Here is a 461,373-nt window from a genome sequence, read left to right as displayed (position 1 = left end):
TAACTGTGCAGAAATGATCACCTAACCACATCCGTATACGATATTGAAGGCTGGACCGACATGCTGCCGGTATTCGGCGGCGATTCCTACACCTGGACCGATAACTTTATGGTTGGCCGTACCAACGGTGTTGCCACCTATCGCAACAGCGACTTCTTCGGTCTGGTTGACGGCTGGAACTTCGCGCTGCAATACCAGGGTGCGAACGAATCGGGCTCCAATCATCAGGAAGGCACCAAAAATGGCCATAATGACGTTCGTTTCCAGAACGGCGACGGCTACAGCATGTCTACCACCTTTGATTTCAGCAATGCCGTCCCGGCGCTGGAAGGCTTAAGCGTTGGCGCAGCCTACGGCGTCTCTGACCGTAGTAACGATCAGGTTGCCTACCGCGGCGTTTACAATCGCTATGGAAATGGCCAAAACGGCAGCGTAACCGCAGGCGGCGATAAAGCTGATGTGTGGACCATCGGTGCAAAATACGATGCCAACAACGTTTACCTGGCGATGATGTACGCAGAAACCCGCAACATGACGCCGTTTGGTGACGACGGTATTGCCAACAAAACGCAGAACTTCGAAGTGACCGCACAGTACCAGTTCGACTTCGGTCTGCGCCCGTCTCTGGCATGGGTCTATTCCAAAGGCGTTGACGTTGGCGTGCACACTAATAGCAATGGTTCTTACCTGACCGATCAGGATCTGGTGAACTACATCGATCTGGGCGCAACCTACTCCTTCAACAAGAACTTCTCCACCTACGTTGATTACAAAATCAACCTGCTGGATGCGGATGCTCAGTTCTATAGCGCGAACGGCATCTCTACCGACGACATCGTCGGCGTAGGCATGACCTACCAGTTCTAATTGAATACCAAAATAAAGCCCGCATTACGCGGGCTTTTCTGCTTTAGGGTTTAGGGTTTACGGCGCTTCCTGCAGCGCCACGCGCACAAAACCGTTATTTTGCGCCAGCAGCGCATGCGCCTTCCAGGCATCCATTCCCGTCAGCACCATCAGCACCGCCGTCTTGCAGTTGTGGTCGCAGCTTTCCAGCGCCGCTTTTGCCACCGTGCGCGTACAGCCGCCCGCCGCCATCACAATCGCTATCTGTCGTTCCGCCATTTGGGTTGTGTTATTGCGAATATCCACACGCATATTGCTATACACCCGCCCGGTACGCACGGCCAGTCCGGTGGTCAGCATATTGAGCACCATTTTCTGCGCCAAAATGGCTTTCGGATTGCCGTAACCGGCCACCACCTCGGACCCGGTTTGCGGCGCAATCACGATATCCGCCAGCTCCGTAGCCTCACTCTGCGGATTACGGGTGATCGCCGCCCTTGTCGCCCCCAGTGACCAGGCGTGGCGCATCGCCCCCCACAACCATGGCGTTTTGCCGCCAACGGTCAGCGCAATCAGCATATCCTTTTGCGTAAAGCCGATCGCCTGGAGATCCAGCACGCCACGGTTATAGTCCTGTGCGGCATCGCGCATATCGTGAAGCATCGCCAGCGCGCCGCCGGCAATCAGCCCCACCAGCGGGTGTTGCTCATCCGGCGCATATTCGCCAGCGGCCAGCACCGCATTGCGCCCGGAAGCGCCGGCGCCTATCAGCACCACCCGGCCGCCCAGGCCCAGGGTCACCACCGCCCGGTCGACCAGACGAGTAATATCGTCAAGCCAAGGGGTGACGGCCTCAGTAACCAGCTTATCTTCTTGATTGATAAGATTTAACATATCGCGGGTAGACAGTCGGTCAATCTCAGCCGTTGTTGAACTGCGTCTTTCGATGAGTGAACCGGCAAGCTTCATGCTCATAAATGGGCTCCTTATTATGGGTTCTTCAGCAATACTAAAGTGTTTCGTATGGAAAACGCTGCGAGAGCGGTCACAAAGAAAGGTTTGGAATTGTCAGGACGCGACGGCTTTATGAAATGGTATACATCGGCGATAATAGGTTTTTGCCGTTGATAATTGAAGGTTTTCATGCACGATATGCCGCAACCGCCGCCTCAGGGAAAGCGCCCCATAAAGCTCAGCACGCTGGTGACGCTAATGGTATGCAGCGTTATTGTTTGCGTCCTGCTGGTGGTATACGCCTTCTATTTCGTGCAAATCACTAAAGCAACGCGCACCGGTGTGGAAGATACCGCCTTTGCAATTGCCCGTACGCTTGCCGACTCGCCGGATATCAAGCGCGGGCTTAACGCGCCGCCGGGACAGAATATTATTCAGCCCATCGCTACCGCCGTGCAGCAGCGCAACGGGCTGCTTTACGCGGTGATCACCAATATGGACGCCGTGCGCTACTCGCATCCTAACCCGCAGCTCATTGGTCAGCACTTTATCGGTGCCGATCTGCAGCCCGCGTTAAAAGGCAAAGAAAACCTGTCGATTAACCACGGTGTTCTGGCGGAAGCCATGCGCGTCTTTACGCCCATTTATAACGATCGCCAGCAGCAAATTGGCGTCGCCATCGTCGGTATCTCGCTTAAAAAAGTGGATGAACAGATCGGCGCGGCACGCTGGAACGCCATTTGGTTTGTGCTCTTCAGCGCCGTGGTCGGCACGCTGGGCATCTGGGGACTGGTGCGGGTGCTCAAAAACATCCTGTTTGGCCTGGAACCTCACGAGATTTCGAGCCTCTTCGAACAGCGCCAGGCGATGCTGCAATCGCTGCGCGAAGGGGTTATCGCCGTGGATGCAAAGGGCCGGGTAACAATGATTAACCAGGCCGCGCGGCACATTCTTTTTTCACCGCAGGCCGTCGCGCTGGGCGCTGCTCAGCATGCCCCGCTGCTGGCTCATCTTAAAGACGTTCTCGCTAGCGGTACGGCCATCGCCGACCGTGAGATTGGCTGCAATGGCCGACTGCTGCTGTGCAATACCGTGCCAGTGCGCAATAACAAGCGGGTGATTGGCGCCATCAGTACCTTCCGCGACAAAACCGAAATCAGCCAGCTGATGCAGCGCATGGACGGGCTGGTCAACTACATTGACGCGCTGCGCACCCATTCTCACGAGTTTATGAATAAACTCCACGTGATCCTTGGGCTGCTGCATATGAAGCGCTACGACAAGCTTGAAGGGTATGTTCTGCAAACCGCGCAGAACTACCAGGCGGATATCGGCACGCTGCAGCGTAAGATCAAATCACCAATTATTGCCGGTTTCCTGCTGGGGAAAATGAATCGCGCGGGCGATGCAGGCATCACCCTGACGCTCGCCGATGAAAGCCTGGTACCGGATAACCCGAACGAAGAGCAGGTCGCGGTGCTGGTGACGGTACTCGGCAATCTGATAGAGAACGCTCTTGACGCGATGGCAGGCCTGGGCGAAGGCGAAATCAGCCTGCTGCTACACTACCAGAACGGCTGGCTTAGCGGCGAAGTGAGCGATGATGGCCCGGGCATAGAACCCGCGCAGATCGATGCGATATTCAATAAAGGATTTTCAACCAAGGGCGAGAACCGCGGCGTCGGGCTATTTCTGGCCCGCCAGCAGACGGAAAACCTCGGCGGAACGCTTTCCGTCGAATCGGAGCCTGGCGTGTTTACGCAATTTTTTGTACATATTCCGTGGGACAGCGAGAGGAACAGCGCGTGATTAATGTGTTAATAGTCGATGATGATGCCATGGTGGCCGATCTGAACCGTTGCTATATCGAGAGGGTTGACGGCTTTGCCTGCTGCGGTATCGCCTCTACGCTCCAGCAGGCGCGCGAGAAGATCATGGACGCCACGCTCGCCATCGACCTGATTCTGCTGGACGTCTACATGCAGCAGGACAACGGGCTGGATCTGCTGCCGGAAGTGCGCAACGCCGGGCGAGCGATTGACGTTATCATGATCTCCTCCGCCTCCGACGCCGCCACCGTTCAGACGTCGCTGCGCTATGGCGTCGTCGATTATCTGATTAAGCCTTTCCAGTTTCCGCGCTTTGAAGAAGCGCTGCTGAGCTGGCGTGAGAAAAAGCAGTTGATGGGGAGCCACGCGTACTATGAGCAGGCCGATGTCGACCGTCTGCTACACGGCGGATCGCCGGAGTTGGCGGACAGCAAGCGGCTGCCGAAAGGGTTAACGCCGCAAACGCTGCGTACCCTGTGCCAGTGGATTGACGCCCACCCTGAGACCGAGTTTTCCACCGACGATCTGGCGCAAGCGGTGAATATCTCACGCGTATCGTGTCGTAAATATCTGATTTGGCTTGCACAAATCAATATTCTCTTCACCAGCATTCACTATGGCGCCACCGGCCGCCCGGTCTACCGCTATCGGTTGCAGCCGGAACAGTCGGCGCTGCTTAAACAGTACTGCCAGTAAGGCGATACTCGCTGTCCAGCAGCGTAAAACGATAGTGGTGGGCTGACGACAGCACCACCTCTTTCGTCCTGGTAACGAAAATGGCTTCAATATCCGGCCTTGCCCGCAGGGCCGCGCAGCCTTTCTCCACCCCCATACCGTACATCAGCGTGGTCCAGATATCGCCGTCGATAGAATCGCTGCTGATGATGGTCACGCTGTCGAGTTCGTTATCCAGCGGATAGCCGGTGCGCGGGTCGAGGATATGATGATAGAGATGGCCATTATGCTCAAAAAAACGTTCATACACGCCGGATGTCACCACTGATTTATTCGCCACCTCGAGTGCACCAATCATCGCGCCAGCAGTGGAGAACGGTTTTTTTAGGCCGATGGACCAACCGCCTTCCGGTGAACCCAGCGTCTGTACGTTGCCGCCAAGGTTGATTAACCCCTGCGCGATGCCTTCTTTATGCAGATAGTCGCGCACGCGGTCGGCGATGTAGCCTTTAGCGATTGCGCCAAGGTCAATCTCCATGCCCGGCTGCGTCAGATAGACGCTCTCATCCGCATCGTTAAGGACAACTTGCCTGGGGTCGGTTAACGTCAGCAAACGCGCGATTTCGTCCGCCGGTGGCACGCTATCCCCACGAAACCCGATACGCCAGCGTTTGACCAGCGGCCCAATGGCCAGATTAAACGCGCTCTGCGGCAGCAGACTGGCGGCTTTGGCGCATTTGATCAGGGCGTAGACCGGGCTGCTGACGGCCACCGCATGTTGGCCGGCGGCGTGGTTAATGTCCATCACCTGCGACTGGGCGCGGTTTACGGTAAGTAAATCTTCGTATTGTTTGATCAGGCGAAAAACGCGGGAGGCCAGCGCCTCGTCGTGGGCGAAGAGTTTTAGCAGAATGGGCGAGCCCATCAGAACGGCGGAATAGCTGTAAACCCGGGTACTGTCTGACATCCCAATCCCCCTTCATGTAAGTTGAAATAGCCCGGCGTCGCTGCGCTCGGCCGGGCTACGGGACTCTGCCATCCGTTAATTATGCGGATTCAAGCATCGCCCAAGGCTGCTGCTGCGCGCGCATCGCGGCCTGATGGCCGGCGAGTGTGCCAAAAATAATAATATCAGCGACGGCGTTTCCGCCAATGCGGTTACCACCGTGAATACCGCCAACCACTTCACCCGCCGCGAACGCGCCAGGAATCACCTGTTTGTTCACGTTCAATACGCTGGTTTCAGTGTTGATGGTGACGCCGCCCATCGTGTGGTGAACGCCCGGCGCAATCTGAATGGCGTGGAACGGCCCTTCATTGATTGGCGCACGCAGCGCAGTTTTACGGCCAAACTCTTCGTCATCCTGTTTTTCTACCGCTGCGTTATAGCGGGTCAGCGTGTCGAGGAACGTCGCCTCGTCTAATCCCAGCTTCGCGGCCAGCTCGGCAGCGGTACTGGCGCTGGTGACCAGGCCTTTGGCGATGTATTCGTCTGCCGCTTTGTTTTTGGTGCGGACGTGTTCATCAAAGACGATATACGCGTAGTGCTCCGGCAGCGCGATAATGGCCGCCGAGACTTTATCGCGTGTTTCCATCTCATTAAAGAAACGGCTCCCTTTCTGATTGACCAGGATAGCGCCGCCGCCGCGGATGGATTCAGACACCAGGTAAGACGTTTTTTGCTCTACCGTCGGGTGAATCTGGATTTCACCCATATCCACCGTACCCGCGCCGATGCGTTCCAGCAGCGCAATACCACCGCCGGTCGCGCCTTTGTGGTTGGTGGTCACGAAGCCCGCCAGATCCGGACGGTATTTCACTACCATCTCGCTATTGGCGCTGAAGCCGCCGGTCGCCACGATAATGCTGCGCGTTGCAATGGTGATGTTTTCCTGTTCATCGGTCAGCAGACGCACCGCTGAAACTTCACCGCCGTCCATCACAATATCGACCACCGAAGTGTCGAGCATGACGTCAATCTGGCGTTTTGTGACGTTACGCACAAGACCGCTGATGAGATAGCCGCCAACGGCTGAACCGTCTTTCGGACGGTGAGTACGGTCAATGCTCATACCGCCGGTGGTGGTAATATCGTTCAGCATGATGCCACGGTCGGCCAGCCACTCGATCGCCTGCGGCGCGTTTTCGACAAAGCGGTGCAGCAGCGCTGGGTTGTTTTTGTTTTTGCCGCCTTTCAGCGTTTCTGCGTAGAACAGCGCCTTGCTGTCCTGAATGCCTTTCACGCGCTGGAAGCGGGTTTCCGCCGCGTTCATCCCGGCAGACGCTTTGATGGTATTCCCGCCAATAGTCGGCATTTTTTCGACAATCAACACGCTTGCGCCGTCGTCATGCGCCTGAATTGCCGCCGCGAGGCCCGCGCCGCCGCTGCCAACCACCACAACGTCATAGGCTTTCGGCGTTGCGTTGTCGCCCCCCTCTTCCGCCATCAGCGCTTTGCTGGATTTCACCATCGCTTTCGAGACGGCTTTTTTCACCGCTTCGCTCTGGCTGGTCGCGCCCGAAATAGCGTCGACGTGCGGGGTATTGGCATCAAGAATACGCGAACGGATCTCTTCAAAGCTGGTCACGAATTCAACGTCCTGATCGACACCGCCGGTCAGTTCGATATCGGCAATACGGTCGGTTTCCAGGCTAACGTTAATCACCAGTTCGCCGGCTTCATCCTGTACTTTTTCCACGAATACGCCCGGTTTAAATTTGGAAACCGTCATACTCATATCACGGATCATCGCTTCAACCAGCGAGAAGCGCCACAGCGGTTCCGGGATATTCAGCGCTTCGCGCTGGGTGCTATCAATAAACAGATCCAGCGTCTGGTCATCGGCAATACGGTCGGCCCAGTCTGGATAGGCAATGCAGGCGCGGCCGACGGCAACGAGGTCGTAACCGTGGTCCATGGCGCTATCAACGTCACTCGCATTCACCACGCCGCCTACGCCCATCACCGGCACCTGCGCCAGCGTTTCTGAACGCATCGCAACATATTTTTCAATCAGCGGGGTGGGGTCGTTGGTTTCAACAATCGACGGGCGCAGGGTGGCGCCGACGGAGAAGTGCAGGTAGTCCAGACCACGGGCGGCCAGTTTTTCCAGCAGATACAGCGTATCTTCAAAGCGGATCCCCGGCACTTCCATTTCTTCCGGCGAGAAACGATAGCCAATGATAAAGGCATCGTCGGCGTACTGACGGACCATTTTGTGGGTGATGTCGAGCACCGCCAGCGGGAACTTCGCGCGATTGTCGCGGCTACCGCCCCATTCATCATCGCGCTGGTTGGAGTTCGGCGAGTAAAACTGTTGGATCAAATAGGTATTGGCACCGTGCAATTCTACGCCGTCGAAACCGGCCTGAATGGCGCGGCGAACGGCGTCGCCAAATTTACCGATCATGCTTTCCACTTCTTGCGCCGTCAGCGCGACCGGCGTGGCGGCCCCCTCACGCGGCGCAGCCACGGCGCTAGGGCCCACCGGCGTACGACCGCCGATCAGTTTCGGATCGACCATGCGACCGCCGTGGTAGATTTGCAGCAGCGCTTTCGAACCTTTGGATTTGATCGCTTCAGCAATCTTTGCCAGCCCGGCAATTTTGTCGTCGCTGTCGATGCCGAGCGCACCCGGGAACGCCAGCCCCAAATCGTCCACAAAGCAGCACTCGATGATGATGGTACCGATACGTCCGGCGCGGGCGCGGTAGTACTCAATCAGTTCGCTGCTGACAGAACCGTCGTAATAACCCGAGCAGGTCGTCATGGGTGCCATAAACAGGCGGTTTTTCAGCTCGGTGCCGTTCGGCAAGGTAAAAGCGCTAAGTACGCGATGATCGTTGTTCATACGAGTAAACTCCAAACTTTAAAATTAAAATCTCAGAATTTGGGATCGGGCTGTATTTGAGTTATTTGTTATGCCGATATCATGCTATTAATATAGCGATAATTTTAGTTACTAAAGCTATTACGTTAGTTATAAAACTATTTAATCCCACCAATAACACCAATACCCCCATAGTGTTACCAATTAAATTATATTTTATTCACAATTTTTTAATAAATATCAATAAACACATAACTTAAAAACCAGTGGACAAACCAGTGACACCTACAAATAAAAACACTTAAAATCAATTAGTTAAATTACAAAAACATCATTAACTCACCTTAAAAATAAACCATTAAATATGTTTTACCCGTCAAATAACCTATAATTCAACAGGGTTATTTTGATTCGCATAAAAATAACACCATGATTGTCTTTTTTTGATCGCGATCAATTGTAATGGCCTTCAAAAGCGCATTATATGAATATAAGAATTTTTCACGTTGGCGCTAAATAAAATAGCGCTAACGACCTATACTCAAAATTGCCTGCAGTACTTTTGAAATCTAAATAAAGTAAAAAAACTAAAAAAAGCAGAGCGGCAGTTTTTGCGAATCGAATTATTAACTACTTATAGAAGCGTAATATGAACGAGAAATCTGCGACATCGCCCTCGCCAACACCGGTGAGTAAACCGAAAGACGGGAAGAAAAACCGTCTCGTGATGATGGCACTGCCAATTATCGTGGCCGTGCTGTTGCTCTTTGTCCCCGTGCCTGATGGTCTGCCACCGTACGCCTGGCACTATTTCGCTATCTTCGTCGGCGTCATCGTCGGCCTGATCTTCGAACCGCTGCCGGGTGCCGTGATTGGTTTGACCGGCGTGGTCGCCATCGCACTGTGCAGCCAGTGGGTGCTTTTCAGCCCGGACCAGTTGGCCGATCCGAAATTCAAGCTTGCTGGTGCCTCCTTTAAATGGGCGGTCAGCGGTTTCGGGAACTCCACCGTATGGCTGATTTTCGGCGCCTTCATGTTCGCCGCAGGCTATGATAAAACCCGCTTCGGCCGCCGCCTGGCGCTGATTCTGGTCAAATATCTTGGCCGTCGCAGCCTGACGCTTGGTTACGCCATCACCCTGGCAGACCTGCTGCTGGCACCGTTCACGCCGTCCAATACCGCGCGCAGCGGCGGGACCATCTATCCGATTATCGCCAACCTGCCGCCGCTGTACGGTTCAAAACCCAACGATCCCAGCGCTCGTAAAATTGGTTCTTATCTGATGTGGGTGGCGATTACCGCAGCCTGTATCACCAGCTCAATGTTCTTGTCCGCTCTGGCACCTAACCTGCTGGCGCTGGCGCTGGTGAAAAGTATCGTCGGCATTAACATTTCCTGGGGCACCTGGTTCATCGCCTTCCTGCCGCTGGGCGTGCTGCTGATCCTCACCATGCCGCTGCTGGCCTACTGGTTCTACCCACCGGAAGTGAAGGTTAACGATGAAGTGCCGCTGTGGGCCTCTCGTGAACTGGAAAAACTGGGCAAACTGTCACGCAATGAAATTCTGCTGCTGGTCTTCGTATGCTGTGCGCTGATGATGTGGATCTTCGCCGCCGCGTGGATTGAGCCGGCCATGGCCGCTCTGCTGATTATCGGCCTGATGCTGTGGACAGGCGTACTGGAGTGGAACGACATTACCGGCAACAAAGCCGCCTGGAACACCTTTGTCTGGTTTGCCACCCTCGTCGCGCTGGCCGACGGTCTCTCCTCTACCGGCTTTATCGGCTGGCTGGGTAAAGAAGGCGGCATGCTGATGAGCGGCATCTCGCCGGGCGTCGCGACCATCGTCCTGCTGCTGGCGTTCTACCTGCTGCATTACCTGTTTGCCAGCACCACCGCGCACACCACCGCGCTGCTGCCTGCGATGCTGACCATCGCCTCCACGATCCCTGGCATGAATATGGAAGTCTTCGTGCTGCTGATGGTGACCTCGCTGGGTATCATGGGGATCATCACCCCGTACGGTACCGGCCCCAGCCCGATTTATTACGGCAGCGGCTACCTGCCAACCAAAGATTACTGGCGCCTCGGCACCATCTTTGGCGGCATCTTCCTGGCGGCCCTGCTGCTTATCGGCTACCCGTGGATGTCTATGATGTTCTGATTCATAACCGTCGGTGGGCAACCTCCGGCGGTTTTATTTTTATGGAGTGAAGAGCTATGTCAAACAAACCTTTTGTCTACCAGGACCCCTTCCCGCTGTCGCACGACGATACCGAATACTACCTGCTGAGCCGTGAACACGTTTCCGTGGCCGAATTTGACGGCCAGGAAGTGCTGAAAGTTGCCCCCGAAGCGCTGACCCTGCTGGCTCAACAGGCGTTCCACGACGCGGCGTTTATGCTGCGCCCGTCGCACCAGAAACAGGTCGCCGCCATTCTTAACGACCCGGAAGCCAGCGAGAACGATAAATACGTCGCGCTGCAGTTCCTGCGCAACTCCGAAATCGCCGCAAAAGGTATTCTGCCAACCTGTCAGGACACCGGCACCGCGATCATCATGGGCAAAAAAGGCCAGCGCGTCTGGACCGGCGGCGGCGACGAAGCTGCGCTGTCCCAGGGCGTGTACAACACCTATATCTCAGACAACCTGCGCTATTCACAGAATGCCGCGCTGGATATGTATAAAGAAGTCAACACCGGCACCAACCTGCCGGCGCAGATCGACCTCTACAGCGTTGACGGCGACGAGTACAAATTCCTGTGCATCGCCAAAGGCGGCGGCTCAGCCAACAAAACCTATCTGTATCAGGAAACCAAAGCGCTGATCACCCCGGCGAAGCTGAAAAACTACCTCGTCGAGAAAATGCGCACCCTCGGCACGGCAGCCTGCCCGCCCTACCACATTGCGTTTGTCATCGGCGGCACGTCCGCAGAATCCACGCTGAAAACCGTCAAGCTGGCCTCCACCCGCTACTACGACGGTTTACCAACCGAAGGTAACGAGCACGGTCAGGCGTTTCGCGACGTGAAGCTGGAACAAGAGCTGATGGAAGAAGCCCGTAACCTCGGCCTCGGCGCGCAGTTTGGCGGCAAATACTTTGCCCACGACATTCGCGTGATTCGTCTGCCGCGTCACGGCGCGTCCTGCCCAATCGGCATGGGCGTCTCCTGCTCTGCCGACCGTAATATCAAAGCGAAAATCAACCGCGACGGCATCTGGATTGAAAAAATGGAGCACAATCCGGGGCAGTACATCCCGGAAGCGCTGCGCCAGCAGGGTGAAGGCAATGCGGTCAGCATTAACCTCAACCAGCCGATGAGCGACATTTTAGCCCAGCTTTCTGCGCATCCGGTGTCTACCCGCCTGTCGCTTAACGGCACCATCATTGTTGCCCGCGATATCGCACACGCGAAGCTTAAAGAACTGCTTGATAACGGCGAAGACCTGCCGCAGTACGTGAAAGACCATCCGATCTACTATGCGGGTCCGGCGAAAACACCGGAAGGCTATGCCTCCGGCTCCCTGGGCCCAACCACCGCGGGCCGTATGGACTCGTATGTCGATCTGCTTCAGTCTCACGGCGCAAGCATGGTGATGCTGGCCAAAGGCAACCGCAGCCAGCAGGTGACCGACGCCTGCCACAAACACGGCGGTTTCTACCTGGGCAGCATCGGCGGCCCGGCAGCGGTACTGGCGCAAACCAGCATTAAGAGTCTGGAATGCGTGGCCTATCCTGAGCTGGGCATGGAAGCTATCTGGAAAATTGAAGTCGAAAACTTCCCGGCCTTTATCCTGGTGGATGATAAAGGCAACGACTTCTTCCAGCAGATTCAGAATAAACAGTGCGCAGGTTGCGCTCAGCGATAAGCAACACAGCCTCGATTAAGGGGCTGTCGTGTTCTGCTCAACAATCACAGCCCGCCGACGACACATCATGTACGTCGGCGGGCTGTTTCGAATACAAAGCTAGCCATAAGCCACTCAGCACGCATTACCCTCCTCCAGCCTCGATAATGCCTCCGTTCGGGAATATTTCCCCCTCAGGGTGAAAAATGCGATCTCATCACTTTTGTATAGTAAACAAAATATCTACACTGTGCCCCATATTCATTTCAACCGATGACGGGGAATCAACATGAGACTAGGGCTGGATATTGGCGGTACAAAAATTGAGGCGGTGATACTGGACGAGCACGGCGAAGCCATATACCGCCAGCGTTACGCGACGCCAAAGCAGCATTACGAGGAATTCTTACAGGCGGTAATAACCGCCGTTCACGATGCGCAGGCCAACGCACGGCAACCGCTTACCGTCGGGCTGGGAATACCTGGCGCAGCAGGCCGCGATGGGCTTATCAAAAACTCAAATATTCTGGTGCTCAACCAGCAGCCGTTTGTGCAGCACCTGACGCAGCGTCTTGAGATGCCGGTCGCCGTCACCAATGACGCCAACTGCTTTACCCTCTCTGAAGCAATCGACGGCGCGGGCAAAGGCTATGGCGTGGTCTTCGGCGTGATCTTAGGCACCGGCTGCGGCGGCGGGCTATGCGTTGACGGCCGCCTTATTAGCGGGCCAAACGCCTGCGCGGGCGAATGGGGGCACAACGTCCTGCCACACTACCAGCCGCAAAAAGACGGTGCCAGCGACGTTTGCTACTGCGGGCAAACCAACTGTATCGAGAGTTTCATTTCCGGTAGCGGCCTGCAGCGACAGTATTTTCAGAAATTTAGTAAACATGATAAAGTGCCGGATATTATTTCTCAGATGAATGCTGGAAATACGGCGATTGGTCAGCTGTGGGATCGCTATCAGGATCAGGTGGCGCGCTCGCTGGCGGGGATCGTGAACACGCTTGACCCGGATGCCATTGTCCTTGGCGGTGGAGTGTCCAATATTCCGCAGCTGTATACGGGCTTGCAGGAACGCATTGCGCAATACGTATTTGGCAAACAGTGCTGTACCCCTGTCGTTCAGGCGCGCCACGGCGACAGCAGCGGCGTACGCGGTGCAGCCTGGCTCGGAGCGCAGCCGCACTAAATAACGTTGGGAGACAGATGGCTAAAGCAGTCAGAATTCGCGATATCGCCGCCGCGTGCGGCGTTTCCCCCGGGGCGGTGTCCCGGGCGTTGAAAGGTCAGCCAGGCCTGCGGGAAGAGACCCGGCAGCGGATCATCGCCGCTGCCGAGCAGCACGGGTATGATTTCTCGCGTTTACGCAGCGACAAAATCAAACGTGTGCTGTTTTTACTGCACCGTCAGCACAACATCAGCCGCGCTCTGCCGTTCTACTCGCCGCTATTTCTGAGCCTTGAAGCGCAATGCCGCGAACAGGACATTGCCCTCAGCTTCCTCGCCACCGGCCCCGGCGACCCGCTGGCCGAGCAGGTTGTGCGTCATCAGCCCGACGCGATGATCTGCGCCGGTTTTTTTGAGCCTGAGCTGCTGGCGATGCTGGAACAGCTGAAACTGCCGCTGGTGTTGGTCGATCTGTGGTCTCCCGGCCTCCCCTGCATCAATCCGGACAATGTACAGGGCGGCTATCTCGCTACTCGTCATCTGTTGGCACAAGGGCGTCAGCGCATTGCATTCCTTGCCAGCACGCTCGCCCACTACAGCATTCGCCAGCGCGAGCAAGGCTATCGCCAGGCGCTGTACGAAGCCCGTCGTCTCATGCCGCCGGAGTACGAAGCCATCGCCCTTCCGCAGCTTGATACCGAGCAGGCGCTGGTATGCGCCATAAACGGACTGTTCGATCTTGCCGAGCCGCCGGACGCCATTTTCGCCTACAACGATGCCACTGCGCTGCTGGTCCTTCGGGTTTGCGCCGAACGCGGTCTGCGGGTGCCGGAAGACGTCGCGCTGGTGGGGTTTGATGATATTGAACCTGCCGCCTGGTCGCAGCCGCCGCTCACCACGGTGGCCGTCGACAAGCAGCAGCTCGGCCGCGAAGCGCTTAACGTGCTGCTGGCCGAGCGCAAGGAGGCAAGCGTGCTGCTGCCGGTGTCGCTGGTGATACGCGCCAGTTCAGGCGCGCGAAATGCTTAAAGCGCGCGCCAGATAAGTAACGCAATGCCGCCGAACAGCAGCCATTTCACGATATAGTAGACCGTTTTATTCCATTTTTTCAGCCGTTTACCAACAATTCGGATCTGGTAAATATAGCGAAAACTGCGGTTAATACCGCCTATACGGTCGCCGGTGTCATTCGGCGCGGCGGCCGCGCTCATCAGGTTGCGCCCCAGCCAATGGTTCACCTTCTGCGCCCACCCGTAGCGCATCGGCCGCTCGATATCGCAAAACAGGATCAGGCGATTCTCACCACTGGTATTTTCCGCATAGTGAATATAGGTTTCATCAAACAGCACACCCTCTCCATCTCGCCAGCTGTAACGTTCCCCATCAACCTCAATAAAGCAGCGATCATCGTTAGGCGTTAACAGCCCAAGATGGAAACGCAACGATCCGGCATACGGGTCACGGTGGCGCGGCAGCCGGCTGCCATCAGGTAGCGTGGCGAACATCGCCGCCTTCACGGAAGGAATACCGCGCAGCAGTTCGGTCGTTTTCGGGCACAGGGCGCTGGCCGAGGGATGCGCCTCTTCATACCACTTCAGGTAAAAACGCTTCCAGCCGGTTTTAAAAAACGAATTAAAGCCCGCGTCATTGTATTTTTCCGCCGCTTTAATCTGCTCAAGATTTTGCAGGTGCAGCCCTTCATCACGAATGACCTGCCAGTGCTGTTTCAGCACCGCGAGCTCGGGAAAGGCATCGGGGCGCAGATACGGCTGGTTAGGCACACGGGAAAAAAGATACATAAAACCGTTCAACGGCGCGGTGAACGTGGAGTGATCGGAAAGCTGACGCCAGAAACGAAAACGAACCTTCCCTCTGAGATGCACGTACAGTACAGAAACTATAATTATCAGCAGAATGACATACTTCATGTTGCCTCACCCGACCATTGGTTGTTTTTTACACATTTCGTATGATGGCCTCTGTATCACGGAAAGCAGCGGCTAAAAAATCTTAGCAAAGAAATACCGCGCTGCACGCGATGCCAGCATAATCGGCTTACATTCTGTGCATTCATGCAAATTTCTTTGTCATGCCACTCATGACATAAGCTAATACTCAAATGTTGTATCTATGTCCATTTTTACCTCTATAAGGAGGAAAAATGATGCATTCCCCGATTGATGAAGCTATTTTCTTAGTGATTTATTAGTGATAATATTCTCAAAATTTTGAGATGGTTGACGGAATGTATTCATTAACGTTTACAAAACAAGCTATTCGCTACGCTCTGGTGGGACTGGCAAACACGGCTGTCACAGCCATTGTCATTTTTTCACTAATGAAAATGAATATTGGCCTCTATACATGCAATATTATAGGTTACATAGCGGGAATAATATTTAGTTTCGTTGTTAATTCTAAATTTACTTTTTCCTCGCAACTATCAGCAGAAAGGTTCATAAAGTTTTTGCTGGCCTGTCTTGCTTGCTGGCTTCTGAATGTAGCAGCAATAAAATTATTTCTTATGAACTTTCCCGAAGAAATATACATTTCGCAGCTTATTGGCATGATTGTCTACACCTGCGCTGGTTTTTTAATTAACAAGTTATGGGTAATGAAATAATGAATCCTCCAAAGCTAGAAATAATTGTACCATGTTATAATGAAGAGCTTGCCTTCTCTCATTGTTTAATTGAATTAGAAACTATTTTAAACAATTTGATTAGCGAGAATCTCGTTGCTAACACTAGCGCTATTGTATTTGTCGATGACGGTAGCGCTGACTCAACGTGGCGCTTGATCAAAGATGCATCACAAACATCTCCTGTAGTTAAAGGCTTAAAATTATCCTGTAATCGTGGCCACCAGATAGCACTGATCGCGGGATTAACCCATTCAGATGCAGATATCGTCATCAGTATTGATGCAGATTTGCAGGATGATACCTCTGTAATCAAAACGATGGTAAAAGATTACTGGAGTGGATATGACGTTGTCTATGGTGTACGAAATGACAGACTCTCCGACTCTTTTTTCAAAAGGAAGACTGCAGAAGGTTTCTACGGGTTGATGAAATTAATGGGGGTAAAACAAGTCCCAAACCATGCTGACTATAGGCTATTGAGCAGAAGAGCGCTTGACGCTTTACTGCGATATAAAGAGCAAAATATTTACATTCGCGGATTGGTTCCTTTATTAGGATTCAAAACAAAAGAAGTTTTCTATGCGCGTTCAGAGAGAGTGGCTGGGGAATCCAAGTATCCCTTACGAAAAATGGTTGCATTAGCCATAGAGGGAATAACCTCACTGAGCGTAACCCCTTTACGGATTATTTCTTTAACTGGCCTTTTCATCAGTTTTATTTCAACAATTGCGGCAATTTATGCCATCGCTGAAAAAATAGCCGGAAATACTGTAGAGGGATGGACATCTGTTATGATCGCCATATTCTTCCTGGGTGGCGTGCAAATGTTTTCTATAGGCATCATTGGCGAGTATATTGATAAAATTTATATAGAAACCAAGGAAAGACCGAAATATTTCATTGAGGAACAAACTGGAAATAGCAATGAATAAATATATTAAATATTGTATATTACCGGCTATCGCAGTGTCGACTATATTTTATGTTTATCTTTCATTTGTCGTTTCGGCAAATAGTGACAATATGTCATCGCTTCTTATTGCAAAGGATATCGCTGAGGGTAATCTAAGATTAGATGGCTGGTCAATGTCTACACAGTCATATCTTTTTTCAGATATCATATGGACTGCCTTAGTTATTAAGATGATTGGATATCATCCAATCATTGTGCATGCAATTCCAGGCATACTTTATTGTTTTATATCTTTTGCGGCTATAAGATTAGCTTCATTAAATGGTATTAAATCGGCAATTTTAATACTACCGACCATATTAATACCCACGCACTTCACTGTTGCGAATTCCGATCAATTAAATATTCACATTGGCATTTATGCCCTATCGGCATTGTCATTACTTATTTTTAACTCAAAAAGAGAAAAAATCAACTTACCCACCATCATTGGGCTGTCAATTATTGCAGGGCTATTTGCAGAATCAGATAAACTTCTGCTAGTTATTTTCATTCTACCCGTAATGATTGCTTCCGTATTGCATTTGATATTATTCAAACGGCAACAATATTTAAAATTCCTGGCATTTGCACTTTTAAGCGCTATTTTTTACAAGCTATTTGGCTTATTGAATCCACATATATTTGCATACACTACACCAGGAATTGGAAGTCAAGGCTTCGCTTCTGTCGACGCCATGTTCACAAACACGAAGTTATTGCTGGATGGTTGCTTCCGATATTTTGGTGCCGATCCCGAAAATGATAACGTACCTGTAAATATTTTTAGAATTCTATGTCTGGTGTCTTTCGCCATGGTGTTTTCCTACTCTGCCATTAGCAGATGGAAGTCATCATTCATTGATACCATACTTGTTTTGTCTTCTCTAATGCCCGTTTGTGCATTCATATTTAGTACTGTTGCTATTGATGAAAACTCTACTCGATTTGTATTTTTCTCTTTTTATTCATCATCTATACTTATCGCTAGAACTGTTGTACTTAAAAAAGAAACACTTATCGCAATCCCTGTCATCATTGCGCTTTCATTAGCGAATCTGGCCTCATTTACTGGCAAAAAAGAAACTGATGAAAAATACTACGCCAGGCTTGGTGCTTTTTTAGAACATAACAACCTAAAATATGGATATGCATGGTTTTGGTCTGCATCAATAACAAGCGCAATCAGTAACGTTCACGTTTATCCCGTAGAAATTTTTGACGGGGTAAAACCAATGATGTGGCTCTCAAAGAAAGAATGGTTCTCGAATAAGGGCAATTTTGTTTTAACAAGAAATGCAGAAGAATATAATGCCGCGTTAAATCAATTTGGTACACCGGCTAAAGTTATAGACTTCGAAAGAACAAAAATCTTAGTATGGGACACGATCATCTTCCCTCCTAACGGCTATTCCATTAGCAGGATTAATAAAGGAACGCTACCAACTATAAGTGGCGAATATAAAGATGGTGAAGTTCGAGGAACGGATCAAGAAGGATTCGTATTATTTGGCCCATATGTTCCTTTAAATAAAGGAACATATAAGTTGACGATTAAGGGTCACGGTTCCAAAAATGGAGATATCATCGATATTGTAGACAATTCAAAATCAACCGTCATTTACATGGCTGAACTATCATTTGATAAAAACGGTGAATTCTCGACAAAAATAAATTTACCTGAAGATTTTAATAGTGTCGAGTTAAGGGTTCACACCAAAGGGAATCCAGACCTGGCAATCAAAGGATATTCAATCCTACCTGAGTAACTGCTGAATTCCCCCTGTACACGTTTTGTGTACAGGGGGATTTTCTGAGCACTTCTGATGTATTAACCAGGGTTATATCATTTAGCGCGCATCGCCCCCCTGATATTCATATTCTCTTTTCTTTCCCGTTTTTTTTCTGCGGTATAATGTAAAACAAACCCGCAGTGGTTCAGAGGGTTACCGTAAATGCCTGGTTCTTTCAGGTAATAACACCTGTAAGTCTTTTTGTGGTCAATACCACAATCCTCCTGACATCACTGGATATGAAAGCGTGCGCTGCGGGTTTAACGAGATTCGAGTAGGGGCAAGCGACTTTTCTCTGGGCTCGAGGCAGAACAATAAGCCCTGTTTTACGAGAGAAAGGTTAGAATGACACTGATGCCCAGCACAACAATTCTGGAAAAATCCAAATTGCTATCCCGGTCATTCCAAGTGTGATACTGGTCGTTGAAAGAAGATTTCGTAAGTGCTTGAATAGTGGCGGAGAGAGGGGGATTTGAACCCCCGGTAGAGTTGCCCCTACTCTAGTTTTCGAGACTAGTCCGTTCAGCCGCTCCGGCATCTCTCCGTTTTGTGGTTGCCATCATGCCAGGTATTTTGGCATTTTAACAGACCCAGTCTCTTCAATTGCGTTCAAGTGACGAGTTTACGAGCAAAACGATGATTAAATGGCCCTGGAAAGCGAGTGACACAGCCGAAAAAGCAGACATGCCGTGGGCGCAGGCCCTGGCGATTCCTCTGTTAGCCAATCTGTCCGCCGACGAACAGGTGAAGCTGGTTCAGCTTGCCGATCGCTTTTTACAGCAAAAGCGGATGGTCTTTTTACAGGGCCTCAGCGTAGAGCCCGTTACCGAAGCGCGTATCGCGCTGCTGTTCTGTCTGCCCGTTATGGAGCTTGGGCTGGAGTGGCTCGACGGCTTCCATGAAATTCTTATCTACCCTGCCCCATTCGTGGTTGACGACGAATGGGAAGACGATATTGGCCTAGTCCATAGTCAAAGGGTGGTGCAATCTGGCCAGAGCTGGCAGCAGGGGCCAATTGTGCTCAACTGGCTTGATATTCAGGACTCATTTGACGCTTCCGGCTTTAACCTGATCGTTCACGAAGTGGCGCATAAGCTCGATACCCGCAACGGCGATCGCGCCAGCGGCGTGCCGTTTATACCACTGCGCGAAGTGGCCGGCTGGGAGCACGACCTGCACGCCGCGATGAACAACATCCAGGATGAGATCGATCTGGTCGGGGAAAACGCGGCCAGCATCGATGCCTACGCCGCCACCGACCCGGCGGAATGCTTCGCGGTGCTGTCTGAATACTTTTTCAGCGCCCCTGAACTTTTCGCCCCACGCTTTCCGGCGCTATGGCAGCGTTTCTGCACGTTCTACCGTCAGGACCCCCTGCAGCGGTTGCGCGATAACGGCCAGCAGGATGAAAATCAGCCTGTAGTACACTAAAACGACAGTCTGCGCTAAATTCAGCCAATTGAATCAGCGAGTTAAATTTAGTGTTGACACAATTATCCGTGCCCAGTACTATGCGCCTCGTTCACACGATTCCTCTGTAGTTCAGTCGGTAGAACGGCGGACTGTTAATCCGTATGTCACTGGTTCGAGTCCAGTCAGAGGAGCCAAATTTAAAAAAGCCTGCTTTCGAGCAGGCTTTTTGCTTTTCATCTTTCTGCATCAATATTTATCTTTCCGCACTTTCCCCACACGCGTAACATCACATTCTGGCTTACCAGAAAATCTGTCCAATCAGGATGTTATTGCATGGATATTTTAACCGATGCTTTCTTTCAACAGCTCGATGCGCTCAAGCCCGAAGAGGCCAAAGAGCACAATTTTTTCAGCATCGGCGGCGCGGGTTATTTCGAGAACCCCACTTCCAGCCTGCTGGCACTGTTTATGGGAATGCATGAAGATATTCCGCCCTGGCTTCTCAAGGCGCTGATGGTCTGCCTGAAGGTGGAGGCGGATATTGACCAGCTGGACGTCACCTCACTGACGGTAAGCCGTGAAGCGCGCACAACCGAAGGTAATTTTCTTGATATCGTGGTCTATCATCAGGATTTTATTATCGGTATCGAGCACAAAACTATCTCCGCGATTAATAACCCCTTCTGTAGCTACGAGCGTCATCTGCAGAATCTGGCAGACAATAGCCAGACAATCTATCGCTGTATCCTTGCCCCAGACGCCCTACCCTGTAAGCCGGTTGAGCGCTGGCCTCTGCTGCGCTATTCGCAACTGCTGTCATCCGCCAGAAACCGGCTCGGTCATGAACTTGCCGGGCTTCCCTTGAGTAAATGGCACATTTTCTACACTGAGTTTCTCAACCACCTTCATACCCTCAGCGGGGCCGATAGCACCATGACGATGAACCATGAAAATCAGACCTTCGTAGACGAGCATTTCGTCCAACTTCTGAGAGCCAAAAACCTGCTCAATGACTTCGAGTCGGCGATGGTAGAAGAGGCAAAGAATACGCTGTTGACGCTGCTGCCAGACACGCACATCGCGCACAGCATTAACAATTGGCGCTATGACTATAAAGCGATTCACCTCTACCCTGAATGCTGGGGCTCAACCTATCTTTCGCTGGTCTATTACCCTGATAAACGTACGGGCCGTATTCGCTACTATCTCAATGGCAGAATCAACGTGCGTGACCACGCCGATTTGCCTTGCGTACATCAATGGCTGATCGACAATGCCCTTCAGCCCGCTTTTCTCCCCTCGGCAAATAAAGCGGACCGGGAGATCAAGCTCAACGGTAAAGAACTGCTTATCTCATTTGGCACGCCGGACGGCACGCTGGACTCTGCAAAGCGCCTGATGGCAGAAATAGTCGACTTTATCAGCACGACGCTCAAGCAGAAATAACGCGTCGCCGTGGCGCTAAATCTGGTAATCCAGCACCGTTTCTTCCAGCTCCATCGCCTGGCGCTTAATCTCTTCCAGCGATAGCCCGGCGTTGCACAGCTCAATAAACCGCCAGACATAATTGCGCTGCAGCTGCCCGCGTTTGAGCCCCAGCCAGACCGTATTGGCATCGAAGAGATGGTGCGTATCCAGCCTCACGAGGTTGGCCGATTCCTGCCTATCGCCCGATTGCTCGGCCACAAGACCGATCCCCAGCCCCAGCTCGACGTATGTTTTAATGACGTCAGAGTCCTGTGCGCTCAGCACGATATCGGGAGCCAGACCTTTACGATTAAACGCCTCATCAATACGCGAACGCCCGGTGATGCCCTGCCGGTAGGTAATCAGCGGCCAGCGGGCGATGGCCTCAAGCGTCAGCGGCGTGGTCTGCGTCAGCGGATGATCGGTCGGAACCAGCAGGCTGTGATGCCAGCGGAACCACGGGAAGGCCACCAGCGTGGCGTCGTTGCTGAGCCGCTCGCTGGCGATGCCGATATCGGCACCGCCGCTGTGCAGCAGCGCATCGATCTCCTGCGGCGTGCCCTGAATAAGCTCCAGCCGTACGTCAGGGAAAATTTCGCGGAAGGCTTTAATGACCGGCGGCAGACTATAACGTGCCTGGGTATGGGTGGTGGCGATGGTCAACACGCCGGAAGCATCATTGGTAAAGAGATCGGCCAGACGGCGCACGTTGCTGGCCTCATTCAGAATACGTTCAGCAATCACCAGCAGGGCTTTGCCTGGTTCGGTCATGCCTAATAAACGCTTGCCGCGACGAATGAAGATTTCAATGCCTAACTCTTCTTCAAGCTCGCGAATATGACGGCTTACGCCAGACTGCGATGTATAAAGCATATTGGCAACTTCGGTCAGGTTGTAATCCTGCCGTGCCGCTTCGCGAATAATTTTAAGTTGCTGGAAGTTCACGCGTCACCCCGATTCAGTCAGATATGACGCTATTGTTAAAGTCTGTTGAACCGACAAACAAATAATAAAAACCAGCAACATATACCTGAATGGAATATAAGCTTAGCTAACGAGCTGCAATTCACGGTTATCCAGCATCGGACGACTCACCAGCGACATCAGAATTTCCTTCACCGCCTGCGCCTGCGGAGACAGCTGCCCACGAGCCGATACGTTCAGCGACAGAGGCAGGCTCATCGACGGCGTGGTGATCCGCGCCATCCAGCCATTTGCCGCGCTGCACAGTGAACGCGCCGCTGACTCCGGCAGCACGGTAACGCCCATACCGCTGGCAATCGCCGCAGTCAGCGTTGAAATCGACTCAATCTCACCAATGATTTTCGCCGTCAGTCGGCGCAGGGAAAATGCTTCATCGACGCGAGCGCGCACGGCGCTATAGTCGCGGGGTAAAAACAGATTCATTTCCGCAACGGCGGTCAGGTCTACGCTCTGCCCCGGACAGTCGCGCGTACCGACCAGATAAAGATCCTCTTTGAGCAGCGGCTGGCTCACGATCCCGGCCAGCGGTGCCCGATCGTACAGCACCGCCATATCGAGCTGGCTATTGAGCAGCTTGTCGTTTAGCACGGTGCCGCTATTTTCATGCAGATACACCAGCACCTCCGGCAGTTCGTTACGCACCGCCTGCAGCAACGGCATGGTGATTGACGAAGCCGCCGTGCCCGGCGCAAGGCCGATAGACACGGTGCCGCTCAGAGTCTGCCCGACATTATTCACCGCCAGCTGCGCCTGCTCACACTGGCGCAGAATGGTACGGGCATGGGTATACAGCACCTTCCCGGCTTCCGTCGGCGTTACGCCGCGCTTGGTACGAATCAACAGCTGCTGATCGAGTTCACCCTCCAGGGTCGCGACCTGCTGGCTCAGCGCAGGCTGCGCGATATGCAACACTTCAGCCGCCTGAGTCAGGCTGCCGATATCGACGATTTTCACGAAGTATTTCAGTCGTCTTAAGTTCATTTTTGCCTCCGGTACGAGATCCACTGCCACGCTGGCGTTAAGTAATCGGAGGAGTTGCAAGATGCTTGCCAGTTTTTAAAAACGTGTTAAACCCAGTGAAACCTATTGCTGAAGCCCTTTTTTCGCCCAGTCAGAAGATTGCCGTATGCCCCATAAGGGGTAAATCTGCACTTTCACGGTGCAAAGCGCGGCGAAAATAATCAATTGGCGCACAATTGCTGAAATTGTCAGCAAACGAACAGATTTACGCTTTTCCCCCTTTGACAAGCCGGTAGGACATCGATAATATGCGCCCCGTTCACACGATTCCTCTGTAGTTCAGTCGGTAGAACGGCGGACTGTTAATCCGTATGTCACTGGTTCGAGTCCAGTCAGAGGAGCCAAATTTAAAAAGCCTGCTTTCGAGCAGGCTTTTTGCTTTTCGACTTTCCCTTCACCGACTCTGTTCATATTCAATGGTTTCACGCACCGCGATCATCGCGGCACGCAGCTGCGCTATCGATACCGAGCCTAACGCCACGCGAATTGCCTGCGGGATAGCCGTTGAAACGCAAAACGGTTCGGCGGTTGAAACTGAAATTTGCTTGTCCATCAGCATCCTGGCCACCCGGTCCGCCCGCCCCTCTTCTGCCAGTGGGATCCAGATATACCAGGAGTTCGGGTGACTCACCGACGGTAACGCCCCCAGGCACTCGCGAGCAATACGCTGGCGCAGTCGCGCATCCCGCCGCTTCTGCGTTGCCAGGCGCGCAACGGTACCGTTCTCGATCCACCGACAGATCAGCGCCGTTATGAGCGAAGGCGTGTTCCATACGGTGGCACGAATGGCGCGTTCCAGCCCCTGCCGATAGCCGGCGGGGCATACCACTACCCCAACCCGCAGCCCGGTCGCGACATCTTTTGAAAAACCGCTGACGTAGACCGTGCGTTCCGGCGCATAACAGGCCAGCGGTCGCGGCGGTTGGGTCACCAGATAGGCGTAGGCAGCATCTTCAATGATCAGCAAATCGTGCGCGCGGGCAATAGACGCCAGACGCTGCCGCTGGCGAGCGCTCAGGACCCACCCTAACGGATTGTGCAACGTCGGCATCGCATAAATAGCGCGAATATGACGACGCTGGCACAGGCTGGCCAGTGCGTCAAAATCAGGCCCCTCGTCCCGCGTCGGGATAGCGAGCAGCTCAAGCTGGTACAGCGCGGCCAACGCCTTGAAGCCGGGATAGGTCAACGCGTCTACCGCCACCACGTCGCCAGGGCGCAACAGCCCCATCACCGCCACGGCCAGCCCATGCTGAGCGCCGTTGACGATCAGCACATTTTCCGACTGCGTTGCCAGACCGCTGACGCGTAAATGCCGGGCGATAATCTCCCGCTCTGCCGCTCTACCCGCATGCGGCTGGTAGCGCAGATGTGATTCGATATCCCCCTCGGCGGCAAGCTGCCGTAGCCCTTCACGCAGCTGCTCGCCCTGGCCGGGGAGCGATGGATAGTTAAAGTTAAGATCGAGCACGTCGGCCGCGATCGCCTGCTGATCGATGCCGTGCCCAGCCGCCAACGCAATCTCACGCACAAAGGTACCGCGCCCGGTCTCACCGCTGACCAGCCCCATCCCCTCCAGCTCGGCATAAACCCGGGTTGCCGTCGCCAGCGAAATACGGTGTTCAGCGGCCAGCCGCCGATGCGTGGGGAGTCGGGTTCCCGCCGTCAGTTGACCGCTGCGGATCGCTCGCGCGTAATCGTCAACAAGGGTTTTATAGCGCGCCTTCATGCAATGTATCCATGACAATAATTTGATTGTATCAGATAGGAAAAACTACCATCGCCGCCACAATGACACAACGCTAAGGGGCGTGAGATGGAGACTGAAAAGCGAAATACACCTATCACCACCGGGTGGTTCAACGGCCTACTCGGGGTCATGATTTTTAGCGGCTCACTGCCGGCAACGCGGGTGGCTGTGCTGGAAATGGATCCGTTCTTTCTCACCTTTTTACGCGCCTCTATCGCCGGACTACTGGCCGTGACGCTGCTTCAGAGTTTTCGTCAGCCGCGCCCGAACGCCGGGCACATTATGCCCCTGCTGACGGTATCATTTGGGGTGATCATCGGATTTCCGCTGCTTACCGCGCTCGCGCTACGCTACATCACCGCCGCCCACTCGATTGTCTTCATCGGGCTGCTGCCGCTGGCTACGGCAATTTTTGGCGTACTGCGCGGCGGCGAGCGACCTCGCGCGGCGTTCTGGATATTTTCGCTGTTCGGCAGCCTGTTGGTCGCCGGTTTTGCCCTGTCACAAAGCGCTTCGCTGTCATTCACAGGAGATATGTTGATGCTTGCCGCTGTTGCGGTCTGTGGGCTTGGCTACGCGGAAGGGGCAACCTTAACCCGCGAACTGGGTGGCTGGCAGGCGATCAGCTGGTCGCTGACGCTATCGCTGCCGTTCATGCTGGTTGCTACCTTTATTTACTGGCCCACCACCTTTGCAGCCTACACCCTGCCCACCTGGCTGGCGCTGGGCTACGTGTCGCTATTCAGCATGTTGATAGGTTTTATTTTCTGGTACAAGGGGCTGGCGGCCGGGGGCATCGCCGCCGTGGGGCAGCTACAGCTACTGCAACCCTTTTTTGGCCTCGCGCTTTCCGCCGGGCTGATTCATGAGACGGTCAATCCGCAAATGTTTTGGGTCACCCTCGGCGTCATTGTGTGCGTTGTGTGTTCACGGCGGTTTGCCCGATAAAACCATACCGGGCAACCCTCGGCTACAGCGCGGCGCGAATCTGATCCAGCACCTGCATATTGCGCACCGTTTCCGTCAGCGGAATCAACCGCGATGGCTGATTGAGCACTGCGCTGGAGAAATGGCGAATCTCTGCCTGATAGCGATCGGACTCGCTAACCGGCAGCTCGCGTACGCCTTCGGCGGTATGCAGATGCAGCGCGCCGGCGTCATCAAGGAACGGTTTATCGATGATCAGCATCCCTTTACTGCCGATGATTTCCGCATAATTGCGACCAAAAGCGTTGAATCCGCAATGAATATTGGCAATCAGGCCGTCATCATACTGCAAAAGCGCCGAAAGATTGGTGTCCACCCCCTGCTCGGTTTCGCACAGCGCTCGCACCTGCGTCGGCAAGCGCCCGGTCACCATGCCGACAAAGTTCACCGGGTAGCAGCCCACATCGTACAGCGCGCCGCCGCCGAGCGTTGGCTGCATCTTAATGGTGTTAGGGCGATCGAGCAGGAAACGGAACGACACGTTAATATGGCGAAGCTCGCCCAGTACCCCGCTCTCCAGCACCTGTTTGATCACCCGCACGCGGTCGGTGTACTGATACATAAAGGCTTCCATCAGCAAACGATTATGCTGTATCGCCGCCTGCTGCATCTCCTGCGCTTCCGCCGCATTCAGCCCAATCGGTTTTTCGCACAGCACGTGCTTACCTGCCGCCAGCGCGCGAATAACCCACTCCTTATGCAGCGAATTGGGCAGAGGAATATAGACGGCCTGAATGGCCGGGTCCGCCAACAGCGCGGCATAGTCGCCGTAGTTCTGCGCCCACTCACCGGTCGGAAGTTCCGCCTGGTTACGCGAGGCGACGCCATACAGCCGCGCGTTCTCCGCGCGGGTAATCGCCGGAATAATCGAATTTTTGGCAATACGGGCGTAGCCCAGTACCCCCCAGTTCACCACGTCACTCATTCCACTCTCCTTTTATAAATCTGCAACACCAGCTCGGTTGCCCGACGCGCGTCGCGGCCGCTGCACAGCGGAGCCACGCCGCTGACCACCGCGTTGGCGAAATCGCGCAGGATAGCCTCGTGACCGAAGGTATCGGTGACCACGGCGCTGTGCGCCCCTTCGCTACGGGTTTCCGGCAAGCCCTCACCCGGGTTATCAATGCCGTCAATATACCATTGGGTGATGCGGTCATCTGTGACGGTGAAGGAACCCTTTTCACAGGAAAACTCCAGGCGCGCAGAAAAGCCGGGACGTGCACAGGTGGAGGCGACGAATGTCCCGATCATGCCATCGGCGTGGCGAAATATCGCCGCGCCGTGATCCTCGGCTTCCATCTGATGCGCGAAGGTCGCCAGTTCGCTGGTGACGCTTACAGGCATGCCGAAGAGCCAGAGATAGTTATCGATATGGTGTGCGCCCTGCTGAATAAACACGCCCCCGCCATCGATCGCGTATCCCCCGCGATAGTCAGCGCTGTCGTAATAGGCCTGATCGCGCCAGAAGCGGCACGAGACATCCACCGAATAACGTTTTCCCAACGCCCCGCTTTCCAGTAGCGCCTTGAGGGCCATGTTATCGGGCCGCGTCCGCCGTTGATACGCAACGGCCAGCACCACGCCCGCTGCTTCGGCGCTGGCAATCATACGATCGGCGGCGGACAAGGTTATCTCGAGAGGCTTCTCCACCAGCACGTGTTTTCCCGCTTCAGCCGCCTGGATTGCGCTCTGATGATGCAGGCCATTAGGCGTCGCCACGATGACCGCGTCATAGTCACGATCAACGGCGGACAGATCGGGCCAACACGGTAGATCGCCCGCGGCCTGCGGCGTTCTGCCGCGGCGAGAGATACAGCCGACAATGGTGGAGCCCTCAATATGCTCCACGGCACGCAGGTAGGTATTGCTGATATTTCCGCTACCAACGATGACGTATTTCATGGCGTTCCTCATAATAAAAAAACCCGCAATGCAGCAATGCGGGTCAGTGAAGGGCTTTGGCGAGCAACAGGCGGGCTTTTTCGTTTCATCAAAACGGGTTACAGCGTGGCGTGCGAAGCGCTGATATTCACCGGCATCCCGGAGCGTCGATCCAGAACCGCCTGTGCCCGGCTCACGTCCACGCCTGCCTGTTGGGTAAAACTACGCAATGCAGGCGTCATCGGCAACGGAACTTTGTTATCGGATTCAAATTCTGTGCGGTTGCGCGACAAGGGCTCGTGCGCCTCCCCCCAGCGGCTACCGTCCGGCTCGGTGGTATATTTCACCGGCTGATCGATAATTTGCACCCGCGTCCCCACCGGCACATTGTCAAACAGGTATTTAATATCGTCGTTGCGCAGGCGAATACAGCCCTGGCTGACGCGCAGTCCGATCCCGAAATTCGCGTTAGTGCCATGAATGGCATAAAGCCGCCCAATATAAATCGCGTACAGCCCCATCGGGTTATCGGGCCCGGCGGGAACGAACGCGGGCAGACTTTCACCGCGTTTAGCATATTCACGGCGGGTGTTGGCGGTCGGAGTCCAGCTTGGGGCTTCCTGCTTACGCTCAACGGCGGTTACCCAGTTACGCGGCGTCTCTCGCCCGGCCTGGCCAATCCCAATCGGTAGCACCTCCACGGTATGACTACCCGGCGGGTAGTAATAGAGACGCATTTCAGCAACGTTAACCACGATCCCCTGGCGCACGGTATCAGGCAAAATGAGCTGCTGTGGGATCGTCAGCGTCGAGCCTGATTTCGGCAGGAATACGTCCACGCCGGGATTGGCCTCCAGCATATTACTCAGACCCTGCCCATACTGCGCGGCAAAGGATTCCAGCGGCAGGCGGTTATCCGCCGGTACCGTGATGTGCAGCGTGCTGCCCACTAAGCGACTCCCTTCCGGAGGCAATGGATAAGTCACAGCCAGTACGCTTTGGCTAGCCATCAGCAGCATCAGCGCGCATAAACGTTTTCTACGAGGTCCCATGTCCCTTTCCTCATTCACGGCAGATATCGGTTAATTATAGCTTTTTTCCCCCGCCGCGCCGCAAAAGCCTTCTCACGGCAGGAATATGGTTAAAGGTTAATCAGTTGTTATAAGTGAGCGGCCTGGCGCTTTTGTTTCATCAGCCGCTGACATACTATCGGGAAAAGCCGCAGACCTGACACAAGGAGCGAACGATGAGTAACACGGGCGTAAGTCTGACCCCAGAGCAGGCGCTGGAAAAACTCCAGTCGCTGTACGATCAATCGGTAAGTGCATTACGTGACGCGATTCGTCTGTTTATTGACCATCGCTCGCTGCCCAGCGCCGAGGCGCGGGCCAACGGACTTTTTGTCTATCCTCAGCTTTCCGTCTCCTGGAGCGGCTGCGCGCACAAGGCGCAGAAAACGCGCGCCTTCGGCCGATTTACCCACTCAGGCTGCTACACCACAACCATCACTCATCCAGCGCTGTTCCGCGGCTATCTGCTGGAGCAATTATCATTACTGCATGAAGACTACGACGCGCACATCGAAGTAGGCCTGTCGCAGCATGAGATCCCCTACCCTTACGTTATTGACGGCCTGAATCTCGATCGCTCCATGAGCGCCGATCTGACCCGCGTTTTCCCGACGACTGAGCTCTCGCAGATTGGCGATGAAACGGCGGACGGCTTAACCCACGCCACCGAGTTTTACCCGCTGTCGCACTTCGATGCCCGCCGCGTAGACTTCTCGCTGGCGCGTCTGCGCCACTACACCGGGACGCCGGTCGAGCACTTCCAGCCGTTTGTGCTGTTTACCAACTATACCCGCTACGTCGATGAATTTGTGCGCTGGGGCTGTAGCCAGATCCTCGACCCGGACAGCCCATATGTCTCCCTTTCCTGCGCCGGGGGGATCTGGATCACCGCCGATACCGAAGCGCCAGAAGAGGCGATCTCCGACCTGGCGTGGAAGAAACATCAGATGCCGGCCTGGCACCTGATGACCAAAGAGGGTCAGGGGATTACGCTTATCAATATTGGCGTAGGCCCTTCTAATGCCAAAAACATCTGCGATCACCTGGCTGTGCTGCGCCCGGATGTCTGGCTGATGATTGGTCACTGTGGCGGTCTGCGTGAAAGCCAGTCTATCGGCGATTATGTGCTGGCGCACGCCTATCTGCGTGATGACCATGTCCTTAATGCCGTGCTGCCGCCAGATATCCCGATCCCCAGCATTGCAGAAGTACAGCGCGCGCTGTACGACGCCACCAAGCAGGTCAGCGGGATGCCGGGAGAAGAAGTCAAACAGCGTCTGCGTACCGGTACGGTCGTGACGACCGACGACCGCAACTGGGAGCTGCGCTACTCGGCTTCCGCGCTGCGCTTCAACCTCAGCCGCGCGGTGGCTATTGATATGGAGAGTGCAACCATTGCCGCACAGGGTTATCGCTTCCGCGTACCCTACGGCACGCTGCTGTGCGTGTCAGATAAGCCGCTGCACGGCGAGATCAAGCTGCCCGGTCAGGCCAACCGTTTCTATGAGGGTGCAATTTCCGAACACCTGCAAATTGGCATTCGCGCCATTGATCTGCTGCGCGCAGAGGGCGATCGCCTGCATTCACGTAAGCTGCGGACCTTTAACGAACCGCCTTTCCGCTAAATACTGCCCCCGGCCACGCGACGCCGGGGATTTTCCTGAACGCAGAAAAGCAAAAAGCCTGCTCGAAAGCAGGCTTTTTAAATTTGGCTCCTCTGACTGGACTCGAACTTCATCTACATCTCCTGTTATTACTGACTTTGTTAAATATAGCCATATTTTTACCAACATATTTACCATCATTATTGTTTTCTTGTGGTAAGAATGTCAATTAAAATCAATTGGTTGTTGTCATAATCATCTGACTATACGTATCTAAATTTGCTTTCATTATCAACATGATGTTGTCGTTATTTTTGTTAAAATAAATGATGAAAAACAATTGGTTATTTTTTATTAAATAAATCATGTTTAGTCAAGGTGAAAGCACTGACCTTCAAGGTCACTTACTGTGCTCACACCATTTTGAAAACCCGCTCCTCTTTTCCACTTTCTCTATCATGTTGAATGGGCTAACGTTTAGGAAACACAAAAGCAATCGGTAGAACAATGACTACACAAAAGGAAATGGAAGAAATCAGGGCAGCGTTATCTTGGTTTGATGTACGCCGATATGATGGCCTGAAAGACCTCACCTTAGAACAAATCTATGCAGAGCTTGAAAGACGGATGTTGGCTTACAAAACAAGACAACAATGGGAAACAGCAGGCAAAGATAATCAAATGCAAGCGATATACCATGATGCCACAATCCGATGTGGTGATGTGATACTTAAATCAGACTGGATTTCAGACAATCACAGACTGTCGCATAGCTATGCTGTAAGACCAATGACCAGAGTTCAATTGTTCAACTATGGGCGGGCTATGTATCGGCTGGAGACTTCAGAGCAAACAGACCCTGTTGCAGTGAGTTCCGACTACATCTCTGAGTATCTGAAACAAGGAGGCATGAACCCTGCTAACAAGATGCTGATTGAAATTGACTTGGAAGAAGCCAGCAGTGACGATCTCGCAGAACATCTGAAAGTACTGATTGCTCTATGGCAAAAGCACCTGAAAACGCCTAAACCCCCGAAACGAAAATTTAGGTTTGGTCATAAGACCTTTGAAAGAATACTTGATTACAAAGTCATCCCTTTGATGGATTTGATCTCATGGGAACAGCTCTACAACGAAGGTAAGAATATACCTTTCACCATTTTAGCTGACATCCTGCATGGTAATAATGGGGTCAGAAGTAGTGAGAACATCAAAGATACTGATTATGATTACGCGAAAAGTTATCTTGATAACGATGAGTACTTCAAGGTTTTAAATGATTTCTATATTAAAAACAATATGTTGAAGGATTGGGGTATCGTTGATGTGATAACACTTAACGATAAATCCTCGGATAAAAACAAAAAGTAAACACAAGGGATGTTCACAACCTGCGAACGTCCCTATAAAGAGTATCCCTCCAAAATTTCCGCGAAACTCACGGTTGGTGAACATCCCTAGTTTAGAACTAGCCAAAATCCTAGAATTATCTCCATCGAACAACATACTAAAAAACGAAATATCCAAGATATTACGTAAAAAAAACAGGAGATAATATGGTTCAAAACAAAACAGATAAACATCCGAAACTGATTCGTTTGCCAGAAGTAAAAAGAAGAACAGGGTTTGGTAAAACGTGGATATATACCTTAATAAGAGCGGGTAAATTTCCTAAGCAAGTAAAAACCGGATTGCGCTCTATAGCATTTATTGAAAGTGAGATTGATGAATGGATTTACAAAATCATTTCTGATTCTCGCAATCATATCTAAAAAAGTTTATTAAATAATGAGAGGTTAAGATGAAAAGTAAAAACGTACTGCCTTGTGTGGTGACTGTTACGAATGATGAGACAGAAGTATTTATGGAAATGGCAATAAATAACTTTAGAAAACATCTTCAGGTCATGATTGATTGTATGGGAAATGATTATGAGCGTCATTTTAAAGACCGACTTTATATTGAAGAAGTGATTGGAAAAGTGATCGAACGAACAAAACAAGAGTTTGCTGAATCAATGAAAGATAATAAAGGGAAAGAATATTATCTGTTCTTGGATGAGGTGAGAAGGAATCTGAGAGTTATTTATTCTGCGTATCGTACTAACTATTAATGAGAGAGGTGAATATGAACGAAAAATGTTTAGGCTGGAATGAAATACCCGTTAAAATATCCGCAAGTAATGCTGAGACAGCAAACTTTGCTACTGATGTTGTAAATGTCTACAATGAGTTTATACATTACTTATATTACAATCTAAGGGAGGATGCATTTCTGAAAAAAATGAAGGATGGATTTTACAGGGAGATATTCATAATGGATATTATTAATCTCACGTTACAGGAATGGTTTGAAAGTCCTGAAGAGATAAAGATTAAACACATATCAGTCCCGGAGGTTAAAACTATACTAAGTAGCTATCATGAGTTTTTGATTAAATGCTTTAATGGTGATGATTATGTTCGTTATTACAAAAAAGTAGAAATCAGCGCAAATAAACAGTCTGTGATGTAAAATAAGAGGTGATGAGATGAGTGAAAAACTGATAAAAGAATCAAGAAAAGTATTCCTGCACCTTGCTGAGTTATTTTATGAAATGAGAATAAATACGCTGAAGGAAGTCCGACCCGATGAAGCAGAGATGTTAATGGAGGATGATGCATTCATGGATAGTATTTATAAGGATTGTATCAAAAATGCAAGCGCATCTTTTAAAAAGGTAGTCAGATGGGAGTACTTTGAACAAGGGCATTCAGTAAAAATGGTTGATAAGGAGGTGGTGTTGATAACATTACGTGTTAATCACAAACGAAGATAAAAAGGTTATTTAATAAATCATTTTTAGCCTCATTCATGGGGCGAAAAAATAAAAAAGAAAACAAATATCATTTAATAGTGAGGCGTAACCATGAGTAAAATTTTTGAAATTAAAAGTGTATCTACAGAAACGTTTTATAATATTGCAGAGCGTTCGTTTGAGGCTAGTTGGAAGGTTATGCAGGATATGGCCTCTGATAATGTCTCATACTTGGTATATGATGCGGATTTTATGTGTGTTTTCATCGGCAATGTTATTGAGCATATCAGTAAAAATTTTTACATCATTATCCAATGTGAATGTCTGGAAGGAAAGCTTGAAGAAGTAAACTTTGAAGAGGTAGCGGAACGTCTGGTCCGGCATTCATGGGAGTATTGTAAATAATATCAAAATAAAAATAGATTAAGAAATCATGGGCAGAGTTGTTATCTACTCACTGATTTAGATTATGTGGCCCCGTAATGGGGCTGTACATCGATTACAAGAGGAATATGATATGAATGATGTGGTATTATACGAAAAAAATGAATCAATGTCTTTTGCTATTTGCACGGTCTTATCATTATATTGCGATTTCATATACGAAATAGCATATGGATTTCATAATGAAGCGGTAATGATCATTGAAAATGAAAAGTGTGTGGGACAGGCACTTAAAATACAAATAAACAATCTATTCGATGATTTCGATTACTACAAAAAAGTGAATGGAACAGAAAAAGTAAAACGGGAAGATATAGATGAAAAAGAACTCTTTAACAAAGTAATGGCAGCACATAACCAAGGAGTAAAAGCGCTAATCATGAAGAATCTTGATGCTAATCTTAGAGAGAAAGAGGAAGGGCCTGAATATTGGAAATTAAAGGTATTTAATAGATTTCATGATGTTTAGAAGTCAATGGAGACTTCTATATGTACAGAGAAAGGTAGTTGCCATTAGTTTTAACTCATCGGAGAAGGTATTTATCAGGGACGTATTTTAAATAAAACCAATAGATATTATTTTATTGTGTTTTTTATTATTTTCTCGACTTCCTCTTTTTGAGATGTGGATAAATGCTTTTTAATCTCTTTTATTTTGTTTTTGAAATTAATATTATCTCTTTCATCATGCAAGGACTTTATTTTATTATATGCTTCGTCACTGAAGGGATTAAAATCATCATCTGTTTTTATATCTGAGCAAGAAAAAAGTAAGCTTGTATCAAAATAATTTTTCCTAAGCGCATCGTAAATTTTAGCACTATCAATAATTGTTTCATCTTCTGGTTCTTTTTTTATATGGTCTTTCATGTTGTCTCCTCTTAGTTTTAAATTGATTGACTATGTATTATATATTAATATATGGAAAATAAGTGTCAAATTTAATGGAGAGGCATGGAGTTAATTTAATTATCCATTTTTTGTGTCATAGTCCTATAATCTACTCTTGCTGAATAACCTCGTTTGATAAATTTTGTTTTATCGTAGTTATAAAGATAGTCAGCATCTATTCTTCCACAAGACTGACATAAAGAGTATTCCCATCTTAAATTAAATGTCTTAGAAACAGAAAACCTATCAGTCATTTCTCTACCACAAGAACATTGCATGTTATTTCCTCCATTGGAATTGCTTCGATGTTTTTATAAAATATATTATTTGAAATAAATTACCGGCACCATTAAGTTAAGCTTTTGATTTCATCCGTTTTGCAGTTCCATTTTCAATTCTTTTATAACAATCAGCAACTGCCTCGGCAGCCCATTTTCTTTCCTCAATAGAAAATGGATGATTATTATCTTTTATGTCTTTTAAATAAGCATCGGTTTTACTACGAGCACATGGCATAATAATCTCCAAATTTAAACTAGTTTAAGGGTTTTATATTGTTCAAATATAAGTTTGCCATCTTCAGTATAGATTTCAACTTTACCAACCTTTCCATCTTGTCTTTTAATTGAATAGCGGATTAATCTATCATCACGATACTTTTCAAAAAGTTCAGGTTTCTCAGCGAAGTATTTGGCTTTGGTGGAAACACTAAACAGATAATCACAACTTGAACTTATTGTTCTTTTAAAATCCATTTCTGATAATCCACTTTCTTTTATTTTATTACTAATGAATAATTTCAAAGGACGTTCATATTCCTCATGTTCTTTCGCCTTCTTTTCCTCTTCCTGTTTACGCTTTAGTTGGCTGATAAGATAAAGTCTATCTTCCTCTTCACGGCGTTTGTTTTCTTCCTGTTGAATGATAGAGTTTATAATAGATGCAGGCATAACAGTAACATTGTTGAAAGAATATTTGTAAGTATTAAAAGCCTGTATTTCATGAATGGTTTTAGCTATTTTGTCTGCATCGAATGATTTGTCATATGAAACAATACGCTTCCCGCCATCTTTAATTACAGTTTTCGATGTATTCTCGATGTTGTGTTGAGTGTTTGACGTGAATGAACTTACGATGCCATTACTATCGTTGATATAAAGAGCTTGTTTTTTACCATCAATATAACATTCAAGGAATGAAAATAATTTAAACTCTTGGATATCAAAAGTTTCTTCGAGTATAGTCATTTGCTCAGCAAGAACATTAAGAATATCATTTTTTGAGAGTCTTTCATGAAGTTTTATTTCAAGTGAACCGGGTAGTTTTTTCATATTATTTCCTCAGTTGAACCATTCTCATCTACGGGACTATCGTAAAAATCGCAATCCTCTTCATCCCAATCTATTTCATCCAGAGGAGGTAATAATGAGAGATCACTATGCTGTATATTATCTACTGAATCTGTAGTGTTTTTTTGTTCCTCTTTATGCTCCTCGAAAATTGAGTCTTTAAAAACATTAATAAATACATCCTTTTGTCCATTAAAATCAGTTCTTAGTGATTTTTTAACATACTCTTTTCTTGTTGTATTTAAAGTTTTATATTGTCCTTTGAGAAATAAATTAGCATTAATTAAAGTGTGTTTGCCTTCAATGATTAAGATATTTTTCTCAATTAATTTTTTCCAACATTTACAGACGTTGGATTTACTCATGCCAAGCTCTTCAGCCAATGCTGATTGAGAAATATTTGCTATCATATTGCCATGCTGCATTAGTTTACATAAGCGAACCATAATTAAAAACTCTGCTCCCGACATGGATTTTCCGAGTTTTTCAATATTATCTAAAAATGCACTGGCATATGTAATACCTTGTTTTATATCTGAGCCTCTTTCTTTTTGCATTTTTACTGAGATTTTATCTTTTCTATTTCTGTTATAAAAACTATATATTTCAAGTTTTTGGTTATCAGTAAACCTGTTATTGTTAATATAATCCTCTATTTTTTCACTGCTATATGTCATGATGATATTATAATCTATGTCCATAAAAATACCTTTTATTTATTATTGTTCTCCTTATATACAATGCATAATAAATACTAGTCAATAAAAAATAATGAAAAAAGTAAAAAAAGTTTCTTTTTGCGAACTATCGTTCACTACTATTACCGGTCTGTTCTGTATGATAATATTATAAAAAGTTTCCTGTACGGAAACTCAAATTTCCTTGTAGGAAACTAGAGTTTCCGTACAGGAAACTTTTTTGTTAATTTATTTATTTAAAACAATAACATACAAGCGTTTAATTATTTAATTAGTTTAATTACCGTAACGTGGACTTGTGCCGATGAAATGGCACCTTCGAGATTTTGAATCTCGGATAGAGAAGTGTACTAGATCTTTATGCTGATATTTCTTTCTATTTTAATAATCAGCCAGTGATTGTTTCATACAATCACGAAATGCTGCCAATGTATTCAATTATAATTAATATACTTCTTACTTCATAGCGGCTACGCCGCAATTCTTTATGGATAAATCCATCATTAACAGTGCAAAGCCCTGTTCAGCAATGTGATTGTTTCGAACAATCACGAAGTGCTGCTTCTATGAATATATTTTTTCTATCTATTTAAGCGCAAATAATATAGATTGAAAAGAACATGCTAACTATTCAAAATATGATCATTTTTATAACTGAATGATAAAACGATCTAAAACCGATCCTTTACGCCTTTACTAGAAAATATTGAAACTACCTTATCAAGAAAAATATATTAATGTCGGAGTCAGGGCGTAGCCGTGCGTCAGCACATGAGCTTAAGCTCATAGGGAGTGGATATTATCAAAAAAGGATTTTAATCAAACAGAGAGGAACGCTTTACAATAAAAATATAAATTTCATTCATAAATAGCTAATAATTTTTATTTGAGAATAGTTATCAACTTAAGTACCGGGATTCGGGACTTTAACTCCCGGATGTCTGTACTTGGTTTTAAGCTATAACTGGCCTGAGAGCATTTTTCTTCTTCATTATTCAATTAGTGAAGCTGAGAATAACTATGCAGAGGTATTTTATGGGGACAGTTTTATTTTTTATTGCATTGGTTTTTTTTCTACAATGAACCTTTTTTATAAGTTGTTATGATTTTTCTGTGTTTTATATTTCAGCGAAGTGATTGTTTAAAACAATCACTAAGCGCTGCTTATGTCGCTGTACAGATGAAATTATTTCTCCTTTATTTTATAGCGGCTATCGCCGCAATTCTTTATGGATAAAACCATCATTAACAGTGCAAAGCCCTGTCCAGCAATGTGATTGTTTCGAACAATCACGAAGTGCTGCTTTTATGAATATAGTTTTCCTATATGTTTAAGAGTAAATGCTAGATGTTGAAAATAACATGCTAACTTTCAAAATGTGATCTTTATTAATTATCATAAGGAAAAATCTAACGATCATAAATGCTTTATATTTAACATTTTGATTATACATGAACACACAATGAATAGGTCAGTGTAAGGGCGTAGTCGTGCGTAAGTACCGAGATGAAAACCTACAAATGATTTTAAAAATACATGGTCATATTACTATATAGGTTGTGTAGGTGTATTTATGTATAAACATATACTATCTAAAATGGTAGCAATGTAATAAACCTCTTGAATAATGATTTTACCTGCTATATTGTATACTAAAATTATTACGAGATAAAACAAATGGCAATAATATATCCAAGCTTTGAAAACATATCACGGCTCAAAGTTCAGCCAACTGAAGGTGAATTTTATTTATTAAATTATCTATCTGAAAATTTGAATGATGAGTATGAAATTTTTTTTAATCCATTTCTTGACGGTGATCGACCAGATTTCATAATTCTCAAAAAGAATTCAGCTATATTTATAGTGGAAGTTAAAGATTATAATTTAAGTAATTATTTTATAGATGAGTATAATAAATGGCACGTTCAATCTAAAAAAGGCTCAGCCCATATAACATCTCCGCAGTCACAAGCATTCGTATACAAGTCTAATCTATTCAGGTTACATATTCCTGCTTTAGGGCTGTCATATCTTTCAAATAGAAATTTTTACAACATTGTCCATCCATATGTATATATTCATGGAAGTGTTAGTAATGAAGTGAGTTTTTTATACGACAATGCAATTTCAAAAGTTAAAAATAAATCAAATCAACTGAATGAGCAATACAGAAATGGAAAAATTAATGACAAGGAATATAATTACCAATTTGAGCGGCATTTAAAAACAAATAAAAATCTATCGCGTGATAGGGCCATGATTTATTCTAATGATAAGTTAAAGATGCTTATAAATAAAATATCATCTTTTAAATCTCATGTGCTGTTCGATGACCGTGTTTATGATGATTTTAAAAGAAGATTAATGCCAAGTGAGCATACTTTAAAACAAGGAAGAAAAATACCACTCGATTCAAAACAAATTAAAATGGCCACTAGTGTTTCTGGTAAAGAAAAAATAAAAGGTGTAGCTGGTTGTGGTAAGACACAAATAATAGCAAATCGAGCAGTAGATGCATATAAAAGACATTGCGGGCAAGTTCTTATATTAACATTCAATATAACATTAAAAAACTTAATAAGGGATAGAATAAGTGATGTGTTAAATCATAGAGATGATAACCACTTTGCCATAACAAATTATCATCAATTTTACAACTCACAATTAAACGAGTGTGGTATAGATATTAATACACTGATAGGTAAATATGGATTGGTTGATTTATACCAACATGATGTTTTCAGGAATGAAACTGTTAGTAAATATAAGACTATATTAATAGACGAAGTTCAAGATTTTGAAAGTGAATGGGTTAAGATTACAAGAGATAATTTTTTGGAGCCTGATGGTGAAATGGTTCTTTTTGGCGATCAATCTCAAAATATATATGAAAGAGATGATGGTAGAGCAGCAGTTATTGCCAAGGGATTTGGTGATTGGAAGACGCTAACTCGTTCTTATAGAATCAGTTCTGATTCTCCAATGAATTATCTTATCAAGAGTTTTCAGACTCAGTTTTTAATTAATAAGCATAGTGATGCTGATATCATAGAAGTTACTGCTAATCAGATTGCAATGAATTTTGATCTTATTAAATATCATTCTTATGATACTAATGATTGGGAGGAGAAATGCTTTAGCGAAATTCAGAGTTATATTAAAGGATATAACTTAAATCCTAATGATATTGTTATTTTATCATCGAGGAAATATTTATTGAGAAAAGTCTCAGAAAGATTTAATAAAATTGAAAAAACACATTGTATGTTTGATACATATTCTGAACTTTATGAGTTATTGAGAATTCATGATAAAGAACTATCATTAGAAGGACTCAAGTGTTTATCAGAAAAAGAGTTATATGAAAGGTATATAAGAGAGTATAATCTTAAAACTGAAATTAATGATATGTGTCGCATCAAGAAAAATCATTTTTATGCAAATAGTGGACTCATAAAGTTATCAACAACACATAGCTTCAAAGGCTTGGAGTCTAAAACGGTATTCTACATTCTCGATGACAAAGATACACCAGAAGTTATATATACATCAATTACTCGCGCTATAGAAAATATTATTATTTTAGATATTAGTGTAGAGAAAAAATATAAAGAATTCTTTTGTGGTTATGTAATATAAATTATCGTTAATTAATGTAATGGCTACCTACTGTCAGATGGTGGTCTGAGGCGTGGTATGATATTTTGAACATGCCCGGCCTTTGATGATAGTTCGGGAGTCATATCTTGCCCATACACTGGCTGGTCGTTCTTAGGACGACTAGGGAAGCGTCTTATCTCTGAAGGTGTAGGCTTATAATCGTCACTGTTAAATTTAGATCGTTGCTCAAATTCCTGACGTGGAACATAACGACCTAACACCTCATCAAAAATGTAGTTTTCACTGGTAAAACGGTCATGTGCCTCATCAACTGGGTCATATTTAAATTTGTTTTTATTAGCCCAGACAAATTTTCCTTTGATATAGTCAATCAAAAGTCTCGTAAAGCGTTTAAAGATATTATCCTGACGTGGAGTAGCCTTATTATTTCTTTCACTATCAGGGGCGCTTCTGGATGCCCTGTTTGGGTTTTGAGAGGAGGATGTTTGCAGGATAGTATTTGTTCCAGAATCAGAAATACTGACTGATGGTTTATTACCAGCAATAACCTTACTGACTTTTGTTTTATCACGGTAAGATTTGACTCCACGCATACGAGTATGAGGTGTAGGAGCAACCAATACCGGTTTTTGCTCATCAGCATTTGAACTGCTTGAATGATTTTCAGATAAGACGATCTCTTCTGGCTCAGCAAGAACAGCAACAGTAAAGCTTCTGACATCAACGACGATTTCAAGGTCAAGTTCACTGAATGTTTTGTAGACTTCAACAGCTTCTTGTTTAGCAGCGTCACGAACAGCCTGTTCTGCGGCTCTTTGTTCCTGAGCAGCTTTAGTACGCCATTTACCACAATGAATACGCTTCATTGGAGGGCGATTTGTTTCAGCCGCTTTAGCAAGCCATAATGCTTTTTCTTCATTATCCAAAGCAATAGCCGCATTGGATAGTGCTTCTTCGTTCTGGACTTGGAGAGAACGATGATCGATACGTTCTGATGAACCAGCAGCAGCGAGGAAGCTGTTAGCCATAGATGCCCATGATTCACGCCACAACACAGACATTTTTCTGTCATTCCAGCTTCTTTCTTTTTTACCAAACCCTTCCGGGCCAATGGTTTTTAACGTCAACATAACGTGAGCATGTGGGTTGTCGCTATCGAGATCATGGAAAGCGATATCAGCAATCATACCTTTATCAACGAAATTTTTCTGACAATACTCAAGGACAAGTTTTTTCTTTTCATCATTATTTAACTCGGTAGGAATGGAAACATCGAAATAACGGGCTGTTTGACCATTTTGCTGACGCTCGACCCGTTCAACTTCATTCCACAATGCTGTAGAGTCTTTTACGATGTGTTCTGGTGCATTAGCTGGAGCTAATATGAAGTGCCCATATAAATCAGTACGGCGACTGTAATCATACGTATCACCTGTTCTTTCATCTGTTATACGTGTACGAGCATGATAGGCAGCCTTCGCAACGGAAGACCTGCCTTCTGAACGTTTCACAATTTTAAAATCAAGATGAAAAATAGCCATACAATAAAAACAACCTCAATATAAGTTTAAATATCAAACCAAAATATAACTCTCCAATGCGACTATGCTGGTTTTAGTTTTTCGCAAGAAAAACTCTGGTGTTGACGTTGACCTTGTTTCCGAAGGAAACGGTGTTAGCCTGCGGCAGGCAACCGTCGGTAGACCCCACACACTGCGTAGCAGTGTATAGGTGGGCATTGCTTTATTTTTATATCTCCTAACGGAGCTAAAAATAACGACAATGTTTAAAGTTTTTCTATACTTAAATAATAACTCTAGTTTTATAGGCTGTGAAATTTACAGGGCTAGATTCGGATGAACGGCTGAGGTATTACACGAATCTTAATGATTATGGTTTTAGAGAGCGCCCGTAAGGGCAAAAGTAGTTTAATTAGTCTCCCGCCGTAGGCGGGAACGTGAATTTTATTAAAATTGAGTTGAAAATCTTTAGTTGATAACTGAAATTCCTAAAATAACAGACTCTTTTATGTGCTGCACAAATCACAGCTTAGTTATGAGAAATAGAATGGATATTAACAGGTTAAATGAAAAGCACTAATATGTAAAAATAAGTAACGCGGAGAGGTCTGGTTTTGAAAGCTAGGTGGATTTTACATATCATGTTTTTAAATTTCATTATTTCCAATATTCCATCACTTTTAGTTTAATTGGTCTAACCTGTTTTATGTGAGTGAGCGCTAGCAAGGTATGAGAATAAAACCCATGATTGGAACAAACCATCATTAATAGGGCAAGCCCTATTCAGCATAGTGATTGTTTATGACAATCACGAAGTGCTGTTTTTGACAAAAGCAAATAAATATAAGAAGAGTATTATCTATTTAGCTGAGGGTGGATAAGATGAGTGAATATAATTCAAATAATAATGAGAAGAAAAACAAAAAACAACTTGAACATATTAATCTATGCATTACACGAGATTTTTATTTTTATGGTAAGTTTTACGATGAGCTAAAAGGTATCATCAAATCATATAATGATGAGATAATGGAAATCAAAAGCGATATAGGCGAAAAAATATCTTTAAGTCTTTTGTGTGATCATGGTGATAAAATTAATAGCGAAATAAAAGAGGTGATGGATGATGCTGATATATCATTTAAAACTGTGACTGAACGTTTCAGAGAGAGTGTTTTGGAAAAAATGATTAATTGGCTAGATAGTGGGAGGATTGTGCATTCTGACGTTCCGATGATTATTACAATTTTTCAACAGGAAGTTTATGGGTTCAATTTTAGAAAATTAAAAATAAGATCATATATAAATGACGGGTTAATTAAGAAGTTCGGTAAAAGTATTGATCATGGGATGGTTAAATGGTAGAAGGCTCAGGCTGCGAAAAAGAGAATATGATTGGCTATAGCTCAATACATAATAATTTGAAAGCTATGTGTGGAAAATATTTTATTGATTATTATTTGACAAATAAAAAATGTCGATGTAAATAAAATGAAGATACAAAAAAAGCCAACTTATCAAAGTTGACTTTTTAAGGACTAAAAAAGTTTTGCCGACTTTTGAAGCCTTGTAATCAGTTAAGAGACAACGTGATTACAAATATAATAAAGTATTAAATAATCTTTTCATATTTGTCAAATCTAAATCGCAACTTTTTTACAAGCCTTTCAAATACCATTTCCAAAAACATTTTAGTTCTCGAAAGCAATAACGTTAAAACCTGCTGTATCAGGTCTAAGAATCTTTGGACATCATGTGTTAAAAACTGTTTTGTTCTTAGGTTATTGTAGGTGGCATATAAACGGGGGGAAGTCGGTAGCCACCAACTTGAAGCGTTCATCTAAAATCTATAAAGCGGTAGTATAATTTTCTTTAGTAAAACGAGAAAATGCTTTAAATGATCATGATGTATCCGTAGGAGTCCGATGGGGTGTCCCAGTAATGGAAACGTGCTGGAACTCAATAGCTACGGTGAGAATCGCCAACCTGCGAACCTAAAAAAAATATTACAATAGTATTTTTTTACGGGGGGTTAGGGGGGTGAAGCTTGCAGAAAAACTAAGTTTTCCTGACGGAAAACTACTACGACTGAAAGTCGCTATCTAAAACCCCAGAACCTAATCTAATAAAATTCTAGTACTACTAGTACAAAAAAATAATTTTAAAAATATCAGTAGGTAGGTGCCATTTCATCAAGGCACTAACGAAAGATAAGTAGGTTTATAAATTAAATATGGTGCATGGATTAATTTGAGTTTTTTGTTTTTTAATTGTATTAATTAAAAAATATAAATAAAAAGGTAATGATATGGAAAGTAAAACAAAAAAACTAAGAATGGGATGGATACAAAATCTTACTGAGAATGAAAAAAAGATAATAGATGATTTTCTGGAAGAAGCCGCTAAGTTAAAAGGTAAAGCACTAAATAAAAAAGAAAAACAAACTGTCAAATTTATTGCTCGTGATCAAGTCCGCTCGATTAGAAAAGAGCAAAAATCAAAAAAACAAAAGAAGAGTAGAGTTGATATGGAAAAAAAAGAAGATGAAACAATTAATACCATATCAAATAATGCGGATGAGCAAGGAAGATTAAAGATACTATCAGCTAAAGAAAGAGATTTTATCAATAATGCCATATATGAAGAAATGAAAATTAAAGGTAGAAAGCTTGTAAAATGTGAAATGAAAGAAGTTTTAAAAATTGCTCGAAAAAAGATCCTCAACAATCGTATATCTTGTCAGATCAAAAAAGAAAGAGACAAAGAACGTCATGCAGTAGTGTTTGAGTGGAAAAGACCAGAAACCTTCCGTCGTTAATCGAATATAATAATGGTGAGAAATATATGAAGAAAACCAAAACAAAAAACTTGAAAGAAAGTGAGTTTATAAAATATATAGAAAACAATCCTGTTGTCTCAACGGCTCTATGCGAGAAATATGGAATCTCTACTGAATCTATTGCCTATGCTTTATATGTTCATAGCAATAACTTCTTTCTTAAAAACGACTACGTTCAGGATGACATTCACTATGATATAGTTAAAAACAATTTAATAATAATGAAACCCACGCTTAGACAATATTATAGAAGAACAAGGCAAGTAGATTATAACGGATATACTTTTTTATCAGGAATTAAAGAATATCAAGACTATTGTATTTTGTTGACGCTTTGCTGCTACCACTGGATAGCTGATGTATTTACTGTCTATGATCATAGTGAAGGGAGCCAATTTGTTGTTGATGTTGCCAATGATCTTCTGAAAAGGAGCATAGATTATTTTTCAGTAGAACATGAAAATGTTATTAACTGTTTTAATATCTTAAAAGAAAAGTTCCCATCGCATAAAAAGAAATAATAATCCAATTTTTCAAATATCCTCATTGACTAACATATATATAAGAAATATATATGTATCATGGAACTATAAGAGGATAGAAAATGAGTGATATTTCAGATAAAGAGCAAACCAGAAAGAAACCACGAATAAAAAAGACACTGGAGCAGCAATTAGCATCTGCTCAGATGCGTTTAAATCGTTTGCAATATAAGTCTAAGAAAGAAGCTAAACAGATAGAAACACGCCAGAAAATAATTTTAGGTGCGGAAGTTGCCAAGGCTCTTGATTGTGATGTTTTTACAGTGGATAAGGATCTTGTTTTAGGTATGCTACTAGAGATACCTCACCTACATCCAGATGATAAAGAAAGATTTAAAAGAAACGGAATGTTATTTCTGGCTAGTATGAAAGGCCGAAAAACTTAATGGAATATAGAAGTCATTGTATAAATATAAAATGTTATATGTATTCAACTTTCATTGAATTAAATTTGACATTATTTTATATTAATTGTATTTCATTTTATCATCACAGATGAATAACTCCATATTCAAATCTTGTAAGCTGTGGTGGTATTTAATAAAGTCATGGGGGTATCCTCCCGATAAAGCGACCGTAAGTGAACACGGTCTTTTTATTTTCTGTTAAGTAATCCGCTTATCGGCTACTTTGTATATAATATTTTTTAAGTGGTTGCGTTTATTTTTAAATTTATTATTTTCTTTATATCATTTTATTAAACAATGGAGATATAAAGGAAATGAAAAAAACAGTATTAATTAAAAACATAAAAAGTAAAAAAGGTTTCTCACTTTTAGAACTATTACTTGTTCTTGGTATTATCGCAGCGTTAGTGGTAGCAGCATTTATCGTATATCCTAAAGTGCAAGCATCACAACGTTCACAAGCTGAGAGTAATAACATCGCAACAATCCAAGCTGGTGTTAAAGCCCTTTATACTTCCGCTTCAAGCTTTACTGGTTTGAATAACTCAGTAGCAGTTCAAGCGAAGATCTTCCCTGACAACATGTTAAGCGGTTCAGGTAACTCTGCAACACCAATCAACGCATTCAAAGGTGCTGTAACATTAGGTGTAGCTAACACTGGTCCATCATCAGCAGCAGGTTCTTCTTTCACAATTACTTATGATAACGTACCAGCAGCAGAATGTACTAAGATCATAACAGCAACAGCAGGTAACTTCTATATCGCCGCTGTAGGTGGAAAAACTGTTAAGCCAGCAGGTGGAACACTTGATGTAGCAGCAACAGCAGGTGCTTGTTCTGACGCTAACAGTAATACATTGATCTTCACTTCTATTTAACAACAATGTTTTAATAAATTATTTTTTTTGGCTCCTTATTTAAAGGGGCCTTTTTTATCATTTATTGGTTTTTATTCTTCTATATATAGTTCTTCTTTCATCTTGATTTTTGTTTGTTATTTGATAATTAATTAATACGTGAAAATAAAAAGGACGATGAAAATGAAAAAAGGATTCTCTTTACTAAATAGCTGCGCGGAATAGTAGATCACTGAAAGGGAACTCAGCCCGGATTGCGCGATCTGATCATTCGCCAAACCAACCAAAACCACCAACCGGACTGAGCGATGCCGATCATAGCACCAATACCCCGTGGCGAACGACGCCTGATGCAGAAAGCTATTCATAAAACGCGCGATAAAAATCATGCCCGCAGACTCACGGCCATGCTGATGCTTCATCGGGGTGAACGGGTCAGCGATGTTGCCAGAACTCTCTGTTGTGCCCGTTCATCCGTTGGTCGCTGGATTAACTGGTTTACGCACTCAGGTATTGAAGGCCTGAAATCCTTACCCGCAGGGCGCTCCCGACGCTGGCCTTTTGAACATATCTGCACCCTGTTACGTGAGCTGATAAAGCATTCTCCCGGCGATTTTGGTTATCAACGTTCACGCTGGAGCACCGAATTACTGGCAATAAAAATCAATGAGATAACCGGTTGCCAGTTACATGCAGGAACCGTTCGCCGCTGGTTGCCATCTGCGGGGCTTGTATGGCGCAGGGCCGCGCCAACTCTGCGCATCCGTGACCCACATAAAGATGAAAAGATGGCGGTAATCCACAAAGCGCTGGATGAATGCAACGCAGAGCATCCGGTATTTATGAAGATGAAGTGGATATTCACCTTAATCCTAAAATCGGTGCGGACTGGCAGTTGCGCGGACAGCAGAAACGGGTAGTGACGCCGGGGCAGAACGAAAAATACTATCTGGCCGGCGCACTGCACAGTGGCACGGGTAAAGTCAGCTACGTGGGCGGCAACAGCAAAAGTTCAGCGCTGTTTATCGCTCTGCTGAAGCACCTGAAAGCCACTTACCGGCGGGCGAAAACAATCACGCTGATCGTTGATAACTACATTATCCATAAAAGCCGCGAAACACAGCGCTGGTTGAAAGCAAATCCCAAGTTCAGGGTAATTTACCAGCCGGTTTACTCGCCGTGGGTGAATCATGTGGAACGGCTATGGCAGGCACTTCATGACACGATAACCCGTAATCATCAGTGCCGCTCAATGTGGCAGTTACTGAAAAAGGTCCGCCATTTTATGGAAACCGCCAGCCCATTCCCCGGAGGAAAACATGGTCAGGCAAAAGTGTAGCGGTATTAGGCGCAGCTATTTAGAATTAACTCTTGTTTTAGGTGTTGGGACGATGGTGGCTTTTATGAAGTTTCAGGATATGAAAAATGAACAGGAGAGTATAATGGCTTCTACTGTCGGTCAACAAATGAAACAGATCGGTGAAGCAGTTAATGGCTATATAAATATCCGTTATGATAAATTATCAACCTTATCCAATGCTGCCGGAACAGGAACCGATCCGGGGCCAAGAACCTGTTCAGGTTCAGTATGTGAAATTACTTACCAGACATTGATTAACGAAGGTTTGCTACCTTCAACCTACACAGGCACTAATGCTAATAAATCCTCGTATAAAATCATATTAAAACGAGATGGAACTTCACCTAACTTTGTTATTAATGGTCTTATAACGACATCGACGGCATGGATTGAAGGCGGAAAAACACGTTATGATTTATTAGGGAATGCCATGCAAACCGCTGGTATAGATAGCGGTATGACTAAAACAACATCTATTGCTTCTGGGCATAGTGGTCAATGGTCAGAAACGTCTGCTAATTTTAATAATATTACATCCGCTGGACAGTTAGCATTTAGAGTTGGTTTTAATAGTGCGTTATATTCTGTATATTTAAGACGGGATGGAACCTTGCCCATGACTGGCGATTTAAACTTAGATGGGCATAATATTAACAATGTCGCCGCGCTCAATGCCACTGGCAACATTACGACGACAGGCGACCTACAAGCAAGAAACATTAAAGCTACTGGAAAAATTGATGCGGACGGTAATATTTCAGCCGGTAATTGGGTGTGGGCTAAGAATGGATATGGGGACGCTATAGGTTTTGGTGGCGATGCTTATGGTGGAGACTATGAAATACGTTTAGGAACGGCAAAACCATTAACTTTATATTCACCATCTGCAGGAAATTATACAACAGTATTACAAGTTAATAGAAATGCCAAAATAGATCAAAGGCTTGGTTTAATGGGGTACGATCCAAATGAGTTACCATCTGGCTGGGGTGGTGGTTTAAGAACACTTGATGTATATGCCGCTGGAACAGTAGGAACAGGTTCGGGAGGAGCTGTAAATGCTTATATGAATAGTTCTGGTAATATTTATGCCTCTAATGATATCAATGCTGGTCATCAGGTGAATGCTCAATACGTATGGGCATCAGGAAATCTTAATTCTAATTACATCCATTCAAATGGAAACATAAATTCTGATGGAAGGATAAATGCAGGTGAGTTTGTTTATATAAATGGGAAAGTATCCACTGGCGGTGGTTGCTCACCTAATGGTTTACAAGGGAGAGATGATGAAGGTTCGGCATTAAGTTGTGTTAATGGGTTATGGGCAAAATTTAAATTTAATGAAAATATATACAGTGTTGTATTTGAATCTTCCACAACTGGAGGTGGTGATGTTTATAAAACATTAAATCTTGGAAAACACCTCCTTTGTGTTTTTTCAGGCGGTCAATCTACTGATATGGTAACTAAACACTCTATTGTTTATCGTTCAGGCGACATATGGATGTTAGAAATGAGGGTTACAAATTGGAAGGCTGGTGTTCTTACATGGGATAGAGCATCTTGTTTTGATTGAAATATAAGGTTATAATATCATATCGAATTTTCATAAGAAATTTTCTGAGTATAGGGTTACTATAGCTGTAGCTAGCAACGGAAGACAAAATAAAACTGAATGTGTATTTTTTATGTTTTAATTTTGTAAATTATAAACTGGCCTCCTAAAAGGCCAGTTATATAATTTAAAGGCTGCTCATTATTTCTGTAATGGCTGTGGCTCGAACATATTTTGCTGCATTGATTTTTTCTGCTTTTAAAGCACTAAAATGTGCAGTTCCACAGGCTATCTTCGCATCTTCTTCATGACCAAGACCAATGTGTTTACTTTTTGTCTCTACAACAAAGTAAATATGTTCTTCACCATTGTCTTCAATAACTAACGCCCAGTCAGGATTGTAGGTTCCCAGTGGCGTCGGGATTTTAAACCATCCCGGCAGCTTCACATAAAGCTTAACTTCATCCTGTTCTTCGAGTTCCTGAGCGAAACGGCTTTCGACTTCAGAATCTTTAGGAACGTATTCGTAAACTGACTTAGACGAGGTTTCAAAAAGATTACGGGCATATCCTGTTAGCTCTTTATCCATAAAGAGACTTTGCGCATACACCTCTCCTTTTAGTGGATAATATTTAATACCATCAACAATTGACAGGCGTTTGCAGTAGTTGATTCGGCCTATAGCTTCACTGATAAACTGCTGTGGATTTTTAGCAAAATCAGCGAGTCTTCCACTCTCTTTCAGGATGGTGCTTAAACTGCGTCTTGTCAGTCCGGTTTTTTCCTGTAGAACACCAAGAATATCTGGCAATGGCTGCTCTGCAACATCAACTACAGAGCTTGTTGTTCCATTAGACAGAGCTTTAACATCAAGGCCAGATTGACTTTGTTTGATTGTTGCTTTGCTGAAACTGACCATTGCTTTTGCTACAGGCTGCATTTCAGAAAGTGATTTCGTACAGGATTTGATCAATTCTTCTTCATCAAATGCTAGCCGATACAGCGTTTTTTGACAAATGCGCTGCCATAACGCTTCGAATTCCGGGCTGTTTAAGACTTCTTTCCGGTATTTGATTGTTTTACGTTCATCAGCATTGTTTATATTGAGTCGCCCTGCTGATTTACGCAGGATAGTTTCAATTTGTTCCTGTAGTGAGGCATACTTCTCACTAACAACAAAAGTGTCTTCGAATAACACTTCTTTCAGGGCTTTTGTGATTTTCCCCGATTTTTCCAGATAACCTTCGGTCTGTAGTTCAGACCAAATCTCATGTGAACCGGCGATACCCACAACTTGTGAGGAATCAGAGAAGATCAGATGGGCAAACGCATCTTTTTCGATGATACCAAAACGGATGCCTGTTTCGTTCTCAATTTCGCTCTGTAGTCGTTCGGCATAGGCTTCATAATTTTCACTGGCAACGACAGTCAGAATGTTAATGCTTTCATCACGAACACGTTCACCCTCTTGGTTAACACACAGGCGAAGACCACGTCCTAATGTTTGACGACGTTCTCGTTCACTTCCCATCTCTCGGAGGCTACAGATCTGGAATACATTGGGATTATCCCAGCCTTCTTTCAAAGCAGAGTGTGAAAAAATAAACCTCACCGGATTCGAGAAACTCAAAAGCTTCTCTTTATTTTTCATGATGAGGTTATAACCGCGTTCCGCATTTTCGCGGCCTGCATTATTGCTTTCGCTTGTTTCAGCCCATGCACCTTTTTTATCAATGGAGAAATAACCATCATGAACGTCTTTAGCATGTTCTGGATGAGAAGGAAGTAAATCTTTATAGGCAGGACTTTTGATGGCTTTAAGGTATTCTTCCTCAAAGATACGGGCATATTCACCCGGCTCACGTTGTCCTTCTTCAGTGAACTGACGGTAGAAATCAACCTTATCGATGAAAAACAGGGTAAGAACCTTGATTTGCTGAGTATTCAGGCGAAGTTCTTTATCCAGATGTTCACGGATTGTACGTCTGATCATATGACGCTGGATGAGCATAGGGTCAATATCCCCCACGACATCACCGACTTTCATATAGTAGGTATCAGAAGGTGTTTCCAGTGTAAGATAACCCTCTTTGCCCGTTCGGATCTCGCTTATCCGATAACCCTGATAAATATCACGTCCTGTTTCGACATCGAGTGTCATACCGTCATATACGGTAATCTCTGAACGATTTACGTTCCCTTTTTTATCGGCTATATCAACAAGAACAGTACCGCTGATAACATTTTTCTTACTATTAATACTGACCAGTTTCACATAAGGACTGTTGCTTGCATTCTGGACTTCAAGCCCGGCAACCTCGATCTGTTTGACCAGTTTCTGATTGTAAGCATCAATGGCATCAAGGCGGTACACCATATGATGTTTATGAATATGTGTTGCTGAATAGCGTAAGGTGAACATAGGGTGCATTGCATCAAGTGCGGTTTTACCCGCACCGTTTAAGCCACCGTCAACACTTTGCGGTTCATCGACAATAATAATTGGACGTGTAGCACGGATTAAATCAATGGGCTTATCCAGATCGTCCACAGTTGTTTTTTCACTGGACTGATAGAGCTTGTTAACATCTTTTTTGTTAATCGCACCCACAGTCATTACCATGATCTGCATAACAGAACTGGTTGCAAAATTTCGAACATCCGCAGGTTTTGCCGAATCATACAGATAGTATTCGTATGGAACTCCCGCATACAGGCTTTTGAAATGTTCTTCAGTGATTTGTAGTGTTTTATAAACGCCTTCCTTGATAGCAACTGAAGGAACCACAATAATAAATTTACTCATGCCATAGCGTTTATTTAGCTCCAGCATGGTGCGAAGATAAACATACGTTTTACCTGTCCCTGTTTCCATTTCGACAGTAAAATCATGACTGTCAAGGACAGGTGAAGGTAGAAGCTGGTTTTTTAACTGAACATTGTTCAGATTTTTAAGCAGTACATCATCTTCGGGTATTTGTGGGTTAACAGGCATTGAACCCGTTGCGCCTTCAAATGAGAGTGCACCCTGAGCTGGGGCCAGCACAGTCATTTCGCTTTCCCATTTCTCTTGCCCTTCAAACAAATCACAGACCGAAGTTATGGCGTTTTGCTGATAGGTAAGGTCAGATTCAAAATGTAGTTTCATCTCATTCCCTTACAGGCTGTGCAGGTTAGTCAGGCCATGTTGTTCCAGAATGGCGCAAAGATTTGTTTTAGCAACGTTATTTTCAAATGCGTCATCAAGGAAATAGCAGACCGTATCTTTGCCAGCTTTTAAACTCTTATGCCAGTCAATGATCCCTTTGGTTAGTGCCTCAACAGAAGAGGCAGGGATTTGACGGGTAAAGCAGGTAAACAATTTTCCACCGTCAACACAAGAAACGGTTAATCCATCAAACTGACGGGTTTCAATGTTAACACTCAAGTCAATGCCACGCTTTAGCATTAACTCTGTGAGCAAATCTTCTTCACTACGGCCTTCAAGGATTGGGCTTACATAGGCATCAATCTGTTCTGAAAGGGTTTCTGCTGTGGCTTCCCACGGACGGATATTAGATGTATCGAGTTTAAACACACGAAAACCGGTATCTCCATTCCAGTCTGGATTAATTGCTTTAACCTTATTACCTGCACGGCGGAGGCGTTCTTTCGTTAATTCAGATAGATACAATGGCTTATCAAGCTCTTCGCAGAAGTAGATTGCAGAAAGATCTTCCTTATTGCTTTTAGATAGTGTTTCAGGGAGTTGAACCAGAATGAACTTTCTATCTTGTTTATCCGTCTCGTTCAATTCGTACACTGCTTGCCCTGTAGTACCACTTCCCGCAAAAAAATCCATGATAATATCATTTTCTTTGGTCGCTATTTGTACAATCCGCTGTAGCAACCTCACGGGTTTTGGATTAGGAAATGGTGAACGTGTGCTATCAAATAGTTCTGCTAACTGTTTTGTACCTTCATCTGTGTGCCCAACATGCTCAAATCCCCAAAGAGTTTGTGGAGGAATAGTGTCTCTCACCTCTGAGCGAAATCTTTTTAGTCGCGGCTTGTTATTACCATCTTCGCCAAACCATATTCTGTTATCAGAAATTAACTCTTCAATTTTATCCTTGTTAAATCTCCAACTACTACCAGCGGGAGGATAATGTTCCATCCCCGAGGGGGATGTGATACCAAAAACTGCATAATCTCTGACTTCAGTTCTGAGAAGATTATCTGAAGCCCATACACCCCTAGGGTCATTATCTAAATTCTTGTATGTTGATTCTTGTTGCTTACTTCTTGGTAAGCCGAGTATTTTTGATTGGTCTGATTTTTTGTAGCAAAGAATATAGTCATGTGACTCTGAAAAGTTTTTTGAATCTGCTTTTGTGCTATATTTTTTTTGCCAAATAACATTGGCAACAAAATTTTCTTGCCCAAAAATATCATCGCACATTAATTTCAAGTTATTGACTTCATTGTCATCAATGCTTAAAAATATAAACCCATCCTCTTTGAGAAGATTTCTTGCAAGTTTAATAGGTGATGCTACCAACTTGCTGATTTAGTGTATAATGGTGTTTTTGAGGTGCTCCCGTGGCTTCAGTCTCCGTCTGCTGTCCCTCCTGTTCCGCTACTGAAGGCGTGATGCGTAATGGCAAAAGTACTGCCGGGCATCAACGTTATCTCTGCTCTCACTGCCGTAAAACATGGCAGCTCACCTTCACTTATGCCGCTTCTCAGCCCGGTACACACCAGAAAATCATTGATATGGCTATGAACGGCGTCGGTTGCCGTGCCACCGCACGACTAATGGGCGTGGGCCTCAACACCATTTTGCGCCATTTAAAAAACTCAGGCCGCAGTCAGTAACCTCCCGGATACAGCCGGGCAGTGATGTCATTGTCTGTGCGGAGATGGACGAGCAATGGGGCTACGTCGGTGCAAAATCACGTCAGCGCTGGCTGTTTTACGCGTATGACAGGATACGCAGGGCGGTGGTAGCCCACGTTTTCGGTGAACGCACTATGGCCACACTGGAGCGTCTTCTGAGCCTGCTGTCAGTTTTTGACGTGGTGGTATGGATGACGGACGGCTGGCCGATGTATGAGTCACGTCTGAAGGGAAAACTGCACGTCATCAGTAAGCGTTACACGCAGCGAATTGAGCGACACAACCTGAATCTGAGACAGCATCTGGCAAGGCTGGGCAGGAAGTCCCTGTCGTTCTCAAAATCGGTGGAGCTGCATGACAAAGTCATCGGGCACTATCTGAACATAAAACACTATCAGTAAATTGGAGTCATTACCGTTTAATACGTGGATACATCATATTCAACCAGTCTGTGTGATAACGCCCACTGGTTTCTGAATTAGAACTTACACGCACGCCATCTTCTGTTTGCCCAGTAATCTCCAGATAATTTTTCATATTATCTTGGAAGTTATCAGGATAGACAAAATCTTTACCGGTATTGTAAGGAGGATCGATATAAATAAGCTTAACTTTTCCGGCATAACTTTTTTGAAGAAGTTTTAACACTTCAAGGTTATCACCCTCGATCATGAGGTTCTTGGTGTTATCCCAATCAACGCTTTCATCTTTACATGGGCGTAAGGTGCCACGGGAAGGGGTAAGAGCAAGCTGACGAGCCTGACGTTTACCATGCCAGTTGAGGCCATAGCGTTCTTCTTTGTCGTCTACATTTTCACCCAAAAGCTGCTTTAAAACCTCAAAATCAACACTGTCTTCATTAAAAGCTTCAGGAAACAATGATTTAAGTTTGGTGATGTTATCGGCAGTGATATTCATTGATTGCAGTTCGGGCATTTTAGGCGAAAGTTTGTTCATTGACCATTCCACGTATCTGTATCAGGTTACTGTGTGATGGGGGATATTTTACGGTAAATAGTGCATTTCATCAATGAACAGTGTGCTACAGATTTCTTTTTAAATCATTATGTTAATGCATTTATTGAATGTCCTGTCCTTGTATTAGTACAATTAGCTTTATGCGTCTACCAAACATTATCAGGATGTGATGATGGCTAAACTGAACAAGAAACAACTTGCTTTACTCAAGGAAATGCCTGCCGATCAACTCATGCAAATAATTTGTGATATTGCAGAGAATAATGGTCAGGCAAAATCCTTTATTATTAATAAATATCTGTTAACTCCAGAAGAATCACTGAAAAAGGCTGAGGCTGAATACAAAAGGGTAATTAAAACAAAACGCTTTTATGATTATTATGAAGCAGCGGTTTTTTTTGAGGGGCTATACAGGAATGTCATATTTCCACTTGAAAAGACGGTATCAACGCTGCCTGAAAAAACCGAGGCGTTTTGCCATAATTTACTGCTCTCATTTGATAAAATCAGCGAAATTGCTGATACATCAGATGGATCATGGATGGACTATTATAATGGTGCTGTCGAAACATGGTTAAAATCCCTGTCCCTACAAAAAGACAAAAGCATTGATGTTATAGCGGATAAAATACTTTCCGTGCTTAAAGGTGATGTATATTTTAACTTTGATATTTTTGATAAGTATAAAAAAGAGCTGGGATACAATGTTATTCGTGCTTTAAGGGAAAGTCTTCTTAAGACAGGTGATGTTAATTATGCTGTTGAGTTAAGTCTGTATATCAGGGATGTTGATTTCATCAGGCAATGCTTTGAGAAAAGAAAACTGAACCAGCCAGAATACATCATTAAGTTTGCTGAGTTGCTGGTTGATGAACTGTGCACTGAGGAAGCCATTCAGGTTCTCAATAAAATCAAAGAAGATAAATCAGTTGATCAGGCAGGGCTTCGTGATAAATGGACTGAGGTGTTGGCTCTGGCGTTGATTGAAGAAGGCGAGATTCAGCAGGCAAAAACAATTTGTATAGACGGATTTAAGAACAGGTGTGATGTTATTTTTTATAATATCTATAATCGGGTAGAGAAAAATAATGACTCACTGGATTTGTTCTCTGGCATAGCAAAGAACAAAGGCTTTCCGTTTGTTATTCTTTTCTTGTCCGGGACAGATAGTTATGGAAAACTTGATTCTGAAGTCATGAATGCGAGTGAAAATGAAATCGCAGAGATGATGTCTTTATTACGCGGTTCTTTTGTTCGTACTTTATCGAGTGAACTTTACAGGCATGGTTATGCATGTTCTGCAACTTTGCTCCGTAGAGTTCTGGCAGAGGACAGTATCAGTCGTTCTCAGAGTAAATACTACACCTATGCAGCATCTGATATGAAAAAAAGCATTGATTACAGTAAAGATATTACATGGACTGAAAAAATCCCTTCTACAGAAGAGTATTTAAAATCCCTGTTTATTGAGCACAAAAGAAAATACGCACTCTGGGAAATAATGCTGGAAAAAATCGCTGGTTTAGTGATAGAGAAAGATTCAGTATCATATTCAGCATAGAGTGTAATTAAGCATGAAGTTGAAAGGCCGCGAACGGCCTTTCCCTTTATTTATTTGAAGCAAACTCAAACGGCCTTACCATACCGTTTCTGCTTGCATCAAGGTAGTCAGCCCACCATTGGAGCATCAGACGGCGTTGATCAAGGTGTTTAGCCTTGTGGGTATAAGCAGCACGGACGCTGTTGCTTTCCTTATGGCTCATTTGAAGCTCTACAGCGTCTTCTGACCATAGCCCGGACTCAATTAAGGCACTACAGGCCAGAGTGCGGAAACCGTGTCCACAGATGTCCTGCTTCGTGTTATATCCCATATTACGCAGGGCTTTGTTGATGGTGTTTTCACTCATGGGTTTAAACGAGTCATAACAGCCAGTGAAGATTAATCCATCATCATGGCCTTCTTCATAAGTCAGTTGTCGGATCTCTTTTAGTATCCTCATAGCTTGCTTACAAAGGGGAACGAAGTGCTTACGCTTCATTTTGGCACCACGAGTCGAATGTTTGACGTTTTCAATTGCTTCACGCTGTTCGGGTATCACCCATAACTTACTTTTGAAATCAATTTCAGACCAGCGAGCGAAACGAAGCTCACTGGAACGAATGAAAATCATCAGATTGAGCTGTATTGCCAGTATGGTTAACCTGCGGCCTTTGTATTCGGCAATTTTGTTCAGTAGCTGGGGTATTTCTTCCAGCTCAAGTGCAGGGCGGTGTTCAGTTTGTGGTTTCTGAACTGCACCTTCCATATCATAGGCTGGGTTATGGCGTATCAGCTTTTGCTGGACGGCATGACGCAGGATTGCCGTAATGTATTGTTGAATGCGCATGGCAACTTCAAGATAACCAAGAGCCTCAACTTTTTTCACCGGAACCAGCAGATCACCCGTATCCAGTTCGGCAACATCTTTGTCACCGATTACCGGGAAGACATAAGTTTCAAGGCGCTTCCATACGGCATCACCATAATCATCAGACCATTTTGTTTTCGTGGAGAACCACGCTTTGGCTACTGTTCTGAAGGAGCGTGTATTATCACGTTTGGCTTTAAGCTCTTTAACCTCTGCCTGTTTCTTTGCATTAGGGTCAATACCCTGAGCCAGAAGCCTTCTGGCCTCGTCACGGCGTTGTCTTGCGTCAGAAAGAGAAACTGCAGGGTAAACACCAATAGAGAAGAGTTTTTGTTTCCCTTCGAAGCGGTAAGCCATTTGCCAGTATTTCGAACCTTTAGGGGTAACACGAAGGAACATACCAAAGCCATCAGTAAGCTTGTATTCCTTCTCAAGGGGTTTTGCATTTTTTGCTTTAATATCAGTCAGTGACATGAAAACACCCCCTCATTTGTTGGTAAAAGGGAAATCGAACCAGCATTACCAGCATTTTTACCATCAAAATGATATGGCTTCGAGTGGTTTTTAATGAACGAGGGTGAACGACTGAGAGGGGATAACCAATTGATAGAAATGCAGAAAGCAGACGTTAGTGAACGTCTGCTTTCTTGAAAATGGCTCCTCTGACTGGACTCGAACCAGTGACATACGGATTAACAGTCCGCCGTTCTACCGACTGAACTACAGAGGAATCGTGTGAACGAGGCGCATATTATCGGGGTGCCCCGTGGTTGTCAAAGCCTGATTTGCAGAAAATTACGCGTTTGCTGATTTAATCTGCAATCAGGTTGAAAACTGACTTTTTGCCGATTTTCACCGCAATCAGGCGGTTATGCGGCATCCTCTTTCTTCGCTGGCGCATATTTCCACGCCCAGCGCCCGGTAATCAGACGGCGATAGAACAGCGCGGCGCGGGTGGCCCAGTCGAGGAACATCCCCATCCAGACGCCGACGACACCCCATCCCAGCACGATACCCAACACGTAGCCCACCACCACGCGACAGCCCCACATGCTCAGCATAGACACCCACATCGCAAAGCGTACGTCCCGAGCACCTTTAAAACCGGCTGGCAGCACCCACGAAGCAGCCCAGATAGGCATAAAAGCAGCGTTCATCCACAGCAGGATTTTCACCACGTCTTTAACATCCTGCTCATGGGTATAGAACGAGGCAAACAGTCCGGCAAACGGTGCGGTTCCCCATGCAATCACCGTGAGCACAATCGTCGACATCCAGAATACATGGCGCAGCTGCCGCTCCGCTTGCGCCAGTTGGCCGGTACCAAGACGTTTACCGGTAATAATGGTCGACGCTGAGCCCAGCGCGTTACCCGGCAGGTTAATCAATGCCGCCACCGAGAAAGCGATAAAGTTACCGGCGATAACGTCAGTCCCCATCCCGGCGACGAACATTTGCGTCAGCAGCTTGCCGCTGTTAAACAGCACCGACTCTACGCTTGCCGGAATGCCAATGCCCATGACCTCCCAGATGATGGCGAAGTTCAGGGGTTTGAAGTAGCTTTTAAGCGGAATGCGCAACGCCGGATTAAAGCCGACCATCAGCACGTAGATAGTCACCACCGCGCCGATATAGCGCGAAATCGTCAGCCCCAGCCCGGCTCCGGCGAACCCCAGGCCATCCCAGCCAAAGGCCCCGTAAATCAGCACGCTGCTGATCATAATGTTCAGGATATTCATGCCGCCGTTTATCATCAGCGGGATCTTGGTGTTTCCCGCACCACGCAGCGCACCGCTGCCAATCAAGGCAATCGCCGCCGCCGGGTAGCTCAACACGGTCAGTTCAAGGTAGGTTAACGCCAGCGCTTTCACTTCCGGCGTGGCATCTCCGGCCACAATATTGATAATTTCCGCGCCGAAATAGTGAATCACCGCCGCCAGCACGATGGCGAACAAGGTCATGATGACCAGCGACTGACGCGCCGCCGCCCGCGCCTTGCGCCGGTCGCGTCGGCCCAGGCTGAAGGCCACCACCACCGTGGTCCCAAGGTCAATCGCGGCGAAGAACGCCATGATCACCATATTGAAGCTGTCGGCCAGGCCCACGCCGGCCATCGCTTCTTTGCCTAACCAACTGACGAGGAATGTACTCAGTACACCCATCAGCAAAACGCAGGTATTTTCCAGAAAGATGGGCACAGCAAGGGGGGTGATTTCACGCCAGAAGAGAACTCGATAACTTTTGCGTTTTTTATACCAGGGCGTGCGTGAGACGGCCTGGCGAAGCACGGCGGTGACGTTCAAAATGGGCCTTAGTTCTGAAAGTTGAAACTCCATTTCAAATGATGAGGGAGAAACCGCGTTCCTGCAAAACATTTTTCCTTAATTTTTGTCTGCAATGGCGACAAATTGTTGATGGAATAGGCAACTGCACCACAAAGCGTGAATTGGGGTTTGACAAAAGTTTTTTCGCCGCTAAGATACGACTCCACAACGATTCCTCTGTAGTTCAGTCGGTAGAACGGCGGACTGTTAATCCGTATGTCACTGGTTCGAGTCCAGTCAGAGGAGCCAATTTCCTGCTTTCATGCATCCTTGCGAATCATTATATGATGTTGGTTCAACAGGTTAGCGTGAAAACTCTTCCCGATGCATTTTGATTTTATCCTCCGCATCGGGAGAATTTGGTGGTCAGATTTGGGGTCAGTTTGGTTCGATTATGGAGTGACCCCCATATGTCTCTCAACGACACGAAAATCCGCAGTCTCAAGCCTTCTGAAAAATCCTTCAAAGTCTCCGATTCACACGGTCTATACCTCTTGGTCAATCCAGGCGGCTCACGTCTCTGGTATCTTAAGTATCGAATTAACGGTAAAGAATCCCGCCTTGGCTTAGGCGCTTATCCCGATGTATCCCTTTCCGACGCCCGGCAACAACGAGACGGTATCCGCAAGTTGCTGGCGCAGAACATTAACCCCGCTCAGCAACGTATAGCCGAAAGAGCCGCCCGCTCACCGGAAAAGGTCTTTAAGACAGTGGCGCTGGCGTGGCATAAAAGCAATAAAAAATGGTCGCAGAATACCGCTGACCGTCTGCTTGCCAGCATGCACAATCATATTTTTCCGGTTATCGGACATCTGTCCGTCACGGAACTTAAACCCCGTCATTTCATTGACCTGCTGAAAAGCATTGAGAAAAAAGGTCTGCTGGAAGTCGCGTCCCGCACGCGGCAGCACCTCTGTAACATCATGCGTCATGCGGTTCATCAGGGATTCATTGACAGCAACCCGGCGGCAAACCTTGACGGCGTGACAGCGCCCCCCGTTAAGCGCCACTACCCCGCCCTGCCGCTGGAACGCCTGCCGGAATTGCTGGGGCGCATTGATGGTTATCAGCAGGGACGAGGGTTAACCCGTCAAGCGGTCCTTCTGACCCTTCACCTGTTTATCCGTTCCAGTGAACTGCGTTTCGCCCGATGGAGCGAGTTTGATTTCAGGAACTGTATCTGGACCATCCCCGCTACCCGCGAAGCTCTTCCCGGTGTTCGTTATTCCGGACGCGGAGCCAAAATGCGCACGCCCCACATTGTTCCATTATCCCGGCAAGCCATCGTTATCCTGAAACAAGTAGAGGAAATCTCAGGTCATCTGGAACTAGTGTTCCCCGGTGACCATAACCCTTACAGGCCAATGTGTGAAAATACAGTCAACAAGGCACTGCGACTGATGGGCTATGACACAAAAATGGACATTTGCGGCCATGGCTTTCGGGCAATGGCATGCAGCGCCTTAATGGAATCCGGACTCTGGTCGAAGGATGCTGTTGAACGCCAAATGAGTCATCAGGAACGCAACAGCGTGCGGATAGCTTATATCCACAAAGCTGAACATCTGGAAGCCCGTAAAGCGATGATGCAGTGGTGGTCTGATTATCTTTATACGTGCCGGGAAAACTATGTTCCCCCATATATATATAGTAAAAATATCAGTCATGAAGCTACCTGAGTCAGCAAAAAACTAATCAGGATTACGATAACAACAGCATCTGACAACGCAGATGCTGTTGTTATTTTTCTGTATCTTCTTCATGGTATTTCCCCTTCCATTTATCCTTGTCAGTTGGTATTAAAATCCGCCCTGTAATTTTAGAACAAAACAATGAGGGGTATGATATTCACAGAGGGTTATAACTCATCACGCTTTATACCAGAACTCTTTTTCAGAACAGGTTTATTCCTTCTGACAGCCCCTGGTGTATGATGCATTTCATTTCTCATCGCTCGGGTAAATACCTGCTGACTGGTAAACCCGAGCATAAAGCACACCTCTATGACGGGTATATCCGTATTCTCCAGTAAAAAATAAGCACGTCTTAGTTTTTCAAGCTTTATATATTTCCCTAGACTTATTCCTGCCACCTCCTTGAACATCCGTTGAAAATGCCATTTTGAATAACCAGCTTTTGCAGAAACATCCTCAACCTTCAGCGGCTCCTCCAGATGCTCATCAATCCATTGCATAATTTCATACACCACAAGTCGGTTTATCTTTTCCTTCCGTATTTTTTTTATGTCCATATATAGCCCCCCACAATGAGGCAGACAGGAATAACAGAAAGGCCAAAGCCCTGTTCACATCATCTGATGATTGAGATTCCACATGATCCACAACGACCCGGTAATAATGATAAAGATAATGGCAGCGGAAAAGACAATGGTTACGAGGTTCCAGCGCATTTCAGAAGAAGCATTCAGGTGAAGAAAATACACCAGATGTACCAGCACCTGAACAACGGCACACGTCATGACCCCGCCTGCGATGATCCCTGCGGAAACACCACTGTCCATAACCAGCCAGAACGGGATCACCGTCAGAATGACCGACAGGAGAAAGCCGGTTATATAAGACATCGTATTGCCGTAAGCTACGCCCTGTGCGTCTGCAGAATGTCTCATGGCATTGCTCCCATCAGGTAAACAATACTGAACACGCAAATCCAGATGACATCGAGGAAATGCCAGAACAGACTCAGGCATATCAGACGGGGGCGACTGAATCCTGACAGACCTCGTCGGGCAACCTGATACATCAGGATCAGCATCCAGATCAGTCCACATGTCACATGCAGACCATGGGTGCCCACCAGAGTAAACAGCGCTGACAGGAAGCCACTGCGCTGTGGGCCGAAACCCTCAGCAGTCAGGTGACTGAACTCCCAGACTTCCATTCCGATAAAACCCAGACCACACAGAAATGTCAGGGTCAGCCATCCAAGTACACCGCCCTCGCGGTCTTTATCCATGCTGATAACAGCAAAACCATAGGTAATCGAGCTAAACAGAAGCAGCGTAAGCGTCATCTCAGTACCGTCTGTTGAAATTTCCGGTGATTGACGATGATAGAGTCCTCTTATAAACGTTAATGGACTCTATCAATGTCAGATTCTCTTCGTCCCCGCAGGGTTCGTGCGTCTTACTCCATGGACTTTAAACTGGAACTTGTCGAAAAATCTTATCAGCCTGGAGCCTGCGTGGCCCAACTGGCCAGAGAACACGGGATTAATGACAATCTGTTGTTTACATGGCGCCAGCGCTACAGCCACCTTTTGCCCGATGAAATACAACGTTCAGTCAGTAAACCTGATGCTGTCATCCCTGTTGTGGTATCTGACATGTCCCTGTCACATCATGCAGAACCACACTATGAACCATCCGGTTCCGCTTACGGTGAGGTGATGACCTGCGAAGTGGCTGTCGGGAGCGCCAGTCTGCGCCTGACAGGGAACTTATCTCCCGCTATCCTGAAAACACTGCTTCGCGAACTGACCGGGAGGGGACGATGATCTCCCTCCCGTCTGGCACCCGTATCTGGCTGGTCGCCGGCGCCACCGACATGCGTAAATCCTTCAACGGTCTGGGCGAGCAGATACAGCACGTACTGGATGAGAACCCCTTCTCCGGCCACCTGTTCATCTTCCGTGGCCGCCGGGGTGATACCGTCAAAATTCTCTGGGCAGATGCGGATGGACTGTGCCTCTTCACCAAACGCCTTGAGGAAGGGCAGTTCATCTGGCCCGCCGTGCGCGACGGCAAGGTGGCCATTAGTCGCTCGCAACTGGCCATGCTCCTCGATAAGCTGGACTGGCGTCAGCCCAAAACACCCCGTCTTAACTCACTGACAATGTTGTAAAAAAAGCATGGCCGCATTATAAATGGGTCATGAGTCAGGACTATCTCGCCCGTATCACCGCGCTGGAAGAAGAACTTCGCCGGAAAGACAGCCAGCTCAGTCTCGTTGCCGAGACTGAGGCCTTCCTGCGCTCTGCGCTGACCCGCGCTGAAGAAAAGATCGAGGAAGACGAACGGGAGATAGAACACCTGAGGTCTCAGATAGAAAAACTGCGCCGTATGATGTTCGGCACCCGTTCTGAAAAACTGCGCCGCGAGGTGGCACAGGCCGAAGCGCTGCTGAAACAGCGCGAACAGGCGAGCGATCGTTACAGTGGGCGGGAAGACGACCCGCAGGTTCCCCGCCAGCTCCGTCAGTCCCGGCACCGTCGTCCGCTTCCGGAACATCTTCCCCGTGAGATACTCCGGCTGGAGCCGGAAGAAACCTGCTGCCCGGCATGTGGCGGTGAAATGGCGTACCTCAGCGAAGTCAGCGCGGAGCAGCTGGAGCTGGTTGCCAGCGCCCTGAAAGTGATCCGCACAGTGCGGGTAAAAAAAGCCTGCACAAAATGTGACGGTATCGTGGAAGCTCCCGCGCCGTCACGTCCTGTCGAGCGGGGTATCGCCGGACCGGGTCTGCTGGCCCGTGTGTTAACAGCCAAATACTGTGAACATCTGCCGCTGTACCGCCAGACGGAAATCCTTGCCCGCCAGGGGGTGGAGCTGAGCCGCGCACTGCTCTCCAACTGGGTGGATACGTGCTGCCGTTTAATGGCGCCGCTGGACGAAGCCCTTTATCACTACGTGATGAACTGCCGCAAACTGCATACAGATGATACTCCAGTGCCGGTGCTGGCGCCGGGCAGGAAAAAGACGAAAACCGGGCGTATCTGGACGTATGTCCGGGATGACCGGAATGCCGGTTCGTCAGATCCTCCGGCAGCGTGGTTCGCGTACTCACCGGACCGGCAGGGAAAACACCCGGAGCTGCACCTTCGCTCCTTCCGTGGCGTCCTGCAGGCAGATGCCTTCGCGGGGTATGACCGGCTGTTCAGTACATCGCGAGAAGGCGGCGTGCTGACAGAGGCGGCATGCTGGGCGCATGCCCGCCGAAAAATCCACGACGTGTACATCAGCAGCCAGAGCGCCACGGCGGAGGAAGCGCTGAAACGCATCGGCGAACTGTACGCCATCGAAGCGGAAATACGCGGCATGCCGGAGACAGAGCGTCTGGCGGCCAGACAGTCGCGGAGTGCGCCGCTGCTGGCGTCACTGCATGAGTGGATGGTGGAGAAAAGTGCGACACTGTCGAAAAAATCCCGGCTGGGAGAGGCGTTCACGTATGCCCTGAACCAGTGGGATGCCCTGTGTTACTACTGCCGTGACGGTCTGGCGGAACCCGACAATAACGCCGCGGAGCGGGCGCTTCGCGCCGTCTGCCTGGGAAAGAAAAACTACATCTTCTTCGGGAGCGATCATGGTGGCGAACGTGGTGCACTGCTGTACGGACTGATCGGAACGTGCCGTCTGAACGGTATCGATCCAGAAGCGTATCTGCGCCACATCCTGAGCGTTCTGCCTGAGTGGCCTTCCAACAGGGTTGGTGAACTTCTGCCGTGGAACGTGGCTATACCTGCCTGACCAGTGTCAATACGGCGTCCGGTTAACGCTTACGAAGCAGCACAGTTTCCGCCAGTACAAACGGAGGTTCGAAAATATCCTTACCCGCCGGACCACCTGCAATGTTATGAACCATGACGCCGTAAGTCGCGAACTGGGTGGCGAAGATAATGCAGTCGCTCATCAGGTAGATCCAGAAGCCGAAGACCTTACTGGTACCTGTACCCTGATGCCCGTGCTCAGCACGGGTGCGGAAGGATGAATCCAGGGCTTCACTTACCATATGTCACACCGGCTTTGTTTATTTCTGCAAAGTGCTGATCCTCGATTTTTTTTATCTCGGCGACGGGTACGTAATAATCCACATCTTCATCGAAGCTTTTAATAACCCAGGTCAGGATAATCCCGAGGAATGACAATCCCGCCAGCCACCAGATATGCCAGATAGCCCCGAAGCCAAACCCGATGCAGAGCAGACCAATAATCAGCCCCGCCCCGCTGTTTTTCGGCATATGGATTTCGGCATAGTTAGCAGGTTGCTTGTATGCCTCCCCTCTTTCCTTCATTTCCCAGAACGCATCACGTTCGTGGACAAAAGGCACTTCAGCAAAGTTATAGAATGGCGGCGGGGAAGAGGTGGACCACTCCAGTGTCCGTCCGCCCCACGGGTCGCCGGTCATATCCCGGTTTTCGTGGCGGTCGCGCACCGACACCCAGAACATAATGACCTGGCACAGTATCCCGCAGGCTATCAGCGCAGCACCGCTGGCTGCCACGACCAGCAGGGGATGGAACTGGGGGTCAATATTCTGACTCAAGCGGCGGGTCATCCCCATGAACCCCAGCACATAGAGCGGCATAAACGCCACATAAAATCCGATGATCCAGAACCAGAACGCCCTCTTGTTCCATTTTTCATTCAGGGTGAACCCCGTCGCTTTCGGGAACCAGTAGGACACACCAGCCATACTGCCGAACACCACTCCGCCGATAATGACATTATGGAAGTGGGCAATCAGGAACAGGCTGTTGTGCAGGACAAAGTCAGCTCCCGGCACGGCCAGCAGGACGCCGGTCATACCCCCTATAGAAAAGGTGACAATAAAACCTACCGTCCATAACATAGCGGAGTGCATCTGAATGCGCCCCTGATACATGGTGAACAACCAGTTGAAGATTTTCACACCAGTCGGGATAGCGATAATCATCGTCATGATCCCGAAGAAGGCGTTAACGTTCGCACCGGCTCCCATGGTGAAGAAGTGATGCAGCCATACCAGGAAGGAAAGCAAAGTGATGGCGACAGTTGCCCACACCAGCGAGGTATAACCGAACAGACGTTTCCTGGAAAAGGTTGCCACCACTTCCGAGTAGACCCCGAAGACCGGCAACACCAGGATATACACTTCCGGATGGCCCCACGCCCAAATCAGGTTGACGTACATCATCATGTTGCCGCCCATATCATTGGTGAAGAAATGGAAGCCCAGATAGCGGTCAAGGGTCAGCAATGTCAGCGTGACGGTCAGCACAGGGAAAGAAGCGATAATCAGCACGTTGGTACACAACGACGCCCAGGTGAACACCGGCATCTTAAACATCGTCATACCCGGTGCACGCATTTTCAGTATGGTGACGAAGAAGTTAATCCCGGTCAGTGTGGTCCCGATCCCCGACAGCTGGAGTGTCCATATCCAGTAATCCACCCCGACACCGGGACTGTACGCTAACTCCGAAAGCGGCGGATATGCCAGCCAGCCGGTGGTCGCAAACTCCCCCACTCCCAGGCAGAGATTAACCAGCACCACGCCTACCACCGTTAACCAGAAACTCAGGTTGTTCAGGAAAGGAAAAGCCACATCACGCGCGCCAATCTGCAGGGGCACCACAATATTCATCAGGCCGATAACGAAAGGCATCGCCACGAAAAAAATCATGATTACACCGTGACCCGTAAAAATTTGATCGTAGTGCCAGGGCGGCAGATACCCCGCCCCTTCCACTCCGGATGAGGCCAGTACCTGCTGGCTGCGCATCATGATTGCATCGGAAAAGCCGCGCAGTAACATCACGAACGCGACGATGATGTACATGATCCCGAGCTTTTTATGGTCAACGGAGGTCAGCCATTCGGACCATAAATATTTCCACTTACCGTAATATGTGATGGCGGCAACAATTGCCACACCAAGTATCAGAATAGCAACGATCGTTACCCTGACAATCGGGTCCTCAGGTATGGCATCCAGCGTCAGTTTTCCTGTGAGCATAATTAATTTCCCCGCGCTCTGTGTGAGAGGTGTTGTTCCGGCTCTGACCCAGTCATTCCCGTCTCCTTATCGTGATCGTGTGCTTTAAATTTTTCAGTCACGTATCTGAACAACGTCGGATCGATGACAGAGAAGAATTCAACCGGGTGGTTTTCGTCAGGCTCAGCCAGTTTTTCAAAATCAGCCGGACCGAGCAGCATATCCGGTGATTTCTTCACATCAGCGATCCACTGTTCAAACGCGGTATTATCCGGTACGGCAGTCGCTTTAAATTTCATGCCGGAAAAGCCCCTGCCGCTGTAACTGGACGAGATTCCGTTGAAGGTTCCCGTTTCACCGGCGATCAGATGCAGCCGGGTCTGCATGCCCGGCATCGCATAAATCTGGCTGCCGAGTGCCGGAATAAAAAAGCCATTCATCACGGAATTGGATGTAATACGCAAATTCAAGGGGGTATTTACCGGGAATACAATCTGATTGACGGTGGCAATGCCCTGTTGGGGATAAATAAACAACCATTTCCAGTCCAGGGAGATGACTTCGATATCGATGGGTTTCACCGCAGAGGTCAGTGGCCTGGATGGGTCAAGCGCATGGGTGGACTTCCATGTCAGCACGGCCAGAAACAGAATAATCAGGACGGGCACCGTCCAGACCACCGCCTCCACTTTATTGGAGTGGGACCAGTCAGGCGTATATTTCGCCGTGGTATTCGTGGTCCGGTATTTCCAGGTAAACACAACTGCCATCAGAACCACGGGAATAACGACCACTAACATCAGACAAAAAGCCGTAATGATTAGCGCCCGTTGTTCAATAGCGATTTGCCCTTTGGGATCAAGTAAAACAGCATGACATCCGCTTAGTAATAACGTCCCTGTTATTACCGGCAGGCACTTCACAATGGTCTTATATTTATGATATCGCATGGGACAACCTCATTTCACGGACTTGCAGACCGGCAATAAATAATGAAACCTTTTCACGGGGAGATACTCTGCCCTTCTCATTCCCGCTACCGCCATTCCTGTTATTTAATGGCCCGACATCTTCTGAAGCGGTCCTTTCGGTTTTTTGATTAGCCAGATAATGCCTATGGACCCCAGCATCAGAACGGTGGCCGACTGATAGAAATCGTTCGTTGCCAGCATGATGGCCTGACTGTCGATCATTCTCGAAAACAGAGCCGCTGACGTGTCTGTCGGAATACCGGCCGCGCCCAGCGTGTTGCTGACAATCCCTGGCACGTCAGGATTGATTGCCGTCACCAGCTCCGCTCGGTTAAATTTTGTCATATGTTCCCAGTAGGTCTGGGTCAGGGAAGAGCCTACCGCCATGCACATGACACGCAGGAAGTTCTGCAGCCCGGAACCGGCTGCCACTTTCTCCGGCGGCAGTTCGGACACGCCCAGCGAGGTGAGCGTGATAAGGCAGGCGGGAACTCCGGCCCCCAGAACGAACATGGGAACGGCAACTGACATAAAGTCAGCCTGCGACGTCAGCAGGGCACGCATCACAAAGGAGACCGCCAGTACCCCCATGCCATAGCTCACCAGCAGACGGGGATCGACCTTCGGCAGCAGACGACCAATTATGGGCGAGCTCAGGACGGCCAGGATCCCCATGGGGCCCGTCGCATACCCGGCCCAGGTTGCCGTGTATCCCATCCATTGCTGTAACCAGAGGGGGGTCAGCACGATATTCCCGAAGAAAATACCGAACATCAGACAGAGCGTGACGGTAGATACCACCCAGTTACGTGACTTAAATACGCTCAGATCCAGCACCGGTTGCTCAGCGGTGAGCTCCCAGATAATCAGCGAGATCAGGGCAATAGCGGCCACAATGGCGCAGACAATGATAATATCCGAGGAAAACCAGTCCAGTTCACGTCCTTTATCCAGCATGATCTGAAAGGCTGCCACAAAGATGACGAGCAGACCCAGCCCCACGCTGTCCAGCCGGGAACGGCTGATATGTGTTTCTTTCCCCTTCAGCACCCACCAGGTCCCAAACCCCACAATCAGACCAAAGCCGATATTGATGTAAAATACCCACTGCCAGCTCCAGTTATCCGAGATAAGCCCACCCAGTATCGGACCGAATATAGGCGCTACTACCGTCATCATTCCCCAGAGCGCCACGGCAATGTTGGCCTGTTTCTTCGGGAAGGCTGCAAGCAGCAACGTGGAAGAAAGCGGGATCAGCGGGCCACCGGCAAGCCCCTGCAGCACACGGAAAATGGCCAGGCTCGGTAGTGACCAGGAAAGACCGCAGCAGACAGAAAAAATCACAAATGCAACAACAGAAAAAAGGAATACGCGCACCTGACCGAACTGCATCGCCAGCCAGCCGGTCAGCGGCACCGTGATGGCTTCAGCCACCGCATAGGCGGTGATGATCCAGATTCCTTCTGTTGTCGACACGCCCAGGTAACCGGATATTGTGGGCATCGCGACGTTAGTAATGGTGGTATCGAGTACCACCATAAAATTCCCGAGCGAGAGCACGATTGCCGCAACAACTAGTTTGAATCCGGACAGAGGTGGAAATGCTGAACCAGACATACCTTATTTCTCCGTGTGGTCATCTCTGGCATTCGATGTCAGGTCCACCGTCACTTCCATGGACAGCCCGATGCGCAGAGGATTTTTACGCAGTTCTTCCCGCTCCAGACGAACACGCACCGGCAGTCGCTGCACGACCTTAATCCAGTTACCCGTGGCATTCTGCGCCGGTATCAGTGAAAGCGCGGAACCGGAGCCTCCGTCAAATCCCTGAACCACGCCGTGATAAACAACACCGCTGCCGTACAGGTCTGAAGTCAGCTCTACCTTCTGGCCCGGTCTGACGTCGCTGAGCTGACCTTCCTTGAAATTCGCATCAACATAAATATCCTCGATGGGCACAACCCGCATCAGCCGGTTTCCAGCCTGAACATGCTGCCCGATATCCACTGAGCGCTGTGTTACCACTCCATCCACCGGGGCCCGGATAACCATACGCGCCAGGTTTATACGGGCCTGATCGAGACGGGTTCTGGCCGCCACCACAATGGGGTTAGTTTCAACGGTACTGTTCAGAAACAGGGCCTCGTTCGCCTGCCGGGATCCTTTTGCTTCGACACTGCCAGCGCGAGCAGCTTTCAGACTGGCTTCCGCTTCTCCCAGCGCGGCCGTTGCCTCCCGTAATTCTGTCTGCGCATCCGTAAAATCCTGCTCAGATACGGCCCCGGCTTTCACCAGATTCCGGCGACGTCGCTCATCAAGGGTGGCCTTATCAAACCGGGCTCGTGCCCTCGCCACATCATGTTCGGCGCTCTGAATACCTGCTTCACGCGAATCAAGCTGTCCGCCCAGAGCGGTGTCATTGGCCATAATCTGCATCACCTTCCGCCGGGCGCTGCCAAGCTCAGCTTCAGCCTGTGACACCGCAATTCTGGCGTCCGTCTCATCAAGCACGACCAGTACATCACCGGCATGCACAAGCTGCGTGTTGACCACATTTACTTTCTTCACCGGTCCGCCGACAAGCGGCGTGACGTCTGCGACTTCGGCAGCGGTATAGGCGTTATCCGTTGAGACGGATTTACCGGCAAAGAAAATCAGCCAGATGGCATAACCGATGGCGATAAGAATCAGGACGCCACCAAACAAAGCGAATAATTTACGGCGATGCTTTTTTTTATCACCGCTATCCGGTTTTGCATTCGTGTTATCCGGAGCCCTGTCCATATCCTGTGGGCCGTTTTTATCTTTATCTTCAGTCATTACGGTTTCACCTGCGCATCAAATGTTGAACTGGATTCAAATCCGCCCCCAAGGGCCTTGACGAGTGACACATCCAAGACATAACCCCGGGAATGCATGGCTGTATTCGCCAGCTCAGCCTGGAGTAACGCATCTTCAGAAATGAGAACTTCCTGATAATCGGCCAGCCCCCCCTGATACCGGGCTTTTGCCAGATGATAAGCTTCCTCGCTGTGGGACAAAGCAGATGCGGTTGCTTCTGACCTGCCCACCAGAGCAGCAAGGCTCCGTGTAACATCAGCAGTTTCACGTAATGCCTGTGTCAGCGCCTCGTTATACGACGCCACCGCATATTCATATTCCGCTCTCGCACCTTTATAGTTGGCGCGTAAACGCCCGCCTTCAAAAAGGGGTAAGCTGATGGCAGGTCCGACGCTCCCGATATCAGAGCCCGAGCTGAACAGGTTATTCAGCCCCAGTGACTGGTATCCGACGAAGGCCATCAGGTTCACGTTCGGGTAAAACTGCGCTCTGGCAACACCGATATTGCTGGCGGCGGCTTCAACCCGCCACCGTGCGGCCACCACTTCCGGATTGCGTCCGAGCAGGTTTGCGTTCAGCGCATCAGGTAACCCGACAGGGCGGCGCATCTGCAACCGGGGTCTGAGGATATCCAGCCCTCTGTCCGGCCCCCGGCCCAGTAAAGCCGCGATGCCGTTTTGGGTTAATTTGATTTGCTCATCGGCTTCAGCCAGCGCCGCTCTGGCGACATCCAGCCGGGCACCGCTTTCTTCCACGGAGACTCTGGAATCAAGTCCCTGAGCATGGCGTAACTGCACCAGCCTGACGGTATCCGTCCGGTTACGCAGTTGTCGGGCCGCAATGTCACGACTGTCATACTGGTACTGCAGACGGATATAAGCGTCCGCGAGCATCGTCGTCAGCATCAGTTTCGCGGCGGCGGCATCTGCCTCAGCAGCGCTGGCTTCGGATGTCGCGGCACGCAGCGCATCCCGGTTTTTACCCCAGAAATCCAGTTCCCAGCTAAAGTTGAGGCTGGCCTGCCCCATATCATTCCATCCGTGCGGCACGGCTGTTTTAGGGTAGATGTAGTTGTAGCTGAGCTTCTCTTTATCAATGGACGCGCTGGCGTCCATTGACGGGTATAACCGGGAACGGGCGACACCGGTTCTGGCCGTGGCTTCACGCACCCGGGCTTCTGCCTGTGCCAGAGAAGGTGAATGCGCGGTGGCTTCACTCATCAGCTGGTTAAGCTGCGTATCGCCGAAGGCCATCCACCATTTTTCCTGCGGCCAGTCAGCATGCGGAGCGGAAAAACTGCGTTGTGAAATCAGCGCCGCAGCCTGCTCCGGCTGAGGAGCAGTTCCCAGATCGGGGATCGCAGCACATGACCCCAAAGCAAGACTGAGCACGGAGATAACACATCCTTTCAGATAATGCGGACGGTACCTTACTGACTTCGTCCCATGTGCAAATCTGTAACCTGACACACACCTCATTCTTGATCGCCCTGTTTATTCTAGTTTACGGCGAACAAAGTAAACCGATCGGTTCGGTACAGTCAAGACCAAATTTCACTCAACTACGTCGCAAAAATACGTGAGTAGCACTCAGGCCTGAACGATATGATTTCGAGTTTCATCTTATGGTAAGATCAAGCTTTATTCCGGATAAGGAAGTGCAGATGTCGGTATCAACAAAGACCTCAATTGACACTAGAAGAAAAAATAAAATACTTTCTAATGATATAGTTAGTAACTTACCTGAAAAAGCACAACGCGTGCTTGAAGGAGCAAAAGCTATTTTTCTGGAAAGAGGCTATGCAGCAGCATCAACAGATATGATCCAACAGGCTGCCGGAGTCTCAAAATCAACCGTATATGCATATTATCCAAATAAAGAAGCATTATTTACAGCAGTGATTGAAATAGAATGTGAGCGTTTTCTTCAAAAAGTACATAAAATTAAAATTTCGGGAAAAGATATTTATGATAAATTATTTAAAATAGCCCGAACGTATCTGGATATTGTGCTTTCGGAAAATGGCCTCGCTCTCTACCGTGTTGTAGCTTCTGAAGCACCGCGTTTTCCTGAATTAGGTAGACGTTTCTATTTAGCAGGTCCAGAAAAGATAAATAACATTGTTGAAGAAATACTACAACAAGCTGAATCTAAAGGAGAAATCTCGTTAGGTGGTATTGGGCGAAATGCAGTTGCTTCCTTATTCGTGAATATGGTACGCGGTGAGCCTCAAATACAGTGCTTAATGCATCCAAAATCTTCCACTTCTGCTGCACAGCGTGATCAATGGGCAAAGGATGCGGTCAATGCCTTTTTATTAGCCTTTCGTAAAGGATAATTATAATCTCCAGTTTTAAAGAAATTAGAAGATGCTCAGGAGTTTATAATATTATCAATTTGTTCCATATTATTATATGGAACACTACCATCAAGTGGATTACATTTTCCGAATCGTTCTTCTCTATAACTCCAGGCGACTAAATTTAGTTAGCGCCCTAACTTGCCTCTTGACAGAAATTTTGTCTATCCTGATCAAATCGAACCGTACCGTTCGTTTTAGTCAGGAGACGTTAGCATGATCGGAGTAGTAAGGTTTTCAGAACTAATGGAGCACTGGGAGGCAATTTCTCTACCAGCACCAGGAAGCATCTATGAGCCAAAGCAGCGCTCAAGCAACTGCCTCAAACATAACCCTTGCAACATAAAAGATTGGATTACTATTGAATTCTCTCAACAGGGATCCTACAAACGAAAATATGAAAATTTTCGCCATAAAGATCTTGTACTACTACTCTTTATTATTTCGGCTCGATATTTTATTCATAGAGTTTTATCTTCGTTAGTCTTAATATTATTCAGTTCATCCTTCATTATGCTCTCAGGAAATTGTCTCCTCATCCATAGTTACGAGAGAAAATTTCATAGCGAACTAAAAACTAGTTTAACAATTTTATTTTTAAACTCTTTACTTTATAAAATAGGGTTCATTTGTACATTATCGATAATATTCATGAATAATGAAACAGTGAATCGTAATTTAAGTTTTGCATAGAAAAATATGTAAAAGGAGTTTTTCATGTTGAAAAGCAGCGAGATCATAAACGGTTCGCTTCCGAAACCTGACTGGGTAACCATACAAGAAGCCGTTAACATAATTAATACAGAGAGCAACGAAAGAATCAAAGAGAGTGATATTTACCGTTATGCATTATATAATAAAATTAATCTCGCCATATACTTTCAATCTCCAATTATTCTGCGAAAAATAAAATATGCATTTCAAAAAGTAAAAATGCATCCAGCTAGAGGGACATTGATTCATCGTTTATGTCTGCTAGAAAAAAATAGCTTTATTAATGGATGGGACTCAATTTTCAGTACTGAGGGCAGATACGTCCACTCCACACAAAATATTATTGATACATCACTTATTGGGTTTGAATGTATTTTAATAAAGCGATTTCTCGCATGCTCATTGAATATACCATTACCAATTATTGGGAAAAACACGGTAAATTATGGCATCACTGTTACTATGTCCAATGAAGTTTTTCAGCTGTTTGAAAAAACAACCTAGAAGTGTAGAATTGAACATCAAATAAAAAACCTACCAACAGATCTGGCGTTTGATATTATGGAGAGAATTTCTTCAGAGGGAACGATAAATCAAAATACAAAGCAAGAATATTTCCCCCTCTATAATTTGCCTCAGGATTCCTGCTTTGTTATTCGTTACTCAGAGATTGAGAAACTAATTAGCACCCAGGTTACAGAGAAATCCCTCCCCTCTTCAACTAGAATATCCACACCCTTGTCAAGGTTATTTTGGCTCGCTTGTAGGCACAATGATGTTATCAGTCCATTAATAAAACAACCCTATAAATTATTGACAATTTTTGAAGAATGGGCGGCAGCTGATGGTATCACTGACCGTCTAAGCGGTGATACTTTAAAAACAGCACTAGAGCGTGGCTCCCCTCCGTCCTCATCCTTATTAAATTGATATTGTGTTTATCTGTCAACAATATGATCCCGTATTTAGTTTATTAAACCCCGTAATACGGGGTTTACCACTACCACTTCTCCTTCCGTTATGCTTTTTTATTATCTCCAGGCATACCAATGTTTGTTTTGCTACAGGAGACAATCATGACATCACATCAGTTATTACGCTTAAAAAAGGTTGAAGAAAAAACCGGCTTGAAACGTTCACAAATCTATCTGTATATGAAAGAGGGTACATTTCCTCGTTCAATAAAAATCGGACCAGCCAGTGTGGCCTGGCTGGAATCAGAAATTGACGAATGGATCAATATTAAATTGTCCCGGCGCTAAACGCGGTCAAGGGAAGGCGAATTAAAGCAACTGATTCAACTAAATACCCTCCAACAGGCTATATACCCAGATATTTCTGCATCTATCTTGCCTGTTGAAAAAAATATACGGAATACATATTATGATCCCTTCACTAAATTACGCCGTACTCACCAATGCCCTGCAGGCGCTTAATGAAGGCAATATTCGTCACTGTGAAGATCTCGGTTTCACATTTGACGAAATGAATGCCCTCAGCCAGCTCTCGCCAGATGCACTCTTTACGCTGAGCCGAGCAGCCGCGCCTTTTATCGCAGTCTCGCTACGCCACGATGTTCTGCACCAGTTGCTGGCCCATTCTGGTCAGGAAGAACAGCGCCGACAACTAATTGACCGGGCCATACGACTGGGCGGCTCCATCGCACTGATGAACCACTATTTTGGTCTCACCTCCAATGAAGTCTGCCTTCGCCGTCGGTTGCTGGGTGTCAGCGTGCCGTATGGCCGAACGCCTGAACCGGATGAAAAGACAGATGTGGCTATCTGGTTGCAATGGCAGCAGCGCAGGGTAGAAAACCTTGAATCGCCCGATGCACTGATCACCATGATGCAGGTGACGGAAATCCTGCAGCCAGAGGCCGAAGCGCTGTCACTCACCACGGTCTGGAAACGTATCGCACTGTGCGAACAGGAAGCCGCTACTGGCAGGAGGACTCTCCATGCCGGATGAGATCGACCGCGATCAGGAATTTAATGAACAGCGACTGGAGGAGATGATTGAGCAGAACCGTTTTAAGCCGGGTTCAACACGATCATTATTTCACTGTCGTATATGTGGTAAACCTATTCCTGAAAAACGACGGCAGACTCTGCCGGGCATAACCACCTGTACAGAATGTCAGGAACAACTTGAGCATCGCAGACGCTAATAATAGCGATAAAGACGTTCGGGGATATTATTTCTCTGCACGTCTTTCTGTTTCCATTAAAATAGAATGCCTTCTTTATTATCTGTTCTGCATCCTTCTCCCTCTTTCCGCATCTGATAATCCTCGCCAGTTTATCTCTCTTATTTTTGTTTTGAATTTATCGTTTATATCCCGCACTGAATATCTGATTCTGAAAATGCCATAACAACATGGTTGCCCTGATGGACGTTCATTCGTCCAGGCCGGGGATTGTTCTTTAACAAATTGGATCGGGCTGTCACGTAACCACAATTCAGGGTGCCGCTGAATGTTCTCGCTGACCCGTTAAAACCGGAATGCAGAACCGGGATGTGACCTTTTTATTGCTTTCACGGCTATTTTATTAAAGGAAATACCATGAGAAAACCCAATTATCACGTCTTTATCACTCAGGGAAGTCAGCCCGATGCACAGGGCGAGAAAAACACGTACTGGACCAGGGTTGGTGTGGCCTTCGCACATAACGGTAAGCCTGGCCTGAATATCGTGCTGATCCCCGGTATTGCGGTTTCAGGCAGGCTGGTACTGCTTGAACCGAGAGAAGAGAGTGACATTTCACAGGATGCCGCAGCCGTTTAACCCGCTTTTGTCCTTCTCCCCGGTAACGTGTTTTTGTATACGCTGCCGGACCCACGGTTACGAGGCCACTATGCTTTCCACCACAGCCTTTCTGGCGCTGGCGACGCAGTGCGCCACCAGTGTTCACCCGTCCACGGCACTTGATGTGGCACGGGTCGAATCCGGTTTTCACCCTTACGCCATTGCTGAAATCGTGCCGGGCGGCAAAGGTGTGATTTCACATTTTCCCGCAAGCCATGATGAGGCGATGAGCCTCACCGGACGGCTGGCGGCGCAAGGCCGACGCTATTCGGTCGGCCTGATGCAAATCACCAGCACCAATTTCCGCCATTACGGCGTCACGGCCAGCGACTTACTTAACCCTTGCATCAATCTGTCGGTATTTGAGCGCATTCTCGCCGACTGTTACCGGCGCGGTAGCACTCTGAAACGAGCGCTCAGTTGTTACTACTCCGGCAACTTTGAAACCGGTCAGCGACCGGAATCCGCCTTTAACCAGACCAGCTACGTACAGCGCATTGGCTATGTCGTCCCGTCCACCCGGGAAGACCGGCAGCGAGCCCCTGACCCGAGCACACAACCGTCTGCCCGTTATCCCGCCGTTGTGCTGCGCGGCGAGCCTGCCGGTGCCACTGCGCCGATCCTGACTTCCCTGCATTATCCCGATTCCGTCATTCGCGGCGCTATCCCTGTTATCCCTGATGAGGAGAAATGATCATGCGTAAACGCCGTTACTCCGCTGTTGTTTCCGTGCTGCTGTCTGCCCCGGTGCTGGCGGCGAACAGTGGTTTTAACAAGGCCAATGAAACACTGAGCAATACCTCGACCGGCCTGCTGGGACTGGCCGCCGTCACCATCACACTGGCGACTATGTGGGTGGGCTACAAGGTGCTGTTCGACGGCAAGAGCCTGCATGACATGCGTAACATCATCATCGGCGCGATCCTGATCGTCGGCGCGTCCGGCTTCGGTGCCTACTGGGCGTCATAAGGGAGGCAACGATGGCTACGCTGAATAAAGCACTCACGCGGCCTGCCGCCATTATGGGTATTCCTCTGGTGCCGTTCGTTCTCGTCAGCGGGGCCATCGTCCTGCTGGCAGTCTATGTCAGCTATTACCTGGCGATTATGCTCATTCCTGCATGGGCGGAAATGAAAAATAAAACCCGAAAGGACATTCATTATTTCAGTCTGCTCTGGCTGGCGTTTAAAACCCGTGGGCGGCTTTTCACCAATACCCATTTTGGCGCGAATGCCCTGCTGGCAAACCAGTACGATAACGTTGATGTCTCGGAGTTTATTCAGAAAATGAAATTAAACGAGCGTATTACGCTGGATAAATATATTCCGTACTCCTCCCATATTCACCCTTACGTCATCAGAAACCGTCACCGTGATTTGGTTGCCACCTGGGAGCTGGACGGCACAGTCTTTGAATGTGAAGACGAACATCACCTGACCCTGATGGCCACGCACCTGAATAACGTTATTCGTTCGTATGAGGGTCTGCCGGTAACATTCTATATTCACCGGCTCCGTGAAAAATACCATGATGTTTTTGAAGCCTGTTCGGGTATTCCCTTTTCCGATGAGGTAACACGTCGGTATTACCAGCCGGTAAAAGACAAACCGTTCTGGCGGCACCGGCTGTTTTTCACCGTCTGCTACGCGCCGTTCTCTCAGATTGAGAAGAAAACCATGAAAGCGCAGTCGCACAGTAAACGCCAGGCAGCACTGGATGACGCGCTCAAAATCATGCTGGAATACCGCGAAGCACTGGAATCTTCATTATCCCGCTATATGGCAACGCCGCTGGGGATATATGAAGAAAACGGGCGGGTGTATTCCTCACAACTGGCGTTCTTCCATCGTCTGCTTACCGGTCAGTGGCAGAAGGTGGCCGTAACGCGCTCACCATTTTATGAAACGCTCAGTACGCCAGACGTCTTTTTCACCACCGACACCGGTGAATGCCAGACGGTCAGCGGTTCCCGTTTCTTCCGCAGCCTGGAGATTAAGGATTATTCCCCGGAAACCCATACCGGTATGCTGGATGCGCTGCTGTACGCCGAAAGCGAGTATGTTCTGACGCAGTCCTTTACCTGCATGGCACGGGATGAGGCGCAGAATCATATCCGTCTGGCGGAAAAACGGCTTAACTCCACGGACGACGACGCGACTTCCCAGCGCGAAGAGCTGATTGTCCTGCGCGACCTGCTCCAGTCCGGACATGTGTCGTGCGGTAAATTCCACTTTTCCCTGCTGATCTCCTCAGACAGTGCCGGACAGGTGGTGAAGGACACTAACGTTCTGGCCCAGCCCTTCGCCGATCTTGGTATTATGACAACGCTCTCCACCCTGTCACTGCCCGCCGCGTATCTGGCGCAACTGCCGGGCGTGTATACGCTGCGACCCCGACTGGTGGCCGTCAGCAGCCAGAATTTTGCCGATATAGCCTGCCTGCATAACTTCCATCCCCACAAACGCAGCGGTAATCCGTGGGGGGAAGCCATCGCCATCCTCACATCTCCCGGCGGTGGCGGGTATTACCTGAACCTGCACGACAGCCAGGCCGGGCGGGATGACACCGGTGAGAAAACGCCGGGGAATACGGCGATTATCGGGAAAACCGGATCCGGCAAAACCCTGCTGATGACCATTATGCAACAACTGATGCAGAAGTACCGTAACCCGGCGTCGTTTGCGCCTTCTGCCACCATCAAACGGCTGACCACGGTGTATTTCGATAAGGACCGGGCGGCGGAGATGGCGATCCGCCAGGCGGGCGGGCGTTATTTCCGCATCCATACCGGCGAGCCCACCGGCTTCAACCCGTTTGCGCTGGAGCCAACCCGCCGGAACATCAGTTTCATCAAACGGCTGGTGCGCATGCTGTGCCGCCGCAACGGTAAGCCGCTCGATCCGCGCGATGAGGAGCGGATCAGTGCCGCCGTGGACACCATCATGCTGGACTATCCGCCGGAGTACCGCCGGTACGGGATCACCCGGCTGCTGGAAGTGCTGCCGGAGCCGCCGACCACAGACGCCCGCACCAACGGGCTGCGTATTCGCCTGAAACAGTGGGCGCAGGGGGGCGAGTTCGGCTGGGTGTTTGATAACGAGGCCGATACTTTCACCATCAGCGATGTCGATAACTTTGGTATCGACGGCACCGAATTTCTGGATGATGACGATATTCGCGGCCCCGTGACCTTTTACCTGCTGTACCGTGTGACCAGTCTTCTGGATGGTCGCCGCCTGGTGATGTTTATGGATGAGTTCTGGCGCTGGCTGGCCGATGTCGAATTTTCCCGCTTCTCCCTCAATATGCTGAAAGTCATCCGAAAGCTGAACGGTATCTTCGTTCCGGCAACACAGTCACCGGATGAAATCGTCAGACACCCCATCGCCCCGGCGATTATTGAGCAGTGCGGTACCCAGATTTTCCTCGCCAACCCGAAAGCCAGCCATGCGGATTACGTGGAGAAAATGAAAGTGCCGGAAAGTGTTTATGACACGGTCAGGAGCCTGGATCCGGGCGAGCATTATATGGTCATCCTGAAAACACCGCTGCGGGCCGGGGAAACCCGCCCGTTTGTGGCGATGGCGAAAATGGATCTGTCCGGGATGGGTAAATTCACCCGGCTTCTCAGCGGCAGTGAGGACAACCTGAAAATATTCGATGCCATTTATCAGGATGGTATGCGACCTGATGAATGGAAAGATACTTTTTTTGACCGGGCAATCTGAAAGCCAACCTGAGGTACTATCAATGCGTTCCAGGAATCACCGTCTGGCATTATTGTTATTTTTCTCGGCGCAGGCGTTCAGCGCCGGAATACCGGTTTTCGACGCCGTGCAGAATACCGAATCCATTAACCAGTGGATGCAGAAACTACAGCAATGGGAGGGTACGGTTACCCATTATAAAAGCGAACTTAATGCGTATAAGAAGCAACTGGCTACCGCAACCGGCGTGCGGGATATTCAGGGTTTTCTCAGTGATGCCCGAAGCCTGAAAACCGATATTGATAATCTCCGTAAGAACGGTATTTCACTGGATGATCTGCTGACCACGAAGAACAGTTCATATTCTTATGAACTGCAACACCTTTACAGTAAATACAAATCGTTCAGCGTATGCAGCGAGGAACAGGAAGGAATAAAATATCAGGCCCTGGCCGACAGTTGCAAACAGATAATCCTCAATCAGGCAATGGCGATTGAGAATACCACTGACGTTGAAAACAGGATTAACAGCACACTCAGCGATATATCAGACTTATCTGACCGTATATCGAATGCGCAGGACTCGAAAGAGTCTCAGGATCTGGCTAACGCCATCGCGGCGAAAAGCGTACAGTTAAATGCGCTGACGAATCAGTGGGAGATGTCTGTCAGGCAGGCTGAACAGCGAACGACATTGCTGGAACAGCAAAGACAGAAAGCCTTTGAACAGCAGCAGCTAACGGCACCTGTTGCTGACCTTAATAATTTATAAGGAGGTTATCCGTGCTCAGATCCTTATTCACCTTATGCACACTCTCAGGCGTGATATTACTGTCCGGCTGCAAGGAAACCAAATCCGAAGCCTGGTATAAGCAACATCCTGACGAAACTTATGCGGTTTATACGCAATGCCTGAAGGATGGCGAGGCAAGCGATAACTGCGAATTTGCCCACCGGGCAGCACTTATGTTTGCACAGGAAGGCCAGCCCGGGGTTAAGGAAAAATTCGAGGCGATATTTCAGCAGGAAGCTGCAAAACGAAATGCAGTGACACAGTAATAATATTTCCTCCAACAAAACAGGGAATTCTCCCTGTTTTTTTATTTCCTTTCTTTAAATATCAGGTGAGGCACCATGTCCGGTGGTATTTTTGTTGGTATGGACAAAAACATCATGGATGGACTGAATGCTGTACTGGAAGGTCAGTCTTCCACTTACGGCACGATGATCAGCGTCATCATTGTCAGCTCTTTTACCTTATTTATACTGTATCGCGGTTATCAGACACTGGCTGGCAAACTCCGGACCCCGGTTGAAGATGTCGTCTGGGATGTGGGGCGAATGTTGCTGATCACCACCTTTGTGTTAAACCGGGATGGCTGGCTTGATATGGCGGTAGCGGCTATCCAGGGACTCAAAGACGGTGTCAGCGGCGATGATAATATCTGGGCGCTGCTCGATACTGTCTGGGGAAAGGCACAGGCGCTGGGGCAAAAGTTATTTAATATGGACACATCAACTTACGTCAAACTGAATGGCGGCCTTGCCGAAGTGCTGGTATGGGGCGGCTCTATTGTCCTGCTGATGGCAGCCACCTTTGTCAACCTGCTCGCCGAAATCACCATCCTGTTAATGACCACCACCGCGCCGCTCTTTATTTTCTGCCTGCTGTACGGTTTTCTTAAACCGATGTTTGATAACTGGCTGAAAACGATTTTTGCGGCAATATTAACGATCATGTTTTCCGCCTTATCCATCCGTATCGCCATTAATTACCTGAATAAGATACTGGATGCTGCAACAAAAACATCCGCTGAAACCAATATGGTCACGCTGGCGGCGCAGTGCCTGCTGGCCGGGATTGCGGCAGGTGTGGTGGTCTGGTTCTCCGCGAGGCTCGCCAGCGCACTCAGCGGGGCCGCTGTACAGGCGGTGCTGCAGGGGGCAGCCATGAGTGGCCTGAGCGGACTGGCGAATAAATCCTCCAGCCTTGCCGGGCCGGGCGTCAGAGGCAGTGCCCGCCTGGCTGCGAAAGGCGGCATGGCCGTCGCCGCGGCGACCGGCAGGCTCACCGGCGCAGGCGCGGGTAAAACCGTGAGCGCCTGGCAGAAACGCACCACCGCCATCGAAAGCATGAAACGCCTGAACCGGCAGCGTCACCGTTAATCCTCCCTGCCGTTAATTTCCTTTCCCCGTCACGCCGTGGCCTGCGCCACCGGTGCGGCATTCCTGCATCCATACGATAAGGGGCTTCCATGAAATTCAGCATCATCCTTCTGATGCTGTGCGCGCTCACGGGCTGCGCACGGCATCAGGGCGACCTCCCACCGGTATCCGGCGAACCCGAGCCAGTGAATTCCCCCGCCATCATTCAGGAGCTGACTCACCATGTCTGATATTCAGAACATTGTTAATGTTTCCCGCTCTTTTGAATCCATACTGCTGGAAAAGGAAGAGCGTTCCCGAAAAACCGCCTGGCGGGTGGCCGCTGCCGGACTGGTTCTGGCCGCAATGGCGATTGCGGCCATTATTATTCTGCTGCCGCTGAAAACCTCCGACACTGAATTATGGTCAGTGGATAAACAGACCGGGCGCTATGAATATATGACCCGCGTGAAGGAGCGGGATATTGCTGCTGAAAAAGCGCTGGCACATTCACTGGCAGCACACTATGTCAGACTTCGCGAGGGATATAATTATTTCTCCCTCCAGCGTGATTATGACGACGTGCAGTTATTTAACAGCGACAGCGTGAACCGGGACTATCTGGACGGGTTTAACGGCGACCAGGCACCGGACGTGATTTTTAATAAGGCGGAATATGTCGTTTATATCGCCATTATTTCCAATGTGCATGCGCCTGCCACCGGGCCGGATAATCTGGCAACACTGCGTATTAAGCGCACAATCCGTCGTGTTGCTGATAATTCCGTGAAAACGGATGTGTGGAATATCCGCCTCACTTACCGCTACGTCCCGCACCGGCAACTGACCGACAGCCAGCGCGAAGTGAACCCGCTGGGCTTTATCGTCACCAGCTACCAGCGCGATAAAGAGCTGAGGGGGGAATGATGCTGAAACATCCCCTGCTCCTCTCTGGCTTAATGGTGTCATGCCTGGCATGGGGCGCAGCGACACCGCGCGGCAGCGCGTATGACAGCCGGATGCAGAACGTCACGTACAACAGCCAGAACGCCACGGTCGTCAGTACCCGCCCCGGCTACGTCACCATGCTGGTGTTTGATGACGGTGAAACCGTTATCGATGCGCAGGCGGGTTTCCCCAAAGGCTGGACCGTGACGAAAAGCGACAACCGGGTGGGCGTCAGCCCGAACCCGATTACCCAGCCGGTCACGGACGCCAGCGGCAACAACGTCAGCCAGGTGTTTCTGCCGACGGCAAAAGACTGGAAAACCAATCTGTTCGTGGTGACCTCGAAGCGCGATTACAGCCTGGAACTGAACGTGCTGGATAAAGACTCGCCCGCCCAGGCCTTTGTTATCCGCTACCGCTATCCCGACGAACTGCGAAAAAAGTCTGCCGCCGCCAGCGCCGCCCGTCAGCAACATCAGCAGGAAGCACTGGACCGGCAGCGGATAGCGGCGGCATTCGGGCAGGCCACCACGCCGCGCAACTGGCGCTATACAAAACGGGTGGCAGCTGGCTCAGCCTCCATCGCCCCGGACTTTACCTGGGATGACGGTCGTTTTGCGTATATCGGTTTTTCTCCTGCGAAAACCCTGCCATCCGTTTTCCGGGTGGTGAACGGCCTGGAGCAGGCGGTCACGCCCCGAACCATTAAACAGGGCAACTACACCGTGATGGCGGTTCCGGCATCGCCGCAACTGGTTCTGCGTTACGGCACCTCGGTGGTGGGGATCGAAAACGACGGATCCGGGCGTATCCCGCTGACCAACAGTGACACCGTTTCGCCGTCCGTTACGCTGGAGGCAAAATGACCGACAAATCTTTCCCGGACGAACCGGAAAAAACCACCGCAGAACGGGAAGCGGAAGCCCGTGAACGCGCCCGCGCGGCAATGGCATATCAGGAGCCGGAGCAGAAAACGCCGCCCGGTCAGCCGGAAGTGACCCGTTTCCGTAAAGCTTCAGGTCGCCGCACGCTGATCGTCAGCCTGCTGAGTCTGGTCCTGGTCATCGCGCTGGCATCCGGTGGCGATCGTCTTCTCAGCGCCCTGAAAACGGGTGATGAGAAAGAATCTGGCACCGCGCCGCCCTCCTCCGGTACGGTGCAGCATGAGCGTAAGAATCTGGGTCTGGACAGTAACCCGTTTGGCCTGTTCGGGCCTGGGAGGCAGGAAAGCACAGACCCTGCCAGTCAGAGCGCCCCGGCCACTCCAGCTCTGCCGCCCGGGCCGCCCGCCCTGAACAAGGCGGCAGCACTGGCAGACGGGCTGAACAGCGACAGTACAGGGTCAGGCGACGATACACGCACGTCCCGAAGCGGATCGCGCAGCAACGCGGGAACGTCGGGCAGCCCGTCAGCCTCCACGGCGTACACATCCTGTCAGTCTGTACTGGTCAGTGGCGAAGATGGACGTCTGCGCTGCCCGGATACGACAGCACCGGCAGGCAGCAATAACAACGACAATCCGGGCGTTGCCAGTGTCACTGGTGTCAGGCGGCTGGGCCTCGATCCCGATCTCTATATCCCGGTGGATCGTTATATTCCGTGTTCGATGATGCGGCGCTTCGTATCCGATGTTGGCGGTCATATCTCCTGCCTGATCGGTGAGAATGTCTGGAGCGCCAGTAACCACGTGAAGCTGATCCCGGCAGGAACGGTCGCCCGTGGCGTCTACCGCACTGGCGCACTGCAACACGGGCGCAGCCGGATGTTTGTGCTGTGGACGGAGCTGCGCACGCCGGAGCCCGGCAGCCTGCAAATCCCGCTCACCGATACGCAGGCCACCGGCCCGCTCGGTGAGGCGGGTATCGCGGGCTGGATCGACAGCCATTTCTGGGCGCGTTTCGGCAACGCCCTGATGCTCAGTACCGTGCAGGACGTGGCGGCAGCGGCATCAGATGCCGCGCCGGGTAAAGACCGCAATACCGACTATACCGAAAACACCCGCGCCGCCACGGCGGAAATGGCGAAAACGACGCTGGAAAACAGCATCAATATCCCGCCCACGATGTACCTGAACCAGGGCGATGTGATCGGCATCATGACCGGTACGGATATTGATTTTTCCTCTGTTTATCAACTACGGCTGAAAAAGAAATGGTATGAACGCTGAAAACCTGTCACTGGATTTTATGAAAAACCGGCTGTTTGGCGACTTTCTTGCTCAGGATGGCCTGACAGAAATTGCTGTTAACCGGCCGGGTGAGCTGCATACAAAAATTCGGGGAAAATGGCAAAAACAGGCATCCCCCATCACGTTGCGTCAGTGCCATGCTTTTGCCAGAGCGCTGGCGTCCTGGCATGACGATAATATTGACGATACATCACCCATCCTTTCTGCAACATTAGGATCTGGCGAACGTATTCAGGCGATTATTCCTCCGGCCTGTGAACGTAATACGGTGTCCATTACGCTGCGCAAACCCTCGTTTGAGCAGAAAACACATCAGTCATGGATTGATGCGGGATTTTATCAGCGCGTGGCCGGTCAGGAAAAAACGGAAAGTCAGGATAATGCACTAATCCGGTTATATCACAGCGGGGATATTCCCCACTTTATGGAAAAGGCGGTGGAATACGGCAAAACGATTTTTATTGTGGGTGAAACCGGCTCCGGCAAAACCACCTATATGAAAACGCTGCTGCATTATATTCCGCTGCATCTCCGTCTGGTAACGATTGAGGATAATCCCGAAATCCGTTTTTATCACCACAGCAATTATGTTCATCTTTTTTACCCGGCGGATGCCGGGGATAATGCTATTGTCACGCCCGGCAGGCTGATCCGTGCTAATTATCGTATGAACCCTGACCGGATATTACTGGCGGAAATTCGTGGGCGGGAAGCGTGGGACGCGCTGAAAATTGTCGGCTCCGGGCATGAGGGGTTAATCACCTCCCTGCATGCGGGCTGTCCGGCAGAATGTATTGAAGGGATCATTGACCGCTGTTATGAAAACCCCGACTGCCGGAACATTCCTTTTGATGTGTTGTTACGCAAGGTACTTAAAAGCATTGATGTCATCGTCAGCATTGATATACACGGCGATGTGCGCCGGATGAGTGATATTTACTTTAAGCCAGTTCATTTAAACAGCACGAAAGAGACATTCAGAAAATAACCCCGACAAATAACATTAGCCAAAAAACGCAACCTTTAATTAATCATAATGGTAACTGAAATGAAAAAAGCAATATCCTCCGTATTATTGTTCTGCGTTATTGCATCATGTTCAACATCTGTACTGGCTGCTGATGCCTGCGAGGTGGTGTTATGTATGTACGGTAAAGCAACCGGAAATGGCGGCGGCAGTGAATGTCATTCCGCTGAACGTGCATTCTTTAATATCGTGAAAAAGAATAAACACGGTTTTCTGCCTGACCATACAGCTGATGCCAGACAATCGTTTTTACTTGAATGTGATTCGGCAGACCCGGCGGCTATCAGTCAGATCATCAGTAAATATGGCCGCGTTCGTGGTTAATACTGGCGAGACGGGCACAGCGCATGACGGTTTTCAGGTTTTTACGGCTTCTGTTTTTCGCGGATTAAGGAGCGAAGAAACAGGGGCCGTAAAAATGAGGCAGCGGACAGAAATATTTTCGCGGGTTAAGGAGCGAAAATAATTCAGGCACCGCGCCTCACCTGCAAACAGCCGCGCCCACGCGGATTTTGCAGGCCGGGGGGAGCCGGATAAATTTCGCCGCCCCAGCGAGCGAAAAGCTGTCGCCCACGACAGCGGTTTACCCGGGGGGCACAGCCCCGCACACCGTCGCGGCTAAGTCTCCGGCCAAAAGCCGGTAGCGTGGCGCGACCACCCTCTTTAAAGGTCAGCTTCCCTTTTATTCCCGCTGCGAGGAACGAGCAAAGGGAAGAAAAAGGCGAAAGCGACCGTCTTAAAGGGGGTGGTCGCGCGTAGCGGGCGACGGTGTGCCGCCGTTGACTTTGGGGGTTTTGGCGCGGCGTCCAGCAACGTCATTACCCCCATGTGACAGGCAATAAGGGCGTCCAGCCCGCATGTACTGGCGCACGCTGTTTCTTACCGGGAAGCATGCTTTCCGACGCATGGCCGCACAGCGGCCACCTTCTTTACCCCATACGCTCGCCCCGCCTTTTCGCCCGACACCGTGGGGCGAATTGATGGGGCGATGTTATGGGGCGAATAGCTGACGAAGGAGGCATCATGATTTTAAATAAGCACGCCGTTTCACTGTCTCCGATAATGAATGGCGCTCTGCCCTTCATTGCTTTTATGCAACAGAATCAGCTTATGCTGGCGTTATTAGCGGGGCTGACGATGCCGTTTTTGGCCTTGATGAAAAGCGATGAACCGCAGAAAGCCCCGTTATGGAAAAGGTTGATTATCGCTTTTTCCCTGTTGTGTTTTCTCTCCGGCACACTGGCCCCGATAGTCATCGGATCCTTCCAGTGGCTGTTTAAGACCAGACTCACCAGTGATAATACAGTACTGGCCTGGTCAGCACGGATTACTTTCACTGTGACCGGGATTATTTTTCATATTATGCTTCGCCGGGTATTCACGCCTGAACTGGACAGAATAAAGAAACGCCTTGTTAAAAAAACCACCCTTGAACGGGAATTGCGCACCGATGTCCGCACCGTAAAATCCCTGCTGCCGGAAACACTGCATTATAACCCGCTGGATTATATCGACCTGAATAAAGGTATTTTTACTGGTATGGACAGCGAGAAGGAGCCGTTGTATCTCCCGTTAAAGGACTGGCAGAAACAACACGCGGATATTATCGGCACCACAGGAGCCGGTAAAGGGGTTGCTGCTGGTATATTGCTTTATCAAAGCATTCTGGCCGGTGAAGGTGTGTTTGTTATGGACCCCAAGGATGATGAATGGGCACCGCATCTTTACCGCAAAGCCTGCGAGGATGCAGGCAAACCCTTTGCCTTAATCGACCTGCGAAAAAAGCAATACCAGCTAAACCTGATTGAAGATATTACGCCCGAGGAACTGGAAGAATTGTTCGTTGCAGGTTTCAGTCTGGCAGAAAAAGGACAGGAAGCTGACTTTTATCGGATCGACGACCGGAAAGCCGCCCGAATAGCCGCACAATTTGTCATCCATAATACAGCCTCAACCATTCGAGAAGTTTATAACGGAGACTATGTTCAAAGTATTGCAGATAAGATAAAAGCCTTTTTCGGCAAGATTGAGGAACTGGCCTTGCTCAATGCCATCAATGCCCCTACCGGATTTTCGCTTAATAAGATATTTGATGAAGGCGGTTGCTGTTACGTCATCGGTTCAATGCGAAACAGCAAAATAATTACCGCACAGCGCATGCTGCTGGTTCGCCTGTACCAGTTAGCAGAAAGGCGCGACCGTGTAACAGACATACCCCGCCCCATTGCTATTTATCTTTCAGAACTGAAATACCATTTATCCAGGCCAGCACTGGAGGGATTAGGTGCGGCGCGGGATAAAGGTGTGCATATTATTATGGATCACCAGTCCATTGCCGATTTAAAAGACTGCCCGGCAGATTTGAAAGGTGACGCCGTTGTCGGTGCGGTCGTTGAGAACGCTAAATTCAAACTGGTTTACCGGGTTATGGACCCGGATACGGCGGAATGGGTTGCAAGAATGTCAGGCACTATTCTGGTGGATGATGAACTCCGTAAGGCTAAAACGGATAATATGCTGACGGAGACCATCGACAGTGAGCGTACCATTCGCCAGGCCGAACGTTTCTTTATTGACAGTAATATGATCCTGAACCTGCCCGATTTTGTCAGCTTTATCTTTACGACAAAAACGCTACCTTCTGCCTCACTGATTTCACCGATAAAGATCAGAAAGCGTCAGCTAAAAATCTTCTCGGTTTCCCCTGATATTACCGCATCGGCGGCACCGGTGAAAATCGCACTGGATTTTGACGAGGATGATAAACCATCCATACAGGATGTAATGACAACGCACCCGGGTCTTTTTTTCAACGAAAGCGAAGTCAAACCGGCAGAGCCCCAACCTCATGAGGGAGAACACCTGTCCCCGCTGGATTTTTAAGGAGCGGTTATGCTGATTTCGACATATCAAGAGCGCCAGACACGCAACAGAGAAAAAATAAAACAACTGCTGAACTTCCTGAAAGAAGAAACCTACAGCGATTTCAAAACGCTGATGCTGCTATTTGGTTTCCGGGATCATAAATCGCTTTATTCGCTGCTGGCAAAAACTGAGCAAATGGGGTTAATCCAGAAGCATGTGCTTGAATCACGAACAATGAAGATTTCATTATGGGGGATCACCAGCGACGGGCTGGCGGTGGTGTTAACCCCGAATGATAAAATCTTTCCTGCGCGGTTTGAACCATCAAAAATCACCGGCTGGACGCTGGAGCACCATCTTGATAATCAGGCCGCCAGACTTATTCTGGAGAAGAAAGGCGCTTCGGGATGGATTAACGGCGACCGGGCCACCTTTCTCAGCCAGTATCAGGTAAAACATCGCCCGGACGGATTACTGACGCTGCCCGACGGTAACGTTATTGCCATTGAAACCGAGCGCCGCCTGAAAACCCGAGCCCGGTATCAGTCGATCATGGCAAGCCACCTGCTGGCCCGTACCCGCAAGCAGTGGATTTACGTTTTTTATGTTGTACCCGATCCACAGAAGAAGCGTGCACTTGAACTGCTGTTTGACAGCATCAGGCATGTCATCATCAACCATCAGCACGTCCCGCTGGAAGAACGCCACCGCCGGGTGTTTCGCATTTATACCCTTGATGAACTGAAACGCCTGTCATTAGACAGCTATACGTAAGCTTTTACACAGGCCATCATGGTGGCCTCACCGGCCTGGCGGCGATACCGCCAGGCCAGAAATTATTTATTCCACTGCGAGGCGCAGACTGTTCGGTACTCGCTGTGCTGCGTTCCGCCTCAGTCTGCGCCTTGCAGCGTTGCCGGTTAAAAACCATGTAACCGCATTCCCTTGCGGTTGTCCGGCTCCGGCCTCAGAGTTTATCCATCAGATAACGATGTGCTTTAGAGGCTGCGCTGGTCGCTTTGAAAATATAACGCTTGTCGTTTTTCAGCGCTTTCAGCCAGGAAGCAATATAGCTTTCATGTTGTACCTCTCCCTCAATCCCCAGATCCGCCATCAGAAAGGCACTTCCCAGCTCCGCCACCAGTTCTTCTTCTGCATAATCAGCACTGCCAAACTTCCCTTTCATTTCACGGCCCAGACGTTTTTTGCCACCACTCCAGTGAACCAGCTCATGCAGGCCGGTAGCGTAGAAATTCGCCGCATCAGAAAACAGATGGCGCTCCGGTAGCCAGACTTCATCTGTTGATGGGCTGAAAAAAGCATTTTGTCCTTTCTCGATGATGTTTGCGCCGCTCTTCCTTAACAAATTTTCAGCCTGCGGTAACGGGTCAAATGTCGCTTCCGGGCTGACCGTTTCCGTTGTCAGGGGCAAACCGTCGATTTGCTGAACGTTAAATACGGTGAAGGTTTTCAGCATCGGGATTTGGTCGATTTCTCCGGCGTCGTTTTCCTTCTCAAGTGTGGTGTAGAAAATAGCTGTTGTGCCATGCTCACCCTTGCGAACCTGTCCACCAGTTGCCTGTGCCTGTTTGTAAGTCACCCAGCGGGAATCGCTGAAACCTTGTTTAGATGCGCTGCACCATAACAGCATGATATTAATACCGCTATAGACTGTTCCGGTTGTGTAATTGGATGGCAGACCAGACATGCCGGATACACGCTGCCAAGGGCAGGACCAGGGTTTAACACCGGCTTCCAGTGCTGCAATGATGTTGTCGGTAACGGTCTGATAAATATCCTTTCTGGTTTTAGAAAATTTCGTTTTTGAGGAGCCTGACGGGTCCAGCGGGGATACGCTGGTCGCCGCTGCGGTGTTAGGGGCGCTTGTCCGGGGGTTAAGCAGGGAAATTGTCATGGTTTTTTCTCCGTCAGTGTGTGATTTTCGTCTTCGTATCGCCTGACGGTTCGCTTTCCCGGCATCGTTCTGTGCTGCAAGGGCGCAGCATGCGTGCCATTTACCCTTGCGGGACGGGTTGTGTTGGGAAACGATTAACAGGAAGCCGATACAGGAACGAAAAGCGCACAGGAGAAAAAACTTGCCCCTGCATATCCGGGCGTAGCGCCCTTGCTCCGCAGAAGTGAAATGGTTTTATTTTTTTTGAGGGTATAGCGGTTTATTGAATTTAGGCATAAGGTAATTTTGTCGGGGCCACCCAAAACTGATCTTTGCTTCAAGATTTACCAGAAATTTTTTGTTGCATCCGGTTTAATTACAATCGCTGAAATTTCCTATGAGTGTAAGGCCACCTAGACTCCCTAGGCTCGCTAATGACTATACCCTTTAACAACTCTCTTTAAGGGCTGTATGGGATTAATGGCAGAATGGCTACCGTATTATTAACAACAAGTGGGTTCGCTTATCAATTCAATGGATAACTTGTACTGAGGGAAGAAGTAGAATGAAGCTTGAAGCAATTCGGTTATCTGGTTTCCAGTCTTTTGGCAAAGAACCAACTGAACTAAGCTTGGAAGATGTGACCTATCTCATTGGTCCTAATGGATCAGGTAAAACAGCAGCACTTCAGGCTTTATGCCGACTTTTTGCGTTTGATCCAACATTGCGTCGTGTCCAGCGAACAGATTTCCATGTCCCTTTTGATGAGGATGAATTTCCTCCTGAGAGACAGTTGTGGATTGAAGCTGACTTTCTGTTTCACGAACTTGCGGAGGACGAGGATAACAGTACTGTGGCTCCTTATTTTGGTCACATGCGACTTGATGAGCCAGAAGGTATTCCACGTGTGCGTTTTCGCCTCACTGCTACTATGGGAACAGATGGGGATATAGAAGAAAACTTAGTATATGTTTTGGATGTCAGTCCTGATAGCTCACCTCAAACCACAGCTCAAGTAACCAGGGCAGAGCGTAATAATATTCAAGTTCACTACTTACCAGCCAGACGGGACCCTGCAGACCATATTGCTTACGGTGCTAACGCTTTACTCGGACGTTTACTCCGTGCTGTTCGTTGGGATGATGAACGTAATACGATTAGAGGATTAACCAACCAGATAAGCGACAGCCTAGCAGCTAATCCCTCCATCAATACTTTCAGTGAAAGTTTGAAATTAACTTGGGCAACCCTACACAAAGGTAAATTTTTCTCAGATCCTAAAATTACATTTGTGGCTTCGGAGATTGAAGCATTGCTACGCCATTTATCGGTTTCATTTACTCCCAGCCATGATGGCTCGCTTGTCGATTTTTCTCGGTTGAGCGATGGTCAAAAATCGATGCTTTACCTTTCTCTTGTTCTATCATCTCAAGCGATCGGTAGAGCTGTTCTCGCAGAGGAAGATGTTACATTTGATCCCGACAAGTTGCGCCCTCCGATTTTTACGCTGGTCGCAGTGGAAGAACCAGAGAATAGCCTTTCTCCCCATTACCTGGGACGTATCGTCAGTGCCTTGAATACCATGGCAAAAAATATTGATGCTCAAGCCTTAATTGCTACTCATGCACCATCAATGTTACGAAGAGTTGATCCTAAATTTATACGTTATCTACGACTTACTGAGGAAAGAAAAACACGAATTACGTGTATCAAATTGCCCCCTAAAACAGATGAAGCACATAAATTTGTGAGAGAGGCTGTACAAGCATTCCCTGAGATCTATTTCTCACGCTTGGTTGTGCTTGGTGAAGGAGATAGTGAAGGAATCGTACTGCCTCGTTTGCTCCAAGTTAAAGGCACTCCTGTGGATGAATCAGCTATTACGGTAGCACCGTTAGGTGGCAGGCATGTAAATCATTTCTGGCGGTTGCTTTCAGCACTGCAGATTCCCTATCTGACTTTGCTTGATCTGGATGTAGCTCGGTATGGCGCTGGATGGGGGCGAATTAAATACGTTAACGATCAGCTTGCAGCATTTGAGCCGGAGAAAGTACTTCCTACAGAATGGAAAATTACAAAATGGAATGATGAAACTACGCCAATAAGAACTCACCATTTTTTTAATAAAGGCACTCAAGACATTTTCAAAGAACTTGAAAACCGATCTGTGTTTTTTTCCTTTCCTATGGATTTGGACTTTTCCATGTTGCTAGCTTATCCCGAAGCTTATGGAGTTGAAAAAGAGGAGCCGGATGAGTCAACAATAAAAGCAGTGCTTGGCAAAAGCTATGACAATATTTCTCAATATAGCGTAGATGAACAGAGTTTTTTCGCTACATATCATCTACGTTTTAAATTAGGTAGTAAGCCCGCCGCACACATTGATGCTCTAGCGAAACTAAGCGACAAAAAATTAATTGCGAATATGCCAGAGTCGCTTAATAGACTAGTTGATGCCGTTATTGCCAAACTTGGAGAATTACCTGAATGATTCCTATTGAAGCATGGCAACCCGCAGATGGATTAACGCTGGAACCAAATGCAAAACGAGCAGCAAAAGCCCGCAAACGTTGCTTAGCTCTTACCGCTGGACCGGGCGCAGGTAAAACTGAAATGCTTGCGCAGCGGGCAGATTTCCTGTTACGGACAGGGACATGTCGGTATCCGAAGCGGATTCTCGCTATCTCCTTCAAGGTTGATGCTAGTAGAAATCTAAAAGAGCGCGTCGAACGGCGCTGTGGTGCAGACCTTGCCTCCCGTTTCGATAGTTATACTTTCCATGCATTTGCCAAGCGAATAATTGATCGCTTTAGACCAGTACTGAAAGGAAGAGAGGCATTAGATTCAGACTATACGATCGTTGATAAGAAAATCAGTATTTCTCGTTCCCAAATCGAATTTAGTGATCTTGTTCCGTTGGCTATTAAAATATTGCAAAACTCAAAAATTGCTCGTAATTCTATTCGTCAGACTTACAGCGATATTTTCCTTGATGAATTTCAGGATTGTACAAATTTGCAATATGAATTGGTTAAACTTGCTTTTCTAGGGACTAAAATCCGGCTTACTGCAGTAGGTGATACCAAGCAAAAAATCATGGGTTGGGCGGGAGCGATGGATGGTATATTCCAAACATTTACTGATGATTTCAATGCAGTTCCACTTAACATGTACCGAAATTTCCGGTCAAAGCCACAATTGCTGCGAGTACAAAACGAAATAATTCGTCGGCTTGATCTTGCATCTGTCATGCCAGATGAACAATTGAATGGTGACGAAGGTGAGATTCATGTCGAGAGTTTCAGAAACAGTCAAGAAGAAGCCATTTATTTGGCAAATATTATTAATGACTGGATTAATAAAGAAGGATTGGCACCAACAGAAATTGCCGTCTTAGTTTCTAAGCAGTTAGATCTCTATGCTGACCACCTAATGATGGAGCTGGAATTACGAGGAATTCCATATCGAAACGAGCAGCAAATGCAGGATATTACTGTTGAGCCAGTTGCACGTTTAATCGTAGATTATCTTTCATGCCTCTATGGAAAGCGTGAACCCAAGGCTTGGATCCGTCTGATGAATCAGCTGATTCCTTTTGCTGATGAAGAAGTACAGTCCTGTGCGCGAAAGGACCTTGATCGTTTGTTAAAAAAACAGCGCAAAGAAGCAACTAGTGCTGAACAGCTTGATTCACCTTTTTCTTGTTGGTGGAAGTTTGTAAAGGAGTTTTTAAAACATATTGGCACTGATACAATCGTAGCCCTATCACCTGATTACGAATCACACAAGCGTCTACAGGAAGTTTTTCGTGATACCAAAGCAAGGATTGAAGAGTTGCTTGAAATTGAATCAGATTTGCCACAAGCTCTTGGACGGTTTACGGATGACCAAGCAGTCAGAATTTTAACCATTCACAAAAGCAAAGGGCTTGAGTTCGATTCTGTAATTATAATGGCGGTGGAAAACGAGATTTTCTTTGGTAACCAAGATGAGAATCGATGTGCATTCTTCGTTGGTGTTTCACGGACGAAGAGACGATTATTTTTAACTCATGCTGCACAGCGTGAACGGCCTGCTAATGCCAAACGTTGGGAAGTCCATCGAACTGTTCAATCCGAATATATTGGTTATGTTACACCATTTATTAAACGGTAATAATTAGCAGCGTTCAACTATTTGTTAAACGCCGTAGTAATTTTGAAAAGACCACTCTCCGCCTCACAGAAAGGTCATGAATAATTACTTAGCTCTACTATATAAAATTAGATCAGCGCTAAGTAAGATTCATATAGTATATAGCAATATACTCGCTACTATGCATAAAGTTACAAATAATATTTATTGTTTAATCATCATCCCTCGTTTCTCTTACAGCCAATTGAATGTTTTTATACTCAGATCTTAGAGAGTCATATTGGGAAGAATCCAATAACTTTCCAGAATTTAATGTAATAACATTGGCATCATTTTTAAATTCATTTAATGCATTATTCTCCATTGCACACAGTATTATCTGATAGTCCTCTGGGATACTGCGCATTAGTTCTTTGATGACGGTTTCATAACGATGCCCCGCCTGTTCTTGCTGGTTGGGTGTATCAATGACGAAAGGAGGCACTATGCAAGTTTTAGCACTATGTATTTGTTGCAGTACGGAGAGTTGATAAGCAAGCAATCCCCTGGCAGCCTCAGCAGCACCGCCACCAAGTAACTGTTTATAATCAGTAGGTGATTTCACTTTGCTAAGATTTACTCCTGTTGATCCTAGTGCTTCAATATTTCCCAATAGCTTTGACATAAAAGAAGAATTCAGTTCTTCCTTATCCTTGTTTGAAAGAAGTTTTCTCTGATCTTTTTTCAATTCGGCGACAGAGTTATTGGCTTTGCTGATTTTAAGATCTTCATTATCAATTTTAACTTGAATACTTCTTGAGACCTTTTCTTTCGAAATAGCATCAATTACTTGTGTAATGAGTGTTTTTTCGCCCGCATTGTCATCGGTGAGATACTTCTTATTAATTCTTTCAATTTCATTAGTAGCAAATTGAGCTACCTCATTTAACTCAAATAATGAGGATCTAAGCGCCTCTATTTCTGATGCTATTGAGTTTGCCTCGTCAAGTAGCGAATCCTTCTCTGAAAGAAGCAATGCTCTGTTAGTCAGTGAGTTATCGTGAAGAGTACCACACAATGGGCACTCTAAATGATCTGTCGGTATAGATTCGACCGCAAACTTATAATCTTCTTCGAGTTCGTTTGCAGAACTGGTGGCTAATTCATACTGTTTTTCGAGATCATATATATTTGAGGTAATCGTAGCCTGAGCATCATAAAGCCTCCTTTGGTAATCGATAAACTCTTGAAGCTCAGTATTTATCTCTTTCTGAATTTCGCTAAATTTCTCATTATCTAATGCTATGGTGATATCAGCAGAATTATCAACTATGACGTCAACTGCGCTTTGAAATTTTTCTATTTTTGCTGTTGATTCTTTTTTTACCTCACTATATTCATAAATTTCTTCTTCTAATTCAAAATGTTCTGGTTTCAGATAGCCAGTAAAATACTTTATTAACGATTTTTTCCAGTTGGCATACTGACCTAAGTTTTCAAATGAATCCCAAGGTGAACTCCAGCTTTTTATCTGATCAATATAGAATGGTAAAAAATAATATGCTGGCGGAGGAGTCTCTAATTTCCCATCAGTCCGATTAGGAAGCTTCATTTTAAAGTTAACAAGATCTGATAGGTCTTGTGAAAAATCACCAGTTATATGTGTGTATCTTTTCGCTTCACCATCGATAGCGCCCAAAATTATTGAGTGGCTTCCACGGCAAGAAAAATATTCTTTATTATTTATAGTGAAATATAATATCGATTTAATGTCATTTGATTTCCATTCTTCGTCGATAACTGGATCGCATCCTAGCGACCATAGTAAACTCTTGGCTAGAGTGGACTTGCCGATACTGTTATCTTCTCCTGTAATTAGATTCAATCTCTTCGGGAACGTGAACTGATTCGCAAGTCTTTTCGAATCTGATATCAGAACCAATCGTTGAAATTGCAAGCTTCTCATTTTTCTTGTTCCTTAAATTTCTAATTAATAATTTATAATGTTCTTTTGTTATTTTTATATTATTCATGCATCACCTTCAAAAAACAGTAAATTATCTCGCAAAGTATATCATCATCTTCTGGGATTTGGCTTTCAATATTCAGCTGTTTAGCTTTCATAACAACTGCCTTAATGTAATCGCTTGTTTCAGTATAGTCTTCTTCCGGAACATTACTGAGCGCCTGTTGAGCTATTCTCATTATATTCATATCAAAAGCTGAAGCATACCCGACTCTACGTAAGTAAATTTGTTTTATTTTTTTTACCATCTTTCGATATGTTAAGGTATTCCATTTCATATCGCTTTTAGCTAAATACTCAAAGTCTTTCTCAAAGTCTTCAAATTTTGGACTCGTTGTATTTACAGCTATGACATCTTTTACCGTATGAGATGTGAGAGACTTATCCTCTACCATTTTCTCCCACATAGTAAAGTCGTAAGTATTCTGTCCTTTGCGATGAATCTCGTCGATAATTGCCCTATAAATATTGACAGCATTACAATGACTATTTGGAAATATTTCATTTACTAATTCAGCAAATCTGGCAATAACGAATTCTTCTTGATTTTCTAACTTTATTTTTGGAATGATGAACTTTAGATTTTCTGGAAAAATATCTATCCCAAGCTCGGACTTTAATTTCCCAGTTAAGCCCGATAGACAATCCACGCTAAGATCACCCGAAGTTATAATATCTAACTTTAACTTATTATCTTTCTGATCAAATGAGAAGCCACTAGCGGATACAAGACCTATTTCCGTAATACGTGTTTCATACTCAGTGCCTATACATGAGCTTAATAGTTTTCCTAGAATGGAGTTCTTAAGTCCCTCTGCACCTTTTACTCGTTTAGTTAAAGAGTCAACAGTGAAGGAATTCCCAGTATTTTTCACTTGAAAAAATTCAAATTTCGCCGAACTGCCAAACAATGAGTCTGCGATAACGACATCCTCATGATATTCAATTAATAATGCATAGTCTGCATTGGATTTATGTTTTTCAATTATTCTGCATAAAGCCCAATGATATTGGAAATTATATTTTCCAAATGTAGTTGCTCCTGAAGTTTCTCTCTGAGCATGACCTAAAATATTACTTTCCATTGATAAGTCCATCCTTCTAGGGAAGGTGCGAACAAGTCCCTGATATGAGATCATGTTTGTCATCTGGAGCCATGGAACAGGGTTCATCATGAGTCATCAACTTACCTTCGCCGACAGTGAATTCAGCAGTAAGCGCCGTCAGACCAGAAAAGAGATTTTCCTCTCCCGCATGGAGCAGATTCTGCCATGGCAAAACATGGTGGAAGTCATCGAGCCGTTTTACCCCAAGGCTGGTAATGGCCGGCGACCTTATCCGCTGGAAACCATGCTACGCATTCACTGCATGCAGCATTGGTACAACCTGAGCGATGGCGCGATGGAAGATGCCCTGTACGAAATCGCCTCCATGCGTCTGTTTGCCCGGTTATCCCTGGATAGCGCCTTGCCGGACCGCACCACCATCATGAATTTCCGCCACCTGCTGGAGCAGCATCAACTGGCCCGCCAATTGTTCAAGACCATCAATCGCTGGCTGGCCGAAGCAGGCGTCATGATGACTCAAGGCACCTTGGTCGATGCCACCATCATTGAGGCACCCAGCTCGACCAAGAACAAAGAGCAGCAACGCGATCCGGAGATGCATCAGACCAAGAAAGGCAATCAGTGGCACTTTGGCATGAAGGCCCACATTGGTGTCGATGCCAAGAGTGGCCTGACCCACAGCCTGGTCACCACCGCGGCCAACGAGCATGACCTCAATCAGCTGGGTAATCTGCTGCATGGAGAGGAGCAATTTGTCTCAGCCGATGCCGGCTACCAAGGGGCGCCACAGCGCGAGGAGCTGGCCAAGGTGGATGTGGACTGGCTGATCGCCGAGCGCCCCGGCAAGGTAAGAACCTTGAAACAGCATCCACGCAAGAACAAAACGGCCATCAACATCGAATACATGAAAGCCAGCATCCGTGCCAGGGTGGAGCACCCATTTCGCATCATCAAGCGACAGTTCGGCTTCGTGAAAGCCAGATACAAGGGGTTGCTGAAAAACGATAACCAACTGGCGATGTTATTCACGCTGGCCAACCTGTTTCGGGCGGACCAAATGATACGTCAGTGGGAGAGATCTCACTAAAAACTGGGGATAACGCCTTAAATGGCGAAGAAACGGTCTAAATAGGCTGATTCAAGGCATTTACGGGAGAAAAAATCGGCTCAAACATGAAGAAATGAAATGACTGAGTCAGCCGAGAAGAATTTCCCCGCTTATTCGCACCTTCCCTAGTGGAGATGACTCGGCTCACCATTAATATTTCTTATCAATTTAATTTATGAAGGACACAAAGTCTATCAGATCATGCTTTTTAGCCCCTTCCACAGTAGATCCATCACATGGATAGAGTGCAGCCCATCAGATGCAACCTTGGGTGTTTCAATTTTCTTCCCTTGCGACCCTTTGAGTTACTAGGTTTTTATACAGTACTTTAAACAGAACGAGGGTATCAAATAGTATGGTATGAATCAGCTAACCTCAACAAATACACAGAGTAATGTGCGCTTGTCGCCACTGCTGTGTTAAGGACGCTAATCTGGGTATGCAGGGAAATTGTCATGATGTTTTCTCCGTTATGTAGTGTGATTTTGTCTTCGTATTGCCTGATAGTTCACCTTCCTGACATTGTTCTGTCGTACAAGTGCACATAACGCCTGTCATTAATCCTAGCGGGACGGGTTGTGTTAGGAAACGATCAGCCGTAAGCCTATAATTGAACGAAAAGATCACAGGAGACCCCAATGCAACATTGTTTGTATGGGCGCCTCTTGCGCGTCTAAAACAACAGGTTTTTTGACAGTGTTTCTTTTCATCAGTTTTAGGTGATCTGATGGTCTTTACCTGTGAATATGTTTGATAAGTATCACTCTTATTGAAAAAATTTTTTCAACCGTACGAAGCTCGCTGACAAAAACTAGGCTGTAAGGTATGCTGAATCTTAAAGCAGCTAGTGCCTTAATTTTTCTAACTGAATGGGGGAGTTCATGAAAAACTACTATACCATTGTTAAATCTGGCGCTGATTGGCGAATATTGTCGGCCAAAAATGAAAAGATAGCTACCAGTCAAAATTACAGGACACAAAAAGATGCTATAGAGGCAGCAAGAAATTTAATTAAGAATGGAGGGATTGTGTCCATTCATTCTGCAGATGGAAAAATACGTGATGTCATTAGCCAGAACAGCGAAAATTGGAACATTAAAAGGGCAAATACTAGCAACAGAATAGCTAAGAAAGAGATATTTAAAATCCTTGCTGACAACTTAGAAAAAAACAAGGCGTAAGTATGAGCTATGAGACTAATGTTTTTATAAATTGCCCATTTGACGATGCTTACACTGATTTTATTGATGCAGCATTGTTTGCAGTTTACCGTTGTAATTTTAAACCTCGATGCGCATTGGAAATAAATGACGCTGGTGATCAACGGCTCGATAAAATAAATCGCATAATCAAGGATTGTAAAATTGGAATCCATGACATATCTAGAACTGAATTAGATCACGTCAATAATTTGCCTAGATTTAATATGCCATTGGAACTAGGGTTATTTCTTGGTGCTAAAAAATTTGGCTCGAGTAAAAATCAAAAAAGCAAACTAGCAATTATTGTCGACAATGAAAAATACCGATATCAAAAATATATTTCAGATATTTCAGGACAAGACATTATGTCACATGACAATAGCCCTGAAAAATTCATAAAAATCATAAGGGACTGTTTATCCTCATACAGAATCGTTCAGAGAATCCCATCTGCAGCAATAATTATTGAAGACTACCGTAGATTCTTAGGAATTAAGCCAGCGCTGTGTGCTCAACTACAACTAGTTGAGCATGAGCTTACTTTTAATGATAAAACCAGCATTATTGAATGTTACATAGAGTTTTATGCAGCAGCAGCATAACTCTAAACAGGGGCAATCAATCCATATGCCCCTTAATGAAACATGAATAACAGCATTGCCTCCGAGACAAATGAAGATAGCCGGTTGTACTAATGGATTAAAATATCAGACTGTATATTCCTCTAATAAGGCCATTCGATATATTGTAATAACGCCAATAATAAATTCTTCGTTTTAGCGTTTACTTACCCTCCCACCGCCACGATTCGACATCCACTACCCGGTCGAAGAAAGATCGCGAAGACGTCAATATCATGAGCCGCTCGATTGCCTTTGCCTCTATAGTCAATCAGAGCATTACATCCAAGACGTCTAAATACCTCTACAATGGCCTCCTGATAAACTCGCCAGTCCGTATAGCTCATGCAACTCTCCTATGGGGAGGCTATTTTTTTGTGTGTGCCATCCAGCTTGCGATGAATAAGCGAAACCAACGTAAGGATGTCCAGCGCATCCAGTTCAGACATGGGCCAATTCTTCTTAGGCGCATGGGCTAGTGGATTGCGCACAGCGCCGAATAGACCAATCAGTAGATTCGCAAAACCTTTCTGTTCGCTCTTTTCTGAGTCGGTGGTAAGCGATCCCAAAGTCAGAACAGGTTGTTGTCCGGTAAATGCCTTGTTCACCAAGTCAGCACCATCACCGCTCAACCCGGACAACTGACGAATACGTTCCGCAACCCCCTTCGTCGCCTCGAAGACGGCATGAAAATAGTTTTCGTCAAGAAGTTCGGCACGGCAATAGTTCAAAACTTCCGCATGCACAGCACGGCTTTCGAGTGCAGCCTTAAGTCGCCCAGCGCGGGCTCGAGCAGAATCCAGAGTCGTTACTTTAGCGGCGCTCGCGACCTTACCATCCTCACGGATATAAAAACCGGAAAAAGCCAGGACAACATTGAGTTCATCACGTCGCCAGGCAAACACCGATGGATCACGGGCGTAATTAACCGGGTTCATCGCACGGTTAATGAACATAATAAGATGGTTGCCGACCTGATACTGGTTCTGCGCACCTGCGAGCGCATTAAACAGACGTTTCCACTTTGTCATTCCTGGCGATGTGTCCGCAACTTTAATTTCTTGTAGCAGTCGCTCGATCTGCGACCCACTCAAGCCACGTTCGGTATCAGCAAGGACGCGACAGGCGGCCTCAAGGTGCTGAGAGTTGAATGATGGAATACGTATCATGAATTATCTTTCTATCACCTCTCAGGCCCACTCGAGCGCCGTGATGATCGATTGCCCTTCGGTGCCGACCTCCACAAACAGAGCGTGCTCGTAACCAAGCTGCTGCTTATAACCTCGAAGTTTTAGTAGATCGATCTCTCTATCTACGCGACTCGTTGATTTTTTGAACTCCAAGACCAAATGATTCTGTCGTGTACCTCGCCGATGCACGATCACATCAGGAAATACTGTCTTTGCCTCAACGTCTTCGCTGTCTGGATAAAGTTCCAAATGTCTGAGCCGTTTAGGGTCAATGCTGTCCCGGTTGTATTCGCAATCTACAGTCCAACCGGGGAAACATTGTTGGAGGTACATCGCAAAGCGAAAGGTAATCGACCGTTCGTTAGCATCGATACCGAGAAGATCATGATCAATGAATAGTAGCTCGGATAATGCATGTGACACAGCTTCGCCTGGTGCATATTGGTTGAGGTAGTGAATTTGTTCCGGGGTCAGTGCCATCATCACATTCGCATACTTAAGAAATTATATTGGGCTTTCAAGAAGAATGAGTACGCTGTAGGTTCCATTTTTCATTGCCTAACTAAGGCTCACACTGAAGGAAGTATACACTGATTGAAACGTCGTGAAGATTCTCTGTCTCGCGTCGTCTAGCTCGTCAGCCACGCGTTGCGTGAGCGTAAACGTGGGGCAATCGGGCTGACCACATCCACAAGGTCTGATTTCCCCTTCCTTAAGCCGAGTTACGAAGATGCGCCGCAGTTGGTCGACCTGACGAACCACTTTTCCCATCACTGTCTGGATGCGTTGATTTTTGAGATGGTGGATCGAAGGAATGCGCCTGATCTCGACGCCCTCACGCGTTCTCCACAAACCTGTATTTAGTGCGCCAATGGTATCTTCGATTGCCTTCTGAAAAGCAGGGAGAGAACTTTCTTGTTGAAACGGTGTGCGAAATGCTGGCCGGTCAAATACGGCAGCCATCAGTTGCAGAACATCGGCGTCGGAAAGGTCGGGAAAATCATCCGTGAATTTTTGAATATCAGCTTCAACATCAGGAAACTCGACGCCCTGGACAAAACGGTGCAGCAGATATTCAGCACGAAGACGCAAGTTTTCTTCGAACTCTACGCCCGACCATATCGTTACATGCCTGACGCCCAAGGAAGCTGCTGCTTGCTCGATGCGCGTTCTGCCAGCATCCGAGACCGCACCACGAGAGACGAACTTAAAGACGTCTGGGACACTGCCAGTTGCTTTAATCGACTTACTCATGTCGCTCTTAGCTTTTGCCAGTGTCAATGTGTCTCGGTTCGCGCATTGGATGATGGTCTTACGTGCTGGCTGGTCATCAAATGGTTCAATACCCGAGATATCTCGCCCTTGATCACCTCCTGATTGACCGTGCCAAATCAGATCATGCCAACCCGCGCGCAGGTGGTATGCAAAAACTAGGCGCTCGAACTGGATACCACTGTAGTCCTCAAAATGAACCGGAGAAACCGTTATCGTCGCCATACTCGCTCCTTTTCTGCTGCTATTAGTCTTCGGTAAACCTTACTACGTCCCTGTGAATTTCCGCCGTTACCCAATGAAAAGCACCAAATATTGGTGGCAAACCTTGCTTCGCCAAATGCCCACGGAGTTTGAAATGCAGAATAACTTATTAGTAAACTGGACGCGACAGCAGCACTGTAGCTCGCGCACAAAACAAATCTCCGGATCGAGTGTCCTTAACGACCTGTCTCAATTAATCAAAAACGGCGTTCTGCTATTTCTTAACACAATCCGTCGCCAAGAGCTGAGGCAGATTGAGATTGGCCTTGTAGCCAAAACGACTATCTACGAGATGGGTGCGGAAGTGAATTTCCGCCTCGCTTTGATCTGACGCTACGATGCGTTGTGCGGGATCTGGCCGAGATGGAAGAATGACTCAAAGTGCTCAAGTAAGCCCCTCGTGTCAACATCTGAAAGCCAAAAGTCCGTCTAAAAATATGTAGATGATGCTACCCACTGATTGACTGTGTTTACCAAACAAATTTAGGGAAGAGACAAAGTCTATTAATTAGTTTGACTGCTCCGCGTTGAGTGACACATTACGCCGTTAGCAACGCCTACTGCTGGCACAAAGCGGCCAGTCCTGTTGGCTGTCAGATCCGCTATGAGCAAAAAGTGGAAGCTCATAATTGTTCTCACCTCCGATGGTGCAATACGTAACTTACAGCGCGATAATCTGCAACGAGCCGATCGCTTGGTTCTGCCCTTGGATTAATTTATAATGATTGATATTCACTTTGAATTTTGAAGACATTATACCGCTTGTAATTTCATAGCATAGTTGATGACAGATGATATTCCTGATGGTTTAATTAAGTGATTGCCAACAGTTTAAAAGAGGAATTATGGGCACGGAAATTTCACTTAAGGTTTCAGGTGCAACGCTAGATTGGAGTAAAAATAGCTTAGGTGTTGATCATGGTGCATTGTTCCAGTCAACCGACCACATAATGATACCTCAGCACGAACGCTATGATCTGGAAGAAACCGATGAAATTGATGAAGAAAGACGCCTTCAGTGGACCGTACTCAGGAAGCCTCTTGCAGCAGTAGCTGAACGGGTTGAGTTACTTGGTTTTTCTCTTACTGCTATTCGTGCGGAATATGAAAATCTTGTAAAGCATGAGGTTTATCAAAGAAACGAAATGATTGAAGCCTATCCCGATAATTGGGAACCTTTAGAAAATCTTTTTAGTTTTGATGAGTTTCTGGGCTTACTTAAGAGCTATGATCTGGGGGAGTTAAACGATAAAGATATCGACTTTGATAATTCAAAAAAAACAGAGAATGATAATTTCATTTTGAAGTTATTCCCTAACGACATTTTAAAAAGAATTCCTCTCTATGATCCTTATAACAACTTTTACTGGTCAGAAAAAACAGCGTTTTTCAGTGTCATAAACATACTTCATCCATACTCTATGATCAAACTTTTAAGTGAAAACAAACATAATCTTAGTGAGTATGTCGAGTGGGACTATGGGGAAATAGTCGCTAACGGATGGGTTCACATTAACCAAATAAAAACTGAAATTAACCGTGAAAATTCTTTTCTCATAGCAACTGAAGGTTCCTCGGACTCACATATATTACAAAAGGCATTTAAGCTAATTAAGCCTAGCGTTTGTGAATTTTTTCGTTTCATCGATGTAACATCTGGCCATCCATTCCCCGGCACTGGGGGATTATCAAAGTTTGCTGAGGGATTAGTAAAAATTGATGTACAGAACCAAATCATTTTTGTACTCGACAATGATAGTGAAGGGGTTGAAGCTTTCAAGAAAATCATAAAGATGAAGCTTCCTCATAATATGAGTTGCATATGTCTTCCGAATCTTAAGGAGTTTGAAAGTTTCCCTACTTGTGGCCCAGACGGCCTAACCTTATCCAATATTAATGGAACTGCTGCCGCTATAGAGTGTTACTTGGATTTAACATATAGTGAATATGACTCATACACTGTTAGATGGACTAACTATAAAAAAGAGACCGGGATGTATCAAGGCGCACTTGAATTTAAAGAGTATTACGCAAAAAGATATCTTGATACATCAGAAGCTAAGCTTATCGAAAGTAAATATGACACCTCCAAACTTGAGGCTTTGCTTAATGCGATCATTGATGCTTGTTCCAAATTATCTGGATCAATACGTATTGAAAAAATAAAGAGTCACTATCCAAATATATGGACTGAAGAAAAAGTTTAACTCCATTGAATTATTTTTAACAACCTGAAAATAATATTGTGTATCACGTCATTCAAATATTACAATACGGCATATTGGGTGTCCGTTTCTGGCACAGAACAGACAGCCCTTATAGATGTGACAATAGTAGCGATCACCAAATGCACGAGACCGCTCTAATCAGTTTTATTTAATCAGTTTTGATTGGTGGTCATTCTGGTGGTCTTGACAGGGAGAGTTTTCAGGTTTAGCTTATTTATTAGCCAGCTACTGGCAAAGGCGATCCCAGTCAGAGGAGCCAAATCTGAAGATCCCGCTTAAGGAAACTTAAGCGGGATTTTTGTTTTGTGGTTCAGACGCCCGAAAATGAGCAACGGCCAGAATAGCTGCGCCGACAGGCGTCGGCGCAATGACGTTCTTAAACCGGCAGGACGATATTACTGCCCGCCAGCGTGCCCATGCGGTTATACATCGTGCAGGCTGACTCAACAATATGCATCGCCATCGCCGCGCCGCTGCCTTCCCCCAAGCGCATATCCATATGTAAATACGGCTCCAGCGCCAGATGCGTCAGCGCAATGCGCGCCCCTTTCTCGGCGGAGAAGTGCGAAGGAATCAAATACGGCTTCACGCCCGGCGCAATCCGGCAGGCTGCCAGCGCCGATGCGTAAGAAAGGAAACCGTCCAGCACGACCGGTAGGCCACAGGAGGCCGCGCCGAGCATCACGCCGGTCATACCCAGCAGATCGTAGCCGCCCACTTTCGCCAGCACGTCGAGACCGTCATCGGCATCCGGTTGGTTTACAGCGATAGCGCGGCGCACCACGTCAACTTTATTCGCCAACTGCGCCTGCGGCAGGTTCGCGCCGACGCCAACCACCGCCTCTGGTTCACTGCCGGTCAGTACGCTGACCACGGCCGCCGCTGGCGTTGTATTTGCCATCCCCAGTTCACCCACGCCGAACAAAGTAACGCCCTGCTCCGCCAGAGTGCGGGTATAGTCAATCGCAGCCATCAGGACGGTCTGTGCCTGTTCTGCGCTCATGGCTGGCCCGCGGGCAATATTGCCGCTGCTGCGCGCCACCTTCATCTCCACCAGGCCTGGGATAGGGTCAGCATCAATGCCCACGTCAATCACGTGCACCTCAGCCCCCGCCTGAGCGGCCAGCACGCAGACGCCGGTATTGTGTCGGGTCATATTAACCGCCTGAATCGCCGTAACCACCTGAGGCGAAACGGCAACCCCCTCATGCCAGACGCCGTGATCGGCACACATAACAAGCATGGCTTTCCTGGCGACATGTGGCGTGCCGCGCAGACCCGGCATCCCCGCCAGCTGTACCGCCAGCGCTTCCAGCCGCCCCAGACTGCCCGTTGGTTTTAAGAGCCCATCAATATGCTGCTGCGCATGCGCCATGGCGGCGCTGTCGACGTCAGGAATAGCCGCCAGTCGTGAAGTCAGTGTTTGCATTATCTCTTTCCGGTTAATCGCTGGCTTACAGGAGCGCCAGCAAGAAAATCACTTCGCCCAGTTCAATTGCCGCGCCTAGGGTGTCTCCGGTCTGCCCTCCCAGCGTGCGCTTGAGCAGCAGCCCCAGGATAAAGACGCCGATAAACGCCACCAGCAACGCAAGCAGACCGTGCATGCCTAACAGGGCAGCTACCAGCGCAGCGCCGATCACCAGGGTAACCCAGGTCTGACGGAAGGTGATTTTACCGATGAACAGGTTACCCAGCCCCTCTTCACGCGCGTAGCGATGACGGTACATCATCAACACCGAAGCAGAACGGCCGGCAATACAGGCACCGGCCATCGCCGCCAGCATCGGCGTGTCGCGCAGGGCCAGTTCGCTCACCGCCAGCACTTTCGCCAGCAGCACAAAAATCAGCGCCAGGCCACCGTGGGTGCCCAGGCGGCTGTCGCGCATGATTTCTAACATCTTTTCGCGGCGACGGGCGGAGAAAACACCGTCACAGGTATCGGCCAGACCATCGAGATGAAAGCCTCCGGTCAGTAGGGCCAGCGTCAACACGGCAAAGAAAGCCGCCAGCGGAATCCCGCACCAGGCCTGTACAATCACAAAGACCAGGCCGCTCAGCGCGCCGAGCAGCAACCCGATAACGGGAAAGGTCAGCACGCCACTGACATAGCGATCCAGATCCAGCCCCTGCGACCAGCGCTGTGGCACCGGCAGACGGCTCATAAAAGAGAGTGTGGCGAAAAACAGTCGGCTCATTTTATTTTGACTCCAATCCCTGATACCACCAGCCAGACGTCGTCCGCCGCCTGTGCCAGCTTTTGATTCACGCGCCCAGCAATATCGCGAAAATGCCGGGCCAGACGATTCTCGGGCACAATGCCCATCCCCACTTCATTAGTGACCAGCACCACCGGCGACGGACAGCGTTCGCAGGCAGCAATCAGCGCGTCAATTTCAGCGCTGACCTCAGCCTCAAGGGCGGCAAAATCCCAACGTTCGATAGCTTGTGCATCACCAGAGGCAAATAAAATATTGGTGATAAGCGTCGTGATGCATTCCAGCAAAATGGCTTCGTTGGGATCGTTGTGCGGGGTAATGATGTCGGCAAGGTGCTGCCAGCGTTCTTCCGTACGCCAGTGCGCGGGGCGGCTATCCCGGTGGTGCTGAATACGCTCGGCCATCTCGGCGTCAAAAATTTGCGAGGTGGCGATATAACAAACCTGAGGATACTGGCTGAGTAACGATTCAGCGTGACGGCTCTTGCCGCTGCGCGCGCCGCCGGTCACCAGCATCATGATTGCGCTTCCTGATGTTGCTGCATTGTTCGCGAGTTCCTTTGATATCAATACGTTCCCACATAACTGTGGCTTATATATCAAACAAAGAGCTTTATACTCCGCATTGCTCGCAATGTCACTGAGGTTGTATCGGCGGGAAGAGGAAGGACGGTATTCAGGGGGCCAGGTGACGGCAGCGCCGCCACCTGAGAACGACGGTTACTCGCTTTTCTGCTCGCCCATCACTTTCAGTTTTTTAGAGATGTCGCGGCGTTCTTTGGACAGCTCGGCATTTTTGATGATGTAGTCATCAACGCGATCTTCGTAGTCGCCCTTCATGCTGGCAATGATGCCCTGAATAGCTTCAACGCTCATGCCCGGTTTGATGTAGTCGCTGAGGTTGTCCAGCAGCAGGACGCGCTTCTGGTTGTCACGGATCTTTTTCTCTACGTCCTGGATTTCGCGCTGCAGCTTGTTCTTACGACGGAACAAACGCACAAACTCCAGTACGTCCTGAAACGAAGGTTTCGTGGTTTCCATTTTTATACCCCTGATAGTTGAGAGTCGGATTCGTTAAAACAACGGCTACACGATAAGGTACACATTACTGATATGCCCTTCAACCGGTAAGATTTATGCGCCGCCGTTGTCGCAAACATTCTTTTTTGCTTTGGCTTCATCATAACCCTAAAGCGTGCTGAATCGAAACAACCAGACGCAAAACCGCGCGCATCTGTCTTTTATTTACGCAAAGCGCGGCACATCAGACTCGACAGCAGCTCCAGCTGGCGGGCAAGCTCCATGCTCAGCCAGACGTAGCCGTGAATCGGCGTTTCCGCCAGATTCTCGCCCGGGTGCTCCTTCACCAGCTGGCGCAGCTCCGCCACAATGTCGTTCAGCTTTTCGCTATTGGCTTTGATTGGCCGCGGGTTACCCTCATACAGCGCATGGGCAATCGCCAGCAGCGTTTGCTGGGTCATCATCTGCGTTTCCCGCAGCGTATGAGCGTTCAGCATCAGCAAATGGCTTGGGCGGGTCGCCCAGTGGGCGTTGATTTGCAGCTCCAGCATGCAGACAAGGTTACGGCTGACGGTCTGGATGGCTTCGAAGATACCTTTATGAATATGCGTTTCTTTGCTGGCAGGCGTAATCAGCCCGCGCATTTTCACCACATCGTTAAGCACCGTTTGCAGATGTTTTTCCAGCCGCGGCCGCTCTATCAGGTTCGGCGACAAACCCGCCTGGTAGATCCGATTAAACTGCGTCACAAACGTCGCCATCTGGATGCGCCAGTGAATAAACGCCCGCTGCGGATAAATACCGGTAAACAGCATAGCCAGCAGACAGCCGAAAATGACGTCGCCGCTTCGCCAAAGCGCGGTAGTAATGTCGCCAGGCGGAGCCCCAACCACCACGCCCAGGGTGATACCAATCAGCAGAGCCTGATAGGGCTTTTTGCCTAGCGCCAGCCAGCCGCACAGGAACATCGCGGCCGCACACCAGATAATCATCAGCGGCAGCGAGATAAGCTCCAGCTTGAGCGCCACCAGCCCCAGCGCCGAGCCAAGAATGGTGCCGCCAATACGCTGAAACGCGCGCGGTACCACGTTGCCCCAGAAGGAGATAGGCCCCATCACGACGACCAGGGTAATCAGCGGCCAGGAGCCTTCGGGGATCCCCGCCAGGCGGACGATGATAAACGCCAGCGCGAATGCCAGCGCAATGCGCGCGCCGTGCACGGTACGATAGTGGCGATAGAGACGAATTTCAAAAGGGCTGAGTGACTTATCCGGGCGCACACCCATTCTCCAACAAAATGAAAGGCTGAATTGTAACGATTCTGCCCTTAGGCGACTACAGCGAGATAAAAACGCCCCACTTTGTGGGGCGATCGTCATTACACTTTATGGTGCAGATAGTCACTCAGACGGGAGAAGATTCCGCCTTTATCGACGCTTTCCAGCGTCACCAACGGCCACTGCGCGACCACTTTATCGCGGTCGAGCAGTTGAATTTCCCCCACCCGCTGATGCGCAGCAATAGGCGCTTCGAGCTCTTTTTTATCCAGCACGTATTTGGCTTTGATATTGGGTACTTCGGCCTTAGGCAGCGCGAGCCAGAAGTCCTGATCCGTACCCAAATCGATCTTCTCTTTGTCGCCGTACCAGATACGCTCGGTACCGACTTTTTTACCGCTGTGCAGAATCTGCACGGTGTCAAAATTCTGTTGTCCCCAGCGCAACAGCGTGCGCGCCTGGTCTTCGCGGCCTTTTGGGCTATCGGCGCCCATCACTACGGCAATCAGGCGACGCTGGCCATCGACCGCAGAAGCGATCAGATTGAACCCGGCGCCGGAGGTGTGGCCGGTTTTCAGGCCGTCGATATGCATGGTTTTTTCCCACAGCAGGCCGTTACGGTTCTGCTGGGTAATGCCGTTCCACGTCAGGCTCTTTTCGCTGTACATGTGGTAGAACTCGGGCTCGCCGTGAATGATGGCGCGTGAGAGAACGGCCAGATCGTAAGCCGAACTGTGCTGGCCCGGCGCATCCAGGCCGTGAACGGTTTCAAAATGGGTGTCGCGCAGGTTTAGCTTTTGCACATAATCATTCATCATTTTGACAAACTGCGGCTGGCCTCCGGCCACGTAGTCCGCCAGCGCCACGCAGGCGTCGTTGCCGGAATCGACGATCAGGCCGCGGCTCAGATCGCGCACTGACACGCGATCGCCGGCTTTCAGAAACATCAGCGAGGAGCCATCAAACACCGGGTTTCCGGCCGCCCACGCATCGCGACCGACGGTGACGATATCATCAGGCGTAATACGATGGCTATCGATCGCGCGATCGACCACGTAGCCGGTCATCAGCTTGGTCAGGCTGGCGGGATTGCGCTGTTGATGTTCATTACCTGCGGTTAAAATTTGCCCGGTTGTGTAATCCATAAGAACCCAAGCGCCGGCTTTAATGGCTGGCGGGGTGACGGAAGGCATTGCGACATTGTCGGCAAACGCACAAGAAACGCTCGAAGCGAGCAAAGATACGGCAACAAGAAAACGGGCTTTCAACGGTACATCCTCAACTTATACAAATTCGTCGTCCTTTTTACGGAACTTCGCGCTTCCTGGCTGGCATAAATTGCAAGAAAATATGACATAACGCTATTTACGCATTAAAAAATACGCTGCGCGGCCGGTTCCAGAATTCGCCGCCGCCCTTCTGATGCTCGGCGAAATCGTTTACCATGAGCATTCAATGCCATACACGGACACAGTAAACGCTATGCAAGAGACCTCCAGCGCGCCGGGATTCCTGTTTCACGACTATGAGTAAATGAGAGCAACAAAATGATAAATAAAGAAAATAAAACAACACGAAATTCATTTTGTACTTATTTATGTACTCAAAAATCAAAGCCGTATACATATCATTGTGTTGCTTCTCCGTGGTCGTATAGGATTATACCCAGCGCCACGGCATGAACACCTGGCCTACAGCTGCGGCTCGTAGCACATAATCACGAGCCGCAGCTCCCGATATCGAATGGCTTACTCTGTCGGTTTGACGGGCCAACAGATTGCGGGGGCGCTTGATATGTCCACCGCTTCCAGCGCATCGAGATAATCCAGCCACAAATTATATTGCTCTTTCTCTAACTCTTTCAGGCGCCCCATGGCTGCTTTGCCGGGCCATTGCTTGTTGTTGATATATGAATTGGCCTGGTCAATTCTGGCCTGTTTTTCAGCGGCAGCTGCAGCAACATCGGCAGCATGTTGCGCGTCAGTATTCGTCACCCATTCGGAACCATTCCATACGTCATACGGTGTTGATGGCGGCAGTTCAGTAAATCCTGTTTTTATCTCGCCAATATAGCCGACAATACTTGCTCTGCCGTCCGCTGTTGAGAGTGGGCTATCATCGTCGTTCGATAGCAGAAACCGCTATGTTCCGCATCAAAATCTTGCTGGGCGACTATCTGAGCCTGCGGGACTATGACGCGCAGGTGGGTGAAGCGATGGCAATGGCCAAGGCGCTGAACCGTATGACGTTGTTGGGAATGCCGCGCAGCATCTGGATCGCATAACGGGTGTACCAGCGAAAGCCATCCTGTCGGCTAAGGAAGGTGCGAACAAGTTCCTGATATGAGATCATCATATTCATCCGGAGCGCATCCCAGAGGGACATCATGAGCCATCAACTCACCTTCGCCGATAGTGAATTCAGCACTAAGCGCCGTCAGACCCGAAAAGAGATTTTCCTCTCCCGCATGGAGCATATTCTGCCATGGCAGAATATGACCGCTGTCATCGAGCCGTTTTATCCCAAGGCGGGCAATGGCCGACGGCCCTATCCGCTGGAGACCATGCTGCGTATTCACTGCATGCAGCATTGGTACAACCTGAGCGACGGTGCCATGGAAGATGCCCTGTACGAAATCGCCTCCATGCGCCTGTTTGCCCGATTATCCCTGGATAGCGCCCTGCCGGATCGCACCACCATCATGAATTTCCGCCACCTGCTCGAGCAGCATCAACTGGCCCGTCAATTGTTCAAGACCATCAATCGCTGGCTGGCCGAAGCAGGCGTCATGATGACCCAAGGCACTTTGGTGGATGCCACCATCATTGAGGCACCCAGCTCTACCAAGAACAAAGAGCAGCAACGCGATCCGGAGATGCATCAGACCAAGAAAGGCAATCAGTGGCACTTTGGCATGAAGGCCCACATTGGTGTCGATGCCAAGAGTGGCCTGACCCACAGCCTAGTCACCACCGCGGCCAACGAGCATGACCTCAATCAGCTGGGTAATCTGCTTCATGGAGAGGAGCAATTTGTCTCAGCCGATGCCGGCTACCAAGGAGCGCCACAGCGCGAGGAGCTGGCCGAGGTGGATGTGGACTGGCTGATCGCCGAGCGTCCCGGCAGGGTAAAAACCTTGAAGCAGCATCCGCGCAAGAACAAAACGGCCATCAACATCGAATACATGAAAGCCAGCATCCGTGCCAAGGTGGAGCACCCGTTTCGCATCATCAAGCGGCAGTTCGGCTTCGTGAAAGCCAGATACAAGGGGCTGCTGAAAAACGATAACCAACTGGCGATGTTATTCACCCTGGCCAACCTGTTTCGGGTGGACCAAATGATACGTCAGTGGGAGAGATCTCAGTAAAAACCGGAAATAACGCCAGAAATGGTGGAAAAAATAGCCTAAATAGGCTGATTCGATTGTTTGCGGGAAAAAAATCGGCCCAGATCCGCGAAATTTTAATCAGCGAGTCAGCTTGGGAAGAAATGACCTGCTTATTCGCACCTTCCCTAAGGCATCGCCCTGCGCACATCATCGTGCAGATGATTGAAGAACTGGTGACCAAATCCACTATGGCCGAACTGGAAGACTTCTTCCTTATATCGTCCTGGGATGGTGTTTGCGCTGATGCAAGCAAAGAAAGAGCCACAGTTATTGCCAGCATTCCTGCGCAGAAAGCTGCAGCGCAAGGGCTTACTCTGGCCATTACAACGGGAGCATTCTCCGCGAGGTCCTCACAATGAGTAATATTGATAACCGCGTGTTGATAGATACCGCACACCACCGACTGGAGATACTGCGTGACGATGGCGTATATCGTCACCTGCGCATGCAGCAGCCAGGGACCAACTTCTATTACTACGACATTATTACCTGGCCCGGTTATCTGACTGTTACCGGTGATATGGGAACTTGGACGTTTAGCCGCGCTCATGACATGTTCCGTTTCTTCGGTGCGTGGGACGGTCAGATCAATACCGGCTATTGGTCTGAAAAGTTGGAAGCTGGGGCGGGATGTTCGGCGCGGGAGCTACTGGCGAAAGAGTTTGATGAGGATGAATTTTGCGAAAGTCTGAAAGGGTACTTCAGCGGATGCCTAGAAGATAACGAAGCTAGCGACTCAGATGACGGTGATGATTGGGTCGATGCAGATGATACCCCTAACAGTGACAAAGCAGTGATACGCGAGATCGTTCGCGACCTATGCAGCGCAAACTTTTGCAATGAATATGACGCTTATCAGGCTGTTTATGACGCTGATTGGCCTGAAGGTTTTAGCGCTTGGGATATCTGCGACGGTCTGACCTTCAAAACGTATACGAGCCATTTCCGCTGGATATTGTTTGCCATCACCTGGGCTATTAGCAAATACCACAACACCAAGTTGGTTGGTAAGGCAATGGATACATTCCTCGCAGTGAAAGGGGCAGCCCAATGAACGATATCACCGCACTGATGGCGACCATGAAAGCGGCAGCAGAGAAAGCGACTCCTGGCCCGTGGTATGTACACGATAAGCCGTGTGAAGACGGCAATTATGGGATTGATACCAGCGATAAGGAGTTTTTGGCCGAGGCTGTAGTTTGGTGGGGATTTGCCCGTCAGAGCATCTGGCGCGAGGAGGACGCTAAATACATAGCCCTAGCTAACCCAGCCAACGTCAAGGTGCTGGTAGAAGCGCTGGAAGCTGGAGACACGGAAAATGAACGCATGGCTCGCGATTTGATTTCGCGGAATGGCGAGATAGAAGGTCTCCGTAAACGAGTTGAAGAACTGGAGGAAGTCGCCACCGATTACGGCATGAAGTTCCAGCGAGCGCAGGATGACCTGAAGAAGATGGCGCTGATGAAGTCCCGCACCGTCGCCGTGAAGTTTCCAGAAGTGCGTATCACCATTGCTGAATCAAAACTCCGTAATCTTACATATCAGCAGTTGGACGCTTATAACGCTGGCGCGACGAGAGCCGCCGTGAAACTCAGTCAAGTGCTGGCCGCCGCTGGCATCCAGGTTATCGAAGGAGAGCAGAAGAATAGCTAATTCACTACTTGAAGCCTGCAACAACTGGCAGATTCAGCGAGCCGAGATACTAGCTCGCAATCCTGATATGGACCTGACCATTCAAAAACTGGACATGATGATTGAGCACTCTGTGCGTTCTGCTATCGACATTGCTCACCGCGTTGATTGGGATTTCCGTGAAGCCGAGAAAGCGGCTAAGCGGGTTATCGAAGGAGAAGGACAATGATAGCAATAACCGGAACAATTCTGGTCTGGGCGTTAATCGGCATTGCGGGAATAGGCGCTGCTGTATGCGCCGTTGTCGGCTTCATGTTTCTCACTGGATATAAGCGCTAAGGAGCAGCGATTATGACAATCAAAACGGTGAAACCAGAAGGGCCATTTGTCCTAATGACGCTGGAGGGTGACGACATTCTCTTTGATGAGCGTGGCATTGTGTTGATGCTCGGTAGGCCAAAACGTATGGACGTAAAGAGAAACTATTTTGAGTCTGATTTAGGTGACGGTAAGGCCAAATACTGGACATTGAATATCGATGAGGCGCAAAAGTTCGGCACGATGGACGAGGCTACGACACAGCTTTGCAAGCTGAAAAACCCTCACTTAATCAAGGTCCGCAAACTCCAAGGGGTGCCAGAAAATGACCAATAAGCAGTTAACAGATGGCGTTATTGATGTTTGGTTCAATGCAGCTAAGGCTGCGATTCATCACCCTGCAACCCCGCGAAATGAGCACTCTCACGCGTTTGCGGCGTACACGTTAGCGCAAGAGGTAAGGAAGTTACGCGCAGAGCTTCAGGAACACCGGAAAGCAGCAATTCCTGCTGGATGGAAACTAGTGCCAATCGAGCCAACAGAAGGCATGATCGTTGATGGTTTAGAGTCTGAACCTGATGAATTTTTTAGTGACGCGAAAATATGGGCAGAATATGAAGCAATGAGTGGATGCCAACAGGCCGCTCACCGCGCAAAACTTTGCTGGGCAGCAATGCTTTCAGCCGCACCAACAGCACCAGAACAGGAGAATATTTAACGTGAACCATTTAATGATCGACCTCGAAACCATGGGCAATAAACCAAATGCGCCCATCGTCTCCATCGGTGCTGTGTTTTTTGATCCCTCACTCGGTGGCCTGGGGAAAGAGTTCTACCAGGTTGTCACCCTTAAAAGTTCAGTAGATGGCGGCGCTGTTCCGGACCCTGAAACGATTATGTGGTGGATGCAGCAAAGCGAAAAGGCAAGGCTAGCTATCTGCGATAAAGAATCCGCAGTAAGCATAGCTACGGCACTAAGCAGCCTAAGTTGCTTTATTCGTGACAACACCAATCCTGACAAAGTCCAGGTATGGGGCAACGGTGCAACGTTTGATAACGTCATTTTACGGTCCAGCTATGAGCGTGAATGGATTCCTTGTCCATGGCCATTCTGGAACGATCGTGATGTCAGAACTATCGTCGAACTGGGAAGGCAAGTAGGAATTAACCCGCGCCGCGACATTCCGTTTGAAGGCGATATGCATAATGCCCTAGCCGATGCCAAACATCAGGCTAAGTACGTGTCAGCCATCTGGCAGCGTCTTATTCCTACTCAGAAAGGCCTTTAGGCCGTTGGAGGTGGCTTATGGCCGATATCGAAATGATTAACGAAAAAGAAGTAATGCAAATGATGCATGTGTCGTCGCGCATGACGACCCTGTACATGATTCTGTGTAAATGCCTTTTCTCAGAAGTGACCGTCCAGGCGGTCACCGAACTCGATAATAAAGCGGCTCATCGCCATACGCCAGTCCCTCAGCGGCATCGTCCATTTCTGTGATGCAGCCTGGATTGCCAGCCACACCACCTTTTTCACTGCGTCGTCTGTCGGGAACACCTTACGCTTTTTGATGGCATGCCGGATCACGCTATTCAGCGACTCGATGGCATTCGTGGTGTAGATCACCTTGCGGATGTCTGCCGGGTAAGAGAAGAACGTCGCCAGGTTGGCCCAGTTTGCCTGCCAGCTCCGGCTTATCTGCGGGTAGCGACCGTCCCAGGCGCTGGCGAACGCTTCCAGCGCCTGCTGGCCTGCCTCTTCCGTGGGGGCCTGATAGATGGCCTTCAGGTCGCGGGTGACGGCTTTGTAGTCCTTCCAGGAGACGAACCGCAGGCTGTTGCGTACCATATGCACGATGCACAGCTGGATGCGGGCTTCCGGATACACCGTGTTGATGGCGTCCGGGAAGCCTTTCAGGCCGTCGACACAGGCGATGAGGATATCGTTCAGGCCGCGGTTTTTTAGTTCTGTCAGCACATTGAGCCAGAACTTCGCTCCTTCATTTTCGGCCAGCCACATACCCAGCAGTTCTTTCTGGCCTTCGATATTGATACCCAGCGCCAGGAACACGGATTTGTTGATGACGCGACTATCTTGCCGAACTTTAATGACGATACAGTCAAGATAAACAATGGGATAGACGGCATCCAGTGGCCGATTTTGCCATTCGACAACCTGCTCAATGACAGCATCTGTCACCTTTGAGACCAGCGCTGGCGAGACGTCGGCGTCATACAGCTCTTTAAACGCGGCGGCGATTTCGCGGGTGGTCATCCCTTTGGCATACAACGATAAAATCTGGTTATCCATGCCGGTGATCCGGGTCTGGTTCTTCTTCACCAGTTGAGGTTCAAAGGAACCTTCACGATCGCGCGGTGTACGCAACTCCAGCGGGCCATCGCCAGTGATAACGGTCTTTTGGGTATAGCCGTTACGGGCGTTGGTGCCCGGTTTTAGCTGATTTTTATCATAACCGAGATGATGGGTCATTTCGGCATTGAGCGCCGCCTCGACGCTGATTTTCTTCAGCAGGCGATCGAACTGGTTGAGATCCTCAGGGGTTTTGAGATTTTTGGCCAGTTCATTAGCCAGAGCCTGCAACTGTTTTTCGTCCATAAATTAACCTGTTTTTGATGTTGGATTGAACATATCAAAATCAGGCAATTACACAAATCTATGTACAGGCTCCGCATGACCATCTGGAAATACACGGAAAATCATAATTTCCCGAAACCGATACGCACCCACCCAAAACAGTACCTTCGTTCTGCGGTGGAGGCGTGGATATTGAATGGAGGCGTCAACCAGAGACCTTCTTAATATGCCAGTATATCTTCTCGGCATACAACTCATACGCAGCTTTCTGTTCAGCGATCCAGTCGTGCTTGTTATAAACGGAAAGCACCCCTCCAAGCTCATGCCCCAGCATTTTTTCAATCACATGCGGGGCAACCCCCTCCTCAGATAATCTGGTCGCCAGCGTCCTTCTAAAATCATGCGCGGTAAATTCCCCGATACCTAAAGACTGCTGAATCCTTCTCAGATAGCGATTGGCTCCGGCAATCGTCATCGATGTTTTCAGATCAGGGCCGGGGAACAGAATATTGCCGTATGTCATTTCTGCCTTTTTCAGCAATTCATCTGCCGCTTCAAAAATTGGCCGTCTGATACTTTTGTTCGTTTTGCTTTTTTCAGCTGGCACAATCCACACTCCCTCCTCCCGATCGAATTCTTCCTTAACAGATAAGCGCATTTCGCTATTTCTCGCACCGTAAAGCATAAGCAACTGGTGAAGCAACTTGTTTGATGTAGAGGCGCGGCTCCGCTCAATAGCCAGCCATAATTTGGCTAATTGATTGTAGCTAAGCGTGACCTCTCCTACAGCAGGTTTAACGCCTACATCCTTCGGTAATAACAGGAGTATGTCAGGGTTTCCAACAAACTGGCGACGAGAGCACCAGCTAATAGCTGAGCGCAATTGAACAAGCAGCTCCCGCGCACGACGTGGGTTAATCCTCTCTTCTTCGGTAAATCGCTCAACCCAAAGCCTAACCGGAATGTCTTCCACAGGGACGCCCGGGAAAGCATCACTCATGTGCTTTATCACGGTCGATTTATAAAGAGCTCTTGTCTTTTCCCGCAACACAACATCAACATAATTTTCCTGCCAGTAGTCCAGGCAATCTTTTACGGTCGGCTGCCGGTTAACTTTTTCCTTTCCGGTTAGCGTCCTGGGGTCCAATCCCTTATCGACGGATTCTCTTAAATCTGCAACCATGTTACGTGCGTCGCGGAGAGTCAGGGCCGGGTAACGCCCGAGACCGAGGCGGTGCTGTTTTCCATCACGCCGGAACCTGAACTGAAAGCTGATCACGCCTCGGGGAGTAATGCGAATCCCAAGCCCGTCAGAATCAGTAATTTCAGCTGGGCCGGAATATGGTTTACCATAGATAGAGCGAAGTTTTGTGTCACTGATCGCCATAATAGTTTTCTGTACTCATGAATTGATGATTTATGTACTTAATCTGTACTTAATATCGCATGTACGAACATAAACAACAATATCAACGCATGTACAAACAAGAGCGCTCAATGACAATAATTGCAATTTAAAACCTATAAATCAGTTACATACAACATCAGGCGTGTACATCAGGTGACAGTAAAAAACGATACTATACAAAGAACATTCCTCTTTCACGACTACGAAACCTTTGGAACCAGCCCTTCCCTCGACAGACCCGCGCAGTTCGCCGCTATCCGTACCGATAAAGACTTTACTATCATCGGTGAGCCAGAGGTCTTTTACTGTAAACCTGCGGACGATTATCTGCCGCAGCCAGAAGCGGTGCTGATTACCGGCATTACGCCGCAGGAGGCGCGTGCGAAAGGGGAAAATGAGGCCGCATTTGCCAAACGCATCCACGACATTTTCACCGTGCCGGATACCTGCGTGGTGGGCTACAACAACGTCCGCTTCGATGATGAAGTGACGCGCAATATCTTCTATCGTAACTTTTACGACCCCTATGCCTGGAGCTGGCAGAATCGCAACTCGCGCTGGGACCTTCTTGATGTGATGCGCGCCTGCTACGCCCTCCGCCCGGACGGCATCAACTGGCCGGAAAACGAGGACGGCCTCCCGAGTTTTCGTCTGGAGCACCTGACCAAAGCCAACGGTATTGAGCACAGTAACGCCCACGATGCGATGGCGGATGTTTATGCCACTATCGCCATGGCAAAGCTGGTAAAAACGCAGCAGCCGAAGCTGTTCGACTACCTGTATGCCTACCGCGGCAAGAACAAGCTGATCACGCTGATTGACGTGCCGCAAATGAAGCCGCTGGTTCATGTTTCTGGCATGTTCGGCGCATGGCGTGGTAATACCAGTTGGGTCGCGCCGCTGGCCTGGCATCCGGATAACCGTAATGCGGTGATTATGGTCGATCTGGCAGGCGACATAAGCCCGCTGCTGACGCTGGACGCCGATGCGCTACGCGAACGGTTATATACCGCCAAAGCCGATCTCGGCGACAATGTGCCGGTGCCGATTAAACTGGTGCACCTGAACAAATGTCCGATACTGGCGCAGGCGAATACTCTGCGACCGGAAGACGCCGATCGCTTGGGCATCAACCGCCAGCACTGCCTGGATAACCTCAAGCTGCTGCGCGACAACCCGCTGGTACGTGAGAAAGTGGTCGCCATTTTTGCCGAGGCAGAGCCATTTGTTCCGTCGGACAACGTCGATGCGCAGCTCTACAACGGTTTCTTTAGCGATGCCGACCGCGCAGCGATGAAAATTGTACTGGAAACCGAGCCGCGTAACCTGCCGGCGCTGGATATCACTTTCGCCGACAAACGAATTGAAAAACTGCTCTTTAACTTCCGGGCGCGCAACTTCCCCGGCACGCTTGATGAGACCGAGCAGCAGCGTTGGCTGGAGCACCGCCGACAGATTTTTACGCCGGAATTTTTACACGCCTATGCTCAGGAGCTGGAGACGCTGTACGGTCAGTATGAAGGAAATAACGAGAAGCTGACTTTGTTGAAGGCGCTGTATCAATACGCGCAGGAGATAGTGTAAGCACTGACTGATAGGCGTAGCGTCATCAGGCGCTACAGCGCCGCTTGCCGGATAAGAGCGTTGGCATATTCGACAAGCGGCATCACGTTATGCTGATAGCATTATTTCTGTACGGTAATCGTCCACGCCGCATCGCCGGACTGCTGATAGTCGGTCACCGTAAACCCCTCTTCTGCCGCCCACTGTGGGATGGCCTCCGTCGCCTGAGTACAGTCAAATTCAATGACCAGTTGGTCGCCGCGGGACAGCTCCGCCATCGCCGCTTTCGCTTCAATTAACGGGAACGGGCAAACCTGCGTGACAACATCCAGTTTCTTAATAACCATTTTCTACTCCTTAAGCCGCTGCGGTTTTCAGCTTAGCTTTCCGCTGCGGGCGAACATACAACATCCACGACGCAGACCACACGCCGAGGATCATAAATACCAGGCCAATCCAGCCCTGCCAGGTCATCATCGCGGTCATCACCAGACCATTACCGATGGAACAACCGCCAGCAATGCTTGCGCCAAAGCCCATCAGGACACCGCCACCGGCGCTACGCAGCGTGGTGCTGGCATCCGCGGCGCGAACGCGAAACTCACGGCTGGCTTTTGCGGCAATAAACGAACCGATAAAGATACCCAGCACCAGGAAGACGCCCCAGTTGAGGAACTTCGCATTGCCGCCGACCAGAAACTGCAGAATATTGGCCGTCGGTGAGGTTATCCCCAGGCCAAACATACGGCCGGTAGCTTCGCTCAACGGCCAGGCCAGCAGCGCAATCAGGCCAATCAGCACGGCCGTTACGAACGGATGCCAGCGTTTTTCAAACAGAATATGCGCCAGCCCGCGGCGACGCGGCGGCAGCGAGGCCACCTTTAGCTTCGGCTTACGCAGTTCTTTACGTACCAGCCACAGCGTCACCACCACCAGCAGCGCAATCATCGGCCACACGGAAATATTGAGGGTTTCGGCAATACCGTTGTGGGCCGTCGTGTGCTGGCCAAGAAAGGCGTTCAGCCCCGCCGCATGTGGAGAACGCATGACCGCACTCATAACCATATAGGTCACCAGAGCAATCCAACTGCCGATCAGCCCTTCCCCGGCGCGATACCAGGTGCCGGTAGCGCAGCCGCCCGCATAAACGATACCCATACCGAAAACAAAACCGCCAACTACCGTGCCCAGCCACGGGAATGCTCCGGCATCGTACTGCACCAGCCCAAGCTGAATGAGCGAGAAAACGCCGATACTCTGGATACAGATAGCAATCAGCAGCGCATAAAACATACGGTTATTTTTGGCGATATACATGTCGCGAAAGCCGCCCGTCAGACAGAAACGACCGCGCTGCATAACGAATCCCAGTAAGGCCCCGCAAATTATTCCGCTTATTATCATGTGCAACATAAGAATCAATTAACTCAATATAATCAGGTCTGAAATTATTCCTGACCGAGCCTGACCGCACCAATAACCAAAAGCTCTATATTATTACCGGTGGTTATTAATGAAGTTTTTTTTAGTCGCTCATGACATGAAAGCAAAAAAAAACCGGAGGCCCAGGCCTCCGGTTTTGCAACCATCGTTTTAATTCAGTTATGCAACATCTTCGTACTGCGGAACCGGGTTACGGAAGCTTTTGGTCACACAGGCCAGGTAAATCAGGCCGATACCGGCCCAGATCAGGCCCAGAACCATTGAGCTCTCTTCCAGGTTCACCCACAGTGCGCCAACGGTCAGCGCGCCGCAGATCGGCAGGAACAGGTACTGGAAGTGATCTTTCAGCGTCTTGTTACGCTTCTCACGGATCCAGAACTGAGAAATCACGGACAGGTTGACGAAGGTGAACGCCACCAGCGCACCGAAGTTAATCAGCGCGGTTGCCATCACCAGGTCGAAGTTAATCGCCAGCAGCGCAATCGCCCCCACCAGGATGATGTTCATCGCCGGCGTACGCCAGGTCGGATGCACGTAACCGAAGAAGCTTTTCGGGAACACGCCGTCACGGCCCATCACGTACATCAGGCGCGCCACGCCAGCGTGCGCCGCCATACCGGAAGCCAGCACGGTGATGGTCGAGAAGATCAGCGCGCCAACCTGGAAGGCTTTACCCGCCACGTACAGCATGATTTCTGGCTGTGAGGCGTCCGGATCTTTAAAACGAGAGATATCCGGGAAGTACAGCTGCAGGAAATAGGTGGAGAAGATGAAGATCATGCCACCAATCAGCGCCGTCAGGAAGATAGCACGCGGAATCACACGCTCAGCGTCTTTGGTTTCTTCAGACAGGTTGCTGATACCGTCAAAGCCGGTAAACGAGAAGCACAGAATCGTTGCCCCGGTAATCATCGGGATCACGTGTGCGTCACCCGACCAGAATGGACGGTTGCTTGCCAGCGTACCGGCACCTTCGCCGTGCGCCACGCCATAGATAACCATGCCCAGAATGACGGCAATCAGCACCACCTGGAACAACACGATAACGGTGTTGAAGTTGGCGACAGATTTAATGCTGCGCAGGTTAAACGCGGTCATAAAGGCCACCAGTGCAATGACGAATACCCATGACGGAATCGACGGCACCAGCGCTTCAAAATAGATTTTTGCCAGCAGGATGTTGATCATCGGCGCGAACAGATAGTCGAGCAGAGAAGACCAACCCACCATAAAGCCAACGGTCGGGCTAATGGATTTCTGGGCATAAGTGTAGGCAGAGCCCGCCGACGGATAGCGGCGTACCAGCTTACCATAGCTCAGGGCAGTGAACAGAATCGCCACCAGAGCGAAAGCATAAGCTGTTGGCACATGACCGTCGGTCATGCCAGATACGATACCGAACGTATCAAACAGCGTCATCGGCTGCATATAGGCAAGGCCCATCATAACAACCGGAATAAGCGTAAGCGTTTTACGTAATTCCACGCGAGAGGTGTTTGGAGTAATGTTATGCGACACGGTTAGTCCCCTTGACGGCGATAGCCGGTGCAAAATTGAAAAATTGCCCCATTTTTTTTCTGTTTCCTCAGCGACAACGACTGTCGTTTTTTAAGTAAGTATCTATCCGGTACGAAGCCCGGCCTCTTTTATTTGATGGTTGTTTTGATGTAAAAAAAATAACCGACGCGGCAAGCACGTCGGTTAATCTCAATTTTTTACATTCGGCATATTTTGCCCCAATCGGTAGCAAAAATACAAGCCGCTGAAAGCAAGATCGCAGCGCTAACTCATCTAAACGTCTGATAATTCAGCAACTGCTGAATTATAAATCTCATCTATAGCACTATTTGCTAAAACAACGGCGATTATTCCATCGGCATACGCAGCGGGTCCGGATACTGATACTCAAACCCCAGCTCACGGCAGATAAGATTACCGTCGATAATTTTGCCTTTTCCTTTGCCGCTATCGCTAAATACCGGTACCGCCAGCCCCAGTTCACGCGCCATTTGCGGATAGAAAATACCGCGCGCCGGATGTAAAGGAGCACAAATGTTATAAATGTGTCCCCCCTTCGGCGCCTGTAATAAAAGCGTAATAGCGGAGATCACATCTTCCAGATGCACCAGATTGACGCCCTGTTGGCCGTCCGGCGCCGACTTCCCGGCAAAGAACCGTCCCGGATGTCGACCCGGCCCCACCAGCCCTGCCAGACGCAGAATATCAACGGACGTCCCTGGAAGTTGATGCAGCCAGTCTTCCAGCTCTTTCAGCACGCTGCCGCTGGCGGTGACCGGTTCACGCGGCGTGCTCTCTTTCACCATGCCTTCTTCTTTACCGTACACGGACGTCGAACTGGTAAAGATGATACGCGGAATATGATACGCCAGCGCGGAATCCACAATCTCCTGCACCGCCTGATGATAGAAATCTTCACCCGGCCCGCTACGGCGCGCCGGTAGCGTAATCACCAGCGCATCCACGTTCATTAACGCGTCGAGATCGTCCGCCTCGCACACCAGCTGCGGATCAAGCCGCAGCGGATAGCTATCAATGCCGCACATACGGGCCGCCTCAACGCCATCGGCGGTTGTTTTGCTACCGGTTACCTGCCAGCCGCGCGCCATCAACGACAGCGCCAGCGGCATACCCAGCCACCCTAAACCGACAATTGCCACCTTCTTCATTGCGCTATCTCCTGATTCCTACTGCACTCCTCTATTAAGGCTACGCCACCGGGCGAAAACTGACAATTTATAGTGGCAACATGAATTGATTTAATGAATGAAAAAAGCGCTTGCACTCAACGACAAAAGTGGTTTAGGTTAAAAGACATCAAGTGAATAGTCATTCAACGAGAAATTTATGAGCCGCGTTCAATTTAAACACCACCATCATCACCATCACCCTGACTAGTCTTTCAGGCGATGTGTGCTGGGAGACATTCAGATCTTCCAGTGGTGCATGAACGCAAGAGAGCCCCCGGAAGATCATCTTCCGGGGGCTTTTTTTTGAACCAAATTCAGCAGGGTAATGAGGAATACAGAATGTTAGATAACAGCCGTTTACGCATAGCTATTCAGAAATCAGGCCGTCTTAGCGACGATTCACGCGAATTACTGGCCCGTTGTGGCATTAAAATTAATCTCCACACCCAGCGCCTGATTGCGATGGCGGAAAATATGCCTATCGATATTCTGCGCGTCCGTGACGACGATATCCCGGGGCTGATTATGGATGGCGTGGTCGACCTCGGCATCATCGGCGAAAACGTGCTGGAAGAAGAACTGCTGAGCCGCCGCGCGCAGGGCGAAGACCCGCGCTACTTTACCCTGCGTCGTCTTGACTTCGGCGGCTGCCGTCTGTCGCTGGCTACCCCAGCAGATGAAGCATGGGACGGCCCGGCAGCGCTCGACGGCAAACGTATCGCCACCTCTTACCCACACCTGCTCAAGCGTTACCTCGATCAGAAAGGCATCAGTTTTAAATCCTGTCTGCTGAATGGTTCTGTCGAAGTGGCTCCGCGCGCGGGCCTGGCCGACGCCATTTGTGACCTGGTCTCAACCGGTGCGACGCTGGAAGCCAACGGCCTGCGTGAAGTGGAAGTGATGTTCCGCTCCAAGGCCTGCCTGATTCAGCGCGACGGCGAAATGAGCGAGGCGAAACAGCAGCTGATTGACCGCCTGCTGACCCGTATTCAGGGCGTCATTCAGGCCCGTGAATCAAAATACATCATGATGCATGCACCGACCGAACGTCTGGACGAAGTGATTGCACTGCTGCCGGGCGCTGAACGCCCAACGATTCTGCCGCTGGCGGGCGATCAGCAGCGCGTCGCCATGCACATGGTGAGCAGCGAAACCCTGTTCTGGGAAACCATGGAAAAACTCAAATCCCTGGGGGCCAGCTCAATTCTGGTGCTGCCGATTGAGAAAATGATGGAGTGATCGGCTGCCTGATGGCGCTGCGCTTATCAGGCCTACAAGTATTGTCACACGCATTAATACTACGGCCCCTGTAGGCCGGATAAGGCACCGCCGCCATCCGGCATGGCCCCATGATGGAGTAACGACTTTGAGCTTCAATACCCTGATTGACTGGAATAGCTATAGCCCCGAAGAACAGCAGACGCTGCTAATGCGCCCGGCCATCTCCGCCTCTGACAGCATCACGCGTACGGTGGCCGAGATCCTTGAGAACGTCAAAAGCAACGGCGACAAGGCCCTGCGTGAATACAGCGCAAAATTTGATAAAACGGAAGTCGCCGCACTGCGCGTCTCCGAGGATGAAATTCAACAGGCGGGCGCGCGTCTGAGCGACGAGCTGAAGCAAGCCATGCAGGCGGCGGTGCGCAATATTGATACCTTCCACAACGCGCAGATTCTGCCGCCGGTGGATATCGAAACCCAGCCGGGCGTGCGCTGCCAGCAGGTTACCCGCCCAATCGCGTCCGTGGGTCTCTATATTCCTGGCGGTTCAGCCCCGCTGTTTTCAACGGTGTTAATGCTGGCTACCCCGGCACGTATTGCCGGCTGTAAAAAGGTGGTGCTCTGCTCACCGCCGCCGATTGCCGATGAAATTCTCTATGCGGCGCAGCTGTGCGGCGTTAAAGAGGTGTTCAACGTCGGCGGCGCGCAGGCGATTGCCGCGCTGGCGCTGGGCACCGAGTCCATCGCTAAAGTGGACAAAATCTTCGGTCCAGGCAACGCCTACGTCACCGAAGCAAAACGCCAGGTGAGTCAGCGTCTCGACGGCGCGGCGATTGATATGCCCGCGGGCCCGTCGGAAGTGCTGGTTATCGCCGACAGCGGCGCGACCCCGGACTTTGTCGCCTCGGACCTGCTTTCACAGGCCGAACACGGCCCGGATTCACAGGTTATTCTGTTAACCCCGGATGCAAAACTTGCCGCCGACGTGGCCGACGCGGTAGAACGCCAGCTCGCCGAGCTGTCCCGCGCCGATACCGCGCGCCAGGCGCTCTCCGCCAGCCGTTTGATCGTCGCCCGCGATCTGGCGCAGTGTGTGGAAATTTCGAATGCCTACGGCCCGGAGCACCTGATTATTCAGACCCGCAACGCCCGCGACCTGGTTGATGAAATCACCAGCGCCGGTTCGGTGTTCCTCGGCGACTGGTCGCCAGAATCCGCCGGTGACTACGCCTCGGGGACCAACCACGTTCTGCCGACCTATGGCTACACCGCAACCTGCTCCAGCCTGGGGCTGGCCGATTTCCAGAAACGGATGACCGTGCAGGAACTGTCGCGCGAAGGTTTTAGCGCCCTCGCCTCCACCATTGAAACGCTGGCCGCCGCCGAACGGCTGACCGCCCACAAAAACGCCGTCACCCTACGCGTCAACGCCCTGAAGGAGCAAGCATGAGCATCGAACAGTTAGCCCGCGACAACGTTCGCGCCCTGACCCCCTATCAGTCGGCCCGCCGTCTGGGCGGTAAAGGCGACGTGTGGCTGAATGCCAACGAATTCCCGACAGCAGTACCGTTTGAGCTCAGCCAGCAGACGCTGAACCGCTACCCGGAATGCCAGCCCAAAGCGGTCATTGAGAACTACGCCGCCTACGCAGGCGTGAAGCCGCAGCAGGTGCTGGTTAGCCGCGGTGCCGATGAAGGCATCGAGCTGCTGGTGCGCGCTTTTTGCGAACCGGGCCGCGACGCGGTGCTGTTTTGCCCCCCCACCTACGGCATGTACAGCGTCAGCGCGGAAACCATCGGCGTTGAGTGCCGCACCGTACCAGCGAAAGTCGATTGGCAGTTGGATCTTCCGGCCATTGCCGACAGCCTGAACAACGTCAAAGTGGTCTACGTGTGCAGCCCGAACAACCCAACCGGGCAGATTATCAACCCGCAGGACTTTCGTACGCTGCTGGAGATGACCCGCGATAAAGCGCTGGTCGTCGCCGACGAGGCCTATATTGAGTTTTGCCCGCAGGCCACGCTCGCTGGCTGGCTGGCGGAGTATCCAAATCTGGTTATTCTGCGCACGCTGTCGAAAGCCTTTGCGCTGGCAGGGCTGCGCTGCGGCTTCACGTTGGCGAATGAAGACGTGATTGCGCTGCTGCTGAAAGTGATTGCCCCCTACCCGCTTTCCACCCCGGTTGCCGATATCGCGGCCCAGGCGCTTAGCGCGCAGGGCATCGCCGCGATGCGCCAGCGAGTGGCGCAGATCCTTGAGGAGCGCGAATATCTGGTCACCGCCCTGCGCACCATTGATTGCGTCGAGCAGGTATTCGATTCCGAGACCAATTACGTACTGGTACGGATGAAAGCCTCAACCAGCGTATTTAAATCTTTATGGGATCAAGGCATTATCTTACGTGACCAGAATAAACAACCTTCTTTAAGCGGCTGTTTGCGCATCACTATCGGCACTCGAGCAGAGAGCCAGCGCGTGATTGACGCTTTGAAAGCGGAGACCGTATGACCCAGAAGTTTCTCTTTATCGATCGCGATGGCACCCTGATTTCCGAGCCGCCGAGCGACTATCAGGTAGACCGTTTTGATAAACTGGCCTTCGAGCCGGACGTGATTCCCGAGCTGTTGAAGCTGCAAAAGGCGGGCTACAAGCTGGTGATGATTACCAATCAGGACGGGCTGGGCACCGCCAGTTTCCCGCAGGACGATTTTGACGGCCCGCATAACCTGATGATGCAGATTTTTACGTCACAGGGCGTCGCGTTCGACGATGTCCTGATCTGCCCGCATCTGCCGGCCGATAACTGCGCGTGCCGTAAGCCGAAAACGCAGTTGGTCACCGCCTGGCTGGCTGATGGCGTGATGGACACCGCCAACAGCTATGTTATCGGCGACCGCGCCACCGACGTCGAGCTGGCCAATAACATGGGTATCACCGGCCTGCGCTACCACCGTGACACCCTGAACTGGGCGGCCATTGGCGAGCAGTTGACCCGCCGCGATCGCTACGCGCGCATCGAACGTAATACCCGCGAGACCCAGATTGACGTGGAAGTCTGGCTGGACCGCGAAGGCGGCAGCAAGATCAACACCGGCGTTGGTTTCTTCGATCATATGCTCGATCAGATTGCCACCCACGGCGGCTTCCGCATGAACATTACCGTGAAAGGCGATCTGTATATCGACGATCACCACACGGTAGAAGATACCGGCCTGGCGCTGGGCGAAGCGCTGAAGGCGGCGCTGGGCGACAAGCGAGGCATCAACCGTTTCGGTTTTGTGCTGCCGATGGACGAATGCCTGGCGCGCTGCGCGCTGGATATCTCCGGTCGGCCACACCTTGAATATAAAGCCGAATTTACCTATCAGCGCGTAGGCGATCTGAGCACCGAAATGATCGAGCACTTCTTCCGCTCGCTCTCCTATGCGATGGGCATCACCCTGCACCTGAAAACCAAAGGCAAAAACGATCACCACCGCGTGGAAAGCCTGTTTAAAGTCTTTGGCCGCACGCTGCGCCAGGCCATTCGCGTGGACGGCAATACCCTTCCCTCCTCGAAAGGAGTGCTGTGATGAACGTGGTTGTGCTTGATACCGGCTGTGCCAACCTTCACTCGGTGAAGGCGGCAATTGCCCGCCACGGCTACGAGCCGGTGGTAAGCCGCGATCCGGACGTCGTCCTGCGCGCGGACAAACTGTTCCTGCCGGGCGTTGGCACCGCGCAGGCCGCCATGGATCAGATTCGTGAACGCGACCTGGCGGATTTGATCAAAGCCTGCACTCAGCCGGTGCTCGGCATTTGCCTTGGAATGCAGCTACTGGGCCGCCGCAGCGAAGAAACCCACGGCGTCGACATGCTGGGGATTATTGACCAGGACGTGCCGAAAATGACCAATTTCGGCCTGCCGCTGCCGCACATGGGCTGGAACCGCGTTTATCCGAAGGCGGGCGATCGCCTGTTCCGCGGCATTGAGGACGGCGCGTATTTCTACTTCGTGCACAGCTACGCGATGCCGGTCAATGAAAATACCATCGCCCAGTGCCATTACGGTGAACCGTTCACCGCGGCGGTACAAAAAGATAACTTTTACGGCGTCCAGTTCCACCCGGAACGTTCAGGCGCCGCGGGCGCACAGCTGCTGAAAAATTTCCTGGAGATGTGATGATCATTCCGGCTTTAGATTTGATTAACGGCACCGTAGTACGCCTGCACCAGGGCGATTACAGTCAGCAGCGCGACTACGGTACCGATCCGCTGCCGCGTCTTCAGGACTATGCGGCCCAGGGCGCAGAAGTGCTGCATCTGGTCGATTTAACCGGCGCCAAAGACCCGGCGCAGCGGCAGATTCCGCTGCTGAAAACGCTGGTCGCTGGCGTGAACGTGCCGGTGCAGGTAGGCGGCGGCGTACGTACAGAAGAAGACGTCGCCGCGCTGCTTGATGCCGGCGTCGCGCGCGTGGTGGTAGGTTCGACGGCGGTGAAATCGCCGGAGATCGTGAAGGGCTGGTTTAAGCGCTTTGGCGCGGAACATCTGGTGCTGGCGCTGGACGTGCGAATTGATGAAAACGGCGCAAAACAGGTGGCGGTAAGCGGCTGGCAGGAAAATTCCGGTGTGACGCTGGAGGAGCTGGTGGAAACCTATCTGCCGGTAGGTTTACAGCACGTGCTGTGCACCGATATTTCGCGCGACGGTACGCTGGCGGGCTCTAACGTCTCGCTGTATGAAGAAGTCTGCGCTCGCTACCCGCAGGTGGCGTTTCAGTCCTCCGGCGGCATTGGCGATCTCAACGATATCGCCGCCCTGCGCGGTACCGGCGTGCGCGGCGTGATCGTCGGTCGCGCGCTGTTGGAAGGTAAATTCAACGTAACGGAGGCCATCCAATGCTGGCAAAACGGATAATTCCTTGTCTCGACGTACGTGATGGCCAGGTGGTTAAAGGCGTGCAGTTCCGCAATCACGAAATCATTGGCGATATCGTGCCGCTGGCCAAACGCTACGCCGATGAAGGCGCGGATGAGCTGGTGTTTTACGATATTACCGCTTCCAGCGACGGCCGCGTGGTGGATAAAAGCTGGGTTTCTCGCGTCGCCGAAGTCATTGATATTCCGTTCTGCGTCGCTGGCGGCATTAAGTCCATCGACGATGCGGCGCGCATTCTCTCCTTTGGTGCGGATAAAATTTCCATCAACTCCCCGGCACTGGCCGACCCGGAGCTGATTACGCGCCTGGCAGATCGCTTTGGCGTGCAGTGCATCGTGGTGGGTATTGATACCTGGTATGACGCCGACAGCGGAAAATATCACGTCAATCAGTACACCGGCGATGAGAGCCGCACGCGCGTCACCCAGTGGGAAACGCTGGACTGGGTACAGGAAGTGCAGAAACGCGGCGCAGGTGAAATCGTCCTCAATATGATGAACCAGGACGGCGTGCGCAACGGCTACGATCTGGAACAGTTGAAAAAAGTGCGCGAGGTTTGTCGCGTGCCGCTTATCGCCTCCGGCGGCGCGGGCACCATGGAGCACTTCCTGGAAGCCTTCCGTGATGCCGATGTTGATGGTGCGTTGGCGGCTTCGGTATTCCACAAACAGATTATTAATATTGGTGAACTAAAAGCGTACCTGGCAGCTCAGGGCGTGGAGATTCGGGTATGTTAACTGAGCAATTAGACTGGCAAAAAACCGACGGACTGATGCCCGCCATTATCCAACACGCGGTATCCGGCGAAGTGCTGATGCTGGGCTATATGAATCAAGAAGCGCTGGCTAAAACGCAGGAAACGGGCAAAGTCACCTTTTTCTCGCGCACCAAGCAGCGCCTGTGGACCAAAGGTGAAACGTCCGGCCACTTCCTGAACGTGGTCAGCATGGCGCCAGACTGTGACAACGATACCCTGTTGATTCTGGTCAACCCAATTGGCCCGACCTGCCATAAAGGCACGTCCAGCTGCTTCGGCGACACCAGCCACCAATGGCTGTTCCTGTACCAGCTGGAACAGCTGCTGGCCGAGCGGAAAACCGCTGACCCGGCCAGTTCCTATACGGCAAAACTGTATGCCAGCGGAACAAAACGTATCGCGCAGAAAGTCGGTGAAGAAGGCGTCGAGACCGCGCTCGCTGCGACGGTACACGATAAGTTTGAGCTGAAAAATGAAGCGTCGGATTTAATGTATCACCTGCTGGTGCTGCTGCAGGATCAGGAACTGGATTTGACGACGGTGATTGAGAATTTGCGCGAACGCCATCAGTAACCCCCCCCCGAACCCGGCTATCGCGCCGGGTTTTATCTTTAGTCTTCCTTCCGATAACCTTAATGACAGATAACGATTATATTTTTCAGCGCGCAGACGGTATGATCGCGCCAGAAAAAGACGTTCGCACTGAATGAGTTTTAAGGAATGCTATGAAATATTTGGTCACCGGTGCCGCTGGGTTCATCGGTTTTCACGTCTCCAGACGCCTGCTTGCCGCGGGCCATCAGGTTGTTGGTATTGATAACCTGAACGATTACTACGACGTTAGCCTGAAGCAGGCGCGTCTGGATCTGCTGCAATCCGCAGGTTTTCGTTTTGTGAAGCTGGATCTCGATGATAACGCCGGCATGGCCGCGCTGTTTGCCGATGCCCGATTCGATCGTGTGATTCATCTGGCCGCTCAGGCGGGCGTTCGCTATTCGCTGGAAAACCCACACGCCTATGCACAGGCTAACCTCATAGGCCACCTCAACGTACTGGAAGGTTGTCGGCACAACAAGGTGCAGCATCTGCTGTACGCCTCCTCCAGCTCGGTGTATGGGCTGAACCGCAAAATGCCGTTCTCTACCGATGACAGCGTCGATCACCCGGTTTCCCTGTATGCCGCCACCAAAAAGGCCAACGAGCTGATGGCGCACACATACTCCCATCTCTACGGTTTGCCGACCACCGGGCTGCGTTTCTTCACCGTGTATGGCCCGTGGGGGCGCCCGGATATGGCGCTATTCAAATTTACCAAAGCGATGCTCGAAGGGAAAAGCATCGACGTCTACAACTACGGCAAGATGAAGCGTGACTTTACCTACATTGACGACATCGCCGAAGCGATTATCCGTCTGCAGGATGTGATCCCAGAAGCTAACGATCAATGGAGTGTGGAAACCGGCTCTCCGGCGACCAGCTCAGCGCCGTATCGCATCTATAACATTGGCAACAGCTCGCCGGTGGAACTGATGGACTACATCACGGCGCTGGAAGACGCGCTGGGAATTGAAGCACAAAAGAATATGATGCCGATGCAGGCGGGAGACGTGCTGGAAACCAGCGCAGAGACGCAGCCGCTGTACGATCTGGTGGGCTTCCGCCCGCAGACGTCGGTGAAAGACGGCGTGAAGCAATTCGTGGATTGGTATCGTCAATTTTATAACGTATAAAGAAAAGCCCTCACAATGAGGGCTTTTTCTCTTATCGCCCGGCAGGTAAAGCGCCACCGGGAACCGCACGGTAACTCACGTTTAATCGTTACCAAACAAATCGCGGGTATACACCTTCTCTTCCACGTCCGCCAGCTCTTGCGCCATACGGTTGGAAATAATCACATCGGCTTCCTGCTTAAAGGCATCAAGGTCGCGCACCACGCGGGAGTTAAAGAACTCGTCTTCTTTCATCACCGGTTCATAAATGATTACCGGGATCCCTTTCGCCTTAATACGCTTCATGATCCCCTGAATCGAGGACGCGCGGAAGTTGTCTGAACCGGACTTCATGATCAGACGATACACGCCCACCACCTTCGGCTTACGCGCGAGGATGGAATCGGCGATAAAGTCTTTACGCGTGCGGTTGGCATCAACGATGGCACCAATGATGTTATTCGGCACCGATTCATAGTTAGCCAGCAGCTGCTTGGTATCCTTCGGCAAGCAATAGCCGCCGTAGCCAAATGACGGGTTGTTGTAGTGGTTGCCGATGCGTGGATCCAGGCATACCCCTTCAATTATCTGCCGTGAGTTAAGCCCCAGGCTTTCGGCATAGCTGTCGAGTTCGTTAAAGTAAGCGACGCGCAGTGCCAGGTAAGTATTGGCGAACAGCTTGATGGCTTCCGCTTCGGTAGAATCAGTAAACAGCGTTGGGATATCTTTCTTCACCGCCCCTTCCTGCAGCAGCGCAGCAAACCGCTCCGCGCGTTCGGAACGCTCGCCAATTACGATGCGCGACGGATGCAGGTTGTCGTACAGCGCGCGGCCTTCTCGCAGGAACTCCGGCGAAAAGAAGATATTGTCGATCCCCAGCTGTTCTTTAATCGTATTTGTAAATCCCACCGGAATGGTGGATTTAATGACCATCACCGCATTCGGGTTGATTGCAACCACGTCGCGGATAACAGACTCAACGCTTGAGGTGTTGAAATAGTTGGTCTTCGGATCGTAATCGGTAGGCGTGGCGATGATAACAAAGTCGGCATCGCGGTAGGCGTCATGCTTATCAGTCGTTGCGCGGAAATTCAGCGGTCGGGTCGCCAGATATTCTTCGATCTCTTTATCGACAATCGGCGATTTCTTTTGATTCAGCATGTCGACCTTTTCCTGAACGATATCCAGGGCTACCACTTCATGGTGCTGGGCGATCAGAATGCCGTTCGACAGGCCTACGTAACCTGTTCCTGAGATAGTTATCTTCATTCTTTCTGTAACTTCTTCCGGTTAAACATTTGAAGGTGAACGCATCACCACCGTAAGACCCAACGTTTTCGTTTCGGATCGGCGTGAGCTCAGTATATCGTGAATTACTGCAACAACGCCTATCAGACCTGACTGAATGCTGTTTTCAGACAATAAAAAAGCCCGGAGGTGCGCTCCGGGCCTGAGTTTAGCGGTTGGCTATTTCAGATTAATCCAGCCATTCGGTGTGGAACACACCTTCTTTATCAGTACGTTTATAGGTATGCGCACCGAAGTAATCACGCTGAGCCTGAATCAGGTTGGCTGGCAGTACCGCAGAGCGGTAGCTGTCATAGTAGGCCACGGCCGCAGAGAACGTTGGTACCGGAATACCGTTCTGAACCGCGTAAGCCACGACATCACGCAGCGCCTGCTGGTATTCGTCGGCGATATTCTTGAAGTAAGGCGCCAGCAGCAGGTTAGCGATGCCTTTGTTTTCTGCATAGGCGTCGGTGATTTTCTGCAGGAACTGTGCACGAATAATGCAGCCCGCGCGGAAGATCTTCGCGATTTCGCCGTAGTTCAGATCCCAGTTGTATTCGTCAGACGCTGCGCGCAGCTGTGAGAAGCCCTGCGCATAGGAGACGATTTTGCCAAGGTACAGCGCGCGACGCACTTTCTCAACGAACTCAGCTTTATCGCCAGCCAGTTTTGCCTGCGGGCCGGACAGCACTTTAGATGCTGCAACGCGCTGGTCTTTCAGGGAGGAGATATAGCGCGCGAAGACGGATTCGGTGATCAGGGACAGCGGTTCGCCCAGGTCCAGAGAGCTCTGGCTGGTCCATTTACCGGTACCTTTGTTTGCGGCTTCGTCCAGGATCACATCGACAAGGTATTTACCCTCTTCATCTTTTTTGGTGAAGATGTCTTTGGTGATGTCGATCAGGTAGCTGCTCAGCTCACCTTCGTTCCATTCGGTGAAGGTGGTTGCCAGCTCTTCGTTAGACAGGTTCAGACCGCCTTTCAGCAGAGAATAGGCTTCAGCAATCAGCTGCATATCGCCATACTCAATACCGTTGTGAACCATTTTCACGTAATGACCCGCGCCGTCAGCGCCGATGTAAGTCACGCACGGTTCGCCATCTTCCGCTACCGCAGCGATTTTGGTCAGAATCGGCGCAACCAGTTCGTACGCTTCTTTCTGACCGCCAGGCATGATAGACGGGCCCTTCAGCGCGCCCTCTTCACCGCCGGACACGCCGGTACCGATGAAGTTAAAGCCTTCAGCAGACAGCTCACGGTTACGGCGAATGGTGTCCTGGAAGAAGGTGTTACCGCCATCAATAATGATGTCGCCTTTATCCAGATACGGCTTCAGGGAATCGATGGCCGCATCAGTGCCAGCGCCCGCTTTCACCATCAACAGGATACGACGCGGGGTTTCAAGAGATTCTACGAACTCTTTGACCGTGTAGTAAGGAACCAGTTTCTTGCCCGGGTTCTCGGCAACGACTTCTTCGGTTTTTTCACGGGAACGGTTGAAAATGGAGACGGTATAACCACGGCTCTCGATGTTGAGCGCCAGGTTGCGCCCCATCACTGCCATACCGACAACGCCGATCTGTTGCTTGGACATTACATACTCCTGTCAGGGGATGGTCACCGCGAACTGTACGCGGTTTAAGTGTGGTCTAGATGTTAACTCAAATTGCGACGAAGTGGATGTCGGAAGATGCGAAATATTGCGGTTTCCGAGCAAAAAAACACACGCTAAGGATTTTAGCGCTCGCGGTAATGTCACGTCAGTTATCAGATGTTTATACTTTTTTTTTAGAGATCTGCGCGTATCAATTGGGGAAGTATGTCTTCGGGTACAGGGAAGAATTATCATCGTAAGATACGCTATCTTTATGATCGCAAGTCGTCAAACGCAAAAACAGCTAAATCAATGACTTATAAAGATCGAGGTATTGTGCAGACATCTTCTCAGATGTAAATACTTCATCAAATCGTTTTCTGGCATTACTCCCGTAGAGGGAAGCCAGTTGCTCATCATCCCATATCACCTGCATTGCTCGACTTAAATCAGCAACATTAGCCGGTTCAACGACTAATCCCGTATGGTTATTGATGTTGATATAGCTAGTGCCGGTTCCGATCTCACATGACAAAAGAGGTTTCCCATACATAGCCCCTTCAAGCAAGGTAATGCCGAAGGCTTCAGAGCGAACATTCGATGGGAAAACCACGGAGTAACATAGCTGCAGCAATGCACTTTTGTCTTCATCAGGAAGAGACCCGACAAAATGGACATTTGCCAGATTAAGTTCCTTAGACTTCACAAGCAACTCAGATTCGATACCTCCACCACCGACAATGACAACAGGTAATGAAGTCACGGCAGCCGCATCGAGCAGAGTGTGTAGCCCTTTGTAGTACCGAAAAGCACCAACAAACAGGAAAAATTTATCACCGACTTTATTGCGCCAATAATTCAGCTTCTCTTCACTCGCTTTGGGATAGGATTTTTCATCCAAACCATAGGGAATGACTTTTACCTTTTCTCTGTATTTTTGAAGTACTGGGCTGGTTTGTGCATAATTAGGAGATGCAGCCACAATACAATCGACAGAAGATAAAAAACGATTCATTAAAGGTGTGTAAAGTCGTAAAAAAGTTTTTTGCTTAACAATATCGGAGTGATAACTAATTACGGTTGGTTTTTTTACATTACACAGGAAATGCAAAAGATCCATGAAAGGATAGGGAAAATGATAATGGATAACATCAGCCTGCTCCACCAATTGTTTAAACTTGCTCAAACAAGAAATCGAGAACGGGGTGGATGCTATTTCAAAATTAGTTTTAGAGTAAAAGACATGTTGAGAATCGATGCGTTCATCTTCTATATTCCCACGCCGACTTAAAGTCAACACCGTCGATTCAACGCCATGGGCTGATGCAGACTCACTTAATTGATAAATAACTTGTTCAATGCCACCAAATGTATCAGGATAATATGTTTTATAAAAATGCAATACTTTGAGCATGAGCCTTATTTTACCTGTTTATATGCCGTTATTGTGTCAGCAGCGCAACGTTCCCAAGAGAATTTTTTTGCATGAACTAAACCGTTACTGGATGCCTGTTGCTGCCATATTGTATCTTCAAGGCTCTTGTGTATTAAGCGAGTTAAGGTCTCAACATCCATAGCATCACACATTAATGCATTTTCGCCAGCAACTTCAGGAAGCGAGGAACTGTTAGAACATACCACCGGGGTTCCGGATGCCATAGCTTCAAGCACAGGAAGACCAAACCCTTCATACAATGATGGGAAAAGGAAACTAATAGCGCCAGAAAAAAGCGCAGGTAATTCAGACGATGGAGTAAATCCTAAATATCGTAACCACCCTTCCCGCTCCCCCCTGTCAAATCGCTGATGCAGGTCCTCACTATTCCACCCTTTAAATCCGCTAATTACGAGAGGGACTTTCTGGCGAACAGGCAATGGCAAACGCTCATACGCATCAAGTAATGTTCTAATGTTTTTTCTCGGCTCTATAGAGCCAGTAAATAATGTATAGCCCTTATATGACAGACGATGCTTTAACAATACGGAAGATATCTCAGCTGCAGAATAAGGTCTGAACTCATCACCACAAGCTAATTTAGCGGTAACGACGCTCTGTTCTGAAAGGTTGAAATAATCGATCAGTTCTCGCCTGGTATAATCAGAATCGGTAATAAAAACAGACGCACGCTTGACTGTTTGCAACAGTTCTTTTCGCATAAATCTGACGCGCTCAGGCGGATGACACTGAGGCAGCGTAAAGACAGAAAGGTCGTGAAATGTCACAGCACATCGTGCAACTTTCGGGGGCAGATAGAAATTCGGCCCATGATAGATAAAATCTTTATGTTTCCTTAATGCATTAGTTTTTAACCATGGAGCAGTAAGCCGATATGCCTCGGAAAAAAAATGACTTTTTTTAATATACTGTTTCAGCCCTTCTGTTGAAGGACTACTTTCCTTAGCAACCGGGATCCCTTCAGAAATAGAGCCACCACGTAAGAAAAGTAACTTTGATATCTCGCTGCTGTTAGACAAGCAATTTGCAAGTTCAAAAGCATAGCGTCCGATGCCAGTTAATGGATATTTAATAGCATCAGTTCCAAATATAACTTTCATAGCTAGTTTTCCAACATCCAGCGCAAAGTCTCTTCAAGCGGCGGCACATTCCAGTCAGGAATAAATGATTTAAGCTTTGTCGTATCGCCACTTAGTGTTTTAACTTCATTTGCACGAACAAAATTCGGATTGACTTGAACATTAATATGATGCCCGGTAATTTTCTCACACAGTTCAATTGTTTTCCGTAAAGAATAAGTCCGTCCCGAGCAAATATTTATTACTTCAGCGTGAGGTTTAATTTCTAACAATTTCACATATGCACTACTTAATGCTCGTACATCAGTGAAGTCACGCCAAACATCTATATTACCAAGTTCTATTGTTGCCGCTTTTTCTTTGAAATGCTTGACTATTTTTGGTAGTAAAAAATTCTCAGCCTGCCCAACCCCTGTATAATTAAAAGGTCGAGTAATGAAAATTGGAAGTTTATCAATCCATAACTTCGCCATATATTCCATAGCGAGTTTACTTACTGCATAATCGTTTGCTGGATTGGCAACAGTAGTTTCAGGTAATTGCCCAGTCGTGCTATTACCGTAAACATTTGCGCTACTCGCTAATAGAATAGAGTCAATAGTTGAGGTGCATTCGCTGAGGGCTTGCAGAAGATTTCGAGTGCCCAACAGATTTACATTGTAAAAAGCATCAGCGTCACCATGCCCAACATATGCAATTGCAGCCAGATGAACGACAACATTGGGTTGAATTTGATTTACAATTTTTTTTAGATTGGATGCATCCATAAGATCGACCTGATAACAGTCAGGTTGACTATCAGATGCTGTTCCAAGCCCAAAAACCCGATATCCGGCAGCGGATAATTCCGCTGCCACATAACGGCCGGTAAACCCGTTGATCCCTGTTACTAGAGCACGTTTGCCGGCATCAGACATTAGAAAGATGATCCCTGTTGGTTACGACGAAGATCGGCTTCCACCATCATTTGGCAGAGCTGTTCCAGGGAAGTTTTCGGTTCCCATCCCAGAACTTCCTTCGCACGTGCAGGATTACCAATTAATAAATCAACTTCAGCCGGGCGATAGAATTTTGGATTAACACGAACTACTGTTTTACCAGAATCAACATCAATACCGATTTCCTGCTCATTTTTCCCTTCGAAACGAAGAGTATAGCCAGCAGCTTTAAAAGCCATTGTCACGAAATCACGTACGGTTTCAGTGCGGTTTGTAGCAAGCACAAATGTATCAGGTTTATCGGCTTGCAGAATACGCCACATACCTTCTACGTACTCTTTTGCATAACCCCAGTCACGTTTTGCATCTAAATTACCGAGTTCAATAACATCTTGTTTGCCAAGTTTAATTTTCGCAACAGAATCAGTAATTTTGCGTGTAACAAACTCTTGCCCGCGCAGTGGTGATTCATGATTGAAAAGAATACCACTCGAGGCGAAGATACCATAACTTTCACGATAGTTAACGGTCATCCAGTGTGCGTAAAGCTTCGCGACACCATACGGGCTACGTGGATAAAATGGCGTATCTTCTTTCTGAGGTACTGCTTGCACCAGACCAAACATTTCAGAAGTAGATGCCTGGTAGTAACGTACTTTTGGATTTACGATACGGATAGCTTCCAGCAGATTTACAGGCCCAATACCCGTAATTTCAGCGGTCGTTACCGGCTGATCGAATGAGACCCCTACAAAACTTTGCGCAGCAAGGTTATAAACTTCTTCAGCACCCGTAGTTTGTAGTAATCGAATACTAGCAGATAAATCAGTCAGATCGTACTCGACCAGATGTAAGTTAGGATTATTTTTAATACCCAGTTCTTCAATACGCCAGAAGTTTACCGAACTAGTACGACGATATGTACCAAAAACTTTGTAACCTTTACCTAGCAACAACTCTGCTAAATAAGCACCATCTTGCCCAGTAATACCAGTAATAATTGCAGATTTCATAAGTCAATACACCTTCATTTACATAAGTGAATCATAAAGCTTGATAGATTGCTCAGCAGAATTATACGATGATAGTTCGCGAACTCGCTCAAATGCCCCAGTACTTAAAATTTTATATAATTCTTCATTATCACATAATTTTTCAATTTTCAGCGCCAAATCATCTGCGGATCCGTCTTTAAATATTAAACCGGATTTATTGTCTATAACAACCTCAGGAATCGCGCCTGCGTCACTTGCAATTACAGGTTTGCCGTGTACGAAGGCTTCTAAAGGAACGAGACCAAACGATTCGTACCGAGAAGGGAACACAACCACATCACTAACTGCATAAAGCTTCTCACGTTCAGTGTCATTTACTGCACCAATATACAAGACATTGTCTATCCCAGCGAATCGTTCAGCGAGGATTTTATTTATGTCTATGATAGCACTACCCGCGATAACAAAACAGCAGTCATTAAATGCATGAGTATTTTTGAGCTTCTCAATGGCATCTAATAAAACATCAATACCTTTACGCAGTTCAATGCGCCCCATAAAGAGGAAGATTTTTTTATCCTTAAGTATTTCGCTTGCCTTGGCTAATTTCGTGCCAAAATCTTTATAACCACTTGACACATCGAAAGTTGGCCAATATGCCACACCTGCATTAATTTTTGAATATTTAACATTTTCAGATGGTGAATAATATTTAATGAAAGTTCTCTTTATAGAATCGCTGATAGGCACTACGGCATCAGCTCTTTCAACTACTTCACGTTCGAAAGATGAAAGATACTCAAGGTCAACAGGATTCATTTCCCATTTATTCATATCATTAGCTACAAGGAGAGGTGTAACCAATCGAATAACAAGAGGTATATTTAGCTCTTTACTGATTAAACTGAAAGCATAAGCTTCCGAATCCCAAAGACATGAGTCAACAACAGATACAGGATGTAATTCATTAAGAGCATCAATCTCAATAGCGACTCTGCTTGACCAGGTCAAAATAGCATTAGCCGCAGCGGAATCAGCAACATAATTCTCAGCGTTAACACTTTTGCATAAAGAGATTAGCTTAAATCGTCCTGCATCAAATACGGTATCTTCATCACCCTGGATTATAACGGAGACAAAATGTCCCGCCAGAATGAACTCACTGACCAAGTTATAATATAGTGTACCAATACCACCTGATTTGGTGAAAGGCGGAAACTCTTTACTCACCACCACAATATGTTTCTTTTGGTGATGTTTTTGTTCTGAATTGAATTGTTTAAATGATCCAGGCAGTGCCGACTCGGTGTTAAGGAGTTGTGGATGACGCTCTATGGCTTTCACACCTGCATCAAAACCTTCCCAAATACTACCAACGAGTTGTTCATACTCTGATTGCGTTATTTCGTTTTTCGCTAAACCTTCAGCGACGTAACCTACTCGATCTTTCTCAATAATAGGTTTGAGTTTCGCTAAGATTTCCTGTTTATCACCTGTATTATAGGTAAGCGTAAAATAAACAGTATTTTTAACAATAGAGCGCCAGTTATAATTATACTTATTAACTCTATTTTCGCTTTGTGCAAATTCATGTCGTAAATAAGCATCTGGGCAGTGGTTGATTAGATAACCGTTATTAATTAATCTAAAGCAAACATCCGTTTCATCGAGGAAATAATCATACTCCTCATCAAAACCGCCACAGGAAACCAAATAGTCCCGTCTAAATACAGAGTTTGTTCCCAACAAACTCCTCTTGTACATTGCATTTTTCTTTATTTCATCGCTAGGATTAACAACGCCAGTACCATATTGATCGACAAAAATATCAATAGCTTGAAATTTCAATGTACCAGAATAATATGTCGGACCACCAACACCTGCAACAAAATTGTGCGAGCCGTTATAATACTCCAGAATACGGTCCACCCAATCAAGGAATGGGATAGCATCATCATCAATAAATGCGATTAAGTCCCCAGAAGCAGCTTCTATCCCAATATTTCTGGAGCGAGATAGATTACGTTCAGCATTTGTTCTTACTATTATTTTTTCTTTCCATTTATTTAATACAGCATCAGTATTATCTGTGGATGGTCCATTTACCACAATGACTTCAAATGCATTACTGTAGTTTTTTGTAAGATAATCGAGGCATCTCTCAAGATAATCCCCACGATTAAATGTACAAATAACAATCGAAACTGTATTAAAAGAGTTGGATTTAGGGATTAGCTTACCAAATAGGCGATCCGCGTATTTCGCCCATGAACTAAGGCTATTTTTATCAAGAACTTCTTTTTGATAATCTATTAATTCCTGAGAAAAAATGGAGTCAGTAAGGACTTTATGTAACTTATTATAAGCGTCAACTTCATTGTCGAAGACGCCGGGAGAGTCATCTAAAGTTTCGGATACTGCTGCGGCATTAAGTGCCAATACAGGAATATGATGTTGTGCAGCCTCTAATAAAGGAACGCCAAAACCTTCGTGTTCACTGAATGAAATAAAACACTTAGATTGGCTGTAGTATTGTTTCAGTTCATCATCTGATACTGAGCCTGTTAGGATAACATTGTCGGAAACATTCAGCTTCTTAATTAATTTGTTTATTTTTTTATAATAAGAAGACGACGTATCGTATTTACCAATTAAATACAGCTTGCCAATGTCATTATTTTGCGAATAATTATGATAGAATTCAATTAATTTATGCTGACATTTATTCTCACAAATACGACCAACAAAGATAATATCATTAGTTTTATTTTCTTCTGTTACATCTGTTACATCTGTTACTTCTGAAGATAAACCATTTATTATGATGGGTAGTTTCTGAGTCTTATCTGCAGAAAAACCTAATGCTATGATTTCATCTAAATTATAATTACTATCAGCAGTTACATAATTAAATTCATGAACTATGCGGCCAAGCTGATCTCGCCCTTTTTTACATAAATCGTATAGAATAGAATCTTTATCAAAGAAAGTATGTGGCGTGATATTATGATAGTGTAATATTTTAAAGCCATTACTAACGATGATTTTTTTAGCACAATGCTCAGAGAAAGACGAGAAATGGAAAAATAAAATATCTTCGTCTTTGGCATCAAGATGCTCAATATCTTTAACCAAATGCATACGCTCAGGATGAACATGTTTAGCGTATATCTCTGTCTTGATACCATACACATTCCTGACATATTCATCGATATGTATGACGTGGTTAGAACATGCATCATACATATCTAATGCATCGATAACTTGAATAAATCGACCTTTAAAATGACTATACACCTCAGCCTCTCATTCGGTTATAAATTTTTCGAGCAAGATCGAGCAGAAACTTATTGTTCCGTAGCAATCTAAATACCATATATTTTGGAATACCTTTCACTTTAACTTTAGATGCTGGATGGAACGCTAATAGCAAGGTATAAACAGCTGGTTTTTTTATGTATTTACCTATTAATGCAATTCCCTTAATAGAGTCAGGCGCATTTTTAAAGATCAAAATAGATAAAATCTGCTTGTAGTTAGTTTCATTGTGCACACATAAACTAATCAACTGATTTATATCAAAGGAATTATACTTAAATAAAAACCGGTGTTCCTGTGGTAATTTACTTATTATATTTCTCTCGAATAATAACCTTGCTTTTCTTGCATTATAAATCGATGCAATGACCTTATTATTTATTTCACTCAGTTTATCTTCGTTCATATAATGTCCCTACTTCTTAGCGGTGACTTCCATTTCCCGACAAAGGCCATTTTTCCTATTGTCGACAATAAGAGTGACATCGTGGAAACCAGCCTTGATGAGGAGCTCAGTTAATGATGCAAAAGAATACATGTTGTAGTGGAAATCACCTTCATAATCTTGTGCACCAAAAGTAACTTTTCTCAAATCATCAAATGACATTTCACCATTATTAAAATCTTTGATCATACTTACCGCGTCAGGTAGTACGACACGAATAATGCCACCCTCCTGCAATTTAGACTTCCAGTGGGGTAAAATTTTTCGCAGTAATTCAAACTCTGTAAAATGTTCAACTAAATGAGACGAGAATATTTCCTCCAGACAATTATCATCAAAAGGCAACTCGCTCGCTTCGCATGTTACATCGACACCAGGCAAGGCCCTTGCATCCACATTGATGTAACCTTCAGGTTGAATATGACCACAGCCAATATTTATCTTACGCAACCCATGTTCTTTGTACTTTTCATCAGAAATGATCTTAGTTTCAATTTTACGCACATTTTTGTCTTTGAACGTGTCATTTTTAACTCTCATTTCGAATAAGAGCTCTTCACGCACAAATTCAATTCGATTGACAAGACCATCTGTTTTTAAGTCTTGAGCATCCAGTCCGGTCTTTAAATTAGCGACTTTCTCGTCAAGTCGAATAATCGAATCAGTGATATGATTTAATTTATTAGTGAAATCATTTAATCTATTTTTTGCTTTCTGAACAATATTAAACATTTTACTCTCACTTAGTATAAACCGAACATTCGTTATTTAGCCAAGCACTTCCAACAAACACTTTGCCAGGGGCTATTACATTAAAACTACCAATACCATCTAGCCAGTGATACGATTCTTCATAATGATCTCTCTCCTTATGAAGAGCTGCTGAAATGCTATATTCACCAATGCCAATATTCATGTTCAGCTTGAATTTAATAACTTTAGTCCCTATGCCAGCCAGATCTATACCATGTGCTAACGTATTTGTACCAAAGACTATATTGCCTAAACGGTCCCTAATGTGAAAACCTAATGTCAAACCTGAAGATACTTCATAATTTGTGACAGTAAAACATAAGGAACACAGATCCGCTACTTCGACAATATCTGTTTTAGTCCCATTCTCTTTTTCAAGATAAAAGCCGTCAATAATAGCTTTTTTATTACCTGACTCTGATTTTCCTTTCTCAAGTCTTATATTGTTATCATCAGCGGTCTTCGATAATTTTGCATTATACAAATTCATTATATCGGTTGGAGCGCCGTCAGCAACAATCGTGCCTTTATCTAACAAAATTGCTCTGGAACAAATATTAGCAATAGCAGCCTGGTCATGGGATACAATTAATAACGTAGTCCCTTTCTCTTTAAACTTACGGATTCTATTAAAACATTTCGACTGGAAATAAGCATCACCAACTGATAACGCTTCATCCACAATTAAAAGTTCAGGACGTACGGCTGTTGCAACTGCAAAAGCAAGTCTAATCTGCATACCAGATGAATAAGTTCGCACAGGTTGGTCAATATAATCACCGATCTCCGCAAACTCTTCTATCTGTGGCATTATTTCAGCAAGCTGGGAAGTATTAAGTCCCATTAGCTGGCCTGACATGAAAACATTATCCCTACCGGTAAAATCAGGATGAAATCCCATCCCAAGTTCCAGCAACGCGGCAACACGACCATTTACATTAACAACGCCAGTCGTAGCATTGGTCGTACCGGTAATGATTTTAAGTAGTGTGCTTTTCCCAGCACCATTCATGCCTAAAATACCAACTGACTCGCCAGCACAAACTTTAAACGATATGTTTGACAGGATATTAATATCTTTATGATATTTTTTTTTACCTAATGTAAGCCATTCAATTAGTCGATGCTTTTTATTGCTGTAACTTTTATATGTTTTGCTAACTTTTTCAACTGTAATAATAGTATTAGAGTTCATCGACTATTTCACCCGAATGCTTATGATAAAGATAATAGCCAATTACACTAAAGATAATAGCTAATATAGATACCAGTATTAAATTAGACCAATCTGGTGCCTTATGATAAACGAAAATATTCTGGTAACCTGTAATCAACCCTGTCATTGGATTTAAATATAACCATTTACGAGCCCACTCAGGTATAATCGTAATAAGATAAATTACAGGAGTGAACCAGAACCAGAACTGCAGCAGTATCCCCATTAATTGACCAACATCACGGAAAAATACATTCAATACGCCTAATGTCATTCCCAATCCTAGTGCAAATACAATTTGTATCACGAGAAGTGGGATGATATACAGGAATGCAATTCCAGGAAAGTTTCCGGTAACAATCAAAAAGATGATATACAGTGAAAAGATTATTAAAAAATTCAAGAACGCGACACCAATGCTTATTATTGGCAAACATATTCTTGGAAAGTTAATCTTTTTTAAATAATTCCCATTATCTACAAATACATTTATAAGACGACTTAATAGCTCTGAGAAAAATCCCCAAGTCAGAAGGCCTGCACATAGATATATGCTATATGCAAATGAGCCAGAACTATTAGGCATCCTGGCTTTCATGACTTCTGAAAAAATCACTGTATAAACAATAATCATGGAAAGTGGCTGTAAAACTAGCCACACAGCACCCAGCATACTCGTTTGATACCGGCTTTTAAAATCCCTTTTGATGCTGTTAAATATAAAATCTTTATATTTCAGTGCCGCAAGTACGGAGTTCAACATTAGTCAAACCCTCTAATAATGCTTACTACCTCAGCGGTCTTGTCTTTCATCAAGCCATGATCACCACAACTTTCAACATTAATGCGCAGAACCGGTTCAGTGTTTGATGTTCGAACGTTAAGTCTCCAACCATCAAATTCAAGCGTTAAGCCATCGATACGATTTTCGTTCTTAATAATAGAAGAATATGTATCTTTAATTTTTTTGATGATTTCATTTGAATTTTTAACTTTAAAATTCAATTCACCACTACAAGGATAGGCTGCAATTCTGTCATTAACCAATGATGCCAGGCTAGCATTTGAAATAGAGAGCATTTCAATAACTAATAACCACGGGATCATTCCGCTATCACAGTAAGCAAAATCGCGAAAATAGTGATGAGCACTCATTTCACCACCATAAACCGCATCTTCCTGGCGCATACGTTCTTTAATAAATGCATGGCCAGTTTTCGACATAATCGGAACACCACCAGACTTGGTTATAATATCAATAGTATTCCATGTCAGTCGTGGATCATGAATTATTTTGGCACCCGTTTCTTTTTTGAGGAATGCCTCACCAAGAAGACCTACTATGTAATATCCTTCGATGAACTGACCGTCACCATCAAATAAGAAACAGCGATCAAAATCGCCATCAAACGCAATACCTAAATCAGCATTGTGTTTTATTACAGCATCAGAGGTATCTTGTCGACATTCCGGTAGTAATGGATTAGGAATGCTATTTGGGAATGTACCATCAGGTTGATGGTGAACTTTTATAAAAGTAACAGGAACATTTGACTCATTGAAACGCTTTTCAATAGCATCAATTACATGCCCAGCAGCGCCATTACCGGAGTTGACAACCAATTTCATTGGGCGTTTGAAATTAGCAAAATCGATATATCCCATTAAATGATTGATATAATCTTCAAGTATATCAATTTTTTTATAATTGCCTCGATTCAATGGTTCAACAGGGGGAAATTCATTCGCCTCAGCGAGAAACTGGATGTCTCTTAAACCCGTGTCACCACTTATTGGTTTTGCATCCTCGCGAACCAACTTCATGCCATTGTAATCCATAGGATTATGACTTGCTGTAACCTCAATCCCACCATCAACTTTGAGATGGAATGTTGCAAAGTATATTTCTTCGGTTCCGCTTAAGCCAATATCATAAACATTTGTACCCGCATCCATCAGACCATTTGCTAACGCGAGTTTGAGGCTTTCACTTGTTAATCTAACATCACCACCAACTACAATAGTTTTTGGTTTTAGCATTTCACCATATGCACGACCAATACGGTATGCTATATCTTCGTTTAATTCTTCGCCTAACTTCCCACGAATATCATAGGCTTTAAAGCATGTCAGTTTGGACATATGTCACATTCACCTTTGCAAATATTAGCAACGACCATATTGGTCTTTAATACGAATAATGTCATCATCGCCCAAATAAGAACCAGACTGAATTTCGAGTAATTCTAATGGTATTTTGCCTGGATTCTCGAGACGATGGTGTGCCCCAATAGGAATAAAGGTGGACTGGTTTTCAGTTAACAAGAATTTTTGGTCTTTAATTGTAACTTCACCGGTCCCGGATAATACGACCCAGTGTTCGGTACGATGGTGGTGCATTTGCATCGAAAAAGCCGCACCGGGTTTGACCGTAATTCGGTTTACATTAAAACGCTCGGTCTGAACAACGACATCGCACCGTCCCCATGGGCGATAAATTTCACGGTGGCGTTTATATTCACTACGGCAATTCGCTTTTAAATACTCAACAACTTTTTTAACATCCTGAACCTGATTTTTATCTACAACTAACACTGCATCTTTTGTATTTATGATAACCAGATTATCTACACCTACAGCTGCAACGAGTTTTTCATCAGTATTGATGTAGCAGTTATTCGCATTATGAAGATATGTGTCACCTGTAAGTACATTTCCCTTACTATCCTTAGGACTCACTTCCCAAAGTGCGGACCAGGAACCAACATCACTCCATTCAGCATCCAAACCGACAACAACTGCATCGGTCGTTTTTTCCATTACGGCGTAATCGATCGAATCATCAGGGCACGCAATAAAAAGCTCTTTATCAATTTTGATAAACTCATCGCCATCCTTTCCTTTCTTAATTGCCGCTTTGCAAGCATTAAGAATGTCAGGGCGGAACTTCTCTAGTTCTTCGAGATAGCGTTTGGCGCGGAACATAAACATACCACTGTTCCAATAATATTCCCCTGAGGCAACGTATTCTTCAGCGGTTTCTTTATTGGGTTTTTCAACAAAACGACTAACCTGGTACGCTACATCATTATTAATGACTTCTTGCTGGCCACGCTGGATGTATCCATAACCGGTTTCAGCGCCAGTCGGTACAATACCAAACGTCACTAGTTGTCCACGATTAGCGAATGTTAATGCTGATTCAACCGCCTGATGAAACGCTGCTTTATTATTAATGATGTGATCGGCAGCTAAAACCAGGAGTATTGGATCCTCATTTGTCGTAATTGCATTCAACGCGGCTAATGCGATTGCCGGTGCTGTATTTCTACCCACAGGTTCTAAGATGATATTCTGCGATAACTTATTGAGTTGTCGTAACTGCTCTGCCACCAGAAAACGGTGTTCTTCGTTACAGATAACCACAGGTTCCAGGGCATCAACATCGTCCAGGCGGAGTACCGTTTCCTGAAGCATTGATTGTTTTCCGTACAAGCGCAGAAACTGCTTCGGGTACAGCTCTCGTGACATCGGCCACAAACGACTACCGGTACCACCGGCCATAATCACTGGAAGTAACATTTTAATTCCTTAATATTTCACAGCTATCTGAACTGCAGCTCACGAGAAATGGGCACGCTACCGCCCCTGGCTCAACAGCTACCAGAACACTAGAATTTTTGAAATGTATTGTAACTCTGACGATTTTATCACTAAGCTAAGGAAGGTGCGAACAAGTTCCTGATATGAGATCATCATGTTCATCCGGAGCGCATCCCAGAGGGACATCATGAGCCATCAACTCACCTTCGCCGATAGTGAATTCAGCACTAAGCGCCGTCAGACCCGAAAAGAGATTTTCCTCTCCCGCATGGAGCATATTCTGCCATGGCAGAATATGACCGCTGTCATCGAGCCGTTTTATCCCAAGGCGGGCAATGGCCGACGGCCCTATCCGCTGGAGACCATGCTGCGTATTCACTGCATGCAGCATTGGTACAACCTGAGCGACGGTGCCATGGAAGATGCCCTGTACGAAATCGCCTCCATGCGCCTGTTTGCCCGATTATCCCTGGATAGCGCCCTGCCGGATCGCACCACCATCATGAATTTCCGCCACCTGCTCGAGCAGCATCAACTGGCCCGTCAATTGTTCAAGACCATCAATCGCTGGCTGGCCGAAGCAGGCGTCATGATGACCCAAGGCACTTTGGTGGATGCCACCATCATTGAGGCACCCAGCTCTACCAAGAACAAAGAGCAGCAACGCGATCCGGAGATGCATCAGACCAAGAAAGGCAATCAGTGGCACTTTGGCATGAAGGCCCACATTGGTGTCGATGCCAAGAGTGGCCTGACCCACAGCCTGGTCACCACCGCGGCCAACGAGCATGACCTCAATCAGCTGAGTAATCTGCTTCATGGAGAGGAGCAATTTGTCTCAGCCGATGCCGGCTACCAAGGAGCGCCACAGCGCGAGGAGCTGGCCGAGGTGGATGTGGACTGGCTGATCGCCGAGCGTCCCGGCAAGGTAAAAACCTTGAAGCAGCATCCGCGCAAGAACAAAACGGCCATCAACATCGAATACATGAAAGCCAGCATCCGTGCCAAGGTGGAGCACCCGTTTCGCATCATCAAGCGGCAGTTCGGCTTCGTGAAAGCCAGATACAAGGGGCTGCTGAAAAATGATAACCAACTGGCGATGTTATTCACCCTGGCCAACCTGTTTCGGGTGGACCAAATGATACGTCAGTGGGAGAGATCTCACTAAAAACCGGAAATAACGCCAGAAATGGCGGAAAAAATAGCCTAAATAGGCTGATTCGATGTGTTTGCGGGAAAAAAATCGGCCCAGATCCGCGAAATTTTAATCAGCGAGTCAGCTTTGGAAGAAATGACCTGCTTATTCGCACCTTCCCTTGCCGATCCCAGTAAGTTCCGGTGAATAATTGATGCCATACACAAGAATCTTCATAGTCCAAATACCTGATGCTGAAGATTTTTATCAAAATAGGCCCGCGTATTCTCATGAACGTTCTCATCGGTAAGCAACTCTGCGGCAGTCATCCACCGCCATGAATCATGCTGACCCGACGGAAAGTACCTCTGTCCGGTATTAATTTTAAGACGAAAGCCAAGCACAATATAATGAGTAGTAAACTCAGAAGAAGAAAAATTATCATTATAAAAATGCTGCCATACCCCAAAAAAATTTCCATCTAAAATAGAAAATCTTTGATTTAATTCCTCTTCGGCAAGACGAGTGAAGGCAAAACTTAGATCTTCATCTTTTAACACTCTACCGCCAGGAACAAACCAATACCCTTGAGCAGGTCTATTTTTTCTTCGGCCAACAAGAAATTCTCCTTGTTCATTTTCAAGAATAAAATCAATTGAAATAAGAGGGGTTTTTCTGACAACCTGTGAAAACTCTTCTGGATTAAGAAACATTACTCCCCCCTTAATTGATGCTGATTATCAAGGAACCATCGGTAGGTTAAGATGAGCCCCTGTTCAAGAGCAATCTCATGATGCCAACCCAATTTTCTAAGACGGCTAACATCAAGTAGTTTACGTGGCGTGCCATCAGGCTTAGAAGGATCAAATTTAATTTCACCTTGAAATCCTACTACTTTCGCAATGGTGTCCGCGAGTTCGCGGATCGTACAATCTTCGCCAGTGCCAACATTTACATGTGACAACATCGGATTTGTTTGTTCCTGCCAAACTTCATCATCAAGTTCCATAACGTGAATACTTGCTGCCGCCATATCGTCAACATGCAAAAATTCACGCATTGGTTTTCCACTTCCCCAAACCACCACGGTCTTATCGTTACGGTACACCGCGTCATGAAAACGACGTAATAGTGCAGGAATCACATGAGAATTATGTAAGTGGAAGTTATCATTTTGCCCATACAGATTTGTTGGCATCACCGAGCGATAATCTCGACCATATTGGCGATTGTATGATTCACATAATTTTATCCCGGCAATTTTAGCAATTGCATAAGGCTCATTTGTGGGTTCTAACGTTCCTTGTAGAAGTTCGCTCTCCTTGATCGGCTGCTCCGCAAATTTAGGATAAATACATGAAGAACCAAGAAAAAGAAGTTTCTGAACATTAAAACTATGCGCCGCATGGATAATATTATTTTCCATCATCATATTTTCATAGATGAAATCTGACGGATAAGTATTATTAGCCATAATCCCACCCACCTTTGCCGCTGCAAGGTATATTTCATCCAACTGTTCGCTCGCGAAAAACTCATTCACAGCGCGGGTATCCAATAGATTAAGTTGCTCACGACTGCGTACAACAAGCTCTATATCTTCACGTTCAGAAAGTTGTCGATAAATAGCAGATCCCACCATGCCGCGATGACCAGCGATATAAACACGTTTCTTATTCATAATCAGCTCCCTACCGCAATCGCAACGTCATAACCATGTGACTTTAAGAGTGAGTATTTCTTCGCCGCCTCAAGATCCTTAGCCACCATTTCAGACACCATTTCCTGCACGGTCGTTTCCGGCTTCCAGCCCAGCTTCTCATGCGCTTTGGTTGGGTCGCCGAGCAGGGTTTCCACTTCCGCCGGACGGAAGTAGCGTGGATCGACCGCCACCATCACATCACCCGGCTTCACGCCCGGCGCATCATGGCCAGTCACGGAAACCACGATGCCTTTCTCTTCAACGCCCTTCCCTTCGAAGCGCAGTTTGATGCCCAGCTGAGCCGCCGCCATTTCGACAAACTGACGTACCGAATACTGCACGCCGGTGGCAATCACGAAATCTTCCGGATGGTCCTGCTGCAGCATCATCCACTGCATTTTGACGTAGTCTTTCGCGTGGCCCCAGTCACGCAGGGAATCCATGTTGCCGAGGTACAGACACTTCTCCAGACCCTGAGCAATGTTGGCAATCGCGCGGGTGATTTTGCGGGTGACGAAGGTTTCGCCGCGGCGCGAAGATTCATGGTTAAACAGAATGCCGTTACAGGCGTACATGCCGTAGGATTCACGGTAGTTGACGGTGATCCAGTAGGCATACAGTTTGGCCACGGCATACGGCGAGCGCGGATAAAACGGCGTGGTCTCTTTCTGCGGAATTTCCTGCACCAGGCCATACAGCTCAGAGGTTGACGCCTGATAGAAACGGGTTTTCTTCTCCAGCCCCAGGAAGCGAATCGCCTCCAGCAGGCGCAGCGTTCCCATGGCATCCACATCGGCAGTATATTCCGGAGACTCGAACGACACGGCGACGTGGCTCATCGCCCCGAGGTTATAGACTTCATCCGGCTGTACTTCTTGCAAAATACGCGTCAGGTTGGAGCTGTCGGTTAAATCGCCGTAGTGCAGATGGAACTTCGGATTGCTGCTGTGCGGATCCTGATAGATGTGATCGACACGTTCGGTATTAAAGGAGGAAGCACGGCGCTTGATCCCGTGAACTTCATAGCCTTTCTCCAGCAGCAGTTCCGCCAGATAAGAACCGTCTTGCCCCGTTACGCCGGTAATAAGTGCAACTTTTGACATGCTATTTTCCTCAATTTGTCCCGTTTAGGGATTCACTTTCTCTACGCGCTCACGCGTAACCACTGCGGGATTGCCACGGCAAATCGTATTTGCCGGTAGCGATTTAAATACGCTGCTGCGGGCACCGACGATCGTGCCATGGCCAATCGTTATACCGGGTGCGACAAAAACATCCGTTGCCAGCCAGCATTTTTCACCGACCACAATTGGCGCAGCGTTAATATCAAAATGCACGCTTTGATAATCATGACTGCCGGTGCATAAATAACATTTTTGCGATACGACCGAATTTGCCCCAAGGGTAATGTTCCCAAGGGTATATAACACCGCGTCATCCCCCACCCAAGCGTAATCACCAATGGTTAATTTCCACGGATAGGTAATTTTCACCGACGGGCGAATCACTACGTTTTTTCCTATTTTCGCGCCAAACAGGCGTAATAAAAATGCACGCCAGCGATACAGAATCTGTGGCGACCACGCAAATAATGTTGCCTGTACCGCCCACCAGATTTGAACTTTAATGCCCCCGGCACCGCGAAAACCTTTCGGTACTGAAAATCCTGATAATTCCTGCATCCTGACCCCTTATGCTTTGTGATATAAGGCTTTGGTTTTACCGGTCGTGCGCAGGCGTAATAAATATGATAATTCCGTCAACAGCGTCGGCATTCGCAATATATCGCGCTGTACCTTTTTGGCATCCTGGCACAGTTGCATATTATTCGTGGTGGAAACACCGCCCATGGAAAATTCGGACACCAGCCCTTTAATACGCTTAAAGGTATAGCCTGATTTATACATCCGGGCAGCCAGCGCATAGTCAGAAGAAACGCGGTACTGCACATCGTACGGATAATGTTGTAAGCCACGCAGCGGGAAGAAAATCGCCTGATGGCTCGCCGGTAGGCTGTGATAAATGTACCAGCCGCGCTTTGCGCTGCGCCGGATACGATGACCGTCGCCGAAGTCCAGCATCGCGTCGCCGAGGTACATCGCATCATCGTTTTTAGCGCGCAGCTGGCGGACAAACTGCGAAACGTCAGGATGGAAACTGTCGCCGGAGTTCAGGAACAGAACAAACTTGCCCTGCGCCATGCGGATGCCTTTATTCATCGCATCGTACAGCCCTTTATCCGGCTCGCTGACGTAGCGTAATCGGTACTGGCCATTGCGTTTCTCAAGAAATTCCGCCGTCCCGTCCTGTGAGCCACCGTCGACGACAATCCACTCAAAGGTGAGGCTCGGATCGTTCGCCAGATGCGCCAGCGAACGCCAGGTTTTGACCACTCCGTCTACGTTACGAAACGCCACGGTTACCACGCTCAACAACATGTTTCACCTCATCGACTGTCGGCAATATTCAGCGCTTTACGCAGAATAAAAGGACAAACAATTAAAAATGCATATTCCGGGCTAAATATCGAACCGGTAAAAAACAACGATATCGGCGTAAAAAGATACAGCTGCACAGAAAAATTACGATTATTCCCAAATGCGTTAATGAACATTTTAAAGACGTAATATAGATAACCGGCAGTTAATACCACAGCAAACCAGGAAAAATAAATCATTAACAGATACAGACCATTGTCTATGGTTTTACCGACATCCGCACCGTTAAATATTCCGAATGATGCCACATATTCGTAAAGTGAACCAAAACGCACAACCCCATCAACGCTGGTTAATGAATAGCCGACCATCACCAGCGGACCTATAATACGATAATATGACGATGATCCTTCCGTGCCCAAATCGCCAATACGTTCCGCAAGATACGGGAACGCAAATACCAGGCCGATAAAAAACGCCCCTAATGAGATAATCGCCAGCGGTAACTTTTTCTTAATCGCCTCTTTGTTCAGATACTGAAAAGCCCACTCAAGCAGGTAAAACAGAATAAATGTCATTACCCCTGAAAAGGACCCGGAAAGAATTATCCCTGCCAGAATCATAGCATCAGACTTTGGCGTTTTGATACCAAACTGTTTGATGCAGAGCCAAATTGAGATTAATGCCAGAGCGAAGAATGCGGGTTCAAAATATAGCGCAGTGGTTCGCTTTCCGCCGAATTTGATAAAATTCAGAACATAGCTATTGCTGTAAATAAGATATTTGGAAATTGTCGCAATCAGGCTGCTGCCGCCGGTTAAAATAATCTGCGCCATCTCCAGCGCCGCCAGCATCACCACCAGGGTAATCACCACGTAAAAGAAGCGCAGAATTTTGCGGTGGTTATGCGGTGAAATGGTTTTAAAGCGAATGCTCCAGACCATACCGATGATAATCACGATATAGACAAACAGCATCGTCGACGTGACGTACTTACCGGGATCCAGCGATTGGCCAAAGGCGTAGTTGAACAGCGTGAGCGCGACGCCGATACCAAGGGCAATCATCAGCTTTTTGAGATTGATGCGCTCAACAAACAGCAGCAGCAGCGCCGGCAGAAAGGTCACGATGGTAATCGGGAAGCTTTCCCCGAGCTGCGCCAGCTTGACGTTGACCAGCAGGTAAATAAGCGGCAGCAGCAGATAGCTACAGATTCTGATAGAACGAGACATATTCCTCCAGCATCTGTTGTCCGCTATAGGCCTTGCGGCTGCGCGTGCTAAAGTTTTCCAGTGACGTGCCAAAGATGGATTCGGCGATCTCCGCTTTCGGCTGCTGCACCAGCGTCAGTACGTCGGTCTCATCCACCGTTCGGCCACCGGATTTCGCCAGCACCTCTTTTGCCGCCTCGCTGTGGGTGGCAATCACCGGCACGCCGATGGACAGTGCTTCGCACAGAATCAGCGGGTAGTTATCCACCCGCGAACTGAACAGCAGTGCGTCCAGTGGATTCAGTTCACTCATTAGCTGACGCTTATCGGTCAGAAAGCCGTGGTTCACCACGTTACTGCCGGAAAACGGCGAGAATTTGCCGAAGGTATGCACCTCGACCTTGTCGCCAAGGGCGATGATGTCACGCACCAGCTGCTGGTTCGTTTTACCGTCATAACGCAGATCGTGGGCCACCACGGCGATTTTAGGACGCGATGAATGGCGTTTTACCGGCGTCAGCTCGGCCAGAATGGCCTCAGTGGCAACATCGATACCGTTATTAATAATCTGGCAGCGCCCGATACCGTAGAGGCCGTTAAATGCATCGGCAACGTGCTGGCTGGGCGAAATAAAGCGGCAGCCGAGCGCCAGCATCTGGCGGAATAGCCGGCGTTTTTCCTCTACCTGCTGATGCGCACGGTCGACCTTCACCGGCGGATAGTTGCCGAGCGTCGGGCACTTCTGACAGCCGGTTTTCCAGCCATCACAACCATCGGTAAACGCGCAGCGCCCCGTAACGCTCCAGTGATCGTGCAACGTCCAGATAAGCGTGACATCGCGTTTATGCGCCCTCAACCGGGTGCAGAAGTTCACCACCTCCGCCAGATTCAGCCAGTAGCTGTGCATCACGTGAAAATGCAGCACCACCGGCCCTTCGATTTCGCTCACCTGGCGATACAGATTGTTCAGGTTGCCGAACAGATCGCGGTTAAACAAACGGAACAGCGCCAGATTCGCCATCGACGTTAGTCGCCCGGTCTGCTTGACCACCTGCGGATAACAATCGTGGCTCACGCTCTTTTTGCCGCCCTTGCCGTAACCGTAGATAAATTTCGACGCCAGCCCCTGGCGCAGCGCGCGCTGATGCAAATCCAGCGCTACGCCCGCCGCACCGCCTTCGGCCAGGCGGACGTTAAATTGCATAATTTTCATTTGATGACCTTGACTCGCGCTTTTTCGCCGGTAACCAGCGCGTGGTCGGGAATGTCGTCCAGCACGACGCTCCCCGCGCCAATAGTGACGTGATTGCCAACGGTGATGCCACCAATGATGACCACGTTGGCCCCCAGCTCGACGCCGTTGCCGAGCGTCGGACAGGCCAGGCTTCCCGGACCTCGATTGCCGAGGGTGACGCCATGGCGGATGGTGAAATCGTCGCCGGCCACGACGTTTTTATTGATAACCACCGCGTAGCCATGGTGGATGGTGAAACGTCGGCCGATGGTCGCTGCCGCCTGAATTTCGTAACCAAACACACATTCGGTTATCAGCCGATACAGCACCAGCACCGGCGCGGCCCACAGGTTGTTGAGGATGTTTTTTTTGCGCCACACCGAGCAAAAGTGGGCGATGCGATAGGCGATAACCATGCCGCACGGGCGCAGGCTCCAGCCGTTTGCGCGTAAATCTTCCAGTAGCATTATTTACTCCGCAGTCCGTCAACCCAGCGCTTTCCGTTACGTACCGACAGCAGCGTCAAAAACGTTTTCCATGTCATGCGTTTATTACGAATCTGATACAGCGTAAACAGCTGATATTTCTTGCTGGCGCGGTCAAACCTGGCTTTGTGTTTGCGGTAGAAACGGAAGTAGCCCGAGAACTTCTTCGGCGAAGAGGTAATCTGCATTTCGCCGTGATTAATGTGCAAAATCTGCGTTGCCGCTTCAATTTTCCACGGCTCGCCGTAGGCCATGACCATGCGCAGAAAGATGTCATAGTCCTGCGCCGCCTTGAGTTCAGTATCAAAAAGGCTCTCTTTAAAACGCCAGGCCCAGCTAAACACCTGATTACCTACGATGTTGCGCTTATAGAACAGCTGACGGGAGAACGGCGACTTGGGGTACAGCGGCAGGCTGGCCGGCTGCGAGTAAACTTCGCCTTCGCAGACGTAGTCATTGGCATATAAAAACGCGTGATTCATCAGCTGATGCTTATGCTCAAGGAACAGCGACAGTCGGTTCGGCGTCCATTCATCATCGTCGTCGATGCCGGTAATAAACTGCCCTTTGGCCTGCAGAATTGCCTGATTGCGCACCGCGCAGGCGCCGCTGTTAATGGCGTTACGCGTATACTGCACGCGGCTATCGTTTAGCCCGTCAACGTATTGCTGGAGCTGCTCATACTGGCTGGAACAATCATCGACGATAATCATTTCCCAATGGGGGTAGTCCTGGCGGAGAACCGATTTGATGGCGCGAATCGCCAGCTGCTGTCGGTTCCAGGTCGGCATATAGATAGAGATCAACGGGTTGTCTATTGTCATGGTATATCCCTGAATAGGCAGTTGAGCGGTTATTCCCCTCACCCTGGCCCTCCCTCCACAGGGGTAAGGGTCGGGATGAGAGGGAAAAGACTATTTCGAATCCGACTGATACTCATACTCGTAGTAGCCGTAATCCTGATAACCGGTGGCACGGCGGAAGATCGAGTTAAGAATCACCCCTTTTACGACAATGCCGTTTTGCTCAAAGCGGCTCAGGCTGGTCTCCACCTCTTTCAGCGTGTTTACCGCGTAGCGCGTCACCATCAGCGTGGTGCCCGCATGGCGGCCCACGATAGCGGCATCGGTTACGGCAAGAATCGGTGGGGTATCAATCAGCACCAGATCGTAGTTCGCACTCGCCCATTTCAGCAGTTCGCTAAAACGCTCGGCCATCAGCAGTTCAGACGGATTCGGCGGGATCTGTCCACGCGGCACGAGGTCAAGATTTGTGACCGCGGTTTTCTTCACGCAGTGCTCAATCGCCGTTTTGCCCACCAGCACCTCTGAAAGGCCGTTATCATTAGCGGTGCCAAGCAGCTCGTGGGCGTACCCTTTACGCATATCGCAGTCGATCATCAGTACCCGTTTATGGGTCTGGCTAATGACCGCCGCCAGGTTGGCGCAGACGAAGGTTTTACCGATAGACGGGCTGACCCCGGTCATCATCAGCACGTTGTTAGACGCCTGCATCATGGCGAAATGCAGACTGGTACGCAGGCTGCGGATGGCCTCAATCGCCAGATCGGTCGGGTTGCCCACCGCCAGCAGTTGGCTTTGTTTGTAGCGCTTCACGCCGTTCACGCTTTTGACGCTATCGCGCGATTTCTGCCATTCCGAGAGCGGGATGCTCGCATAGACGTTGATACCGCGCTCTTCCAGCGCCTGCGGGCTTTCAATCCCTCGGTTAAACAACGAGCGCAGCAGTACGCCGACAATCGACAGCATCAGGCCGAGAATAATACTGCCCAGAACGATCAGCGCTTTCTTCGGCTTCACAACCCCCGGCTGAGCGATCGCCGGATCGACGATGCGCACATCGCCGACGGTGCTGGCGCGGGTGATTTTCAACTCCTGCTGTTTATTCAGCAGCTGCATATAAACCTGTTGACCAGACTCGACGTCGCGGGTCAGGCGTACGATTTCCTGCTGGGTTTTCGGCATCGCCGTCACCCGTTTGCTCAGCTTCGCCTTTTCTTCTTCCAGCGCACGGCGCTTTTCCAGCAAAGTACGGTAGGCCGGGTGAATACGGGTATAAAGCTTGGAGATTTCCGCTTCGCGGAAGGTCAGTTCGTTCAGTTGGGCATCGATGTTAACCATCGAGTCCAGCACCGACTTCGCTTCCAGCGGCAGGTCAACGGAGTCTTTCTGCTGACGGTAGGCGTTGAGCTTGTTCTCCGCGACATCCAGCTGACTGCGCACCTGCGGCAGCTGGACTTCAAGGAACTCGAGACTTTTGGCCGCTTCTTCCGATTTACGTGCCACGTTTTGCGCGACATAGTTATGGGCGATGGTGTTGAGGATGTCGCGGATCCGATCCTTATCCTCCCCCACCATCGTCAGCGTCAACACGCCGGAATCTTTGCCATCTTCCGTCACGCTCAGGCTGTTTTGCAGCGTGTTAATCATCCCCAGCGTGGAGTACTTAGTGACGGTAAAACGCGCGCCCTCACGGGCGGTAATCCCGGCGACTACCAGCGATACGCCATCTTTATTTAACGCTTCCCCCACTTTGCCCTCTACGCTAAAGCCGTCATCATTGCTCAAGCGGTAGGCGGTGGGGCTCAGGACTTCCAGCGTAAACGTGCTGTCGGCCATCGCGACCGGACGATTGAAGGTCGTGACTTTCACCGTCTCATTCTGGCGTCCCATCAACCGCTCCCACCCGGCCCCGATGACAGGCAAGGTGTTCTTGCTGACTGCGATGTCCAGATCCAGATCGTCAACGGTTTTGCCCAGCACCAGGCGGGAGGTAATCATCTGGATTTCCGCCTCAGAGGCCGGGGGTTTGCTGGTCAGCGCGTTGCTGATATCCTGCACCAGCGCGCTGCCCTGATTTTGTTCAATACGCACCAGCGCATCGGCGCTGTAAATCGGCGTCGCGAACAGGGTGTAGATAATCGCCGCCACGGCAAACGCCGCGGTAACGCCAATAACCCACCACTTTCCCTCAACAACGGTGCCCACCAGGCGGCCAATATCAATCTCATCACCGCCCGAAGCCGGCGGACTTATCTGTTTTACTTTATCTGTCATGGTTATCCCTGCTGAGCTTTCAGTGCCTGCGCCCACTGGCTGGCAGACCTGTCGAGTAACTGGTACACCGCTTCAAACGCCTCCAGGCTTTTGCGATACGGATCGGGAATTTCGCGTTCGTTATCCCAATGCCCAAACAGCATCACTTTGCCGCGCATCTCGGGCGCCATTTCATGCAGGGTGGCAACGTGACGTTTCTCCATCGCCAGAATCAGATCGTAATCCCGACACATGCGCCCGGAGAGCTGCCGCGCACGGTGCCCCTCAAGTGAAACCGCATGTCCGGCCGCAACGCTGGCGGCACGCTCATCCGCCGCTTTGCCCACCAGCGCCCCCAGCCCCGCCGACTCGATGGTCATCGTTGGCAGATGACGGCGCAACAAGCGTTCCGCCGTCGGGGAACGGCAGATGTTCCCCACGCACACCACAAGAATTTTGTTAAACATGATGGTTACCAGGTATGAATGTCTTTCGCCGTGTCGGTCATGTAGCGAACGCCACTGATGGTCGGCAACAGTTGGTTGATCAGACGGTTCCAGCGGGCAACCGGTGCGGTCGTGACGTAAACCACGTCGTAAGGCTGCAGCACAAAGTTAGTCGCCATCACCAGCGAGGTCGCATCGGACATATCAAGCTGATAAATATTGGCCATTTTGCCGCCGTTACCCGCTTTGGTTGGACGAATCACGAAGATGCCGCTGGCGTCGGAGGTGGTCAGGTCGATCCCCTCGGCCTGGCCAAGCGCTTCGGTGAGCGTCATGCCGCTGAAGTCCATTTTGAGCGTGCTCTGTTTTTTCACTTCGCCCATCACGAAGACTTTCAGATCATCGTTGCGCGGGACGAACAGAATATCGCCCGGGTAAAGCAGCCGGTTCTGGCTCAGATCGCCGTTTTGCATCAGCGCCTGTACCGAGATGCGCTGCTCTTTGCCGTCATGCGTCAACACCACGTTGCGCCAGTCCGCCAGCTCGCTCAGTCCGCCCGCGGCGTTAAGCGCATCCAGTACGGTCAGCGGTACGTTGGTGATCGCCTGCTGTCCGGACTTGTTCACCTGCCCGGAGACATACACCTTTTGCGAGCGGAAGGCGGCAACGTTCACATCCACCTGAGGATCGGTAATGTAGGCGGCGAGACGTTGGGTGATGGTCTGACGAATTTCCGCCAGCGTGCGGCCTTTAACCTGCACCTTGCCAATGTAGGGATAGAAAATAGTGCCATCCGGCTGTACCCAGTTGCCGGTGTCGCTGGAACTACGATACTGCCCCGCCGGCGTCGTCAGCTCGGGGTGATCCCAGACGGTGACGTTCAGCACGTCGCCGGAGCCTACGCGGTACTGGTAATTGCTTAACTCCTGATCCAGCGACATGTTCGGCTGCGCGACGTTGGGACGCGGGCGTAATTGTTCAATCAGGCGCGGGGTCAGCGGATAAACATTCACCATCCGGCCAATGTCATAATCAGCATCCTGCTGCTTAATCACATCTTTTCCGTAGGTAGACATATTGCTGCCGGGAAGGATGGTGCAGCCACTCATCAAGGTTACCGACACCAATAATGGCATCAATTTTAGTTTGGATTTCATCATTGATTATTTATCACTTTGGCAGAAAATTATCCTGTGCGAATTAAATTAATCCGTACTCTTTGATTACCTTTAAATCCACGACGCCGATATTCCCCATGAAATATAATTGGCATATATCCTAAAAAGACAGGGATTCATCCGCAGGCTATTGACAGAATAATTCAGGCTTTGCGTCACGCCTTCAGGCACGCTACCGCCCTTGGCTTCCAGCTACCAATTCACATAAAATTCATATTGTTATAGAAAGCACGGTCATTGCGAAATGAACAGGAAATATTCCTGGATATATAATTACAGGAATTATCTCATCCGCATGGCTATTTTATGCCGTACGTAAATGGTTATTCCATTCAGCGTCGGAAGAATTGTTGCAGCTAAGTGAATAGCAGGCAAGGTTACCGCTGCTTAAAAAATATTTTTAAGAATAATATTAAGACCTAATAACGTTGAAGTTTTAGGATTTTCTTTATATTGACAATATAGGCTATTTATCTTTTTCGTTATTTATTTTAATTCAATTCAGCCGATTATTTTCGTCATATCCATAAGGTTTATCGTGATAAATCACCGGCAGACGTTGCATTTTGCCGCGGCTTTATCCATGATCAAATCGTCTTGTAACATAAGGTTTTAACCAACGTATGGAATGGATTGCCGATCCCTCTATTTGGGCGGGACTCGTGACGCTGGTCGTCATTGAGCTGGTTCTCGGAATTGATAATCTGGTGTTTATCGCCATCCTGGCGGAAAAACTGCCGCCTGCCCAGCGCGACCGGGCGCGCGTCACCGGGCTGATGCTGGCGATGGTCATGCGCCTTCTGCTTCTGGCCTCTATTTCGTGGCTGGTCACCCTCACCAAGCCGCTGTTTAGCCTCCGCGACTTCACCTTCAGCGCTCGCGATCTGATTATGCTGGTCGGCGGCTTCTTCCTGCTGTTTAAGGCTACGGTGGAGCTCAACGAGCGTCTGGAAGGCAAAGACAGCGATAGTCCAACGCAGCGGCGCGGAGCACGTTTCTGGCCGGTCGTTTTGCAAATTGTGGTGCTGGATGCGGTCTTCTCGCTCGATTCGGTGATCACCGCCGTCGGGATGGTTGACCATCTGGCGGTCATGATGGCTGCGGTCATTATCGCCATCAGCCTGATGCTGCTGGCCAGCAAGGCGCTGACCCGCTTTGTGAACAGCCACCCCACTATCGTTATTTTGTGCCTGAGCTTCCTCCTGATGATCGGCTTTAGCCTGGTCGCGGAAGGCTTCGGCGTCATCATTCCGAAAGGCTACCTGTACGCTGCGATTGGTTTCTCGGTGATGATCGAGTTTCTCAACCAGTTGGCAATCTTCAACCGACGCCGCTTCCTGAGCGCCAATCAGTCGCTGCGTAGCCGCACCACCGATGCGGTGCTGCGTTTATTAAGCGGCAAAAAAGAGGATGCTGAACTGGATGCTGGCACCGCATCGCTGCTGGTCGATCAGGATGACCAGCAGGTCTTTGACCCGCAGGAACGACGGATGATTGAGCGCGTGCTCAATCTCAATCAGCGCACCGTCAGCAGTATTATGACCTCGCGCCATGATATTGAGCATATCGACCTTAGCGCCCCGGAAAGCGACATTCGCGCCCTGCTGGAAAAAAACCAGCATACGCGTCTGGTGGTCACCGGCGGCGAAGATGAAGAAGACCTGCTCGGCGTGGTGCACGTTATCGATCTGCTGCAGCAGTCGCTGCGCGGCGAACCGCTGGATCTGCGCGTATTAATCCGCCAGCCGCTGGTCTTCCCGGAAGCGCTGCCGCTGCTGTCGGCGCTGGAGCAGTTCCGCAACGCGCGGACCCACTTCGCCTTTGTGGTGGATGAGTTCGGTTCCGTTGAAGGGGTGGTCACCTTAAGCGACGTGACGGAAACCATTGCTGGCAATCTGCCTAACGAGGCGGAGGAGATTGACGCCCGCCACGATATTCAGAAAAATGCCGACGGCAGCTGGACGGCCAACGGCCACATGCCGCTGGAAGACCTGGTGCAGTATGTGCCGTTGCCGCTGGATGAAAAGCGCGAGTATCACACCATTGCCGGGCTGCTCATGGAGCATCTGCAGCGCATTCCTAAAGCCGGCGAAGAGGTACAGATTGGCCGGTGGACGCTGAAAACCTTACAGGTTGAGAGCCACAGGGTGCAAAAAGTCCAGATTATCCCGCAGCCGCAGGAAGAGTGGGATTACGAAGTGTAAAGTGCGTTTCCGGCGTCGCGCGGTTGAACGCTGCGACGCCGGGTTAACGGCAGCGGGTTAAGGCTGATTTAACAGCTGTTTGACGTCCTTACCGGACTGCGTATTTTTATTACGCTCCGCCCAATCATTTAAGCGGCGTTTCGCTTCGTTTTGCAGCTGGCGACGCAGAATTTGATCAACCTGCAGGCTGTAATTTAGCGCCTCCCACTTACCGTAAACGCGCAGTGGGATGGCCGTCGATTTCAGAATATCGATGAGTCGGCCCTGACCCTGCCAGCCGTCAACAACCTGAATACCGAACTGCATGTCACCTTCTTCTTTCACCAGGTTGAGCGTCCCTTTACCGGTTAACTGAATCAGCGACGATTTGCCCTGCAGGTTATTGAGCGTCAGCACGCCGTTATCGAGATCGATGTCGGTGCTCATTTCATCCAGACGCGTAGCGTTGTCATCGTTCTCCTGCGCGCGCACGTCGGTGCTGCGCTCAACGGCCTGCTGCACCAGCTGCTGGAAGTTCAGCCCCTCGGTGCGGGTATTTTTCATCTCAAGGTTCGCCTGCCCCTGCCAGTCGCGGCGGAAGTGGTTGGCATCAATCACCGAACCGGAGAAGTCCCCTGCCAGCGACATTTTACCGGTCATGTTAATGGCGTAATTAAAGGCCTTTAACAGGCTGCCGATTTCAATATTATCGAGCTTCGGCTGGAACGTCGCCTGCGGCGTACCGTCGCGGGCGTCCAGCGTGCCCGGCAGCGAAATCTGCCCGCCGGCCAGCGAACCTTCAAGCTGGGAAACACGCAGCAGACCGCGCTGGTTATCCGCCTGGATAGCCACATCGCTGAACGGCAGACCGCGCCAGATAACCTGTTTGGCCACCATGGACAGCGTACCGCTGAACCCGGTTAAACCGCTGTAAGGCGGTACATTGACGCCGTTGGCAATCACCGGACGCGGCAGCTTCGGCGCCGACTGCGCCTGCTGCGCGCCGCCGCCACTGCCGCTGAAGATATCGGCCCGCACCAGCAGATTATCGAGATTAAGCTTGTCAGACTGCAGTTTCAGCGACCAAACCGGCGCGTCGCCGAGCACCACGCTGCCCTCGCCTGCCAGCGAGCTGTCGTTGGCCGTCATATTCAGCGCGCTGAAGCTCAGCATCTTGCTGGATTCCTGCCAGCTGGCATTAACGCTGCCGCTGCCGCTGATACCCTGCGACGGGAGATCGGCGCCCTGCAGCTGCCAGCTGATTTGCGACAGTTGGGCCTCAAGACTTTGCGGATAGTTGCCGGCCTGAACCTGAGCGGAGAAATTAAGGGATAAATCACGCTGGTCGCGATTAATGCGACCGGAGAAATCGACGCTCGCCTGGTGATGGGCATCTTGCTCCATTTGCAGGCGGATATCGCGCACGGTGATCTGCTCGTCATCCTCATGCTGGAACACCAGCACGCTATCAACAACCTGCAGCCCGGCAACATCAAACGACCAGCCGCGCTCGCCCGGCTCCTGCGGCAGCGTGGTGCCTTGCGGTGCCACCGGTGCGTTTTGGTCGCGAATAGCTTCGGTTTGCGGCGTTAGCTGCACCACCGCACCTTTCAACATCACCTGCTTCACCTGCAGCTGATGTGAAAGCAACGGCAGCAGCGCCACGTCAAGACGCATGTTATCAGCGCGCACCAGCGGCGCGCTGGCGCCGGGCGCGGTAAGGGCCATCCGGCCGGCCAGAATGCTCAGCCGCGGCCAGACGTGCCAGCGCAGGCCGCCCTCAAGCTGCAGCTGGTATCCGCTGCGCTCGGCCACCTGCTTCACCATATAGCTGCGGAAGTCGTTAGGATTGACCAGCAGCACCAGCGATGACAGGCCGGCAACCAGTACCACCAGCAGAATCATCAGCGTCGTTAATATTCTTCTCATGGCACCCTCACCCGCGTTGCGCTGGTTCAGTCTTTATCAATACGACTGGCAACCGCACCCTGCTGATCGCGATATTTAGCGTCTTCACGACGGTTATACGGGCGATCCGCCGGACCCGACAGCGGTTCGAAGCTCAGCGCGCCAATCAGCATTCCCGGACGCAGCGCCAGCGGCAGCTTGCCGGAGTTGTAGAATTCAAGCACGATGCAGCCCGACCAGCCGGGATCGATGCGGTGCGCGGTGACGTGCACCATCAGCCCCAGACGCGCCAGCGAGGAACGGCCGTCAAGCCAGCCCACCAGATCCGCCGGCAGCGTCACCGACTCCAGCGTGACCGCCAGCGCCAGTTCACCCGGATGCAGGTAGAAGGCATCGCCTTCGGCCAGCACAATCTCTTCGCTCATTACGCGATCCAGCGCCGCGCTAACTTCCGCCTTCGGCCCGCTTAAATCAATATAGGCGGCGGTATGGCCGCTGAAGGTGCGAAACTTGTTGCCTAACCGCACGTCAACGGTGGCACCATTGATACGCTCAATCGGCGGACGCGGGTTAATCGCCAGTCGGCCTTCATCCAGCCAGGCTTCTATATCTCGGTCACACAGACGCATATCACTCTCCTTTTGTACGACTGCCCTCTTCCATCACGGTTAAGGGCTCTTATTGCACGTTACACAATTCGTGTGAGTTATTCAAAAAACTGGCTAATTTTCGCTTTCAGAATGTCGATAGCAATACGGTTTTTGCCGCCGCGCGGAACGATGATATCGGCATACTGCTTCGACGGTTCGATAAACTGCAGGAACATCGGGCGTACCGTTTTCTGATATTGCGCCATCACCGAGTCCATCGAGCGACCACGCTCGTTAACATCGCGCTTGATGCGGCGCATCAGGCAGATATCCAGCGGCGTATCAACGAAAATGGAGAAGTTCATCTCTTCGCGCAGACGCGCGTCGGTCAGCAGCAGGATCCCCTCAAGGATGATCACTTTTTTCGGTTCGATGTGGATCGTTTCCTGCGTGCGGGTGTGGTCAACGTAGCTGTAAACCGGCAGTTCAATAGGGTTACCGCGTTTCAGCGTTTGCAGATGCTGAAACAGCAGACTGTGGTCCATCGCGTTCGGGTGGTCGTAGTTGGTTTTAACCCGCTCTTCCATGGACAGATGACTTTGGTCTTTGTAATAGCTGTCTTCAGGAATGACACCAATGTGCTCATCGCCCACCTGCTCGCGCAGTTCGCGATACAGCGTACTAGCAATAAGACTTTTACCTGAAGCCGATGCGCCGGCAATGCCTACAATGACGCACTGATGAGACTTATCAGTCATAAATTTTGCGACCCGATTAACCTGGATGATAGGAAGGACGGCACGAATAGACAATATTATTCAAGAGGAAACGATCTGAATAGACACGTGTATCAGCGCCAAACGTGGCAATTATAGGGATTTCGTCGCAACGATACCAGTCGAATGCATCGATCGGTGATGACAAAAGATGAAACGTCCGCGCGTCGGTTTCTGCTGCGCAAGACATTGATGAAATTAATATTACGGATGTAACTAATTGACGATTATTGTCAATTAGTGTCACAGATCTGATAAATAGCGCTAAAGTTGTTGCATAATCGGCACTCATCTCGGCATGGCCGGAGAGCGGTTGCCTCCGGAAAACAGTGGTAATGAAGAAAGAAACCAGCTTTATCCCTCTCCTCCCCGCCTCGCGGCAACGCACGTTGCAGATACTGTTTGGTCTGACTGTCGTGACGTTTTTATTCACCCTGTTTTCACTGTCGTTAATGCGCGTACCCAACGAGCTCTCGCCGGTCTGGTTCCCAACGGCCATCATGACGGCGGCGTTCTACCGTTTTAACAGCACGCTGTGGCCCTGTATTGGCATCGCTGGCGTACTGGGGATCATCGCCGCTACCGCCGTTGATGGCCCTGCACAGGTCGGGCTGTTTTATCCGCTGGCAAATCTGATGGAGGCGCTGGTGGGTGCGCTACTGCTGCGCCGCTGGCTGGTGGATGATAATCCGCTGAAAAATTTAGCCGACTGGACGCAAATGGCGATTGCCGCGGCGCTGATTCCCCCGTTCCTGGGCGGCATCCTGGTCGCCAGTTGGACGCCCGGCGACAACGCTTTCCAGACCCTGGTAGTGTGGATGCTGTCGGACGCCGCCGGTGCGCTGGCGCTGGTGCCGCTGGGGCTACTGATCCGCCCGGATTATTTCCAGCGCTATCGCAACCGCACGCTGCTGGCATCAACCCTACTGACCGCCATCCTCACGCTGGCACTAAGCGTGATTGCCATGCTGTACATGCCCTGGCCGTTCACCTTCATTATGGTGCTGATGATGTGGAGCGCAGTGCGGCTACCGCGCATTGAAGCCTTCCTGATTTTTCTGCTGACCATTATGACGGTATTGACGCTCTCTGCGCAGCACCCGCTGGTGCAGGAGATCATCGTAAACACCCTTAACAGCTACCGGTTAAGCAATATGCTGGGGCTGCCGTTCCTGATGGTGCTGCTGCCTACCGGCGTGATGAGTATCGCCATGTACGCGGTGTACAGCGAGCGACGCCGTATTACGGAAAGCGAAACCCGTTTTCGCAACGCGATGGAATACTCGGCGGTCGGTATGGCGGTGGTCGACGCCTATGGTCAGTGGCTACAGGTGAATAAAGCGCTGGGCGTCTTTCTGGGTTACACCCCGAACGAGCTGCATCACATGACCTTCCAGCAGGTCACCTGGCCGGAAGATTTACCGCAGGACCTGGTACAGTTAGACCGTCTGGTGCGCGGTGAAATTGAGAGCTATTCGCTGGAAAAACGCTACCGCACGCGTCAGGGTGAAGCGGTCTGGGCGCTGCTGGCGGTCTCGCTGGTACGCAACAACGACGGTACGCCGCTGTACTTTATCCAGCAGATTGAAGACATCAACGACTTGAAAAAAAGCCGCGAGGCCAACAAGCGCCTGATGGCAGAGATTACCCACACCAACGAAGCGCTGTTCCAGGAAAAAGAGCGACTGCACATTACGCTGGATTCCATTCGTGAAGCAGTGATCAGTACCGACAGCCAGCAGAACATCACCTTTATGAACCCGGTCGCCGAGAAAATCAGCGGCTGGTCGCAGGCGGAAGCCCAGGGAAAATCGCTGCGCGAGGTGCTGAATATTACCTTTGGCGATAAGGGGCCGTCGCTGGAAAATCTGTACAGCGACGAAAACCTCGATAGCGATATCGAACTGAATAAAGTGCTGCATAACCGCTACGGAGGCAGCTTCGATATTCACCACAGCATGACGCCGCTCAGCACCCAGGAAGGCGAGCATATTGGTTTTGTGCTGGTTATCCAGGACGTAACCGAGTCACGCCGCCTGCTGCGTCAGCTGAGCTATAACGCCAGTCACGATGCGCTGACCGGCCTGCCCAACCGTTCAAGCTTCGAAAGCCAGCTTAAAGCGCTGCTGACGGCGCTACCGGGCGGCCACCAATCGCACGCGTTGATCATGCTGGATCTCGACTTCTTCAAGGCGGTCAACGACAGCGCTGGCCACGCCGCCGGTGATGCCCTGCTGCATGAAATCGCCGGGCTGATGCGCTCACAGCTGCGGCCGAGCGATATTCTGGCACGCCTCGGCGGCGATGAGTTCGGCTTTATTTTGCGCCACTGCTCTACCGAGCAGGCGCTGAATGCAACCGAGCGCATTGTTGAAGCCATCAAACATTACGAGTTTACCTGGGCCGGCCGTCGGCACCGCATCGGCGCCAGTGCCGGACTGACGTTGATCCATGAGCACAACGCTCAGTTGGCCGACGTGCTTGTGCAGGCCGATTCCGCCTGCTATGCCTCGAAGCATAACGGCCGCGGCATCGTGACGGTGTACAGCCCGCCGCGTCAGGTCGGCGACCAGCCGTCTGCATACCAGATATGCAATAACGCGTAGGAGCGCCACGGCTGCCAGCGCTCGGCGTAGCGGCGAATCTGCGCGGGCGTCATACCGGGAAAGCGTTGTTTAATCAGATAATCGTCCGGCAGGAAAATATCCTGCGCCTGCCAACCGCGCAGCGCAAAGTAGTTTGCAGTCCAGCGGCCGATTCCCGGGTACTGCTGGAGCGCACGAAGCGCCTGCTCGACATCATCCGGCAGGGTCAGCGGCAGTTCGCCGCTGGCCGCCGCGCGGGCAAAATGGATTAGCGCTTCAGCGCGCTTGAGCGGCATTCCCAGCGCCTTCAGCGCCAGTGGGTCACCCGCCGCCAGCCGCTCCGGTGTAGGAAATAAAGCAAAGCCGTCCGTCTGCGCCAGCGGTTCGCCGTACAGCGCCACCACTTTTGCCGCCAGCCGCGCGGCCATTTTCACGCTCACCAGTTGGCCAAGAATCGCCCTCACGCCCTGCTCGAAGGCATCAAATGCGCCGGGCAAGCGCAGCCCCGGCCTCCCTGCCGCCAGCGCCCCCAGCGCGCGCTGCACCTGCTGCGGATCGCAGTGCAAATCCAGCAGCCTCGTGACGCCTGCTAAGGCCTCGTCCGCCACCGGCAGCAGCCCGGCGGACAGCGTCACCCGAAGCCGTTGCTGCACGTCGTCCGGCGTCATGGTGATAAGCCCACAATGTGGCCCGCAGCGCCAGCTACGGGTATAGCTGTGCGCATGAAAATGCTCGATTCCCGCAACGGCACGCGCCTGTAAAAAACCAAACATCCAGCGCCAGTCGTACGGCGCTCGCCAGGGCAGTTCAAACATCGAGTCTCCTTATCTTAAGACAACGGGCGTAGCGTGACAGCATAGCCGCTAATCAACGCGAAAACCTTGCTTTCATATTCCAGTTGCCGCCATCCCCACATTCCGCTAAAGTCGCCCCCCTTTCTTCACTGGCATGGGGATGATTGACGTGTTTATTGGTTTTGACTACGGGACGGCGAACTGCTCTATCGCCGTGATGCAGGACGGCGCGCCGCGCATGCTGATGATGGAGAACGGCAGCACCCTGCTGCCGTCGATGCTGTCAGCGCCGACCCGCGAAGCGGTCAGCGAATGGCTGTATCGCCATCATCAGGTACCGGCCACGGGCGATGAAACCCAGGCCCTGCTGCGCCGCGCGATGAACTACAACCGCGATGAAGATATCGACGTCCTGAGCAACAGCGTGCAGTTTGGCCTGGCATCGCTCAAACAGTATATCGATGACCCGGAAGAGGTGTACTTCGTGAAGTCACCGAAATCCTTCCTCGGCGCCAGCGGCCTGAAGCCGCAGCAGGTTGCCGTTTTCGAAGATTTAGTGTGTTCGATGATGCTGCATATTCGCCAGCAGGCGCAGTCGCAGCTGCAGGATACCATCGAGCAGGCGGTGATTGGCCGCCCGATTAACTTCCAGGGGCTGGGCGGCGATGAAGCCAACGCGCAGGCGGTAGGTATTCTGCAGCGTGCGGCGAAACGCGCCGGTTTCCGCGACGTGGTTTTCCAGTATGAGCCGGTAGCTGCCGGGCTGGATTTTGAAGCCAGCCTCAGCGAGGAAAAACGGGTGCTGGTGGTGGATATCGGCGGCGGGACAACCGACTGCTCGGTGCTGCTGATGGGGCCGCAGTGGCGCGCCCGTCACGACCGCGAGCAGAGCCTGCTCGGCCACAGCGGCTGCCGCGTTGGCGGTAACGATCTGGATATCGCGCTGGCGTTCAAAAGCCTGATGCCGCTGCTCGGCATGGGCGGCGAAACGGAAAAAGGCATCGCCCTGCCGATCCTGCCGTGGTGGAACGCGGTCGCGATTAACGACGTGCCGGCGCAAACCGACTTCTACAGCGCCGCCAACGGCCGCCTGCTGCGCGATCTGGCGCGTGACGCCCGCGACGCCGATAAAGTCGCGCTGCTCTATAAAGTGTGGCAGCAGCGGTTAAGCTACCGTCTGGTGCGTAGCGCGGAAGAGAGCAAAATTGCATTGTCCGAAAGCGAACACATCGCAACCTCACTGCCGTTTATCAGCGATGAACTGGCGACCGCCATCAGCCAGGACGGTCTTGAAACGGCGCTGAACCAGCCGCTGACCCGCATTCTTGAGCAGGTACAGCTGGCGCTGGAAAACAGCAGCGAAAAACCGGACGTCATCTACTTAACCGGCGGCAGCGCCCGCTCGCCGCTGATTAAGAAAGCGCTGGCCCAACAGCTGCCCGGTATTCCGATTGCCGGCGGCGACGATTTTGGCTCGGTAACCGCCGGTCTGGCGCGCTGGGCGCAGGTGGTATTCGCCTGATGGTTCGCCGTTGACTTCGCTGTTTTTTCGACCTATGGTAAAGGAATGAGGGTAAGGGAGGATTTCTCCTCCCCCTGGTGTCTTAGTATGCTGGCAAGCTAATCACTAAGAGTATCACCAGTATGATGAGGTGTTTCATCATAACCCTTTCCTTATAAAAGGCCCCTTCTTCAGGAGGGGCTTTCCTGTTTTAGCGCCCTGCTAAACGCCGCCGACGGTAGCACGTGCGGCGGCGGCGCGGTTTTTCATCGTTGGGGATTGCGAGGCGGCTCGTAAAGCTGACGCGATTCAGACGATTCCTTCCGTCTTTCATATTTCCTCCATTTTTTCTGAGCGTTCCGTTACTAAACTAGTATCATTTCGTGGAATGATTCAGGACGAGACACGTATAACAATGAAAGGCAGTCATAAGATTCGCTGGCGAGTAGCGCTGGCCGTGCTGGTAGTGGCCGCTGGGGCGATAGGCATCTGGCATTTCAGCAGCAATTCCGACACTTCAGGCGCAGCGAAACCGGCAGGGGCCGCCCCGGCCGGCGGCGGACGTCACGGCGGGCGTTTTGGCGGCGCACTCGCGCCGGTACAGGCCGCAACCGCCACCAGCGAAGCCGTTCCGCGCTACCTCAGCGGGCTGGGTACCATTACGGCCGCCAACACCGTGACCGTGCGTAGCCGCGTCGACGGGCAGCTCAAAGCCATTCACTTCCAGGAAGGCCAGCAGGTCAAAGCCGGCGATCTGCTGGCAGAAATCGATCCTAGCCAGTTTAAAGTCGCGCTCGCTCAGGCGCAGGGGCAGTTGGCTAAAGACAAAGCAACGCTGGCCAACGCGCGCCGCGATCTGGCCCGCTATCAGCAGCTGGCAAAAACCAACCTGGTTTCGCGCCAGGAGCTGGATACCCAGCAGTCGCTGGTCAGCGAAACCGAAGGTACGATTAAGGCCGACGAAGCCGCCGTCGCCAGCGCGCAGCTGCAGCTTGACTGGAGCCGTATCACCGCACCGATCGACGGCCGCGTAGGTCTGAAACAGGTCGATATCGGCAACCAGATCTCCAGCGGCGACACCACCGGCATCGTGGTGCTGACGCAAACGCACCCTATCGATCTGGTCTTCACCCTGCCGGAAAATGACATAGCAACCGTCGTGGCGGCACAAAAAGCCGGGCAAACGCTGGCGGTGGAAGCGTGGGATCGCACCAACAAACGCAAACTCAGCGACGGCACGCTGCTGAGCCTCGACAACCAGATTGACGCCACCACCGGCACCATCAAGCTGAAAGCGCGTTTTAACAACCAGGACGATGCCCTGTTCCCGAACCAGTTTGTTAACGCCCGTATGCTGGTCGATACCCAGCAAAATGCGGTGGTGATCCCTGCCGCTGCGCTGCAAATGGGCAACGATGGCCACTTTGTCTGGGTGCTGAACAGCGACAACAAGGTCAGCAAACACACCGTGACGCCGGGGATTCAGGATAGCCAGAAAGTGGTCATCGACGCCGGGCTCTCCGCGGGCGATCGCGTGGTGACCGACGGTATTGACCGCTTAACCGAAGGTGCGAAAGTGGAAGTCGTTACCGCCCACGATGCCGCTACCGCCAATGCGGAGAAACCGGCCGCCGCCGAGGGCCGCTCTGCGGGCCATAAAGGAGCGCGTGGCTGATGCAAGTATTACCGCCGAGCAATACTGGCGGCCCATCCCGCCTGTTTATTATGCGCCCGGTCGCCACCACCCTGCTGATGGTGGCGATCCTGCTGGCCGGGATCATCGGCTACCGTTTCCTGCCCGTTTCCGCGCTGCCGGAAGTGGACTATCCGACCATTCAGGTCGTCACCCTGTATCCGGGCGCCAGCCCGGATGTGGTGACGTCGGCGATTACCGCGCCACTTGAGCGTCAGTTTGGCCAGATGTCCGGCCTCAAGCAGATGTCGTCGCAGAGCTCCGGCGGCGCATCGGTCGTCACCCTTCAGTTCCAGCTGACGCTCCCGCTGGACGTCGCCGAGCAGGAAGTGCAGGCGGCGATTAACGCCGCCACCAACCTGTTGCCGAGCGATCTGCCTAATCCACCGGTTTACAGCAAGGTCAACCCGGCGGATCCGCCGATAATGACTCTCGCCGTCACCTCGTCCGCCACGCCGATGACGGAAGTGGAAGATATGGTGGAAACCCGCGTAGCGCAGAAAATCTCCCAGGTCTCCGGCGTCGGGCTGGTCACGCTGGCGGGCGGCCAACGTCCGGCGGTGCGCGTGAAGCTCAACGCTCAGGCCATTGCCGCGCTGGGGCTGACCAGCGAAGATATTCGCACCGCCATCACCAGCGCCAACGTCAACTCCGCAAAAGGCAGCCTCGACGGCCCGGCGCGCGCGGTAACGCTTTCGGCAAACGATCAGATGCAGTCCGCGCAGGAATACCGTCAGTTGATCGTCGCCTATAAAAACGGCGCGCCAATTCGCCTTGGCGACGTAGCGACCATTGAGCAAGGTGCAGAGAATACCTGGCTTGGCGCATGGGCCAATAAAAAACAGGCCATCGTGATGAACGTGCAACGTCAGCCGGGCGCGAATATCATCTCGACCGCGGACAGCATTCGTCAGATGCTGCCGCAGCTGACCGAAAGTTTACCGAAATCAGTCAACGTTGAGGTGCTCTCTGACCGCACCACCAACATTCGCGCTTCAGTGTCCGACACGCAGTTCGAACTGATGCTGGCGATTGCGCTGGTGGTCATGATTATTTATCTGTTCCTGCGTAACGTCCCGGCGACGATCATTCCCGGGGTCGCCGTACCGCTGTCGCTGGTCGGCACGTTTGCGGTCATGGTGTTTCTCGACTTCTCTATCAACAACCTGACGTTAATGGCGCTGACTATCGCCACCGGCTTCGTGGTCGATGATGCGATTGTGGTTATCGAGAACATCTCACGCTATATCGAAAAGGGCGAGAAACCGATGGCCGCGGCGCTGAAAGGCGCGGGCGAGATTGGCTTTACCATCATCTCACTGACCTTCTCCCTGATCGCAGTGCTGATCCCGCTGCTGTTTATGGGCGATATTGTCGGTCGTCTGTTCCGTGAATTTGCCGTCACTCTCGCGGTGGCGATACTGATATCCGCGGTGGTGTCGTTAACCCTGACGCCGATGATGTGCGCACGGATGCTGAGCCACGAATCACTGCGCAAACAGAATCGGTTCTCACGCGCCAGCGAGCGATTCTTTGACCGGGTGATTGCCGTCTACGGCCATCTGCTGGCGCGCGTACTCAACCATCCATGGCTGACGCTGAGCGTAGCGCTGGGCACGCTGGCGCTGTCGGTTATCCTGTGGATAACGATTCCCAAAGGCTTTTTCCCGATTCAGGATAACGGTATTATCCAGGGGACCCTACAAGCGCCGCAGTCGGTTTCATTCGCCAGCATGGCGCAACGTCAGCAAACGGTGGCTGACGCCATTTTGAAAGACCCGGCGGTAGAAAGTCTGACCTCCTTTGTGGGCGTCGACGGCACCAACCCGGCGCTAAACAGCGCACGTCTGCAAATTAACCTCAAACCGCTCAGCGAACGCGATGACCGCGTTCAGACGGTCATCGGCCGCCTGCAGCAATCGGTTGACCGCATTCCCGGGGTTGAGCTGTATTTACAGCCGACGCAGGATTTAACCATCGACACCACCGTCAGCCGCACCCAGTACCAGTTTACGCTGCAGGCCAATTCGCTGGACGCGCTGAGCGAGTGGGTTCCGCAGCTGATGGCCGAGCTGCAGACGCTGCCGCAGCTTTCCGACGTCAGCAGCGACTGGCAGGACAAAGGGCTGGTCGCCTACGTTAACGTTGACCGCGACAGCGCCAGCCGTCTCGGTATTTCAATGGCCGACGTCGACAACGCGTTGTACAACGCCTTTGGCCAGCGGCTGATTTCAACCATTTACACCCAGGCCAACCAGTACCGCGTGGTGCTGGAGCATGACACCCGCGCAACGCCGGGGCTGGCGGCGCTGGATAACGTGCGCCTGACCAGCAGCGACGGCGGCATCGTGCCGCTGACCGCCATTGCTAAGGTTGAGCAGCGCTTTGCGCCGCTGTCGATCAATCATCTCGATCAGTTCCCGGTGACCACCATCTCGTTCAACGTGCCGGATAACTATTCGCTGGGTGACGCGGTGCAGGCAATCATGGACTCGGAGAAAACGCTGAATTTCCCGGCCGATATCCGCACCGAGTTCCAGGGCAGCACCCTCGCCTTCCAGTCGGCGCTCAGCAGCACCGTCTGGCTGGTGGTTGCGGCGGTCGTCGCGATGTACATCGTGCTGGGCGTACTGTATGAAAGCTTTATTCACCCGATCACCATTCTCTCGACCCTGCCGACGGCGGGCGTCGGCGCCCTGCTGGCGCTGATGATTGCGGGCAACGAGCTGGACGTGATCGCCATCATCGGGATAATTCTGTTGATCGGCATCGTGAAGAAAAACGCAATCATGATGATCGACTTTGCGCTCGCCGCCGAACGCGAACAAGGGATGGCGCCGCGAGAAGCTATCTATCAGGCCTGCCTGCTGCGTTTTCGCCCGATTCTGATGACCACGCTGGCCGCCCTGCTCGGCGCACTGCCGCTGATGCTGAGTACCGGCGTCGGCGCCGAACTGCGTCGCCCGTTGGGGATCGGTATGGTCGGCGGGCTGCTGGTTAGCCAGGTGCTGACGCTGTTCACCACGCCGGTTATCTACCTGCTGTTCGATCGTCTGTCGCTGTACCTGAAAAGCCGATTCCCGCACCGTGAAGAGGAAGCGTAAGTGAAATTTTTTGCGCTCTTCATTTACCGCCCGGTAGCGACGATTTTGATTTCCGTCGCCATCACGCTGTGCGGCGTGCTGGGCTTTCGTCTACTGCCGGTCGCGCCGCTGCCGCAGGTCGATTTCCCGGTGATAATGGTCAGCGCCTCGCTGCCGGGGGCCTCGCCGGAAACCATGGCCTCGTCCGTCGCCACGCCGCTGGAGCGGTCGTTGGGGCGTATTGCGGGCGTGAACGAAATGACCTCCAGCAGTTCGCTGGGCAGCACGCGAATCATTCTGGAATTTAATTTCGACCGCGACATCAACGGCGCTGCGCGTGACGTGCAGGCGGCGATCAACGCCGCGCAAAACCTGCTGCCGAGCGGCATGCCGAGCCGTCCAACCTACCGCAAGGCCAATCCGTCAGATTCGCCGATTATGATCCTGACGCTGACCTCGGACACCTACTCGCAGGGCGAACTGTACGATTTCGCTTCCACCCAATTGGCGCAAAGCATCGCGCAGATTGACGGCGTCGGCGATGTAGACGTTGGCGGTAGCTCGTTGCCCGCCGTTCGCGTCGACCTCAATCCGCAGGCGCTGTTTAACCAGGGCGTGTCGCTGGATGCGGTACGCACCGCCATCAGCAACGCTAACGTGCGCAAGCCGCAGGGGGCCATTGACGACAGTACCCAGCGTTGGCAGGTGCAAACCAACGATGAGCTGAAAAAAGCGGCCGAATATCAGCCGCTGATTGTGCACTATAACAACGGCGCAGCGGTGCGTCTGGGCGACGTGGCAACGGTCAGCGACTCGGTACAGGATGTGCGCAACGCCGGGATGACCAACGCCAAACCGGCCATTCTGCTGATGATCCGCAAGCTGCCGGAAGCCAATATTATCGACACCGTTGACCGGATCCGCGCCGAGCTGCCGGAACTTCAGCAGACCATTCCGGCGGCCATTGACCTGCAAATCGCTCAGGACCGTTCCCCGACCATTCGCGCCTCACTCGAAGAAGTGGAACAGACGCTGGTGATTTCGGTGGCGCTGGTGATTCTGGTGGTGTTCCTGTTCCTGCGATCCGGCCGCGCGACGCTGATTCCGGCGGTCGCGGTACCGGTGTCGCTTATCGGCACCTTCGCCGCCATGTACCTTTGCGGCTTTAGCCTCAACAACCTGTCCCTGATGGCGCTGACCATCGCCACCGGCTTTGTGGTGGATGATGCCATCGTGGTGCTGGAGAACATTTCCCGCCACCTGGAAGCGGGCATGAAACCGCTACAGGCAGCGCTGCAGGGTAGCCGTGAAGTCGGCTTTACCGTGCTGTCGATGAGCGTGTCGCTGGTGGCGGTGTTCCTGCCGCTGCTGCTGATGGGCGGCCTGCCCGGCAGGCTGCTGCGTGAGTTTGCCGTGACGCTGTCGGTCGCGATCGGGATTTCGCTCGCCGTCTCGCTGACCCTCACGCCGATGATGTGCGGCTGGATGCTGAAATCCAGCCGAGCGCATACCCCTAACCGTAACAAAGGCATCGGCCGCCTGCTGATTGCCATGCAGCGCGGCTATGCCAAATCGCTGCACTGGGTGCTGGCGCACGCCCGGCTGGTGGGCGTCGTGTTCCTTGCCACCATCGCGCTGAACGTCTGGCTGTACATCTCAATCCCCAAAACCTTTTTCCCGGAGCAGGATACCGGCGTACTGATGGGCGGCATTCAGGCCGACCAGAGCATCTCTTTCCAGGCGATGCGCGGTAAGCTTCAGGATTTTATGAAAATTATCCGTGAGGATCCGGCGGTAGATAACGTCACCGGCTTTACCGGCGGCTCGCGCGTGAACAGCGGCATGATGTTTATCACCCTCAAACCGCGCGACGTACGTCAGGCATCGGCGCAGCAGATTATCGATCGGCTGCGTAAAAAGCTCGCCAAAGAGCCGGGCGCGAACCTGTTCTTAATGGCGGTACAGGATATCCGCGTCGGCGGCCGTCAGGCCAACGCCAGCTACCAGTACACGCTGCTGTCGGACGATCTTAGCGCCCTGCGCGAATGGGAGCCTAAGATCCGCAAAGCGCTGGCCGCGCTGCCGGAACTGGCGGACGTCAACTCGGATCAGCAGGACAACGGCGCGGAAATGGACCTGGTCTACGATCGGGAAACGATGTCGCGGCTGGGCATCAGCGTGGAAGCCGCCAACAGCCTGCTGAACAACGCCTTCGGTCAGCGACAGATATCCACTATCTATCAGCCGTTGAACCAGTACAAAGTGGTGATGGAGGTCGACCCGGTCTATACCCAGGACGTCAGCGCGCTGGATAAAATGTTTGTCATCAACGGCGAAGGCAAAGCGATCCCGCTGTCCTACTTTGCTAAATGGCAGCCGGCAAACGCCCCGCTGTCGGTTAACCACCAGGGGCTATCAGCAGCCTCAACCGTTTCCTTCAACCTGCCGACCGGGAAATCGCTGTCAGAAGCCAGCGATGCGATTAACCGTACCATGACGCAGCTTGGCGTCCCCTCAACGGTTCGCGGTTCGTTTGCCGGGACGGCGCAGGTGTTCCAGGATACGATGAACTCGCAGGTGATCCTGATTATCGCCGCCATTGCCACGGTCTATATCGTGCTGGGTATTCTGTACGAAAGCTACGTCCACCCGCTGACCATTCTCTCTACCCTGCCCTCGGCTGGCGTCGGGGCGCTGCTGGCGCTGGAGCTGTTCAATGCCCCGTTCAGCCTAATTGCCTTAATCGGGATCATGCTATTAATTGGCATTGTGAAGAAAAACGCCATCATGATGGTCGACTTCGCCCTTGAGGCGCAGCGAAACGGCAATCTGCCGCCGGAGCAGGCGATATTCCAGGCCTGCCTGCTGCGTTTCCGCCCGATTATGATGACCACGCTGGCGGCGCTGTTTGGCGCACTGCCGCTGGTGCTCTCGGGGGGCGATGGTTCAGAACTGCGCCAGCCGCTGGGGATTACGATCGTCGGTGGGCTGGCGATGAGCCAGCTGTTAACGCTCTATACCACGCCGGTGGTATATCTGTTCTTCGATCGTCTGCGTCTGCGTTTTTCACGTCAACCCCGACAATCGGCAACGGAATAACCATGACTGAGCTCCCGGCTAACGTACGCTGGCAACTGTGGATCGTGGCGTTTGGCTTTTTTATGCAATCGCTGGACACCACCATCGTGAACACCGCCCTCCCCTCAATGGCCCTGAGCCTGGGGGAGAGCCCGCTGCACATGCACATGGTGGTGGTTGCCTACGTGCTGACCGTCGCCGTTATGCTGCCAGCCAGCGGCTGGTTGGCTGACCGGGTTGGCGTGCGCAATATTTTCTTCACCGCCATCATCCTCTTTACCCTGGGGTCACTGTTCTGCTCGCTCGCCGGGACGCTCAACGAGCTGGTGATGGCTCGCGTGCTGCAGGGGATCGGCGGGGCAATGATGGTCCCCGTCGGCAGGCTGACGGTGATGAAAATCGTCCCGCGCGAGCAGTACATGGCGGCGATGACCTTCGTCACCCTTCCCGGGCAGATTGGCCCGCTGCTGGGGCCAGCGCTGGGCGGGATACTGGTCGAGTATGCCTCATGGCACTGGATTTTCCTGATCAACATCCCGGTCGGCATCGTCGGCTGTATCGCAACCCTGATGCTGATGCCCAACTACACCGTGCAGACGCGGCGCTTCGATCTGTCCGGTTTTATCGTGCTGGCGCTGGGCATGGCCACCTTAACCCTCGCGCTCGACGGCCAAAAGGGGTTGGGCATTTCACCGTGGATGATGGCCGCGCTGGTCGGCGTTGGTCTGGCATCCATCCTGATCTATCTGTGGCACGCACGGGGCAACGACAGCGCGCTGTTTAGCCTCAAGCTGTTTCATACCCCCACCTTCTCTTTAGGGCTGGCGGGCAGCTTCGTCGGCCGTATCGGCAGCGGCATGCTGCCGTTTATGACGCCGGTATTTCTGCAAATTGGCCTCGGTTTCACCCCGTTCCACGCCGGCTTGATGATGATCCCAATGGTGCTAGGCAGCATGGGGATGAAACGTATCGTCGTGCAGGTGGTTAACCGCTTCGGCTATCGCCACGTGCTGGTTGTTGCCACCCTCGGGCTGTCGCTAATCAGCCTGCTGTTTATGTTTACCGCTCTGGCAGGCTGGTACTACGCCCTACCGGTCGTGCTGTTTATTCAGGGAATGGTGAACTCCAGCCGTTTCTCGTCAATGAACACCCTGACGCTGAAAGACCTGCCGGACGACCATGCCAGCAGCGGCAACAGCCTGCTGTCGATGATAATGCAACTGTCGATGAGTATCGGCGTAACCCTCGCCGGGCTCCTGCTGGGAATGTTTGGCCAGCAGCACATCGCCATCGGCAGCGCGGCGACGCATCACGTCTTTATGTACACCTATCTTTGTATGGCCATCATTATTGCGCTTCCCGCTCTCGTCTTTGCGCGCGTGCCGGACGACACCAGCAAAAACGTGGTTATTGCCCGACGCAAACTGAAGGAGTAGACCGTGAAATTATGGCGCCCGGGTATCTCCGGCAAACTGTTTCTCGTCATTTTAACCACCTGTATCGTGCTGCTTATCAGCATGCACTGGGCCGTGCGTGTTAGCTTCGAGCGCGGCTTTATTGACTACATTAAGCGCGGCAACGAGCAGCGGCTGCAGCTGCTGAGCGACGCGCTGGCGGAACAGTACGCGCTGCACGGAAACTGGCGTTTTTTACGCAATAACGACCGCTTCGTGTTCCAGATCCTGCGCTCCTTCGAGCACGATAACGGTGAAGATCGTATGCCGCCAGGCCCTCCCGGCCCCGACGGCGGGCCTGACCGTGCGCCCGATCGCGGCGGCCCGGATCGCGGGGGTATGCCGCCCCACGGCTGGCGAACACAGTTTTGGGTTGTCGATCAAAAAGCCCGCGTACTGGTCGGCCCGCGTGAAGCGGTGCCGATTGACGGCACCCGGCGCGGTATTATTGTCAACGGCGCTGAAGTCGGTGCGGTGATCGCTTCGCCGGTAGAACGCCTGACCCGCAACACGGATATTAACTTCGATCGCCAGCAGCGGCGTACCAGCTGGCTTATCGTCGGCCTGGCCACGCTGCTCGCGGCGCTGGCCACCTTTCCGCTGGCGCGCGGTCTGCTCGCGCCGGTGCGGCGGCTGGTTGAAGGCACCCACAAGCTGGCTGCGGGCGATTTTTCTACCCGCGTTCCGGTCAGCAGCGGTGATGAACTGGGCAAGCTGGCGCAGGATTTTAACCGCCTCGCCAGCACGCTGGAAAAAAACCAGCAGATGCGTCGGGACCTGATGGCCGACATATCCCACGAGCTGCGCACGCCGCTGGCGGTACTGCGCGGCGAACTGGAGGCAATTCAGGACGGCGTGCGCAAATTCACCCCGGAATCGGTCACCTCGCTACAGGCTGAAGTCGCGACGCTGACCAAGCTGGTGGACGATCTCCACCAGCTTTCGATGTCCGACGAAGGTGCGCTGGCCTACCAGAAAGCGCCTGTCGATATCATTGCGCTGGTTGAAATTGCCGCTGACGCCTTCCGCGAGCGTCTGGCCAGTCGTGGGCTCACGCTCAATCTGGCACTTGCAGAAAACGCCACCGTCTTTGGCGATCCGGATCGCCTGATGCAGCTGTTTAATAACCTGCTGGAAAACAGTCTGCGCTACACCGACAGCGGTGGGCAGGTACAGATTCGCAGCGAGCTGCTGGCGCAAAGCATCGTGCTGGAATTTGCCGACAGCAGCCCCGGCGTCAGCGATGAACAGCTAAGCCGACTTTGTGAACGCTTTTACCGCACCGAAGGCTCGCGCAACCGCGCCAGCGGCGGATCCGGCCTGGGGCTGGCTATCTGCGCGAATATTGTTGCCGCCCACGGCGGCCAGCTCCACGTCGGACATTCGCCTTTTGGCGGGGTTAGCATTAAAGTAGAATTACCGCTGGAACGCGTAATACCGAGAGAAATATGACCGAGTTACCGATTGATGAAAACGCCCCACGCATTCTGATCGTTGAAGATGAACCCAAGCTGGGGCAGTTGCTCATCGACTATTTACTGGCAGCCAATTATGCGCCAACGCTGATTAACCACGGTGATAAAGTGCTGCCGTACGTGCGCCAGACGCCGCCGGACCTGATCCTGCTGGATTTAATGCTGCCAGGCACCGACGGCCTGACGCTGTGCCGCGAGATCCGTCGCTTCTCCGAGGTCCCGATTGTCATGGTGACCGCCAAAATTGAAGAGATCGACCGCCTGCTGGGTTTAGAAATCGGCGCCGACGATTACATCTGCAAACCGTACAGCCCGCGCGAAGTGGTGGCACGCGTGAAGACCATTCTGCGCCGCTGCCGGCCGCGTCAGGAGCTGCAGGCGCTGGACGAACAGAGCCCGCTGGTGGTGGACGAAACACGCTTCCAGGCCTCATGGCGCGAGCGACTGCTGGATCTTACTCCCGCCGAATTCCGTCTGCTGAAAACGCTGTCGCAGGAGCCGGGCAAAGTGTTCTCGCGCGAACAGCTGCTCAATCACCTGTACGATGACTACCGCGTCGTGACCGACCGAACCATCGACAGCCATATCAAAAACCTCAGGCGCAAGCTGGAGTCGCTGGACGCCGAACAGTCGTTTATTCGCGCTGTCTATGGCGTAGGCTACCGCTGGGAAGCCGACGCCTGCCGTATGGCCTAACCGCTAAGAGCGGCACGTCTGCGCCGCTCTCGTTTTTCCCCGCTCGCATCTTCGCCAATATCTCCCATACTCATACTGTCAGTCGATACGTTTAACGAATGCAATCTAATCAAGGAGTCACCATGGCTGGTTGGTTTGAATTAAGCAAAAGCAGCAACGATCAGTTCCGATTTGTTCTGAAAGCGGGAAACGGGGAGATTATCCTGACCAGCGAGCTCTATACCACCCGAGCCGCGGCGGAAAAAGGCATCGCCTCCGTGCGCGTGAATAGCCCGCTGGACGCGCATTACGAGAAGAAAACGGCCACTAACGGTAAATTTCACTTCAACCTCAAGGCGGGCAACCACCAGGTCATTGGCACCAGCCAGCTGTATGCCACCGAGCAGTCGCGCGATAAGGGCATCGCGTCGGTAAAAACCAACGGTGCCAGCGAAACCGTGAAAGATAATACCTGACGGCTCCACCACCGCCGGGCGGTCTGCGACGGCCACCCGGCGCTTTACCTCGCCCCGCCACAGCGCTACAATGCCCGCCCTTAAAGTGGGGACACTCCCCAACTCGTCGCATCAGGTGCGGCGAATCTGACCTGTCATCAGAACGAGAAAATCATGTTTAAACCGGAACTCCTTTCCCCGGCGGGAACGCTGAAAAATATGCGTTACGCTTTCGCTTACGGCGCCGATGCAGTCTACGCGGGTCAACCGCGCTACTCGCTGCGCGTACGTAACAACGAATTCAATCACGAAAATTTACAGCTCGGCATCAACGAAGCCCACGCGCTGGGTAAAAAATTCTACGTCGTGGTGAACATCGCGCCGCACAACGCCAAGCTGAAAACCTTTATTCGTGACCTGAAGCCGGTAGTGGATATGGGGCCGGATGCGCTGATTATGTCCGATCCGGGGCTTATCATGCTGGTGCGAGAACACTTCCCGGAGATGGACATTCACCTGTCGGTACAGGCGAACGCCGTCAACTGGGCCACGGTGAAGTTCTGGAAACAAATGGGATTAACCCGCGTGATCCTCTCGCGCGAACTGTCGCTGGAAGAAATTGAAGAAATTCGCAGCCAGGTTCCGGACATGGAGATTGAAATCTTCGTTCACGGCGCGCTGTGCATGGCCTATTCCGGCCGCTGCCTGCTGTCTGGTTACATCAACAAACGCGATCCTAACCAGGGTACCTGCACCAACGCCTGCCGCTGGGAATACAACGTGCAGGAAGGCAAAGAAGACGACGTGGGCAACATCGTCCACAAATACGAACCGATTCCGGTGCAAAACGTCGAACCGACCCTCGGCCTCGGCGCGCCAACCGATCAGGTCTTTATGATTGAGGAAGCTAAACGTCCCGGCGAGTACATGACCGCTTTCGAAGACGAACACGGCACCTACATCATGAACTCCAAAGATCTGCGCGCCATCGCCCACGTTGAGCGTTTGACCCAGATGGGCGTCCATTCGCTGAAAATCGAAGGCCGCACCAAATCCTTCTACTACTGCGCGCGCACCGCCCAGGTGTACCGCAAGGCCATCGACGACGCGGCCGCTGGCAAACCGTTCGACACCAGCCTGCTGGAAACGCTGGAAGGCCTTGCCCACCGTGGTTACACCGAAGGGTTCCTGCGTCGCCACACCCATGACGACTATCAGAACTATGAGTACGGCTACTCCGTTTCCGAGCGTCAGCAGTTCGTCGGCGAATTTACCGGCGAGCGTAAAGGCAACCTGGCCGCCGTGGCGGTGAAAAACAAATTCCTGATCGGTGACAGTCTGGAGCTGATGACCCCACAGGGCAACGTCAACTTCACGCTTGAGCATATGGAAAACGCCAAAGGTGAGACGATGCCGGTCGCGCCGGGCGATGGTCACACCGTATGGTTACCCGTGCCGGAAGATATGGCGCTGGAGTATGGCCTGCTGATGCGTAATTTCTCAGGACAATCCACTCGTAATCCGCATAGCAGCTAGTACATTTATATTGTTTTTCAATAGCAAGGATTCTTAGAAATGGATCACAGACGGAATTATCGATTATCGATACTATTCTCTCGCTGAAAAACATAACCCATAAATGCTAGCTGTACCTAGGAACCACCTCCTTAGCCTGTGTAATCTCCCTTACACGGGCTTATTTTTTGCCCTTCCCTCCTAAAGCACACTGCCGTTTCCTTTGTTACACTCTTTGCATACCCCCTAAAGAGGTACCAAGGATGTCAGATTTTCCAGCAAGTTTACTGATACTTAACGGTAAAAGTGCCGATAACCCCGAGCTGCGCAAAGCGGTGACTCTGCTGCGCGACGAGGGCATTGTGATTCACGTGCGCGTCACCTGGGAGAAAGGCGACGCCGTACGCTATGTCGACGAAGCGGTGGCGCTTGAGGTGGCTACGGTGATTGCCGGCGGCGGCGATGGCACCATCAATGAAGTCGCAACGGCGTTGATCCACTGCGAGAGCAACGCGGTTCCCGCGCTGGGGATATTACCGCTTGGCACCGCCAATGATTTTGCCACCAGCGTGAATATTCCTGATGATTTAGCCAACGCCCTCAAGCTGGCAATTGCCGGGCGCGACGTCCCGGTGGATATTGCCCAGGTCAACCATAAAACCTGCTTTATCAATATGGCGACCGGCGGCTTCGGTACGCGTATCACCACGGAAACCCCGGAGAAACTGAAGGCAGCGCTGGGCGGCGTATCGTATCTGATTCACGGACTGATGCGCATGGATACCCTGAAACCGGACCGCTGTGAAATTCGCGGCGAGAACTTTAGCTGGCAAGGTGATGCGCTGGTTATTGGCATCGGTAACGGACGCCAGGCGGGAGGCGGCCAGCAGCTGTGCCCGGAGGCATTAATCGACGATGGGCTGCTGCATCTGCGTATTTTTACCGGTGAAGAGTTGCTGCCGGCGCTGTTTAACACGCTGGCCAGCAGCGATGGCAAAGAGAATCTGGTGGACAGCGTCTCGCCGTGGTTCGAAGTCACCGCACCGCATGAAATGACCTTTAACCTCGACGGCGAGCCGCTGAGCGGGACCGCCTTCCGGATGGAAATTTTGCCGGCGGCGCTGCGCTGCCGCCTGCCGCCGGACTGCCCGCTGCTGCGTTAACGCATTGCGCGTTTTAAGATTCGCTCAGACTGACGCTTGAAATCCGCCGCCGCTTCGGCGACGGATTTCTTGCCGTAGTCAATAGATTGCAGCGCGCTATCAAATTCCTGCACCAGCTGCGGATCTTCCAGATACGGCGACACGCCGACCTTCGCCGGTAGCGACAGCGCGAGCTTGATGCCAGCAACCGAAGGGTCTTTGTCGTTGATCACGCCAGATGCGGTCAGGGTCTCCGCGCCGCTTTTGCTCAGCGGCACGCCGCGCTCCAGCCCCAGCAGCGTCACGCCCTCTTTGCTGTTGAGCAGGAAGTTAATCAGCTTCGCCGCCGCCTGCGGGTGTTGTGTGGTTTTGCCAATCGACAGCATCATCGACGGTTTCATAAACAGCCCCGCGTCGGTGGCCCCAGGCAGCATGGGATAGCTCCCCAGCTCCAGTTTCGCGGGCGGTTTCAGGTTATCAGAATATTTGGTCACGGCGGTGTTCCACATATACACCCCGCCCCATTCGCCCTCGATCCACGGCTTCATCTCGTACATGTTGCCCTTGCCAAATGAGGCGTAATACTTCATGTCCGGAATAACATGATTATCGATAAGCGTTTTATACAGCTGGAAAAACTCCACCCACTGCGCGTCGCTGTAGGTAAACTTTTTGCTCTGTTCATCGATGGCCGGGATGTTGTACTTCTGCACCATATACGAATTGAGCAGCGCCAGCACGCCGAGGCTCTCCGGGGCAACCGGGTAGTACTGTTTGCCCAGCTTGCTCGCAAAGGTTTTCCCGGCGTGCATCAGCTCATCCCAGTTTTGCGGATAGCCTAAACCGGCTTTTTTCCAGGTCTGGTCGTTGTAATAGAAAATACGAGCGGTCATGGCGACGGGAATCCCGTTCAGTTTGCCCTTCACCGTCACCGGCTGAAGGTCTTTGGCGGTGAACTGGTCGAGACCAATTTCCGCTTTTACCTTGTTGAGATCGTAAAAGCCGTTACCGTCTTTCGAGAACAGCGTCAGCCAGTTCCAGTTGGTCTGCATGACGTCCGGCTCGGTGCCGCCCGCCAGCTGCGTGGTCAGGCGCGAGGTGTGGCCGTCCCAGCCGGTGTATTCCGCTTTCACGTTAATATCCGGATGCTGCTGATGAAAAGCTTCCAGCGCTTTTAAGGTCACCTGATGGCGGCTGTTACCGCCCCACCACGACATGCGCAGGTCGACGGTTTCCGCTGCTACTGCGGAAGCGGTACAGGCACAAAGCACGAGCGGTAGAGCAATACGGAAAGAATTATTATGCATATTATTGATTTCCCAGAGGCAAATTGATCGGGTAGACCGGATAAGGCGTCCACGCCGCCATCCGGCACCTGCATCGGGCTGCCCGATGGCGCTACGCTTATCGGGCCTACAACATCCGGTTAATACGCCGCGACTTCGCGCGCCATTTCGCGCGTGTACTGGCGGCTGGCGTTCACCAGCATCTGCGTGTATGGCGTTTTCGCCTCGCCGTTCACCAACGCGTCAACGGTCAGCGTTTCGAGAATTTTGCCGTACTGCATCACCGCAACCTTCTGGCACAAATGGGCGATCACGCCCAGATCGTGAGTAACCATCAGGTAGGTCAGATTCGACTCTTTTTGCAGCTCCGCCAGCAGATTGAGGATTTCCGCCTGCACCGACACATCCAGCGCCGACGTGGGTTCATCCAACAGCAGCACCTGCGGCTCAAGGATCAGCGCGCGGGCAATCGCCACGCGCTGTCGCTGGCCGCCCGAGAGCTGGTGCGGATAGCGGTCGCGAAACGCCCGGTTCAGCCCGACTCTATCCAGCAACGTGTTAATCCGCCGATCGCGCTCGCCGATGCCGTGAATCTGTAGCGGCTCTTCGAGAATATCGCCGATGGTATGACGCGGATGCAGCGAACCGTACGGGTCCTGAAACACCATCTGGACCTTACGGCAGCGTTGGCGGCTGATGGCGTGTTCCAACGGCTGACCATGAATGGTCAGTTCACCCTGCCAGTGGTTAAACAGCCCGGCCAGGCACTTCAGCACCGTGGTTTTCCCGGAGCCTGACTCCCCCACCAGCCCGTAAATCTCACCGGGCCTGACGTGAAAATTGACGTCGTACAGCACCTGGTTGCGCTTCTCGCCTTCGCCAAACGCCAGGTTCAGATTCTTCACTTCAATCATGATGCGCTCCTTAGTCCGTCAGCCAGCAGGCCTGACGCTGCAAAACCGGTAAGACCGGGCGACGACTGTGCATATCCGGCAGCGCGCTGATCAGGCCCTGCGTGTATGGGTGCTGCGCGCGGTCGAGATCGCAGGCGGCGATGGACTCCACCACCCGTCCGGCGTACATCACCAGCACGCGGTCGCAAAAGCTGCGTACCAGGTTGATATCGTGGCTGATAAAAATCAGCCCCAGCCCGCGCGATTTAACCAGATCATCCAGCAGGCCCAGCACCTGCAAACGCACCGAGACGTCCAGCGCGGAGGTCGGTTCATCGGCGATCACCAGCTCAGGGTCGGTAATCAGCATCATGGCAATCATAATGCGCTGCCCCTGACCGCCAGAAATCTCGTGCGGATAGAGCCCGTAAACGCGCTCGGGATCGCGAATGCGCACCACGTCCAACATCTCCAGCGCTTTGGCCTTCGCCTCCGTTTTATGCCCCGGATGGTGCGTCAGCCAGGCTTCCGCTATCTGGTCGCCTACCCGCACTACCGGGTTCAGCGAATATTTCGGGTCCTGCATAATCATCGAAATACGCTTACCGCGGATGGTGCGCATCTGCGCTTCGCTGGCGTTGAGCAGGTCAATATCGCCAAACTGCATCTGGCTAGCGTCAATGCGCGCCTTTTTCGGGTGCAGGTGCAGCAGCGCGCGCCCGACGGTGGATTTGCCGGAGCCGGATTCGCCGACAATCGCCAGCTTCTCTCGTCCCAACTGGAAGGAGACGCCGCGTACCGCATGGGTAACCGCGCTGCCGTTAACGAATTTGACGTTTAAATCGCGCACGTCGAGCAGCGGTGCAGCGTTATTCGCTGCGAGGATCGAGGATGTCACGTAGGCCATCTCCTAAGAAGTTGAACGCAAGACTGTTGATCAGAATCGCCAGCCCCGGAATCGTCACCACCCACCAGCACTCCATCATGTAGGTGCGGCCGCTGGAGATCATCGCCCCCCATTCAGGCTCCGGCGGCTGCGCGCCCAGGCCAAGGAAGCCGAGACCGGCGGCGGTCAGGATGATCCCCGCCATGTTCATGGTGATACGGATAATCACCGATGGCAGGCACAGCGGCACAATGTGACGCCACAGCACCCGCGCCGGAGACGCGCCCTGTAAACGCACGGCGGAGATAAAATCCGCCTGACGCAGCGACAGCGTTTCGGCACGCGCCAGTCGCGCAATCGGCGGCCAGGCGGTGAGCGTAATGGCAATCACCACGTGCTCCAGCCCTGGGCCTAAGGCGGCGACAAACGCCAGCGCCAGCACCAGGCTTGGGAAAGAGATGAAAATGTCGGTGACGCGCATCAGCACCATATCGACCTTACCGCCGAAGTAGCCCGCGCAGACGCCGAGCAGCAGCCCCAGCGGGCCGACGGTGACCGACACCAGCAGCACGATGTACAGCGTGATGCGCGAGCCGTAGACCAGGCGGCTGAAAATATCGCGGCCAAACTCATCGGTACCAAACCAGTGCTGGGCGTTTGGCGCGGTGAGCGCATTGTTTAAGTCCTGCACCAGCGGGTTATAGGGGGCGATCAGCGGCGCGAAAATCGCCACCACCAGCAGCAGGAAAATAATCCCGCCACCAATCGCCGTCAGCGGATTGCGCGCCATCTTGCCGATAAACCCGCCGGCCCGCGCCAGCGCACGCAGCAGCCGCTGGCGGCCTTCACCGGACGCGCCTGAAAGAGAAGTATCCAGAGAAACCGTCATGATTTTGTCCTCGGATCGAAGAATTGATACAGCATGTCGGAGAGCAGGTTGAGCATCACGAAGATCACCCCTACCAGCAGTACGCAGCCCATCACCGCGTTCATATCACCCAGCAGCAGGCTGCCGGTGAGATAGGAGCCAAATCCGGGCCAGGAGAAGACGGTTTCAATCAATACCGCCCCTTCCAGCAGCGAGCCGTAGGCCAGCGCCACCACCGTCAGCAGCTGCACGAGAATGTTGCGAAACGCATGATTCCAGATCACCTGCCGCTCGGTTAAACCCTTCACTCGTGCGGTGATGATGAACTCCTGCGACAGCTGCGCCAGCATAAAGCTGCGGGTCATACGGCTGATGTAGGCCAGCGAATGGAAGCCGAGCAGCGCGGCAGGCAGAACCAGGTGGTTAATCGCGTTCCAGAACACCTCGCTGTTACCCGCCAGCAGCGCATCGACGGTCATGAGTCCGGTACGACGCGGCACAATGCCGTCCAGCCCCAGATCCACGCGCCCGGCGCCGCCGACCCAACCCAGCCAGGCGTAGAACACCAGCAGCCCCATCATCCCCACCCAGAAGATGGGGGTAGAGTAGCCGGCGAGGCTGATAATACGCACCACGTAGTCGGAAAGGCTGTTGCGACGCGCCGCCGCCAGTACGCCCAGCGGAATACCAAGACCCGCGCCGACGATAATCGCCATCGTTGCCAGCTCCATGGTCGCGGGGAAGACGCGAATAATATCGTCGATAACCGGTTTACCGGTCAGCAGCGCATTGCCCAGATCGCCGTGCAGCAGGTTGACAAAGTAAATGCCAAACTGGGTCATGAGCGACTGGTCGAATCCCAGCTGGTGATAGACCTGCTGGTAAGTACTTTGGTCAGCGTCCGGGCCGACAATCGCCAGCACCGGATCAATCGGCATCACGCGGCCAATAAAGAACGTCAGCAGCAGCAGGCCAAACAGCGTCACCGCCACCTGCATCAACCGTTTTGAGAAGCGCCGGGTCCGGGAGCCGGGCGCAAGAATAGCCGTACTCATCCTTTATCTCCTTCGCTAACTTTGTAGACATCTCGCAGGAACGTGGTGGCCGACGGGTGCGGCTGGTAGTCTCTCACTTCGTTGCGCACCACCACCGAATCCACCATCTGCGACACCGGGATCATCGCCGGGATCAGCGAATCAAAACGGGTTTGAATCGCCTGATAATCGGCAATCTGTTTTTGTGGGTCACGCTCCAGCAGCGCGCCGTCGATCATCTCGTTGAGCGGTTTGTCGTAGAAACCGGTGCGCCAGCCCTGGAAGTTGGTGAGCTTCGCCGCATCGCTGTTGTCCGGGTTGTACACCAGCGCGCGCAGGCTGGAGTGCGGGTGCGGCTCCATGCCGCTGCCGCCGCGCCCCACCAGCATGTCGAACTTGCGTTCACGCATCGCACCGTAAATCTGGTTACCGGTGCCGGTGATGATTTTGGCCTTAATGCCCGCCTGCATCAGCGTCGACTGCACGGCAATGGCAATGTTGAGGAACGGCTGATCGGCCAGCACCCGCAGGGTGGTGTCAAAACCGTCCGGGTATCCTGCCTCCGCCAGCAGCTTTTTGGCTTTTGCCAGATCGAAGGTGTAGCCAGGATCCGGCAGCGTTGACGGCATCCCGGCTTTAATCGGCCGCTGGTGCAATACGCCGTAGCCCGGCATCAGCGCTTTGTTAATACCCTGATAATCAATCAGGTAGCGCACGGCTTCACGTACTTTGGGATTGGCGAAGTGCGCCTCTTTCATGCTCATCGACACGTAATACATGGTGCCGCGTTGTACCGCATCGACGGTGAGCTGTGGGTCTTTACGCAGAGCGTTGATATCCGACACCGCCATATTGTTAGCGATGTCGAGATCGCCTTTTTCAATCATCAGACGCAGGGTCTGCGACTCCTGGAAGTGGCGCAGCACCACGCGGCTCATCTTCGGCTCGCCGCGCCAGTAGTCCGGGTTACGCTTCATGCGCAGCACGTCTTTCGCCTGCCAGGTTTCCAGCGTAAACGGCCCCGATCCGGCTTCGTGCGTGGTCAGCCATTTGTTGCCCCAGTCGTTATCCTGTTCGTGACTCTGTACGGTTTTACTGTCGAGCACGCCCAGGTTGCCGAGCGCGCCCAGCGAGTAAATCACCAGTTGCGGATCGTTATCCTTCGGCAGGACAATCTGCACCGTATAGTCGTCCGGCGCGGTCACCTGCTTGTCGACGTTCTTTTTGCTAAAGCCGTAGGATTTCCACACCGATGCCTGCGCGAGGTTGAGGTGCAAAATACGCCGCATCGACCATACCACGTCGGCGGCGGTCAGCGGGTTTCCGGAGTGGAACTTGACGTTGTTATGCAGATGAAAAGTCAGCGTTTTGCCGTCCGGACTGATATCCCAGGATTTGGCGAGTGCCGGTTTAACGTTGGTCAACTGCTGAGGATCCAGTTCCACCAGCGAGTCATAGAGATTCACCACAATACCGACCACCTCGTTACCGGTCATCGCGGCCGGGTCGAGGGTCAGCAGGTTATTCATGTTCATGCCAATGATGAGCTGGTCCGGCGGCGTTTTAGCCAACGCCGCCCCGCTCCCCATCGTCATGGAGAGCGCGAGCAAACACGCTCCCAGTAAGGAGGATTTTTTCATATCTCTATTTGCCTGTACTGTAGGGTACATGTTGCCGGATGGCGGCGTTTACGCCTTATCCGGCCTACCGGGCCGTAGGCCCGATAAGCGCAGCGCCATCGGGCATTTATTGTTTTATTCAGTCGTGGCTGACGGTATTGGCTTCGATATAGTCAAAATTGATGTCTTCGCCCAGTCCGGGGCGTTGTGACAAATGCACAAATCCATCGGCATCCATCGGGTCGATGATGCTGTTCAGGTAAGCGGCTGGCTGGTCGTAGTCGAGGAACGGGTGCAGCAGGCCGCGTTCGTACCAGCGGCAGTTCCGAATCGCCCCCACCGCCGCCAGGCTTGCCGCGCCGTTGCCGTGGACTTCGCAGTCCATGCCAAACGACTCTGCCAGCGCCGCCACCTTCATGGTTGGCGTGATGCCACCCACGCCATTGGCGCCCGCACGCAGAATGTCGCACGCGCCCGCTTTCACCCAGTCGGCGCGGCTGTGATGTTTACCGCCGAAGCTTTCCGGGCCGATAATCGGAATCGACAGGTTTTCCGCCAGCCACGCATAGGACGACATGCTGTCTTCTTCCATCGGCTCTTCAAACCACGCGAAGTTGAGTTTCTCCAGCTCTTTACCGATCCATAGCGCCTCGGTACGGCTGTACCAGTGATAACCGTCGATCATCAGGTCAATATCCGGGCCGACCGCTTCACGCACTGCCGCACAGGCTTTGATATCCATTTTCGGGTTCGGCGCAAAGGAGACCGGCGGCATCCAGGTGTGCAGCTTAATGGCCTTATAGCCGCGAGCGACCAGGGTTTCAGCAAATGCCGCATACTCTTCCGGGGTAGAGAGACCGCCATCTAAGTCATCGCCGCACATGGTGCTGCCGTAGGCCGGCACCTTATCGCGATAGCCGCCGAGCAGTTTATACACCGGCACGTTGAGCTTGCGCCCAATCAGGTCCCACAGCGCCTGTTCAACAAACGACAGCGCGCGTTCGGTCAACTGATGGGCGCTGCCGCGCTGCCAGTGCACCAGGTCCTGCCAGATACGTTCGCGGTTAAACGGATCCTGCCCAACCAGCACTTTACGGAAGAAGGTATTCACCACAAACGGGCGCACAATTTCCGGCGGCGCGAACGAGTAGCCTTGGCTGCCATCATCGGCGGTAATGGTCAGCATCGCCATTTTTGCCATGCTTTCCGGCCCCGGATGGGAGTGCCCGGCGCTGTCGGAGACGCGGCGGGTAGGATGCTGGAAAACGGTGACATTTACAGATTCAATTTTCATTATGTGTCCTTAGTACAACATTCGAAATGGCGCTTTTTGCACCACAATCCTGTGTCCAACACTTATCCGATAAATCGGTTCCAGGGAATTGAAAAGGCGTTTCATGACTAATCTAAGCACAAAATATCAGCCCTTCCACGGACAAATTCCGCTAACACCGGGCTGTTTTTTGGGCATGCGCACAATGAGGCGTGACGTTTTTCACAAAAGGAGAGAGAAGTGTGAAGGGGATCGTCCTCCGTTCCCGGACGGGAACGGAGGACAAATATTACGCGAAGGTAATTTTGCTATCGAGGTAAACATCCTGCACGGCGTTAATCAGCTGTACGCCGTCGGCCATCGACTTTTTAAACGCTTTACGGCCCAGGATTAAGCCCATGCCGCCTGCGCGTTTATTGATCACCGCCGTACGCACCGCGTCAGACAGATCGGTTTCGCCACCAGCAGCGCCGCCAGAGTTAATCAGCCCCGCGCGCCCCATATAGCAGTTCGCCAGTTGGTAGCGCACCAGGTCAATCGGGTTCTCGCTGGTCAGCTTGCTGTACACGCGATCGTCGGTATAACCGAAGTTCACCGCTTTATAGCCGCCGTTATTCTCGGCCATCTTCTGCTTCACGATATCCGCGCCAATCGTGGCCGCCAGATGGTTGGCCTGACCGGTCAGGTCGGCAGAGACGTGATAGTCGACGCCATCTTTCTTAAACGCCGGATTACGCAGATAGGCCCACAGCACCGTCACCAGTCCCAGCTCGTGCGCACGCTCAAAGGCGGCAGAAATCTCTTCAATCTGGCGGCGCGACTCTTCCGAGCCAAAATAGATGGTTGCCCCAACGGCCACCGCCCCCATATTGAACGCCTGCTCAACGCTGGCGTACAGCGTTTGATCGAAGGTGTTCGGGTAGCTCAGGGTTTCGTTGTGGTTAAGTTTGACCAGGAACGGAATACGGTGCGCGTAGCGGCGAGACACCGACGCCAGCACGCCGTAGGTGGAGGCCACGCAGTTACAGCCGGCTTCAATCGCCAGCTCAACGATATTTTTCGGGTCAAAATAGAGCGGGTTGGCGGCAAATGAGGCCCCGGCCGAGTGTTCGACGCCCTGATCTACCGGCAGAATCGACAGATAGCCCGTTCCGGCTAAACGGCCGGTGTTGTAGAGCGTCTGCATGTTTCGCAATACGGCTGGCGGGCGGTTATTGTCTATCATCACCCGATCAACGTAGTCGTGGCCGGGCAGATAGAGCTGGTCGGCTGGAATGGTCATACAACGATGCTGTAAAAGGCTGTCGGCATCTTTGCCAAGCAACTGCGCAATATCAGTCATAGCTATGCTCCCGTAAGCGCCGACATCATGTCGGCTGGATGTCCTGCTCAACTTTTTTGAGCAGGATAAGCCTGGTACCGGGGGCGTAGAATGTCCAACTTTTGTCGGTTTTAGCACGCGCGCGGCTGGCACGCGGACGGGACAGCTACCACCATTCGTGGAAGTGGTGAACCGGACCAATCCCCTCGCCGACCTCCAGCGTATCGGCCTGCGCCAGCGCTTTCGACAGCCAGCCCTTCGCCACCGGCACCGTCTCCTGCCAGCTGGCGTAACGCGGTCTTAACGCTGCCAGCGCCGCCGATAGCGTACAGCCGGTGCCGTGGGTATTTTTGGTGTTCACGCGCGGCGCGGTAAAGCGCATTTCGCCGTCAGCGGTGAACAGCCAGTCCGGGCTTTCGGCATCGTCCAGGTGGCCGCCTTTCATCAGCACTGCTTCACAGCCCAACGCCCGCAGCGCGCGCCCCTGTTCCAGCATCTCCAGTTCATTGCGCGCGTGCGGCGCGCCGAGCAGCGCCGCCGCCTCCGGCAGGTTTGGCGTAATCAGCGCAACCTGCGGCAGCAGGCGCTGGCGCAGAGTCGCGACCGCCGACGCCGACAGCAGCGGATCGCCGCTTTTCGCCAGCATCACCGTGTCCAGCACCACGTTCTGGATACGATAGCGCTGTAAACGCTCGGCCACCGCTTCAACGATGTCGGTCTCGGCCAGCATGCCGATTTTGGTGGTGTCGATACGCACATCGCTGAATACGGAATCCAGCTGCGCGGCGACAAAGTCAGGTTCTATCCGGTAGACCGACTGCACGCCGCGGGTATTTTGCGCCACCAGCGCGGTCATCACCGAGCAGCCGTAGGCCCCCAGCGCCGAGAAGGTTTTCAGATCGGCCTGAACGCCCGCGCCGCCACTTGGGTCCGTGCCCGCAATCGTCAATGCGTTGATACGTTTCATGCCGCCACCTCCCCGTGCATCGCGTACAGCGCGTCAAGGAAAGCCGGGGTAAAACTCCCCGGACCGCGGCCCTCTGCCGCGCGTTGCCCGGCGTGTTTCATCAGCAGGCAGGCGCCCGCCACGTTGAGCAGGCGATCGCCCGGCAGCGCGCAGCTGGCCGCAACAACCGCCGACAGTGCGCAGCCGGTGCCGACGATACGCGTCATCAGCGCCGCCCCGCCGTTCGCCGCCAGCGTGCGCTCGCCGTCGGTGATGTAATCCACCTCGCCGGTCACCGCCACAATCGCCCCGCTTTCTCGCGCCAGCTTCTGCGCCGCAGGCAGCGCGGCGGCAGCGGTATCGGTGGTATCGACCCCGCGCCCACCCAGGCTCTCGCCGGCCAGCGCCCGGATTTCGGAGGCGTTCCCACGAATGGCCGACGGCGTCAGGCGCAGCAGTTCGCGGCAGAAATCGCTGCGTAACATCAGCGCCCCCACCGCCACCGGATCCAGCGTCCACGGCGTTTCTGCACGATTGGCACTGTCAACCGCTGCGCGCATCGCCAGCGCACGCGAGTGGGTTAAGGTGCCCACGTTAACCAACAGCGCGCCGGCAAGCGCGGCAAACTGCGCGGCCTCTCCGGCATCAATAACCATCGCGGGAGATGCCCCCACGGCCAGGAGGACATTCGCCGTGAAGGTTTGCACGACGTCATTCGTCATACAGTGAACAAGGGGGGCATGCTGGTGAAGAAGAGAAGCGGTGTGCGCAGATTGCGCGGAATTAAGCAGGTCAACGTGCATGGTTTGCTCCTGCCATAACGCGAAGAAGCAATGGCCGGTCGGCCTCTGACTTCCCTACGCTGGCATTATCCAGATCAGGTGGTACGGGTATTTCTCAGCCTTCGCAAGGAAGGGCACCCCGAGTCATTCAAATCAATTGATTACGATTAACAGACTGTTAATCGCCGTGCAGAATAATGCCAGCAGGCAGCCCGACAAACAAGCCCGATAACCCGCTGGCAGTCAGACAAAGCGCATCGCGACGAGACACCCAAACGCCGCCAGGGCGAAAACGACCGGCGCATTTCATCGGGCCTATTTTGCAGCAAACGCGCGGAGGTCAGATATCTTCGCTGCGCCCCACTTAACACAACCCATTGATTTATTAATAAAGTAAAAATCATTTTCCATCAGGACGCTTTGCTTTTTTCGCCAGATACATCGCTTTATCGGCATAATCGAGCAGCTGACGTTCGTTGGCACCCTGTTCAGGATAGTGCGCAATGCCAATACTCGGGACAATCGCCAAACGGTGCTCTCCCAGCACAAAAGGAGAAGCGAAAGCCTCAACAATTTTTTCTGCCACCGCGAAAGCGTCGTCCGGCAACGCGCTGTTCTCAATCAAAATCACAAACTCATCGCCGCCGATACGCGCAACGGTATCGGATTTCACGACGCAGCGCGTCAGGCGGTCCGCGGCGGCTTGCAGGAGTATATCCCCTATCCCGTGGCCCAGGGTGTCGTTAACCTGCTTAAATTTATCGAGATCGATATACAGCAGCGACAAATGCCCCCCTTCACGGCGCGCGGTAGCAAGCGCAGCCCTAAGGCGATCGAACAAAAGGCTACGGTTTGGCAGGTCGGTCAGCTGATCGTACTGTGCCATATGCTGTAACCGGGCCTGCATCTGCTGACGCTCAATAACCGTCGCAATCTGCGTCGACACAAACTGCAATAGCTCCTGATCCTGTTCGTTATAGCGTACGCCGTCCGGGTAGCTTTTGACGACCAGAACACCGATGGTGCCTTTCTGTGACTTAAGCGGAACCCCAAGCCAGCAGGATGGATTCAGGCCAAACGAAATGCGCAGTTCTTCATGGCGGCCCGCCATTCTCTCGGGCGTCAGCAGTAGCGGTTGACCCGTTTGAATCACCTCCGCGTAAAATGTCCCGGGAATAAGCGTAAACGGCGCGGGTATTTCCTGAAACGCATCCACGTGATACGGGAAGGTCAGTTGGCCCGTTTGCGGGTCGTAAAGCGTGACCGAAAAATTATCGACGGGAAGCAGCGTACCGACGATCTCATGGATACGCTGAAATAGCTTGAGTAAATCTTCAGCCGTGTGTGCCGCTTCAGAAATAGCGTACAGTGCGGATTGTAATGATTCAGAGCGTTTGCGTTCGGTAATATCCCGCGCAACGCCAATGCGTAATTGATTAGCCGGGGACCAGCGTGCCGACCACATAATATTGACGGTCTGGCCATTTTTATGCACATAGCGGTTTTCAAAATGGAACTGCGGGCGGCCAGCCATGATTTCTACTACTGAATTTCGTGTTAATTCTCGATCTTCCGGTAGCATCATATCGAACATGTTTTTGCCGATGAGTTCTTGCGGCGTATAGCCAAAAATACGTTCACATGACGCGCTTGCATAAACAATGTTAGCGTGGGCATCTACTGCAAAAACAGCATCCAGCATGAGATCGATAAAACTGCTCAACGGCGCGTGAGGATTCGATTCCATAGAGAAAGTCAGGCCTGAATATAAGAGTGAGTGCGACTACATTAGAGTTCCGTCGCCCATTAGCACTACACTAAAGGTTAAAGATAGTACAACTTCAGGCTGATTTACAATCAAAAAGAGGCGTGTGGCGCGTGTTAAAAGAAGGGGCGTATCGGCATTCGCAATAACAAGGAGATTGCCGATCGCTAAAAAAGAATCAGCGGCGAACTAACCCCCTGCTGCCGGGCGGCCCAGGAATAATCTTCCGTCATTATTCTCTTTATTTCACCGCCCGCTCTCCCCTCGTTTCTGATGATGATACGGCGAATTAACGGCCATGTTATTCAAGAGATAATTTGCTTTCCCGCCGCCCCGGGTAATTCCCCGCTGCTTTCGCGAAGCTGTTTCAGCAACAGGGCAAAGCAGGACTCAATCAGCGGCGGCAGCGCCTGCGACCCGCGCATCAGCGCCACCGTACGGGTTAAGGCCGGCTGCTGAAGCTGCGCAACTTTGAGCACAGGATCCTGCAAATGGGTGGTGTAAAGCTGTGGCAGAATCGCCACCGCCAGCCGCGAGCGCACCAGGCCATACAGCGTTTCAATATAGTCCACCTGATAGCGCGTATTCAGCGTCAGGCGCTGGCTTTCCACCAGCGCGCCGACCAGCCGCTGCACGTTTCCTTTTGAGAACACCGCGATATCGTTTCCAGCCAGCAGCTTCCACGGCAGGTGTGGCTGACCGGCCAGCGGATCGTCGGCATGGACGACCGCCACCAGCGGGTCTTCGCGCAGCGGGAACACCTGTAAATCTTTCGGCAACGAGCTATCGATGGCCCCGACGCCAAAGTCAATCTGGCCGCTGAGCAAATCGCTGACCATGGCATCGTTGGTGCGGTCGTGAAACTCAACGCGCAGGCGCGGGAAGGCCTGCGCCAGGAGGCTGGGCAGCATCGGAAACAGCAGCGAGCTCACCGAGGGCACCAGGCCAATACGCACCGTGCCATCACCGCCAGCCGCAACAATTTGCTGCATATCCTGAAACGCGGCCTGCGCAACGCTCAACACCCGCTGGGCGTGGGGTAATATGGCCGCGCCCAGCTCGGTCAGCGTCACCGACGACGCGGTGCGGTTTACCAGCTTGCCGCCCAGCACCGCTTCCGTCTGCCGCAGCGCGCTGCTGAGCGCGGGCTGGCTTATCGCCAGGCGGTTGGCGGTATCGGTAAAATGGCGCAGCTGCGCCAGCGTCACAAAATACTGGAGTTGTTTGAGCGAAAGCGCGGGTAGCCGCTGCCAGGGTTCGGTCATGTTGTTGTGCTCACCGGTGACGATCACGCAGAATAAGCCAAAGTTATCAGGTGATAAATTTAATCATCTGGGCAAACGTTTGCACTGCCCCTAAAGTAGCGCCCATTATCCCTGTGCCGGAGTTGTTATGTCCAGCAATGCTGAAAACCGCCGCCGCGCCGTCCAGGCCGCGCGCGGGGAAGTTCCCTTCGATCTGCTGCTGACCGACGCCAGCGTCGTCGATATGGCGACCGGCGAGATTCGCGAAGCCGACGTGGGTATCGTCGGCGAGATGATTGCCAGCGTCCACCCGCGCGGCAGCCGTCGCGACGCGCTCGAACGCCACGCTCTGCCCGGCGTATTTCTCTCACCCGGTCTGATGGACACGCATGTCCACCTGGAAAGCTCCCACCTGCCGCCGGAACGCTATGCCGAAATCGTATTGGCGCAGGGCACCACTGCCGTCTTCTGGGACCCGCATGAACTGGCCAACGTGCTGGGCGTGGCGGGCGTGCGCTATGCCGTAGAGGCTAGCCGCCATCTGCCGCTGCAGGTGATGGTGGCCGCGCCGTCCAGCGTGCCGTCGACGCCGGGGCTGGAAATGTCGGGTGCCGAGTTTGCCGGGGCCGAGATGGACACCATGCTCGGTTGGCCGGAAGTGCGCGGCGTGGCGGAGGTGATGGATATGCACGGCGTCCTGCACGGCAGCTGTCGTATGCAGGAAATTGTGCAAGCGGGGCTAAACAGCGGCAAGCTGATTGAAGGCCACGCCCGCGGGCTGAGCGGCGCCGATCTGCAGGCCTATCTGGCCGCTGGCGTCACCTCAGACCATGAATTGACTTCCGCCGATGACGCGCTGGAAAAGCTGCGTGCCGGTCTGACGCTGGAAATTCGCGGCTCGCACCCGTACCTGCTGCCCGATATCGTTAATGCGCTGAAAACGCTGCCGCATCTTTCCTCGCAGATCACCGTGTGCACCGACGACGTGCCGCCGGACATGCTGCTGGAAAAAGGCGGTATCATCGCCCTGCTGAATCTGCTGATTGAACACGGTCTTCCGGCAACCGACGCCCTGCGTTTTGCTACGCTGAACGCCGCCATTCGCCTCCAGCGCAACGATCTGGGGCTGATTGCCGCCGGTCGCCGTGCGGACCTGGTGGTCTTTGATTCGCTGGATACGCTCTGTGCGCGCGCCGTTTATGTCGCCGGGAAACAGATCGCCCGCGACGGCAAGCTGCTGGCGCCGATCGACGCCGCGCCGGGCGTCACGCCGCCGCGTGATACCCTGCGCCTTACCCCACTCAGCGCCGATGATTTTGCGCTACGGGTCGGCAATATTCGCCACGGCGTTGCCCGGCTGCGCCATATTCGCGGCGCGCGTTTTACCCAATGGGGTGAAGTGGACGTTGAAATCCGTGACGGCCAGGTACAGCTGCCGAGTGGGTTTAGTCTGATTTGGGTAAAACACCGCCATGGCCGTCATGAAGCGACGCCGCAGATTGCGTTGCTCGAAGGCTGGGGTGAACTGCGCGGCGCGATTGCCACCAGCTATTCACACGACTCACATAACCTGGTGGTGCTGGGGCGTCATCCTGACGATATGGCGCTGGCGGCCAATCAGCTGATTGCCTCCGGCGGCGGCATGGCGCTGGCGCAAAACGGCGGCATTCTGGCCCACGTGGCGATGCCGATAGCCGGGATGCTGTCAGACAAACCCGCCGACGTGCTGGCCGCTGAGTTTCGCCAACTGCGCGACCTCAGCGCGCAGGTCGCCGACTGGGAGCCGCCGTATCGCGTGTTTAAAGCGATTGAGGGCACCTGTCTGGCCTGCAACGCCGGACCGCATTTGACCGATTTAGGGCTGACCGACGGCACCACGCGACAGATTGTCGATCCGGTTATTTCGTCACAACACACAACACAACAATAAACATGGGAGCGCCACACAATGGCCGATAATACCCTTCAATCGCCAACCGCAAGCAGTTGGCTGGAGCGACGCTTTGCGTTGCATTCCCGCGGCAGTTCGCTGCGTACTGAGTGCCTGGCGGGCATCACCGGTTTTCTCGCCGCCGCCTATCTTCTGGTCGTGATTCCTGGCCTGCTGGCCGTGGGCGGTATGGATAAAGGCGCCGCGACTACCGGCACCATTCTGGTCTTCGTTGGCGGTACGCTGCTGATGGCATTTTACGCCAACCTACCGTTTATCGTTGGGCCGGGCATCGGGGGATCGGTGCTGGTCGGCGTCACGCTGGCGGGCAGCGAAGGCATTGGCTGGCAGATTGGCCTCGGCATTGCCTGCTGGTCGGGTATTCTCTTCTTTCTGCTCACCAAATTCGGCCTGCGTGAAGTGGTCACCCGTTCGGTGCCGCAGTCAATAAAACTGGGGCTCACCGCGTCAATCGGTCTGTTTGTGGCGGTGCTCGGCTTCCGTAACGCCGGGCTAGTGCTGGCAAATGCCAAAACTAACTCGCTGATGCTGGGCGATTTTATGGCACCGGGTGCCCTGGTGGCGCTGTGCGGCCTGTTTCTGGCTATTGCACTCCAGGCGCGACGCATTCCTGGCGCGATTTTATGGGCAATTCTGTTCGCCACCCTGGTGGGTATCCCGGTAGGCGTAACGCGCCTGCCAACCCACTTTATCGATATGCCGCACTCGCTGGCACCGGTGCTCGGTCACGTCGATATGCTGGGCGCGCTGAATATTGCGTTCCTGCCGTTCCTGTTCGTTTTCTTCGCCTCGGAATTCTTCTCCACCATGGGCACCACCCTTGCGGTAGGCGGCGAAGCCGGGCTGCTGGATGAAGAAGGCAATATGCCGCATATTAACCGCCCGTTTATGGTTGACTCCATTGCGGCCGCCATCGGCCCGTGGCTTGGCATTCCGGCGGCTACCGCGCTGATTGAATCCTCCGCTGCCGCCGAAGCGGGCGGAAAAACCGGGCTGACGGCGCTGTCGGCTGCAGTGATGTTCCTGCTGATGCTGCTGTTCACTCCGGTGGCGTTGATGATCCCGAAAGAAGCCACCGCGCCAGCGTTGATTCTGATTGGCCTGAACATGTTCAGCGGCCTGCGTAAGGTTGATCTGGCGAACTTCACCGACGGGCTGCCGGTGCTGATGATGGTGATGATCACGCTGATTGCCAACAGCTTTGGTACCGGCATCGCCGGTGGGCTGCTGTTCTATATCGTGATTAAAGCGATTGCCGGTAAATGGCGTGAAATCCCGGTGGGCCTGTGGATTCTGGCAATACCGCTGGTGTACTACTTTGCGACGCTGGTGAAGCACTAGTCTATTGCCCCCATCAGGCGAGCGTGACACGCACGCCTGATGGGGAGCACAGATATCACGAAAATAAGGCCACGCCTCCGCTGATTTGGGTCACTGAATTGATTGTAATTTTTTTCAAATCTTGATGACGCCCACCGCAAGCAGATAATATATTTTCAGTTTACAAAGAGGCTGAAAATATTATGCCAGAACAATCAGACATTAAACTAAGACCCCTTGAACGCGAAGATTTGCGCTTTGTCCACCAACTTGATAATAACGCCAGCGTAATGCGCTACTGGTTCGAAGAACCCTATGAAGCCTTTGTTGAGCTAAGCGATCTTTACGATAAACACATCCACGATCAGAGCGAGCGTCGTTTTGTTATTTCGTTTAATGGTAATAATGCGGGCCTGGTAGAGCTGGTTGAAATAAACCATATTCATCGACGCGCCGAGTTTCAAATTATCATTTCACCGGAATATCAGGGCAAAGGCCTGGCAACCCGCGCCGCTAAGCTGGCAATGGACTACGGCTTTACCGTCCTGAACCTCTATAAGCTCTACCTGATTGTGGATAAAGAGAATGCTAAAGCCATTCATATTTATCGTAAGCTTGGTTTTATCCAGGAAGGCGAGTTAATACATGAATTTTTCGTTAACGGTGAGTACCGCAACACGATACGTATGTGTATTTTCCAGCATCAATATTTAGAAAAGAATAAATCAACGGGCGGATTGCTGAAACCAACGGCGCAATGATAGCGAGTATCCTGGCACCGTATCGTTGATCTCAACGACCCGCACCGTCGCGGCTGGCGGCGCGGGCTCATCGGACGATGATTACCGTAGCGCAACGGCGGGTAACCCCGCCGCCCTTACACCGCGTTCAGCGTATCAACGCAGCGCGCTTTCACCTCTTCATAAAGCAACCTCACCGCAGCTGAGAGCTGTTTGCGATGCGGGCAGATCATATTCAGCGGTACCCGATCGCCCAGATATTCCGGCAGCAGCACCTGCAAACGCCCGGCCTGCAGATCGTCTTTTACGTCCAGCGCCGATTTAAACGCAACGCCCTCGCCGGCCACCGCCAGACGGCGGATCACTTCGGCGTCATCGCTGGTAATATTTCCGCACACCTGCACGCTGTGCTCTACGCCATCGCGGTGGAGCGGCCATCGGTCGAACGGTCGCCCGCGCAGCACGTAGGTTAACGCATTGCATTTTTCGAGATCGGCCAGCGTTTTTGGCTCGCCGTGACGGGCAATCCACGCGGGAGAGGCCACCAGCACGCGACGGTTATCGGGCGCAACCGGCAGTGAAACAAACGACGCATCATCGTTGTCGCCGTAGCGGAACGCAATATCCACCGGGTCTTTAAAAACGTCGGTCAGGTGATCGGAAAACAGAATGCGCAGCCGCAGCGCCGGATGACGGGCGCGGAACTGGCGAAAGACCTCCAGCAGCAGATTACGTCCAAGATCGGACGGCACGGCAATTTGCAGCGTGCCGCTGACTTCATCGTTTGGCGTCGTGAGCTGCTGAAGCCCGTTTTGCAGCGCATCGAGCATTTGCAGCGCGTACGGCAGCCAGGTTTCGCCTTCCACCGTCAGGCGCAGGCTACGGGTGGAGCGGGCAAACAGGCGCGTGTTGAGCGCCGTTTCCAGACGCTTAATCGCCGAACTCACCTGCGCCGGTGGGATACCGGCTTCGCGCGCGGCGTCGCTAAAGCTGCTCAGCGCCGCCGCGCGAACGAATAATGATAAATCTTCCAGCCTGAACATGGCGGTTCCTCAAAAATTGGGGGCCAGGATAAACCTCAAAACGAACATCACCGCGGTTTGCTTACATTTTTTAAGAAAGCAGCGCTTGCCATTCGGCCCACGCATCAGGAATCATACGGAGCTGCAATTTTATATCCAGGATAATGTGGGGATAGTATGCGTAAAACAAAAATGATGCTTCTGGGCGTGCTGCTGGCAACGGCGAGCGCGGCATGGGCGGCACCGGCCACCGGCATCAAACAGTATGAATTAAAAGAGTTCACCGCAGATTTCACGCAATTTAAAATTGGCGACAACGCCCCTGCGATGTATCTCACGCCAGAGTACAACATCAAGCAGTGGCAGTTGCGTAATCTGCCCGCGCCGGATGCCGGCACGCGCTGGACGTACATGGGCGGCAACTATGTTCAGATCGGCGAAACGGACGGCAAAATCAGCAAAATTTTCGACGGCGAGATTTTCTATCACCGCTAAGCAAAAGCCAGCGGGTATTTCACCGCTGGCCCTTCCCTTACGCTAGCAATAATGTACGCCGTGCGGTGCCATATTATTCATCGTGTTTTCCACTGCCAGCTTTTCATATAACAGCAATATTCCCAGCATTAAATCGCCGCCGCTGCGTAACAGATCGTCCGGCGCAATAGAACGGTTTTCACTGGCAAGCTCTTCCAGGTGATCGACCATGTCACGGTATTCAGCGTAAATATTGATAGGCAGCGCGCCGTCGGCAATGTGTTCGCGGCAGTAGCGGAGCGCATCGGCAGATTTTTCAGGCAGCGTGCGGTTTTGCATCAGCAACACCAGCAGCTCACGAAGCGTTATCATCAGCATATTATTATCCATATCGCTCTCCATTATTGAATCAATAATTATCACGAATAGTCGCCAGCTCTATTTATTTATACCTCTCGTTGGGTAATAAAAGATAACCTCCCATAGCGCATGCGAAAAAACAATGTTATTAAATTGTTTACTTGATTAACATCAAGATAACGCAACGAGCTGAATCTACGGGAAAAATAACATATAAAAAGTGAATTAAATGAAGGGGGATAATAAATAAGGCTGTGCTGAAAAGAGGCTTCATAATATCGTGCGGCAGCGGACCGCCGCACGGGAATATCAGTGCTTACACTGCGCGGAAGGCAATTTCGCTCGGGATCACTTCACCCTGCCAGTAAAGCTGCGCCGCAACGCGCCCCGCCAGCTGACGATAGATTTCGGTGAACTCGCTGTCCGGACGCGCGACGACCGTTGGCGTGCCGTTATCGAGGTCTTCACGCAGGTTGATGTGCAGCGGCATCTGGCCAAGCAGCTGAGTATGGTATTTCTCTGCCAGCTTCTCGGCGCCGCCGGTACCAAAGATAGGCTCGTGGTGACCACAGTTGCTGCAAATATGCATGCTCATGTTTTCCACGATGCCCAGCACCGGCACTTCCACCTTCTCAAACATGACGATGCCTTTTTTAGCATCGATCAGCGCGATGTCCTGCGGCGTGGTGACCACAACGGCCCCGGTCACCGGAATGTTCTGCGCCAGCGTCAGCTGGATGTCGCCGGTACCCGGCGGCATATCGAGCACAAGATAGTCGAGATCCGGCCACATGGTCTCTTGCAGCATCTGCATCAGCGCCTTGCTGGCCATCGGGCCGCGCCACACCATGGCGTTGTCGTCAGTGACCAGATAACCAATGGAGTTGGTGGCCAGGCCATGGGCCATAATCGGCGCCATGTGGGTGCCGTCCGGCGAAGTCGGACGCTGGTTTTCCGCGCCCAGCATATTCGGGATAGATGGGCCGTAGATGTCGGCATCGAGGATGCCCACTTTCGCCCCTTCCGCGGCCAGCGCCAGCGCCAGGTTCACGGCAGTGGACGATTTTCCCACCCCGCCTTTGCCCGAGCTGACGGCAATAATATTTTTCACGCCGTTAACGCCAGGCTGATTTTTCACGCGCTTCAGCGTGGCGATGCTGTGCGACAGCTTCCAGTCGATGGCTTTCGCCCCGGTCACCCGCAGCAGTTCAGCGCTGGTCTGCTCTTTTAATTCTTCAAAAGCGCTATGCCAGACAAACGGCATCTGCAGTTCAATGTGCACGGTGTCGTCAAGCCAGGCGACGTGGTGCAGCGCTTTCAGCGTCGTTAAGTTGTGCTTCAGGGTGGGGTGCTGGAAGTTTGCCAGCGTGCCGGCCACCATGGCACGTAGACGTTCAGGTGATTTGGCCTGGGATTCTGAGTTCATCCCGACTCCTTTGTTGTTTTAACATGCTTTCAGTACGCCTAAGTCTACCACAGGTACGGTCAAGCATGTATGGCGCCTCCCCTACCCTTTTGGTAATATCAAAACCCCTTTTTACAACTGAAGAAGTAAAATCCACTATGACTCAAGTCGCGAAGAAAATTCTGGTAACGTGCGCGCTGCCGTACGCCAACGGCTCAATCCACCTCGGCCATATGCTGGAGCACATCCAGGCTGATGTCTGGGTCCGTTACCAGCGAATGCGCGGCCACGAGGTTAACTTCATCTGCGCGGACGACGCCCACGGCACGCCGATCATGCTGAAAGCCCAGCAGTTAGGCATTACGCCGGAGCAGATGATTGCCGAAATGAGTCAGGAGCATCAGACTGATTTTGCAGGCTTTAACATCAGCTACGACAACTACCACTCGACGCACAGCGACGAGAACCGCGAGCTGTCCGAGCTGATTTACGGCCGCCTGAAAGAGAACGGTTTTATTAAAAACCGCACCATCTCTCAGCTGTACGATCCGGAAAAAGGCATGTTCCTGCCGGACCGTTTCGTCAAAGGCACCTGCCCGAAATGTAAATCACCGGATCAATACGGCGATAACTGCGAAGTATGCGGCGCGACCTACAGCCCGACCGAGCTTATCGAGCCGAAATCCGTCGTCTCTGGCGCGACCCCGGTGATGCGCGAGTCTGAGCACTTCTTCTTTGACCTGCCGTCCTTCAGCGAAATGCTGCAGGCATGGACCCGCAGCGGCGCGCTGCAGGAGCAGGTGGCGAACAAAATGCAGGAATGGTTTGAATCCGGCCTGCAGCAGTGGGATATCTCCCGCGATGCGCCGTACTTCGGTTTTGAAATCCCGAACGCGCCGGGCAAATATTTCTACGTCTGGCTGGACGCGCCGATTGGCTACATGGGCTCCTTCAAGAACCTGTGCGACAAACGCGGCGACACCACCAGCTTCGATGAATACTGGAAGAAAGACTCTACCGCCGAGCTGTATCACTTTATCGGCAAAGATATCGTCTACTTCCACAGCCTGTTCTGGCCTGCCATGCTGGAAGGCAGCAACTTCCGTAAGCCGACCAACCTGTTCGTGCACGGCTACGTGACGGTGAACGGCGCGAAGATGTCCAAGTCTCGCGGCACCTTTATTAAAGCCAGCACCTGGCTCAAACACTTCGATGCCGACAGCCTGCGCTACTACTACACCGCGAAGCTCTCTTCCCGCATCGACGACATCGACCTGAACCTGGAAGATTTCATCCAGCGCGTCAACGCCGATATCGTGAACAAAGTGGTGAACCTGGCTTCCCGTAACGCTGGCTTTATCGCTAAGCGTTTCGACGGCGTGCTGTCCGCTGAACTGGCTGACCCAGAGCTGTACAAAACCTTCACCGACGCGGCAACCAGCATTGGCGAAGCGTGGGACAGCCGTGAATTCGGTAAAGCGATTCGTGAAATCATGGCGCTGGCCGACGTCGCTAACCGCTACGTTGACGAGCAGGCACCGTGGGTTGTCGCTAAACAGGAAGGCCGCGATGCCGACCTGCAGGCTATCTGTACCATGGGCCTGAATATGTTCCGCGTGCTGATGACCTGGCTGAAGCCGGTGCTGCCGGAGCTGGCCGCGCGTACCGAAGCGTTCCTTAACACCGAGCTGAGCTGGGATGCGATCAACGCGCCGCTGGTGGGTCATAAGATCAACACCTTCAAAGCGCTGTATAACCGTATTGAAATGAAACAGGTGGAAGCGCTGGTGGAAGCGTCTAAAGAAGAAGTGAAAGCAGCCGCAGCCCCGGCTACCGGCCCGCTGGCGGATGATCCAATCCAGGAAACCATCACCTTTGATGATTTCGCCAAAGTTGACCTGCGCGTGGCTCTGATTGAAAACGCCGAGTTCGTGGAAGGTTCCGACAAGCTGCTGCGCCTGACGCTGGATCTCGGCGGCGAGAAGCGTAACGTCTTCTCCGGCATCCGCTCTGCTTACCCGGACCCACAGCCGTTGATTGGCCGCCTGACCGTGATGGTGGCCAACCTGGCACCGCGTAAAATGCGCTTCGGCATCTCGGAAGGGATGGTGATGGCCGCAGGCCCTGGCGGCAAAGATATCTTCCTGTTAAGCCCGGATGACGGTGCGCAACCAGGCCAGCAGGTGAAATAAACTGCATAAAAAAACGCTGCTTCGGCAGCGTTTTTTATTTATGAATTCTGAAAAAATCCACCTTTATGCCTTTTTTGTTCCGCCCAAAATTACCGCAATGTAGTATCTGATATCTCTCAATTCCTCTATTACCGAACACAAAATGCGCACTAAAAATATAATACCGATGGTAACAGCCATCATGATGATACTGACCTGTCTGTGCGGGTGCGACAACACCGAAAAAAAGAAGGTTTTTATAAACAAGATCAATAAAGTAGAAATAACCACCACATTTATTTATAAGGGAGATAAAGTACTCAAGCAGATATCAAAAAATAGAATGTATTATTCCGATACCCCGGGTAAGACGAAAGAAGCATTCGAAAAAGACATGAGCCCAATGCAGCAGGAATATCGAAAAATAAAAGGATTAGAGGACGCAATCGTGTATTTCGATACTTATGCTGAAGAGACCGTCACGATGAATATCGATGAGCTCGATTTTGATATGCTGAAGAAAGTAACGGGCATCAGCACAACGGGCACCAGGGGATTAAGCATGAAAAAGACGCAGGAGCAATTTGAAGCATCCGGATTCACAGAAGTAAAATAGGAGCGCGATCGGGTCTTTATGACAACGACCGCAGCACCCGCATTTGTAAAATCGCAGGCCGGATAAGGCACCGCCGCCATCCGGCAGCAACGTGCGCCGGAATGCCTGATGGCGCTTCGCTTCTCAGGCCTACGAAGGCGGCGTTATGATTTTACCGCGTGCTCGCGAATCGCCAGACCGCGCAGGAAATAGCGCAGGAACTGGTCGCCGCATTCGCGGAAGTTTTTGTGGTCAGGGGCGCGCATCATGGCGGTGATTTCCGGCATAGAGACGCGGAACTGCTGCTGAGTCAGGATAGCCAGAATATCGTCGGTTTTCAGCGCAAACGCGATACGCAGTTTCTTCAGCATGATGTTGTTGTTAATACGGCGTTCTACCGCCAGCGCCGGCGCAGACTCGTCGCGACCGCGCTTTTCGTAAATCAGGCCGTTCAGGAAGCACGACAGCATAATATCAGGGCACCGTACGAAGCCTTCTTCATCCTCTTTGCGCAGCCACGGCGTCAGCTGTTCAGCGGTGACTTCGGCTTCGCCCAGCGCGAAAATGCGCACCAGATCGTTGTTGTTCATTTTCAGGATGTAGCGGACGCTGCGTAAAATATCGTTACTGACCATAGTGCCTTCGACGGTGGTGATGAAAAAATTTGATGGCTGATTCTACACGAATTACAGCCCCAGCGCCTCTTTCAGGGTCTTTAAATAGCGCCGGCTCACCGGCACCGTCTGCCCGTTGCGCAGCAGCAGTTCGGCCTGGCCGTTGTCCTCCAGACGAATTTCCTTCAAATGCGCCATGTTCACCAGATGCTGGCGATGGCAGCGGATGAGCGGCGTGCGGCTCTCCAGCGTGCGTAGCGTCAGCTCGGTAAACCCTTCTTTTCCTTCGCCACTGGTGACGTACACCCCGCTCATCCGACTGCTGACAAAGGCCACATCATCCATTTGCAGCAGATAAATGCGGCTATGCCCGGTGCAGGGAATAAACTTCAACGCCTGCTGGCTCTCGCCGAGCAGCGACACATCCTGCGCCGCACGCTCCTGGCGCAGGCGAGCGAGCGTTTTCTCGAGTCGTTTTTCTTCGATGGGCTTGAGCAAATAGTCAAAGGCATGTTCTTCAAAGGCTTTTACCGCATATTCGTCAAAAGCGGTAAGAAACACGATATAAGGCCGGTGTTCCGGGTCGAGCATCCCGACCATCTCCAGCCCGCTGATGCGCGGCATCTGGATATCCAGGAACAGCACATCCGGGTGCAGCCGGTGTACCGCGCCGATGGCCTCAACCGCGTTGGCACATTCGCCGACAATCTCCAGATCCTGCTGGGTTTGCAGCAGCACGCGCAGGTTCTCCCGCGCCAGCGGTTCATCATCGACAATCAGCACTTTAATCATGCACTCTCCTCCAGAGGTAACCGCAGGGTAACACGGGTAAAACGGTCCGGCTCGCAGGCCACCGAAATGCCGCACTCGTCGCCAAAGCGCATTTTCAGCCGCTTATCAACCAGACTCATGCCCAGCCCGCTGGACTGTGCGTTGGGCAGATACAGCCCGGCATTATCTTCAATCTCCAGCACCAGATGCTGCCCCTGCTGGCTCGCACGCAGGGTAATTTCCCCCACGTCCATCAGTTGCGAAGTCCCGTGCTTAATGGCGTTCTCGACGATCGGTTGCAGGGTGAAGGCCGGAAGCTGGTGGTGGGCCAGCGCATCAGGAATCGCCAGGTGCACCTGCAGCCGCGACTGAAAACGCGCTTTTTCAATTTGCAGGTAGGCGTTCACATGCTCAATCTCGTCGGCCAGGGTGACAATTTCCGACGGCCGTTTGAGGTTCTTGCGAAAAAAGGTCGACAGATACTGCACCAGTTGGCTGGCCTGTTCGCTGTCACGGCGAATCACCGCCTTCAGCGTATTCAGGGCGTTAAACAGAAAATGCGGATTGACCTGCGCGTGCAGCAGTTTAATTTCCGATTGTGTCAGCAGTGCTTTCTGCCGCTCGTACTGCCCGGCCAGAATCTGCGCCGACAGCAGTTGGGCAATGCCTTCGCCAAGGGTTCTGTTGATGGAGCTGAACAGCCGATTTTTGGCTTCATACAGCTTAATCGTGCCGATGACCCGCTGATTCTCGCCGCGCAGCGGGATCACCAGCGTCGAGCCAAGCTTACAGTTGGGGTGAATCGAGCAGCGGTACGGCACTTCGTTACCGTCGGCGTACACCACCTCGCCGGTTTCAATCGTTTTCTGCGTATAGCGCGAGGAAATCGGCTTGCCGGGCAGATGGTGATCTTCACCAATGCCGGTAAAGGCGAGCAGCTTTTCACGATCGGTGATCGCCACCGCACCGATATCCAGCTCCTGGATCAGCACCTGCGCCACCTTCATGCTGTTTTCTTCGTTAAACCCTTTACGCAAAATACCCTCGGTAGAGGCCGCCAGCTTCAGGGCGGTTGCGGAAAACGCCGACGTATATTTTTCAAACATCGCCCGTTTATCCAACAGGATGCGCATAAACAGCGCCGCGCCCACGGTATTCGTCACCATCATCGGGGCGGCGATACTTTGCACCAGGTGTAGCGCATCCTCAAACGGGCGCGCAATCAGCAGGATGATAAGCATCTGCACCAGCTCGGCCACCAGGGTAATCGCCCCCGCCGTTAACGGGCTGAAAACCTTATCCGGGCGGCCGCGACGAATGAGAAAACTGTGCACCAGCCCCCCCAGCAGCCCCTCGACCATCGTCGAAATCATACAGCTGAGCGCCGTCATCCCGCCCATCGAATAGCGATGCAGACCGCCGGTCAGCCCGACCAGCCCACCGACCACCGGGCCGCCGAGCAGGCCGCCCATGACCGCGCCAATGGCACGCGTGTTGGCGATAGAGTCTTCGATATGGAGGCCGAAATAGGTACCGAGAATACAAAAAATCGAGAACGTGACGTAACACAGCAGCTTGTGCGGCAGGCGGACGGTGACCTGCATCAGGGGAATAAATAGCCGCGTTTTGCTCATCAGCCAGGCGATGACCAGGAAAACGCACATCTGCTGAAGCAGCAGCAACACCAGATTAAACTCGTACATACCCAAACACCACAGCTGAAATAAAACTGCGTAACATACACATACTCGGCATAACTTTCTTTGAAACCTGGCAAAAAAAGTGCAAAAAAAGCGACCGATCACATTTTATCCACTTTCCATCGCCGAAAAGTGAATAAAAAACGACCACTGCAGGTCACGACGGCAAACCCCGTCTAAAGTTAAATGGGGGACCGCATGCCGGAGGACAAGATGGCGCTTTACACAATAGGCGAAGTGGCTCAGCTTTGTGATATCAACCCGGTTACGCTGCGCGCCTGGCAGCGACGCTACGCGCTCTTAAAGCCGCAGCGCACGGACGGCGGCCATCGCCTGTTTAACGACGACGATATCGACCGCATTCGCGAGATCCAGCGCTGGATTGAAACCGGCGTTCAGGTAAGCAAGGTGAAAAGTCTGCTCAGCGAACCGGCCGACGGCTGGCGAGAGCAGCAGGAGACGGCGCTGCGCGACCTGCGTAATGGCAATCTCCAGCACCTGCGTCAGTGGGTTAAGGATCTGCGTCGAAGCCACGGCGCCCGCACGCTGGTCGATAACCTCTTTACCCCACTGCGCCAGCGCCTGCAAAGCGCGCAATTAACGCTCCCCACCCTACTTGGCCTGCTCGACGGTGTGCTGATCAATGATATTGCGCTGAGCCTTGCTTCCGCGCGGCGAAAATCCGGGCCGCAGGCGCTGGTGGTGGGCTGGAATATCACCGACGTTACCCGACTGTGGCTGGAAGGCTGGGTTGCCTGTGAACAAGGCTGGCGCGTTGACGTGCTGGCGCATCCGCTGGCGCAGATCCAGCCTGAACTGTTCCCTGGACAGACGCTGTTAATCTGGTGCGGCGCAGCCCCCAGCGCCCATCAGCAGCAGCAGTTGGCGCGCTGGCAGGAAGACGGCGTGGCCTTCGCACTTCCTGCCAATTAATCGTTCGTTAACAGCTGCGCTTCGCGGTATAATCTTTTGGTTAACAAAAGGAGTACACAATGAAGTCAGCTAAATTTGCCGCGATCGTTCTTTTCGCCCTGATGGCTATCAGCGGTATCGGTGGCGTGATGCTCGCCGGCTATTCGTTTATTGTGCGCGGCGGTGTCGGCTGAGACGCAGACTTATCCGCTCAAAGACGCGGTCGACGATAATCGCCGCCAGCGCCACCAGCATTGCCCCCTGAATCACATAGGCCGTGTTAAACCCACTCAGGCCGATGATTATCGGTGTGCCTAACGTATTGGCCCCTACCGTTGATGCAATGGTTGCGGTACCGATATTGACGATAACCGAAGTTCGTATTCCCGCGACGATCACCGGTGCCGCCAACGGCAGTTCTACCTGACGCAGACGCTGACCGCCCGTCATCCCGATGCCTTCTGCGACGCGCAGTGCGCCAGCTGGCACGGCCGCCAGCCCGGCCAGCGTGCCTTGCAGAACCGGTAAAATACCGTAGAGCGTTAGCGCCACGATTGCCGGCTTCTCGCCAAATCCCATCACCGGTACCGCCAGCGCCAGCACGGCCACGGGGGAGAAGGTTTGCCCCATCGCCGCCAGCGTTTCCACCAGCGGACGAAACTCACGACCGGCCGGTCGGGTCACCAGTATGCCAGCGCTGACGCCTACCCCAATCGCCATCAGACTGGAGAGCAGAACCAGTTCGCCATGCGCCAGCGTCAGCGCCAGAAAACTGGCCTGCTGATAGAGCGGACGCGGCTGCTCGGGAAACAGCGAATGCAGCAGCGGCTCGCTGTACGGCAGACCGAGCAACAAACCGATAAACAGCGCCATCAGCCACAGCAGGGGATCACGAAACGCGCGCATCGGCCGACTCCTCGCGCAAAAGATCGGCAAAATGCAGCGCGCCGTAAGACTCCCCCGCCGCATTACTGACCGGCAACACCGTACGCCGCTGGACCATAAAGCCCGACAGCGCATCGCGCAGCGAGAGCGAATCGGCAATCGCCTCTCCCTGCGCGCGTTCACCGTGGCGCACATAGTCTGCCACCTGGCGTAATGACAGCAGGCGGACGCCCAGTTCGCTGCGGCCAAAAAAGGTGCGTACAAACGCATTGCCCGGCGCGCCGAGCATCTGCAGCGGCGTCCCCTGCTGCACCACCTCGCCGCCATCCAGCAGGATCAGGTTATCCGCCAGGCGCAGCGCTTCATCAATATCGTGCGTGACCAGCACAATGGTGCGCCCAAACAGTTGGTGAATACGGCGCATCTCTTGCTGAAGGGCGCTGCGGGTGACCGGATCGAGCGCGCCGAATGGTTCATCCATCAGCAGCACGTCCGGATCGCCGGCCAGCGCCCGCGCGACGCCGACGCGCTGTTGTTGGCCGCCGGACAGCTGATGCGGATAGCGGGCTCGCAACGCGACGTCGAGCCCGAGCAGCGCCATCAGTTCGTCGATACGCGCGTTTATCCTTGCCTGCGGCCATTTCAACAGCTGCGGAACGGTAGCGATGTTCTGCGCCACCGTCCAGTGCGGGAACAGGCCAATCGACTGAATGGCGTACCCCATGCGGCGGCGCAGCGCCAGCAGCGGCTGCTGACGGATGTCCTGACCGGCGAAACGGATCGTCCCGCTGTCCGGTTCGACCAGCCGGTTAATCATCTTCAGCAGCGTCGATTTCCCCGAACCCGAGGTACCAATCAGCACAGAGAACGCGCCTTCCTCCAGCCGCAGGGTCAGATCCTTCACGGCCGGATGCTCGCCGAACGTTTTATTTACCTGCGAAAATTCAATCACCGGCTTCTCCTTGTAATAGAGTCGCCGCCAGGTTCAGCAGCGCGTCGATGACCACGGCCAGAGCGACGACCGGGATGACGCCCAGCAGCACCAGATCCAACGCGCTACTGAGCAGCCCCTGGAACACCAGCGCACCGAAACCGCCCGCACCGATCAGCGCCGCCACTACCGCCATCCCCACCGTTTGTACCACGACCACCCGCAGGCTGCGCAGTAGCACCGGCAGCGCCAGCGGCAACTGCACACGCAGGAAGGTTTGCCCGCGGCTCATCCCCATCGCGGCGGCGCTTTCCAGCACCTGCGGCGAGACCTGCTGCATCCCAGCCACCACGCCACGCACCAGCGGCAGCAGCGCATACAGCACCAACGCAATCAGCGCAGGCGTAAGCCCGGTGCCCGCGATACCCAGCGTCGCCAGCCACGGGAAACGCTGCACCAATCCGGCCAGCGGCGCGATCAGCACGCCAAACAGCGCCACGGAGGGAATGGTTTGAATGATATTGAGTAGCGTGAAGACGCCAGACTGCCGACGCGGGTTCCGCCAGCACATCAGGCCCAACGGCACGCCAATCAGCAGCGCGGGCAACAGCGTGCCCCACAGCAGCGTGAGGTGCTGGTATAGCGCATCGTTAAAGGTTTCCCGGCGGTTGGCGTATTCTTTCAGCAGCGACAGCCCGTCCAGCGCCCCGCTCCACAACAGCCAGCACGGCAGCAGCCACAGCTGTACATTCAGCAGCCAGCGCCACGGCACGCGGGGCGTCAGGCGACGAATAGCTTCGCTGCAGATGAGCAATATCAGCAATAGCCCTAACCACAGCCCGCTGCCCGGCGAAGTCCGCGCCAGCGCGCCGCCATTTTGCGCCAGACGCTCGGCCGCTGCCCCCGCCGTCCACAGCAGCAGCGTAAAGCAGGTCTGCCCCAGCAACAGAATCAACAGGCTGGAAAGACGTCCGGGAAGCCAGCAGAGGACCCAGAAAGCCAGCGGTACCGCCAGCAGGAACAGCGGCGAGAATGACCAGATTTGCCACAGCCACAGGCCGTTGCCCGACACCAGCCGGTTCGGGGCAAAATTGGCAAACGGCAGCGCGGCGGCGGCCAGCAGCATCAGCGTCAGCAGCGCCACCACGCGATGAGAACAACGAGACATGAGAATAACCGGTTACTTCACCCAGCCTTTTTCCTTCAGATAGCCTGCCGCAACGCTTTTGGCATCCAGCCCTTCTACCGCAATTTTCGCATTCAGCGTTTGCAGGGTTTTCTCATCCAGGCTGGCAAACACCGGCTGAAGCCATTTCGCCATATCCGGGTTGGCTTTGAGTACCGCCTCACGTACCACCGGCGTAGGCGCGTAGATCGGCTGCACGCCTTTCGGATCGCTGAGCGTTTGTAGCCCCAGCGCCGCCACCGGGCCGTCGGTACCGTAGGCCATCGCCGCGTTAACGCCGGAGGTTTGCTGAGCAGCCGCTTTGAGGGTTACCGCCGTATCGCCGCCCGCCAGCGACAGCAGCTGATTCTGATTCAGCTTAAAATCATAGGCTTTTTCAAACGCGGGCAGCGCGTCCGGACGCTCGATAAACTCCGCCGAGGCTGCCAGCTTGAAGCTGCCTCCCGCCTTCAGGTAGCGGCTCAGGTCGGCCAGTGAGGTGAGCTTATTTTTGTCCGCCACGTCCTGGCGAACGGCCAGGGTCCAGGTGTTATTCGCGGGGGCCGGCGTCAGCCAGATAAGATGGTTTTTCTCGGCGTCGAGCGTTTTCACCTTCTCGTACCCGGCCTGGGCATTTTTCCATGCCGGGTCGTTTTCATCTTTGAAGAAGAAAGCGCCGTTGCCGGTGTATTCCGGGTAGATATCCAGCTCGCCGGAGGTTACCGCTCCCCGCACGACCGGCGTGGTGCCGAGCTGAATTTTATTCACGGTTTTGACGCCGTGGCTTTCCAGGACCTGCAAAATTAAGTTGCCCAGCAGCGCGCCTTCGGTATCAATTTTTGACCCGACCTTCACCGGCTCGGCGGCCAGTGACGGCAGACTTACCGCCGCCAGCAGCGCCAGCGTCCATCCCCTTGCAATCGTCATACGCGTTCCTCTTATTTGCGCTCAATTAACAGGCGCTTAAGCAAAAAGCGTAGACGAAAATAGAACATTCAGCCCTGTTCCGGCATTTTTAACGGCAGGGTGAGTAAGCTGGCGGCAAAATACAGCAGCGCAATCACCCACAGCGTTCCTTCCACACCGAGCGGGTTAACGCACAGCGTAACAATAAGCGGGCCGACAAAATTGCTGAGGCCGGATCCAAGATTCAGGCAGGAAATAGCCGCGCCCTTATTTTCCGGCAACAGTGATGGAATCAGTGCGCTGAGGGGGCCAAATGCGCCCAGACCGATAGCGTAAATCGCCAGCGCGACGATCAACGCCGCGCTGCTGTGGCCAAACAGCACCGGCGCGTAGCACACCGCCAACGCCGCCAGCCCGCATAGCGTACCGGCGAACCACACCACCGTGTTACGCCAGCCGATGGTATCGCCCAGCCAGCCGAAGAAGTAGTTAGCGAAGATGTTTACCACGTTGACCAGGCCCCAGATGGTCAGCCACTCTTCAATGCTAAAGCCAAAGCGCGGCAGATATACCGGCATCAGGATCACCAGCGAAAATTTGCCAATATCGTTGATGGTTTTTACGACCACCGCGAGGCGCATTTTCGGTTCGCGCGCCAGCACCACGATACCTTCCACCAGCGCCTGTCCCACCGCCTGTCCTTGCTGCCACTGGGGCTTGTCACGGTTGAGGATCAGCGCGCAGCCGCAGCCTGCCAGCACGAAAACAAAGCCTGACAGCAGCGTGGTGGTCTCGCCTAATCGGGGGATCATAAAGCCGGAAAACCACGGCCCGACGATGGTCATACCAACGCCAAAGGCTATCCAGAACCAGGAAACGGCGCGCCCGAGAATACGGCTTTCACAGCGCTGGTTAATCCACACCAGAAACGAATAAGCAAACAGCGGATAGGCCATTCCGCGCACCGCGTAGCTCACCATCATCAGCGGGTAGTTGCCGTCGGGCAGTGCGACGAAAATAAACGGCAGCGAGCCCACGAAATAAAGCAGCGTTGCCAGCCACATCAGACGGCGTACGCCCAGCACGCCTGCGCCAATGCCGGAAAACCAGGAGACGGCCGCCACGCACAGGCCAAAAACGGAAGACAGCAGGCTGATGTGCACCGCATCAAGACCGCGCTGCTGTAGCAACGATGCCAGCCAGCTCTGTTCGATAGTGGCTCCGGTGATAAACAGGAAAACGCCGACGAACCCCCATACCAGCTCGCGCGGCAGACCCAGGCGCGCCCAGACTCCCTGTTGAATATATAAACTTTGATCGGTCATGTCCGTTACCCAAAAAAACGTCCCGGCCGAAGCCGGGCAAGTCCTCTTATTTTCCCCAGCGGTGCCGCACCGCCGGGGCGCGGTTATGCGTTTTTCAACTGCGCGGATTGCTGCTGTTTCTCCCGCAGCAGGCTGCGGTTAACGTGGCCCACGGTGTTATCACCCCAGCAGTGGTCATACGGCATCCCGGTCAGGCTTTCGATGACCGCTTTGGTCTCTGCGGTGACGGTCGCTTTGCTGCCGCCCTGTTTCAGGCGCGCCACTTCCTCGTTCAACACCGCATGGGTGCGGCTGTTGACCTTAAACTGGAAGGCGGACCAGATGCCCCACAGCGTCAGCGCGACCGGCAGAATAATCATGATGCCGAGGATCATGTTTATTGCCGACTGCGGCTGACTGCTGTGGCCGGTAATAAAGCCGGACATTTGCAGCGCCACGCCCACCAGGAAAATGGACAGCGCCTGTGACGCTTTACGCAGCAGGCTCATAAAGCCCGCGAAGATACCTTCACGACGGTTACAGGTCAGAATTTCATCCACGTCGGCAACGAAGGTGTAGTTGTTCCATGGAATGGAATAGATACCGCCGCGCGCCAGACCGGCTACGCCCGCCGCCAGATACAGCAGCGCCATACTGGTGGAGCCGTAGAGGTAGGTCACGGCGAACAGTACAAAGGCCACCAGCGCCATCAGCGCCTGGGTGGCGAACGCGCGGGACGGCGAATAGCGCAGCGTCAGCCAGGTTGCGACGCCCACGCCAAAGAATTGCAGGCCGTTGATGACGCTCAGCAGGTTACTGGCCACCACCGACGAGGTTGCCAGAGCAAAGACCACGAAGTAGGTAAAGACCGAGTTGAAAATATCCTGCGCGACCGAGCCGCCCAGGTACATCCCCAGATGCGAACGGAAGGTTTTAATCTTCAGCGTAGAAACAAAGTCGTAATAGATATCGAACAGGCGTTTACCCAGCGGCTGCTTCTCTTCGCTGGCGACGCTGCGTTCGCTCTGCTCGATTTCCTCAAGAGAACGCTCCCAGGTGCCGAAGTACACGAAGAACAGCACCACCATAAAGGCAACGGTGAAAATCGCCCCGGCGTAGAAGAACGAGATAGCGGAGTCAGAGCCGAAGTACGCCAGCAGACGCCCCGGCAGGAACGCAGCGGTAAAGCCGGCGAACTGGGCGATATACATACGCGCGCTGGTCAGCTTCGAACGTTTGGTGAAATCGTTGGTCATCTCCGCCGACAGCGTGTCGTAAGGGATTAAAATCATCGAGTAGACAATTTCGAACAGAATATAGACCAGCAGGTACATCCAGTAGTTGAATCCCTGCACCCACAGCAGGCTATAAACCGCGACCAGCGGAATACTCAACAGCAGAAAGAAGCGGCGACGGCCAAAGCGGCGACCGAGGCGCGTTTTATGGAAGTTATCGGAAATATACCCCATGCATGGGCACATGATGACGTCAACAATACGCGCCACCGCAAACAGCGAGCCAGCTTCAATCGGCGTCAGGCCGCAGAAGGTGGTCAGGAAGAACAGCAGCCAGGCGCTCACCAGCGTAAACGCGCCCGAGCCGATAACATCCGCAAGGCCATAGCAGATGTAGTTGTGGAGTTTTATCTCCCGCACTTTTTTTATCATTTTCCATCCCCTTGAACAGTACAAAACGGCGGGGCCAGGGCCACGCCGTCATCAAATAGACTCAGGCGTCGGCGTTGTCCTGCACGATGGCGTGCGTGTTCCAGCCCGCGGGCAGCGGCTCAGGTCGACGAATGCGCAGATCGATCAGCGTCAGTTCGTCTACGCCGCGGGCGTACACCGCCGGTAGCCCTCCCGGATAGCGCTCAACGCCCCAGGCGCGCCCGGTTTGCGGATTGACGCGATAGGCGTTATCCAGCCCCATGCCGGTTGGGCTTGCCGGGTTGCACGGCGGGCGAATGTCGTAGCACCCCTGTTCGTCAGACGGCCCGGACAGCTGGTGCAAGGCCAGTCCGTTAAAGGTGACGCGGCGAATCTCCCCTGCCGTTTCGCTGTGCAGGTTGATTGCGCCTTCGCTCGCGCCGGAAAGCTGGCTGAAGGTGATGTCTTCGATGCTGCCCGGAGGAACCTGCGGGTCACGATGGCGCACAGAGATAAACACCGGATCGGCTTTTCCCCAGTGGCACGGGTGGCCGTGGCGACAGTCAAAAAGGATGTTGCTGAAGATCATCTGGCTGAAACGGCCGCCGTCGCGGGAAACGAGGCCAATGCCGCGATTGGACTCAAAGATGGAGCAGTTATGCACGGCGATATGGCTGATATCGGCAAAGGTTTCAGTGCCAATTTTGATGGCGCAGCTTTTTGAGCGGATCAGGCAGTTGCTGACCACCACGTGGCGAGTCGGCTGCTGTAGCGCCGCCGGTTTGCGGGTGGTTTTAATGCAGATACCGTCGTCGGCGGCGCTGAAATAGCTGTCGCTGATATGCACGTGCTGGCAGCTGTCGATATCCAGCGCGTCGGTGTTCGACAGCGCCAGATCGTTATCAATCGTCAGGTTCTGAATGAATACCTGATTGCAGCTCACCAGGTGCGCTGTCCACATCGGCGAATTGCTGAGGGTGATATCGCGAATACGCACCTGCTGGCAGCCTTCCAGGACCAGCATGCGCGGGCGCTGGGTTTTCGGCTGGCGATAGCCCTGGGCATCGGCACGGGTAGCGAACCAGGCGTCAGCCCCGCCGTCCAGGCAACCTTCACCGCTGAGGGTTATATGGTGGCGATCGCGCGCATAAATCAGCGCCATGCGCGACAGTTCGGCCACCGTCTGGGTTAACGCCGCCGGATAGTCTGCGCCGTTCGGGCTCGCCAGCAGCCGCGCGCCGGCTTCAAGGTGCAGAGTAAAGTTGGACGGCAAAACAAGCGTGCCGGTCAGCCAATCGCCCGGCGATACCACCAGCGTTCCGCCGCCCGCACGGTCGATTTCATCAATCAGCTGCTGCAGTTGGGCGGTGAGCGGCGTTTTACCGCTGCGATCGAGTGAGGTGTTATGCAGTGAAATCTTCATGTGGCTACCTGCGAATGTTGAGATAGCTGCATTTAACGCGGATTCCACGCCTCTCTCGTGGAGCAGAAGCGGGCTTTTTTACGTATTAGTGAATGGTGTCACGGCGGATATGGCGGCTTCGGACGGGTTTTGAACCCGCGCACAAAACGTGGTGGCCCGGGTTTAGCGATAAGTGAAGTTCGTCACAGAACACACGACATCAGGGGCGATAAACGGGCCGTTTCGCGCAGACTTCGCCACAGCAGAAAGAAAATGGTGACAGGGTGCACAAAATGGCGCGAAAACGGGCGTTGGGGGATTGCCCCTCACCCTGAGCCTCTCTCGGGGACCAGGGTGTGCGGTGTGTTCGCACACGCTCCGAGGCGCGCCCGCAGAATGCTCAGGGCAAACAGCGATCCTTCCAACGATAAAACCACCAGCAAAAAGAACCTAACGAGAATATGAATAACACCGGCCAGGCTATCGCAAATGAAATCGCAGTATATTATTTTCAAAAAGCCTTGCCGGTTATACGCCATAAAGCAACGCTGAAAATACGAGCCCCCCGGATAGCAGGAATACCCTTACCGATACATGAGAAGTATTTTCAATAATCATAAAGCCATATGACACTCGCAGTCGCAGAGCGCTCCTCCGAATGAATTACGCAATAAAACCCACAGAAAAACATTATTCTCAATGGTTGTCGTAAAAATCTTAACAACGCTTTTAGTAAAACGCATTTTTACTTTTATCATATTGTTTTATAAGCATTTTTAATAAAAACAAAAACACGCCAGAATTGATAAAAATATATTATTGAGAAAAATACAAATAATATAAATAGACTTAAAAATGCATCAATTTACTCGCCGTCGTCACGCGTTGACACCCCCTGACATTGGTTGTATACATTGCTTCAAAGGAACTCATTACTCATTGTTGTAATACCAGCAGATATTTATCCATTAAATAGCTGTGGGGCTGGCTTTGGTTCTCATTAATTCATCAGCAATTAATTATCTATCAACCAACAGTCAGCGTCTTTAAGGAAGAGGTGCGCAGATGAACAACACAAAGAGATACATCGATAAAAAAACTTTTTTTAAAAGGACCGCGCTGAGCATTGCTGTTGCTCTCATCTCAGTAGGAAGCCACATTCCTGTTGCTTATTCTGACTCAGTACTGGATTACGATAACGTCCTTTACTTTTACGGTGGAACACCGTTGAGCAGCTATGATACCGTAAATATTACCGTCTCTGGGTCTGGAACCGTCCAGCCGCTAGCGGGATTTGGCGCTTATCTGCAGACTAATGGCGCAAATACCTACTTGCTAAACAACGTTACGATTAGTACCACTGGGTCAGCCGCCGATGCGATCAGGGGCAACAGTGAAGCCATATACTTCAGGGCCAAAAACCTCACCATTACCACCATAGGTTCATCCGCCGACGGGATAAACGTCGCGTCTGATTTTAACAATAATTATGACTCTCTGGTTTATGTGACAGAGTCGGCCAACATTTCGGTGAAAGATGGCGTCGCCGTCAGAGCCAATAACTTCCAGAACGCCGGGGCAAACAGCATTATTATCCTGGCGGGCAGTAATGTCATTAAGGTGACGGGCACCGGCAGCGCATCTAACACTAGCGACAGCAAAGGTTATGCCGTCTATGCCGGTAACCGAAATACGGATACTAACGGCATCGGTATTATGGATATTCTTAAGGGAAAAAATAATAACACCTTAGGAAACTCCTACGTCTTCATCGGCAAGAACTCTGAAATATCCACGGCGACTAGCGCGGGCCATGCCGTCTATGCCAACAAAGGTGGGCTGATCCAGTTAGGCGATGGTGTCGATATTTCGACTACCGGTGCCAACGCTTACGCCATTTATGCTTCCACCGAACAGCAGGGTACTTATACCGATAACGTACGCCCAGGTAGCGTCTACCTGGAGGGCGGTGCAAAACTGAGAGCCGCCAACAGCGCCAATGTTATCCAGGCCAAAGGGGTGGGTTCCATTATTTCCAGCCAATCCCTTGCGGTGCCGGTCATCGCTGATGATTACAACAGATTGGATAGGCTCAATATCGACAGAACCGCCCTGTCTGACACCGAAGGGGTTTTTGATATTGAAGGCAATATTGACGCCACCAGCGGCGGCACGGTTGCGCTGAATATGTCTGATACCTCCCGTTTTTTAGGCTCTTCCAGCGTCGATGCTGCATCAACGGTTAATCTCAACATCATGGGTAGCGACAGTCTGTGGACAATGACGAAGGATTCAACGTTAACCAACCTGACGCTGGATAGCGCCACGCTGCTATTCCAGGCGCCGGGCAGCGGCGATCCCTTAACACCGAAAACGCTCACCGTGTACGGTAACTATGTAGGTAACGGCGGGCTGCTGGTGCTCAACACGGTGCTGGGGGATGATAATTCCTTAACCGATAAGCTGATCGTACAGGGAGATACCTCCGGGACGACTCGGGTGGCCATCAATAACGCCGGCGGTAGCGGTGATAAAACCATTACAGGGATTGAAGTGATTCACGTCGATGGCCTCTCTGACGGCGAGTTTGTGCAGTCCGGGCGTATTGTTGCCGGGAGTTATGACTACGCCCTGCAGCGTGGAGAGGGAACGCAGTCCGCTAACTGGTATCTGCTTAATACCGCGGCCCCGATCGTTGAGCCAGAGCCGACCCCCGACCCCGCTGCGGAAGTTCCCATCGTCAACCCGGAACAGCCTACCATGCGTCCGGAAAGCGGAGCCTATATTGCCAACCTCGCAGCCGCTAACTCGATGTTTAACACCCGCCTGCACGATCGTTTGGGCGATACCCAGTACATCGACCGGTTGACCGGTGAAGAGAAAGTCACCAGCATGTGGCTGCGAAACATTGGCGGTCACACCCGCTTTAAAGATTCCAGCGGCCAGTCGAGTACCCAAAGTAACCGCTATGTCCTGCAGCTTGGCGGGGATATTGCGCAGTGGAGCACCAACGGGCTGGATCGCTGGCATCTGGGGTTGATGGCAGGCTACGGCAACAGTCAGAGCAATACCCGCTCTAACGTCACCCGTTATCACTCCCGTGGGCAGGTGACCGGCTATAGCGTCGGGCTTTATGGAACCTGGTACGCGAATGAAGCCGACAAAACCGGAACCTACGTGGATACCTGGTTCCTCTATAACTGGTTTAATAACAAAGTCTATGGGCAACAGCTCGCCACGGAGAAGTACGACTCTGATGGGATCACCGCGTCCATCGAAGGCGGCTACAGCTACCTGATGGGCGAACGTAGCGACGGCCGCTCGACCTACTGGATCCAGCCTAAAGCACAGTTAACATGGATGGACGTGCAGGCCGATACTCACACCGAAGCCAACGGCACGCGGGTGAAAGGTAAAAACGACGGTAATCTGCAAACGCGTCTCGGCGTAAAAGCCTTTATTAAAGGGCATAACGCCATTGACGACGGCAAGAACCGCGAGTTTCAGCCCTTTGTTGAAGCCAACTGGATTTATAACAGCCAGTCGTATGGCGTCGCAATGAATGGCGTCTATAACTACCAGGCCGGGACACGCAACATTGGCGAACTGAAGGCTGGGGTCGAAGGGCAACTGGGGAATAATTTGCATATCTGGGGCAACGTTGCCCAGCAGATCGGGGATAAAGGCTACAGCGATACACAAGGTATGTTAGGTATCAAATACGCTTTCTAAGCACGCCAGATGACGCTCATCGGTCGCCCCCCCGATGAGCGGCCGCTGAACTTCTCCGCCTCCGCGGAGAAGTTCACGACATCAAGATCACGCTTACAACAGCTCGAACTCACCCTGCTTAACGCGCGCAGAATCCACGCCAATAAAGACATTGAACTTGCCCGGCTCAGCGGCGTACTTCATCTGCTGGTTCCAGAACTTCAGCGCCTCTACGTCAATCGGGAAGCTCACGGTCTGGGTCTCACCCGGCTTGAGGGTCACCTTCTCAAAGCCCTTCAGCTGTTTCACCGGGCGGCTCATTGACGCCGTCACATCCTGCAGATACAGCTGAATCACCGTCGCCCCTTCGCGCTTGCCGGTGTTGGTCACCTGCACGCTGGCGGTGACCCGGCCGTCCGGCTTCATGCTCGGCGCGGACATTTTCACGTCAGAAACCGAGAAGGTGGTGTAGCTCAGACCGTAACCAAACGGATACAGCGGGCCGTTGGCTTCGTCAAAGTAACGCGAGGTGTACTTGTTCGGCTTGTCGGCATTGTACGGACGCCCGGTGTTGAGGTGGCTGTAGTACTGCGGAATCTGCCCCACGGAGCGCGGGAACGACATCGGCAGTTTACCGGAGGGGTTGTAGTCGCCAAACAGCACGTCGGCAATGGCATTACCGCCTTCGGTACCGGCGAACCAGGTTTCCAGAATGGCGTCAGCCTGGCGGTCCTCATTCACCAGCGTCAGCGGGCGACCGTTCATCAGCACCAGCACCAGCGGCTTGCCGGTAGCTTTCAGCGCGGCTATCAGATCCTGCTGGCTTTTCGGAATCGAGATTTCAGTGCGGCTGGACGCTTCATGGGCCATGCCCTGCGCTTCCCCCACCACCGCAACCACCACATCAGATTGTTTGGCGGCGTTGACCGCTTCGTCAATCATCGCCTGCGGCGAACGTGGGTCGACCTTCACCGCTTCTTCATACAGATTCAGGAAGTCGATGATGCCTTTGTCGGCGGTGACGTTTGCGCCTTTGGCGTACAGCACTTTGCCTTCGCCGCCCATCACATTTTTAATGCCGCTCAGCACGGTCACCGACTGACCGGCGACTCCGGCGGCAGACCAGCTCCCCATCACGTCACGCTGGCTGTCGGCCAACGGGCCAACCACCGCGACGGTAGCGTTTTTCTTCAGCGGCAGAGTGTCCAGACGGTTTTTCAGCAGCACCAGGCTCTGGCGCGCCACCTCACGGGCCTCGGCGCGATGCAAACGGCTTTCGGCGTTGGTATCCTGCGGGTCTGAGTCTTTTGGCCCTAAGTGGCTGTAGGGGTCGTTAAACAGCCCCATATCATATTTCACGTTCAGCACATGCCGCGTGGCGTCGTCGAGCTCGGCCATCGTCACTTTGCCCGCCTTCACCAGCCCCGGCAGGTACTTGCTGTAGTACTCGTCGCTCATGCTCATATCAATGCCGGCCTTCAGCGCCACGCGTACGGCATCTTCCGGGTCGGCGGCAACGCCATGTTTAATCAGCTCTTTAATCGCCCCGTGATCGGAGACCGTGATGCCTTTAAAGCCCCACTGGTCGCGCAGCACGTCTTTCAGCAGCCAGGCATCGGAGGTGGCCGGGGTGCCGTTCAGCGAGTTTAAGCCGATCATCACCGCGCCGCTGCCCGCATCCAGCCCCGCTTTATACGGCGGCATATAGTCGTTGAACAGACGCTGCGGGCTCATATCGACGGTGTTGTACTCCTTACCGCCTTCCACCGCGCCATAGGCGGCGAAGTGTTTAACGCTGGTCATCACCGAATAGCGATCTGCGGGACTTTTCCCCTGCATCGCTTCCACCATGGTTTCACCCATGATGGAGGTTAAATAGGTATCTTCACCGAATCCTTCTGAGGCGCGGCCCCAGCGCGGATCGCGCGAGACATCAACCATCGGCGCCCAGGTCATGTTCAGGCCATCGTCGGCGGCTTCATAGGCCGACACGCGACCGACGGTTTTCACCGCATCAAGGTTAAACGTTGAGGCCAGGCCGAGGCTAATCGGGAAGACGGTGCGCTGGCCGTGCACCACATCGTAGGCAAAGAACAGCGGAATCTTCAGGCGGCTGAGCGACATCACCTGATCCTGCATCGCACGGATATCCTGACGGGTGACGGTATTGAAAATCGCCCCTACCTGGCCGTCTTTAATCATGTCGCGGATAGCCTCTTTCGGGTTATCCGGCCCGACGCTAATCAGGCGCAGCTGACCGATTTTTTCATCGACCGTCATTTTTTTCAGCAGCTCGGTCACAAACGCGTCCCGCGCCTGCGGCGTCAACGGATGGTTGCCGAACAGATCCTCCGCCAGAGCGGGTTGTAGCGCCAGGCTCACGGCGACGCCAACAGAAAATAACCATTTCATATTTTTGTAGTCTCTTTTATCCATGCCGGGTAGAGCGGCTGAGAGTCGATGAAAAACCGCAGTTTGCCATAAAGTTAAAGGAGCGGGGTAAAGAAAGCCAAGGTTATTCTCTGATTTTTAGAAACATTCACTCCCCCAATGATCATACAAAGCGCTATTCTTAGAGACGACAAATTTGCCCCACCACAAGGAGTGGAAAATGGCTGCTCAAACCACAACCGATAATAATGCCCTGATTAACGAACTCTCCCGTCTGGTTGGTCACGCTCACCTGCTGACCGACCCGGCGAAAACCGCCCGCTATCGCAAGGGCTTCCGCTCCGGCAACGGCGAAGCGCTGGCCGTGGTCTTCCCCGGTTCGCTGCTGGAACTGTGGCGGGTGCTGAACGCCTGCGTCAATGCGGATAAAATTATTCTGATGCAGGCTGCTAACACCGGTCTGACCGAAGGTTCAACGCCTAGCGGCAACGACTACGATCGCGATATCGTGATTATCAGCACCCTGCGTCTCGATAAGCTGCACCTGCTGGACAAAGGCGAGCAGGTGCTGGCATGGCCGGGCACCACGCTCTATTCGCTGGAAAAAGCGCTCAAACCGTTGGGCCGCGAGCCGCACTCGGTCATTGGTTCTTCCTGCATCGGGGCGTCGGTCATCGGCGGGATCTGCAACAACTCTGGCGGTTCTCTGGTCCAACGCGGCCCGGCCTATACCGAGATGTCGCTGTTTGCCCGCATTGACGAAAACGGCAAGCTGACGCTGGTTAACCATCTGGGTATCGATCTGGGCACAACGCCAGAGCAGATCCTCAGCAAGCTTGATGACGATCGCGTGAAGGACAGCGATGTACAGCACGACGGACGCCACGCTCACGATCACGACTACGTCAACCGCGTACGCGACGTCAACGCCGATACACCGGCACGCTATAATGCCGATCCGGACCGTCTGTTCGAGTCTTCCGGGTGTGCGGGCAAGCTGGCGGTTTTCGCCGCGCGTCTTGATACCTTCCCGGCAGAAAAACGCCAGCAGGTATTCTACATTGGCACCAACCAGCCGGATGTGCTGACCGAAATCCGCCGTCATATTCTCGCCGAGTTTAACAACCTGCCGGTGGCGGGCGAGTATATGCACCGCGATATCTACGATATTGCTGAGCAGTACGGCAAAGACACCTTCCTGATGATTGATAAGCTCGGCACCGACAAAATGCCGTTCTTCTTCACCCTGAAAGGCCGTACCGATGCCATGCTGGAAAAAGTGTCGCTGTTCAAACCGCACTTTACCGACCGCTTTATGCAGAAGCTGGGCCACGCGTTCCCGGCGCACCTGCCGGAGCGCATGAAAACCTGGCGCGATAAGTACGAACATCATCTGCTGCTGAAAATGTCGGGCGACGGCATTGATGAAGCCAAGGCATGGCTGGTGGAATACTTTAAACAGGCCGAAGGTGATTTCTTCGTTTGTACGCCGGAAGAAGGCAGTAAAGCGTTCCTGCACCGCTTCGCCGCGGCAGGCGCGGCTATTCGCTACCAGGCGGTGCACGCCGACGACGTTGAGGATATCCTGGCGCTGGATATCGCGCTGCGTCGTAACGACACCGAGTGGTTTGAGCATTTACCGCCGGAGATCGATAGCCAACTGGTGCATAAGCTCTACTACGGCCACTTTATGTGCCACGTTTTCCATCAGGATTATATTGTCAAAAAAGGCGTCGATGCCCACGCGCTAAAAGAACAAATGCTGGCACTGCTGCGCGAGCGCGGCGCACAGTATCCGGCGGAGCATAACGTTGGCCATCTGTACGAAGCCGATGACAATCTCAAACGCCACTATCGCGAAAACGATCCGACCAATAGTATGAACCCGGGGATCGGTAAAACCAGCAAGTTGAAAAACTGGGGCGAAAAAACCAACGCATGATGTGAGGTAGCTCGAAACCTGTAGGCCGGATAAGCGCAGCGCCATCCGGCAATATGCCGCTGAGAGCCGGATGGCGCTGCGCTTATCCGGCCTGCGGTCCGGGCAACACGGTTAACCATAAGGAATTCAATGATGTCTACGCTTGATGTCACCTGCAACACCGATATTGAAATCCGCAACGCGCAGGCCGACGATGTTCAGGCTATTGCCGCGCTGTATGCCTGGCACGTCCTCAATGGGCGCGCCTCATTTGAAGAAGTCCCGCCGTCCATCGATGAAATGCAGCAGCGGATGCTGCATATCCAGGAGCAGGGGCTTCCCTGGCTGGTGGCGCTCTATCGCGGTGAAATTGTCGGCTACTGCTATGCCAGCCCCTACCGCCCTCGCCCGGCCTATCGCTACACGCTGGAAGAGTCTATCTACATTGATACCAGCATGACCGCCCACGGTATCGGTAGCCGCCTGCTCGCGGCGCTGATTGCAGTATGCGAACAGGGCCCGTGGCGGCAAATGCTGGCGGTGATCGGCGACGGCAATAACAATACCGGCTCGCTGCGCCTGCATAAAAAACACGGTTTTGAAGTGGTCGGTCAGTTGCGAAGCGTCGGCTACAAGATGGGGGACTGGCGGGATACGGTTATTATGCAACGCCCACTCAACGATGGTGACTGGACGTTGCCGGAATAAAGAGAACTTAATCGTCCTGGGTGGTCTGCCCGCTACGCTGGGCTTTCGCGATGTCGCCTTCCACCTGGGCCTCTTTCTGCTTTTTATAGCTCAGGGCCGCGGCCGGTACCGGCATCACCTTCCCGGTTTCAACCCAGGTACGCAGACGGCTGGCGTCGGCAAAGTGGGTATATTTGCCGAACGCATCCATCACCACCATCGCCACCGGGCGCTTGTTCATGACGGTGCGCATCACCAGGCAGTGGCCTGCCGCATTAGTAAAGCCGGTTTTCGTCAGCTGGATGCTCCAGTTATCGCGATACACCAGATGGTTGGTGTTGCGGAACGGCAGCGTATAGGCAGGACGAGCAAAGGTGGCGGTGTCTTCTTTCGTCGTGCTCAGTTGACCAATCAGCGGATACTGTTTGGTGGCAATCAGCAGCTTCGTCAGATCGCGCGCGGTGGAGACGTTATGAATCGACAACCCCGTCGGCTCAACGTAGCGGGTGCGGGTCATACCCAGCGCCTTCGCTTTGGCATTCATGGCGCGGATAAACGCATCATAGCCGCCCGGATAATGGTGCGCGAGGCTCGCGGCGGCGCGGTTCTCAGAGGACATCAGCGCCAGCAGCAGCATATTTTTACGGCTAATCTGGCTGTTGAGGCGCACGCGGGAGTAGATCCCTTTCATCTCCGGCGTGTGGCTGATATCGACAGTCAGCATTTCATCCAGCGGCAGGTGTGCGTCCAGCACCACCATCGCCGTCATCAGCTTGGTGATTGACGCCATCGGTCGCACCAGATCGGGCTGGTTGGCATAAATGACTTTATTCGTTTCAAGATCGACAATCATCGCGCTACCGGAGGCAATTTCCGGCTGCGAAGCCACGGCGGAGACGGCGGTTTTAGCACTCGCCTGAGGCGCAAAAGGCACAGCCAGCACGAAAGCAAGGCTGAGCAGGGAAACGCGAAATTTCTGCATGGTGAGTATTCTGGTGGTTATTTATGCACATTATGATAGACAGCCGCTTCGCCCTAAACGATTGCGAAGCGGAACAGCCCATCATAGCGCGTAGAACGCGGCATCTACCAGAAAATAATGGTGAACAAATGCTGCATTGCTGACGTAATTAAATTCACATCAGCAATGCATATAGGCACTCAGAACAGCCGGTAGCCGTAGCCCCACAGCACCACGGTCAGCGCCAGCAGCACCTCCAGCACCAGTACGCCGATGGCGAGGGTTGAACTGGCAAAACTGAGCCCCTCTTCCCTATCGATATTCAGGAAGGTGGGAATACCGACGTACAGCAGATATCCGGTGTAGAACAGCGCCACCGTACCGACCAGCGCACACAGCCACACCAGCGGGTAGAGCGCCACGATGCCACTCAGGAAGATGGGCGTCGCAACGTAGCCAGCAAACACCATACAGCGCTTGAGCGACGGACGTTGCGGATAGTTGCGCGCCATCCACCAGATAACGCGCCCCATCACCGCGACGCCAACCAGCATCAGCGCATAAAACAGTACCGCCATGCCCAGGCCGGTCATCAGCGACAGCCGGACCACGTTACCGTCGCCAAAATTCCAGCCCAGCTGAGTGGTGCCAATAAACGCGCAGACCACCGGAATGGCCGCCATGACCAGCACATGATGCACATAGTGGTGAGAAACGGTTTCGTTCTCGCTACGGATAACATGCATTTCTTTATCAGGGTGGGAGAACAGTCCCCATACATGGTTCATAACGCCTCCTCTGCACGGCTTCGTACCACGTTGCTGTAAGTATAATTCACAGCAATGATTATTTTATGTACAACGCAAAAAAATAGCGGGCCCTGCAATCTCGCCGTGAGGGTGTATGATGAATAGTATGATGTTGTAAGGAGTGAGTGTTTGTATGGATATCAATAACCTGATTTCCCATTATGGCTACGCCGCGTTAATTATCGGCAGCATGGCGGAAGGCGAAACGATTACGCTGCTAGGCGGTGTGGCTGCCCATCAGGGGCTGCTGAAATTTCCGCTGGTGGTGATCTCCGTGGCGCTGGGCGGCATGATTGGCGATCAGGTGCTGTATCTGTTGGGCAGAAAGTTCGGCGGGCGACTGCTGAGGCGCTTCTCGCGCCACCGGGCACGAATTCGTAAGGCGCAGAGGCTGATTAAGAACCACCCCTATCTGTTCGTGATCGGTACCCGCTTTATGTACGGCTTTCGCGTCATCGGCCCGCTGCTGATTGGCGCCAGCGGCCTGCCTCCGAAAATTTTTCTGCCGCTGAATATCTTTGGCGCAGTGGTGTGGGCGCTGCTGTTTACGACCCTTGGTTATCTGGGTGGCGAGGCAATAGGCCCGTGGCTTCACCATCTTGATAAACACCTGAAGCATCTCATCTGGCTGGCGCTGGCGATTGTGCTGGTGGTCGCCGCACGCTGGTGGTTCAAACGGCGTGAGGCGAAAAAACCGCAGGAATAAGGATACCCGGCCCGGCGTTCACGCCGCCGGGCACTGTCCGGAGTTGGCGGTATGCGCCTCGTCCGGGGGCATCAGCATCAGAAGGAGTATTGAACCCCTACGCGGTAACGCGTCTGGCGGTCTTCCTCGGTGCTGCTGACGGAGACGTTGCCAATTTGCGCATAGGGCTTCCAGTTTTTATCAATGCTGTAGGCCACTTTGAAATCCAGTTCGTAATCGTCTTTTCCGTTGTCATAGCGATTATAATCCTGGCTCTTTTTATACAGATAATTGCCCTCAAACGCCCACGGCCCGGTTTTATAGCCTAGCCACAGATCGCCACGGTTAATATGCTCATCGTCTTTATCCGTCGAGGTATCACGGGCATATTCATAGCGATAGCGGGCCGCAATATAAAAACCGCCTTCGAAATTATACTGCCCTCGAATATAGGGTTTATAGATCGCCTTCGATGACGATGTTTCCAACGCAAAGCCGGGTTGAATCGCAATATTCGGCATGGCGTTAAACTGATAGCTAACAACATATTCATCGCCATTATCAACAACATCATTAAAGGCTTTATCCGAATGCTCGCCGCCCGACTTGGTTTTGGCCTCCACCGAGAAGCCAAAGCCGTTACCAAAACGATGAGAGATCAGCACTCTGTCTTTCTGGCCCTGCGAGGTGTCGGTATATTCATGGCGCAGGTCAATGGTAACCGCACTTGCCGATGCGCTGACCAGCGCCAGCATTCCAAAGGTTATTAATTTTTTCACGCAATCGTCCTCTGCTTTTTGTTAATAAAAATCAGTGAGGAACTGGCTGTAATATTTAAAAAGCAAATGTAATTATCAATAAATATACATTAAAACTAGAAAGATATTATTTTTCTGGGGAGCGATATTAGGGGGCGTGTAGACAGGTGTCATGCATTTAAAGATAAATACGTGATCGCAGGCATATTTTAATTCAAGCGCTATCGTTATTTTTAATTAAAATAAAAATTAGATTTTGAGAAAATATATTAGCGGTTAATACTATTTAATCTGAATATTTGTTTTTCATTTTCCCCCTGCAAACGAAATGCAGGGGGAAGCGAACGCCGGGAGCCTTACTTTTCGTTGACGTGATAACCGCCACCCAGCGCCGAGGTTAGCTGAATGCTGGCATCAAGCCACTGGCCGTGCAGGCGTAACGCATTAATACGCTCCTGTAGCACCGGCAGCTTCGCCAGGCTGACCTTCGAACCCGGAATAATCCCGGCGTTCATCCGCGCCTGCGCCAGGTTAACCACCCGCATGGCGTCTTTCTCCACCTGCGCCTGCCGCTGGCTTTTTGCCATCAGCGTTTCCACCTGACTGGCGGTTTTTGCCACCTGGTTTACCGCATCAACCACCGCTTTGTTGTATTTCGCCACCGACAGACCATTCTGCGCGCTGGCGATATCCAGATTGGCGTTTAACCGGCCGCTGTCAAAAATCGGTAGCGTCAGCCCGGCCGTCACGCCCATCTGATTCGCCGAGTGGCGGAACAGATCGCTTAAGTGCAGCGCATCCTGTTGCAGGAACGCCATCAGATTGATATCGGGATAGAACGCCGCTTTTGCCGCGTCGATTTCGCTCAGCGAAGCCTCGATATACCAGTGTGCGGTCTGCAGATCCGGACGGCGGGCTAACAGCTCATAGCCCAGCCGGGACGGCATTTTGCTGGCCACGGCGGGCAGCGTAGCCGGGCGCAGGTTCAGCGGCTGGCTCTGGGCGTTGGTTAAGGCCATAAGCCGGGCCTCAATCTCTTTCATATTGCCTTCAACGTCGGCCAGCTGCTGATCGGTTTTACCCACGTTAATGTCGTTTTCCGCCCCTTCAGCGGAGTCGGTGATGCCATGCTCATACAACGAGGTGTCAACGCTGACAATCGTATTCTGTTCGCTTTTTATCTGCTCCAGCACGCCGTGAATGGCCGCTTCGGTCTGCCACTGCCAGTACAGACGAGCCACGCTGCTGGCCAGCAGCTCGCGGGTCTGCGCCAGCTCGGCCACCTGCGCCTTCACTTCCCCAATGCGCGCTTGCACTTCGGCGCGGTTTTTTCCCCACAGGTCAAGATCCCAACCGGCGGTCAGGCCAAAGGTGCCGTTGGTGTACCACGGGCCGGTATTGCCGTCGGTATCGGTAGCAAACGGCCCCATCAGACCTTCCGCCGACATTTTCTGTCGTTCGAGATCGGCACCGAAATCGACTTCCGGCCCCAGCGCCGATTTCGACATCCGCGCCTGCGCTTCCGCAAGCTTGATGCGCTGTTCAGCAATCTGCATATCCGGAGCATTCGCCAACGCGCGACGAATCAAGTTATTGAGCTGGGCATCATGATAGTCTTGCCACCACTGACTCTGCGGCCAGCCGTTCTTCAGCGCCGCGGGTAAGGTCGTTGTCACCTGTGAAGCCGGCATCTGCGGCGTCATCGGGTTGCCAATATCATGCGAAGGCGCACAGCCCGCCAGCGCGAGGAGCAGGGTCAAGCCAGACAGCGCGCGTGTTTTCAGAGTCAGGTTCATGAGATACGTCGGTTAAACACAGAGGCGGCTATCATAAATTAAATGATCGCCTTCCTTTTAGTAACGCGTGTGGGAACACAGACGGACACACTTAACGACAGCCACAAACATTTCGCCTTCAGGGAGTGAACATGAGTCAGAATATTTACGACGACCCGCAGTTTTTTGCCGGTTATGCCACGCTCGACCGTTCGGTCAAGGGGCTGGACGGCGCGCCGGAATGGCCCGCGATACAGGATATGCTGCCGTCGCTCGCCGGTTTACGGGTTGTCGATCTCGGCTGCGGCTACGGCTGGTTTTGCCGCTGGGCGCGCGATCAGGGCGCCGCTAAGGCCACCGGATACGATCTCTCCAGCCTTATGCTGGAGCGGGCGCGGAAGATGACCGACGGCGCAGACATTGAATACCGTTGTGAAGATTTGCAGACCCTCACGCTTGCCGCTAACAGCTGCGATATGGTGTACAGCTCGCTGGCGCTGCACTATTTGCCTCATATTACCCCGCTGCTCACCTGCGTTTATCAGGCTCTGACGCCGGGTGGTACACTGCTATTTTCCGCAGAACACCCTATCTATACCGCCCCGCTCAAGCAAGGTTGGCAGGAAGATGAACAGGGGCAGAAAAGCTGGCCGGTTAGCCATTATCAGCAGGAAGGCGAGCGTATCAGCAATTGGTTTGCCGACGGCGTGAAGAAGCAGCACCGGACGCTTGGCAGTTGGATCAACGCGCTGGTGGCCGCCGGATTTGTGATTGAATACCTGAATGAATGGGGACCAACGGCAGCGCAGATTGCCGTTAACCCAGCGCTGGGTGAAGAGAAAGAGCGGCCGATGATTTTTATTCTGCGCGCGCGTAAGCCAGCGTGAATTGGGAGGATTGCCGGATGGTGGCTACGCCTTATCCGGCCTACCAGAGGTGGGGATACTTTTAGGCCGGATAAGCAAGCGCCATCCGGCAATTCACCGAGGCTTACGCTTTCAAGCTCGCGCCGTTGGTCGCAATCACCTCTTTATACCAGCCAAAGCTTTTTTTCTTACTGCGCGCCAGCGTGCCCGTACCATCATCATGGCGGTCGACGTAAATAAAGCCATAGCGTTTAGATATTTCCGCTTTTGACGCGCTAACCAGATCGATAGGCCCCCAACTGGTAAAGCCCATCAGCTCAACGCCGTCTTCAATCGCTTCGCGCGCCTGCACCAGATGATCGTTCAGGTAGCTAATGCGGTAGTCATCATGAATACTGCCGTCGGCGTCCACGCTATCCTTCGCCCCCAGGCCATTTTCCACGATGAACAGCGGTTTTTGATAACGATCCCACAGCACGTTCAGCAGCGTGCGCAGGCCTAGCGGGTCGATCTGCCAGCCCCACTCCGAGCTGGCCAGATGAGGGTTTGGCACCATGTTGAGGATATTGCCGCGCGCCTTCTGATTCAACGCTTCATCAGCGGTGACGCAGCCGGTCATATAGTAGCTGAAAGAGATGAAATCAACGGTGGAGCGCAGCGCTTCACGGTCGGCGTCGGTAATCGCCAGCGTAATGCCGCTATCGCGCAATTCCCGCAGCATATAGCCCGGATAAGCGCCGCGGCATTGGACGTCACCAAAGAACATCCAGCTACGATTTTCCTGCAATGTTTTAAAGACGTCTTCCGGTTTACAGCTCAGCGGATACACCAGTCCGCCCAGCAACATATTGCCGATTTTACCTTCCGGCACGATCTCATGGCAGGCTTTGACCGCGAGCGCGCTAGCCACCAGCTGATGATGGATGGCCTGGTACACCTCCCCTTTGCTACTGCCCGTCGGCAGGCCGACCCCGGTCATTGGCGCATGCAGCGACATGTTGATTTCGTTAAAGGTCAGCCACAGCTTCACTTTGCCTTTATAGCGCTCAAACACGGTACGTGCATAGCGCTCAAAGAAGCCAATCACCTGACGGTTGCCCCAGCCGCCGTAGTTTTTTACCAGCGCCCACGGCATTTCATAGTGCGACAGCGTCACCAGCGGCGTGATGTTGTATTTTGCCATTTCATCAAACAGTTTGTCGTAGAAGGCCAGCCCGGCCTCATTCGGCTGCGCGTCGTCGCCGTTCGGATAGATACGCGTCCAGGCAATGGACACGCGCAGGCAGTTAAAGCCCATTTCAGCGAACAGTGCGATATCTTCCGGGTAGCGATGGTAGAAATCGATAGCCACATCTTTCAGCGCGCTGTCACCCTCCCCCCGTTCAACCACCTCACCAAACACGCCGTGCGGCTGCACATCGGAGGTGGACAGTCCTTTCCCCTCCTCCAGATATGCGCCCTCAATCTGGTTTGCAGCGGTGGCGCCGCCCCAAAGAAACGTCTGCGGGAATGTTTTCATCTCTCTCTCCTGTGATTAATGCGTAAGGGTCAGCAGCGGCTGGCCGGCCTGAACGGCGCTGCCGGCAACGATTTCCAGCCCCGGATAGTCGTCGCTGTTGCTGATAAGAATGGGCGTCACCAGATCGTAACCGGCGTCGAGAATTTGCTGGCGGTCGAAGGTTAAAAGCAGATCGCCCGCCTGAATTTTGTCCCCTTCCTGGACGTGCGCGGTAAACGGCGCGCCGTCGAGTTTGACGGTATCAATACCGACGTGGATAAGCAGTTCAATACCGCTGTCGCTTTGCAGCCCAATGGCGTGCCTGGTCTGGAAAATTGAGGCCACTTCACCGCTAAACGGAGCCATCACCTTGCCCTCGCTGGGAATGATGGCCACACCTTTACCCAGCAGACCGCTGGCAAACGTGGTGTCGGGTACCAGCTCCAACGCCAGTACGGTGCCGCTCATAGGGGCCAGCACATCCTTTTCCGTGGCCATCGCGACCGCGACCGGCGCGGCGGCGTTGCGCGGCAGCCCGGCAAAAAAGGTCAGCGCACAGGCGACAATAAAGGCTACCGCGGTGCCGATGAGCCCGCCCCAGACGCTGGCATCAATGCCGCCCGGTGGAATCATCTGCGCCGGGAAAAAGATATTGGGCAGACCGAACGAGAAGGCATAGCTATTACTGAACGCGGTAATGGCCCCGCCGAGCGCACCGGCTACGCAGCCGAAGATAAACGGGCGGCGCAGCGGCAGCGTCAGGCCGTAGATCGCCGGTTCGGTAATACCAAACAACCCGGCAGAAAACGCCGACCCTGCCAGCACTTTCTGGCGCACGTCGCGGGTTGCCAGAAAGATCCCCAACACGGCACCCACCTGTGCCAGCACCGCCGGCAGAACGATCGGCAGCATCGAGTCATGGCCGAGCACGGTCATGTTGTTGATCATCAGCGGCACCAGCCCCCAGTGCAGACCAAAGATCACGCAGACCTGCCATAACCCTCCCAGCACCGCCCCAGCCAGCCACGGCGCGACCACATAGATAATCTGGTAACCGTTCGCCAGCATATGGCTAAGCCAGGTCGCCACCGGGCCAATGATCAGGAAAGTCAGCGGAACGACAATGGCCAGGCAAATGGCCGGGGTAAAGAAATTTTTCATCGCCGAAGGCAACAGATCGTTGCTACGTCGCTCAATCCAACAGCTGACCCAGGCAGCAAGAATGATAGGGATCACCGACGAGCTGTAGTTGATAAACGTCACCGGTATACCGAGGAAATACTCCGCCGTCGCCCCCGGGGCCTGGGCCGCTTCAAAGGCCTGTATCATCAGCGGATGCGTTAGCGCGCCGCCAATAACCATGGTAATAAACGGGTTGCCGCCAAATTTTTTCCCCGCGGTATAACCGAGAAACAGCGGGAAGAAGAAGAACAGCGCGTCGCTGGCGGCAAACCAGATTTTATACGTCGCCTGCTCCGGGCTTAGCCAGCCGCACGCCAGCGCCAGCGCCAGCAGCCCTTTCAGCAGACCGGTGGCCGCCATCACACCGATAAACGGTGCAAAAATACCGGAGACGATGTCGATAAGCTGGCCCAGCAGCGACGTTTTCTCCCCCTTTTCCGCAACCGGTTCGCTGTCATCGGTGATTCCAGCCTCATGGCGCACCGCCTGCCAGACATCATGAACGTGATTACCAATCACCACCTGAAACTGGCCGCCGCTCTCGACCACCATGATCACCCCAGGGTGCGCCTTCAGGGCCTCGGCATCGGCTCTGCCGCTCTCTTTCAATTTAAAACGCAGCCGTGTGGCACAGTGAACCAGACTCACAATATTCTCTTTGCCGCCGACGTGGCGGAGAATATCCTGCGCGAGTGCTTTGTATTTCATGCTGTATTCCTTGACCGGGTATAAAAAACAAAAAAACCCGAGCACGCCGCCGGGTAGCGTCGCGCTCAGGTTTTGCCTGCGTAATGCAGTAACAATCCAGTTTTAAAGGGGTTAACGCCCCTCTTTTCTCACCCGTTCAATATGAATGGCGAGAAACATAATCTCTTCCGTCGTCAGCGCACGCTGATAGCCGTTTTGCAAATGCAGCGCCACCGTTTCCGCGCACTTCCACGCCTTGGGATAATTGTCTTTCACCGCGCTATGCAGCTCCGCGTCGTCATCCTCTACTACCGTGCGCGTCAGCATTCGCTGGGCGAAAAACTTAAGATGAGTCACAAAGCGCTGGTAGCTTAATGACTCTTCGTTGTACTCAAGATGCAGCTGATACTTCACCAGTTGGAGAATCTCCTGCATCACTCGGGTGACGTGCATCACCTCAGGCATTTCGCTATTAAGCTGCGCGGTCACCAGATGCAGGGCAATAAAACCGGCTTCATCCTCCGCCAGCGACACGCCCAGGCGCTGCGCAATCAGCGCACGCGCTTCCTGGCCGAGCGCAAACTCTTTCGGGTATAGCCGTCGGATCTCCCACAGCAGCACGTTACGCAAGGCTACGCCCTTTTTCTGCCGCTCAATGGCGAAGTGGCAATGGTCGGTCAGCGTGATATACACGCTTTCCTGCAGCTTGCCGAGCCGTTCGCGCGCCCGTTCGATAATCCGGTCGCAGGTGGTCATCACCTCAAGCGGTATCTGACTGAGTAGTTCACTTAAACGCCCCACCAGCTCATCGCTCTGCAGGGCAAAAATTTTCTCGATTTTCGACTCATCCAGTGAATCGCCGACGCGTTTCTGAAAGGCCAGCCCTCGCCCCATCACCACCTGCTCACGCCGGTGTTCATCCAGAACCACCACCACATTATTATTAAGTACTTTGGCGATCTGCATTTACGAACCCCAGAAACAAAAAAACCTGACTTCTGACAAAGGTCAGATAATCAGGTTTTGCCTGCCGTAGCAGTAACAATCGGCTACGAGTATTTCATTTAAAAGTGGATTGACTCAATAGCGCAGAGAGAAAATTGTGATGCCGATCGGATAGTTTATCCGCGCCAATCGTTGATAACCCGAGCAATCAGCCGCGATTCCTGCAGCGCGCGCACGGCGGTAAACAGCTCGGAGGCCTCGTCGTACTCTTTGCGCAGGTAGCCCAACCACTGTTTGATGCGCGCCACGTGATACAGCCCGGTGTCGCCCTGTTTTTCCAGGCGAGTGTACTTTTGCAGCAGTTCTACCACCTGCGGCCACGGTAGACGCGGCGCGTTATATTTGATGACCCGGCTTAAATTCGGCACGTTTAGCGCACCGCGGCCAATCATCACCGCGTCGCAGCCGGTCACGGCCATGCACGCCTGCGCGCTGTCATAATCCCAGATTTCGCCGTTAGCAATCACCGGAATCGACAGACGCTGACGGATGTCTGCGATCGCCTGCCAGTTAATGCGCTCGGCCTTATAGCCGTCTTCTTTGGTGCGCCCGTGCACCGCCAGTTCAGTGGCCCCCGCCTGCTGTACCGCATCGGCAATTTCAAACTGCCGGGCGCCGCTGTCCCAGCCGAGGCGCACTTTCACCGTCACCGGCAGGTGCGCAGGCACCGCCGCGCGCATCGCCTTCGCCCCCTGGTAGATAAGCTCCGGGTCTTTGAGCAACGTCGCCCCGCCGCCGCTGCCGTTAACCGTTTTCGACGGGCAGCCACAGTTGAGATCCACGCCCCACGATCCCAGCTCCACGGCGCGCGCGGCGTTCTCCGCCAGCCACTCAGGGTATTGCCCTAAAAGCTGAATGCGTACGCGGGTGCCGGAAGGAGTACGGCTGGCGTTATGCAGCTCGGGGCACAGCTTATAAAACGATTTTACCGGCAATAGCTGATCCACCACGCGCAGGAATTCGGTGATGCACAGATCGTAATCATTCACTTCAGTCAGCAGCTCGCGCACTAATGAGTCGAGCACGCCTTCCATCGGCGCCAGTAAAACACGCATATTGTTATCCGGAAAAAAAAGAGGCGCTATGGTAACGTCTCTGCATCCAGCTTTCCACTGCCAGGAATGCGCCAATTATTGACACATCAGGAGGTGAATCATGAAGTCCAGGGATATCCAGCTAAAGACCATCCAGCCGCCGCGAGGATTCAGCGATGTACCGCCGGTTATGCTGACCGATGCCACCCTGCTTGAGCGCAAAAATAAGCTGCTCGAACGGATGCAGGAAGAACGCTTCGATGCGCTGGTGATTTACGCTGATAAAGAACACGGCGGTAACTTTGAGTACCTGACCGGGTTTATTCCGCGCTTTGAGGAAGGGCTGCTGGTGCTGCATAAGTCCGGGCACGCCACCGCCATCCTCGGCAATGAAAACCTGAAGATGGCCGCCCATTCGCGCATTCCGGTCACGTTGAAGCACTGCCCGCTGTTCTCGCTGCCCAATCAACCAATGGACAACGAAAAACCGCTGGCGCAGCTGTTCAGCGAAACGGGGCTGAGCGCGATGTCAAAAGTGGGGCTGGCGGGCTGGAAGATGTTTACCGCCACCGGCAGCGATAACGCTAAGCTCTTCGATCTGCCGTGGTTTATCGTCGAGGCGATAAAACAAAGCACGCACGCGGATCTGGTCAACGCCGCGCATCTGTTTATTCGCGGTGATAAAGGGGCGAGAACGGTCAATAACGCCAACGAAATCGCCCATTATGAGTACGGCGCTAACCTCGCCTCCCGCTGCATGCTGGCGGCGCTGGATGCCGTTGAACCGGGCGTGCGTGAGGTCGAACTGGGCGCCCTGCTCGCCGCCGAAGGGCAAGCGCCATCGGTGGTCACCATCGCCGCAGCCGGGCAGCGTTTCGAGAAAGCCAACCTTTATCCTTCGTGGAAAAAGGTCGAACGAGGACAGCCGTTGTCGATGACTACCGGGTTTAAGGGCGGGCTCTCCAGCCGTACCGGGTTCGTGATTGCCGATGAGAACGAACTGCCGGAAAACCAGCGTGATTATCTGGCGCGCGTGGTGAAGCCCTATTTTGGCGCCGTGGCGACGTGGCTCGAAAATATCAGCGTTGGGATGCCGGGCGGCGAGCTGTACGATTTAGTCGAGCGCGCGCTGCCAAAAGCTCAATACGGCTGGCACCTGAATCCGGGGCACCTGAGCGCGGATGAGGAGTGGATGTCATCGCCAATCTACCCTGGCTCGAGCGAGACGCTGAAAAGCGGCATGGTGATGCAGATTGATATTATTCCCTCGGTGCCGGGGTACACCGGAACCAGCGCGGAAGAGAGCGTGGCGCTGGCCGACGCAACGCTACGCCAGCAGATAGCACAGGAGCATCCAGCACTGTGGGCACGCATCGAGGCGCGGCGGGGCTATATTCGCGAGACGCTGAATATTGCATTAAGCGATGACGTCCTGCCGTTGTCGAATGCGGTGGGATATTTACGACCCTTTATGCTGGCCAAAGATAAAGCGCTGGTGATGCAGGCCGGATAAGGCAATGCCGTCATCCGGCAATCTGCGCTAGTGGAGCCTGATGGCGCTGCGCTTATCAGGCCTACGGGATATCCGGCCGCACGGGGCCATGCAGGCCGGATAAGGCAACGCCGTCATCCGGCAATGTGCGCAGCTTATCAGGCCAACAGGATCTGTCTTCACTACGCTAAATTAACGCGGTTGCAGGCAGTTATCCTCTTTCCAGCCGTACAGCCACTCGATGCCGCGATAGAACTCGTCCTGGGTTTTACCTTTCCACAGCAGGTTACGCACCTGGCGTTCAACCCCTGCCGCGTGGTACAGACGCCCCATTTCACGCGTAGACCACACGATGCGCGCCGTACGCGGAATACGTACCGACTCATACAGCGCAAACGCGCGGGCGGCATCGCCGTCGCATTCGGTCAGCGCTTTGCCTAAGGTCACCGCATCTTCCAGCGCCATACAGGCACCCTGCGCCATATACTGCGCTACCGGATGCGCGGAGTCGCCCACCAGCGTGATGCGATCGTTGCCCCATTTCTCTACCGGCTCACGATCGGCGGTAGACCAACGGCGCTAGGTGGTCGGTTTATCCAGCATCTGACGAGGACGCGGGTGAATGCCTTTAAAGTACGACAACACCTCTTCTTTGCTTCCGTCGCGTACGCCCCACTCTTCCGTTTCACGGCTGTGGAAGGTCACGACGAGGTTGTACTGCTTACCACCGCGCAGCGGGTAATGAACCAGATGGCAGTGCGGGCCAGCCCACAGCACCGGTGCGTTGATGCGCAGATCTTCCGGCATATCCTCACGCTCAACCACCGCGCGATAGACCACGTGCCCGGTCACGCGCGGCGTGTCGCTGAGCAGACTCTGACGCACCACCGACTTCACGCCGTCGCAGCCGATCAGAATATCAGCCGTCCAGCTGTTGCCTTTATCATCAAACACGGTGACATCGTCCGCCGTCTGGCGGATATCCGTCACATGGGTCGAGGTGCGATATTTCACGCCAGGGTGCTGTAGCGCCGCTTCCCAAACGGTGGCATGAATATCCACGCGGTGAATAACCGCATACGGGCCGCCGAAATGGTCACGGAATGCCTGACCCGTTTCGATACTAATCACTTCTTCACCGTTGACCGCATCCATCATGGTGATGTGATCGGTAAAGACCGCACGTTGACGGGCGACCTCACCGACTCCCAGGCTGTCGAGCGCCGAAAACGCATTTGGCCCTAACTGGATCCCGGCACCGATTTCGCCGATTTCATGCGCCTGCTCCAGCAGCATCACCTGAATGCCCTGGCGCGCCAGCGACAGCGCGGTAGCCGCACCGCCGATACCGCCGCCGACAATAATTGCACGCGTTACTTTAGCCATCATAATTCTCCTTCTCAGACTACGCCGGGATTTTGTCCTGCTGGTTTTCAGGGGCCGCGGCGATAAACGCCGGCAGCGCGGTACAGGCATCATAGACCGCTTTACAGCGCGGGAACCCGCTCAGATCGCAGCCCATACGCTCAGCGTTAGCCCACTGCGGCACCAGGCAGCAGTCGGCTAGCGTCGGCGAATCGCCCACGCAAAACGCCCCTGAATGGCTACGGCGCAGCAGCTGTTCCACTGCGCTTAGCCCCTGCTGGATCCAGTGTGCATACCAGCGTTTTTTCTCTTCTTCACTGACCTTCAGCTCATCGCTGAGGTAGCGCAATACGCGCATGTTGTTGATGGGGTGGATGTCGCAGCAAATGGCGTACACCACTTCCAACACGCGCATGCGCTGTGGATCGTTCGCCGGTAGCAGCGGCGTCTGCGGGAAATGTCTGTCCAGCCAGTCAATAATCGCCAGCGATTGCCCCAGCGATTCACCGTCGTCGGTGACAAGCGCCGGTACCAGCCCCACCGGGTTGAGGCGTCGGTACTCCAGCGCGTTCTGCTGGCCAATACGAATGTTGACGCCCACCGTCTGATGGTCAATGCCCTTCAGCGCCAGCACAATGCGCACGCGGTAAGAGGCCGAACTATTAAAAAAACTGTACAGCTTCATCGCTCACCTCAAACAATTTTCACCGTGATTGGCGTTAAACCTTCCACGTTACCGGTGATGGTTTCGCCCTTCACCACGGCGCCAACGCCTTCCGGCGTACCGGTGAAGATCAGATCGCCCGGCTGCAGTTCGAAGAAGCCAGACAGGTAGCTGATGGTTTCTTTGACGTCCCAGATCAGATGCTCAATATCGCTGCGCTGACGGTCTTCGCCATCAACCTGCAGCCAGATTGGCGCTTTTTCCAGAGACGGCGCATCGGCTACTTTGTGCAGCGGTGCAATCGGGGCAGAGAGGTCAAAGGCTTTGCCGATTTCCCACGGGCGGCCCATCTGGCGCATTTCCATCTGGCGATCGCGGCGGGTCATATCCAGACCGGTGGCGTAGCCCCAGATGTACTCTTCCGCTTTCTCCAGCGGGATATCGCTGCCTTTTTTACCAATCGCGACGACCAGTTCAATTTCATAGTGATAGTTGTCGGTCTGCGCCGGGTAGGCCAGGTTCAGCGTTTCACCCGCCGCAACCGGCACCACGGCATCTGCCGGTTTACAGAAGAAGAACGGCGGCTCGCGATCCGGATCAAAGCCCATTTCACGAGCGTGCGCAGCATAGTTACGGCCCACGCAGTAAACGCGGCGTACCGGGAACTGCTCATCGCTGCCCACAACCGGAATCGCCACCGGCGCCTGAGGTTCAAATACGTATTTGCTCATCTTTCTTCTCCTGAATTAATAACGCGCTTCGCGGAACAGTCCCAGGGCTTCCTGGACAGGTCTATCCGAGAAACTGAATAACACGGTCTCTTCTGGCGTGTTGAACGACACGCTGTGCCAGGTCGGCACGACAAAAATATCTTTCGCTTTAAAGCTGAAGGTCTGCTCGCCAATGGTCACCTCACCGCTGCCCTCCACCACGTGATAAATGGTGCTGTCGGTGGTGCGCGCCTGACGCGACTGGAAGCCTTTCGGCAGCAGCTGCAGGAAGGCCCCCATCGACGGCATCGGATAGCCGCCGGTAACCGGGTTGACGTAGCGCATCTTATAACCGTCCCATTCATCGGCCTCGCCCATACGGGTCAGGTCATGCAGGGCATCGCGGCTGCGGTCATAGCGATAGTTGAAAATAGGCGATGAGTTGCCAACCTGGTGGCGCAGCGGCAGCATGTTGGCCGCGTAGCGCGGCAGATAGTCGCCTTCTTTACGCGTGACCGGCTGCTGATCCTCCGGGTAGTCTTCGGCGAAGCCGCAGCCAAGGTAGTTCACCAGCGGCAGATCCAGGCCATCCAGCCAGATAACCGGTTCTGAACCCGGGTTGCCGTGATCGTGCCAGCGCCACTGCGGGGTCAGGATAAAGTCGCCCGGGCTCATCTGAGTGCGTTCGCCGTCGACGGCGGTAAACGCGCCGTGGCCTTCAACCACAAAGCGCAGCGCCGACTGGTTATGGCGGTGACTCGGGGCGACTTCACCCGGCATGATCAGCTGTAAACCCGCGTACAGCGACGAGGTAATGGATGACTGGCCGCGCAGGCCGGGGTTTTCCAGCACCAGCACGCGGCGCACCGCCTCTTTTGCGCCAATCAGGTTGCCGCTTTCCAGCAGCAGCGGGCGAATTTCCTGATAGTTCCAGTAGGCCGGCGCGCAGTTGGCATTTGGCGTTTTAGGCACCAGGTGATGCAGCGACTCCCACAGCGGCGTCAGGTTTTGCCCTGAAATGTGCTGATAGAACTGCTGGCGATCGTGTTTTACGTCCGAGGTCATTATTATTCTCCTTAACTTTTCACCGCGCCCATCACAGGCTGCGATTCGGGTACTCGGGAAGGTCGGCGTACGACCAGCGTCAGCAGCGTAAGCATGACGGCGCTAACGGCGGCCGGTACGGCGATAACAAAAAACAGGGTGTCGAATGAGAAGTTCATCGCCATCATCATGCCGCCGGAGACGGAGCCGACGATGGCGCCGCAGCGGCCGACGGCGTTAGACCAGCTCACGCCGGTGGCGCGACTTTGTGTGGGGTACAGCGTGGCGGTCAGCGCATTAAGCCCGACCTGCGATCCGCTGATACCGATACCGGTGCCAAATATCGCCAGCGCCATCATCCACAGGCCGTTTTCACTCAGGCCAATCATGACGATACACACCGCGCCCAGCGCATAGCTGACGGCCAGCACCCAGAAGGGATTGAATTTATCCATCAGCACGCCCAGCATCAGCGCCCCTAGCGTACCGCCAACCTGGAAGGCTGCGGTAACCCAGGAGGCATGCTGCAAATCGATGCCGCGATGGTTCAGCAGCGTCGGCATCCAGCTGGAAAGCAGATAGATGATCAGCAGACTCATAAAGAACACCACCCACAGCATCAGCGTGATGGTGAGCTGACGCCCGGCAAACAGCTGGCTGATGCTGCCTTTCTGGGTAGCTGCCGGTTCGTCGAGCCAGAATTCAGTCTCTTCATAACGCTCGCCGGTCATTGCGCTCACGGTGCGGGTAATCTGCGCCTGTGGACGCTGGCGGCGAACCAGCCAGCGCGGCGATTCCGGCAATGCGGCCAACAGCCCGAAGAACAAGACCAGCGGCAGCACGCCGCCCAGCACCAGAATGCCGTGCCAGCCAATCACCGCCACCAGCTGCGCGCTGACGATACCGCCCAACGCCGAGCCGAGAGTAAAACCGCAGAACATCAGGGTAACCAACGCGCCGCGACGGCGTGTAGGCAGGTATTCAGAGGTCATGGTGATGGTATTCGGCATCGCACCGCCAAGGCCGAGACCGGTTAAGAAGCGCAGGACAATCAACGCTTCCAGATTCGGCGAGAAGGCTGACAGCAGGCTAAAGAGGCCAAACAGCGCCACGCAGCATTCGATAACGCGTTTGCGCCCGAAGCGGTCGGACATCGGCCCGCACAGCAGCGCGCCAGCGGTTAAGCCCAGCAGGCCTGCGCCAAAGAGCGGTGCCAGATCGGCGGCAGTCAACTGCCAGTGGTCGCGTATTGCTGGAGCGATAAAGCCGATGGCGGCGGTGTCAAAACCGTCCATCATCACCACCAGAAAACAGCAAATGATGACGCGCCACTGCATCGCGCCGATAGGGGCGGCGTCGATTAGCGCCTGAAGTTCACGTCGTTGCGTCATAGGGAAGGCCTCGAAAATGCAGGTTATCCATTTATTCGCCGTTCGCGCGTCTGGCCCGAACGGCACAGGGTAAGATGTTTCTTTTTTTGCTTTTATGTTGCTATTTTGTGATAAGAGAAATGAGTTGTACAATGGCATTTCATGCCTAACCATAACCTGGAGGTTATATCTGATGGCAGACTGGACGCAGAAACTGAAGCTACATCATTTGCATATTCTGGTGGCGCTCGGCGAGCAGGGAAATCTGACCCAGGTGGCGAAGATGATGCACATCACCCAGCCTGCGCTGTCGAAATGGCTCACCCAATTTGAAGAGGAGCTGGGTCTGACGCTGTTCGAACGGCACAGCAAAGGGCTGCGTCCATCGGAAGGCGGTAAACTGCTGCTTCAGCACGCCCAGCGGTTGATCAACGATATCGAGCGTTCACAGTTTGAGATGGAGCGATTTAAGCAAGGAGGGCTGGTCGGCAGCCTGAAAATTGGCTGCTCGCCGGTGGCAACCGACTGCGTCTCCCACGCCATTTTCCCGCTGCTGGCCGAAATGCCGACGCTGCATCTCAATATCGAAGAGAAAGTCATGACCCCGCTGCTGCACGATTTGCAGTCGGGCGTGGTGGACGTGGTGGTCGGGCGCATCGGCGGCCGGGCGCTGGAGCTGCCGTTAAACTACGAAGTGCTGTACACCGAGCCGGTATGTTTTGTCTCACGTCCCGACCATCCGCTGGCGCGCCTTCCTCGTCTGGGTTGGAACGACCTGGCGCCGTGGCGCTGGATTGTCTGGCCGAACGGAACGCCTATCCGCCAAAGTATTGACAACGCGCTGGTAGAAAACGGCGTCATGCTGCCGGAAAATACGATTGAATCGGCATCGATGAACGTGAGCGTCAACCTGCTGCAAAGCAGCGATATGATCTCTATTCTGTCTTTGCGTCTCGCCGAGCGCTACCAAAGTCAGGGGCAGCTGTCGATTCTGGCGCTGCCGCGCATTGAGCAGAAAGGCAGCGTTGGCGTATTCTGGCGTAAGAAGGATCTACCGTCGCTGGCGCTGAGCCGTTTTCTCCACTATTTATCGCACCCGGTACAAAGCGAGAGCTAGCCCCTTGCACTGGGCCTGATGTTCCGCGTGTCTATATCAGGTATGCTCAGATTTCATGATGTGATCGGTAGCACATTTTAGGGTTTAATTGTATGATGAATGCATTCCACCAAAGGTGAATCCCATGCTCAAATCACTGAATCTTATCTGGCAATACCTGCGTGCATTCGTGCTGATTTACGCCTGTCTTTATGCCGGAATTTTCGTTTCATCGTTGCTGCCGATTACCATTCCCGGCAGCATAATCGGCATGCTTATTCTTTTCGTCCTGCTGGCGCTCCAGGTTCTGCCCGCCAAATGGGTTAACCCCGGCTGCTATGTGTTAATTCGCTACATGGCGCTGCTGTTTGTCCCGATTGGCGTAGGCGTCATGCAGTACTTTACCCTGCTAAAAGCTCAGTTTGGCCCGGTCGTAATCTCCTGCACCATCAGTACGCTGGTGGTGCTGGTGGTGGTGAGCTGGAGCTCACATCTGGTGCACGGTGAACGTAAAGTCGTTGGGCAAGAAGAGGCGGATAAATAATGTTGCATTATATCTGGTGGTCCCTGCCGCTAACCCTGGTCGTGTTCTTTGCCGCTCGCCGGCTGGGCGCACGCTTTAAAATGCCGCTGCTCAACCCGCTGCTGGTGTCGATGGTGGTGATCATTCCGTTCCTGATGCTGACCGGCATTCCGTACGATCGCTACTTTAAAGGCAGCGAAGTGCTGAACGACCTGCTGCAACCGGCGGTGGTGGCCCTCGCCTATCCGCTCTATGAACAGCTGCACCAGATTCGCGCCCGCTGGAAATCTATCATCACCATCTGCTTTATCGGTAGCGCGGTGGCCATGATTACCGGGACTTCGGTCGCGCTGATGATGGGCGCATCACCGCAAATCGCGGCGTCTATTCTGCCAAAATCCGTCACCACGCCGATTGCAATGGCGGTCAGCGGCAGCATCGGCGGGATTCCCGCCATCAGCGCCGTGTGCGTGATTTACGTCGGGATCCTCGGCGCAGTATTTGGCCATACCCTGCTCAACCTGATGCGTATCACCACGAAAGCCTCGCGCGGACTGTCAATGGGTACCGCATCGCACGCGCTGGGGACCGCACGCTGTGCAGAGATGGACTATCAGGAAGGCGCATTCAGTTCGCTGGCACTGGTTATCTGCGGGATTATCACCTCGCTGATTGCCCCGTTCCTGTTCCCGATCATTCTGTCGGTGGTGGGATAAAACGAGACAAATCACACATTTTCAAATGCAATTACATACGTTGCATTAACAATGAGATATTGATCACTAATTGAAGCGTTCGTGCCCCGTACACTACCATTCCATTACAACGTTACGAGGCACAACGCCATGCACCCACGTTTTCAATCTGCTTTTACGCAACTGGCGGCAGATCTGCAGACCGCTATCGCCCCGCTGTTAGCCGATCCGCACTTTCCTGCTCTGCTGACCGCCGAGCAGGTCTCTTCGCTGCAAAAGGCGACGGGGCTGGACGAAGACGCGCTCGCTTTCGCGCTCCTGCCGCTGTCTGCAGCCTGCGCCCGCGCGGACCTCTCCCATTTTAACGTCGGCGCGATTGCTCGCGGCGTCAGCGGCACCTGGTACTTCGGCGGCAACATGGAGTTTCTCGGTGCCACCATGCAACAAACGGTTCACGCTGAACAAAGCGCCATCAGCCACGCCTGGCTGCGCGGCGAAAAAGCTCTGCAGGCCATTACCGTTAACTACACGCCGTGCGGCCACTGCCGTCAGTTTATGAACGAGCTGAACAGCGGGCTGTCGTTGCGTATTAACCTGCCAGGCCGTCAGCCGCATACGCTGAAAGACTACCTGCCGGATGCGTTCGGGCCAAAAGATCTCGATATCAAAACGCTGCTGATGGATGAGCAGGATCACGGCTATCCGCTTGAAGGCGATGCGCTGGCACAGGCTGCTATTCAGGCCGCTAACCACAGCCACACCCCGTACAGTCAAGCGCCTTCCGGCGTAGCGCTGGCGCTGCGTGATGGTACGATTTTCAGCGGCAGCTATGCAGAAAACGCGGCGTTTAACCCAACGCTGCCGCCGCTGCAGGGCGCACTAAACCTGCTGAGCCTGAACGGCTACGACTACCCGGATATCCAGCGTGCCGTTCTGGCCGAACGCGCCGATGCGCCGCTGATTCAGTGGGATGCCACCGCCGCGACGCTGAAAGCGCTGGGCTGCCACAATATCGATCGCGTGCTGTTAGGTTAACGATGTAGGCCTGATAAGCGTAGCGCTATCAGGCGAACTGGAGCAGATTGCCGGATGGCGGCTTTGCCTTATCCGGCCTACAAACGGCAATCCGTCTCCGTTGTCTAATTTCCCCGCAATTAAACGATGGTTTCTTGCTCTTGCCCGACGGGTACAGTAGCCTGATGTCTCCCTCGTCGACTATTGAGCCAAGTGAATGTTAAAGCGTGTGTTATACAGCCTGTTAGTCCTGTGCGGCCTGCTGCTGTTGACCGTGCTGGGTCTTGACCGTTGGATGAGCTGGAAAACCGCACCCTATATTTACGACGAGCTTCAGGATCTTCCCTACCGCCAGGTGGGCGTGGTGCTCGGCACCGCGAAGTATTATCGCACCGGCGTTATCAATCAGTACTACCGCTACCGCATTCAGGGCGCGCTCAACGCCTATAACAGCGGCAAGGTTAACTATCTGCTGCTGAGCGGTGACAACGCGCTGCAAAGCTACAACGAGCCGATGACCATGCGCCGCGACCTGATTAAAGCCGGCGTTGCGCCGGAAGATATCGTGCTGGATTACGCCGGTTTCCGCACGCTCGATTCCATTGTGCGCACGCGTAAGGTGTTCGATACCAACGATTTCATTATCATCACCCAACGTTTCCACTGCGAGCGCGCGCTGTTTATTGCACTGCATATGGGGATTCAGGCGCAGTGCTACGCCGTGCCGTCGCCGAAGGATATGTGGAGCGTACGTCTGCGCGAATTTGGCGCCCGCTTCGGCGCGCTGGCCGATCTGTATCTTTTCAAACGCGAACCGCGCTTCTTAGGCCCGCTGATTCCCATTCCGGCCCAGCAGGAAGTCCCCGAAGATGCGCAGGGCTACCCGGCGGTGACGCCGGATCAAATGCTGGAGCTACAGAAGAAGAAATCCGCCGCTAAGGTTGAAGAGTGATATCGCTGTCACACATCACGTAAAATGCGAATAACGCGCGATCTCAGGTACGTAGCTTGTCTTTATCGTGTTTGCTGCCGGAGGCCATTCTGATGATGCCGTCGATTGGCTTTAAATTGATGACAGACAAACTGGCACGGTGGGACAGCGATGAATGCGCAAAATAAAACAGAGTAAACCTCCGCTTCAGATAAATTGCTCTAATGGATTCTCATTGCGCAAACAGTTCCTATTTGCATCTTATGTATTCCTGCTATCTCCGAAAAAACACAGTATAAATAGGGCTATTTGTGAATGCTTTCACAGACCCCTCCCCTTCATCCGCTTAGCCTGCCAGTAGTTGTTTCACTTTATTTGCCTTAATTAAACTAATCATTAAGGGAGCCATCATGTCACAACACGAATATCAGGCTGAGCTGATTCCCGCCTTTACGCCGCTATTGGCGATCAAAGAAGCTTCCCGCTGCCTGCTGTGCCACGACGCGCCGTGCAGTCAGTCTTGTCCGGCGGAAACTGACCCGGGCAAGTTCATTCGTTCAGTCTATTTCCGCAACATTAAGGGCGCAGCCGAAACCATTCGGGAAAATAATGCGTTAGGGGCCGTGTGTGCACGAGTCTGCCCAACGGAAAAGCTGTGCCAGCAGGGCTGCTCGCGCTCGGGAATCGATACACCGATTGATATCGGCCGCCTGCAGCGTTTTGTCACCGATTTTGAGCAGCAAACGGCAATGCAGATTTACCAGCCGGGCCGTAAGGATAAAGGCAAAGTCGCCATTATTGGCGCGGGCCCTGCCGGATTACAGGCCAGCGTCACGCTCACCAATCTGGGTTATGACGTTACCCTGTTCGAAAAAGAGGCCCAGCCCGGCGGCTGGCTACGGCACGGCATTCCGGAATTTCGCCTGCCACAAAAGGTCCTGGATACTGAAATTGCGCGCATCAGCGAAATGGGCGTGACGATTCGCTGTGGCTGCGAGGTTGGCAAAAACCTGACGCTCGCCGAGCTAAAAACCGACTACCGCGCCGTACTGCTGACCGTTGGGATGTCCAAAGGCTCGACGCTGCCGCTGTTTAACGACGCCAGCCAGGTCGAAATTGCCGTCGACTTTCTCCAGCATGCTCGTACCTCTGGCGGCAACATCAGCGTACCGCAAAGCGCGCTGATTGTCGGCGGCGGCGACGTGGCGATGGACGTGGCCAGCACGTTGAAAATACTCGGCTGCCCGTCCGTCACCTGCGTAGCGCGCGAAGAGATGGCCGAATTCCCGGCAAGCGATAAAGAGTTCACTACCACCCAGGCACTAGGCGTGTCAATTATTGATGGCTTTACGCCTGTCGCCGTGACGGGCAACAACGTCACGTTCCAGCACGTTCGCCTGCCCGGCGAGCTGACGCTGACGGCAGAACGTATTTATCTCGCCGTGGGTCAACACGCCGAATTAGAGGCCTTTGCGGGGATTCAGGCGCAGCGCAATATCGTGGAAACGCACGACTACCAGACCAGCGATCCTCAGCTGTTCGCCGCGGGCGATATCGTCAAGGGAGATAAAACCGTCGTCTACGCCGTGAAGACCGGGAAAGAAGCCGCTCAGGCCATTCATCACTATTTAGAGGAGGCATGAACATGTTAACTAAAGATCTGTCGGTCACCTTCTGTGGCGTCAAATTCCCGAACCCGTTCTGTCTCTCGTCTTCACCGGTAGGCAACTGCTACGACATGTGCGCCAAGGCCTATGACAGCGGCTGGGGCGGTATCGTGTTTAAAACTATCGGCTTCTTTATTGCCAATGAAGTCTCCCCACGCTTCGATCATTTAACCAAAGAAGACACCGGGTTTATCGGCTTTAAAAACATGGAGCAGATTGCCGAACACCCGCTGGCGGAAAACCTGGCGGCGATCCGCCAGCTCAAGCAGGACTATCCCGATAAAGTGCTGATCGCCTCGATCATGGGCGAAAATGAACAGCAGTGGCAGGATCTGGCGAAACTCGTCGAAGAAGCCGGTGCCGACATGATCGAATGTAACTTCTCATGCCCGCAGATGACCTCCCACGCGATGGGCAGCGACGTCGGGCAAAGCCCGGAGCTGGTAGAGAAATACTGCCGGGCGGTGAAGCGCGGCTCTTCTCTGCCCATGCTGGCCAAAATGACGCCAAACATCGGCGATATGTGCGAAGTGGCGCTGGCGGCCAAACGCGGCGGTGCCGACGGTATTGCGACCATCAACACCGTTAAATCGATTACCAATATCGACCTCAATCGAAAAATCGGTATGCCGGTGGTCAACGGCAAATCCAGCGTCTCCGGGTATTCCGGCAAGGCCGTGAAGCCGATTGCGCTGCGCTTCATTCAGCAGCTACGCACTCACCCCGAACTGAAGGACTTCCCTATCAGCGGGATCGGCGGGATTGAAACCTGGGAAGACGCCGCCGAGTTTTTACTGCTGGGCGCAGCGACGCTGCAGGTCACGACCGGCATCATGCAGTACGGCTATCGTATCGTCGAAGATATGATAAGCGGCCTCTCCCACTACCTTCACGATCAGGGCTTCCATTCGCTTGATGAGATGATTGGCCTTGCCAACCACAACATCGTACCGGCCGAAGACCTTGACCGCAGCTATATCGTCTACCCGCATATTCATCAGGAAAAATGCGTCGGCTGCGGCCGCTGCTATATCTCCTGCTACGACGGCGGGCATCAGGCGATGGAGTGGAATGAGGAGACCCGCACACCACATTGCAATACCGAAAAATGCGTCGGCTGCCTGCTCTGTGGACACGTCTGCCCGGTGGCCTGCATTAGCCTTGGGGAGATAGCCTTTAAACCGGGTGAAAAAGCGCACGCCGTCGCGCTTTAATCCCTTCGACCTGGTCTGCAAAATCAAAAGCCCGGCTTTTTTCACCGGGCTTTTCTTATGTTTCTCTTGCTACGCTTATTTCTTACGTGCGTATTTCAGGGAGTCCAGCGCCACGGCGAAGATAATGATCCCGCCCTTGATGATGTACTGCCAGTAAGGGTTCACGCCAATATAGGTGAGGCCGTAGTTGATAACGGTGAAGATAATGACACCGGTCACTACGCCCAGCACGGTACCTACGCCGCCGCTGAACGATACCCCGCCGACCACGCAGGCCGCAATCGCATCCAGTTCATACATAAAGCCAAGGTTGTTGGTCGCCGAGCCGATACGGCCCGCTTCCAGCATCCCGCCGAAGGCATAGAACACGCCGGACAGCGCATAAATCACCAGCAGGTTCAGCGCCACGTTAACGCCGGAAACTTTCGCTGCTTCCGGGTTGCCGCCGATGGCGAAAATATTTTTACCAAAGCGGGTTTTGTTCCACAGGATCCACACAAAGCCAACGGCGATCAGCGCGTAGAAGGTGATGTAGGATAAGCGGAAGCTCCCCAACGCAATAAAGCCCTGCGTGAAGGTGGAGAAGCCGCTGTCAAAGCCGGAAATTGGCGATGCGCCCACGAAGTCATAGTACAGGGAGTTAATACCGTACACGATGATCATGGTACCCAACGTGGTGATAAACGGCGTCACGTTCAGATAAGCAATGATAATACCGTTAATCAGACCAATCACCGCGCCAATGGCGCAAACGATCAGGATAACCACGAAGATAGGCATGGTCGCCATCTCCGGGAATACCTTATTGGCATTCTCCATCGACTGTAACAGCGTCGCCGCAATAACCGCCGCCAGACCCACCTGGCGACCCGCCGACAGGTCGGTACCCTGGGTCACAATCAGCCCCGCCACGCCCAGCGCAATGATAATACGTACCGAAGACTGGGTCAGAATGTTACTGAGGTTCAGCAAACTCAGGAACGTTGGGTCCTGGATAATAATAATGGCCAACAGAACCAAAAGAACGACGTAAATACCGCCATCTTTGAGATAGGTCAGAAAGCTTTTTTTATTTAACGCACTCATGTCGAGCCCCTGCGATTAAAGGTGCAATGACGCAAGACGGAGAATTTCGTTTTGCGTTGTTGTTTTTGTTTCTACAATACCGGCAACCAGGCCATTACTCATGACAAGGATGCGGTCAGTAATACCCAGTAGCTCAGGCATTTCTGAAGAAATAATAATGATCCCTTTATCTTTCTTCGCCAGCTCAGCGATCAGTTGATAAATTTCAAATTTCGCGCCAACGTCAATACCGCGGGTGGGTTCATCGAGCATCAGAATTTCAGGTTGAGTCAATAACCAGCGGCCAATAATAACCTTCTGCTGGTTACCGCCCGATAGTGAACCAATCTGAGTATGGTGCCCCGGCGTTTTCACGCGCATAGAGTCAATAACCCACTGGGTGTCGCTCTTCATGCGCGAATTATCCAGCAGGCCAATTTTGTTTTTATAGCTCTTAATATTTGAAATTAATGAGTTAAAACCGATATCAAGATAAGCGTAAATCCCGGTTGAACGACGTTCTTCGGTCACCAGGGCGAAACCGTTATTAATGGCTTCATTGGCGTTATGGTTGTTGATTTTCTTCCCGTGCAGCGTAATGGTGCCGGAAGATTTCTCACGGACGCCAAACAGCGTTTCCACGATATCGGTACGCTTGGCGCCCACCAGCCCGGCAATCCCGAGAATCTCGCCTTTGCGCAGCTGGAACGAGACGTCGCGAATCGACGGCTGACGCAGCGAGGTCAGGTGCTGAACATCGAGAATCACCTCACCCGGCTTATTCTGGCGATCGGGGAAGCGCTGGTTCAGCGAACGGCCCACCATCATGGCGATAATCTTGTCCATATCCAGCCCTTCCAGCGGCTGGGTGGCGATCCACTGCCCGTCGCGCAGAACGGTAATTTCATCACACAGCTGGAAGATTTCTTCCATCTTGTGGGAGATATAGACAATGCCACAACCACGATCTTTCAGCTTACGGATAATGGTGAACAGATGGTTCACCTCTTTCTCCGTCAGCGACGAGGTTGGCTCATCCATAATCACGATTTTCGCGTTATAGGAGAAGGCCTTGGCGATTTCAATCATCTGCATCTGTGAGACGGATAACGTGCCCACGCGGGCGCGCGGGTCAATATCAATATCCAGCTCATCAAAGATGGCTTTGGTATCACGGTACATTTTGTCCTGATCGACAAACACGCCTTTGGTGGGGTAACGCCCCAGCCACATGTTATCCATCACGGAACGCTGTAATACCAGGTTAAGCTCCTGGTGCACCATCGAAATGCCGTTTTCCAGCGCCTCTTTGGCAGAATGGAAATCAATTTCTTTACCCTGGAAGAGAATACTGCCGGAATCTTTTTGGTAGATCCCAAATAGGCATTTTAATAACGTTGATTTGCCCGCACCGTTCTCACCCATTAATGCATGGATAGAGTGCGGGCGAACTTTCAGGTTAACATTATCGAGTGCTTTTACGCCCGGAAATGACTTGTTGATCTGGCTCATTTCCAACAAGAATTCGCCAGACGGCTCTCTATTATTGTTGTCCATATATATACCTGGCTGCGATAATTCTGCGTCAGTATTTTTGGGGCGCACGGACGTACGCCCCATATATTTAAAGATTACTTACCGGTGAATTGGCTAAGGTTGTCTTTATCTACGCCAACGTAAGGTACGCGGACGATTTTGTTTTCGATTTTCCAGTTAGTACCGTCAGCGGCACCTTTGCCTTCAGCCAGGTTTTTCGCCAGATCGAAGGTGGCTTTCGCCTGGTTGTTAGCATCGTTCAGCACGGTACCGGCCATCGCACCGGATTTCACCAGCGCCAGCGCTTCTGGCAGGGCATCCACGCCGAATACCGGGATGGAAGATTTGTTGTGCGCCTTCAGCGCTTCTACTGCACCCATTGCCATCGCATCGTTGTTGGCGATAACCACTTCAATTTTGTTGGCGTTCGGGCCGGACAGCCAGGCGTCCATTTTGTCTTTAGCCTGAGCGGTATCCCACATGGCGGTATCCAGCTGCAGCTGTTGGGTTTTCAGACCTTTGTCATTCAGCTCTTTGATAACATAGGTGGTACGCGCTTCAGCATCCGGATGGCCCGGTTCGCCTTTCAGCAGCACGAACTGAATCTGACCGTCTTTGTTCAGGTCCCAGTTCGGGTTTGCCGCCCAGTGTTTAGCAATCAGGTCGCCCTGGATAATGCCGGATTCTTTGGAGTCGGTGCCCACATAAAACGCTTTGTCATAGCTATCCAGCGCTTTACGAGAAGGTTCTTTGTTGAAGAAAACGATCGGCACGTTCTGGCCGCGCGCTTTTTCAATGACCGTACCCGCAGCCGCCGGGTCAACCAGGTTAATCGCCAGCGCTTTCACGCCTTTTGCCAGCAGAACGTCAATCTGATCGTTCTGTTTGGACTGGTCGTTCTGGGAGTCGTTCATCAGCAGCTGAACGTCCGGGGCGGACTTGCCGTCTTTCTCAATCGCCTTGCGCACAACGGACATGAAGTTGTCGTCGTATTTATAAATCGTCACACCGATACGCGTATCGGCAGCGTGCGCTGCGGCACCGAAAAACATGCTGGCCATCAGAGCAGACAGGGTTAACACCTTCTTATTCATGGTATCTCCGGTTTTATTATGCAGGGTAGTACGGGTGAAAATAGTCGGCGGGCATGGTTAATGGAATGTTACCACCCGACGAAATTCACTGATAAAAATTTGTTCTTCCGTGTTGAGTAACAATCCAGGTTACGATTAAAACTGTTTTTGCAGCCGTTCAACGCGATTAAAAGTGATTAATCACCGTTACATCATGTTTCAGTCTGGTAAACGCTGCCACTATAGCCACGGCGATGTTAACAATCTGTGAATTTACTCACAGATTGAAAACGGTTACATCGGTTTAACACTTTAGTTCGTGATGGGATGCACAAATTGCCGCTGAGCGACCGAATGACGGCGTACCAGGGTCGGCATAAAGCAGTGCGTCGCATCGGCATCGAGCTTGCCCGCCGCCCCCAGCAATGCCAGTTCTGTGGCCTGTTTCGCCATTGAAACAATGGGATAGCGCACGGTAGTTAACTGTGGATCGGTGTAACGCGCGATGGGAATGTCGTCAAAACCAATCACTGAAACCTGCTGCGGCACCGCAATGCCGTTGTCTTTAAGCGCGCTTAGCGCACCGGCAGCCATGCTATCGTTGTAAGCAAACACCGCCGTTAACCCGGCGTTGCGTCCCAGCAGTTCAACCATTGCCGCTTCACCGCCCTGCATATCCGGCGTGCCGGTACCCACCCAGCTCTCGGGCCCAACAATGCCCTGCTCCAGCAGCGCCCGCGACCAGCCTTCCCGCCGCAGGTCGTCATCTTCGATATGGTGGCTGGACGCCAGGTACCCGATACGTTGATGGCCATGATTGAGCAACATCCGCGTGCCCATCAGCGCGCCACTCACGTTATCCAGGCACACGCAGCGATGCGCGTAGCCGGGAACAAGACGGTTGATAAGCACCATGCCGGGCATCTGCGCCATGAATTCACTGATTTCACGGTCGCTCAGCGCTTTCGAATGCACGATCAGCGCGCTACAGCGCTGGCGGATGAGCACCTCAATGGCATTACGCTCTTTATCTGCCTCATGGTAGCTGTTACCAATCAGCACATTTTTGTGATGCTGCTGGGCCACCGTATCAACGGCTTTGACCAGCGCACCGAAGAAGGCGTCGGAGACATCCATAACCACCACACCGATGGTGTCGCTCACCTGGGTCGCCAGCGCCTGGGCGTTGGCATTAGGCCGATAGCCCAGCGCGGCAACCGCTTTCATCACCGTATCCCGGGTGTCCTGACTCACCAGCGCGCTATTGTTCAGCACCCGCGAAACGGTGGCGACGGATACCCCCGCCTGGCGGGCGACATCACGAATGGTGACCATACTCACCGCCCGGTAGACTCTTGCTGCTGTACACGTGACACCTCCTGGGTCCATCAAGAAGCGCTATTCTGGCAGCGAGTTTGCGGCAACTACGTGAGGGAGTTCACACGTCTGGAAACGGTTACATCCATTTTGTTAATGGTTGTGATCTTGATCGTTATCTAAATGTGTTGCGGAAGGAAACGCCTGCGGCTTTTGCCGTCAGCTGTCGCCACAGCCACTCCACCGGTCCCTGACGGAAACGGCGCAGCCACAGCAGCGAAAAGGCAAGGTTGACCAGCCAGACCGGAACCACAAACGCCAGCAGCGTCAGGCGGTCAAAGTCCATAAACAGGCCGAAATGGTAGAACAACGTGGTGCAGATAAGGGTTTGTAGCAGATAGTTAGTGAGCGCCATACGCCCTACGCAGGTCACTGCGGCAGTCAGCTTAAATCGGCTGATTTGTGGCCAATAACCGTAGGCCAACGCCGCATAGCCGAGCGTCTGAAGCGGCGCGCTGATTTCACGCGGGGCCTGCAGCAGGAAAGCGCACCAGCGGTAGTCCCAGCCAAGATGCCACTGTAACGCAATGGACGGCAGATTAATCAGCACGCCGAGCGTAATGCACACCGCCGCGCAGCGGCGATAGTGGCGCGGGCTGAACTGCCCTTTCAGCCAGCCGCAGCGCATCAGCGCGGCGCCCATCAGCATCATCCCCGCCAGCTGCCAACCGTACTGTGCACCCAGCGCCAGCAGGTTTGCCGACAGCATATCGGCGCGGTTTCGGAAGGCTTCAACGCCGCCGTTCAGCTTCCAGTAGTGTTCGTAAAGCAGGCTTGACGCATCCGGCAGCCACGAGCGGCTTTGCCCGTTATCGGCAATCAGCCCCAGCAGGATAAGCACCGCAACGCCCACGGCGTACAGCATCACGCCGGTATTAAACAGCGCCTTCACTTCACCGGCATCGCGCACCAGACGCCAGCAAATCAGCCCCACCAGCGCATAGGCCAGCAGAATGTCGCCGTCCCAGAATAGCAGCGCGTGTATAAACCCAAGTAGAGCCAGCAGCGTTAAACGACTTTGGATCCAACGCGAACCGCGCGGCAGCAGAAGCTGTAGTCCTGCGCCAAATAGCAACGCAAACAGCGTGAGGAATTTAACCTGCGCGAAAAGGTCAAGAACAGCCCACGTCCAGGCATCGCGCGAGGTGACCTCACCGTACCAGGCCGGGTTAAGGTAAGCCGCCTTCGGTAAACCGAAGGCGCTGATATTGAGCAGCAGAATTCCGAGTATGGCAACGCCACGAATAAAATCCAGCGTGACGTTACGCTCCATCTACCGACTCCGTTTACCGATTAGTTGTGGTGACGCACCGCGCGCAAGAACTCCTGGCGGGTATTCTGGCTGGACTTGAACAGGCCGCCGAGTGATGTCGTGGTGGTGGCACTGGTCGCATCACGAATACCGCGCGCCTTCACGCAGTAGTGCACCGCATCGATGGACACCGCCACGTTGTTGGTGCCAAGCAGCGTTTGCAGCGCGGTCAGAATTTGCTGCGTCAAACGCTCCTGCACCTGAGGGCGCTGGGCAAAGAACTGCACAATGCGGTTGATTTTCGACAAACCGATCACCGAATCTTTCGGGATATAGGCCACGGTCGCTTTACCGTCAATGGTGACAAAATGGTGTTCGCAGGTACTGGTCAGGGTGATATCGCGCACCGTCACCATTTCATCGACCTTCATTTTGTTCTCAATGACGGTAATTTTCGGGAAATTCGCGTAATCGAGGCCCGAGAAAATTTCGTTTACATACATTTTTGCTATGCGATGCGGCGTTTCCATCAGGCTGTCATCACTCAGATCGAGATTCAGCAGCTGCATGATCTCAGTCATATGTCCAGCAATCAGGCGCTTACGGGTTTCATTATCCATTTCGCGCACCGGTGGGCGCAGCGGGGTTTCCAGACCACGGGCGACCAGCGCTTCGTGGACCAGGACCGCTTCTTTACTTAGTGATGACATAGTGTTTCTCCTGCAGGTGTGGCGCTTTGCTTTTATTGGTGCAAAGTTTGCACTCATTGTGCGTGAGGCGACGCACAGAATCCAGTCTTCGGCGCGATAATTATTGCAATCGTTCTTATCTTTCGGGCTGCGGACGCCAGACCAGCATCCCGCCAATCAGCAGGGCCACGGCGGCGATGCCCAGCGCCGGTTCCAGCCGCTGCGTCAGCCAGGTTGAGAGCGCCGACGTCATCGGCCCCACCAGTTGACCAATGGCGTAGCCGGTGGTTAAGAGCCCGGCCATATAACGCGTATGATGCGGAGCCAGCTCCCGCCCGAACAGCAGCGACAGCTGAACCGCCGCCAGGAAGCCGCCGCCAACCAGCAGCGCGCCGACGACCAGGCCGCTCATTCCCGGCAGCAGCCAGGCAGCGAGCACACCCGCCCCCTGTAGCCACAAGACGATGGCCAACCGCTGATGGCTGTGGCCAAAGCGGCGCATCGCAATGCTCAGCGCAATTCCCGTCGCCCCCGCCAGCCCAAAAACCGGCCAGATAAACTGGGCAAACAGACTGTCTGGAAAACGCTGGCTGGCCAGTTGTGACAAGAACGTTGCAGGTAAAATATAGCCGAAACCGGCCAGGCTGTAGCTCCAGACCAGCCGCCGTAAAGGCGTCGTGAGCGTCAGGGGTGGCGGCTGCTCGCCGCTGCGATGCAGCTCACCGGGACGCGGAAGCCAGCGCGCGACCATGACCACCAGCAGCAGCGCCAGCACGCCATAGAGCTGCCAGCCCGCAGCGGCGCTCAGCGACTGGGCGTGAATAAAGACGCCGAGCAGCCCGCTGATGGCGATCCCGGCCCCCGGCCCGGCAAACACCGCCGCGCTGAGCCCCGGCCGGGCGTAATGCGCCAGCCGTTCATTGACCCACGCTGCCGTTAGCACCATCCCCCAGCCGCTCATGCAGCCGATGACAAAGCGCAGCGCACCGTGTAACCAGGCGTTATCCGCCAGCGCGGAGAAAAAGGTTAGCGCAACAGCGCCAATAATGCCCAGATACAGCCGCGCTTCAACGCCGCGACCGGCGCGCATCGCATCCCAGGCCCCGACCAGATAGCCCAGATAGTTCAACGCCGCCACCAGCCCGGCGCTGGTCAGCGTCAGCTGGCCTTCGGCAATCATCAGCGGCACCTGAGGCGTAAAGGCAAAACGCCCTATCCCCACCGTCGTCACCAGCACCAGAAAGCCGCTGAGCGCAATTCGTACCGGCATGAACGCCTCAAATGTAAAATTAAAGTTACCTTTATGATGCAACATGTGAAGCATGTGCGGAAGTGAAAGTTACTCACCGACGATGAATTATCTGTATGATGACATTATTAATTCTGACCAAAACCGCGAGGAGCCCGCATGGAAATGCTTGAAGAGCACCGCTGTTATGGCGGCTGGCAGCAGCGCTGGCAGCACCATTCCACCACGCTGAACTGCCCGATGACGTTGAGTCTGTTTTTGCCGCCAGAAGGAAAAAAGACGCCGCCGCCGGTGCTGTACTGGCTGTCCGGCCTGACCTGCAACGATGAGAACTTCACCACCAAAGCGGGCGCGCAGCGCATCGCCGCCGAGCTGGGTATTGTTCTGGTGATGCCGGATACCAGCCCACGCGGCGAAGGCGTAGCCAACGATCCGGGCTACGATCTGGGCCAGGGCGCCGGTTTTTATCTCAACGCCAGCGAAGCCCCCTGGGCGGCCCACTTCCGCATGTACGATTACCTGCGCGACGAGCTGCCGGCGCTGATTCAGGCGCAGTTTAACGTCAGCGATCGCTGCGCCATCAGCGGCCATTCCATGGGCGGCCACGGTGCGCTCATGCTGGCGCTGAAGAACCCAGGTAAATACTGTAGCGCGTCGGCCTTTGCGCCGATCGTCAACCCGTGCCGGGTACCGTGGGGGCAGAAAGCGTTTAATGCCTATCTGGGGGATGACGTTACTCGCTGGAAAGAATGGGACAGCACCGAGCTGCTGCTGGCAAGCCAGGCAGAACATGCCATCCCGATGTTGATTGATCAGGGCGATAACGATCAATTCCTCGCCGATCAACTGCAGCCTGCGGTCTTTGCCGAAGCCGCGCGGCAGAAAGACTGGCCGCTGACCCTACGCATTCAGCCGGGTTACGACCACAGCTATTACTTTATTGCTTCGTTTATTGAAGATCACCTGCGCTTCCACGCCGAACACCTCTTCAAGTAGGCCGGATAAGGTGCTCGCGCCGCCATCCGGCAATGTCTGCCTGATGGCGCTGCGCTTATCAGGCCTACAGATCATCCCCCAATCACATCGCTTCCATTTCCGGCAACGTATACGGATACGCCTTGCGGTACTGCAACGGCGTTTTGCCCATATTCTTGCGAAAGCAGGTAATAAACCACGCGTACTCGGTGAAACCGACCCGTTCGGCAATATCCCGCACCGAATGCTGTGAATGCAGCAATAACTCGCAGGCCTGGCGAATACGCCGCATCATTAAATACGCCTGGATAGTTCCGCCGGTTTCATCGTGAAAACGCCGGGAAGTGTGCCCGCGTGAGCACCCCATCACCGCTGCGATGTCCTCCAGCGAACAGCGCTCGTGGTAGTGGTTTTCCAACCAGCGGATGATTGTCGACGAGAAGGTATTATGCCCGGCCGCTTGCTCCTGCTGTGGCAACAGGCTAATCAGCTGCATGATCAGAAAGGCGCTGTCGCTGGTGCTCCAGCTGGCATCCTGAGTCAACGTTTCAAAGCGCTGTAGCAGCGTTTCAATCACCGGGTGCAGGTCGCCGACATCGAACACCCGCGCCTTCTCACCTCGCCCGCACAGCTGGCGCAACAGCATCTGCTGGCGGGGAAAATCGCGCAACCACGGCTCCAGCAGCAGCGGGTTAAAGTGAAGGGTCGTCCGATGGTAGACGTTGCGCTCGTCCTGCTCGACGTACACCTTATGTAGTTTACCGGGCGGGAAAATAAATAAACGCCCCGGTTTCACCGTGTACTGCTGATGTTCCAATAGCGCGATCCCCACCCCGCGCGATACGCAGAGGATTTCCGCACACTGGTGCCAATGGTAGTAGTTGGCGGGCATATTCTGCATACGATTGAAATAAATAGACTTATCGTTGAGATGTATCTGTTCAAGCCAGGTTGTGTCTTCCGTTTGCCGGGAATGTGCCACCGCGTCCGCCTCGCATGTTAATAAACTTAAACTTTCATCATCGGAATAAAACTTCCACGGCAAAATACGCCAAAAATTATTTTAAATTACCTGACGTACGCAAAAGTACGAGCACTATCACATTTGTTGCCCGTCGCAAATTCCTATTATTCGTCCGCCATCAACAGACTGAAACGGGATTTCACTATGCGGACGAAACAAGAATACAGTGCGTTACTACAGGGTTGGATTGCGGCGGCAGTTCCCCATCTGTCGGCCGACTGCACGCGCCTTCATGCCGGCGACACCGCCGCCCAGTATCCGGACACGGTGGCCGGTATGGAGGGAGTTATTCGTCTGCTGTGGGGAGCATTTCCGCTGGTTAGCGGCGGTACGACGCCGCCATGGTATGCACAATTAGTGACCGGCGTCCGTCACGGCTGCGATCCGCAGCACCCCGGATACTGGGGCGATGTTGGTGACAACGACCAGCGCTGCGTCGAGATGGCGTCATTCGGTCTCGGGCTGGCGCTGCCGGACAGCGGGCTATGGCAGGCGCTGTCTGCCACAGAACAGGACAATCTGGTTCGCTGGCTGAGCCAAAGCGCCGAGGTCGCCGTGCCGGATAACAACTGGCACTTTTTCCCGGTATTGATTCAACTGGGACTCAAATGCGTCGGGCGCGACTATGATATGGCGGTGATCAACCGTCATCTCGACGCCATCGAACCCTTCTGGCTCGGCAACGGCTGGTACTGCGACGGCCACGGTAAGCCGCGCGACTACTACATTTCCAGCGCGTTTCACTTCTACGGCCTCATCTACAGCCACTTTATGCAGGATGTCGACCCGGAGCGCTGCCTGCGCTATCGTCAGCGCGCCCAGCGCTTTGCGCAGGACTACCGTTACTACTTCACCACCGACGGTGCGGCCATTCCCTTCGGTCGCAGCTTGACCTATCGGTTTGTCCAGGTCGCCTTCTGGAGCGCCGTCGCCTTTACCGAACTGGATGTTTTTACGCCCGGCGTGGTCAAGGGATTCATTCTACGTCACCTGGATTACTGGCAGACGCAGCCGTTTATCGGCGCCGACGGGCTGTTTTCGATTGGCTACGCCTACCCGAATCTGATTATGGCCGAAGATTATAACAGCCCCGGTTCCCCCTACTGGGCGCTGAAAGCCATGCTGATTCTGGCGCTGCCGGAGGAGAGTCGATTCTGGCGCGCGGAATGTGAGCCGATGCCCGCACTTGACGTGCACCACCCTATCCCGGAGGCCGGGCAAATTGTGGTGCACAGCGACGGCGGCCGCCACGCGTGGATGCTCATGTCCGGTCAGTTCGACAAAAATAACTTTGTGAACTTCGAGCAGAAGTACAGCAAATTCGCCTATTCCAGCCACTTCGGCTTCACTCTGGAGCGCGGCCGCTACGGGCTCAACCACGCCGCGGTGGATTCGATGCTGCTGTTCAGCGCAGGAGACGACTACTATCGCGGCCGCCGCGCATGCGACAGCGCGGAAGTCACCGGGGACTGGGTGCGCAGCGAATGGCGACCATGGCCTGACGTTATCGTCACCAGTTGGCTGATGGCGCAGGAAAACGGTCACATTCGCGTTCACCGCATCACGACACCTCGAAATCTGCAATGCGTTGAGGGGGGATTCGCCGTCAATCACCACCACCTGCGCAGCCGTCTTTGCTACGGCGATGCGGTAACGCTGGAAACGCGCCATGACTACAGCCGGCTGGTCAATCTGTGCGGCAATCGCCGTGCAAGTACCGTAACGACCCCACCCAACAGCAACCTGCTGTTTGCGGCACCGGCCGATATTCCCTGCTTGACCACACAGCTGGAAGCGGGCACCGGCTGGCTGGCCTGCTACGTCAGCGCCGACCCAGGCGCGGTACGCCCCATGCCCGATGATCTGACTTTTGACCTTGCTACCTCGCAGTTAACCGTGAACGGCAAAACGCTCACGTTGAAATAACCCTGACCTCTGATTCGCGGCGGAGACCGTTATGACTACACCCATTCAGTCGACTCGTTCGGCATACATCAAGCTAAGTCTGTTTGTTTTTCTTTTTACCTTTACCTGGGCGGCCAGCTTCGGCCTGTACGCCATCTGGCTCGGCGACAAGGCCGGGCTGGACGCCGTAGACATTGGCACCGTTTTTGCGGTGAACGGCGTCTTCGCGGTGGTCATCAAGCCGGTATACGGCTTCATCATGGACAAAATCGGCATGAAGAAGCACCTGCTCTATTTTGTCTGCATCGTCTCTGCGCTGATGGCGCCCTTTTACATCTGGATCTACCTGCCGCTGCTGCAAAGTCATTTTATTAGCGGGATGATCGTCGGCGCGCTGTTCTTCAGCCTCGGCTGGTACGCGGGGGTCGCGGCAGAAGAGTCCTACGTTGACCGCTTCAGCCGCCTCTACAATATGGAGTTCGGCCGCATCCGCATGTGGGCGGCGCTCGGCTGGGCCACCGCGTCGTCATTTTCCGGCTTCCTGTATAACATTTCGCCGAAAATCAACTTCGCCATCAGCAGCGTATCGGCGCTGTGTATGTTTGCCGTGCTGCTGACGCTGAAGGTGGACCACTTCGGCCAGGAAGAGAACAGCGTCCTGTCAAAAGACAAGATTGTGATTACGGATGTACTGCACCTGCTGGCGAACCGTAAGTTCTGGATGTTTGCGCTCTATATCGCGGGCGTGGCGTGGATGATGTTCATCGCCGAGCAGCAGTTCTCGCGCTACTTCGTCACCTTCTTTGCCACCAAAGAAGAAGGCAACGCGATGTTCGGCTACATGAGTACCGCCCAGTCCGCCGCCGAATTCTTCGGCATGATGCTGGTGCCGGCGATAATTAACCGCATTGGCGCTAAACAGGGAATGCTGCTCACCGGGCTGGTCATCAGCGTGCGTCTTATTATCTCCGGCCTGACCAACGATCCGCTGATTATCTGTCTGGTGAAACCGCTGTACGGTATTGAAATCGCGCTGATTCTGGTGTCGGTCTTTAAGTATATCGCCGAGCATTTCGATAAACGCGTGAACGCCACCATGTACCTGCTGGGCTACCAGGCGATGATTTACGTCGGTTCCATCGTCGTTGCGCCACCGGCGGGCTACGCCTACCAGACCATCGGCTTTGAGCATACCTATCTGATTATGGGCATTATCGCCCTGGTCTTTACCGGCGTTTCGGCCCTCACCCTTTCAGCCTGCTACAGCCACAAAAAGAGCGCTGTAGGTCAGGAAATCAAACATCAAGCACTTAATTAATACGGGAAAATGACCGCATGACGTCTGAAATGATCAATAAAGAACCGCTTACCCCCTATCGGCTTCAGCCTGGTGAACGCGACGCGCTAAGCCAAAAAATTCGCGGGATAATGCCCACACTGCTGGCGGCAATTGACAGCAACGCGCACTATTTTGGCCAGCGCTTCCCCGATGCGGCCAGTGAAAAAGGGATCTACCCCATCATCGACAATATTGAGTGGACCACCAGCTTCTGGACCGGGCAGCTGTGGCTGGCCTACGAGTGGACCGGGCAGCCGCGCTACCGCTCGCTGGCAGAACAGCATATTCACTCGTTCGGCCAGCGGATCATCAACCGCGATCATACTAACCACCACGATCTGGGCTTTCTCTACAGCCTGTCATGCGTGGCGGGGCAACGGGTGACCGGCAACCGCGAAGCGGGTTATATCGCGCTGCTGGCCGCCGATGCGCTGATGGAGCGCTATAACGAAAAGGCCGGGATCATTCAGGCATGGGGCGAGCTGAACAATCCTGAACAACAGGGGCGCATGATCATCGACTGCAATATGAACCTACCGTTGCTGTATGAAGCCACGCGCGCCAGCGGCGATCCGCGCTATGCCAACGCAGCCAAACAGCATATCGATCGCGCGCGCCGCTACATCGTGCGTGAAGATGGTTCTACCTTCCATACCTGGTATATGGATGTCGAAACCGGCGAGCCGCGCTTTGGCAATACGCATCAGGGCTTCTCCGACGATTCATGCTGGGCACGCGGCCAGGCGTGGGGCGTGTACGGTTTTCTGCTGAACTATCTGCACACCGGCGACGATCGCCTGCTGGCGCTCAGCCAGACGCTGGCAAATTACTACCTGAATCGCCTGCCGGAGGATCTGATCTGCTACTGGGATCTGGCGCTCACCGATCCCGCCAGCGAACGCGATAGCTCGGCGGCAGCGATTGTCGCCTGCGCGCTGCTTGAGCTGGTGAAACATCTGCCGGCCACGCATCCGGATAAAGAGAGCTACGAAACCCTGGCGCTGCGCATGATTAATCGCATGATCGATGAATACGTTAACCGCGAACATACCCCAGGTCAGGGTTTGCTGAAGCATTCGGTGTACTATTTCAAAGGCGGCATTGGGGTGAACGAGTGCTGTAGTTGGGGGGATTACTTCCTGATGGAAGCGATAACGCGCGCGGTACAGAACTGGCGCAGCTACTGGTAATCAAACAGCCCGATGGCGCTACGCACATCGGGCCTACGCGTTTGCGTAACATTGTCGGCCGGGTAAGCGCCTGCGCCACCCGGCACCACTATGATGACGCTTTAGAAGCGGTAATCTACCGCCATAAAGTACCGGCGTCCGTCCTCGTTATAGCTGTAGTCGTCACGCGACAGATCCTTATCCCCAAGGTTAAGCACGCCCGCACGCAGCTTCACGTTTTTCGTCGCCTGCCATGCTCCGCCGAGATCCCAGGTGGTATAGCCGCCCGGCGTTTTCGACGTACTGCTTACCGCACGCTGCTTGCCGGTGTAGCTCGCCGCCAGATAGAACGACCAGTCCTGTAGCGGCGTCCAGTCAACGCGCCCGTTACCCGTGTGGAACGGCAGCTCCTGTAGCGGTTTATCGTCACCGTTGCTCAGATCGCGACCGTCGTTGTAGGTGTAGTTCAGCGTCATTTTCCACTGCTCGCCAAACGGCACTTTCAGCTCGGTTTCCACCCCACGAATACGCGCTTTATTCACGTTGTAGTACGCAAACACCGGTACGCCATTTTTAAAACCGACAAAGTTCGGATAACCCGGCGCAGCGTTTTTATCACTTGTACGGTTAACGCTTATCATATCGTCAATATCATTCTGGAAAGTGGTCACACTTCCCTGCACGCCGTCCAGCCAGCCTTCATCCCCCTGGTAGTAAAGACCGATTTCAAAGCTTTCGCTGGTTTCCGGCTTCAGGTCCGGGCTGCCGACAATACGGCAGCTGCCGCGGCAGGAATTAGAGGTCCAGTCCGGGCTTAGCTGAAGCAACGATGGCGCTTTAAACGCGGTCGCCCAGCCCCCTTTTACCGTCAGCGTATCGGTGGCGTTATACACCAGATACGCGCGCGGGCTCCAGTGATCGCCATAGGTTTCATGGTCATCCATACGGATCCCGGTCGTCAGCGCCAGCGGTTCAAAAATCCGCCATTCATCCTCAAGGAACAGCGCGTACTGGCTAGCAGAAGTTTTCGTGCTGGTGCTTCCCGTCAGATTGACCGGATCGGTCAGCTTATCGTAGCGCCATTCGCCGCCGAAGGTGACCAGTTGGTTAATCACGCCCAGCGGCAGCACGTATTTGCCGTCGATGGCATTGCTTTCTGAGGTAATTTCACTGGTGTTGCCCGGGTTCTTATTAACGACTTTCTCGCCGTAGTACTTCAGCTCGCTGTTGCCGATATCCCAGCGGCCGTTGTGGCTCAACGAGTAGTTCTGACGTTCCAGACGGTTACGGTCGAGCGAGTCAGACTCACGATCCTGGCGATCAAAACCATACCCGGCGGTAATATCGTTGTTTTCATTCGGCGTCCAGGCGAATTCGACGTTGCCGTCGCGGCTGGTGTAGCCCTCAATACGCGGCGTTTCGCCGGTGGTGCTGGAGCGAGAAGCCTGCTGATCGTCCTTCTCACGTTTTGACAGGCTGCCGAACGCCTTCACGCCCAGTACGCCGTCCACCAGCGGGCCGGAGGTGAAGAACTGACCATTCCAGGTATCGCCGCGGTCGCGATGTTCCTGAATTGTCGTATCGGCAGTGAGCGTTCCCGTCCACTTCGTACCGATCTTTTTCGTGATGATATTGACCACCCCGCCCAAGGCGTCGGAGCCGTACAGCGAGGACATCGGCCCGCGCACCACTTCAATGCGTTCAATGGCGTCAACCGGGATCCAGTTCAGGTCAAAGTCGTTATGGCGGAAGACGGCGTTACGTGAATTCACGCGCTTGCCGTCAATCAGGATGAGGGTATAGCTGCTGCTCAGCCCACGAATGCTGACGCCCTTACGGTTATCCCCCTCATTGGTAAGCTGAACGCCCGGCACTTCTTTCAGCACATCTTTCAGGTTCTGCACCGGTTTACGCTGCAAATCCTGCTGGGTAATAACGCTGATACTGGCGGGGGCATCCTTTACGCTTTGCTCGGTGGCGGCCGCCGTCACGACCATGATTTCATTATCCTCTGCCGCGCACACCGGCAGCGCCAGGGACATGACGGACGCGCACAGCCCGCCCCGAACGATGGGGTTTAACCTAAACATTTCCATTCTCCATGAGGTGAATACTCAATTAAAACAAAGGGTCTTGCTCACAAATGCTGCTTAATGCCGCTGACCGGCGGCCTGTTTTTTTATGCAGATGTGGCTGGTCCTTCGGCATTTATCTCACCGAGAAAAGGAAGTGGCTTCATCTTTTTGTATGGGTTGTGATGATAAAGGTAATGATAACGATTATCAATTAAGGTTATTTAAAGTTATGTCAAGAAGTAACAATTAATAAACATTCAGGCATAAAAAAGCCTCTCCGAAGAGAGGCTTTATTGGCAATCAGGTCGCTCACTCGCGTTACTGCTTAAAGCGTTCCGGGAAGTGCATTTCGCTGTAGCGGACAAAGTGCGTCCCGCGGCTCAGCTTATAACCAAACCAGATGACCAGGAACAGCGGGATACCGATATAGGTTGCCGCCACGCCGCCCCAGTCGATGGTGTCGGCGAGGAACGCTTCATAGTTCTGACCCAGGGTAATGATCAGGCACAGCACGAAGGCAAAGATCGGCCCCAGCGGGAAGAACCCGGAACGGTACGGCAGGTTATTAATATCGTGCCCCTGCATCACGTAACCGCGACGGAAGCGATAATGGCTAATCGCAATCCCCAGCCAGGCAATAAAGCCGGTCATCCCGGAGGTGTTCAGCAGCCACAGGTACACGGTCTGGTTACCAAACATTGAGGTCAGGAAGCAAAGCCCGGCAATCACGGTAGTGGCATACAGCGCGTTGCGCGGCACACCGCCACGGGATAGCTTAGCGAAGATACGCGGCGCTTTGCCATCGCAGGCCAGGGTGTACAGCATACGGGTAGAGGCATACATCCCGGAGTTACCCGCCGAGAGCACCGCCGTCAGAATAACCGCGTTCATAATAGCCGCCGCAGACAGCAGGCCCGCGTGCTCGAACACCAGGGTGAACGGGCTGACGGAAATATCTTTCACGTCGTTACGCAGCAGGCTGGGATCGGTGTACGGAATAATCAGGCTGATAATCAGAATCGCAAACACGTAGAACAGCAGGATACGCCAGAACACCTGACGCACCGCGCGCGGAATGTTCTTCTCCGGATCTTCAGATTCACCCGCCGCGATACCAATCAGCTCGGTTCCCTGGAAGGAGAAACCGACGATCATCGCCACGCCAATCATTGCCGACAAACCACCGGCAAACGGCGCATCGCCGGTTGTCCAGTTGCTCCAGCCGACCGGCTGCGCGCCCTTGAAGATGCCGAGGATCATCATGATACCGACGATGATGAAGATGATAACGGTGGCAACTTTAATCAGCGAGAACCAGTATTCCGCTTCACCGAAGCCTTTCACCGAGATGTAGTTCAGCAGGAAGATGACGCACAGGAACATCGCGCTCCAGATCCAGCCCGGCGTGTCCGGGAACCACCAGCTCATGACCAACTGTGCGGCCACAAGGTCGACGGCAATGGTCACCGCCCAGTTGTACCAGTAGTTCCAGCCCAGCGCGAAGCCGAAGCCTTCCTCCACATAGTTCTGACCGTAGGTCGCGAAGGAGCCGGATACCGGCATATACGCCGCCAGCTCGCCCAGACTGGTCATCAGGAAGTACACCATCAGGCCAATCAGAATATAGGAAAACAGCGCGCCGCCCGGGCCCGCCTGAGAAATGGTTGCGCCGGACGCAACAAACAGGCCTGTACCGATAGATCCGCCAATGGCGATCATCGTCAGGTGACGCGCCTTGAGTTCGCGGCGTAGCGCGGGCGCTTGTGTGGTTTTCGTTTCGGAACCCATGTGAAAATGCTATCCATCCAAAAAATGAGGCGCGATTGTAGCAGACGAAGCCGGCAGATCACGGTAGAAATGCGCTGTTATAAGAGACCTTCATGATTTCCTCTGGATTATTAGTAAAGGACAAAAATGCGATTCGCACAAATTGGCGTACAAAGAGCGGAGGTATTACGCAAAATCGCGGTGGCGAACAAGAAGGATTGGATAATGAAACGCAAAGGCCTGCGTAAAGATAAGCACGCATCGACGCTCAATGTTCTTTTCACCCTCATGTTAGGCTTGTTTTTCGTCGGCGTCGGGCTTTTCCAGACCCTCTGGGCGATCGATGATTGGTATTTCAGGCCAGACTATATTACCGATGATACGGGATCCGTCTTTGCCGGTTCGTTATTTATTGGATTGATCATTATCATCTTCGTCGCCAGCAGCTACATACCTGACGAGTGCGCCGGTGAACGCTTCGCTAAATGGGCGGTTCTCTTTTGCCTGGGCATGGCGCCGCTGTGGTCAATCGGTGTTTGTGTTCTGCGCTACCAGACAATCGCCCAATATAAAACGCCTCAATTCGGTGTTTGTTACAGCCGTAGCCGCGGCCATCGAACTTACATGTACGTCAAAAACAGTGATTGGTGTCAGCATTTTGGCCGTACCGTTTTGACGCCTTCGCCGACCGTGGTACGGAGTGACTGATGCGCAAACCGACCGCGTCGACGGTGATGGAGGGCACGCCGAACTGGCAAGTCTATCTCGGGGTCGTCGTTTTCTTGCCGATGCTGACGGGTTACTCGCTGTACCTGGCGTACGGCTATATTTCGAAACTTTGGCTCTTTCCTATGCCGGACTTCTGGTCGCAAAGCATGCTCGAAGCTAGCATCGCCTGCTGCGGACCCGCCCTACTCCTGTTCACCATACTGGGTAATCTTAAGCTTTTGTTTTCGATTACCCTGCCCATTCCTCTCGTCCAACGAATCTTGACGCCCATCGCATGGCTTACGCTTACGTTATTGCTGACAGCAAATGCGCTCATCCTGCTCCTTCACATCAGCTATTTCAGCCCGGATCGTTACATTCGCTGCTGGGAGCCGTTTCCTGTCGGGACGTGGTATTACGCCAGAACCGCCGGAATCTGCGAACAGCACGGACTGGCCCCCGTGCAGTTTCTTAACATTCACAGTAGTGCAAAAAACGTTTCAGCGCGTTAGAAAGATGCTTCTGCCGATGATGAATACGCCACAGCGTGCGGCTCAACGTCGGCAGCGGAACAGGCACCTCGACCAGCGTACCTGCCGCCAGCTGCTCGGCAATCACCCGGCGTGAAAGGCAGCTAATGCCCAGGTCGTGACGCACCGCGTGCTTGATAGCTTCGGAATTCCCCAGCTCCATCCCCATCTGGAACTGCGGCAGATGCGAAAGCAGCAGGTAGTCGACAATTTCGCGCGTACCGGAACCCTTCTCACGCAGGATCCACGGCGCCATCGCCAGCTTATCGAGCGTGATTTCGCCCAGCAGCCAGGCGCTGTGCGGCGCTGAAAATACTACCAGTTCATCTTCCAGCCACGGCTCGGCGATGATATCCGCCGAATGGCAAGGCCCTTCAATCAAACCGATATCGACGCGGAAATCGGCCACCGCGTTGATCACGTCCTGACTATTACCGACGCTCAGCTCCAGCGGCAGCGTGGGAAAATCTTTGCGGTAGCGGGCAATCACCCCCGGCAGGATGTAATTGCCGATCGTACTGCTGGCATAGACGCGAATCGCCCCGTTATCTTCGCGAAACAGCTGTTCAATTTCGCCCGCCTGCCCCAGCAGCGCCAGCGCACGCGGATACAGCAGACGCCCGTGCTCATTCACCACCAGTCGTTTACCAACCCGATCGAAAAGCTGAACCCCGAGCTGACCTTCCAGGTCAGTCAAGGCCGCGCTGACTGCCGATTGTGACAGCGCCAGCATCTGCGAAGCCTGGGTGGTGGACCCGCTTTTCAGCACTTCTGCAAAAACTTCGAGCTGTCGTAGCGTGATATGCATAGTTTCCCGGCCCGTCAGAGCCGCCCTTACCAGTTATTACGATTAATTATAAATATATAATCAATTTTATTTTTAAACCACTCGGGCGTAACCTTTTTACCAGACAAAGGAGAGGGTTATGACACAAGTCACCTTACAGACACACCATCATCGTAGTATCACACACTTTATCCCTGGGCTTGCGCTCAGCGCCGTCATCACCGGCGCGGCAATCTGGGCAGGCAGCGTGCCGGCTATCGCCGGTGCGGGGATGAGCGCCCTGACGCTGGCTATTCTGTTTGGGATGGTCATAGGTAACACCGTCTACCCAAAAATCTGGCAGTCCTGCGACGGGGGCGTGCTCTTTGCCAAGCAGCACCTGCTGCGTCTGGGGATTATTTTGTACGGCTTTCGCCTGACGTTCTCGCAGATTGCTGACGTCGGCGTCAGCGGCATCATCATTGACGTACTGACGCTTTCCAGCACTTTCTTTATCGCCTGTTGGTTAGGGCAGAAGGTCTTTGGCCTGGATAAACAGACCAGCTGGCTTATCGGCGCAGGCAGCAGTATCTGTGGTGCCGCCGCGGTGCTGGCGACCGAGCCGGTCGTCAAAGCCGAGGCCAGCAAAGTCACGGTCGCCGTCGCGACGGTAGTCATTTTTGGTACGCTGGCGATTTTCCTCTACCCGGCGATGTATCCGCTGCTGGCGCACTGGTTTAGCCCGGAAACCTACGGCATTTATATTGGCTCCACCATGCACGAAGTTGCTCAGGTGGTCGCGGCCGGTCATGCTATCAACCCGGACGCTGAAAATGCGGCAGTTATCGCCAAAATGCTGCGCGTCATGATGCTGGCTCCGTTCCTGCTGTTTATGGCCGCACGCGTTAAACAGCTGGCCCCGGCGAACGCCGAGCAGAAAAGTAAAATCACCATTCCGTGGTTTGCCATTCTGTTTATCGTGGTGGCGATTTTCAACTCGTTCCACCTGCTGCCGGAAAGCCTGGTGCAAATGCTGATTACGCTCGACACCGTCATGCTGGCGATGGCGATGGCGGCTCTGGGTGTCACCACCCACGTCAGCGCGCTGAAAAAAGCCGGTGCAAAACCGCTGCTGATGGCGCTGGTGCTGTTTATCTGGCTGATTGTTGGCGGCGGCGCGATTAACCTCGCTATCCATAGCGTGATGGCATAATCGAACACGACGCTCCCCGCTTAACCCGCTATACTCATCCCTTTTGAGTATGACGGGTTTTTCTCGTCATATTTCAAGTTGCAGACGCGTCGTTGTCTCTTGCCACCTTCCTGCAACTCGAACTCTTTAGGGAACCCATGATGAAATACATCGGAGCGCACGTCAGCGCCGCTGGCGGCCTGGCAAACGCCGCAATTCGGGCCGCTGAAATCGAAGCCACCGCCTTCGCCCTGTTCACCAAAAATCAGCGCCAGTGGCGCGCCGCGCCGCTGACCCCCGAGGTTATCGACGACTTCAAAGCCGCCTGTGAAAAATACCACTACACCCCGGCGCAAATTTTGCCACACGACAGCTATCTGATTAACCTTGGCCACCCGGTTGAAGAGGCGCTGGAGAAATCACGCGAGGCTTTTATTGATGAGCTGACGCGCTGTCAGCAGCTGGGGCTGACGTTGCTGAACTTCCATCCCGGCAGCCATCTGCTGCAAATTGATGAAGATAAATGTCTGGCGCGCATTGCCGAATCTATCAATATCGCGCTGGCGCAGACCGAAGGCGTGACGGCAGTCATTGAGAACACCGCCGGTCAGGGCAGCAACCTCGGCTTTAAGTTTGAACATCTGGCCGCCATCATCGATGGCGTAGAGGATAAATCCCGCGTTGGCGTCTGCATCGACACCTGCCACGCATTTGCCGCCGGTTACGACCTGCGCACCCCCGAGGCCTGCGCGGAATCATTCGCTGAGTTCGAGCGCACTGTCGGTTTTAACTATCTGCGCGGTATGCACCTGAATGATGCCAAAAGTGAATTTGGTAGCCGCGTTGACCGCCACCATAGCCTGGGTGAAGGTAACATCGGCCACGATGCGTTCCGCTTTATCATGCAGGACAACCGTTTTGACGGTATCCCGCTGATTCTGGAAACCATCAACCCGGATATCTGGGCAGAAGAGATTGCCTGGCTGAAGGCACAGCAGACCGAGTCTGCCGCCGCCTGATTGCCCGGTGGCGTCACATTTACCGGGCCTACGGGTAGTCGCAGCCGCCATCAGGTATAAAAAAAGGGCCGAATCCTCGGCCCTTTTTCACGTTTTTCGAACGCTTACGCTTTCGCCGCGACCTCACCTTCCGGGCGCTTCAGCACCGCGTAAGATAGGCCCGCCACCAGCGTACCGACGACAATCGCCACCAGATAGCCCAGCACCGGCGTGATCGCGCCAGGAATCAGCAGCACAAACAGACCACCGTGCGGTGCCATCAGTTTCGCGCCAACCAGCATCGAGATAGCGCCGGTTACCGCGCCGCCAACGATGCAGCAAGGCAGAACGCGCATCGGGTCACGAGCGGCGAACGGAATCGCCCCTTCAGAGATAAAGCACAGACCCAGAACCAGCGCCGCTTTGCCCCCTTCACGTTGACCTTTATCGAATTTGTTACGCGCAACCAGCGTTGCAATCCCCATTGCCAGCGGCGGAACCATACCGGCCGCCATGATGGCTGCCATCGGCGCATAGGTTTGCGTAGACAGCAGGCCAACGCCGAAAGCGTATGCCGCTTTGTTAACCGGACCACCCATATCGGTACACATCATCGCCCCCAGGATTGCGCCCAGCAGGACCGCGTTCGCGGTGCCCATGGTCTGCAACCAGTGGGTCAGCCAGTTCAGCAGCGCGGCGACCGGTGTGCCGATCAGGTAGATCATCGCCAGACCCACGATCAGGCTGGAAACCAGCGGAATGATCAGGATCGGCTTCAGCGCTTCCATGCTCGGCGGCAGCTTCAGCTTGGTGCTAATCAGCTTCGCCACGTAACCGGCCAGGAAACCGGCAATGATACCGCCGATAAAACCGGAGCCGCCGCTTACCGCCAGCATACCGCCGATGAGACCTGGGGTCAGACCCGGACGGTCAGCAATGGAGAAGGCAATAAAGCCCGCCAGCACCGGCACCATCAGCGCAAAGGCTGAACCGCCGCCAATCTGCATCAGCGCAGCGGCCAGCGTCCCTTTCACTTCAAATGCTTTGATCCCGAATGCGAAGGACAGCGCAATACACAGGCCGCCCGCAACCACCATCGGCAGCATGTAGGATACGCCGGTCAGCAGGTGGCGATAAGCGCCGCCGCCGCTCTCTTTTTTCGCCGAATCGGCCGGCGTTTTGCTCTGGCCTGAAGGCTGGTACGGCTTGGCCTCGACTATCGCTTTATCCAGCTCCTGCGCCGTTTTCTTCAGCGCCAGGCCGGTTGTTGTACGGTACATCGGTTTACCGGCAAACTTCGCCAGATCCACTTCGATATCCGCCGCCACGATAACCAGGTCAGCCTGCTCAACTTCTTCCGGCGTGATAGCATTGCCCGCGCCCACGGAGCCACGGGTTTCTACTTTCACCCACAGACCGCGTTTTTTAGCTTCGGTTTCAATGGCTTCTGCTGCCATAAAGGTGTGCGCAACGCCGGTTGGACATGCCGTTACCGCCACGATGCGTTTGACCGCCCCGGTCGCCGTCGGCTCAGCCTGCGTCGGCGCTTCGTACGGCAGCGCGTGGGCTTTGGCTTCGCTCAGGAACAGCTCCGGATGAGAGACCGCGCGGTTGATGTCGCCAAGATAAACCTGTTTGCCCGCCAGCGCCGTGTCGGCCGGCAGAGCGGAGCCCAGCACGATCGCCAGTTCAGCATCGTTCGGGTTATCAATTAACTCCAGGCGCGCTTTTTGCGCCGCCGCGCCCAGCAGGGTCTTCGCCATATAAGCACGAGCCTGTCCGAGTTTGGCATCGATAATCAGCAGCGTTTTCATACGCCTCTCCTGCTGTTAGTTAAAGGGTTTCAGGTCGACGCGCGCCATCATCGCGGCCAACTGGGTACGATCGGTAATCCCGACGTTGCTCTGGCTTACCGCCAGCGCGGCAACCGCCGTCGCCAGGCGCAGGGTATGCTCGCTGGACTCGCGCATCAGCAGGCCGTAAATCAGACCGCCAACCATCGAATCCCCCGCCCCTACGGTGCTGACCACTTCCATTGAAGGCGGCTTAGCAATCCACTCGCCGGAAGCGTTCACCCACAGCGCACCTTCCGCGCCGAGCGAAATCACCACGTGGGCGATGCCCTGCTCACGCAGCGCGTGGGCAGCTTCAATCACGTCTTTCATTTCAGGCAGCTTGTGGCCAGCCCAGATTTCCAGCTCGCGACGGTTTGGCTTCACCAGCCACGGCGCGGCTTTCAGGCCCGCCACCAGCGCTTCACGGCTGCTGTCGAAAATGATGCACGGGCACTGACTGCGCAGACGCGTCATCCAATCGGTGAACGCTTCCGGGCTAACGCCCGCCGGCAGGCTGCCGCTGACGCAGACCATATCGAACTGACCCAGCCAGCTCAGGGAATCGTTAACGAAACGCTCCCAGTCCGCCGGCGTCACTTCAAAGCCAGAGAAGTTAAAGTCGGTCACCTCACCGTCTTTCTCGGTCAGCTTCACGTTAATACGCGTACGGCCCTGCACCACCTGGAAGCGGTTGGCAATGCCCAGTTCGCTGAACAGCTGCTGAAAACCGTCCTGGTTATCTTTACCCAGGAAGCCGCCAACGGTCACGTCGATGCCCAAATCTTTCAGCACTTTGGCCACGTTGATGCCTTTACCCGCCGCGTGCAGCCCGGTGGTGCGAACCAGGTTCACTTCGCCACGCTCGATTTCTGGCGTGAACCCTACCAAATCATAGGCCGGGTTTAAGGTAATTGTGGCTACTCTTCTGCTCATTTATGCGCCCTCCCCGAGGCCTGAAGCGATGGCTTCGCCGATGGCGTCCAGCGCCTGACGAGCATCATCACCCTGCGCGGTAAACCGCAGGCGATGACCTTTCTTAACACCCAGCGCCACCACTTTCATCAGGCTGCGGCCGTTAGCCGGTTTACCGCTGCCATCCAGGTTGGTGACGGTGATGTCGCTGCTAAATTGTTTAATGGTATTGACCAGCATGGTGCCCGGGCGGGCGTGCAGGCCGTGTTCGTTACGAATAACAAATTCTTCGCTCAGCACGTCGTCAGCCGCCGCATCATCGCTGGTCAGCAACGCTAACAGCGTGGCCGCGTCAGCCTTCAGCAGACGTTCAGCTTTGTTGTCCAGCAGCAGGTTGACCAGACGGTTCAGCACGGCCGTTGGCTGCGCATCGGTCATGGCGACGGTAATCAGCACAGATGCCGCTGCTTCACCAACGGTAAACGGCTCGGCCGCACGGCTGACCGCGATAGCGCTGCGCAGGTTGCCTTCAGCGCTGTCGCTCAGCCAGATGCCCTGACCCAGGTTCAGCGGGCGATCGTTGATCACCTTCGCGACAAAATTCGCATCGACGGCGCCGGCTTCTTTTAAACGTGCTGCGTTCAGCGCCTGCAGCGTGACCAGATCGCTTGCCGCGACGTCCAGCGACAGCATGTCGTTGTCCAGCTTCAGCGCTTCGCTCTGTTTTTCCCCCATCAGCAGGGCACGCAACTCTTCGGCGGTCGTCGCGGTTTTTAGCTGTTCAGCCACCGCGTCATCGCTCAGCACATGCGTCAGCTGACGCAGCAGGCCAAGATGCTCGTCGGAGCTGGCGGCAATACCAATGGCGACATAGGCGGTCTGCCCTTCCCCCCAGGTAACGCCCTGCGGGAACTGATAAACCTGAACGCCGGTTTTCAACACCTGATCGCGAGTATCGGTCGTGCCGTGCGGAATGGCGATGCCGTTACCCAAGAACGTGGAGGTTTGTTGCTCACGCGCCAGCATGCCGGCGACGTAACCGTCAGCGACGTTGCCCGCGCTGACCAGCGCAGCGGCAACCTGCCGAATAGCCTCTTCTTTATTCGCGGCCTGCTGGCCGGGATGAATATCCTGAACAGTTAACTGGAACATGGTTCCCCTCGCTCGCTGAATTGAATCGATTCAGCTTTTGTGAGACAAAATCGCCGTACTCCGCGGGACAGATGCTGAAGACGACGCTGAAACGTTTCAATAATTTTGTGCCTTTCTTAATCAGCCTGCAAGTTCTGCTGACATTTTGATTGCATAAATTAGATCTACAGCACATTTCATTAGCATTCACGCCACATTTGCTGAAGCGAGATGATGCTCCCATCAACCACTTCAGCATGATGTAAGCTGGTTTTTTGAAATGCTTTTTTAATTTTTCGTGCCAAATTTGATTCAGGTGACTGTTCATCTTATGAGCCGCGGCGTAAACTCGCCGCCTCTCCTACAGTGACCGATAAAACAACATGCAAAACAGTACCGCCGCCGCCCCACGGCGATCGTTTGATTTCACGTCCTCATCCTTCCTGATTGTCGCATTTTTGACCGGTATCGCCGGTGCGCTGCAAACGCCCACGCTGAGCCTGTTTCTCAGCAACGAAGTCCACGTTCGTCCGGCGATGGTCGGCTTCTTTTTTACCGGCAGCGCGGTTATTGGTATTTTTGTCAGCCAGTTTCTCGCCTCATGGTCCGACAAGCGCGGCGATCGCAAAAATTTGATTGTGTTCTGCTGCCTGCTTGGGGTGCTGGCCTGCGCGCTGTTCGCCTGGAACCGCAACTACTTTATTCTGCTGTTTGTCGGCGTGTTCCTGAGCAGCTTCGGCTCTACCGCTAACCCACAGATGTTTGCACTGGCGCGTGAGCACGCCGATAAAACCGGTCGCGAAGCGGTCATGTTCAGCTCCATTATGCGTGCGCAGGTGTCGCTGGCGTGGGTGATCGGGCCCCCGCTGGCCTATGCGCTGGCGATGGGGTTCGGCTTCACGGTGATGTATCTGTCGGCGGCGGCAGCGTTTGTGGTTTGCGGCGCCATGGTCTGGCTGTTTCTCCCCACCATGCGCAAAGAAACAACCGCCATCGGCGGCGCTATTCAGGCTCCGCGCACCAATCGTAAAGACGCGCTGCTGCTGTTTGTCATTTGTACCCTGATGTGGGGGACTAACAGCCTCTATATTATTAATATGCCGCTGTACATCATCAACGAGCTGCACCTGCCGGAGAAGTTAGCAGGAATCATGATGGGCACCGCCGCAGGGCTGGAAATTCCGACGATGTTGATTGCTGGCTACTTTGCTAAGCGATTGGGCAAGCGCTTTCTGATGCGCGTTGCCGCCGTGGCGGGCCTCTTCTTCTATGTCGGTATGCTGACCTTCAACAGCCCGACGCTGCTGCTCGCTATGCAGCTATTAAACGCGGTGTATATCGGTATTCTCGGCGGGATTGGTATGCTCTATTTCCAGGATCTGATGCCAGGCCAGGCGGGCTCTGCTACCACGCTGTACGCCAACACCTCACGCGTCGGCTGGATTATTGCCGGTTCACTCGCGGGCATCGTGGCCGAAATCTGGAACTATCACACCGTGTTCTGGATTGCGCTGGTCCTGTGTGCCGCAACAATCGTCTGTCTGATGCGGATTAAAGACGTCTAAGGCGCGGTCAGCGCCTCAAGATGCAGTAACCAGGTCATCGCCTCTTCACGGTTTGCGCCGCACATATCGCGCGCGGGCTGCAGCCCGGCACAGACCTTCGGGCGCAGAGGCGAGCCAAAGATTTTGCAGCGCTGGCGTTCGTCCAACTGCACGCAGGGCGTATTGGCCGGTTTGCCGTTGGGCATGCCGGGAATAGGGCTGGTAATAGAAGGAGCAGTGCAGCAAGCCCCGCAGTCCGGACGACACTCCATCAAGGCTCTCTGTTCTGGTGTAGAGGTGGATGCGGCGCACAGTACCACCTTTTAGTCAGAGATAGCAAAAGCCTTTAATTCCGCTTGCCTGAAACGCCCGGCACGAGTACTTTTACGCGATATTTTAGACCCCTTATTCACAGGATAATTGCAATGCCAAGAGCGAACGAAATTAAGAAAGGAATGGTGCTGAATTACAACGGCAAGCTGCTGATTGTAAAAAATATTGATATTCAGTCACCGAGCGCCCGCGGCGCCGCAACGCTGTACAAAATGCGTTTTTCCGATGTCAGCACCGGCCTGAAAGTAGAAGAGCGCTTTAAAGGCGATGATATGGTCGATACCGTCACCCTGAACCGTCGCTTCGTCGATTTCTCTTATATCGACGGTAACGAATACGTGTTCATGGATAAAGAAGACTATACCCCGTACATCTTCTCCCACGACCAGATTGCGGAAGAACTGCAGTTTATCCCGGAAGGCGGAATGCCGGACATGCAGGTGCTGCTGTGGGATGGCCAGGTGCTGGCGCTTGAGCTGCCGCAGACCGTAGACCTGGAAATTGTCGAGACCGCACCGGGCATTAAAGGCGCTTCCGCCAGTTCCCGTACAAAACCGGCTACCCTGACCACCGGTCTGGTTGTCCAGGTACCTGAATACCTGACTTCCGGTGAGAAAATCCGCATCCATATCGAAGAAAAACGCTATATGGGCCGCGCGGACTAACCGCTGATTCTTGCACAATAAAGAAAAAGGACAGCCTGGCAGGCTGTCCTTTTTTATGTGTGTCGTATTTCCCCTCACCCCGATCCTCCCCCGATGGGCGAGGAAGAAAATCGCACGCTGCGCGCCTCGAGGCCCAAGGACACAGCGGCGATTCACTCCCCTCAGAGGGAGAGAATCAGGACAGGGAAATCGCGTTTACAGCAGGTCACGGAACTTGGTCATTTTCAGCGCCAGCTCAACGCCGCGCACTTCCGCCAGACCTTTCAGGCGACCAATCGCCGAGTAGCCCGGGTTGGTTTTCTTCTTCAGATCGTCCAGCATCTGGTGACCGTGGTCAGGACGCATCGGAATCGGACGCAGATCGCCGGCTTTCTTACGACGCTGCTCTTCGGTGAGGATCGCGTCAACCACCGCCACCATGTTCACGTCGCCCTGCAGGTGGGCCGCTTCGTGGAAGGTTTTCGGGTTATCTTCACGGCAGGTGGAGCGCAGGTGCGTGAAGTGAATACGGTCGCCGAAGGTTTCGATCATTTTCACCAGGTCGTTATCCGCGCGCACGCCGTAAGAACCGGTGCACATGGTGAAACCGTTGTTGATGCTGTTAACGGTTTCTTTCAGCCACTGCATATCTTCAATGGTAGACACAATGCGCGGCAGGCCGAGGATCGGACGCGGCGGATCGTCAGGGTGAACAGCCAGGCGCACGCCCACTTCTTCCGCAACCGGCACGATCGCCCGCAGGAAGACAGCCATATTTTCACGCAGCTGATCTTTGCTGATGTGGTCATACTCCGCCAGACGCGCGCGGAACTGGTCAAGGGTATAGCCCTCTTCCGCTCCCGGCAGACCGGCGATGATGTTGCGGGTCAGCTTGGTGACGTCCGCTTCGCTCATGGCGTTGAAGTATTCCAGCGCCTGACGCTGCTCTTCCGCAGAGTAGTCCGCTTCAGCGCCTTCGCGCTTGAGGATGTGCAGTTCAAAGGCCGCGAAGGCAATCTGGTCGAAACGCAGCGCTTTCGAACCGTCTTCCAGCGTGTACTCAAGGTCGGTACGCGTCCAGTCGAGAATGGGCATAAAGTTGTAGCACACGGTATCAATACCGCATTCCGCCAGGTTACGGATGCTCTGCTGATAGTTAGCAATCCAGGTCTGGTACTGACCAGAACCGGTTTTGATGTCTTCGTGAACCGGGATACTTTCAACAACGGACCAGGTCAGCCCTTTTTCAGCCAGCATCGCCTGACGCTGTTTAATTTCTTCAACCGGCCATACCTGACCGTTCGGAATGTGGTGCAATGCGGTCACTACACCGGTTGCGCCAGCCTGACGCACATCATCAAGAGATACCGGATCGTTCGGGCCGTACCAACGCCAGGTTTGTTCCATTGCCTCTACCTCTAAAGTTGTTATACCAATAAAATCACCGTTAATGACGACTACCATACATGTTTATTCTAAACCGTCAAATAATCCGCCTGGATTGATTGATCCAGCTCACAGTAACGGGATAAATACGGCACACCAATTCAATTTGTTGTCATATAACTTTACACTGCGCAGGTTAATTAATCGTTAATTGGATGTGTAAACAATGAAGACTATCGCCTCGTGCCCCCTCCCTGACAGCGTGCAGCGCCCACAATATGATAGACAAAGGCTGCGTTCGCGGATTGTGCACTTTGGTTTTGGCGCCTTTCACCGCGCGCACCAGGCGCTGTTAACCGACCGGGTGCTCAACCAGCACGGCGGCGATTGGGGCATCTGCGAAATCAGCCTGTTTAGCGGCGATGTCCTGATGAGTCAGCTGCGTCAGCAGGATCATTTGTTTACCGTGATGGAAAAAAGCGCGGCGGGTAACCAGCCGATTATTATCGGCGCGGTCCATGAGTGCCTGAACGCAAAGCTGGATTCACTCGCCGCCATTATCGAAAAATTCTGCGAACCCCAGGTGGCCATCGTCTCGCTGACCATTACCGAAAAAGGGTATTGCCTCGATCCGGCCACCGGCCATCTCGATTTCACCCAGCCGCGCATCGTGCACGATCTGCAATCGCCGGACGAACCGCATTCCGCGCCGGGGATCCTCGTTGAAGCGCTGCACCGTCGCCGCGCGCGCGGCCTGCCGGCGTTTACCGTGCTTTCCTGCGACAACATTCCGGATAACGGCCACGTCGTCAAAAACGCCGTGCTGGATATGGCGACCCGCCGCGATCCGCAGCTGGCGAGCTGGATTGCTGAACACGTCAGCTTCCCCGGCACCATGGTCGATCGTATCGTCCCGGCGGCCACCGACGCCTCACTGGCTGAAATCACCCGCGAACTTGGCGTTGAAGATCCCTGCGCTATCAGCTGCGAACCGTTTATTCAGTGGGTAATTGAAGACAACTTCGTCGCCGGTCGCCCCGACTGGGGTAGCGTCGGCGCGCAAATGGTCGACAACGTGCTGCCGTGGGAAGAGATGAAGCTGCGTATGCTCAACGGCAGCCACTCCTTCCTTGCCTATCTGGGCTATCTGGCGGGTTACGCGCACATCAGCGACTGTATGCAGGACGCGTCCTATCGCCGCGCCGCACGCCACCTGATGATGGCCGAACAGGCCCCCACGCTGAGCATTTCCGGCGTCGATCTCGGCGCCTACGCCGATAGCCTGATCGACCGCTTCAGCAACCCGGCGTTGCAGCATCGCACCTGGCAGATAGCCATGGACGGTAGCCAAAAACTGCCGCAGCGTCTGCTTGACGGTATTCGTATTCACCTGAAAAACGGCAGCCGTTGGCCGCTGCTGGCGCTGGGCGTTGCTGGCTGGATGCGCTACGTCAGCGGTATTGACGATGCGGGCGAGCCAATAGATGTGCGCGATCCGCTGGCGGAAAAAATTCGCGGCATCGTTGCCAACAGCGATGACGAAAGCCGGGTTGCCGCACTGCTGACGCTCCAGGAAGTTTTCGGCAGCGACCTGCCGGCCAATCCAGTGTTTGTGCAAGCCGTTGAACAAGCATGGCAAAGCCTGGTCCACGAAGGCGCACGCCAGGCAGTGCTGACGGCGCTGAACCGTTAACATTTCCTGCCATAACGCGGGCCGATTTTCACGTGGCCCGCTTCTCCCCTTCTCTTTTCATCCCGTTTTCGTCAGGATAGAGTGATCTCGCTAACACTTTTTCTTATCCCGGAGCTCTCGTGACGAAAACCAATCTGATCACCGGCTTTCTCGGCAGCGGTAAAACCACCTCGATTCTGCATCTGCTGGCACATAAACCCGCCGATGAAAAATGGGCCGTGCTGGTCAATGAATTTGGCGAAGTCGGTATCGACGGCGCACTGCTGGCCGACAGCGGCGCATTGCTGAAAGAGATCCCCGGCGGCTGCATGTGCTGCGTCAACGGCCTGCCGATGCAGGTAGGATTAAACACGCTGCTGCGCCAGGGCAAACCGGATCGTCTGCTGATTGAGCCCACGGGTCTGGGTCACCCGAAGCAGATCCTCGATCTGCTGACCGCCCCGGTGTACGAGCCATGGATCGACCTGCGCGCCACGCTGTGTGTGGTAGACCCGCGCCAGCTTCTGGATGAAAAGATCCTGCATAACGAAAACTTCCGCGATCAGCTGGCGGCGGCTGACATCATCGTCAGCAACAAAGCCGACCGCGCAACGGCAGAAAGCCAGCGGGCAATGGCCGACTGGTGGCAGCATAACGGCAGCACGCGCCTGCACGTGGAAGCGACGCAGGGCAATATTGATGTTGCTCTGCTTGATACCCCGCGCCACAACCTGACCGAGCTGCGCGCCAGCGCCGCCCATGCGCATTCACATCCCTCGAACAAAGGTCTGGCCGCCTTAAGCCTGCCGGCGCATCAGCGCTGGCGTCGCAGCGTCAATGAGGGCCAGGGCTACTATGCCTGCGGCTGGATTTTTGATGCCGACACCACTTTTGATACCATCGGCCTGCTCGAATGGGCGCGGCTGGCTCCGGTCGCCAGGCTGAAAGCGGTGATGCGTATTCCTGAGGGCCTGGTGCGTATTAACCGCCAGGGGGCCGATCTGCATATTGAAACGCAGAATGTCGCCCCGCCCGACAGCCGAATCGAGCTCATTAACGACGCGCAGTGCGACTGGAATGTACTACAATCCGCGCTGTTGAAACTTCGTTTAGGGTAATGCCGCTAAGGTTTCCTGCGAGATTAACTGCGGTGAATTTGATAATGCGAACACGTTTTCCCTTGATTTTGTTACTGAACGCCGCCGGCGTGGCGTTATTTATGTCCTGGTATCTGCCTGCCAATCACGGGTTGTGGTCGACCGCGGACCTGGCTATTTTTCAATTATTTAATCAAGGGTTAACGCCGGATAACCTCGGCTATGCGTGGTTTTTAGCCATTATTAACAACCGCGCGTTCGACGGCTGTTCGCTGCTGGCAATGGGCTGCCTGATGCTGAGCTTCTGGGTTAAAGAAAATGGCGAAGGCCGTCGACGTATCGTCATTATTGGCCTGGTCATGCTGCTGGCGGCGGTCATCATTAATCAGCTGGCCCAGCATCTGATGCCGGTCACCCGTAGCAGCCCATCGGTTTCCGTCCCCGGCGTACACCGCGTCAGCGATTTTATTGCCTTCTCCACCAAAGACGGTTCACGCGACAGTTTCCCCGGCGACCACGGAATGATGCTGCTGATATTTGCCACCTTCATGTGGCGCTATTTTGGTCGTAAAGCGTTCGCTATTTCACTGGTTATTTTTGTGGTTTTCGCTTTCCCGCGCGTAATGATCGGCGCCCACTGGTTTACCGATATCGCCGTCGGCTCGCTCACCGCCGTACTGATTGGCGTACCGTGGGTGTTAATGACGCCATTAAGCGATACCCTCATTTCGCTATTTGAGCGAAATTTACCCAATTTCGCCAAACTGAAATTAGGTCACTAAATAACCATTGTGTCTGACACAGCAAAGAGAGGGCCACGGCCCTCTTTTTCATTTCTTATATATTTTTTATCAATGTAATCTTCCGGTCACAATATTCACCAGAATAATGAATGAGTTGCCCATTTTCTGTCCACTGCAGGCGTTTTTTTACCCATTCACAAATTTTAACTTTGTGTATCACTATTTCTTATAAAAAATAGGGCAAAAGCGCTCGCAATGCCGCTTTCGTTAAGGTAATCTCATTCGCGTTTGTCGCTTCGAAGGGCAATTATTGCGTTCTTAAATTAAAGTTTGTGCGCTGCGCCACAAAACTGAATTCAAAGAATTGTCTCATTGATTGCGTGTATTTAGTCTCAGACGCGTTTGGCATTTTTTATAACGGCTACGGTCGTTAAGGACTTCAAGGGAAAACAACGAAAATGGTCAAATCTCAGCCGATTTTGAGATATATCTTGCGAGCGATTCCAGCAGTAGCAGTTGCGGTTCTGCTTTCTGCCTGTAGTTCAACCGGTAATACCGCAAAGAATATGCATTCTGAGACGCTTGGTGTGGGTAGCGGTGATACCTCTTCACTGCAAGCCTCTCAGGATGAATTTGAAAGTATGGTGCGTAACCTCGACGTGAAATCACGTCTGATGGAGCAATACGCAGGCTGGAAAGGCGTCCGTTACCGTCTGGGTGGCGACACCAAACGCGGCATCGACTGCTCCAGCTTCGTCCAGCGCACCTTCCGCGAACAGTTTGGTTTAGAGCTGCCGCGCTCCACCTGGGAGCAGCAGGAAACGGGCAAATCCGTTTCGCGCAGTCAGCTTCGTACCGGTGACTTAGTGCTGTTCCGCGCAGGCTCGACCGGCCGTCATGTTGGCATTTATATTGGTAACAACCAGTTCGTTCATGCATCCACCAGCAGCGGTGTGACCATTTCCAGCATGAATGAGCCATACTGGAACAAGCGTTACAACGAAGCTCGCCGCGTGTTGAGCCGTTCGTAATGGCCCTTACCGCCGGTTTCCCTTGGCTGGCGGTAAGCATAAAAAAAGCACTGCTCTGGCAGTGCTTTTTTTATGCTTCATCAGTATTCTTTTCTTTAGAGTTCCGTAGCATAGAGAAGTTGCATGTTTACCCGTTACTCATCAATTAACCGCCGAATTGTATTCACCAGCATTATTGCTGGGCTACTGATTGCCCTGGTTGCCGGGGTGGCGCAGTTTTCTATTTTTCATCATCGCCGTTCCGAGCAGTTTGATACTACCATCTCAAGCCTGCAAAACTACCTGAACAGCTATTTCAGCCAAATCCTCGTCACCATCGATTCACTCCAGCCGCTCACGGTGAACGCCTGTGAAGAGGTCTCTTCAGAACTGACCGCCCGGGCCGCCTTTAGTATGAACGTGCGCGCCTTTCTGCTGGTAAAAAACCATGTCGCCTACTGTTCCTCTGCGACCGGGCCGATGTCGATGCCGCTTAAGGATCTGGTTCCGGATCTCGACCTGAGCAAAAACCACGTGATGGGGATCCTCTCCGGCACGCCGATGATGCCGACCACTCCGGCCTTTGTGCTGTGGGTCAAAAGCCCGCTGCTGGAAAATCGCGGCGTCTTCGCCTCGATTAACGCCAACTTAATGCCGTGGGTGCTCTACTCATCGAAACAAACGCCCTACAACGGCGTGGCGCTGGTGGTGAACGGTAAGACGGCCATTTCCACGTTTAGCAGCAAACCTATCGCGTTGAGCGAAATTACCGATACCCCGGTTCGGCACGTGAAAATCAAGGGCGTCCCGCTGGAAGTGTATCTGTACAGCAACGCCTCCAGCACCGATAACTCGCTGTATGCCCTGCTATTAGGTCTGGCCTGTGGGCTGATTGGCGGCATGCTGTGCTTCTATATCCTGACCATCCGCTCGCGGCCGGGAAAAGAGATTCTTTCCGCCATTAAGCATCGCCAGTTTTACGTGGTTTATCAGCCGGTCGTGAATGCTAAAAATCAGCAGATTGGCGGCGTCGAGGCGCTGATGCGCTGGTCACACCCAACGGCGGGCAATATTCCGCCGGATGCTTTTATCAGCTTTGCCGAAGCGCAGAACCTGATTGTGCCCCTGACACAGCATCTGTTCGAGCTGATTGCCGCCGATGCGCAGACGCTAAAAGACATTCTGCCGCCGGGAGCCAAACTTGGTATCAACATCGCGCCGGGGCATCTGCACGCCGAGAGCTTCCAGCAGGATATACGCAAGCTGTCGGCCAGCCTGCCGGATAACTACTTCCAGCTGGTACTGGAGATTACCGAACGCGACATGCTGCACCAGGAAAAGGCGATGAGCCTGTTTTCCTGGCTGCGCAGTGAAGGCATTGAAGTGGCAATTGATGATTTCGGCACCGGCCACAGCGCCCTCATCTACCTTGAGCGCTTTACCCTCGATTACCTGAAAATCGACCGCGGTTTTGTGAGCGCAATTGGTCGCGAGACCATTACGTCCCCGGTACTCGATGCCGTGCTGACGCTAACCCGGAGGCTGAATATTGTCACCGTGGCCGAAGGGGTTGAAACCGAAGAACAGGCCGCGTGGCTGCGGGACCACGGCGTCGATTACCTCCAGGGCTACCTGATAAGCCGCCCGCTGGCGCTCAACGACCTGATGGCGGAATACCGTAAGCCCGCAAAGTATTTCACACAAGATTGACTGTCTATTAAGATTTCGTGATAAAAGGTGTGTTCAATCAAGCTGTTTCATCGCGGGGTGCCCCTATTGTGATCGTAGCGCGTATCTGTTTTGCCCTGCTGCTGTGCGCTTTCTCGACGCAGGCGCAGGCGATAAAAGAAAGCTTCGCGTTTGCGGTGATCGGCGAGCCGAAATACCCTATCGACTTCCATCATTTCGATTACGTCAATCCCGCGGCACCGAAGGGGGGAAACGTCACGCTGGCGGCCATCGGCACCTTCGATAACTTTAACCGTTACGCTCTGCGCGGCAATGCCGCCGTCCGTACCGAATCGCTGTACGATGCGCTATACACCACCTCTGACGACGAGCCGGGTAGCTACTACCCGCTGGTTGCCGAGCATGCACGCTATGCCGATGATTTTTCGTGGGTGGAGCTGACGCTTAACCCGCGCGCACGTTTTCATGACGGCAGCCCGATAACCGCCCGCGATGTCGCGTTCACCTTCCAGAAATTCATGACGGAAGGCGTACCGCAGTTTCGGCTGATCTATAAAGGCACCACCGTTAAAGCGATTGCCCCGCTCACCGTACGCATTGTGCTGGCCAAACCCGGCAAAGAGGACATGCTGGGGCTGTTTACCCTGCCCATCCTACCGGAAGCGTTCTGGAAAGATCATAAACTGAGCGATCCCTTAAGCACACCGCCGCTGGCCAGCGGTCCCTACCGCATCAGCGGTTGGAAAATGGGGCAGTATATTATTTACTCCCGCGTGAAAGACTATTGGGGTGCCGATTTAGCGGTAAACCGCGGGCGCTGGAATTTTGACTCGCTGCGCTACGATTATTATCTCGACGATAACGTCGCGTTCGAAGCCTTTAAGGCAGGTGCCTACGATGTACGCACCGAAAGCAGCGCCAAAAACTGGGCAACCCGCTATATCGGCAAAAACTTCGCCAGCGGCTATATCGTCAAGAATGAACAGAAAAACGATGCTGCACAGGATACCCGCTGGCTGGCGTTTAATATCCAGCGTCCCGTATTCGCCGACCGGCGAGTGCGTCAGGCGGTAAGCATGGCGTTTGATTTTGAGTGGATGAACAAAGCGTTGTTCTACAACGCCTACAGCCGCCCCAATAGCTATTTTCAGAACACCGAATACGCCGCCCGCGGCTACCCGACCGCCGACGAGTTAATCCTGCTGGGGCCGCTTAAAGACGCGCTGCCGCCGGAGGTATTCAGCGCTATTTATCAGCCACCCACCTCACGCGGCGACGGTTTCGATCGCCAAAACCTGCTGCAAGCAGGACAGTTGTTGAACGAGGCGGGCTGGGTGCTGAAAGGCCAGCAGCGGGTCAACGAAAAAACCGGCCAGCCCCTGCGTTTTGAGCTGCTGCTGCCGTCCGGCGGTAACGACCAGTGGGTGATGCCATTCCAGCATAATTTACAGCGCCTGGGCATTACGATGGATGTCCGCCAGACCGATATCTCGCAGGTCACTAACCGCATGCGTAGCCGCGACTACGACATGATGCCACGGCTATGGCGAGCGATGCCGTGGCCCAGTGGGGATTTACAGATTTCGTGGTCATCAGCCTATATCAACTCGTCCTACAACGCCCCCGGCGTCGCCAGCCCGGCGATCGACAGCCTGATTGACCAGATCATCCGCTGGCAGGGTAACAAGCAAAAGCTGGTGCCGCTTGGCCGCGCGCTTGACCGAGTGTTAACCTGGAACTATTACATGCTGCCGATGTGGTATATGTCGGGCAGCCGCACCGCCTACTGGGATAAGTTCGCCTACCCGGCCGTACATCCGCTGTATAACGCCGGCATCGATGCCCCCGGCTTCGACACCTGGTGGTATGACGTCAATAAAGCGGCGCGTCTGCCCGCCTCCCGACGCTAAGGAGAGAACATGGCCGCCTATTTGGTACGTCGACTGCTGCTGATTATCCCAACCCTGTGGGCCATCATCACGCTGAACTTCTTTATTGTGCAAATCGCCCCCGGCGGCCCGGTCGATCAGGCCATTGCCGCAGTAGAGTTTGGTCAGCAGGGCAGCCTGCCCGGCGGCGGAGGCGGTATGGGCGGCGGCCAGTCGCGCGCGGGGGTCAGCAATATTGCCGAAAGCCAGTATCGTGGCGGCCGCGGCCTCGACCCTGAAGTGATTGCTGAAATCACCCAGCGCTACGGCTTTGATAAACCACTGCACGAGCGTTACTTCAAGATGCTCGGTGACTATCTGCGCTTCGATTTTGGCAACAGCCTGTTCCGCAATGCCTCAGTGATGCAACTGATGAAAGAGAGCCTGCCGGTATCGGTGACGCTGGGGCTCTGGAGCACCTTGATCATCTACCTGGTCTCGATACCGCTCGGCATCCGCAAAGCGGTGTATAACGGTAGCCGCTTCGATATCTGGAGCAGTACCGGGATTATTATCGGCTACGCCATTCCGGCGTTTCTGTTCGCCATCGTCCTGATCGTGCTGTTCGCTGGCGGCAGCTACTACGATATTTTCCCGCTGCGTGGGCTGGTGTCGGCGAATTTCGCTACTCTGCCGTGGTATCAGAAAATCACCGACTATCTTTGGCACATTACGCTACCGGTGCTGGCAACGGTCATCGGCGGCTTTGCCGCGCTGACCATGCTGACCAAGAACGCTTTTCTTGATGAAATCCGCAAGCAGTACGTGGTCACGGCACGGGCGAAAGGCGTCAGCGAGCGGCAAATTCTGTGGAAGCACATCTTTCGCAACGCCATGCTGCTGGTGATCGCTGGCTTCCCCGCGACCTTTATCAGCATGTTCTTCACCGGTTCGTTGCTGATTGAGGTGATGTTCTCGCTGAACGGCCTGGGTCTGCTGGGCTATGAGGCGACCGTCTCACGCGATTATCCGGTCATGTTCGGCACGCTGTATATCTTTACTCTGATAGGCCTGCTGCTGAATATCGTCAGTGACATCAGCTATACGCTGGTCGATCCCCGTATTGATTTTGAGGGCCGCTAGTCATGACCCTAAGCTCCGTTAATCAGGCACGCTGGGCGCGCTTTTGCCACAACCGCCGTGGCTACTGGTCGCTGTGGATTTTTCTGGCACTCTTTATCTGCAGCCTGTGTGCAGAGCTGATCGCCAACGATCGGCCGCTGCTGGTGAGCTATCAGGGCAGCCTGTATACACCGGTATTGAAAACCTACAGTGAAAAAACCTTCGGCGGCGCGTTTGCCACTGCCGCCGACTACCAGGATCCGTGGCTCCAGCAGCGACTGGCGCAAAACGGCTGGGTGCTGTGGGCCCCGGTGCGTTTTGGCGCCAGCAGCATTAACTACGCCACCACGACCCCCTTCCCGTCGCCGCCGTCGCGGCAGAACTGGCTGGGCACCGACGCCAATGGTCGCGACGTGCTGGCGCGCATTCTTTACGGAACCCGTATCTCGCTGCTGTTTGGTCTGATTCTGACCGTCTGCTCCAGCGTCATGGGCGTGCTCGTCGGCGCGATTCAGGGCTACTATGGCGGGCGCGTCGACCTCTGGGGCCAGCGTTTTATTGAGGTATGGTCGGGAATGCCGACGCTGTTTCTGATAATCCTGCTATCAAGCGTCGTACAGCCCAACTTCTGGTGGCTGTTGGCCATCACCGTGCTGTTCGGCTGGATGTCGCTGGTTGGGGTAGTGCGGGCGGAGTTTTTGCGTACCCGTAACTTCGACTATATCCGCGCGGCCCAGGCGCTGGGCGTGGGCGACCGCAGTATTATCCTGCGCCATATGCTGCCCAATGCGATGGTCGCCACCCTGACCTTTATTCCGTTTATTCTCTGTAGCTCCATTACCACCCTCACCTCGCTGGATTTTCTCGGCTTTGGGCTGCCGCTCGGCTCGCCTTCATTGGGTGAACTGCTGTTACAGGGCAAAAATAATCTACAGGCCCCCTGGCTTGGGATCGCCGGTTTTCTTTGCGTCGCCGTCCTGCTGTCGCTGCTGATTTTTATCGGTGAAGCGGTGCGCGATGCCTTCGATCCTTCTAAGGCGGTATAAGATGCAGCAGCCACTTCTGGAAATCGACAACCTTTCTATCGCCTTTCGCCAGCAGGGTGTGACCACCACCGTCGTCGAGCAGCTCTCGCTGTCGCTGAACGCCGGTGAAACGCTGGCGCTGGTCGGTGAATCGGGTTCAGGGAAAAGCGTCTCGGCGCTGTCCATTCTGCGCCTGCTACCGGAGCCACCGGTCAGCTATCCGACCGGTGATATCCGCTTTGCCGGCGAATCGCTGCTCCATGCCAGCCCGCAAACCCTGCGCGGGGTGCGCGGAAACCGCATCGCCATGATCATCCAGGAACCGATGGTGTCGTTAAATCCGCTGCACACGCTGGAAAAACAGCTCGGCGAGGTGCTGTCGTTGCACCGAGGGATGCGTAAAGAGGCGGCGCGCGGCGAAATTCTCGACTGCCTGGAGCGCGTTGGCATCCGTCATGCTTTAAAACGGCTGGCGGACTACCCGCACCAGCTTTCCGGCGGCGAACGTCAGCGGGTAATGATTGCCATGGCCCTTCTCACCCGCCCGGAACTGCTGATTGCCGATGAGCCCACCACCGCGCTGGACGTTTCGGTACAGGCGCAAATTCTTCAGCTGCTGCGCGAGCTGCGCGCGGAGCTCAATATGGGGCTATTGTTCATTACGCATAACCTGAGCATCGTGCGCAAATTGGCCGACCGGGTGGCGGTGATGCAGCACGGACGCTGCGTTGAACAAAACGCATCAACGGCGCTGTTCGCAGCCCCCCAGCATCCGTACACCCGCAGGCTGCTCGACAGCGAGCCCACCGGCGAGCCCTGCGCCCTTCCCCCGGACGCCGTGCCGCTACTCGAAGTGAATCAGCTCAGCGTGGCATTTCCTGTGCGTAAAGGCATTCTGCGGCGGATCGTTGACCAGAATCAGGTGGTGAAAAACCTGAGCTTTACTCTGCGGGCCGGTGAAACGCTGGGTCTGGTAGGGGAATCGGGTTCAGGTAAAAGTACGACCGGGCTGGCGCTGCTGCGGCTGATTGCTTCTCAGGGTGAGATTTGCTTCGCCGGTGAAGCCCTTCAGGGGCGCAATCGCCAGCAGATGCTACCGCTACGCCATCGTATTCAGGTGGTATTTCAGGACCCCAATTCGTCGCTCAACCCGCGGCTGACCGCGCTACAGATTATTGAGGAAGGTCTGCGGGTGCACCAGCCGTCGCTGTCGTCGGCCGAACGCGAACAGCAGGTTATCCACGTCATGCAGGAAGTGGGGTTAGATCCCGACACTCGCCAGCGCTACCCGGCGGCTTTTTCCGGCGGGCAACGGCAGCGCATCGCCATCGCGCGGGCGCTAATCCTCAAACCGCAGCTGATCGTGCTGGACGAACCCACCTCATCGCTCGATCGCACCGTTCAGTCACAGATCCTGGCGCTGCTCAAGGCGTTACAGGAAAAGCATGGTCTGGCCTATATCTTTATCAGCCACGATTTGCAGGTTGTCCGATCGCTGTGCCACCAGGTCATCGTGTTGCGGCAGGGAGAGGTTGTCGAGCAGGGTGAATGTCGGCGCGTTTTTACCGAACCCAGGCAGGCGTATACGCGTCAGCTCATCGCGCTGAGCTGACGGTTAAAACGGATTGTTGCCGGAAAACGGCTCAGCAATGGCGACGCCAAAGTTTTTCAGACGGCAGGTCGCGGCAAATTCGTCCTGGCGCTTCACAAACAGGCACGGCTCGCCTTCGCACTCCAGCACGGAGCAGTCGACGGAGATATCCGTGAGCGCCTGGCTAAGCGAGTGCATCACCGGCCAGGCGCTGTCGCCGTCCGGACTTAAAAGCTTGAGCGCCACCAGCGCGTTTTCGCCCGCCGTGCCATTTTGCGGAATCGGTTCAACTTTGGAACCTGCAAAACCCGCAGACCAGCGATAGTCCTGCGGCAGTCGATGTACGATTGATAGCTGTAATGTCATTACGTTCTTTCCCCGGAAGCAACAGTGCTTCACAATTATTTCACATCCATATTAACACATTGTTGACAAATCGTCCTGCATCCAGCAAAAAAACGCCCGCATTCAACATTCTTCTTACGACATCATTCGGTGTACTGATGCATTTGCGCGCTATATGTACCCGTATCTGTGATCTAACGCAATCTTTTTATCTACAACAATGTGACTTTTTACATTAATGGATTTTACATAAAAGAAACATTACACCCCAGCGGCAATGCAATTTCTGTTGATATGTATCAACAAAGGGGCGTATTTCGCCCCTGCAAAAAGCTGACTAGTGCGACGCTTTGCGCGGTCGACTGGCGTAGAGATAGAAGAGGATGGAACAGGAGGCGCAGAGCGCAATGGAAATGAGCATCGGCCAGGCGGTGGTAAAGGTGGCCATCGACAGCAGCGCACCCACAATGGCGCCGATACCGAAGCGGAAGGTGCCAGCCAGCGAAGAGGCCGTACCGGCCATATGCGGAAACTCATCAAGAATGACCGCCATGGCGTTAGAAGAAACCATCGACACGCAGCCGATAAACGCCGCAATCCCCAGCACCAGCGACCAGAAGCCGACGTCCAGCAGCGCGGTGACCACCATCCAGATAGCCATCGCAAACTGAATCAGCAGCCCGGCGCGGAACATCCACAGCGCCCCCACCCGGCGGACGAAGCGGCTGTTGATCGTGGTAGTAATAAAGAGGAAAACGATGTTCAGCGCGAAATAATAGCCAAAGTGCTGCGGCGAAACGTGGTTCAACTCGATGTAAACAAACGGCCCGGCGCTCAGGAACGAGAACATTGCCGCAAAGCTAAAGCCGCTAGCCAGCATGTAGGCCAGCACCCGCTTGTGGCGGAACAGCGAAGCAAAGTTGCCGAGCGTGGTGCTTAGGCGAAACGGCTGACGCCGCTCAACCGGCAGCGTTTCATCGATAAAGAAGTAGATCATCGCCGACGCCAGCAGCGCCGCTAACGCCAGAATCCAGAAGATTGCATGCCAGCTAAACCACACCAGTACCGCACCGCCGACCATCGGCGCCACCAGCGGCGCGATGGTGGTCACCAGCATGACAAACGACATCATGCGCGAGAACTCTTCTTTCGGATAAATATCGCGCATCAGGGCGTTTATCACCACGCTTGCCGCTGCCGCCGCCAGACCGTGGAAGAAACGCGTGGTGATGAGGTAGTCGATTGTCGGTGCTAGCGCACAGGCCACCGCCGCCGCGGCAAAGATCAGCGTGCCGCCGAGGATCACCGGCTTGCGTCCCAGGCTATCGGCCATCGGGCCATACAGCAACTGGCCAAGCGCAAAGCCGAGAATATAGGTGCTGAGGGTCATCTGCGCGCTGCCGGCCGGAACGCCAAACTGCGCGGAAATGACCGGCAGCGCCGGAAGGTACATGTCGATCGACAGCGGCATTAACATGGCCAGAAGGCCAAGAATAAAAACAATCTTTAACGACGAGCGCGGCCTGGACGTCACAATCTACCTCTAATGAGTGGGTTAGCGCATTGGGGCGCCAACGCTGGCGATTTCTTCTGCGGTTAATGGGCGGTATTCCCCTGGCTCCAGCGTGGGGTCGAGGGCTATCTCGCCGATGCGTTCACGATGCAGTCCTACGACGTGGTTGCCCACGGCGGCAAACATCCGTTTTACCTGGTGGTAACGGCCTTCGCTGATGGTCAGACGCACTTCAGTAGGCGTCACCACTTCCAGCACGGCGGGTTTGGTGAGATCTTTTTCATTGTGCAGCTGCACACCTTTGGCAAACTGCGCGGCGGTATCATCGCTTACCGGGTTTTCCAGCGTCACCAGATAGGTTTTTTCGCAGTGGTGACGCGGCGAGGTGATGCGATGAGACCATTGACCGTCGTCGGTCATCAGCACCAGCCCGGTCGTGTCGATATCCAGACGCCCCGCAGCATGCAGCTTGTGCGCTACCGGTTCATCAAGGAAATACAGCACCGTCGGGTGATCCGGATCTTCGGTTGAGCAGACATAGCCCTGAGGCTTGTTGAGCATAAAATAGCGCGGGCCGCTCTGCTGCGTCAGCGAATTGCCTTCATAGGCCACGCTATGTTCGGGTTGCAGTTTGAAGGCGGTATCGCGTACCACTTCGTCATCAACGGTCACGTGGTGCCCGCGGATCAAACGCCCGGCAATAGCACGGCTGACGCCGAGTTGCTGAGCGATAAACTTATCAAGTCGCATGAAGTATTTTTAGCCTGTAATAGTGCCGGGTGCCGGACGAAACGTCCGCAAAAGGAGTAGTAACAATCGTTAAGTATAACGGGCTTGTTATCCCACTCAAGCGAAAAGATTCATGGCATACTATTTGGCTATTAAGGACTAACATCACGGCAATGACTTTTACACTACGTCCCTATCAACAGGAAGCGGTTGACGCCACCCTGGCCTACTTTCGCCGCCATACCGAACCTGCGGTTATCGTGCTCCCCACCGGCGCAGGCAAAAGTCTGGTCATCGCCGAGCTGGCGCGGCTGGCGCGCGGCCGCGTTCTAGTGCTGGCTCACGTGAAAGAGCTGGTCGCACAGAACCATGCCAAATACTGCGCGCTCGGGCTGGAAGCCGATATTTATGCCGCCGGGCTGAAACGCAAAGAGAGTCACGGTAAGGTGGTTTTTGGCAGCGTACAGTCCGTAGCGCGAAATCTTGACCATTTTCAGGGGGAGTTTTCGCTGCTGATCGTCGACGAATGCCACCGCATCAGCGACGACGACGATAGTCAGTACCAGCAAATCCTCGGCCACCTGCAAAAGGTCAATCCGCAGATCCGCCTGCTCGGACTCACGGCAACGCCCTTCCGCCTCGGCAAAGGCTGGATTTATCAGTTCCACTATCATGGTATGGTGCGCGGCGATAAAAATGCCCTGTTCCGCGACTGTATCTACGAGCTGCCGCTGCGCTACATGATAAAGCACGGCTACCTGACGCCGCCGGAACGGCTGGACATGCCGGTCGTGCAGTACGATTTCAGCCGCCTGCGGGCCAACAGCAATGGCCTGTTTAGCGAGGCGGATCTCAACCGTGAACTCAAACAGCAGCAGCGCATCACGCCGCACATTATTAGCCAGATAGAAGAGTTCGCACAGACGCGCAAAGGGGTGATGATCTTCGCCGCCACCGTTGAACACGCCCGGGAAATCACCGGCCTGCTGCCCGCCGATGATGCCGCGCTGATCACCGGCGAAACGCCGGGGCCGCAGCGCGACAGCCTGATTGAGGCGTTTAAAAACCAGCGGTTCCGCTACCTGGTGAACGTCGCGGTCCTGACGACCGGCTTTGATGCGCCGCACGTCGATCTGATTGCTATCCTGCGCCCAACGGAATCGATCAGTCTGTATCAACAGATTGTCGGCCGCGGCCTGCGGCTGGCGCCGGGGAAAACGGACTGTCTGATTCTGGATTACGCCGGCAACCCACACGACCTGTACGCCCCGGAAGTGGGGGCACCCAAAGGTAAAAGCGATAACGTGCCGGTACAGGTATTCTGCCCTGGCTGCGGCTTTGCCAATACCTTCTGGGGCAAAATGACCACCGACGGCACGCTCATTGAGCATTTTGGCCGCCGCTGCCAGGGCTGGCTTGAGGATGATGAAGGCCACCGCGAGCAGTGCGACTACCGCTTCCGCTTTAAAAACTGCCCGCAGTGTAACGCCGAGAACGATATTGCCGCCCGCCGCTGTCGCGAGTGCGACACCGTACTGGTGGACCCGGACGATATGCTGAAGGCGGCGCTGAAGCTAAAAGACGCGCTGGTGCTGCGCTGTAGCGGCATGGTGTTACAGGACGGGATGGACGAAAAAGGTGGCTGGCTGAAAATCACCTATTACGACGAAGATGGTGCCGACGTCAGCGAACGCTTCCGCCTGCACACACCCGCACAGAAAACGGCGTTTGAGCAGCTGTTTATTCGCCCGCATACCCGTACGCCCGGCGTACCGCTGCGCTGGATAACGCCCGCCGATATCCTCAGCCAGCAGGCTCTGCTGCGGGCACCGGATTTTGTCGTCGCCCGCAAAAAAGGCCCCTACTGGCAGGTGCGGGAAAAGATCTTCGACTATGAAGGGCGCTACCGCCGGGCCAACGAACTACGCTAGCTGTGCGTTTGCTTCACCCACACCAAGCGATCGACAGCAAAACCGAGGCCGCGGGCAATGTTCAGGTAATTCTGACGTACCTGCGGCGGCAGCGTCGGCGTGCGCGACAGAATCCACAGATAGTCGCGGTTGGGCCCGCTGACCAGCGCATATTGGTATTCATCATCCAACGCAATCACGTTGTAGCCACCGTAGAACGGACCAAAGAAGGAAACCTTCAGCGCTGCCGTCGTGGGCTCACCGGTAAAATACGCCTTCCCTTCACTCAGCTTCCACTCGCCTTTCTGCGGGTCGAAGCCGCGGTTGGCGACAGAAATCCCGCCGTCGGCCCGTTTGCCATAGGTTGCATTAACCTGCTCCAATCCCCGTTCAAAGCGGTTCTCCAGGCGAGCAATCTCATACCACTTGCCCAGATAACGGCTCGCGTCAAAATCATTAATGGGCGTGACGCCTTTCGGCGGCGTCGGCGAGCGGCAGGCCACCAGCGCCAAAGAAATAGCCACCCCCGTCACGATGGGCCATATTCTCATGTCTCCTCCTGTCAAAAATGGCTCGCCTTAAGTGTAGAGGATAGAAAAGCCGCGTGGTCAAATTCAGACAAGGGAGCGAGCCCTGGCGTAACGCCCTCTTCCCGGTGAGGTTTTCATTGCCCGCCCGGGGAATCGAAGCTATAATGCCGCCCGCTTTCACATCCGTGAAGCAGATCATTTGCCTGCTGCTGGGTCGCCTGTAGCAGGATTAATCAAGAGAGCTATTCAATGTTTACTATCGAAGCACAAGCACGTAAAGAGCAGGGTAAGGGTGCGAGCCGCCGCCTGCGCGCAGCTAACAAGTTCCCGGCTATCATTTATGGTGGCGAAGCAGCTCCGGTTGCTATCGAACTGGACCACGACAAGCTGTGGAACCTGCAGAACAACGCTGAATTTTACAGCGAAGTTCTGACCATCGTTGTTGATGGTAAAGAAGAAAAAGTTAAAGCTCAGGCGGTGCAGCGTCACCCGTTCAAGCCGAAACTGTCTCACATCGACTTCGTACGCGCTTAATCGCTAACGAATCTACGTGATGAAAGAACGGCTCCTTATGGGAGCCGTTTTTTTTACTTCGATGCGGCATCCCGCACAATCTTCTCCGTACCTGTCGCCGATATCACGGCATCATTCACGCCGTCTTTCAGCGTAATTCCGCTCACCTGCGCAAAGTTCCACGCTTTCCCGGCAGGATCGAAAGTGACCTGCGTAAACTGACTGTCTCGCAGGAAGCTAATATTGCTCGCCTGGGTATGGCGAAACTTCACGTTGTGGAACGCAATATCCTGATGATAAGCATCGCGCGCATAGGTAATGCCGTACGCTTGCGTCATTTCCTGCGCGGTCATGCCGTCAACCAGAATACTTTTCTTCGCTGCCGTACCGTCCACGGAGACGTTCTCCACGGTCACGTTGCGGAACTGCGCAGGCTCGGCCGCTGGCGTGGTGTCGTTAACATCCGCGCTGTATTTAATAGTGAAAATAAAGGGTTCTTTCGCCAGGTCTTTCATGGCGTTATTACGGAATACCACCTCACGTGCGCCGCCGCCGTAATAAGGGCGACTTTTCATGCGCAGGCCGATATCGGTCAGGTACATCACGTTATCTTCGGCGATAATTTTTTCTATCCACGCGCCGGTATGACTACCGGTTACCACTGCGCCGTGCGCTTTGCGGAAATAGTTGTTAAAGATCCACGCGCCGCTTTGCGCCTTCTGAGCAAAAGTTTCCACGCCTTTCCCGTAGCCCGCGGCGAAATTCATGCCGTCATCGCCGGTATCAAAGAAGTTGTTAAACACCAGGCCATGCTGACTGTTGCCCAGCTCAATGCCGTCGGCGTTATTACCGTCGAAAGTTTTATGGCTAAGCGCATTGAAGGCGAGATTCTCCGACTCCAGCACCATAATGCCGTGGAAGGCCGGATTCAGGATGGTAAGACCTTCCAGATAAAGATTGCGCACGCCGCGCAGCGTCATCAGGCTAGAACGACGGTTTTTATACGCGCTATCGCGGTCCATACCTTCCGCTATCGCCTGCTCGGTCTGATTTTTTGCCAGTACGCCATCTTCCCCGACTTTCTTCGCATTGCTGGCGCGATACTGCGGCAGGGTATTGCCCAGTTCATCCACTATCGATTCCGCCCCGCCCGCCTTCACGCCGCGCGTCCAGCCGTTGCCATCAACGGTACCCTTACCGACCAGACGAATATTCTGGAAGGTTCCCGCATGCGAGCTACCGCGATCGTTCGCTTCCAGTGCGTTAATCAGCGACGGTGGGCGCTTCGGCAACGGATTATCGGTGTAGGGATAGAGGAAATAACCTTTGCTCATCGGGTAGTCTGCCGGATTATCCGAGCCTAGCAGGGTTGCCCCTTCGGCGATTTCCAGCGTCATGTCGCTGTGCAGGAACAGGGCGCCGGTTTTAAAGACGCCATCGCGAATCGTCACCTTACACCCCTGGGGATAAGCAGCAAGCGTGCAGCTGTCGATCGCCTTTTGTAACGCCGTCGTGTTCAGCGTTTTGCCATCGCCTATCGCCCCCACGCTTTTCACATCAATCACGTGCGGTGTTTTGGTCGTACGCAGCGTTATTGGCTGGCTGTCAGCAGACTCTTTTCCATCGGCATAGACGGCGCGAACCGTGAAGCGATACTGCGTATCGGCCTTCAGGCCATCGGCGGTGAAACTGCGCAGATCCACCTTTTGCTGCCAGCCGTCATCCAGCGTTTGGTAAAAATTATCAATGTAGGGTTTAGCCGGCGAGTAAACGTCCTGGTTATCCCGCACGCTGCCCACAAACGTCCCGTCGCGGTAGATATGGTAATCGACCACCTTTTCTGCCTCGGCGAGCGGCTTTTCCCATACCAACACCGCGTGCGTATCATCGGCGGAGAGTACCGGCGACTGGACATTCTGTGGGGCCGCAGATCCCTCGCGCTGTGCCGCAGCGCTATTATCACAGCCGCTGAGCGCACCAGCGAAGACGATCGCCAAGGCTAACGCGATCCGGGAGTGTCTGAAGGTATTGTGCATGTTTAATTATCCTCTCAGTTACCCGCGGCATCAGGCAAAAAATACCGCGGCCATAGGCCGTTCTTTGCTAAAACGGCCCTCCTTTTATCGAATCAAAATAACTTTGCATATAAAATGAAACGCATTTTTATTTATTTTGTTAAGAAATAACTGAGAGTAAGGTCAAAATTCAACCCGTTAAGGCGCGGTGTGATAGCAGAATTGCGAGTGGGGTCACTCAAGATACGCGAATGCGGGGATAGACAGAGCCCGCAGCAGTGCGTGCGGGCTCTGAGGGGTTAACTCTTGCCTGACGTCCGGCGCTGTAGCTGGTCGCGCAGGTTTGGAGGCGTGCCTTTAATGGTCAGCGTGTCGGTCGCAGGGTCCCAGAAAATACGCTCACCCAGCAGCATGGCGTCGAAGTTAATCGTCAGGCCGCCGCCGCTGCCGGCAAATTTAGTCAGTTGACGCAGCGTGCTGCGATCCGCCGGGAAGCTCTCTTCCAGCTCGTAGCCTTTTTCGGCGGTAAACTCGCTGAAGCTCACTTCACTCACGCCAGACAGTTCTTTAGACAGCGATTCCAGCTCGATTTCTTCCCCAGCCTGCAGTTGTTCGTTGCAGTAGGCGTAAACCTGCTGACGCACGTTCTGACGTTCGTTTTTATCCAGCTCCGCTTCAGCGGCAAAATCGTCCAGCGCCTGCAGCAGGCCACGGTTCTGCACCTTGGCGTTAAGGCCCTCGCTGGCGCCGAGGAAGTCCATAAAGAAGTCGGCAACTTTGCGGCCGACGCGGCCTTTGAGGAAGGTCAGATAGCGGGTTGACTCCGGATTAGTTTCCCACTCGGTTAAATCAATACGCGCCACGATATCCGCGTGGTTAATGTCCAGGTAGTGGGTCGCGCTGATATCCAGCTGTTCGTTAACGCGCATACTGCTCAGGTTATTGAGCACCGCCACCAGCAGGTATTCCACCGCCAGATAACGATAGTGGCAAAACAGCACGATGCCGCCGTCGGCAAACGGATACTTCGCCAGTTCGTCACGCAGACGGCCGGTGGCCGCACGGCTGAACGCCAGGAAGTCTTCCTCGCCCTGACGCTGCAGTTTCAGCGCCTGCGCCAGCTCGCTTTCTTCAGTAAACAGGCCGTAGGCCTTGTTCTTTGCGCTGTACACCCGATGCAACTCTGCCATCATTTCTTCAACCGGCGCGGTTGGCTCCAGCAGCGTGTCGCGCAGCACCACGTCAAGGTTTTGCTCGTCGCGTTTGACGAGCTGATGCAAAGCAATCTGGTCGATATCCAGACTCATGTTAAACTCTCCTTAATGATCGGGTGTATTCAACCACCCCCGATGTCACTGTGCAACACGCACTTTACCGAGGTCGCGGCAGTATAATGCGCAAAGGATAACGCGTTACGCCGAAAAAAAGCGGAAAAAATGCTGCTGCTACGGTAATATACTGCCCTTTAATGAACAGACAGATTTCGATTTATGCCACAACAATCCCGCTATAGTGATGAACACGTAGAACAGCTGCTGAGCGAGCTGGCTAACGTGCTGGAACAACATAAAGCCCCGACCGACCTTTCGCTGATGGTTCTGGGTAATATGGTGACCAACCTGATTAACAGCAGCGTAGCTCCGGCTCAACGCCAGGCTATCGCACGTTCTTTTGCCCAGGCGCTGCAATCTTCCATTGATAGCGATCCTGCGCACTAAGGGTACAAGCAACAGTTTATGGTGACACATCGTCAGCCCTATCGAGAAAAAGTCTCCCAGATGGTTAGCTGGGGGCACTGGTTCGCCCTGTTCAACATGCTGTTGGCCATGGTGCTCGGTAGCCGCTATCTGTTTGTTGCCGACTGGCCGACAACGCTGGCCGGACGCGTTTTCTCCTACATCAGCCTTGTCGGGCACTTCAGCTTTCTGGTGTTCTCTGCCTACCTGCTGATACTGTTCCCCCTGACCTTTGTCGTCATGTCCCAGCGCCTGATGCGCTTCTTGTCCGCCATTCTGGCGACGGCGGGCATGACGCTGCTGCTTATCGATAGCGAGGTCTTTACCCGCTTCCACCTGCACCTTAATCCGGTGGTATGGGAGCTGGTGATCAACCCCGATCAAAACGAGACGGCCCGCGACTGGCAGCTCATGTTTATCAGCGTGCCGGTTATCCTGCTCGTAGAAATGCTCTTTGCAACCTGGAGCTGGCAGAAGCTACGCAGCCTGACGCGCCGCCGCCACTATGCGCGCCCGGTGGCATGGTTCTTCTTTGCGTCCTTTATTGCCTCGCACGTGATGTATATCTGGGCGGATGCGAACTTCTATCGCCCGATTACCATGCAGCGCGCTAACCTGCCGCTTTCCTATCCGATGACGGCCCGCCGCTTCCTGGAAAAACACGGTCTGCTCGACGCCCAGGACTACCAGCGCCGTCTGGTTGAACAGGGCGATCCTGAAGCCGTCACCGTACAATATCCGCTTAGCGATCTGCGCTTCCGCGATATGGGTGCCGGGCAGAACGTACTGCTGATTACCGTCGATGGCCTGAACTACTCACGGTTCGAAAAACAGATGCCATCGCTGGCGCGTTTTGCCCACGATAACGTCAACTTTACCCAACATATGAGCGCCGGGAATACCGCCGATAACGGTCTCTTCGGACTGTTCTACGGTATTTCACCAACCTACATGGATGGCGTCCTGGCCGCACGTATTCCCGCGGCGCTGATCAGCGCACTGAACCAGCAGGGCTACCAGCTGGGGCTGTTCTCTTCCGACGGTTTTGAAAGCCCGATTTATCGTCAGGCGCTGCTGTCCGACTTCTCGCTGCCGCCGGGCAAAGCGCAGAACGATACGCAAACGGCGAACCAGTGGATTAACTGGCTGAAGAACAATGCCCAGGATGAGAACCGCTGGTTCTCGTGGGTATCGTTTAACGGCACCAGCGTCAGTAACGCGCAGGCAACCGATCAGCAGTACGGCCGCGCGGCCGCCCAGGTTGATGAACAAATTAGCCGCGTGCTGGACGCCCTGCGTGACTCAGGCAAGCTGAAGGATACGGTCGTCATTATTACCGCTGGCCACGGCGTCGCGCTGAACGGGCAGAATAATAGCTTCGAGTGGTCACGCGCTCAGCTTCAGGTTCCGCTGGTCATCCACTGGCCGGGCACACCGGCGCAGCGCATTGGTTTGCTGACCAACCATAAAGATATTATGACGACACTGATGCAGCGCCTGCTGCACGTCAGTACGCCGGCCAACGAATACTCGCAGGGGCAGGACCTGTTCAGCGCAGCTCGCCGTCATAACTGGGTCACCTCAGCGGATAACGACTCGCTGGCCATTACGACCCCGACGATGAGCGTGGTGCTCGATCGTAACGGTCACTATAAAACCTGGACCGCCGAAGGCGAGCGCGTGCGTGACCAGAAAGCGCAGCTCAGCCTGCTGTTACAGGTGTTAACAGAGGAAAAACGCTTTATCGCTAACTGATTGATTAATTATGAATCAATCGGCAAGCCGACGACTTGCAATCAGCGATAAAAGCGGTAGTATGGCCTTCATGCGTCGGCACGTAGCGCAGCCTGGTAGCGCACCGTCATGGGGTGTCGGGGGTCGGAGGTTCAAATCCTCTCGTGCCGACCAAAAAGTCAAAAAAAACCAGCCATCATGGCTGGTTTTTTTATGCCTGCTCTTCAGGCTTAACGTGTATGCGTCATTAACCATGCAATCGCAATACAGCCAATTGCAAATATCGATACCAGACACAGCAGCGCTAAAATATAGAGTATTTTTCTGAACATTGTTTTATTGACTAAAAGGGAGAATCTGCGCATTCACCACCTGGTAATCTTTATTTTTATCAATGACGACCCTAATCATCCATTTCCCTTTGACATAATCACTTTCGCCATAAGGCTGATACTTATGGTTTAATAAATAATCCAGAGCAACGTTAGCACGCATTCCTAATATTGTTTCGGCATCCCCCCGGACTTCACCAATGGCAACAGGCTTAGCTTTTGCAGCAGCCGCCTGATTCTGCGCTTTGGTTTTGTGAATATCACAGCCGTGCCCATCATTCATTTGCGTACAGCCAGATTTATCCAGCTGTTTACGATATCCCTCGCTGATGGCCTGCGCGGTGAATGTGACGGAGAGAATAAGACCAGCTAAAATTATTTTTTTCATTACCAATGACCTCGGGAACCTGATTGAGCAGCGCCGCCGCCGATATGATTATCACCACCTAAACCATGCGCACTAGTAGAATTAGCCGCATTATTTCCACCGTTGCCCGTACCGTGTTCAACGCCGGAATTCATCCCGCCATGGTCGCCCCCTCTTCTTAACGGCTGATTGAATGCGCCATTGAAGGGTACCGCAACCTGAGCGTCAGGGGGGAGCGAACCCGCCTTCACAATGCCGTTTGGGGTCTGAATTAAAGCCTCAGAATGCAGGCTGGAGACGGCAACGTTGATAGTCCCAGGGTTTATCTGCGGCGTCAGATTTAAATGACCTTTCACGCCATAGTGATTAACTTGTTGAGCATGGAGCAGCGCCTGCTGCATTTGGTAGCCTTTTATTTGTTGTGCGGTCAATTCACTTTCAGTGACGCCGCGCCACACGCTACCATCCGACATTTTTACAGAATAAGAACCATCCTGAGCCTCATTGACGACCTCACTATGACTAAAATCTACCGTCGCAGAAACAGATGCAGAAATAAAAGAGAGAACAACAATTAACTTTTTCACCATTTAACCTTTAACTATGACAACAAACCATATCAAATAAAACGCCTACCCTTTCGGATAGCGATAATGCTTTTTTAAAATTATTAATATTTATCGGTTACTGATTAAAACCAGCTTACCTTTTACTAACAACGTTGGTCAGATATCAATGTAAAAACAATAAATATGGCCAACTCGTTAACAACCCACATACATCAACATCAAACGCATTAATACGTAAAACGAGCATGGCGATTCCGCGCAGATAAATATCGCGCTCATGTTCGGTAATGCAAATGACGTAGGCGCGGCAATGTAGCAATATGTGCTGTGATACACCAATGAAACTTTTTCACGGTGCAACTATCTCTTTTTTTGATCGGGGATATCATCGACTATGATGATTTATGCAGAGGAATTTATTTTATGGATATTTTCTCAGCTCACCGTCAGCGGCATCGACGTGCGCAACAGGTAAGGCCCCTTGCCCGCTAATGAGATAAAAAACCAAGCATAAGGCAGAAATCGATATATAGAACTATTCCTAATGCAAAATTTGGTAAAAGACGATTATCATTCATCCCAGGAATGATATTATCTCCCGGTTGCAAACTGATAAAAAGGATGAACAGTGAAAAACGCACATAAGCTTGCCGCATCATTACTCGCCATCGCCTGCGTCTCCAGCAGCGCGTGGGCTGCTGAACAGCCGCTGGAAAAAATTGCCCCTTACCCGCAGGCTGAGAAAGGCATGAAGCGCCAGGTGATTCAGCTACCGGCGCAGAAAGATGAGTCTGCCTATAAGGTAGAACTGTTGATTGGTAAAACGCTGGAAGTCGACTGCAACCAACATCGCCTGGGCGGCGAACTGGAAAGCAAAACGCTGGAAGGCTGGGGCTACGACTATTACGTAGTTGAAAAAATCAGCGGCCCGGCGTCAACCATGATGGCCTGCCCGAACCAGGAAAAAACCAAGAAATTCATCACCGCTTCGCTAGGCGATGACGCTATGCTGCGCTACAACAGCAAGCTGCCGATCGTGGTCTACGCGCCCGAGAATGTCGAAGTCAAATATCGCATCTGGCAGGCTCAGGAAACGGTGCATAACGCCGAAGTGCGTTAATCTCCCCCTGACGGGCTTGAGGTGACAATAAAAAAACCGGCATTCGCCGGTTTTTTTATCTCTCGTGACCAGAAATTACGCCGCGGGTCACGTTCATACCTTACAGCGCAATATCCGCAATCTCTTTCACCGGTACCGCCTTCGGCGCGGTCTGAACGGCCGGGACAGGATCCGCCTCGCGAACGCCTTCATGACGCAGGCCCAGCACTTCACTGGTATAGGCCAGCGTTTTATCAATCAGATGCGGATTCTCAGTTAACGTTGAGCCATAGGTTGGCACAACCTGGCGAATCTTCGTCTGCCACTCTGCGGTCTGCATTTTATCCTTAAACACTTTTTCCATCAGCTCAAGCATTATCGGCGCAGCGGTCGACGCCCCCGGCGATGCGCCGAGCAGCGCGGCAACGGTCCCTTCATCGTCGCTGACAACTTCAGTCCCCAGACGCAGCACGCCGCCAATCCGCGCGTCACGTTTGATTATCTGCACACGCTGGCCCGCCTGCCACAGGCGCCAGTCCTGTTTTTTCGCCATCGGATAGTAGGCACGCAGCGCCACATGACGGTCCTTATCTTTCTGTAGCACCTGGCTGACCAGATATTTAACCAGATCGAAGTTATCCAGCCCGACGTTAAGCATCGGCAGAATGTTGGATTTATTGGTCGAGGCCAGCAGGTCCCACAGCGATCCATTTTTCAGAAAACGCGTTGAGAAGGTCGCAAACGGCCCAAACAACACCACGCGCTTACCATCAATAATACGGGTATCAATGTGCGGCACCGACATTGGCGGCGCGCCAACATCAGCCTGACCATAAACTTTCGCCAGGTGATGGTTCACCACGTCCGGGTTTTCACACACCAGGAACTGGCCGCCAACCGGGAAACCCGCGTACTCTTTGGCCTGTGGAATTTTGGTCTGCTGCAGCAGTTTCAACGCAGCACCGCCCGCACCAATAAAGATAAACTTCGCCTTAATGGTGCGTTTCTCATGGCTATTGTTGGCATCAGATACCGTCACGCTCCAGCTGTTATCGGCGTTACGACGGAAACGACGCACCACGGTGTTCAGCTGTAGGGAAAAACGATCGCGCTTTTTCAGTGCGTTGATCAGCTGGCGGGTAATTTCGCCATAGTTGACGTCAGTGCCGGCTTCGGTACGAGTCGCCGCAATTTTCTGCTGCGGATCACGTCCTTCCATCACCAGCGGAGCCCACGCTTTGATCTGCTCGTGGTCTTCGGAATAGCGCATGCCGTTAAACAGCGGGCTCTTCTGCAGCGCGCGATAGCGGGCGCGCAGGAAATTAACGTTGTCATCGCCCCACACAAAGCTCATGTGCGGCACGGTATTAATAAAGCTTTTCGGCTGCGTCAGCACGCCTCGCGTCACCTGGTGGGCCCAGAATTGACGCGAGATCTGGAAGGCTTCGTTGATATCAATGGCTTTTTCGATGCTGACGGAGCCATCCGCTTTTTGTGGGGTATAGTTGAGTTCCATCAGCGCCGAATGCCCGGTTCCGGCGTTGTTCCAGCCGTTTGAGCTCTCTTCCGCCACGCTCTCCATCTGCTCAACCATGGTAATCGACCAGTCTGGCTCCAGTTCCTCCAGCCATGTACCCAGCGTAGCGCTCATAATTCCGCCACCGATCAGCAATACATCTGTCTCATGCACCGCACGAGTCTTCGCCTTATTCGCCACAGAAGTCTTCTCGGTACCCGATTTCTGTGAGTTGGGTACAGCTATGTTTTTTTTCATCGTAGGGGGCCTTACTTGACTTTCGAGTTGTTACACGCAGGTAAAAACATCCGTACGGTTACGTTACCACCAGGGCGGGTAAATTTAAATATTGTTTAAAATTTAAGTTGAGTTTTGAGATCTGTTATTAAAATGTTTAATAAATGTGTACAGAAAATGAGATTTGGTACTAGTAGAATGTGACGGGAAGCGGTATTATTCTCCCCTTTGTGATGGTACGCACGCAAGCTGTGGCTTATAGAAAACCGGCCATCGATAACCTGCGAACACCCTATGTCAAACACCTCATCCCTGAGCGTTTTGCGCTCACCGTCGCTGTTTACGCGCGAAGTGCTCGCTGGCGTCATCACCGCGCTGGCATTAATTCCTGAAGTGATCTCGTTTTCGGTCATTGCCGGCGTTGACCCCAAGGTCAGCCTGATCGCCTCGGTCGTCCTGTGCCTGAGTATGTCGTTTCTCGGCGGCCGCCCGGCGATGGTCACTGCTGCCGCGGGCTCAGTGGCGCTGGTGATCGGCCCGATGGTGCATGCGCACGGCGTGGCGTACATTCTACCGGCGGTGCTGCTGGCTGGCATCATTCAAATTTTATTTGCCCTTTGCGGTATGGCGAAGCTGATGCGTTTTATCCCGCATGCGGTGATGACCGGCTTCGTGAATGCGCTGGGCATTCTGATCTTTTTTGCTCAGGTTCCGCACTTCTGGAGTCGGAATCCGCTTATCGTTGCGCTGTTTGTCGCCACGATGCTTATCGTCCTGTGGCTACCGCGCGTGATGAAAAGCATCCCTTCCCCACTGGTCGCCATCGTGCTGCTGACTCTGTTTACCGTCACCAGCGGGCAAATTCTGCCAACCGTCGGTGATGAAGGCTCAATGAGCGGCGGCCTGCCGGGTCTGACTCAGTGGCAGGTACCGTTGGACCTCAACACCCTGAAAATTATCTGGCCCTGCGCCCTGAGCATCGCCTTCGTCGGGCTGATGGAATCGCTGCTGACCGCTAAACTGGTGGACGATCTCAGCGCGACACCGTCAAACAAAACGCGGGAAAGCGCCGGTCTGGGCATCGCCAATATCCTGGCCGGCTGCTACGGCGGTATTGCCGGCTGCGCCATGATCGGTCAGACCATCGTTAACGTTGAAATGGGGAGAGCCCGCAGCCGAATTTCCACCGTTGCTGCAGCGCTGGTGCTGTTGCTGCTGGTCACCGCGCTCAGCGAAGTGATGGCAAAAATACCGATGTCGGTGCTGGCTGGCATTATGGTGATTGTGGCATTTAAGACGTTCAACTGGCCAAGCCTCCAGCCAGCGTCGCTGAAGCGGACGCCGTGGCCGGAAACGCTGGTGATGCTGGTGACCGTCGCAGCGACGGTCAGTACCGGAAACCTGGCCATTGGCGTGCTGGCCGGTATTATAATGATGGTGCTGGTGCCCGCACGCCTGAAACAGCGGGCGAAGCTTAAAGCAGAAACACCGTCGCCAGCCCCAGAAAAATAAAGAACCCGCCGGTATCGGTGATGGCGGTAATCATCACGCTCGAGCCGACCGCCGGGTCGCGCCCGAGCTTCGCCATGATCATCGGGATCAACACCCCCATGATTGAGGCCACCAGCAGGTTAAGGATCATCGCCAGCGTCATCACGCCGCCGAGCGCCAGATCGTCGTACAACAGCCAGGTGACGGTGCCCATAATGCCGCCCCAGACGATACCGTTAATCAGCGCGACTCCCATTTCACGCAGGATCAGAAACGAAAAGTTCCCCGGCTGAATATGCTGAAGGGCCAATGCACGAACGATCATTGTGATGGTCTGGTTACCGGTATTACCGCCTATCCCGGCAACAATCGGCATCAACGACGCCAGCGCCACCAGCTGAGAAATGGTGTGTTCAAAACCGTCAATCACCCGCGAGGCAATAAACGCCGTACACAGGTTAATCGCCAGCCACGCCCAGCGGGTTTTTACCGCTTTGGTCACTGGCGCAAAGACGTCTTCCTCGCTGCTCAGACCGCCCATTCGACGCAGGTCGCTGTCGGTTTCCTCATACACGACGTCAACGATCTCATCGATGGTCAGACGCCCCATCAGCTTGCCATGGGTATCAATGACCGCGGCGCTGATCAGGTTGTCACGTTCGAAGGTACGGGCAACAATTTCCGATTTTTCTTCCGGGTGAAAAGCCACCGGATCGGGCTCCATCACCTCGTGAACGTGTTTATCGGCCGAGTTGAGCAAAATTGTTTTCAGCTCCAGCTCGCCAATCAGGGTCTGATCGCGCTGCACGACGAACAGTTTATCGGTGTTTTCCGGCATTTTGCCCAACCGACGCAGGAAGCGCTGTACCGAGGCCAACGTGACGTCCGGGCGAATAGTGATCACCTCGAACTCCATAATTGACCCCACCTGGTCGTGGGCATAGTTCATTACCTGATGCACACGCGCGCGTTCCGCTGGCGACATCGACGCCAGCAGACGTCCGGTCAGGTCACGCGGCAGGTGCTGCACCAGGTAGATTTGTTCGTCAATATCCAGCGTTTGCAGTGCATCGAGCAACGCCCGGTCGCTCATATCTTCAATGAGGTCGTCCCAGACGTTCTCCGATGCTTCCAGCAGCACTTTCCCGCGGCGGTCATCTTCGACCATATTCCACAGCGCATGGCGTTCTTCGGACGGCAGCGCTTCCAGCGTATCGGCAAGATCCGGCGGCGGCAGATGCGCCACCAGCGCGCCGACTTCCGCCAGGTCGTCAGCCAGCGTGCCTTCATCGTACTGCTCTGCAAGCGTCAGCTTGCCCAGCAGCGCGGAAGTGACGGCTTTATCGGTGGTTAACAGCCAAATCAGGCGCTGACGCTCTTCATCGCGCAAACGGGCGCTGTTCTTTTTCAACAGTGGCATGAATAATCCTTATTCGTGGGACATCGCCCGGACGGATCGCCGGGCGAATTAAGCATAGCGCGCAGAGATGTAAAAAAGTTTAAACGGGCCGTTCGGACGCTGAAAAAAGCGGCAGAACGGTTAAAAAAATCAGGCGGTACGAGCCACCGCGTCGCGGGAAGCCCGCTCGCGCTCCTCGCCGACCAGCTCACTGAGCTGACCGTTGCGCATTTCCAGCAACCGGTCGGCGTGAATAAAGTAATGGTCGTCGTGGCTGATGGCGAAAATCGTTTTCCCCATCTGCTGCATTAACGGCAGCAATACCTGATAGAACTCGCGGCGGAAATGCGGATCCTGATCGGCGGCCCATTCATCAAGCATAATGATGTCGCGCTCTTCCGCCAGCGCCAGCAGCAGCGCCACGCGTTTCTTCTGTCCTTTGGACAGCTTCAGGTCAAGAATGCGCCCGCCTTCCAGCGCCACTTTATGTGTCATCTGCAGCTGAGCCAGCCATTTATCGACCAGCGCCGGATCGGCAACCTGGCCTTCCGGCCCCAGCAGTTGATCAAACAGCCAGACGTCGGTGAATACCGCCGAGAACAGCTTCCGGTAGTCTTCCGGTTTATCGGCCGCCAGCGGCTGGCCGTCCAGCAGGATCTGCCCGGACACCGGCTGATAAAGCCCGGTCAACAGCATCGCCAGCGTCGACTTGCCGCTGCCGTTACCACCAATCAAGAACACCAGCTCACCGCGCTTGAGCGTCAGATTCAGCGGACCCACCGCAAACGTGTTGTCTTCATAGTGGAAAGTGACGTCACGCAGTTCCAGCGTCTGCCAGTTCGGGTGGGCCGTGGGCTGCGGGAAGGACTCCCTGAACGGCGCCAGCGCGAACTTATTCAGCTTGTTAAAGGCCACCTGTGCGCTCAGCAGCGTAGGCAACGCCCCCACCGCCGACAACAGCGGCGTGCGCAGGAACAGCAGCGTCAGTGAATAAGTGGCAGCGACGTTGGTATCGGCCCAGCCGAGGCTGTTCGCCATCCAGAACACCAGGCCAATGGCGCCCAGCATCATAATGTTCGACCAGTTAACGGCGCTCAGGTGGAACGTGTCGGCACGCACAATATGATGACGATAGTCCTGAGCATTCGGCGTGAATTTTTTCTCAAACACGTACTCCGCGCGTTCACGATTGAGGGTCAGCTCTTTGCGCCCTTCCAGCACCGTCTGATAATCGTTATACAGCCGGTCCTCGGTTTCGCGCAGCGTCGCCATATGGCGATACACCCGCGCCACCAGCATAAAGCCGCCCCAGATGGTCAGCGCCATCCACAGCGCGGTGATCAGCAGCATTTTCGTCGACAGCATGGCCAGGTAGGCCGCCGAGCCAACGGTCAGGATAATGCCCTGCACCAGCTCCGGCAGGCGCACAAAGGCAATGGTGATGGCACGGATATCGCTGGTCAGGCCCGCCAGCAGCGAGGCGCTGCCGAGCTTCTCTACGCGCTCGACCTGCGTGTCGAGGATCCGTTTGATAAACTCGCGGCGCAGGCGATAGACAAAATGATGGCCCAGGGTCGTCAGCGCGAGCTGCGAGCCCAGGGTGACCGCCATCAGCAGCAACAGCAGGCCGAGAAATTCTGGCAGTACGGCGAGCGTCGTGTCGACCGTCTCAATCAGACGTACGTTGATGAAGGCGATAAGCCCGATACCGAGTGCGGCGCTCAGCAGGCTCAGGGCGATAACGCCGATAAAGGGCCAGCGATACTGACGCCAGACAAGTAACAGAAGTTCCATAACAGCAACCAGAGCAATCAAAACAGCCAGCAGTGTAAACTGCTGAGCTACCACATCAAGAATAATTCTTATTTTTATTCGTTATCATGCGGCGCGGCGGAAGGTCAGGTTATAGCGCCACGGTCCAACCTGCGGATGACAACCTTCTTTCAGCGGCAGAATCGCGTGATAGAACAGCCGTGATTCACCGCCCCACACCACCACGTCACCGTGCTCGAGCAGCACCCGCCGCAGCGGATCGCTGCGCCGTAAGCCGCCAAACTGAAACACGGCGGGCAGCCCAAGCGAGACCGAGACGATCGGTGCATCCAGGCGCGCTTCGTCTTTATCCTGGTGCAGCGACAATTTGGCCCCCGGCTGATAGCGGTTAATCAGGCAAGCGTCCGGGTCAAAGCCTCGGTAACCGGCGCGTTCCGCCGCCGCCTGTGCAAGCTGGCGAAAGCACGCGGGCATCGCCGGCCAGGATCGGCCGCTGAGCGGATCGACCGACGCATAACAGTAGCCATGGCGATCGGTGCTCCAGCCTAGCGGCCCGCAGTTAGTCATCGCCACCGACATGGTGTAACCGCCCGGCGTCACCATATGGCGAAACGGCGAGACGGCGGCCACCTGTTCAATCGCAGCTAACAATACCGTGCTGTGCTCGCGCGCCAGCCGACGCACAATCATCGCGCCGGGTGCCAGCGGCTCTGACCATGGCGTCTCTTCGGCAAATAAATCTAACATTCCCCCTCCTCAGCTTTTTCCCGCTGCAACAGCCGGGCTTTGCGCGTCGCCCCCCAGCGGTAGCCTGACAGACTGCCGTCGCCGCGAACGACCCGGTGACAGGGCACCAGAATGGCCAGCCGATTGGCCGCACAGGCGCTGGCAACCGCACGCACCGCTTTGGGCCTGCCGATAGCGGCCGCTACCTGCTGGTAGCTTCGGGTTTCACCGGCAGGAATCGCGCGCAGCGCCTGCCAGACCTGCTGCTGAAACGCGGTGCCGCGAATATCCAGCGGCAGGTTGAGCGCCGCAGCATGAGGCTCAAGGCTGGCAATCACGGCACGGGTTTGCTCGCTGACCAGCGCATCGCCCTCCAGCAGCTCGGCGGCAGGAAAACTGTGCTGTAGTTCGGCCAGCAGCCCGGCATCATCATCGCCAAGCAGTACGGCGCACACGCCGCGCTCGCTCAGCGCGACCAGGCAGCGCCCCAGTGAACACTCACCGACGGTATAGTGAATCTGCGCCGCTTTGCCACCCTGACGTCGCGCGCGCGCCGTCATTCCCAGCAGTGCATCGGCATGGCGATAGTAACTGCTGCTTGACGGAAACCCTGCGGCCAGCACCGCCTGCGTGACCGGCTCCCCCTCACGCAGGGCCTCGCGCAGCCGGTTCGCCCGCCAGGCCTGCTGCCAGGCTTTTGGCGTCAGGCCGGTTATGGACTTAAATAAGCGATGAAAGTGGTATGGGCTAACCGCCACAGCCTGTGCCAGTGCCTCAAGCGTGACCGGGCTGTCCTGCTCCAGCAGCCGACAGGCGCGGGCCACTTTGGCTATATTTTGCTGTTCAGGAGAAAGGCGGTCGGGCTGGCAGCGTTTGCAGGGGCGGAAACCGCCCGCCAGCGCGGCGCTGGCGTCGCGATAGAAACGTACGTTCTGGCGCAGCGCATGGCGCGCGCGGCAGGACGGACGGCAAAAGATACCGGTGGTCAGTACGGCAAACACGAACTGACCGTCGGCCTGAACATCGCGATCGAGAACCGCCTGCCAGCGCGCCTCGTCGGTATAGAGAGAATGAATAGTCATTGCGGGCTCCTCCTCTTAGTGTAATCGTCACCGTGCCAGAAAGGAGGCATTAAAAAACCCGCAATCTTGCTTTTTAATTTTTGCCGCTGACCAGGAAAGCGCGGAACTGTGGTGACATCCAGGTGGTGAAACCGTCGCCTTCTTTCATAATCATATACACAGCCAGCCCCTGCTCGCGCACCACCTGCTGGGCCTTTTCGGTACCCAGCACCATCAGGCCAGTATCCCAGCCATCGGCTTCCAGCGCGGTCGGCGCGATCACGGTGACGGACACCAGCTTGTGAGTAATCGGCCGCCCGGTTTGCGGGTCGATTACGTGTGAGATCCGCTGGCCGTCAAGCTCGTAATAGTTGCGGTAGCTTCCGGAGGTGCTGATACCGTGGCCGTTAATATCGACGATCGCCTGGACCGCGTTCTCACGGTCGGTCGGTTTCTGAATAGCCACGCGCCACGGCTGACCGTCGCCGTTCATCCCACGGCTCACCAGCGCCCCACCAACGGAGACCAGATAACGCGAGATGCCTTCTTCCGCCATCAGGCGCGCCAGATGATCGGCGGCGTAACCCTCGCCTACGGTAGAGAGATCGACGTACAGATCCGGGATCGATTTTTGTAAATACTGCCGATCCGCGCGGTTGATCACCGTCAGTTTGTCCAGCCCGGTGCGCGCTTTAGCGGCGTCAATCTGCGTCTGGGTCGGCGTACTCACCGGCTGTTTATCCGGACCAAAGCCCCAGAGGTTGACCAGCGGGCCAACGGTGATATCCATTGCGCCAGCGGTTTTACGCCCGATACGCAGTGATTCCGTCACGATATCGGCCATGGCTTCGCTCACCGGCCACGGCGTCGTGCTCTGCGAGTGGTTGAAGCGCATCAGCGCCGAGTCGTTCTTCCAGGTCGACAACAGACGGTCATCGCCGTCCAGCTGCGTCTGCACCTTGTTGCGCAGCGCTTCGGCCCGGTCTTTATCAATCCCCACCACGCTCACCCGCCAGAAGGTGCCCATGGTTTTCCCTTCCAGTACGGTCGCCGTCGCTTTTGGCGCAGCCGGCTCGCTGGCGTTATCGCAGCCCGTCAGTACTATTGCGACGCTCAATAGCGCCATGCGTAAAAAAGTCATTTCCATCCGTTATTACCCTCCTGCAATCGGCGCAAGAGTACACTAATTTGTGGTGTTCAGGCATAAAAAAAGGGGCCAAAGGCCCCTTATGCAACGGTGTTATCAGTATTAGAACTGGTAAACCATACCCAGTGCAACAACGTTGTCGGTAGAGATACCGGCTGACTGAGTGAAGTCGTTTTTGTCCAGCAGGTTGATTTTGTAGTCAACGTAGGTGGACATGTTTTTGTTGAAGTAGTAAGTCGCGCCCAGGTCGATGTATTTCAGCAGATCCTGGTCACCGTAGTTCACTACGCCGTTATTGATGTTTTTACCTTTAGACTGCAGGTAAGCAATGGATGGACGCAGACCGAAGTCGAACTGGTACTGTGCAACCACTTCAAAGTTCTGTGCTTTGTCAGCAAAACCGTAAACGCCAGCGTTCGGGGAACCACCGAAACGAGTTGCGTTGTAGGTCTGGGTGTACTGCGTTGCCAGATAGACGTTGTTCGCGTCATATTTCAGGCCAGCAGAGTAGGTTTCAGCGCGATCGCCGCTACCGTAGATTTTGCTGGTGCTAGTCACGTTACCAGCAGCATCGGTGGTGTTGAAGGTGCTGGTGTTCTGCTCGGTAGTACGTTTGGAGGAGGAGATTGCACCACCAACGCTGAAGCCTGCACCGATATCATAAGTGATAGAACCGCCGAAACCGTCGCCGTTCTGTTTCAGAGCCTGACGACCGTTAGCCGTTGCGCCTTCACCTGATACGCTGCCGTTTTTACCCTGATACTGCAGAGCAAAGTTCAGACCGTCAACCAGACCGAAGAAGTCGGTGTTACGGTAGGTTGCAACGCCGTTCGCACGGGATTGCATGAAGTTGTCAGAACCGTAGGTGTCGCCGCCGAATTCCGGCAGAACGTCGGTCCAGGAGGTCACGTCGTAAACAACGCCGTAGTTACGACCGTAGTCGAAAGAACCAGCGTCAGCAACACGGATACCCGCGAAGCCTACACGGGTCCAGGCCTGGTCAGAAGAACCTTCAGTGTTGTTCGCCTGAACGTTGTATTCCCACTGGCCGTAACCGGTCAGCTGGTCGTTAACCTGAGTTTCGCCTTTGAAGCCCAGACGAACGTAGGATTGGTCGCCGTCAGAACCGTTGTCGCTGGAGAAGTAGTGCAGGCCATCGACTTTACCGTACAGATCTAATTTGTTGCCATCTTTGTTATAAATTTCAGCCGCATTTGCTGCGCCCGCTACCAGCAGAGCCGGTACCAGGAGGGACAGTACTTTAACTTTCATGTTATTAACCCTCTGTTATATATATATGCCTTTATATATGCCACTGCTTACTGATTAACCCTCATTAATCAGTCGGCAGACCCATTGTGCTGTAAAAACAGGAATAATCCAATAAGAATATGATACGAAAACCCTTGAAATGTTTCATTTATCCATATAGATGTTTCAAAATGTAAAACTTACGGAACTTTTACAAGCACAAAAAGCCAGGAAAAATAGCACTAAAAATCAAAAAGCAAACAGAAATATACATTAAATCAATGAGTTGAAAATCATCAAAGTTATAGCACTGAATGGTAAAACAAAACCTTCACCCACAACTAAAATAGTCAGCGCTATCATCATTAACTTTATTTATTACCGTCATTCAGTTCTGAATGTCTGTTTACCCCTATTTCAACCGGATGCTTCGCATCCGGTTTTTTTTACCCTTCTTTACATAAACTGAATCAAACTGTGCTACCTCGCCTAAATTGTAACGACTATTAACTAATCGATTCGCATCAAAAAAAACAATATCGCCTACCGATGAAAATTAATATCTTGTTAATTAGTGCTATTTTTCTTAATGTTTGGTAAATAATTGTACAATAACGGCCTGTTTGTACACATTCCGCACAATATTGAATTTTCCCATCGGCGGAATAATACCGTTGATATTTTTCTGGCTCAGCGCCAGGCCCCTCTCCCCACGACGATTTTGCCGCGTTGATGCATCTAGGCAGATTTTTTGTATATACTGCCAGCAGAACAAAGCAGGGTTTACACGCCTCAATGCGCTATAAGCTTGAGCATATCCTCATTCAGATGCCGTTATGATGGGTTACACACGCCAATGAGTCAGTCCGACAAGATGAGCCCGACGAAATTTTCCCTGCTCCCAGGGAGCATCACCCGTTTCTTCCTTCTTATGATCATTGTCCTGCTGGTGACGATGGGCGTGATGATTCAAAGCGCGGTCAACGCGTGGCTAAAAGATAAGAGCTATCAGATTGTTGATATGACGCATGCGGTCCATAAACGAATTGAGACCTGGCGCTACACGACCTGGCAAATCTACGACAATATCGCCGCCGCCAGCACCAGCGCCACGCCGGCCGAAGGTTTACAGGAGACCCGCCTCAAGCAGGACGTCTATTACCTTGAGAAGCCAAGACGTAAAACCGAGGCGCTGATTTTCGGCTCTCATGACAGCGCAACGCTCGATATCACCCAGCGCATGTCAACCTATCTGGATACCCTATGGGGCGCGGAAAACGTACCGTGGTCCATGTACTACCTTAACGGCCAGGACAACAGCCTGATCCTGATTTCAACGCTGCCACTCAAAGATCTCTCCTCCGGTTTTAAGGAGTCGACCGTCGGCAGTATCGTCGATTCACGACGCGCCGAGATGCTCCAGCAGGCCAACACGCTGGACGAACGGGAGACTTTCTCAACCCTGCGCCGACTGGCATGGCAGAACGGCCGCTACTTCACCCTGCGCACCACCTTTAACCAGCCGGGGCATCTGGCGACCGTCGTCGCCTTCGACCTGCCGATTAACGACCTGGTGCCGCCAACCATGTCGCTGGACAGCTTCCGCCTGGAGCCGGACCCGGCACAGAACGCCCAGCGCAGCCAGGATAAAGATCCCAGCGACAGCGTGGCCATCAACTTTAATAGCTCGCGCATTGAGATCACCTCAGCGCTGAACTCCACCGGCATGCGCCTGGTGTGGCAGGTGCCGTTCGGCACGCTGCTGCTGGACACCTTCCAGAACATCATGCTGCCGCTGCTGCTGAATATCGGCCTGCTGGCGCTGGCGTTGTTTGGCTACTCCACCTTCCGTAACCTGCCGACGCGCGGCAGCGCCAGCAGCATGCCCTCCAGCGGCACCAACAACGAATTACGGGTGCTCAGGGCCATTAATGAAGAGATTGTTTCACTATTACCGCTGGGGCTGCTGGTGCACGACCAGGAGTCTAACCGTACAATAATCAGCAATAAAATTGCCGATCACCTGCTGCCGCACCTCAACTTGCAGAACATCACCAGCATGGCGGACCAGCATCAAGGCGTCATTCAGGCCACCATCAACAACGAACTGTATGAAATTCGCCAGTTCCGCAGCCAGGTTTCGCCGCGCACGCAGATATTCATCATTCGCGACCAGGATCGTGAAATTCTGGTGAATAAAAAACTCAAGCAGGCGCAGCGCCTGTACGAGAAAAACCAGCAGGGCCGCGCGGCATTTATGCAGAACATCAGCGATACGCTGAAGCAGCCGATTAAGGCGCTGGCCAATGAAGCCAGCCGCATCGACACGCCGGACAGCCAGAAGCTGGCCAACCATGCCGATCTGCTGGTGCGCCTGGTGGATGAAATCCAGCTGGCGAACATGCTGGAAAACGACAGCTGGAAAGGCACCTCCTCGCAGTTCTCACTGCAAGAGCTGATTGATGAAGTGGTGCCGGAAGTGCTGCCCTCGATCAAACGCAAAGGGCTACAGCTGCTTATCAACAACCAGGTCCCGGCCAAAGAACAGCGCCACGGCGACCGCGACGCGCTGCGCCGCATCCTTCTGCTGCTGATTCAGTATGCCGTCACCACTACGCAAATCGGCAAAATTACCCTTGAAGTGAGCGCCGATGAGTCGGCGGAAGAGCGTTTAACCTTCCGCATCCTCGACACCGGTAACGGCGTGTCGCACGGCGAAATAGACAACCTGCATTTCCCGTATCTCAACGACACGCAGTCGGACCGCTACGGGAAGGCTAACGCCCTCACCTTCTGGCTGTGCGATCAGCTGGCACGCAAGCTGGGCGGGCACTTAAACATTAAAGCGCGGGAATCGCTGGGCACCCGCTACACGCTGCACGTGAAAATGGCGGTACGCGAAGAAGATGCCGAGTCAGAAGAGCAGCTGCTCGACGACGTTGTGGCGATGATTGATATCACCTCCAATGAAATCCGCAACATCGTGACTCGCCAGCTGGAAAGCTGGGGGGCAACCTGCATCAGCCCCGACGAGCGTGCAACAAGTCAAGAATTTGATCTGTTTTTAACGGATAATCCGTCTAATCTTACTGCTTCCGGCTTGCTTTTAAGCGATGATGAAGCCGGAGTTCGTAAAATTGGCCCCGGCCAGCTGCGCGTTAACTTTAATATGAGTAACGCCATGCAGGATGCCGTGCTCCAGCTGATCGAAGAACAGCTGGCGCAGGAAGAAGTCACGGAGTCGCCGTTGGGGGGCGATGAAAACGCTGAGCTTCACGCCAGCGGTTATTATGCGCTGTTTGTTGATACGGTACCGGAAGATGTTAGCAGGCTGTATACTGAATCTGCGGCAAAGGACTTTGCTGCACTGGCACAGACAGCTCACCGCCTTAAGGGTGTGTTTGCCATGCTAAATCTGGTACCTGGCAAGCAGTTATGTGAAACGCTTGAACATCTTATTCGAGAGAAAGATGCATCCAGCATAGAAAAATACATCAGCGACATTGACGCCTACGTCAAGAGCTTGCTGTAGCAAGGTAGCCTTTACATGAACAATATGAACGTAATTATTGCCGATGACCATCCGATTGTGCTGTTCGGGATTCGTAAATCTCTGGAACAGATTGAATGGGTAAATGTTGTCGGTGAATTTGAAGACTCCACCGCGCTAATTAACAATTTACCCAAACTTGATGCCCACGTACTGATTACCGATCTCTCCATGCCTGGAGACAAGTACGGCGATGGTATTACGTTAATTAAGTATATTAAGCGCCATTTCCCAGGGCTGGCGATTATCGTACTGACCATGAATAACAACCCGGCGATTCTCAGCGCCGTGCTGGATCTCGATATCGAAGGGATCGTGCTGAAACAGGGCGCGCCGACCGATCTGCCTAAGGCGCTGGCTGCGCTGCAGAAAGGCAAAAAATTCACCCCGGAAAGCGTCTCTCGCCTGCTGGAGAAAATCAGCGCCGGCGGCTACGGTGACAAACGTCTGTCGCCAAAAGAGAGCGAAGTACTGCGCCTGTTCGCTGAAGGTTTCCTGGTGACCGAGATTGCCAAGAAGCTGAACCGCAGCATCAAAACCATCAGCAGCCAGAAAAAATCGGCGATGATGAAACTGGGCGTGGAAAACGACATCGCGCTGCTGAACTACCTCTCCTCCGTGACGCTGTCGCCGTCAGACAAAGACTAAGCATTGCTGCACATCGGGCCTGCATTCCGTAGGCCCGATAAGCGCAGCGCCATCGGGCAAACCTGCACCCAGCGCCGGATGGCGGCGTTGCCTTATCCGGCCTATTCCCGCGCTTTACGCACCCTTGCGGCATAAACCGTTAATGTCTGTTTGAGCACATCCAGCGTAACCGGCTTCGACAGACAGCTGTCCATGCCCGACTCCAGGCAGCGCTGCTTCTCTTCGGCCAGCGCATTCGCCGTCACGCCCACCACCGGCAGGGTCAGCCCCAGCTGGCGGATGCGCTGCGTCAGACGGTAGCCGTCCATATTCGGCATGTTCACATCGCTCAGCACGATATCAATGTGGTTCTTGCTCAGCACGTTCAGCGCGTCGACGCCATCATTAGCGGTTTTGCATTGATAGCCCAACGATCCCAGCTGATCGGCCAACAGACGGCGGTTGATCGGATGATCGTCGACGACCAGGATCATCATATCGTCGTTGCTGTCCGCCGGCGCTTCATGCGCCGCCTGCAGCTCAGCCGCGTCGCCGGTTTCTACCTTCACGCGATAAATACGGCCCAGCAGGGTCATCAACTCATGCGGCGACACAATACTGTGCACCCACTGCCCGGGCTCGAATTCCTGCGGAATACCGATATGCCGGCGGCAGAAGACGACCGCCGCCCGGCCAGCCCAAGGCTGCGACAGGGTATCATCGGCGATCAGCAGATCGTCCGGCCCCGGCGTCTCGCCGCCATAATTGCGCACGTCGATACCGTGGAAAGAGAGCAGCGTATGAATAAAGTCGGCAAGCGAGGCGTTGCGCACCGCCAGCCAGCAGCGGATCTTCGCCAGCCCGTCAATCTCTAGCGGCATCTGCGGCTGTTCACCGTACAGCGGAATGCGCAGCGTAAACTGGCTACCCATGCCCGGCTCGGTATCAACGGCGATGTCGCCATCCATCATATTGACCAGCTTTTCACAAATCGCCAGCCCCAGCCCCGTGCCCTGGAAATTACGCTGCACGCCGGTACCGACCTGGAAGAACGGGTCAAACAGGCGCACCACCTCTTTACCCGGAATGCCCACGCCGGTATCACGAATGCTGATGCTCAGGTAGTACCCTTCCCGCTTCAGGTGCAATACGATGCAGCCGATGTCGGTGAACTTAATCGCGTTGCTGAGCAGGTTAGAAATAACCTGCTGAAGGCGCATCGGATCGCCCATTAGCTTCATCGGCACGTCTGGTTCGATAAAGCAGTACATCCCGAGCTGCTTTCTGACCACCAGCGGTAGGTAGTTGGCGGTAATATGGTTCATCACCTCTTTAGGCGAGAACTCGCGCGGCTCAATTTTCAGCTGTTCGGATTCAATCTTCGAGAAGTCGAGAATGTCGCTGATGATCTTCAGCAGCAGGCCGGAGGAGTTGTTCATCGCCGTCACCAGACGGTCGACCCCCTTCGGCAGCTCTTTGGTTTGCAGCAGATCGAGGTTACCGATAATCCCGTACAGCGGCGTGCGCAGCTCATGGCTGACCGTCGCCAGGAACATCGATTTTGATTGGCTGGCCTGCTCGGCCGCCTGCGCCATCTCCTGCAGCGACTCTTCCATTTTGACGCGGGAACTCACGTCCACCAGCACGCAGATCGCCACGTTTTCATTACGATAGCGCGAATGCACAAAGCTGATTTGCAGGTTGGTATTGTTGCTGGTCAGCACATCAACGAAGTTGACCTGTTGACCGCAGATGATCTGCGTGAGCCGCTGACGGTCTTCGTGGGTCAGCATGTTCAGATAGTTATGCGCCAGCTCATTACTGAGGATATTCGTACCGTCCTGGGTGCGAAGAATACAAATTCCCACCGGCGCCGAGGCGACAATCTTGCGGTTAAACTGTTCGTGCTCTTCCAGGCGCAGCGCGTCGGACTCCGCGGGTAAGAAGATACGCCGCTCGTACATCCGCGCCATGGTAAACAGCGCAATGCCGGTGAGTACGTTCAGCAACAGCGCGTTGAGCACCAGAATACGAATACGCTCCAGCACGGCGTCCAGCGGCACCGAATAAACGATGCTCAGCGACGACGGCGCCAGCGTCTTTTTCAGCACCAGTTCACGGTAGCCTGCGGTGTAACCAAACCACAGACGCTCCTGCATCCCCCGCGCGCTGATGCGCAGACGGCTGTCCGGCCCGGCCAGTGAGATCAGCGTATTACCGTTTTCATCCAGAATAGACACCCCCATCGGCATACTGCCTGGGGTAAAGAAGTTTTCCGCGCGAATCGTTTGTTCCACGCCCAGCAGCGCCTGCAGACGATTAGCCAGATAGACCGGGGTCAGCGCATAGAAATAGCCCACGCTCTGGCGCGGCCCCTGTCCCACCCAAAACAAGTTGCCACCGCGATCGTCCTGCGGCGCATTACGGTAATCAACAATCCGCTGGTGCAGCTCTTTCAGCGCTTCGGTGCGCTCAACCGGCATTTCGCGCAGGCCAAAATTGGCCATGCAAAGATTATCGCTGCCCACCAGGAACACGCGGTTAAGATCATAGGCGGCCGAGAAATTTTCGCGCCAGTAGCGCAGGAACCAGGCCAGCGACTCCAGCGGCCCGCGCCAGGTGGTGTCGAGCGCGCCACAGTCAGAATCGGAGAACAGCGGTTCAAAGTCCGGTACGTCAGAAGTGTCTTTTAATGCACCGACCGGCATGACGCCGTTGGCGGCGGTTAAGCGGTTTTCCGCAATGTACTTCAGCTCCTTAATAACATCGGAGGTTCGCTGAAAGTAGCGCTGCGCCTGATCGGAGTTAAGGTTAAATTCCTGACGAATTTCCGACTCTTTCTGATGCAGAGCATTCACGATGTAGAACACGGAAATCAGCGCGATAAGCAGCCAAAGCAGCAGCGCCAGAGCCCGAAACAGGTAGCGTGAGACTTTCAGCGTTGTGCGGAAGGAGACAAGATATTTCAAGTTGGCGAAACTCCGCCGTCAATGGCTAACAGGATGTGGTTAAGGTAGCGGGAAAAGGCCTTTGCCGCAATGTTAATGAAAAAAGGGCCGGTATTCACCGGCCCTTTCACTACGATATTTGACGATTACTCGTCAGCGTCGTCCGCGACATCATCTTCGCTGTCGGTTTCCGGCGCGATTTCATCATCACCTTCCGCCACGCTACCGTCGATAGCGTCCAGCTCTTCGTCGTCAACCGGCTCGGCCACGCGCTGCAGGCCCACCACGTTTTCATCTTCCGCAGTACGGATGAGGATAACGCCCTGGGTGTTACGCCCGACCACGCTGACTTCCGACACGCGGGTACGCACCAGCGTACCGGCGTCGGTGATCATCATGATCTGGTCACAGTCGTCGACCTGTACCGCGCCCACCACGGAGCCGTTACGCTCGGTGACTTTGATAGAGATAACGCCCTGCGTCGCACGCGACTTGGTCGGATACTCTTCAGCAGCGGTACGTTTACCGTAGCCGTTCTGAGTGACGGTCAGGATTGCACCTTCGCCGCGCGGAATAATCAGCGATACCACGCTGTCGTTTTCCGCCAGCTTGATACCGCGTACGCCGGTCGCAGTACGGCCCATGGCGCGAACGGCATCTTCTTTAAAGCGCACCACTTTACCGGCGGCGGAGAACAGCATGACTTCATCTTTACCTGCGGTCAGGTCAACGCCAATCAGTTCGTCGCCTTCGTTCAGATTCACCGCGATAATACCGGCGGAACGCGGACGGCTGAACTCGGTCAGCGCCGTTTTCTTCACGGTACCGCTGGCGGTTGCCATAAAGACGTTCACGCCCTCTTCGTACTCGCGCACCGGCAGAATCGCGGTGATACGTTCGTTCGCTTCCAGCGGCAGCAGGTTGACGATCGGACGGCCACGTGCGCCGCGGCTGGCTTCCGGCAACTGATAAACCTTCATCCAGTACAGACGGCCCCGGCTGGAGAAGCACAGGATGGTGTCATGGGTGTTGGCCACCAGCAGACGGTCAATAAAGTCTTCTTCTTTAATACGCGCTGCTGACTTGCCTTTACCGCCACGACGCTGAGCTTCGTAATCGGTTAACGGCTGATATTTGACGTAACCCTGGTGAGACAAGGTCACAACAACATCTTCCTGGCTAATCAGGTCTTCGATATTAATGTCGGCACTGTTGGCGGTGATTTCGGTACGGCGGGCGTCGCCGAACTGTTCGCGAATCAGCTCCAGCTCTTCGCGGATCACTTCCATCAGACGCTCGGCGCTGCCCAGAATGTGCAGCAGTTCAGCAATCTGTTCCAGCAGCTCTTTGTATTCGTCGAGCAGTTTTTCATGCTCAAGGCCGGTCAGTTTCTGCAAACGCAGATCCAGAATCGCCTGCGCCTGCTGTTCAGTCAGGTAGTATTTACCGTCGCGAACGCCAAACTCAGGTTCCAGCCATTCCGGACGCGCGGCGTCGTCGCCCGCACGTTCCAGCATCGCCGCGACGTTGCCCAGTTCCCACGGCTGCGCCACCAGGCCCGCTTTCGCTTCAGCCGGGGTCGGAGCACGACGGATCAGTTCAATGATCGGGTCGATATTCGCCAGCGCAACCGCCAGCGCTTCCAGAATGTGCGCACGATCGCGCGCTTTACGCAGTTCGAAAATGGTACGGCGAGTCACCACTTCACGACGGTGACGCACGAACGCGGCAATAATATCTTTCAGGTTCATGATCTTCGGCTGACCATGGTGCAGCGCAACCATGTTGATACCGAAGGAAACCTGCAGCTGAGTCTGGGAGTAGAGGTTGTTGAGAACCACTTCGCCCACCGCGTCGCGTTTCACTTCAATCACGATGCGCATCCCGTCTTTATCAGACTCGTCGCGCAGCGCGCTGATGCCTTCAACGCGTTTGTCTTTGACCAGCTCGGCGATTTTCTCGATCAGGCGCGCTTTGTTCACCTGATACGGAATTTCGTGCACGATGATGGTTTCACGACCGGTTTTGGCGTCGGCTTCCACTTCCGCGCGCGCGCGGATATACACTTTACCGCGGCCGGTGCGATAGGCTTCTTCAATCCCGCGGCGGCCGTTGATGATGGCGGCAGTCGGGAAATCCGGGCCAGGAATGTGTTCCATCAGGCCTTCGATGGTGATGTCTTCGTTGTCGACATACGCCAGACAGCCGTTGATCACTTCCGTCAGGTTATGCGGCGGAATGTTGGTTGCCATACCTACGGCAATACCGGAAGAACCGTTGACCAGCAGGTTAGGAATTTTGGTCGGCATGACGTCTGGAATTTTTTCCGTACCGTCATAGTTGTCCACAAAGTCTACCGTCTCTTTTTCGAGATCGGCCATCAGCTCATGAGCGATTTTCGCCAGACGGATTTCCGTGTAACGCATTGCCGCCGCGGAGTCGCCGTCGATGGAACCGAAGTTCCCCTGGCCGTCCACCAGCATGTAGCGCAGCGAGAACGGCTGGGCCATACGAACAATGGTGTCATATACCGCGACGTCGCCGTGCGGGTGGTATTTACCGATCACGTCACCCACGACACGGGCTGATTTTTTATAGGCTTTGTTCCAGTCATTGCCCAATACGTTCATGGCGTAAAGTACGCGACGGTGTACCGGCTTCAGGCCATCTCGGACATCCGGCAGCGCACGGCCAACAATGACCGACATCGCGTAATCCAGATAAGAGTTTTTAAGCTCTTCCTCAATGTTGACCGGTGTAATTTCTCTCGCAAGGTCGCTCATCTAACCGCTATCCCTCTACTGTATTCCCGGATTCAAAGGTCGCAAATTATAACACATTAGCGTAAAGACAGGTAAACCCATTAGCACCTGCCGGACGCTTTATTCGCGCGTCGGTACTGATATACTCGCAGGCAATAATGAAATAAGGAGCAGGAACACCCATGAATGCCGAAAAAGCTGCGGTAGCGCATAACGTTGACCACGAAGAAATCGCCAAATTCGAGGCCGTCGCATCACGCTGGTGGGATCTGGAAGGGGAATTTAAGCCCCTGCACCGCATTAACCCGCTGCGCTTAGGCTACATCGCCGAACGTTCCGGCGGCCTGTTCGGTAAGAAAGTGCTGGACGTTGGCTGCGGCGGCGGCATCCTGGCAGAAAGCATGGCCCGCGAAGGTGCCACGGTGACCGGCCTGGATATGGGCTTTGAGCCGTTACAGGTGGCGAAACTCCACGCGCTGGAAACCGGTATTCAGGTCGAATACGTACAGGAGACAGTAGAAGAACACGCAGCGAAGCACGCCGGGCAATATGACGTCGTCACCTGCATGGAAATGCTGGAACACGTCCCGGACCCACAGTCGGTGGTAAAAGCCTGCGCCCGGTTGGTCAAACCCGGCGGCCAGGTCTTCTTCTCCACGCTCAACCGCAACGGTAAATCCTGGCTGATGGCGGTGGTCGGCGCGGAATACATTCTGCGCATGGTGCCCAAAGGTACGCACGACGTGAAAAAATTCATCAAGCCTGCCGAACTGCTCAGTTGGGTTGATCGGACCGTGCTCAAAGAGCGCCATATGATTGGCCTGCACTACAACCCGATAACCAATAGCTTCAAGCTGGCACCGGGCGTTGATGTTAACTATATGCTGCACACTACCGCCAAAAGCGAGTAAGCCGCTGATGACGCTGGCCCGCAGGCCGGATAAGGCGCAGCGCCGCCATCCGGCGCTGCGCCGACGTTCAACGCCTGATGGCGCTTCGCTTATCAGGCCTGCAAACCTATCGGCCCTACCAATCATTGGTATTGCCACTGCGGCAAAATTGCGCTGCATCATATAGCGCAATTTTTCCCTTCGCCGAAGAAATCAGCACTCGATCAAATTTTCATTTTTTTTTGCGCATTATTGACATCCCCGCCAGCCCTTATGCGCCGTGGACTTCGCGTTTTTCACCCTTTATCAACCTCAATTTAACGTCAAAATCAACCCTTGTACTCAAAAGAATCCAGACTAGAATACTCACCATATAGCGTTTAATTAATCAACGAACCCCTACATGTAGTATTTATCCACAGGTTTTACTACAACCGGCATTGTGGATAAATCAGGGGATATTTTCCTTTTCACGGACAGGTAACAATCACATGAATCAGAGTCTGCTGGTGACGAAGCGTGACGGCCGCACAGAGCGCATTAACCTCGACAAAATTCATCGCGTGCTGGATTGGGCAGCGGAAGGGCTGCATAACGTCTCGATTTCTCAGGTCGAGCTGCGTTCACACATCCAGTTCTACGACGGAATTAAAACATCTGATATTCATGAAACGATTATCAAAGCAGCCGCAGATCTGATCTCCCGCGAAGCACCAGACTACCAGTACCTGGCCGCACGCCTGGCGGTATTCCACCTGCGTAAAAAAGCCTACGGCCAGTTCGAGCCGCCGGCGCTGTTCGACCACGTCAAACACATGGTCAATCTGGGTAAATACGACAATCATCTGCTGGAAGACTATACGGAAGAAGAGTTCAAGCAGATGGACTCGTTTATCGTTCACGACCGTGACATGACCTTCTCCTACGCGGCAGTTAAGCAGCTTGAAGGTAAATACCTGGTACAGAACCGTGTGACCGGCGAAATCTACGAGAGCGCGCAGTTCCTGTATATTCTGGTCGCGGCCTGCCTGTTCTCCAACTACCCGCGTGAAACCCGCCTGAGCTACGTGAAGCGCTTCTACGATGCGGTTTCCACGTTCAAGATTTCTCTGCCTACGCCGATTATGTCCGGCGTACGTACCCCGACCCGTCAGTTCAGCTCCTGCGTCCTGATCGAGTGCGGCGACAGCCTGGATTCCATTAACGCCACCTCCAGCGCGATTGTGAAATACGTTTCCCAGCGCGCCGGTATCGGTATCAACGCCGGTCGCATTCGTGCACTGGGTAGCCCGATTCGCGGCGGTGAAGCGTTCCACACCGGCTGTATTCCGTTCTATAAGCACTTCCAGACGGCGGTAAAATCCTGCTCTCAGGGCGGCGTACGCGGTGGTGCGGCCACCCTGTTCTACCCAATGTGGCACCTGGAAGTCGAAAGCCTGCTGGTCCTGAAAAACAACCGCGGCGTCGAAGGTAACCGCGTGCGTCACATGGACTACGGCGTACAGATCAACAAACTGATGTACACCCGACTGTTGAAAGGTGGCGACATCACGCTGTTCAGCCCATCCGACGTCCCGGGGCTGTATGATGCATTCTTTGCCGACCAGGACGAGTTTGAGCGCCTGTACGTACAATATGAAAACGACGACAGCATCCGCAAACAGCGCGTTAAAGCGGTCGAGCTGTTCTCGCTGATGATGCAGGAACGCGCCTCTACCGGCCGTATCTACATCCAGAACGTTGACCATTGCAACACCCACAGCCCGTTCGATCCGGCTATTGCGCCGGTGCGCCAGTCTAACCTGTGCCTGGAAATCGCGCTGCCGACCAAACCGCTGGACGACGTGAACGACGAAAACGGCGAAATCGCGCTGTGTACGCTGTCCGCGTTCAACCTGGGGGCCATCAACAGCCTCGACGAGCTGGAAGAGCTGGCAATACTGGCAGTGCGCGCGCTGGACGCCCTGCTCGACTACCAGGACTACCCGATCAAAGCCGCAGAGCGCGGTGCGATGGGTCGTCGTACGCTGGGCATTGGCGTTATCAACTACGCCTACTGGCTGGCGAAAAACGGTAAACGTTACTCCGATGGCAGCGCTAACAACCTGACGCACCAGACTTTCGAAGCCATTCAGTACTACCTGCTGAAGGCCTCTAACGAGCTGGCGAAAGAACAAGGCGCCTGCCCGTGGTTCAACGAAACCACCTATGCGCAGGGTATTCTGCCGATCGATACCTATAAGAAAGACCTGGATGCGATTACCAACGAACCGCTGCACCTCGACTGGGAAGCGCTGCGTCAGTCCATTACGACCCACGGCCTGCGTAACTCTACGCTCTCTGCACTGATGCCGTCCGAGACCTCTTCGCAGATCTCCAACGCCACCAACGGCATCGAACCGCCGCGCGGCTACGTGAGCATCAAAGCGTCGAAAGACGGTATTCTGCGCCAGGTCGTGCCGGACTACGAGCATCTGGGTAACGCCTACGAGCTGCTGTGGGAAATGCCGAACAACGACGGCTATCTGCAGCTGGTGGGGATTATGCAGAAGTTTATCGACCAGGCCATTTCCGCCAACACCAACTATGACCCGACGCGCTTCCCGTCAGGCAAAGTACCGATGCAGCAGCTGCTTAAAGACCTGCTGACGGCCTATAAGTTTGGCGTGAAAACCCTGTACTATCAAAACACCCGCGACGGTGCGGAAGATGCTCAGGATGACCTGGTGCCGTCCATTCAGGATGACGGCTGCGAAAGCGGCGCCTGTAAGATCTAATAACGATTGCCGGGCAGCGATACGCTGACCCGGCCTTTGATTTCCGTACCGACGAAAACCTTATTCGGTGTACGGATTTTTTTGCGATGATATTGTAAGCAGGTAAGTAACCGCCATCCGGCATTACTCTCCAGACAGGATTGACATCAATGGCATACACCACTTTTTCACAGACGAAAAACGATCAGCTCAAAGAGCCGATGTTCTTTGGCCAGCCGGTCAACGTGGCACGCTACGACCAGCAGAAATATGACATCTTCGAAAAGCTGATTGAAAAACAGCTCTCCTTCTTCTGGCGTCCGGAAGAAGTGGACGTGTCCCGCGATCGCATCGACTACCAGGCGCTGCCGGAACACGAAAAGCACATTTTCATCAGCAACCTGAAGTATCAGACCCTGCTGGACTCCATTCAGGGCCGTAGCCCGAACGTGGCGCTGCTGCCGCTGATTTCCATTCCTGAGCTGGAAACCTGGGTGGAAACGTGGGCGTTTTCTGAAACCATCCACTCGCGATCTTACACCCACATTATCCGCAACATCGTCAACGATCCGGCGATTGTGTTTGATGACATCGTCACCAACGAACAGATTCAGAAACGCGCAGAAGGCATTTCCAGCTACTATGACGAGCTGATCGAAATGACCAGCTACTGGCATCTGCTGGGCGAAGGCACCCACAGCGTCAACGGCAAAACCGTGACCGTGAACCTGCGCGAGCTGAAAAAGAAACTCTACATCTGCCTGATGAGCGTGAACGCGCTTGAAGCCATCCGCTTCTACGTCAGCTTCGCCTGCTCTTTCGCTTTCGCCGAGCGCGAACTGATGGAAGGCAACGCCAAAATCATCCGCCTGATCGCGCGCGATGAAGCCCTGCACCTGACCGGTACCCAGCACATGCTGAACCTGCTGCGCAGCGGCACCGATGACCCGGAAATGGCGGAAATCGCCGAAGAGTGCAAACAAGAGTGCTATGACCTGTTCGTTCAGGCCGCTCAGCAGGAAAAAGAGTGGGCAGACTACCTGTTCCGCGACGGCTCGATGATTGGCCTGAACAAAGACATTCTGTGCCAGTACGTTGAATACATTACCAACATCCGTATGCAGGCGGTCGGCCTGGATCTACCGTTCCAGACCCGCTCCAACCCGATCCCGTGGATCAACACCTGGCTGGTCTCTGATAACGTACAGGTAGCACCGCAGGAAGTGGAAGTCAGCTCATACCTGGTCGGTCAGATTGACTCGGAAGTTGATACCGACGATCTCAGCAACTTCCAGCTGTAAGATGAGCCGGGTTTTTCTGCGCATCACCGGCACGCGTCTGCTGTGCCAGGATGAACATCCGTCCCTACTGGCGGCGCTGGAGTCCCACAACGTTGAGGTGGAATATCAGTGCCGTGAAGGCTACTGCGGCTCCTGCCGCACGCGGCTGGTATCGGGCCAGGTTGACTGGCTGACCGAGCCGCTGGCCTTTATCCAGCCGGATGAAATTTTGCCCTGCTGCTGCCGGGCAAAAGGCGATATTGAAATCGAGATGTAACGGTTAGTACACGACATACCTCTTCGCTAATGGCGCCGATAAACGGCGCTTTTTCTTTTCTGCGCCAACACGCCGCCGCGCGCCCAGCCGGCAGAAGTCGACTCAGACCGCAAAATGCGCGATTCCGCTTTCGATTAACGCGCGAATATGTTCGATATCAAACAATTTTCCATAATGATGTGACTTAATGTGATGAAAACGAACATTGAGGACACACTATGGACAGCGCCTCTGTATCTGAATTCGACGTTATTATCATCGGCGGCGGTGCCACCGGCGCCGGGATCGCCCGCGACTGTGCCCTGCGCGGGCTGAAGGCGGCGCTGGTAGAGCGTTTTGATATCGCCACCGGCGCCACTGGACGCAATCACGGTCTGCTGCACAGCGGCGCGCGCTACGCGGTGACCGACGGCGAGTCGGCGCGCGAATGCATCAGCGAAAACCAGATCCTGCGCCGGATTGCCCGCCACTGCATTGAGCCCACCAGCGGCCTGTTCATCACGCTGCCGGAAGACGATCTGCACTATCAACGTCCCTTTATCGAGGCCTGTCTGGCCGCCGGTATTCAGGCTGAAGCCATCGACCCGCAGCTCGCCAGGCGCATGGAACCCTCGGTTAACCCGGCGCTGACCGGGGCGGTGCGCGTGCCGGACGGCACCGTCGATCCGTTCCGCCTCACCGCCGCCAACATGCTTGATGCGCGTGAACACGGCGCAACCATCCTGACCGCTCACGAAGTCACGGGGCTTATCCGTCGCGGCGACCGGGTAGAGGGCGTCAAGCTGGTCGATCGCACCACCGCCGAACAACGTGAGCTGCGCGCGCCCGTGGTGGTCAACGCCGCCGGGATCTGGGGCCAGCGCATCGCCGAATATGCCGATTTACGCATCCGCATGTTTCCAGCCAAAGGCTCGCTGCTGATTTTCGAAAACCGCCTCAACCAGCACGTTATCAACCGCTGCCGCCCTCCCGCCGACGCCGATATTCTGGTGCCCGGCGATACCATCTCACTGATTGGCACGACCTCCACACACATTGACTATCGTGATATCGATCGCTGCCGGGTCACACCTGATGAGGTTGACATTCTGCTGCGAGAAGGCGAGAAGCTGGCGCCCCGTATGGCACATACGCGCATTCTCCGCGCCTACTGCGGCGTACGGCCGCTGGTGGCGAGCGACAACGATCCCAGCGGGCGCAACGTCAGCCGCGGCATTGTCCTGCTGGACCACGCTGAGCGCGATGGGCTGGAAGGCTTTATCACCATTACCGGCGGCAAGCTGATGACCTATCGCCTGATGGCGGAGTGGGCCACCGACGCCGTCTGCCGAAAATTGCGCCACAGCCGCCCCTGCTCAACCGCCGACACGCCGCTGCCCGGTTCTCAGGAGACCGCCGAGAAAACGCTGCAGCGCATGATCTCCCTGCCCGCGCCGCTCCGCGGTTCTGCGGTCTATCGGCACGGCGACCGGACCCCGGAGTGGCTCGGCAACAGCCGCCTGCACCGCAGCGTGGTGTGCGAATGCGAAGCCGTCACCGCCGGTGAAGTGCAGTACGCGGTGGAAAATCTGGCGGTTAATAATCTGCTGGATCTGCGTCGCCGTACGCGCGTCGGCATGGGGACCTGCCAGGGAGAACTGTGCGCCTGTCGGGCGAGCGGCCTGCTGCACCGTTATCAGGTGACCACCGCCGCCCAGTCGCTGGCGCAGCTTTCTGACTTTCTTAACGAGCGCTGGAAAGGCGTCCAGCCGATTGCCTGGGGCGATGCGCTGCGCGAAAGCGAACTCACGCGCTGGGTGTACCAGGGTCTGTGTGGCCTGGACAAGGAGGACAACCATGAGATTTGATAGCGTTATCATCGGCGGCGGGCTCGCCGGACTGCTGTGCGGGCTACGGCTACAGCAAGCAGGGCTATGCTGTGTCATTGTCAGCCGCGGCCAGAGCGCGCTGCATTTCTCCTCCGGGTCGCTGGATCTGCTCGGCGCCCTGCCCGATGGCCAGCGCGTAGACGATCCCGTCAGCGGCCTTATCGCGCTCGCCGAGGCATCACCGCAACACCCTTATGCGCTTCTCGGTGCCGATAACGTGCTGCGCTACGCGCAACATGCGCAAACGCTGCTGGCTTCCTGTGGTCTAAATATGCAGGGCTCCAGCACGCAAACGCACCAGCGCGTAACGCCGCTTGGCACCCTGCGTGATGCCTGGCTCAGCCCGTCGGATATTCCCGTCACACCGCTGCCTACCGGCGCCATTCGCGTGGTCGGCATCAGCGGTTTTCTCGATTTCCAGCCGCACCTCGCGGCGGCCTCTTTGCAGCAACAGGGGCTGACGGCTGATACCGCCGAAATCGATCTCCCCGAGCTGGACGTGCTGCGCGATAACCCAACCGAGTTTCGCGCCGCCAATATCGCCAGGGTGCTGGACGAAAAAGCACACTGGCAGACGCTGTATCAGGCGCTGCTGCCGCTGTGCGAGGGGCACGATGCCTTGCTGCTTCCCGCCGTTTTTGGCCTGCGCGATACCGCGCTATTCGACTGGCTTAACGCCAGCCTGCCCTGCCCGCTATTTTTACTGCCTACGCTGCCGCCTTCGGTGCCCGGTATGCGTTTGCACGCCGCACTACAGCGGCAGTTCGTCAGCCTTGGCGGTATCTGGATGGCGGGGGATGAAGTCGTGCGCGTCAGCCACGCTGACGGTAACGTTGACGCCGTCTGGACGCGTAACCACGGCGATATTCCGCTGCGCCCACGCTACGCCGTACTGGCCAGCGGCAGCTTTTTCAGCAACGGGCTGATCGCCGGGCGCGAGGGTATCCGCGAATCGATTTTGGGGCTGGATATCCAGCAACCCACGCCGCGCGCGGCGTGGTATCACGATGATTTCTTCGCGCCGCAGCCGTGGCAACAGTCCGGCGTCATCGTGGATGACGCCCTGCGCCCGGCGCAACGTGGCGTCACCTTTACTAATCTGTTTGCCATCGGTTCCGTTCTGGGCGGCTATGATCCTATTGCCCAAGGGTGCGGCGGCGGCGTCTGCGCGGCCACCGCCCTGCACGCTGCGGAGCGGATTATCGCGGCGGTGGGAGGCCAACCATGAGCCAGAACAGCTTTGAAAACTGCATCAAATGTACCGTCTGCACCACCGTCTGCCCGGTGAGCCGCGTCAACCCACGCTACCCCGGGCCAAAACAGGCCGGGCCGGACGGCGAACGGCTGCGGCGCAAAGACAGCCGCCTCTACGACGACGCGCTGAAATACTGTATTAACTGCAAGCGCTGTGAAGTGGCCTGCCCTTCCGACGTGAAAATCGGCGATATTATTCAGCGCGCCCGCGCCGACTACGGTCAGCAAAAGCCGGGAGTGCGTGACGCAATCCTCAGCCATACCGATCTGATGGGCAGCCTGTCCACGCCGTTTGCGCCGCTGGTTAACGCCGCCACCGGCCTCAAACCGGTACGTCAGCTGCTGGACACCGCGCTGAAAATCGACCACCGCCGCAGCCTGCCTAAATACGCCTTCGGCACCTTTCGCCGTCGCTACCGGCACATTGCCGAACGGCAGACGCAGTTCGCCGAGCAGGTGGCATTTTTTCACGGCTGCTACGTTAACTACAACCACCCGCAGCTGGGGCTCGATCTGATTACCGTTCTCAACGCCATGGGCGTAGGCGTGCAGCTATTAAGCAAAGAGAAATGCTGCGGGGTGCCGCTGATTGCCAACGGCTTCTTCGACAAAGCGCGGCAACAGGCGCAAAGCAACGTGGCGTCGCTACGCGAAGCCATTGAAGACAAGCAACTGCCGGTGTTAGCGACCTCGTCGACCTGCACCTTTACGCTGCGCGATGAGTATCCGCATCTGTTAAATGTCGATAACCACGGGCTCCGTGAGAGCATTGAGCTCGCAACGCGCTGGCTATGGCGAAAATTGGACGAGGGCGCCGCGCTGGCATTAAAGCCGCTGCCGCTTAAGGTGGTGTATCACACGCCGTGCCACATGGAGAAAATGGGCTGGTCGCTGTATACGCTGGAACTGCTGCGCCGTATCCCGGGTCTGGAGCTGCAGGTTCTCGAATCGCAATGCTGCGGCATCGCCGGAACCTACGGCTTCAAAAGTGAGAACTACCCTACCTCACAGGCGATAGGCGCGCCGCTGTTCGCACAAATTGAAGCCAGCGGCCCCGATCTGGTGGTGACGGATTGCGAAACCTGCAAATGGCAGATTGAGATGTCCACCAGCAAGCGCTGTGAACATCCCATCACCCTGCTGGCGCAGGCGATTTCGCGTGATTGAGCCTGGTGCCCGCGATGTGCCGGGTGGCGCTGCGCTTACCCGGCCTGCATTCCGCATCCGACGTCTAGAGTACCAGCGAATCGACGACGTTAATCCAGCCGTGCTCGCTGGCAACCGGTTTGCCGTACAGCCAGCGGCGCAGCATGTTCAGCGCCATCATGGCGCACACTTCCTGGCGTATCGCTAAACCGTGTCGCGTATTGCTGAACTTCACCTGCAGCGCGTGGGTGCCTTCCGCCGTCGAGAGCGCAAAATTAATGTGCTCGCTCTCCAGTCCGCTGACCGCCAGAGCCAGCCCGGCAAAGTGATTAACGCGACGCTCGGCGGCCCAGCGCGCGGTCTGCGCCAGGGTTTCATCCTGCGGCGGCACCACTTCACTGGCCAGCAGCGGCGCATCGGCGCGGGAGAGCTGTAGCGCAATCAGCCCGCTGGTGAACTGCTCGCTCAGCGTCAGGCTCAGCTGTTTTTCTTTCAGCACGCGGGCCAACTGCGCGGGCAGCCCCTCGGTACCTTCAAAAATCAGGCTTTCCCCGGCCACTTTCTGTACCTCTGGCCACAGTGCCAGCATCGCCTCGCGATGCTCCGACGGGCCGGTCAGCTTCAGTTCAATAATCGGCATGGAAGAGCGGTAGCCCATCGTCACGCCCGGCGGCAAATCAAGATGCTGCAAACTTTGGGCGAGGTCGCTTTCCGAGCGGCCAAAGGTGGTGAGTCGTAGACACACCGGCGGCTCACCAACCGGGTAACGCTGGCGGATGCGCGGCAGAATTTCACGTTCCACCATGACTTTAAATTCCGACGGCACGCCCGGCGTGAAGAACATAAGACAGCGGTTGAGCTTCACGGCGAAGCCGCAGGCGGTGCCCACCGGGTTATCAATCAGCTCCGCGCTGGCCGGGATTTCCGCCTGCTTGCGGTTGCTGGGTGCCATCACGCGGCCGCGCTCGCTGAAAAATCGCTCCATAAACGCCAGCCACTCTTCATGCATAACCAGCGATTCCCCTTTGGCGGTCGCCGCCGCCAGCGCGCTGAGATCGTCGCTGGTCGGCCCCAGACCACCGTTCACGATGAGAATATCGGCCTGCGTGCTGCGTTCGCGCAGAATCGCCACCAGATCATCCAGGTTATCGCCTACGGTATTGCGGCGGGACAGCGGAATACCCTGCTGGAAACAAAAATCAGCCAGCCAGGCCGCATTCGTATCGACGATCTGTCCCGATAAGACTTCGTCACCGGTGGACAGCATCTCAACCGTTATCATCACTTTCTCCATTAAAAAGAGGACGATTAACTATACACAAAATCATTCGAGTTACATCACAAAACGCGCCTGCGTTTTGACCTGAAGGGGGAGAAGTGAATCACGCAAACGGAGGATTTAAGAGGGAAAAAAGGGGCGCAGCGGTAGCCGCCGCGCCGGGGAGGATCAGAACGCTGCGCTTACGCCGACGTACGGGCCATCGGCTACGGCGTTGTCGCGGTTGCCGTCTTTGCCGGCAAGGTTCAGGTAGCGATAGCCTGCTTCGATGCTGATCGGGCGCATCAGGGTGTATCGCGCGCCGGCGTTCGCTTCGGTATAGCTGTCGATACCGCTGGACAGCGAGTCCGGAGAATAATAGTACTCGCCGAACAGACGCAGGCTGTCGCCGATTTTCCACTGCAGGCCGCCGCCCACCGCTGCCGCATAGCCGGAATCGCCCGCTTTCGGATCGGTGTAAATACCTTTACCGCCCACGGTTGCCAGGAACGGACCCAGCGGGATATTCAGCCCCAGGCCCAAACCGGCGACATCACCGTCGTCATCGTTGTGCGTCCAGTTACCGGTTAACGCCAGGCCCGACGTTTCGGTGCCCATGCCAAAACCCAGGTTGGTATATTCTTTACCCGCCTGGCCGCTAATACTGATAGCACTCGCTGACGCAGAGACAAACATCAGCCCCGCCAGACTCAATAACACGCTCTTTTTCATCTTCATCCTTTCACGCAAAGCAAAAATAAATCCCACAAACCGCTGAATTGTACTGCGTTAAACCGCGGTTTCAATCTACGAAATAGGCAATAATCGCCGCGATTGTAACGAATTACGACTCATACATCTGCAAAAACAATGAATTAAATTAACAAAATAACCACAGGATATGATTTATGCGGCAAACTGCGCGGCAACCCAGAGACCGAGCTGATGACGAGAAACTTTTATCCCGCTCCCTTTCATCGTTTCGGGCAGCCGTAGCCAGCGGCAGGGCTGCTGAAAACCGGCCAGTTTATCTTTGGCCCATACGGCCAGCGCAGGCAAGTCCAGCGCGGCTTCACCGTCCACTACCGCCACCGGACGCTGGCCAAACTCGGCGTCGTCCACTGGCACGATAAACACCTGATTGACCGCAGGGTGCTGGGCAATAACGCGCTCAACCGCTTCAGGCTGAACACCTTCACCGCCGCTGAAAAACAGGTTATCCAGCCGTCCTATTACCCGCAGGCGGCCATCATGCAGCTCACCTCGGTCGCGAGTCGCGAACCACCCCTCGGCATTAACCAGCGGCACGAGCGCACCGTCACGCCAGTAGCCCGCCGCCATGCTGGTCGCACGGAGCCAGATTTCGCCCTCAACCAGCCGCATCTCGCGGCCGGGCAGCGGCGTACCCACGTCATCGCCGCCGTTGGCCTCGCGGGCACAAACGGTCGACGCAAACTCGGTCAGGCCGTAGCCGCAGAAAGTGCGGATCCCCCGAGCGGCTGCCTGTTCCGTCAACGCCGCAGGAATCGCCGCGCCGCCTAATAACACCGCCTTGAGCGAGAGCGGCTGCCGGTCGTTAAACAGCCGCCACAGCTGCGTAGGCACCAGAGAAGCATGCGTGCAGCCTGACAGCGCATCGGCCAGCGGGCGTTCACTCACCGCCATCTGCGCACCGGCAAACAGCCAGCGCCAGAAGATCCCCTGCCCGGACACGTGGAACAACGGCAACGACAGCAGCCAGCAATCGCCTTCGCTAAACGGCATCAGGCTCAGCACGCCTTCCGCACTCGCCAGATGCGCGGCGCAGCGGTGAACCGCCGCTTTTGGCAGCCCGGTCGATCCGGAGGTCAGCGTCATGGAGGCCAGCCGTTCAGCCTGCCAGCCAACATCGTGGTACTGGCGCGCGCTACGCAGCCGCAGCACAGGCAAATCGTAGTGCGCCTCGCCGTCGAGATTAAGCACATGGCTGAGGGTCAGCCCCGGCAGCAGTTCACTGACCAGAGACGCGGGCAGACGCGGGTTGAGCGGTAAAATGCGGGCGCCGCACTGGAGCAGCGCCAGCCAGGCCAGCACCGCCTGAGGATGGTTGCGGGCGCACAGCGCCACGCCGTCCCCTGCCCTGACGCCCTGTGCCTGCAAACCGGCGGCCAGCGAGTCAACGCGCTGGCACAGCGTGGACCAGCTCAGCGTCTCGTCATCAAAACGCAGCGCCGCCGCCGCGCCGCGCTGCGCGCACCAGTGACGCCACGGCCAGTTTGTGAAGGTCACAGCAGCGGCTCCATATCCTCAATCGCACCGCACGGCAGCGCGCTGTGCGGCCAGCAGCGAATCAGCTGGGTCTGCATCAAATCCAGCGTATCGAGACCCGGTACGGTCTGCGGCGTCAGCCAGGCCGCGATACGCGCCAGCTGCGTGAGGCCAAGGCTGGACTCCAGCGAAGAGCTGATAACCGCCGTCAGGCCCAGCGCATGGGCGGCCGCCACCTGCGCTTTCACCCGCGCCAGGCTGCCGGTCAGCGTCGGTTTAATCACCACCGCCCGCAGCCCCGGCTCGGCTTCAAAGCGAAAATCCGCCTCGCGCAGGCTTTCATCCCAGGCAATGGCGATGCCGGTTTCCTGCGCAAAGGCGCGCGAATCCTCGCGGGTTTTACACGGCTCTTCAAGAAAAGCGATGCGCGCGCGATGCGCCGGGTCAACGTATTTAGCGAACTGCCGCGCCTTCAGCGGCGTCCAGGCGCGATTGGCGTCAAGACGCAGCGTCAGCTCCGGAATGGCTTCCAGCAGCAGATTCACCACCATGCCATCGCGAACCGCTTCGTACAGACCCACTTTCACTTTGGCGACTTTCTCACCAGGCATCTCAGCAAGCTTGAGCACCAGTTCATCAGGGTCGCCGGTACACAGCGGCGCGGCGCGAAAATCCGCTTCCTGCGGCAGTTCATCGTTGATTTCGGCCAGTGCGCAACTGATACCAAACGCCACGGAGGGCATCTCAGGCAGCGGCGCGGCGTCATCCTGACGCCACGCGTTTGTCCAGGCCAGCAGCGCCGACTGTGCGTCGTCCAGCGTTTCGTGGCTGAAGCCCGGCAGCGGGGACACTTCGCCCCAGCCGTCACGCTCGCCGTCACGCAGGTAGACGAACAGCCCGTCGCGGGTTTTCAGCCGCCGCTCGCGCAGAACCACGCCCGCGTCCATCGGGATCTGCCAGCGGTAAACCTGGGCGCGACGCATTACGGGTTCCGTTTAAATTTGCTGAAGTCAGGCTGGCGTTTCTGGTTGAAGGCGTTACGACCTTCCTGACCTTCTTCGGTCATATAGAACAGCATAGTGGCGTTGCCCGCCAGCTCCTGCAGACCCGCCTGACCGTCACAGTCGGCATTCAATGCGGCTTTCAGGCAGCGCAGCGCCATCGGGCTGTTTTGCAGCATTTCGCGACACCAGCGAACGGTTTCTTTTTCCAGATCCGCCAGCGGTACCACGGTGTTCACCAGGCCCATATCCAGCGCCGCTTTGGCGTCGTACTGGCGGCACAGGAACCAGATTTCACGCGCTTTTTTCTGACCCACGATGCGCGCCATGTAAGAAGCGCCCCAGCCGCCGTCAAAGGAACCGACTTTCGGGCCGGTCTGGCCGAAGATGGCGTTATCGGCCGCAATGGTCAGGTCGCACATCATGTGCAGCACATGGCCGCCGCCGATGGAGTAACCCGCCACCATCGCCACAACCGGTTTCGGGCAGGTGCGGATCTGGCGCTGGAAGTCGAGCACGTTCAGGTGATGTACGCCGCTGTCGTCCTGGTAGCCGCCGTAGTCGCCGCGCACCTTCTGGTCACCGCCGGCACAGAAAGCTTTATCGCCTTCGCCGGTTAAGATAATCACGCCAATATTGTCGTCATAGCGCGCATCGGCCAGCGCCTGGATCATCTCTTTCACCGTCAGCGGGCGAAACGCGTTGCGTACCTGCGGGCGGTTAATGGTGATTTTGGCAATGCCGTCAGCGGATTTTTGATAGCGAATGTCGGTAAAACCTTCGGAACAGTCGTGCCATTCGGCCGGGGCGTACAGCATAGCTTCATCAGGATAAATCATAGCGAGTCCTATAAGTTAGCAGGCAAAATCTGCGCCAGACACGCCGCCACGTCCGCGGGATTTTCCCGGTGTGCGTTGTGTCCGGCATCACGAATAATATGGCAAGGCCGCGCAAGCGATTCGGCAATAGCACGAAACTTACGATCGCGTTCGCCACAAAGAAAGTGGAATGGGAAAGCGCAGGTTTGCAGCGCAGGCCGCAAATCGTCCTGCACCGCCAGCGAGGTGGCCAGCAGCATTGCCGCCAGCGCCACGCCGTTGTTTTCTTGTCGCAGCGCCACCAGAGCGTCGCGCTGTACGGCGGTCAGGCTGGCAAACACCGGCTGCTGATACCAGGCGTTAAACACCGTCGCCAGCGGCTGCTGGGCAAAGCGTTTCGCCCACCGCTGGTCGTTTTTCCAGCGTTCGGCGCGCTCGGCATCATCGGCGAGCCCGGGATGACCGCCTTCGACGATGACGCCTGCCAGGCCTGTCGGCTGCGAACAGCAGGCATAGTGCATCGCCACCCGGCCGCCCAGCGAGTACCCTACCAGCCAGTAGTTGAGTATGTTGTAACTCAGCAGCGTTGCCGTGAGCCATTTGTCCATGTCAGCGAAACCGCCTATCTGCACATTGTCCGAGCCGCCGTGTCCGGGAAGGTCAATATACAGGCGGTTTAGCGCGCTGAAGCGCTCACCCACGGGACGCCATTCGTGGCGATCGCCAGAAAAACCGTGCAAAAAGACCAGCCACGGCTGCGCGGGGTCGCCACGCTCGGCGACGGCATGGAGGATCATAGTTGGCTCACCTGCGCCAGCAGCTGCTGTAGCGTTTGTGCCCCGTCGGTGTCGTTCACCACCAGTTCAATCACCGTCGTCGCCGGTGCGCGCCAGGCCGCGCCGAGCGCCGACTCCAGCTCACTCCAGCTCTGCGGCTGATGGTAGTTCAGACCAAACATTTTCGCCGCGTGTTCAAAATGAACGTTCTGCGGCATAGCGTAAAAGCGCTCGCGCTCTTCCACTGGCGTGGGGAGCAGGGAGAAAATCTGCCCGCCGTTGTTGTTCACCACAATCAGTACCATCGGCGCCGAGACCTGGCGCAGCAGCGCCAGACCGTTAAGATCGTACAACGCGGAAAGATCGCCGACGATCGCCAGCGTTGGCCGCGCGCTGGCTCGCTGCACGCCCGCAGCCGTGGAAATCAGCCCATCGATACCGCTGGCGCCGCGATTGCTGTAGACCGGGTATCCCGCGGGCAGCTGGCCTAAAGCGTCAATCAGGCGCACCACGAGACTGTTGCCGACAAACAGCTGCCCCTGTTGCGGAAGATAACGATGAATACGGTGCGCCAGCTGCGCCTCGCCGAAGCGGTCGCCGTGCGCGGCAACCGTCTGCCAGGCCTGCGCGGAGATAGCAGGAATCACGGTGGCCCACGGCGCGCGTTTTTCCGCCGGATGCTGTTCCAGCCAGCGCGCAATGTTGCATACCAGACGACGCCCGCGATGGTGCGCCGGATCCAGACGGCCCGTAAGCGAGTCCACCAGCCAGTACTCATCCGGCTCGCAGGCAAGCTGCCATTGCAGTACGCGTTTACCGGTCAGGCTGCTGCCGATTTGCACCACGATCTGCGCCTGACGCAGCTCGTTCACCGCCGCCGGGTTGCCCAGCCAGAGATCGGCGCAGGGCAGCGGCTGCCCGGTTTGCGACAGCACGTCGCCAATCAGCGGCCAGCCCAGGGTTTTCGCCCACTCGGCCACCTGCTTGCCTTCTTCGGCGCCCATGCGCCCGGCCACCACCACACCGCGCTTCTGTCGCCAGAAGAACCAGTCGCGCTGGGCCGCGCTTTCCTGATGCAGCGCCTCGCGCAGCCAGGGTTTTTCCCCCTGCCACCAGTTTCCCAGCGCCTGCTGCCAGGCAAGGCCGGTTTCATCCATGTCGCCGTACAGCGGCTCGGCAAACGGGCAGTTAATATGCACGCCGCCGGCGTGTAGTGCTCCCAGCGCATCGTCAACCACCGATACCAGCCAGCGAGCCGGGATGTCCTGACTCGGGCGCGGCAGCGAAACGGTATGCGACGGGTGTGAGGCAAACATCCCCGGCTGGCGAATAGCCTGATTTGCGCCGCAGTCAATCAGCTCCGGCGGGCGGTCGGCGGTCAGCAGAATAATTTTTTCACCGGTCAGGCCCGCTTCAATCAGCGCCGGATAGAGGTTCGCCACGGCAGTCCCCGAGGTGACGATCACCGCGACCGGCGCTCGGCTCACCTTCGCCAGCCCCAGCGCCAGGTGCCCAAGGCCGCGTTCATCGAAATGGGTATGATGGATAAAGGCGCGGTTTTCCGCCGCCGCCAGGGTGAGCGGTGTTGAACGTGACCCGGGCGCGATGCAAACGTGCCGCACGCCGTGACGGGTTAATGCTTCCAGAATCACCGCCGCCCAGCGTCGGTTAAATGCGCTTACTGACATGAAATTGTCCGGTATCAAAGATTGCGGCTCAGTATAAATACTACGACAACGTAGGATTTTGATATGAGTCGGTAATGTTCTATTCAGAGAACAACAATGAGCGCAGCCCTGCCGCTTTATTTTCGATTTCCTGCCACTCCTGCTCCGGGTCGGAACCGTCGACAATCCCGGCACCTGCGTACAGGCGTACCGTTCGGTCTTCAACTTTCGCCGATCGCAGCGTGACGCAAAATTCGCTCTGCTGACGAGAAAGATAGCCCGCGGAGCCCGCGTACGCTTCACGGGTAAACGGCTCAAAGCGCTCAATAAACGCCAGCGCTGCCGCGCGCGGCAGCCCGGCAACCGCCGCCGTTGGCTGGAGCTGCAGCAAACACAGCGCGTCGTCCGGCCGCGTGAGCGTCGCCTGGATGCGGCGACGTAAATGCTGCACCTTGCGCAGGCGTACAATTTCGGCAGGCAACACGTCCAGCGCTTGCGTTACGTCCTGCAAACGCTGGCAGATATCGTCAACGACCAGGCCGTTTTCGCGCTGATTTTTATCGTCGCGCATCAGCCAGTCGCCGAGCCGCTGCGCCACCGTCGGGTCGTCGTGCGCCGCCACGGTACCGGCCAGCGCCTCGGTCAGCAGATCAACGCCGCGCCGACGGAACAGGCGCTCCGGCGACGAGCCGAGAAACGCCCGCCGCGCATCAAACGCCATAAAGAAATGATAGCAAGAGAAATTGACCCGGCGACTTGCCGCCATCAGCGCCCCCGCGTCCGGCGCATGGGTGAAGGTGAGATCCGTGGCCCGGGCCAGTACCACTTTGGTAAACTCGCCGTGACGAATCGCCTCGGTCGCCTGCGAAATCAGCCGGCACCAGCCCTCTTTACCCGGGCGATGGGTTTCGCTCTCCTGACGCAGGGTTAAGGCCGCGCTCGCGTGGTGGTCCGTGAGCAATGCCAGGCACGCCCGCGCCAGCGCCGCATCCTGCGCCAGCGAGACGTCGCTGCACACATTCAGTCGCAGCACCGCCCGTCCCGCTTCGCGCCGCCACTCCAGGCGGGGTAAAAACAGCGAGCCCTCGGTCGGCGTGAAGGCGTTAATGCCGCAAACGCGCACATCGTCACGCGCCTGCATCGCCAGAAAATCATTGGCCTGAGTCAGCGAGGAGAAGACGCGTACCGCGCCCAGCGCGGCGATCTCTTCTTTGCCGCTGCGCTGCTGCCAGTAAAACTGCGGCCAGACCGCCTGACCATTGAGCCAGGCGAGCGGATCGAAGGCATCGTTCAGGGGGAAAGCGACTTCAAGGATTCGCGTGCCGGGCAACGCGGGAAAATCGTCTGCCAGACGCGCTGACAGGCTTTGTAGCGCCGCTAAGATTGACAGCACGCAAACCTCCCTATCATAAAAACCACATAGTATAAGGGGTACTACCCATAAATTGCAGTACCCACGATTAGGGAGCGGGCGGGTATCAAGGCAATATCGCACTGAAAAGCAACGGACTTTGCCTTTTACTATAGCGGGAATTGGCGGCTATGCGCGGGTCACCTCACGCGCCATACCGACGTGCGGAATGCCGTCTTCGTCATACACATCGGTGACGGCGACAAAACCAAACTGAGCGTAAAAGTCACGCAGGTGTGCCTGGGCACCGAGATACAGCGCGCGCTGCGGCCAGCGTTGCAGGCAAGCGTCGACGGCGCGGGCCATCAGCTGATGCCCCAGCCGCTCGCCGCGAACGTCAGCGCTGACGATCACCCGGCCGACAGTCACCGGTTCGAGCGTTTCTTCACTCACCAGAATGCGCGCGTAGGCCACCAGCCTGTCGTCCTTCCAGCCCAGCAGATGGCGGTTCTCGCCGACCAGATCGTCGCCATCGACATCAAGATACGGGCAGGTTTGCTCCACCACAAACACTTCACAACGCAGCTTTAGCAGCGCATACAGCGCCGGGACGGTTAATTCAGAATGGTGCAAATCTTGCCAGCAAATCATGGTAGGCTCCTTAGACCTTTTTTTACCGCCAGGGGCGCGGCGCTATGCAATTGACTTTTTTAGGCACTTCCGCGGGTGTGCCAACGCGTACTCGCAACGTAACAGCAATGCTGCTGAATCTGCAACACCCCACGCAGCCGGGACTGTGGCTTTTCGACTGCGGCGAAGGAACCCAGCACCAGCTGCTGCATACGGCGTTCAACCCGGGAAAAATTGAGCGGATTTTTATCAGCCACCTGCACGGCGATCATCTTTTCGGCCTGCCAGGGCTGATTTGCAGCCGCTCGATGGCCGGTAGCGCCCAGCCGCTGACGCTATATGGCCCGAAAGGGCTCGCTGAGTTTGTCGACGCTACGCTGCGGCTAAGCGGCTCATGGACCGATTTCCCGTTGGACGTGGTGGAAATCAGCGCCGGTGAGATTCTGGACGATGGTCTGCGCAAAGTGACCGCCTACCCGCTCAATCATCCGGTCGAGTGCTACGGCTTTCGCGTGGAAGAGCACGACAAGCCCGGCGCGCTGGACGCCAGGCGGCTGATTGCCGACGGCGTGCCCTCCGGCCCGCTGTTCCAGAAGCTTAAAGCGGGCGAACGCGTCACGCTGGCAGACGGCCGGATTATCGACGGCGCCCATTATCTTGCGCCGGCAACACCCGGCAAGAAAATCGCTATTTTTGGCGATACCGCCCCCTGCGATGCGGCGCTGGCGCTGGCCCGTGACGTCGATCTGATGGTTCATGAAGCCACGCTGGAGGCCGCGATGGCGGAAAAAGCCAATAGTCGCGGCCATTCGTCGAGTGAACAAACCGCACAGCTGGCGCGAGCGGCTAACGCCAAACGGCTGATCGTCACTCACGTCAGCTCGCGATACGATGCCGAAGGCTGCCGCCGCCTGCTGGCCGAGTGCCGACATATTTTCCCGGACTGCGAGCTGGCCGACGATTTCGCCACCTTCACGCTGGCATAACGTTTTGTCTCACGGTGCCGATAACTGCGTTATTGAGTTCACGCTTTATACGCTGAGGGCACCATGGATAATTTCCAGAAAGAGATCGACGACAGGGCTAATCTGACCCTGTCCAACCGTTTTGAGCTGCTGCTGTTCCGCCTGGGCAAAGCCTCACAGAGCGACGCCTCGGAGCTGTACGGTATCAACGTGTTTAAGCTGCGCGAAATCGTCCCGATGCCGAGCTTCACCCGCCCCGCAGGCATCAAGCCGCCGCTGATGGGGATGGTGAACATTCGCGATCAGATTATCCCGGTTATCGATCTCGCCGCCGTCGCCGGCTGCACCCCCAGCAACGGGCTGAATATCCTGCTGATCACCGAATATGCCCGCAGCGTGCAGGCCTTCGCCGTCGAGTCGGTAGAGAATATCACCCGCCTCGACTGGACGCAGATTCACACCGCCGAAAAAGCGGTAAACGGCAAGTACATTACCAGCATCGCCTGCCTGGACGATCACCAGGAGAGCAACAACCTCGCGATGGTTATCGATGTGGAGCAGATTCTTTACGACATCACCCCGTCAAATCACGATCTGCACGCGAAAGAGCTCAATCCGCGCAAATTCAATATTAAGCCGGGCGCCACCGCCATTGTGGCTGAAGATTCCAAAGTGGCGCGCGCGATGCTCGAAAAAGGGCTGAAGGCCATGGATATCCCGGCGCAGCTGCACGTCACCGGTAAAGAAGCGTGGGAGAAAATTGAGCATATCGCCCAGCAGGCGGCGCAAGAAGGTGTGCCGGTAAGCGACAAAATCGCCCTCGTGCTGACCGACCTTGAAATGCCGGAAATGGACGGTTTTACCCTGACCCGCAAGATTAAAACCGACCCGCGTCTGCGCAATATTCCGGTGGTGATCCACTCGTCGCTGTCGGGGAATGCCAATGAGGACCATATCCGCAAGGTGAACGCCGACGGCTACGTTGCAAAATTTGAGATTAACGAGCTGGCCTCGGTGATTGAGCAGGTGCTAAAGGCACCGGGCGGTAAAACCGACGGCGCGCTGCACGCGGTGTAATCCCCCGTGCCGCCGGCCGCTTAACGGGCAATGGTCCGATCGATACGGCTTATCATGTACGGGAAGAAGGGGTTGGACGACATGCGCATCAGGGCATCCAGTTCAACCACCATCGCCCCGCGTTCGCCGCGCGCGGCCACGGTCCCCAGGCTAATACCGTACTGATTGCGCAGCTGAGGCTCGCGACCGTACAGGGAATCCGTCACCGGGAACGGCAGCGCAATATGCGAAAGCGAGTAAACATCGCGCGGATAATCAATGCCCAGCGGCGCCACGCGCGCATTCATCTGCCCGGCCTCGGTGGTGCGGGCCTCGGTTTGGGTGGTGGTAGGCTCAACGTTCGCCACAACGGTCACGCCGTATTGACGCGGCGGCGCGGGCAGCAGCCGTGAAAGCGCCGCACTGGATGACGCGCGCAGCAGCGGCGTCACGGTGGCGGCCTGGTTAAGGTCAAACAGCACCAGCTCGCTGCCGTTGGCAGTAAGCCGCTCGTATAAGCCGGTCAGCACCGCGTCACTGCTGACCGTCGAATCCATCACCGACTGGAAGGTCAAAATCGGCGGCAGCGCGCTCAGCTTATGCTGTCGCGCCCCTGCCGCTATTTGCTTTTGCAACGCCTGAGTGAGCGCATACGACTGACGTGCGGCGTTGACCGGGAACGAATTATATTTGAACGGGTTATACTCCGGGACAATGCCGAGCCACGCCGCTTTTGCAAACGCCGGGAAGACCGCCGGCCAACCGGCAACGCCGGCAAAACGGGCGAACGACGTAATGCCGATCATCGGCGAAATCAGGACCACCTGCTGCGGCCTGTCCAGCGTCGGGTCATCCAACGCATCCAGTGCATATTTCATCGCCAGCGCCCCGCCGTTGGAGTAACCCACCAGATGCAGCGGGCGATCCTTACCGCTCAGCGCCTTCGCTTCTCTTACCGCCAGCCGCGTAGCGGCCAGCCAGTCCTGCCACGCCACATCCGTTAACGCCCCGGGTACCGTGCCGTGCGCGGGCAGACGAATGGCCACGGCCACGTAGCCCAGTTGCTGATAGTGCATCGCAATATGTCGCATGCTGTAGGGCGTATCGGTTAGCCCATGCAGCAAGACCACCGCACCTTTTGGCTGCCCCTGCGGCTTCAGAACGACAGAACGGTTCCAGTCCATGGAAAAATGACCGGGATAAAGCGGGCTTTGCGCAAAATAGCGGTTAAACGACGCCTGCTGGCTGGCGGGCAATTTGTCGGTTACGTTGGCGCGAACGTCAGAGAAAAGCCGATTTTCCGCGCGGATGTAGCCGTCCCAGGTTGTATTATCGATGGCCGGAGCCTGCATGTCGTGCGGCACAAAGGTATGCCACAGCTGGAGAGGCGGTTTGCTTTGAATGTCGTAAATCCGCGTCCCCAGCACGCCGAGCAGCACAAAAACAACAAATAAAACCATGCGCTTAGTCCATTTCACCAGCATGACGTTGACGCAGCTCCTTAGGGTATCGAGTATTCTGGCTGGCCAACAGAGGCCAGCTTGAGTCAGTGGGTAATAGGGTATTACAAACCAAGAAGGTCGGCCTGAAAAATTCGCCAACCTTCTGAGGAATGCCAGACAGCAACCGCGCTCAGATCTCTTTAAACGCCATCTCAAGCCGGGCCATTAGCGGTTTAAACAGATAGCTCAGGAATGTCCTTTCGCCCGTTTTGATGGTGACGCTGGCCGGCATCCCGGCCTTAATTTTATGGTCACGCAGCAAACGCACCCCCTCGGGTAACACCTGAACTTCAGCCAGGTAATAAGGTTGTTGCGTTACTTTGTCGGTCAGGCGATCGGCGGAAACTGTCAATACCCGAGCCGGTACAGAAGGCAGCAACGCATGGTTTAGCGCGGGGAATAGCACATCGACAGTGAGCCCCGGCGCCAGTTTATCAATCGCATGCACCGGGATTTTGGCATCAATTTGCAACGGCTGACCGGCGGCGACAATGTCCATTAAACGTTCCCCCGGCTGAATCACCCCGCCAACGGTGCTGACCTTCACATCCAGCACAATACCGTCAATAGGAGAACGAATCACCGTGTTATCCCGTTCATGCCGGGTTGACTGCAGCTCATCTTCCAGCATCGCAACCTCTTTTTGCTTAAGCATTAATTCGGACTCCACTTCCCGCAAATACTGATGTTGCACCTGATAGGCCTTGATTCTCATCTCATTTTGCTGCGACTTTAACTTGGCGATATTGAGAATATCCTCTGATACGGTACTGGATATTTCTGCGGCCTCACGTTCCAGTACCATGAGCTGTGCTTTGGGGTAGTAATTTTTCTCACTGAGCGCCCGAACGGCGCCCAATTCTTTATTGATTAGCGTGAACTGACGTTCGCGATAGCCTTTGATTTTATTGAGGTTCTCCGTCTGCCCGGCCAGGCCATCCAGCGTCTCCTCAATCATTGATATCTCATCCTGCACATTTTTCCGGCGAGTTAAAAAGAGCTTCGCCTGCAGCTGCTGACTTTCCAGCAGGCGTTTATTGCCAGCAAAATGCTTGAGCAGCGACGGACTGAACGTGATGTGATCCGCCCCCGTCCTTTCCGCCAGTAAACGATCCTCGCTGGTTTTCGCCGAAATATACTGCGCGCTTAAGGCGCTGTAGCGCATGTCCAGCTGCAACGTATCCAGGCGCATCAGGACCTGATTTTTTTTCACCACATCGCCTTCTTTCATGTAGATATCCGTTACCCGCCCTCCGCTGAGATGCTGGATAGTTTTGCGATTATTCGACACCGTGACGGTACCATCAGCCACCACCCCGGCATCTAAAGGCGCTTTGACGGCCCATAATAAAAAACCGCCTACCGCAATCACGATAACGACCAGACCTTTAATGAGCGGCGGCCAGATATTGGTATCGATAGTGTCGGTTTCCGGCATGGCAGACGCTTTCGGTTTACTTTTCATGATAAGGCCTCGCGAGGGGCGTCATTGAGGGTCTGCACAACGGGATTGTCTGCCGTCGCGGCTTCGGTAGCGGAGACGGATTTCAGAATATTGGCCTGACGTAAATTGGCGAATACCTGCTCACGCGGACCGAATGCCTGCATCGTCCCCTCGTTAATTAGCAGCACTTTGTTCACAACGCCGAGCAGAGTTGGGCGATGAGAGATCAGCGCGACCGTTTGCCCGTGCTCGCGCAGCGCGATAATCGCCTTGATTAACGCCATCTCACCGGCATCATCAAGGTTGGCATTGGGTTCATCAAGAACAATAAAAGCCGGATTATTAAACACCGCTCGCGCCAGACCGATACGCTGGCGCTGACCGCCGGACAGCTGGTAACCATTAGCGCCCAGAGGGGTGTCGTAGCCCTGAGGCAGGCGTAAAATCATGTCATGGACGCCAGCGAGCATGGCTGCGGCAACGATCGGCGGGCTGTCGGTATGGCTAAAGCGGGCGATATTTTCGGCAATCGTCCCTTCGAACAATTCAACATCCTGCGGCAGGTAGCCGATAGAGGGGCCAAGCAATATTTTGTCCCACTGGCAAATGTCCGCCCCGTCAATCCGTACTTTTCCACTCAGCGGCTGCCATACGCCAACCATGAGCTTAGCCAGCGAACTCTTTCCGGAAGCGGAAGGCCCGATAATCCCCAGCACCTCACCTTGTTCGAGTTGGAAAGAAATGTTGCGCAGCGTGGCGATTTTTTGCCCTGGAGGCGCGGCGAAGACCCCTTCAACGCTAATCGTGCCTTTCGGGGTGGGAAGGTTCATTTTCTCTGGCGGGGCCGGATAATCGCGCAATAATGCGGTTAACTGCTTCCAGGCGCTGCGGAACTGCACAAACTGCTTCCAACTGCTGATAACCTGTTCCACCGGGCTCAGCACGCGCCCCAGGATGATCGATGCGGCAATCATCAGCCCCGGGGTGATCTCCCCGGCGATCACCAACAACGCGCCAACGCCCAACGATATAGATTGCAAAAGTACGCGGACAAAACGGCTCAGGCTGCTGTATACCGCCGATCTATCGGCAATGTAGGTTTGTAAAATCATCACCTTACTGTGGCCTTCTAGCCAATGCTGCTTCAGGGAAGCCAGCATTCCCATGGCTTCAATAGCATCGGCATTTTGTAACTGCTTATTAAGCCTGCTGCTGTTATTCACGCTGAGCATATTCGCCTGTTGAATCGGATTTTTCGTCGACAATTCGGTTAATAACGTCAGGAAAAATAAAATAATAATCCCCGCAAGCGACAGATAACCTAATATGGGGTGAACCAGAAAAGCGACCAGTAAATAAAAAGGTGTCCAGGGGATATCCAGTAAGGCAAATAAGCTATTGCCTGCCAGCACCTGGCGAATTTGAGCCAGATCGTTTAGCGCCTGCGCCGGATTGTTATCACCGGTCGCAATTTTACGCTTAAACGTGGCGTTAAAGACCAACTGATTCAGCTTTACATCCAGGCGGTTACCGAGCCGGGTCATGACGCTGGAACGCGCGAATTCGATCATCCCAATGACGCAGTATAACCCAATGATTAACAACGTTAGCATGAATAATGTTGTGGTGTTCTGGCTGGCCAGAACACGATCGTACACTTGTAGCATATAAATTGCCGGCGCCAGCATAAGCATATTGATGACACTGCCAAAAAACAGCAGCACAATAAATGCAGGTCGGGTTCCTTTCAGAGCATTTTTCAATTCTGTGGACTTATACTGGCGCGGCATAGTTTACTCCTTATTAAACCAATAAGGTTGTGCTGTTATTACGGCGTTGATGAATTAACCCAGCTGGAAATCATTCAGCTGGATCGAATTAACCGCAGTATTCAACAACGTGATTTTGTCTCCGTTAGTGAAGCTCAGGACCGTTGACGTTCCGCTCGCCGCAATACTGACGTTGCTGGCAAAGTTCGCCGCCGTCAGCCCCCGACCCTGCAGGCTGATCAGATCCTGCCCCTGGTTCGGGTTGCTGTCGAAGTCGGTAATGATGTCCTGGCCAAAGTTAAGGCCGAAAATAAAGAAGTCATTCCCCCCGCCCCCGGAGAGGGTATCATTGCCGCTGCCGCCGTTCAGACGGTCAACGCCGTTGCCGCCCGTAATGATGTTGTTCAGTGCGTTACCCGTACCGGTAAAGCCGCCGGTCCCGGTGAATGCCAGCACTTCAACATTGTCGCTCAGCGTGTAGGTATTCAGGCTGGTTCTGACGGTATCATTGCCGCCGTTCACCGCCTCTATCACCCTATCCCCTACATTATCAACAATATAAATATCATTACCGGCCCCACCCGTCAGGGTATCAGCACCCACGCCACCGTTCAGACTATCGTTGCCATTGCCGCCCAGCAGCGTATCGTTACCCGCCAGACCCGACAGGGTATCGTCACCGTCCATCCCGTTCAGCGTGTCGTTGCCGCTGCCGCCGGTCATGGTGTTTGCCAACGCGTTCCCGACGCCGTTAAAGTTCCCCGAGCCGGTAAAGATCAGGTTTTCAACGTTATCGGCCATCACGTAGCTGTTGAGAGAAACCGAGACGGTGTCCGTTCCGCCATTCACGCCCTCAACCACCACATCCCCCAGGTTATCAACGGTGTAGCTATCGTTACCGGTACCGCCGGTCATCTGGTCGGCACCCGCGCCGCCGTTGAGGGTGTCATTGCCGGCGCCGCCGAGCAAAATATCATCACCAGCCAGGCCGGACAGGGTATCGTTACCGTTGCCTCCGTCGAGATAATCACTGCCGTTGGTACCGACGAGCGTCGTTGCGCCGTTACCGCCCACCAGCATATTGCCGACAGTCTGGGTCGACGCAGAGGTCAGTACAACGGAAGGGTTTCCTTCGTCATCGGTCACGGTCACCACAACCCGCAGATTACGGTCCACCGTCAGTAACGTTGGGGTATAGGTGGCGGCCGTAGCCCCCACAATATTGATAAAGCCGAACAGCGTGCTCATTTGCCATTGGTAGCGGAAGTTGTTGCCGTTGGTCAGGCCATCGCCATCGGTGATCCCCGAAACATCGGCCGTCAGCGTCATGTTCCTGGTTGGAGTCAGATCGCTTATCACCGGCAGACCACGGGTCGGAAGATCGCGTGGCCCAACGGCGCTGGTGGCCGCCGAGATCAGCGTTTCGGCATCGCCCATCCGGTCGGTAAAGCTGGCAACCACCCGCAGCTGGGCGCCTGACAAATTATTGCCCACCCGGAATTCGGTCCCCGTCGCCTGGTCTCGCCATTGCCCGCCGATCAGCGCCTGCCAGGTATAAACGATCGGTAAATTACTCACCAGACCGTTACCATCCTGCACATCGGAAGCACTCACGCGCAGCAGATCGCCTGCCGCAGGTGCCTTGTTGTTAATATCGACGTTGCCCGTGGCTTTTTGCGCCGTCACCCACAGCTGTGTGCCATCACCGAACTCCAGCTTCTCGATATTAAGCAGGCGGTCGACGCCGTCACCGTCAGGTAAATTAGCCGATACCGTGGCATGATTGACCGTCAGGCTGCCATCCGGATTACGGGTAAACAGGTAGTTGCCGTTAACGTCGCGGTAGAGCGCAAGGTCAATTTCCCCTTTATTACCGTCGTTGAGGATTTCACGCACAGTATGGAGCTGACCGGGGTTCAACGTGCCGTTAAGCAGTTCAGCCTTGATGTCATTCATACTGTCGACGCTTTTAATCACCGCCCCCAGTTTATCTCTGACCTCAATGCGCACATTCAACCAGGCATCACCATCGATAATGTCATCCCCCGCTTTCCCCATAATGCGGTCACTGCCGCCGCCGCCGAGCAGAATATCGGCGCCATTATCCGGGTTAAGCACCACGCCATTGACCGCATTGTTGATGAGATTGCTGCCGACCACTTTGTCCAGACCGTTTATCCGCGCAACGCCGTCGAGGGTAAGGTTGTTGGACAGCGGCGTCCCCTGTACCGGCGCCGTGCCGATGGGCGCATCGGTACCAATTAACAGATCGTTAAATTTCCAGCCTGATAACCCTTCGACCAGGTCGAAGCGATCGCGCAGAATAAACTCCTGCTGATTGACGAAGATCGGAATACCCAGGTCGGAATTCGCCGCGTTCGGGTCACCTTTATGAATCGCCCAGTCGAAGCCCGCCATCCCGTTGTTACGCTGGATCCCTGCGCCCTGGACCATGATATCGTCGCCGGCCTCGCCGTCGTAGTCGGTATCATTCCCCTGGCCATTCAGCACATCATGGCCCACGATGGTGCTGTTAAAGAACAGCTCGGAATTTTCACCGGCCAGGGTATCGAAGCCATCCCCGCCTTCGATCCAGTCATCGCCTTCGTTGCCCATCAGCATATCGCCGCCGGAGCCACCGAGGATAAAGTCATCATCCAGGCCGCCGAACACCTCCTGCGCATCTTCGCCCACCACGATAAAATCCTTACCGCTGCCGCCGAAGCTCAGGTCGTTACCGTTACCGCTGAAGATAACGTCGTTGCCCGCATCACCGTGAAGGAAGTCCGCGCCGCCAACCGGGGTACCGGTGTCGGTAATAATGTCATCCCCATCGCCGCCGTGGACGGTATCCGCCTCATCGCCGCCATCCAGCCGGTCATTCCCTGCGTCTCCCCACAGGCTGTCGATACCTTTACCGCCTATCAGGGTGTCGTTGCCCGCAGATCCGCCCAGCACCACATGGCCATCGCCGGAGTATTTGAGGTAGGCACCATCCGCTTTGCCGTCACCGTCAACATCCGCACCGGCCGCTTTACGGACGACTAATGGCGTCAGAAGGTCTTTTAAGCGATCTCCCCAGAGAGGGTCCGCGCCGACCTGCACCGCCTTGTTCACTTCCAGCGTGTGATCGGGGGTCATAAACAGTTTTGCATGGACGTGAGAGGAACCTTCATCACCCAGATCGCTGTTACGCATGACCAGGGCGGCGAACGAGTTGGCCTCCAGTTGGTTAAGCATGTTTAGCCCCTGAGTTCGACTCAGGTAATAGAAACGGTCGCCGTCCTGTAGCATTTCCATTTGGGTTTCAAAGACAAAGTTGAACGTAGAGCCCAACATGCCGCCGAATTCCATTTTGCGTTCCGCCAGGCCGCCGATCCAGAAATCGACCTTGTTCAGCCCGCTCTCTTTGTTGGCCCATACGCCGGTACTGTTAAAGAAGTCAAAGGCGTCAGCACGGCTAGCGTCGGCATCAGGGCCGAACAGCAGAAACTCAACGGCCGCGCGTTTTGCCTCGATGGTGGTGGCGTTAAGAATCAACTCATGCTGACCATAGGCGGCCATAAAGTTGAGGATCGAGGCCGTATTTTTTAAATGCGCCGCAAAATCTGCCCAGCTGGTATACGGTTTTAATTCGCTATTACCGGTGAGCGTATAAAACTGATCGCGGGCCTGGTTGAGCGTCGGCATAAAAGTGTCGCGGCCGCGAGCAATATTGAGTGCGCCGAGATCGAGCGGCAAACCAACCAGATTATTACGCAGCGCGCCGGTGAGAAACTCATCAATTTCGTTTCCCACCTGGCGGGTCATACCACGGACAATGGCCCCGATGGCCGCATTATTATCCATGGAACCATTGTTATCGAACGCCAGTGGATTAAGAAACGCCTGAATAAGCCCCAGATTGTCACTTTGCATATCGATGCCCGTTCTGTCGACGGTCTCCGTCAGCATCGAGTGACCAAAGCGGTAAACGACGTGGGCAAACTCAGCAAAAATAGCCGGGTTAATATCGGCCGTGTTCGAGAAGACGAAGGGGTCAACCGCAGGCTGTACGGCACGCGCAAACTCTTCAAAGACGAGGTGCTGATACTGCATCTCGGTGGTGAATCGTCCCGCCTGGAACAAATATTCCCCGTTCCAGACCAGCGTGCTGGTATCCGCCGGAATGGCGGTGATTTCATGTCCTGGCATCAGCCATTGGTTAACCAGCCCTACATCACCTGACGCCAGCAGCGTGGTTTTGTACTGCTCAACCAGGCGGTTATGTTCATCATGGAAAACCGAGTGCACCGCAGTTAAGCCAATGTTTTCATTGCCACGCCCATCGCCGGTAATGAAGTGACGATCGAGCAGTTCATTATCGTAGGTTCCCGCTTCCGTCGTGCCATTAATGACATTATCCGCATCCGGCGCCAGTATCTTAACGCCATCAACCGTGACAAATTTAGGCACCGCAGTGTGCGCAATATCGTCAAGGAAGGCATGGCCGGTGCGCAACGTGTCCGCAGGCAACAGTCCTCCGTTGGCTTCAACCAGACCATGCAGGGTAACAATCTGGACTTTTCCGCCATCGCTCAATATCAGGTTTCCGTAACGGTCGGTTGCCAGCAGCGGCACGTTGGAAATGTCCGCATCCGTCAGCTGGATACCGAGGTACTGCAGCGCATGCGCCTTCACTTCGCCCCAGGTCGCAATCCCATGAGCACCGTCCAGCAGTTGGCCCGTAGGCTCCGGCTTACCGTCAATAAAAGTGTATTCCCGCAGGAATATCTGATGCGATGGATGAGAGGTATAGGTCTGGTTTTGGTCAATCCACGGCGTGGTGGTATTGACCGTATTCAGCGTTGCGTCGACTTTCGCCCGGGTGAGGATCATGAAATTTGCCGCGCCCGGGGCCGTGCTATAGAGCGGGTCATCGGGCATCAACGGGATAAACACGATCCCATTTCCGGCTTTCGGAATCAGATCCAGACCATGGTCAAAGAACTGCCCAAAGAAGGTCATCCAGCCGTTAAAGGCCGGAGATAAACCAATGTCCGGCGAGAGATTCGGAATCGACAAACTGCCGTTCACGCTCCCGCCGCCGCCGGGAGCATCCGCAAGACCCGCGGCCGCTTCGACCGCAGCAGGGTTGTTCGTACTCTGATCGGAGATAATATTGCTAATCATACGCGGGTCAGCATCGTTCACCACGGCGTTCGGGCCCGATGCCAGCAGGTATTGCGCTAAGGTGGGATCGTTGCGGATAGCCTCCAGATCCAGCGGAACGAGTCTTGGCATCGTCTGGTCGGCAGAGCCAAACAGCTCCTGACCGGGTAACAGATTATTCCATGACCCATCAACGGTGCGTATTCCATACGGGAGCAGCGGATCGCCGACAAGCGCGGTGAGCTTATCGCCATCGATGCTGCCATCCGCATTGTTAGCCGATTCGGAGAGTTTGATCTGCTTGAGAATAAACGCCAGGTCATGTAGCGTAACCGTAAAATCATATTGTGCGGCCATACGTCATTACCTCAAAATTGAATCGCGATTAACATTCGTTTTTTATTAACGAACGTTCGGGCAATTACATTCCATCTTGCTGAATTAACTATCGAATGGCGGTTGCATAGATATCCTCCGGGCAACGTTGTTGATGACACGCACGTCCCCGAATGACAGACGCGGGGCCGCGCTGGCGATAAAGGTTAATCACGATGCTGGAGGAAATAATAAAATGACAGCCGAATACCGCTACGCCGAGAATGCATAGGGGGATGCTAAAAAATAAAACGGGGCGATGACAATCGTTAGAAAATATTAATGATTATTTAAATATGTTAGTGAATGTAACGATTTTGTCATGATAAAACTATGGCATGCTGAAAGTCGCTTTCAATAATACTTTAGATTGATTTTCATTTAAATTTGCCACTGTAAAAACAGCAATTTAAACAAGGCGTAAGCGCTGGCTTTAATATTGAGCGTATTGATAACAATAGGTTGTAGATGACGAAAATATCTGGTGCGGGTAAACCGACACACAACTTTCTTCCTCAGTCATAAAACCGATGCGGAGAAGGTAAAAACGGCCGTCAGCAGTCTGCGCTCCAACGGCTAGCCTTTTCCTCCCCACACCGTCTGAACCGCCGGCAACATTATCCAGGGTATTTGACTAAGCGCTGCTTCAGCTCGCCAATGCCTTCTATGTGAGTAGACAGCACGTCTCCCTCTTTTAGCCACACTGGCGCCGGTTTCATCCCCATCGCAACCCCTGGAGGTGTCCCCGTCGCAATAATATCTCCGGGATTCAGCGTCATATAACGGCTTAAATACGCGACAATTTCTGCAACAGGGAAAATCATCTGCCGAGTATGACTGTCCTGGCGGACCTGACCGTTGACCTCAAGCCAGATACGCAGATTTTGCGGGTCGGTGATTTCATCCGCGGTGACCAGGTAAGGGCCTAATGGGCCGAAGGTATCAAAGCTCTTACCCTTATCCCACTGTGAAGACTGAAACTGGAAAGTACGCTCGGAAATATCATTTACCACACAGTAACCCGCTATATAATCAAACGCTTGCTCCTGAGGGATAAATTTTGCTTGTTTACCAATAATAATACCCAATTCAGCCTCCCAGTCGAGTTGACTGGAATGGGGAGGAATGAATATATCGTCATGTGGCCCACAGATTGAACCTGGTGATTTAAAGAATACTACCGGCTCCTGCGGAATGGGCATGCCGGCTTCTTGAGCATGATCCCGGTAATTTAATCCTATAGCGATAAATTTCGAAGGTGTGGCAATTGGCGCGCCAATTCGTACTGATTTATCGATTAATTCCAGATTTTCCGGATCCAGTTGGCGAATAGCATCAAGACATTTTCGATCAAGCGTTTGGTGGTCAATATCACCCATCAAAAAAGACAGATCGCGGATATTTCCGTTGTTATCTATCAACCCCGGCTTTTCTTTACCCACTTCACCATAACGACAAAGTTTCATATTTACCTCTGCTCATTTCGCCTGTTTTAAACTGTCCTCATTATAATATCTTGATATTCATTTGCTCATTATCTTTGCTGATAACCATTATATTTAATTATTATACCTTTGCTATCCCTTCAACGCCGCAGGAAAAACATCGCTAAGCCATTCAATAAACACCCTCAGGCGCGAAGGCAGATGCCGGTTATGCGCATAGACGACGTGGAACGGATACGGCGCCGGACGCCATGGGCTGAGTATCTCCACCAGCGTTCCGCTGGCCAGCGCGTGTCGCAAAGAGTAGGTAAAGGTCTGCACAATACCTAACCCGGCTTCGGCGGCGGCAATATGCGCATTGCTCTCGTTAATCCCGAGGTGATGCTCCGTTTTAATCTCGGTGACAACACCGTTACGTAGAAAGCGGAATGGAAACGCTCTGCCGCTGGCGGGCGACAGATAGCTGACGAGACGATGCCCGTTCTTGAGCTCATCGGGAGAGGCCGGTACACCGTAGCGCTTGAGATAGCCCGGCGTGGCGCAGGTGATTAACGGCGACGCGCCGATTTTTCGGGCGATAAGCGTCGAGTCGTCCATCGGCCCGCCGCGGATAGCGCAATCAAGATTACCGCCGATCAGGTCCGCCGGACGGTCAGCCACCGCCAGATCGAGACGAATATCCGGGTAGCGCGACATAAAATCGGCCAGCAACGGAACGAGAACATCGCGCGCGGTCGAGCCGCCAATCGCGATGCGCAGATGGCCCTTGATGGTTGCCGGCGCGGTCTTAAACGACGCGTCAATCTCATCCAGATCCCGCAGCACGCTCAACGCTTTCTCGTAGTATTCCTGCCCTTCCGGCGTAACGGTTATGCGCCGCGTAGTGCGTTGTAGCAGGCGCGCGCCAAGATGCGATTCCAGCTGCTGGATCGTTTTGCTGATGGTGGCATTGGGCATGTTCAGCGAATCCGCGGCACGCGTAAAACTGTTGGCTTCAACGACCCGGGTAAACACTTTAAGCGCTAAAAATCGATCCATTATGCCCCTTTATCACCCGCGATTATTCACTCACGTAAACAGTGTTTTTCACTTTCGCACATTTTTCTCCCCCCGGCGATGGCGGTAGAGTAGCCCCCGTAGTGAGCAGCCTGGTTATCGCTGTAAGTCGATGACTCAATTGGCATATTTATACTTTAGTTAAGGAAATGCGTCATGAGTAAAAAACTTTCTGGAAAGATAGCGTTAGTCACCGGCGGCAGCACCGGGATTGGTCTGGCAGCGGCGAAAGCGCTGGCGGAACAGGGCGCACGCGTTTATATCACCGGCCGCCGTCGGGAAGAGCTGGACGCGGCGGTCGCTGAAATTGGCACCGCAGCAACCGGCATTCGCGCCGATGCATCGGCGCTGAGCGACCTGGATACCGTCTTTTCCACCATTGCCAGCGAATCAGGTCGTCTGGACATTCTGTTCGCCAACGCCGGCGGCGGCGACATGATGCCGCTGGGCGCCATCACCGAAGAGCATTTTGATCGTATTTTTGGCACTAACGTGCGCGGCGTGCTGTTTACCGTGCAGAAAGCCTTGCCGCTGTTAAGCAACGGCGCGTCGGTGATTCTGACCGGTTCGACGGCAGCGGTAAAAGGTACCGCCAATTTCAGCGTCTACAGCGCCAGTAAAGCCGCAGTGCGCAGCCTGGTGCGCTCCTGGGCAATGGATCTGAAGGATCGCGGCGTGCGTATCAATGTGGTCAGCCCGGGGCCCATTCGCACCCCAGGGCTCGGCGGGCTGGTGCCCGATGAACATCGCCAGGGGCTGTTCGATGCGCTGGCCGCCGAGGTGCCGCTTGGCCGTCTGGGCGAGCCGGAGGAAGTCGCCAAAACCGTCGTCTTCCTCGCGTCGGATGACGCGAGCTTTATTAACGCGGCGGAAATTTACGTCGACGGCGGATTAGCGCAAATCTAAGCCCCTTTCTCGTCGCCATTTTGACTGCAGGCCCGTCCTTAACGCCGGGCCTTCAGCGATTGGGCAGCGGGCGGCAAATCAGCACCATGGCCAGCGCGCTGCAGAGCGGAAACAGCGCCAGCAGCAGCCACGGATAAATCGCCTGCACCGACGGGACCAGCGCCGCATCCAGCAGGTGGCCAAAGGCTAAATTCCCCGCCAGCACCGCCACGCCGCCGGCCGTCGCGAGCGCGCCATAGTGTGCGCCCAGCGTCGAATCGTCGGCAAAACACGGGATCAAATCCTTGGCCGCCGGCACCAGCAGCATTTGCCCCAACGTCAGCAGCGTGACCAGACAGATGGAGGGCACAAAACGCAGCCACCCTTCCGGCGGCACGCTGGCGGCAAACATCGCCACGCTGGCAAAGGCGGCAGACAACAGTAAAAAACCCACCGGCAGAATGCGGACCGCGCCGACTCTGCGGGCGAAACGCGCCAGCGGCAGCTGAAAGGCAATAATCAGCACCGAGGCGAGCATAAACAGCGGCCCGAGATCTTTCTCACTGCCGCCCGCACGTTGAATCTCTACCGGCAGCGCCAGGTAGAGCTGGTTATAGCTCAGCAGCCACGAACTGTAGGCAATAATAAAGGCGACAAAACGCGGCTGACGAAACGTGGTCCACCACGGCAGCACGTTGAGCGGCCGCCTTTCCTGCTGCGCCAACGGCAGACAAAAAAAGAGCACCACCAGCGCGACGACAAAGACCCCGGCCCCCATCAGCGCCACCTGGCGGAATCCCAGCCCCGTCAGCAGCGCGCCCGCTGCGGGCCCCAGCACCGCACCCAGTTCACCGCATACGGCGAACAGCGCGAACCACTCGGCGCGGCTGCGTTTGCCGCTCGCCTCGCTCTGGGTCCCCGCCCTGGCCAGCAGCGCTTCAATCGACGGTGAGAACAGCGCACCGCCGACGCCGGTGAGACATGCCCCCACAATAATGGGCCACAGCGATTCGCCAAAGGCCAACAGCAGATAGCCCACCACGCGAATCACACAGCCGCAGAGGATGACCGCGCGCGCGCCGAAGCGATCGGAGAGCGCACCGCCGACAATAAACATGCCCTGCTGCGAGAACGTACGCAGCCCCAGAATCAGCCCGATAAGGCCGCCGGAGAGCAGCATATCGTCGCGAAGGAATATCGCCAGAAACGGGACGACCGCGTAAAAGCCAATATTGAAAATGAACTGGCTGCCCAGTAACACGGGCGGCCAGAGCTTAACCGCAGGGCGCAGGGAAAATGACCGCATCACAATCGCCCGGCGTTAAACGATAAAGTGAATGTGTTTTTTGCCATGAAACCGGGAGATCTCAATTTTCGTTTTCACCCGGAAAACGTCCCACAGCAGCGTTTCAGTGAGAATATCCTGCGGCGAACCGGTCGCCACAATTTGCCCTTTCTGCATCACGATCAGTGAGTCACAGAACATGGCGGCGTGATTGAGATCGTGGATGGCGACAATGCTGGTGACCGGCAGCTCGCTAATCAGCTGCATTAGCTGCATCTGGTGATGAATATCGAGGTGGTTAGTCGGTTCATCCAGCAGGATTTCCGTCGGCGTCTGCGCCAGCGCGCGGGCAATATGCACCCGCTGGCGCTCCCCCCCGGACAGGCTCAGCCAACCCTGATCGCTTTTTTCCAGCATATCAACCCGCTGCAGCGCTGCGGTGACGGTTTCGTCGTCGTGGGTACTCCAGTTCGAAAACGGAGAATGGTGCGGAATTCGCCCCAGCTTGACCACGTCGCGCACGCGCATATTGGCATCGGTCATGCCGTGTTGTTCAACAAAGGCTACCCGGCGGGCAAGCTGCTTTTTGCCGATCCGCGCCATATCTTTCCCGTCCAGCGTCACGCTACCCGCATCCGGGCGACGCAGGCCCGCAAGGATGCGCAGCAACGAGGATTTACCGCAGCCGTTAGGGCCAAGCAGGCCAACGGTTTCGCCGCGAACGGCGCTTAACGACACCCCATTCACGATAACCTTTTTACCCACCTTCCAGGTGATATTGTCCGCAGAGATGCTCATCACTTAGTCCTTGAACGGTAGATAATCACGGCAAAGAAAGGCACGCCGACCAGCGCCGTTACTACGCCCACCGGCAGGCTTTGTGGCGCAATCAGCAGGCGCGAGGCGATATCCGCCAGCACCATCAGAATCGCCCCGGCCAGCGCGCAGGCAATCAGCAGCGTGCGGTGCAGCGGGCCAAAAAAGAAGCGCATCACGTGTGGCACCACCAGCCCGACAAAGCCTATCGAACCGGCCATACTGACAATCGTCGCGGTAATCAGCGCGGTGGTGGTAAACAGGATCAGCCGCACCCAGGGCACGGCAATCCCCAGCGAGGCGGCGGCATCATCACCAAAGGTAAAAGCATCCAGCGCGCGGGAGTAGTAAAGGCAGACGGCCAGCCCGACCAGCACCACGACCAGCACCAGTTGAAACTCCGGCCAGCGCACGCCGCTAAAACTGCCCAGCAGCCAGAACATGACATCGCGGGCCTGCTGCGCGCTGGCCGACGTGCTGATGGTGTAGGCGGTGATGGCATTAAACAGTTGAGAGGCCGCAACGCCGGCCAGAATAGTCCGTTCGTTACCGCCGCGCGCGCCGTTGGTTAAAAAGGCCACGAAGGCAAAGGCGGCAAACGCACCGGCAAAGGCACCAGCCGACAGGGAAACCGCACCGGTCCCGACGCCCAGTACCACGACCGACACCGCCCCCGTTGACGCGCCGGCGGAAACGCCCAGTACGTAAGGCTCCGCCAGCGCATTCTTCAGCAAGCTTTGCAGCACCGCGCCGCAAATCGCCAGCCCAGCGCCGCAGCAGGCCGCCACCAGCGCACGGCTGAGACGGAAGTCCCAAATCACGCTTTCATAGATGCGGTTGAGCGGGACATCGGTCAGCCCGAGCTTATTGCCAATCGCGTAAAAAACGCTTTCCAGCGGGATCGACAGCTCGCCGACGCTAACGCCAACGGCAATGACCAGCAAAAGCAGGCACAAAGAAAGCAGGCACGAGGAGGTCAAAAACAACCCCTGGCGCGATTGCAGCACGGTTGCGGTCATTAATTCAGCCCCAGCTTTCTCAGCTGTTCACCCACCTGTTCAGCGCCGTAGAGGGTTCTGATGGTCGGGTTCATCGCCTGGCCGTCCATCACCACGATATGGCCTTTTTTCACCGCGTCCAGCTGGCTGACGGCCGGGTCACTTTTGAGGAATTTAATTTTCTCCTCCGCGTTATCCAGCGCCCAGCGGTTGCGGTCAAGGCTGGAAACCACGATCACATCCGGATTTGCCGCGATAATACTTTCCCAGCTCACCGTCGGCCATTCGGTTTCAGAGGTAATGGCGTTATGCCCGCCCAGCACGTTAGCAATAAAGCCGGAGGCGCTATTTTTACCACCGACGTAGGCATCGGCAGAAGGCGATGCGCTAGAGAACCAGAAGACGAAGGAGAGACCTTTTTTATGCTTGCCGAACTCTGCGCGCAGGTCGTTTTCACGTTTTTTGAAATCGGCAACAACCGCAGCACCCTTCTCCTGGACATTAAATATCGTGGCAAAATCTTCAATCTCTTTATAGAGATAGGTCATATCCCACAGTTTCTGACGGCTACCGTACATGTCGCCGGCGGCCTTTTTAGTCGCACACATTCCGGGGGACAAATAGCTGTTTACGCCCACGGTCGCAAAATCTTCGCGTTTAGCGACCTTGCTTTCCGGGCCCAATAACAGCGGCAGCTGCGCGGCAACAAAGTCCGGATTTTGCGCCAGGACGGATTCCAGCGTCGGAATTTCCACCGTCAGCAGCTTGATTTTTTCATTTTGCTCCGCCAGCGATGGCAGTACCCGGGTTGGCCAGAATGCGCTGGCGACGACATTTTTTTGCAGCCCCAGCAGCAGCAGAATTTCCACGGTATTTTGCCCCAGCGCCACCACGCGCTGTGGCGCCTGGGTAAACGTCTCTTTATACCCGCAGTTTTCGATGGTCAAAGGATAGGTCGTTGCCAGAGCAGAACTGATTGACGCCAGCACCATGCCTAACGCGCAGAGGGTCTTTTTCATTAACGCTATCCTTCATTAAAATTATTGTGGGAAATATTGCAGGCGATTTCTTAATGTAAATGAAACTCATTACTGAGGCCGAGTTTTATACAATGACCGATATAACGTGTCAATGAGATATGGTGGCGGACGAAACGCCCGCCAGACGAGCGCGCGAGTTAGCTCAGATTCGCCGTAAAGCGGCTGCAAAAATCGAGATAGGCGCGTATGGCCGGAGCCGGATAATGCTGGGGGGGATAAACCAGATGAATGTGCTGCTCGGGTAAGGGATAGTCCTCAAGAAGGCCGACCAACCGCCCCTGCGCGATATCCTCATTCACCATAAACGGCGGCAGTTCGCTGATAACATCCCCGCTCAACACGCGCTGGTAGAGATGCGCGTAGTCATTGGTCATCAGTATCGCCGCAGGATGAACGGTTTCACCACCGAGGGACCAGACGCTTGGCCGCCAGGCGCTGGCATTCCACACCGCGCAGGGATAGCGGCTCAAATCAGCGGGTGACTGCGGCCGCCCGTATCGCTCAACTAACGAAGGTGCCGCGACCAACTGATGCCGCCAGGAAATAACCCGTTTGGCGACCATCGTTTCGTGTTCAATCGCCCCGACCCTTAGCGCCACATCAATGCCGTCGGCAACGAGATCGACACGGCGTTCGGTGGTTTGCACAAATAGCCGAATCCCCGGATAGCGCTGCTGGAACTGCGCCAGCAGCTCCCACCAGACTGTCATTGCCGGGGGGATTGATAAGCGTAAATAGCCGCTAATCTGCCGCTCATCATGCTGGCTTGCCAGCTGTGCGCCCTTGAGGATATCGACCCCGGCGCTGGCCTGCTGATAAAAATGCATCCCCGCCACCGTGAGCTTAACGCCGCGTACGGAGCGCTCGATAAGCTGGAGATTAAGTGAATCCTCCAGCGCGCGTACCCGCCGGCTTAAGGTGGGCAGCGGGATCCCCGACTGCTGTGCCGCTTTACTCAGGCTGCCTGCGCGCACCACGTACACAAACATCTCCACGGCGTTCAAATCCATATTCACAACCTCTCATTAATGGAATATTTGTTCTCATATAACGCCATATTGCAATCGTTAATGAAAGGCTATTGTTTGTGCAGACGGTTAATAACCGTTCCGACTCACCGACTCACCGAACTGGAGCACATCATGAAAGCATATGTTATTGAACGTACCGGCGGGCCAGAAGTATTAACGCTGCGCGACATTGACAGCGTAAAACCGCAGGCCAATGAGGTTCGCATCCGGGTACGCGCTTTTGGCCTCAACAAAGCGGAAGCCTACCTGCGCACCGGGAAAATGGGGCCGATTGATGCCCCCCGCGTGCCCGGCATCGAAGCCGTTGGTGAGGTGATTGAAGACCCGGCCGGCGTTTTCCATCCGGGCCAGCGCGTCGCCACGCTGATGGGCGGAATGCAGTTCGATCGTCACGGCAGCTATGCCGAAGAAGTGACGGTACTGCGCAGCAACGTTATTGACCTCGACGATGCGCCGCTAAGCTGGGCGGAGCTGGCAGCCTTACCGCAGGCGTTTTTAACCGCATGGGGCGCGCTGGATCACAGCCTTCACATCCAGGCTGGGCAGACGCTGCTTATTCGTGGTGCAACCTCCACGGTGGGCCTGGCCGCAACCAGCTATGCGCAGCACGCGGGGCTGACGGTGATTGCGACAACACGTCGCACAGAACATACCGCCGCTTTACGGCAGGCCGGGGCGAGCGAAGTGGTGATTGATGACGGCAACATCGGCGCTCAGCTGAAATCACGCTACGGCCAGGGGATTGACGCCGCGCTGGAAATTGTTGGCGCGTCGACGTTACCTGACACCGCCAGCGCGCTGCGCCCCTTCGGGCATCTGACCACCATCGGCCTGCTGGGTGGCGCGCCGATACTCAACCAGTTTAATTTGATGAGCGATTTGCCACCGGCGGTCAGCGTGAACTTCTTCCCGAGCCAGCTCTTTGGTACGCCAGCCCTGCCCCTTACCGCCTCCCCTCTGGCGCGGATTGCAGGCGATATTGCCAAAGGTAAGATGCATAAACTGGCGACCCGAGTCTGTTCATTTGATGACGTTCCGCAGGCGCACCAATGGCTGGACAACGCGCGGGAACCCAGCAAAATTGTGGTGGTCCTGTAGCCAACGGCGCGTGTCGCCCCAATAGATGCGGTAACCGCGCGTCTATTGGGGTGGCAGCCCCAGGCTTTGCTTCACGGCGTCCAGAAACAGCCCAAGCGCAGCGTGCTGATGATCGCGGGACTGATAGAGCCCATAAATCCCCAGCGGCTGCGGTTCAAACTGCGCCAGCACCTGCACCAGCCTTCCACTTTGCAGCCCCGCTCGCGCTTCAATTTCAGGCACCATCGCCAGCCCTACGTCCGCAACTGCCATATCACACAGCAGTGATGAGATACCGGCGCTGAAGTTGCCCCCCACCGCCACCGACATCACGCCGTTTTGCCGATCGCGAAAGGACCAGGACTGCCCGGAAAAACGGCTGTAGTGCAGGCAATTATGCTGGGCAAGATCGCCTGGCGTGGCGGGGATACCGTTGTTAGCCAGGTATGCCGGTGAGGCACACAAGACGGACCGGCAGGCCCCCAGATAGCGCGCAATCGCACCGGGTTCAGGCTGATTGGTTATCCGAATCGCCAGATCGATGCGCTCGCCCACCAGGCTGACGGGATGGTTATTGATATCCACCTCGATACGCAGCGCGGGATACTGACGCAGAAAAGGCGGAATCACCGGCCCCAGCAAATGCGTCGCCGTAAAGTGGGCGCAGGCGATGCGCAGCGTGCCCGACGGCGTGACGCGCGTCGCGTCACCTTCAATCCCCTGAGACAGCTGCACCAGCTGGCGCGTTTTCTCCAGCGTTTTCTCCCCTGCCGGGGTAATGGACAGCCGCCGGGTTGAGCGGTGAATCAGCCGCGCACCGGCCCACTTTTCCATCTCGTCAAGATAGCGGCTGACCATCGGGCGGGAGATGCCCAACGAACGCGCCGCCGCGCTCAGGCTACCAAGCTCGCAAATACGATTGTAGGTGATTGCTGCCATGATCCTGTCCATTGCATCTCCATTTGATCGTTTTATGAAACTCAGCATGTATTGTTTCAGGAATTCTTAATGAAGTACAAATCCGTAGAATGAAGCACAGCATTTCGTGCCAGGCTTGACTGAATGATTCCGGTTCAGCCAGCCCGTAACCTTCGGATAAGACACTAAGGATCACCATGAATATCAAGCCTCTCTCACTCATTATCTCGCTGGCCGCCGCGCCGGCCTTTGCCGCCCCGCTGCACCTTGATGTCTATAACCCGCAGGAAAAAGGCATTTTCCCGGTGTCGTCCACGCTGGTTTCCGGTCCAAAAGAAGCGGTGCTGTTTGATGCTCAGTTCAGCGTCAAAGACGGTGAAAAACTGGTGAAAATGATCAAAGACAGCGGCAAAACGCTCAAAGAAATCGTGATTACCTCCGGCGATCCGGATTTTTATTTTGGCCTTGAGCCGCTGGTGAAGGCGTTCCCGCAGGCCAAAGTGGTGGCATCACCGGCGGTGGTGGAACATATCAAAGCGACGAAGGACGCTAAGCTGGCGTTCTGGGGGCCGCAGATGAAAGACGGCAAGCCGGACAGCATTATCGTGCCGCAGGCCACCCACGCCACGCGCTTCACCGTAGACGGTGAGCCGCTGGAGCTGAAACACGCGGGCGAGTATGCCGCGTACGTCTGGATCCCGGCGAACAAAGCCATTCTGGGCGGTACCGGTATTGCCTCCGGCATTCATGTGTGGACGGCGGATACCCAGACGAAGGCGATTCGCCAGGGCTGGATGCAGGTGCTGAGCGAAATGCAGGCGCTAAAGCCGCAACAGGTGATTCCGGGGCATTATCTGGGCGAGCGCCCGGCAAACGATGGGGCCATTACCTTTACCCAACGCTACCTGCAAACCTTTGAGCAGGCGCTGAAAGACCACAAAGGATCGGCCGAGGTGATTGCGGCCATGAAGGCGGCGTATCCGAACCTTGCCGATGAGAGCTCGCTTGAGCTGAGCGCGAAGGTCAATACGCACGAAATGAAGTGGTAAGGTAAGCCACGACCGTCTCTCTCACCGCCGCGACGGATGCGCGGCGGTGATTTGTGGTGCGCATCCTCCTCAGTGTACTGAGCGACGATGCCTCCATGTGGTTAACATGATTCTGCCTTCAGCGAATAGGGTTTACGCGCGCACTGCCAGGCCAGCAGCGCCAGACCCAGCGCAATAAAGGACAGTATCGCCCCCGCCCAGTTCGGTGAGACGAGGCCAAATCCGGCGGCAATGGTCGCACCACCGGCCCACGCGCCCAACGCATTGCCCAGATTAAACATGCCGATATTGACAGAGGCCGCCATCGTTGGCGCCCCAGCGTGGCTGGCACGGTCCATGACCAGTTTCTGAATCGGAGAAACGGTAGCAAAACCAAATGCCGCCATCAGGAACACGCAAACACCGGCAACCAGCGGGTTCTCAACGCCAGCCCAGAAGACCAGCAGAACGCCCCCTTGTGCGGCCAGCGTGATAAAAAGCGTGCCAAACAGCGAGCGATCGGCAAAGCACCCCCCCAGCCAGTTTCCCACGGCCAGGCCAAGCCCAAAGAGCACCATCAGCCCCGCGACGCCAGCGGGTGATAACCCAGCGACTTCGATCATCATCGGAGCAATATAGGTAATAGAGGTAAAGAAGGCCGCGGGCCCGAAAACGGTAATCCCCATGACCAGCAGAACCTGGGGATCAACAAACGCTCGCAGTTCAGCCTTCAGCGCAATACCCGGCCCTTTTTTTATGTCGGGCACAAACAGCGCGATGCTGGCTATCGTTAACAGACCAATTCCCGCAATTCCCCAGAATACCATTCGCCAGCTAAAGGCCTGAGCAAGCCAGGTGCCAGCGGGCACGCCAAGCAGATTCGCGAGGGTTAACCCGGAAAACATCAAGGCAATTGCGCTGGCCTGGCGCCCGGGCGCAACCAGCGAGGCCGCGATAATCGACCCAATGCCAAAAAAGGCGCCGTGGTTGAAGGAGGTAATGACGCGCCCGACGACGGCCACCGACAGCGTAGGTGCCATAGCGGTGATGATGTTACCAAGAGTGAAAATGACCGCCAGCGCTATCAGCATGGTCTTACGCGGTACGCGAGACCCCACCACTGTCATAAGCGGTGCCCCGATAAAAACGCCGAGTGCATAAGACGTTGCCATTAATCCAGCCGAAGGGATGCTGACGTCGAAGCCGCGGGCAATCTGAGGGAGAATGCCGGCAATCACGAATTCCGTCAGACCAATCCCGAAGGCCCCCACGGCGAGGGCAAAAAGTGCGATAGGCATTGCAACTCCATTACTGATCATTGATTAATAAAATTAGGTGAAGGAAAGTATATTCATATTTTTATTCTGAGGGTTAACCAAATGAACGAACCAGATAAAGAAAAAAATGGTATCAGGCAGACACGGCATAAACCGGCCGATCTAGATAATATTGACCGAAAAATATTAGGTGCGCTGGCAGAAGATGCCGGGCGTAGCTACACCGAGCTCAGCGAAATCGTGAACCTTTCCGCCCCTGCGGTACACGATCGCGTGAAGAAGTTAAAACGTGATGGCGTGATAAAAGGCACGGTGGCGGTACTGGATGGCTGCAAGCTGGGCCGCACGCTATTAACGTTTCTGGTGATTGATACCAGCAGCTATGAAGCCACGCGCGCACTTTTGCAGTTCACCCATCGGCATGAAGTTGAGGAGTTGCACACTGTCGCAGGTGACGGATGCGTGCTGATGAAAATACGCGCAGCAGATACCGAATCGCTGGAGAATTTCCTGATTGAAGTTCAGAGCGTAGAAGGCGTGCGTTCCGTCCGCAGCTATATCGCCCTCTCCACGTTTCTGGAACGCGGCCCATCGCCTGACTAAAATAGAGAGTTGCGGCATACATTATTCAACGATCTCGATAAAAAAAACGGGCTTCGCTTGCATCTGTTTTACTGAATGCAAAACTCAGTGGCTGACTGATGTATGCCTTTGTTGGTTTATTAAGAAAGAAACTGGCGGAGTTCGCCGCCAGTATTCCCCATGTAGTTGATATTCGCGGTTCACCAGGAATAACTAAAGCAATATGTCCATGACCACCATCCGTACCTTTCATAACTGCCAGTACTGCCCGTCCCGAGTTTGCTAGACTTTGAGCACAGAGGTTGTTATCCACGTCAGATAGTGCCCCCAACGTCAGCCATTTACCTCCTGCTGAGTTCACCTTGTCCCATATCTGATTTGCTGTTAGAAATGTCTTTTCATCAGTGCCAAAATCGTTATAGCCCCAAATTTTGTTGAGGCCCTGGCTGGCAAATGTATTACATGGGCTGCGGTCGTTAGCGGGATCACTTGGCAGACAGACCATAAATTCCGATAGTTGATTTACCCTTAGCTTTTTAGCGTCTTCATTAGGTTGATTAATGGGCGCTACTGGGCATCGTGCATAAGCACTATATGAGAATATTAGGGCAAGAAAACCTATTACTAATTTCATTATCATTCCCCATTGAGCCCATTTCAGTGAGCTCTTGCCTGACTCTATTTATCTGCGGCCTGTATTGGTAAATATTGGGCAGTGGAATTAAAAGGAGCATTATCACCTATTTCACTGATCAGAACTGTAGGAATCCCACTCTTAATTTCGGCTTGGGAACCTAACGTCCAGGTAATAACCACAGAATTGTTTGCTAAAGGTATTATATTGGTATCTGGAAGTTTCGGTATTAACGTCATAATTTCAGCGGCCTGTTTCTCGACGTTATTTTGTAGTGTCGTCCATGTCCCAACCACTTCATCCGATTTACTTTTAATGTCAGCGAATGAAGGGGCTATCTGTTCCGTCAGCTTTCCAGTAGCATCTTTAACATAGGGTAAATCTGTCAGGCAGTTAACATTTTTGGCAGAAATGCAACCTACAACCTTAGCCGCAGTAGTTATATCTGGATTTCCATCCATTATGGTTTTCACTGAATCTTGGGCATTTTGTACCAGCACATTCCCTGATGACTTCAGAAACGCATTTGTAATCGCCTTTTCATCCCCACCTGCTGCCGCAACCGCAATTCCGCCAACTGCACCAGCGATTGCCGCTTTTTTTACAACGTCACTAACCGTTGCACCAGGCATTCCCTCAGTATATACCCCCCCTTGCTGCTGAATCGCCGCTACAAGCCCCATCCTGAATGCCAGGTTTACATCACCAGTTAGTTGCAAGGTTTTCCATGCTGCATATGCGGCAGCTCCAGCAGGACCTCCATATACAGATGCGGCATAGGTAGCCGCCATATCCAGAATGGCGCTTTTTTGTGTCGCTTCAAAAAAGTTTTTTTCAGTGGCATGTAATGGGCTCACTCCTGAGGACCACATTGCATCGATTATTTTTCCTTCTTGAAGTTGATTGGCTGTATTTTGGAGAATATCGAACTGGGCGCGAGTATCTTTTACCGCAAAGTCTGCAACTGCTTTGCCGGCCTCGGTTATATCGTTAAAACTTCGCTTCGCCTGTTCGCCAATGTCATGCCAGGCTTTTACGTATGTTGCCACTATATCTGTGACACCTTTAACTACTGTTTTAACCGAATTATTTGCCGTTTCCTGAACAACAGAAATCTGTTTATTGATTTCATTGATAATAACCCCTGTACTTGAAACTAATGTTGCGACAAGCTGTGGAGCCAATTGTTCAGGCTTCAATGGTTTCACATCCACGACGACTGAACCGTCTGGATGCTGTTTTATCCCCGGAGGCAACAACTCTGGTGGGACTTTCGGAATACCTCCTCCAGGTAATCCTGGAATCTTTGGAACCCCTGGAATATCTGGAATTCTTGTAATTCCTGGAATATCTGGAACCAATCCCCCAAATAAATAATTGCTCACATTATGATTGGGGAGTGAGTCAGAAGCTAACGGCTTGGTTGCATTTTCTGCTGGTGCGGGTGGCTGCTGATTGTAATCATATCCCGGAGAGCAGATGATTATCACATTCTGTGGTAAATATGTTGGTGTTTCTGCGGACATTACATAAACAGGGCCAGCGGAAAGGAACAGCATACTCATTCGCAGGTAAACTTGTTTTCTATTCATGGACTTCCCCCTATGCAGCAATTGCACGCTTAAACACCAAAGTTTGAAGGTGCTGCTACCCATTGCTTAAATCTTTGATGCCAAATGTTCTGAAATCCATAATAGGAAACTATCAGAGAAAGGATGGTGCTCACTAGAATGGGGGGTGTGGTTTAGAGTTACGGTTTATCAAACAGCCTATCTAAAACCTTCCCTTGTAGGGTGAAGGCCCCAGATAAGAAGTCATTCATAAGGTATGAAATAATTAAGTGCTGTGAATCACCACAGGCTTAACAGAAACGTACGAGCAAAAAATCAAATCATCCTGATCACTAAATGCATAGGCGTTGCACAAAAAAAGAATAGCGCAAAACACTCATAATAAAAAATAAAATCATTAAACCCCGGCATAATATTTAAACAAAGATTAAAAACAAAAACACTCTGCATAAATACCAACACCATCCCCAATGTAATACCGATAAAATATTTTAGCGCCCCCGCCCTTCTTTGAGTCATAAAAGCGAAAAACGCTGCCATGGTCAAAACAGGAATGAATGGTGAGGAGAGTATGGTTGTCGATACCTTTTCACCAATAGAGTGAGTAAGATAAAGCCAAAAATATAATATACCCCATGAAATAAAAACAAATAAAAATAATGCCATAAAATTCTCACGGCGCACGTCAATCACAACCATTCCCCCTGCATGACGATATATTTGCTTCACCATTAAACGTTCTCTTGCTTTGATAAATGGTGGTTACAATACTCATCTTCCCTGTCTTGGTTACTCATCATAGCTACACAATGTTGACTGTTCATTTCAGAAATGTGTAGCCAGTATGGAGAAGCGGATAATTAACCTACACGAATAATAAAAATATCGCCCTGAACCATTTTAAAATAATCCGGTCATAGTGTACTCATCTTAAAAATTGATAGAGATTATTGATTAAGCCATCTTTAAAATGACGGTAAACGTTTTTTCAAGGTAAAATGCACTCAATTCATCGGTACTGTGGAAGTCAACATGAACAAAAACAATCTGATTATCGTCGCTGAAGACGATGATGATATCGCCGCCATACTGATAGGCTATTTGCACAAGGCAGGCATGCAAACCTTAAGAGCTGAAGATGGCGAGAAGGCTGTCAATCTTACCCGTCTCCACAAACCCGACCTCCTGTTATTGGATATTCACCTGCCCATATATGATGGCTGGAATGTTTTAACCACGTTGAGAAAGGAAACCAATATTCCCGTCATTATGGTGACCGCTCTGGATCAAGACGTTGATAAACTGATGGGCCTGCGGCTTGGGGCTGACGACTATGTGATAAAACCCTTTAATCCATCCGAAGTTGTTGCCAGAGTTGAAGCCGTACTTCGCAGGACCCAATCGAACGCCGAGGTTACGCCTTCAAGGCCTGTAAGAACGCCTTTCGTGACCATTTTTCCTGACGAATTTTACGTTGAAATCACCGTACAAGGTCAGGTTTCCGCCCCCGTATTGACGACAACTGAATTTAAGCTTCTAACCTATTTAGCCAGAAATCCGAGGAAAGTGTGTTCGCGCGAAGAACTACTCGATGCATGTTTGCCCGAAGGGGATTCGCTGGATCGCACCGTCGACAGCCATATGAGTAAACTGCGCAAGAAACTTGAGCATGCCGGACTTAAAGGCGTTCCTGAAAGCATCAGAGGGTTAGGCTATCGCCTGGGTGATAATAAATGAAGAAAGAATCAATTCTAAGTCGCCAGATACTGACACATATGCTGTTGCTGACATTCATTATTATTGCCATCGTTATACTTGGTACCTCCTTATTCTATAGCTTTTTGATTGACTACCTACCGGGGGGGACAAGCGCAGCGAATGACGATAACATGACCTTACTTGATTGGATGTGGATTCTAATCGCTTCAATCATCAGTCTGGCCGTTTCACTTTTTTTTACCGTAAAACTGTCTGCCAGAATATTAAAACCCTTAAATGCCGTAGCATATAGCCTGAAACAAATCTCGCAAGGAAACCTTAGCGCAAGAGCCGCGAGTAGCCATTCCCAGCTCGGTGAGATGAATCAACTGGTCAACGATTTTAATGAGATGGCGGAAAAATTACAGACGCTGGATACCCAGCGCAATTTATGGAATGCCGCAATCGCCCATGAACTTCGGACCCCTGTAACGATTTTACGTGGAAGGCTTCAGGGATTAGTTGAGGGGGTATTCGAACCGGAACCCGCTCTGTTCAAAAACCTTCTTAAACAAACCGAAGGCCTGACCAATTTGATCGAGGATCTTCGTGTTGTCAGTTCTTCCGGAGGGGCTAAATACACGCTGATACTCAGTGACGTTGATCTTGAGGCGACAATCTCGAATGCACTGGATACCTTTTTGCCGGACTTTGCAGCGAAAAAATTCAAAATCATAACCGAACTACAGTCCCAGCACAGTCTCTGCGATCCTCTACGTATTATCCAGTGTCTGACCGTACTCTTTGACAACGCCTTAAAATATTCCGTTCCGCAAACGCTTTTAATCAAGAATGGGATCATCGGGAACGATCATTTTATAATCGTACAGGATGAAGGGCCAGGGATCCCTGAAGCGTTCCAGAGATCCTTATTCCAGCCTTTTCAACGAGGAGAATACGCCAAAAACAGTCATCCAGAGGGATGGGGTTTAGGACTCTCGGTAGTACAAGCAATTATGCGTGCCCATGGCGGAAACGTAACCTACAGCTTAACACCAGAAAACGGCTCAACGTTCAAGCTATCGTGGCCTGTTCAAGGGGTAAACAGGCTCAATTGAGCCTGTTGTTAGCCAGAGACAAATCCCACAGACTCCCGAGTTTAGCATCCCATATTGCTGGTGTGATTTTCAGTTTGCCTCTTTTAGGACTTAATGTTATTTCACTAAAATAGACATCTCTTCCTTTTAGCATAAGATCGACGCGGCAATACTCTATTTCGTTTGCTAACGCCTGAGCAGCAATAACTGATTTGTTCAATGAAGGTGGCTCCTTAATCGGGATCGGCGTGTTGGGATATTCCATCTGAAAAGGTTGCAAATTCCACGAACGGTCATAGACATTGATGAACCCGCAGCCATTATCATCAGTAAAATCAGCTTCAATAAAGCAGGCCACACCATGAAAACAGTGTATTCTTAACATTTCCGGGGTGACATTCCTGTCCTGATTAGTGAATAAATCAAGGTATCTCTCGCAGAGAATGACGGGGGTAATATTTTTATATTGCCACTCTCTGGTTGTGTAGTACATATTCTTTTTAAGCGCTAGCTTCAACCTATTCCTTGCTCTATCGAAGTCAAAGCTTGCCTTATCCTTACATATAATCACACTGCCGCTATCATGATTGCATTTTAAGACAAATTTAGCAGGGAGTTTATCAAAATTTATATCTTCTACGCGCGGGTAAACACCAATTAATGGGATGACATTAACTAGGTTCGTGCATCTTTCTACGTATTCCCTGACGGCAAACTTGTCCGCAAGCATGGTATAGAATGGGTTGTGTTCGAATACCATTCGATGACAAATCTTCTCATTAAGTGTTAATGGGTTATAGAGATCGGCGTCACCGCCTGATATTTTATTAAGTCTGGATGTATGAAAAGAAACGTCTGTAGATAAATACCCCCTGCACTTCCTGAAAAAATACTCAATATACTTAATGTGATAATTTATTTTATTCATCAATCCTCCAGCTCAGAATCGTTATTCTTACAGAGGATTATTGATTTATATTGCACAAATGATGGAGCGTATATGGAGAGGCGAATCTGTCGTCATCTCCATATTGATGGTCTCGTGTCTTAATTTATCCTAATCGCCGATCGCGGTAAGCCCATTCAAGGTTTCACCCCTCCGCCCGGCCCCCACTCTCTCCAGCTCCAGCCCCCGCCAACGCGTCGCGCAAATACTGCATCAACACGGTCACCCGCACGGGGGTAAACTGACGCGAAGGCCGCACGATTGACAGCGGCAGCGGCGGCGGCGCGTAGCGTTCAAGCACCGGGACGAGCGCGCCGCCGCGCAGCGCGTCTTCGACGATATACCACGGTAACATCGCAATCCCCATGCCCTGAATGGCGGCTTCGCGCAGCACATCGCCATTATTCGCGGCCAAAGGCACCCGGGCATCCAGCTCTTGTTCGCCGCTGGCCAGCGCCCACTCGTTGCGGGTGGAGAGCAAGGAATAATGCAAACACTGGTGGTGCTTTAATTCCGCCGGTGACGCCGGCCTGCCGTGGGTTTTCAGGTACTCTGGCGAAGCGCAATACAGGCGCGGCATCATGGCGATGGGCAAACTGACCAACGACGAATCCTGTAATTCACCGATGCGTAAAGACAGATCGATACCTTCATTGAGCAGATCGCTGACGCGGTCTTCGAGCTGTAATGTCACCGTAATCTGCGGGTATGTTTTCAGAAACGCCGGCAGCAGCGGGGCGAGCTTCTGGGTGCCAAAACTTACCGGCGCACCGAGCCGAATAATGCCGCTGTAGGTTTCCTGCGCACAGTTAAGCCGCTCTTCTGCCTGCTCGAGCGCGCCTAAAATCCCTAAAACGTCCTGATAGAATTGTTGCCCGCTGGGCGTTAAATCAAGCTGGCGAGTGGTGCGATTGATAAGCTTCACGCTTAACGCCGTTTCCAGAGCGGAAACCCGGCGGCTGATGGCCGCGCTGCTGGTATCAAGCTGGATGGCAGCATTATTAAAGCTGCCGCTTTCAACCACGGCGACAAAGCTGCGAAGTGAGATGAGGTCGTATTCTTTCATTTTGCGTAATGGTGTCTTACCTGAGCCCTGATTTATCTGCATCCATCCCCTGCCTATGATACGTGCATCAGAACAACATTGAGGATCATCTGTTATGGCTAGTCATTATCGTAAAAAAGGCGCGGAACTGCTGCATTATCTGCCAGCCAGTGAATATCATCCAGCGAACACCTATTTTCATTTTTCATTCGCGAACTATTACGACCCTGAAAACATGCATTACGGCGTGCTGCGGGTGGTAAACGATGATGATGTTAAACCACACAGCGGCTTCGATCGCCATCCGCATAAGGATATGGAAATCGTCAGCTATCTGGTGAAAGGCAACCTGACCCACTGGGACAGCGCAACGCAGGTCGAAGACGTGCTAAGCCGTGGGCATGTGCAGACGGTCACCGCAGGCAACGGCGTGTGGCACTCGGAGCTGAACAACCATGATGACTGGTGTCGCTTCCTGCAAATCTGGATTCTGCCGCCCAAACAAGGTCTGGAAGTGCGTTATGAAAACCATAAATTCACCGATCAGGATCGCGAGAACAAGCTGCTGCATATCGTCGGCAGCCTGCAAAATGAAGACGATGCCCCGCTGCATCTGAATCAGGATGTGAATATGTTTGTCAGCGAACTGACCGAGAGCGATGCAGAAGTCACCTATGAGCTTAAAGCCGGTCGCCAGGCCTACATCAACAGCATTGAAGACAGCGTCAATGTCAGCGGTATTGTGACCCTGGATGAACGTGATTCACTGGAAGTCGTCGGGCCAATGACCCTGACCTTCAAGGCGAAAGACAAACACGCGCACTTTATTATTATTGAAATGGGCGAATGGGCTGACGAACAATAGGCCGTTCAACGCCATAGCCGAAACGCGCCACCTTTTTAAGGCGGCGCGTTTTTTTCTGCCCGCGGCCAGCGGTAGGGAATGGCCCTTAATTTACCGTCAGCCGTAGCGCCAGATCCTGCGGATAGGGGTCGAAGTAATTCTGCGTCAGCAGGTAGCCGTCCGGGTATTCCGCAAGATAGTGCTTCAGCAGGGTCATCGGGGCGAGAATCGGCAGCAGCCCCGCCCGATAGTTCAGAATAACCTCACGCAGCTCTCCCCGCTGACGCATCGTTAGCTGATGGCGAAAATATCCCTGAATATGCATCAAGACATTGGTGTGGTTTTTACGCGAAGCAGGCTTCTTAAGGATCGCCATCAGCTTGTCACGATAGGTCACAAAGAAGGCCTCCAGATCCTCCCACTGGTGCAGCGTCGCGACAAACGGGCCAATTTCGCGATAGCCCACCTGATGATGCGCCAGCAGCTGCAGTTTATAGCGGCTATGAAAATCCAGCAGACCCCGGCGGGTCAGGCCGTTTTTACGCAGCGTATTGAGTTCATGCAGCGCAAACACCCGTTCGACGAAATTTTCGCGCAGCAGCGGATCGTGCAGTCGTCCGTCTTCTTCCACCGGCAGCCAGGGATATTTCGCCAGCAGCGCGGCGGTAAACAGACCAACACCTTCTTTACGTCCCCGGTTTCCCTTTTCGTCATACAACCGCACCCGCTCCATACCGCAGCTGGGGGATTTGGCGCAGACGATAAATCCCGACAGTTCGCCCAGCCCGGACAGGTACTCGTCGCAAAAAGCGTGCATTTTTTCGCTGACATCATCATCAGGCGCGTGGCTGAAGCGCATACGGATATCGCCTGCCGTCGTTTGTACCAGCCGCAGCGCCGGTCGCGGGACCGGCAGGCCGATGGCCATCTCCGGGCAAATGGGCCGGAAGGCCACCCAGTGCGCCAGCTTGTCCATCACAAAGTCCGTCCGTTTATGCCCGCCGTCGAAGCGGACGGCCGCGCCGGTTAAGCAGCCGCTGATGCCTATAACAGGTTGCGTGTTCATGGGCGCCTCCTCGCTACTGCGCTTTACGGGAGAAGAACAGCGTCACCGTCCCCACGGTGAGGCCAAATTTCTTCATCTCAGTTTTATTGAATAAATGTTTGCCGTCCTGGAGGTACATCCAGTCGTCAAAATGCAATAGCCAGGTTCTGCCGCTGGCTTTCACATTCATGCTGTAATGCCAGTTGAAGGCATTGCCTGCCGATTTACCCGTTGCCACGCCGTCAATATCACCCGCAGTGCCCTCATAGCGGTCAGCGCTAAGACGACGGATATGCCACACCCGCTGCTGCTTTTCGCCATCGTCATACACAAACCGTTCGTTGAGGGTCAGGGTCTCGCCAACCACATCGCCGTTGATTTCAACGTGGAAGCGGCGAAGCTGCTTACCGCTGCGATCCTGCACCATCCCCCAGGCCTCCGTTTCCCCCTGGAAGTAGTGAAAAATATCCAGCACCGGCTGCTGCTGGCGGTAATCGGCAACGTCGCTGCTACAGCCGGTGAGTTGCATCATCAGCGGCAGGCATAGGGTCAATAAACGTTTCATTTTTTACCTCCGGTGAGCTGCTGACGCAGCTCGGGATATTGCGTGCGGGGTCCCAGCCAGATGGCGAGGAAATTTTCGCTAAAATCAGCCGACTGCGGTTTCCCGAGCGGTATAAAGCGCGGCGCGCTCGCGGATGCGCGATACCAGAACTGCCCCTGCTTTGCGGTCAATACAAAGGCCAACTGCGCCCCTGGCGCAACGTCCGGCCATAAATCCGCAAGCATGCGTAGCCAGGCCCCGCTCTGCGCTTCGCGTGTAAGAATCCCCTGCGCCTGCCACTGCTCACGCGTGGCGTCGACAAGCGCCTCCCGGTCGATATTGCGTTGATACGTGATAATCAGCGCCTGATTTTGCCATTGCCCGCGGTAGTGCCCGTCGGGCGTGAGCAACTGGGAGGTGTAGACCGTAAACGGTCCCCACGTCAGCGTCGCCTCCCCTGCTTTGCGCCAGCTTAACCAGTCAGCGGCAACGGCAGGCGTTGCAACGAGTAGCCACAGCAGTAACAGCACGACAGATTTCATTGCCGTTTCCCCATCAGGATGTGAAACGCCAGCATGAGCGCCAGCCACCCGGCCGCCATTGCGCCCATAACAACCGGCACAGGCTGTACAAAGGTCATCGCACCCAGCTGCGCGCCCGCCAGGTAGGCGACCGGGCCACCGCAGGTTGCTATCAGCGCCAGCACCCATCCCGGCAGGGTGGTGGAATAGGTCAAACGCGTCCAGACGGCAGCGAACATCAGCCACAGCGCCATCAGCCACAGCGGCAACGGCGCGGCACCCTGAAAGTGAATCAGCCCCGACAGCCCCCACAATACATCTAACCCGCCGCCCGCCACGGCCAGCAGCAGGGCATACAAACGGTAGGCCGACGGCAGCAGAATGCAGGCCAGGATGGCCAGCGCCAGCCATAATAGCTGGCCGCGCTCGCGAAACATCACCACCAGCAGCCAGTAAAGGTCGAAGCCAATGGCCAGCAAAAAGAGCGAAAAATGACGTTTCATACCCGCTCTGCCGTTAGCTGCACCACGCTGATGGTGCGGGCCTTAAATCCGGCCTCACAGTAGCCAAAGTAGTAAAGCCACATCCGGCGGAAGCGCTCGTCAAACCCCAGTTTTTCAATCTCCTGCCAGGCGTGGATAAACCGCTGCCGCCAGTGGGCCAGCGTCCGGGCGTAATCGGGTCCCATATCAAACAGGTTGCGTACCACGAAATCGGTGTGGCGCGTCATCAGTTCGCTCATTGCCGTAATGCTGGGTAAAAATCCGCCGGGGAAGATATAGCGCTGAATAAAGTCAACGCTTTTGCTGTAGTCGCGATAGCGCTGATCCTGAATAGTGATGGCCTGAATCACCATTTTGCCGCCGGGGCGTAAACGCGCCTGGCAGGTGCGAAAGAAGGCAGGCAGGTAGCGTTGCCCCACCGCTTCAATCATCTCTACCGACACCAGTTTGTCGTACTGACCGGTGAGATCACGGTAATCACACAGCAGAACCTCAACCTGCCCCTGTAGCCCCGCGCGGTGAATACGCGTGCGGGCCCACGCAAACTGTTCTTGCGACAGCGTGGTGGTGGTGACGCGGCAGCCGTAGTGACGCGCGGCGTACTCCGCCAGCGCCCCCCAACCGGTGCCAATCTCCAGCAAATGATCGCCCGGCGTTAGCGCCAGCTGTTCACACAGCCGCGCCATTTTAGCCTGCTGCGCGACGCTCAAATCCTGATCGTCGGCGCTAAACAGCGCGCTGGAATAGAGTAAATCCTCATCAAGGAAATGCGCGTAAAAGGTATTGCCCAGGTCGTAATGCGCGGCAATATTGTCCCGCGCCTGCTGGCGATGGTTGCGCCGGGTCCAGTGGCGCAGGCGTTCAACGGGCCGCCCCAGCAGACGAAAACCACGCTCCAGCCGCTCAAGCAGCTGGCTATTGGCGGCAAAGAGCTCGAGCAATACGGTGAGGTTATGGGTTTCCCACTCGCCATCCATCCAGCTTTCAGCCACGGCCAGGCTACCGCCGGTCAACGCACGCCAGTAAACCTTCGGCGAGAGGATCTCCACCTCGGCGCGTAATGCCGCAGCCGCCTCGCCAAAATGAAAGGTCTGCGCCCCTTCCCGCACCGTCAGCGAGCCGCCGCTGAGGCCGCTCAACAGGCGAAACAGCAGCCATCGCGCAGCTCGCACGTTGCGCGGAATGTCGGGTTCAAGCGCAAAGACGGGTTCGGTCATGATCGTTTACTCCTGCTGGCGGGATGGGCGTGAAGCGGCACACGCTTTAGCCAAAGCTTCAGCGCCTGCCAGTAAATAGCGAGTACGGTTTTCAGCGTCATCAACGGGATGCGCCACTGCAGCGTGCGCAGATTGGGTGGCGTCAGCGGTTCGCGTTTGAGCATCAGCGTGGCATCAAAGATCTTCGCGGCCTGATGATTTTCAATATGCATATGCAGCGTGCTGCCCGGCGGGTTGAATCGCCAGTGGTACACCATATCCATCGGGTTAAACGGCGACACGTGGAAGGTTTTTGCCAACGGCTGCGGCGTTACGGCATTAACGGCATAGTAGTGACGCTCATTCCACGGGGTGTTGCGTACCTCCGCCAGCACCCAGCGCAGAGTCCCGGCACGGTCGTAGCAGTAGTAGAAGTTGACCGGGTTAAAATGAAAGCCGAAATAGCGCAGTTGGGTCAGCAGCATCACCCTGCCATCGGGGCGCTCGCCGGTCAGGCAGGCGAGCCTATCCAGCGCCGCCGCTTTGAGCGGCGTGCCCAGCGGGTAATCGACATCATAGAAAGCCGCAGCGGCGAAGCGATTGCGGCGCACGCCGGCATCGGCAATCCGCGTCAGCTCATCCAGGTCGAGCCAGGCCATAAACACCTGATAGCTAAACTGGTGCGCCGTCGGCTGAAGCCGGCGATGGCGTAACACGCCCTGATACAGGCAGCTGTTCATCAGGTGCCCTCCTGCGCGGCGATGCCGTGCACCACATCCAGCGCGCTGCGTACCCCATCTTCATGGAACCCGTTGTACCAGTAGGCGCCGCAGAACCAGCTGCGATGCTGGCCGTTTATCTCATCACGTCGGGCCTGCGCCTGCCAGCTCTGCGGGTTAAACAACGGGTGTTCATACACGAAGCGCTGCCAGACGTAGCGCGCGTCAATCGGGGCATCCGGGTTGAGCGTAACGCAGAACAGCGGACTGCCTTCAGGCAGCCCCTGCAAAATATTCATGTTATAGGTTACGTAGGCGCTGGCCTGCTCTTGCCCACTCAGGCGATAGTTCCAGCTTGCCCAGGCGCGTTCGCGTACCGGTAGCCAGCGACGGTCGCTGTGCAGCACCACCTCGTTGCGCTGCCAGCCAATAGCGCCCAGCACGTCATGCTCGGCGGGGGTGGCATCGCCCAGCATCGCCAACGCCTGCCCGGAATGACAGGCGAAGATCGCCTGGTCAAAATCCTGCGCCGCGTCGGCGGCGTAAACCGTCACGCGGTTTTCGTCGCGCATCACGCGCTGTACCGGCGTATTCAGGCGCAGCGTCAGACGCTCGCCAAGCTGAGCCAGCATCGCGCGGATATACTCCCGCGAGCCGCCGGGGACCACGTACCACTGCGGGCGGTGGGTGATATCCAGCAGGCCATGGTGCTCAAAGAAACGTAAGAACAGCGGCAGCGGAAAGCGGCGCATTTCCTGTAAGGATGACGACCAGATCGCCGCGCCCATCGGCAGAATATAATGGCGAGCAAAAAAGGCGCTGAAGCCATGCCGATCGAGAAACGTTTGCAGCGTGGCCTGTGCATCAACGTTGTGCAATGCCTGCTTCGCCAGGCGATTAAAGCGGACTATTTCTTTTAGCAGCCCCCAGAATACCGGGTTCACCAGGTTACGACGCTGGGCAAACAGCGAAGTGAGCGTATGGCCGTTGTACTCCATGCCGCTGTGCGGGTTATGCACCGAGAAACTCATCGGCGTTTTTTGCCCCTGGATACCCAGCTCGCTCAGCAGCCCCATAAACCGTGGGTAGGTTCGGTCGTTGTAAACGATAAAGCCGGTATCAATGGCGTATTGCCCCTGCGGCGTGGCGACATCTACCGTGGCGGTATGCCCACCGACGGTCGCCGCCGACTCAAACAACGTCACCTGATGATGCCCGGCCAGACGCCAGGCGCAGGTCAGCCCGGCAATGCCGCTGCCGATAATCGCGATCTTCATGAGCGCACCATCCTGCGCAACAGGCTGCGCTGTAAACAAGAAGGCATGGCAGCCAGCACGCGCAGGGCTGCGCCAAACCCCGCCGGGAAGACAATGTGATTTTTGCCTTTGGTCAGGCCGCGGCGAATGGCTTTGACCGCCTGTTCAACGCTGACCTGCCCCGGCATCGGGAAATCATTTTTGCGGGTTAAGGGGGTGTCCACAAACCCTGGAGAGACCAGCGTGACGGCAATACCTTTTGGTTCCCAATCCAAACGCAGGCTGTTGGCAAACCACGTCAGGGCCGCTTTGGATGCGCCATACGCCTCCGCGCGCGGGAACGGCAGCCAGTGCGCCATCGAACTCACCAGCACCACGCGGCTGCCGGAAATCAGCTGCGGCTGTAGCACGTCAAGGCAGTTTACCGGCCCCTGAAAGTTGGTGGTCATGACCCGTTCAACCCGTTCGGCGTCGACCTGACCGTGGTCGAGATATTCGCAGGTCCCGGCACACAGGATCGCCATATCGGGGTAGCACTCCGCGAGCGCCTGGCGACAGGCGTCCCTGTCTGTCATGTCAAACGCACGTACGCTGATATTGGCGCTGTACTGACGCAGCATGTCCAGCCGCCCCGCGTCGCGGCCGCAGGCGATAACGTAATAACCGTCATCGGCCCAGGATTTGGCGAGCCCGGCACCAATACCGGAGCTGGCACCGGTGATGAGGACAGTCATCATGCTCGCACCCTCCTTTTCACGCCACGAACCGCCCAGCCTAACAGCGGCAGATGTTCATAAAGCATTTCACCGGCGTCATAGTAGTCGCGCTGGCGAAGCACCTTTTCCCCGTGAATATCAACAATCGAGCACCCCGGCAGTATGAGCGTCTCACCGCCGGCGATACGCGGGTGCGACCAGTGCATGGTCCACGACACTGCAAAACGCAGGCCGTGATGCAACGGGGCATCAATGGAAAAGCGACAGGATTCAACGTTAGCCAGCAGATGGGTGAAGTAGCGGTGGATGGCGAGCATCCCCTTATGCTCGCCAAACGGATCGACAAGCGTGGCATTCGCGTCGTACAGCGCGCTTAGCGCCGAAGGCGGCTGGGTGTCCAGACGGGCGTAGTAGTCAACAAACCGGTCAATGACGGATGGTATTGTGCTCATGAATTCTACCCCGAGTCGTCAGCACGTCGCGTTGTCGCATACTTAAAACTTACACAAATACTTTTATTTGTCCAAGTTTTGGATTAAATATTTTTAATAACCAAATATAATCAATAAATTACAAAAACCACGCCGATGCATTAATTTGGCGTGAATATGAAAAAAAACCACCGCGAGGGTGGTTTTCAAAGGAAGCGTGCAACAAGGGCGTTAGAGCGAGATAACCTCGAGAGAATTAACCTGCTGCTGCCAGAGGTCTATTTGTTTCTGGCGGGCAGCGGTGAGCTTGCCGCTGGTAACCAGCAGCCATTTGCGTTCCGGGAAGATTTCCGGTGCCAGCGTAGTCGGAGGCTGGGGAAGAACATCGATACGATGCCCCTGGCCGGTGCGGCGCAGCGCCTCAAGCCAGATCTCGCAGGGGTCGGTGAGATGCCAGCCGGCAATCAGGTAGTTATCGCCCGGCGCGCGTTTATCCCCTTCCAGGCAAAACGAGGTGTAAGAGAGGATGATCCCATCAAGAATTTCACGCAGCGTCATCATCGTCGGTACGTTAGCCGAGACCTTGCTGCGCAGCGGGCGCAATACTTCAGTCACCAGTTCCGGGCGAGGATACTCGCGGCCAGCGTCGTAAATCTGCTGACGTAGCGACTCAATTTTGCCGTCTTTCAGGCGCTGCAGCATACTTTCCTGTAGGGTAAGCCAGTTATTGGTCCGCCGCGCGCCGGGGCGCGCCAGCAGCGGTTTGACCTGGCTGACGGGGACGCCCTTTTTGACCCAGTCGAGAATTTTCAGCGCCTGCTGGATGTCGTCGTCGCTGTACAGACGATGCCCGCCGTCGGTGCGTTCAGGCTTGAGAAGGCCGTAACGACGCTGCCAGGCGCGAAGCGTTGTCGCGTTAATCCCGCAAAGCCGCGCAAATTCACCAATGGAGTAAGACATACCGAACACCCGATCGCCAACGATACTCTCAATATACTACGAATCGTGCCGGGCGAAAAAACAGATACCCCTATTGTCATTCATAGGGATATCCGCGGTGCATCAAATATCAAACGTCTCCACGACGCTGACATGGAGGCGAACAGCAATATTGCCGCGCGTCGCATTGGAATAAGGACAGACCTCGTGGCCCTTCTTCACCAGCTCAATGGCCGCATTTTTGTCCAGGCCGCGGACTTCCACGTCCAAATCAATATCCAGGGCAAAGCCGCCCTGCGCATTTTGCCCAATCCCCACGGCACAGGACGTTCGGGTCGCGACGCCGGTCAGCTTCTGTTGCTGGGCAATGTGGATCAGTGCGTTATCGAAGCAGGCCGCATAGCCCATCGCAAACAGCTGCTCAGGGTTAGCGCCCTCTTTTCCACTCTCATTGGTGAAGCTCACCAAATCCAGCGCGAAGGAGCCGTCGTCCAGCGCCACATGACCATCACGACCGCCGACTGAAGTTGCACGGGTTTTATAAAAGATTTTCATAGCAGTAGCCCTTTTCCAATGAGTTATATCGAATGCGATTTAATATGATGATAAGGATATCGTGAAACGGTTCCGTGTCAATCCATCTGGCAAAAAAAATCGCATGCGATATAATTTCAGGGAATTTTCAGGGGTCACTTATGAACGACAACAACGCGGTCCACCCGTTTGAGCACGGCGATTTTCCAAAACTGGAGGATTTTCTCTGTTTTGCTACCTACACGACCAATCTCGCCTTCGGTAAGGCTTATCAGCCTTATCTGGCCGAACTGGGGTTAACCTACTCGCAGTGGATTACGCTGCTGGCACTGGCGGAAGAAGACGGTCAGACGGTGAATCAGCTCGGTGAGAAGCTCTTTTTAGCGTCCAGCACCCTCACGCCGCTGCTAAAAAATCTCGAAAAAAAGGGCATCGTGATTCGTCAGCGCTCAAAAGAAGACGAACGCAAGGTGCATATTTTGCTGACCGAGGAAGGCCGGGCGCTGCATAAAGCCAGCCGCCGCTGCATGGATGTTTTTTATTCACTGGGGCTGACGCTGGAAGAAGTTCAGGTGCTGCAAAAAGCGATCGTTAAGGTGCGCGATAATTTGCTGCAGGCGGGGAACAGCGATAATCATTAAAGCATGACGTCGGGACCGTTCGCCCGACGTCATGCTCCTTAATTAACGGAACGACACGCCCAGATTCACCAGACCGTAGTAGCCACCCGCTTCGCTACCGTGCAGTGATTCAGACCAACCGCCCTGCACGCCCAGCGTCACGTTCTGACGAATGCGCGCATTCACGCCACCGTTCAGCCCTACGCTGGTGCCAGACAGGTTACTGCGGAACGATGCGTCAGACGCTGACACGCCTGGCGCCGACGCCGTGAATCCGCTGTGCCCGCCAAACGACTGCGTCACCGATGGTGTCACCCACCATGCCAGTTTTGCCTTCGCGTCCTGCTGTGTGCCCACCTTCAGACCCGCCCGCACCGACTGCTGACGGCTGTCGCGCCAGCTAAGCGCGGCGACCTCGTCCTGACCGTCGTTCAGGTTGACCCCCTGCACCGTATACTGGAGCTGCGGTTCCAGCGCCAGAGCCGGGCTGACGGAGAACGACTGCCCTATTTCCGCAGAGGCCAGCCAGCCCGTACCGTGAGTAGAGAGACGAGTGTTGTCATTAGAGGACGCGCTCAGGCTATGACGGCTGGCCTGCAATACGCCTTCCACGTGCAGACCGTCATGGCTACGGCCCGAGAGGTACGCACCGCCCGTGTACACCGTATCCCGATCCGTACCCGCATGGGCGCTACCGATATCGCGCCATACGTCACTGCGCAGCAGACCGGTGGCACCGTAAACACCCGCGCGCCAGTCGGCGTTCGCGCCGTCAAGTTGCCACAGATCGCCGCCTAACTGGAGGAAACTGTAGGTGCCGCTGCTTTCCGGCACGCTTGCGCCCGTGAGGCTACCGCTGTCAGGGTGGCTCAGCTTACCGGCCGCCACGCGTCCCCAAATGCGACTGTCCGGCGCATAGCGGAAGCGGGTATCTGACGAGCCCGCCACCAGGCGGTCATAGTCCATTGACAGCACCGGCATCGCCGCGTAGCTCCACATCGCCGCGCGGTAGTTTACCGGCCCCGTTGACGCGGAGGCTTGCCCCGGCTGAACCTGCTGCGAAGTCAGGTACCAGCTCTGGTCGCCATTTCGATACAGACTGTAAGCGTAAGCGCCCGCCACCAGCGGCTGTTTAAGGCTGAATGCCCCCGCGCCAGTGGTGGCACCGTTGATGGCCTGAACGACGGCAATGCCGTTGCCGGTGGTCTGTGCGCCCAGCCCGCCGCGGTTAAGCACGCGCAAACCGGTGCTGCCGGTGGCACTGCCGCCGTCGATCACCACTTTATCTATCGGTGAACTGCTGTCGCCCGCCACGGTATTGAGCGTGATGGTGCCGCCGTTACCAATAAGGTTGGTTGCGGTAAGCGTGTGCGGCGTGAAGGTGCCCTGGGACGGCACAAACACAATGTTACCGGCGTTGGTCAGGTTGTCCACCAGCGAGTCGCCGGTGATGTTCCAGGTACTGCTGCTGTCAATCGTCACGTCCGTCGGGTCAATAATCCCCGTCAGGGTGGCGCTGTTAATCAGCGAGAGTGAGGTACCGGCCAGAGCAATAATATCCGTAGTGGCCAACAGCCCGTCCATCACCAGCGAACCGGCATTGAGGTTGACCTGCGACTGGCTCAGCGAGCCGCCCAGCGTCAGCGTACCGGTGCCGTTTTTGGTCAACTGACCGCTGCCGGTGAGGTTGGTGTTCAATGAGGCGCTGGTGCTGGTGTCGTAGGTGGTGATGCCTTCGTTCACAAAGCTGTTATTGGCCAGCGTCAGGATAGCGCCTTCGGCGATATTCAGCAGCCCCCCCGCCGCCACGGTGGTATCCGATGCCACCCCGCCACGGCTGACCGACAGCGAACCACCGCTGTTGATTGTCGCCTGCAACGCCGTGCCGCCGCTGAATACGGATAATGCCCCGTTCGCATTCACGATGGTACCCTGCGCGACGCCGTAGACGTTTTCGCTACCGCCGGCATTCACTACCGTGCCGTGAGAGATATCGCCTGATTTTACGGTCAGCGCGCCGCCGTTCTCCAGCAGCACATTATTCGCCTGACCGCCGCTGACAGAAAATGCACCGAGCGCATTGGTACCGGCGATCGCAGCACGGGTACTGGCCTGTAAAGCCGCGCCTGCGGCCTGGAACACGCCCGAAGCGTTGCCACCATCAGCAACAGCAATCACGCCGCCAGCGTTGACCGTCGGCCCGGTTGCTACGCCGCCGGAAAAGACGCTGAGCGTACCGCCCGAATTCACGCTCGCGCTATTGAGTGCCCCGCCGCTGCTGACCACCGCCCATCCGTTGTCACTCACGCTTGTCGCCGTGGCCACCGCGCCATTGTTAATATATTGCACCCCGCCGGAAACCACGGTGGAGGTCACGGTGCTGCCAGAAAGGACGTACATGGCGCCGCCGGAATTGACGGCAGTACGCAGTGCCGTACCGCCGCTGGCAACGTTCACTACACCGAGGTTAACCGTGGTGTCAGAGGCGGTCCCGCCGCTGTAAATGTACTGCCCACCGCCCGAGGTCACGACCGTTGAAGTGGCATTGCCATAGACGGTCTGAATGCCTCCGGACAACGTAGTCGATGACGCAGAGCCGCCCACGGCAACATACTGTGAAGCCCCCGCGCTGACCGTGGTCGATGACGTGACGCCGCCATAATTGACGTATTCCGATCCGCCAGCCTTCACGACTGAAGATGTTGTGCGCCCCCCATTCTGGACATATAACGTACCGCTGTTAATCACCGACGAGATCGCCGAACCGTAGTTGTTCAGGGTTCCATAGCCGTTAACGGTGGTCCCGGAAGCGATGCCGCCGCCCATGATGTACTGCGTGCCGCCCGAAACGAGCGTGGCGCTGGTTGAGCCCCCCGAATACACCTGTTCATAGCCGCCGGCCTGAACCGTGGTGCTGACCGCAGACCCGCCGTTAAGGACGTCTTGTATACCGCCATAGCCAAGTACGCTACCCGTGGCATCCCCACCGGCTTCCACAAACAACCGGCCGCCATTTTCCAGCAGCACATTGCTTGCATGCCCGCCGCTGACGGAGAATCCCCCGAGGGCGTTCGTTCCGCTTACGGTTGCGCCCGTATAGGTTTGCAGCGCGCCACCGGAGGATTGCGCGACCGTCGACGCGGAACCATTGTCATAGACCACCAGCATACCGCCCGCTTCAATGGCGGTGCCCATCGCCGAACCGCCGTTGCTGACGTACTGCGCGCCGCCTTGTCTGATGACGGTATCGGAGGCGCTGTGGCCGGTTTCGACAAACATCGCGCCGCCATTTTCCAGCAGCACGTTGTGAGCATGGCCGCTGCTAACAGAAAACGCGCCCAGCACGTTAGTCCCGCTCACGGTGGCGCCGGTATTAATTTGCAGCGCACCGCCTGACAGCTGCGAAATACTGTCTGCAAAGCCGCCATTATAAACTCTGAGTGCGCCACCGGAATTGACGGTAGTGCTGACGGCGGATCCACCGCTGTTAACATAAGCGGTACCGCCCCAGTTAACGATCGTGTCGGATGCCTGATTCCCGGACATAACCTGTACGAAGCCGCCGTTTTCAAGCAGCAGATTTTCAGCCAGCCCGTTACTGACCGAAAAAGCACCGAGCGCATGGGTTCCACTGACGGTCGCCCCGGTATAGACCTGCAGCGCGCCGCCTGAAGACTGGCTCACGCTGCTTGCCGTGCCGCCATTAGTCACGGTCAGCGTGCCGCCAGCCCGGAGTGTGGTACTGACCGCCGAGTGGGTATTTTCCACATACAGGAAACCACCGTTTTCCAGCAGGACGTTGCTTGCCGTCCCCCCGCTGACGGAAAATCCGCCCAGGGTGTTTGTGCCGCTTACCGTTGCACCGGTATAAGTCTGCAGTGCGCCGCCGGCGGACTGCACAACCTGTGTTGCCGTCCCGCCATCATCGACCCGCAGCGCCCCGCCTGACCGCAATGTGGTGTTAACGGCTGATTGTGCGTTCGCCACATACAGAATCCCGCCATTTTCCAACAGCAAATGACTGGCTACCCCATTGCTGACGGTAAATCCACCGAGCGCATTGGTGCCACTGAGGGTGGCATTGGCATAAGTCTGCAGGGCGCCGCCCGAAGCCTGGCTGATACCGGACGCATTCCCGCCAGCGGCAACGTTAAGAAAACCGCCGGAATTCAACGTGGTGCTGGTTGCCGTGCCGCCATTGTTGACGTTCAGATGGCCGCCAGAATTCACGACGGTGTTCGCGGCCGCGCCGCCGTTATTGACGTTAATCACCGGCGGATAATAACCGTAAAATAACTCGCCGCCGACGTTGCTACTGCTCGCCAGGCCGCCGCTGTTGACATTGAGCGTTCCCCCGCTTGACACGGAGGCGCTGGTCGCCGTATCCCCGACGTTAAGCATCAGAGGGGTGTAATAGGTCACCTCTGAACCACTGTACGTCTCCGCTGCGGCGGTGCCGGCTAAGCCCAATAGTATCAGCGCCCCGGCGACGTTTTTCACCGCCAGCGGCGGACGCCCGCCGCTTCCCGCCTTCTCTGATGTCACTATCCACGCCTGGCGTGCTGCACTCCAGACGATCCTGTACGCTCTGTTCATACCCTGCCTCTTCGTTTTTTTTATTGTTTTCCGGTGCAGGTGCTGCTCCGGATGTCACTTCTGCTGTGTGGCGCTATTTACTCACCGCGCAGCTGCGCGTGGAGCCGGTCAGCCACGCCGCTGACCTGTTTTCCGGTGATCAGACGGGTGCACTCGTACTGACGTTCCGTGCCTTTATGGCGCGGGCACCAGAAAAAGTCTTTATGATCAAAGGTCTCATGCAGGCTGTCCCAGCAGCCGTTGCAGCCGTGGCTGCTGAACACGCGCCAGGGGGTGTAAAACTCGGCGTTCGGCAGGCTGAAGCCGCTAATCAGCACCACCGGTATTTTTGCCGCCCAGGCAAGCCACGACAGCCCGCTGGCCAGGCCGATAAAGAAGCTGGCGTGGCGAAGCAGATCAACCCGCGCCTGCAGCGGCAGGGCCCCGGTGAAGTCTTCTGCGCCGTAGGGGATGTGGTTCCAGACGAAGCCGTGCCCGGTGGTGGGCTCACGGTCAATACACAGCACCCGATAGCCAAGCGATTTCAGGTGGGCCACCACCTCCGTCCAGCCGTGGCCGTTGTTCCAGAACTTGGCCTGGCAGGTCGACTGCACGGCGATGCAAACGTAGGGCTGCTCAATGGTGCGCGGCGCGCTGAGATTAAGACGAGGCGGTGCTTCCGTGGGGTCAACCCCAAGGATGTACCCCGCGATGCGGTGAAAGCCGACCTGACGAAAATCGATGGGCTGATGCGTATCGTTACCGCCAAAAAACAGCCCCACGCGGTAGGTCGCATAAGGCGCCCTCTGCCGGACGGCATCCGGCGGCGAAAAGTGAATATCCGGATACTGGGCTTCCAGCAGCGCAATGATGTTAGGCGCCATAGAACACTCAAGTCGGCAGCCATGCAGCAGGCGGAAGCGCTCCGCGTAGTGGAACCAGCCCAGCAGGTCGCCCAGCGTGCCGGTGGGAAAGGAGATCAGCACGTCGCGACCTTCGAGATTAAGCGCTTCATCCAGCAGCAACGCGTTATCTTCCGCGCGCCAGACCTGAAGGCGAAAACGAACAAAGTATTTCTTTGCCGAAGTGACCCAGCCCGCGCCGGTTTCGCAGCGAAACAGAATGTTGCCGGAATCGTCATCCAGCAGCACAACCCGCCATCGCCCTTCGGGCAACAGTAAGCGCGCGCCGTCGTTGAAGTCGTAAAAAATGCCGCACGGCCCGGCAATAGCGGGCCTTTCAGGCGGAAGAACAAACGGATAAGAGGCCGCTTCAGCGGGCGCGGAAAATGAGGCCGTAACATCAGTGACAGGTATTGATTCGGGCATAGCATTTTCCCATTGTGAATGTCTCCAAGAGTGAAGAGCGCAGGGCAATCGTCGACGTGGCGTCGCTTCTCTTTTCATGAGCTCATTCGGACGGCGAAAAAGATAAGGCGGGCCTTATTCCATTTCAGCTATCCGGGTTATCGGAAGGGAAAAGGAATTCATTAGAGGGCAAGAAAGAAATATCAGCCGCGCCTGATACGGGCCGTTTTATCGTGGGTGAACGCAGGATAGCTTCGGCAGGGTGAGGACCAATAACGATATCAGCAGGATGCCCGCCCTCACCCTGCTTCCAGCATGCCAAAACTCACAATCCGCGCCCGGCCCAGCTCTTTTGCGCGATACAGCGCAACGTCGGCGGCGCGCAGCAAATTGTCGCTCTGCACATGTTCGGGATAGCTGGCAACGCCAATCGAGACATCCACATGGCCGATATCGGTACCAGCGAAGCGCAGCGCCATTTCGCGTACGCCGTTATAAATATCGGTCGCCACCCGGCTTGCGTCTTCTTCATCCATGTTGCTGAGCAGTACCAGAAACTCTTCACCTCCATAGCGGAAGGCTGTCCCACTGTCGCGCACCACGCGCTGAATAATCGCCGCAACGCTTTTAATCACGGCATCGCCCGCTTCGTGGCCAAAGCGGTCGTTGATGAGCTTAAAGTGGTCGATATCAATCATCAGGCAGCTTAGCGGCTCCTGGCTGCGCATCGCGTGGCCCAACAGCGTCCCCAGCGTGTCGTCGAGATGGTGGCGGTTACGCAGCCCGGTGAGCGGGTCATAGAGCGCTTTTTCCAGCAGCGCGTCGCGCAACCGCTGGTTGGCGAACGCCAGGCCGAGCGCCTCCGCCATCAGCTCCAGATAGGCGCGCCACGGGACGGTTTCCTCGCTGACATTCTGGAAAGACAGCAGGCCAATCGCCTCACCCTGCGCAATCAGCGGCACGCATAGCGTATGGTTAAGACAGGATCCCGGCAGATGGTAACAACCAATATCCGGTTCACCGTGCACCGGCGGATGGCTCTGCCCGCGCCGCACGGCCCAGCATTCATCCGGATGGAAAGGCGTTGGCGCCCCCTGCGGAGAAAGCCATTCCGCCACGCAGCGCATTTGCCAGGGCTCCCGGTCAAGGATGAACAGCCGCCCGGGCACGCCCGGCGCGATGTTTGGCGCGAACAGCTCCGCCACCTTAACCACATCGTCAAAATTCTCGCAGCCCTGGAGCCGTTGGGTCATACGCGCCAGCAGTTCGCGTATCGCCCAGCTGGCGTCGCGCTCCTTCTCAAGCCGCTGGCGTATCAGCCCGTTCTCGCGAAAAATGCGGATGGCCTGCGCCATATCGCCAATTTCATCAATCTGATTAAAGTTGGGCGGTTCGACGGCGTAATCCTGCGACGCCAGCCGGTGGATGACATCGCTCAGACGCTCGACGGGCCGGAGCACCCGGCGCTTCAGAATAAAGCCCAGCACAAACAGGAACAGCAGCGCCGTCAGCCCGACCATCACCTCAGACAGCGTACGCAGCGTGCGGGAAGCCTGGGTCGCATCATCAATAGCGTTGCGCGCGCGATTGTCGAGCAGCTGGCGAAAATGGTCGATACGCTCCTGCGCGCGATCCAGCTCCTGTTCATAAATCTTGCTGTACAGCAGCGCCATCGCATGTGAGGTGTCGCCCTGCGCCATGCTGTTGAGCGCCGTCTGCTGCTCGTCCTGGAGCGCATCCACAATCAGCACGCCTTCGTGCAGCAGGGCCAGCTCCTCCTCCGTCGCACCAGCATCCTTGAGTTTAGACAGCCGCTGTTCAACGTTTTTCAGCCGCGTTTCCCTCTGGCGATATTCCTTCAGCAGGTCCGGGTCTTTGCTGACCACATACAGCCGCGCAAGGTCGGACTGCGCCCAGGCATCGTTGTCCACTTCGTCGGTCAGTTGGTCAAACACCTGGCGCTGCGCCACCGCCTGGCGTTCGTGATTATCCGCGTTAGAGGCCATCAGCATGACAATGCCGGAGGCGATTGTCAGGCACACCGTCGCGCCGTAAGCCCAGTTTGTTATTGTGGCAATTCTCACCGGAGGGTTCCTTCTGCGACGAATAATGAATTAGCATCATTGAAATTATAGGAAACGCCCATTTTCACGTGGCAATAAAAAAGCGGCCATAGCCGCTTTTGTTATCGTCATCCCATTATGCTTCCGGGGGATTTTTGCCTTCCGCAATAAACTCTTCGTCCAGACCTTCAACGTTGCCCGCGTGGTCGCGCCCGGAAAACAGGTTCCAGCAGGCGAGGAACAGCGCGGCAATCAGCGGCCCAATCACAAAACCGTTAATACCGTAGATTTCCATACCGCCGATGGTGGTGATAAGAATCAGGTAATCCGGCATTTTGGTATCTTTGCCCACCAGCAGCGGGCGAAGAATATTGTCCACCAGCCCGACAATAATCACGAAGAAGCCAACGATAAACAGCCCCTGCCAAAGCTGTCCCGTGGAGAACAGGAAGATAGCCGCGGGCACCCAGATAATGGCCGATCCGACGGCAGGCACCAGCGAGAGAAACGCCATCAGCGCGCCCCACAGAACGCTGCCGTCGATATCAACAATGGCAAAGGCGATACCGCCAAGCGTCCCCTGCACCACCGCAACTACCGCCGTGCCCTTGACCGTGGCCCGCGTCACGCCAACAAATTTGGCAAACAGGTGCTGCTTCACGAAATCGGTCAGCGGCAGTGAATCCAGAATGCGGGTAACCAGATACGGGCCATCTTTGAGCAGGAAGAACAGCAGATAGAGCATGATACCGAAGCTGATGGCGAAACCGAACGTCCCCTTACCAATCAGAAACGCGCTGCCGGCAAGATACTGCCCGCCCTGCAGGGCCAATTCGGACAATTTTTTCTGGATCTGCGCCACATTATCCAGGTTGTGTTCGATCAGGAAGCCCCTCGCCCAGCGCGGCAGATGCGAGAAAATACTGGCGATCGTCTCCGGGAACCGCGCGTTGTTTTGCTGAAGCTTGGTGTACACCACGTTCAGCTCCAGCGCCAGCGACGACAGAATGGCCATCAGCGGGATAAAGACAATCAGGCAGATGATCACAATGGTCACCAGCGACGCCAGGCCATTGCGATCGCCCATCATGCTGCGCAGCTTATTTTTCACCGGGTTAAACACCACGGTAAGGATAGCCGCCCACAAAATGGCGGAGAAATAAGGTGAAAGGATATCGAAAAATGCCCAGGTAACGAGGGCCAGAATGAAAATGAAAAAGCCTTTGGTCAAGCCGTTAAATCGCATTGGTGCGTCCTGTTGCGGGAAATCTTTGTCGACTATAGGTGCGTTTGCCCCGATTTACCAGGTTAGCGCATCACCGACGCAACATGAAAATAGCTCATGTTCAATGAAATTAACTCGCTTTCTCTCCCCGTACGGCTCTGGCATAAATTACACCATGTTAACTTATTGACAACATGAAAACGGTTCACAGGCTCAGTTTTCACGTCAGAACTCAGGATGCAACGTCGCTATGAATACAGATTTCACCTTTGCCATTACGCGCAGCCGTTTTGATGAAAACTATAATCCGTCAGAAAACACGCGCATTACCACCAACTTTGCCAATCTGGCGCGGGGTGAGAACCGTCAGCAGAATTTACGCAATACGCTAATCATGATCGACAATCGCTTTAATACGTTAGCGCATTGGGATAATCCGCAAGGCGATCGTTATGCCGTCGAGCTGGATATCATTTCCGTAGAAATGAAGATTGCGGGCAGCGCTTTCCCGGCAATCGAGATCCTGCAAACCAATATTATTGATAAAAAGACCAACGAACGCATTGCGGGCCTCGCCGGCAACAACTTCTCGTCTTATGTGCGCGACTATGACTTTAGCGTCTTATTGTTAGGCCACAATAAAGACCGCGAGCAGTTTAGCCTGCCAGCACATTTTGGCGATCTGCACGGCAATATCTTCAAGCATTTCGTGCAGTCTGCAGAATACCGCGCGCAGTTTAAAAAGCCGCCGGTAATCTGCCTGAGCGTATCGAACAAAAACGCCTATCAGCGTACCGGCAACCAGCACCCGGTGCTCGGCATCGAATACCAGCAGCACGGAACGTCATTAACCGAAACGTACTTCAGCAAGATGGGCCTGCAGGTGCGCTACTTTATGCCCAAAAACAGCGCCGCCCCGCTGGCCTTCTTCTTTACCGGCGATTTGCTGGGCGATTACAGCGATCTTGAGCTGATTGGCACCATCGCCACCATGGAAACCTTCCAGAAGATTTATCGCCCGGAGATTTATAACGCCAACTCGGCGGCAGGCCTGCACTATCAGCCGAACCTGAGCCACGAGGATCATTCGTTAACCAAAATTGTTTACGACCGGGAAGAGCGCAGCCGTCTGGCGATTGAACAGGGCAAGTTTACCGAAGAGCATTTCATTAAACCGTACAAGAAAATTCTTGAGCAATGGTCTGCTAACTACGCACGTTAATTTAATCAAAATAAAGGTTATCTACTTATGAAAACATTGCTCCCGACTTCAACGGCTGGCAGCTTACCGAAACCGTCCTGGCTTGCGCAGCCGGAAACGCTGTGGTCGCCGTGGAAATTACAGAACGAAGAGCTGATTCTCGGCAAACAGGATGCGCTGCGTTTATCGCTGGACGACCAGCTGCGCGCGGGCATTGATATTGTCAGCGACGGCGAGCAAACCCGTCAGCACTTTGTTACCACGTTTATTGAGCACCTCAGCGGCGTGGATTTTGAAAAACGCGAAGTGGTGAAAATTCGTAATCGCTATGACGCCAGCGTGCCCACGGTGGTTGGCGCCGTCGAGCGTAAAAAACCGGTGTTCGTGGATGACGCGCGCTATTTACGTCAGCTCACCAAGCAGCCGATAAAATGGGCGCTGCCGGGGCCGATGACCATGATCGATACCCTTTACGACGCCCACTACAAAAGCCGCGAAAAGCTGGCGTGGGAATTTGCCAAAATCCTCAACCAGGAAGCCCGCGAGCTGGAAGCCGCCGGCGTCGATATTATCCAGTTTGACGAGCCGGCGTTTAACGTTTTCTTCGATGAGGTCAACGACTGGGGCATCGCAGCCTTAGAGCGGGCGATTGAAGGGCTGAAATGCGAAACGGCCGTGCACATCTGCTACGGCTACGGCATTAAAGCCAACACCGACTGGAAAAAGACGCTGGGCAGCGAGTGGCGTCAATACGAAGAAGCGTTTCCGAAGCTGCAGGCATCGAATATCGATATCATCTCGCTGGAGTGCCATAACTCCCGCGTACCGATGGATCTGCTGGCGCTGATTCGCGGCAAGAAGGTGATGGTCGGCGCAATTGATGTCGCCAACCACGCCGTCGAGACGCCGGAGGAAGTCGCCGATACCCTACGCAAAGCCCTGCAGTTTGTTGATGCCGATAAACTCTACCCATCAACCAACTGCGGCATGGCACCGCTGCCGCGCCACGTGGCCCAGGGCAAGCTGAATGCGCTCAGCGCGGGGGCGGAGATCATTCGCCGGGAACTGACGGCGAAATAACGTCACAAGACACAGGCGATCGCCAGGATCGTCTGTCAGTTACGCAGGCTACGCGTTCTGATACAGATCCCAGCGGTTGCCATACAGATCTTCAAACACCACCACCGTACCATACTCCTCCTCCCGCGGCGCTTCGCAAAAATGCACACCTTTGGCCTTCATCGCATGGTAATCGCGCCAGAAATCATCGGTCTGCAGAAACAGAAATACTCTCCCGCCGCACTGATTACCGATAAAACCCTGCTGCCGTTCGTTAGACGCGCGCGCCAGCAAAAGGTTACAGTCGCTTTCCGCGTTGGGTGATACCACCACCCAGCGTTTTCCCGGCTGCGGCGTATCTTCAATCAGCGTGAACCCCAGTTTGTCCGTGTAGTACTCAATCGCGCGGTCGTAGTCGTCAACCACAATGGCGATGTGCCCCAGGCACCTTTTTTGCGTTCTCATTCGCTGCTCCGTTCAGATTCATACGCCGTATACCCTACACGCTTTCAGGCATAAAAAAACCGCCGATAAATCGGCGGTTCTTCACATCATCAGCAGGAACATTACATCAGCGGCATCGCCATCTGCACAATGCTAATCAGCGGCTGCGGATAAATACCCAGCACCAGCACCAGCAGTGCGGAGATCAGCACCACGATACCGCCCGCGCTGTACTGCCAGTTAGACGGCGCATCGCGGCCCGGCTGCTGCGGCGCGCTGAGATACAGGCTGACGGCCACGCGCAGGTAGTAGTAAAGGCCAATCGCGGAACCAACGACTACCGCGCCGACCAGCCACCACAGGTGTGCCTGCACGCCGACGGCCAGTACGTAGAACTTACCGATAAAGCCAAGGGTCATCGGAATACCGGCCAGCGACAGCATCATCACCGTCATCACCGCCGCCAGAATCGGGCGATTCCAGAACAGGCCACGGTAGGAGTACAGCGAGTCAGCATCCGGGCCACGGTACGGGCTGGACATCAGGCTCACCACGCCGAAAGCGCCGAGGCTGCTGAACAGATAACCGGCCAGATACACGCCTACAGTTTCCATCGACATCTCGCCGCTGTGCAGCGCAATCAGCGCCACCAGCAGGTAGCCGAGGTGAGAGATAGACGAGTAGCCGAGCAGACGCTTGATGTTGGTCTGGCTGAGCGCCATCAGGTTACCGAAGATGATGGAAGCGAAGGCAATCAGGCCCAGCACCACGCGTACCGCTTCGCTGTCGCCGACCGGGGCGTACAGGAACAGACGCATCACCACGCCAAAAATGGCAATCTTGCTGGCGGTTGCCAGGAAGGTTGACACCGGCGCAGGGGCACCCTGATAGACGTCCGGCGTCCACAGGTGGAACGGCACCAGCGAGAGCTTGAAGCCCAGGCCCACGATCATCATGCCCAGCCCCGCCAGCAGCAGCGGTTCGTGCAGCATGTTATCACTGAGGCTCTTGCCGAGCGCCAGGAAGGAGAGATCGCCAGACTGCGCGTACAGCAGCGCCATACCGAACAGCAGGAAGGACGAAGCCGCCGCTGACAGAATGGTGTACTTGATGCTCGCTTCCAGAGAACGCTTCTGTCGGAAGGCATAGCCAATCAGGCCGAACAGCGGCAGTGAAATCAGCTCAATACCGAGGAACAGCGCCGCCAGGTGGTTGGCGTTCGCCAGCAGAATGCCGCCGAGCGCGGCAATCAGCACCAGCAGGTAGAACTCTTCCTTGTTATCGGTATAGCCCTCAAGCCACGGATAAGCGAACGTACAGGTGGCAAGGCTCGCCAGCAGCACCAGCCCGGTGTAGAGCATTGCGTAACCGTCAACGCGCATCAGCGGCGTGACGTCCATGGCGCCCGCCTGGCCAACAAACCAGAGCGAAACCAGCGCGGCGTTAAGCCCAATGACCGACAGCGTGGCATTGAGGAAGTGATTGCGTCGCCACGCAATGGAGAGCATCACAACCACCACCGTCAAGCCGACGATCAGCAGCGGTAACAGCGCGATCAGTTGTTGTGGAGTTATTGTCATGGCGAATTACGGCCTTGTAGTTGAAACAGAATTAACAAACCACTGCTGGATGTTGCTCATCGCAGAATGTGACGTGTCCAGAATAGGCTGCGGGTAGAAGCCCAGCAGAACCAGAAGCACGACCAGTAACAGAACGATAAACAGCTCGCGCAGCGACATCCCTGGCAGCTCTTTTGCCGCGATTTCGCTCTTCGCTTTGCCGAAGTATGCCCGGTGCAGCATCGCCAGCGAGTACACGGAGGCAAACACCAGACCGAAGGTAGAAATCACCGTAATCACCGGCACGACATGGTAGCTGCCGAACAGGATCATAAATTCGCCGACGAAGTTACCGGTACCCGGCATGCCCAGCGTCGCCACCGCGAAGAACATCGACAGCGCCGGCAGCCACTTAATTTTGCCCCACAGGCCACCCATCTGGCGCATGTCGCGGGTATGCAGACGTTCGTACAGCTGGCCGCACAGAATGAACAGACCGGCCGCAGACAGCCCGTGCGCGATCATCTGAATCACCGCCCCCTGGTACGCCAGCTGGCTACCGGTATAGATAGCAATCAGTACGAAGCCCATGTGGGAAACGGAGGTGTAGGCAATCAGGCGTTTAATGTCGTACTGGGTAAACGCCATCCACGCGCCGTAGAAGATACCGATCACACCCAGCCACATCGCGATAGGCGCGAACTCGGCGGAGGCGTTCGGGAACAGCGGCAGCGCAAAGCGCAGCAGACCGTAGGCCGCGGTTTTCAGCAGAATCCCCGCCAGGTCAACGGAACCCGCGGTCGGTGCCTGAGAATGCGCGTCCGGCAGCCAGCCGTGCAGCGGCACAACCGGCATTTTCACCGCGAAGGCGATGAAGAAGCCGAGCATCAGCAGGTATTCCACGCCGTGCGACATTGGGGTTTTCAGCAGGTCCTGATAGTTGAAGGTCCACACGCCGGTCGCGTTATGGTGCACGAACACCAGCGCCAGGATGGCAATCAGCATCACCAGACCGCTCGCCTGGGTATAGATGAAGAACTTGGTGGCCGCCGTGATACGCGTTTTACCGTCAGAGGCTTTATGCCCCCACAGCGCGATCAGGAAGTACATCGGCACCAGCATCATCTCCCAGAAGAAGAAGAACAGGAACATGTCGATGGCGAGGAACACGCCGATTACGCCGCCCAGGATCCACATCAGGTTGAGGTGGAAGAAGCCCTGGTATTTTTCGATTTCGCGCCAGGAACAGAGCACCGCCAGCACGCCGAGCAGGCCGGTCAGCACCACCATCAGCAGCGACAGACCGTCGATAGCCAGATGGATAGTAATGCCAAAGCGCGGGATCCACGGCAGAATAAACTCAGACTGCCACTGCGGCAGACCGGCGGATTGCGTGAGTGAGTAGCCGCCCTGCAGCCACAGCTGCAGGCCAAGCGCGAGCGTCAGTCCCATGGTGACCAGCGCAATCCAGCGCGGCATCTTCACGCCGAAGCGTTCGGTCTGCCAGCAGAGAAAACCGCCGATAAAGGGAATCAGTATTAGCCAGGGTAATAACATGGCAGTTCATTTCCTTATTCATCTATCCGGTAGCGCATCGCCCGCCGGAACAGGAAAACAGCACGACATTTTCATGGGGAGGAAAATCCTCCCCAACGAATTAACGCAACACCATCAACAGCGCCAGCACCACGACGGCACCAATGCTCATTGACGCGACATACCAGCGCAGATAGCCGTTCGCACTCAGCACCAGACCTTTACCCGCCAGGCGAGAAAGGATGGCCGGAATGTTCATCAGCGCATTCAGCGGGTCACTCTTCAGCAGCCAGGCGATGCCCAGGAACGGTTTCACAAACACTTTGTCGTACAACCAGTCAAAGCCCCAGGCGTTGTACCACCAGGTGCCCAACAGACGGCCCGGCGCGCTGTTGGCAATCGCGGTGACCAGGCTACGTTGGCCCAGCCACAGCCATGCGGCAATCAGGATACCGGCAATCGCCACCACGCCGGAGGTGATTTCCAGCGTCAGCACGCGGCCATGTTCCAGCTCGGTCGTGGCTGGCAATACGCCGTGCAGCGGCGGCACAATCAGTGCGCCAATAAAGGTCGACAGGATCATCAGCACAATCAGCGGCAGATGATGGGTAATCCCCTTCCCTGCGTGCGCGTGGATCTGCTCTTTACCGTGGAAGACGATGAAGATCATACGGAAGGTATAGAGCGAGGTCATGAATGCACCGACCAGGCCCGCAACCATCAGATTGATATGACCGTTGGCCATCGCACCGGCGAGGATTTCGTCTTTACTGAAGAAGCCCGCGGTAATCAGCGGCAGCGCGGAGAGCGCGGCACCACCGACCAGGAAGCAGGCATACACCAGCGGAATCGACTTACGCAGGCCACCCATCTTGAAGATGTTCTGTTCGTGATGGCAGGCCAGAATAACCGAGCCGGACGCCAGGAACAGTAGCGCTTTGAAGAACGCGTGAGTCATCAGATGGAAAATCGCCGCATCCCACGCCTGTACGCCAAGCGCCAGGAACATGTAGCCAATCTGGCTCATGGTGGAGTAGGCCAGCACGCGTTTGATATCGGTCTGCACCAGCGCGGCAAAGCCCGCCAGCACCAGGGTAATCGCCCCGACAATCCCGACCAGATGCAGCACTTCCGGCGTCAGCAGGAACAGACCGTGAGTACGGGCAATCAGGTACACGCCCGCGGTCACCATGGTCGCTGCGTGGATCAGCGCAGAAACCGGCGTTGGGCCCGCCATCGCATCCGCAAGCCAGGTCTGCAGCGGCAGCTGCGCGGATTTACCGACCGCACCGCCCAGCAGCATCAGGGTTGCCCACATCAGCATGTCGTTGCCTGCGGCAAAGTGCGCCGGCGCCAGTTCAACCATTTCGCGGAAGTTCAGCGTGCCCAGCTCGTTGTAGAGAATGAACAGCGCGAACGCCAGGAAGACGTCACCGACGCGGGTGACAACGAAGGCTTTCATCGCCGCAGCGCCGTTCTTCGGATCGGTGTAGTAGAAACCGATCAGCAGATAGGAGCACAGGCCCACGCCTTCCCAGCCTAAGTACATCAGCAGCAGGTTATCCGCCAGAACCAGAACCACCATGCTGGCGATAAACAGGTTGGTGTAGGCGAAGAAGCGGGAGTAGCCCTCTTCACCGCGCATATACCAGGAGGCGAACATGTGGATCAGGAAGCCCACGCCGGTTACCACGGAGAGCATGGTCAGCGACAGGCCGTCCAGCACCAGGCTGAAGCCAATGTTAAAGTCGCCGACGGACATCCACGTCCACAGCGGCAGGCTGAACGCCTGCTTGCCGTTGGCAAAGAAGTCTACCCCGACAAAGGCGGTCACCAGCGCGGCCAGGCCAATCGACCCGACGCCAACGGTGGCGGAGAGGTTTTCCGACCAGCGCCCGCGGGAGAAAGCCAGCAGCACAAAGCCAATCAATGGCAAAATAATGGTTAAGGCAAGCATGTTCATCCGCGCAACTCACTTACTGAATCGATGTTCAGGTTCTGGCGGCGACGATGGAGCTGCAGCAGCAGCGCCAGGCCAATACTCGCTTCCGCAGCCGCGAGGGTAATGGCGAGGATATACATCACCTGACCGTCGGTCTGGCCCCAGTAGCTGCCGGCGACCACGAAGGCCAGCGCGGCGGCGTTAATCATGATTTCCAGCCCAATCAGCATAAACAGCAGGTTGCGACGGATAACCAGACCGGTTAAACCCAGCACGAATAAAATCGCCGCGAGGATCAGCCCATGTTGTAAAGGAATCATGCGTGTTCCTCCGTTTTCCTTTTCGCGCTATCGCCAGCACGGTTGCTCAGCACTTCGCCCATGCGGTCTTCACGACCGATATGGAAGGCCACAACCAGGCCCGCCAGCAGCAGCATCGACGCCAGTTCCACCGCCAGTACGTACGGCCCGAACAGCGCAATACCGACGTCTTTCGCGCTGATGGCGTTGCCATCAATGCCCTGGTCATTCAGGCCGAGGATGGCGTACACCATCACAGCCAGCAGCACGGCGGAAAGAATCGCCGGGCCAATCCAGATTTGCGGCTTCAGCCACTGACGTTCCTGAGCGATTTCCGCACCGCCCAGGTTCAGCATCATCACCACGAAGACGAACAGCACCATGATGGCGCCCGCGTAAACGATGATCTCCAGCGCACCGGCGAAATACGCCCCCAGCGAGAAGAACACCCCGGCAATCGCCAGCAGCGAGATAATCAGATACAGCAGCGCGTGTACCGGGTTAGTGTGCGTAATCACTCGCAGCGTCGCGAGGACAGCAACAAGGCCACAGATATAAAAAGCGAATTCCATTGCCCCTCTCCTTACGGTAACAGGCTCTTGACGTCGATAGGCTTGGCTTCGTTCTCTGCTTCGCCTTTATCTTTGCCGTCGATTGCCATACCCGCCATCCGGTAGAAGTTATATTCCGGGTATTTGCCCGGACCGGAAATCAGCAGATCCTCTTTTTCGTACACCAGATCCTGACGCTTGTATTCGCCCAGTTCAAAATCCGGGGTCAACTGAATCGCCGTGGTCGGGCACGCTTCTTCGCACAGGCCGCAGAAAATGCAGCGTGAGAAGTTGATGCGGAAAAACTCCGGATACCAGCGACCGTCTTTGGTCTCCGCTTTTTGCAGAGAGATACAGCCTACCGGGCAGGCTACCGCACACAGGTTACAGGCAACGCAGCGCTCTTCGCCGTCCGGATCGCGCGTCAGCACGATACGGCCACGGTAGCGCGGCGGCAGGTAGACCGGCTCTTCCGGGTACATTTGCGTTTCGCGTTTGGCGAACGCATGCAGGCCGATCATCCAGATACTGCGTACCTGGGTGCCGAAGCCTACGATTAATTCTTTTAAGGTCATGGTCTATAGCCCCTTATGGCTGCTGCCAGAGAATGACAGCCGCCGTTACCAGCAAGTTGATGAGCGTCAGCGGCAGGCACACTTTCCAGCCGAAGGACATTACCTGGTCATAACGAGGACGCGGTAACGACGCACGAATCAAAATGAACATCATCATAAAGAACGCGGTTTTCAGCGCGAACCAGATGAATGGCGGTAAGAACGGGCCTTGCCAGCCACCGAAGAACAGCGTCACGATCAGCGCTGACACGGTGACGATACCGATGTATTCGCCTACGAAGAACAGACCGAATTTCATACCGGAATATTCAATGTGATAGCCATCGGCCAGCTCCTGCTCGGCTTCCGGTTGGTCAAACGGGTGACGGTGACACACCGCCACGCCCGCAATCGCAAAGGTAATGAAGCCGAAGAACTGAGGAATGACGTTCCACAGGTGCGCCTGGTTATTGACGATGTCGGTCATGTTGAATGAACCGGCCTGCGCCACTACGCCCATCAGAGACAGGCCCAGGAACACTTCGTAGCTCAGGGTCTGCGCAGACGCACGCATCGCACCCAGCAGGGAGTATTTGTTGTTGCTCGACCAACCGGCGAACAGCACCGCGTAGACCGCCAGACCCGCCATCATCAGGAAGAACAGAATCCCGATGTTCAGGTCGGCGACCACCCAGCTTGGGCTGACCGGCACAATGGCGAAGGCCAGCAGCAGCGAGGTGAAGGCGATAACCGGTGCCAGCGTAAAGATCATACGGTCCGTAAATTTCGGGACCCAGTCCTCTTTAAAGAACATTTTGATCATATCGGCAACGAGCTGGAGCGAACCGCCCCAGCCTACGCGGTTTGGCCCGTAGCGGTTCTGGAACAGGCCCAGAAGGCGACGTTCGCCAAAGCTCATGAACGCCCCGCAGGTGACAACCACCAGCAGAATCACCACGGCTTTAACGATGCTGAGGAGGATCTCAATCAGATCCGGCGTTAACCAACTCATGCTTTTGCCTCCTGCAGATTATCAAGGCGCCCGCCCGCCATCACCGGCGCAATGCCCGGCATGCCCATCGGCAGACCGACCTGCCCCGCCGCCAGACCTTCAGAAATAATCAGCGGCAGGCTGATTGTCTGTCCGTCATAGCTAAAGGCAATGCGTGCGCCCGCGTTGACGCCAAGCTTCGCGGCGTCCGCCGGGTTAAGCTTGATGTACGGCTGCGGCATGCGGCTCTGGAAGACCGGAGAACGCTGGGACATTTCGTCACTACCGAACAGATGGTAGTAAGGTGCAATACGCCAGCTGCCTTCCTGCGCCTGGAAACTTTCCGGCACGGCGCTGAAGAACGCCAGACCGCTTTCGGAAGCTTCAATCAGACGTACGCCCGGGTCGCCGTGGCGCAGTTTACCGCCCACTTCAGCCTGGAACTTGTTCCATGCCTGCGGGGAGTTCCAGCCCGGTGCCCATGCGAATGGGATCTGCGAGCGCGGCGCGCCCGGCTGGTTGTTCCCTTCCATCGAGAAGGCGAACATGGTGTCTTTATCCTGCGGCTGACGCGGTTCGTGCACGCTGATGTTTGCGCGCATTGCCGTACGACCGCTGTAGCGGTGCGGTTCACGCGCCAGCTTCTGACCGCGAATACGGAAGCTTGCGTCCGGCGCGGCGTCTTTAATACCCGCCAGCTGAGGCAGCTTTTCCACCACCGCATCGATCACGTGGTCGAGCTGCGTCCAGTCCACTTCGCGGCTCTGCACGGTGCTGTGCAGCGAGTGCAGCCAGCGCCAGCTTTCCAGCATCACGGTTTTGCTGTCGTAGTACGCCGGGTCATACACCTGGAAGAAGCGCTGCGCGCGGCCTTCGTTGTTGATGACCGTACCGTCGCTTTCCGCGAAGCTTGCTGCGGAGAGCACCAGGTGCGCTTTATCCATAATCGCGGTGCGCTGATGGTCAATGACCATCACCAGCGGCGCTTTAGAAAGCGCAGCGTCAACGCGCGCAGCGGAAGCATGGCGGTGCAGATCGTTCTCCAGCACCACTACCGCATCGGCTGCGCCGGACTCCAGCTCGCTCAACGCCGCTTCCAGAGAACCGCCGCCAATCATGCCCAGACCGATGCTGTTCACCGCGCGGGCAATCATGGTAACCCCCACGTCGGCGCCGCGGCCTTTCAGCGCTTTAGCCACGTTGGCTGCGGCCTGAATAATTTCCGCGCTTCCGGCGTTGGTACCGGAAATAATCAGCGGTTTCTTCGCTCCCGCCAGCGCCTGCACGATCACGTCGATCTTGCCCTGCAGATCGCGATCCAGACCTTCAACGGCCGGGGCGCTGTTATCCAGCGCGTGCGCGATAGCAAAGCCCAGTCGCGCCTGGTCTTCCACCGGTGCGCGATAGGTCCACGCCGCAATGTCATCCAGACGAGTATCGTCAACGTTGGTCACAAACAGCGGATGTTTTGCGCGCTGGCCAATGTTGAGGATGGCCGCAATCTGCCAGTCAGCCACTTTTTGCGCTGCCGCCATTTCACGCGCTTTACCTTTGACCGCCTGGCGAACCGCCAGCGCTGCGCGCGCGCCGGTCTGGGTTAAATCTTCACCCAACACCAGCACCGCATCATACGTTTCAATTTCGCGCAGCGCCGGGGTATGAATACCGCCTTCGCGCAGCACTTTCAGTACCAGCTGCAGACGTTCCTGCTCGCTCTGGGCAATACCGGTATAGAAGTTTTCCGCTCCAACCAGCTCGCGCAGCGCGAAGTTGCTTTCGATGCTGGCGCGTGGGGAGCCGATACCGATAACCTTTTTCGACTGGCGCAGAATATCCGCCGCACCCTGCATCGCCTGTTCGGCGTTGAGCGTAATCAGGTCATCGCCACGGCGCTGAACCGGCTGACGCGGACGGTCTTTCAGGTTCACATAGCCATAGCCGAAACGACCGCGATCGCACAGGAAGTAGTGGTTCACGGTGCCGTTGTAGCGGTTTTCGATACGACGCAGTTCGCCGTAGCGTTCGCCCGGGCTGGTGTTACAGCCCAACGAGCACTGCTGGCAGATGCTTGGCGCAAACTGCATGTCCCACTTACGGTTGTAGCGCTCGGAGTGGGTTTTATCGGTAAATACGCCGGTCGGGCAAATTTCGACCAGGTTACCGGAGAATTCGCTCTCCAGGGTGCCGTCTTCCGGACGCCCGAAGTAGACGTTGTCGTGCGCGCCGTAGACGCCCAGATCGGTGCCGTCAGCGTAGTCTTTGTAGTAACGCACGCAGCGGTAACAGGCGATGCAGCGGTTCATTTCGTGAGAGATGAACGGCCCCAGGTCCTGGTTACGGTGGGTACGTTTCGTAAAGCGATAGCGACGGAAGCTATGGCCGGTCATCACGGTCATATCCTGGAGGTGGCAGTTGCCGCCCTCTTCACAGACCGGACAGTCGTGCGGGTGGTTGGTCATAAGCCACTCCACCACGCTCTCGCGGAACTGCTTCGCTTCTGCGTCGTCGATAGAAATAAAGGTGCCGTCAGATGCCGGCGTCATGCAGGACATCACCAAGCGACCACGCGTGTCTTCCGCGTTTTGATATTGCTTCACCGCACACTGGCGGCAAGCACCGACGCTGCCCAGCGCCGGGTGCCAGCAAAAGTATGGAATATCAAGGCCCAGAGAGAGACATGCCTGTAACAGGTTGTCCGCTCCGTTAACCTCGTATTCTTTGCCGTCTACATGAATCGTAGCCATTAGCGTGCTTCCAAAATAAATAAATCTTTAGATTACCAGCGCGTCTTAAGCAGGTTCGGCTGAATCCCGTTGATTGCATGGGTATTGCTGAACTGCTGCTTAATGCCTGCCTCGAATTCGTCGCGGAAATACTTAATGGCGCTCTGCAGCGGCTCAACCGCACCAGGCGCATGCGCGCAGAAGGTTTTACCCGGCCCTAAGAATCGACACAGTTGCTCAAGCGTCTCGATATCGCCAGGCTGGCCTTCACCCTTTTCAAGGGCGCGCAGAATTTTCACGCTCCACGGCAGGCCGTCGCGGCACGGCGTACACCAACCGCAGGACTCACGGGCGAAGAACTCTTCCAGGTTACGCACCAGCGACACCATGCCAATCTCGTGGTCGACGGCCATCGCCAGCGCCGTCCCCAGACGGCTGCCCGCTTTACCGATGCTTTCGAATTCCATCGGCAGGTCAAGGTGCGCTTCGGTCAGGAAGTCGGTCCCCGCGCCACCTGGCTGCCAGGCTTTGAACTTCAGGCCATCGCGCATGCCGCCCGCGTAGTCTTCGAGAATTTCACGCGCCGTCGTGCCGAACGGCAGCTCCCACAGCCCCGGGTTTTTCACGCGGCCGGAGAAGCCCATCAGCTTGGTACCGGCATCTTTGCTTTTCGAGATGTTCTGGTACCACTCAACGCCGTTAGCCAGAATCGCCGGAACGTTACACAGCGTTTCGACGTTGTTGACGCAGGTCGGTTTGCCCCATACGCCGGAGCTTGCCGGGAACGGCGGCTTGGAGCGCGGGTTGGCGCGGCGGCCTTCGAGGGAGTTAATCAGTGCGGTTTCTTCACCGCAGATATAACGCCCGGCGCCGGTGTGCACGAACAGCTCGAAGTCAAAGCCGGTGCCGAGAATGTTCTTCCCGAGCAGGCCCGCTTCGGTGGCTTCCGCAATGGCACGACGCAGATGCTGCGCCGCTTCAATATATTCCCCACGCAGGAAGATGTAGCCGCGGTACGCCTTCAGGGCAAACGCGGAGATCAGCATGCCTTCCACCAGCAGGTGCGGCAGCTGTTCCATCAGCAGGCGGTCTTTGTAGGTACCCGGCTCCATTTCATCGGCGTTACACAGCAGGTAACGGATGTTCATGGATTCGTCTTTCGGCATCAGGCTCCACTTCAGACCGGTGGAAAAGCCCGCGCCGCCGCGCCCTTTCAGGCCAGCGTCTTTTACCTGGTTGACGATCTCGTCCGGCGCCATCCCGGTGAGCGCTTTTCGCGCCCCGGCATAGCCGTTTTTCGCCTGATACTCTTCCAGCCACACCGGCTGCTTGTCGTCACGAAGACGCCAGGTCAGCGGATGGGTTTCGGGAGTCAGAATAATATTCTTCATTATTTATACTGCTCCAGCAGGTCAGGAATGGCTTCCGGCGTCAGATGGCTGTGAGTGTCCTCATCAATCATCATGGTCGGCCCCTTGTCGCAGTTGCCCAGGCAGCAGGTCGGCAGCAGCGTGAAGCGACCATCAAAGGTGGTTTGACCCGGTTTGATGTTCAGCTTCTTCTCGATTGCCGCCTGAATACCCTGGTAACCGGTAATGTGGCACACCACGCTGTCGCAGTAGCGAATCACGTGACGACCGACCGGCTGGCGGAAAATCTGGCTGTAGAACGTCGCCACGCCTTCGACGTCGCTCGCCGGAATACCCAGCACGTCGGCAATAGCGTAAATGGCGCCGTCCGGTACCCAGCCGCGCTGTTTCTGAACGATTTTCAGCGCTTCAATGGACGCCGCACGCGGGTCTTCGTAGTGGTGCTTCTCGTGCTCAATGGCTTCACGCTCTGCCGCACTCAGCTCAAAAGCCTCGGTTTGTGGTTGTTGATTCTCGTGCATAATTAGCGGTCCACGTCTGACATAACAAAATCAATACTACCCAGGTAGACGATAAGGTCTGATACCAGGCTGCCACGGATCGCCGACGGAATCTGCTGCAAGTGCGCATAGCTCGGCGTACGGATACGGGTGCGGTAGCTCATGGTGCTGCCGTCGCTGGTCAGGTAGTAACTGTTAATACCCTTGGTCGCTTCCACCATCTGGAAGGACTCCTGCGCCGGCATAACCGGGCCCCAGGAAACCTGCAGGAAGTGGGTGATCAGGGTTTCAATGTGCTGCAGCGTGCGCTCTTTCGGCGGCGGCGTGGTCAGCGGGTGATCCGCTTTGAACGGGCCTTCCGGCATGTTGTCGAGGCACTGCTGAAGAATGCGCAGACTCTGGCGCAGCTCTTCCACTTTCAGCATCACGCGGGTGTAGCAGTCAGAAACGCCACCGCCGGTCGGGATTTCAAAGTCGAAGTTTTCATAGCCAGAATACGGACGCCATTTACGCACGTCGAAGCCGATACCGGTGGCGCGCAGGCCAGCACCGGTGGTGCCCCACTCCAGCGCTTCTTTTGCGGTATAAGCCGCAACGCCGACGGAGCGGCCTTTCAGAATGGTGTTACGCAGCGCGGCTTTCTCGTAGGAGTCCAGACGCTTCGGCATCCACTCGAGGAATTCACGCAGCAGACGATCCCAGCCGCGCGGCAGGTCGTGCGCCACGCCGCCGATACGGAACCAAGCCGGGTGCATACGGAAACCGGTAATCGCTTCGACCAGATCATAGATTTTCTGACGGTCGGTAAAGGCGAAGAAGACCGGCGTCATCGCGCCGACGTCCTGAATAAACGTCGAAATGTACAGCAGGTGGCTGTTGATGCGGAACAGTTCGGAGAGCATCACGCGAATAACGTTTACGCGGTCCGGCACGGTGATCCCGGCCAGTTTTTCTACCGCCAGCACGTACGGCATTTCGTTCACGCAGCCGCCGAGGTACTCGATACGGTCGGTGTACGGAATGTAGCTGTGCCAGGACTGACGCTCGCCCATCTTCTCGGCACCACGGTGGTGATAGCCGATGTCCGGTACGCAGTCGACAATCTCTTCGCCATCAAGCTGCAGAATAATACGGAATGCACCGTGCGCAGACGGGTGGTTCGGGCCGAGGTTGAGGAACATGAAGTCCTCGTTTTCGGTCCCGCGCTTCATGCCCCACTCTTCCGGTTTGAAGGTCAGCGCTTCCATTTCCAGATCCTGCTTGGCTTTGGTCAGCTCAAACGGGTCGAATTCGGTGGCGCGCGCCGGGTAGTCTTTACGCAGCGGGTGGCCTTCCCAGGTCGACGGCATCATGATGCGGCGCAGGTTAGGGTGGCCGTTGAAGGTAATGCCGAACATTTCCCAGGTTTCACGCTCGTACCAGTTGGCGTTCGGGAAAAGTTTGGTCAGCGTTGGCACGTTCAGGTCGTTTTCAGACAAAGCCACCTTGAGCATGATATCGCGATTGCGGTCTATTGAGATCAGGTGGTAGAAAACGGAAAAGTCCGCGGCCGGTAAACCGTCGCGGTGGGTACGTAAGCGTTCATCCATGCCGTGCAGGTCAAACAGCATCACATAAGGCTTCGGCAACTTCTTGAGGAAGTCGACGATCTCCAGCAGCTGCTCGCGCTTAACCCAAACGACAGGAACCCCGGTGCGGGTGGCCTGAACGGTAAATGCATCCGGCCCAAAACGGTTGCGCAGTTCGCCGATGACCGGATCATCAAGGTGATCGCGGGTTTGCCATGCGGCCGCTTCTTGCGCGGTTAAATCGGTCATATTGTTCACCATTGCAAAAGGTCCGTGGTGACTGCCGGAGGTGGCCTTCGCGCTGTTGTATGTTGATTTGCGAAGTCAAAAGATGCCACCGCCCGCAGGCGCAAATTAAATCTCGTCTGGCGTGCGCAGATTCGTCACTGCAATGCGTTCGCCGCGTTTACGCTCGCGTTCCGACTGCATATTGGCGCGGTACACGCCCTGATCGCCAACGACCCATGACAGCGGGCGACGTTCTTTACCGATGGACTCCTGCAACAGCATCAGCGCCTGCATATAGGCTTCTGGACGCGGCGGGCAGCCCGGAATATACACGTCAACCGGGATAAACTTATCGACGCCTTGCACCACGGAATAGATATCGTACATGCCGCCGGAGTTGGCGCAGGCACCCATCGAGATAACCCACTTCGGTTCCAGCATCTGGTCATACAGGCGCTGAATGACCGGGGCCATTTTGGTAAAGCAGGTACCGGCCACCACCATCAGGTCAGCCTGACGCGGGGAAGCGCGCAGTACTTCCGCACCAAAACGCGCAACGTCATGCACCGCAGTGAATGACGTCACCATTTCTACGTAGCAGCAAGAAAGGCCGAAGTTGTAGGGCCAGATTGAGTTCTTACGACCCCAGTTGACCATGTCGTGCAGCGCGTGTTCGAGTTTCCCCATGTACACGCTTTTGTTCACCTCTTGCTCCAGGGGGTCGGTCACGATCTCCTGCTTTTGCAGAGGGTAACGGTCGTTCTCACCGTTAGGATCTATGCGGGTGAGCGTATAATCCATCTTATTGCCTCGCTTTTACTGCGTATTACGGTTAGTGACGCTGTCGTTTTCCGGGTTTACCAGCGTGCGGCGAGAACGCGCAGGCGTCCAATCGAGCGCGCCAATGCGAACGAGGTAAACCAGACCGGCCAGCAGCACAAATATGAAAATGGCGGCTTCGATAAAGCCAACCCAACCGCTCTCGCGAATGGACGTTGACCAGGCGTACAGGTAAAGCGCTTCGACGTCGAAGATGACGAAGAACATGGCGACCAGATAGAACTTGGCCGACAGGCGCAGTCGTGCGGAGCCAACGGAGTCGATGCCCGATTCAAACGGGGTGTTTTTGCTACGCGCGCGCGCGCGACCGCCAAGGTACCAGCCGCCGATGAGCATCAGGCAGCAAAGGCCAATGGCAATGATCAGAAAGATAGCGAATGCCCAGTGATGAGCGATGATTTCAGTGGATGTTGACATACGCAAAGCTTACCAAATTAGTAGCTTACCCTGCTCTGCTCTTACCGGCAGATGGACGCTACATCGATTCATGGGGAGGATTAAAAAACCTACAAACAGCCCAATTGGAACGCCAGACCGCAAAATGTTGAGGTTTTTTACTCCTTTCTATAACCTTTTGTCAACTTTAACAAAAGTTTCCTCACATTAATTTACATCAAAGTCATTTCATTAACATTACGTGCCCTTTGATTCTATTCACCTCAGTAGACCTTAAGGTTTATCGGTTGGTGAATCGTGTCCGTTTTGTAGCAATGACAGGAATTACCCCTCTATTTTGACAGGAATTACTAACGATTCCTCCCCCCCATGAGGGGTATTTTCTTGATCTAAGACACGCTTTTGTTAATTCGCCCTGTAAAACGGCAACAATCTATCCGTTTTTTTAACATTAGCAGGAGATATGGCATTGCGTTTGCCATGGGTAGGTATGAATAGAAAAATAATTCTAATTACATGATTATTATCACATTAATAAATTTATTTTTTCGGTCCTGGCGAAAAAACGCAAAAAAAGAACCGCAAACTGGCTTTTTATCGTCTACGATTCTTTTTTGCACTTACATTTTGTTACTACTTTTCAACCGGAATGTTAATCAATGTCCCTTTCAAATATAAGGGGATTATCTCCCTCTTCCGGCGTATACACACCCGTCTGTGGCCAGGCGTCGTGCCGCGGTTCTTGCGACTCAAAAATCATCTGCGCTAGCTCGTTGCCGCTTTCCGCGTTATAGCTCAGCATGTATTCGGTTTCCGGCAGATCCGGCATCCCTTCCCCTTTCCCCAACGCGCGCAGATCGGGGCTCATCATTTCTACCGGGCGCGCCGTCACGCCAAGCCCAGCCTTCACCGCCGCGCGAACGGCCGAGAGCGACGACGCAACGTAGGCTAAACGCCACGGCATTCCGGCGGCATCAAGCGTCTTGAGGATGGTGTCGCGGAACGGGCTTGGATCGTCGAGCAGCACCAGAGGCATCGGCTCTTCGGGGCGCAGCGTAAACTCCGCAGCACAGTACCAAAGCGTAGGCGAGGTCCGCAGTACCGTCGAGGCAAAACCTTCCAGCGGGTGCGACGTTAACGCCAGGTCCACTTCTTGATTCTTAAGCATATCGGCCATCACGCAGTGACGTTTTACCCGCACGTCAAGCGCCAGCTTAGGATACGCCGAGCTAATGCGGTTTAATAAAAACGGCAGAATGGTGTCCGCAGATTCGTCGGATGACCCCAGCGTCAGTTGACCCTGTAGCGGGTTAAACATTAGCGACGTGCATGCTTCATCGTTAAATCGCAGAATTTTTCGCGCATAGCCCAGCAGTTGAATACCGTGCTCCGTTAACAGCTTATTTCGCCCATGACGGGCAAAAAGCTCCTTTCCTACCAGCTGCTCCAGGCGCTGCATCTGCTGGCTTACGGCGGATTGGGTACGGCACACCGCGGCAGCAGCGGCGGCAAAGGTGCTCAGATCGGCAACAGCAACAAAGGTTCTCAGCAGATCGAGGTCGAGATTCAGTATCGGACGATTAGCATTTATCATATTAATCCACTTACAGGTGCGGAAACCGACCTGCCTTATTGATGCTGCACTCAAAAATTTCAGGCTAATCCTTTAAACATCTTTCACCAATCTCTGACGAATGACTGCCCGACGAGTGTCAGTATTAAAATTGTCTGCGACGGCAATGCGCGCAGTTCCTTTTTACAATATGTCCGTAAACATGTCGCTATTTATCGGGTTCTCCCTGGGTGAGGCCTCGCGTAAGAAGTTGTAGGAAGCGACTTCGCGATTATGCTTCAGAGGGATTGCTGTACGTTTTAAAAGAAGCTAATAAATATGATGAATAACATTGAGTTATAAAACCTATAATGATAATCATCAGTGAAACTAACTCATAGGGCTCTTACTGACCTCAACATATTAACCGAAATCCATAAGATTTATAAGCCTTAATAAGCCGTATCTCAAACTGAAAAAGGTTTAGAATCAAAACAATTTAAGAAATCTAAGGAAGGTGCGAACAAGTTCCTGATATGAGATCATCATGTTCATCCGGAGCGCATCCCAGAGGGACATCATGAGCCATCAACTCACCTTCGCCGATAGTGAATTCAGCACTAAGCGCCGTCAGACCCGAAAAGAGATTTTCCTCTCCCGCATGGAGCATATTCTGCCATGGCAGAATATGACCGCTGTCATCGAGCCGTTTTATCCCAAGGCGGGCAATGGCCGACGGCCCTATCCGCTGGAGACCATGCTGCGTATTCACTGCATGCAGCATTGGTACAACCTGAGCGACGGTGCCATGGAAGATGCCCTGTACGAAATCGCCTCCATGCGCCTGTTTGCCCGATTATCCCTGGATAGCGCCCTGCCGGATCGCACCACCATCATGAATTTCCGCCACCTGCTCGAGCAGCATCAACTGGCCCGTCAATTGTTCAAGACCATCAATCGCTGGCTGGCCGAAGCAGGCGTCATGATGACCCAAGGCACTTTGGTGGATGCCACCATCATTGAGGCACCCAGCTCTACCAAGAACAAAGAGCAGCAACGCGATCCGGAGATGCATCAGACCAAGAAAGGCAATCAGTGGCACTTTGGCATGAAGGCCCACATTGGTGTCGATGCCAAGAGTGGCCTGACCCACAGCCTAGTCACCACCGCGGCCAACGAGCATGACCTCAATCAGCTGAGTAATCTGCTTCATGGAGAGGAGCAATTTGTCTCAGCCGATGCCGGCTACCAAGGAGCGCCACAGCGCGAGGAGCTGGCCGAGGTGGATGTGGACTGGCTGATCGCCGAGCGTCCCGGCAAGGTAAAAACCTTGAAGCAGCATCCGCGCAAGAACAAAACGGCCATCAACATCGAATACATGAAAGCCAGCATCCGTGCCAAGGTGGAGCACCCGTTTCGCATCATCAAGCGGCAGTTCGGCTTCGTGAAAGCCAGATACAAGGGGCTGCTGAAAAATGATAACCAACTGGCGATGTTATTCACCCTGGCCAACCTGTTTCGGGTGGACCAAATGATACGTCAGTGGGAGAGATCTCACTAAAAACCGGAAATAACGCCAGAAATGGCGGAAAAAATAGCCTAAATAGGCTGATTCGATGTGTTTGCGGGAAAAAAATCGGCCCAGATCCGCGAAATTTTAATCAGCGAGTCAGCTTTGGAAGAAATGACCTGCTTATTCGCACCTTCCCTAACAAATCACATTCATTACTTTTCAAAATATAAAAAAATATTAATCTTTGCGAAGAGTCACCATTAACATCAGCTTCACAAAAATGGGTATCATGCCTAAGGAAGGTGCGAACAAGTTCCTGATATGAGATCATCATATTCATCCGGAGCGCATCCCAGAGGGACATCATGAGCCATCAACTCACCTTCGCCGATAGTGAATTCAGCACTAAGCGCCGTCAGACCCGAAAAGAGATTTTCCTCTCCCGCATGGAGCATATTCTGCCATGGCAGAATATGACCGCTGTCATCGAGCCGTTTTATCCCAAGGCGGGCAATGGCCGACGGCCCTATCCGCTGGAGACCATGCTGCGTATTCACTGCATGCAGCATTGGTACAACCTGAGCGACGGTGCCATGGAAGATGCCCTGTACGAAATCGCCTCCATGCGCCTGTTTGCCCGATTATCCCTGGATAGCGCCCTGCCGGATCGCACCACCATCATGAATTTCCGCCACCTGCTCGAGCAGCATCAACTGGCCCGTCAATTGTTCAAGACCATCAATCGCTGGCTGGCCGAAGCAGGCGTCATGATGACCCAAGGCACTTTGGTGGATGCCACCATCATTGAGGCACCCAGCTCTACCAAGAACAAAGAGCAGCAACGCGATCCGGAGATGCATCAGACCAAGAAAGGCAATCAGTGGCACTTTGGCATGAAGGCCCACATTGGTGTCGATGCCAAGAGTGGCCTGACCCACAGCCTAGTCACCACCGCGGCCAACGAGCATGACCTCAATCAGCTGGGTAATCTGCTTCATGGAGAGGAGCAATTTGTCTCAGCCGATGCCGGCTACCAAGGAGCGCCACAGCGCGAGGAGCTGGCCGAGGTGGATGTGGACTGGCTGATCGCCGAGCGTCCCGGCAGGGTAAAAACCTTGAAGCAGCATCCGCGCAAGAACAAAACGGCCATCAACATCGAATACATGAAAGCCAGCATCCGTGCCAAGGTGGAGCACCCGTTTCGCATCATCAAGCGGCAGTTCGGCTTCGTGAAAGCCAGATACAAGGGGCTGCTGAAAAACGATAACCAACTGGCGATGTTATTCACCCTGGCCAACCTGTTTCGGGTGGACCAAATGATACGTCAGTGGGAGAGATCTCAGTAAAAACCGGAAATAACGCCAGAAATGGTGGAAAAAATAGCCTAAATAGGCTGATTCGATTGTTTGCGGGAAAAAAATCGGCCCAGATCCGCGAAATTTTAATCAGCGAGTCAGCTTGGGAAGAAATGACCTGCTTATTCGCACCTTCCCTAATCCTTATTTGCTGAGATTTTATTTAAAATTAAAATCGTTGAAGGATGATTAAAGTATATCCAGGCAAATGAATCTTAAGCTAAATCATTTCTTTTTTATCAGACGTAAACACCACACCTAGACCAGATAGCGGTAGATTGAACTGCAAAGCAATAAATTAACAAAAGATCGCACAAAGAGACACGTCATTCCTTAGTAAAAAACATTGTCCCGGCATCAAGGAATGAACAAAATCTTCTACTGCTAACCCTTCAAAACGACGGGGATGGGGAGTACATTGTTCGGTGCTGACTTCCACGGCAGGGAGTGGCGATAACAGCTAAAAAGGTCAAAGATTCATGTCCCCCATCGAAAAATCCAGCAAGTTAGACAACGTTTGTTACGACATTCGTGGCCCGGTTCTTAAAGAGGCCAAACGCCTTGAAGAAGAAGGCAACAAGGTTCTTAAACTGAATATCGGCAACCCGGCTCCTTTCGGGTTTGACGCGCCGGATGAAATTCTGGTCGACGTGATCCGCAACCTGCCGACGGCGCAGGGCTACTGCGACTCCAAAGGCCTTTACTCCGCGCGTAAAGCGATCATGCAGCACTACCAGGCGCGCGGCATGCGCGACGTGACGGTAGAAGATATTTACATTGGCAACGGCGTTTCCGAGCTTATCGTGCAGGCCATGCAGGCGCTGCTCAACAGCGGTGATGAAATGCTGGTGCCGGCTCCCGACTACCCGCTGTGGACAGCGGCGGTGTCGTTATCCAGCGGTAAAGCGGTGCACTATCTGTGCGACGAGTCCGCCGACTGGTTCCCGGATCTCGACGATATCCGGGCCAAAATCACGCCGCGCACCCGCGGTATCGTGATCATCAACCCGAACAACCCGACCGGCGCGGTGTACTCGAAAGAGCTGCTGATGGAGATCGTGGAAATTGCCCGTGAGCACAACCTGATCATCTTTGCCGACGAAATCTACGACAAGATCCTGTATGACGCCGCGCAGCACCATTCGATCGCCGCGCTGGCGCCGGATCTGCTGACCGTGACCTTTAACGGCCTGTCCAAAACCTACCGCGTCGCTGGCTTCCGTCAGGGCTGGATGGTGCTGAACGGGCCGAAGAAACACGCCAAAGGCTATATTGAAGGGCTGGAAATGTTGGCTTCAATGCGCCTGTGCGCCAACGTTCCGGCGCAGCACGCCATCCAGACCGCGCTCGGTGGCTATCAAAGCATCAGCGAGTTTATTACGCCCGGCGGGCGTCTGTACGAACAGCGCAACCGCGCATGGGAGCTGATCAACGAGATCCCGGGCGTTTCCTGCGTCAAACCGCAGGGCGCGCTGTATATGTTCCCGAAAATAGACGCGAAACGTTTTAATATCCACGACGATCAGCGCATGGTGCTGGACTTCCTGCTCCAGGAGAAAGTGCTGCTGGTTCAGGGCACCGCCTTCAACTGGCCGTGGCCGGATCACGTGCGTATCGTTACCCTGCCGCGTGAAGACGATCTGGAAATGGCCATCACCCGCTTTGGCCGCTTCCTGTCGGGTTATCACCAGCTGTAATCGTGTCCAGGCCGTCGGCATTTGCATCCGACGGCCATCTCTGCGCACAATGCCTTTACCACAGTTACTGCGTAAGGGTCGCTATGAATCAGAGTCATTTTTTTGCCCACCTTTCCCGCCTGAAGTTAATTAATCGCTGGCCGCTGATGCGCAACGTGCGCACCGAAAACGTCTCTGAACACAGCCTCCAGGTCGCAATGGTCGCCCATGCGCTTGCCGCCATTAAAAATCGCAAATTTAACGGCCAGGTCAACGCAGAACGTATTGCCCTGCTGGCGATGTACCACGACGCTTCTGAAGTGTTGACCGGCGATCTTCCTACGCCGGTGAAGTACTTCAATTCGCAGATTGCCCAGGAGTACAAGGCGATAGAAAAAATTGCCCAGCAGAAGCTGATTGAAATGGTGCCGGAGGAGCTGCGCGATATTTTTGCGCCGATGATCGATGAGCATCAAAGCAGCGACGAAGAGAAAGCAATCGTCAAGCAGGCCGATGCGCTGTGCGCTTATCTGAAGTGTCTGGAAGAGCTGTCGGCCGGCAACAATGAATTTCTGCTGGCCAAAGGTCGTCTGGAGAAAACGCTGGCTTCACGGCGCAGCGAAGAGATGGACTACTTTATGGCGGTGTTCGTGCCAAGCTTCCATCTTTCGCTGGATGAAATAAGTCAGGATTCACCGCTGTAACGCCTCCGGATGGCGCTGCGCTTATCCGGCCTACAGGAAGTGAACCGTAGGCCGGATAAGGCGTTTACGCCGCCATCCGGCATTGCGCGCCTGCCCCTGCGAAAATCGTCAGAACGGGAACAGAATCGGCACCAGCACGACGCAGATAATCATCACCAGCACGGTAAACGGCACGCCTATTTTGACGAAGTCGCTGAAGCTGTATTTCCCCGGTCCCAGAACCAGCGTATTCACCGGCGATGAAACCGGCGTCATAAAGGCCGCCGAAGCGGCCATGGCGACGATCATCGCAAACGGATACGGCGAGACGCCCATCGATTTCGCCGTTGCCAGCGCAATCGGCGCCATCAGGACCGCGGTCGCGGTGTTAGAGATAAACAGGCCAATCGCGGCGCACATCACAAACAGACAGCCCAGCATCAGGTAAGGCCCCTGCCCGCCGCCGATATCCATCAGCCCTTTCACCACCAGATCAACGCCGCCGGTTTTTTGCAGCGCCAGCGCAAACGGCATCATGCCGACGATCAAAATGATGCTCGGCCAGTGAATCGATTTATAGGCGCTTTGAGCATCAATGCAGCGGAATTTGCCCATCAGCAGGCAGGCTATAATCGCCGCAATCGGGTTAGGTATTTCGTCGGTCAGCATCAGCGCCACCATCAACACCAGGCAGAAAACCGCGTGCGGGGCCTGGCTGTGGGCGGGTGAAGCATCGCTGACTTCAACCGGCAGGTTAAGCACGACGAAGTCACGACCGTTTTGCGCCAGATGGCTTATCTGCTTCCAGTTTCCCACCACCAGAACGATATCGCCCGGCTGCAGGGATTCATCGACCACCGAGCCGTCCAGCGCCTCGCCGTCGCGCTTCATGCCTACCACGTTGAGGCCGTAGCGGGTACGGAAGCCCATCTCACGAATGGTTTTGCCAATCAGCTCAGACTCCGGGATAAGCGAGACTTCTGCCATCCCCACGTCCAGCGCCTGATCGGAGAAATACTCGCCGCGCAGCACCATCGGCTCCAGCATTTGCTCGGAACAGAACTGACGCAGGTCGATTTCGGCGGCGGACATGTCAATCAACAGCACGTCGCGGGCGCGGAATTCCGATACCCCGTTAACATTGACGATCACCCGGCGGAAACGCCGCCAGCGCTCGACCCCGATAATGTTAGCACCGTAGCGCTCGCGCAGCTTCATATCGTCCAGACGCTGGCCGATCATCGGCGAACCGGGGCGAATGGCCAGCCGACGGGCGCGACCGGTTAACCGGTATTCTTTGATTAAATCACGGAAGGTGCTGCGCTTGCGCCCATCACGCGGCTGGCTGTTGTCGTCACCCTTGAGCATAAAGCGCATCACCAGCATATAGAGGATACCGAACACCAGCACTACCAGGCCTATCGGCGTGACGCTGAAGAAGCCAAAGCCCTCCAGCCCTTCGCGAATAAGCTCACTGTTGATAACCAGGTTTGGCGGCGTGGCCACCAGCGTCATCATGCCGCTGATAAGACCGGCAAAACTCAGCGGCATCATCAGCCGCGATGGCGAGATATTCATGCGCGCCGAAACGCTTAGCACCACCGGAATAAAGATAGCGACAACGCCGGTCGAACTCATAAATGCCCCGAGTCCGGCGACGGTCAGCATCAGAAATACCAGCATTTTGGTTTCGCTGTTGCCCGCCACCTGCACCAGCCAGGAGCCCATCTTGGTTGCAACCCCGGTGCGGACCAGGCCGTCTCCGATAATAAACAGCGCGGCAATCAAAATAACGTTAGGGTCGCTAAAACCAGAAAAGGCTTCGCTAAGGCTAAGCGTGCCGCTGAGCACGAAAGCCACGATAATGCCCAGCGCGATCGCATCCATGCGCACCTTGCCGGTAGCAAAAAGCACCACCGCAATCGCCAGCAGACAGAGCACCCAAATCAGTTCACCGTTCACAGCACATCCTTGTCATCAAATAAGCGGTAAGTTGTTCAAGTAAAAAGCCGTTAACCATAGTGACAGAAAAAAGCCCCAGCAACGTGGGGCTAAATCATAAGATCATGCATTCTGCGAGACGTTGACCAACCCGCTCGGCAGTTTTTCCACACGAAGCGACGCCAGCGTCGATAGCACAAAGTCAACCTGCCGCAGTTCCGGCGTTCCGGCGGGTACGTTCACCGCCGCCACGCGACAGCCTGCAGCCAGGCCAGACTGTACCCCCGCAGGCGCATCTTCAACCACCAGACAGCTCTGCGGCGCCAGCCCCAGTCGCTCGGCACCCAGCAGGTAGGCATCGGGCTGCGGCTTACCCCGCTTCACCTGCTCGGCGGTGACAAACACCGCCGGCATCGGCAGACCGGCCGCACGATGGCGAGCATGTGCCACCGGAATCGATCCGGAAGTGACAATCGCCCATGGAATATGCTGCGCATCGAGCTGGTTCAGCAGCGCCAGCGCGCCGGGCAGCGCGCTGATACCGTCAAGATCGGTGGCTTCTATCTGCTCAAGACGCAGGAATTCCGCCTGAATTTCCGCTTCCGATTTACCCGGCATAAAGTGACGTAGCGTGGTGATGGCCTGCTTGCCATGGATAAAATCCAGCACCGCGTCAGGACTGACGCCGTAGCTTTCGGCCCAGAAACGCCAGGAACGTTCCACCACCGCCAGTGAATCTACCAGCGTACCGTCTAAATCAAACAGGAACCCCTTACACTGCACGGCGGCCTCCATCAGGCATTGATGATCTGATTAATTTCGTTGCTGCTCAGGTGATACTGGCGCGGGCAACCGTGCCAGACGTTCAGCATACGCTGGTATTTGTCCCACATCGGCGTCTGGGCGTTGAAACCGTGGGTGCCGGCATCAAAGTGGGTATAGCGGCCTTCCACGTTCACCATAAAGCGCACATAGCCAAGGAAACGCGCTTCGGTCGCGGCGTCAAAGCCCAGGAAGGTCACGCGGCGTTCATCAATGGTGTCGGCATCTTTCAGGTTGGTCCAGGAAACGTGCAGCGCGTGGTACATTTCCATAATGTCGATAACGATGCGGCAGGTCTCTTCTTTGAGCTCCCCGAATTCCCTGTCCAGTTCACGCATCTGCAATCCATAACCACGTTCAATAATGGTTTGCAGGCGGCGGTAGCGCTCAGCGTTGTCGGGATCAAGCATAGTCATCATTTTGTACTGATTAGACAAAATCAGACGTTGAGCATGGGTCATTTCCATTTTTCGACTCCTGTTGCGCGTTGCGGCAAAAAAAAAGACACAAAGTTTGTGTCTTCTTTTATATGCGTTTTTCGCTATCAATTACAAATCATCGAGGAAAGTTTTATCCAGTTGTTTGAAGGCGCGCTTAAGCGTGTCAGCCAGCGCCTGGTAATCCGGCTTACCTTCGACCGGCGACAGCGCCTGCCCGGCTTCCTGTAATTTGCCGCGCACTTCGTAGAACCACTGCAGCGTTGACGGCGGCAGCGGCGTCACGGAACGCTTGCCTAACCACCACAGACCCTGCATCGGCAGGCTGAGGGCGAACAGCGCGGTCGCTACCGCCGGGCCGAGCTGACCGCCGAGCGCGATTTGCCAGCAGAGCGTAAATATGGCCAGCGGCGGCATGAAACGGATCGCATGGCGCGTCGCGCGAATCACACGGTTCTCAACAAACACCGGCGCAAGACGTTTTTCCAGCGGCCACGTCTTTGCATAGTGCTGCCCCCGGCTAAACAAACTGAAAAAACTGACCGGGCGTTGCTCGGGAGTCGACATGGCTTACCTCAACTTCACGTATAAAATTTAAAATATTTTTTAAAACAACAACTGCGTATGACATCGTTCAAAAAATTTTGGCATCCACCCGACGATCGGGTATCCTGTGCCAGCCTGAGATAGCCAGATTCTATCCCCTCCGGCATATCAAATTATCGCATATTCTGCCATTGGCTGAAAATTATGCAAAATGGCTTAGAATCAATATGTATTTCTTAGATCATGCCTGAAAACTGTTCCGGGCATGATGTTAATCATAAATGTCGGTGTCATCCTGCGCTACGCTTTATGACTCATTGACGTTTTTTTAGCCACGTATCATAAATAGGTACTTCCATGTCGAGTAAGTTAGTACTGGTTCTGAACTGCGGTAGCTCCTCACTGAAATTTGCCATCATCGATGCAGTCAACGGTGAAGAGTACCTCTCTGGTTTAGCCGAATGTTTCCATCTTCCAGAAGCACGTATCAAGTGGAAAATGGACGGCGGTAAACAAGAAGCGGCTTTAGGTGCAGGCGCCGCTCACAGTGAAGCGCTGAACTTCATCGTTAATACAATTCTGGCACAAAAACCAGAACTGTCTGCTCAGCTGACCGCGATCGGCCACCGTATCGTACACGGCGGCGAGAAGTACACCAGCTCCGTTGTGATCGACGAATCCGTTATCCAGGGCATCAAAGACTCTGCCTCTTTCGCGCCGCTGCACAACCCGGCTCACCTGATCGGTATCGCCGAAGCGCTGAAATCCTTCCCGCAGCTGAAAGACAAGAACGTTGCCGTATTCGATACCGCGTTCCACCAGACCATGCCGGAAGAATCCTACCTGTACGCTCTGCCGTACAGCCTGTACAAAGAACACGGCATCCGTCGCTATGGCGCGCACGGCACCAGCCACTTCTATGTTACTCAGGAAGCCGCTAAGGTTCTGAACAAGCCGGTTGAAGAACTGAACATCATCACCTGCCACCTGGGCAACGGTGGTTCTGTTTCTGCTATCCGCAATGGCGTATGCGTCGATACCTCTATGGGTCTGACCCCGCTGGAAGGTCTGGTGATGGGTACCCGCTCTGGCGACATCGACCCGGCTATCATCTTCCACCTGCACGACACGCTGGGTATGAGCATCGACCAGATCAACAAGATGCTGACCAAAGAGTCCGGTCTGCTGGGTCTGACCGAAGTCACCAGCGACTGCCGTTATGTAGAAGATAACTACAAAGAAAAAGCGGACGCTAAACGTGCAATGGACGTTTACTGCCACCGTCTGGCGAAATACATCGGCTCTTACACTGCGCTGATGGAAGGTCGTCTGGACGCCGTTATCTTCACCGGCGGCATCGGTGAAAACGCTGCAATGGTGCGCGAACTGTCCCTGGGTAAACTGGGCGTTCTGGGCTTCGAAGTTGATCACGAACGTAACCTGGCTGCGCGTTTCGGCAAGTCTGGCTTCATCAACAAAGAAGGCACCCGTCCTGCCATCGTTATCCCGACCAACGAAGAGCTGGTCATTGCACAAGACGCCAACCGTCTGACTGCCTGATATCACACCGCCAGCCTAGCTGGCGGTGCTGTTTTGTATCCCGCCCAAAACCGGCGGTAAACGAAAGAGGATAAACCGTGTCCCGTATTATTATGCTGATCCCTACCGGAACCAGCGTCGGCCTGACCAGCGTCAGCCTTGGCGTTATCCGTGCTATGGAACGCAAAGGCGTTCGTCTGAGCGTCTTTAAGCCAATCGCTCAGCCGCGCACCGGTGGCGATGCACCTGACCAGACGACCACTATCGTTCGCGCTAACTCATCTACCACCACGGCAGCTGAACCGCTGAAGATGAGCCACGTAGAAGCCCTGCTCTCCAGCAATCAGAAAGATGTGCTGATGGAAGAGATCATCGCTAACTACCACGCGAACACCAAAGATGCAGAAGTGGTTCTGGTTGAAGGCCTGGTCCCGACCCGTAAGCACCAGTTCGCGCAGTCTCTGAACTACGAAATCGCCAAAACGCTGAACGCAGAAATCGTCTTCGTGATGTCTCAGGGTACCGACACCCCAGAGCAGCTGAACGAGCGCATTGAACTGACTCGCAACAGCTTCGGCGGCGCGAAAAACACCAACATCACCGGCGTCATCGTTAACAAACTGAACGCACCGGTTGATGAACAGGGCCGTACTCGTCCGGATCTGTCTGAAATTTTTGACGACTCTTCCAAAGCGCAGGTCGTTAAAATCGACGCTGAACAGCTGAAAAGCACCAGCGCAATGCCAATCCTGGGCGCGGTACCGTGGAGCTTCGATCTGATCGCCACCCGCGCTATCGACATGGCACGCCACCTGAACGCGACCGTGATTAACGAAGGCGACATCAACACCCGCCGCGTGAAATCCGTCACCTTCTGTGCACGTAGCATTCCGCACATGCTGGAACACTTCCGTGCAGGTTCCCTGCTGGTGACCTCCGCAGACCGTCCGGACGTGCTGGTTGCCGCCTGCCTGGCCGCCATGAACGGCGTAGAAATCGGTGCCCTGCTGCTGACCGGCGGCTACGACATGGATCCGCGCATCAGCAAGCTGTGCGAACGTGCATTCGCTACCGGCCTGCCGGTATTCATGGTGAACACCAACACCTGGCAGACCTCTCTGAGCCTGCAGAGCTTCAACCTGGAAGTTCCGGTTGATGACCGCGAGCGCATCGAGAAAGTTCAGGAATACGTGGCTAACTTTATCAATCCAGAATGGATTGATTCCCTGACCGCGACCTCTGAACACAGCCGTCGTCTGTCTCCGCCGGCATTCCGCTACCAGCTGACCGAGCTGGCGCGTAAAGCAGGCAAACGCGTTGTTCTGCCGGAAGGCGACGAACCGCGTACCGTTAAAGCCGCTGCCATCTGTGCCGAACGTGGTATCGCCACCTGCGTACTGCTGGGTAACCCGGATGAAATCAACCGCGTTGCGGCGTCTCAGGGCGTTGAACTGGGCGCTGGCGTCGAAATCGTTGACCCGGAAGTGGTTCGCGAAAGCTACGTGGCTCGCCTGGTCGAACTGCGTAAGAACAAAGGCATGACCGAAACCGTTGCCCGCGAACAGCTGGAAGACAACGTGGTTCTCGGTACCCTGATGCTGGAACAGGACGACGTTGACGGTCTGGTTTCAGGTGCCGTTCACACTACGGCGAACACCATTCGTCCGCCGCTGCAGCTGATCAAAACCGCGCCGGGCAGCTCTCTGGTGTCCTCCGTGTTCTTCATGCTGCTGCCGGAACAGGTTTACGTTTACGGTGACTGCGCGATCAACCCGGATCCAACTGCAGAGCAGCTGGCAGAAATCGCTATTCAGTCCGCTGAATCCGCGATTGCTTTCGGTATCGAACCGCGCGTGGCGATGCTGTCCTACTCCACCGGTACCTCTGGTGCAGGTAGCGACGTAGAGAAAGTACGTGAAGCGACTCGTCTGGCACAGGAAAAACGTCCTGACCTGATGATCGACGGCCCGCTGCAGTACGATGCTGCCGTTATGGCTGACGTTGCGAAATCCAAAGCGCCGAACTCTCCGGTTGCCGGTCGCGCTACCGTGTTCATTTTCCCGGATCTGAACACCGGTAACACCACCTACAAAGCGGTACAGCGTTCTGCCGACCTGATCTCCATCGGGCCGATGCTGCAGGGTATGCGCAAGCCGGTGAACGACCTGTCCCGTGGCGCGCTGGTAGACGATATCGTCTACACCATCGCTCTGACCGCGATTCAGTCTTCACAGCAGGGCTAATCCTTCTGCCGCCCGTTCGCGGACGGTTTAGGGCAAAAAAAATCCGGAAGCGGGAAACCGTTCCGGATTTTTTATATCTGTAGCAGAGCGACATTATTCGTCGTCTGCGTCTTCCTCTGCATGGGTTTCGTTGTTTGCGTTGCGGGTCATCCACAGCGCCAGCGCCTTCAGCGAGTCATCGGTAAACTCATCGCAACGCGCGGTGATCTCTTCCGGCGTCATCCAGCGTACGCCGCTGACTTCTTCTTCCTGCAGGGCAAACGGCCCGTGGGAGACGCAGCTAAACAGGCTTCCCCAGACGCGACAGTTTTTATCTTCAAAGTAGAACTGCCCGTGATCGGCGAACGGTACGCCAGCAATGCCTAATTCTTCTTCTGCCTCGCGGCGGGCTGAGTCCAGCAGCGTTTCATCAGCCTGAACAACACCCCCAGCGGTGGCGTCCAGCATACCCGGCTGGTAGTCTTTTGTTTCGGTGCGGCGTTGCACCAGAATTTTGCCCATACCATCATGCACGACGATATAGGTTGCCCGGTGACGCAGGCACTGCGCGCGCATCTGTTCACGGCTCGCCTGCGCGATGACCTCATTGTCCTCGTTGACAATATCGACCCATTCCGTGCTTGCCAAATGATTCTGCTCGACCATCCGAAAACCTTACCTTGAAAGCGCTCTTTATGGCGCGTTTTATGATTGATGGGTAACTTACGGGTTAATAGCAACCTCTGCAATAACCTGTTGATCATTGAGTGTCAAAACGTGCAATTTATGACCATCAAGCAGCCCATAGCTGGCAGCGAAACCGCCCTTGGGAATGCTAACCGAACCGGGGTTAAATAAGAATATCTGTTCATGCTTTTCTGCCACCGGCAGATGCGTATGTCCAAAAACAAACACATCACCGGCTGCCAGCGGCGGCAGGTTGCCGGGGTGATAAAGATGCCCGTGGGTCAAAAACAGACGCTGATGTTCGGTAAGAACCTGCTGCCACGGCGCGCTAAGGGGAAACTGCAGCAGCATCTGATCAACTTCGCTATCGCAGTTACCGCGCACGGCAATAATCCGCTCCGCAACGCTATTGAGCCGCTCGGCAACCTGCGCGGGCGCATAGCCATCGGGTAAGGCGTTGCGCGGCCCGTGATTGAGTACATCGCCCAAAATAACCAACCAGCGTGCACCGCTCTCGTGAAAGCGGGCCAGCACTTTCTCAGCGGCCGGTAGCGAGCCGTGAATATCCGATGCAAACATCAGCTTCATTAATCAAATCTCCCACGATGATAACCCTGTTATCATAATGGATTCTCTCGTTTTTTTCAGCCTGCGCGTTTGGCCGAGAGCGCAACATAGCGCTGTACCGACGCCCTCTGCCACTGGAAGGCAGCGTAATCCGCCAGCGCCTCCGGCACATCGTCGCCGTTGAACACCAGACGGTTGAGCATCAGCGCCAGGTCAGTATCGGCCAGACACCACTCGCCAAACAGATTAGGACGCCCGTGGGCAAGCAGCGCACTGGCGGTGTCAAACAGTTTAGCTGCGCTTTTGCGTCCTGCGTCCGTCAGCGGCGCTTTTTTCTCACCGGCAAAGATAACCGACGTCGGACGTTCTTCGCGTATCGGCATCAGGTCGCTGCGTAACCACGCCTGGATCTGTCGTGCACGGGCGCGTTTTTGCAGATCGTGAGGGTACAAACGCTCCCACTGCGGCGGCGCGAAGCGTTCATCAAGGAATTCGGTAATGGCGGAGGATTCGCTGAGCTCAAACCCTTCAAGCTCAAGCAGCGGCACGCGGCGGGTCGCCGAATAGCCGCGCCAGCCCGGCTGGAGGTGCTCGCCGAGGTCAAGGTTAACGGTCTTTAGCGTAAACGCCAGCCCCTTCTCCTGCAGGGCAACGTAGACGGACATCACGTAGGGTGAGAAAAAATCGGAATCAGACCAAAGCGTTATCACAGGCTGGCTCATAGCGTCCTCAATCACGGGCAGGAGATGCACGAACGATGGACGCAGAACGCGTCCATCCAACATAGCTGTCAACATAGCCTGTCTGGCAGGTGATGTCACTTGTCCGCAACATGAGGATTTTGCAATCAGCCGACCACCAGCGTTTTCGGCTCAAGATAGGCCTGCATGCCCCATTTTCCCATCTCGCGGCCCAGCCCTGACTGCTTCATGCCGCCAAACGGCGCCAGCGGTTCATGCTCAAGGGTATTGACCATCACGCGGCCGGATTCAATCCGCAGCGCCAGCGCCTCGCCTCGTTCCCGTGAGCCGCTTAATACCATCGCGTTCAGGCCATACTCGGTATCGTTGGCAATCGTCAGCGCTTGTGCCTCGTCGCGATAAGGGATCAGTACCAGCACCGGCCCAAAGATCTCTTCGCGGGCAATACGCATCTGGTTGTTCACATCGGTGAAAATGGTCGGCTTCACGTACCAGCCTTTTTGCTGTCCCGCGACGCGCCCTTCGCCACCAACCAGAATCCGCGCGCCCTCCTGCTGACCTAACTGAATATAGCCCTGCACCCGCAGCCACTGTTTCTGGCTGACCATCGGGCCAATCACGGTCTTACTATCACGCGGGTCGCCGGTGGTGAACCCGGTCATCGCCTCGATAAATGCCTGCTCAAACTCAGCCTGACGGGAGGCGGGAACCAAAATACGCGTCCCGGCGATGCACGCCTGCCCGCTATTCATAAACCCAGCTTCCAGCGCCAGATGTACCGCCACCTTCACATCCACATCATCGAGGATCACGGTCGGCGATTTGCCGCCCAGTTCCAGCGTGACGCGCTTAAGCGTGCGGGCACCGCTTTCCACAATGTGTTTGCCCACCGCCGTCGAGCCGGTAAAGGAGATTTTGGCGATGTCCGGATGGTGATTGATCGTTTCCCCCACCACGTCTCCCCGCCCGGTGACAATGTTAAACACGCCCGCTGGAATATGCGCGGCGTGCAGAGCCTCAGTCACAATCTGCGTCTGCCAGGCGCTCATTTCGCTCGGTTTGATAACCGCGGTACAGCCGGAAGCCATCGCGGTCGCCAGCTTATTGCAGATAAAACCGGCATTGCTGTTCCACGGCGTAATCAGCCCGGCGACACCGACCGGCGTCATCACTACTTTGGCGCGGCCAACCTGTTCTTCGAAGCTAAATTGCTTAAGCGCATCGATGGCGCAGCGAATCGTCTGAGCCGGCCAGGACACCATCCAGTGTGCACGTACCGATGGCGCACCGTACTCGGTGACCAGCGCTTCCAGCAGATCGGCTTCTCGCGCCTGTACGGCCAGGTACATTCTCTCCAGCACCACAATACGCTCTTCACGGGTCGTCTGCGACCAGGCCGGGAACGCGGCTTTCGCAGCGGCAATAGCGCGCAGGGTGTCCTCTTCATCCGCCAGTCGCACCTCGCCAATCACGGTTTCGGTTGCAGGGTTAAACAGCTCAAAAAGCTCACTACCGTGTGGGGTAACAAACTCGCCGTTGATGTAAATCTGGTTGATGTGCAGCATGATTCGGTCCTCTCATCGTGGGATGCCGTGGAGTATAGGAGCCGCGCATCGTAACGATAAGAGGGTATAATATGGACGACCTGTCACGAAAATCGGAACAATCATGCACCGCAGCGGCCTTACCGAACTTGAAATCGTCCTTGCCGTCACCCGCCAGCAGAGCTTTCGCGCCGCGGCGCGCGAGTTAGGGATGTCGGCGACCGCCGTCAGCAATGCCGTTGCCGGGCTGGAATCGCGGCTTAACGTCCGGCTTTTTAACCGCACCACCCGCAGCGTGGCGCTCACGGAACAGGGCCAGCGCTACGTGGCGCGCATCGCTCCGGCCCTGGCGGAAATACAACGCGCCGCCGAGGAGATTGCCGCCGAACCGGGAAACCCGACGGGGACGCTGCGCATCAACGCGCCGCGCGAATGCGTTTCACTGCTGTTCCAACTGTTTGATACTTATCTGCAACGCTACCCGCAGATGCGCCTGGATATCACCACCGAGTCACGGCTTATCGACATCGTGTCAGAGGGATTTGACGCGGGTATCCGCCTTGCCGAGTCCGTCCCGCAGGATATGATTGCCGTCGCACTGACGCCGGATGCGCGCATGCTGATTGTCGGCTCACCGGACTACTTCAAACGCCACGGTACGCCCGTCTCGCCAGACGATCTCCAGCAGCATCAGAGCATCGGTATGCGCATGTCCCACGGCGGTGTTTACCACTGGGAACTGGAGCGCCATCAGCAGAAATTTACCGTCAATATTCCAGCGCGGATTACCGTCAGCGAAATGCAGGCCATTCACCGTGCCGCGCTGGCTGGACTGGGGCTGGCGTTTATTTCAGAATGGTTTATTCAGGACGAACTCCACAGCGGCAAACTTATCAGCGTTTTGGATGAGTGGTGCCCAACCTTTGGCGGCCTGCGCCTTTATTATCCGGGACACCGACATGTGCTACCGGCGCTACGCGCGTTTGTTGAACTGGCGCACGAACTGAACGCGCGCCAGACCCTGCCGCGATAAAGATGCTTTAGTGTATGATGCACTGGAAAACAAAAATTAAGGAGAACACCTGCAATGTCTCAATCCGACGCTGTCATTCGCATCAAAAACCTGCGCCTGCGTACCTTCATCGGCATTAAGGAAGAAGAGATCGCCAACCGCCAGGACATCGTTATCAACGTGGAAATTCGCTACCCGGCGGACAAGTCGCGCAGCAGCGAAGATATCAACGATGCGCTGAACTACCGCACCATTACCAAAAACATCATTCGCCACGTTGAAAATAACCGTTTCTCTTTACTGGAAAAATTAACGCAGGATGTGCTCGATATCGCACGCGAACATCACTGGGTCACTTATGCTGAAGTGGAGATCGATAAACTTCACGCGCTGCGCTATGCCGATTCAGTATCCATCACCCTGAGCTGGCAACGCTAAGCGCTCCCTGTGGGAGGTGGCATGAAAATTCTGCTAACCGGCGGCACCGGGCTGATCGGCCGCCATTTAATTCCGCGTTTACTGGCGCTCGGCCACGCGGTTTGCGTGGTGACCCGCTCTGCGGATAAAGCCCGGCAAATGCTTGATGCTCGCGTTGAGATCTGGCCAGGGCTTGAGAAGCCGTCCAGCCTCGACGGCATTGACGCGGTGATTAACCTCGCCGGTGAGCCCATTGCCGACAAACGCTGGACCGCGGCACAAAAGCAGAAATTATGCGATAGCCGTTGGGCCATCACCCAGCGCATCAGCGATCTCATTCAGGCTAGCCAGACGCCACCCTCGGTGCTGATTTCCGGTTCAGCAACCGGCTACTACGGCGATCTTGGCGAAGTGGTGGTCACCGAAGAAGAGCCGCCGCACAACGAATTCACCCACAAGCTGTGCGCCCGCTGGGAACAAATTGCCAGCAGCGCGCAGAGCGAGCGTACCCGCGTATGCCTGCTGCGCACCGGCGTTGTTCTGGCCCCAAAAGGCGGTATTCTTGGCAAAATGGTGCCGCCATTTAAGCTCGGCCTCGGCGGCCCGATAGGTAGCGGCAGGCAATATCTGGCGTGGATCCATATCGACGATATGGTCAACGGTATTCTCTGGCTGCTGGATAACGATTTACGCGGGCCTTTCAACATGGTTTCACCTTACCCGGTGCGCAACGAGCAATTTTCTCATGCCCTTGGTCAGGCACTGAATCGCCCGGCAATTCTTCGCGTTCCCGCTACCGTTATACGCCTGCTGATGGGCGAATCCTCGGTGCTGGTGCTGGGCGGTCAGCGCGCGCTCCCCAAACGGCTGGAGGCCGCCGGGTTCGCGTTTCGCTGGTACGATTTGGACGAAGCGCTGGGCGATATTCTCGCCCATTAAGTTTTCATACGACGGTGATGGCGCCCGGCTATCACCGCCCTTCCCCCACTTCTGGAATTCGCCACGCATTTCGGCCATCGAACGCATCTCCCTCTGATACAAACGTGAAGCCGATTCCAACGCGTTACCTCTGGCTTTGTCATAACAGGCCAATGCGCATTTTTGCATCAGCTTACCGTTGACATTCGTCAACAAAATATCAATACTCTGCGGGAACCACTGATGAAGGAACATCCAGATAAACATATCAGGGCGGCCATTGATTACGCGCTAAAGCACGGCTGGTTGTTTATCGCTGGCGGTAAAAGTGCCCACTGTTTTGGCCGTTTTGCAGTGCGGTACGGCCGAGCACCGCGATCATATGATGAGCATATGGTCGACACCTGCCGTTCCGCTACATCACGCGCGGCAAATCATGCGCATGGTCGAGAGCTGTCAGCCCAGAAATTCGTAGAACAAGGGAGAAACAAAATGCCATTATTTAACTTCACGCTGACGCTTTCAGGCGTCAGCCGCAGCACGCCAAATCTTGAAGATGCGCTTTATCATGCGCATTGCGATGATGCCCTGATCTGCTTTTACGGGACGGCGGTCTATCTTGATTTCGACCGGGAAAGTGACACATTAGAGCAGGCTATTCTTTCTGCTATTCGAGATATTGAATCCGCCCCCTTGCTCAATGCGCGGGTCGAATCGGTTGATTCAACCCTGGTTGGGCTTAGCGACATTGCCGAACTCACCGGCGTTTCCCGGCAGGCAATTTCACTGCTTAAAGACGGGGCTCGCGGTGGTGGTCAGTTTCCTGCGCCCATTCAGCGCGTAAAGGGTAACTCCCCACTCTGGCGCTGGCAGACAGTCGTGCAATGGCTGGTAACTGAGGGCCGCATCGCTGAGACTTCGCCGATGGTTGCCCATGCCCGCACGCTGGATAGCCTCAACCTGGCACTACAGCTTCGCGCCTCTCAGGAGAGCAAAACGGTACTGCACTATTTCCAGCATCTGGAACACAAGACCGCCTTCAGTGGCTAATTCCGTGCCAATCCCTCTCTTCCGGTGCTAGAGTACAGCCTCAGATTTGGCTTAATGGCATAGGAAAATGGCAATCCTCACCACCCGGCGACTACGACTTTCTCCGTTTAATAAAAGCGACTGGCCCTTCTTTCTTCAGCTGCGACAAAACCATAAGGTCATGCAGTTTATGGGGGAAGTACTGGACGAAGCGGCGATAGGTGCAATTTTTTCCCGACGCTGCAATTCCCCCGCGATCTTTGTTATCCGCGATGAAAACGGTACGCCGCTTGGCGATATAGGGCTGCAAATCAGCAGTAAAAACCCCCATGAGGCGGATGTTGGCTACGCGCTACTGCCAGAGGCGCAGGGCAAAGGATTTGCCAGCGAGGCACTCGGTGAAATATGCGATTATGGCTTTCAACAGCTTGGCCTATGGGCCATTAATGCCTGGGTACTTGGCGATAATCAAGCTTCAGCAAGGCTACTGGAAAAGCACGGTTTTATCCGCACGCAGGTGCTGACAAAAGCCTATCGGCTGAACGGCAAAGATTACGATGATTGGGTCTATCGGCTGGAGGAACAGACCTGGATGATACTGTCCAGGCCCGAAAACATGGGTTACTCAACGTAGCGTGTCCCAAAACGACTCCATCTTGCCAAAAACGCATACATCAGCGCCAGCGCAAAACAGCTCAAATTAAAAAATGTCCACGGAAGATAGTCCAGCGTCGCCACGCCCAACGTTTTTGCCATAAACATGCCGGAAATCGTCCACGGGAAAAGACCTTCCAGCAAGGTCGCCCCCGACTCCATAGCCCGTGACATGTTGACCCGATGCAGCTTGTGCCGATCATAGCAGGGGTCATACATACTTTTGACCAGAAAAAAGCTAATCACCGCGTTGCCCGTACAAGCCACTAGCAGTGTGCTTGAGAAGAGCGTTGCCAGGATGACGCGCGTAACGGAACTCAACTTCTTCACAAGTCGCTGTAGTACCACATTAAGCCCTCCTGATGCCTCCAGCGCGGAGGCGAACAAAAATGCGCATAACATGACCACAATGGGGCTGACCATGGAATAAATGCCGCCACGGTTGAGTAAAACAGTAAGATTTGTTGCAACGTCGGGATCGCGGGCAATCGTGGAAAATGGCGTAAGCATGCTGTTTTTAAATCCATTAATGGCCGCTTGCACCATATCAGGCCAACTCACTGGCTGGAAAATGCCCCCCAGGAGAAGTGCAAAAAATGAAGAAGCGACCAGAACCACCGTGGTGTCCCACTTCCGCAATGCCCCCACGAAAACCAACAAAGCCGGCAGCAAGCAGAGGGGATTAAGCCAGAACAGTTGCTGCAATGCCTCCCGCATCACGCTGATATTGTCGATCTGTTCGTTCAACGGCGCTAAATCCTGCCCCACCCACCAGAAGCCTGCGCAGGCAAAAATAAACGCTGGCAGCGACGTATACATCATATTGCGAATGCTTTGCCACAGTTCTACGCCTGCCGCCATTGCGGCCATATTGGTGGTATCCGATAACGGCGAGAGCTTATCGCCAAAATAGGAACCGGAGATAATGGCCCCCGCGGTTACCGCCAGGGAAACGTTCATCGCAGACGAAACCGCAATCAGCGCCACACCGATCGTCCCCGCCGTTCCCCAGGAGGTGCCGGTAAACAGGGAAATGCATACCGTTACCAGAAAAGCCGTCAAATAGAGATAATGGGGACTCACCATGTCCAGCCCGTACAGCACCATCAGCGGAATGGTGCCTGATACAATCCAGCAGCCAATCAGCATACCAATTGACAACAGAATCAGCATAGCTGGAACGGCATCTTTAATTTTCTCCATAAACAGTGAAACAATATCCTTCCAACGCGCACCATAAAAATACGCGTAGCCAGCGGTCGTAAGCGTCACCATTATTAATACAAACTCAACCGGATAACCCAAAATACCAACGCCGGCGAGAAAAAATATAAAAATGATGAATAAAATAATTAATGCCGAAGGAAACGAAGGCTGCCGAATAATCATATTGGCATCCTTAATGCCTTAAAAGCATTATCGAGATCGTTAATTAATATCGACACCGGCTCCTGACCGATGGAAAGACGAATAAGTCCCCGAGAGATACCCGACTCATCCAGCGCAGCCTGGTTATATCCACGATTGGGCGAAATAATCAGACTTTCATAGCCACCCCAGCTACACCCCACTTTAAATACCCTGCAGGCATCAATAAAGCGCTTCACATCATGAAAATCCGCGTGTTTTAACTCGAAGCTAAAGAGCCCGGAAAATCCGCTCATCTGACGCCGAATAATCTCTTTTTCCTGCGGCGATGCCAGCCATGGATGGCGAATATTTTCCACATCATCACGACGGTTCAGCCACTCGAGCACGGCAATGGCATTTTGCTGATGCGCCTGCATGCGGATCGGTAAAGTTCGTAATCCCCGCAATAACAGCCACGCGCTGAATGGCGCCAACACGCCGCCTAATAGCTGATGGGAAAAATCGCGGATTGGTTCCATCAACTCAGCGCAAGTAATCACCGCCCCGGCCAGAATATCGCTGTGCCCGGCAAGGTATTTGGTACAGGAATGAATCACAATATCAAAGCCAAGGCTCAACGGCTTCTGGTACAGCGGCGTCGGCCAGGTGTTGTCAATAGCCGTGATAATGCCATGGTGAGACGCCAGGCTGGCTATCGCACGTAAATCTACCACCTTCATGGTCATGGTGCCCGGCGACTCCGTGTAAATCATGCGCGTGTTGGGCTTAATTTTTTGCGCAATAAGCGCCACGTCACCATCCGGTACAACATCAAATTGAATACCGTATTTATGCGCTAGCGCTTTCACCAGCTCCACGGCAGGCCCATAGACTTGATTGACCAGTAAAATGTGATCGCCATGATTTAAATGGCCGATAATCACCGCGCTAATGGCCCCCATTCCAGATGCAAAACAGCGTGCGCTTTCTCCACCTTCCAGCCGAGCCAGCCTTTCCTCTGCCATCTGCACGGTGGGATTCAGACCACGGCTATAAATGTAACGCCGGGTTTCTTGCTGCATATCATCACAATACTGCTGATAGTTAGCCTGCACAAATAGGCTGGTCTGGATGATTGGCGGTGCTACTGCACCAAAATAAGCTTCATGATTTTCATTAATACCGGAACAAGTTACATAATCTTCTGGCGAAACATTTCCATTATTCAGTAACAAACTTTCGTAACGTGTCATCGTTATTTCCCTTTACTGTGCGTGTTTCGGGAAATACTAACCCTCGCAACTATTAAAACCTTTATCTTATTGCCATTAATAATTTAAGTACGGCATACACAAAAAGAATCGCCTCTTGGCGATCACACAAAACCCATATAAAATATGATTAAATTAAATAAGTACAATTAAAAACAAAGCCGGGGTTAACCGGCTTTATTTTTATTTCAGCGCGCCGCTGAGAAACTGCTGCAAACGCGGGCTCTGCGGGTTACCGAATACGGCTTCCGGATTGCCCTCTTCCTCAATTTTGCCCTGATGCAGGAAAATCACGTGCGATGAAACGTGGCGGGCAAAGCCCATTTCGTGCGTCACCACCACCATCGTTTTCCCTTCTTCAGCCAGCTGCTGCATAATGCGCAACACCTCACCCACCAGCTCCGGGTCAAGCGCTGAAGTCGGTTCATCAAACAGCAGCACTTCCGGCTCCATCGCCAGGGCGCGAGCAATGGACACGCGCTGCTGTTGGCCGCCGGACAGGTGTACCGGGTATTTCTCCTGCTGACGTTCGTCGATGCCCACCTTCGCCAGGTATTTCACCGCGCGATCGCGCGCTTCCTGCTTGCTGAGGCCCAGCACCTGGATCGGCGCTTCCATGACGTTCTCCAGCACCGTCATGTGGCTCCACAGATTGAAATGCTGGAATACCATAGTCAGGCGAGTACGCAGGAGGCACAGCTGGTTTTTATCCGCGACCTTGAGCTGACCGTCACTATCGCGGACCAGGCCAATATTCTGCCCGTTAACGATAATCGTGCCTTCGCTCGGCTTTTCGAGAAAGTTAATGCAGCGCAGGAACGTACTTTTGCCCGAGCCCGACGAACCGATAATGCTAATGACGTCGCCAGCGTTAGCTTTCAGCGAAACGCCTTTCAGCACCTCATGCTCGCCGTAGCGTTTATGCAGATCGATTACGTTTAGTTTTTTATCAGCCATCATGTTCTCAGTGCGTAGAAGTCGGTTTCATATGTTTTAGCCAGCGCTTTTCCGCTTTACGGAACAGGCGAATCAGCACATACGAGATAATCAAATAGAGCACGGCGGCAATGCCAAAAGCGGTAAACGGCTGATAGGTTGCCGAGTTGATATCGCGGGCGATCTTCAGCAAGTCAGGAACGGTGGCGGTAAACGCCAGCGCCGTCGAGTGCAGCATCAGGATCACTTCGTTGCTGTAAGCCGGTAGCGCAATACGCAGCGCCGACGGCAGAATAATGCAGCGGTAAAGCTTAAACGACGAGAAACCATAGGCTCGCGCCGCCTCAACCTCCCCCGCGGGCACAGAACGAATCGCCCCGGCGAAAATCTCGGTGGTATAGGCACAGGTATTGAGCGTGAGCGCCAGCACCGTACAGTTCAGGCCGCTGCGGAAAAAGGCGTTTAGCAGCTCAGTACCTTTCACGATTTCCAGCGTATACATCCCGGAATAGAACACCAGCAGCTGCACATACAGCGGCGTCCCGCGGAAAATATAGGTAAACAACCACACCGGAAACTTAATATATTTATTGCTGGAAACCCGGGCAATCGCGAGGAACAGCGCCATAATGCCGCCCATCACGACCGACAGCACCAGCAGCCATAGAGTGATAGCCACGCCGGTGAAACGATAGCCGTCGCTCCACAGCAGCGCTTTCCAGTACTCCTGAATAATCTCAATCACAGATCGGCCCTCTTCACGCCTACGGAGTAGCGGCGTTCGAGCAGCAGCAGTACGCCATTGGAAACGGTGGTAAACAACAGATATATCACCCCGCAAACAATGGCGAAGTAGAACGGCTCCCAGGTGCTTTTACCGGCAAGCTGGGTCGCCTTGACCACATCTTCCAGCCCCAGCAGCGACACCAGCGCGGTCGCCTTGAGGATCACCTGCCAGTTATTGCCAATCCCCGGCAGCGCGTAACGCATCATGGCCGGAAATAAAATGCGCCGAAAAGTTTGCCCGCTGGTAAATCCAAAGGCGGTCGCGGCTTCGATGTGCCCTTTCGGCACCGCCATAAAGGCACCGCGAAAAGTTTCGGTGAAATAAGCGCCGTAGATAAAACCGAGCGTAATGATACCGGCGATCATCGGGTCGATATCAAACTGATCGATGCCGAGTGAATCGGTGATCACGTTCAGCACCATCTGCAGCCCGTAGAAAATCAGCAGCATCAGCACTAAATCGGGCACCCCACGAATCAGCGTGGTGTAACCCTCAAAAATTAACGCCAGCACGCGATTTCGGGAGAGCTTAGCTCCCGCACCAACCAACCCAATAAGCACGGCCAGAACCACCGAGCTGACGGCCAGCTCAAGGGTGACAAGAGCGCCCTGAAAAATTACCTGTGAAAACCCGTACAGCATGCTGCCAGTCCTGTCTTGACGCCCGTCGCTCTGTGCGTGCAAAGCGACAGGTTACTCGTGATGATTACTCGCCGTAAACGTTAAAATCGAAGTATTTCTTCGCCAGCTTGTCGTAGGTGCCGTCGGCACGCATTTCAGCAAACGCCTTGTTCAGCGCGTTCAGCAGTTCAGTGTCGCCTTTACGCAGGCCCATACCGGTACCGACGCCGAACAGCTTCTCGTCTTTAATCGACGGGCCGCCGAACTGGTAGTCTTTACCGATAGGCTGCTTCAGGAAGCCTTCGCTCGCCGCCACTTCGTCCTGGAACGCGGCATCGATACGGCCAGCGGTCAGGTCAGAGTAGATGTTGTCCTGGCCCTGGTAGGAGACAATTTCGATACCTTTTGGCGCCCAGTGCTCGTTACCGTAGGTTTCCTGGGTCGTTCCCTGCAATACGCCAACGCGCTTACCTTTCAGCGTGGCGATATCCGGCGTAATCGGAGAACCTTTTTTCACCACCAGGCGCGAATCGGCCGCATAAAGTTTGTCGGTAAAGGCGATTTCCTGCTGACGTTTTTCAGTGATCGACAGCGATGACATGATGGCATCGATTTTCTTCGCTTTCAGCGAGGGGATCAGGGCATCCAGCGGGTTCTCAACGAAGGTACATTGTGCCTGGATGCTTACACAGCTCTTTGGCCAGATCAATGTCAAAACCCACTAATTCGCCCTGGGCATTTTTTGACTCGAACGGTGCGTACGTTGGGTCAGTACCAATGCGCACTTTTTGCGGAATTGCTGCAAATGCGCTCGATGCGGAAGCAAGCGCCAGAACCAGAGAAAGAGATAACGCCAGTTTTTTCATAATCATCCTCAACAGACAGTAATTCTTGTGGGTTTTTTAGAAATTATCTGAGCGGTTATCGTGCCATCTTTCGGCCCATCAAGGCAAAGCATTCTGCCCTTTCGGCTGGCATTTTTCTCATTAAAAATGCTTAATTATGCAACTGCGCGCAACTTTCGAGCAAAAAATGCACCACCGTGGTGCATGGCGATTTATCTGCACCACGATGACACACCCGGCGGATTAATCGCCGTAGACGTTAAAGTTGAAGTACTTCTTCGCCATTTTGTCGTAGGTGCCATCGGCGCGCAGTTCGGCCAACGCCTTATCCAGCGCGGCCTTCAGCTCTACGTCATCTTTACGCAGGCCAACGCCCGTCCCGTCGCCAAAGAATTTTTTGTCCTTCACCGATGGGCCCGCAAAGTCAAACGTTTTGCCCGCTGGCTGCTTGAGGAAGCCTTCACTGGCGGCCACCTCATCCTGGAACGCGGCGTCAAGACGCCCGGCGGCCAGATCGGAGTAAATCAGATCCTGGTTCTGGTAGGCCACCACGTCGACGCCTTTACTGCGCCAGTTTTCATTGGCGTAGGCTTCCTGGGTAGAACCCTGAAGAACGCCGATGTGTTTACCCTTCAGCGCGTCCAGCGTGGGTTTAATTGCCGAACCTTTGGCGGCAATCAGGCGTGAGTCAGCGGCATACAGTTTGTTAGAGAAGGCTATCTCCTGCTGACGTTTTTCCGTGATGGACAATGAAGAAATGATGGCATCGATTTTCTTCGCTTTCAGCGAAGGGATCAGCGCATCGAAATCGCTTCCCACCCACGTACACTTGATGCTTGCACGTTTGCACATTTCGTTGCCCAGATCGATATCAAAGCCGATAAAATCGCCTTTGGCATCTTTCGATGAGAACGGTGCGTAGGTGGTGTCGGTACCGATGCGAATGCTCTGCGGCAGTGCGGCAAAGACGCTGGCAGCGCTGCTGAGACCCAGCAGCAGAGAGAGAGCAAGAACCGTCTTCTTCATACGTTCCCCTATTAAATCGTGATGTTGTTAACTGCGATATCGTTATGTTGTGTTGTGTCTGCAAACCTGACTCTGCATCTTTTGTGCCAAACCTTTCGCCGACGAGCTAAATGGCGTTAAATTTGTTAACAAAAGGATAAGAAAAGGTAAACACAGACGAAGATATCAGCCGCTGCGTATAAATCGAGCACAAAAATGCAATCGGGATGATTTAATCGCGAGGATTTGATCGGCGTTGCAGAATTGCCCTGAAACAGGGCAAAAGAGACATCATGAGCGCATCAGGCGCCCGACCAGCGGGTAAACAGATCGTCCGGTAGGGTGATATCAAACTGATCGAGCACCCGGTTCACGGTCTGATTGATGACGTCATCCAGCGTTTGCGGGCGATGATAGAACGCGGGCACCGGCGGCATAATTATCGCCCCCATTTCCGCTGCCTGCGTCATCAGCCGCAGATGGCCGAGATGCAGCGGCGTTTCGCGCACGCACAGCACCAGCGGCCTACGCTCTTTGAGCACCACATCGGCAGCGCGCGTCAGCAGACCATCGGTGTAGCTGTTCACAATCCCGGAAAGGCTTTTAATAGAGCATGGCAAAATCGCCATCCCTGCCGTTTTGAAGGAGCCAGAAGAAATACTGGCGGCAATATCGCGGGAATCGTGTACGACATCGGCCAATGTTTGAACGTCGCGCAGGGAAAGCGATGTTTCCAGCGCCAGCGTCTGGCGGGCTGCCTGGCTCATCACCAGATGCGTTTCGACGTCCGGCAGGGCGCGTAGCACCTCAAGCAGGCGTACGCCGTAAATGGCGCCGCTGGCGCCGGAGATTCCAATGATGAGTCGCTTCACGTTGACCGCCCTTTTTCTCTACTGGCGCCAACTTTGCCGGATTATGGAGCCAGACGCAACTGTGACGCACTGGCGTGAGTTACCGAACTTTCGCGCTCTATTAGCCGAACCGGCAGCAACAGGTTTCGTTCGCTCTCATCGCTGAGCAGAAGCTGGAAAGCATCGCGCCCCAGTTCGCGTTTATCGACCGCCACCGTCGAAAGCGGCGGATGCGCCCAGGCGGCAGCGTCAATATCGTCAAAACCCACAATCGCCACGTCTTGCGGTACGCGGATACCCCGGCGCGCGCACTCACGCATCGCCACCAGCGCCGCCACGTCGTTATAGGCGAAAATGGCATCCGGCGGCTGCGCTAGCCCCAACAGCTGCGACATCCCTTCCACCAGCGCCTGTTCGATATCTTTTACCGGCGGCACCTCGATACGGTACGCCGATGGCAGCGCCAGACCGGCGTCAAATAACGCCTGCTGGTAGCCCTCAACGCGCTGGCGAATACTGTAATGGCGTTGCGAAGTCCCCAGAAAGGCGATACGCGTTCTCCCTTGCGCCAGAAGATGGCGCGTCGCGACAAAGCCCCCGTGGAAGTTATCCGGATTCACGCAGGGAAAATCGGCCGCCCACAGGTCGACCAGCGCCACCGGCAGCGCGGCCTGCCGCAGCTCGGCCAGCACTTCAGGTTCGAGATACCCGGCACAGATTAGCGCATCTGGCTGATGCAGATGAATAAGATCCGCCACCCTGTCCTGCGGGCCAATCGGCTGGAAGCTCATGGCGACCTCATTCTCACGGCAGGCGTCTGCCACGCCGAGCATAACCGTGGAATAAAACGGCAGCGCGCTGGCAATGTTGTGCTCGCGGTGCAGCAAAAAAAGCAGCCGCTTAATACGCCCGTTGCGTAGACGGCTGAAGTCATACCCTGCTTCCTGCGCCATCGTCAGGATACGCTGGCGTGTCTCATCGCTCAGCCCTGGCTGCCCTTTCAGCGCCCGAGAAACCGCCGCAATCGAGACGCCGCAGGCGCTGGCAATGTCTTTAATTCGGGTCTTCTTCGTCATGCTTTTGCTTACCTTCTTCACCGCCAGACCGAACAAAGAGTATCCCCTACCACCAACGAGCTGACAATCCTAAGTTTTATTTTTACTAAACATATTAAAAAGAACACTGAGAACGAATGCTACATTCTCCAATACCTCCTGCATTACAGCCAATAAACGAGATCAAAATCACCATTTATAATTAATTTATAGTAAAAATAAGATCAATTTCACTCTTTAAAAATCACGTTGTATACGAAAAACGCGCTCAAGCCCTATCCTCATCGCCGTTAGTTATTTACTAAAAATTCGTCAGAGATACGCCGTAATGACTTTTTGAATCATCACCCTGATCGAGGATTGGTTATGACCGTTGCTGATAACCTGAATACCGATGTACAGAACGTTGATGCGGGAGAGACGCTGTCTACCCGCGAAAAGATAGGCTATGGATTAGGCGATGCCGGCGGGCATTGCATCTCGGATTTAATCAGCGGATTTCTCCTTTTTTTCTACACCGATATCTTTGGCCTCAGTCCGGCCATCGTTGGTGCGATGTTTTTTGTCCTGCGTATTTTCGACGCCGTTTCCGACCCGGTAATGGGCGTGATCGCCGACCGCACGCGCAGCCGCTGGGGGCGTTTTCGCCCCTGGCAGCTGTGGACGGCGGTACCGCTCGCCGTCATTGGTATCCTGACATTTACCGTACCGGATATGGGGCCTAACGCGAAAATAGCCTGGGCTTTCGGTACCTACTTTCTGATATCGATTGGCTATACCGCGAACAACGTCCCTTACTGTGCGCTGATTAACGCGATCACCAATCGCCACGATCAGGTGATGTCCTGCCAGTCCTGGCGCTTTGTGCTCAGCGGCGTAGCCGGTTTTCTCGTCTCTGTTGGCCTGCCGTGGATGGTTGAGTTTTTCGGTAACGGTAACCTGGCCAAGGGCTACCAGTACGGCGTCACCGTGCTGTGCACGATAGGCATGATCATGTTCCTGCTGTGCTTCTTCTGGGTAAAAGAGCGGGTGCCGCTGTCGCTAGCAGGCAATTTCACCCTGCGCGAACACCTGAAAGGACTGCGCAAAAACGATCAGTTACTGATGATGCTGGTGATGTCGTTCCTGCTGGTGAACATTCTGTGCATCCGCGGCGGCGGCTATATGTACTTTATTTCCTACGTGCTCCAGGGTGGCGCCGGCTACATGTCGCTCTTCTTCGGCATTCTGACGCTTTCCGGGATTGCCGGCGCGGTGATCGTCAACCCGCTCTCCCGCCGCATGGATATGGTGCGCCTCTACTACTGGACGAACCTTGTTCTGGTCGCTTTTGGCGTGGGCATGTACTTCCTCCCTACGGGGCCGCACTATCAGACGCTATGGCTGGTTTGCATAGCCGTAAATAGCGTCATTCAAGGCTTCACCCTGCCGCTGCACTTCTCGATTATGGCCTTCGCCGACGACTACGGCGAATGGAAAACCGGCGTGCGTTCATCAGGGATGAACTTCGCCTTTAACCTCTTTTTCATCAAGCTCTCCTGGGCCTCTTCCGGCGGCATCATCAGTCTGATCCTGATCATGGTGGCCTACCAGCCAGGGCTGGAAAACCAGACCGCAGCGTCCATTCAGGGTATCACCCTGCTGCAAAGCATCGTACCGGCGCTGTTCCACCTCGCGCTGGCGCTGTGCCTGCTGAAGTGCCGACTTAACGGCACAATGATGCAACGTATTTCTACCGACCTTCGCCAAAGACATTCACACATTTCCTGAGGTAAACATGATGCAGTCTGATGTGATTGAAGCCGATCTGAACCGTATTACCATCACCGACCCGTTTCTGGGCGAATACCAGCGGTTGATTCGCGACGTGGTGATCCCTTACCAGTGGGAAGCGCTGAACGATAACATTCCCGAAGCCGAACCCAGCCACGCGCTGGCTAACTATCGCATTGCCGCCGGGCTGGAGCCCGGCGAATTTTACGGGATGGTGTTCCAGGATAGTGACGTCACCAAATGGCTGGAGGCCGTCGCCTGGTCGCTGAGCCAGAAGCCGGATAGCGAACTTGAACAAACCGCCGATGCCGTGATTGAACTGCTGGCACAGGCGCAGTGCGAAGACGGCTATCTCAACACCTGGTATACCGTGAAAGAACCGGGGCTACGCTGGACCAACGTGGCCGAATGCCACGAAATGTACTGTGCAGGGCACCTGTTCGAAGCGGCGGTGGCGTTCTTCAACGCCACCGGTAAGCGCCGCCTGCTGGAGATAGCCTGCCGTTTTGCCGATCATATTGATACCGTTTTTGGCCCGAACGATGGCCAGCTGCGCGGCTATCCCGGGCATCCTGAAATCGAGCTGGCGTTGATGCGTTTGTATGAAGTCACCCGGGAGCCTCGTTACCAGGCGCTGGCGCGCTTTTTCCTCGAAGAACGCGGCCAGCAGCCGTACTACTACGATATTGAGTTTGAAAAGCGTGGCGGCACCTGGCACTGGGACAACTGGGGCGAGGCATGGATGGTGAAGGATAAAGCCTACACCCACGCGCACAAACCGCTCGCAGAGCAGAACGAAGCGGTCGGCCACGCGGTACGCTCGGTATACCTGATGACCGGCCTGGCGCACCTCGCCCGCCTGACTCATGATGAAGAAAAGCGCCAGACCTGTCTGCGCATCTGGAACAATATGGTACAACGTCGGATGTACATCACCGGCGGTATCGGTTCACAGGGCATCGGCGAAGCCTTCACCAGCGACTACGATCTGCCAAACGACACCGCCTACGGCGAGAGCTGCGCCTCCATCGGTCTGATGATGTTCGCCCGACGCATGCTGGAGATGGAGGGAGACGCCCACTACGCCGAGGTCATGGAGCGCGCGTTTTACAATACGGTGCTTGGCGGCATGGCGCTGGACGGCAAACACTTTTTCTACGTGAACCCGTTAGAGACGCACCCGAAGAGCATTCCACACAACCATATTTACGACCACATTAAGCCGGTACGCCAGCGCTGGTTCGGCTGCGCCTGCTGCCCGCCGAATATCGCCCGCACGCTCGTCGCTATCGGCCACTACCTCTTTACCCCTCGCCAGGACGCGCTGTTTATCAACTTCTATGCCGGAAGCGAAGCACAGTTTACGGTTAATGGCCGGACGCTGGCGCTGAAAATAGAGGGCAACTACCCGTGGGATGAGCAGGTCACGATTCGCTTCAGCCAACCGCAGGCGGTCGAGCATACGCTCGCGCTACGCCTGCCGGAATGGTGTGAAGCGCCGCAGGTGCGGGTGAACGGGAACGCCGCGCAGGGTGACATCATCAAAGGCTATCTGCATCTGCATCGTCAATGGCAGGAAGGCGACGTGGTAACGCTGCATCTGCCGATGACCATCCGCTGCGTCTATGCTAACTCGCGGGTGCGTCACGCTGCCGGTAAAGTGGCGATTCAGCGCGGGCCGTTGGTTTACTGCCTGGAAGAAGCGGATAACGGCGCGGAGTTGCACAACCTGTCGCTGCCGAAAACGGCGACCTTTCGCGAGATTCAGGGCGTCGGCGTGCTGAAAGGCAAAGTGCTGCTACAGGCGGAAGGGCTACGCGTGTTGACGGCTCAGGAGAATAAGCCGCTGTACAGCTTTGATAATCGTCAGACAGCGGTTGAGAAGCAGATGCTGACCTTTATTCCGTGGTTTAGCTGGGCCAACCGTGGCGAGGGCGAAATGCGGATTTGGGTCGACGAGGCATAACCATAAAAAAAGCCGGACGGCGGCTATGCCTTATCCGGCCTACAACGATGGTGGACTGTAGGCCGGATAAGACGCGATGCGTCGCCATCCGGCATGTCCTGATTTACCCTTCGTTATGCATCTCTAAATTCTCAACTTCATTCTGCAGCTGGACGGCTTTCGCATCGTCGTTGCGCAGTGAATCGAGGAAGTCGAGATAGGTCTGGTCAACGTCTTTGGTCACATAGACACCGTTGAACACCGAGCATTCGAACTGCTGGATATCCGGGTTCTCTGCGCGTACCGCGTCGATAAGATCGTTCAGATCCTGGAAGATAAGGCCGTCCGCGCCGATGATCTGGCGAATTTCATCCACTTCACGCCCGTGGGCGATCAGCTCATTGGCCGTCGGCATATCAATACCGTAGACGTTCGGGAAACGAATTTCCGGCGCCGCAGAGGCCAGATAGACCTTCTTCGCACCGGCTTCACGCGCCATCTCGATAATCTGCTCGGACGTGGTGCCACGCACGATAGAGTCATCAACCAGCAGCACGTTCTTATCACGGAACTCAGCGCGGTTGGCGTTCAGCTTGCGGCGCACGGACTTACGACGCAGTTGCTGCCCCGGCATGATAAAGGTACGGCCAACGTAGCGATTCTTCACGAAGCCCTGACGGTACGGTTTGCCCAGGATACGAGCAATTTCCAGCGCGATGTCGCAGGACGTTTCCGGAATAGGGATCACGACGTCAATATCCAGATCTTCCCACTCGCGCGCAATCTTCTCGCCAAGCTTGGTGCCCATATTCACGCGGGCGCTGTAGACGGAGATTTTGTCGATGAAGGAATCCGGACGCGCGAAGTAAACGTATTCGAACAGGCACGGGTTGCTGACCGGGTTGTCGGCGCACTGGCGGGTAAACAGCTGCCCCTTCTCGGTGATGTAAATCGCTTCCCCTGGCGCAACGTCGCGCAGGAATTCAAAGCCGAGTGTATCCAGCGCCACGCTTTCGGAGGCCACCATATACTCGGTACGGCCATCGCCCACATCGCGTTTGCCCAGCACCAGCGGACGGATGCCGTTCGGGTCGCGGAAGGCAACCATGCCGTGGCCGATAATCATCGCCACGCAGGCGTAGGCGCCGCGGATCTGGCGGTTCGTCGCGGCGATAGCGGCGAAAATGTTATCAGCTTCCAGCGGATAATGGCGGAAGTTATCCAGCTCGCTGGCAAAGATATTGAGCAGGATTTCAGAATCGGAGGTGGTGTTGATGTGACGGCGTTTTTCTTCAAACAGCTTCTGACGTAACTCGTGCGCATTGGTCAGATTACCGTTGTGCGCCAGCGTAATACCGTACGGCGAGTTCACGTAGAAAGGCTGAGCCTCAGAGGCGCTGGAGCTGCCCGCCGTTGGGTAACGCACGTGGCCAATACCCATATTGCCCTGCATACGCTGCATGTGGCGGGCTTCAAAGACATCGCTCACCAGACCGTTCGCCTTACGCAGGCGGAAGCAGTTGTTGGCATCAATGGTGATGATGCCAGCGGCATCCTGTCCACGGTGCTGCAGCACCGTTAGCGCATCATAAATCGACTGGTTTACCGGCATAACACCGGCGATACCGACAATACCGCACATACGTCTTTTCCTCGTTCAGCAACGACCCAAAGCTTATACTTTGGGCAAGAAACTTGACGAGCTTTGAAGGTATTCAAAAAACCATCTGATAACCGGTGAAAAATAGGGAATAAACTGCGACTGCTGCCAGTCTTCGCTCTTTGCCATGCCGGTAAAGGTGTCGAGGAAGAACAGGATAGCGGCAATAATCAGCACCCCGCGCAGCGCGCCGAAGCAGATCCCCAATACCCTGTCGGTACCCGATAAACCGGTCTTCTCCACCAGTTGGCCTATCACGTAGTTGACGATAGCGCCGACGATGAGCGTCGCGATAAACAGCGCCGCAATAGCAATCCCATTTCGAACCCGTTCGTCTTCAAAGCCCGTAAACCAGATAGACAGATCGTTGTAGTAATGGCTGGCTACGTAAAATGCACAGCCCCACGTCACCAACGATAGCGCTTCGCGAACGAAGCCACGGATAAGACTCACCAGGCAAGAAAAGCCCAGTACCGCGATAATGGCGTAATCAATCCAGACCATATATGTCCCACGATT

391 protein-coding genes, 6 tRNA genes, 14 pseudogenes, 1 riboswitch and 1 other annotated feature are annotated in these 461,373 nt (G+C 53.5%); of the genes and pseudogenes, 180 read left to right on the top strand and 231 right to left on the bottom strand.

All coding sequences use genetic code 11. From position 1 onward, the window contains the following. Nucleotides 1–33 precede the first annotated feature (33 nt). Nucleotides 34–867, top strand: a pseudogene (locus H7R76_RS09445) (porin); the annotation flags it as partial. Nucleotides 868–924: 57 nt separating this feature from the next. On the opposite strand, the gene H7R76_RS09440 reads toward H7R76_RS09445, so the two are convergent. Beyond that, complete coding sequence (locus H7R76_RS09440) at nt 925–1,821, bottom strand: N-acetylmuramic acid 6-phosphate etherase (protein WP_182967601.1); 897 nt, start codon at nt 1,819–1,821, stop codon at nt 925–927. A 168-nt stretch (nt 1,822–1,989) separates the two neighbouring features. Between H7R76_RS09440 and H7R76_RS09435 the strand changes: the two genes are divergently transcribed. Both H7R76_RS09435 and dcuR read left to right on the top strand, forming a co-directional pair. Beyond that, nucleotides 1,990–3,609, top strand: coding sequence for a sensor histidine kinase (locus tag H7R76_RS09435; RefSeq protein WP_182967599.1), 1,620 nt, complete (start codon nt 1,990–1,992; stop codon nt 3,607–3,609). After that, nucleotides 3,606–4,325, top strand: coding sequence for a two-component system response regulator DcuR (dcuR, locus tag H7R76_RS09430; RefSeq protein ID WP_106929987.1), 720 nt, complete (start codon nt 3,606–3,608; stop codon nt 4,323–4,325). Before H7R76_RS09435 ends, dcuR begins: the two co-directional genes overlap by 4 nt. Here the strand turns inward: dcuR and H7R76_RS09425 are convergent. Both H7R76_RS09425 and H7R76_RS09420 read right to left on the bottom strand, forming a co-directional pair. Further along, on the bottom strand, nt 4,306–5,271 hold the full coding sequence (locus H7R76_RS09425; RefSeq protein ID WP_106929989.1) for an FAD:protein FMN transferase: 966 nt from the start codon (nt 5,269–5,271) through the stop codon (nt 4,306–4,308). The two genes, dcuR and H7R76_RS09425, sit on opposite strands and share 20 nt — an antisense overlap. A 79-nt stretch (nt 5,272–5,350) precedes the next feature. Continuing rightward, nucleotides 5,351–8,155: a flavocytochrome c gene (locus H7R76_RS09420; RefSeq protein WP_182967597.1), complete on the bottom strand. Its 2,805-nt coding sequence runs from the start codon at nt 8,153–8,155 to the stop codon at nt 5,351–5,353. Between the two features lie 628 nt (nt 8,156–8,783). Here H7R76_RS09420 and H7R76_RS09415 point away from each other — a divergent pair. From H7R76_RS09415 to H7R76_RS09400, 4 genes are all read left to right on the top strand, one after another. Beyond that, nucleotides 8,784–10,298, top strand: a complete 1,515-nt coding sequence (locus H7R76_RS09415) for an anion permease (protein ID WP_187143850.1) — start codon at nt 8,784–8,786, stop codon at nt 10,296–10,298. Between the two features lie 56 nt (nt 10,299–10,354). Then, nucleotides 10,355–12,004, top strand: coding sequence for a class I fumarate hydratase FumA (gene fumA, locus H7R76_RS09410; RefSeq protein WP_106929993.1), 1,650 nt, complete (start codon nt 10,355–10,357; stop codon nt 12,002–12,004). Nucleotides 12,005–12,272: 268 nt separating this feature from the next. Further along, a complete protein-coding gene (locus H7R76_RS09405) occupies nt 12,273–13,175 on the top strand; it encodes an ROK family protein (RefSeq protein WP_106929995.1) in 903 nt (300 codons plus the stop codon). Between the two features lie 17 nt (nt 13,176–13,192). Continuing rightward, nucleotides 13,193–14,182, top strand: a complete 990-nt coding sequence (locus H7R76_RS09400; protein WP_182967595.1) for a LacI family DNA-binding transcriptional regulator — start codon at nt 13,193–13,195, stop codon at nt 14,180–14,182. On the opposite strand, the gene lpxO is transcribed toward H7R76_RS09400, so the two are convergent. Next, the gene (gene lpxO, locus H7R76_RS09395; protein WP_106929999.1) at nt 14,179–15,081 is read right to left on the bottom strand and encodes a lipid A hydroxylase LpxO; all 903 of its coding nucleotides are present in this window, start codon (nt 15,079–15,081) and stop codon (nt 14,179–14,181) included. The two genes, H7R76_RS09400 and lpxO, sit on opposite strands and share 4 nt — an antisense overlap. Nucleotides 15,082–15,398: 317 nt before the next feature. Between lpxO and H7R76_RS09390 the strand changes: the two genes are divergently transcribed. The 3 genes from H7R76_RS09390 to H7R76_RS09380 are packed head-to-tail and all read left to right on the top strand — an operon-like array spanning nt 15,399 to nt 18,518. Then, nucleotides 15,399–15,776 carry a GtrA family protein gene (locus H7R76_RS09390; protein ID WP_227673956.1) on the top strand — a complete coding sequence of 126 codons (378 nt, stop codon included), beginning with the start codon at nt 15,399–15,401 and terminating at the stop codon, nt 15,774–15,776. Next, nucleotides 15,776–16,729 (top strand): glycosyltransferase family 2 protein, encoded by a 954-nt coding sequence (locus H7R76_RS09385; protein ID WP_182967593.1) that lies wholly within the window; start codon nt 15,776–15,778, stop codon nt 16,727–16,729. The genes H7R76_RS09390 and H7R76_RS09385 overlap by 1 nt, the downstream gene beginning before the upstream one ends. Continuing rightward, complete coding sequence (locus tag H7R76_RS09380; RefSeq protein WP_182967591.1) at nt 16,722–18,518, top strand: hypothetical protein; 1,797 nt, start codon at nt 16,722–16,724, stop codon at nt 18,516–18,518. The genes H7R76_RS09385 and H7R76_RS09380 overlap by 8 nt, the downstream gene beginning before the upstream one ends. 478 nt (nt 18,519–18,996) lie before the next feature. Here the strand turns inward: H7R76_RS09380 and H7R76_RS09375 are convergent. After that, a tRNA-Ser gene (locus H7R76_RS09375) sits at nt 18,997–19,086 on the bottom strand. 92 nt (nt 19,087–19,178) lie between these two features. Here H7R76_RS09375 and mtfA point away from each other — a divergent pair. The 3 genes from mtfA (at nt 19,179) to H7R76_RS09360 (ending at nt 21,401) form a co-directional block, all read left to right on the top strand. Then, nucleotides 19,179–19,973 (top strand): DgsA anti-repressor MtfA, encoded by a 795-nt coding sequence (mtfA, locus tag H7R76_RS09370; RefSeq protein WP_106930001.1) that lies wholly within the window; start codon nt 19,179–19,181, stop codon nt 19,971–19,973. Nucleotides 19,974–20,073: 100 nt separating this feature from the next. Further along, nucleotides 20,074–20,149 (top strand) — tRNA-Asn (locus H7R76_RS09365). A 139-nt stretch (nt 20,150–20,288) separates the two neighbouring features. After that, on the top strand, nt 20,289–21,401 hold the full coding sequence (locus tag H7R76_RS09360) for a PD-(D/E)XK nuclease family protein (protein WP_106930003.1): 1,113 nt from the start codon (nt 20,289–20,291) through the stop codon (nt 21,399–21,401). 15 nt (nt 21,402–21,416) lie between these two features. On the opposite strand, the gene cbl is transcribed toward H7R76_RS09360, so the two are convergent. Then, nucleotides 21,417–22,367, bottom strand: a complete 951-nt coding sequence (gene cbl / locus H7R76_RS09355; protein WP_106930005.1) for an HTH-type transcriptional regulator Cbl — start codon at nt 22,365–22,367, stop codon at nt 21,417–21,419. A gap of 102 nt (nt 22,368–22,469) precedes the next feature. Next, entirely contained in the window at nt 22,470–23,387 is a 918-nt protein-coding gene (nac, locus tag H7R76_RS09350; protein WP_106930007.1) for a nitrogen assimilation transcriptional regulator NAC, read from the bottom strand. Between the two features lie 307 nt (nt 23,388–23,694). Here nac and H7R76_RS09345 point away from each other — a divergent pair. Continuing rightward, nucleotides 23,695–23,770: transfer RNA gene (locus tag H7R76_RS09345), tRNA-Asn, on the top strand. A gap of 50 nt (nt 23,771–23,820) precedes the next feature. Here H7R76_RS09345 and H7R76_RS09340 read toward each other — a convergent pair. Next, nucleotides 23,821–25,155, bottom strand: a complete 1,335-nt coding sequence (locus H7R76_RS09340; protein WP_182967589.1) for an aminotransferase-like domain-containing protein — start codon at nt 25,153–25,155, stop codon at nt 23,821–23,823. Between the two features lie 87 nt (nt 25,156–25,242). Between H7R76_RS09340 and H7R76_RS09335 the strand changes: the two genes are divergently transcribed. Then, the gene (locus H7R76_RS09335) at nt 25,243–26,124 is read left to right on the top strand and encodes a DMT family transporter (protein ID WP_182967587.1); all 882 of its coding nucleotides are present in this window, start codon (nt 25,243–25,245) and stop codon (nt 26,122–26,124) included. Nucleotides 26,125–26,146: 22 nt separating this feature from the next. On the opposite strand, the gene H7R76_RS09330 is transcribed toward H7R76_RS09335, so the two are convergent. The 3 genes from H7R76_RS09330 to ldtA form a co-directional block, all read right to left on the bottom strand. Continuing rightward, on the bottom strand, nt 26,147–27,088 hold the full coding sequence (locus H7R76_RS09330; RefSeq protein ID WP_106930014.1) for a Gfo/Idh/MocA family protein: 942 nt from the start codon (nt 27,086–27,088) through the stop codon (nt 26,147–26,149). After that, nucleotides 27,085–28,065, bottom strand: coding sequence for a Gfo/Idh/MocA family protein (locus H7R76_RS09325; protein WP_182967585.1), 981 nt, complete (start codon nt 28,063–28,065; stop codon nt 27,085–27,087). The genes H7R76_RS09330 and H7R76_RS09325 overlap by 4 nt, the downstream gene beginning before the upstream one ends. A 98-nt stretch (nt 28,066–28,163) precedes the next feature. After that, nucleotides 28,164–29,096, bottom strand: a complete 933-nt coding sequence (ldtA, locus tag H7R76_RS09320; RefSeq protein WP_182967583.1) for a L,D-transpeptidase — start codon at nt 29,094–29,096, stop codon at nt 28,164–28,166. Nucleotides 29,097–29,290: 194 nt separating this feature from the next. Here ldtA and H7R76_RS09315 point away from each other — a divergent pair, with 194 nt between their 5' ends. From H7R76_RS09315 to H7R76_RS09280, 8 genes are all read left to right on the top strand, one after another. Next, nucleotides 29,291–30,739, top strand: a complete 1,449-nt coding sequence (locus H7R76_RS09315) for an AMP nucleosidase (RefSeq protein WP_182967581.1) — start codon at nt 29,291–29,293, stop codon at nt 30,737–30,739. Nucleotides 30,740–31,225: 486 nt separating this feature from the next. Beyond that, nucleotides 31,226–32,089, top strand: a complete 864-nt coding sequence (locus H7R76_RS09310) for a DUF6387 family protein (protein ID WP_001515479.1) — start codon at nt 31,226–31,228, stop codon at nt 32,087–32,089. A 185-nt stretch (nt 32,090–32,274) separates the two neighbouring features. Further along, entirely contained in the window at nt 32,275–32,490 is a 216-nt protein-coding gene (locus H7R76_RS09305) for a helix-turn-helix transcriptional regulator (protein ID WP_000250489.1), read from the top strand. Nucleotides 32,491–32,519: 29 nt separating this feature from the next. Then, the gene (locus H7R76_RS09300; protein WP_001515481.1) at nt 32,520–32,831 is read left to right on the top strand and encodes a hypothetical protein; all 312 of its coding nucleotides are present in this window, start codon (nt 32,520–32,522) and stop codon (nt 32,829–32,831) included. Between the two features lie 14 nt (nt 32,832–32,845). Beyond that, on the top strand, nt 32,846–33,232 hold the full coding sequence (locus H7R76_RS09295; protein ID WP_016240041.1) for a hypothetical protein: 387 nt from the start codon (nt 32,846–32,848) through the stop codon (nt 33,230–33,232). Between the two features lie 16 nt (nt 33,233–33,248). Then, nucleotides 33,249–33,536, top strand: a complete 288-nt coding sequence (locus H7R76_RS09290) for a hypothetical protein (RefSeq protein WP_182967579.1) — start codon at nt 33,249–33,251, stop codon at nt 33,534–33,536. A gap of 90 nt (nt 33,537–33,626) precedes the next feature. Continuing rightward, entirely contained in the window at nt 33,627–33,920 is a 294-nt protein-coding gene (locus H7R76_RS09285; protein ID WP_049121561.1) for a hypothetical protein, read from the top strand. Nucleotides 33,921–34,032: 112 nt separating this feature from the next. Continuing rightward, nucleotides 34,033–34,428: a hypothetical protein gene (locus H7R76_RS09280; protein ID WP_137055948.1), complete on the top strand. Its 396-nt coding sequence runs from the start codon at nt 34,033–34,035 to the stop codon at nt 34,426–34,428. Between the two features lie 107 nt (nt 34,429–34,535). Here H7R76_RS09280 and H7R76_RS09275 read toward each other — a convergent pair whose 3' ends face one another. The 4 genes from H7R76_RS09275 to H7R76_RS09260 all read right to left on the bottom strand — a co-directional run bounded on the left by H7R76_RS09275 (nt 34,536) and on the right by H7R76_RS09260 (nt 36,900). Continuing rightward, nucleotides 34,536–34,829, bottom strand: coding sequence for a hypothetical protein (locus H7R76_RS09275; protein ID WP_182967577.1), 294 nt, complete (start codon nt 34,827–34,829; stop codon nt 34,536–34,538). Between the two features lie 375 nt (nt 34,830–35,204). Beyond that, the gene (locus H7R76_RS09270; RefSeq protein WP_170226206.1) at nt 35,205–35,366 is read right to left on the bottom strand and encodes a hypothetical protein; all 162 of its coding nucleotides are present in this window, start codon (nt 35,364–35,366) and stop codon (nt 35,205–35,207) included. Nucleotides 35,367–35,380: 14 nt separating this feature from the next. Beyond that, on the bottom strand, nt 35,381–36,181 hold the full coding sequence (locus H7R76_RS09265) for a hypothetical protein (RefSeq protein ID WP_137055950.1): 801 nt from the start codon (nt 36,179–36,181) through the stop codon (nt 35,381–35,383). Then, nucleotides 36,178–36,900, bottom strand: coding sequence for a helix-turn-helix domain-containing protein (locus H7R76_RS09260; protein ID WP_170226203.1), 723 nt, complete (start codon nt 36,898–36,900; stop codon nt 36,178–36,180). The genes H7R76_RS09265 and H7R76_RS09260 overlap by 4 nt, the downstream gene beginning before the upstream one ends. Before the next feature lie 1,675 nt (nt 36,901–38,575). On the opposite strand from H7R76_RS09260, the gene H7R76_RS09255 reads away from it, so the two are divergent. Next, a complete protein-coding gene (locus H7R76_RS09255; protein WP_137055951.1) occupies nt 38,576–40,540 on the top strand; it encodes a nuclease-related domain-containing DEAD/DEAH box helicase in 1,965 nt (654 codons plus the stop codon). 23 nt (nt 40,541–40,563) lie between these two features. Here the strand turns inward: H7R76_RS09255 and mobQ are convergent, their stop codons facing one another. Next, nucleotides 40,564–42,063 carry a MobQ family relaxase gene (gene mobQ, locus H7R76_RS09250; protein ID WP_182967575.1) on the bottom strand — a complete coding sequence of 500 codons (1,500 nt, stop codon included), beginning with the start codon at nt 42,061–42,063 and terminating at the stop codon, nt 40,564–40,566. A gap of 861 nt (nt 42,064–42,924) precedes the next feature. Between mobQ and H7R76_RS09245 the strand changes: the two genes are divergently transcribed. The 7 genes and pseudogenes from H7R76_RS09245 to H7R76_RS09215 all read left to right on the top strand — a co-directional run bounded on the left by H7R76_RS09245 (nt 42,925) and on the right by H7R76_RS09215 (nt 49,626). Next, nucleotides 42,925–43,407: a hypothetical protein gene (locus H7R76_RS09245; protein WP_004151478.1), complete on the top strand. Its 483-nt coding sequence runs from the start codon at nt 42,925–42,927 to the stop codon at nt 43,405–43,407. 943 nt (nt 43,408–44,350) lie between these two features. Next, on the top strand, nt 44,351–44,860 hold the full coding sequence (locus tag H7R76_RS09240) for a hypothetical protein (protein WP_032730746.1): 510 nt from the start codon (nt 44,351–44,353) through the stop codon (nt 44,858–44,860). Nucleotides 44,861–44,886: 26 nt separating this feature from the next. Then, entirely contained in the window at nt 44,887–45,402 is a 516-nt protein-coding gene (locus tag H7R76_RS09235; protein ID WP_182967573.1) for a hypothetical protein, read from the top strand. Nucleotides 45,403–45,485: 83 nt separating this feature from the next. Beyond that, nucleotides 45,486–45,809, top strand: a complete 324-nt coding sequence (locus tag H7R76_RS09230) for a conjugal transfer protein TraD (protein WP_001548707.1) — start codon at nt 45,486–45,488, stop codon at nt 45,807–45,809. 335 nt (nt 45,810–46,144) lie between these two features. Beyond that, entirely contained in the window at nt 46,145–46,708 is a 564-nt protein-coding gene (locus H7R76_RS09225) for a type 4 pilus major pilin (RefSeq protein ID WP_182967571.1), read from the top strand. 287 nt (nt 46,709–46,995) lie between these two features. Further along, a pseudogene (locus H7R76_RS09220) lies at nt 46,996–48,026 on the top strand (IS630-like element ISEc33 family transposase). Beyond that, entirely contained in the window at nt 48,007–49,626 is a 1,620-nt protein-coding gene (locus H7R76_RS09215) for a shufflon system plasmid conjugative transfer pilus tip adhesin PilV (protein ID WP_182967569.1), read from the top strand. The pseudogene H7R76_RS09220 and the gene H7R76_RS09215 overlap by 20 nt, the downstream one beginning before the upstream one ends. Before the next feature lie 166 nt (nt 49,627–49,792). On the opposite strand, the gene H7R76_RS09210 is transcribed toward H7R76_RS09215, so the two are convergent. Continuing rightward, the gene (locus H7R76_RS09210; protein ID WP_182967567.1) at nt 49,793–52,753 is read right to left on the bottom strand and encodes a type III restriction-modification system endonuclease; all 2,961 of its coding nucleotides are present in this window, start codon (nt 52,751–52,753) and stop codon (nt 49,793–49,795) included. Between the two features lie 9 nt (nt 52,754–52,762). Continuing rightward, nucleotides 52,763–54,130 (bottom strand): annotated as a pseudogene (locus tag H7R76_RS09205) (site-specific DNA-methyltransferase); the annotation flags it as partial. A 56-nt stretch (nt 54,131–54,186) separates the two neighbouring features. Here H7R76_RS09205 and H7R76_RS09200 point away from each other — a divergent pair. Continuing rightward, a protein-coding gene (locus H7R76_RS09200) for an IS1 family transposase (RefSeq protein ID WP_223174630.1) occupies nt 54,187–54,884 on the top strand; the annotation gives its coding sequence in 2 pieces (ribosomal slippage) (nt 54,187–54,436 and nt 54,436–54,884; 699 coding nt in all). Nucleotides 54,885–54,900: 16 nt separating this feature from the next. Here H7R76_RS09200 and H7R76_RS09195 read toward each other — a convergent pair. Continuing rightward, nucleotides 54,901–55,440: pseudogene (locus H7R76_RS09195) on the bottom strand (site-specific DNA-methyltransferase); the annotation flags it as partial. Nucleotides 55,441–55,633: 193 nt separating this feature from the next. On the opposite strand from H7R76_RS09195, the gene H7R76_RS09190 reads away from it, so the two are divergent. Further along, nucleotides 55,634–57,022: a hypothetical protein gene (locus H7R76_RS09190; protein WP_064163478.1), complete on the top strand. Its 1,389-nt coding sequence runs from the start codon at nt 55,634–55,636 to the stop codon at nt 57,020–57,022. 46 nt (nt 57,023–57,068) lie between these two features. On the opposite strand, the gene H7R76_RS09185 is transcribed toward H7R76_RS09190, so the two are convergent. From H7R76_RS09185 to H7R76_RS25130, 4 genes are all read right to left on the bottom strand, one after another. Then, the gene (locus tag H7R76_RS09185) at nt 57,069–58,343 is read right to left on the bottom strand and encodes a tyrosine-type recombinase/integrase (RefSeq protein WP_001751368.1); all 1,275 of its coding nucleotides are present in this window, start codon (nt 58,341–58,343) and stop codon (nt 57,069–57,071) included. A 180-nt stretch (nt 58,344–58,523) separates the two neighbouring features. After that, nucleotides 58,524–58,599: transfer RNA gene (locus H7R76_RS09180), tRNA-Asn, on the bottom strand. Between the two features lie 139 nt (nt 58,600–58,738). Next, the gene (locus H7R76_RS09175; RefSeq protein ID WP_106930020.1) at nt 58,739–60,205 is read right to left on the bottom strand and encodes an EmmdR/YeeO family multidrug/toxin efflux MATE transporter; all 1,467 of its coding nucleotides are present in this window, start codon (nt 60,203–60,205) and stop codon (nt 58,739–58,741) included. Next, the gene (locus H7R76_RS25130) at nt 60,181–60,360 is read right to left on the bottom strand and encodes a DUF5951 family protein (RefSeq protein WP_219906275.1); all 180 of its coding nucleotides are present in this window, start codon (nt 60,358–60,360) and stop codon (nt 60,181–60,183) included. Before H7R76_RS25130 ends, H7R76_RS09175 begins: the two co-directional genes overlap by 25 nt. 6 nt (nt 60,361–60,366) lie before the next feature. On the opposite strand from H7R76_RS25130, the gene H7R76_RS09170 reads away from it, so the two are divergent. After that, nucleotides 60,367–60,442, top strand: a tRNA-Asn gene (locus H7R76_RS09170). Between the two features lie 161 nt (nt 60,443–60,603). Continuing rightward, complete coding sequence (locus H7R76_RS09165) at nt 60,604–61,872, top strand: tyrosine-type recombinase/integrase (RefSeq protein WP_003030858.1); 1,269 nt, start codon at nt 60,604–60,606, stop codon at nt 61,870–61,872. Between the two features lie 179 nt (nt 61,873–62,051). On the opposite strand, the gene H7R76_RS09160 is transcribed toward H7R76_RS09165, so the two are convergent. From H7R76_RS09160 to H7R76_RS09150, 3 genes and pseudogenes are all read right to left on the bottom strand, one after another. Further along, complete coding sequence (locus tag H7R76_RS09160) at nt 62,052–62,444, bottom strand: helix-turn-helix domain-containing protein (RefSeq protein ID WP_003030860.1); 393 nt, start codon at nt 62,442–62,444, stop codon at nt 62,052–62,054. 54 nt (nt 62,445–62,498) lie between these two features. Continuing rightward, nucleotides 62,499–62,822 (bottom strand): cytochrome o ubiquinol oxidase subunit IV, encoded by a 324-nt coding sequence (gene cyoD / locus H7R76_RS09155; RefSeq protein ID WP_050310712.1) that lies wholly within the window; start codon nt 62,820–62,822, stop codon nt 62,499–62,501. Then, a pseudogene (locus tag H7R76_RS09150) lies at nt 62,819–63,214 on the bottom strand (cytochrome c oxidase subunit 3); the annotation flags it as partial. The pseudogene H7R76_RS09150 and the gene cyoD, both read right to left, overlap by 4 nt. Nucleotides 63,215–63,301: 87 nt before the next feature. Between H7R76_RS09150 and tnpA the strand changes: the two are divergent. From tnpA to tnpC, 3 genes are read left to right on the top strand one after another with little or no spacing between them, the layout of a single operon-like run. After that, a complete protein-coding gene (gene tnpA / locus H7R76_RS09145) occupies nt 63,302–63,709 on the top strand; it encodes an IS66-like element accessory protein TnpA (RefSeq protein ID WP_015632445.1) in 408 nt (135 codons plus the stop codon). Beyond that, nucleotides 63,706–64,056, top strand: coding sequence for an IS66 family insertion sequence element accessory protein TnpB (gene tnpB, locus H7R76_RS09140; protein WP_032414478.1), 351 nt, complete (start codon nt 63,706–63,708; stop codon nt 64,054–64,056). Before tnpA ends, tnpB begins: the two co-directional genes overlap by 4 nt. Before the next feature lie 29 nt (nt 64,057–64,085). After that, complete coding sequence (gene tnpC, locus H7R76_RS09135; RefSeq protein WP_064146682.1) at nt 64,086–65,675, top strand: IS66 family transposase; 1,590 nt, start codon at nt 64,086–64,088, stop codon at nt 65,673–65,675. A gap of 34 nt (nt 65,676–65,709) precedes the next feature. Here the strand turns inward: tnpC and H7R76_RS09130 are convergent. The 6 genes and pseudogenes from H7R76_RS09130 to H7R76_RS09105 form a co-directional block, all read right to left on the bottom strand. Next, nucleotides 65,710–65,937, bottom strand: a pseudogene (locus H7R76_RS09130) (cytochrome c oxidase subunit 3 family protein); the annotation flags it as partial. Continuing rightward, on the bottom strand, nt 65,927–67,924 hold the full coding sequence (gene cyoB / locus H7R76_RS09125; RefSeq protein WP_050310710.1) for a cytochrome o ubiquinol oxidase subunit I: 1,998 nt from the start codon (nt 67,922–67,924) through the stop codon (nt 65,927–65,929). The pseudogene H7R76_RS09130 and the gene cyoB, both read right to left, overlap by 11 nt. A gap of 2 nt (nt 67,925–67,926) precedes the next feature. Further along, nucleotides 67,927–68,853: a ubiquinol oxidase subunit II gene (gene cyoA / locus H7R76_RS09120; protein WP_023137327.1), complete on the bottom strand. Its 927-nt coding sequence runs from the start codon at nt 68,851–68,853 to the stop codon at nt 67,927–67,929. Nucleotides 68,854–68,958: 105 nt separating this feature from the next. After that, the gene (locus tag H7R76_RS09115; RefSeq protein WP_023137328.1) at nt 68,959–70,491 is read right to left on the bottom strand and encodes a DHA2 family efflux MFS transporter permease subunit; all 1,533 of its coding nucleotides are present in this window, start codon (nt 70,489–70,491) and stop codon (nt 68,959–68,961) included. Between the two features lie 3 nt (nt 70,492–70,494). Continuing rightward, nucleotides 70,495–71,694 (bottom strand): HlyD family secretion protein, encoded by a 1,200-nt coding sequence (locus H7R76_RS09110; protein WP_050310708.1) that lies wholly within the window; start codon nt 71,692–71,694, stop codon nt 70,495–70,497. Next, on the bottom strand, nt 71,694–73,106 hold the full coding sequence (locus H7R76_RS09105) for an efflux transporter outer membrane subunit (RefSeq protein WP_003036410.1): 1,413 nt from the start codon (nt 73,104–73,106) through the stop codon (nt 71,694–71,696). Before H7R76_RS09105 ends, H7R76_RS09110 begins: the two co-directional genes overlap by 1 nt. A 272-nt stretch (nt 73,107–73,378) precedes the next feature. Here H7R76_RS09105 and H7R76_RS09100 point away from each other — a divergent pair, with 272 nt between their 5' ends. From H7R76_RS09100 to mobC, 20 genes and pseudogenes are all read left to right on the top strand, one after another. Next, nucleotides 73,379–74,053 carry a TetR/AcrR family transcriptional regulator gene (locus H7R76_RS09100; RefSeq protein WP_077266344.1) on the top strand — a complete coding sequence of 225 codons (675 nt, stop codon included), beginning with the start codon at nt 73,379–73,381 and terminating at the stop codon, nt 74,051–74,053. 738 nt (nt 74,054–74,791) lie between these two features. Further along, nucleotides 74,792–75,718: pseudogene (locus tag H7R76_RS09095) on the top strand (hypothetical protein). 146 nt (nt 75,719–75,864) lie between these two features. Beyond that, the gene (locus H7R76_RS09090; protein WP_003036401.1) at nt 75,865–76,050 is read left to right on the top strand and encodes an AlpA family transcriptional regulator; all 186 of its coding nucleotides are present in this window, start codon (nt 75,865–75,867) and stop codon (nt 76,048–76,050) included. Between the two features lie 121 nt (nt 76,051–76,171). Continuing rightward, on the top strand, nt 76,172–76,759 hold the full coding sequence (locus H7R76_RS09085; protein ID WP_003036399.1) for a DUF2857 domain-containing protein: 588 nt from the start codon (nt 76,172–76,174) through the stop codon (nt 76,757–76,759). Next, complete coding sequence (locus H7R76_RS09080) at nt 76,749–76,958, top strand: TraR/DksA family transcriptional regulator (protein ID WP_050310705.1); 210 nt, start codon at nt 76,749–76,751, stop codon at nt 76,956–76,958. Before H7R76_RS09085 ends, H7R76_RS09080 begins: the two co-directional genes overlap by 11 nt. A gap of 396 nt (nt 76,959–77,354) precedes the next feature. Next, entirely contained in the window at nt 77,355–77,576 is a 222-nt protein-coding gene (locus H7R76_RS09075) for a hypothetical protein (RefSeq protein WP_050310702.1), read from the top strand. 70 nt (nt 77,577–77,646) lie between these two features. Then, nucleotides 77,647–78,291, top strand: a complete 645-nt coding sequence (locus H7R76_RS09070; RefSeq protein WP_003036391.1) for a lytic transglycosylase domain-containing protein — start codon at nt 77,647–77,649, stop codon at nt 78,289–78,291. Next, nucleotides 78,288–78,566 (top strand): TrbC/VirB2 family protein, encoded by a 279-nt coding sequence (locus tag H7R76_RS09065; RefSeq protein WP_003036389.1) that lies wholly within the window; start codon nt 78,288–78,290, stop codon nt 78,564–78,566. The genes H7R76_RS09070 and H7R76_RS09065 overlap by 4 nt, the downstream gene beginning before the upstream one ends. Before the next feature lie 11 nt (nt 78,567–78,577). Further along, nucleotides 78,578–81,325 (top strand): VirB4 family type IV secretion/conjugal transfer ATPase, encoded by a 2,748-nt coding sequence (locus H7R76_RS09060; protein WP_050310701.1) that lies wholly within the window; start codon nt 78,578–78,580, stop codon nt 81,323–81,325. A 22-nt stretch (nt 81,326–81,347) separates the two neighbouring features. After that, the gene (locus tag H7R76_RS09055) at nt 81,348–82,076 is read left to right on the top strand and encodes a TrbJ/VirB5 family protein (protein ID WP_050310699.1); all 729 of its coding nucleotides are present in this window, start codon (nt 81,348–81,350) and stop codon (nt 82,074–82,076) included. A gap of 11 nt (nt 82,077–82,087) precedes the next feature. After that, a complete protein-coding gene (locus H7R76_RS09050) occupies nt 82,088–82,363 on the top strand; it encodes an EexN family lipoprotein (protein ID WP_047063072.1) in 276 nt (91 codons plus the stop codon). 75 nt (nt 82,364–82,438) lie between these two features. Next, a complete protein-coding gene (locus H7R76_RS09045; RefSeq protein ID WP_050310697.1) occupies nt 82,439–83,470 on the top strand; it encodes a TrbL/VirB6 family protein in 1,032 nt (343 codons plus the stop codon). 89 nt (nt 83,471–83,559) lie between these two features. Further along, nucleotides 83,560–83,700, top strand: a complete 141-nt coding sequence (locus H7R76_RS09040; protein ID WP_020078407.1) for a hypothetical protein — start codon at nt 83,560–83,562, stop codon at nt 83,698–83,700. Then, nucleotides 83,693–84,376: a VirB8 family type IV secretion system protein gene (locus H7R76_RS09035; RefSeq protein ID WP_050310695.1), complete on the top strand. Its 684-nt coding sequence runs from the start codon at nt 83,693–83,695 to the stop codon at nt 84,374–84,376. The genes H7R76_RS09040 and H7R76_RS09035 overlap by 8 nt, the downstream gene beginning before the upstream one ends. Next, nucleotides 84,373–85,263 carry a P-type conjugative transfer protein VirB9 gene (virB9, locus tag H7R76_RS09030; RefSeq protein ID WP_003036368.1) on the top strand — a complete coding sequence of 297 codons (891 nt, stop codon included), beginning with the start codon at nt 84,373–84,375 and terminating at the stop codon, nt 85,261–85,263. Before H7R76_RS09035 ends, virB9 begins: the two co-directional genes overlap by 4 nt. Continuing rightward, nucleotides 85,260–86,564 carry a VirB10/TraB/TrbI family type IV secretion system protein gene (virB10, locus tag H7R76_RS09025; RefSeq protein ID WP_050310694.1) on the top strand — a complete coding sequence of 435 codons (1,305 nt, stop codon included), beginning with the start codon at nt 85,260–85,262 and terminating at the stop codon, nt 86,562–86,564. The genes virB9 and virB10 overlap by 4 nt, the downstream gene beginning before the upstream one ends. After that, complete coding sequence (virB11, locus tag H7R76_RS09020) at nt 86,554–87,573, top strand: P-type DNA transfer ATPase VirB11 (RefSeq protein WP_003036362.1); 1,020 nt, start codon at nt 86,554–86,556, stop codon at nt 87,571–87,573. The genes virB10 and virB11 overlap by 11 nt, the downstream gene beginning before the upstream one ends. A gap of 60 nt (nt 87,574–87,633) precedes the next feature. Then, entirely contained in the window at nt 87,634–87,936 is a 303-nt protein-coding gene (locus H7R76_RS09015) for a TrbM/KikA/MpfK family conjugal transfer protein (RefSeq protein WP_050310693.1), read from the top strand. 699 nt (nt 87,937–88,635) lie between these two features. Next, the gene (locus H7R76_RS09010) at nt 88,636–90,495 is read left to right on the top strand and encodes a type IV secretory system conjugative DNA transfer family protein (RefSeq protein WP_050310691.1); all 1,860 of its coding nucleotides are present in this window, start codon (nt 88,636–88,638) and stop codon (nt 90,493–90,495) included. Nucleotides 90,496–90,504: 9 nt separating this feature from the next. Next, a complete protein-coding gene (gene mobC / locus H7R76_RS09005; RefSeq protein ID WP_050310690.1) occupies nt 90,505–91,251 on the top strand; it encodes a MobC family replication-relaxation protein in 747 nt (248 codons plus the stop codon). A gap of 193 nt (nt 91,252–91,444) precedes the next feature. On the opposite strand, the gene H7R76_RS09000 is transcribed toward mobC, so the two are convergent. Continuing rightward, nucleotides 91,445–92,392, bottom strand: coding sequence for an ArdC family protein (locus H7R76_RS09000; protein ID WP_050310688.1), 948 nt, complete (start codon nt 92,390–92,392; stop codon nt 91,445–91,447). Nucleotides 92,393–92,936: 544 nt separating this feature from the next. Between H7R76_RS09000 and H7R76_RS08995 the strand changes: the two genes are divergently transcribed. Next, complete coding sequence (locus H7R76_RS08995) at nt 92,937–94,862, top strand: ATP-dependent nuclease (RefSeq protein WP_182967563.1); 1,926 nt, start codon at nt 92,937–92,939, stop codon at nt 94,860–94,862. Beyond that, complete coding sequence (locus H7R76_RS08990) at nt 94,859–96,526, top strand: UvrD-helicase domain-containing protein (protein WP_050310685.1); 1,668 nt, start codon at nt 94,859–94,861, stop codon at nt 96,524–96,526. The genes H7R76_RS08995 and H7R76_RS08990 overlap by 4 nt, the downstream gene beginning before the upstream one ends. 190 nt (nt 96,527–96,716) lie before the next feature. Here the strand turns inward: H7R76_RS08990 and H7R76_RS08985 are convergent, their stop codons facing one another. Together H7R76_RS08985 and H7R76_RS08980 are read right to left on the bottom strand one after the other, a co-directional pair. Then, nucleotides 96,717–98,450 carry a hypothetical protein gene (locus tag H7R76_RS08985; RefSeq protein WP_050310684.1) on the bottom strand — a complete coding sequence of 578 codons (1,734 nt, stop codon included), beginning with the start codon at nt 98,448–98,450 and terminating at the stop codon, nt 96,717–96,719. A gap of 59 nt (nt 98,451–98,509) precedes the next feature. Further along, nucleotides 98,510–99,595 (bottom strand): DUF4297 domain-containing protein, encoded by a 1,086-nt coding sequence (locus H7R76_RS08980; RefSeq protein WP_050310682.1) that lies wholly within the window; start codon nt 99,593–99,595, stop codon nt 98,510–98,512. Nucleotides 99,596–99,683: 88 nt separating this feature from the next. On the opposite strand from H7R76_RS08980, the gene H7R76_RS08975 reads away from it, so the two are divergent. The 3 genes from H7R76_RS08975 (at nt 99,684) to H7R76_RS08965 (ending at nt 102,489) form a co-directional block, all read left to right on the top strand. Next, on the top strand, nt 99,684–100,664 hold the full coding sequence (locus H7R76_RS08975) for an IS5-like element IS5 family transposase (RefSeq protein WP_044713288.1): 981 nt from the start codon (nt 99,684–99,686) through the stop codon (nt 100,662–100,664). 902 nt (nt 100,665–101,566) lie between these two features. Beyond that, nucleotides 101,567–101,866, top strand: coding sequence for a DUF2188 domain-containing protein (locus H7R76_RS08970; protein WP_050310681.1), 300 nt, complete (start codon nt 101,567–101,569; stop codon nt 101,864–101,866). A 2-nt stretch (nt 101,867–101,868) separates the two neighbouring features. Next, complete coding sequence (locus H7R76_RS08965) at nt 101,869–102,489, top strand: hypothetical protein (RefSeq protein WP_044784805.1); 621 nt, start codon at nt 101,869–101,871, stop codon at nt 102,487–102,489. Between the two features lie 209 nt (nt 102,490–102,698). On the opposite strand, the pseudogene H7R76_RS08960 reads toward H7R76_RS08965, so the two are convergent. The 4 genes and pseudogenes from H7R76_RS08960 to H7R76_RS08945 all read right to left on the bottom strand — a co-directional run. Then, nucleotides 102,699–102,854: pseudogene (locus H7R76_RS08960) on the bottom strand (restriction endonuclease); the annotation flags it as partial. Nucleotides 102,855–102,863: 9 nt separating this feature from the next. After that, nucleotides 102,864–103,676 (bottom strand): TIGR02391 family protein, encoded by an 813-nt coding sequence (locus H7R76_RS08955; protein ID WP_047063039.1) that lies wholly within the window; start codon nt 103,674–103,676, stop codon nt 102,864–102,866. Between the two features lie 21 nt (nt 103,677–103,697). Then, nucleotides 103,698–104,177, bottom strand: a complete 480-nt coding sequence (locus H7R76_RS08950; protein WP_050310730.1) for a hypothetical protein — start codon at nt 104,175–104,177, stop codon at nt 103,698–103,700. 78 nt (nt 104,178–104,255) lie between these two features. Further along, nucleotides 104,256–105,194, bottom strand: coding sequence for a hypothetical protein (locus H7R76_RS08945; RefSeq protein ID WP_050310679.1), 939 nt, complete (start codon nt 105,192–105,194; stop codon nt 104,256–104,258). Between the two features lie 884 nt (nt 105,195–106,078). Here H7R76_RS08945 and H7R76_RS08940 point away from each other — a divergent pair. Continuing rightward, nucleotides 106,079–107,440 (top strand): HEPN/Toprim-associated domain-containing protein, encoded by a 1,362-nt coding sequence (locus H7R76_RS08940; RefSeq protein WP_050310678.1) that lies wholly within the window; start codon nt 106,079–106,081, stop codon nt 107,438–107,440. 397 nt (nt 107,441–107,837) lie between these two features. On the opposite strand, the gene cobT is transcribed toward H7R76_RS08940, so the two are convergent. The 7 genes from cobT to H7R76_RS08905 all read right to left on the bottom strand — a co-directional run bounded on the left by cobT (nt 107,838) and on the right by H7R76_RS08905 (nt 114,012). Next, a complete protein-coding gene (gene cobT, locus H7R76_RS08935) occupies nt 107,838–108,890 on the bottom strand; it encodes a nicotinate-nucleotide--dimethylbenzimidazole phosphoribosyltransferase (RefSeq protein WP_182934409.1) in 1,053 nt (350 codons plus the stop codon). Nucleotides 108,891–108,915: 25 nt separating this feature from the next. Further along, the gene (gene cobS / locus H7R76_RS08930) at nt 108,916–109,656 is read right to left on the bottom strand and encodes an adenosylcobinamide-GDP ribazoletransferase (protein ID WP_106930024.1); all 741 of its coding nucleotides are present in this window, start codon (nt 109,654–109,656) and stop codon (nt 108,916–108,918) included. Continuing rightward, complete coding sequence (cobU, locus tag H7R76_RS08925) at nt 109,653–110,198, bottom strand: bifunctional adenosylcobinamide kinase/adenosylcobinamide-phosphate guanylyltransferase (protein WP_106930067.1); 546 nt, start codon at nt 110,196–110,198, stop codon at nt 109,653–109,655. Before cobU ends, cobS begins: the two co-directional genes overlap by 4 nt. 198 nt (nt 110,199–110,396) lie before the next feature. Then, nucleotides 110,397–110,717 (bottom strand): DUF496 family protein, encoded by a 321-nt coding sequence (locus tag H7R76_RS08920; RefSeq protein WP_106930025.1) that lies wholly within the window; start codon nt 110,715–110,717, stop codon nt 110,397–110,399. Between the two features lie 200 nt (nt 110,718–110,917). Continuing rightward, nucleotides 110,918–111,976 carry an FUSC family protein gene (locus H7R76_RS08915; RefSeq protein ID WP_106930069.1) on the bottom strand — a complete coding sequence of 353 codons (1,059 nt, stop codon included), beginning with the start codon at nt 111,974–111,976 and terminating at the stop codon, nt 110,918–110,920. 98 nt (nt 111,977–112,074) lie between these two features. Beyond that, on the bottom strand, nt 112,075–113,241 hold the full coding sequence (gene dacD / locus H7R76_RS08910; protein ID WP_106930027.1) for a serine-type D-Ala-D-Ala carboxypeptidase DacD: 1,167 nt from the start codon (nt 113,239–113,241) through the stop codon (nt 112,075–112,077). A 480-nt stretch (nt 113,242–113,721) separates the two neighbouring features. After that, nucleotides 113,722–114,012, bottom strand: coding sequence for a tail fiber assembly protein (locus H7R76_RS08905; RefSeq protein ID WP_502711069.1), 291 nt, complete (start codon nt 114,010–114,012; stop codon nt 113,722–113,724). A 65-nt stretch (nt 114,013–114,077) separates the two neighbouring features. Here H7R76_RS08905 and H7R76_RS08900 point away from each other — a divergent pair. The 9 genes and pseudogenes from H7R76_RS08900 to H7R76_RS08860 all read left to right on the top strand — a co-directional run. Next, a pseudogene (locus H7R76_RS08900) lies at nt 114,078–114,257 on the top strand (IS5/IS1182 family transposase); the annotation flags it as partial. 102 nt (nt 114,258–114,359) lie between these two features. After that, entirely contained in the window at nt 114,360–115,340 is a 981-nt protein-coding gene (locus H7R76_RS08895; protein WP_068815383.1) for an IS5-like element ISKpn26 family transposase, read from the top strand. Further along, nucleotides 115,322–115,720, top strand: coding sequence for a hypothetical protein (locus H7R76_RS25245; RefSeq protein WP_182968079.1), 399 nt, complete (start codon nt 115,322–115,324; stop codon nt 115,718–115,720). The genes H7R76_RS08895 and H7R76_RS25245 overlap by 19 nt, the downstream gene beginning before the upstream one ends. Beyond that, complete coding sequence (locus H7R76_RS08885; RefSeq protein WP_182967561.1) at nt 115,717–116,415, top strand: hypothetical protein; 699 nt, start codon at nt 115,717–115,719, stop codon at nt 116,413–116,415. The genes H7R76_RS25245 and H7R76_RS08885 overlap by 4 nt, the downstream gene beginning before the upstream one ends. Then, nucleotides 116,412–117,014, top strand: coding sequence for an ead/Ea22-like family protein (locus H7R76_RS08880; protein ID WP_182967559.1), 603 nt, complete (start codon nt 116,412–116,414; stop codon nt 117,012–117,014). The genes H7R76_RS08885 and H7R76_RS08880 overlap by 4 nt, the downstream gene beginning before the upstream one ends. Nucleotides 117,015–117,081: 67 nt before the next feature. Continuing rightward, nucleotides 117,082–117,222 (top strand): hypothetical protein, encoded by a 141-nt coding sequence (locus H7R76_RS08875; RefSeq protein ID WP_227673954.1) that lies wholly within the window; start codon nt 117,082–117,084, stop codon nt 117,220–117,222. Between the two features lie 122 nt (nt 117,223–117,344). Continuing rightward, nucleotides 117,345–117,647, top strand: a complete 303-nt coding sequence (locus H7R76_RS08870) for a hypothetical protein (protein WP_182967557.1) — start codon at nt 117,345–117,347, stop codon at nt 117,645–117,647. Then, nucleotides 117,637–118,029, top strand: a complete 393-nt coding sequence (locus H7R76_RS08865; protein WP_182967555.1) for a hypothetical protein — start codon at nt 117,637–117,639, stop codon at nt 118,027–118,029. Before H7R76_RS08870 ends, H7R76_RS08865 begins: the two co-directional genes overlap by 11 nt. 1 nt (nt 118,030) lies before the next feature. Continuing rightward, nucleotides 118,031–118,600 (top strand): 3'-5' exonuclease, encoded by a 570-nt coding sequence (locus H7R76_RS08860; RefSeq protein WP_182967553.1) that lies wholly within the window; start codon nt 118,031–118,033, stop codon nt 118,598–118,600. 119 nt (nt 118,601–118,719) lie between these two features. On the opposite strand, the gene H7R76_RS08855 is transcribed toward H7R76_RS08860, so the two are convergent. Beyond that, nucleotides 118,720–119,928, bottom strand: a complete 1,209-nt coding sequence (locus tag H7R76_RS08855) for an IS256 family transposase (protein WP_182967551.1) — start codon at nt 119,926–119,928, stop codon at nt 118,720–118,722. A 60-nt stretch (nt 119,929–119,988) separates the two neighbouring features. Here H7R76_RS08855 and H7R76_RS25240 point away from each other — a divergent pair, with 60 nt between their 5' ends. Next, nucleotides 119,989–120,132 (top strand): helix-turn-helix transcriptional regulator, encoded by a 144-nt coding sequence (locus H7R76_RS25240; RefSeq protein ID WP_227673953.1) that lies wholly within the window; start codon nt 119,989–119,991, stop codon nt 120,130–120,132. Here the strand turns inward: H7R76_RS25240 and H7R76_RS08850 are convergent. Continuing rightward, nucleotides 120,113–121,294: a tyrosine-type recombinase/integrase gene (locus H7R76_RS08850; RefSeq protein ID WP_182967550.1), complete on the bottom strand. Its 1,182-nt coding sequence runs from the start codon at nt 121,292–121,294 to the stop codon at nt 120,113–120,115. The genes H7R76_RS25240 and H7R76_RS08850 overlap by 20 nt on opposite strands. Nucleotides 121,295–121,489: 195 nt before the next feature. Between H7R76_RS08850 and sbcB the strand changes: the two genes are divergently transcribed. Next, a complete protein-coding gene (gene sbcB, locus H7R76_RS08845) occupies nt 121,490–122,899 on the top strand; it encodes an exodeoxyribonuclease I (RefSeq protein ID WP_502711068.1) in 1,410 nt (469 codons plus the stop codon). Nucleotides 122,900–123,000: 101 nt separating this feature from the next. Here sbcB and tsuB read toward each other — a convergent pair whose 3' ends face one another. The 5 genes from tsuB to H7R76_RS08825 form a co-directional block, all read right to left on the bottom strand. After that, entirely contained in the window at nt 123,001–123,225 is a 225-nt protein-coding gene (gene tsuB / locus H7R76_RS08840) for a thiosulfate utilization sulfurtransferase TsuB/YeeD (protein ID WP_106930031.1), read from the bottom strand. 10 nt (nt 123,226–123,235) lie between these two features. Then, entirely contained in the window at nt 123,236–124,291 is a 1,056-nt protein-coding gene (tsuA, locus tag H7R76_RS08835) for a thiosulfate utilization transporter TsuA/YeeE (RefSeq protein ID WP_106930071.1), read from the bottom strand. 189 nt (nt 124,292–124,480) lie between these two features. Then, complete coding sequence (plaP, locus tag H7R76_RS08830; protein ID WP_106930033.1) at nt 124,481–125,839, bottom strand: putrescine/proton symporter PlaP; 1,359 nt, start codon at nt 125,837–125,839, stop codon at nt 124,481–124,483. Beyond that, complete coding sequence (locus tag H7R76_RS25235) at nt 125,829–125,891, bottom strand: hypothetical protein (protein ID WP_493817245.1); 63 nt, start codon at nt 125,889–125,891, stop codon at nt 125,829–125,831. Before H7R76_RS25235 ends, plaP begins: the two co-directional genes overlap by 11 nt. A 295-nt stretch (nt 125,892–126,186) precedes the next feature. Beyond that, entirely contained in the window at nt 126,187–127,008 is an 822-nt protein-coding gene (locus H7R76_RS08825) for an SDR family oxidoreductase (RefSeq protein ID WP_106930035.1), read from the bottom strand. A gap of 178 nt (nt 127,009–127,186) precedes the next feature. On the opposite strand from H7R76_RS08825, the gene hisL reads away from it, so the two are divergent. The 10 genes from hisL (at nt 127,187) to H7R76_RS08775 (ending at nt 135,657) form a co-directional block, all read left to right on the top strand. Next, complete coding sequence (gene hisL, locus H7R76_RS08820; RefSeq protein WP_071594744.1) at nt 127,187–127,237, top strand: his operon leader peptide; 51 nt, start codon at nt 127,187–127,189, stop codon at nt 127,235–127,237. Beyond that, nucleotides 127,213–127,334, top strand: a sequence feature (His leader region). (Overlaps the previous gene by 25 nt.) A gap of 34 nt (nt 127,335–127,368) precedes the next feature. Continuing rightward, nucleotides 127,369–128,268 (top strand): ATP phosphoribosyltransferase, encoded by a 900-nt coding sequence (gene hisG, locus H7R76_RS08815; protein ID WP_106930037.1) that lies wholly within the window; start codon nt 127,369–127,371, stop codon nt 128,266–128,268. 127 nt (nt 128,269–128,395) lie between these two features. Further along, nucleotides 128,396–129,700 (top strand): histidinol dehydrogenase, encoded by a 1,305-nt coding sequence (gene hisD / locus H7R76_RS08810; protein ID WP_182930367.1) that lies wholly within the window; start codon nt 128,396–128,398, stop codon nt 129,698–129,700. Further along, nucleotides 129,697–130,758, top strand: coding sequence for a histidinol-phosphate transaminase (gene hisC, locus H7R76_RS08805; RefSeq protein ID WP_182967546.1), 1,062 nt, complete (start codon nt 129,697–129,699; stop codon nt 130,756–130,758). Before hisD ends, hisC begins: the two co-directional genes overlap by 4 nt. Continuing rightward, on the top strand, nt 130,755–131,822 hold the full coding sequence (gene hisB, locus H7R76_RS08800; protein ID WP_106930043.1) for a bifunctional histidinol-phosphatase/imidazoleglycerol-phosphate dehydratase HisB: 1,068 nt from the start codon (nt 130,755–130,757) through the stop codon (nt 131,820–131,822). Before hisC ends, hisB begins: the two co-directional genes overlap by 4 nt. Beyond that, nucleotides 131,822–132,412 (top strand): imidazole glycerol phosphate synthase subunit HisH, encoded by a 591-nt coding sequence (gene hisH / locus H7R76_RS08795; RefSeq protein WP_182967544.1) that lies wholly within the window; start codon nt 131,822–131,824, stop codon nt 132,410–132,412. The genes hisB and hisH overlap by 1 nt, the downstream gene beginning before the upstream one ends. Continuing rightward, nucleotides 132,412–133,149 carry a 1-(5-phosphoribosyl)-5-[(5-phosphoribosylamino)methylideneamino]imidazole-4-carboxamide isomerase gene (gene hisA / locus H7R76_RS08790; RefSeq protein WP_182967542.1) on the top strand — a complete coding sequence of 246 codons (738 nt, stop codon included), beginning with the start codon at nt 132,412–132,414 and terminating at the stop codon, nt 133,147–133,149. The genes hisH and hisA overlap by 1 nt, the downstream gene beginning before the upstream one ends. Next, nucleotides 133,131–133,907: an imidazole glycerol phosphate synthase subunit HisF gene (hisF, locus tag H7R76_RS08785; RefSeq protein WP_106930049.1), complete on the top strand. Its 777-nt coding sequence runs from the start codon at nt 133,131–133,133 to the stop codon at nt 133,905–133,907. Before hisA ends, hisF begins: the two co-directional genes overlap by 19 nt. Then, the gene (gene hisIE / locus H7R76_RS08780; protein ID WP_106930051.1) at nt 133,901–134,500 is read left to right on the top strand and encodes a bifunctional phosphoribosyl-AMP cyclohydrolase/phosphoribosyl-ATP diphosphatase HisIE; all 600 of its coding nucleotides are present in this window, start codon (nt 133,901–133,903) and stop codon (nt 134,498–134,500) included. The genes hisF and hisIE overlap by 7 nt, the downstream gene beginning before the upstream one ends. 152 nt (nt 134,501–134,652) lie before the next feature. Then, the gene (locus H7R76_RS08775) at nt 134,653–135,657 is read left to right on the top strand and encodes an NAD-dependent epimerase (RefSeq protein ID WP_182930362.1); all 1,005 of its coding nucleotides are present in this window, start codon (nt 134,653–134,655) and stop codon (nt 135,655–135,657) included. A gap of 81 nt (nt 135,658–135,738) precedes the next feature. Here H7R76_RS08775 and ugd read toward each other — a convergent pair whose 3' ends face one another. The 13 genes from ugd to H7R76_RS08710 all read right to left on the bottom strand — a co-directional run bounded on the left by ugd (nt 135,739) and on the right by H7R76_RS08710 (nt 152,302). Beyond that, a complete protein-coding gene (gene ugd, locus H7R76_RS08770) occupies nt 135,739–136,905 on the bottom strand; it encodes a UDP-glucose 6-dehydrogenase (protein WP_182930361.1) in 1,167 nt (388 codons plus the stop codon). A 208-nt stretch (nt 136,906–137,113) separates the two neighbouring features. Then, nucleotides 137,114–138,520 carry an NADP-dependent phosphogluconate dehydrogenase gene (gnd, locus tag H7R76_RS08765; protein WP_003844291.1) on the bottom strand — a complete coding sequence of 469 codons (1,407 nt, stop codon included), beginning with the start codon at nt 138,518–138,520 and terminating at the stop codon, nt 137,114–137,116. A 304-nt stretch (nt 138,521–138,824) separates the two neighbouring features. Continuing rightward, nucleotides 138,825–139,934, bottom strand: a complete 1,110-nt coding sequence (locus H7R76_RS08760; RefSeq protein ID WP_182930360.1) for a glycosyltransferase family 4 protein — start codon at nt 139,932–139,934, stop codon at nt 138,825–138,827. Nucleotides 139,935–139,939: 5 nt separating this feature from the next. Beyond that, a complete protein-coding gene (locus H7R76_RS08755) occupies nt 139,940–141,076 on the bottom strand; it encodes a glycosyltransferase family 4 protein (RefSeq protein WP_182930359.1) in 1,137 nt (378 codons plus the stop codon). Nucleotides 141,077–141,078: 2 nt separating this feature from the next. After that, nucleotides 141,079–141,972 (bottom strand): GDP-mannose 4,6-dehydratase, encoded by an 894-nt coding sequence (locus tag H7R76_RS08750; RefSeq protein ID WP_182930358.1) that lies wholly within the window; start codon nt 141,970–141,972, stop codon nt 141,079–141,081. Continuing rightward, complete coding sequence (gene gmd / locus H7R76_RS08745) at nt 141,972–143,006, bottom strand: GDP-mannose 4,6-dehydratase (protein ID WP_182967540.1); 1,035 nt, start codon at nt 143,004–143,006, stop codon at nt 141,972–141,974. The genes H7R76_RS08750 and gmd (H7R76_RS08745) overlap by 1 nt, the downstream gene beginning before the upstream one ends. Nucleotides 143,007–143,024: 18 nt before the next feature. Then, nucleotides 143,025–146,285 carry a glycosyltransferase gene (locus H7R76_RS08740; RefSeq protein WP_182967538.1) on the bottom strand — a complete coding sequence of 1,087 codons (3,261 nt, stop codon included), beginning with the start codon at nt 146,283–146,285 and terminating at the stop codon, nt 143,025–143,027. Nucleotide 146,286: 1 nt separating this feature from the next. Further along, entirely contained in the window at nt 146,287–146,712 is a 426-nt protein-coding gene (locus H7R76_RS08735) for a hypothetical protein (RefSeq protein ID WP_182930355.1), read from the bottom strand. Nucleotides 146,713–146,721: 9 nt separating this feature from the next. After that, entirely contained in the window at nt 146,722–147,483 is a 762-nt protein-coding gene (locus H7R76_RS08730; protein ID WP_182930354.1) for a class I SAM-dependent methyltransferase, read from the bottom strand. Between the two features lie 7 nt (nt 147,484–147,490). After that, entirely contained in the window at nt 147,491–148,699 is a 1,209-nt protein-coding gene (locus H7R76_RS08725) for an ABC transporter ATP-binding protein (protein ID WP_182930353.1), read from the bottom strand. Beyond that, complete coding sequence (locus H7R76_RS08720) at nt 148,689–149,483, bottom strand: ABC transporter permease (RefSeq protein ID WP_182930352.1); 795 nt, start codon at nt 149,481–149,483, stop codon at nt 148,689–148,691. The genes H7R76_RS08725 and H7R76_RS08720 overlap by 11 nt, the downstream gene beginning before the upstream one ends. Further along, nucleotides 149,483–150,862, bottom strand: a complete 1,380-nt coding sequence (gene cpsG / locus H7R76_RS08715) for a phosphomannomutase CpsG (RefSeq protein ID WP_182967537.1) — start codon at nt 150,860–150,862, stop codon at nt 149,483–149,485. Before cpsG ends, H7R76_RS08720 begins: the two co-directional genes overlap by 1 nt. Before the next feature lie 24 nt (nt 150,863–150,886). Then, nucleotides 150,887–152,302 (bottom strand): mannose-1-phosphate guanylyltransferase/mannose-6-phosphate isomerase, encoded by a 1,416-nt coding sequence (locus H7R76_RS08710; protein WP_106929552.1) that lies wholly within the window; start codon nt 152,300–152,302, stop codon nt 150,887–150,889. A 208-nt stretch (nt 152,303–152,510) separates the two neighbouring features. Here H7R76_RS08710 and H7R76_RS08705 point away from each other — a divergent pair, with 208 nt between their 5' ends. After that, nucleotides 152,511–153,491, top strand: a complete 981-nt coding sequence (locus H7R76_RS08705; protein WP_182930037.1) for an IS5-like element ISKpn26 family transposase — start codon at nt 152,511–152,513, stop codon at nt 153,489–153,491. A gap of 200 nt (nt 153,492–153,691) precedes the next feature. Here the strand turns inward: H7R76_RS08705 and H7R76_RS08700 are convergent, their stop codons facing one another. The 12 genes from H7R76_RS08700 to H7R76_RS08645 all read right to left on the bottom strand — a co-directional run bounded on the left by H7R76_RS08700 (nt 153,692) and on the right by H7R76_RS08645 (nt 165,190). Next, nucleotides 153,692–154,171 carry a GDP-mannose mannosyl hydrolase gene (locus H7R76_RS08700; RefSeq protein ID WP_182930345.1) on the bottom strand — a complete coding sequence of 160 codons (480 nt, stop codon included), beginning with the start codon at nt 154,169–154,171 and terminating at the stop codon, nt 153,692–153,694. Next, nucleotides 154,171–155,139, bottom strand: a complete 969-nt coding sequence (fcl, locus tag H7R76_RS08695) for a GDP-L-fucose synthase (protein WP_182967535.1) — start codon at nt 155,137–155,139, stop codon at nt 154,171–154,173. The genes H7R76_RS08700 and fcl overlap by 1 nt, the downstream gene beginning before the upstream one ends. 2 nt (nt 155,140–155,141) lie before the next feature. Further along, complete coding sequence (gmd, locus tag H7R76_RS08690; RefSeq protein WP_106929528.1) at nt 155,142–156,263, bottom strand: GDP-mannose 4,6-dehydratase; 1,122 nt, start codon at nt 156,261–156,263, stop codon at nt 155,142–155,144. Between the two features lie 24 nt (nt 156,264–156,287). Next, nucleotides 156,288–156,842 carry a colanic acid biosynthesis acetyltransferase WcaF gene (gene wcaF / locus H7R76_RS08685; protein ID WP_182967533.1) on the bottom strand — a complete coding sequence of 185 codons (555 nt, stop codon included), beginning with the start codon at nt 156,840–156,842 and terminating at the stop codon, nt 156,288–156,290. Nucleotides 156,843–156,851: 9 nt separating this feature from the next. Next, a complete protein-coding gene (gene wcaE / locus H7R76_RS08680; protein WP_182930342.1) occupies nt 156,852–157,598 on the bottom strand; it encodes a colanic acid biosynthesis glycosyltransferase WcaE in 747 nt (248 codons plus the stop codon). A gap of 8 nt (nt 157,599–157,606) precedes the next feature. Further along, a complete protein-coding gene (gene wcaD / locus H7R76_RS08675; protein WP_182967531.1) occupies nt 157,607–158,830 on the bottom strand; it encodes a colanic acid polymerase WcaD in 1,224 nt (407 codons plus the stop codon). After that, the gene (gene wcaC / locus H7R76_RS08670; protein WP_182967529.1) at nt 158,805–160,022 is read right to left on the bottom strand and encodes a colanic acid biosynthesis glycosyltransferase WcaC; all 1,218 of its coding nucleotides are present in this window, start codon (nt 160,020–160,022) and stop codon (nt 158,805–158,807) included. The genes wcaD and wcaC overlap by 26 nt, the downstream gene beginning before the upstream one ends. Beyond that, entirely contained in the window at nt 160,019–160,510 is a 492-nt protein-coding gene (gene wcaB / locus H7R76_RS08665; protein WP_106929519.1) for a colanic acid biosynthesis acetyltransferase WcaB, read from the bottom strand. Before wcaB ends, wcaC begins: the two co-directional genes overlap by 4 nt. Continuing rightward, a complete protein-coding gene (gene wcaA / locus H7R76_RS08660; RefSeq protein ID WP_106929517.1) occupies nt 160,510–161,352 on the bottom strand; it encodes a colanic acid biosynthesis glycosyltransferase WcaA in 843 nt (280 codons plus the stop codon). The genes wcaB and wcaA overlap by 1 nt, the downstream gene beginning before the upstream one ends. Nucleotides 161,353–161,442: 90 nt before the next feature. After that, nucleotides 161,443–163,605, bottom strand: a complete 2,163-nt coding sequence (gene wzc / locus H7R76_RS08655) for a tyrosine-protein kinase Wzc (protein ID WP_182967527.1) — start codon at nt 163,603–163,605, stop codon at nt 161,443–161,445. Between the two features lie 2 nt (nt 163,606–163,607). Further along, entirely contained in the window at nt 163,608–164,051 is a 444-nt protein-coding gene (gene wzb, locus H7R76_RS08650) for a low molecular weight protein-tyrosine-phosphatase Wzb (RefSeq protein WP_106929513.1), read from the bottom strand. Between the two features lie 5 nt (nt 164,052–164,056). Next, nucleotides 164,057–165,190: a polysaccharide export protein gene (locus tag H7R76_RS08645; protein WP_106929511.1), complete on the bottom strand. Its 1,134-nt coding sequence runs from the start codon at nt 165,188–165,190 to the stop codon at nt 164,057–164,059. 641 nt (nt 165,191–165,831) lie between these two features. Between H7R76_RS08645 and H7R76_RS08640 the strand changes: the two genes are divergently transcribed. After that, the gene (locus tag H7R76_RS08640) at nt 165,832–167,412 is read left to right on the top strand and encodes a TerC family protein (RefSeq protein ID WP_106929509.1); all 1,581 of its coding nucleotides are present in this window, start codon (nt 165,832–165,834) and stop codon (nt 167,410–167,412) included. A gap of 57 nt (nt 167,413–167,469) precedes the next feature. On the opposite strand, the gene asmA is transcribed toward H7R76_RS08640, so the two are convergent. From asmA to udk, 3 genes are all read right to left on the bottom strand, one after another. Continuing rightward, complete coding sequence (gene asmA / locus H7R76_RS08635) at nt 167,470–169,320, bottom strand: outer membrane assembly protein AsmA (protein WP_182967525.1); 1,851 nt, start codon at nt 169,318–169,320, stop codon at nt 167,470–167,472. A gap of 26 nt (nt 169,321–169,346) precedes the next feature. Beyond that, on the bottom strand, nt 169,347–169,928 hold the full coding sequence (gene dcd / locus H7R76_RS08630; protein WP_106929505.1) for a dCTP deaminase: 582 nt from the start codon (nt 169,926–169,928) through the stop codon (nt 169,347–169,349). 77 nt (nt 169,929–170,005) lie between these two features. Further along, complete coding sequence (udk, locus tag H7R76_RS08625; RefSeq protein WP_106929504.1) at nt 170,006–170,647, bottom strand: uridine kinase; 642 nt, start codon at nt 170,645–170,647, stop codon at nt 170,006–170,008. A 353-nt stretch (nt 170,648–171,000) separates the two neighbouring features. On the opposite strand from udk, the gene H7R76_RS08620 reads away from it, so the two are divergent. Next, entirely contained in the window at nt 171,001–173,271 is a 2,271-nt protein-coding gene (locus H7R76_RS08620; protein ID WP_182967523.1) for a PAS domain S-box protein, read from the top strand. Here H7R76_RS08620 and alkA read toward each other — a convergent pair. Further along, the gene (gene alkA / locus H7R76_RS08615; protein ID WP_106929500.1) at nt 173,223–174,065 is read right to left on the bottom strand and encodes a DNA-3-methyladenine glycosylase 2; all 843 of its coding nucleotides are present in this window, start codon (nt 174,063–174,065) and stop codon (nt 173,223–173,225) included. The two genes, H7R76_RS08620 and alkA, sit on opposite strands and share 49 nt — an antisense overlap. A 148-nt stretch (nt 174,066–174,213) precedes the next feature. On the opposite strand from alkA, the gene yegD reads away from it, so the two are divergent. Then, a complete protein-coding gene (gene yegD / locus H7R76_RS08610; protein ID WP_182930612.1) occupies nt 174,214–175,566 on the top strand; it encodes a molecular chaperone in 1,353 nt (450 codons plus the stop codon). Between the two features lie 82 nt (nt 175,567–175,648). Here yegD and H7R76_RS08605 read toward each other — a convergent pair whose 3' ends face one another. After that, nucleotides 175,649–175,708 (bottom strand): type I toxin-antitoxin system Ibs family toxin, encoded by a 60-nt coding sequence (locus H7R76_RS08605; RefSeq protein ID WP_182930611.1) that lies wholly within the window; start codon nt 175,706–175,708, stop codon nt 175,649–175,651. Between the two features lie 252 nt (nt 175,709–175,960). Between H7R76_RS08605 and H7R76_RS08600 the strand changes: the two genes are divergently transcribed. From H7R76_RS08600 to yegS, 9 genes are all read left to right on the top strand, one after another. After that, complete coding sequence (locus tag H7R76_RS08600) at nt 175,961–177,220, top strand: MdtA/MuxA family multidrug efflux RND transporter periplasmic adaptor subunit (protein ID WP_106929499.1); 1,260 nt, start codon at nt 175,961–175,963, stop codon at nt 177,218–177,220. Beyond that, nucleotides 177,220–180,342 (top strand): MdtB/MuxB family multidrug efflux RND transporter permease subunit, encoded by a 3,123-nt coding sequence (locus H7R76_RS08595; RefSeq protein ID WP_106929497.1) that lies wholly within the window; start codon nt 177,220–177,222, stop codon nt 180,340–180,342. The genes H7R76_RS08600 and H7R76_RS08595 overlap by 1 nt, the downstream gene beginning before the upstream one ends. Then, the gene (mdtC, locus tag H7R76_RS08590; RefSeq protein ID WP_182967521.1) at nt 180,343–183,420 is read left to right on the top strand and encodes a multidrug efflux RND transporter permease subunit MdtC; all 3,078 of its coding nucleotides are present in this window, start codon (nt 180,343–180,345) and stop codon (nt 183,418–183,420) included. Nucleotides 183,421–183,422: 2 nt separating this feature from the next. Continuing rightward, on the top strand, nt 183,423–184,835 hold the full coding sequence (locus tag H7R76_RS08585) for an MFS transporter (RefSeq protein ID WP_182930335.1): 1,413 nt from the start codon (nt 183,423–183,425) through the stop codon (nt 184,833–184,835). Nucleotides 184,836–184,838: 3 nt separating this feature from the next. Then, nucleotides 184,839–186,305, top strand: a complete 1,467-nt coding sequence (baeS, locus tag H7R76_RS08580; protein WP_106929491.1) for an envelope stress sensor histidine kinase BaeS — start codon at nt 184,839–184,841, stop codon at nt 186,303–186,305. Continuing rightward, nucleotides 186,302–187,024, top strand: coding sequence for an envelope stress response regulator BaeR (gene baeR / locus H7R76_RS08575; protein WP_106929489.1), 723 nt, complete (start codon nt 186,302–186,304; stop codon nt 187,022–187,024). The genes baeS and baeR overlap by 4 nt, the downstream gene beginning before the upstream one ends. Before the next feature lie 122 nt (nt 187,025–187,146). After that, nucleotides 187,147–187,479, top strand: coding sequence for a YegP family protein (locus H7R76_RS08570; RefSeq protein ID WP_106929487.1), 333 nt, complete (start codon nt 187,147–187,149; stop codon nt 187,477–187,479). 153 nt (nt 187,480–187,632) lie between these two features. Then, the gene (trhP, locus tag H7R76_RS08565; RefSeq protein ID WP_106929485.1) at nt 187,633–188,994 is read left to right on the top strand and encodes a prephenate-dependent tRNA uridine(34) hydroxylase TrhP; all 1,362 of its coding nucleotides are present in this window, start codon (nt 187,633–187,635) and stop codon (nt 188,992–188,994) included. A gap of 242 nt (nt 188,995–189,236) precedes the next feature. After that, nucleotides 189,237–190,136: a lipid kinase YegS gene (yegS, locus tag H7R76_RS08560; RefSeq protein WP_106929483.1), complete on the top strand. Its 900-nt coding sequence runs from the start codon at nt 189,237–189,239 to the stop codon at nt 190,134–190,136. Here the strand turns inward: yegS and H7R76_RS08555 are convergent. From H7R76_RS08555 to H7R76_RS08500, 12 genes are all read right to left on the bottom strand, one after another. Continuing rightward, complete coding sequence (locus H7R76_RS08555; RefSeq protein ID WP_223878959.1) at nt 190,133–191,422, bottom strand: ABC transporter substrate-binding protein; 1,290 nt, start codon at nt 191,420–191,422, stop codon at nt 190,133–190,135. The genes yegS and H7R76_RS08555 overlap by 4 nt on opposite strands. Nucleotides 191,423–191,541: 119 nt before the next feature. Further along, a complete protein-coding gene (locus tag H7R76_RS08550; protein ID WP_106929481.1) occupies nt 191,542–192,315 on the bottom strand; it encodes an ABC transporter ATP-binding protein in 774 nt (257 codons plus the stop codon). A 10-nt stretch (nt 192,316–192,325) separates the two neighbouring features. Then, entirely contained in the window at nt 192,326–193,192 is an 867-nt protein-coding gene (locus tag H7R76_RS08545; RefSeq protein WP_106929479.1) for an ABC transporter ATP-binding protein, read from the bottom strand. Then, nucleotides 193,164–194,069 (bottom strand): ABC transporter permease, encoded by a 906-nt coding sequence (locus H7R76_RS08540; protein WP_106929477.1) that lies wholly within the window; start codon nt 194,067–194,069, stop codon nt 193,164–193,166. The genes H7R76_RS08545 and H7R76_RS08540 overlap by 29 nt, the downstream gene beginning before the upstream one ends. Beyond that, nucleotides 194,066–195,103, bottom strand: a complete 1,038-nt coding sequence (locus H7R76_RS08535; protein ID WP_106929475.1) for an ABC transporter permease — start codon at nt 195,101–195,103, stop codon at nt 194,066–194,068. The genes H7R76_RS08540 and H7R76_RS08535 overlap by 4 nt, the downstream gene beginning before the upstream one ends. Next, complete coding sequence (locus H7R76_RS08530; protein ID WP_182967518.1) at nt 195,100–196,722, bottom strand: ABC transporter substrate-binding protein; 1,623 nt, start codon at nt 196,720–196,722, stop codon at nt 195,100–195,102. Before H7R76_RS08530 ends, H7R76_RS08535 begins: the two co-directional genes overlap by 4 nt. A 118-nt stretch (nt 196,723–196,840) precedes the next feature. Continuing rightward, nucleotides 196,841–197,995, bottom strand: a complete 1,155-nt coding sequence (locus H7R76_RS08525) for a mandelate racemase family protein (protein ID WP_182967516.1) — start codon at nt 197,993–197,995, stop codon at nt 196,841–196,843. Nucleotides 197,996–198,263: 268 nt separating this feature from the next. Beyond that, entirely contained in the window at nt 198,264–199,316 is a 1,053-nt protein-coding gene (gene fbaB / locus H7R76_RS08520; protein WP_106929469.1) for a class I fructose-bisphosphate aldolase, read from the bottom strand. 145 nt (nt 199,317–199,461) lie between these two features. After that, a complete protein-coding gene (thiD, locus tag H7R76_RS08515; RefSeq protein ID WP_182967514.1) occupies nt 199,462–200,262 on the bottom strand; it encodes a bifunctional hydroxymethylpyrimidine kinase/phosphomethylpyrimidine kinase in 801 nt (266 codons plus the stop codon). Beyond that, nucleotides 200,259–201,044 (bottom strand): hydroxyethylthiazole kinase, encoded by a 786-nt coding sequence (thiM, locus tag H7R76_RS08510; RefSeq protein ID WP_182967512.1) that lies wholly within the window; start codon nt 201,042–201,044, stop codon nt 200,259–200,261. The genes thiD and thiM overlap by 4 nt, the downstream gene beginning before the upstream one ends. 34 nt (nt 201,045–201,078) lie before the next feature. Then, nucleotides 201,079–201,175: riboswitch (TPP riboswitch) on the bottom strand. Nucleotides 201,176–201,423: 248 nt separating this feature from the next. Next, complete coding sequence (locus H7R76_RS08505; RefSeq protein ID WP_182967510.1) at nt 201,424–202,770, bottom strand: sensor domain-containing protein; 1,347 nt, start codon at nt 202,768–202,770, stop codon at nt 201,424–201,426. A gap of 323 nt (nt 202,771–203,093) precedes the next feature. After that, the gene (locus H7R76_RS08500; protein ID WP_106929461.1) at nt 203,094–204,053 is read right to left on the bottom strand and encodes a LysR family transcriptional regulator; all 960 of its coding nucleotides are present in this window, start codon (nt 204,051–204,053) and stop codon (nt 203,094–203,096) included. A 127-nt stretch (nt 204,054–204,180) separates the two neighbouring features. Here H7R76_RS08500 and H7R76_RS08495 point away from each other — a divergent pair, with 127 nt between their 5' ends. The 3 genes from H7R76_RS08495 (at nt 204,181) to speG (ending at nt 208,064) form a co-directional block, all read left to right on the top strand. Beyond that, on the top strand, nt 204,181–205,962 hold the full coding sequence (locus tag H7R76_RS08495; RefSeq protein ID WP_106929459.1) for an adenine deaminase: 1,782 nt from the start codon (nt 204,181–204,183) through the stop codon (nt 205,960–205,962). 18 nt (nt 205,963–205,980) lie between these two features. Continuing rightward, nucleotides 205,981–207,324: an NCS2 family permease gene (locus H7R76_RS08490; RefSeq protein ID WP_182930326.1), complete on the top strand. Its 1,344-nt coding sequence runs from the start codon at nt 205,981–205,983 to the stop codon at nt 207,322–207,324. Between the two features lie 182 nt (nt 207,325–207,506). Next, the gene (speG, locus tag H7R76_RS08485) at nt 207,507–208,064 is read left to right on the top strand and encodes a spermidine N1-acetyltransferase (protein WP_106929455.1); all 558 of its coding nucleotides are present in this window, start codon (nt 207,507–207,509) and stop codon (nt 208,062–208,064) included. A gap of 116 nt (nt 208,065–208,180) precedes the next feature. On the opposite strand, the gene H7R76_RS08480 is transcribed toward speG, so the two are convergent. Then, nucleotides 208,181–209,086: a LysR family transcriptional regulator gene (locus H7R76_RS08480; protein ID WP_182967508.1), complete on the bottom strand. Its 906-nt coding sequence runs from the start codon at nt 209,084–209,086 to the stop codon at nt 208,181–208,183. Between the two features lie 156 nt (nt 209,087–209,242). Here H7R76_RS08480 and H7R76_RS08475 point away from each other — a divergent pair, with 156 nt between their 5' ends. Beyond that, on the top strand, nt 209,243–209,560 hold the full coding sequence (locus H7R76_RS08475; protein WP_106929451.1) for an RcnB family protein: 318 nt from the start codon (nt 209,243–209,245) through the stop codon (nt 209,558–209,560). 42 nt (nt 209,561–209,602) lie between these two features. On the opposite strand, the gene H7R76_RS08470 is transcribed toward H7R76_RS08475, so the two are convergent. Both H7R76_RS08470 and apbC read right to left on the bottom strand, forming a co-directional pair. Next, complete coding sequence (locus H7R76_RS08470; RefSeq protein WP_106929449.1) at nt 209,603–209,929, bottom strand: hypothetical protein; 327 nt, start codon at nt 209,927–209,929, stop codon at nt 209,603–209,605. A gap of 286 nt (nt 209,930–210,215) precedes the next feature. Continuing rightward, entirely contained in the window at nt 210,216–211,325 is a 1,110-nt protein-coding gene (apbC, locus tag H7R76_RS08465) for an iron-sulfur cluster carrier protein ApbC (protein WP_106929447.1), read from the bottom strand. A 137-nt stretch (nt 211,326–211,462) separates the two neighbouring features. Between apbC and metG the strand changes: the two genes are divergently transcribed. Then, nucleotides 211,463–213,496, top strand: coding sequence for a methionine--tRNA ligase (metG, locus tag H7R76_RS08460; RefSeq protein WP_106929445.1), 2,034 nt, complete (start codon nt 211,463–211,465; stop codon nt 213,494–213,496). A gap of 181 nt (nt 213,497–213,677) precedes the next feature. Next, on the top strand, nt 213,678–214,091 hold the full coding sequence (locus H7R76_RS08455) for a DUF1307 domain-containing protein (RefSeq protein WP_182967506.1): 414 nt from the start codon (nt 213,678–213,680) through the stop codon (nt 214,089–214,091). A 143-nt stretch (nt 214,092–214,234) separates the two neighbouring features. On the opposite strand, the gene H7R76_RS08450 is transcribed toward H7R76_RS08455, so the two are convergent. From H7R76_RS08450 to H7R76_RS08440, 3 genes are read right to left on the bottom strand one after another with little or no spacing between them, the layout of a single operon-like run. Further along, on the bottom strand, nt 214,235–214,705 hold the full coding sequence (locus H7R76_RS08450; protein WP_106929442.1) for a YehS family protein: 471 nt from the start codon (nt 214,703–214,705) through the stop codon (nt 214,235–214,237). Nucleotides 214,706–214,756: 51 nt separating this feature from the next. Further along, on the bottom strand, nt 214,757–215,476 hold the full coding sequence (gene btsR / locus H7R76_RS08445) for a two-component system response regulator BtsR (protein ID WP_182930322.1): 720 nt from the start codon (nt 215,474–215,476) through the stop codon (nt 214,757–214,759). Then, nucleotides 215,473–217,158: a sensor histidine kinase gene (locus tag H7R76_RS08440; protein ID WP_106929438.1), complete on the bottom strand. Its 1,686-nt coding sequence runs from the start codon at nt 217,156–217,158 to the stop codon at nt 215,473–215,475. Before H7R76_RS08440 ends, btsR begins: the two co-directional genes overlap by 4 nt. 210 nt (nt 217,159–217,368) lie before the next feature. On the opposite strand from H7R76_RS08440, the gene H7R76_RS08435 reads away from it, so the two are divergent. Both H7R76_RS08435 and H7R76_RS08430 read left to right on the top strand, forming a co-directional pair. Continuing rightward, nucleotides 217,369–218,088, top strand: a complete 720-nt coding sequence (locus tag H7R76_RS08435) for a MerR family transcriptional regulator (RefSeq protein WP_106929436.1) — start codon at nt 217,369–217,371, stop codon at nt 218,086–218,088. Nucleotides 218,089–218,147: 59 nt separating this feature from the next. Then, nucleotides 218,148–218,261, top strand: a complete 114-nt coding sequence (locus H7R76_RS08430) for a protein YohO (RefSeq protein ID WP_074398756.1) — start codon at nt 218,148–218,150, stop codon at nt 218,259–218,261. Here H7R76_RS08430 and H7R76_RS08425 read toward each other — a convergent pair. From H7R76_RS08425 to H7R76_RS08395, 7 genes are all read right to left on the bottom strand, one after another. Continuing rightward, nucleotides 218,236–218,973 (bottom strand): ABC transporter permease, encoded by a 738-nt coding sequence (locus H7R76_RS08425; RefSeq protein WP_182967504.1) that lies wholly within the window; start codon nt 218,971–218,973, stop codon nt 218,236–218,238. The two genes, H7R76_RS08430 and H7R76_RS08425, sit on opposite strands and share 26 nt — an antisense overlap. Beyond that, complete coding sequence (locus tag H7R76_RS08420; RefSeq protein ID WP_106929432.1) at nt 218,957–219,904, bottom strand: ABC transporter ATP-binding protein; 948 nt, start codon at nt 219,902–219,904, stop codon at nt 218,957–218,959. The genes H7R76_RS08425 and H7R76_RS08420 overlap by 17 nt, the downstream gene beginning before the upstream one ends. Further along, entirely contained in the window at nt 219,897–221,051 is a 1,155-nt protein-coding gene (locus H7R76_RS08415; RefSeq protein ID WP_182930320.1) for an ABC transporter permease, read from the bottom strand. Before H7R76_RS08415 ends, H7R76_RS08420 begins: the two co-directional genes overlap by 8 nt. A gap of 12 nt (nt 221,052–221,063) precedes the next feature. Continuing rightward, nucleotides 221,064–221,975 (bottom strand): glycine betaine ABC transporter substrate-binding protein OsmF, encoded by a 912-nt coding sequence (osmF, locus tag H7R76_RS08410; protein ID WP_182967502.1) that lies wholly within the window; start codon nt 221,973–221,975, stop codon nt 221,064–221,066. Between the two features lie 68 nt (nt 221,976–222,043). Then, nucleotides 222,044–223,279: an MFS transporter gene (locus H7R76_RS08405; protein ID WP_106929426.1), complete on the bottom strand. Its 1,236-nt coding sequence runs from the start codon at nt 223,277–223,279 to the stop codon at nt 222,044–222,046. 83 nt (nt 223,280–223,362) lie between these two features. After that, nucleotides 223,363–224,925 carry an MFS transporter gene (locus H7R76_RS08400; protein ID WP_106929424.1) on the bottom strand — a complete coding sequence of 521 codons (1,563 nt, stop codon included), beginning with the start codon at nt 224,923–224,925 and terminating at the stop codon, nt 223,363–223,365. 61 nt (nt 224,926–224,986) lie between these two features. Continuing rightward, nucleotides 224,987–226,327: a glycoside hydrolase family 28 protein gene (locus H7R76_RS08395; protein WP_182967501.1), complete on the bottom strand. Its 1,341-nt coding sequence runs from the start codon at nt 226,325–226,327 to the stop codon at nt 224,987–224,989. Between the two features lie 1,044 nt (nt 226,328–227,371). Between H7R76_RS08395 and H7R76_RS08390 the strand changes: the two genes are divergently transcribed. Further along, complete coding sequence (locus tag H7R76_RS08390; RefSeq protein WP_182967499.1) at nt 227,372–230,038, top strand: autotransporter outer membrane beta-barrel domain-containing protein; 2,667 nt, start codon at nt 227,372–227,374, stop codon at nt 230,036–230,038. Between the two features lie 93 nt (nt 230,039–230,131). On the opposite strand, the gene bglX is transcribed toward H7R76_RS08390, so the two are convergent. Next, nucleotides 230,132–232,429: a beta-glucosidase BglX gene (gene bglX, locus H7R76_RS08385; protein WP_182930314.1), complete on the bottom strand. Its 2,298-nt coding sequence runs from the start codon at nt 232,427–232,429 to the stop codon at nt 230,132–230,134. 199 nt (nt 232,430–232,628) lie between these two features. Here bglX and dld point away from each other — a divergent pair, with 199 nt between their 5' ends. Then, nucleotides 232,629–234,350 (top strand): D-lactate dehydrogenase, encoded by a 1,722-nt coding sequence (gene dld, locus H7R76_RS08380; RefSeq protein WP_182930313.1) that lies wholly within the window; start codon nt 232,629–232,631, stop codon nt 234,348–234,350. Between the two features lie 132 nt (nt 234,351–234,482). Further along, nucleotides 234,483–235,037 (top strand): GNAT family N-acetyltransferase, encoded by a 555-nt coding sequence (locus H7R76_RS08375; RefSeq protein ID WP_182967928.1) that lies wholly within the window; start codon nt 234,483–234,485, stop codon nt 235,035–235,037. A 7-nt stretch (nt 235,038–235,044) separates the two neighbouring features. On the opposite strand, the gene pbpG is transcribed toward H7R76_RS08375, so the two are convergent. Then, nucleotides 235,045–235,998 (bottom strand): D-alanyl-D-alanine endopeptidase, encoded by a 954-nt coding sequence (gene pbpG / locus H7R76_RS08370; protein WP_106924429.1) that lies wholly within the window; start codon nt 235,996–235,998, stop codon nt 235,045–235,047. A gap of 179 nt (nt 235,999–236,177) precedes the next feature. Then, the gene (locus tag H7R76_RS08365) at nt 236,178–236,765 is read right to left on the bottom strand and encodes a Yip1 family protein (RefSeq protein ID WP_106924428.1); all 588 of its coding nucleotides are present in this window, start codon (nt 236,763–236,765) and stop codon (nt 236,178–236,180) included. Between the two features lie 154 nt (nt 236,766–236,919). Between H7R76_RS08365 and H7R76_RS08360 the strand changes: the two genes are divergently transcribed. After that, the gene (locus H7R76_RS08360; RefSeq protein WP_106924427.1) at nt 236,920–237,492 is read left to right on the top strand and encodes a DedA family protein; all 573 of its coding nucleotides are present in this window, start codon (nt 236,920–236,922) and stop codon (nt 237,490–237,492) included. Nucleotides 237,493–237,569: 77 nt separating this feature from the next. On the opposite strand, the gene H7R76_RS08355 is transcribed toward H7R76_RS08360, so the two are convergent. Together H7R76_RS08355 and mdtQ are read right to left on the bottom strand one after the other, a co-directional pair. Further along, nucleotides 237,570–238,226: an oligogalacturonate-specific porin KdgM family protein gene (locus H7R76_RS08355; protein WP_182967926.1), complete on the bottom strand. Its 657-nt coding sequence runs from the start codon at nt 238,224–238,226 to the stop codon at nt 237,570–237,572. A 359-nt stretch (nt 238,227–238,585) separates the two neighbouring features. Continuing rightward, nucleotides 238,586–240,025, bottom strand: a complete 1,440-nt coding sequence (gene mdtQ / locus H7R76_RS08350) for a multidrug resistance outer membrane protein MdtQ (RefSeq protein WP_182967497.1) — start codon at nt 240,023–240,025, stop codon at nt 238,586–238,588. 131 nt (nt 240,026–240,156) lie between these two features. Between mdtQ and H7R76_RS08345 the strand changes: the two genes are divergently transcribed. Continuing rightward, complete coding sequence (locus H7R76_RS08345) at nt 240,157–240,891, top strand: class I SAM-dependent methyltransferase (protein WP_182967495.1); 735 nt, start codon at nt 240,157–240,159, stop codon at nt 240,889–240,891. Between the two features lie 103 nt (nt 240,892–240,994). Here the strand turns inward: H7R76_RS08345 and ascB are convergent, their stop codons facing one another. The 4 genes and pseudogenes from ascB to dusC form a co-directional block, all read right to left on the bottom strand. Next, on the bottom strand, nt 240,995–242,389 hold the full coding sequence (ascB, locus tag H7R76_RS08340) for a 6-phospho-beta-glucosidase (protein ID WP_182967493.1): 1,395 nt from the start codon (nt 242,387–242,389) through the stop codon (nt 240,995–240,997). Nucleotides 242,390–242,404: 15 nt separating this feature from the next. Continuing rightward, nucleotides 242,405–244,343, bottom strand: a pseudogene (gene bglF, locus H7R76_RS08335) (PTS beta-glucoside transporter subunit IIABC). A 26-nt stretch (nt 244,344–244,369) separates the two neighbouring features. Next, the gene (gene bglG / locus H7R76_RS08330) at nt 244,370–245,203 is read right to left on the bottom strand and encodes a transcriptional antiterminator BglG (protein WP_106924421.1); all 834 of its coding nucleotides are present in this window, start codon (nt 245,201–245,203) and stop codon (nt 244,370–244,372) included. 155 nt (nt 245,204–245,358) lie between these two features. After that, nucleotides 245,359–246,297, bottom strand: a complete 939-nt coding sequence (gene dusC, locus H7R76_RS08325; RefSeq protein WP_182967489.1) for a tRNA dihydrouridine(16) synthase DusC — start codon at nt 246,295–246,297, stop codon at nt 245,359–245,361. Between the two features lie 100 nt (nt 246,298–246,397). On the opposite strand from dusC, the gene H7R76_RS08320 reads away from it, so the two are divergent. Continuing rightward, nucleotides 246,398–247,789, top strand: a complete 1,392-nt coding sequence (locus H7R76_RS08320) for a M24 family metallopeptidase (protein ID WP_182967487.1) — start codon at nt 246,398–246,400, stop codon at nt 247,787–247,789. A gap of 171 nt (nt 247,790–247,960) precedes the next feature. On the opposite strand, the pseudogene H7R76_RS08315 reads toward H7R76_RS08320, so the two are convergent. The 5 genes and pseudogenes from H7R76_RS08315 to mhbT all read right to left on the bottom strand — a co-directional run bounded on the left by H7R76_RS08315 (nt 247,961) and on the right by mhbT (nt 252,942). Continuing rightward, a pseudogene (locus tag H7R76_RS08315) lies at nt 247,961–249,154 on the bottom strand (3-hydroxybenzoate 6-monooxygenase). A 19-nt stretch (nt 249,155–249,173) separates the two neighbouring features. Next, the gene (maiA, locus tag H7R76_RS08310; RefSeq protein WP_182967485.1) at nt 249,174–249,818 is read right to left on the bottom strand and encodes a maleylacetoacetate isomerase; all 645 of its coding nucleotides are present in this window, start codon (nt 249,816–249,818) and stop codon (nt 249,174–249,176) included. Between the two features lie 8 nt (nt 249,819–249,826). Next, nucleotides 249,827–250,528: a fumarylacetoacetate hydrolase family protein gene (locus H7R76_RS08305; RefSeq protein ID WP_106924416.1), complete on the bottom strand. Its 702-nt coding sequence runs from the start codon at nt 250,526–250,528 to the stop codon at nt 249,827–249,829. Nucleotides 250,529–250,543: 15 nt separating this feature from the next. Beyond that, nucleotides 250,544–251,572, bottom strand: a complete 1,029-nt coding sequence (gene gtdA, locus H7R76_RS08300) for a gentisate 1,2-dioxygenase (protein WP_106924415.1) — start codon at nt 251,570–251,572, stop codon at nt 250,544–250,546. 11 nt (nt 251,573–251,583) lie between these two features. Continuing rightward, the gene (gene mhbT / locus H7R76_RS08295) at nt 251,584–252,942 is read right to left on the bottom strand and encodes a 3-hydroxybenzoate transporter MhbT (protein ID WP_106924414.1); all 1,359 of its coding nucleotides are present in this window, start codon (nt 252,940–252,942) and stop codon (nt 251,584–251,586) included. Nucleotides 252,943–253,114: 172 nt separating this feature from the next. On the opposite strand from mhbT, the gene H7R76_RS08290 reads away from it, so the two are divergent. The 7 genes from H7R76_RS08290 (at nt 253,115) to preA (ending at nt 260,061) form a co-directional block, all read left to right on the top strand. Continuing rightward, nucleotides 253,115–254,038 carry a LysR substrate-binding domain-containing protein gene (locus tag H7R76_RS08290; protein WP_106924413.1) on the top strand — a complete coding sequence of 308 codons (924 nt, stop codon included), beginning with the start codon at nt 253,115–253,117 and terminating at the stop codon, nt 254,036–254,038. A 124-nt stretch (nt 254,039–254,162) separates the two neighbouring features. Next, a complete protein-coding gene (locus H7R76_RS08285) occupies nt 254,163–254,561 on the top strand; it encodes a CidA/LrgA family protein (protein WP_106924412.1) in 399 nt (132 codons plus the stop codon). Continuing rightward, the gene (locus H7R76_RS08280) at nt 254,561–255,256 is read left to right on the top strand and encodes a CidB/LrgB family autolysis modulator (RefSeq protein ID WP_106924411.1); all 696 of its coding nucleotides are present in this window, start codon (nt 254,561–254,563) and stop codon (nt 255,254–255,256) included. The genes H7R76_RS08285 and H7R76_RS08280 overlap by 1 nt, the downstream gene beginning before the upstream one ends. 129 nt (nt 255,257–255,385) lie before the next feature. Further along, a complete protein-coding gene (cdd, locus tag H7R76_RS08275) occupies nt 255,386–256,270 on the top strand; it encodes a cytidine deaminase (RefSeq protein ID WP_106924410.1) in 885 nt (294 codons plus the stop codon). A 196-nt stretch (nt 256,271–256,466) separates the two neighbouring features. Next, a complete protein-coding gene (gene sanA, locus H7R76_RS08270; RefSeq protein WP_182967483.1) occupies nt 256,467–257,201 on the top strand; it encodes an outer membrane permeability protein SanA in 735 nt (244 codons plus the stop codon). Nucleotides 257,202–257,590: 389 nt separating this feature from the next. Then, nucleotides 257,591–258,823: an NAD(P)-dependent oxidoreductase gene (locus H7R76_RS08265; RefSeq protein WP_182967481.1), complete on the top strand. Its 1,233-nt coding sequence runs from the start codon at nt 257,591–257,593 to the stop codon at nt 258,821–258,823. 2 nt (nt 258,824–258,825) lie between these two features. Then, complete coding sequence (gene preA / locus H7R76_RS08260; protein WP_106924407.1) at nt 258,826–260,061, top strand: NAD-dependent dihydropyrimidine dehydrogenase subunit PreA; 1,236 nt, start codon at nt 258,826–258,828, stop codon at nt 260,059–260,061. Nucleotides 260,062–260,136: 75 nt separating this feature from the next. Here the strand turns inward: preA and mglC are convergent, their stop codons facing one another. The 7 genes from mglC to H7R76_RS08225 form a co-directional block, all read right to left on the bottom strand. Further along, nucleotides 260,137–261,147 (bottom strand): galactose/methyl galactoside ABC transporter permease MglC, encoded by a 1,011-nt coding sequence (gene mglC / locus H7R76_RS08255; RefSeq protein ID WP_106924406.1) that lies wholly within the window; start codon nt 261,145–261,147, stop codon nt 260,137–260,139. Between the two features lie 15 nt (nt 261,148–261,162). Beyond that, the gene (gene mglA / locus H7R76_RS08250) at nt 261,163–262,683 is read right to left on the bottom strand and encodes a galactose/methyl galactoside ABC transporter ATP-binding protein MglA (RefSeq protein ID WP_106924405.1); all 1,521 of its coding nucleotides are present in this window, start codon (nt 262,681–262,683) and stop codon (nt 261,163–261,165) included. A 74-nt stretch (nt 262,684–262,757) separates the two neighbouring features. Then, nucleotides 262,758–263,756 (bottom strand): galactose/glucose ABC transporter substrate-binding protein MglB, encoded by a 999-nt coding sequence (gene mglB / locus H7R76_RS08245; protein ID WP_106924404.1) that lies wholly within the window; start codon nt 263,754–263,756, stop codon nt 262,758–262,760. A gap of 291 nt (nt 263,757–264,047) precedes the next feature. Further along, nucleotides 264,048–265,070, bottom strand: coding sequence for an HTH-type transcriptional regulator GalS (galS, locus tag H7R76_RS08240; RefSeq protein ID WP_106924403.1), 1,023 nt, complete (start codon nt 265,068–265,070; stop codon nt 264,048–264,050). A gap of 157 nt (nt 265,071–265,227) precedes the next feature. Beyond that, nucleotides 265,228–266,385, bottom strand: a complete 1,158-nt coding sequence (gene yeiB, locus H7R76_RS08235; protein WP_182967480.1) for a DUF418 domain-containing protein YeiB — start codon at nt 266,383–266,385, stop codon at nt 265,228–265,230. Nucleotides 266,386–266,405: 20 nt separating this feature from the next. Continuing rightward, on the bottom strand, nt 266,406–267,074 hold the full coding sequence (folE, locus tag H7R76_RS08230; protein ID WP_106924401.1) for a GTP cyclohydrolase I FolE: 669 nt from the start codon (nt 267,072–267,074) through the stop codon (nt 266,406–266,408). 115 nt (nt 267,075–267,189) lie between these two features. Next, a complete protein-coding gene (locus H7R76_RS08225) occupies nt 267,190–268,323 on the bottom strand; it encodes a YbfB/YjiJ family MFS transporter (RefSeq protein ID WP_182930301.1) in 1,134 nt (377 codons plus the stop codon). Nucleotides 268,324–268,461: 138 nt separating this feature from the next. Between H7R76_RS08225 and fghA the strand changes: the two genes are divergently transcribed. Continuing rightward, nucleotides 268,462–269,298 (top strand): S-formylglutathione hydrolase, encoded by an 837-nt coding sequence (gene fghA, locus H7R76_RS08220; protein ID WP_182967478.1) that lies wholly within the window; start codon nt 268,462–268,464, stop codon nt 269,296–269,298. An 82-nt stretch (nt 269,299–269,380) separates the two neighbouring features. On the opposite strand, the gene H7R76_RS08215 is transcribed toward fghA, so the two are convergent. Beyond that, nucleotides 269,381–270,259, bottom strand: coding sequence for an AraC family transcriptional regulator (locus tag H7R76_RS08215; RefSeq protein ID WP_197974893.1), 879 nt, complete (start codon nt 270,257–270,259; stop codon nt 269,381–269,383). 186 nt (nt 270,260–270,445) lie between these two features. Here H7R76_RS08215 and H7R76_RS08210 point away from each other — a divergent pair, with 186 nt between their 5' ends. From H7R76_RS08210 to H7R76_RS08200, 3 genes are read left to right on the top strand one after another with little or no spacing between them, the layout of a single operon-like run. After that, a complete protein-coding gene (locus H7R76_RS08210) occupies nt 270,446–272,227 on the top strand; it encodes a DUF2264 domain-containing protein (protein WP_182967476.1) in 1,782 nt (593 codons plus the stop codon). A 31-nt stretch (nt 272,228–272,258) separates the two neighbouring features. Then, the gene (locus H7R76_RS08205) at nt 272,259–273,524 is read left to right on the top strand and encodes an oligosaccharide MFS transporter (protein ID WP_106924398.1); all 1,266 of its coding nucleotides are present in this window, start codon (nt 272,259–272,261) and stop codon (nt 273,522–273,524) included. A gap of 17 nt (nt 273,525–273,541) precedes the next feature. Continuing rightward, nucleotides 273,542–274,735 (top strand): glycoside hydrolase family 88 protein, encoded by a 1,194-nt coding sequence (locus H7R76_RS08200; protein WP_197975074.1) that lies wholly within the window; start codon nt 273,542–273,544, stop codon nt 274,733–274,735. A gap of 101 nt (nt 274,736–274,836) precedes the next feature. On the opposite strand, the gene cirA is transcribed toward H7R76_RS08200, so the two are convergent. Both cirA and H7R76_RS08190 read right to left on the bottom strand, forming a co-directional pair. After that, nucleotides 274,837–276,804 (bottom strand): catecholate siderophore receptor CirA, encoded by a 1,968-nt coding sequence (cirA, locus tag H7R76_RS08195; RefSeq protein WP_106924397.1) that lies wholly within the window; start codon nt 276,802–276,804, stop codon nt 274,837–274,839. A gap of 303 nt (nt 276,805–277,107) precedes the next feature. Beyond that, complete coding sequence (locus tag H7R76_RS08190; protein WP_106924396.1) at nt 277,108–278,577, bottom strand: amino acid permease; 1,470 nt, start codon at nt 278,575–278,577, stop codon at nt 277,108–277,110. Between the two features lie 126 nt (nt 278,578–278,703). Here H7R76_RS08190 and H7R76_RS08185 point away from each other — a divergent pair, with 126 nt between their 5' ends. Further along, nucleotides 278,704–279,264: a hypothetical protein gene (locus H7R76_RS08185; RefSeq protein WP_182930297.1), complete on the top strand. Its 561-nt coding sequence runs from the start codon at nt 278,704–278,706 to the stop codon at nt 279,262–279,264. Continuing rightward, nucleotides 279,264–279,776, top strand: a complete 513-nt coding sequence (locus H7R76_RS08180) for a hypothetical protein (protein WP_227673951.1) — start codon at nt 279,264–279,266, stop codon at nt 279,774–279,776. Before H7R76_RS08185 ends, H7R76_RS08180 begins: the two co-directional genes overlap by 1 nt. On the opposite strand, the gene yieE is transcribed toward H7R76_RS08180, so the two are convergent. Next, nucleotides 279,736–280,602: a DNA-binding transcriptional regulator YeiE gene (yieE, locus tag H7R76_RS08175; RefSeq protein ID WP_182967474.1), complete on the bottom strand. Its 867-nt coding sequence runs from the start codon at nt 280,600–280,602 to the stop codon at nt 279,736–279,738. The genes H7R76_RS08180 and yieE overlap by 41 nt on opposite strands. Nucleotides 280,603–280,720: 118 nt before the next feature. On the opposite strand from yieE, the gene H7R76_RS08170 reads away from it, so the two are divergent. Together H7R76_RS08170 and nfo are read left to right on the top strand one after the other, a co-directional pair. Next, nucleotides 280,721–281,773, top strand: coding sequence for a YeiH family protein (locus H7R76_RS08170; RefSeq protein ID WP_106924393.1), 1,053 nt, complete (start codon nt 280,721–280,723; stop codon nt 281,771–281,773). Between the two features lie 140 nt (nt 281,774–281,913). Next, entirely contained in the window at nt 281,914–282,771 is an 858-nt protein-coding gene (gene nfo, locus H7R76_RS08165; protein ID WP_182967920.1) for a deoxyribonuclease IV, read from the top strand. A 104-nt stretch (nt 282,772–282,875) separates the two neighbouring features. On the opposite strand, the gene fruA is transcribed toward nfo, so the two are convergent. From fruA to fruB, 3 genes are read right to left on the bottom strand one after another with little or no spacing between them, the layout of a single operon-like run. Then, the gene (gene fruA / locus H7R76_RS08160; protein ID WP_106924391.1) at nt 282,876–284,564 is read right to left on the bottom strand and encodes a PTS fructose transporter subunit IIBC; all 1,689 of its coding nucleotides are present in this window, start codon (nt 284,562–284,564) and stop codon (nt 282,876–282,878) included. 15 nt (nt 284,565–284,579) lie between these two features. Continuing rightward, complete coding sequence (gene fruK, locus H7R76_RS08155) at nt 284,580–285,518, bottom strand: 1-phosphofructokinase (protein WP_182967472.1); 939 nt, start codon at nt 285,516–285,518, stop codon at nt 284,580–284,582. Further along, a complete protein-coding gene (fruB, locus tag H7R76_RS08150; protein WP_106924389.1) occupies nt 285,519–286,649 on the bottom strand; it encodes a fused PTS fructose transporter subunit IIA/HPr protein in 1,131 nt (376 codons plus the stop codon). Between the two features lie 362 nt (nt 286,650–287,011). On the opposite strand from fruB, the gene setB reads away from it, so the two are divergent. Beyond that, complete coding sequence (setB, locus tag H7R76_RS08145; protein ID WP_106924388.1) at nt 287,012–288,193, top strand: sugar efflux transporter SetB; 1,182 nt, start codon at nt 287,012–287,014, stop codon at nt 288,191–288,193. Here setB and H7R76_RS08140 read toward each other — a convergent pair. Continuing rightward, nucleotides 288,190–288,444, bottom strand: a complete 255-nt coding sequence (locus tag H7R76_RS08140) for a YkgJ family cysteine cluster protein (RefSeq protein WP_106924387.1) — start codon at nt 288,442–288,444, stop codon at nt 288,190–288,192. The two genes, setB and H7R76_RS08140, sit on opposite strands and share 4 nt — an antisense overlap. Nucleotides 288,445–288,597: 153 nt before the next feature. Between H7R76_RS08140 and yeiP the strand changes: the two genes are divergently transcribed. Continuing rightward, entirely contained in the window at nt 288,598–289,170 is a 573-nt protein-coding gene (gene yeiP, locus H7R76_RS08135) for an elongation factor P-like protein YeiP (RefSeq protein ID WP_106924386.1), read from the top strand. A 195-nt stretch (nt 289,171–289,365) separates the two neighbouring features. Here the strand turns inward: yeiP and uxuA are convergent, their stop codons facing one another. Beyond that, entirely contained in the window at nt 289,366–290,556 is a 1,191-nt protein-coding gene (uxuA, locus tag H7R76_RS08130) for a mannonate dehydratase (RefSeq protein WP_106924385.1), read from the bottom strand. A gap of 205 nt (nt 290,557–290,761) precedes the next feature. Between uxuA and H7R76_RS08125 the strand changes: the two genes are divergently transcribed. The 9 genes from H7R76_RS08125 to yejF all read left to right on the top strand — a co-directional run bounded on the left by H7R76_RS08125 (nt 290,762) and on the right by yejF (nt 302,373). Next, a complete protein-coding gene (locus H7R76_RS08125) occupies nt 290,762–292,228 on the top strand; it encodes a mannitol dehydrogenase family protein (protein ID WP_182930292.1) in 1,467 nt (488 codons plus the stop codon). A gap of 119 nt (nt 292,229–292,347) precedes the next feature. Then, nucleotides 292,348–293,325 carry a CobW family GTP-binding protein gene (locus H7R76_RS08120; RefSeq protein ID WP_182967470.1) on the top strand — a complete coding sequence of 326 codons (978 nt, stop codon included), beginning with the start codon at nt 292,348–292,350 and terminating at the stop codon, nt 293,323–293,325. Between the two features lie 44 nt (nt 293,326–293,369). Then, the gene (locus tag H7R76_RS08115) at nt 293,370–294,086 is read left to right on the top strand and encodes a phosphatase PAP2 family protein (RefSeq protein WP_181357951.1); all 717 of its coding nucleotides are present in this window, start codon (nt 293,370–293,372) and stop codon (nt 294,084–294,086) included. A gap of 419 nt (nt 294,087–294,505) precedes the next feature. Further along, complete coding sequence (gene mepS, locus H7R76_RS08110) at nt 294,506–295,078, top strand: bifunctional murein DD-endopeptidase/murein LD-carboxypeptidase (protein ID WP_106924382.1); 573 nt, start codon at nt 294,506–294,508, stop codon at nt 295,076–295,078. Between the two features lie 123 nt (nt 295,079–295,201). Next, on the top strand, nt 295,202–296,767 hold the full coding sequence (pdeN, locus tag H7R76_RS08105; protein ID WP_106924381.1) for a cyclic di-3',5'-guanosine monophosphate phosphodiesterase PdeN: 1,566 nt from the start codon (nt 295,202–295,204) through the stop codon (nt 296,765–296,767). A 71-nt stretch (nt 296,768–296,838) separates the two neighbouring features. After that, nucleotides 296,839–298,656 (top strand): extracellular solute-binding protein, encoded by a 1,818-nt coding sequence (locus tag H7R76_RS08100; RefSeq protein WP_182967919.1) that lies wholly within the window; start codon nt 296,839–296,841, stop codon nt 298,654–298,656. A 9-nt stretch (nt 298,657–298,665) separates the two neighbouring features. After that, entirely contained in the window at nt 298,666–299,757 is a 1,092-nt protein-coding gene (locus H7R76_RS08095; RefSeq protein ID WP_106924380.1) for a microcin C ABC transporter permease YejB, read from the top strand. 2 nt (nt 299,758–299,759) lie between these two features. Continuing rightward, on the top strand, nt 299,760–300,782 hold the full coding sequence (locus H7R76_RS08090) for a microcin C ABC transporter permease (protein ID WP_106924379.1): 1,023 nt from the start codon (nt 299,760–299,762) through the stop codon (nt 300,780–300,782). Between the two features lies 1 nt (nt 300,783). After that, entirely contained in the window at nt 300,784–302,373 is a 1,590-nt protein-coding gene (yejF, locus tag H7R76_RS08085; protein WP_182967468.1) for a microcin C ABC transporter ATP-binding protein YejF, read from the top strand. A 3-nt stretch (nt 302,374–302,376) separates the two neighbouring features. Here the strand turns inward: yejF and H7R76_RS08080 are convergent, their stop codons facing one another. The 3 genes from H7R76_RS08080 to rsuA all read right to left on the bottom strand — a co-directional run bounded on the left by H7R76_RS08080 (nt 302,377) and on the right by rsuA (nt 304,960). Continuing rightward, nucleotides 302,377–302,718, bottom strand: coding sequence for a YejG family protein (locus H7R76_RS08080; protein ID WP_106924377.1), 342 nt, complete (start codon nt 302,716–302,718; stop codon nt 302,377–302,379). A 316-nt stretch (nt 302,719–303,034) separates the two neighbouring features. Then, entirely contained in the window at nt 303,035–304,231 is a 1,197-nt protein-coding gene (locus H7R76_RS08075; RefSeq protein ID WP_106924376.1) for a Bcr/CflA family multidrug efflux MFS transporter, read from the bottom strand. Nucleotides 304,232–304,252: 21 nt separating this feature from the next. Continuing rightward, nucleotides 304,253–304,960 (bottom strand): 16S rRNA pseudouridine(516) synthase RsuA, encoded by a 708-nt coding sequence (gene rsuA / locus H7R76_RS08070; protein WP_106924375.1) that lies wholly within the window; start codon nt 304,958–304,960, stop codon nt 304,253–304,255. 152 nt (nt 304,961–305,112) lie between these two features. On the opposite strand from rsuA, the gene radD reads away from it, so the two are divergent. Beyond that, nucleotides 305,113–306,870, top strand: a complete 1,758-nt coding sequence (gene radD / locus H7R76_RS08065; protein ID WP_182967466.1) for a DNA repair helicase RadD — start codon at nt 305,113–305,115, stop codon at nt 306,868–306,870. On the opposite strand, the gene H7R76_RS08060 is transcribed toward radD, so the two are convergent. After that, complete coding sequence (locus H7R76_RS08060; protein WP_106924373.1) at nt 306,867–307,400, bottom strand: lipocalin family protein; 534 nt, start codon at nt 307,398–307,400, stop codon at nt 306,867–306,869. The genes radD and H7R76_RS08060 overlap by 4 nt on opposite strands. A gap of 228 nt (nt 307,401–307,628) precedes the next feature. On the opposite strand from H7R76_RS08060, the gene rplY reads away from it, so the two are divergent. Continuing rightward, nucleotides 307,629–307,913, top strand: coding sequence for a 50S ribosomal protein L25 (gene rplY / locus H7R76_RS08055; protein WP_106924372.1), 285 nt, complete (start codon nt 307,629–307,631; stop codon nt 307,911–307,913). Nucleotides 307,914–307,966: 53 nt separating this feature from the next. On the opposite strand, the gene H7R76_RS08050 is transcribed toward rplY, so the two are convergent. Beyond that, nucleotides 307,967–309,928, bottom strand: a complete 1,962-nt coding sequence (locus H7R76_RS08050) for a glycosyl hydrolase family 28 protein (protein WP_182967464.1) — start codon at nt 309,926–309,928, stop codon at nt 307,967–307,969. Between the two features lie 278 nt (nt 309,929–310,206). Continuing rightward, nucleotides 310,207–311,214, bottom strand: coding sequence for a nucleoid-associated protein YejK (yejK, locus tag H7R76_RS08045; protein ID WP_106924370.1), 1,008 nt, complete (start codon nt 311,212–311,214; stop codon nt 310,207–310,209). Between the two features lie 183 nt (nt 311,215–311,397). Here yejK and H7R76_RS08040 point away from each other — a divergent pair, with 183 nt between their 5' ends. The 3 genes from H7R76_RS08040 to H7R76_RS08030 all read left to right on the top strand — a co-directional run bounded on the left by H7R76_RS08040 (nt 311,398) and on the right by H7R76_RS08030 (nt 313,551). Beyond that, a complete protein-coding gene (locus tag H7R76_RS08040; RefSeq protein ID WP_106924369.1) occupies nt 311,398–311,625 on the top strand; it encodes a YejL family protein in 228 nt (75 codons plus the stop codon). 18 nt (nt 311,626–311,643) lie between these two features. Next, a complete protein-coding gene (gene yejM, locus H7R76_RS08035; RefSeq protein WP_182967462.1) occupies nt 311,644–313,398 on the top strand; it encodes an LPS biosynthesis-modulating metalloenzyme YejM in 1,755 nt (584 codons plus the stop codon). 76 nt (nt 313,399–313,474) lie between these two features. Further along, nucleotides 313,475–313,551 (top strand) — tRNA-Pro (locus H7R76_RS08030). A 162-nt stretch (nt 313,552–313,713) separates the two neighbouring features. Here the strand turns inward: H7R76_RS08030 and H7R76_RS08025 are convergent. Next, on the bottom strand, nt 313,714–314,097 hold the full coding sequence (locus tag H7R76_RS08025) for a hypothetical protein (RefSeq protein WP_182930684.1): 384 nt from the start codon (nt 314,095–314,097) through the stop codon (nt 313,714–313,716). After that, nucleotides 314,097–314,666, bottom strand: coding sequence for a hypothetical protein (locus H7R76_RS08020; RefSeq protein WP_106924366.1), 570 nt, complete (start codon nt 314,664–314,666; stop codon nt 314,097–314,099). Before H7R76_RS08020 ends, H7R76_RS08025 begins: the two co-directional genes overlap by 1 nt. Before the next feature lie 607 nt (nt 314,667–315,273). On the opposite strand from H7R76_RS08020, the gene eco reads away from it, so the two are divergent. After that, nucleotides 315,274–315,765, top strand: a complete 492-nt coding sequence (gene eco, locus H7R76_RS08015; RefSeq protein ID WP_182928574.1) for a serine protease inhibitor ecotin — start codon at nt 315,274–315,276, stop codon at nt 315,763–315,765. Between the two features lie 100 nt (nt 315,766–315,865). On the opposite strand, the gene mqo is transcribed toward eco, so the two are convergent. Beyond that, nucleotides 315,866–317,518, bottom strand: a complete 1,653-nt coding sequence (gene mqo, locus H7R76_RS08010) for a malate dehydrogenase (quinone) (RefSeq protein ID WP_182967460.1) — start codon at nt 317,516–317,518, stop codon at nt 315,866–315,868. Between the two features lie 273 nt (nt 317,519–317,791). On the opposite strand from mqo, the gene H7R76_RS08005 reads away from it, so the two are divergent. Next, a complete protein-coding gene (locus H7R76_RS08005; protein ID WP_420258899.1) occupies nt 317,792–319,009 on the top strand; it encodes a SulP family inorganic anion transporter in 1,218 nt (405 codons plus the stop codon). On the opposite strand, the gene mgtE is transcribed toward H7R76_RS08005, so the two are convergent. The 6 genes from mgtE to H7R76_RS07975 all read right to left on the bottom strand — a co-directional run bounded on the left by mgtE (nt 318,972) and on the right by H7R76_RS07975 (nt 326,366). Next, a complete protein-coding gene (gene mgtE / locus H7R76_RS08000; protein ID WP_106924362.1) occupies nt 318,972–320,408 on the bottom strand; it encodes a magnesium transporter in 1,437 nt (478 codons plus the stop codon). The two genes, H7R76_RS08005 and mgtE, sit on opposite strands and share 38 nt — an antisense overlap. A gap of 129 nt (nt 320,409–320,537) precedes the next feature. Then, nucleotides 320,538–322,181 carry a multidrug ABC transporter permease/ATP-binding protein gene (locus H7R76_RS07995; RefSeq protein ID WP_106924361.1) on the bottom strand — a complete coding sequence of 548 codons (1,644 nt, stop codon included), beginning with the start codon at nt 322,179–322,181 and terminating at the stop codon, nt 320,538–320,540. Nucleotides 322,182–322,265: 84 nt separating this feature from the next. After that, nucleotides 322,266–322,907, bottom strand: coding sequence for a DNA oxidative demethylase AlkB (alkB, locus tag H7R76_RS07990; protein WP_106924360.1), 642 nt, complete (start codon nt 322,905–322,907; stop codon nt 322,266–322,268). Further along, a complete protein-coding gene (gene ada, locus H7R76_RS07985; protein WP_106924359.1) occupies nt 322,901–323,968 on the bottom strand; it encodes a bifunctional DNA-binding transcriptional regulator/O6-methylguanine-DNA methyltransferase Ada in 1,068 nt (355 codons plus the stop codon). The genes alkB and ada overlap by 7 nt, the downstream gene beginning before the upstream one ends. Nucleotides 323,969–324,041: 73 nt before the next feature. After that, nucleotides 324,042–325,094 (bottom strand): FAD:protein FMN transferase ApbE, encoded by a 1,053-nt coding sequence (gene apbE, locus H7R76_RS07980; RefSeq protein WP_182967458.1) that lies wholly within the window; start codon nt 325,092–325,094, stop codon nt 324,042–324,044. Between the two features lie 102 nt (nt 325,095–325,196). Continuing rightward, nucleotides 325,197–326,366 carry a porin OmpC gene (locus H7R76_RS07975; protein WP_106924357.1) on the bottom strand — a complete coding sequence of 390 codons (1,170 nt, stop codon included), beginning with the start codon at nt 326,364–326,366 and terminating at the stop codon, nt 325,197–325,199. 835 nt (nt 326,367–327,201) lie between these two features. Between H7R76_RS07975 and rcsD the strand changes: the two genes are divergently transcribed. After that, nucleotides 327,202–329,877, top strand: a complete 2,676-nt coding sequence (gene rcsD / locus H7R76_RS07970) for a phosphotransferase RcsD (RefSeq protein ID WP_106924354.1) — start codon at nt 327,202–327,204, stop codon at nt 329,875–329,877. Nucleotides 329,878–329,892: 15 nt separating this feature from the next. Then, nucleotides 329,893–330,543: a response regulator transcription factor RcsB gene (gene rcsB / locus H7R76_RS07965; protein ID WP_064544005.1), complete on the top strand. Its 651-nt coding sequence runs from the start codon at nt 329,893–329,895 to the stop codon at nt 330,541–330,543. 101 nt (nt 330,544–330,644) lie between these two features. Here the strand turns inward: rcsB and rcsC are convergent, their stop codons facing one another. Together rcsC and gyrA are read right to left on the bottom strand one after the other, a co-directional pair. Beyond that, entirely contained in the window at nt 330,645–333,491 is a 2,847-nt protein-coding gene (gene rcsC, locus H7R76_RS07960; protein ID WP_182967456.1) for a two-component system sensor histidine kinase RcsC, read from the bottom strand. Nucleotides 333,492–333,616: 125 nt separating this feature from the next. Then, nucleotides 333,617–336,253: a DNA topoisomerase (ATP-hydrolyzing) subunit A gene (gyrA, locus tag H7R76_RS07955; protein WP_182967454.1), complete on the bottom strand. Its 2,637-nt coding sequence runs from the start codon at nt 336,251–336,253 to the stop codon at nt 333,617–333,619. Between the two features lie 161 nt (nt 336,254–336,414). Here gyrA and ubiG point away from each other — a divergent pair, with 161 nt between their 5' ends. The 7 genes from ubiG (at nt 336,415) to glpC (ending at nt 345,724) form a co-directional block, all read left to right on the top strand. Beyond that, entirely contained in the window at nt 336,415–337,143 is a 729-nt protein-coding gene (gene ubiG, locus H7R76_RS07950; RefSeq protein WP_106924351.1) for a bifunctional 2-polyprenyl-6-hydroxyphenol methylase/3-demethylubiquinol 3-O-methyltransferase UbiG, read from the top strand. Nucleotides 337,144–337,613: 470 nt separating this feature from the next. Continuing rightward, a complete protein-coding gene (nrdA, locus tag H7R76_RS07945; RefSeq protein WP_106924350.1) occupies nt 337,614–339,899 on the top strand; it encodes a class 1a ribonucleoside-diphosphate reductase subunit alpha in 2,286 nt (761 codons plus the stop codon). 149 nt (nt 339,900–340,048) lie between these two features. Beyond that, complete coding sequence (gene nrdB, locus H7R76_RS07940; RefSeq protein ID WP_106924349.1) at nt 340,049–341,179, top strand: class Ia ribonucleoside-diphosphate reductase subunit beta; 1,131 nt, start codon at nt 340,049–340,051, stop codon at nt 341,177–341,179. Nucleotide 341,180: 1 nt separating this feature from the next. Beyond that, on the top strand, nt 341,181–341,435 hold the full coding sequence (gene yfaE / locus H7R76_RS07935) for a class I ribonucleotide reductase maintenance protein YfaE (protein ID WP_106924348.1): 255 nt from the start codon (nt 341,181–341,183) through the stop codon (nt 341,433–341,435). Between the two features lie 218 nt (nt 341,436–341,653). Further along, entirely contained in the window at nt 341,654–343,282 is a 1,629-nt protein-coding gene (gene glpA, locus H7R76_RS07930; RefSeq protein ID WP_106924347.1) for an anaerobic glycerol-3-phosphate dehydrogenase subunit A, read from the top strand. Next, entirely contained in the window at nt 343,272–344,531 is a 1,260-nt protein-coding gene (glpB, locus tag H7R76_RS07925; protein ID WP_182967452.1) for a glycerol-3-phosphate dehydrogenase subunit GlpB, read from the top strand. The genes glpA and glpB overlap by 11 nt, the downstream gene beginning before the upstream one ends. Next, complete coding sequence (gene glpC / locus H7R76_RS07920; RefSeq protein WP_182967450.1) at nt 344,528–345,724, top strand: anaerobic glycerol-3-phosphate dehydrogenase subunit GlpC; 1,197 nt, start codon at nt 344,528–344,530, stop codon at nt 345,722–345,724. The genes glpB and glpC overlap by 4 nt, the downstream gene beginning before the upstream one ends. A gap of 64 nt (nt 345,725–345,788) precedes the next feature. On the opposite strand, the gene H7R76_RS07915 is transcribed toward glpC, so the two are convergent. The 9 genes from H7R76_RS07915 to H7R76_RS07875 all read right to left on the bottom strand — a co-directional run bounded on the left by H7R76_RS07915 (nt 345,789) and on the right by H7R76_RS07875 (nt 355,472). Then, nucleotides 345,789–346,985: a nicotinamide mononucleotide deamidase-related protein YfaY gene (locus tag H7R76_RS07915; protein ID WP_182967448.1), complete on the bottom strand. Its 1,197-nt coding sequence runs from the start codon at nt 346,983–346,985 to the stop codon at nt 345,789–345,791. A gap of 165 nt (nt 346,986–347,150) precedes the next feature. Next, entirely contained in the window at nt 347,151–347,693 is a 543-nt protein-coding gene (locus H7R76_RS07910; protein ID WP_106924343.1) for a YfaZ family outer membrane protein, read from the bottom strand. Nucleotides 347,694–347,867: 174 nt separating this feature from the next. Further along, entirely contained in the window at nt 347,868–349,229 is a 1,362-nt protein-coding gene (gene menE, locus H7R76_RS07905; protein WP_182967446.1) for an o-succinylbenzoate--CoA ligase, read from the bottom strand. Next, the gene (menC, locus tag H7R76_RS07900) at nt 349,226–350,191 is read right to left on the bottom strand and encodes an o-succinylbenzoate synthase (RefSeq protein ID WP_182967444.1); all 966 of its coding nucleotides are present in this window, start codon (nt 350,189–350,191) and stop codon (nt 349,226–349,228) included. The genes menE and menC overlap by 4 nt, the downstream gene beginning before the upstream one ends. Next, complete coding sequence (gene menB, locus H7R76_RS07895; protein ID WP_106924340.1) at nt 350,191–351,048, bottom strand: 1,4-dihydroxy-2-naphthoyl-CoA synthase; 858 nt, start codon at nt 351,046–351,048, stop codon at nt 350,191–350,193. The genes menC and menB overlap by 1 nt, the downstream gene beginning before the upstream one ends. A gap of 8 nt (nt 351,049–351,056) precedes the next feature. Next, nucleotides 351,057–351,824, bottom strand: coding sequence for a 2-succinyl-6-hydroxy-2,4-cyclohexadiene-1-carboxylate synthase (menH, locus tag H7R76_RS07890; RefSeq protein WP_182967442.1), 768 nt, complete (start codon nt 351,822–351,824; stop codon nt 351,057–351,059). After that, nucleotides 351,821–353,491, bottom strand: coding sequence for a 2-succinyl-5-enolpyruvyl-6-hydroxy-3-cyclohexene-1-carboxylic-acid synthase (gene menD / locus H7R76_RS07885; protein WP_182967440.1), 1,671 nt, complete (start codon nt 353,489–353,491; stop codon nt 351,821–351,823). Before menD ends, menH begins: the two co-directional genes overlap by 4 nt. A gap of 79 nt (nt 353,492–353,570) precedes the next feature. Beyond that, nucleotides 353,571–354,863, bottom strand: coding sequence for an isochorismate synthase MenF (gene menF, locus H7R76_RS07880; RefSeq protein WP_106924337.1), 1,293 nt, complete (start codon nt 354,861–354,863; stop codon nt 353,571–353,573). A 147-nt stretch (nt 354,864–355,010) separates the two neighbouring features. Then, complete coding sequence (locus tag H7R76_RS07875) at nt 355,011–355,472, bottom strand: GNAT family N-acetyltransferase (RefSeq protein ID WP_106924336.1); 462 nt, start codon at nt 355,470–355,472, stop codon at nt 355,011–355,013. A gap of 44 nt (nt 355,473–355,516) precedes the next feature. Between H7R76_RS07875 and rbn the strand changes: the two genes are divergently transcribed. Next, complete coding sequence (gene rbn, locus H7R76_RS07870) at nt 355,517–356,437, top strand: ribonuclease BN (protein WP_106924335.1); 921 nt, start codon at nt 355,517–355,519, stop codon at nt 356,435–356,437. A 63-nt stretch (nt 356,438–356,500) separates the two neighbouring features. Further along, nucleotides 356,501–357,493, top strand: coding sequence for a chemotaxis protein (locus tag H7R76_RS07865; protein ID WP_106924334.1), 993 nt, complete (start codon nt 356,501–356,503; stop codon nt 357,491–357,493). Between the two features lie 20 nt (nt 357,494–357,513). Here the strand turns inward: H7R76_RS07865 and H7R76_RS07860 are convergent, their stop codons facing one another. The 6 genes from H7R76_RS07860 to H7R76_RS07835 all read right to left on the bottom strand — a co-directional run bounded on the left by H7R76_RS07860 (nt 357,514) and on the right by H7R76_RS07835 (nt 370,196). Then, nucleotides 357,514–358,956, bottom strand: a complete 1,443-nt coding sequence (locus H7R76_RS07860) for an alpha/beta hydrolase (protein ID WP_182967438.1) — start codon at nt 358,954–358,956, stop codon at nt 357,514–357,516. Between the two features lie 148 nt (nt 358,957–359,104). After that, a complete protein-coding gene (locus H7R76_RS07855; protein WP_106924332.1) occupies nt 359,105–360,439 on the bottom strand; it encodes an HlyD family type I secretion periplasmic adaptor subunit in 1,335 nt (444 codons plus the stop codon). After that, complete coding sequence (locus H7R76_RS07850) at nt 360,436–362,208, bottom strand: type I secretion system permease/ATPase (protein ID WP_106924331.1); 1,773 nt, start codon at nt 362,206–362,208, stop codon at nt 360,436–360,438. The genes H7R76_RS07855 and H7R76_RS07850 overlap by 4 nt, the downstream gene beginning before the upstream one ends. 54 nt (nt 362,209–362,262) lie before the next feature. Next, on the bottom strand, nt 362,263–367,695 hold the full coding sequence (locus tag H7R76_RS07845; protein WP_182967436.1) for a peroxidase family protein: 5,433 nt from the start codon (nt 367,693–367,695) through the stop codon (nt 362,263–362,265). 635 nt (nt 367,696–368,330) lie between these two features. Continuing rightward, on the bottom strand, nt 368,331–369,179 hold the full coding sequence (locus H7R76_RS07840; RefSeq protein ID WP_182930279.1) for a fumarylacetoacetate hydrolase family protein: 849 nt from the start codon (nt 369,177–369,179) through the stop codon (nt 368,331–368,333). A gap of 111 nt (nt 369,180–369,290) precedes the next feature. After that, nucleotides 369,291–370,196, bottom strand: coding sequence for a LysR family transcriptional regulator (locus tag H7R76_RS07835; protein ID WP_182930278.1), 906 nt, complete (start codon nt 370,194–370,196; stop codon nt 369,291–369,293). A 174-nt stretch (nt 370,197–370,370) separates the two neighbouring features. Here H7R76_RS07835 and H7R76_RS07830 point away from each other — a divergent pair, with 174 nt between their 5' ends. Beyond that, nucleotides 370,371–371,120 carry an SDR family NAD(P)-dependent oxidoreductase gene (locus tag H7R76_RS07830; protein WP_106924327.1) on the top strand — a complete coding sequence of 250 codons (750 nt, stop codon included), beginning with the start codon at nt 370,371–370,373 and terminating at the stop codon, nt 371,118–371,120. A gap of 52 nt (nt 371,121–371,172) precedes the next feature. Here the strand turns inward: H7R76_RS07830 and H7R76_RS07825 are convergent, their stop codons facing one another. The 5 genes from H7R76_RS07825 to H7R76_RS07805 form a co-directional block, all read right to left on the bottom strand. Beyond that, nucleotides 371,173–372,405, bottom strand: coding sequence for an MDR family MFS transporter (locus H7R76_RS07825; RefSeq protein ID WP_420259423.1), 1,233 nt, complete (start codon nt 372,403–372,405; stop codon nt 371,173–371,175). Nucleotides 372,406–372,420: 15 nt separating this feature from the next. Then, nucleotides 372,421–373,182, bottom strand: a complete 762-nt coding sequence (eitC, locus tag H7R76_RS07820; protein WP_182967434.1) for a siderophore ABC transporter ATP-binding protein EitC — start codon at nt 373,180–373,182, stop codon at nt 372,421–372,423. Next, a complete protein-coding gene (locus H7R76_RS07815) occupies nt 373,182–374,219 on the bottom strand; it encodes a FecCD family ABC transporter permease (RefSeq protein WP_106924324.1) in 1,038 nt (345 codons plus the stop codon). The genes eitC and H7R76_RS07815 overlap by 1 nt, the downstream gene beginning before the upstream one ends. After that, nucleotides 374,219–375,217, bottom strand: coding sequence for a siderophore ABC transporter substrate-binding protein EitA (eitA, locus tag H7R76_RS07810; protein WP_182967432.1), 999 nt, complete (start codon nt 375,215–375,217; stop codon nt 374,219–374,221). Before eitA ends, H7R76_RS07815 begins: the two co-directional genes overlap by 1 nt. 158 nt (nt 375,218–375,375) lie before the next feature. Continuing rightward, a complete protein-coding gene (locus H7R76_RS07805) occupies nt 375,376–376,248 on the bottom strand; it encodes a LysR family transcriptional regulator (RefSeq protein WP_106924322.1) in 873 nt (290 codons plus the stop codon). Nucleotides 376,249–376,380: 132 nt separating this feature from the next. Between H7R76_RS07805 and H7R76_RS07800 the strand changes: the two genes are divergently transcribed. Further along, the gene (locus H7R76_RS07800; protein WP_106924321.1) at nt 376,381–377,367 is read left to right on the top strand and encodes a zinc-binding dehydrogenase; all 987 of its coding nucleotides are present in this window, start codon (nt 376,381–376,383) and stop codon (nt 377,365–377,367) included. 42 nt (nt 377,368–377,409) lie between these two features. Here H7R76_RS07800 and H7R76_RS07795 read toward each other — a convergent pair whose 3' ends face one another. Then, nucleotides 377,410–378,297: a LysR family transcriptional regulator gene (locus H7R76_RS07795; RefSeq protein ID WP_106924320.1), complete on the bottom strand. Its 888-nt coding sequence runs from the start codon at nt 378,295–378,297 to the stop codon at nt 377,410–377,412. 164 nt (nt 378,298–378,461) lie between these two features. On the opposite strand from H7R76_RS07795, the gene H7R76_RS07790 reads away from it, so the two are divergent. Further along, nucleotides 378,462–379,313, top strand: coding sequence for a Vmh family MBL fold metallo-hydrolase (locus tag H7R76_RS07790; protein ID WP_106924319.1), 852 nt, complete (start codon nt 378,462–378,464; stop codon nt 379,311–379,313). A gap of 101 nt (nt 379,314–379,414) precedes the next feature. Here the strand turns inward: H7R76_RS07790 and H7R76_RS07785 are convergent, their stop codons facing one another. Further along, nucleotides 379,415–380,590: an MFS transporter gene (locus H7R76_RS07785; RefSeq protein ID WP_182967430.1), complete on the bottom strand. Its 1,176-nt coding sequence runs from the start codon at nt 380,588–380,590 to the stop codon at nt 379,415–379,417. 81 nt (nt 380,591–380,671) lie between these two features. Between H7R76_RS07785 and H7R76_RS07780 the strand changes: the two genes are divergently transcribed. After that, nucleotides 380,672–381,172: an Lrp/AsnC family transcriptional regulator gene (locus H7R76_RS07780; RefSeq protein ID WP_182967428.1), complete on the top strand. Its 501-nt coding sequence runs from the start codon at nt 380,672–380,674 to the stop codon at nt 381,170–381,172. Between the two features lie 25 nt (nt 381,173–381,197). Here the strand turns inward: H7R76_RS07780 and H7R76_RS07775 are convergent, their stop codons facing one another. The 3 genes from H7R76_RS07775 to H7R76_RS07765 form a co-directional block, all read right to left on the bottom strand. Continuing rightward, a complete protein-coding gene (locus tag H7R76_RS07775; protein ID WP_182967426.1) occupies nt 381,198–381,785 on the bottom strand; it encodes a hypothetical protein in 588 nt (195 codons plus the stop codon). A gap of 44 nt (nt 381,786–381,829) precedes the next feature. Then, nucleotides 381,830–383,377: a hypothetical protein gene (locus H7R76_RS07770; RefSeq protein ID WP_182967424.1), complete on the bottom strand. Its 1,548-nt coding sequence runs from the start codon at nt 383,375–383,377 to the stop codon at nt 381,830–381,832. Between the two features lie 294 nt (nt 383,378–383,671). Further along, complete coding sequence (locus H7R76_RS07765; RefSeq protein ID WP_182967422.1) at nt 383,672–384,088, bottom strand: transporter; 417 nt, start codon at nt 384,086–384,088, stop codon at nt 383,672–383,674. 300 nt (nt 384,089–384,388) lie between these two features. Here H7R76_RS07765 and H7R76_RS07760 point away from each other — a divergent pair, with 300 nt between their 5' ends. Together H7R76_RS07760 and H7R76_RS07755 are read left to right on the top strand one after the other, a co-directional pair. Continuing rightward, entirely contained in the window at nt 384,389–385,093 is a 705-nt protein-coding gene (locus H7R76_RS07760; protein ID WP_182967420.1) for a response regulator, read from the top strand. Further along, nucleotides 385,090–386,172: an ATP-binding protein gene (locus H7R76_RS07755; RefSeq protein ID WP_182967418.1), complete on the top strand. Its 1,083-nt coding sequence runs from the start codon at nt 385,090–385,092 to the stop codon at nt 386,170–386,172. Before H7R76_RS07760 ends, H7R76_RS07755 begins: the two co-directional genes overlap by 4 nt. Here H7R76_RS07755 and H7R76_RS07750 read toward each other — a convergent pair. Then, nucleotides 386,134–387,079: pseudogene (locus H7R76_RS07750) on the bottom strand (ATP-grasp fold amidoligase family protein). The gene H7R76_RS07755 and the pseudogene H7R76_RS07750 overlap by 39 nt on opposite strands. A gap of 163 nt (nt 387,080–387,242) precedes the next feature. Further along, nucleotides 387,243–388,205, bottom strand: a complete 963-nt coding sequence (locus H7R76_RS07745) for a LysR family transcriptional regulator (RefSeq protein WP_227673949.1) — start codon at nt 388,203–388,205, stop codon at nt 387,243–387,245. A gap of 52 nt (nt 388,206–388,257) precedes the next feature. Between H7R76_RS07745 and H7R76_RS07740 the strand changes: the two genes are divergently transcribed. Continuing rightward, nucleotides 388,258–389,007, top strand: a complete 750-nt coding sequence (locus tag H7R76_RS07740; RefSeq protein ID WP_182967414.1) for a pirin family protein — start codon at nt 388,258–388,260, stop codon at nt 389,005–389,007. Between the two features lie 85 nt (nt 389,008–389,092). Here H7R76_RS07740 and H7R76_RS07735 read toward each other — a convergent pair whose 3' ends face one another. The 11 genes from H7R76_RS07735 to H7R76_RS07685 form a co-directional block, all read right to left on the bottom strand. Next, nucleotides 389,093–390,052, bottom strand: coding sequence for a YbgA family protein (locus H7R76_RS07735; RefSeq protein ID WP_182967412.1), 960 nt, complete (start codon nt 390,050–390,052; stop codon nt 389,093–389,095). A 13-nt stretch (nt 390,053–390,065) separates the two neighbouring features. Then, nucleotides 390,066–390,596, bottom strand: coding sequence for a DUF3833 domain-containing protein (locus H7R76_RS07730; RefSeq protein WP_106924299.1), 531 nt, complete (start codon nt 390,594–390,596; stop codon nt 390,066–390,068). After that, nucleotides 390,593–391,117, bottom strand: coding sequence for a hypothetical protein (locus tag H7R76_RS07725; RefSeq protein ID WP_182930262.1), 525 nt, complete (start codon nt 391,115–391,117; stop codon nt 390,593–390,595). Before H7R76_RS07725 ends, H7R76_RS07730 begins: the two co-directional genes overlap by 4 nt. Then, nucleotides 391,114–391,599: a DUF2878 domain-containing protein gene (locus H7R76_RS07720; protein WP_106924297.1), complete on the bottom strand. Its 486-nt coding sequence runs from the start codon at nt 391,597–391,599 to the stop codon at nt 391,114–391,116. The genes H7R76_RS07725 and H7R76_RS07720 overlap by 4 nt, the downstream gene beginning before the upstream one ends. Further along, on the bottom strand, nt 391,596–392,816 hold the full coding sequence (locus H7R76_RS07715; RefSeq protein WP_106924296.1) for an SAM-dependent methyltransferase: 1,221 nt from the start codon (nt 392,814–392,816) through the stop codon (nt 391,596–391,598). Before H7R76_RS07715 ends, H7R76_RS07720 begins: the two co-directional genes overlap by 4 nt. After that, the gene (locus H7R76_RS07710; RefSeq protein WP_106924295.1) at nt 392,813–393,535 is read right to left on the bottom strand and encodes a DUF1365 domain-containing protein; all 723 of its coding nucleotides are present in this window, start codon (nt 393,533–393,535) and stop codon (nt 392,813–392,815) included. The genes H7R76_RS07715 and H7R76_RS07710 overlap by 4 nt, the downstream gene beginning before the upstream one ends. Continuing rightward, nucleotides 393,535–394,791: an NAD(P)/FAD-dependent oxidoreductase gene (locus H7R76_RS07705; protein WP_182967410.1), complete on the bottom strand. Its 1,257-nt coding sequence runs from the start codon at nt 394,789–394,791 to the stop codon at nt 393,535–393,537. The genes H7R76_RS07710 and H7R76_RS07705 overlap by 1 nt, the downstream gene beginning before the upstream one ends. Then, the gene (locus tag H7R76_RS07700; protein WP_182967408.1) at nt 394,788–395,507 is read right to left on the bottom strand and encodes an SDR family NAD(P)-dependent oxidoreductase; all 720 of its coding nucleotides are present in this window, start codon (nt 395,505–395,507) and stop codon (nt 394,788–394,790) included. The genes H7R76_RS07705 and H7R76_RS07700 overlap by 4 nt, the downstream gene beginning before the upstream one ends. Further along, entirely contained in the window at nt 395,504–395,938 is a 435-nt protein-coding gene (locus H7R76_RS07695; RefSeq protein WP_106924292.1) for a nuclear transport factor 2 family protein, read from the bottom strand. Before H7R76_RS07695 ends, H7R76_RS07700 begins: the two co-directional genes overlap by 4 nt. A gap of 210 nt (nt 395,939–396,148) precedes the next feature. Next, a complete protein-coding gene (locus H7R76_RS07690; protein WP_182967406.1) occupies nt 396,149–396,877 on the bottom strand; it encodes a MerR family transcriptional regulator in 729 nt (242 codons plus the stop codon). Between the two features lie 102 nt (nt 396,878–396,979). After that, entirely contained in the window at nt 396,980–397,411 is a 432-nt protein-coding gene (locus tag H7R76_RS07685) for an organic hydroperoxide resistance protein (RefSeq protein ID WP_106924290.1), read from the bottom strand. 140 nt (nt 397,412–397,551) lie between these two features. Between H7R76_RS07685 and H7R76_RS07680 the strand changes: the two genes are divergently transcribed. Beyond that, complete coding sequence (locus H7R76_RS07680) at nt 397,552–398,031, top strand: MarR family winged helix-turn-helix transcriptional regulator (RefSeq protein ID WP_106924289.1); 480 nt, start codon at nt 397,552–397,554, stop codon at nt 398,029–398,031. Between the two features lie 42 nt (nt 398,032–398,073). Here the strand turns inward: H7R76_RS07680 and H7R76_RS07675 are convergent, their stop codons facing one another. From H7R76_RS07675 to H7R76_RS07660, 4 genes are all read right to left on the bottom strand, one after another. Continuing rightward, nucleotides 398,074–402,606: an AIDA repeat-containing protein gene (locus H7R76_RS07675; protein ID WP_182967404.1), complete on the bottom strand. Its 4,533-nt coding sequence runs from the start codon at nt 402,604–402,606 to the stop codon at nt 398,074–398,076. Between the two features lie 77 nt (nt 402,607–402,683). After that, complete coding sequence (locus H7R76_RS07670) at nt 402,684–403,913, bottom strand: autotransporter strand-loop-strand O-heptosyltransferase (protein ID WP_182967402.1); 1,230 nt, start codon at nt 403,911–403,913, stop codon at nt 402,684–402,686. A 278-nt stretch (nt 403,914–404,191) separates the two neighbouring features. Further along, the gene (locus H7R76_RS07665) at nt 404,192–405,976 is read right to left on the bottom strand and encodes a diguanylate cyclase (RefSeq protein WP_182930257.1); all 1,785 of its coding nucleotides are present in this window, start codon (nt 405,974–405,976) and stop codon (nt 404,192–404,194) included. Between the two features lie 115 nt (nt 405,977–406,091). Continuing rightward, the gene (locus H7R76_RS07660) at nt 406,092–407,201 is read right to left on the bottom strand and encodes an AI-2E family transporter (RefSeq protein ID WP_182930256.1); all 1,110 of its coding nucleotides are present in this window, start codon (nt 407,199–407,201) and stop codon (nt 406,092–406,094) included. Between the two features lie 229 nt (nt 407,202–407,430). On the opposite strand from H7R76_RS07660, the gene H7R76_RS07655 reads away from it, so the two are divergent. Both H7R76_RS07655 and H7R76_RS07650 read left to right on the top strand, forming a co-directional pair. Further along, nucleotides 407,431–408,402: a DUF1852 domain-containing protein gene (locus H7R76_RS07655; protein ID WP_106924285.1), complete on the top strand. Its 972-nt coding sequence runs from the start codon at nt 407,431–407,433 to the stop codon at nt 408,400–408,402. Nucleotides 408,403–408,429: 27 nt separating this feature from the next. Then, nucleotides 408,430–409,461: a methionine synthase gene (locus H7R76_RS07650; RefSeq protein WP_106924284.1), complete on the top strand. Its 1,032-nt coding sequence runs from the start codon at nt 408,430–408,432 to the stop codon at nt 409,459–409,461. A gap of 48 nt (nt 409,462–409,509) precedes the next feature. Here the strand turns inward: H7R76_RS07650 and H7R76_RS07645 are convergent, their stop codons facing one another. The 15 genes from H7R76_RS07645 to lrhA form a co-directional block, all read right to left on the bottom strand. Beyond that, nucleotides 409,510–409,905, bottom strand: a complete 396-nt coding sequence (locus H7R76_RS07645; protein WP_182967400.1) for a VOC family protein — start codon at nt 409,903–409,905, stop codon at nt 409,510–409,512. Between the two features lie 101 nt (nt 409,906–410,006). Next, a complete protein-coding gene (nuoN, locus tag H7R76_RS07640; protein ID WP_106924282.1) occupies nt 410,007–411,464 on the bottom strand; it encodes an NADH-quinone oxidoreductase subunit NuoN in 1,458 nt (485 codons plus the stop codon). Nucleotides 411,465–411,470: 6 nt separating this feature from the next. Further along, complete coding sequence (gene nuoM, locus H7R76_RS07635; RefSeq protein WP_182928566.1) at nt 411,471–413,000, bottom strand: NADH-quinone oxidoreductase subunit M; 1,530 nt, start codon at nt 412,998–413,000, stop codon at nt 411,471–411,473. Between the two features lie 100 nt (nt 413,001–413,100). Continuing rightward, nucleotides 413,101–414,942 carry an NADH-quinone oxidoreductase subunit L gene (gene nuoL / locus H7R76_RS07630; protein ID WP_182967398.1) on the bottom strand — a complete coding sequence of 614 codons (1,842 nt, stop codon included), beginning with the start codon at nt 414,940–414,942 and terminating at the stop codon, nt 413,101–413,103. Next, nucleotides 414,939–415,241, bottom strand: a complete 303-nt coding sequence (gene nuoK, locus H7R76_RS07625; RefSeq protein WP_035892477.1) for an NADH-quinone oxidoreductase subunit NuoK — start codon at nt 415,239–415,241, stop codon at nt 414,939–414,941. The genes nuoL and nuoK overlap by 4 nt, the downstream gene beginning before the upstream one ends. Next, nucleotides 415,238–415,792, bottom strand: a complete 555-nt coding sequence (gene nuoJ / locus H7R76_RS07620; protein ID WP_182967396.1) for an NADH-quinone oxidoreductase subunit J — start codon at nt 415,790–415,792, stop codon at nt 415,238–415,240. The genes nuoK and nuoJ overlap by 4 nt, the downstream gene beginning before the upstream one ends. 11 nt (nt 415,793–415,803) lie before the next feature. Further along, nucleotides 415,804–416,346: an NADH-quinone oxidoreductase subunit NuoI gene (gene nuoI, locus H7R76_RS07615; RefSeq protein ID WP_106924278.1), complete on the bottom strand. Its 543-nt coding sequence runs from the start codon at nt 416,344–416,346 to the stop codon at nt 415,804–415,806. A 13-nt stretch (nt 416,347–416,359) separates the two neighbouring features. Further along, a complete protein-coding gene (nuoH, locus tag H7R76_RS07610) occupies nt 416,360–417,337 on the bottom strand; it encodes an NADH-quinone oxidoreductase subunit NuoH (RefSeq protein WP_035892479.1) in 978 nt (325 codons plus the stop codon). Next, a complete protein-coding gene (gene nuoG, locus H7R76_RS07605) occupies nt 417,334–420,060 on the bottom strand; it encodes an NADH-quinone oxidoreductase subunit NuoG (RefSeq protein WP_182930254.1) in 2,727 nt (908 codons plus the stop codon). The genes nuoH and nuoG overlap by 4 nt, the downstream gene beginning before the upstream one ends. A 32-nt stretch (nt 420,061–420,092) precedes the next feature. Beyond that, nucleotides 420,093–421,430 (bottom strand): NADH-quinone oxidoreductase subunit NuoF, encoded by a 1,338-nt coding sequence (nuoF, locus tag H7R76_RS07600; RefSeq protein ID WP_106924276.1) that lies wholly within the window; start codon nt 421,428–421,430, stop codon nt 420,093–420,095. Next, complete coding sequence (nuoE, locus tag H7R76_RS07595; RefSeq protein WP_002913160.1) at nt 421,430–421,930, bottom strand: NADH-quinone oxidoreductase subunit NuoE; 501 nt, start codon at nt 421,928–421,930, stop codon at nt 421,430–421,432. Before nuoE ends, nuoF begins: the two co-directional genes overlap by 1 nt. A 2-nt stretch (nt 421,931–421,932) precedes the next feature. After that, complete coding sequence (gene nuoC / locus H7R76_RS07590; protein WP_106924275.1) at nt 421,933–423,738, bottom strand: NADH-quinone oxidoreductase subunit C/D; 1,806 nt, start codon at nt 423,736–423,738, stop codon at nt 421,933–421,935. A 93-nt stretch (nt 423,739–423,831) separates the two neighbouring features. Further along, nucleotides 423,832–424,506 (bottom strand): NADH-quinone oxidoreductase subunit NuoB, encoded by a 675-nt coding sequence (gene nuoB, locus H7R76_RS07585; protein ID WP_002913178.1) that lies wholly within the window; start codon nt 424,504–424,506, stop codon nt 423,832–423,834. A 15-nt stretch (nt 424,507–424,521) separates the two neighbouring features. Continuing rightward, nucleotides 424,522–424,968, bottom strand: coding sequence for an NADH-quinone oxidoreductase subunit NuoA (nuoA, locus tag H7R76_RS07580; RefSeq protein ID WP_106924274.1), 447 nt, complete (start codon nt 424,966–424,968; stop codon nt 424,522–424,524). A gap of 625 nt (nt 424,969–425,593) precedes the next feature. Beyond that, nucleotides 425,594–426,535 (bottom strand): transcriptional regulator LrhA, encoded by a 942-nt coding sequence (gene lrhA / locus H7R76_RS07575; RefSeq protein WP_106924273.1) that lies wholly within the window; start codon nt 426,533–426,535, stop codon nt 425,594–425,596. 538 nt (nt 426,536–427,073) lie between these two features. Here lrhA and H7R76_RS07570 point away from each other — a divergent pair. The 4 genes from H7R76_RS07570 (at nt 427,074) to yfbR (ending at nt 431,741) form a co-directional block, all read left to right on the top strand. Next, on the top strand, nt 427,074–428,054 hold the full coding sequence (locus H7R76_RS07570) for an IS5-like element ISKpn26 family transposase (protein WP_182930037.1): 981 nt from the start codon (nt 427,074–427,076) through the stop codon (nt 428,052–428,054). A 317-nt stretch (nt 428,055–428,371) separates the two neighbouring features. Continuing rightward, nucleotides 428,372–429,352 carry an IS5-like element ISKpn26 family transposase gene (locus tag H7R76_RS07565; protein WP_068815383.1) on the top strand — a complete coding sequence of 327 codons (981 nt, stop codon included), beginning with the start codon at nt 428,372–428,374 and terminating at the stop codon, nt 429,350–429,352. Nucleotides 429,353–429,840: 488 nt separating this feature from the next. Continuing rightward, on the top strand, nt 429,841–431,058 hold the full coding sequence (gene alaA, locus H7R76_RS07560; protein WP_106924272.1) for an alanine transaminase AlaA: 1,218 nt from the start codon (nt 429,841–429,843) through the stop codon (nt 431,056–431,058). Between the two features lie 83 nt (nt 431,059–431,141). Next, complete coding sequence (gene yfbR, locus H7R76_RS07555; RefSeq protein ID WP_182967394.1) at nt 431,142–431,741, top strand: 5'-deoxynucleotidase; 600 nt, start codon at nt 431,142–431,144, stop codon at nt 431,739–431,741. A 108-nt stretch (nt 431,742–431,849) separates the two neighbouring features. Here the strand turns inward: yfbR and H7R76_RS07550 are convergent, their stop codons facing one another. The 4 genes from H7R76_RS07550 to yfbV form a co-directional block, all read right to left on the bottom strand. Beyond that, nucleotides 431,850–433,682: an SLC13 family permease gene (locus H7R76_RS07550; protein ID WP_182967392.1), complete on the bottom strand. Its 1,833-nt coding sequence runs from the start codon at nt 433,680–433,682 to the stop codon at nt 431,850–431,852. Between the two features lie 102 nt (nt 433,683–433,784). After that, nucleotides 433,785–434,444 (bottom strand): sugar phosphatase, encoded by a 660-nt coding sequence (locus H7R76_RS07545; RefSeq protein WP_182930253.1) that lies wholly within the window; start codon nt 434,442–434,444, stop codon nt 433,785–433,787. 11 nt (nt 434,445–434,455) lie between these two features. Continuing rightward, nucleotides 434,456–434,950: a YfbU family protein gene (locus tag H7R76_RS07540; RefSeq protein ID WP_035892491.1), complete on the bottom strand. Its 495-nt coding sequence runs from the start codon at nt 434,948–434,950 to the stop codon at nt 434,456–434,458. Nucleotides 434,951–435,031: 81 nt separating this feature from the next. Then, nucleotides 435,032–435,487 (bottom strand): terminus macrodomain insulation protein YfbV, encoded by a 456-nt coding sequence (gene yfbV / locus H7R76_RS07535; protein WP_106924269.1) that lies wholly within the window; start codon nt 435,485–435,487, stop codon nt 435,032–435,034. 336 nt (nt 435,488–435,823) lie between these two features. Here yfbV and ackA point away from each other — a divergent pair, with 336 nt between their 5' ends. Both ackA and pta read left to right on the top strand, forming a co-directional pair. After that, entirely contained in the window at nt 435,824–437,026 is a 1,203-nt protein-coding gene (gene ackA / locus H7R76_RS07530; protein WP_182930252.1) for an acetate kinase, read from the top strand. 77 nt (nt 437,027–437,103) lie between these two features. Beyond that, the gene (gene pta, locus H7R76_RS07525) at nt 437,104–439,248 is read left to right on the top strand and encodes a phosphate acetyltransferase (protein ID WP_106924267.1); all 2,145 of its coding nucleotides are present in this window, start codon (nt 437,104–437,106) and stop codon (nt 439,246–439,248) included. Nucleotides 439,249–439,341: 93 nt separating this feature from the next. On the opposite strand, the gene yfcD is transcribed toward pta, so the two are convergent. The 4 genes from yfcD to H7R76_RS07505 all read right to left on the bottom strand — a co-directional run bounded on the left by yfcD (nt 439,342) and on the right by H7R76_RS07505 (nt 442,747). Next, entirely contained in the window at nt 439,342–439,893 is a 552-nt protein-coding gene (gene yfcD / locus H7R76_RS07520; protein ID WP_106924266.1) for an NUDIX hydrolase YfcD, read from the bottom strand. A gap of 57 nt (nt 439,894–439,950) precedes the next feature. Then, nucleotides 439,951–440,502 (bottom strand): phosphodiesterase, encoded by a 552-nt coding sequence (gene yfcE / locus H7R76_RS07515; RefSeq protein ID WP_106924265.1) that lies wholly within the window; start codon nt 440,500–440,502, stop codon nt 439,951–439,953. A 56-nt stretch (nt 440,503–440,558) separates the two neighbouring features. Beyond that, entirely contained in the window at nt 440,559–441,203 is a 645-nt protein-coding gene (yfcF, locus tag H7R76_RS07510) for a glutathione transferase (RefSeq protein WP_106924264.1), read from the bottom strand. A gap of 125 nt (nt 441,204–441,328) precedes the next feature. After that, on the bottom strand, nt 441,329–442,747 hold the full coding sequence (locus H7R76_RS07505) for an aldehyde dehydrogenase family protein (protein ID WP_182967390.1): 1,419 nt from the start codon (nt 442,745–442,747) through the stop codon (nt 441,329–441,331). 103 nt (nt 442,748–442,850) lie between these two features. Here H7R76_RS07505 and H7R76_RS07500 point away from each other — a divergent pair, with 103 nt between their 5' ends. The 6 genes and pseudogenes from H7R76_RS07500 to H7R76_RS07475 all read left to right on the top strand — a co-directional run bounded on the left by H7R76_RS07500 (nt 442,851) and on the right by H7R76_RS07475 (nt 446,736). After that, a complete protein-coding gene (locus H7R76_RS07500) occupies nt 442,851–443,759 on the top strand; it encodes a LysR family transcriptional regulator (protein WP_182930248.1) in 909 nt (302 codons plus the stop codon). Between the two features lie 54 nt (nt 443,760–443,813). After that, nucleotides 443,814–444,176: a dihydroneopterin triphosphate 2'-epimerase gene (gene folX / locus H7R76_RS07495; protein WP_106924262.1), complete on the top strand. Its 363-nt coding sequence runs from the start codon at nt 443,814–443,816 to the stop codon at nt 444,174–444,176. A gap of 21 nt (nt 444,177–444,197) precedes the next feature. Next, nucleotides 444,198–445,094: a TIGR01777 family oxidoreductase gene (locus H7R76_RS07490; RefSeq protein WP_106924261.1), complete on the top strand. Its 897-nt coding sequence runs from the start codon at nt 444,198–444,200 to the stop codon at nt 445,092–445,094. Between the two features lie 222 nt (nt 445,095–445,316). Continuing rightward, nucleotides 445,317–445,548, top strand: a pseudogene (locus tag H7R76_RS07485) (hypothetical protein). A 17-nt stretch (nt 445,549–445,565) separates the two neighbouring features. Next, nucleotides 445,566–446,123 (top strand): helix-turn-helix transcriptional regulator, encoded by a 558-nt coding sequence (locus H7R76_RS07480; protein WP_182967389.1) that lies wholly within the window; start codon nt 445,566–445,568, stop codon nt 446,121–446,123. Between the two features lie 67 nt (nt 446,124–446,190). Further along, on the top strand, nt 446,191–446,736 hold the full coding sequence (locus H7R76_RS07475; RefSeq protein ID WP_182930246.1) for a GNAT family N-acetyltransferase: 546 nt from the start codon (nt 446,191–446,193) through the stop codon (nt 446,734–446,736). Here H7R76_RS07475 and nhaC read toward each other — a convergent pair. The 9 genes and pseudogenes from nhaC to H7R76_RS07430 form a co-directional block, all read right to left on the bottom strand. Continuing rightward, nucleotides 446,724–448,145, bottom strand: a complete 1,422-nt coding sequence (gene nhaC, locus H7R76_RS07470; RefSeq protein ID WP_182967387.1) for a Na+/H+ antiporter NhaC — start codon at nt 448,143–448,145, stop codon at nt 446,724–446,726. The genes H7R76_RS07475 and nhaC overlap by 13 nt on opposite strands. Beyond that, entirely contained in the window at nt 448,142–449,359 is a 1,218-nt protein-coding gene (locus H7R76_RS07465; protein ID WP_106924256.1) for a trans-sulfuration enzyme family protein, read from the bottom strand. Before H7R76_RS07465 ends, nhaC begins: the two co-directional genes overlap by 4 nt. 201 nt (nt 449,360–449,560) lie before the next feature. Then, a complete protein-coding gene (gene hisP, locus H7R76_RS07460) occupies nt 449,561–450,334 on the bottom strand; it encodes a histidine ABC transporter ATP-binding protein HisP (RefSeq protein ID WP_182967384.1) in 774 nt (257 codons plus the stop codon). 7 nt (nt 450,335–450,341) lie between these two features. Continuing rightward, nucleotides 450,342–451,058: an ABC transporter permease gene (locus H7R76_RS07455; RefSeq protein WP_106924254.1), complete on the bottom strand. Its 717-nt coding sequence runs from the start codon at nt 451,056–451,058 to the stop codon at nt 450,342–450,344. Beyond that, entirely contained in the window at nt 451,055–451,741 is a 687-nt protein-coding gene (locus H7R76_RS07450) for a histidine ABC transporter permease HisQ (protein WP_182967382.1), read from the bottom strand. The genes H7R76_RS07455 and H7R76_RS07450 overlap by 4 nt, the downstream gene beginning before the upstream one ends. A 64-nt stretch (nt 451,742–451,805) precedes the next feature. Continuing rightward, a pseudogene (hisJ, locus tag H7R76_RS07445) lies at nt 451,806–452,586 on the bottom strand (histidine ABC transporter substrate-binding protein HisJ). Nucleotides 452,587–452,808: 222 nt separating this feature from the next. After that, nucleotides 452,809–453,591 carry a lysine/arginine/ornithine ABC transporter substrate-binding protein ArgT gene (gene argT / locus H7R76_RS07440; protein ID WP_106924251.1) on the bottom strand — a complete coding sequence of 261 codons (783 nt, stop codon included), beginning with the start codon at nt 453,589–453,591 and terminating at the stop codon, nt 452,809–452,811. Between the two features lie 281 nt (nt 453,592–453,872). Then, on the bottom strand, nt 453,873–454,442 hold the full coding sequence (locus H7R76_RS07435; protein WP_182930243.1) for a UbiX family flavin prenyltransferase: 570 nt from the start codon (nt 454,440–454,442) through the stop codon (nt 453,873–453,875). Nucleotides 454,443–454,483: 41 nt separating this feature from the next. Further along, nucleotides 454,484–455,497: a LacI family DNA-binding transcriptional regulator gene (locus H7R76_RS07430; protein WP_182928563.1), complete on the bottom strand. Its 1,014-nt coding sequence runs from the start codon at nt 455,495–455,497 to the stop codon at nt 454,484–454,486. A 345-nt stretch (nt 455,498–455,842) separates the two neighbouring features. Between H7R76_RS07430 and H7R76_RS07425 the strand changes: the two genes are divergently transcribed. Both H7R76_RS07425 and H7R76_RS07420 read left to right on the top strand, forming a co-directional pair. Further along, entirely contained in the window at nt 455,843–457,246 is a 1,404-nt protein-coding gene (locus H7R76_RS07425; protein WP_182967380.1) for an MFS transporter, read from the top strand. Between the two features lie 7 nt (nt 457,247–457,253). Further along, the gene (locus H7R76_RS07420; protein WP_182967378.1) at nt 457,254–459,215 is read left to right on the top strand and encodes a glycoside hydrolase family 127 protein; all 1,962 of its coding nucleotides are present in this window, start codon (nt 457,254–457,256) and stop codon (nt 459,213–459,215) included. A 103-nt stretch (nt 459,216–459,318) separates the two neighbouring features. On the opposite strand, the gene purF is transcribed toward H7R76_RS07420, so the two are convergent. Both purF and cvpA read right to left on the bottom strand, forming a co-directional pair. Then, the gene (purF, locus tag H7R76_RS07415) at nt 459,319–460,836 is read right to left on the bottom strand and encodes an amidophosphoribosyltransferase (protein ID WP_106924247.1); all 1,518 of its coding nucleotides are present in this window, start codon (nt 460,834–460,836) and stop codon (nt 459,319–459,321) included. A 33-nt stretch (nt 460,837–460,869) separates the two neighbouring features. Next, nucleotides 460,870–461,358, bottom strand: a complete 489-nt coding sequence (gene cvpA / locus H7R76_RS07410; RefSeq protein WP_106924246.1) for a colicin V production protein — start codon at nt 461,356–461,358, stop codon at nt 460,870–460,872. Nucleotides 461,359–461,373: the final 15 nt, after the last annotated feature.

Source organism: Klebsiella sp. WP8-S18-ESBL-06 (assembly GCF_014169755.1).
In the GTDB taxonomy this organism is placed as follows: Bacteria; Pseudomonadota; Gammaproteobacteria; order Enterobacterales; family Enterobacteriaceae; genus Kluyvera; species Kluyvera ascorbata_B.
This window is presented reverse-complemented; position numbering and strand designations above follow the sequence as displayed.

Excerpts from the sequence above, each read along its gene's own strand:
- H7R76_RS09440 (WP_182967601.1), bottom strand. The coding sequence starts at position 1,821 with ATGAGCATGAAGCTTGCCGGTTCACTCATCGAAAGACGCAGTTCAACA.
- H7R76_RS09435 (WP_182967599.1), top strand. The coding sequence starts at position 1,990 with ATGCACGATATGCCGCAACCGCCGCCTCAGGGAAAGCGCCCCATAAAG.
- H7R76_RS09425 (WP_106929989.1), bottom strand. The coding sequence starts at position 5,271 with ATGTCAGACAGTACCCGGGTTTACAGCTATTCCGCCGTTCTGATGGGC.
- H7R76_RS09420 (WP_182967597.1), bottom strand. The coding sequence starts at position 8,155 with ATGAACAACGATCATCGCGTACTTAGCGCTTTTACCTTGCCGAACGGC.
- H7R76_RS09415 (WP_187143850.1), top strand. The coding sequence starts at position 8,784 with ATGAACGAGAAATCTGCGACATCGCCCTCGCCAACACCGGTGAGTAAA.
- fumA (WP_106929993.1), top strand. The coding sequence starts at position 10,355 with ATGTCAAACAAACCTTTTGTCTACCAGGACCCCTTCCCGCTGTCGCAC.
- H7R76_RS09405 (WP_106929995.1), top strand. The coding sequence starts at position 12,273 with ATGAGACTAGGGCTGGATATTGGCGGTACAAAAATTGAGGCGGTGATA.
- H7R76_RS09400 (WP_182967595.1), top strand. The coding sequence starts at position 13,193 with ATGGCTAAAGCAGTCAGAATTCGCGATATCGCCGCCGCGTGCGGCGTT.
- lpxO (WP_106929999.1), bottom strand. The coding sequence starts at position 15,081 with ATGAAGTATGTCATTCTGCTGATAATTATAGTTTCTGTACTGTACGTG.
- H7R76_RS09390 (WP_227673956.1), top strand. The coding sequence starts at position 15,399 with ATGTATTCATTAACGTTTACAAAACAAGCTATTCGCTACGCTCTGGTG.
- H7R76_RS09385 (WP_182967593.1), top strand. The coding sequence starts at position 15,776 with ATGAATCCTCCAAAGCTAGAAATAATTGTACCATGTTATAATGAAGAG.
- H7R76_RS09380 (WP_182967591.1), top strand. The coding sequence starts at position 16,722 with ATGAATAAATATATTAAATATTGTATATTACCGGCTATCGCAGTGTCG.
- mtfA (WP_106930001.1), top strand. The coding sequence starts at position 19,179 with ATGATTAAATGGCCCTGGAAAGCGAGTGACACAGCCGAAAAAGCAGAC.
- H7R76_RS09360 (WP_106930003.1), top strand. The coding sequence starts at position 20,289 with ATGGATATTTTAACCGATGCTTTCTTTCAACAGCTCGATGCGCTCAAG.
- nac (WP_106930007.1), bottom strand. The coding sequence starts at position 23,387 with ATGAACTTAAGACGACTGAAATACTTCGTGAAAATCGTCGATATCGGC.
- H7R76_RS09340 (WP_182967589.1), bottom strand. The coding sequence starts at position 25,155 with ATGAAGGCGCGCTATAAAACCCTTGTTGACGATTACGCGCGAGCGATC.
- H7R76_RS09335 (WP_182967587.1), top strand. The coding sequence starts at position 25,243 with ATGGAGACTGAAAAGCGAAATACACCTATCACCACCGGGTGGTTCAAC.
- H7R76_RS09330 (WP_106930014.1), bottom strand. The coding sequence starts at position 27,088 with ATGAGTGACGTGGTGAACTGGGGGGTACTGGGCTACGCCCGTATTGCC.
- H7R76_RS09325 (WP_182967585.1), bottom strand. The coding sequence starts at position 28,065 with ATGAAATACGTCATCGTTGGTAGCGGAAATATCAGCAATACCTACCTG.
- ldtA (WP_182967583.1), bottom strand. The coding sequence starts at position 29,096 with ATGGGACCTCGTAGAAAACGTTTATGCGCGCTGATGCTGCTGATGGCT.
- H7R76_RS09315 (WP_182967581.1), top strand. The coding sequence starts at position 29,291 with ATGAGTAACACGGGCGTAAGTCTGACCCCAGAGCAGGCGCTGGAAAAA.
- H7R76_RS09310 (WP_001515479.1), top strand. The coding sequence starts at position 31,226 with ATGACTACACAAAAGGAAATGGAAGAAATCAGGGCAGCGTTATCTTGG.
- H7R76_RS09305 (WP_000250489.1), top strand. The coding sequence starts at position 32,275 with ATGGTTCAAAACAAAACAGATAAACATCCGAAACTGATTCGTTTGCCA.
- H7R76_RS09300 (WP_001515481.1), top strand. The coding sequence starts at position 32,520 with ATGAAAAGTAAAAACGTACTGCCTTGTGTGGTGACTGTTACGAATGAT.
- H7R76_RS09295 (WP_016240041.1), top strand. The coding sequence starts at position 32,846 with ATGAACGAAAAATGTTTAGGCTGGAATGAAATACCCGTTAAAATATCC.
- H7R76_RS09290 (WP_182967579.1), top strand. The coding sequence starts at position 33,249 with ATGAGTGAAAAACTGATAAAAGAATCAAGAAAAGTATTCCTGCACCTT.
- H7R76_RS09285 (WP_049121561.1), top strand. The coding sequence starts at position 33,627 with ATGAGTAAAATTTTTGAAATTAAAAGTGTATCTACAGAAACGTTTTAT.
- H7R76_RS09280 (WP_137055948.1), top strand. The coding sequence starts at position 34,033 with ATGAATGATGTGGTATTATACGAAAAAAATGAATCAATGTCTTTTGCT.
- H7R76_RS09275 (WP_182967577.1), bottom strand. The coding sequence starts at position 34,829 with ATGAAAGACCATATAAAAAAAGAACCAGAAGATGAAACAATTATTGAT.
- H7R76_RS09270 (WP_170226206.1), bottom strand. The coding sequence starts at position 35,366 with ATGCCATGTGCTCGTAGTAAAACCGATGCTTATTTAAAAGACATAAAA.
- H7R76_RS09265 (WP_137055950.1), bottom strand. The coding sequence starts at position 36,181 with ATGAAAAAACTACCCGGTTCACTTGAAATAAAACTTCATGAAAGACTC.
- H7R76_RS09260 (WP_170226203.1), bottom strand. The coding sequence starts at position 36,900 with ATGGACATAGATTATAATATCATCATGACATATAGCAGTGAAAAAATA.
- H7R76_RS09255 (WP_137055951.1), top strand. The coding sequence starts at position 38,576 with ATGGCAATAATATATCCAAGCTTTGAAAACATATCACGGCTCAAAGTT.
- mobQ (WP_182967575.1), bottom strand. The coding sequence starts at position 42,063 with ATGGCTATTTTTCATCTTGATTTTAAAATTGTGAAACGTTCAGAAGGC.
- H7R76_RS09245 (WP_004151478.1), top strand. The coding sequence starts at position 42,925 with ATGAGTGAATATAATTCAAATAATAATGAGAAGAAAAACAAAAAACAA.
- H7R76_RS09240 (WP_032730746.1), top strand. The coding sequence starts at position 44,351 with ATGGAAAGTAAAACAAAAAAACTAAGAATGGGATGGATACAAAATCTT.
- H7R76_RS09235 (WP_182967573.1), top strand. The coding sequence starts at position 44,887 with ATGAAGAAAACCAAAACAAAAAACTTGAAAGAAAGTGAGTTTATAAAA.
- H7R76_RS09230 (WP_001548707.1), top strand. The coding sequence starts at position 45,486 with ATGAGTGATATTTCAGATAAAGAGCAAACCAGAAAGAAACCACGAATA.
- H7R76_RS09225 (WP_182967571.1), top strand. The coding sequence starts at position 46,145 with ATGAAAAAAACAGTATTAATTAAAAACATAAAAAGTAAAAAAGGTTTC.
- H7R76_RS09215 (WP_182967569.1), top strand. The coding sequence starts at position 48,007 with ATGGTCAGGCAAAAGTGTAGCGGTATTAGGCGCAGCTATTTAGAATTA.
- H7R76_RS09210 (WP_182967567.1), bottom strand. The coding sequence starts at position 52,753 with ATGAAACTACATTTTGAATCTGACCTTACCTATCAGCAAAACGCCATA.
- H7R76_RS09190 (WP_064163478.1), top strand. The coding sequence starts at position 55,634 with ATGGCTAAACTGAACAAGAAACAACTTGCTTTACTCAAGGAAATGCCT.
- H7R76_RS09185 (WP_001751368.1), bottom strand. The coding sequence starts at position 58,343 with ATGTCACTGACTGATATTAAAGCAAAAAATGCAAAACCCCTTGAGAAG.
- H7R76_RS09175 (WP_106930020.1), bottom strand. The coding sequence starts at position 60,205 with ATGGAGTTTCAACTTTCAGAACTAAGGCCCATTTTGAACGTCACCGCC.
- H7R76_RS09165 (WP_003030858.1), top strand. The coding sequence starts at position 60,604 with ATGTCTCTCAACGACACGAAAATCCGCAGTCTCAAGCCTTCTGAAAAA.
- H7R76_RS09160 (WP_003030860.1), bottom strand. The coding sequence starts at position 62,444 with ATGGACATAAAAAAAATACGGAAGGAAAAGATAAACCGACTTGTGGTG.
- cyoD (WP_050310712.1), bottom strand. The coding sequence starts at position 62,822 with ATGAGACATTCTGCAGACGCACAGGGCGTAGCTTACGGCAATACGATG.
- tnpA (WP_015632445.1), top strand. The coding sequence starts at position 63,302 with ATGTCAGATTCTCTTCGTCCCCGCAGGGTTCGTGCGTCTTACTCCATG.
- tnpB (WP_032414478.1), top strand. The coding sequence starts at position 63,706 with ATGATCTCCCTCCCGTCTGGCACCCGTATCTGGCTGGTCGCCGGCGCC.
- tnpC (WP_064146682.1), top strand. The coding sequence starts at position 64,086 with ATGAGTCAGGACTATCTCGCCCGTATCACCGCGCTGGAAGAAGAACTT.
- cyoB (WP_050310710.1), bottom strand. The coding sequence starts at position 67,924 with ATGCTCACAGGAAAACTGACGCTGGATGCCATACCTGAGGACCCGATT.
- cyoA (WP_023137327.1), bottom strand. The coding sequence starts at position 68,853 with ATGCGATATCATAAATATAAGACCATTGTGAAGTGCCTGCCGGTAATA.
- H7R76_RS09115 (WP_023137328.1), bottom strand. The coding sequence starts at position 70,491 with ATGTCTGGTTCAGCATTTCCACCTCTGTCCGGATTCAAACTAGTTGTT.
- H7R76_RS09110 (WP_050310708.1), bottom strand. The coding sequence starts at position 71,694 with ATGACTGAAGATAAAGATAAAAACGGCCCACAGGATATGGACAGGGCT.
- H7R76_RS09100 (WP_077266344.1), top strand. The coding sequence starts at position 73,379 with ATGTCGGTATCAACAAAGACCTCAATTGACACTAGAAGAAAAAATAAA.
- H7R76_RS09090 (WP_003036401.1), top strand. The coding sequence starts at position 75,865 with ATGACATCACATCAGTTATTACGCTTAAAAAAGGTTGAAGAAAAAACC.
- H7R76_RS09085 (WP_003036399.1), top strand. The coding sequence starts at position 76,172 with ATGATCCCTTCACTAAATTACGCCGTACTCACCAATGCCCTGCAGGCG.
- H7R76_RS09080 (WP_050310705.1), top strand. The coding sequence starts at position 76,749 with ATGCCGGATGAGATCGACCGCGATCAGGAATTTAATGAACAGCGACTG.
- H7R76_RS09075 (WP_050310702.1), top strand. The coding sequence starts at position 77,355 with ATGAGAAAACCCAATTATCACGTCTTTATCACTCAGGGAAGTCAGCCC.
- H7R76_RS09070 (WP_003036391.1), top strand. The coding sequence starts at position 77,647 with ATGCTTTCCACCACAGCCTTTCTGGCGCTGGCGACGCAGTGCGCCACC.
- H7R76_RS09065 (WP_003036389.1), top strand. The coding sequence starts at position 78,288 with ATGATCATGCGTAAACGCCGTTACTCCGCTGTTGTTTCCGTGCTGCTG.
- H7R76_RS09060 (WP_050310701.1), top strand. The coding sequence starts at position 78,578 with ATGGCTACGCTGAATAAAGCACTCACGCGGCCTGCCGCCATTATGGGT.
- H7R76_RS09055 (WP_050310699.1), top strand. The coding sequence starts at position 81,348 with ATGCGTTCCAGGAATCACCGTCTGGCATTATTGTTATTTTTCTCGGCG.
- H7R76_RS09045 (WP_050310697.1), top strand. The coding sequence starts at position 82,439 with ATGTCCGGTGGTATTTTTGTTGGTATGGACAAAAACATCATGGATGGA.
- H7R76_RS09040 (WP_020078407.1), top strand. The coding sequence starts at position 83,560 with ATGAAATTCAGCATCATCCTTCTGATGCTGTGCGCGCTCACGGGCTGC.
- H7R76_RS09035 (WP_050310695.1), top strand. The coding sequence starts at position 83,693 with ATGTCTGATATTCAGAACATTGTTAATGTTTCCCGCTCTTTTGAATCC.
- virB9 (WP_003036368.1), top strand. The coding sequence starts at position 84,373 with ATGATGCTGAAACATCCCCTGCTCCTCTCTGGCTTAATGGTGTCATGC.
- virB10 (WP_050310694.1), top strand. The coding sequence starts at position 85,260 with ATGACCGACAAATCTTTCCCGGACGAACCGGAAAAAACCACCGCAGAA.
- virB11 (WP_003036362.1), top strand. The coding sequence starts at position 86,554 with ATGAACGCTGAAAACCTGTCACTGGATTTTATGAAAAACCGGCTGTTT.
- H7R76_RS09015 (WP_050310693.1), top strand. The coding sequence starts at position 87,634 with ATGAAAAAAGCAATATCCTCCGTATTATTGTTCTGCGTTATTGCATCA.
- H7R76_RS09010 (WP_050310691.1), top strand. The coding sequence starts at position 88,636 with ATGATTTTAAATAAGCACGCCGTTTCACTGTCTCCGATAATGAATGGC.
- mobC (WP_050310690.1), top strand. The coding sequence starts at position 90,505 with ATGCTGATTTCGACATATCAAGAGCGCCAGACACGCAACAGAGAAAAA.
- H7R76_RS09000 (WP_050310688.1), bottom strand. The coding sequence starts at position 92,392 with ATGACAATTTCCCTGCTTAACCCCCGGACAAGCGCCCCTAACACCGCA.
- H7R76_RS08995 (WP_182967563.1), top strand. The coding sequence starts at position 92,937 with ATGAAGCTTGAAGCAATTCGGTTATCTGGTTTCCAGTCTTTTGGCAAA.
- H7R76_RS08990 (WP_050310685.1), top strand. The coding sequence starts at position 94,859 with ATGATTCCTATTGAAGCATGGCAACCCGCAGATGGATTAACGCTGGAA.
- H7R76_RS08985 (WP_050310684.1), bottom strand. The coding sequence starts at position 98,450 with ATGAGAAGCTTGCAATTTCAACGATTGGTTCTGATATCAGATTCGAAA.
- H7R76_RS08980 (WP_050310682.1), bottom strand. The coding sequence starts at position 99,595 with ATGGAAAGTAATATTTTAGGTCATGCTCAGAGAGAAACTTCAGGAGCA.
- H7R76_RS08975 (WP_044713288.1), top strand. The coding sequence starts at position 99,684 with ATGAGTCATCAACTTACCTTCGCCGACAGTGAATTCAGCAGTAAGCGC.
- H7R76_RS08970 (WP_050310681.1), top strand. The coding sequence starts at position 101,567 with ATGAAAAACTACTATACCATTGTTAAATCTGGCGCTGATTGGCGAATA.
- H7R76_RS08965 (WP_044784805.1), top strand. The coding sequence starts at position 101,869 with ATGAGCTATGAGACTAATGTTTTTATAAATTGCCCATTTGACGATGCT.
- H7R76_RS08955 (WP_047063039.1), bottom strand. The coding sequence starts at position 103,676 with ATGATACGTATTCCATCATTCAACTCTCAGCACCTTGAGGCCGCCTGT.
- H7R76_RS08950 (WP_050310730.1), bottom strand. The coding sequence starts at position 104,177 with ATGGCACTGACCCCGGAACAAATTCACTACCTCAACCAATATGCACCA.
- H7R76_RS08945 (WP_050310679.1), bottom strand. The coding sequence starts at position 105,194 with ATGGCGACGATAACGGTTTCTCCGGTTCATTTTGAGGACTACAGTGGT.
- H7R76_RS08940 (WP_050310678.1), top strand. The coding sequence starts at position 106,079 with ATGGGCACGGAAATTTCACTTAAGGTTTCAGGTGCAACGCTAGATTGG.
- cobT (WP_182934409.1), bottom strand. The coding sequence starts at position 108,890 with ATGCAAACACTGACTTCACGACTGGCGGCTATTCCTGACGTCGACAGC.
- cobS (WP_106930024.1), bottom strand. The coding sequence starts at position 109,656 with ATGAGCCGACTGTTTTTCGCCACACTCTCTTTTATGAGCCGTCTGCCG.
- H7R76_RS08920 (WP_106930025.1), bottom strand. The coding sequence starts at position 110,717 with ATGGAAACCACGAAACCTTCGTTTCAGGACGTACTGGAGTTTGTGCGT.
- H7R76_RS08895 (WP_068815383.1), top strand. The coding sequence starts at position 114,360 with ATGAGCCATCAACTCACCTTCGCCGATAGTGAATTCAGCACTAAGCGC.
- H7R76_RS08885 (WP_182967561.1), top strand. The coding sequence starts at position 115,717 with ATGAGTAATATTGATAACCGCGTGTTGATAGATACCGCACACCACCGA.
- H7R76_RS08880 (WP_182967559.1), top strand. The coding sequence starts at position 116,412 with ATGAACGATATCACCGCACTGATGGCGACCATGAAAGCGGCAGCAGAG.
- H7R76_RS08875 (WP_227673954.1), top strand. The coding sequence starts at position 117,082 with ATGGACCTGACCATTCAAAAACTGGACATGATGATTGAGCACTCTGTG.
- H7R76_RS08870 (WP_182967557.1), top strand. The coding sequence starts at position 117,345 with ATGACAATCAAAACGGTGAAACCAGAAGGGCCATTTGTCCTAATGACG.
- H7R76_RS08865 (WP_182967555.1), top strand. The coding sequence starts at position 117,637 with ATGACCAATAAGCAGTTAACAGATGGCGTTATTGATGTTTGGTTCAAT.
- H7R76_RS08855 (WP_182967551.1), bottom strand. The coding sequence starts at position 119,928 with ATGGACGAAAAACAGTTGCAGGCTCTGGCTAATGAACTGGCCAAAAAT.
- H7R76_RS25240 (WP_227673953.1), top strand. The coding sequence starts at position 119,989 with ATGTACAGGCTCCGCATGACCATCTGGAAATACACGGAAAATCATAAT.
- H7R76_RS08850 (WP_182967550.1), bottom strand. The coding sequence starts at position 121,294 with ATGGCGATCAGTGACACAAAACTTCGCTCTATCTATGGTAAACCATAT.
- tsuB (WP_106930031.1), bottom strand. The coding sequence starts at position 123,225 with ATGGTTATTAAGAAACTGGATGTTGTCACGCAGGTTTGCCCGTTCCCG.
- tsuA (WP_106930071.1), bottom strand. The coding sequence starts at position 124,291 with ATGTTGCACATGATAATAAGCGGAATAATTTGCGGGGCCTTACTGGGA.
- H7R76_RS08825 (WP_106930035.1), bottom strand. The coding sequence starts at position 127,008 with ATGAAGAAGGTGGCAATTGTCGGTTTAGGGTGGCTGGGTATGCCGCTG.
- hisG (WP_106930037.1), top strand. The coding sequence starts at position 127,369 with ATGTTAGATAACAGCCGTTTACGCATAGCTATTCAGAAATCAGGCCGT.
- hisC (WP_182967546.1), top strand. The coding sequence starts at position 129,697 with ATGAGCATCGAACAGTTAGCCCGCGACAACGTTCGCGCCCTGACCCCC.
- hisB (WP_106930043.1), top strand. The coding sequence starts at position 130,755 with ATGACCCAGAAGTTTCTCTTTATCGATCGCGATGGCACCCTGATTTCC.
- hisH (WP_182967544.1), top strand. The coding sequence starts at position 131,822 with ATGAACGTGGTTGTGCTTGATACCGGCTGTGCCAACCTTCACTCGGTG.
- hisA (WP_182967542.1), top strand. The coding sequence starts at position 132,412 with ATGATCATTCCGGCTTTAGATTTGATTAACGGCACCGTAGTACGCCTG.
- hisF (WP_106930049.1), top strand. The coding sequence starts at position 133,131 with ATGCTGGCAAAACGGATAATTCCTTGTCTCGACGTACGTGATGGCCAG.
- hisIE (WP_106930051.1), top strand. The coding sequence starts at position 133,901 with ATGTTAACTGAGCAATTAGACTGGCAAAAAACCGACGGACTGATGCCC.
- H7R76_RS08775 (WP_182930362.1), top strand. The coding sequence starts at position 134,653 with ATGAAATATTTGGTCACCGGTGCCGCTGGGTTCATCGGTTTTCACGTC.
- ugd (WP_182930361.1), bottom strand. The coding sequence starts at position 136,905 with ATGAAGATAACTATCTCAGGAACAGGTTACGTAGGCCTGTCGAACGGC.
- gnd (WP_003844291.1), bottom strand. The coding sequence starts at position 138,520 with ATGTCCAAGCAACAGATCGGCGTTGTCGGTATGGCAGTGATGGGGCGC.
- H7R76_RS08760 (WP_182930360.1), bottom strand. The coding sequence starts at position 139,934 with ATGCTCAAAGTATTGCATTTTTATAAAACATATTATCCTGATACATTT.
- H7R76_RS08755 (WP_182930359.1), bottom strand. The coding sequence starts at position 141,076 with ATGAAAGTTATATTTGGAACTGATGCTATTAAATATCCATTAACTGGC.
- H7R76_RS08750 (WP_182930358.1), bottom strand. The coding sequence starts at position 141,972 with ATGTCTGATGCCGGCAAACGTGCTCTAGTAACAGGGATCAACGGGTTT.
- gmd (WP_182967540.1), bottom strand. The coding sequence starts at position 143,006 with ATGAAATCTGCAATTATTACTGGTATTACTGGGCAAGATGGTGCTTAT.
- H7R76_RS08735 (WP_182930355.1), bottom strand. The coding sequence starts at position 146,712 with ATGAACGAAGATAAACTGAGTGAAATAAATAATAAGGTCATTGCATCG.
- H7R76_RS08730 (WP_182930354.1), bottom strand. The coding sequence starts at position 147,483 with ATGTTTAATATTGTTCAGAAAGCAAAAAATAGATTAAATGATTTCACT.
- H7R76_RS08725 (WP_182930353.1), bottom strand. The coding sequence starts at position 148,699 with ATGAACTCTAATACTATTATTACAGTTGAAAAAGTTAGCAAAACATAT.
- H7R76_RS08720 (WP_182930352.1), bottom strand. The coding sequence starts at position 149,483 with ATGTTGAACTCCGTACTTGCGGCACTGAAATATAAAGATTTTATATTT.
- cpsG (WP_182967537.1), bottom strand. The coding sequence starts at position 150,862 with ATGTCCAAACTGACATGCTTTAAAGCCTATGATATTCGTGGGAAGTTA.
- H7R76_RS08710 (WP_106929552.1), bottom strand. The coding sequence starts at position 152,302 with ATGTTACTTCCAGTGATTATGGCCGGTGGTACCGGTAGTCGTTTGTGG.
- H7R76_RS08705 (WP_182930037.1), top strand. The coding sequence starts at position 152,511 with ATGAGCCATCAACTCACCTTCGCCGATAGTGAATTCAGCACTAAGCGC.
- H7R76_RS08700 (WP_182930345.1), bottom strand. The coding sequence starts at position 154,171 with ATGTTTCTTAATCCAGAAGAGTTTTCACAGGTTGTCAGAAAAACCCCT.
- fcl (WP_182967535.1), bottom strand. The coding sequence starts at position 155,139 with ATGAATAAGAAACGTGTTTATATCGCTGGTCATCGCGGCATGGTGGGA.
- gmd (WP_106929528.1), bottom strand. The coding sequence starts at position 156,263 with ATGTCAAAAGTTGCACTTATTACCGGCGTAACGGGGCAAGACGGTTCT.
- wcaF (WP_182967533.1), bottom strand. The coding sequence starts at position 156,842 with ATGCAGGAATTATCAGGATTTTCAGTACCGAAAGGTTTTCGCGGTGCC.
- wcaE (WP_182930342.1), bottom strand. The coding sequence starts at position 157,598 with ATGTTGTTGAGCGTGGTAACCGTGGCGTTTCGTAACGTAGACGGAGTG.
- wcaD (WP_182967531.1), bottom strand. The coding sequence starts at position 158,830 with ATGTCTCGTTCTATCAGAATCTGTAGCTATCTGCTGCTGCCGCTTATT.
- wcaC (WP_182967529.1), bottom strand. The coding sequence starts at position 160,022 with ATGAAAATTATGCAATTTAACGTCCGCCTGGCCGAAGGCGGTGCGGCG.
- wcaB (WP_106929519.1), bottom strand. The coding sequence starts at position 160,510 with ATGCTACTGGAAGATTTACGCGCAAACGGCTGGAGCCTGCGCCCGTGC.
- wcaA (WP_106929517.1), bottom strand. The coding sequence starts at position 161,352 with ATGACAATAGACAACCCGTTGATCTCTATCTATATGCCGACCTGGAAC.
- wzc (WP_182967527.1), bottom strand. The coding sequence starts at position 163,605 with ATGACAGATAAAGTAAAACAGATAAGTCCGCCGGCTTCGGGCGGTGAT.
- wzb (WP_106929513.1), bottom strand. The coding sequence starts at position 164,051 with ATGTTTAACAAAATTCTTGTGGTGTGCGTGGGGAACATCTGCCGTTCC.
- H7R76_RS08645 (WP_106929511.1), bottom strand. The coding sequence starts at position 165,190 with ATGATGAAATCCAAACTAAAATTGATGCCATTATTGGTGTCGGTAACC.
- H7R76_RS08640 (WP_106929509.1), top strand. The coding sequence starts at position 165,832 with ATGGAATGGATTGCCGATCCCTCTATTTGGGCGGGACTCGTGACGCTG.
- asmA (WP_182967525.1), bottom strand. The coding sequence starts at position 169,320 with ATGAGAAGAATATTAACGACGCTGATGATTCTGCTGGTGGTACTGGTT.
- dcd (WP_106929505.1), bottom strand. The coding sequence starts at position 169,928 with ATGCGTCTGTGTGACCGAGATATAGAAGCCTGGCTGGATGAAGGCCGA.
- udk (WP_106929504.1), bottom strand. The coding sequence starts at position 170,647 with ATGACTGATAAGTCTCATCAGTGCGTCATTGTAGGCATTGCCGGCGCA.
- H7R76_RS08620 (WP_182967523.1), top strand. The coding sequence starts at position 171,001 with ATGAAGAAAGAAACCAGCTTTATCCCTCTCCTCCCCGCCTCGCGGCAA.
- alkA (WP_106929500.1), bottom strand. The coding sequence starts at position 174,065 with ATGTTTGAACTGCCCTGGCGAGCGCCGTACGACTGGCGCTGGATGTTT.
- H7R76_RS08600 (WP_106929499.1), top strand. The coding sequence starts at position 175,961 with ATGAAAGGCAGTCATAAGATTCGCTGGCGAGTAGCGCTGGCCGTGCTG.
- H7R76_RS08595 (WP_106929497.1), top strand. The coding sequence starts at position 177,220 with ATGCAAGTATTACCGCCGAGCAATACTGGCGGCCCATCCCGCCTGTTT.
- H7R76_RS08585 (WP_182930335.1), top strand. The coding sequence starts at position 183,423 with ATGACTGAGCTCCCGGCTAACGTACGCTGGCAACTGTGGATCGTGGCG.
- baeR (WP_106929489.1), top strand. The coding sequence starts at position 186,302 with ATGACCGAGTTACCGATTGATGAAAACGCCCCACGCATTCTGATCGTT.
- H7R76_RS08570 (WP_106929487.1), top strand. The coding sequence starts at position 187,147 with ATGGCTGGTTGGTTTGAATTAAGCAAAAGCAGCAACGATCAGTTCCGA.
- trhP (WP_106929485.1), top strand. The coding sequence starts at position 187,633 with ATGTTTAAACCGGAACTCCTTTCCCCGGCGGGAACGCTGAAAAATATG.
- yegS (WP_106929483.1), top strand. The coding sequence starts at position 189,237 with ATGTCAGATTTTCCAGCAAGTTTACTGATACTTAACGGTAAAAGTGCC.
- H7R76_RS08555 (WP_223878959.1), bottom strand. The coding sequence starts at position 191,422 with ATGCATAATAATTCTTTCCGTATTGCTCTACCGCTCGTGCTTTGTGCC.
- H7R76_RS08550 (WP_106929481.1), bottom strand. The coding sequence starts at position 192,315 with ATGATTGAAGTGAAGAATCTGAACCTGGCGTTTGGCGAAGGCGAGAAG.
- H7R76_RS08540 (WP_106929477.1), bottom strand. The coding sequence starts at position 194,069 with ATGACGGTTTCTCTGGATACTTCTCTTTCAGGCGCGTCCGGTGAAGGC.
- H7R76_RS08535 (WP_106929475.1), bottom strand. The coding sequence starts at position 195,103 with ATGAGTACGGCTATTCTTGCGCCCGGCTCCCGGACCCGGCGCTTCTCA.
- H7R76_RS08530 (WP_182967518.1), bottom strand. The coding sequence starts at position 196,722 with ATGAAAAAATCCTCCTTACTGGGAGCGTGTTTGCTCGCGCTCTCCATG.
- H7R76_RS08525 (WP_182967516.1), bottom strand. The coding sequence starts at position 197,995 with ATGAAAATTGAATCTGTAAATGTCACCGTTTTCCAGCATCCTACCCGC.
- fbaB (WP_106929469.1), bottom strand. The coding sequence starts at position 199,316 with ATGACTGATATTGCGCAGTTGCTTGGCAAAGATGCCGACAGCCTTTTA.
- thiD (WP_182967514.1), bottom strand. The coding sequence starts at position 200,262 with ATGAAACGTATCAACGCATTGACGATTGCGGGCACGGACCCAAGTGGC.
- thiM (WP_182967512.1), bottom strand. The coding sequence starts at position 201,044 with ATGCACGTTGACCTGCTTAATTCCGCGCAATCTGCGCACACCGCTTCT.
- H7R76_RS08505 (WP_182967510.1), bottom strand. The coding sequence starts at position 202,770 with ATGGAATCGAATCCTCACGCGCCGTTGAGCAGTTTTATCGATCTCATG.
- H7R76_RS08500 (WP_106929461.1), bottom strand. The coding sequence starts at position 204,053 with ATGACCGAACCCTGGCAGCGGCTACCCGCGCTTTCGCTCAAACAACTC.
- H7R76_RS08495 (WP_106929459.1), top strand. The coding sequence starts at position 204,181 with ATGTCCAGCAATGCTGAAAACCGCCGCCGCGCCGTCCAGGCCGCGCGC.
- H7R76_RS08490 (WP_182930326.1), top strand. The coding sequence starts at position 205,981 with ATGGCCGATAATACCCTTCAATCGCCAACCGCAAGCAGTTGGCTGGAG.
- speG (WP_106929455.1), top strand. The coding sequence starts at position 207,507 with ATGCCAGAACAATCAGACATTAAACTAAGACCCCTTGAACGCGAAGAT.
- H7R76_RS08480 (WP_182967508.1), bottom strand. The coding sequence starts at position 209,086 with ATGTTCAGGCTGGAAGATTTATCATTATTCGTTCGCGCGGCGGCGCTG.
- H7R76_RS08475 (WP_106929451.1), top strand. The coding sequence starts at position 209,243 with ATGCGTAAAACAAAAATGATGCTTCTGGGCGTGCTGCTGGCAACGGCG.
- H7R76_RS08470 (WP_106929449.1), bottom strand. The coding sequence starts at position 209,929 with ATGGATAATAATATGCTGATGATAACGCTTCGTGAGCTGCTGGTGTTG.
- apbC (WP_106929447.1), bottom strand. The coding sequence starts at position 211,325 with ATGAACTCAGAATCCCAGGCCAAATCACCTGAACGTCTACGTGCCATG.
- metG (WP_106929445.1), top strand. The coding sequence starts at position 211,463 with ATGACTCAAGTCGCGAAGAAAATTCTGGTAACGTGCGCGCTGCCGTAC.
- H7R76_RS08455 (WP_182967506.1), top strand. The coding sequence starts at position 213,678 with ATGATGATACTGACCTGTCTGTGCGGGTGCGACAACACCGAAAAAAAG.
- H7R76_RS08450 (WP_106929442.1), bottom strand. The coding sequence starts at position 214,705 with ATGGTCAGTAACGATATTTTACGCAGCGTCCGCTACATCCTGAAAATG.
- btsR (WP_182930322.1), bottom strand. The coding sequence starts at position 215,476 with ATGATTAAAGTGCTGATTGTCGATGATGAACCGCTGGCGCGGGAGAAC.
- H7R76_RS08440 (WP_106929438.1), bottom strand. The coding sequence starts at position 217,158 with ATGTACGAGTTTAATCTGGTGTTGCTGCTGCTTCAGCAGATGTGCGTT.
- H7R76_RS08435 (WP_106929436.1), top strand. The coding sequence starts at position 217,369 with ATGGCGCTTTACACAATAGGCGAAGTGGCTCAGCTTTGTGATATCAAC.
- H7R76_RS08430 (WP_074398756.1), top strand. The coding sequence starts at position 218,148 with ATGAAGTCAGCTAAATTTGCCGCGATCGTTCTTTTCGCCCTGATGGCT.
- H7R76_RS08425 (WP_182967504.1), bottom strand. The coding sequence starts at position 218,973 with ATGCGCGCGTTTCGTGATCCCCTGCTGTGGCTGATGGCGCTGTTTATC.
- H7R76_RS08415 (WP_182930320.1), bottom strand. The coding sequence starts at position 221,051 with ATGTCTCGTTGTTCTCATCGCGTGGTGGCGCTGCTGACGCTGATGCTG.
- osmF (WP_182967502.1), bottom strand. The coding sequence starts at position 221,975 with ATGACGATTGCAAGGGGATGGACGCTGGCGCTGCTGGCGGCGGTAAGT.
- H7R76_RS08405 (WP_106929426.1), bottom strand. The coding sequence starts at position 223,279 with ATGACCGATCAAAGTTTATATATTCAACAGGGAGTCTGGGCGCGCCTG.
- H7R76_RS08400 (WP_106929424.1), bottom strand. The coding sequence starts at position 224,925 with ATGATAAAAAAAGTGCGGGAGATAAAACTCCACAACTACATCTGCTAT.
- H7R76_RS08395 (WP_182967501.1), bottom strand. The coding sequence starts at position 226,327 with ATGAAGATTTCACTGCATAACACCTCACTCGATCGCAGCGGTAAAACG.
- H7R76_RS08390 (WP_182967499.1), top strand. The coding sequence starts at position 227,372 with ATGAACAACACAAAGAGATACATCGATAAAAAAACTTTTTTTAAAAGG.
- bglX (WP_182930314.1), bottom strand. The coding sequence starts at position 232,429 with ATGAAATGGTTATTTTCTGTTGGCGTCGCCGTGAGCCTGGCGCTACAA.
- dld (WP_182930313.1), top strand. The coding sequence starts at position 232,629 with ATGGCTGCTCAAACCACAACCGATAATAATGCCCTGATTAACGAACTC.
- H7R76_RS08375 (WP_182967928.1), top strand. The coding sequence starts at position 234,483 with ATGTCTACGCTTGATGTCACCTGCAACACCGATATTGAAATCCGCAAC.
- pbpG (WP_106924429.1), bottom strand. The coding sequence starts at position 235,998 with ATGCAGAAATTTCGCGTTTCCCTGCTCAGCCTTGCTTTCGTGCTGGCT.
- H7R76_RS08365 (WP_106924428.1), bottom strand. The coding sequence starts at position 236,765 with ATGAACCATGTATGGGGACTGTTCTCCCACCCTGATAAAGAAATGCAT.
- H7R76_RS08360 (WP_106924427.1), top strand. The coding sequence starts at position 236,920 with ATGGATATCAATAACCTGATTTCCCATTATGGCTACGCCGCGTTAATT.
- H7R76_RS08355 (WP_182967926.1), bottom strand. The coding sequence starts at position 238,226 with ATGCTGGCGCTGGTCAGCGCATCGGCAAGTGCGGTTACCATTGACCTG.
- mdtQ (WP_182967497.1), bottom strand. The coding sequence starts at position 240,025 with ATGAACCTGACTCTGAAAACACGCGCGCTGTCTGGCTTGACCCTGCTC.
- H7R76_RS08345 (WP_182967495.1), top strand. The coding sequence starts at position 240,157 with ATGAGTCAGAATATTTACGACGACCCGCAGTTTTTTGCCGGTTATGCC.
- ascB (WP_182967493.1), bottom strand. The coding sequence starts at position 242,389 with ATGAAAACATTCCCGCAGACGTTTCTTTGGGGCGGCGCCACCGCTGCA.
- bglG (WP_106924421.1), bottom strand. The coding sequence starts at position 245,203 with ATGCAGATCGCCAAAGTACTTAATAATAATGTGGTGGTGGTTCTGGAT.
- dusC (WP_182967489.1), bottom strand. The coding sequence starts at position 246,297 with ATGCGTGTTTTACTGGCGCCGATGGAAGGCGTGCTCGACTCATTAGTG.
- H7R76_RS08320 (WP_182967487.1), top strand. The coding sequence starts at position 246,398 with ATGAAGTCCAGGGATATCCAGCTAAAGACCATCCAGCCGCCGCGAGGA.
- maiA (WP_182967485.1), bottom strand. The coding sequence starts at position 249,818 with ATGAAGCTGTACAGTTTTTTTAATAGTTCGGCCTCTTACCGCGTGCGC.
- H7R76_RS08305 (WP_106924416.1), bottom strand. The coding sequence starts at position 250,528 with ATGAGCAAATACGTATTTGAACCTCAGGCGCCGGTGGCGATTCCGGTT.
- gtdA (WP_106924415.1), bottom strand. The coding sequence starts at position 251,572 with ATGACCTCGGACGTAAAACACGATCGCCAGCAGTTCTATCAGCACATT.
- mhbT (WP_106924414.1), bottom strand. The coding sequence starts at position 252,942 with ATGACGCAACGACGTGAACTTCAGGCGCTAATCGACGCCGCCCCTATC.
- H7R76_RS08290 (WP_106924413.1), top strand. The coding sequence starts at position 253,115 with ATGGCAGACTGGACGCAGAAACTGAAGCTACATCATTTGCATATTCTG.
- H7R76_RS08285 (WP_106924412.1), top strand. The coding sequence starts at position 254,163 with ATGCTCAAATCACTGAATCTTATCTGGCAATACCTGCGTGCATTCGTG.
- H7R76_RS08280 (WP_106924411.1), top strand. The coding sequence starts at position 254,561 with ATGTTGCATTATATCTGGTGGTCCCTGCCGCTAACCCTGGTCGTGTTC.
- cdd (WP_106924410.1), top strand. The coding sequence starts at position 255,386 with ATGCACCCACGTTTTCAATCTGCTTTTACGCAACTGGCGGCAGATCTG.
- sanA (WP_182967483.1), top strand. The coding sequence starts at position 256,467 with ATGTTAAAGCGTGTGTTATACAGCCTGTTAGTCCTGTGCGGCCTGCTG.
- H7R76_RS08265 (WP_182967481.1), top strand. The coding sequence starts at position 257,591 with ATGTCACAACACGAATATCAGGCTGAGCTGATTCCCGCCTTTACGCCG.
- preA (WP_106924407.1), top strand. The coding sequence starts at position 258,826 with ATGTTAACTAAAGATCTGTCGGTCACCTTCTGTGGCGTCAAATTCCCG.
- mglC (WP_106924406.1), bottom strand. The coding sequence starts at position 261,147 with ATGAGTGCGTTAAATAAAAAAAGCTTTCTGACCTATCTCAAAGATGGC.
- mglA (WP_106924405.1), bottom strand. The coding sequence starts at position 262,683 with ATGGACAACAATAATAGAGAGCCGTCTGGCGAATTCTTGTTGGAAATG.
- mglB (WP_106924404.1), bottom strand. The coding sequence starts at position 263,756 with ATGAATAAGAAGGTGTTAACCCTGTCTGCTCTGATGGCCAGCATGTTT.
- galS (WP_106924403.1), bottom strand. The coding sequence starts at position 265,070 with ATGGTCACCATTCGTGATGTCGCCCGCCAGGCGGGGGTATCCGTCGCC.
- yeiB (WP_182967480.1), bottom strand. The coding sequence starts at position 266,385 with ATGGAGCGTAACGTCACGCTGGATTTTATTCGTGGCGTTGCCATACTC.
- folE (WP_106924401.1), bottom strand. The coding sequence starts at position 267,074 with ATGTCATCACTAAGTAAAGAAGCGGTCCTGGTCCACGAAGCGCTGGTC.
- H7R76_RS08225 (WP_182930301.1), bottom strand. The coding sequence starts at position 268,323 with ATGCCGGTACGAATTGCGCTCAGCGGCTTTCTGGTGCTGGTGACGACG.
- fghA (WP_182967478.1), top strand. The coding sequence starts at position 268,462 with ATGGAAATGCTTGAAGAGCACCGCTGTTATGGCGGCTGGCAGCAGCGC.
- H7R76_RS08210 (WP_182967476.1), top strand. The coding sequence starts at position 270,446 with ATGCGGACGAAACAAGAATACAGTGCGTTACTACAGGGTTGGATTGCG.
- H7R76_RS08205 (WP_106924398.1), top strand. The coding sequence starts at position 272,259 with ATGACTACACCCATTCAGTCGACTCGTTCGGCATACATCAAGCTAAGT.
- H7R76_RS08200 (WP_197975074.1), top strand. The coding sequence starts at position 273,542 with ATGACGTCTGAAATGATCAATAAAGAACCGCTTACCCCCTATCGGCTT.
- cirA (WP_106924397.1), bottom strand. The coding sequence starts at position 276,804 with ATGTTTAGGTTAAACCCCATCGTTCGGGGCGGGCTGTGCGCGTCCGTC.
- H7R76_RS08190 (WP_106924396.1), bottom strand. The coding sequence starts at position 278,577 with ATGGGTTCCGAAACGAAAACCACACAAGCGCCCGCGCTACGCCGCGAA.
- H7R76_RS08185 (WP_182930297.1), top strand. The coding sequence starts at position 278,704 with ATGCGATTCGCACAAATTGGCGTACAAAGAGCGGAGGTATTACGCAAA.
- H7R76_RS08180 (WP_227673951.1), top strand. The coding sequence starts at position 279,264 with ATGCGCAAACCGACCGCGTCGACGGTGATGGAGGGCACGCCGAACTGG.
- yieE (WP_182967474.1), bottom strand. The coding sequence starts at position 280,602 with ATGCATATCACGCTACGACAGCTCGAAGTTTTTGCAGAAGTGCTGAAA.
- H7R76_RS08170 (WP_106924393.1), top strand. The coding sequence starts at position 280,721 with ATGACACAAGTCACCTTACAGACACACCATCATCGTAGTATCACACAC.
- nfo (WP_182967920.1), top strand. The coding sequence starts at position 281,914 with ATGAAATACATCGGAGCGCACGTCAGCGCCGCTGGCGGCCTGGCAAAC.
- fruA (WP_106924391.1), bottom strand. The coding sequence starts at position 284,564 with ATGAAAACGCTGCTGATTATCGATGCCAAACTCGGACAGGCTCGTGCT.
- fruK (WP_182967472.1), bottom strand. The coding sequence starts at position 285,518 with ATGAGCAGAAGAGTAGCCACAATTACCTTAAACCCGGCCTATGATTTG.
- fruB (WP_106924389.1), bottom strand. The coding sequence starts at position 286,649 with ATGTTCCAGTTAACTGTTCAGGATATTCATCCCGGCCAGCAGGCCGCG.
- setB (WP_106924388.1), top strand. The coding sequence starts at position 287,012 with ATGCAAAACAGTACCGCCGCCGCCCCACGGCGATCGTTTGATTTCACG.
- H7R76_RS08140 (WP_106924387.1), bottom strand. The coding sequence starts at position 288,444 with ATGGAGTGTCGTCCGGACTGCGGGGCTTGCTGCACTGCTCCTTCTATT.
- yeiP (WP_106924386.1), top strand. The coding sequence starts at position 288,598 with ATGCCAAGAGCGAACGAAATTAAGAAAGGAATGGTGCTGAATTACAAC.
- uxuA (WP_106924385.1), bottom strand. The coding sequence starts at position 290,556 with ATGGAACAAACCTGGCGTTGGTACGGCCCGAACGATCCGGTATCTCTT.
- H7R76_RS08125 (WP_182930292.1), top strand. The coding sequence starts at position 290,762 with ATGAAGACTATCGCCTCGTGCCCCCTCCCTGACAGCGTGCAGCGCCCA.
- H7R76_RS08115 (WP_181357951.1), top strand. The coding sequence starts at position 293,370 with ATGCGAACACGTTTTCCCTTGATTTTGTTACTGAACGCCGCCGGCGTG.
- mepS (WP_106924382.1), top strand. The coding sequence starts at position 294,506 with ATGGTCAAATCTCAGCCGATTTTGAGATATATCTTGCGAGCGATTCCA.
- pdeN (WP_106924381.1), top strand. The coding sequence starts at position 295,202 with ATGTTTACCCGTTACTCATCAATTAACCGCCGAATTGTATTCACCAGC.
- H7R76_RS08095 (WP_106924380.1), top strand. The coding sequence starts at position 298,666 with ATGGCCGCCTATTTGGTACGTCGACTGCTGCTGATTATCCCAACCCTG.
- H7R76_RS08090 (WP_106924379.1), top strand. The coding sequence starts at position 299,760 with ATGACCCTAAGCTCCGTTAATCAGGCACGCTGGGCGCGCTTTTGCCAC.
- yejF (WP_182967468.1), top strand. The coding sequence starts at position 300,784 with ATGCAGCAGCCACTTCTGGAAATCGACAACCTTTCTATCGCCTTTCGC.
- H7R76_RS08080 (WP_106924377.1), bottom strand. The coding sequence starts at position 302,718 with ATGACATTACAGCTATCAATCGTACATCGACTGCCGCAGGACTATCGC.
- rsuA (WP_106924375.1), bottom strand. The coding sequence starts at position 304,960 with ATGCGACTTGATAAGTTTATCGCTCAGCAACTCGGCGTCAGCCGTGCT.
- radD (WP_182967466.1), top strand. The coding sequence starts at position 305,113 with ATGACTTTTACACTACGTCCCTATCAACAGGAAGCGGTTGACGCCACC.
- H7R76_RS08060 (WP_106924373.1), bottom strand. The coding sequence starts at position 307,400 with ATGAGAATATGGCCCATCGTGACGGGGGTGGCTATTTCTTTGGCGCTG.
- rplY (WP_106924372.1), top strand. The coding sequence starts at position 307,629 with ATGTTTACTATCGAAGCACAAGCACGTAAAGAGCAGGGTAAGGGTGCG.
- H7R76_RS08050 (WP_182967464.1), bottom strand. The coding sequence starts at position 309,928 with ATGCACAATACCTTCAGACACTCCCGGATCGCGTTAGCCTTGGCGATC.
- yejK (WP_106924370.1), bottom strand. The coding sequence starts at position 311,214 with ATGAGTCTGGATATCGACCAGATTGCTTTGCATCAGCTCGTCAAACGC.
- H7R76_RS08040 (WP_106924369.1), top strand. The coding sequence starts at position 311,398 with ATGCCACAACAATCCCGCTATAGTGATGAACACGTAGAACAGCTGCTG.
- yejM (WP_182967462.1), top strand. The coding sequence starts at position 311,644 with ATGGTGACACATCGTCAGCCCTATCGAGAAAAAGTCTCCCAGATGGTT.
- H7R76_RS08025 (WP_182930684.1), bottom strand. The coding sequence starts at position 314,097 with ATGAAAAAAATAATTTTAGCTGGTCTTATTCTCTCCGTCACATTCACC.
- H7R76_RS08020 (WP_106924366.1), bottom strand. The coding sequence starts at position 314,666 with ATGGTGAAAAAGTTAATTGTTGTTCTCTCTTTTATTTCTGCATCTGTT.
- mqo (WP_182967460.1), bottom strand. The coding sequence starts at position 317,518 with ATGAAAAAAAACATAGCTGTACCCAACTCACAGAAATCGGGTACCGAG.
- H7R76_RS08005 (WP_420258899.1), top strand. The coding sequence starts at position 317,792 with ATGTCAAACACCTCATCCCTGAGCGTTTTGCGCTCACCGTCGCTGTTT.
- mgtE (WP_106924362.1), bottom strand. The coding sequence starts at position 320,408 with ATGCCACTGTTGAAAAAGAACAGCGCCCGTTTGCGCGATGAAGAGCGT.
- H7R76_RS07995 (WP_106924361.1), bottom strand. The coding sequence starts at position 322,181 with ATGGAACTTCTGTTACTTGTCTGGCGTCAGTATCGCTGGCCCTTTATC.
- alkB (WP_106924360.1), bottom strand. The coding sequence starts at position 322,907 with ATGTTAGATTTATTTGCCGAAGAGACGCCATGGTCAGAGCCGCTGGCA.
- ada (WP_106924359.1), bottom strand. The coding sequence starts at position 323,968 with ATGACTATTCATTCTCTCTATACCGACGAGGCGCGCTGGCAGGCGGTT.
- apbE (WP_182967458.1), bottom strand. The coding sequence starts at position 325,094 with ATGGAAATGACTTTTTTACGCATGGCGCTATTGAGCGTCGCAATAGTA.
- H7R76_RS07975 (WP_106924357.1), bottom strand. The coding sequence starts at position 326,366 with ATGAAAGTTAAAGTACTGTCCCTCCTGGTACCGGCTCTGCTGGTAGCG.
- rcsD (WP_106924354.1), top strand. The coding sequence starts at position 327,202 with ATGAGTCAGTCCGACAAGATGAGCCCGACGAAATTTTCCCTGCTCCCA.
- rcsB (WP_064544005.1), top strand. The coding sequence starts at position 329,893 with ATGAACAATATGAACGTAATTATTGCCGATGACCATCCGATTGTGCTG.
- gyrA (WP_182967454.1), bottom strand. The coding sequence starts at position 336,253 with ATGAGCGACCTTGCGAGAGAAATTACACCGGTCAACATTGAGGAAGAG.
- ubiG (WP_106924351.1), top strand. The coding sequence starts at position 336,415 with ATGAATGCCGAAAAAGCTGCGGTAGCGCATAACGTTGACCACGAAGAA.
- nrdA (WP_106924350.1), top strand. The coding sequence starts at position 337,614 with ATGAATCAGAGTCTGCTGGTGACGAAGCGTGACGGCCGCACAGAGCGC.
- nrdB (WP_106924349.1), top strand. The coding sequence starts at position 340,049 with ATGGCATACACCACTTTTTCACAGACGAAAAACGATCAGCTCAAAGAG.
- yfaE (WP_106924348.1), top strand. The coding sequence starts at position 341,181 with ATGAGCCGGGTTTTTCTGCGCATCACCGGCACGCGTCTGCTGTGCCAG.
- glpA (WP_106924347.1), top strand. The coding sequence starts at position 341,654 with ATGGACAGCGCCTCTGTATCTGAATTCGACGTTATTATCATCGGCGGC.
- glpB (WP_182967452.1), top strand. The coding sequence starts at position 343,272 with ATGAGATTTGATAGCGTTATCATCGGCGGCGGGCTCGCCGGACTGCTG.
- glpC (WP_182967450.1), top strand. The coding sequence starts at position 344,528 with ATGAGCCAGAACAGCTTTGAAAACTGCATCAAATGTACCGTCTGCACC.
- H7R76_RS07915 (WP_182967448.1), bottom strand. The coding sequence starts at position 346,985 with ATGATAACGGTTGAGATGCTGTCCACCGGTGACGAAGTCTTATCGGGA.
- H7R76_RS07910 (WP_106924343.1), bottom strand. The coding sequence starts at position 347,693 with ATGAAAAAGAGCGTGTTATTGAGTCTGGCGGGGCTGATGTTTGTCTCT.
- menC (WP_182967444.1), bottom strand. The coding sequence starts at position 350,191 with ATGCGTCGCGCCCAGGTTTACCGCTGGCAGATCCCGATGGACGCGGGC.
- menB (WP_106924340.1), bottom strand. The coding sequence starts at position 351,048 with ATGATTTATCCTGATGAAGCTATGCTGTACGCCCCGGCCGAATGGCAC.
- menH (WP_182967442.1), bottom strand. The coding sequence starts at position 351,824 with ATGATCCTCCATGCCGTCGCCGAGCGTGGCGACCCCGCGCAGCCGTGG.
- menD (WP_182967440.1), bottom strand. The coding sequence starts at position 353,491 with ATGTCAGTAAGCGCATTTAACCGACGCTGGGCGGCGGTGATTCTGGAA.
- H7R76_RS07875 (WP_106924336.1), bottom strand. The coding sequence starts at position 355,472 with ATGATTTGCTGGCAAGATTTGCACCATTCTGAATTAACCGTCCCGGCG.
- rbn (WP_106924335.1), top strand. The coding sequence starts at position 355,517 with ATGCAATTGACTTTTTTAGGCACTTCCGCGGGTGTGCCAACGCGTACT.
- H7R76_RS07865 (WP_106924334.1), top strand. The coding sequence starts at position 356,501 with ATGGATAATTTCCAGAAAGAGATCGACGACAGGGCTAATCTGACCCTG.
- H7R76_RS07860 (WP_182967438.1), bottom strand. The coding sequence starts at position 358,956 with ATGCTGGTGAAATGGACTAAGCGCATGGTTTTATTTGTTGTTTTTGTG.
- H7R76_RS07855 (WP_106924332.1), bottom strand. The coding sequence starts at position 360,439 with ATGAAAAGTAAACCGAAAGCGTCTGCCATGCCGGAAACCGACACTATC.
- H7R76_RS07850 (WP_106924331.1), bottom strand. The coding sequence starts at position 362,208 with ATGCCGCGCCAGTATAAGTCCACAGAATTGAAAAATGCTCTGAAAGGA.
- H7R76_RS07845 (WP_182967436.1), bottom strand. The coding sequence starts at position 367,695 with ATGGCCGCACAATATGATTTTACGGTTACGCTACATGACCTGGCGTTT.
- H7R76_RS07840 (WP_182930279.1), bottom strand. The coding sequence starts at position 369,179 with ATGAAACTTTGTCGTTATGGTGAAGTGGGTAAAGAAAAGCCGGGGTTG.
- H7R76_RS07835 (WP_182930278.1), bottom strand. The coding sequence starts at position 370,196 with ATGGATCGATTTTTAGCGCTTAAAGTGTTTACCCGGGTCGTTGAAGCC.
- H7R76_RS07830 (WP_106924327.1), top strand. The coding sequence starts at position 370,371 with ATGAGTAAAAAACTTTCTGGAAAGATAGCGTTAGTCACCGGCGGCAGC.
- H7R76_RS07825 (WP_420259423.1), bottom strand. The coding sequence starts at position 372,405 with ATGCGGTCATTTTCCCTGCGCCCTGCGGTTAAGCTCTGGCCGCCCGTG.
- eitC (WP_182967434.1), bottom strand. The coding sequence starts at position 373,182 with ATGAGCATCTCTGCGGACAATATCACCTGGAAGGTGGGTAAAAAGGTT.
- H7R76_RS07815 (WP_106924324.1), bottom strand. The coding sequence starts at position 374,219 with ATGACCGCAACCGTGCTGCAATCGCGCCAGGGGTTGTTTTTGACCTCC.
- eitA (WP_182967432.1), bottom strand. The coding sequence starts at position 375,217 with ATGAAAAAGACCCTCTGCGCGTTAGGCATGGTGCTGGCGTCAATCAGT.
- H7R76_RS07805 (WP_106924322.1), bottom strand. The coding sequence starts at position 376,248 with ATGGATTTGAACGCCGTGGAGATGTTTGTGTACGTGGTGCGCGCAGGC.
- H7R76_RS07800 (WP_106924321.1), top strand. The coding sequence starts at position 376,381 with ATGAAAGCATATGTTATTGAACGTACCGGCGGGCCAGAAGTATTAACG.
- H7R76_RS07795 (WP_106924320.1), bottom strand. The coding sequence starts at position 378,297 with ATGGACAGGATCATGGCAGCAATCACCTACAATCGTATTTGCGAGCTT.
- H7R76_RS07790 (WP_106924319.1), top strand. The coding sequence starts at position 378,462 with ATGAATATCAAGCCTCTCTCACTCATTATCTCGCTGGCCGCCGCGCCG.
- H7R76_RS07785 (WP_182967430.1), bottom strand. The coding sequence starts at position 380,590 with ATGCCTATCGCACTTTTTGCCCTCGCCGTGGGGGCCTTCGGGATTGGT.
- H7R76_RS07780 (WP_182967428.1), top strand. The coding sequence starts at position 380,672 with ATGAACGAACCAGATAAAGAAAAAAATGGTATCAGGCAGACACGGCAT.
- H7R76_RS07775 (WP_182967426.1), bottom strand. The coding sequence starts at position 381,785 with ATGAAATTAGTAATAGGTTTTCTTGCCCTAATATTCTCATATAGTGCT.
- H7R76_RS07770 (WP_182967424.1), bottom strand. The coding sequence starts at position 383,377 with ATGAATAGAAAACAAGTTTACCTGCGAATGAGTATGCTGTTCCTTTCC.
- H7R76_RS07765 (WP_182967422.1), bottom strand. The coding sequence starts at position 384,088 with ATGGTGAAGCAAATATATCGTCATGCAGGGGGAATGGTTGTGATTGAC.
- H7R76_RS07760 (WP_182967420.1), top strand. The coding sequence starts at position 384,389 with ATGAACAAAAACAATCTGATTATCGTCGCTGAAGACGATGATGATATC.
- H7R76_RS07755 (WP_182967418.1), top strand. The coding sequence starts at position 385,090 with ATGAAGAAAGAATCAATTCTAAGTCGCCAGATACTGACACATATGCTG.
- H7R76_RS07745 (WP_227673949.1), bottom strand. The coding sequence starts at position 388,205 with ATGCAGATAAATCAGGGCTCAGGTAAGACACCATTACGCAAAATGAAA.
- H7R76_RS07740 (WP_182967414.1), top strand. The coding sequence starts at position 388,258 with ATGGCTAGTCATTATCGTAAAAAAGGCGCGGAACTGCTGCATTATCTG.
- H7R76_RS07735 (WP_182967412.1), bottom strand. The coding sequence starts at position 390,052 with ATGAACACGCAACCTGTTATAGGCATCAGCGGCTGCTTAACCGGCGCG.
- H7R76_RS07730 (WP_106924299.1), bottom strand. The coding sequence starts at position 390,596 with ATGAAACGTTTATTGACCCTATGCCTGCCGCTGATGATGCAACTCACC.
- H7R76_RS07725 (WP_182930262.1), bottom strand. The coding sequence starts at position 391,117 with ATGAAATCTGTCGTGCTGTTACTGCTGTGGCTACTCGTTGCAACGCCT.
- H7R76_RS07720 (WP_106924297.1), bottom strand. The coding sequence starts at position 391,599 with ATGAAACGTCATTTTTCGCTCTTTTTGCTGGCCATTGGCTTCGACCTT.
- H7R76_RS07715 (WP_106924296.1), bottom strand. The coding sequence starts at position 392,816 with ATGACCGAACCCGTCTTTGCGCTTGAACCCGACATTCCGCGCAACGTG.
- H7R76_RS07710 (WP_106924295.1), bottom strand. The coding sequence starts at position 393,535 with ATGAACAGCTGCCTGTATCAGGGCGTGTTACGCCATCGCCGGCTTCAG.
- H7R76_RS07705 (WP_182967410.1), bottom strand. The coding sequence starts at position 394,791 with ATGAAGATCGCGATTATCGGCAGCGGCATTGCCGGGCTGACCTGCGCC.
- H7R76_RS07700 (WP_182967408.1), bottom strand. The coding sequence starts at position 395,507 with ATGATGACTGTCCTCATCACCGGTGCCAGCTCCGGTATTGGTGCCGGG.
- H7R76_RS07695 (WP_106924292.1), bottom strand. The coding sequence starts at position 395,938 with ATGAGCACAATACCATCCGTCATTGACCGGTTTGTTGACTACTACGCC.
- H7R76_RS07690 (WP_182967406.1), bottom strand. The coding sequence starts at position 396,877 with ATGTCTTACTCCATTGGTGAATTTGCGCGGCTTTGCGGGATTAACGCG.
- H7R76_RS07685 (WP_106924290.1), bottom strand. The coding sequence starts at position 397,411 with ATGAAAATCTTTTATAAAACCCGTGCAACTTCAGTCGGCGGTCGTGAT.
- H7R76_RS07680 (WP_106924289.1), top strand. The coding sequence starts at position 397,552 with ATGAACGACAACAACGCGGTCCACCCGTTTGAGCACGGCGATTTTCCA.
- H7R76_RS07675 (WP_182967404.1), bottom strand. The coding sequence starts at position 402,606 with ATGAACAGAGCGTACAGGATCGTCTGGAGTGCAGCACGCCAGGCGTGG.
- H7R76_RS07670 (WP_182967402.1), bottom strand. The coding sequence starts at position 403,913 with ATGCCCGAATCAATACCTGTCACTGATGTTACGGCCTCATTTTCCGCG.
- H7R76_RS07660 (WP_182930256.1), bottom strand. The coding sequence starts at position 407,201 with ATGCGATTTAACGGCTTGACCAAAGGCTTTTTCATTTTCATTCTGGCC.
- H7R76_RS07655 (WP_106924285.1), top strand. The coding sequence starts at position 407,431 with ATGAATACAGATTTCACCTTTGCCATTACGCGCAGCCGTTTTGATGAA.
- H7R76_RS07650 (WP_106924284.1), top strand. The coding sequence starts at position 408,430 with ATGAAAACATTGCTCCCGACTTCAACGGCTGGCAGCTTACCGAAACCG.
- H7R76_RS07645 (WP_182967400.1), bottom strand. The coding sequence starts at position 409,905 with ATGAGAACGCAAAAAAGGTGCCTGGGGCACATCGCCATTGTGGTTGAC.
- nuoN (WP_106924282.1), bottom strand. The coding sequence starts at position 411,464 with ATGACAATAACTCCACAACAACTGATCGCGCTGTTACCGCTGCTGATC.
- nuoM (WP_182928566.1), bottom strand. The coding sequence starts at position 413,000 with ATGTTATTACCCTGGCTAATACTGATTCCCTTTATCGGCGGTTTTCTC.
- nuoL (WP_182967398.1), bottom strand. The coding sequence starts at position 414,942 with ATGAACATGCTTGCCTTAACCATTATTTTGCCATTGATTGGCTTTGTG.
- nuoK (WP_035892477.1), bottom strand. The coding sequence starts at position 415,241 with ATGATTCCTTTACAACATGGGCTGATCCTCGCGGCGATTTTATTCGTG.
- nuoJ (WP_182967396.1), bottom strand. The coding sequence starts at position 415,792 with ATGGAATTCGCTTTTTATATCTGTGGCCTTGTTGCTGTCCTCGCGACG.
- nuoI (WP_106924278.1), bottom strand. The coding sequence starts at position 416,346 with ATGACCTTAAAAGAATTAATCGTAGGCTTCGGCACCCAGGTACGCAGT.
- nuoH (WP_035892479.1), bottom strand. The coding sequence starts at position 417,337 with ATGAGTTGGTTAACGCCGGATCTGATTGAGATCCTCCTCAGCATCGTT.
- nuoG (WP_182930254.1), bottom strand. The coding sequence starts at position 420,060 with ATGGCTACGATTCATGTAGACGGCAAAGAATACGAGGTTAACGGAGCG.
- nuoF (WP_106924276.1), bottom strand. The coding sequence starts at position 421,430 with ATGAAGAATATTATTCTGACTCCCGAAACCCATCCGCTGACCTGGCGT.
- nuoE (WP_002913160.1), bottom strand. The coding sequence starts at position 421,930 with ATGCACGAGAATCAACAACCACAAACCGAGGCTTTTGAGCTGAGTGCG.
- nuoC (WP_106924275.1), bottom strand. The coding sequence starts at position 423,738 with ATGGTGAACAATATGACCGATTTAACCGCGCAAGAAGCGGCCGCATGG.
- nuoB (WP_002913178.1), bottom strand. The coding sequence starts at position 424,506 with ATGGATTATACGCTCACCCGCATAGATCCTAACGGTGAGAACGACCGT.
- lrhA (WP_106924273.1), bottom strand. The coding sequence starts at position 426,535 with ATGATAAATGCTAATCGTCCGATACTGAATCTCGACCTCGATCTGCTG.
- H7R76_RS07570 (WP_182930037.1), top strand. The coding sequence starts at position 427,074 with ATGAGCCATCAACTCACCTTCGCCGATAGTGAATTCAGCACTAAGCGC.
- H7R76_RS07565 (WP_068815383.1), top strand. The coding sequence starts at position 428,372 with ATGAGCCATCAACTCACCTTCGCCGATAGTGAATTCAGCACTAAGCGC.
- alaA (WP_106924272.1), top strand. The coding sequence starts at position 429,841 with ATGTCCCCCATCGAAAAATCCAGCAAGTTAGACAACGTTTGTTACGAC.
- yfbR (WP_182967394.1), top strand. The coding sequence starts at position 431,142 with ATGAATCAGAGTCATTTTTTTGCCCACCTTTCCCGCCTGAAGTTAATT.
- H7R76_RS07540 (WP_035892491.1), bottom strand. The coding sequence starts at position 434,950 with ATGGAAATGACCCATGCTCAACGTCTGATTTTGTCTAATCAGTACAAA.
- yfbV (WP_106924269.1), bottom strand. The coding sequence starts at position 435,487 with ATGTCGACTCCCGAGCAACGCCCGGTCAGTTTTTTCAGTTTGTTTAGC.
- ackA (WP_182930252.1), top strand. The coding sequence starts at position 435,824 with ATGTCGAGTAAGTTAGTACTGGTTCTGAACTGCGGTAGCTCCTCACTG.
- yfcD (WP_106924266.1), bottom strand. The coding sequence starts at position 439,893 with ATGGTCGAGCAGAATCATTTGGCAAGCACGGAATGGGTCGATATTGTC.
- yfcE (WP_106924265.1), bottom strand. The coding sequence starts at position 440,502 with ATGAAGCTGATGTTTGCATCGGATATTCACGGCTCGCTACCGGCCGCT.
- yfcF (WP_106924264.1), bottom strand. The coding sequence starts at position 441,203 with ATGAGCCAGCCTGTGATAACGCTTTGGTCTGATTCCGATTTTTTCTCA.
- H7R76_RS07505 (WP_182967390.1), bottom strand. The coding sequence starts at position 442,747 with ATGCTGCACATCAACCAGATTTACATCAACGGCGAGTTTGTTACCCCA.
- H7R76_RS07500 (WP_182930248.1), top strand. The coding sequence starts at position 442,851 with ATGCACCGCAGCGGCCTTACCGAACTTGAAATCGTCCTTGCCGTCACC.
- folX (WP_106924262.1), top strand. The coding sequence starts at position 443,814 with ATGTCTCAATCCGACGCTGTCATTCGCATCAAAAACCTGCGCCTGCGT.
- H7R76_RS07490 (WP_106924261.1), top strand. The coding sequence starts at position 444,198 with ATGAAAATTCTGCTAACCGGCGGCACCGGGCTGATCGGCCGCCATTTA.
- H7R76_RS07480 (WP_182967389.1), top strand. The coding sequence starts at position 445,566 with ATGCCATTATTTAACTTCACGCTGACGCTTTCAGGCGTCAGCCGCAGC.
- H7R76_RS07475 (WP_182930246.1), top strand. The coding sequence starts at position 446,191 with ATGGCAATCCTCACCACCCGGCGACTACGACTTTCTCCGTTTAATAAA.
- nhaC (WP_182967387.1), bottom strand. The coding sequence starts at position 448,145 with ATGATTATTCGGCAGCCTTCGTTTCCTTCGGCATTAATTATTTTATTC.
- H7R76_RS07465 (WP_106924256.1), bottom strand. The coding sequence starts at position 449,359 with ATGACACGTTACGAAAGTTTGTTACTGAATAATGGAAATGTTTCGCCA.
- hisP (WP_182967384.1), bottom strand. The coding sequence starts at position 450,334 with ATGGCTGATAAAAAACTAAACGTAATCGATCTGCATAAACGCTACGGC.
- H7R76_RS07450 (WP_182967382.1), bottom strand. The coding sequence starts at position 451,741 with ATGCTGTACGGGTTTTCACAGGTAATTTTTCAGGGCGCTCTTGTCACC.
- argT (WP_106924251.1), bottom strand. The coding sequence starts at position 453,591 with ATGAAGAAGACGGTTCTTGCTCTCTCTCTGCTGCTGGGTCTCAGCAGC.
- H7R76_RS07430 (WP_182928563.1), bottom strand. The coding sequence starts at position 455,497 with ATGACGAAGAAGACCCGAATTAAAGACATTGCCAGCGCCTGCGGCGTC.
- H7R76_RS07425 (WP_182967380.1), top strand. The coding sequence starts at position 455,843 with ATGACCGTTGCTGATAACCTGAATACCGATGTACAGAACGTTGATGCG.
- H7R76_RS07420 (WP_182967378.1), top strand. The coding sequence starts at position 457,254 with ATGATGCAGTCTGATGTGATTGAAGCCGATCTGAACCGTATTACCATC.
- purF (WP_106924247.1), bottom strand. The coding sequence starts at position 460,836 with ATGTGCGGTATTGTCGGTATCGCCGGTGTTATGCCGGTAAACCAGTCG.
- cvpA (WP_106924246.1), bottom strand. The coding sequence starts at position 461,358 with ATGGTCTGGATTGATTACGCCATTATCGCGGTACTGGGCTTTTCTTGC.